Source organism: Rickettsia senegalensis (assembly GCF_056135685.1).
The window spans coordinates 115,343-576,715 of the sequence record NZ_JBVYTQ010000001.1; the positions used below are offsets into that span (position 1 = coordinate 115,343).

Consider the following 461,373-nt stretch of genomic DNA (forward strand, 5'->3'; position numbering starts at 1 on the left):
TATCGCTTTTGTAGGTCAAAAGGGTTAAAAACCGTCATTGCGAGGAAATTGCATAGCAAATGACGAAGCAGTCTCAGGATGCTTGACAAGATTGCAACAATGCTTCGCTCCTCGCAATGACGATTTGGTATCCACATAACAATACCTAATGCACTAATACAGACTCAAAATTATGTCAATTATTTCTACGCGACTAAATTCTATAAAGCCGTCGCCGACCCTTGCAGTCGTTAAAAAAACTCTTGAACTTAAAAAAGCGGGAGTTGATATTATCGCACTTGGTGCAGGTGAGCCTGATTTTGATACACCTGATAACATTAAAGAAGCAGCGATTAAAGCGATTAAAGACGGCTTTACTAAATATACTAACGTTGAGGGTATGCCACTTCTAAAGCAGGCGATAAAAGACAAATTCAAACGTGAAAATAATATAGATTACGAACTTGATGAAATAATAGTAAGCACCGGCGGTAAGCAAGTTATATATAATTTGTTTATGGCATCTTTGGACAAAGGAGATGAGGTAATTATTCCGGCACCTTATTGGGTTTCATATCCTGATATGGTTGCACTTAGCACAGGAACGCCTGTTTTTGTAAATTGTGGAATTGAAAATAACTTTAAATTAAGTGCGGAAGCTTTAGAACGTTTAATTAACGATAAAACTAAATGGCTTATTATTAACTCACCTAGTAACCCGACAGGTGCAAGCTATAATTTTGAAGAGCTAGAAAATATTGCTAAAGTTTTAAGAAAATATCCTCATGTGAACGTAATGTCCGATGATATTTACGAGCATATTACTTTTGATGATTTTAAATTTTATACATTAGCCCAAACAGCACCTGATTTAAAAGAGAGAATATTTACCGTAAACGGAGTATCTAAAGCTTATTCTATGACAGGTTGGCGTATAGGCTACGGCGTGGGTTCTAAAGCTTTGATTAAAGCAATGACTATTATTCAGTCGCAAAGTACTTCAAACCCTTGTTCAACAAGTCAAATGGCTGCTATTGAAGCATTAAACGGTCCTCAAGATTATATAAAGCCTAATGCTTTAAATTTTCAAAAAAAGCGTGATCTTGCTTTATCAATTTTGAAAAAAGTAAAATATTTTGAGTGCTATAAGCCGGAAGGAGCGTTTTACTTATTTGTTAAATGCGATAAAATATTTGGGCATAAAACTAAAACAGGAAAAATTATTGCAAATAGTAATGATTTTGCCGAATATTTACTTGAAGAAGCAAAAGTTGCCGTAGTACCCGGTATCGCTTTCGGCTTAGAAGGCTATTTTAGAATCTCTTACGCTACTTCTATGGAAGAGCTAGAAGAGGCTTGTATGAGAATTGAGAGAGCTTGTGATGCTTGAGTATGTCATTCCCGCGTAGGCGGGAATCCATAAAAAATAACCATTAATATTTACATATTCAACAAAATAAACCTATAAAAAACTTGTTTTTTATAGGTTATACTGGATTCCCGCCTACGCGGGAATGACATTAAACCGACCAATAAAAAACAATGCGGAAAGCTTTTAAAGAATTTTTAAAAAATAATAAATACGTACTTAGTGTAATTACTATTTTACTATATTGGTATTTGCGTTTTGTTTATTTTACATCAAAACAGAAATTTATTTTTTACGATAACGGCAATAAGGAAAAATTCTTAAACGAACAAGGGGTAATCTTTGCATTTTGGCATAATATGCTTGCCTTAAGTACGGCTATGTTTATAGGACATAGAAATATCTATGCTTTAATATCACCGCATTTAGACGGGAAAATTTTAAACGATTTAGTAGGAAAATTCGGTTGCAGAGTTATAGTAGGTTCTACTAATAAAAATCCAATTGGAGCTTTACGTAATATTATAGGTAAGTTATCTCAAGGTGCAAATATAATAGTCACGCCGGACGGTCCTAAAGGGCCGGTATATAAAGTAAATAGCGGCATTACCGAAATTGCTTATAGATATAATAAAAAACTTATTCCTATAGTCAGCTCCACTTCTAGATGTTTCAGATTAAAAAGTTGGGATAAATTAATAATACCCCTACCGTTTGGTACCATTAAAATCATAGTTGGCTCACCTTTAGAACTCACAAATGATAAAATACAAAACCATATAAGCCTTGAAAAACAACTAGCAAGCTTAACAGAGAGTTTAAAGAAATGATGTTATTATATTATGCTTTAAGCTTTATATTATTACCTATTTATTTTATCATAATTCTTATACGTTTATTAATAGGTAAGGAAGATATAAGACGCATCCAAGAACGTTTTGCTATAGGTAAGTATCGACAAGACTATTCATTAGACTTCTTACATAACGAAGCTAATAAAGAGAAATTTAAAGGAGATACGAAACGCAGAACCGCAGCGTACACAAGCGTACGTGAGGATTCGAGTACCGGATCGACGTCTAAATTACCTTTAGAAGCAAGTTATGCAAGAAGTCTAATATGGATTCATGCAGCTAGCGTCGGCGAGTCAATGGCAGCTTTAACTTTAATAAGTAATATAAGTAAACGCTATCCTGACATTCGTTTTTTAGTAACTTCTTGGACTAACAGCTCCGCTAAAATATTAACTGCCAAATTACCTAAAATAGCGGTTCATCAATTTTTACCGATAGATAATATTATTTTTACTCGAAAATTTTTAAAAAATTGGCAACCTAATTTAGGTATTTTTATAGAATCGGAATTATGGCCGTGTACTATTAATGAAGGGGCGAGGCAGTGTAAATTACTGCTAGTAAATGCTCGTATTTCCGATAAATCGTTTAAAGCTTGGCTAAAAAGAAAAAGCTTCTTTCAGCTTATCCTTAAAAATTTCAGTAAGATTATCATGCAAAGCGAACGTGACTTACAAAAATTCAATGAACTTGGCATATCAGATGCAATTAATTTAGGCAATATTAAATATGCTAACGAAAAACTTCCAGTTAATCAAGAAGAGTTATCAAAATTAAGCTCACATTTAGAAAATAGACAAGTGGTGGTATTTGCTAGCACTCACCCTGAAGATGAGGAAGTGATTTTACCCATAATCAAAAACCTAAAAGAGCAGTTTTTAGATTGCTATATTATCCTAATTCCCAGACATCCCGAGCGAGTTAAATCAATTATCGATAATTGTAAGTCACATAATTTATCCGCTACCGCTAAGTCACAAAATGATTTACCTGTTTTAAGCAATGATATTTATATAGTTGATAGATTCGGTGAAATGGGATTGTTTTTTTCTGTAGCTACAATTTCTTTTATCGGCGGTTCTTTTAAACAAGGTGGGCATAATATTTTAGAAGCGGCATATTTCTCTAATTGTATTATATTCGGTCCCGATATGAGTAAAAACACCGATATCGCTAAAGGCGTACTACAAAATGAAGCAGCTATTCAAATCATAAACGGTGAAGATTTACTAACCAAACTAACATATCTACTTAGCCCTAATAATTCTCTAGAACTTAAAGCTTATCGTGAAAAAGCTTTAAAATTTGTTGAAAATAACCAAAAAGTCTTAGATGAATATTTACAGGTAATTACGAAGTTTCTTTGATAGAATTTAACTAAAAAACTCTTATTCCCCTGGGTCGTGCCTCCGTATTGCAGTTTAGAGTAAATAGTCTATAATCCTCAAACAGTAATAAGAGAGAATTATAGTTAAGGAGTTATGGCAAAAATAGATGTTAAGTGTAGATATTGTAACAACACAGAAGAAGTAATAAAGTCAGGATATTCAATTTCAAAACAACAGAGATATCAATGCAAGCGGTGTAATCGATATTTTCAATTGGAGTATATTAATAATGCATCTAAGCCTGGAGTTAAGGAGCAAATAGTAGAAATGTCAATCAACGGCTCTGGAGTTAGAGATACAGTAAGAGTATTAAAAGTGGGTATCAATACAGTTATCCGTGTTTTAAAAAAATCTAGTATTAAAAAACAATAAATCATTCTATCAGTACAACAGAAGTAATTATTGCTCCTGAGATAGATGAACAATGGTCTTATGTACAGAATAAATCCATACAACGATGGCTTTGGTATGCCTTGGATAAGATTTCGTTAAAAGTAGTTGCTTATACGTTTGGTACAAGATGTGATAGCACATTAGAATCATTACTGAAAAAACTAGAGAATTTCAAGGTGACTTTTTACTATACAGATGGATGGGGGAGTTATGCTAGGTTATTAGACCCTAAAAAGCATATTATCAGTAAAAAATACACTCAACGGATAGAACGAAGTAACTTGAACCTTAGAACGAGATGCAAGAGGCTTGCACGTAAGACAATCTGCTTTTCCAAGTCATTGGATATTCATGATAAGGTTATTGGTACTCTTATTGAACGTATAGCTTTTTAATAGGCGTAACTGCAATATGGAGGCATGACCTTCTCCTGAAAGCTCTATAGTAAATTCGCTATCTACGTGGGCGATTTCTATAGTCCCGTTATTTTCTAGTATTTTTTTATGCAAAAACTTGTAATATCCACTATTTACAGGCAAAGAACATAGTTTACCGTTATAAACGGTTAATGCGGGATACCATTGGTTATAAAAAATTATAGGAGTGTTTGGCAACAATAACTTATTTAATTTTCCGTCTCTACCGTAACGTATCTTTAGAAAAGCAGGATCATCTTTGGACATTGAACCATCCGAATATTTTAAAATTAGAGAAAGTTCAAAAGTCCCTCGGTCATGCCTCCATATTGCAGTTACGCCTATTAAAAAGCTATACGTTCAATAAGAGTACCAATAACCTTATCATGAATATCCAATGTGTAGAAGTCAAGATTTAATCTTACAGACATTATAAAAATTATATCTGAATGTCTGATAAGTTATGACTGTCAGATGAGTATTCAAGATATAAGATTTCGTTATTCTTTTCAACAGCTAACTTTTTACTATCCATAAAAGTCTGCATAGGTGTTTTTCCATAGCAATATTTACCGGAATGCGGTCTTTCATTATTATAATATTCTAGCCAAATATCAAGATCTAGTTGTAGATCATCAAGATCAGTATAGATCTTTTTACGCATAGCAGTATCAAAGAATTCTTGTTTCATAGTTTTATTAAAACGTTCACACATACCATTTGTTTGAGGAGAATATGCTTTAGTAGTAGTATGCTCAATACCCTCAATGCTTAAGAACAATTCAAAAGCATGATGTTCTATATTACCTTTATACCCACCACCTCTATCAGTTAAAATACGAAGTACTGGTATTTGCTGACTCTCATACCATGGTAACACTCTATCATTAAGCATGTCAGCAGTGGTAAGTGCTGTTTTATCAGTATATAGTTTAGCCTCTGCAACCCGAGTGTAACTATCAATAAACACTTGAGAATATACCTTGCCTATGCCTTTAAAATTACCTACATAATATGTGTCTTGGCATCCTAGATAACCTGGATGCTGTGTATCAATCTCACCATGAGCTTCTTTCTCGCTACGCCGTTTCTCTAATACTTGTAACTGAGCTTCGGTAAGAACAATACCATCCTGAGCCATTTTGGCTTCTAATGCTTTAAGTCTTTTATTGATATTATTTAAATCATTACGTAGCCAAATAGATCTAACTCCTCCAGGTGATACAAGAATACCAGTCTTTTTAAGCTCATTTGATACTCGCAGCTGACCATAAGCGGGGTATTCTATTGCCATATCTAATACTGCTCTCTCTACGGCAGGATCAACTCTATTCGCTATAATTGGCTTCTTCCGACTAATCTCATATAATGCTTCTTCTCCTCCTGTTTCATATAACTCTTTAAACCTATAATAACTGTCTCTACTGTAACCCATAGCTTTATATGCTGACGATATACTACCAAGACTCCTAGCTAATTCTAGTAATCCTATTTTTGGCTTTATTATTTTTTGATTTAGATTCATCTCTAATCCTCCATTTAATATTATCTTAATTTTACTAAATGTAAGATTAAATCTCAACTATTACACATTATATGAGATTAGTCGGAAGAAGCCAATTATAGCGAATAGAGTTGATCCTGCCGTAGAGAGAGCAGTATTAGATATGGCAATAGAATACCCCGCTTATGGTCAGCTGCGAGTATCAAATGAGCTTAAAAAGACTGGTATTCTTGTATCACCTGGAGGAGTTAGATCTATTTGGCTACGTAATGATTTAAATAATATCAATAAAAGACTTAAAGCATTAGAAGCCAAAATGGCTCAGGATGGTATTGTTCTTACCGAAGCTCAGTTACAAGTATTAGAGAAACGGCGTAGCGAGAAAGAAGCTCATGGTGAGATTGATACACAGCATCCAGGTTATCTAGGATGCCAAGACACATATTATGTAGGTAATTTTAAAGGCATAGGCAAGGTATATTCTCAAGTGTTTATTGATAGTTACACTCGGGTTGCAGAGGCTAAACTATATACTGATAAAACAGCACTTACCACTGCTGACATGCTTAATGATAGAGTGTTACCATGGTATGAGAGTCAGCAAATACCAGTACTTCGTATTTTAACTGATAGAGGTGGTGAGTATAAAGGTAATATAGAACATCATGCTTTTGAATTGTTCTTAAGCATTGAGGGTATTGAGCATACTACTACTAAAGCATATTCTCCTCAAACAAATGGTATGTGTGAACGTTTTAATAAAACTATGAAACAAGAATTCTTTGATACTGCTATGCGTAAAAAGATCTATACTGATCTTGATGATCTACAACTAGATCTTGATATTTGGCTAGAATATTATAATAATGAAAGACCGCATTCCGGTAAATATTGCTATGGAAAAACACCTATGCAGACTTTTATGGATAGTAAAAAGTTAGCTGTTGAAAAGAATAACGAAATCTTATATCTTGAATACTCATCTGACAGTCATAACTTATCAGACATTCAGATATAATTTTTATAATGTCTGTAAGATTAAATCTTGACTTCTACATATAATGCTTCTTCTCCTCCTGTTTCATATAACTCTTTAAACCTATAATAACTGTCTCTACTGTAACCCATAGCTTTATATGCTGACGATATACTACCAAGACTCCTAGCTAATTCTAGTAATCCTATTTTTGGCTTTATTATTTTTTGATTTAGATTCATCTCTAATCCTCCATTTAATATTATCTTAATTTTACTAAATGTAAGATTAAATCTCAACTATTACAATTTAACCCTGTGTGATGGCTGCTACTTCATCGGCGAAGTTTTTTTCTTCGTGTTCTATACCTTCACCAAGTTCGTATCTAACAAATTTGGTGATGTTAATTTCTGCATCGAGTTCTTTTTCAGCATTTTTAATTACTTCCGCAACAGTAAGTTTAGGCTCAAATAAGAAATTTTGCTGAAGCAATACAACTTCAGAGAAGAATTTACGTATTCTACCTTCTACCATTTTTTCTATGATATTATCAGGCTTTCCTTCTTCTTTGGATTTTTCAAAAAATACTTTTCTCTCACGCTCTACAAGTGCTTGATCTAAGCTTGAATCGTCTATACTTTGCGGGTTATTTCCTGCTACATGAACAGCAATTTGTTTAGCTAAAGCTTCTAGCTTTGCTTTATCTTTTGCATTAGATTCAAGACCTACTAATACGGAAATTTTTCCTAGATTCGGTACAACTTCATTATGTACGTAGGAACCGATTGCTCCTTCGGATATCTCTAATATATCCATACGACGTAATGTTAAATTTTCACCGATTGTAGCGATATTTTCTATAATCTCCTCTTCAACTGATTTACCGCTTTGCATTTTAGATGTTTTTAGCGTGTCTATAGTTTTTGCAATTACTGCAAGATTTGCAATATCCTTAACTAGATCCTGAAATTGCTCATTTCTAACAACAAAATCCGTTTCGGAATTTACTTCAACCACCACTCCGGTAAGCCCATCAACTTTTACAGCCGTTAAACCCTCAGAAGCAATACGTCCGGCTTTTTTTGCTGCCGCAGCTAAGCCTTTCTTACGCAGAAAATCTATAGCTTCTTCAAAATTACCTCTGGTTTCTATTAATGCTTTTTTGCAGTCCATCATACCTGCACCGGTTTTTTCTCTTAATTCTTTAACCACTGCAGCACTTATATTTATTTCACTCATACCTTACTTTCTCCTTAATTATTATATTTGGCTTGGGATGTATAGATAACTAATCGTCATTGCGAGGAAAGGCGAAGCCTCGACGTGACAATCTCAGGAATCTTGTACTGTTACATGAGATTGCCACGCAGCCTTACGGCTGCATAGCTCATGACGGTTCAAGTGTCCAAACTACGCATTATCAGAATTTTTATTTTCATCGGCATCATTTAATGCTTGCTCAAATTCTGTATTTGTCTCTTCATCAATATTTTTCGTTTTAGAGAATTTTTTAGCTTGTTTTAATTTAGAAACATTTTTAGAAGTTAACGCCTTATCTGTATGCTCCTGCATAGCACCTATATCAACCCCTGAAGCTTTCATTGATTCTTCAAGTCCTTGTAATGCCGCATCTGCAAATAAACTACAATAAAGTCTTATTGACCTTATAGAATCATCATTACCTGGAATCGGATAATCTACATTATCAGGATTAGAATTAGTATCGACTACTGCAACTATAGGAACATTAAGCTTTACCGCTTCATTAATTGCGATATGCTCTTTATTAGTGTCAATAACTACTAGAAGATCAGGTTTAGAATTAAGATTTCTAATACCGGCAAGAGATAGAAGTAACTTCTCTTTCTTACGACTCATATCAAGTATCTCTTTCTTAGTATAACCCATAAGTGCTTCTTCATTTTCTAAGGTTTTTTCTAGCTTATTTAGTTTTTCTATTGAACCCGCAATAGTTTTCCAGTTAGTTAGCATGCCGCCAAGCCATCTATGATTTACATAATATTGTCCGCATTTTTCAGCATATTCCGCTATAATATCACTAGCCTGTATTTTAGTACTTACAAATAATATTTTACCGTCTTTTTTTACGGTTTCATATATTGTATTTAAAGCAACACTCATTAAAGCGGCACTTTGTCTCAAATCGATTATATGAACATCATCACGTTCACCATATATATAAGATGCCATTTTAGGATTCCAACGTGAGGTCTTATGACCGAAATGCACGCCTGCATCTAATAATTCTTTAATGTTAACGGCCGGTATTTTTGACATTTTTAAATTCTCCTAATTGTTAGTTTATACCTCCGTAAGATGCTCATTCTAATGAACTAACATATATCTTACGTGTGAATTTTTTGCTTACATATTGTTCATGCTGCGACTCCTATGTCATTCCTGCGAAAGTAGGAATGGCATAGGAGCGACGCCGTCTTGACTACATATTAAGCCTACAAACTATATACGTATATTGCATAATTTACAAGCTTTTATTCTTTTCGCCAAATAGTAGTACCATCAGGTTTATCTTCTAGAATTATTTTTTCCTCTAATAACTGATTACGAATTTGATCGGCTAATAACCAATTTTTTTGTTTTTTTGCTTCCAAACGCTTATTTAGAAGCTCATTTATATAGAGTTCATCCACACCGCTATTAAACCACTCATGGGGAGCTTTATTCATTAAACCAATAAAATTAGCACAAGCAATAATAGCAGAGGCGTTAAGCTGCCTTTCTTCTTCAGTTTTAGAAATAAAAACACCTTTAGCATGGTCATTAATTATTTTAACGGCAAGCGGCGTATTCATGTCATCAAGTAAGCTTTGCATGAAATTGTGAGGTAAATCTATTTTTTGTACATTAATATTTTCTATGGCTCTATACCAATAATCTAAAGTCTTTTTAGCATCTTCTATAGCTTTATCATTATAATCAAGTGGACGCCTATAGTGACTACTTAATAAGAATAATCTTACTACCTCTCCTGAAATTTCTTTATCCATTAAATCCCTTACGGTAATAAAATTACCGAGAGATTTACTCATTTTCTCACCGTTCACCGTTAGAAAGCCATTATGTACCCAATATTTAGCATAGGTAGAATCCGGAAAAGCACATCTACTTTGAGCAATTTCATTAGTATGATGCGGGAAGATTAAATCTACTCCGCCACCGTGAATATCAAAGTTCTCACCTAAATATTTGTAGCTCATGGCCGAACATTCAATATGCCATCCAGGGCGACCAAATCCCCAAGGACTTTCAAAATTCATATTTGCGGATTCATTTGGCTTTGCCGGTTTCCATAACACAAAATCCTGTGGATGCTTTTTGGTTTTGCTGTTTTCTATACGCACTCCCTCAAACATTTCTTCTAAATTCCGGTTAGATAATTCCGTATAATTTGGAGCTGATAGAACATCAAAATAGACATGATTATCAGCAATATATGCGTGATCTTTTGCTATTAAGCGTTCTATTATTTCGATCATTACATCAATATGCTCTGTAGCTTTCGGCTCAATACTCGGTAGCATGCAACCTAAATATGCCATATTTGTATGAAACTCTTGCGTAATTTTATCAGTCAACTCATTAATAGTAATGTTAAGTAGCTCAGCCCTATCGATAATTTTATCGTCAACATCTGTAATATTACGTACGTATTTTACAGATTGCACACCAAATATTTTTATAACTATACGGTAGAGTAAATCATATACCACTCCCGACCTGCTATTACCTATATGAGGATTATCGTAAACAGTCGGTCCGCATACATACATTTTTACTTTAGTCTTATCTTGAGGGTTAAAAACCTCTTTGGTACGGCTAAGAGTATTATATAAGTGAAATTGAATTTGCATATTTTATTTACCAAAAATTGAGATGCCATTAGTATGTGATGTATTAAGCACATTTTGGTTAAAAAATCTATTAGTTAACAAAAATTAGTAATTAATAGTTTACATAAGTTAATAAACATTATATAATTCGCCTCGTTTATATTTAAAAAAAATAATAACTGATCGAGGTTTGAATGAGCTTACAAAATTCCCGCTCAAAAAAATATGTTTTAACTTTTTTCATGTCAACATGTTTGTTGACTAGTAGCTTTTTAAGTACAAGTGCTAGAGCGGCAAGCTTTACCCAATTAGCTAACCAAATACCAACCTTGAGCGGTCTTTCCGAAGTACAAGGAAAACAGAAATGGAATAGTTATACTTTACAAGAAAAACAAGAAGCATGGAGAAGAGCAAAGTTGACACCTGATTTTGTTCAAGCAATGATTGATATGCAAACCGGTTTTACTGAAAGTGATTTATCGAGTCGCAATAACAAAACTAGGCATAAAGCAAGAGAAAAAAAAGCAGAGCTTGACTTATATATTGCCGGAACGAAACAAGGCTTTAAGGAAAAAGTTGACGAGTATATTTCACAAGGAAAAATTCCTACGCCTGAAGAAGCAGCACAAAACCTTGAAATAGATTATGGTGCTAAAAAAACAGATAATAAACTAAAAAAAAATCAAATTGTACGCCGTGCCGAAAAGGATAAAAAAGCATTACTAGATCTGTATATTCGCTCAATAACAACTTCAGTTAAAGAAAAAGAATACATAACTACCGGTCAAGTCCCTGAATTAGGTGAACTAGAGAAAGTTCTTAATATAAGTAAAGAAGAAGCAAAACACCGTAGAACCATAATAAGAGATCAAGTTATGGCAAATGAAAGACCAAAGCTTGTACGTAGTGGTACGGTTCTTACAAAAAAGGAACTACATAAACGTTTTGGTAAAGACACTACTACAGATGACACAAAATATATTGACGATATAACCACTGAGGTTATGTATACTAAAAAACAAGAATTCATAAATAGTGATTCTGTTCCTGAAGCTAAGAAAATAATGAAAGAATATAACGTGGGCAGAGTACGTGCAGAGCTCTACCTAAAGCAAATAGAAGAAGGAAAAAAAACAAAGCTTCTAGCAGACAATAACCAAAACGCTACTAAACCCTTTACTAAGCCTTCTAGCACAACTACAAATACTGCAGGAACATTTTCGGGGGTTCCTTTTGACACAGGTAGAACAAAACCAGAAACAAAATCATTCGACTTTAAAGGATCAATGCATAGTCTTCTAAATAGTAAACAGGAGGATCAATTAAGCAAGACTGAACAACACTTAAAACAGCAAATAAAATTAGAAGAAAATAAAGGAGAGTTTAAGGAAATTTTAACAAAAAATCCTATAGACGCATTACAATTTGCAGAACAGAATAATTTAGATAATTCTTTTAAACAGGAAGCTATATCTAATATTGACTTAAGTAAGGATACAGACAGGATATTATTTACTGTTGATGATAAAGGTAATAGAACAATATTAAATACAATATTAACTACTACTCCAGAACACAAAGATGAACTTATTAAGCAAGCTCAACACCATGCCATACAAACTTTACCAATATCTATATCTGATAAAGACGTTAGTGACAAAAAAAAATTAACGCTTGCAACACTGGCTGCAACAGAAGATAAAAAAGTACTAGAAGCATCATTAGATAACTGGTTAAGTACTAACGGATATAAACGCAAGCCGGAAGTAGAGTCTTTAATCTCTATACTTTTATCTGATGAAACCACATTAAAAGCAGGAATAGATAAAATTTTTGGGTTACCTGTAGAAAACAATGTTAATAATAATTCAAATAAAGGTCAAAATGGCGTTCCTGTTCCTCCGCCACCCCCTCCTCCGTTAAATGGAACACCGACTTCTACAGCTTTTAATAGTTCAAATCCTAATCATAAATTTGATTTAAAAAATTTTGAAGCTACATATCCTAGTTTATATAAATCGTATAATGAATTTATTCAAAATACAACTTTAGCCAGTCAAAGTCAGGCGACCACAACGTCTAATAATATACCTGATACTAAGGCTAAAATGGGGGAATCACTTGAATTACTTAAACAGAAAGTTACTAAGCAGAATGAGGTAATAGGCTTAATACGTAATGAAGTAACAAAATTGTATAACTTTTCTCCTAAAACTTTTATAAATTTATTTAACACTGAGAACGAAGAGATTATCAAGAAAATTGAACAAATTGCTAAAAGAGAGGATATACAAAAAATACTTCAAGATAATGATATAAAAATAACATCTACTTTTGTAAATAAGATTTTTAATGAATCGTTAGAACAAACAAAACAACGTCTTCGTTCATCTAATATAATAAACGCAAAACAATATAAAAGGATTGAGCAATATGCAAACAAACAAGAATGCGTAGCAGAATTCTTAAGAATTACAAATCTTCTAGAGCAATTAAAGTTTGCTAATAAATATATAAATATTCTTGGACAAAGTACCTTTAATGGTAAACTTAATGAATTAATAGAAAGCCCTAATAAGTTAACGTCCTCACAAAAAATTAATTTTGTACTTCAAGGGTATCAAGAATTAACTAGGGAAATTCCTACTGCTAAAGCTAATTTAAATAAATTAAAACAAAATATTTTAGAAAAAATTGAAATTCAACAATTAATCGCAAATAAAGATATAAGCCGAAAAGATTTATTGGATATACTAAATAATAAAAATCCTGAGTTATTAAAATCACTTCTTGAAGCTAAGGTTATTTTAGAAGAGAATAAACTTAATAATTTAGCTAACGAAGTTGATTTAAAGGAAATTATACCTTCTCTTAATTATTTAACTTCAGAGCAATTAACAAGCTTAATTAATAGAATAACTATAGAAGGAGTAAAAACAGCACTTAAGGTTAAATGGGAGCAAGAAAATAAAACCGTATCTAATAATACTGAAAAGCCGCTGATTTATAATAACGATACTCCACCTCCGCCGCTTCTTAATATCGGTACTCCAATGCCTCCCCCGATTCCTAATGGCAATAGTAACTTTGGACCTAATGATTATCTAATTAGCATGGGTTATACACAGGAATTTATAGATAGAATGGATAAGGTAAAACCTAACAATAATTTTGGTAAAAAGAAAAATCATAATTATAAAGCTAAGGATTTTAAATCTAATATAGGAAAAAATTATTATGAATCTACTTCAAAATTAGGAGGAACAGATATATTACTAACTGATTCACAAAAGTTAGAGAATGCTATTAAAAAAGAAGTATTAGCAAAATACATAGAAGAACCAGATAGAAATATGCAAGATGATTCTCTTTTAAAACAAGCATTTGAAGAAAAATTTTACTATGCTGAAGATAAAAATACAAAAATAATTCCTAAACTCTCTGAAGTAAATTTTGATCCAAACTTTATAGGACCAAGAACCGAAGTAGGACAAGAGATATACGAACTTTATGAACAAGAACTTCTAAAACTTGCAAGAGATCCGGTATTTATTGAGTATGTAAAAAACAATAATAATACCCAAAAAGATGGAAGAGAATTATTAATAAGCTTTATTGAACAAATAGAGTCTAAACGTCCTGAACTAGAACAAAAATACGGTAGCGATGTTCAATCAGAAGACAATAACCAGGAAAAGAAAGTAGGACGTTTAAATATGAAACAATTCCAATCATTGTTTCAGCAAGAAAACGAATCTGCAAATGACGAATCCTCAACAAAGGATGATCCACAACCTGAAGATAGTAATAAAAAGTCAGAGAAATCCGATTCAGAAACCGCTTTATCACCTAGGTTATTGAGTTCTAACGATAGCAAAAATGATAAATCATCAGATGACAAAAAATCACTTCTAGCCTTAAGATCTAGTGACGAAGACGATAAAGGATATGAAACTGAGGAAGAATTAGAAGAAAGCAATAATACAACTGAAGAAGAATCAAAAAAAGATATAGCTTTAGAAAGCGAAGATGAAGCTATCGATTTGTCATTCAAAACTGAAGCAATTGCAGAGCAAGATGAAGCGACACAGAGACAACAAGTATCTGATGACACCAGTAGGAAAGTAGCAATATTAGTTAAGGCAACTTCAACTCTCCATAAACCTGTTCACTATAATATTTTAAGTGATAGATTAAAGGTTGCTGCAATAGGTGCCGGTGATGAAGAACCAACTATCGCAAGAGGGGTATGGATTAGCGGCTTATACGACATTAACAAACAAGGAACTTGGAAGAATATTCCAAAATATCAAAGTCGTACAACCGGTGTAACTATCGGGGCCGATACTGAATTCATTAATAGTCATGATGTTATCGGAATAGCTTATAGCCGTTTAGAATCCCAAATTAAATATAATAAAAACCTAGGAAAAACAGCTGTTAACGGTCATCTTTTAAGCATTTACGGTCTAAAAGAACTAATTAAAGGTTTCTCGTTACAAGCTATAACATCTTACGGTCATAATTATATTAAGAATAAATCTAAAAGTATTAATAATATAATTGGAAAATATCAAAACAATAATTTAAGTTTTCAAACCTTATTAAATTATAAATATCGTACAAAATATGATTTACATTTCATTCCTAATATCGGTTTTAAATATGATTATTCAAGAGCTAGCAACTATAAAGAATATAATGTAGATATAGAAAATTTGATGATTCAAAAGAAATCAAATCAATCATTTGAAAGTAGTATTGGCGGTAAAATAGTATTTAAGCCTATAGCGACCGTAAATAATATAATATTAACGCCAAGTTTGTACGGTAATATTGAGCGTCACTTCAATAATAAAAATACAAAAGTTAATGCAAAAGCGACTTTTAAAGGGCAAACATTACAAGAAACAATTATTATACCAAAACAACCTAAGCTTGGATATAATATCGGTAGTAATATACTTATGAGTAGGAAAAATATAAATGTTCTACTTGAATATAATTATTATACCCATAGAAAATATCAAAGTCATCAAGGGCTTATTAAACTAAAAGTCAATTTGTAAAGCTATTACTCAGCCACTATAAGATTTTAGCTTATTAGTGGTTGAGCATACTTCGACACAAGTTGGAAAAGAGCAAGGAGTCTATAAGACAAGGAACGGCAGCAGTTATTAAAAACTCAACATCCGAGGAGTTACAAAAACATTGTAGCCGATTTGCCAAATTCACCTGTAGAAGTCAAGATTTAATCTTACAGACATTATAAAAATTATATCTGAATGTCTGATAAGTTATGACTGTCAGATGAGTATTCAAGATATAAGATTTCGTTATTCTTTTCAACAGCTAACTTTTTACTATCCATAAAAGTCTGCATAGGTGTTTTTCCATAGCAATATTTACCGGAATGCGGTCTTTCATTATTATAATATTCTAGCCAAATATCAAGATCTAGTTGTAGATCATCAAGATCAGTATAGATCTTTTTACGCATAGCAGTATCAAAGAATTCTTGTTTCATAGTTTTATTAAAACGTTCACACATACCATTTGTTTGAGGAGAATATGCTTTAGTAGTAGTATGCTCAATACCCTCAATGCTTAAGAACAATTCAAAAGCATGATGTTCTATATTACCTTTATACTCACCACCTCTATCAGTTAAAATACGAAGTACTGGTATTTGCTGACTCTCATACCATGGTAACACTCTATCATTAAGCATGTCAGCAGCGGTAAGTGCTGTTTTATCAGTATATAGTTTAGCCTCTGCAACCCGAGTGTAACTATCAATAAACACTTGAGAATATACCTTGCCTATGCCTTTAAAATTACCTACATAATATGTGTCTTGGCATCCTAGATAACCTGGATGCTGTGTATCAATTGTAATAGTTGAGATTTAATCTTACATTTAGTAAAATTAAGATAATATTAAATGGAGGATTAGAGATGAATCTAAATCAAAAAATAATAAAGCCAAAAATAGGATTACTAGAATTAGCTAGGAGTCTTGGTAGTATATCGTCAGCATGTAAAGCTATGGGTTACAGTAGAGACAGTTATTATAGGTTTAAAGAGTTATATGAAACAGGAGGAGAAGAAGCATTATATGAGATTAGTCGGAAGAAGCCAATTATAGCGAATAGAGTTGATCCTGCCGTAGAGAGAGCAGTATTAGATATGGCAATAGAATACCCCGCTTATGGTCAGCTGCGAGTATCAAATGAGCTTAAAAAGACTGGTATTCTTGTATCACCTGGAGGAGTTAGATCTATTTGGCTACGTAATGATTTAAATAATATCAATAAAAGACTTAAAGCATTAGAAGCCAAAATGGCTCAGGATGGTATTGTTCTTACCGAAGCTCAGTTACAAGTATTAGAGAAACGGCGTAGCGAGAAAGAAGCTCATGGTGAGATTGATACACAGCATCCAGGTTATCTAGGATGCCAAGACACATATTATGTAGGTAATTTTAAAGGCATAGGCAAGGTATATTCTCAAGTGTTTATTGATAGTTACACTCGGGTTGCAGAGGCTAAACTATATACTGATAAAACAGCACTTACCACTGCTGACATGCTTAATGATAGAGTGTTACCATGGTATGAGAGTCAGCAAATACCAGTACTTCGTATTTTAACTGATAGAGGTGGTGAGTATAAAGGTAATATAGAACATCATGCTTTTGAATTGTTCTTAAGCATTGAGGGTATTGAGCATACTACTACTAAAGCATATTCTCCTCAAACAAATGGTATGTGTGAACGTTTTAATAAAACTATGAAACAAGAATTCTTTGATACTGCTATGCGTAAAAAGATCTATACTGATCTTGATGATCTACAACTAGATCTTGATATTTGGCTAGAATATTATAATAATGAAAGACCGCATTCCGGTAAATATTGCTATGGAAAAACACCTATGCAGACTTTTATGGATAGTAAAAAGTTAGCTGTTGAAAAGAATAACGAAATCTTATATCTTGAATACTCATCTGACAGTCATAACTTATCAGACATTCAGATATAATTTTTATAATGTCTGTAAGATTAAATCTTGACTTCTACATCTTGGCATCCTAGATAACCTGGATGCTGTGTATCAATCTCACCATGAGCTTCTTTCTCGCTACGCCGTTTCTCTAATACTTGTAACTGAGCTTCGGTAAGAACAATACCATCCTGAGCCATTTTGGCTTCTAATGCTTTAAGTCTTTTATTGATATTATTTAAATCATTACGTAGCCAAATAGATCTAACTCCTCCAGGTGATACAAGAATACCAGTCTTTTTAAGCTCATTTGATACTCGCAGCTGACCATAAGCGGGGTATTCTATTGCCATATCTAATACTGCTCTCTCTACGGCAGGATCAACTCTATTCGCTATAATTGGCTTCTTCCGACTAATCTCATATAATGCTTCTTCTCCTCCTGTTTCATATAACTCTTTAAACCTATAATAACTGTCTCTACTGTAGCCCATAGCTTTACATGCTGACGATATACTACCAAGACTCCTAGCTAATTCTAGTAATCCTATTTTTGGCTTTATTATTTTTTGATTTAGATTCATCTCTAATCCTCCATTTAATATTATCTTAATTTTACTAAATGTAAGATTAAATCTCAACTATTACAATCTTATATCTTGAATACTCATCTGACAGTCATAACTTATCAGACATTCAGATATAATTTTTATAATGTCTGTAAGATTAAATCTTGACTTCTACATATTATATCTTCTCGCTCCTCCTTGCCTCTGTTCCCCTCCATAATATAACTCTTTTAAATATTCTTCACAAAATGTGAAAATTATTGTTCCTCTTTTCTTTAAACTTCTGTTATATTCTTTCCAGTTGCAAACTTTTTGTAGCTTTGACATACACACTTGTGGTTAAGTTTTTTGTCAATTTACTACTTTTCTTAGTTCGCAGCTACTTTTTTTATATCTACGCAACAAGGTCTTGCAGGAATGACGGTTTTGGTATCTATGCAACAAAGCCTTGCGGGAATGACGATTAGGTATCCACGCAATAGTCTGGATAACAATCAAAGAATAATTCACGTAAGCAAGCTTTTTTCAGGATAGAAGTTAGTATAATTTTATGATTCTTTTATAGGATTTTGTGTAGGCTTTAGGCTTTCTGCTATTTTATTCAGGTCTATTTGACTACAGATTCCCAGTAATACGGGATCACGGGGACGAATAGAATTCATATTCCAATGGCTACGAGTTCTAATAGCGTCTATAGTAGTCTTAGTAGTGCCTATTAATTTAATTATTTGATGGTCTTGGATGTTCGGATAATTAGACAATAACCAATATATAGCATCCGGTTTATCTTGACGCCTTGCTATAGGAGTGTATTTAGTACGCTGTTTTTTCTGATTTTTCATCAACTCATCAGCAGGGCTATATGAAATTTGTAAATTAGCATTAGGATCTTTACTGCAACGTTCAATTTCCTCTAAAGTTAACTGGCCGTTTGCAATTGGATTTAAACCTTTTATAGATTGTGCTACTTCACCGTCAGCCATACCTTTTATTTCAAATTCATGAATACCGCAAAAATCGGCAATTTGTTTAAATGTTAAAGAAGTATTTTCAATTAACCACATAGCCGTGGCTTTTGGCAGAAGCGGTAATGTTTTTTGCGAATTCATGATAATTGTTTTTGGCTTAATTTAAGAAGTTATAACAAATAGAGTTATTTAAGTCAATCTTCATTTAGAAACTTAACTATATCCTCAACTACTTTCTTGGCATCGCCGAATAACATAAAAGTATTATCGTGATAAAATAACTCATTTTCTATACCTGCATATCCTGAAGCCATAGAGCGTTTAATAAACAAAATAGTACGTGCTTTTTCGACATCTAGTACCGGCATACCATAAATCGGACTACTCGGGTCATTTTTAGCAACAGGATTAGTTACGTCATTTGCTCCAATTACAAGCACTACGTCGGTGGTAGCAAAATCTCTATTAATCTCTTCAAGCTCAAGCACTTTCTCATAATCTATATTAGCTTCTGCAAGTAAAACATTCATATGCCCCGGCATTCTACCTGCTACCGGATGCACGGCAAAACGTACATTAATGTCTGAACGTTCTAATATAACAACCATCTCTTTTATGATATGCTGAGACTGGGCTACTGCCATACCGTAACCTGGAACAATTATCACCGATGATGAATTAAGTAGTAAATGTGCCGCATCTTCAGGGCAGCTTGTTTTTGCTATTTTATCGTCGTCTATATCCTTGTTAATCCCGGTAGGTGCAGACAAAAACGCTCCAAAAATAACCTTGATTAATGAACGATTCATAGCCCTGCACATTATATAGCTAAGTATAGCTCCGCTACTACCGACTAATGCTCCGGTAATAATGAGTAGGCTATTGCTAAGCGTAAAGCCGATACCGGCTGTTGCAAAACCTGAATAAGAATTTAGCATTGATACTATAACAGGCATATCTGCACCGCCCACCGGTATTATTAGTAATACTCCGATTAACAGCGATAAAAAGACTATTAGATTAAATAAAAATATATTTTCTGAACGAATAAAAGATATTACTAGAATAACCAATATTATTGCCATTAATAAGCATATATATTGCTGACCGTAGAATTTTAACGGGCTACTTTTCATTAAGCCTTGTAGTTTTAGAAAAGCTATAACCGAACCGCTAAAAGTTAACGCTCCTATAGAAACTCCGAGCGATATTTCGATTAATGAATTAATCGGTAAACTTCCGGCTATTCCTATAGAAAAATTTTCAGGAGCAAGTATCGTAGCGTAAGCTACAAATAACGCAGCAAGACCAACAAAAGAGTGAAATCCGGCAACTAATTGAGGCATTGCCGTCATGGAGATTTTAAGTGCAATAATCCCTCCGATTATACCGCCTAATAATATGGTTGCTATAATGAGTAATTTATGAGTAAAATCCGGAAGGAAAAAAGTAACGCCGACTGCTATCACCATCCCCAAAATACCTATGGTACTGCCCAAACGTGCTTGTTTCTGTGAGGATAAAAACTTTAGCGACAGAATAAAACAAACAGCCGCAACTAAGTATAATAACTGGATAATTTGTAGGGACATAGGTGGATTTATTTAATAATTTGGAAACGTCATTCCTGCAAGACCTTGTTGCGTAGATATAAAAAAAGTAGCTGCGAACTAAGAAAAGTAGTAAACTGACAAAAAACTTAACCACAGGTGTGTATGTCAAAGCTACAAAAAGTTTGCAACTGGAAAGAATATAACAGAAGTTTAAAGAAAAGAGGAACAATAATTTTCACATTTTGTGAAGAATATTTAAAAGAGTTATATTATGGAGGGGACAGAGGCAAGGAGGAGCGAGAAGATATAATAGCAAGATGTATGAATATTTGCTAACAATTAAGCTGTTATTAAGATTGCCATGGCGAGCAACAAGCGGATTTACAGAAGGAATGTTTAGCAAAATATTTGCGGGTAAGGATTTAAGAATACCGGATTATGCCCATGCATCAAGAATCGCTAGTAAGCTAAAGTGTAGAAGTCAAGATTTAATCTTACAGACATTATAAAAATTATATCTGAATGTCTGATAAGTTATGACTGTCAGATGAGTATTCAAGATATAAGATTGTAATAGTTGAGATTTAATCTTACATTTAGTAAAATTAAGATAATATTAAATGGAGGATTAGAGATGAATCTAAATCAAAAAATAATAAAGCCAAAAATAGGATTACTAGAATTAGCTAGGAGTCTTGGTAGTATATCGTCAGCATATAAAGCTATGGGTTACAGTAGAGACAGTTATTATAGGTTTAAAGAGTTATATGAAACAGGAGGAGAAGAAGCATTATATGAGATTAGTCGGAAGAAGCCAATTATAGCGAATAGAGTTGATCCTGCCGTAGAGAGAGCAGTATTAGATATGGCAATAGAATACCCCGCTTATGGTCAGCTGCGAGTATCAAATGAGCTTAAAAAGACTGGTATTCTTGTATCACCTGGAGGAGTTAGATCTATTTGGCTACGTAATGATTTAAATAATATCAATAAAAGACTTAAAGCATTAGAAGCCAAAATGGCTCAGGATGGTATTGTTCTTACCGAAGCTCAGTTACAAGTATTAGAGAAACGGCGTAGCGAGAAAGAAGCTCATGGTGAGATTGATACACAGCATCCAGGTTATCTAGGATGCCAAGATGTAGAAGTCAAGATTTAATCTTACAGACATTATAAAAATTATATCTGAATGTCTGATAAGTTATGACTGTCAGATGAGTATTCAAGATATAAGATTTCGTTATTCTTTTCAACAGCTAACTTTTTACTATCCATAAAAGTCTGCATAGGTGTTTTTCCATAGCAATATTTACCGGAATGCGGTCTTTCATTATTATAATATTCTAGCCAAATATCAAGATCTAGTTGTAGATCATCAAGATCAGTATAGATCTTTTTACGCATAGCAGTATCAAAGAATTCTTGTTTCATAGTTTTATTAAAACGTTCACACATACCATTTGTTTGAGGAGAATATGCTTTAGTAGTAGTATGCTCAATACCCTCAATGCTTAAGAACAATTCAAAAGCATGATGTTCTATATTACCTTTATACTCACCACCTCTATCAGTTAAAATACGAAGTACTGGTATTTGCTGACTCTCATACCATGGTAACACTCTATCATTAAGCATGTCAGCAGCGGTAAGTGCTGTTTTATCAGTATATAGTTTAGCCTCTGCAACCCGAGTGTAACTATCAATAAACACTTGAGAATATACCTTGCCTATGCCTTTAAAATTACCTACATAATATGTGTCTTGGCATCCTAGATAACCTGGATGCTGTGTATCAATCTCACCATGAGCTTCTTTCTCGCTACGCCGTTTCTCTAATACTTGTAACTGAGCTTCGGTAAGAACAATACCATCCTGAGCCATTTTGGCTTCTAATGCTTTAAGTCTTTTATTGATATTATTTAAATCATTACGTAGCCAAATAGGTCTAACTCCTCCAGGTGATACAAGAATACCAGTCTTTTTAAGCTCATTTGATACTCGCAGCTGACCATAAGCGGGGTATTCTATTGCCATATCTAATACTGCTCTCTCTACGGCAGGATCAACTCTATTCGCTATAATTGGCTTCTTCCGACTAATCTCATATAATGCTTCTTCTCCTCCTGTTTCATATAACTCTTTAAACCTATAATAACTGTCTCTACTGTAACCCATAGCTTTATATGCTGACGATATACTACCAAGACTCCTAGCTAATTCTAGTAATCCTATTTTTGGCTTTATTATTTTTTGATTTAGATTCATCTCTAATCCTCCATTTAATATTATCTTAATTTTACTAAATGTAAGATTAAATCTCAACTATTACAATTGATACACAGCATCCAGGTTATCTAGGATGCCAAGACACATATTATGTAGGTAATTTTAAAGGCATAGGCAAGGTATATTCTCAAGTGTTTATTGATAGTTACACTCGGGTTGCAGAGGCTAAACTATATACTGATAAAACAGCACTTACCGCTGCTGACATGCTTAATGATAGAGTGTTACCATGGTATGAGAGTCAGCAAATACCAGTACTTCGTATTTTAACTGATAGAGGTGGTGAGTATAAAGGTAATATAGAACATCATGCTTTTGAATTGTTCTTAAGCATTGAGGGTATTGAGCATACTACTACTAAAGCATATTCTCCTCAAACAAATGGTATGTGTGAACGTTTTAATAAAACTATGAAACAAGAATTCTTTGATACTGCTATGCGTAAAAAGATCTATACTGATCTTGATGATCTACAACTAGATCTTGATATTTGGCTAGAATATTATAATAATGAAAGACCGCATTCCGGTAAATATTGCTATGGAAAAACACCTATGCAGACTTTTATGGATAGTAAAAAGTTAGCTGTTGAAAAGAATAACGAAATCTTATATCTTGAATACTCATCTGACAGTCATAACTTATCAGACATTCAGATATAATTTTTATAATGTCTGTAAGATTAAATCTTGACTTCTACACGTTATTCTTTTCAACAGCTAACTTTTTACTATCCATAAAAGTCTGCATAGGTGTTTTTCCATAGCAATATTTACCGGAATGCGGTCTTTCATTATTATAATATTCTAGCCAAATATCAAGATCTAGTTGTAGATCATCAAGATCAGTATAGATCTTTTTACGCATAGCAGTATCAAAGAATTCTTGTTTCATAGTTTTATTAAAACGTTCACACATACCATTTGTTTGAGGAGAATATGCTTTAGTAGTAGTATGCTCAATACCCTCAATGCTTAAGAACAATTCAAAAGCATGATGTTCTATATTACCTTTATACTCACCACCTCTATCAGTTAAAATACGAAGTACTGGTATTTGCTGACTCTCATACCATGGTAACACTCTATCATTAAGCATGTCAGCAGCGGTAAGTGCTGTTTTATCAGTATATAGTTTAGCCTCTGCAACCCGAGTGTAACTATCAATAAACACTTGAGAATATACCTTGCCTATGCCTTTAAAATTACCTACATAATATGTGTCTTGGCATCCTAGATAACCTGGATGCTGTGTATCAATCTCACCATGAGCTTCTTTCTCGCTACGCCGTTTCTCTAATACTTGTAACTGAGCTTCGGTAAGAACAATACCATCCTGAGCCATTTTGGCTTCTAATGCTTTAAGTCTTTTATTGATATTATTTAAATCATTACGTAGCCAAATAGATCTAACTCCTCCAGGTGATACAAGAATACCAGTCTTTTTAAGCTCATTTGATACTCGCAGCTGACCATAAGCGGGGTATTCTATTGCCATATCTAATACTGCTCTCTCTACGGCAGGATCAACTCTATTCGCTATAATTGGCTTCTTCCGACTAATCTCATATAATGCTTCTTCTCCTCCTGTTTCATATAACTCTTTAAACCTATAATAACTGTCTCTACTGTAGCCCATAGCTTTACATGCTGACGATATACTACCAAGACTCCTAGCTAATTCTAGTAATCCTATTTTTGGCTTTATTATTTTTTGATTTAGATTCATCTCTAATCCTCCATTTAATATTATCTTAATTTTACTAAATGTAAGATTAAATCTCAACTATTACATTTAGAATTATATAAAATTTAATCATTTTTATACTCTAAGCGCTATATTGACTTTTTTTAATCTCCGCGCAACAACGCCTTGCGAGGAGGGACATAGTCCCGACATAGCAATCTTGTCAAACATTCTGAGATTGCGGACGTACAAATTACTACGTAATTCTTCTCGCAATGACGAGAGATTTTTAAAAATTAAACCCTATACCTACGGAAACTATTAAAGGATTAAGTTTAACTTTAGAGGTCACGGTTTTAGTACCTACTAAATTCGGTTTATACTCAAGTTTAGGATTTAAGAAAAATTGTCTTACGTCAATATTGATTAAAGTATCATCTTTAGCATAAAAATCTACACCTATTTGTCCGACTAGACCGTGTCCGTTTCTAATTTTAAGACCGGTAGCTTGAGTAAGCATGTAAGAACCGTGATAACCTACACCGACATACGGTCTTATCCCGCCGTAAGGAGCTATATGAAATTGTCCGGTAACCGTTGCAGGGATCATATAAACAGGCTTGTTTTTTCCTAGTTTGACATTATCAACGCCATAATTATGAGCAACGGCTGCAAGGAATGTATATTTAGTGCGTAAAACATTAAAGCCAAGTGATAATTCAGTAGCTAAATAATTATTAAAGAATATAGTAGTGGATGCATCACCTCCATAACCGTTTTTTGCAACTTCTCCTACTGGAACAGGTTGAGGAGAGGTCTGAGTAGGTAAACCCTTTTGCTTAGCACTTGAAACAACACCTCCTAGACGCATCTTGAAAACTAAACTTCCTTCGTTTTCATAATACGGTGTACTGTCATAGTCAGGAGCAGAATCTACATCATCATACATGCTTTTAGCAAAACTATTAATACTTATGCTGGATACAAACAAAATTATCCCTAATTTTTTCACTATTCTTAACATATTAATTATAACCTTTACTTGCTTAAAATTGATTACCGTATTATTATATAAAATTTTTGTTTATATATTTATACCATTTTCATAAAAGATAGAATTCTTTTATGCTAAAAGTCAAGACATTTAAGTAAAATTATAGAAATTATTGGAGCATATTAATGAATGATGCATTAAAAACATATTTAACCGGTATAGGTTGGTTTTTACTTAGCTTAGTAAGTAGTAGTACCAATGATGTAATGTCTAAATATCTTGGGACTCGTTTACATAGCTTTGAAGTAGCTTTTTTTCGCTTCTTTTTCAGTAGCATAGTTTTACTACCTTTTGTTTTTTATTATGGTAAAAATACCTTAAAAACAAGTCGTCCTTTTGTACATATATTAAGAGGATTATTATTATTTTTCGGTACGACTTCCTGGACTTACGGTCTTACCATAGCTCCCGTTACTACCGCAACCGTTGTAAGTTTTTCTATCCCTTTATTTACTTTAATACTTGCCGTATTTTTTCTTAACGAAAATATTATTTGGCAAAGATGGGTAGTTACCGTAGTAGGATTTATAGGGTTTGTTGTTACGCTTAAACCTCATGCCGAGGATTTTAACCCTGAAATTTTGTATTTTGTATTAGCGGCTATTTCATTTGCTATGCTTGACATTATTAATAAAAAATTCGTAATAAAAGAATCGATGATCAGTATGCTATTTTATTCGGCAATAGTAACCGCTGTAGTATCATTGCCTGTTGCATCGCAATATTGGCTAACCCCTAGCGGTTTTGAATTAGCTTTATTATTTGTACTAGGTAGTAGCGGTAGTTTAATATTATTCTTCCTACTTAAAGCTTTTTCCATGGTAGATGCAACCGCTACCGCTCCTTATAGATATTTAGAGCTGGTGATTTCGGCAATAGCGGTATATTTCATATTTAGTGAGTTTCCCGATAAAAGTACACTTCATGGAGCAGTAATAATAATTCCTGCCACCTTATTTATAATATACTCCGAAAAAAAGCTATGAGTAGAAAACATGAACCGCAGTAAGCTAGTATTTTCAAGCGGTATCGCTAACACTTTTGAATGGTATGATTATGTATTATTCGGTTATTTTGCACCCATAATAGGAGCAAAATTTTTTCCGAATGATGATGCTAATACTTCTTTATTGCAAGCTTTTTTAGTATTTGCTATAGGTTATTTGGCAAGGCTGTTGGGTGGCATATTTTTTGGCGTTATTGGTGATAGATTTGGTCGCAAAGTAGCCTTAACTAGTGCGTTATTTTGCATGTCTGCCCCAACCGTATTAATAGGAATATTACCAACTTACCATACTATAGGTATAACTGCGACTATATTAATGATTTGTGTACGAATTCTACAAGGATTATCAATGGGAGGAGCTTTGACCGGTTCTATTTCCTTTGTTATTGAGCATACTAGCCCTAAACATCGTGGTTTCACCGGTAGTATCTCAATGTCTAGCATATGCTCCGGTTTATTGCTTGGTTCTTTTGTTTCTTATATCATTAAGAATATCCTAACAGCTTCACAATTTGATAGTTTTGGCTGGAGAATACCTTTTTTACTTGGTTTTTTTATTCTTTTTGCAGCATTTTATATTAAAAAAAATACACACGAAACACCGAATTTTAAAAATCTAAGAGAGCAGAAAAAGATTGTACAATCACCGTTAAAAAAAGTCATTACCAATCATTGGTTTGATATATTAATTTCGATTTTTATCAATGCTCCCGGTTCGATAATATTCTATTTAACTACAATTTACTTAGTATCGTTTTTAAAAATCAGCCGCAACTTTACTGAAAATGAAGTAAATAGCCTCGCTAGCATATTTTACGTGATTATGATAGCTGTAACTTTATTAAGCGGTTATTTATCCGATATTATAGGTCGCAGGAAAATTTTTGTAATTAACCTGTCAATAATTATTATAACAATACCATTTTTACTTAATAATTTTGAGAATGGTGATTTTACAAGCGTAATTATCTCACAATTTATACTAGCTATACTTGCCGCTAGCTATATCGGTCCTGAACCGGCATTACAAGCAGAGTTTTATCCTACAAATATACGTAACACCGCTCTGTCTATTTCATATAACGCTGCTACAAGTATTTTCGGAGGTACTACGCCTCTTGTCTTTGAATATTTAGTACAAAAAACAGGGCATGTAACCTCGGCAGTTTATTACGTCATATTAAGCTGTATTTTTGCATTGATCGCCTTATATTTTTACAAAAATAGAAGCTTAGATAAAATATGAAAAAAATTACAAAGTAAATGAATTTTCAAAATTCTTCTTGATTTAATAACAAATATGTGGCAAAAAGAGTTTAAAATAAAATTCTAAGCTACTATAGCTCAAGGGTAGAGCACTTCATTGGTAATGAAGAGGTCGGGGGTTCAATTCCCCCTAGTAGCACCACTGAAAATATATATTATGATAGACATCCTTCTTTTTGTACATATTACTATTGCAGTGTTGCTAATTATAGTTATTCTGATGCAGCGTAGCGGATCGGATGGAATTAGTAGCATAAGCGGCGGTAATAATATGGGAGTAGTTAGCGCTAAAACAGTCGGTAATTTTCTTACTAAAAGTACTATAATACTTACAACATTATTTTTAATAAACGCAATAGTACTTGCTAACCTTTCCTCAAAAAAGAAATCAGATTTAGTTTCTAAAATTAATGAAATTGAAGAAAATCAAGCAGAAAATAGTTTACCTATAGCTAAATAGTTACAGCTTTATCTTAGTAATATCTCTCATACTTGTCATTGTCTATCTTTGTTGGCATTGTTACATGGGTACCCGAACAGTCATTGCGAGGAGGCATTGTTGCGTAGACCGGTAAAACCTACTGTGTCACCTAGTTCGCTTGCTAACTAGGTCCATAAAAACAATAAAAAATACTAGACATTCCCCCGCGTAGGAGGGAATCCAGTAAAGTAAAGCTTTTAAAAAAGCTTCACTTTAAAAAACTATGTAATAAAAAATCTTTAAAATTAAAGATTTTTTAATATGGATCCTCGCTTTCATGGGGATGACATCAAGATTTTTTAAAAAAATGTCCGGTACTATAGGTCAAGACACGGGACGACAGAGGTGAAATTGATCCACGTAACAACACCTTGTGAGGAGCAAAGCAACATGGCAATCCAAAAAAATAATTAAAAAAATTCTGTAAATCAGAATTTTTTTCTTCCTTGCTTCGTTGAAATTCACAATTTCTTCTCACAATGACGAAAAAATCGTGTCATGCAACTGTAATAGTTGAGATTTAATCTTACATTTAGTAAAATTAAGATAATATTAAATGGAGGATTAGAGATGAATCTAAATCAAAAAATAATAAAGCCAAAAATAGGATTACTAGAATTAGCTAGGAGTCTTGGTAGTATATCGTCAGCATATAAAGCTATGGGTTACAGTAGAGACAGTTATTATAGGTTTAAAGAGTTATATGAAACAGGAGGAGAAGAAGCATTATATGAGATTAGTCGGAAGAAGCCAATTATAGCGAATAGAGTTGATCCTGCCGTAGAGAGAGCAGTATTAGATATGGCAATAGAATACCCCGCTTATGGTCAGCTGCGAGTATCAAATGAGCTTAAAAAGACTGGTATTCTTGTATCACCTGGAGGAGTTAGATCTATTTGGCTACGTAATGATTTAAATAATATCAATAAAAGACTTAAAGCATTAGAAGCCAAAATGGCTCAGGATGGTATTGTTCTTACCGAAGCTCAGTTACAAGTATTAGAGAAACGGCGTAGCGAGAAAGAAGCTCATGGTGAGATTGATACACAGCATCCAGGTTATCTAGGATGCCAAGACACATATTATGTAGGTAATTTTAAAGGCATAGGCAAGGTATATTCTCAAGTGTTTATTGATAGTTACACTCGGGTTGCAGAGGCTAAACTATATACTGATAAAACAGCACTTACCGCTGCTGACATGCTTAATGATAGAGTGTTACCATGGTATGAGAGTCAGCAAATACCAGTACTTCGTATTTTAACTGATAGAGGTGGTGGGTATAAAGGTAATATAGAACATCATGCTTTTGAATTGTTCTTAAGCATTGAGGGTATTGAGCATACTACTACTAAAGCATATTCTCCTCAAACAAATGGTATGTGTGAACGTTTTAATAAAACTATGAAACAAGAATTCTTTGATACTGCTATGCGTAAAAAGATCTATACTGATCTTGATGATCTACAACTAGATCTTGATATTTGGCTAGAATATTATAATAATGAAAGACCGCATTCCGGTAAATATTGCTATGGAAAAACACCTATGCAGACTTTTATGGATAGTAAAAAGTTAGCTGTTGAAAAGAATAACGAAATCTTATATCTTGAATACTCATCTGACAGTCATAACTTATCAGACATTCAGATATAATTTTTATAATGTCTGTAAGATTAAATCTTGACTTCTACAGGTGAATTTGGCAAATCGGCTACAATGTTTTTGTAACTCCTCGGATGTTGAGTTTTTAATAACTGCTGCCGTTCCTTGTCTTATAGACTCCTTGCTCTTTTCCAACTTGTGTCGAAGTATGCTCAACCACTAATAAGCTAAAATCTTATAGTGGCTGAGTAATAGCTTTACAAATTGACTTTTAGTTTAATAAGCCCTTGATGACTTTGATATTTTCTATGGGTATAATAATTATATTCAAGTAGAACATTTATATTTTTCCTACTCATAAGTATATTACTACCGATATTATATCCAAGCTTAGGTTGTTTTGGTATAATAATTGTTTCTTGTAATGTTTGCCCTTTAAAAGTCGCTTTTGCATTAACTTTTGTATTTTTATTATTGAAGTGACGCTCAATATTACCGTACAAACTTGGCGTTAATATTATATTATTTACGGTCGCTATAGGCTTAAATACTATTTTACCGCCAATACTACTTTCAAATGATTGATTTGATTTCTTTTGAATCATCAAATTTTCTATATCTACATTATATTCTTTATAGTTGCTAGCTCTTGAATAATCATATTTAAAACCGATATTAGGAATGAAATGTAAATCATATTTTGTACGATATTTATAATTTAATAAGGTTTGAAAACTTAAATTATTGTTTTGATATTTTCCAATTATATTATTAATACTTTTAGATTTATTCTTAATATAATTATGACCGTAAGATGTTATAGCTTGTAACGAGAAACCTTTAATTAGTTCTTTTAGACCGTAAATGCTTAAAAGATGACCGTTAACAGCTGTTTTTCCTAGGTTTTTATTATATTTAATTTGGGATTCTAAACGGCTATAAGCTATTCCGATAACATCATGACTATTAATGAATTCAGTATCGGCCCCGATAGTTACACCGGTTGTACGACTTTGATATTTTGGAATATTCTTCCAAGTTCCTTGTTTGTTAATGTCGTATAAGCCGCTAATCCATACCCCTCTTGCGATAGTTGGTTCTTCATCACCGGCACCTATTGCAGCAACCTTTAATCTATCACTTAAAATATTATAGTGAACAGGTTTATGGAGAGTTGAAGTTGCCTTAACTAATATTGCTACTTTCCTACTGGTGTCATCAGATACTTGTTGTCTCTGTGTCGCTTCATCTTGCTCTGCAATTGCTTCAGTTTTGAATGACAAATCGATAGCTTCATCTTCGCTTTCTAAAGCTATATCTTTTTTTGATTCTTCTCCCTCTGTTTCTTCATGTTTACGTTTTTGTTCAGCTTCTTCGTCTTCTTGACGTTTACGCTCTGCTTTTTCTTTTTGTTCAGCTTCATCTTCTGTATTTTTAAGCATTGAAACCACATCTTCTAAATATTCTGTTTCTACCTGTTTTGCTTTACGTGTTGCCTCATCTTCTGCCGCTTTGTGGTTTACTTCATCCTGTTTACGCTTCAGGTCTTCTTGACGTTTACGCTCTGCTTTTTCTTTTTGTTCAGCTTCATCTTCTGTATTTTTAAGCATTGAAACCACATCTTCTAAATATTCTGTTTCTACCTGTTTTGCTTTACGTGTTGCCTCATCTTCTGCCGCTTTGTGGTTTACTTCATCCTGTTTACGCTTCAGGTCTTCTTGACGTTTACGCTCTGCTTTTTCTTTTTGTTCAGCTTCATCTTCTGTATTTTTAAGCATTGAAACCACATCTTCTAAATATTCTGTTTCTACCTGTTTTGCTTTACGTGTTGCCTCATCTTCTGCCGCTTTGTGGTTTACTTCATCCTGTTTACGCTTCAGGTCTTCTTGACGTTTACGCTCTGCTTTTTCTTTTTGTTCAGCTTCATCTTCTGTATTTTTAAGCATTGAAACCACATCTTCTAAATATTCTGTTTCTACCTGTTTTGCTTTACGTGTTGCCTCATCTTCTGCCGCTTTGTGGTTTACTTCATCCTGTTTACGCTTCAGGTCTTCTTGACGTTTACGCTCTGCTTTTTCTTTTTGTTCAGCTTCATCTTCTGTATTTTTAAGCATTGAAACCACATCTTCTAAATATTCTGTTTCTACCTGTTTTGCTTTACGTGTTGCCTCATCTTCTGCCGCTTTGTGGTTTACTTCATCCTGTTTACGCTTCAGGTCTTCTTGACGTTTACGCTCTGCTTTTTCTTTTTGTTCAGCTTCATCTTCTGTATTTTTAAGCATTGAAACCACATCTTCTAAATATTCTGTTTCTACCTGTTTTGCTTTACGTGTTGCCTCATCTTCTGCCGCTTTGTGGTTTACTTCATCCTGTTTACGCTTCAGGTCTTCTTGACGTTTACGCTCTGCTTTTTCTTTTTGTTCAGCTTCATCTTCTGTATTTTTAAGCATTGAAACCACATCTTCTAAATATTCTGTTTCTACCTGTTTTGCTTTACGTGTTGCCTCATCTTCTGCCGCTTTGTGGTTTACTTCATCCTGTTTACGCTTCAGGTCTTCTTGACGTTTACGCTCTGCTTTTTCTTTTTGTTCAGCTTCATCTTCTGTATTTTTAAGCATTGAAACCACATCTTCTAAATATTCTGTTTCTACCTGTTTTGCTTTACGTGTTGCCTCATCTTCTGCCGCTTTGTGGTTTACTTCATCCTGTTTACGCTTCAGGTCTTCTTGACGTTTACGCTCTGCTTTTTCTTTTTGTTCAGCTTCATCTTCTGTATTTTTAAGCATTGAAACCACATCTTCTAAATATTCTGTTTCTACCTGTTTTGCTTTACGTGTTGCCTCATCTTCTGCCGCTTTGTGGTTTACTTCATCCTGTTTACGCTTCAGGTCTTCTTGACGTTTACGCTCTGCTTTTTCTTTTTGTTCAGCTTCATCTTCTGTATTTTTAAGCATTGAAACCACATCTTCTAAATATTCTGTTTCTACCTGTTTTGCTTTACGTGTTGCCTCATCTTCTGCCGCTTTGTGGTTTACTTCATCCTGTTTACGCTTCAGGTCTTCTTGACGTTTACGCTCTGCTTTTTCTTTTTGTTCAGCTTCATCTTCTGTATTTTTAAGCATTGAAACCACATCTTCTAAATATTCTGTTTCTACCTGTTTTGCTTTACGTGTTGCCTCATCTTCTGCCGCTTTGTGGTTTACTTCATCCTGTTTACGCTTCAGGTCTTCTTGACGTTTACGCTCTGCTTTTTCTTTTTGTTCAGCTTCATCTTCTGTATTTTTAAGCATTGAAACCACATCTTCTAAATATTCTGTTTCTACCTGTTTTGCTTTACGTGTTGCCTCATCTTCTGCCGCTTTGTGGTTTACTTCATCCTGTTTACGCTTCAGGTCTTCTTGACGTTTACGCTCTGCTTTTTCTTTTTGTTCAGCTTCATCTTCTGTATTTTTAAGCATTGAAACCACATCTTCTAAATATTCTGTTTCTACCTGTTTTGCTTTACGTGTTGCCTCATCTTCTGCCGCTTTGTGGTTTACTTCATCCTGTTTACGCTTCAGGTCTTCTTGACGTTTACGCTCTGCATCTTTTGCTTCAGCATCCTCTAAGTTTTTCTTAGCTTTTGCTATCTCTTCTTTAGCATCGTTTAATTCTATTTCTCTTGCTTGTATTGGTGTTATTTTTTTACCTGATTCATTATCGGAATCCTCATCATCACTATCGCTGTCAGATATGTTACCTCGTCTCTTAGCAAGCTCATAATTGCGTTCAGCAGTACTTAAGACTGTTTCAGCTTTTTTTAGCCGCTTTTGAGCCTCTAATATTTCCTCAGAAATTAGTGGACTAGATTCTGCATTATCGTGTTTATTTTCTTTCTTCTTGTTTAAGGCCTCTAAAGTTGTTTCTATTTTTTCTACTGCCTTTTTAGCATTTGTAACCATTTCATCTACGTAGTTTTGAACAAGTTGTTTTTTTTGTTTTGTAACTACACCTTCTCTCAATCTTTCAGATAATATTTGAAGTTCTTCTAGTTTTGTTCTAAATTCTGATAAGTCTGTCTTTGATGTAAATTTCCCGAATTTATTTTGTTTGCTCTTTAATGTCTTAATCTCCGCCTCTAGTGTAGTTAGTTCTGTTATTTCTTCCGGTAATAAATAATTCTGCCAATTCTCATCCATATCATCTTGATATTTTTTAGGTATTATTTTAAATGCTTGGACTGAATGTTCTATTAGCTCTTTCCCTTTTTCTTCTACTAAGGTTAGCTGAACTTCAGCTCCTTTTAAATATCCTTGGCATGCTGTTGCATTTTTTATTGTATTGTCTTTTAGGAGACTGCTCATTTCACTAAATTTTCTTGTTGCAGCGTTAACTGCTTGCTCTAATTCCTGCTTTGCTTTTGTTATTCTGTCAACATCGTTATTATTCTTATCCTGTGCATTTTGATTATCCTCTTTCCATCCTTTATTATTCTCATCTTGTGTGCTTTGATTATCATTTTGGTTATCTGGTATACCCCAAACATTCAAATTTTCTGCTGTTCCTTGCTTTCTTCTTGCTAGCTGTTCTTCTATTGTTTCTGGGGTTGTAGGTTGTCTTTGTGCAAGTGCTTTCTTTATTCCCTCTAATAAAGGATCACCTTCTGTGTTTTCTTTTAATTTTTTATTTTCTTCTTGTTTTCGCTCTCTGTCTATTTTTGTTATAAGAGCTTTTCGTATCCTTGTGTTATTAGTCAATACATCTACGATCAATCTTCGTTGTTCTGGAGTAGTGTTTTTTAAACCTTTTTCTAAAGTTTTATTTACAGTTTCATTACTTTCATTACCATCAATATATACTATAGCTTTAGTTAAATTCTTTATTAAATCTGTTTCTTTATATTTTTGTAATATTCTAGTTAAATCTTGTTCAGTTATCGCACCATCATCTTGGAGAAAAATTTTCTCTAAAATTTCATTATTTAAGCTATCTATTAGCCCTCTTACTTCTTTTTTTGAAAAGGGAACGTTTTTTAAGTTCGTGTTGATTTTATTTTCATCAAGTATAAAACCTACTAATTGATTACTTGAAATTTTATCTAACTGCTTAGATAATTCTTTCAGTTTATCTACTAATGTCGCCTTACTGTGTTCGCCTAGAATTTCAGAATTTTTATTTATAAATTTTAATTGTCCTAATATATCGCCCTGTTGACTTAAAATTTTAGGTAGTTCTTTAGATAATTTTTTTGATATGTCTGTTGATGCCGTCTTACCATACGCACCTAGCATTCCAGAATTTTTATTTATAAATTTTAATTGTCCTAATATATCGCCCTGTTGACTTAAAATTTTAGGTAGTTCTTTAGATAATTTTTTTGATATGTCTGTTGATGCCGTCTTACCATACGCACCTAGCATTCCAGAATTTTTATTTATAAATTTTAATTGTCCTAATATATCGCCCTGTTGACTTAAAATTTCTTGCTTCCTTTGTGCATCTAGTTGCTCTAATGATAAAAGACGCAATGCTGCTTCTTCTTGACCTTCATCGAAGAGCTTGCTATCTAAAAAATCTCCTGTTTGTTGGTTTGCGTTTTTTGTATTTACAAACTGAGCTATATAAGGATCTTTTATAAGCTCTTTATACTTTTCTTTTGCCTTACCTAAAATTTCATCATTTTTTTTACTAAAAAGAGTAAGAATTTTGTCTGCATCAGCGGCAAAATCTTTAAGTGTTAATTCATCGCGTATAAGAGATATTATTTTCGTTGAAAATGATGACATTAAAACTACTTGAGCAGCATCCGGATTAATTAATTTAGCGTATTTTTTACCAAATTCTCCAGTAGGGGTAGGTACTTCTAGCGATTGAGTAGGTAGTGTTTTTATTGATGAGGAAGGTTTTTTACTGCTACTAGTGCTTTTTGATGATTCTGGTTGAGTAGTTTGTCCCCCACTACCAGTATTGTTTGATGACGTTGCTTGAGATGTCCATCCCGGTGGAGGCGGTGGAGGTGGAGGTGGTGGACCGCCGGCTGCTTTCGAACCGGTGGTAAATAAATTTATTGATATACTAATAACGAAAGAGTAGGTTAACAATACTGATTTTAATTTGTCTGTTATACTCATTACTTAACCCCAATGATTATTTTTTAATATATAAACGAGGCGAATTATATAACATTTATTAATATTCATCAAGAAAAACATTATTTTTTATTAACCTATTAGTTAAATTAAAAATAATTGTTGCACCAATTAGCCGATAAGTTAGGGAAACTGAAAAAACTATACTCGGTGAATTGTAATAGTTGAGATTTAATCTTACATTTAGTAAAATTAAGATAATATTAAATGGAGGATTAGAGATGAATCTAAATCAAAAAATAATAAAGCCAAAAATAGGATTACTAGAATTAGCTAGGAGTCTTGGTAGTATATCGTCAGCATATAAAGCTATGGGTTACAGTAGAGACAGTTATTATAGGTTTAAAGAGTTATATGAAACAGGAGGAGAAGAAGCATTATATGAGATTAGTCGGAAGAAGCCAATTATAGCGAATAGAGTTGATCCTGCCGTAGAGAGAGCAGTATTAGATATGGCAATAGAATACCCCGCTTATGGTCAGCTGCGAGTATCAAATGAGCTTAAAAAGACTGGTATTCTTGTATCACCTGGAGGAGTTAGATCTATTTGGCTACGTAATGATTTAAATAATATCAATAAAAGACTTAAAGCATTAGAAGCCAAAATGGCTCAGGATGGTATTGTTCTTACCGAAGCTCAGTTACAAGTATTAGAGAAACGGCGTAGCGAGAAAGAAGCTCATGGTGAGATTGATACACAGCATCCAGGTTATCTAGGATGCCAAGACACATATTATGTAGGTAATTTTAAAGGCATAGGCAAGGTATATTCTCAAGTGTTTATTGATAGTTACACTCGGGTTGCAGAGGCTAAACTATATACTGATAAAACAGCACTTACCGCTGCTGACATGCTTAATGATAGAGTGTTACCATGGTATGAGAGTCAGCAAATACCAGTACTTCGTATTTTAACTGATAGAGGTGGTGAGTATAAAGGTAATATAGAACATCATGCTTTTGAATTGTTCTTAAGCATTGAGGGTATTGAGCATACTACTACTAAAGCATATTCTCCTCAAACAAATGGTATGTGTGAACGTTTTAATAAAACTATGAAACAAGAATTCTTTGATACTGCTATGCGTAAAAAGATCTATACTGATCTTGATGATCTACAACTAGATCTTGATATTTGGCTAGAATATTATAATAATGAAAGACCGCATTCCGGTAAATATTGCTATGGAAAAACACCTATGCAGACTTTTATGGATAGTAAAAAGTTAGCTGTTGAAAAGAATAACGAAATCTTATATCTTGAATACTCATCTGACAGTCATAACTTATCAGACATTCAGATATAATTTTTATAATGTCTGTAAGATTAAATCTTGACTTCTACAACTATAATTTGTTGATAGTTTGATTAATAATTAAGGCGTAGGATTTATAGTACCAGAAAGTTTTTACTCTATGTCATCTCCGCGTGGCATTGTTGTGCAGATCAATTTCACCCCTGTCATCCCGTGGCTTGACCACGGGATCTAGTTAAAATATTAAAATTATTAGTATTTTTTATTGTTTTTATGGACCCCGTGGCCAGGCCACGGGGTGACACAGTGGGTTTTACCGGTCTACGAAGGAATGACATTGAGCGAGTTTTGAAGGTCATGCAACAACTCCCAAAAGCTGGAATCCAGTAAAACCTAAAAAATCTTTAAAATCAAGATTTTTTAGCTTGGATCCCTGCTTTCGCAAGGATGACATAGAGGGCTTTTTAAAAATTATCCAGTACTATACATAAGATTACTCTAAGCGTAGTGATGGAACTTAATTTGTAAATAATTAAAACTTAAGTTTTGTACCTATAAGACCAACAGTACCTCGTGTTGTTTTACTAGGTGTTTCAGGGTAATATACAGGTTTACCTTTAGCTTGGAAATGAGAAATTTCAGCATATGGTAATAAACCAGGCATGATCTTATACTCAGTAGCGAGACTCACAGCATCGACGGTGTTTTTATATCTTGAAGTTTTAAGATATTCAAGACTTGTTTTTATAGGACCTTGTCCATAAGCAACTGCTCCATTGTAATAATAGGTATCACGACCGACTTTATAATATTCCTTAGTGGTTAAGCTTTTACCTAAATTACCGTAAGAAGCTCCGCAAGAGAAATTACCATAAGTATATACGGCTCCAAGATTATATGCTTTTAAATTAGAAAGCTTATAAGTATTAAGCACTTGGGTTGTAGTTCCGTCTATTTTAGTATGAACAAGACGACGAGCAGGTTTACCATACTCTCCGGTAACGGATAATTTTAAGTCTGCATCTTCGCTAATTTCATGTTCATAAGTTAAGCCGGCAGAAAAAGCATCTCTAATATTCTGATTTATAGTCATGGCTTCACCGTTTCCTAAGGAAACTATCTTTATTCCGGTTCTAGAAACACTAACTCCGTTTCTTCCTGAGCTCTCAAGCGTTAAATTATTTATATCTTTGTTACCGCCCGTATTAGCAGTATCGGGAGTATAAGAGATACCAGCTTGGAAACCTTTCATTTTAGGAGTAAAAAAGTTCGCCCTTCTAGCTTTTTCAGTTTTTTCATTCATTTGATCAAAAGAGTTCGAGTATGATTCAAGATAAAAGCTAGCACTAGTATCGAAATCCGGTTTTAAACCGTTATATCTCATATATTGACCATCAAGTAGAGCATATCTATACCATCCTCCGGTACCTGCGGTTACTTGAGAGCCGGTAACACGCAATTTAGCACTTGCGTCGACAGGAGAGCCTAATTCTACTTTACCGTAACTAGTTTCAATAAAGATATGTGATCCGTTATAACTTGCAGAGGTTTTTGCTCTTGTAGTAGGTTGGAGCACTATTTTAGCACCTGCTATTACATCATTGATAGTTTTAGAAATAGTTGCCGCAAACGCTGCTTCCGTGTAAAACCCTAGCTTTTTTCTGTTATCAGTTACATTCTTATCAAATAAAATTAAATGATCCTGTTTAATATAACCGCTTTCAAATAAATAAAATCCTTCTAATTTTATTTCAGTATCAGAATTAGAAATAACAGGTGTTGGATTTTCTTCGGCAAGACCAGCCGATGCAAGACAAATAATACCTGCAGCTAATAATAATTTTTTCACTTTAATAAAGTCCCTATAAACTTAAATAATAAAATTTACTATACAAAATAAATTTTTAGTATTAATAAATATAAATCAACTACGCTAGAATATAATAATACTTTTCACAATTGACAATAAAAAACTATTTTAATTTGTAATAATTTAATTTAAAGTATACAATGTTGTATTATTATCACTATCATTATTCAAGCAGCCTCAGACTTATAGTTCTAAAGAAAAATTTTGTATTGTAAATAATTATGAGTTATAATCATTAGTTTATTAATTAAATTAAGTTTTGATTATGGCTATAATGTCAGATAAGTGGATAAAAGAAGCTGTTATAAATCAAAGTATGATAAGACCCTTTGCGGAAAAGCAGGTAAGAGTTCATAATAAAGAAAAGATTATTTCTTACGGCTTATCTTCTTACGGCTATGATGCTAGAGTATCTAATGAATTTAAAATATTCACCAATATAAATTCTACTACGGTTGATCCAAAAAATTTCAGTGAATATAATTTAGTTGATAGAGAAGTAGATGTGTGTATTATCCCACCTAATAGTTTTGCCCTTGGCAGAACTATAGAATATTTTAAAATACCGCGTGATGTATTAGTTATTTGTGTCGGCAAGTCCACTTATGCAAGATGCGGTATAATAGTAAATGTGACTCCGTTAGAACCGGAGTGGGAAGGACATGTAACTTTAGAGTTTTCTAATACTACTCCATTACCTGCTAAAATATATGCAAATGAAGGAGCTTGTCAGTTTTTATTTTTAAGAAGTGATCAAGTTTGTGATACTTCATATGCCGATCGACAAGGAAAATATATGAAACAAATAGGCGTAACTTTACCGTTAACATAACTTTTTTATGTAAGAACCTGTTCACGATCTTAATTTTAAAGCTAATTAAAATCTTTTTAGCCGCAAATTATAAGATTTTTTTGAAATAAGAATACTATCCCTACAAAAATCTTATTAATTTTCGCTTAAAAACCTGTTTAATTATCAATCAAAATAAAATCGTGAATAGGCTCTAAAAAATTATATTAAATTTTTAATAAGGATTTTTATGAGTACAATAAACACTGATACTAATGAGGCAATGCCACATATTTCCGTTAATGCACAATATATAAAAGATTTATCTCTTGAGAACCCTTCTGCCCCGTCTTCTCTTGCGGCTTTAGAACAACGCCCTCAAATTGATTTATCTCTAGATATAAATATTACTAATTTATCGGAAGAAAATTTCTATGAAGTAGAATTAAATATCGAAGCAACTGCAAGAAATGAAAAATATAAATTATTTCAGATAGAATTAAAATATGCTGGGGTATTTAATTTAATTAATATTGATTCTGAACAACATCCGATTTTATTATCTGTTCATTGTCCAGCAATGATATTTCCATTTGCTAGAAAAATTATAGCTAGCTGCACTCAAGATGCAGGATTCCAGCCTTTAATGATTGATCCTATAGACTTTGGTGCCTTATATCATAAGAAAATGTCAGAGCATCAAAACTAAGAAAATCATTTAATTATTTAGTAAATTTCGTTTTAAACGCCATGGTTTTTAAATCACAGATAGAGCTTAATAGTAAAAATTTTATCAATTTGATTAAATATTCTTTACTTATGTTATTAATGAATGTATAAAGCACTAGATAAAAAATTAGGTCGTGCCTCCGTATTGCAGTTTAGAGTAAATAGTCTATAATCCTCAAACAGTAATAAGAGAGAATTATAGTTAAGGAGTTATGGCAAAAATAGATGTTAAGTGTAGATATTGTAACAACACAGAAGAAGTAATAAAGTCAGGATATTCAATTTCAAAACAACAGAGATATCAATGCAAGCGGTGTAATCGATATTTTTAATTGGAGTATATTAATAATGCATCTAAGCCTGGAGTTAAGGAGCAAATAGTAGAAATGTCAATCAACGGCTCTGGAGTTAGAGATACAGTAAGAGTATTAAAAGTGGGTATCAATACAGTTATCCGTGTTTTAAAAAAATCTAGTATTAAAAAACAATAAATCATTCTATCAGTACAACAGAAGTAATTATTGCTCCTGAGATAGATGAACAATGGTCTTATGTACAGAATAAATCCAGACAACGATGGCTTTGGTATGCCTTGGATAAGATTTCGTTAAAAGTAGTTGCTTATACGTTTGGTACAAGATGTGATAGCACATTAGAATCATTACTGAAAAAACTAGAGAATTTCAAGGTGACTTTTTACTATACAGATGGATGGGGGAGTTATGCTAGGTTATTAGACCCTAAAAAGCATATTATCAGTAAAAAATCACTCAACGGATAGAACGAAGTAACTTGAACCTTAGAACGAGATGCAAGAGGCTTGCACGTAAGACAATCTGCTTTTCCAAGTCATTGGATATTCATGATAAGGTTATTGGTACTCTTATTGAACGTATAGCTTTTTAATAGGCGTAACTGCAATATGGAGGCATGACCAAAAATTATAATTTAGTTTACAATAATTAACTGTAATTAAATTATAGCATAACATAAAAATTGAATTTTATGGAGAAAAATAATGAGAGTTTTGTTAATTGAAGACGAGCCGGAAATGGCTAACTTAATTGAGCTAACTTTAGCTTCAGAAGGTATAGTTTGCGATAAAGCTTCAGTTGGTGTGGAAGGTTTAAGGCTTGGTAAAGTCGGTGGTTATGATCTAGTGATTTTAGACCTTATGTTACCGGATATTAATGGTTTTGAGATATTATTAAGATTGCGTGCTGCAAAAATAAAAACCCCAATCTTAATTTTATCTAGCTTAACGGATACGGATCAAAAGATTACCGGTTTCTCTTCTGGAGCCGATGATTATTTAACCAAGCCGTTTGTAAGAGAGGAATTAATTGCTAGAATTAAAGCTATAGTTAGACGTTCTAAAGGTCATGCAGCATCAGTATTTAGGTTTGATAAGGTTAGCGTAAACCTAGATACTAGAACTGTAGAAGTTGACAGCAAAAAAGTACATTTAACGAACAAAGAATATGCTATTTTAGAGTTATTAATACTCCGAAGAGGAGCTATTTTAACTAAAGAAATGTTCTTAAATCACTTATATAGTAGTGTTGACGAACCGGAAATGAAAATTATTGACGTATTTATTTGTAAACTTCGTAAAAAGTTAAGTGATGCTGCCGGCGGTAGAGATTATATCGACACTGTATGGGGACGCGGTTATATGCTAAAAGAATATGATGAATTACAACAAAAAGAAATTTTAGCACAAGGAGCATAATTAATGCCTTTATCTACTTCTTTGCTTGGTAAAAAAAGTACTTATAAAGATAGTTATGATGCGACTTTATTATTTAAAATTCCACGTATAAATAATCGAAACGAACTTGGGATAAATAGTAATAATCTTCCGTTTTACGGTGTAGATATTTGGAATACATATGAACTATCTTGTCTTAATAAGAACGGTAAGCCATGGGTTGGAGTAGGTACTTTTTATATACCGACGGATTCTGAAAATATAGTAGAATCAAAATCATTTAAACTATATCTAAATTCTTTTAATAACTTTGTTGTTGAATCAGTAGAAGAGCTAGAAAGAATTATCTTGCAGACTCTAAGTAATGTTACACACGCTAAAGTAACAGGACGCATATTTTCTATAAATACAAAAATAGAATTCGATATTCCAAGAGGTAAAAATATCGATGATTTAGATATAGTATGCAATAATTACGGTCCACCCGATAATAGTTTAATTGAGTATGAAGATGTTTTAGTAGAAGAAGAGATTAATTCTAATTTACTAAAATCAAATTGCTTAGTAACCGGTCAACCGGATTGGGGTACAATCGTTATAAAATATAAAGGAAGAAAGTTAAAACATGATTCTTTTCTGAAATATCTAATATCTTTTAGAAATTGTAATGAGTTTGCAGAGCAGTGTGCCGAGCGTATTTTTACAGATATTAAAAATGCTATAAATCCTGATTTTCTTTCTATTTATATAGTATATACTAGGCGTGGAGGAATTGATATTTGCCCCTATCGCTCTACCGATAAAAGTTATACTTTACCTCGTGATAAACGATTTATTAGGCAATAATCACTTTTCTAATCCATAAAAAATCCGTTTGCGAGAAAGGCGTTGTTGCGTGGAGATTAAAAAAAGTCAATATAGCGCTTAGAGTATAAAAATAATTAAATTTTATATAATTCTAAAAGCTATATTGAGTGTAGAAGTCAAGATTTAATCTTACAGACATTATAAAAATTATATCTGAATGTCTGATAAGTTATGACTGTCAGATGAGTATTCAAGATATAAGATTTCGTTATTCTTTTCAACAGCTAACTTTTTACTATCCATAAAAGTCTGCATAGGTGTTTTTCCATAGCAATATTTACCGGAATGCGGTCTTTCATTATTATAATATTCTAGCCAAATATCAAGATCTAGTTGTAGATCATCAAGATCAGTATAGATCTTTTTACGCATAGCAGTATCAAAGAATTCTTGTTTCATAGTTTTATTAAAACGTTCACACATACCATTTGTTTGAGGAGAATATGCTTTAGTAGTAGTATGCTCAATACCCTCAATGCTTAAGAACAATTCAAAAGCATGATGTTCTATATTACCTTTATACTTGTAATAGTTGAGATTTAATCTTACATTTAGTAAAATTAAGATAATATTAAATGGAGGATTAGAGATGAATCTAAATCAAAAAATAATAAAGCCAAAAATAGGATTACTAGAATTAGCTAGGAGTCTTGGTAGTATATCGTCAGCATATAAAGCTATGGGTTACAGTAGAGACAGTTATTATAGGTTTAAAGAGTTATATGAAACAGGAGGAGAAGAAGCATTATATGAGATTAGTCGGAAGAAGCCAATTATAGCGAATAGAGTTGATCCTGCCGTAGAGAGAGCAGTATTAGATATGGCAATAGAATACCCCGCTTATGGTCAGCTGCGAGTATCAAATGAGCTTAAAAAGACTGGTATTCTTGTATCACCTGGAGGAGTTAGATCTATTTGGCTACGTAATGATTTAAATAATATCAATAAAAGACTTAAAGCATTAGAAGCCAAAATGGCTCAGGATGGTATTGTTCTTACCGAAGCTCAGTTACAAGTATTAGAGAAACGGCGTAGCGAGAAAGAAGCTCATGGTGAGATTGATACACAGCATCCAGGTTATCTAGGATGCCAAGACACATATTATGTAGGTAATTTTAAAGGCATAGGCAAGGTATATTCTCAAGTGTTTATTGATAGTTACACTCGGGTTGCAGAGGCTAAACTATATACTGATAAAACAGCACTTACCGCTGCTGACATGCTTAATGATAGAGTGTTACCATGGTATGAGAGTCAGCAAATACCAGTACTTCGTATTTTAACTGATAGAGGTGGTGAGTATAAAGGTAATATAGAACATCATGCTTTTGAATTGTTCTTAAGCTGTAGAAGTCAAGATTTAATCTTACAGACATTATAAAAATTATATCTGAATGTCTGATAAGTTATGACTGTCAGATGAGTATTCAAGATATAAGATTTCGTTATTCTTTTCAACAGCTAACTTTTTACTATCCATAAAAGTCTGCATAGGTGTTTTTCCATAGCAATATTTACCGGAATGCGGTCTTTCATTATTATAATATTCTAGCCAAATATCAAGATCTAGTTGTAGATCATCAAGATCAGTATAGATCTTTTTACGCATAGCAGTATCAAAGAATTCTTGTTTCATAGTTTTATTAAAACGTTCACACATACCATTTGTTTGAGGAGAATATGCTTTAGTAGTAGTATGCTCAATACCCTCAATGCTTAAGAACAATTCAAAAGCATGATGTTCTATATTACCTTTATACTCACCACCTCTATCAGTTAAAATACGAAGTACTGGTATTTGCTGACTCTCATACCATGGTAACACTCTATCATTAAGCATGTCAGCAGCGGTAAGTGCTGTTTTATCAGTATATAGTTTAGCCTCTGCAACCCGAGTGTAACTATCAATAAACACTTGAGAATATACCTTGCCTATGCCTTTAAAATTACCTACATAATATGTGTCTTGGCATCCTAGATAACCTGGATGCTGTGTATCAATCTCACCATGAGCTTCTTTCTCGCTACGCCGTTTCTCTAATACTTGTAACTGAGCTTCGGTAAGAACAATACCATCCTGAGCCATTTTGGCTTCTAATGCTTTAAGTCTTTTATTGATATTATTTAAATCATTACGTAGCCAAATAGATCTAACTCCTCCAGGTGATACAAGAATACCAGTCTTTTTAAGCTCATTTGATACTCGCAGCTGACCATAAGCGGGGTATTCTATTGCCATATCTAATACTGCTCTCTCTACGGCAGGATCAACTCTATTCGCTATAATTGGCTTCTTCCGACTAATCTCATATAATGCTTCTTCTCCTCCTGTTTCATATAACTCTTTAAACCTATAATAACTGTCTCTACTGTAACCCATAGCTTTACATGCTGACGATATACTACCAAGACTCCTAGCTAATTCTAGTAATCCTATTTTTGGCTTTATTATTTTTTGATTTAGATTCATCTCTAATCCTCCATTTAATATTATCTTAATTTTACTAAATGTAAGATTAAATCTCAACTATTACACTTAAGCATTGAGGGTATTGAGCATACTACTACTAAAGCATATTCTCCTCAAACAAATGGTATGTGTGAACGTTTTAATAAAACTATGAAACAAGAATTCTTTGATACTGCTATGCGTAAAAAGATCTATACTGATCTTGATGATCTACAACTAGATCTTGATATTTGGCTAGAATATTATAATAATGAAAGACCGCATTCCGGTAAATATTGCTATGGAAAAACACCTATGCAGACTTTTATGGATAGTAAAAAGTTAGCTGTTGAAAAGAATAACGAAATCTTATATCTTGAATACTCATCTGACAGTCATAACTTATCAGACATTCAGATATAATTTTTATAATGTCTGTAAGATTAAATCTTGACTTCTACATTTTACTTAATTTCATTAATATATTAGCTTCTTCAAGAGCAGTTAAGTTTGGAGTGTTTTTTTGTTCCAAAATATTATTAAAATACTCCGTCAAAAAATCATTTATATTTTTTAAACCTCGTTCCTGTTTGGGACTACCAAGCAATGTACTGCCAACTGCTTTTATTTGATTCCACATAATTATTATTATACCTATTAAATTATTTGCATTTATACAAATGAAAACATTTTTGCTCTATAAGTTGAATAAATAAATATTAATACTATTTAAAAAATTTTTCTGAATAAGTAAATTTGCAACAAGGATTTAAAGGTGAATTGGTGAAATTCTGAGGGTAAGAAAGTTCTATTTTTAAATTGAATTAATAGAGGATATTTTATATATATTTTGAAAGGTAAAGTTTAAGAGGCTATCTGTAAATAAATGTTAACCGATAATTTAATTTTTTTTGCTGCAAAAATCTTATTAATTTTCGCTAAAAAAGCTCTTTAATTACTAATTAATATTTATTTACAGATAATCTCTAAGATTATTTTTCTTTTGTAATTTTATCATATTTTTTTAGTTTGATAAGAATGGACTCTAGATTATCCAACTTAATCATACATGGACCATCACTTGGAGCGTTATCTGGATCTTGATGTACTTCCATATACATACCGGCGATACCTACAGCAGTTGCTGCCTTTGCAAGCAGCTCTACATATTTTCTTTCTCCGCCAGTACTACCTCCTAGCCCTCCAGGCTGCTGAACGGAATGCGTCGCATCAAAAACTACAGGTACATTTAACTCCGCTATTATTGCAAGACTACGCATATCAGATACCAAATTATTATAACCAAAACATGCACCACGCTCTGTAAATAATATATCTTTTACCCCAAAAGCTTCTAGTTTTGTTTGTACATTTTTCATATCCCACGGAGCTAGAAACTGTCCTTTTTTTACTTTTACTATTTTACTTGTTTTTGCTGCAGCTTGGAGTAAATCGGTTTGTCTACATAGAAACGCCGGGATTTGTAAAATATCTGCTATTTCGGCTGTTTCAGTACATTGACTCTCTGAATGAACATCAGTAACAATAGGGCAATCGAATTCAGATTTTACTTTTGATAAAATTTCTAAACCTTTCTCAATACCAAGTCCTCTAATCCCATTTACGGAAGTTCTATTAGCTTTATCAAAAGAAGATTTATAAATAAATGGAATCTCAAGTTTGCTAGTTAATTTAACAAGTTTTTCTGCCATAAACAACGCATGATCTTTGCCTTCAATCTGACAAGGTCCTGCAATTAGAACAAACGGTAAATCATTTCCTATTTTAATATTTTTAAGTTTTACTACTTTTTGCATAATTCTTAGATTTAATTAATTGAGCGAGGCACGGATTAGTGTTTCTCGGTTATATTAGGTGTTGATTCATTTTCTATTAGGTCATTGTTAATTATTAGCGCATAATATTTTTCTTTTATTGTCGTTAAATCATAATTACCATGATAATAACCTTCTAGGTTAATAATTTTTTTTAAATAAAAATTTACCTGCTCTGTTTCTAACGGCTCATCTATATTTTTTATAATAGATGACTTAATATTAATTAAATATGCTTTTATTTTTTTAAATTCTTTAATAATTATAAAAATATCATGTGGTTTTATTACCAATATTCCTACAAACAAAATTAATAATATTTGTGTTAAAGACATATTTATATTAATTTCTTATGTTTATATTTTGGATTTAAAATACTTGCCCCATTAGTATTTAGCATATATTCATGGTAATCTTGATAATTTCCTTCAAACCATGTAGCATTATTTTCTTTATCATATGATATAATATGAGTAGCTATTCTATCTAAAAACCACCTATCATGGCTAATTACTAATACACAACCTGCAAAATCTAAAATAGCATCTTCAAGTGCTCTTAACGTATCAATATCTAAATCATTAGACGGCTCATCTAATAATATAACATTTGCTCCCTCTTTTAATAATTTCGCCAAATGTACTCTGTTACGTTCTCCACCTGAAAGTTGTCCAACTTTTTTTTGTTGATCACCGCCTCTAAAATTAAAAGCTGCACAATAAGCTCTACTTTTAATTATTCTATTACCAAGTTGTAATTCATCTAGACCTTCTGAAATTTCTTCCCATATAGTCTTATTATCATCTAAATGATCCCGTGATTGATCAACGTAACCTAATTTTACCGTTTGACCAATTTTAATAGAACCACTATCTGGTATTATTTTACCTGTAATAATATTAAATAAAGTAGATTTACCTGCTCCATTCGGTCCAATAATTCCTACAATAGCTCCACGTGGAACTTTAAAACTAAAATCTGATAATAATATTTTATTATTAAATTTTTTAGCTATATGTTCTGCTTCAATAACAAGACCCCCTAAACGAGGTCCGTTAGGTATAATTATTTGAGTAGGATCAGTTTTTTGTTCTTGATGTTTATTTAATAATTCTTGATATGCTGTAATACGTGCTTTATTTTTTGATTGTCTAGCTTTTGGTGTTTGACGAATCCATTCAAGTTCACGATTCAATTGTTTTTTTCTATCATCGTCTTCTTTACTTTCTAAAGCTAATTTTTTTTGCTTCTGTTCAAGCCAAGAACTATAATTTGATTCCCACGGTATACAATTTCCACGATCTATTTCTAATATCCATTCTGTAACATTATCTAAAAAATAACGATCATGGGTAATTACTATTACGGTACCTTCATAATGCTTTAAATAACCTTCAAGCCAAGAAACTGATTCTGCATCCAAATGATTTGTAGGTTCATCAAGTAACAACATATCAGGCTTCTCTAAAAGCAATTTACATAAAGCTACTCTTCTTTTTTCTCCACCGGAAATTTTTGTAATATCCGCTTCTTTTGGTGGGCAACGTAAAGCAAGCATTGCGATCTCTATTTCGCGTTCCAGATTCCATCCATCACAACTGTCTATTTTTTCTTGCAATTCTGCTTGTTTATCAAAAAGCTTTTGCATTTCTTCATCAGTGATTTCGGCAGCAAATTTGTTACTTATATAATTAAATTCATCAATAAGTTTTTTCTTTTCATGAAGACCTTCCATGATATTATCAAAAACATTTTTACTAGCATCAAGATATGGTTCTTGAGGTAAATATCCTACTTTTATACCGATTTTAGCTGTTGCTTTACCTTCAAACTCTTTATCAATACCTGCCATTATTTTTAATAAAGTTGATTTGCCTGCTCCATTTGGACCTATTATACCGATTTTAGCTTTTGGTAAAAATGATAAATTTGTTTCTTTTAAAATTCGTTTACTATTTATAATTTTGCTTAAACCAACCATTTCATAAACATATTGATATGACATAAATTACTTATTTCCTTATATTATTATTTTACACCGATAAATATATTTATTACTGCATTGTATGAATTTCTTGCTCTATGATCATATAATGCAAAATTAGACATTGTAATTTCTATCATTATTTTTCTTATTTGGGTATTTATTTTAAGAAATAGAATGCTATATATACTTTACATTTTAACAGTTTTTTTTTAATTTAATTTTAATAAAATTAAATCTAATTCTTCTAAATTTTTATAATGAAATATTAATTTTCCACCTAAAGAATAATTTTCTATGGTTACTTTTATACCAAATTTTTCTGATAAAACTTTTACTAGTGATTCAAGATCATTATCGGTAGCATTGTCTTTTAAAAAACGCTTTCCTACTTTGTTATTATTGTTAGGAGATTTCGTATATTCATTTTTATACCATTGTCTTACTAGCTCTTCTGTTTGGCGTACATTTAAATCATTACTTATAATATGATCGGCTATTACTTCTGCATGTTCATGATTTATTAAACATCGAGCTTGTCCCATGCTTAATATATTCTCATTTACTTTATCTTGAATAGATTGTGGCAAATTATTAAGCCTCAATAAATTAGCTATATGACTACGACTTTTGCCAAGCCTTTCAGCTAATTTTTCTGTCGTATAATTAAAATTTTCTACCAAATATTTAAAGCCACGAGCTTCTTCCATAACTGTTAAATCAGTTCTTTGTATGTTCTCAATTAATGCTATTTCCACACTCTCTCTAGCATCTAAATTTTTTATAATTACTGGTATCTCTAAAACTTTTGCTAATTTACATGCACGCCAGCGTCGCTCACCTGCTATAATTTGGAAATTATTATCAACGATAATAGGCTGTAATAAACCATTATTCAATATAGAATCTGCTAATTCTTTTATTTTATCATATTCAAAGTTTTTTCTAGGCTGATTCTCATTCGGCCTTATTTTATCAATATTTATTATTTGTATTATTTCTGATTCTATAGAAATAACTTCTTCCCCAAGTAATGAAGATAACCCTCTTCCTAGTCCTTTATTTTTCGCCATATCTTTCTAAGATTTCTTTTGTAAGTTCTATATATGCAATTGCTCCCGAACATTTATAATCATATATAATAGCCGGTTTTCCGTATGAAGGTGCTTCAGATAATTTAATATTTCTTGGGATAACGGTTTTAAATACTAATTCTCCTAAGCATTTTCTAACATCATCTTCTACTTGTTCAGTTAAACGATTACGCTTATCATACATTGTAAATAATATACCTGCAATCTTTATCTTAGGATTTAATTTTTTCTCTACAATTTCAATTGTTTTTAGCAAGTGACTTAATCCTTCTAATGAATAAAAATCACATTGCATTGGAATCAACACTTCATCGCTCGCAACTAAAGCGTTTACTGTTAATAAATTTAATGAAGGGGGGCAATCAATAATTACATAATCATATAATATCTTTATTTCTTCCAATAGCTTCATTAAAATATATTCTCGGTCCTTTGATTTTGTTAAATCTAATTCAGCAGCAGATAGATTAGTGTTTGCAGTAATTATTTCTAAATTTGGTATGTCTGTAGAAATTATTGCATCTTTCAATTTTATTAAATTTGTTAATACTTGATATATAGTATTTTTGCGTTGTTGCTGACTAATTCCAAAACCAGTACTACTATTCCCTTGAGGATCAAGATCTATAACTAAAATTTTTTTATTTACAGCAGCAAAAGCTGTAGCTAAATTTACAGTAGTTGTAGTTTTAGCCACCCCTCCTTTTTGATTAACAATAGCAATTACTTTCATATAATTTTTGTTAAATTACTAACTTCTAGAATTTTTCCTTCTTCACAAGTAATACTTTGATGTATTAAATAATCAAATAACCACGCCTCTTTAGCTTCTACTATTTCTGTTAAATAATTTTTTCCTTTTAATAATAAAAATTTCTCTTGTACTGAAATATTTTTTATACAATTAAATATTGTATTTAATTTAGAGAAAGCTCTACAAGTCAATATACTACAATCTATTTCTACTTTTTCTATTCTTTGATTGATTATTTGTATGTTATTATTTGATATCTTCGATGCTTTTTCTAAAAATATACATTTGCGTAAATCAGCTTCTATTAAACTTACTTTTGCTACCCCTGCTATAGATAATACTATACCGGGAAAACCGGACCCACTCCCTATATCAACCAAGTGTATTTCTTTATTATCAATATATTGCATTAATTGTAATGAGTCTAATATATGACGTTGCCAAAAATTATGTATAGTAGTATCCGATACAAGATTAATTGATTTATTCCATTTTTTAACTAACTTTTGAATAATTTCTAACTTTTCAATTATTTCACGTGGAACTTCCATCACTATATTTAGTTTTTAAATAAATTATAATAGCCGTAATTGCCGCAGGTGTAATCCCTGAGATTCGACGTGCTACACCAATAGTAGTAGGTTTGTGGGAAGAAAGTTTTTCCTGTATCTCTAATGATATACTTGGTATTTTAAAATAGTCAATATTTTTAGGTATAAACTGTGCCTCTTCACTCTGAAATAGATTAATATCTGCGTGTTGTCTAGTTAAATATGAAGCATATTTTGCTTCAATATAGAGTAATTGCAAAATATTATTATTTTGTATTTCTTTAAGCATAGGAAAAATTTTAATAGCTTGTTCAACATTAAAACTAGGTATTTTAAATAAGTCTAATACTGTTTTATATGTACCATCCTGTGCAACCTGTATACCCAGTTTAGCAAGTTTACTAGTAGTTAAAGACAAGGTATTTAATAATGATTTTGTTTTTTCTATATCTTCACATTTTTTTGTAAATATTTTTTTACGTTTTTCTGATACAACACCAATGTTTATCCCTAATTCCGTTAAACGTAAATCAGCGTTATCTGCTCTTAAAGATAATCTATATTCTGAGCGAGAAGTAAACATACGATAAGGTTCTATAGTACCAAAGGTTGTTAAATCGTCAATCATTACTCCAATATAACTATTTGCTCTTGTTAACATAAACGGTACTTGATCTTTTACTGCTGAAGCGGCGTTTATACCGGCTATTATACCTTGCCCTGCGGCTTCTTCATATCCTGTAGTACCATTAATTTGCCCAGCAAAATACAATCCAGCTATTTTTTTTGTCTCTAGTGTAACACTTATTTCACGTGGATCAACATAGTCATATTCTATAGCATAACCTGGACGTAAAACTTTTACATTTTCTAATCCTGGTATTGTTTTAATTAATTTATGTTGTACATCTTCAGGCAAAGAAGTAGAAATGCCATTTGGATAAATCGTATAATCATCTAATCCTTCGGGTTCTAAAAATATACGATGTTCTGATTTTGTACTAAATCTGACTATTTTATCTTCAATAGAAGGACAATATCGCGGTCCTATTCCTTCTATCTGTCCTGAATACATTGCGGATTTATTAAGGTTCTCACGTACAATATCATGAGTTTCTGAGGTTGTTTTTGTAATAAAACAGTTTATCTGAGGAACATTGACAACATTTGTTAATTCAGAAAAAGGACGAGGAGTTTTATCGCCGGGCTGTAAAGCTGTTTTACTATAATCAATAGTACGCCCGTCAATTCTTGGTGGTGTACCTGTTTTTAAACGGGCAATCTTAAATCCTACTTTTTTTAATGTATTTGATAATCCATACGAAGGCTCTTCATCTACTCTACCGGCAGGAATTTTTTTTTGTCCAATATGAATAAGACCCGATAGAAAAGTACCAGTAGTTAATATAATTTTTTGACAAGGAATTTTGCTATCATTATTTAAAATAACCGCTTCAACTTTAGAAGATTTAATTTCTATATCTTCCACTTTTCCATATAATATATCTAGATTAGGGTAATTTGTTAATATTTGATACATCGCTTTTTTATAAAGCTTTCGATCAGCTTGAGCTCTAGGCCCCCAAACTGCCGGTCCTCTAGTCTCATTCAGCATTTTATAATGTATGCCGGCTTGGTCTATAACATAACCCATTAACCCATCAAGTGCATCGATTTCTTTAACTAATGTACCTTTTGCAATTCCACCAATTGCTGGATTGCAAGACATTTCGCCTAAATTTTCCGGTTTTAACGTAATTAAGAGAGTAGGAACTCCAAGACGTGCAGAAGCAGCAGCTGCTTCTGCGCCTGCATGTCCACCGCCTATAACTATTACGTCATATTTTAGCATTAATTATTCTATAATTTCAGATTTGTTAAAGAAAAATTCGATTTCTCTTTTCGCGCTGTTTTCACTATCTGAACCATGAATACTATTAGCCTCAATTGATTCGCCTAAATCTTTTCTAATAGTTCCTGCTTCAGCTTCAGCAGGGTTAGTTGCGCCCATAATGGTACGGTTTAAAATTATAGCGTCTTCCCCTTTAAGAACTTGAAGTACTACCGCTCCTGAAGTAATATATTCAACTAAGCTATTAAAAAACGGTCTTGCTCTATGTTCATCGTAGAAACACTCAGCTTCATATTTAGTTAAAAATTTCATTTTCTGAGCTACTATCTTTAAGCCTGCATTTTCCAAATAAGTATTAACTTGTCCTATTTTATTCCTCTTGATAGCATCAGGCTTAATCATTGAAAAAGTATATTGTATTGTCATTTTGTAACCTATTTATATAATTGTTAAATTTATTTTTTAGCTGAACGATTCCATGTTAAAGCAAATAGCCCCCCACCTAAAAGAGCAGACATACTGAAAAATATAAACACCCCGTTCCAACCATAATTATCGCTAATCCACCCGACTCCAACACCGGCAATAGCTGCTCCTAAATAACCGAACAACCCTGATAACCCATTAGCTGTACCGACAGCTTGACGGGTACTGAAATCAGCAGCTGCTATGCCTACAAGTAGCTGAGGACCGGAGACAAAAAAGCCTATTAAAGATAGAATTACAATACTTAATAATTCGCTTTGAATAGGTATTTTCCAAAATAAAAGCAATAATAAACTAAGCAATACCATACATATCGCTCCAATTGGGCCACGACGGCCCCCAAATAATTTATCTGATAAAAAACCGGCTATCAACGCCCCAGGAATTCCTATCATTTCGTATAAACCAATCTGTAAACCGGCATTTGCAATGCTTATATTACGCAAATCTTTTAAAAATGTTGGAGCCCAATAAATTACTCCTGAACGTATTATATAAACAAACATGTTTGCTAAACAAACATACCATATTAGCTTATTACAAAAGACCATTTTAAGTAATTGAGGAGTTAATAGCTTCTCATAATCCCCTATAGCTTCAGGCGGATATTCTTTATATTCCTCTACGGTTGATAAGCCTACTTCTTTTGGAGAATTACGAAGCCTATTATATAAAAAAAGCGATACTACACAAGCAACTACACCGGGAACGAAAAAAGCAGCTCTCCAATCAAATTTATCGATTAAATAACCGCAGCTTATCATAGCAAGGGCACCACCTATTTGATTAGAAGTTGCACCCATAGCCCATTTAGTTCCAAGTTCTTTTGAAGCGAACCAGTGAGTAAGCATTTTTGTTGCAGGAGGCCAACCCATCGATTGAAACCAGTTACTGGCTATCCATAAAATTCCTATCAGCCATAAAGAGTCTGCAAAACCTATTAGAATAGTAATGACCCCGACAAATAAAAGACCCAAAACCATAAATATCCGAGCGTTAACTTTATCGCTAATAAACCCGTTACACGCTTTACTAACTCCATACATAATAGATGAAGCAGTTAATATCCAACCGATTTGTGTTTTAGTAACCCCAAAATATTCTCTTATAGCAGGTGTTGCTATATTAAAATTCTGACGACAAAAATAAAAAGTCGCATAACCTATAATAATAGAATATAAAATCCTTATTCGCCAACTGTTATATTTTTTTACATATGGTGATCTTGGGGTTTTAATTTTGGGTTTTGTATCTGTCATATTATAAACTCTCCGACTATAAAAAAAGCAAGCTTCTAAGAAACTTGCTTTTTTATTTTAACAAACTCTATTTTTCAGTTTTATTTACCAAAACTTGATACTCTTTATTTAAACCTTTAACGGCATATATCCATAATATTACTATTACAAAGAATATAGAAGCAAAATATGGTGTTGCCTCAACAAAACCGAATGCAGGAAATAAAATAAAGAATGTGGATTGAATAATAGCGCCACCCGATTTACCGAATCTTCCTCCGATAACTTCAACAGCAGCCTGTCCTTTTACTCGTAAATCCTTATCAAGCGGAATATATGCCATGTTTTTAGTGGCATCAAATAAAGAATATTTTACACCTTTACTTAAAACATTTTGAATCATACCGATCATAACAGCAAGTGCTAAAGGACCTGAAGCAAGAATACCTGTTAAATACATAGCAATAACACTATCAAAAAAGATAAATGCAAAAAACGCTGCACCGGTAATTAACATCATTAATGGAGTTATCATAGCTGCAGCTAGCCATGATACTTTTCTTAAAATATTACTACCTATAAGCATGAAAGCAATTGCAACCCAACCCTGATAAAATTGGAACTTACCCATATATATAGTATAAGCCTCTTTCGTCGGATACAATTCTTTTACTTTGGATTTCCAAACGCCTTCAACTAAGTTTACTGAAATACCATAAGCAATAAGTAACAATGCAATATAACCTACATACTTAGAGGTAAAGATCATTTTAAAACTGTCTATTAATGACATTTTAGCTTTAGCTTTCTTTTCTTTTACTGATGCCGGATCATAAAGTCTAGGATTGGTTAGAACGTTTCTATTCATCCATCTATATGTTAATATTACCAGAAAGCTACTTGTTATCATTATAACAAATAAAGGCACAAATTTTAGATGTTCTGCAACTATTTGAGTTTTTTCATGCAAGAAATATCCAATAATCACGGATGTTACAGGCAATGCTAAATTAGCAAGTAAACCAAACATTGAGTAAAAACGTTTAGCTTCATCGGTTTTAGTAATTTGGTTAGCAAACTGCCAAAATAATAAACTAAGCATCATTGTTCCCCAAAGCTCTGCTATAGTATAAAAAGATGCAAAACTCCATTTCCCAACTATTCTTATAAACCATTTAAAATTAGGGTAAGCTAAACTTAAAGATTCTATGGTTTCAGGATCAGGATGAACTAAATCAGGGTAGGGGTAAAGCACAAACGCAAATAACGCAAAATACCCTAAGAAAAATGAAGTAATAACATAAAATACGTTTTCTTGCTTTAAAATATCGCAGAGTTTAACATAAATTACCATAGCAATTACGGCAGAAGGTAGTACTATATATGTTTTTAAGAAACTTATTGCTTCTGCCCCTATATCCGTTACTACAAATCCGTCTTTAATTGAACGAAGCGTTGAGTAGTTTAATAAAATACAGAACATCATAAATGCCATAGGCAAAAACTTCTTATTTTCGTATTTTTCTATGGGCCAAATTACTTTTCTTAGTTCCGAGAGATAATTATCACTTTTGGGAGTATTCATAAATTAAATTTTTCTATTTATTTTGAAGATAAATATTATACTAGAATATGTTAGAAAAGTCAAACCTATTGATTTTTTCTCAAAGGAAATATAAATAAAATGATACACTTCAAGGCAAGGATATAGAGTGAAAATATATCTATTTAAAAAATCAATAGTAAAAAATATAATAATTTATTTACTTGGCTTTAATTTCTATCTATAGTTTTCTATTATAATTACTACAGTATGCGAATTATGCAATCCCTTGGAAATATTTCTTGGTCAAATATAGTTGGTGGGACATATGGTAAATTATTAAAGCATACAGTGCAATAATCCCGGATGATTCAAACCCGAACCTTTTAATAGTAATATTCTTCATATAGCTGCAAAAAGCTGCGATCTAGAACTTATGAAGAAAGTATTAAATACAGAAGAAAATATTGATATAAATGAAAAAGATGCCAACGGATGGACTGCCCTTCATATAGTTTTATATTTTGGTAAACTAGATATGATAAAGTTTTTGGTTGCAGAAAAAAGTGCAGATTATAAAATTACTACAGAATATGGAGAATCTCCACTGTTCTTATGTGTTTGACGTTTAAATTTTGAAACAACTAAGTATTATTTAGAATTAGGTGAAGAAATACCCTTATCGGCATGTAATAGAGTAGGCGACAGTACACATAAATTTTTACAAAAGTTAACCAAGTATTTTCAACTTAAGCTTACTCAAGAAGCTGATGGTGTAAAATATCAAGGGATTCTATCTCAAATTCAGCAGAAACAAGAAGAGAATACACAATATACTTCCAATAACTCTGATGAGCCTGCTGCAAATACGCCTGTTGTAGACAAACAAAATAATACTATGGATTTAATAGGAGAAGAAAATGTTAAAAAATATATTACAAGTTTTTTCGTTGTTATAATTTTATCAGCTGCAATGTATGGTAGCGAGGGTAATGTAACTTTAAAAGAGTTGCTGGAAGTAGAGCCTCAAATAGCGGATAGTACTTCTTCCTCCTCAGTTAATCCACAAATTTGCGGCTCAAGAGTTACCATTAACGGCATCAATTACGAGATTAGATATTTCAGCTTTGAAGACACAAGCAAAAAGCTTTCTCCAAATATGACTTTCAAAGAATATGCTGAAAAGAATAATTTATTAGATATGAAAAGCTCTTATTCAAACCCTTTACCAGGAATAGATTTTGAGTCTTTTGATTTCCGCACAGTAAATCTTGGCGACGGGGTATATTTCAGCATGGCTTTACGAAAAGTAGAATAGTATGATTGAAATTATAGTATGGCTGATATTAATTAGTAGCAATAACGAGGTATTTCTTTTAAAGAAAAATACAGAGATAAGTTATGAATATACTTTAGTTGGTGGTCACGTCGAAAAAGGTGAATCTTTAAAGCAAGCTTTGCAGCGAGAAGTGATGGAAGAAACAGGTGTTAAAGTAAGCCAAAATGATCTAATTCTTACAACCATTATAGATAGAAAGCTAGAAGATAAACATAAAATTCATTTCTTCTTCTATACTAAGAATTGGGAATGCAAACCATACAATAAAGAGCCGAATATTCATATCACTGGAGAATGGCATTCTTTAAGCAATTTACCTAATAATATAGGGCCACTTGCTAAAAGAGCCATAGAATCTTTAAGTGATAATAACAATTTCTATGAGTATGGTTGGAATAACAATGAATAATTTTAATATAGCTCTATTATTAACTGCTATAATTTTCATAACAGGTTGTAAAAGTAATATGAAAAATGAAAATAATATTTCACTACCGGAATATGTAACTTTGAATGTTCAAATCTTAAATAGCTCAGAAGATAAAACTATTAGAATAAAGGCAAAAACTTTAGATTCCCCTTTATCTGCAGAAGATTTACGCGATATCTCTATTTTAGAAAAAAATATGATCAAGAAGAAAATTGTGCAGGGCTTGCCGCACCGCAAATAGGCATATCAAAATGTATAATAATATTTGCAGTACATGAAGATGAAGAGTTAAAAAAATGGCGTCCTGATCTTAAGGATACAATGCCTAAAACTATTTGGATTAACCCCTCATATAAACCGATAGATATTGATAAACATGAAGATTACGAAGGATGCTTTTCTGTTGAAAATGCTACAGGTCCAGTTGCAAGATTCAAAAAGATTCATTATCACGCATATGATATAAATGGAAATCAAATCCAAGGCATCGCAGAAGGATTTTTAGCAAGAGTTATCCAGCATGAAATCGATCATCTAAACGGAAAAGTATTTTTAGATTATGTAGCTCCTGAAAAAATAATGACAAAAGAAAGATATTTAGAAAAACGTAAAAAGCTATGGGGCAGCAAACTATAAAATCTTAGGTTTGTCTGAGTTCTCTAAACCTTATAAATTGTAATAGTTGAGATTTAATCTTACATTTAGTAAAATTAAGATAATATTAAATGGAGGATTAGAGATGAATCTAAATCAAAAAATAATAAAGCCAAAAATAGGATTACTAGAATTAGCTAGGAGTCTTGGTAGTATATCGTCAGCATGTAAAGCTATGGGCTACAGTAGAGACAGTTATTATAGGTTTAAAGAGTTATATGAAACAGGAGGAGAAGAAGCATTATATGAGATTAGTCGGAAGAAGCCAATTATAGCGAATAGAGTTGATCCTGCCGTAGAGAGAGCAGTATTAGATATGGCAATAGAATACCCCGCTTATGGTCAGCTGCGAGTATCAAATGAGCTTAAAAAGACTGGTATTCTTGTATCACCTGGAGGAGTTAGATCTATTTGGCTACGTAATGATTTAAATAATATCAATAAAAGACTTAAAGCATTAGAAGCCAAAATGGCTCAGGATGGTATTGTTCTTACCGAAGCTCAGTTACAAGTATTAGAGAAACGGCGTAGCGAGAAAGAAGCTCATGGTGAGATTGATACACAGCATCCAGGTTATCTAGGATGCCAAGACACATATTATGTAGGTAATTTTAAAGGCATAGGCAAGGTATATTCTCAAGTGTTTATTGATAGTTACACTCGGGTTGCAGAGGCTAAACTATATACTGATAAAACAGCACTTACCGCTGCTGACATGCTTAATGATAGAGTGTTACCATGGTATGAGAGTCAGCAAATACCAGTACTTCGTATTTTAACTGATAGAGGTGGTGAGTATAAAGGTAATATAGAACATCATGCTTTTGAATTGTTCTTAAGCATTGAGGGTATTGAGCATACTACTACTAAAGCATATTCTCCTCAAACAAATGGTATGTGTGAACGTTTTAATAAAACTATGAAACAAGAATTCTTTGATACTGCTATGCGTAAAAAGATCTATACTGATCTTGATGATCTACAACTAGATCTTGATATTTGGCTAGAATATTATAATAATGAAAGACCGCATTCCGGTAAATATTGCTATGGAAAAACACCTATGCAGACTTTTATGGATAGTAAAAAGTTAGCTGTTGAAAAGAATAACGAAATCTTATATCTTGAATACTCATCTGACAGTCATAACTTATCAGACATTCAGATATAATTTTTATAATGTCTGTAAGATTAAATCTTGACTTCTACATCTTGGCATCCTAGATAACCTGGATGCTGTGTATCAATCTCACCATGAGCTTCTTTCTCGCTACGCCGTTTCTCTAATACTTGTAACTGAGCTTCGGTAAGAACAATACCATCCTGAGCCATTTTGGCTTCTAATGCTTTAAGTCTTTTATTGATATTATTTAAATCATTACGTAGCCAAATAGATCTAACTCCTCCAGGTGATACAAGAATACCAGTCTTTTTAAGCTCATTTGATACTCGCAGCTGACCATAAGCGGGGTATTCTATTGCCATATCTAATACTGCTCTCTCTACGGCAGGATCAACTCTATTCGCTATAATTGGCTTCTTCCGACTAATCTCATATAATGCTTCTTCTCCTCCTGTTTCATATAACTCTTTAAACCTATAATAACTGTCTCTACTGTAACCCATAGCTTTATATGCTGACGATATACTACCAAGACTCCTAGCTAATTCTAGTAATCCTATTTTTGGCTTTATTATTTTTTGATTTAGATTCATCTCTAATCCTCCATTTAATATTATCTTAATTTTACTAAATGTAAGATTAAATCTCAACTATTACAAATTATAATTAGTAGCATTTAAAAATTTCTCTAAGCTTTTTGCACTTGATTCTTGTAATTTCATTTTTCGAGTAGTTTGCTCTACTCGTGAGTCTAAGACAGGACATAATTTATGCCACTGATTCGGCAGTGAGCATTCTCTTGCTATGGCTGACTCTGTCAGAAATAAACTTATAATTATAATCAAAAAACGCATAAATTCAGTCTATATTATTTGGTATAATAACTATTGCATCGGATACGGGACGCACAGTATGTTCGCCTAAAGCTCCATCTTCATCGCCTGTAACATTATTTATAATTTTTCTGTCCATAAATAATGTGGAAGAACCACCACTATCTAGATTAATTGCCGATTCACATCCAAGGTTTAACATATAATCTGCAAGTTCTGTTTTAGTTAGCCCTATCACAGTATCATTTACAAGATGCTTTTCTAGAATCTTTAAAGCTTCGGGGAGCGTTAATTTCTCAAAAGTTACTCCTTTTTCTTTCCGCAATATTAATCTAGCTTGTACAAGTTTAAGGTCTTTTACGTGTTGCTTATAAATATGCTCGGCTACAACTATAACTATAGTGCTGTCATTACGCACTCCCAAAGCAGTACGCGCATGAGCCGAATCATTTTGCTTTAGATTATCTACAATATTTTTACCGTTTTGAACTAATACAGGGATGCCGATTACTACTGAAGCAGTTTTGCTTAAATTTATAGGCTTGCCGTCTTTATCGATAAATTCTAAATTTAGCTTTACGGAATCATTTATATTTACTATCGGCAAGCTTACTTCTTTTGGGAAAGATAATACAAAACCTTTTTGTGGAATTTGATTATCACCATGATTGCTTATGTCCATAATAATCAAATTCTGGTCAATCAAGATTTCCTTATTAGTATATGGCGTTAATGTAGTAGATGCCCATACATCATTATAGAAAGTAATATCTTTTAGATTTGAAAAATAATTAACTTGATTTGGAATAACAGATTTATCGCCTATATCTACAGAAATTTTTGCACTAGCCTTGGTAATTTGAATATTATTTTGATCTATGATTAACAAACTTTGTAGTTGTTTTCTAAGACTGAATAGCTTGCCGTCAACCATTAAGGTAAGGCTAGGTCTACCGTCATCGCTACCTGCAATCTCAAAGGATCCGGCATTAATAGCAGCAACTGCATTAGTGCGGCATGCTATAGCGTCTACTGTTTCTCTGTCTATAACCTGATTGTGAGCTTTAGCTAATTTTAACCTAAAATTCTTAGGATCAATAGTTAACACATGAATAACATGCTTATCTTTTTCATAACGATTATAGGTTAAGCCTTTATGTTCCTTTGCGTATATTTTAAAACTGATTATTAAAGCGAGCAATAAATAAACTAATCTAATCATATTGCTTTACTTTTTTTTTTACAATAAAATTTAGCCATAACCCATCTTTACTTGGGGCTACTTTACTTCTACTATCTTCTTCTGTCCATATTTTTATTATATCAAATAACCCGTCAAAATAAGGCATTATTGTATCTTCATTCATATTGTAAAAATCCCGATCATTAACTTGCATTATATCTGACCCATACTTATAAGAAGTATAAAAAAGCCCTTCCGTCTTTAATGCAGCATGAATTTTTTTATAAACATTGATTGTTTCATTATAAGGTACATGCAAAAGAGTTGCTTGGGCCCAAACACCGTCAAATAACTCCTTAAAATTGATATCTTGAAAAGTTGAGTGTAGTACGTTTATTCCGGTTTCTTTTGCGGCTAATTTCCCATTTCGCTTGAACCGTCAAAAGCGGTAACTTGATATCCTAGACCTAAAAAATATTTTGTATCACGCCCGACTCCGCAACCGGCATCTAAAATATGAGCTTTTTAGGTAAATAACTTGTAAATGCCTTATAGTTATCGGATAAATCGGCGTTAATTGTTCTATCGTAAAACTCTTGAGAATTATTATTATAATATTGTATATTTTTCATAATTTTATACTTATTTCCAACTGTTAGTATAAAGTTATACGTGCCTAATAATAAAATACAAGTAGAAAAGATAGATATTTTACATTGACTATTAGACTTAAAAATGGTCTACTTATTAAGAAGTTTTTGCGTAGATACCGTAGTCGTCATTGCGAGGAGCGAAGCGACGTGACAATCCAGAAAAATAATTAAAAAGATTCTGTAAATCGGATTTTTTTCTTCCTTGCTTCGTCGAATTACTGCGTAATTCTTCTTAGCTCAGACGGAAAACCGATCCATGCAACAACGCCACTTATTAAGAATAAGACTTAAGGTTTATATGATAAAAAAAATAATATTTGGAATAGCTATTTTACTGAGTCTAAGCTGCTTTGCCAGTAGCACAACTTCTGACGGCTCAAAAAAAGATGCAGCAAAAACCAACGACGCTACAACACAAAAAATTATAGATGATTTTTCTACTTACGCCGGTACTATAAAACCGGAAGTGCGGGAGGAAATACAAAAATATAGAGTGGCAATAGTCGATATTAATAAGAAGAAACGCGAATTATATAATAGCCTTTCCAAAGAGGCTCAAAATTTTTTAGCAGAGCAGCAAAAATATAAACAAAAACTATCCATCTCTAAACTACCTACAGAAGACGACTCTCCAAATAATACTGCTAATTCTAAAGATAATAAGGGTACAGATACAAAATAAATTATTTTTCTCATAGTCATACCGTGGCTTGTCCACGGTATCCAAGAGAATAATAAAAATACTAATATTATTAGTATTTTAACTGTAGAAGTCAAGATTTAATCTTACAGACATTATAAAAATTATATCTGAATGTCTGATAAGTTATGACTGTCAGATGAGTATTCAAGATATAAGATTTCGTTATTCTTTTCAACAGCTAACTTTTTACTATCCATAAAAGTCTGCATAGGTGTTTTTCCATAGCAATATTTACCGGAATGCGGTCTTTCATTATTATAATATTCTAGCCAAATATCAAGATCTAGTTGTAGATCATCAAGATCAGTATAGATCTTTTTACGCATAGCAGTATCAAAGAATTCTTGTTTCATAGTTTTATTAAAACGTTCACACATACCATTTGTTTGAGGAGAATATGCTTTAGTAGTAGTATGCTCAATACCCTCAATGCTTAAGAACAATTCAAAAGCATGATGTTCTATATTACCTTTATACTCACCACCTCTATCAGTTAAAATACGAAGTACTGGTATTTGCTGACTCTCATACCATGGTAACACTCTATCATTAAGCATGTCAGCAGCGGTAAGTGCTGTTTTATCAGTATATAGTTTAGCCTCTGCAACCCGAGTGTAACTATCAATAAACACTTGAGAATATACCTTGCCTATGCCTTTAAAATTACCTACATAATATGTGTCTTGGCATCCTAGATAACCTGGATGCTGTGTATCAATCTCACCATGAGCTTCTTTCTCGCTACGCCGTTTCTCTAATACTTGTAACTGAGCTTCGGTAAGAACAATACCATCCTGAGCCATTTTGGCTTCTAATGCTTTAAGTCTTTTATTGATATTATTTAAATCATTACGTAGCCAAATAGATCTAACTCCTCCAGGTGATACAAGAATACCAGTCTTTTTAAGCTCATTTGATACTCGCAGCTGACCATAAGCGGGGTATTCTATTGCCATATCTAATACTGCTCTCTCTACGGCAGGATCAACTCTATTCGCTATAATTGGCTTCTTCCGACTAATCTCATATAACGCTTCTTCTCCTCCTGTTTCATATAACTCTTTAAACCTATAATAACTGTCTCTACTGTAACCCATAGCTTTATATGCTGACGATATACTACCAAGACTCCTAGCTAATTCTAGTAATCCTATTTTTGGCTTTATTATTTTTTGATTTAGATTCATCTCTAATCCTCCATTTAATATTATCTTAATTTTACTAAATGTAAGATTAAATCTCAACTATTACATTTTAACTGGATTCCGTGAATAAATCACGGAATGACAGAGCTAAGAGTTACATCTTCATAAATCTGCTCTACTACGCCGTCAACTCCCATTAAGAAAGTATGACCTTTAATTGAGGGAATTTTTCTTTGATTAGGTTACGTGCTTTATTTAAAATTTCCGCATGCGCTTCCGTTTCTTTTTCACGTGTGTCTAAATGTTCTTGGCCTACAAGCATCTTGTAAGCTCCACAATCTCTATGGTCAAGAAACACAATTTGTTTAATATTATGTAACTGCTGTAAAATTCCTATCGTATCTTCTATTGTTTTTCCCCAATAAGTATATTTGTCGTTAACGAGGGCAAGCGATGCACCGGGAAGCGATACTTTATCAAAATCATCGTCTAGCCCTAATTGCTTCATTATTTATCTGTTTCGTCTATTAATCTAAAATCTACACAACTAATTAGAAGAGTAGAAGCTTCATTTAATGTTTTTAAATGTTCATTACTTACTTCTACCTTTATGACTTCCTTATTGGCAATTATATCATTGTTAGCAGCGTAAAGATTTAAACTAGACCCCATAATAAACCCTAAAATTATATATTTTACATATATCATAAAATTCTCCTATTTAAAAATATTTCTTACATGCTTTAAAATAAGAATAACCTGTAATGATTGTTAAAAAAGCGGCAATCCATAAGATTATTTCCCCTACTATATCTAAATAAATAATTCCTGAACCTTTTGAGCCTAGTATCAATATCGATAAAGCAAACATTTGTAAAAACGTTTTTACCTTAGCGAGTCTCGATACAGGCACACTAACCTTTACTAAAGCTAAAAATTCCCGAAGACCGCTAACTAAAAATTCTCGTGCTAAAATTAATAGACAAGGTATCTCATCTACATTATCTTTTTTTAGCAGCATTATAATAACGCAACCTACTAGTAGCTTATCTGCTATAGGATCAAACATCTTGCCAAAGCTCGTAACTAAATTATATTTTCTTGCAATATAACCGTCAAAAAAATCCGTAATACTAGCTAAAACAAATAATAATGCTCCGAGTTTACGTGCAAGTGAATTATTTATATAAAATGCCAGTATAATAACCGGAATTACCATTATTCGAGCAATAGTTAGAAAATTAGGTAGATTTTTATCTATTCTCATTAATTAATTAAATTTATTAATATAATATTGTTGAATTATGGATAGAATATTGTTCCAAGACCAATATATTAAAAGTCCCACAGGAAAACTACTAAACATAAATAAAAAAATTAGCGGCATAAATTTCATTACTTGAGCTTGCATCGGGTCCGCAGGTTCAGGACTCATTTTTTGCTGTAAGAACATAGTAACAGCCATTAAAATAGGCCATGCTCCAATCATTAAAAATGACGGCGGTGAAAAAGGTAATAAGCCGAATAAATTAAAAATAGTAGTAGGGTCAGGGGCGGATAAGTCTTTAATCCAGCCGTAAAACGGTGCTTGCCGCATTTCAATAGTTACATATAATACTTTATAGATAGAGAAAAATACCGGAATTTGAACAAGTATAGGCAAACAACCCGCTACCGGATTTACTTTTTCTTTTTTATATAAAGCCATTATTTCTTGATTTAAACGTGCCTTATCATCACTGTATAAATTTTTTATCCTATCGATTTCCGGCTGTAAATTTTTCATTTTTTTCATCGAACGATAAGACTTATTGGCTAACGTAAACATTAATAGCTTAATTATAACCGTAACAATTAATATGCTAACACCGAAATTACCGACATAGCCATAGAAAAAATTCATGGCGTAAAAAACCGGTTTGGTAATTATATAAAACCAACCGAAATCAATAGCTCTATCAAATAATTTAATATCATATTGCTTTTCATATTTATCAAGCAGATCTACTTTTTTTGCTCCTGCAAAAATTCTGCTTTTAATGGAGAAATTTTCGCCGGGTTTTATTATTTGTACTGGTGAAATAAAATCAACCTGGTATCTTTCAGTCCCTTGCTTAAGAGCATAATTAAAATTCGAGCTGTAATTACTTGATTTATCAGGAATCAAGGAAGATAACCAATATTTATCGGTAATTCCTATCCAGTCAACCTTACTTGCTGCAAATTTTGCACTTTTCTTATCTTTAATATCATCATACGAATATTCTTTAAGATTCTCGTCTATACAACCTATAGGTCCTTGATGCAGTATATTTACCGCTTTTTCCACTGCGGTATATTTACGATTTATTAAACCATATGATTGGATTGGAAGCTCTTTATCGCTATTATTAACGATGGTTTGCTCTATAGTAAATAAATAGTTTTCATCGACAGTAATAGTAACTAAAAATTTAACCCCATCTTCGTTAACCCAAAATAAATTAACAGGTTTTTCAGGGTTTAATATCTCACTATCACTATTCCATATAGTATCGTTGTTGGGGAGTTTTACACTAGATAAATTACTAACTAGACCAATTTCAGCAAAATAGGCATTTTCTGTATTAGTCGGTGAAAATAATCTCACTTCAGGACTATTGTTAGATAAATCTTGCTTATATTTCTTTAATATTAAATCATCAAATCTAAGTCCTTTTAGTGAAATAGAACCGGTGAGTGATTCAGATTCTATTTTAATACGCTGTACCCCGCTTTCTTCTTGAACAACAATATCAGTTGCAGGTTCTACTAAAGCTTTTAACTGTTGTTTCTTTAAATTTTCTGCTTTCTGCACCGCTATTTGCTGTTGCTGTTTTTTTTGTTCAGGTTTTACAACAAAATATTGCCAACCGAAAATTATACTTAAAGACAGTATAATAGTGGCCATTAAATTAATTATATTATTATTCATTCCTAGGTCTTAAATTTTCATATTTTTAAAGCTTTAAGTTTTAAAGCATTTAGAGAAAATAATCAAGTAGTATATATACTTCTTTTCTTTCAAAAGTAGTGAATATCTAAGATGAAGGGTGACTTCCATCTTGGATACAAATTTAACTTCAGATATATTATACCATTCCTACATTCTGAAATATTTTTAATTTAAATTCAGGAAGTATAGAAATTAAATGTTCAGAAATATTGTCTTGTATATTTTCATAACCCACTAAATTCACTTCTTTAACAAAGGTATATATTTCTATAGGCAACCCATTAATCGTAGGTTCAAGCTGTCTTACTAGCAAAGTAAATCCTTCGGTATAAACTGCTGGATTATTTTTTAGATATTCCTGAATATATAATTTGAATAGTTTAATGTTGGTTAAATCCTTCTCTTCTTTATCAAGAGTTATTTTATCTATTACATCCTTTGATATATAAGGAGATTTTTTTAGTTCTTGTAAAATAGTAGCATCACAGAAGTTAATAGTTGCCATATTAATATTAAATACTCTCTTCACCCTTCTTGCTCCTGATTCACTAATTCCTCTATAATTAGTTACATTAGAATTTAAAATACTGTAAGTAGGAACTGTAGAAATAGATTGGTCAAAATTCCTAATTGTTACTACGGAAATAGTAATTTTTTCAACTGTTCCTTCAATTTCGCCTATACGTACCCAGTCTCCAATATTAATAATTTCTTGAGTAGTTAGTTGCAAGCTTGCAATTAACCCTAAAACGGTATCTTTAAAAACAAATGTTAAAAGAGCTGCTGCCGCACCTAAACTTGTTAAGAATGTACTAAGCGAAATATTTAATGTATATGAAATAGTTACCATTGCTGCAATAACTATGACAATAATTTTTAATATTTGAAAATATAAGCTAAGCGGTGCATTTTTTGCAACGACCTTGATCCTATTGTTATACAAATCTGCAAAAGCATCTATAAGCGTTAATAATAACATCGTCACGGATATACTAGTATATAAGATTACTATAGTATCTTTGATTCCAAGTAACACATGCGCTTTAAAAGAAGTAGGGTGAAAAACATCTCCCCAACCTATAAAGTAAAGTGCTAATAAAGTGTGTAATAAATAACGAAATATAGGATATTTTTTTAGTATCCTTTCATAATCATCATAATGATGTCTAGTTAAATAATTTTTTACAGGAATAAAAATTAATCTTTTAATTAGAAATATCACCGGTATAAGAGATACTAACATAACAAACAATAATACTAACTCAGTACTTGAGGTATGGTATAGATCCATTAAATATTGCATATTTTACCTATCATTATTATTATAAATATAAATCTTTTTTATTATTACTAAGAATTTTATTTTTATCAATAATTTTAACTCAAAAGAACTTGGTATTGCTAAGCAAATATAGATACTGTCATTGCGAAGCCACGAAATGGCTGTGGCAATTCATAAAAATGATAAAAACTCGATTACTTCGTCAATTACTTACATAATTTTCCGTAACTCAGACGTTAAATGGATTAAATAACTTATTATGACATTTCCTAATATCAATCCAATTATTTTCTCTATAGGTCCACTTGCTGTCTCTTGGTATTCTCTTTCATATGTAGTAGGAATTTTGCTAGGTTGGTTCTATGCAAACAAAATTATAGAAAAATTTAAGCCTCAAATTACTAAAAAAAATCTAGAAGATTTCATTACTTATGCCGTTATAGGCATAATAGTCGGAGGTCGCCTCGGTTATGTTTTACTATATAACCCTTTGAAATATTTTTCAAATCCAATAGAGATTTTAAAAACCTATGAAGGTGGAATGTCGTTTCACGGTGCTACTATAGGAATGATTATCGCCACTTATTTGTTTTGCCGAAAATATAAAGTGAATTTTTTAAGCCTCACGGATATTATAGCGCCTGTAGTACCTATCGGGTTGTTTTTAGGCAGAATCGCCAATTTTATTAACGGTGAATTATATGGACGCATTACAACTTCTTCTTTCGGGATAATTTTTCCAAATAGCGATTTACAGCCCCGTCATCCTAGTCAGCTATATGAAGCTTTTTTTGAAGGGTTAATATTATTTTGTATATTAGCATACTCAGTATTCAAACGTGAAGCTCTTAAAAAGCAAGGCTTAAACTCAGGGCTATATTTAATATTTTATTCTCTTTTCCGTATAATTGTTGAGATGTTTAGAGAACCTGACGTGCAGATCGGGTTTATTTTAGATAGCTTAACTATGGGACAGATTTTATCTATACCAATGTTGCTTTTAGGGATTTATTTAATATGTCAGTCGAATCGAAAATAAGGCAGTTAATTGATCAAACCGGATATATTACTTGCGATGTTCTCATGCAGGAAGTATTACAATCAAATCCTACTTCCTATTATCAGCAAGTAAAAACTCTAGCTAGCGAAGGTGACTTTGTTACAGCTCCTGAAATTTCGCAGCTATTCGGTGAAATTATCGGTTTATGGTGTATCAAGGAGTGGCAAAGAATCGGTTGCCCAAAAAGTCTTAGTTTGGTTGAGCTTGGTCCAGGTCGAGGTCTATTAATGCGTGATTTACTACGCACTGCAAAATTAGTACCGGAATTTTACAAAGCTTTATCTATTGAACTAATAGAAATTAATCAAAATTTTATTGCTCATCAAAAGGCTAATTTACAAGATATTAATTTACCGATTAGCCATCGATCATTTGTAGAAGATATACCCAAAAAACCTACTATAATAATAGCTAATGAATTCTTTGATGCTATGCCGATAAAGCAATATATTAAAGCCAAGGAATTATGGTATGAAAGAATATTTGTAGTGCAACAGTTAGACGGCAGAATTAAATACGATAAAATAAGCGTTAATAAGCAATTACAAGAATATTTGCTGCGTACTCATATTGAAGCAAAAGACGGAGCAGTACTTGAAGAATCTTATAACTCAATAGAAATTATAAAATTTATAGCACAGCATCTAAAAAAACTAAGCGGCAGCTGCTTAATAATAGATTACGGCTATGATCTAGCTCCGGGTAACAGAACTAGATATCAGTATAATCCAACATTACAAGCGGTTAAAAACCATAAATATTGCCCCATCCTTGAAAATCTTGGAGAAGCTGATTTATCGGCGCATGTGGATTTTTATACATTAAAAACAGTAGCTAAAAATAGTAAAATAAATGTAATAGATACAATATCACAACGAGATTTTTTAGTAGAAAACGGAATTTTATTACGCAAGCAAACATTGCAAGACAAGCTTAGCGAGGAGCAAGCAAGAATAATAGAAAAACAAGTAGAAAGATTAATATCACCGAAACAAATGGGAACATTATTTAAAGTATTACAGATAACGAATTAATTCATTATTTTCCAATGGGAACATATTTACATATAAATTCAAAAGGACTCTCTTTGGCACAAGGAGTTAGTTTTATTTTATTATCTGTAATAGTTGAGATTTAATCTTACATTTAGTAAAATTAAGATAATATTAAATGGAGGATTAGAGATGAATCTAAATCAAAAAATAATAAAGCCAAAAATAGGATTACTAGAATTAGCTAGGAGTCTTGGTAGTATATCGTCAGCATATAAAGCTATGGGTTACAGTAGAGACAGTTATTATAGGTTTAAAGAGTTATATGAAACAGGAGGAGAAGAAGCATTATATGAGATTAGTCGGAAGAAGCCAATTATAGCGAATAGAGTTGATCCTGCCGTAGAGAGAGCAGTATTAGATATGGCAATAGAATACCCCGCTTATGGTCAGCTGCGAGTATCAAATGAGCTTAAAAAGACTGGTATTCTTGTATCACCTGGAGGAGTTAGATCTATTTGGCTACGTAATGATTTAAATAATATCAATAAAAGACTTAAAGCATTAGAAGCCAAAATGGCTCAGGATGGTATTGTTCTTACCGAAGCTCAGTTACAAGTATTAGAGAAACGGCGTAGCGAGAAAGAAGCTCATGGTGAGATTGATACACAGCATCCAGGTTATCTAGGATGCCAAGACACATATTATGTAGGTAATTTTAAAGGCATAGGCAAGGTATATTCTCAAGTGTTTATTGTGTAGAAGTCAAGATTTAATCTTACAGACATTATAAAAATTATATCTGAATGTCTGATAAGTTATGACTGTCAGATGAGTATTCAAGATATAAGATTTCGTTATTCTTTTCAACAGCTAACTTTTTACTATCCATAAAAGTCTGCATAGGTGTTTTTCCATAGCAATATTTACCGGAATGCGGTCTTTCATTATTATAATATTCTAGCCAAATATCAAGATCTAGTTGTAGATCATCAAGATCAGTATAGATCTTTTTACGCATAGCAGTATCAAAGAATTCTTGTTTCATAGTTTTATTAAAACGTTCACACATACCATTTGTTTGAGGAGAATATGCTTTAGTAGTAGTATGCTCAATACCCTCAATGCTTAAGAACAATTCAAAAGCATGATGTTCTATATTACCTTTATACTCACCACCTCTATCAGTTAAAATACGAAGTACTGGTATTTGCTGACTCTCATACCATGGTAACACTCTATCATTAAGCATGTCAGCAGCGGTAAGTGCTGTTTTATCAGTATATAGTTTAGCCTCTGCAACCCGAGTGTAACTATCAATAAACACTTGAGAATATACCTTGCCTATGCCTTTAAAATTACCTACATAATATGTGTCTTGGCATCCTAGATAACCTGGATGCTGTGTATCAATCTCACCATGAGCTTCTTTCTCGCTACGCCGTTTCTCTAATACTTGTAACTGAGCTTCGGTAAGAACAATACCATCCTGAGCCATTTTGGCTTCTAATGCTTTAAGTCTTTTATTGATATTATTTAAATCATTACGTAGCCAAATAGGTCTAACTCCTCCAGGTGATACAAGAATACCAGTCTTTTTAAGCTCATTTGATACTCGCAGCTGACCATAAGCGGGGTATTCTATTGCCATATCTAATACTGCTCTCTCTACGGCAGGATCAACTCTATTCGCTATAATTGGCTTCTTCCGACTAATCTCATATAATGCTTCTTCTCCTCCTGTTTCATATAACTCTTTAAACCTATAATAACTGTCTCTACTGTAACCCATAGCTTTATATGCTGACGATATACTACCAAGACTCCTAGCTAATTCTAGTAATCCTATTTTTGGCTTTATTATTTTTTGATTTAGATTCATCTCTAATCCTCCATTTAATATTATCTTAATTTTACTAAATGTAAGATTAAATCTCAACTATTACAGGTTGCAGAGGCTAAACTATATACTGATAAAACAGCACTTACCGCTGCTGACATGCTTAATGATAGAGTGTTACCATGGTATGAGAGTCAGCAAATACCAGTACTTCGTATTTTAACTGATAGAGGTGGTGAGTATAAAGGTAATATAGAACATCATGCTTTTGAATTGTTCTTAAGCATTGAGGGTATTGAGCATACTACTACTAAAGCATATTCTCCTCAAACAAATGGTATGTGTGAACGTTTTAATAAAACTATGAAACAAGAATTCTTTGATACTGCTATGCGTAAAAAGATCTATACTGATCTTGATGATCTACAACTAGATCTTGATATTTGGCTAGAATATTATAATAATGAAAGACCGCATTCCGGTAAATATTGCTATGGAAAAACACCTATGCAGACTTTTATGGATAGTAAAAAGTTAGCTGTTGAAAAGAATAACGAAATCTTATATCTTGAATACTCATCTGACAGTCATAACTTATCAGACATTCAGATATAATTTTTATAATGTCTGTAAGATTAAATCTTGACTCCTACAGCCGCTAACATTCAAAATCTTATCCACATCATACTGATAATCTTTATATAGTACTTCCCAATTTGTGATATGTTGTAACGCACGAGATTTTGCCTCTTGTTCACTTTTTGCTACAACAAAAATATTTTTATGAAGCTCTGTAAATTTTTTGCTATCATATCCTCCCAAATTAATAAAATATAACTTGGCTTGATTATTATTAGGTTCAAAGTCAACAATTTCAATGCTATATCCATCAGCCCAAGTCAGTACGCCCTAGGCATCTAAATGCAAACTTTCTAGAGAACCTCACCAACTTTTTTTAAATAATTATAAGTATCCTCAATAGTTTCGGCTATAACTAATCTAATATCATGCAATTCTATTAAAGCCCCGCTACAAGAACCCCCTATGTAAATAACAAATAAGTTTTTCATTACACACCGTGGCGTTCTGCAATTAAACTTTTTATTTTACCGATAGCTTTAGCAGGATTTAAGCCTTTCGGACAGGTCTTAGTACAATTCATAATCGTATGGCAACGATAAAGCTTGAACGGATCTTCTAAATCTTCAAGACGTTCGCCGGTATGATCATCCCTTGAATCGGCAATCCATCGATAAGCCTGCAATAAAATCGCAGGACCCAAATATTTATCACCGTTCCACCAATAGCTAGGACAGGAAGTAGAACAGCAAGCACATAATATACACTCATATAAACCGTCAAGCTTTTCTCTGTCTTTAATCGACTGTAACCTTTCAGAGTTTGAAGGGGTAGGGCTATCTGTTTTGAGCCAAGGTTCTATGGATTCGTATTGTGCATAAAAATGTGACATATCAGGTACTAAGTCTTTCACTACTTTCATATGAGGAAGCGGATAGATTTTGATATCGCCTGATACCTCTTCTATCGGTTTTATGCAAGCTAAAGTATTTGTACCGTCAATATTCATGGAACAACTACCGCAAATTCCCTCTCGACAAGAACGCCTGAACGTTAGAGTCGAATCGATTTCGTTTTTGATTTTAATTAAAGCATCTAAAACCATTGGTCCGGTTTTGCTTAAATCTATCTCAAAACTATCGATAGTAGGATTCTCATCAAGATCAGGGTCATACCTATAAATCTTTACCTTTTTAGGTTTAAGCATTTCCTCTTGTTCTTTATGCTCTTTTCCTTTTTTTACTACTGAATTTAGCAATAATCTTAACTCTGCCATTTAAGTACTCTCTTAAAATTTATTTTTAGGACTATATAAAATAATTAGCTAATTCACAATTTTTCATACCATTAACAAAATCTTTGATTTTTAATTTTAGTTGAATGTTATTACCGGGATGTTTAATTGAATCTTTAGGGATTGTTTTACTTAAAGAGCCACCCCCCTTTTCGTTGAATTACAATATAATTACCTATTATAATATTACCCTTATTTGTAAAAATAATATCATAATTTAGAGCTTTTAGAACATCTTTCATTACATATATACGCATTAGTTTTTCTTCTCTCGGATATAAACTAATAACTCTCTTGCAGTTTCATTTGAGAATGACCATTTAACCATTTCTTTTGCAATAGGCTGAAAAATTAATAACACTCTTTCTTGTTCTTCAAATGGAATTAAATTTGACTTAATATTGCTCGATTTGTTAATTATCAAATTTTGTAGATAATCTAAACAATTTAAGTTAAATGTTTTGCAAAAATTATTTATAGATGCTCTTGTAAGTTGATTATAGGCTATTGCCTGCTTATATGCCTTAATACTAACATCTATGTTATAACCGCAGCTAAAATTCATTTTAACATCAGATTTTTCTGCATATATTCCTGTGCTGATAGCATGTGAAAAATTGCCTTCTATTTTAAAAACATCTCTAATCTTATCTATTATATCAATATGTTCACTGATACTATTTTTAAAAAGAGTTTCTACATTTTTACCTATATATGCGTTTCCATTATCCATTAAACTGCTATTATTGAGTCATATATATTTGCTATTATTTGTGGAATTACTGAATTACATAGCTGCCTATAACCCTTTAATCCATCTGCAACATAATGATCTTAGGGAAAACCCATTAAATATTTACATTCATTGACTGATAATCTTCTTATCTTGTCATTTATATAATAAAGACCGGTTCTAGCACCAACACCCGCCACCAAAAGCTGATAGAGTTATTGAATGACCGAAAGGGTTGTAAATCCTTTCACCTTGACAGCCTTTATTAACTTGACCGATCAAGCCTCTTGCCTGAAATACTAAAAGACTGGCAAGGAAAACCGGCGCATAAAATATCATGTTTAGGGATTTTGTTTGCTGATATTTCAGTAATATCACTATGCGGTTTATCACCAAAATTTCTTTTATATGCTTCTTGTACGTCTTTGTCTATATCGGAAGAAAAAACACATTCAAGCCCCTTTGTTTCCAAGGCTTTTCTAAAGCCACCGATGCCGCAAAATAAATCTATAAATTTATACACATAAATTATACTATTAAACTTAGGAAGCGGGATTTTCTTTTTTAGCCTTAGCTGTTTTTGTTTTCTCAGGTGATTTTTCTTTATCTATTTTTATAGTAGATGAATCATTAAAAGGAAACTTATTTTCCTCTTCTGAATCTAAAGCTCTGCCGCTAAGTAAATTTTTAATTTGCTGACCGGATAATGTCTCATATTCAATCAAAGCATTAGCCAGTGTATGAAGTTGATCTATATGTTTTGTTAGAATATCTTTTGCAAATTCATATCCTTGCGTAATAATTCTTTTAACTTCGGCATCGATTAACTCTGCAGTAGCTTCCGAGGTTTCATTACTCGGTTGTCTACCATACATATCATCGTCGCTTGAACCATGGAATATCGGTCCTATTAAATCACTTAAACCGGCTTTTGTAACCATTGCTCTTGCAATATTAGTTGCACCTTTTATATCCGATGAAGCTCCTGAGGTAACTTTATTTCTACCGAAAATAATTTCCTCTGCTACTCTTCCTGCCATATAAACTGCTATAGATGATTCCATCTGTTCACGATTCTGAGAATATTCATCAGTTTCAGGAAGTCTTTGTACCATTCCAAGAGCATTACCACGCGGTATAATTGTAGCCTTATGAATAGGCGATGCTGCAGGACAATAAAGCCCGACTAACGCATGCCCCCCTTCATGATACGCAGTTAATCTTTTTTCTTTCTCCGACATTGCAATAGAACGACGTGCAACTCCCATCAGCACCTTATCTTTCGCCTCTTCCATGTCGTGCATATCTACTTCTTTCTTACCAAGCCTTGCAGCGATAAGAGCAGCCTCATTAACTAAGTTAGCAAGTTCAGCACCGGAAAAGCCCGGGGTACCACGAGCAATAATTCGTGCTAGTACCGTACTATTATATTTAATTTTCTTTAAATGTACTTTTAGAATTTGTTCACGACCGTTTATATCAGGGTTTGCAACGGCAATTTGACGATCAAACCTACCGGGACGTAGCAATGCACGGTCAAGAACATCAGGGCGGTTTGTAGCTGCAATAATCACGACCCCTTCATTTGCTTCAAAGCCGTCCATTTCGACTAACATTTGATTTAAGGTTTGCTCACGTTCATCATTGCCGCCGCCCGTACCGATACCTCTATGGCGACCTACCGCATCAATTTCATCGATAAAGATAATGCAAGGAGCATTACGTTTACCCTGTTCAAACATGTCACGCACACGGCTTGCACCGACACCCACAAACATTTCAACAAAATCAGAGCCGGATATGCTAAAAAACGGAACATTAGCCTCGCCTGCAATTGCTTTAGCAAGAAGAGTCTTTCCTGTTCCAGGAGGCCCTATAAGTAAGCAGCCTTTCGGTATTTTACCCCCAAGCTTTTGGAACTTGCTTGGATCTCTTAAAAAATCTACTATTTCAGTTAATTCTTCTTTTGCTTCATCGATACCCGCTACATCTTTAAAGGTAATTTTTGGTCCTTTATCTGATAGTAACCTAGCTTTCGATTTTCCAAACCCCATGGCTTTCCCGCCTCCATGCATTTGACGCATGAAAAAAACCCAAACACCTATCAATAAAAGCATAGGAAGCCAAGAAATTAAAAAGCCTAAAAAGGTGTTCATTCTTGTTTCAAGAGGTACTACTTCAATATTAACGTCATTACTAGTAAGACGGTTTACTAAATCAGGATAATCAGGAGCATAAGTGTTAAAAGTAGAGCCATCATTTGAAGCGCCTTCAATTACTCTACCTTGAATTTTTACCGAATTAACGGTCTTTTCATCAACTCGTGTTAAAAAATCCGAGAAAGTTATATTATTTCTTCCACCAAGTAAACCGTCAGATTGGAAAACATTAAAAAGTAATATTACGAAAACAAAAAGTGCTGCCCAAGCTAAAATACTTCTACCTTGATTATTCATCGATATAAAACCTAATAAAAATTTTTATCGGTATTAAATTATAGTACCGAACAGTTTTTGTCTGATGTCATTCCTGCAAAAGCGGGAATCCAGTTAAATAAAAAACCTTTAAAATCAAAATTTTCTATTGGATCCCCGCTTTCGCGGGGGTGGCATCGCATAGGCTTTTAAAAAACTGTCCGGTAATAGGGTATTAAATACCGGTGTTAGCAAAAATGGGTGAAACGAGATACAAAATTTGGAGCAAAAGATACTTCAAAGTTCCACATGTCGTTATCATAATATGATATATGTGGTATTGCTATAACTTTTTCAAGTATTTTAATGATAGGTAAGGTAAATAAAATTGCATTGTGGTTTTTGCAGGATAGATTTTTCAAAGGCTCTAGATCTAATTGTTTCTTTATCATTTTATAATCTTCTAACGATAGATGAGTTACAAAACAATTTGGAGTTTCTTGATTTCTTGTGATGCAAAATCTATTATCCCAAATAACGGATTTATCCAATAATATTTTATTTTCAGGTAATTTTTTGCCGAATTCCCTGTATATAAGTAACTCGTTTTGTATGCGATTAATTACACAGCCATGAAGGGTATTCTTAAAGTTTACATCTTGAGTAATTAATTTTAAAATAGGTTCTACCGAATAAAAACGAGCTGCTCTAGATTGTCCGCTAATTATTATCAGTAAAAAATTAATTATTTGTACTTTCACCTCATTTGAAAACTTATCAAATTTAACTAAATCAAGAAAAGTAAAACCATATTCAAAAATTTTGACTGCTTCGGCTATTGCTGATATTAACTCCGGTTTAAATTTATTATCTAGTAAATCATTAATTTTAAGCTGTTGTAAGATTATATCGGCTTTAATATAATCTTCGCCTTTAGCTAATTTTTGCCTAATAATATTTCGTTTATATTTATCAGATGAATTTGACTCATCTTCAAACCACTTTATATTATGACTGACTAAATACTCTACTAATTCACTTTTTGGAATATTATATAACGGTCTAATTATTTGTATATTATTATACCAATTAATATTACTGCTACTAAGTCCAAATATACCGCTATTACGTTCTAATCTTAAACAAAAATTTTCTACGTAATCATCTTCATGGTGAGCAGTTAAAAGTACTAATATATCGAGTTCTAGACATAGATTTGTCATCAAATCATAGCGTCCTTCTCTTGCTCTTTCTTGTAAATTGGAAAAATTATTTTGGTGATCAAAAGTTAAACTATAATGTTTACGATTTAGACTATTACTGATATTTTGGATATAATGGGTCTCTTGCTTCGACTGTTCCCGTAAGTTATGATCAACCGATATAACAGATAATTCTATATTATTTTTTTCTGCCCAAATATTAGCGAGATAAAGAAGTGCTACCGAATCGCTCCCACCGGAGACTGCGACCGCTATTTTAGATAAACCAAAATTACCTATTAGATTATTGATATTATACTCAAATTTTTCATATAGCATAGTTGAAAAATATTAGTATTGTAAAGTGTTCGGATATTGTGGTCAAACGTAGTAGTATGTCATTCCTGCGAAAGCAGGAATCCAGAAAAAAGTATAAATACAGCAAATTTTTGAAATTAAAAGCTCGATTTATGCTGGATTCCCACTTACGCGGGAATGACATCGAGTAGATTTTTCGATCCATGCAACAACACCGAAACGAAGCGACGTGGCAATCCAGAAAAATAATTAAAAAAATTCTGTAAATCAGAATTTTTAACTAGATTGCCACAGGAACGATGTTCGCTCGCAATGACGATAGAAAAAATTTACGCTGACTCAGCTAAATCTTCTGAAGTTTCAGTCTTTTGTTCGCGTAAATAATCTTGTGCTTCTGATTCTGATCTTGCAACAATAACTGTAACTATAGCATTAAGCTCCGCATGGAGTCTTATTTCAACTGTATAAATTCCGGTAGATTTAATTTGTTTATCAAGAATAATATTTGAATGAGAGATATTATAAGATACATTCTCAGATAATTTATCGGCTATTTCTTTGTTAGTAACCGAACCGAAAAGTTTACCGTCATCTGATGTTTGGCGGATAAAAACTAATTTTTGATCTTTAATAAGAGTATTAATTTTTTCTACTTCTTCTCTTATTTGCTTATCTTTTGCTTCAAATTCGTGTTTTTGTTTCACTATTAGCTCTTTATTAGGCTCAGTAGCTCTAATCGCTAATTTTTGTGGTAAAAGATAATTACGACCAAATCCGTCTGCTACTTTGAGCATGTCTCCAATTTTACCTAATTTTCTTACGGGTTTTATTAATATAATTTCCATGTATTATGCCTTTATTTAGCTTGAAATACAAAAGGTAATAACGCTAAAATTCTTGCAATTTTAATAGCATTATTTAGCTTTCTTTGTTTCTTTGCACAAACATTTGTGATCCTGCTTGGTAGCATTCTACCTCCTTCAGAGACAAATTTTATTAAAAGCTCAGGATTTTTATAATCAATAACAGGTGCATTAGGCACAGAAAGAGGGCATCCTTTACGTCTTCTAAAAAACACTTTTTTAGCAGTTTTATCTCCTACCTTGCGAGTAGCTGTTTCACTAGCATTATTACTTTTTAACATTCTTTAACCTTAATTCTTACAAATTGAATTATTAATCGTTACATCAATTACCGGAGTATTCTCTGTACTCTGATTTTTTAATATCGGTGAAGGTTCACTATTAATTGAATCTGCTTTAATTGTAAGAAATCTAATGACATTTTCGTTAAGCTTCATTTTTCTTTCTAGCTCTTCTTTTACATTACCAGTAATATCTAGACCTAAAAAATAATAATGTCCTTTTTTGTTATTACCGATTTTGTAAGCTAAAATTCTTAACCCCCAATATTCTTTTTTTACGATAGTGCCATTATTATCTTTGATAATTTTAGCAAAATCATCAACGATTTTATCTATATCGTTTAATGATACGTCTTGGCGTATAATAAAAACTGATTCATAAAAGCTCATGATATATAAAAATCTCCAACAGACAAACTTTAAAATAAAGCTATTTATAGCAACTAAAACTATTAAATTCAAGTATTATCTTTAAAAAATTATTATTTCTTTGTTTCTTTTTATAAAAAGTTTGCTATAAACCCTAATAAATCAGAAAATTATTACAAAAATTTTTAATTATTTACTGAATATTAATGGAGATTAATTCAGTGTTTGATAAGCTATTACCTGAAGTTTTAATTATAGAAGAAAAGAATAAAAAGCGTTAATATTTCTTTAAGTAATGACATAGAGAGAGTGGGATTTAATATAATTAGGGCTCCAACTCTAGAAAAAGCATTAACTTATTTCTTTAGTCAGCCGCTTGCTATCATGATTATTAGTGCAGAATTACAAGAAAATCCTTTAATAACAATAAATAACGTTAGAAAAATTAATAAATTTTCTAAAATTCCTATAATATTTTTATTACCAAACAAGCAATTAAATTTAACAGAAGTAGACGATAACGTACTATTTTTTTATAAGCCCTTTTGATCTGAGCAAATAGTAAGTACTTTAAAGAGCTTATTGAGGTGTTCTAAGTCAGTTTTACAAGATAATATTATTAAATTTAAGAATATAAATATTGATTTAAAATACTGAAAAAGTATACAAAGACGGACTGAATATTCGCCTAAGTCCTACTGAGTTTAAAATTTTGCGACTTTTTTTCAGTTTCCAAATGAAGTGTTTTCGCGTCAAGAAATAATAAAATATTTATGGGAAAGTGAAGAGGCTTTTAATGAACGTCTTATAGATGTTCATATAAATAGAATTAGAGAGGCCTTAGGGAAAGACAATTTAATTATTAAGACAGTTCGTTTTATCGGTTATTGTTTAAATAAAGATAGCGACTAGGATTTTGTTGTCAAATTTTCTTTGTATTTGTGCATTAAGTATGTTAATATCTATTAATTATATTTATGTATACTATAATATAATAAGATTTTATTCGTTGCTAATTTATATATTTTATAACTAAAAACTGTAAATTTTATGTTAAGTAAACTAAATAAGCCTGCTTTATTTGCTTTAATATTTTATCCTATTTTTATTATATCTCTTGTAGTTAAATATTCGTTTGATTATGGGGTAGAACTAACTGAAGTTATTTTTATAATTGCTAGTTATTATATTAATAATATTACCGTTGGGATTGGTTTGCATAGGTTATGGTCTCATAATGCATATAAAATAAATAAATATGCCGAGTTTGTCTTAATTATGCTGTCTGCAGGAACATTACAAGGACCGGCTTTATCTTGGGCATCGAATCATTATAAACATCATAGATATACGGATCAAGACCAAGATCCGCATACTCCTTTAAAATTTGACAATAAATTTTTAGGCTTTATGTGGTCTCATATAGGATGGATGCTAGTCGGAAGCGGTAGCTATAAGTCTATTGATCGCATTACTTGGGCTAAGCACCGGAAAAACAATTTATTAAAATGGCAGCTAAAATATTATTGGCAAATAGCAGCTTTTATGAATATTGTCGTGCCTTTATTTATCGGTTACTTAGTCGGAGGTACTATATTATCGGCATATGCAGGATTTTTATTTATGGGACTCGGTAGATTCCTACAGCAGCAAGCAACCTTCTGTGTTAATTCTTTATGCCACTTTGCCGGTAGTAAACAATATTACAAAGGTACCGCTGGAGATATTTGGTGGATGGCTCTATTTTTACTAGGTGAAAATTGGCATAATTACCATCATGCTTTTCCTTCAGATTATCGTAACGGTGCAAAATGGTATCATTTTGACGTTCACAAATGGATAATATTTTTAATGAGTAAAATAGGTTTAGCTTCAGAACTTGAACGTACTACAAAAGTACGTATACAGGCAAAAATGCAAGAAACTTTAAGCTATCTTAGTGAAAAACAAAAGCAAAAATTGACTTTAATGCAAACTAAAATAGATCATTTATTAGAAAATCTATGCTTAAAAATTAAAGAGCTTGAAGAATCATCTATTACTATTAAAGAACAATTTAAGAAATCTTTTGTAGAAATACAAGAATCACTTAAAAATTTAGCAGAGCAAGTAAGTTCTGCAACGCAAATAACAGAAAAACCTTCGGAAAAATTACTAAAAATAGTTAATAAAAAAATTATTGATGCCGAACAATCTATTTATAAGCTGTATAATCAATTAAATACCTTAAAGATATCTAATTAAGCATTATTAAATAAAGATAAATATCGTCATTGCGAGCCGGCATTGTTGCATGGATATGAGTTGTCATTGCGAGCAGTCGTAGACTGCATGGCAATCTCGTTAAATATCCTGAGATTGCCACGTCGTTGCTAACGCAACTCCTCGCAATGACGGAAACGGTCTATGCAACAATGACGATTTGGTATCCACGCGGGTAGCACTACTTTTTTAGCCAATACCGGTTTCAATTTGAATGATAAAAATTTTAGGTATAGAATCAAGCTGTGACGATACAGCTGTTTCTATAATCACCGAAAATCGAGAAATCCTATCTAATATAATTATTTCACAAAATACAGAACATGCAGTTTTTGGAGGGGTCGTACCTGAAATTGCTGCACGTTCTCACTTATCGAATCTAGATAAAGCATTAAGAAATGTTTTAAAAGAGAGCAGCACTAAATTAACGGAAATTAGTGCAATTGCCGCAACTTCCGGTCCAGGCTTAATCGGCGGTGTTATAGTCGGTTCAATGTTTGCAAGGTCGCTAAGCAGTGCTTTAAACAAACCATTTATTGCAATTAATCATTTAGAAGGCCATGCTTTAACCGCAAGGCTAACCGATAGTACCCCTTATCCTTATTTACTCTTGTTAGCTTCGGGAGGACATTGCCAATTTGTAGCGGTCCTAGGGCTTGGAAAATATAAAATATTAGGATCTACTATAGATGATGCCGTAGGCGAAGCCTTTGACAAAGTAGCAAAAATGCTAAACTTAGCCTTTCCTGGAGGACCTGAAATTGAGAAAAGAGCAACACTTGGCAATCCTCATAAATATAAATTTCCAAAACCTATAATTAACAGCGGTAATTGCAATATGTCCTTTTCAGGGCTTAAAACTGCCGTACGTACTTTAATAAAGAGTTTAAAGGAACTTAATGACGCTGTAATTAATGATATAGCGGCAAGTTTTCAGTTCACCATAGGAGAAATTCTAAGTAGTAAGGTACAGGATGCTATTATAGCATATGAACGAGTTGTAAATGATTATTACGAGAATATAGATTATACTACACAGCTAAATTTAAAAAGCTTCAGACAAAATGAATTTAAGGAAGAGCCTGCGGAGCGTACAAAAGTACATGAGCACAGGCTCTACCCGCAAAATCCGCTTGGATCAAGCTTTTTAAATGACGTTATAGTTATTGCCGGTGGGGTTGCTGCTAATAAATATTTACAAGAAATATTAAGTAATTGTGCTAAAACATATGGTTATCAGCTTATTTATCCACCTATCCGTTTATGTACCGATAATGCTGCAATAATTGCATATGCAGGACTTGAGCGTTACAATAATAAGTTATTTACTCCTTTGAATTTCTGTCCAAAAGCCAGATGGAGTTTAGAGGATATCAGCAAATAAATTTTAATATTGACACTTCTTAATTTAGTAGTATGATATGTAATTACCATGAAACATGGTAATTATCTATATAAAAAAGAGGTAAGTTTATGGGCAATAACAATTATGAAAATATATACAAAGATTTAATTGTTTTTCAGAAGCAACCAATTCTGCCTATTCAGCCGTAAATAATTTTTTAGAACTACCTAATGTATTTAATAAATATCCTACTGTTATTTCTTTAATTTTTTCTAAAACAGCAAAATTAGGCTCTAATATAACCAATATAATTAAAAACAGTGTTATTATATATGAGATATCAACAACCTTAATAGGTTCCATAAATAGTTTTTATAAAGATAAAAACTAGTCGATAAAATATTAAAAGACGGACAAAATGCTATTGATAAGCTTATTGAAACAACAACTTACTTATCGCCAATAGTTACAGATATTACAAATTCTTACTTAGTTGATCCGTATAAAGAAGAAAAAGCACTATTATTTGTAGAAGTCAAGATTTAATCTTACAGACATTATAAAAATTATATCTGAATGTCTGATAAGTTATGACTGTCAGATGAGTATTCAAGATATAAGATTTCGTTATTCTTTTCAACAGCTAACTTTTTACTATCCATAAAAGTCTGCATAGGTGTTTTTCCATAGCAATATTTACCGGAATGCGGTCTTTCATTATTATAATATTCTAGCCAAATATCAAGATCTAGTTGTAGATCATCAAGATCAGTATAGATCTTTTTACGCATAGCAGTATCAAAGAATTCTTGTTTCATAGTTTTATTAAAACGTTCACACATACCATTTGTTTGAGGAGAATATGCTTTAGTAGTAGTATGCTCAATACCCTCAATGCTTAAGAACAATTCAAAAGCATGATGTTCTATATTACCTTTATACTCACCACCTCTATCAGTTAAAATACGAAGTACTGGTATTTGCTGACTCTCATACCATGGTAACACTCTATCATTAAGCATGTCAGCAGCGGTAAGTGCTGTTTTATCAGTATATAGTTTAGCCTCTGCAACCCGAGTGTAACTATCAATAAACACTTGAGAATATACCTTGTCTATGCCTTTAAAATTACCTACATAATATGTGTCTTGGCATCCTAGATAACCTGGATGCTGTGTATCAATCTCACCATGAGCTTCTTTCTCGCTACGCCGTTTCTCTAATACTTGTAACTGAGCTTCGGTAAGAACAATACCATCCTGAGCCATTTTGGCTTCTAATGCTTTAAGTCTTTTATTGATATTATTTAAATCATTACGTAGCCAAATAGATCTAACTCCTCCAGGTGATACAAGAATACCAGTCTTTTTAAGCTCATTTGATACTCGCAGCTGACCATAAGCGGGGTATTCTATTGCCATATCTAATACTGCTCTCTCTACGGCAGGATCAACTCTATTCGCTATAATTGGCTTCTTCCGACTAATCTCATATAATGCTTCTTCTCCTCCTGTTTCATATAACTCTTTAAACCTATAATAACTGTCTCTACTGTAACCCATAGCTTTATATGCTGACGATATACTACCAAGACTCCTAGCTAATTCTAGTAATCCTATTTTTGGCTTTATTATTTTTTGATTTAGATTCATCTCTAATCCTCCATTTAATATTATCTTAATTTTACTAAATGTAAGATTAAATCTCAACTATTACATATTATTTGACTTGCAAATTCCTAACTCTACTAGTAATGATTGTTATAAATTATCAGGTACTGAAAGTATAACATTAGCTGAAATTGAATGTTATTAACTCTAAATTGACCCGAATTATGGATAAATCTTTATCCATAATGCGGTAAGTAATATTTCTTTTTTATATCAAGTTATGATATCAATTTGTGAAGCATCGGATCCTAATGTATAAGTTTCCATGTCTATATCGGTATTTGTGGATACTAATTGCTCTATGTTAGAAAGCCATAGATCAAAATTACTTTTCCATGTATCATATATGATTGGCTTGTTTTTCATACTAATACATAGGATATGCTCATCCTCGTGCTTAACATTAGTTATTTCAAACTTAGTATTTGGCAATACTACTATTTCCTTTTCTCCATCGTTTAATATAGAAGAAATATCAGCACCTACTAGAGAGGAATTCATTTCAATTTCATATTCAATATTAATTTGATGCGGTTTTAATTCATCTGACATATGATTATTAATAATACTCTGCTCAGAAGTTGTAGACATAAACCGCTCTGTAGAATATTCATTTCCTATGTTAAATATACCCACCTCTGATTTCTCTCTTGTTTCTCCACGGCAAATAGTAAGATTTTCAACTTGTCCTTGACTCATTTGGTATTGATCATTAGTTAGTATTACTAAAGCACGTTGCATTTCATAGGATTCTTTTGTTTTATCATACAACCTCATATAGCCGGTTTCTTTGAAATCTTTCAATGCAAAAAATTCTCTAAAAGTTATATTGTTATTATCATCTAATACTGCTTCATTGTAAGCATCGACATATTCTTCAAGTTCTACTCCATCTTGTTTTTTTAATTCTTCAAGTTCATTTAAGGAGTAGATTTCTTTCAATATCTCTTCTGCTGTTTCGTAATCTATTTCATCGTCATTATACATAATGCTTCACACCTCCGTTCATTAGATTTTTATTGTATCTAACTTACTTATTTATCAAAGTTAGAAAGGTGGTTATAACAAAGTAATAGACTAGGCTCAAAAAAAATTAATGAAAATTATAAGTTATGCAATAATTTAGTTTTCGTACGCAGAGCTTAATCAATCATCTTTATCCTTAGCTCTTCCTTTTCTCTAGCTATTTTCACGGTATTGCCGCTACTTACTTCACCTGCTAAAATCATTTTAGCTAAATTATTTTGTATTTCCCGCTGGATAAGGCGTTTTAAGGGTCTTGCTCCAAAGTTTGGGTCATAACCTTTTTCGGCCAAGTAATTTAAGGCAGATTCATCAAATTCAAGAGTAATATTTTGTTGTAGCAAAATTTTCTTTAAACTTTCTAGCTGAATTTTAACTATGTCGTGGATATTATCACGATTTAGGCGATGGAATAATATAATTTCGTCTAGCCTATTTAAAAACTCAGGCTTAAATACTGCTTTTACATATTCCATAACCTCATCTTTTACTTTATATGTATCTTCGTCCTCTTTCTGATTAACGAGTATCTCAGCACCTAAATTAGAAGTTAAAACTATAATAGTATTTTTAAAATCAACTGTGATACCCTGACTATCGGTTAATCTTCCCTCATCAAGTATTTGCAGCATAATATTAAATATGTCGGGATGGGCTTTTTCAACTTCGTCAAATAATATTACCTGATAAGGACGGCGTCTTACGCTTTCCGTTAACACTCCGCCTTGATCATATCCGATATAGCCGGGAGGGGCTCCTATTAAACGAGAAATAACATGCTTCTCCATATATTCCGACATATCTATACGAAGTATCGCATTACGGTCATCAAAAAGAAAACCGGCTAAGGCTTTGGCAAGCTCGGTTTTACCTACTCCTGTAGGTCCTAAGAATAAGAAGGAACCAAGCGGGCGGTTAATATCCTGAATACCTGCGCGTGATCTTCTAACTGCATCACTAACGCCTTTAATTGCTTCATCTTGTCCTATAACCGATTCACATAATTTCTGCTCCATTACAAGCAAACGCTCACGTTCACTTGATAGCATAGTATCAATCGGAATACCAGTAATACGAGAGATAATACTTGCTATATCACTTTCCGATACAATTTCTTTTAATAGCCCTTTATTATCCATACTTTCGGCTTCCTGAATCTTTTTCATAATCTCAGGTATAATTCCGTATTTTAGCTCACTAGCTTTAGCGAGATTAGCGTCACGCTCGGCACGCTCTAGATCGATTCTTGCTCGTTCTAACTCTTCTTTAAGTTTTTGAGCTTGCTGTAGTTTAGACTTTTCTGCTTGCCATTTAGCGTTCATATCATATGATTTAGATTCTAACTTTTCGAGTTCCTCAGTTAAATGGGTAATTTTCTTTTTAGAATGCTCGTCATTTTCTTTCTTTAAAGCTGCCAGTTCTATTTTTATCTGAATAATACGGCGATCTAGCTCGTCAAGCTCTTCCGGTTTACTTGACAACTCAATTTTCATACGGCTACAAGCTTCATCAATCAAATCAATAGCTTTATCAGGTAAATAACGATCAGTAATATAACGGTTTGATAGCGTCGCTGCTGCAACTATTGCACTATCGGAAATTCGCACGGCATGATGCAGCTCGTATTTTTCTTTAATTCCTCTAAGTATTGATATAGTATCTTCTACGCTTGGTTCACCTACATAAACAGGTTGGAAACGACGAGCGAGTGCTGCATCCTTCTCGATATATTTACGATATTCGTCTAAAGTAGTAGCTCCGATGCAATGTAGCTCACCACGAGCAAGCATCGGCTTTAGTAAATTTGAGGCATCCATAGCACCGTCGGTTTTCCCCGTACCGACCAATAAATGCAATTCATCAATAAATAAGATAATTTCACCGCTTGACTCCTTGATTTCACCAAGTACTGCTTTAAGACGCTCCTCAAATTCGCCTCGATATTTAGCTCCTGCTATTAATGCTCCCATATCAAGCTCAATAATACGGCAGTTCATAAGTGACTCAGGTACGTCCTTACTAAATATACGTTGTGCAAGCCCCTCTATTATAGCAGTTTTACCGACTCCTGGTTCACCGATCAACACAGGGTTGTTTTTCATGCGGCGTGATAACACCTGCACGGTTCTTCGTATTTCTTCATCGCGCCCGATTATCGGGTCAAGCTTACCGCTTTCGGCAAGCTCTGTTACGTCCCTGCCGTATTTCTTTAGAACATCGTAACTATTTTCTGCTGATTCGGTATCTGCTTTTTTGCCTTTACGGAACTGTAAAATAGCTACTGCTAATTTTTTACTATTAATTCCATGGTTCGTTAAAATTTTACCGGCTATAGTATTATCATAAGTTAATGCTTCAAATATACGCTCTATGGTTACAAAGCTATCCCCTCTGTCTTTAGCAATGCTACTAGCTTTTTCTAAAACTTTAAGAGCTTCAGCAGAAGAATAAATTTGCCCCCCACCCTCAACCTGAACTTTTGGAATTTTATTTAGTTCTAGCTGAACTTGATCTTTTAATAAGTTTATATTGCTACCGGTATTATTAATAAGGGTTTGAATTATACCTGTTTCTTCACTGAAAAGACTAGATAATAAATGCAAAGGTAATACTTGCTGATGATCGTTTTTAGCAGCAATCGATTGGCTACTAGCTATCACTGATTTAGCATGTGCAGTAAATTTATCAATATTCATATAAATAACATATTTTAATTAATAAAGTTAAATATTTTTAACTAGACTATTTTTATATAATAATTTTTAATTAAAATAACAAGAGATGAACAACTACATATAGAATTTTATAATGCTTTCATCATTAAAAAAACAATTTGATAACGATAAGGCGTTTTTATTAAATCGTACAAAAGAATTTTTAACTACATCCGGAGTAGGCGTTCCTTTAGAAACAAATAGAGCTAAAATTGAAGAAGCTGTTGAAAAAGGCAGCTTTACCGAGGCATTACAGGGTTTAGAAATTTTACGTCATGAGAGAACCGGTATAAAGCTTACTAAAATTGAAGAAAAAAATAGCGAAACTTCAATATTAAAACGTGACGGTCGCAACAACCCTAATGAAAAAATTGTTTTAGGCACTGAAGCTTTTGAAATGCAATATTTAAACGCTATCAGAGGAGCGATAGACATAGCAAAGACCGAAAATAAACCTGAGCTTGTGCTGAAATTAAATAAAGAAGCAGTAAAATTTATTAATAGTTTTAATGCTTTGAATATGGAAAAATCACAAGAAAATATCTCAAAAAATATGCAAACTGAGATTGACAATGTTGCTGAATTGCTAGGAACACATGGTATAAAAAATGCTCATAAAAAATTAAATGTTGCTAAAGATTTTCAAAATTTCAATGATGAGCATTGTGATATAGTAACTTTGTCAAAAGTCACCAATGATGAGGGAAAAGAGCATATTGTAGTCGAAGCGGAAGTAGCTTTTAAAGGCTTGACAGAAGAACAAAAGCAAGAATATCAAAATAGAGAAGGTAAAAACTGGTATAATGTAATGCCTGAATGGAAGAGGAAGCTTGTTGATCAGTACGCTGATGCAATTAAAAACGGTAAGCATGTTATCCCAACCCAGTTACGACAAATCGTTGGCATGAGAAATGCCTTTGAGAAAATTGGGGCAATAACCGATAAAGGCAGTAAAAATTTTGAAACATTGCTTACATCTAAACATGCAGGTACATTAGCCTCGGTTTCAAATGATATAGATTCTAGACAAAAAATTACCGACTTAAATGCACGCCAAGCCCAAGAATGGCTTGAAGACGGCGTTACTATTCATACCAATACATTAAACTCAGGTCCTATAGGAGCTAGCAATGATCCCACAATTGTTGATCAGACAAAAAAATCTATGGAAAATGTCGGTGGGAAAAATACTAATACTCCTCTTAATTTATTTAGGCTTATAGGAGTAACAAATAATTTTTCAGGAGTGAGTGACACTTTAAACAAAATAGCAGAAAATTTACCAACTGAAAAAGGAATTGATGAATTAAAAGCACATATTAAACCTAGAAGCAATTTTGAACGTTTTTTTAGGATAAATAAACCTAAAGGAAATGCAGTAGAAATAATTAACAATGCAAATTTAACGAATCAGGAAAAAGAATTATTAAAAAAATCTGTAACATTAAGAAAAAATATTGAGCAAGCAGATATTCCTTTTAGAGTATCTTTCGAGAAAAACTTCCTTTTATATCGTTTGATAAAGAAAATATTAATCTAAATATATCAGATGCCTTAAGTAATTTAACAGAAAAAATAAGACAAAATAAACAAGAAAATAAAACCACTAGTTTAATAAATTTACCTCAGGAAGAAATATTAACAATGTGTGCTAGCGATAAAGATAGAGAAGGACTTAATGAACATAATAAAATATCTCAAGCATTATCAAAATATACCGGTATAAAAATAACAGACATCGATATACAATTACTTAAAAACGGTCATATTGCTCAACAAGAAGGTAGTATTTATGCAGGCGGCGCAACTATCGGCTGTTATGGAACAAAAAGCGAAAATAAAGCGGGTATTCCAAAAAGTAGAAAAGAAACACTTGCTGGTATAATGGAGGTAACGGCTAAAACAAATAAAATTGAAGATAAAAAAAGATGGATAAAAGATAGATGCAGAATATGAAAAAAAATCATCCTAAAGAATCTATCGTAATACACAGTGATAAGAAAGTTGTTGAACCGTTAACTAAATCGGTGTCCAACTTAAACCAAGTATAACCCCACCGGTTAAATTTAATAAAAGTCAAAATATAGGTATGGAGAAATAATGTCAGAAATTGCAATTGTAACAGGCGGTACTAGAGGAATAGGTAAGGCTACCGCTTTAGAATTAAAAAATAAGGGTCTTACGGTAGTTGCTAATTTTTTCAGTAATTACGACGCTGCTAAAGAAATGGAAGAAAAATACGGTATCAAAACTAAATGCTGGAATGTTGCGGATTTTGAAGAATGCAGGCAAGCAGTAAAGGAAATTGAAGAGGAATTTAAAAAACCGGTAAGTATTCTTGTTAACAATGCAGGTATTACCAAAGATAAAATGCTACATAGAATGGGTCATCAAGATTGGAATGACGTCATTAACGTTAATCTCAATTCTTGCTTTAATATGTCTAGCAGCGTAATGGAGCAGATGCGAAACCAAGATTATGGTCGTATAGTAAATATCAGTTCAATTAATGCTCAAGCAGGGCAGGTTGGGCAAACTAATTACTCCGCCGCTAAAGCCGGAATCATCGGTTTTACTAAGGCTCTTGCTCGTGAAACTGCTTCTAAAAATATCACCGTTAACTGTATAGCTCCAGGGTATATTGCAACCGAAATGGTAGGAGTAGTACCCGAAGACGTACTTGCTAAAATCGTTAATAGTATCCCCAAAAAAAGACTAGGACAGCCTGAAGAAATAGCTAGAGCCGTGGCATTTTTAGTTGATGAAAATGCCGGCTTTATAACAGGCGAGACTATTTCCATTAATGGCGGCCATAACATGATTTAAACAAATATAACTAATAATAGATAGGATATGATAAAACAAATATTGAAAGATATTAAGACACTATGTAAAAGTTGTAATTATGAAGGAGCATTTAATAAATTAGCAGAAATTAAAAGATTAGTCGGATATATACAATACTATCACTATGGAAATGGTATAATCTATACTTCCCAAGCAAAAACTAATAATGATATAACAGAAAAGCAACAGCTTTACTTTAAGGCAGAAATTTCATTTCGTAAAACAGCTCAATACAAATCTGTCCCTAAAAATACTTATTTTTTATTAGACAAAATTCTTTGTAAAGTAGGTAAATTCAAGGAAGTTAAGATTGTACTCGGACAATATACACCTTCCCAAAAGAACCAGAAAGAATTTCAAGAAATTCTTAGTCAAATACCCCAAGAACCTAATAAAACTACTAATTCACCGCTGCTACCGAGAGAAAATGATTTATCTAAAAGTCAATTAATTTTGGTTAATAATAGCGATTATGTAACGAGACAAGAACATAATGAATTAAAAAGCTCTATGCTTGAACTTCGTCAAGATGTTACAGAAATAAAGCTAACTATTGCAGACATAAAAAAATGTTAGTAGACGCAAATATCCCGCTTACTATAACTATAAACAACCAAATTAACGGATTGAAAGACATTAATCCTAGATTAGAAGAATATTATAAATATTTTAATACGGCTTTACACAATGTATTTATTGCTGCTAGTGCCGTAAGCAGTGGCTTAGTAGTTCCTGATGCTGGGCATTTGGAACGAGTTGGACCTATGTATTGGGCAAAAATATTTTGTTATACTGCTGATGTAGGATCAGCTGGGTTTTTACATCCTATTTTCAATGCTATAATAGCAGTCCTTCATGATGCAGGTGATAATATGTTTAACTCTAAGGAAGAAGTAAAGTTAGTAGATGTACTTACTAAATTTTGTAAAATGTTTAATAAGCAAAAGGATATGACCGTACCTATAGGTCAAGAACTACAGAGATTAGCTTTATTTTTTGCTAATTTAAGGAGCGCAGAAATCACAAAAAATAATGAGACGGAGTTCAGCAATTTCTTTACGGATAAACTGCCGATGCAAAATAAATTTTTTCGTTATGATACCAATAATACCAAAGAAATGAATAGTAAACCTATGGAAAAAGTAGCACTCCAAGATGCTATTTCTTTGATTAGTTATATGCATAAGAATGCAGAGGATATATTAAAGAGTAAAGAACCGTTTTTAACACGAATTTTAACTACTGTAGAAAAGAAGTTTCACAAATCATGGGATGATATAAAGAAAACTACTCCCGGTAACGTAGAATATGATTTATGGCAAATAGAAAAGCAATTACCTGAATCTGAAATAATAACCGAGAAAGCAAAAACTGGACAGTTAACAAGTATAAATATACCTTACTTTTTATTTGATTTCTCAAAATCATATTTTCCGATGATTTCTTTATCGGGCATCAGAAGAGGAATTGAAGCTTTTTTTAATAAAGAATATTCTGAAGATAAACTTACGACAGAAGAGCAAGGCTGCTTCTTCTTATTCTTGGCATATAAAATATTTAGACACGGTAATGAGGCGTGCCTCAAATATTTTGGTGATAATGATAAATATAAGGAGCTGATAAAACAAGTTTTCAAGGATTATCCTCATTTATTTTTTAGAGAAGAGGCAATTAACATCTGTATTAAAAATGAAACTGATAGCAAAAAAGCATTAGATGCAATAAAGTTAGGGTCATCGGATAAATTTTTTGTAGATTGCTTTCAAAAAGTATTTCCTAATTTAAATTTTGTTAAAGTTATGGTAAAACTTGAACCTAAACCGTAATTTGAACAGGGACCTGTGTTTGAATTTGACGCAATAGAGGTATTATTTTTAGATATAGATGAAAATGGTGCTATAACGATAGTAGGTGATGTTAAACAATAAATTTATTTAAAAAATGACCAGCATATACTACATTCTTGACAATGTTCCTGCTATTTATAAGCAGGACATGGAAATAGAGTATGAGCATTTGGCTATGCAATTAATTAAGTCTGGTAAATTACGGATAGATACCGATGATTGCTGCAATTTTGCAAGATTTACCGAGCCTGCTCTTAATATAAGCTTAATGGTTAGTAAAGAAGAACTAACAAGCCCGCATTTAATCCCTGAAACTACCAAGCTTTTTCAAAATTTATATAGAAACTCTGCTTCAGATCAGAAAATAAAATCAATCTTTGATAACTTAAAAAAACAAATACAAAAGCTACAACCGGTTAAGAAAGAAGTAACTGAAATGCTGGCACGTCTTTTTGTTCAGTCGGCTCATCCGATTGTAATAAGGTGGCTTCTTCTTAATAAGACGGAAGTATTTCTTACCTATTCGCATAATATCGGCGATATGATGGATATGGTTAGCTGGCAACGAGTAGGCGGTAATAGCGGTATGCAAAGCACTAACGGCAAGGATGTAGCTATTTTTGTTTCATGCGGCGGCAATCCTTTTGCTGAAAACAATAAAGATTATCCTATGTACGGTAATGGCTGGCCTGCCGTTGCTAGGCTTCAGATTATCGCAGCCCAAGAGCTTGGGCATTTTGCCGATATAAAAAGAGATGATAAAGGCAGACAAATAACTCGCCATTCGGCTAATCTTTCCGGTACTAAAGCTACCGATAAAGTACGAATTGCTAGAAAAAATGATATAATACATTGTCATAATTTGCTTAGTAAACTCCTTAAAGCGGGTATGAAAAAGCAATTAGATTATGAAACGAAACTTAAATTTTATAATGCAAACAAGGTTAGTGGCTTAAAAGTTTATGCTATAAAATTCATGATTTTAATATATAAATTTCGGCTTTTAAATTATAGCAGTAGAAATAACCTAATATTTGTAAAAAAATTTAAAACCGATAAATATATGGCATTAATGATTGAGGCTATGTTTAAAGATATGCAAGCTAATTTATCGCCAAACGCTGAAGTGTATAAAAATAAAAACCCTGAAATTGAAGAAGCTGTAGCCTGTATTGAGGCACTCGCTAGAGTACCGCAACAAGCCGTAAAATGGGGGTATTTAACTACCAAAGAAACTATGCACGACCTTTATAAAATATATTATAACGAGGTTATACCTTCTTTAATTACTAGCTATAATGTTGTCACCGGTGAAAATTATAAACGTGATTTTAAAAAACCAAAAAACGGCTTCTTTTCTAAAACCAATATCTTCAGGAATAAGAAGCTAGTATTAAAACCAGTTAGAGAATTGTAAGTATACTGATGTGAAATGAAAAGTAGTATACGAAGGTCAACTTCAAAAAGAGCAAGGAATTCACAAAGCGAGGAGCGGCAGCAGTTACTTAATACGTGAGTACCGCAGCTCTTGTAGGATGACATAGCCAATTTTTGAAGTTGACCTAGTATATATTGCTTTTTTAAGAATTTAGTATTAAATTTAATATAAAATTATATATAAAAAATGATATGACAAGCTTATCTATTACTCTACCCGATAATATAGCTAAAGCTAGTAATGAAATTGCTAAAAAGCTAGGATTATCTAGAACAGCCTTTATTCGTCAAGCCATTGTACATGAACTCGATAATCTACAGTTTCAATTTGAACAAAACGATATTATAAAAAGCTTTAATGCAATGAAAAAATCTAAAAAATATCTAGAAGAAATGACAGAAATCACTGAAAACTTAAATTCAGAATTACTAAAAGAAAAGGGGAAATGGTGGAGCAAAAAGAAATATTAACACGGGGCGGTATTTATTTGGCTAGGCTTGATCCTGCTAAAATAAATGAAGTTGGAAAAATACGTCCCGTAATAATATTAGATTCACAAACAATATTAGATTCTATTCCTCCTATAATTTGTAATAGTTGAGATTTAATCTTACATTTAGTAAAATTAAGATAATATTAAATGGAGGATTAGAGATGAATCTAAATCAAAAAATAATAAAGCCAAAAATAGGATTACTAGAATTAGCTAGGAGTCTTGGTAGTATATCGTCAGCATATAAAGCTATGGGTTACAGTAGAGACAGTTATTATAGGTTTAAAGAGTTATATGAAACAGGAGGAGAAGAAGCATTATATGAGATTAGTCGGAAGAAGCCAATTATAGCGAATAGAGTTGATCCTGCCGTAGAGAGAGCAGTATTAGATATGGCAATAGAATACCCTGCTTATGGTCAGCTGCGAGTATCAAATGAGCTTAAAAAGACTGGTATTCTTGTATCACCTGGAGGAGTTAGATCTATTTGGCTACGTAATGATTTAAATAATATCAATAAAAGACTTAAAGCATTAGAAGCCAAAATGGCTCAGGATGGTATTGTTCTTACCGAAGCTCAGTTACAAGTATTAGAGAAACGGCGTAGCGAGAAAGAAGCTCATGGTGAGATTGATACACAGCATCCAGGTTATCTAGGATGCCAAGACACATATTATGTAGGTAATTTTAAAGGCATAGGCAAGGTATATTCTCAAGTGTTTATTGATAGTTACACTCGGGTTGCAGAGGCTAAACTATATACTGATAAAACAGCACTTACCGCTGCTGACATGCTTAATGATAGAGTGTTACCATGGTATGAGAGTCAGCAAATACCAGTACTTCGTATTTTAACTGATAGAGGTGGTGAGTATAAAGGTAATATAGAACATCATGCTTTTGAATTGTTCTTAAGCATTGAGGGTATTGAGCATACTACTACTAAAGCATATTCTCCTCAAACAAATGGTATGTGTGAACGTTTTAATAAAACTATGAAACAAGAATTCTTTGATACTGCTATGCGTAAAAAGATCTATACTGATCTTGATGATCTACAACTAGATCTTGATATTTGGCTAGAATATTATAATAATGAAAGACCGCATTCCGGTAAATATTGCTATGGAAAAACACCTATGCAGACTTTTATGGATAGTAAAAAGTTAGCTGTTGAAAAGAATAACGAAATCTTATATCTTGAATACTCATCTGACAGTCATAACTTATCAGACATTCAGATATAATTTTTATAATGTCTGTAAGATTAAATCTTGACTTCTACACAATAGTTAAATTGATATACCGCCACTTTTTTTAAAGCCGGCATGAGCTTTTTCAAGTTTTTTAATAAGTCTGGGTGAATATGATTTAATGTCTTTTTCCTTGCCGCCTTCGTATTTTTTAGCGAGTTTCATTCCCACTCTGATCATATTATAGGCGAAGTTCATTAGCTTTGTTTCTCCTGCTATTCTTTTTGGATTCATAAACATATAAACTTGATAAACGGCAAAGCTCTTTATTAAACGCTTTAAGTCCATTCTAGCTTGTTTGGTCATACTTTGTAATTTATCTTTTGGGTTTGCAAGGTTTTTATTAGCATCTCTAACGATTTTAGAACGTTGATGCATTAAATAATTACTGACTTCGGCAACGTTCTTGTTAATGAGCTTCTCATCCATTTTAAGCTTTAAGTTTTTAGTTTTACCTAAATACCTACGGATTAATAAGATAATTCGGCTTTGCAGTTGAGTTAAATCCATAGTTTGTTCGTTTAAGATAGCAAGTATTCGCTCTATCTCATACTCAAACTCTTCATTTTGGCTTAATTCTTCAAAAATTTCCTCCACCTCTTTACTCTCAAGTACAAGATCGTCACTAATACCCATTAATGCATCTTTTATTTGATCAGCGATTTTTTTGGTATCTTCGGAAAATTGATTATTTGTCATAATCTAATTCATCGTTAAATATAGCTATTTTTATACTAGCACTACATTTCTACTTGTCTATAAAAATTGTATTAAGAGATATTAAATTTTTCGGTCATGCCTCCATATTGCAGTTACGCCTATTAAAAAGCTATACGCTCAATAAGAGTACCAATAACCTTATCATGAATATCCAATGACTTGGAAAAGCAGATTGTCTTACATGCAAGCCTCTTGCATCTCGTTCTAAGGTTCAAGTTACTTCGTTCTATCCGTTGAGTGTATTTTTTTGTAGAAGTCAAGATTTAATCTTACAGACATTATAAAAATTATATCTGAATGTCTGATAAGTTATGACTGTCAGATGAGTATTCAAGATATAAGATTTCGTTATTCTTTTCAACAGCTAACTTTTTACTATCCATAAAAGTCTGCATAGGTGTTTTTCCATAGCAATATTTACCGGAATGCGGTCTTTCATTATTATAATATTCTAGCCAAATATCAAGATCTAGTTGTAGATCATCAAGATCAGTATAGATCTTTTTACGCATAGCAGTATCAAAGAATTCTTGTTTCATAGTTTTATTAAAACGTTCACACATACCATTTGTTTGAGGAGAATATGCTTTAGTAGTAGTATGCTCAATACCCTCAATGCTTAAGAACAATTCAAAAGCATGATGTTCTATATTACCTTTATACTCACCACCTCTATCAGTTAAAATACGAAGTACTGGTATTTGCTGACTCTCATACCATGGTAACACTCTATCATTAAGCATGTCAGCAGCGGTAAGTGCTGTTTTATCAGTATATAGTTTAGCCTCTGCAACCCGAGTGTAACTATCAATAAACACTTGAGAATATACCTTGCCTATGCCTTTAAAATTACCTACATAATATGTGTCTTGGCATCCTAGATAACCTGGATGCTGTGTATCAATCTCACCATGAGCTTCTTTCTCGCTACGCCGTTTCTCTAATACTTGTAACTGAGCTTCGGTAAGAACAATACCATCCTGAGCCATTTTGGCTTCTAATGCTTTAAGTCTTTTATTGATATTATTTAAATCATTACGTAGCCAAATAGATCTAACTCCTCCAGGTGATACAAGAATACCAGTCTTTTTAAGCTCATTTGATACTCGCAGCTGACCATAAGCGGGGTATTCTATTGCCATATCTAATACTGCTCTCTCTACGGCAGGATCAACTCTATTCGCTATAATTGGCTTCTTCCGACTAATCTCATATAATGCTTCTTCTCCTCCTGTTTCATATAACTCTTTAAACCTATAATAACTGTCTCTACTGTAACCCATAGCTTTATATGCTGACGATATACTACCAAGACTCCTAGCTAATTCTAGTAATCCTATTTTTGGCTTTATTATTTTTTGATTTAGATTCATCTCTAATCCTCCATTTAATATTATCTTAATTTTACTAAATGTAAGATTAAATCTCAACTATTACAGATAATATGCTTTTTAGGGTCTAATAACCTAGCATAACTCCCCCATCCATCTGTATAGTAAAAAGTCACCTTGAAATTCTCTAGTTTTTTCAGTAATGATTCTAATGTGCTATCACATCTTGTACCAAACGTATAAGCAACTACTTTTAACGAAATCTTATCCAAGGCATACCAAAGCCATCGTTGTCTGGATTTATTCTGTACATAAGACCATTGTTCATCTATCTCAGGAGCAATAATTACTTCTGTTGTACTGATAGAATGATTTATTGTTTTTTAATACTAGATTTTTTTAAAACACGGATAACTGTATTGATACCCACTTTTAATACTCTTACTGTATCTCTAACTCCAGAGCCGTTGATTGACATTTCTACTATTTGCTCCTTAACTCCAGGCTTAGATGCATTATTAATATACTCCAATTGAAAATATCGATTACACCGCTTGCATTGATATCTCTGTTGTTTTGAAATTGAATATCCTGACTTTATTACTTCTTCTGTGTTGTTACAATATCTACACTTAACATCTATTTTTGCCATAACTCCTTAACTATAATTCTCTCTTATTACTGTTTGAGGATTATAGACTATTTACTCTAAACTGCAATACGGAGGCACGACCTACTCCTGATTCTTTTTCTGATGGGGGATTAAATTTTCATAAAGAAGATACCGTTAGAAATTTTGTACGCTTGATAAATGAAGGGGCTACAATAATTGAGCTTGGATCACAATCAACACGTCCTCCCGCTTTAATTATTAATGAAGATGAAGGATATGCAAGGCTTGAGAATGTTCTTGAAGAGCTTAGGGAAGTTATAAAAGAAAAAGAAATTATAGTCAGTATTGATGGCTTTACTCCTGAAGTAATTAAAATTGTTTTAAAAAAAATACCCTATTTCCTGTATAAACTTGGTTAAAAATAATCTAGATAATTATACATTACGATTAATTGCCGATTATAATTGTAAAATTATTACTATGCACTCATTAACCGTTCCACCGCAAAAACAAAAATGTCTTGATTTCGATAACTCTCCGCTTGCTAGTTTAAATATATGGACAGAGCAAGAAATAACAAGATTAGAAAAATGTGGATTTGATAGAAAAAATATCATTCTTGATCCTGGAATTGGTTTTGGAAAATCCATTTACCAAAATTTATATATTACAACATATTAAAAAATTTAAAAATCCAGGATGTGAGATATTGGTAGGACACTCATGAAAATCTTATATTTCTGCTTTTTATAATTCCAAAGCATCGGAAAGAGATTTGGAAACAATAGCAATATCAAAATATTTAACAGAGCATGGAGCTGATTATTTACGAGTGCATAATGTTATAGAGCATCAAAGATTTTTTGTAACAGACCATATGACTAGGCGCTGTTAACAAAGTTATTTTAATTGATAATTAAAGGGATTTTTTAGCAAAAATTAATAAGATTTTTGCTGGAATAGCTAGTCCTGTTTCAAAAAAATCTTATAATTTGCAGTAAAAAAGAATTTAATTAGCTTTAAAATAACTTTGTTAACAGCGCCTAAACATTTATCTCATGAAAAATAGAAAAATCATCGGTCTAATGGCATGTGACCCACAAGGGGTGATAGGTAATAAAGGTCAGATGCCCTGGTCTTATACTAAGGAGTTTGAATATTTTTATCAGACGATAAAAAATAATATTATAGTCATGGGACGAAAAACCTTTGACTCTATACCTGTAAAGATTTTAAAAAATTGTATTTGTATTGTTTTTTCAAGAAATACACCATTACAATCTTATAATAATATATTTTTTATTAAATCTTTAGATGATTTTTGGCGAGTAATAAAACCTTTTACTTATAAGAAAATTTTTATGGTAGGAGGGGCAGAAATAGCGACTCTTTTCCTAGAGCAAAATCTTATTGATGAATTTTTACTTACAAAAATAAATAAAAATTATGATGGAGATGTTTTTTTCCTATTGATTTTCTAGCAGGATGGCATTCGGTAATAATAGACAAGACAAATGATTATCAAGTTTACAAATTCATTAAATAAAGAGGTAAGATGAAATTTTTAGAACAGCTTAATATAGATCTTGAACAATATAACCTTTTAAATCATCCATTTTATCAATTATGGAATATGGGGAAACTTACTCATTCTACTTTACAAATTTACGCAAAAGAATATTATCGTCACGTTACAGCTTTCCCACGTTATATAAGTGCAATACATTCCAAATGTAGTGATATAAAAGCTAGGCAAATATTACTTGGTAATCTTATAGAAGAAGAGCAGGGTGAAGAAAATCACCCAGAACTATGGAAACGTTTTGCTGAGGGCTTGGATGTTTAAATTGTAATAGTTGAGATTTAATCTTACATTTAGTAAAATTAAGATAATATTAAATGGAGGATTAGAGATGAATCTAAATCAAAAAATAATAAAGCCAAAAATAGGATTACTAGAATTAGCTAGGAGTCTTGGTAGTATATCGTCAGCATATAAAGCTATGGGTTACAGTAGAGACAGTTATTATAGGTTTAAAGAGTTATATGAAACAGGAGGAGAAGAAGCATTATATGAGATTAGTCGGAAGAAGCCAATTATAGCGAATAGAGTTGATCCTGCCGTAGAGAGAGCAGTATTAGATATGGCAATAGAATACCCTGCTTATGGTCAGCTGCGAGTATCAAATGAGCTTAAAAAGACTGGTATTCTTGTATCACCTGGAGGAGTTAGATCTATTTGGCTACGTAATGATTTAAATAATATCAATAAAAGACTTAAAGCATTAGAAGCCAAAATGGCTCAGGATGGTATTGTTCTTACCGAAGCTCAGTTACAAGTATTAGAGAAACGGCGTAGCGAGAAAGAAGCTCATGGTGAGATTGATACACAGCATCCAGGTTATCTAGGATGCCAAGACACATATTATGTAGGTAATTTTAAAGGCATAGGCAAGGTATATTCTCAAGTGTTTATTGATAGTTACACTCGGGTTGCAGAGGCTAAACTATATACTGATAAAACAGCACTTACCGCTGCTGACATGCTTAATGATAGAGTGTTACCATGGTATGAGAGTCAGCAAATACCAGTACTTCGTATTTTAACTGATAGAGGTGGTGAGTATAAAGGTAATATAGAACATCATGCTTTTGAATTGTTCTTAAGCATTGAGGGTATTGAGCATACTACTACTAAAGCATATTCTCCTCAAACAAATGGTATGTGTGAACGTTTTAATAAAACTATGAAACAAGAATTCTTTGATACTGCTATGCGTAAAAAGATCTATACTGATCTTGATGATCTACAACTAGATCTTGATATTTGGCTAGAATATTATAATAATGAAAGACCGCATTCCGGTAAATATTGCTATGGAAAAACACCTATGCAGACTTTTATGGATAGTAAAAAGTTAGCTGTTGAAAAGAATAACGAAATCTTATATCTTGAATACTCATCTGACAGTCATAACTTATCAGACATTCAGATATAATTTTTATAATGTCTGTAAGATTAAATCTTGACTTCTACAGCCGGCTCACTTCAGAACCTAAATTAAACTCAACTCAAAAACTTGTTCAAGGTTATTTTAACTTAACAGAGAAATCTTTTTCTATAGGTCTTGGAGCACTTTATGCTTATGAGCGTCAAACTCCTGAAGTATCTGACTCTAAAATTCAAGGATTACAAAAATTTTATGGAATTTCAGATTACAGAACTTTACAATTTTTCATTGTTCATAGTACAGTTGATCAATGGCATACACAAGAATGTGCAAATTTGTTTAATAATTTAAGCTCAAAAGAACAAAAATTAGTATATCAAGGAGCGATAAAAGGCGCAAAACTACTATGGCAATTTCTAGACGGTATATATACTCGGTGAATTTCAAAAATTGGCTACGTCGTTCTACAAGATCTGCGGTACTCACGTATTAAGTAACGGCTTCCGTTCCTCGCCTTGTGAATTCCTTGCTCTTTTTGAAATTGACCTTCGTATACCAACTCTTCATTTACTCGAAGTATAAATACAACGCATCATTAACTATTATTCTCTTTCATAAAATGAAAAATATCTTCCTACATTCCTTAAGCCTTGAAAATTATCGTAATTTTAAAAATCTTGAATTAAAAACAGATAATACCCCAATAATTTTAATAGGTGAAAACGGTAGCGGTAAAACTAATATTTTAGAAGCTATATCGTTGTTTTATCCAGGTAGAGGACTTCGGTCAGCTAAACTTGCCGATATATGCAAAGCTTCAGAAGATCAGTGTCTAGTTAAAGCTCTATTGCAAAGCAAATTAGGGCTTGCAGAATTTACCACACAATTTAAACGTAGCTCTAATAGAAGAATAACCGAGTATAACGAAAGTAAAATAGCCAATAATGAGTTAAGTAAATTTACCAGCATGGTATGGCTGACTCCGCAAATGGAAGGTATCTTTACAAGCGGTAGTAGTGATAGAAGAAAATTTCTTGATAGAATAGTTTATAATTTTGATTCAAAGCATGCAGAATTAGTGAGTAAATATGAATATTACATGTATGAGAGAAATAAAATTCTAGCAGAAGATATAAGAGATGATAATTGGCTGAAAATCATAGAAGAAAAAATGGCTGATATGTCTAGTCATATTGCTAATAATCGCTTAAAAACCTTAGAATTTATGCAGCAAGCAATAGATGAACTTGAAAATGAGTTTCCAAAAGCCGATTTATCGATTGACGGCATTGTTGAACAAAAAATATTAGACGGTGCAGAAGATATTGTGGGTTTTATTACTGCAGAACTTTACAAAGCAAGAGGCAAAGATAAACTACTCGGTCGCACTAGCTTTGGAGTCCATAAAAGCGATTTTCTAGTCAAACATAAAAGGAAAAATATCTTAGCAAAATTTTGTTCTACAGGTGAGCAGAAAGCTATATTAATTGCGATAATCCTTGCCGAAATGAATTATGCTATAAAACTAACTAAAATAGCACCGATTTTACTTTTAGATGAGGTCTTTGTGCATCTAGACGACAAAAGACGAGGGTATTTAATCGAATTTTTTACCGGTTTAAACATGCAGCTATGGGTTACCGCTGCCGATTTAGAGGGAATAGAAAATTTTGCAAGTAAAGCACAATTGATTAAGTTGTAATAGTTGAGATTTAATCTTACATTTAGTAAAATTAAGATAATATTAAATGGAGGATTAGAGATGAATCTAAATCAAAAAATAATAAAGCCAAAAATAGGATTACTAGAATTAGCTAGGAGTCTTGGTAGTATATCGTCAGCATATAAAGCTATGGGTTACAGTAGAGACAGTTATTATAGGTTTAAAGAGTTATATGAAACAGGAGGAGAAGAAGCATTATATGAGATTAGTCGGAAGAAGCCAATTATAGCGAATAGAGTTGATCCTGCCGTAGAGAGAGCAGTATTAGATATGGCAATAGAATACCCCGCTTATGGTCAGCTGCGAGTATCAAATGAGCTTAAAAAGACTGGTATTCTTGTATCACCTGGAGGAGTTAGATCTATTTGGCTACGTAATGATTTAAATAATATCAATAAAAGACTTAAAGCATTAGAAGCCAAAATGGCTCAGGATGGTATTGTTCTTACCGAAGCTCAGTTACAAGTATTAGAGAAACGGCGTAGCGAGAAAGAAGCTCATGGTGAGATTGATACACAGCATCCAGGTTATCTAGGATGCCAAGACACATATTATGTAGGTAATTTTAAAGGCATAGGCAAGGTATATTCTCAAGTGTTTATTGATAGTTACACTCGGGTTGCAGAGGCTAAACTATATACTGATAAAACAGCACTTACCGCTGCTGACATGCTTAATGATAGAGTGTTACCATGGTATGAGAGTCAGCAAATACCAGTACTTCGTATTTTAACTGATAGAGGTGGTGAGTATAAAGGTAATATAGAACATCATGCTTTTGAATTGTTCTTAAGCATTGAGGGTATTGAGCATACTACTACTAAAGCATATTCTCCTCAAACAAATGGTATGTGTGAACGTTTTAATAAAACTATGAAACAAGAATTCTTTGATACTGCTATGCGTAAAAAGATCTATACTGATCTTGATGATCTACAACTAGATCTTGATATTTGGCTAGAATATTATAATAATGAAAGACCGCATTCCGGTAAATATTGCTATGGAAAAACACCTATGCAGACTTTTATGGATAGTAAAAAGTTAGCTGTTGAAAAGAATAACGAAATCTTATATCTTGAATACTCATCTGACAGTCATAACTTATCAGACATTCAGATATAATTTTTATAATGTCTGTAAGATTAAATCTTGACTTCTACATCATCATCTGACAGTCATAACTTGTCAGACATTCAGATATAATTTTTATAATGTCTGTAAGATTAAATCTTGACTTCTACACTAATTTTTCACGTAATACTTCAACTAACTTATTAATTGCTTCAGTTGGGTGGATGTTTTCAAGGATAGCAAGCTCACCTGCGAGTCTATTTAAAGCTGATTCGTAGAGTGTTCTTTCACTGTAAGAACGATCATTATCAACATTTTTATGTAAGTCCCGTAATACTTCGGCTATGGCTACAATATTACCTGAGTTAATTTTACCTTCATATTCTTGGGCCCTTCTACTCCACATTCTATTTCCTTGTTTTGGTTTACCTTGAAGAGTTGAATATATGACATCTAAATCTTTTCTGCTTGCAACCGCTCTAAGACCAACAACCGCAGCTCTACTAACAGGCACTTTTAATGTCATTTTATCTTGCGAAAAGGAAATTACATATACTTTAATTTCAGTACCTGCAATAGTATGATATTCAATATTTGTTATTTCACCAACTCCATGTGCAGGATAGACAATTCTCTGCCCTATTTTAAACTCGGATTTTTGTTCGGTTTTATTTTCGGATTGTGTTGTATTTGCCATTATTAATTCCTCCGTAGTGGTTTTAGTGCCTAAGAACTTAATGTTAGACTATTATTTTCTATAGCATAGCACATTTTGCTTCTATTATAAAGTAGATATTTTTATTGAAATAAAATTGATATGCTTTTATTGTAGAGAAAGTTAATAGTTAAGGGAAAGTTATGCGAAGTATTTTTATCGTGCCGATATTTTTATTATTTTTGAGTAGTTGTTCAGAAGAAAAAACACAAAATAAGAATCAAGAAGAGAAACAAATAATAGTGCAGGAAAAAACTCTGCAAAACAACAACGCTTCTCACGAAATAAATCAAGAAGCAGTAAATTCTGAAAACACGGCTGAATCAATAGTTCCTGATAACGATAATAATCAGGCTGATGAAATATCAACGCCGGATTCACAAGAACAAAAAAATCCTGAAATAAAACCTGTTAAAGTTACTTTTAAAGTTGATGATAATGATATGGTTCTCGGTAACAAAAAATCAAATGTTATAGTAGTCGAGTACTTTTCTCCTACCTGTCCGCATTGTGCTTATTATCATCAAACAATTTTTCCGGAACTTAAGAAAAAATATATCGATACTAATAAAATTGCATATGTGGTTCGTGAATTTATTGCTACAAAACAAGATTTAGACGCTGCAATTTTAGCACGCTGCAAAGGTGATATAAATAGTTTTGTGCAGTTTCATAATATCATATTACAACAACAAGATAAATGGGCATATAGCAATAAATACAGAGAATTATTAACTGATATAGGTCAGCTTGGCGGTGTTCCTCCGGAAGAATATAAGCAATGTTTAAATAGTGATAAAATTACTGAAACGCTAATTGCTAATACTAATTTTGTAGCAAAAGCACCAAAATTTATAGGTACTCCTTCTTTCTTCGTTAACGGAGTACAAACCGGAAATTATAGTATAGATAGTATTTCTACGGCAGTCGATAAAGCTTTAGAGGAGCAGAGAGAAAAAGCAAAAAATGAGATGAGTTTGTAATTTTGGCAGTAGATTGTCATTGCGAGCAGGTATTGTTGCGTAGACCGGTAAAACCTACTGTGTCACCCCGTAGCTTGATCACGGGGTCCATAAAAACAATAAATAGTATTTTTAACTGGATCCCGTGGTCAAGCCACGGGGTGACAGAGATGAAATTGATCCACGTCTTCTCGCAATGACTGAGATAAACTAATGAATACGGAAAAACTAAAAAATATCAAAGCAAGAATTAAAGATTTAAAAACTTCTAAGATTTCTAATTCTAAGATTCAGCAAGAAATTAGCCCGTTCACTATCGCTGTAGATTTAGTTTCAGGTACAATGGTAGGTGTCGTAATTGGAATATTTACGGATAAGTTTTTTAATTCTAAGCCTTTATTTCTTATTATATTTACAATAATAGGAATGATTGCCGGCTTTAACATTATAATGCAGAAAATAAGGAAATGACTCATAGCCCTTTAGCACAATTTGATATCAAAAAATTGATAGACATCAAAATGTTCGGCTTTGACGTCAGCTTTACTAATTCGAGTATCTATATGTTACTTGCTAGCATCTTAGCCTTAACTTATTTTTACTTAGCTTTTTATAACCGGAAATTAGTACCTTCTAGATTACAAGTAAGTGCTGAAATAGTTTATAATCTTGTAGCTGATATGTTAAATCAGAATATAGGAGTAAAAGGACGCAAATTTATTCCGTTAGTTTTTAGTCTGTTTATTTTTATTTTATTCTGTAATTTACTTGGTATGACACCTTATAGCTTTACTGCTACTAGTCATATTATCGTTACTTTTACCTTAGCAATTCTAGTATTTTTAACGGTCACTATAGTCGGTTTCGTAAAACACGGGTTACGTTTTTTAACTCTTTTTTTACCACACGGTACTCCTTTATGGTTAGCACCGTTGATGATAGTAATTGAACTGTTTACATATTTAGCAAGGCCGGTTAGTTTATCATTGCGACTCGCCGCCAATATGATGGCGGGACATGTTTTATTAAAAGTAATAGCCGGTTTTACCGTCTCGTTAATGATTTACTTGAAGTTTCTGCCAATCCCTCTTATGGTGATACTAATTGGGTTTGAAATTTTTGTTGCAATACTTCAAGCTTATATTTTTACTATTTTATCTTGTATGTATCTTAATGACGCCATCAATTTACACTGATGCGAATAGCGGATTATTACATAATTCGCTATTCGGTTAGCAATAATTTATGTACCTTGAGTAAATGAAGAGTTGGTATACGAAGCTCAATTTGAAAAAGAGCGAGGTGTTTTGAAGCTTTTAACCGCAGCGTACATACTAGTACGTGAGGATTAAAAGCAAAAAATAACGAAGCCAATTTTTTAAATTCAGCAAGTATATATTTATTTTTTGATTAATTAAAAGTTAGGTTTTTTATGGATATGGTTTCTTTAAAATTTATTGGTATAGGGCTTATGGCTATCGGCATGTACGGTGCGGCTCTAGGCGTTAGTAATATATTTAGCTCTCTACTTAGTTCAATAGCACGAAACCCTTCAGCTGCAGAAAACTTACAAAGAATGGCTCTGATCGGTGCAGGTCTTGCTGAAGCAATGGGGCTTTTTTCCTTTGTAATTGCTATGTTACTTATTTTTTCTTAAAATTCATTTTTAAATAAGATGCCTCAATTTGATATTGCTACCTATTATTCACAAATTTTTTGGCTTATCGTTACTTTCGGCTTATTGTATATCTTTGTTTATAAATTTATCACCCCAAAAGCCGAAGAAATTTTTAATAATAGACAGACAAATATTCAAGATAATATTACGAGGGCCGATACGCTAGCCCAAGAAGTAGAAAAGCTAAATAAATATTATAACGAGGAAATAGACAAAACAAATACCGAAATAGATAGGCTAAAAAAAGAAAAAATAGACTCTTTAGAAGCAGAATTTTTAATTAAAAAAAAGAATCTAGAGCAGGATTTAAAAAACTCTATAAATCACAATATTGAAGATATAAATTTAGCTGCTAAGCAATTTAGAACTAATAAAAGCGAAGCAATCATAAAGCTCGCAGTTAATATTATTGAAAAAATAGCCGGAGCTAAAGCAGATATAGATAGCTTAAAAAGCCTACGTCATTGCGAGGAAAATTACGAAATAATTGACGAAGCAACCCAGTAAAAAATGTATAACATTTTTTTATTATTTTTCTGGATTGCCGCACTCCTTGCAGTCGCTCGCAATGACGATATTGATAATTAGGCAATAACGTAAAAAATAAAACAATGAATTTCCTAGATGAAAGCTTTTGGCTTGCCGTTAGTTTTATAATTTTTGTATATTTAATTTATAGACCGGCAAAAAAAGCCATTTTAAATTCTTTAGATGCTAAGATTTTAGAAGTCCAAGAAAAAGTTCTAAAAGCTGAAAAGTTAAAAGAAGATGCTGCTTTGCTCTTTGAACAAACCAACGCACAAATACAAAAATTAGAAACTTTACGCTCTCAAATGATAGAAGAAAGCAATAAAGTTACCAAGAAAATCATTCAAGAAAAAACTAAAGAAATTGAAGAATTTTTAGAGCATAAAAAATCTGATGCTATACAGTTAATTCAAAACCAAAAATTAACTGCAAGTAAGGAGTTACAAGACGAATTTTGTGATGAGGTAATAAAACTTGTTTCCGAATATTTTCAATCAGCTAAATTTTCAGAAAGCAATATCGTTAAAAATTTAATGGATAAATCTGATTATAATGGACTGAGAAAACTGGACAGAAAAAATAGTACTCAAGTTTCCGAAATAAGTTACAATAAATAGGTAAAACTTAGGAGGAAAGATGAAGAAAAATAAGGTTAGGATTTTCAGTAGTGAAGAAAAGACTAAGGTAGTATTAGAATTAATAAAAGAGGATGCTACCTTAAGTCAATTAGCATCAAAATATGAGATAAGCTCCAAGACAATTCAGAATTGGAAAAAGCAGTTTGTTGCTAATGCAGCTCTAGCTTTTGAGCCAGCTAAAGTTTTGAGTGAATATCAAGAACAAATTAGTGATCTCAAAGAACAAAATGATGAACTAGCTAAAGCTCTTGGGAAAGCTACGGTGGAGAGGGACTGGGCTGTGGGAAAGCTAAAAAGCTTGGACTTATCAAATAGAAAGAGTCTTGTCCAGTCCAAGCTAGATCAACTACCAAAGACAAGACAATGTGAGTTGCTAGATATTAGTCGCTCTACAACATATTATAAAGTTAAACCGCTTAGTGTAGATAAATTAAGTATCTTAAATAGAATAGATGAAATATATACAGATAATCCCGAATTTGGTTATCGTTATATTTATCATCAGTTATTAGAGGATGGTTTTTCAATTGGCAGAGATCGAGTATTAAAATATATGAGGATGATGGGAATAGAAGCCATTTATCCTCATAAGAGAAAGTCTACTTCTGTAAAGGATAATGAGCATAAAGTATACAGTTATTTACTTGATCAATATTGGACTAAATCTAGAACAACAAAAACAGTACATGTACCTAATGTCAATGAGGTTTGGAGTGGTGACATTACTTACATTAGAACTCATGATGGCTTTATGTATATGGCGGCTATTATAGACTGGCATAGCAAAGCTATATTAAGTTATAAATTATCCAATTCTATGGATGCAACTCTTGTTACTGATGTCTTGAAGGATGCCCTTAATAAATATAATGCTCCAAAGATATTTAATAGTGATCAGGGTAGTCAATATACTAGTCATGACCATATACAGATACTAAAAGATAATAATATTCAAATCTCAATGAATGGAAAAGGTCGAAGTATTGATAATATCGTAATAGAGAGATTTTTTAGGACTATAAAATATAACTGTATATTTATTAATGATTTTAAAAATATTAAAGAACTGAGGATAGGTATTGATAATTATCTGTATAAGTATAATTATCAAAGATTTCATTCGGGTATTGGTTACAAAAAACCTATGGATGTTTATCTGAATTATACGCAAAATTATTATCAATTAGCTGCTTAACAATATAATAAAAATAGGAAACGAATTTGATTATTTTTTGTCTTGATTTCTCAGTCCATTATATTTTTTTATAATGTCTGTAAGATTAAATCTTGACTTCTACATGTCTACAAATCACACATTTTATCTGCTTTACTAGATTCCCACCATTGTTGCGTGGGTCAATTTCAGCTCTGTCATCCCATGGTCAAGTCGACCTTGTTGCATGGCTCGGTTTATACGTCATTGCGAGAAGAATTACATAGTAATTCGACGAAGCAATCCAGTTAAAAATTCTGATTTACAGAATTTTTTTATTATTTTTTCTAGATTGCCACGTCACTTCGCTCCCCGCAATGACGATTTAGAATTTCATGGGCAACAATATCTATACCGAAAAAGAATTACCGCAGCCACATTTTGCTTTGGCTTGCGGATTACTAACGTTGAAATATGAACTGCCGAGTTCCTCTATAAAATCTAAAGTACAATCTAGCATAAATTTTTGAGAGATAGGATCAATAATAATTGTAGCATTATGTTTAGTAATGACATAATCATCCTGCTCTATACCATCTTTTGAGACTAGTTCATAATTATACATAAGTCCTGAACAACCGCCGCTATCAACCGTAACTCGCAGTACTAAATTCTCATCTTTTTCTAGCTCTATTAACTCGCAAACTCGTTGAAAAGCCCTATCCGTAATTGTTATCGTCACCAAAATTACCTTGTAAAAGTCTTGTAAATTATATAGTATACTTTAACATTTTTCAAGTCGGCGTTGCTTGTGTGGATACCAAGTCGTCATTGCGAGGAGGGGCAGAGCCTCGACGTGGCAATCTCAGGAATTTTATACTGTTTTCTAGATTGCCACGCTCTCTACGTTCGCTCGCAATGACGATTTGGTAGCCTCAACACAACGCCTTTCAAAATAAAGGATAACGATGCTAGCTTCATACGCTACCGATCCTCTTAAAAGTAGGGGAAGATTATATAAAGAAATCCCGACTTCGTATAGAAACGAGTTTGAACGTGATCGTGATCGTATTATTCATACCAATGCGTTTAGGCGTTTGCAATATAAAACTCAGGTTTTTATTAATCACGAAGGGGATCATTACAGAAATAGGCTAACTCACTCCTTAGAGGTTTCGACTGTTGCTCGTTCGGTCGCTAATACTTTAAATTTATCAAGTGATTTAGCTGAGACAATAGCACTTGCTCATGATCTTGGTCATACGCCTTTCGGTCATGCAGGCGAAAGAGCTTTAAATGAATGTATGAAAGAGTATAAAGGCTTTTCCCATAATGCTCAATCTTTAAAGATACTAACATTACTTGAAAAAAGATATGCGGCTTATAACGGAGTCAATTTAACATGGGAAGTTTTAGAAGGAATCGTAAAACATAATGGTCCTATTACTACTGAGATAAATGAATATATCGCAGAGTATAATAAGCAAAATGATTTAGATCTTGGTACTTACGCATCAGCAGAGGCTCAAATAGCAGCACTTGCTGATGATATTAGTTATATTTCGCATGATCTCGAAGATAGTATCGGTGCTAAAATTATCGATTTTAATAGTCTTGCTGAGCTTAAATATATTGACCAACATGTTTTTGAGATTAAAGCAAAATTTAAGAATATTGGTTCTTCTTGTCTGATTTATGAGGTAGTACGTAAGCTAATACATGAGTTAATTACCGATTTACTATGGCAAACACAAGAAAATTTAAATAAAGAAAAAATTACTAATATAGACGAAATACGTAACTTAAATTATCAGATAGTGGATTTTACGGAAAAAACTAATGTCCGTATTAAGGAAACTAAAAAGTTTCTGCATGAGCGAGTTTATAAAAGTAATAAAATTATGGCCATAAGCCTTAAATGTACTAAAATTGTTCAAGGTCTGTTTAAGGTTTATATGGATGATATTAATTTATTACCGGTTAATTGGAAAATGCTAATAGGCGCTAATGAAACATACAGTAAAGCTAGAGTTATTGCCGATTATATAGCAGGTATGACCGACCGTTTTGCCATTCAAGAATATAATCAGCTTTGCTCGCTGAATTTTAATAATATCTAAAAACTTAATTATGAATATATTTAATCAATTAAAACAAGATATAATTGCGGCAAGCAGGCAATTATATAATAATCAAGAAATAGCAAATAATGCTACTATTGAAACTCCGAAAGATAGTTTTAACGGTGATTTATCAAGTAATATTGCAATGATTCTTGCTGCTAAAGAAAATATTTCTCCTCGGGAAGTGGCTTTAAAGTTTAAAGAAATTCTTATAACATTACCTTATATTGCAAGTATAGAAATAGCAGGACCCGGCTTTATTAACTTTACTATAAAAGCTGAAACTTGGCAGATAGCAGTTAAAGATATTCTACAGCACGAAGAAAAGTTTTTTGTAATTGATATAGATAAAAGCAGAAATATTAACATCGAGTATGTTTCGGCAAATCCTACCGGTCCAATGCATATAGGCCATGCTAGGGGCGCGGTATACGGTGATGTGTTAGCAAGAATTCTGCAAAAGGTAGGTTACTCTGTTACAAAAGAATATTATGTTAATGATGCAGGTTCGCAAATAAATGATTTAGTGAGTACGGTATTATTACGTTATAGAGAAGCTCTGGGCGAGAAAATTACTATTTCTGCCGGTTTGTATCCAGGGGAATATTTAATTCCGCTTGGGCAAATTTTGGCGAAAGAATACGGTAATAAATTATTAACGATGAACGAAGATGAAAGGTTCAAAATAGTCAAAAATTTTGCTGTAGAAAAAATGCTTGATTTAAATAGAAAAGATTTAGCAGATTTAGGTATTAAACATGATATATTTTTCTCTGAGCAATCATTGCATGATAAAGGCGAGATAGGAAAAACAGTTAAACTACTAGAGCATATGGGGCTAATTTATGAAGGCAGCCTCCCTGCTCCTAAAGGTAAAGTTCATGAGGAATGGGATAATAGAGTTCAAAAATTATTTAAATCTACCAATTACGGTGATAGTCAAGATCGTCCTATAGAAAAAGCTGATGGAAGTTGGTCGTATTTTGCTTCCGATCTTGCATATGCTAAGGATAAAATAGATAGAGGAGCAAATCACTTAATTTATATACTTGGTGCGGACCATAGCGGATATGTTAAAAGAATTGAGGCAATAGTTAAGGCTCTAGGCAAAGAACAAGTTAAAGTAGACGTTAAAATCTGTCAATTGGTCAATTTTGTTGAAAACGGTGTGCCGGTTAAAATGTCAAAACGCCTTGGGAGTTTTGCCAGTGTGCAAGACGTAAATCATGAGGTGGGGAAAGATGTCATAAGATTTATGATGTTAACAAGACAAAATGATAAGCCGCTTGATTTTGATTTAGTAAAAGTAAAAGAACAATCAAGAGAAAATCCTATCTTTTACGTACAATATGCACATGTAAGAACAATATCAATTTTATCGAAAGCTAGGGGATTAATGCCTGAATCTTATAATAACTTTGAAGAAGGTAAGTATGATTTATCTTTATTATCATCGGAAGAAGAAATTGAGATCATAAAACTTTTGGCTAGCTGGACAAAAACATTAGAAACATCTGCAAAATATTTTGAACCACACCGCATTGCATTTTATTTAATAAACTTAGCCTCAAGATTTCATTCTATGTGGAATTTTGGTAAAGAAAATAGCGATTATAGATTTGTAATCGAGAGCAATAAAGAATTAACTACCGCTCGTCTTGCTCTTGCAAGTGCCATACAGAAAGTTATAGCTAGTGGTCTTGAAGTGATAGGTGTAGAGCCTATGGATAGGATGTAGTTAGGTTTTCATCGTCATTGCAAGCAGCCGTAGGCTGCATGGAACGATTTTTCCGTCATTCCTGCAAGACCTTGTTGCGTAGATATAAAAAAAGTAGCTGCGAACTAAGAAAAGTAGTAAATCGACAAAAAACTTAACCACAAGTATGTATGTCAAAGCTACAAAAAGTTTGCAACTGGAAAGAATATAACAGAAGTTTAAAGAAAAGAGGAACAATAATTTTCACATTTTGTGAAGAATATTTAAAAGAGTTATATTATGGAGGGGAACAGAGGCAAGGAGGAGCGAGAAGATATAATAGCAAGATGTATGAATATTTGCTAACAATTAAGCTGTTATTAAGATTGCCATGGCGAGCAACAAGCGGATTTGCAGAAGGAATGTTTAGCAAAATATTTGCGGGTAAGGATTTAAGAATACCGGATTATGCCCATGCATCAAGAATCGCTAGTAAGCTAAAGTTACGAGTAAAAAATATTGGAGTACAAGAGAAAGGTTCAGGGAAAGAGATAGTATTTGATAGTACCGGAGTAAATGTATATAGCACCAGTGGGTGGCATCAAAGGAAATACGGTAAGGATGGATTATAACGGTAAGGATGGATTATATCGTAAGAGAGAACAGTGGAAGAAGATACATGTAGCAGTCGATTTAGATAGTATGGAAGTACTATCTGTAGCCTATACGGATAGTAACACAAACGACTGTGAAGTTGTTGGTGATATGAGCAAAGAGATAACAGGCAAAGCTAAAACCGTTATAGCAGATGGAGCTTATGATACGCAGGAGTTTAGAAAGATAATATATGATTGGGGAGTACAAGATTTAATGCCCCCAGCACGAACATCTAAGTCACAAGATGAATTAAAGAATAAAAGCAAGGTAGAGAAAGAACATTTAGCTTACAGAGATAAAGTAATAAAAGGAATTAGAGAATATAAAAATTTTGATGAAGGTTTAAAAGCATGGAAAATTAATTGTAATAGTTGAGATTTAATCTTACATTTAGTAAAATTAAGATAATATTAAATGGAGGATTAGAGATGAATCTAAATCAAAAAATAATAAAGCCAAAAATAGGATTACTAGAATTAGCTAGGAGTCTTGGTAGTATATCGTCAGCATGTAAAGCTATGGGTTACAGTAGAGACAGTTATTATAGGTTTAAAGAGTTATATGAAACAGGAGGAGAAGAAGCATTATATGAGATTAGTCGGAAGAAGCCAATTATAGCGAATAGAGTTGATCCTGCCGTAGAGAGAGCAGTATTAGATATGGCAATAGAATACCCCGCTTATGGTCAGCTGCGAGTATCAAATGAGCTTAAAAAGACTGGTATTCTTGTATCACCTGGAGGAGTTAGATCTATTTGGCTACGTAATGATTTAAATAATATCAATAAAAGACTTAAAGCATTAGAAGCCAAAATGGCTCAGGATGGTATTGTTCTTACCGAAGCTCAGTTACAAGTATTAGAGAAACGGCGTAGCGAGAAAGAAGCTCATGGTGAGATTGATACACAGCATCCAGGTTATCTAGGATGCCAAGACACATATTATGTAGGTAATTTTAAAGGCATAGGCAAGGTATATTCTCAAGTGTTTATTGATAGTTACACTCGGGTTGCAGAGGCTAAACTATATACTGATAAAACAGCACTTACCGCTGCTGACATGCTTAATGATAGAGTGTTACCATGGTATGAGAGTCAGCAAATACCAGTACTTCGTATTTTAACTGATAGAGGTGGTGAGTATAAAGGTAATATAGAACATCATGCTTTTGAATTGTTCTTAAGCATTGAGGGTATTGAGCATACTACTACTAAAGCATATTCTCCTCAAACAAATGGTATGTGTGAACGTTTTAATAAAACTATGAAACAAGAATTCTTTGATACTGCTATGCGTAAAAAGATCTATACTGATCTTGATGATCTACAACTAGATCTTGATATTTGGCTAGAATATTATAATAATGAAAGACCGCATTCCGGTAAATATTGCTATGGAAAAACACCTATGCAGACTTTTATGGATAGTAAAAAGTTAGCTGTTGAAAAGAATAACGAAATCTTATATCTTGAATACTCATCTGACAGTCATAACTTATCAGACATTCAGATATAATTTTTATAATGTCTGTAAGATTAAATCTTGACTTCTACATCTTGGCATCCTAGATAACCTGGATGCTGTGTATCAATCTCACCATGAGCTTCTTTCTCGCTACGCCGTTTCTCTAATACTTGTAACTGAGCTTCGGTAAGAACAATACCATCCTGAGCCATTTTGGCTTCTAATGCTTTAAGTCTTTTATTGATATTATTTAAATCATTACGTAGCCAAATAGATCTAACTCCTCCAGGTGATACAAGAATACCAGTCTTTTTAAGCTCATTTGATACTCGCAGCTGACCATAAGCGGGGTATTCTATTGCCATATCTAATACTGCTCTCTCTACGGCAGGATCAACTCTATTCGCTATAATTGGCTTCTTCCGACTAATCTCATATAATGCTTCTTCTCCTCCTGTTTCATATAACTCTTTAAACCTATAATAACTGTCTCTACTGTAACCCATAGCTTTATATGCTGACGATATACTACCAAGACTCCTAGCTAATTCTAGTAATCCTATTTTTGGCTTTATTATTTTTTGATTTAGATTCATCTCTAATCCTCCATTTAATATTATCTTAATTTTACTAAATGTAAGATTAAATCTCAACTATTACAAATAAAAGACTTAAAGCATTAGAAGCCAAAATGGCTCAGGATGGTATTGTTCTTACCGAAGCTCAGTTACAAGTATTAGAGAAACGGCGTAGCGAGAAAGAAGCTCATGGTGAGATTGATACACAGCATCCAGGTTATCTAGGATGCCAAGACACATATTATGTAGGTAATTTTAAAGGCATAGACAAGGTATATTCTCAAGTGTTTATTGATAGTTACACTCGGGTTGCAGAGGCTAAACTATATACTGATAAAACAGCACTTACCGCTGCTGACATGCTTAATGATAGAGTGTTACCATGGTATGAGAGTCAGCAAATACCAGTACTTCGTATTTTAACTGATAGAGGTGGTGAGTATAAAGGTAATATAGAACATCATGCTTTTGAATTGTTCTTAAGCATTGAGGGTATTGAGCATACTACTACTAAAGCATATTCTCCTCAAACAAATGGTATGTGTGAACGTTTTAATAAAACTATGAAACAAGAATTCTTTGATACTGCTATGCGTAAAAAGATCTATACTGATCTTGATGATCTACAACTAGATCTTGATATTTGGCTAGAATATTATAATAATGAAAGACCGCATTCCGGTAAATATTGCTATGGAAAAACACCTATGCAGACTTTTATGGATAGTAAAAAGTTAGCTGTTGAAAAGAATAACGAAATCTTATATCTTGAATACTCATCTGACAGTCATAACTTATCAGACATTCAGATATAATTTTTATAATGTCTGTAAGATTAAATCTTGACTTCTACAAATGAAATGATTGCCCTTGGGAAAGCTCAATATAGCTTTTAGAATTATATAAAATTTAATTATTTTTATACTCTAAGCGCTATATTGACTTTTTTTAATCTCCACGCAATGACGTTTTTTTATTATCAAATTACTAAATATGATCAATAATATTTTTGTTAAAATATGTCTAGTATGCTTAATATGTATATCCGCTATTTATTTTGGTTATCAATATTATCAGAATAGCAAGCCGGTAATTACTATTTATCCTGATGAGCTGCCTACAAAAATAAAACCGTCTATAATAGAAAATAACAAAATAGCAGCAGTACATAGTAGTATATATGAAAATCTTATTGCTAAAGATACAAATATTAAAACCGTAAAATTGCTTCCTGACCCTGAGAAACCTATGAATATAGATTCTCATAACCAAAGTCAAGGTGATGAATCTTTTGATGAAATATCCAACCTTATTGCATTAATAGAGCCAAGTGATAACTCCAAAAATGAAACGGATTTAAATATAATAAAGCTTGAAAAAGGAAGTAAGGATAAGGTTAGTAATGCTAAAAATTGTAAAAATAATGAGAGTTATAAAATACAGCTTGGTTCGGTAAAATCTGGAGCAGAAGCAATGCAAGAAGGGGAAAGAATAAAAAAGAAATTCCCGAAAATTCTTAAAAATGTTGTTATCACAACCAAAAAAGTTAAATATGACGACGGCAAATTTTTCTATTTAATCTTAGCCGGTGATTATGGTAGTCTTAGTCAAGCTAAAGCAGTTTGTAAAAAACTAGCTTATAATAAGCAGAGTTGTGTGTTGAAATAATAATACGGAATTAAAATTGATGTAGAAGTCAAGATTTAATCTTACAGACATTATAAAAATTATATCTGAATGTCTGATAAGTTATGACTGTCAGATGAGTATTCAAGATATAAGATTTCGTTATTCTTTTCAACAGCTAACTTTTTACTATCCATAAAAGTCTGCATAGGTGTTTTTCCATAGCAATATTTACCGGAATGCGGTCTTTCATTATTATAATATTCTAGCCAAATATCAAGATCTAGTTGTAGATCATCAAGATCAGTATAGATCTTTTTACGCATAGCAGTATCAAAGAATTCTTGTTTCATAGTTTTATTAAAACGTTCACACATACCATTTGTTTGAGGAGAATATGCTTTAGTAGTAGTATGCTCAATACCCTCAATGCTTAAGAACAATTCAAAAGCATGATGTTCTATATTACCTTTATACTCACCACCTCTATCAGTTAAAATACGAAGTACTGGTATTTGCTGACTCTCATACCATGGTAACACTCTATCATTAAGCATGTCAGCAGCGGTAAGTGCTGTTTTATCAGTATATAGTTTAGCCTCTGCAACCCGAGTGTAACTATCAATAAACACTTGAGAATATACCTTGCCTATGCCTTTAAAATTACCTACATAATATGTGTCTTGGCATCCTAGATAACCTGGATGCTGTGTATCAATCTCACCATGAGCTTCTTTCTCGCTACGCCGTTTCTCTAATACTTGTAACTGAGCTTCGGTAAGAACAATACCATCCTGAGCCATTTTGGCTTCTAATGCTTTAAGTCTTTTATTGATATTATTTAAATCATTACGTAGCCAAATAGATCTAACTCCTCCAGGTGATACAAGAATACCAGTCTTTTTAAGCTCATTTGATACTCGCAGCTGACCATAAGCGGGGTATTCTATTGCCATATCTAATACTGCTCTCTCTACGGCAGGATCAACTCTATTCGCTATAATTGGCTTCTTCCGACTAATCTCATATAATGCTTCTTCTCCTCCTGTTTCATATAACTCTTTAAACCTATAATAACTGTCTCTACTGTAACCCATAGCTTTACATGCTGACGATATACTACCAAGACTCCTAGCTAATTCTAGTAATCCTATTTTTGGCTTTATTATTTTTTGATTTAGATTCATCTCTAATCCTCCATTTAATATTATCTTAATTTTACTAAATGTAAGATTAAATCTCAACTATTACACTTAAGCAATCTATTATTTTTGAAACACAAGTTATTCTACCACCTAATGCCGATAAAGCTTGGAATAAGTCCTATTTAAATATAGTGGTGCAGGGTAAAAGTACTTTAACGCCTAGTAAACTTCTAATTGAGCTTAAAAAGATTGAAAAACAACTAGGTCGAGCAAGTTCTTACGATAAATGGTCTCCAAGAGTTATTGACTAGATATCCTACTTTGGAGTAATTGCCATATAGATTTGCCTGATTTAAAAATACCTCATCCTGAATTATTAAACAGACCGTTTCTTATTCATCTAATTGCAGGTTTAAGTGTGGAATGCCGTTATTCATGTCCGACTAATAATTTTTACAACAATAAAATCTTTGCAGAAACAGCACATTTAATTGAGAATCAAGGAGTCATACACTCGCTTGTTTTAAATCCTCTATTTGTCGGTATTTTAAATATTACTCCTGGGTCATGCCTCCATATTGCAGTTATGCCTATTAAAAAGCTATACGTTCAATAAGAGTACCAATAACCTTATCATGAATATCCAATGACTTGGAAAAGCAGATTGTCTTACGTGCAAGCCTCTTGCATCTCGTTCTAAGGTTCAAGTTACTTCGTTCTATCCGTTGAGTGTATTTTTTACTGATAATATGCTTTTTAGGGTCTAATAACCTAGCATAACTCCCCCATCCATCTGTATAGTAAAAAGTCACCTTGAAATTCTCTAGTTTTTTCAGTAATGATTCTAATGTGCTATCACATCTTGTACCAAACGTATAAGCAACTACTTTTAACGAAATCTTATCCAAGGCATACCAAAGCCATCGTTGTCTGGATTTATTCTGTACATAAGACCATTGTTCATCTATCTCAGGAGCAATAATTACTTCTGTTGTACTGATAGAATGATTTATTGTTTTTTAATACTAGATTTTTTTAAAACACGGATAACTGTATTGATACCCACTTTTAATACTCTTACTGTATCTCTAACTCCAGAGCCGTTGATTGACATTTCTACTATTTGCTCCTTAACTCCAGGCTTAGATGCATTATTAATATACTCCAATTAAAAATATCGATTACACCGCTTGCATTGATATCTCTGTTGTTTTGAAATTGAATATCCTGACTTTATTACTTCTTCTGTGTTGTTACAATATCTACACTTAACATCTATTTTTGCCATAACTCCTTAACTATAATTCTCTCTTATTACTGTTTGAGGATTATAGACTATTTACTCTAAACTGCAATACGGAGGCACGACCCATTGGTGTTGTCATTTAGTGTTTGGGGTGGGTGGTCTTCGGGGGTGGCGTTGTCCACTATTTCCGTATTTTCTTGTTTTTTGGGTTTGTCATTTGAACTTTTTACATAAGCGGTATAATTATACATGATTAATCCGTTTCCTATTGTTTTTTATTTAATAATCTTAACTTTAAGATTAACTCAAAAAATTTCAACCTAGTTAATTAATTTATTTATTTTAACTAAAAATATGTATATGATAAAAATATCACAATTTAGATATTACGATATTTAATACAATAAAAGATGATTTTTATTGCATATATGATAAGAATAAGTTTTATTATAAATAAATATTAATAATTACTTAGGTTATGAGAAATAATAAAAACCAAATGTATATTATAAAAATTATTATAGCCCTAGCTATGATTACGGGCATAATATTTTTATGTTTATTTTATTCTTCATTAACTCCGTCTAAGCTTAAGATTGGTGCAAAAACTAGTAATATGGACGATTCACCTAAAATTAAGTTCACTCTTATAGATCAAGAAGGAAAGGAATTTGATAGTACCCATTTGCAAGGTCATTTAAGTTTGATTTATTTTGGTACTACCTATTCTTTGTATGACAATCAAGCACTAAAAAGAGTAGAAGATATTATTAAGATTTTGAAGAAAGAGAATATTTTAGTACAAGTAGTTTTTATTACTTTAGATCCTGAGCATGATACAAGTGAGGTATTAAAAAAATATTTAGAAAAAATAGATGGTAATTTTATAGGTTTAACGGGGAGAGGAGAAGATATTGAACAATTAGCAGATCAATTTAAGGTCTTCTATACATCCAAAATATTTGATGTAAAAACAAACAAATATGAATTACAACATTCTAATTTTGTGTATTTAATTAGCAGCCAGGGAAAATTTTTAAAGCATTATTGCTTAGGCTTACTGAAATGTAATAGTTGAGATTTAATCTTACATTTAGTAAAATTAAGATAATATTAAATGGAGGATTAGAGATGAATCTAAATCAAAAAATAATAAAGCCAAAAATAGGATTACTAGAATTAGCTAGGAGTCTTGGTAGTATATCGTCAGCATATAAAGCTATGGGTTACAGTAGAGACAGTTATTATAGGTTTAAAGAGTTATATGAAACAGGAGGAGAAGAAGCATTATATGAGATTAGTCGGAAGAAGCCAATTATAGCGAATAGAGTTGATCCTGCCGTAGAGAGAGCAGTATTAGATATGGCAATAGAATACCCCGCTTATGGTCAGCTGCGAGTATCAAATGAGCTTAAAAAGACTGGTATTCTTGTATCACCTGGAGGAGTTAGATCTATTTGGCTACGTAATGATTTAAATAATATCAATAAAAGACTTAAAGCATTAGAAGCCAAAATGGCTCAGGATGGTATTGTTCTTACCGAAGCTCAGTTACAAGTATTAGAGAAACGGCGTAGCGAGAAAGAAGCTCATGGTGAGATTGATACACAGCATCCAGGTTATCTAGGATGCCAAGACACATATTATGTAGGTAATTTTAAAGGCATAGGCAAGGTATATTCTCAAGTGTTTATTGATAGTTACACTCGGGTTGCAGAGGCTAAACTATATACTGATAAAACAGCACTTACCGCTGCTGACATGCTTAATGATAGAGTGTTACCATGGTATGAGAGTCAGCAAATACCAGTACTTCGTATTTTAACTGATAGAGGTGGTGAGTATAAAGGTAATATAGAACATCATGCTTTTGAATTGTTCTTAAGCATTGAGGGTATTGAGCATACTACTACTAAAGCATATTCTCCTCAAACAAATGGTATGTGTGAACGTTTTAATAAAACTATGAAACAAGAATTCTTTGATACTGCTATGCGTAAAAAGATCTATACTGATCTTGATGATCTACAACTAGATCTTGATATTTGGCTAGAATATTATAATAATGAAAGACCGCATTCCGGTAAATATTGCTATGGAAAAACACCTATGCAGACTTTTATGGATAGTAAAAAGTTAGCTGTTGAAAAGAATAACGAAATCTTATATCTTGAATACTCATCTGACAGTCATAACTTATCAGACATTCAGATATAATTTTTATAATGTCTGTAAGATTAAATCTTGACTTCTACACCGAAAAATGGTTAACAGATAATCTCTAAGCATTTCCTATTTGTGATGAGAAATGTATTTCATCAATGCCTAGATGTTTTAATGCATTATGCCATTTACTTTCAGGATTATCGGCAAAAATAAATTCTTTATTACAATCCATAACCAACCATAGGTTTTTTTCTAATTCTTCTTCAAGCTGCCCTGGTTTCCATGCGGTATAACCGACAATGAATAAGCTATTTTTAGGTCCTTTACCGAAAGCTATATCTTCTGAAATTTCTAAATTAGAGCTTACTGCTAAATCATTCTGGAAATCCAATAACAAATTTTTATTATAATCGCTAGAATGAAGAAAAAAACCTTTTTCATGTTCTACGGGTCCGCCAAGATATATAGGAACCATAACCGAGGTTGTTATTTCGTCATTTTTTATTTTAAAAAACGATTTTAAATCTATATGATTTACTAAGCGGTTAAATATTAATCCTATTGCTCCTTCTTCCGTGTGTGATAACATATAAATTAAGGATTTATGGTAAATGCCTTTTGTAATTACATGCGGTGTAGCAACGAGTGTTTTACCGGATAAGTTATGAAAAATTTTATCGCCCATAAATAAAACTTTAATTATAATATTAGAGGTGATCTATAAAGATATTTTAATTGATAATTAAAGAGCTTTTTTAGCGAAAATGAATAAGATTTTTGTAGTAATAGTAGTTCATATTTCAAAAAAATCTTACAATTTATAGCAAGAAAGAATCTAACTAGCTTTAAAATATCTTTATAGATCGCCTCTTAAAGTATATAAGATTTAAATCCAATTATTCAATAGAAGTTAACAATAATGATCACATTTTTTGATATTACTATTTTTGCTATTATTACTCTTTTCTCATTTTTCGGCTTATATCAAGGTATAATCGGGTTTTCAACTAGAATACTCGGTTTTATTACTTCTATAATGTTAGGATATTTCTTATATCCGTATATTTCTGAACTAAACGGGAAATATATGGATAATGAGGTTATAAGAATAATTATAGCCGGTCTTATATCTTATGTTGTTTCTTTAATTTTATGTGTTTTTATAGTTTATAAATTTCTTGCTATAATTTCGTTTATGAGAAACGGTTTTATTGACAGATTCTTAGGGCTATTAGCAGGATTTGCCGTAGGTACTACTATCTCGTTAGTACTATTTTTTATCACAATGATCTTTACTTCTGAAAATTATTTTAAAAGTAAATCTTTAAAAGATTTTGTGGTAAGTAGCAAACAGAGCAAATATGGAGGAGTGTTGAAAGTTTCCGTTACCACTGATTATTTAGATGAATTAAGTAAAAATATTATAGTTATAATTCCAAACGAAACCTTAAAATCTATTGAAATATTTGAAAATAAAGACTTTAATAATTTTAAAAATTCCCTTAAGAAATCAAATGATTCTAACGATGATGAGGATATATTTTCTCAAGAATTACAAGATGAGCTTTCTAATATAGATGGCGAGTAAAATGTTATTTTAACGTCATTGTGAGGAAATTACGTAGTAATTGACGAAGCAATCTCAAGAGTTTGTTATTTGTAATAGTTGAGATTTAATCTTACATTTAGTAAAATTAAGATAATATTAAATGGAGGATTAGAGATGAATCTAAATCAAAAAATAATAAAGCCAAAAATAGGATTACTAGAATTAGCTAGGAGTCTTGGTAGTATATCGTCAGCATATAAAGCTATGGGTTACAGTAGAGACAGTTATTATAGGTTTAAAGAGTTATATGAAACAGGAGGAGAAGAAGCATTATATGAGATTAGTCGGAAGAAGCCAATTATAGCGAATAGAGTTGATCCTGCCGTAGAGAGAGCAGTATTAGATATGGCAATAGAATACCCCGCTTATGGTCAGCTGCGAGTATCAAATGAGCTTAAAAAGACTGGTATTCTTGTATCACCTGGAGGAGTTAGATCTATTTGGCTACGTAATGATTTAAATAATATCAATAAAAGACTTAAAGCATTAGAAGCCAAAATGGCTCAGGATGGTATTGTTCTTACCGAAGCTCAGTTACAAGTATTAGAGAAACGGCGTAGCGAGAAAGAAGCTCATGGTGAGATTGATACACAGCATCCAGGTTATCTAGGATGCCAAGACACATATTATGTAGGTAATTTTAAAGGCATAGACAAGGTATATTCTCAAGTGTTTATTGATAGTTACACTCGGGTTGCAGAGGCTAAACTATATACTGATAAAACAGCACTTACCGCTGCTGACATGCTTAATGATAGAGTGTTACCATGGTATGAGAGTCAGCAAATACCAGTACTTCGTATTTTAACTGATAGAGGTGGTGAGTATAAAGGTAATATGTAGAAGTCAAGATTTAATCTTACAGACATTATAAAAATTATATCTGAATGTCTGATAAGTTATGACTGTCAGATGAGTATTCAAGATATAAGATTTCGTTATTCTTTTCAACAGCTAACTTTTTACTATCCATAAAAGTCTGCATAGGTGTTTTTCCATAGCAATATTTACCGGAATGCGGTCTTTCATTATTATAATATTCTAGCCAAATATCAAGATCTAGTTGTAGATCATCAAGATCAGTATAGATCTTTTTACGCATAGCAGTATCAAAGAATTCTTGTTTCATAGTTTTATTAAAACGTTCACACATACCATTTGTTTGAGGAGAATATGCTTTAGTAGTAGTATGCTCAATACCCTCAATGCTTAAGAACAATTCAAAAGCATGATGTTCTATATTACCTTTATACTCACCACCTCTATCAGTTAAAATACGAAGTACTGGTATTTGCTGACTCTCATACCATGGTAACACTCTATCATTAAGCATGTCAGCAGCGGTAAGTGCTGTTTTATCAGTATATAGTTTAGCCTCTGCAACCCGAGTGTAACTATCAATAAACACTTGAGAATATACCTTGCCTATGCCTTTAAAATTACCTACATAATATGTGTCTTGGCATCCTAGATAACCTGGATGCTGTGTATCAATCTCACCATGAGCTTCTTTCTCGCTACGCCGTTTCTCTAATACTTGTAACTGAGCTTCGGTAAGAACAATACCATCCTGAGCCATTTTGGCTTCTAATGCTTTAAGTCTTTTATTGATATTATTTAAATCATTACGTAGCCAAATAGGTCTAACTCCTCCAGGTGATACAAGAATACCAGTCTTTTTAAGCTCATTTGATACTCGCAGCTGACCATAAGCGGGGTATTCTATTGCCATATCTAATACTGCTCTCTCTACGGCAGGATCAACTCTATTCGCTATAATTGGCTTCTTCCGACTAATCTCATATAATGCTTCTTCTCCTCCTGTTTCATATAACTCTTTAAACCTATAATAACTGTCTCTACTGTAACCCATAGCTTTACATGCTGACGATATACTACCAAGACTCCTAGCTAATTCTAGTAATCCTATTTTTGGCTTTATTATTTTTTGATTTAGATTCATCTCTAATCCTCCATTTAATATTATCTTAATTTTACTAAATGTAAGATTAAATCTCAACTATTACACTTAAGCATTGAGGGTATTGAGCATACTACTACTAAAGCATATTCTCCTCAAACAAATGGTATGTGTGAACGTTTTAATAAAACTATGAAACAAGAATTCTTTGATACTGCTATGCGTAAAAAGATCTATACTGATCTTGATGATCTACAACTAGATCTTGATATTTGGCTAGAATATTATAATAATGAAAGACCGCATTCCGGTAAATATTGCTATGGAAAAACACCTATGCAGACTTTTATGGATAGTAAAAAGTTAGCTGTTGAAAAGAATAACGAAATCTTATATCTTGAATACTCATCTGACATTCATAACTTATCAGACATTCAGATATAATTTTTATAATGTCTGTAAGATTAAATCTTGACTTCTACAAATTTAATTATTTTTATACTCTAAGCGCTATATTGACTTTTTTTAATCTCCACGCAACAACGCCTTGCGAGAATGACGAAAAACAACTCCTACCTCTCGGGCAGTAATATCTCTCTTTTACCTGTATGATTCGGCGGTGAGACTATTCCCTCTTTCTCCATCTTCTCAACCAAATTAGCAGCTTTGTTATAGCCGATTCTAAGCGACCTTTGGATATAGCTAATGGAGGATTTACGTTCGTCACGCACTATCTGCACGGCTTTTTTGTAAAGCACTTCATCAGACGTGCCGTCACCGATATCAATGCTACTATCGTCTTCTTCAGGCTGCTCGGTAACGGCAGAGATATATTCAGGCGCACCGGTTTCTTTCAAATATTCCGTAATTTTCTCGATTTCTGCTTCATTAACAAACGGTCCGTGTACCCTACTTATCTTTGAAGTGCTCCCCATAAATAGCATATCACCCATACCTAGTAACTGCTCGGAACCTTGCTCGCCTAAAATCGTTCGGCTATCGATTTTAGAGGTAACTTTAAAGCTAATACGGCTTGGAAAGTTGGCTTTAATGACACCGGTAATAACGTCTACCGAAGGTCTTTGTGTTGCCATAATAATATGGATGCCGGCGGCTCTTGCCATTTGGGCAAGCCTTTGAATCAGCATCTCGATATCCTTACCGGCCACTAGCATTAAATCAGCCATCTCATCGACAATAACTACTATGTAAGGTAGCTTTTCCATATTCATCGTAACGGTTTCATAAATAGGCTTGCCGGTTTCAGGGTCAAAGCCCGTTTGAATCGAACGCTCAATTACTCTATTTTCTTTAACTGCTTCTAAGATTTTTGCATTATAACCTGCGATATTCTTAACGCCGATATTGCTCATCATTCTATAGCGATTTTCCATTTCCTTAACTGCCCATTTAAGAGCAACTACCGCTTTAGAAGGCTCGGTTACTACGGGAGTTAGCAAATGCGGTATTCCGTCATAAGCCGATAATTCAAGCATTTTCGGGTCAATCATGATAAAGCGACATTCTTCAGGAGTATAGCGGTACAAGAGCGAGACTATCATAGCGTTAATACCGACCGATTTACCTGAGCCGGTGGTTCCTGCTACTAATAAATGAGGCATTTTAGCAAGATCTGCAATTAGCGGCTTACCTGCTAAATCTTTACCCAAAACTAACGGCAATAAAGTTGATTTGTCTTGGTACTCTGGAGTTTCTATCAGTTCTTTTAAACAAAAGAATTCACGCTGCTTATTAGGAAGCTCAATGCCAAGCACATTCTTACCGGGTATGACTGCTATCCTTGTCGATAGAGCCGAAAGCGAGCGTGCTATATCGTCGGATAATCCTACTACCCTTGATGTTTTAGTGCCTGCTGCCGGCTCAAACTCATATTGAGTTACAACAGGCCCTTGGTTGATGTTAATTATCTGCCCTTTAACTCCAAAATCATTCAGCACGGTTAATAACTCTTCAGCTTTTTGCTTAAGCTCTGAGGAAGAAGCCCCTTTTACATGATGGCTTTCAGGATCACGTAATAACGAAATAGGCGGCAATGCTGCTATTTCGCTTTGAGATATTTTAGGAGCTACTGGGGGTTTTCTAAAGAATTTTATAAGATTTGCAGGTATAGGTTTTGCTTCTTCAGTGAATTTTACTTTTTCACTTACAGGCTTTTGGTAAGAAGAAGTTATATTTATCTTATCATTGTTTTTAGTAGGGAATAATCTTATCGACGATAATCGTGAAAATACATTATGTAAAAAATATTGTACCCGATAGATTAAAAATTTACCTAGCTTAATAATAAAATTACTTAAAGAAGTAAATTTAATTTCAAGTAAAACAACTAATATAATAAAGGTAAAAAATATTAACAATAAGTATAGTTGATTTGTAAATCGCTCAAAAAAATTAGAAGCTATTATTCCAACGGCTCCCCCTGCATTTGCAGGTATAAATTCTAGCTTAATCTTAGATAATAATGTGCTACTGCTAATGAGAGCAAGCAACATTACAAATATACGGATAAATGAGTCGCGATATCTTCCATACCAACAATTCCTACCCCAAACAAAGCAAGCAAGCGGTATGATAAAAGCAGCTAACCCAAAAAATTGATATAAAAAGTCTGATAAATAAGAGCCTGCAATTCCGACTAAATTGCTAGGATATTCTGTTGTAACCGAATTAAAAGACGGATCGTCTATATTATATGATGTGAGAACGGAAACAATACCAAGCCCGATTATCCCTAAAATGATAGCTTGTATTTTATTATTCGAAAGAGTTTTGTTTATGTAATATAGCATAGTGTTTATATTGTAGAAGTCAAGATTTAATCTTACAGACATTATAAAAATTATATCTGAATGTCTGATAAGTTATGACTGTCAGATGAGTATTCAAGATATAAGATTTCGTTATTCTTTTCAACAGCTAACTTTTTACTATCCATAAAAGTCTGCATAGGTGTTTTTCCATAGCAATATTTACCGGAATGCGGTCTTTCATTATTATAATATTCTAGCCAAATATCAAGATCTAGTTGTAGATCATCAAGATCAGTATAGATCTTTTTACGCATAGCAGTATCAAAGAATTCTTGTTTCATAGTTTTATTAAAACGTTCACACATACCATTTGTTTGAGGAGAATATGCTTTAGTAGTAGTATGCTCAATACCCTCAATGCTTAAGAACAATTCAAAAGCATGATGTTCTATATTACCTTTATACTCACCACCTCTATCAGTTAAAATACGAAGTACTGGTATTTGCTGACTCTCATACCATGGTAACACTCTATCATTAAGCATGTCAGCAGCGGTAAGTGCTGTTTTATCAGTATATAGTTTAGCCTCTGCAACCCGAGTGTAACTATCAATAAACACTTGAGAATATACCTTGCCTATGCCTTTAAAATTACCTACATAATATGTGTCTTGGCATCCTAGATAACCTGGATGCTGTGTATCAATCTCACCATGAGCTTCTTTCTCGCTACGCCGTTTCTCTAATACTTGTAACTGAGCTTCGGTAAGAACAATACCATCCTGAGCCATTTTGGCTTCTAATGCTTTAAGTCTTTTATTGATATTATTTAAATCATTACGTAGCCAAATAGATCTAACTCCTCCAGGTGATACAAGAATACCAGTCTTTTTAAGCTCATTTGATACTCGCAGCTGACCATAAGCAGGGTATTCTATTGCCATATCTAATACTGCTCTCTCTACGGCAGGATCAACTCTATTCGCTATAATTGGCTTCTTCCGACTAATCTCATATAATGCTTCTTCTCCTCCTGTTTCATATAACTCTTTAAACCTATAATAACTGTCTCTACTGTAGCCCATAGCTTTACATGCTGACGATATACTACCAAGACTCCTAGCTAATTCTAGTAATCCTATTTTTGGCTTTATTATTTTTTGATTTAGATTCATCTCTAATCCTCCATTTAATATTATCTTAATTTTACTAAATGTAAGATTAAATCTCAACTATTACAAATGATACAAGAGTAATTTATAACTTACCTTTAATCTCATTTATTGTTAGTCTTTGTTTTTTTAGTTGCTGGATTTTCTTACATTGCTGCAGTGCCTCTATGGAATAAAGTTGATAATTTGACCTAGTAATATCCGCAATCTCAAGCAATCCGGTCTTAGTCCAAAAACGAATCGTAGAAACAGTTTCTCCGATCGCTTTAGCTAGCTCTACAATTTTCATTAATTTTTCCGACTTTCTAATGTCTGACGCCTCTTGCCCTGTTACTGCTTTCAAATAAATATCAAATGAACAATTAACTGCGTTATAAATAATTTTTTGATATTTCTCTTTTGATCCTCCAAGTTGTGCAGTTTCAAGAGACGTAATATACGCTAACCGCTCTTGTGGTCTTATAATTGCGGGAGGATAACCCTTCATAATTAAAATTAAATTCATTAAAAGACGAGCAGTACGACCGTTCCCGACGGAAAATGGATGAATTGTTATAAGTCTATAGTGAGATTCTACCGCAAGCTCTATCGGGTGAATTTTTTCTACTGAACTTAACCAAGATATAAAATCTGCCATCAAAGCAGATACTTTCATAGGGTTAGGCATTACTACGGTAGATCCTGAAATACGTACCGGTACATGTCTATAATGTCCTGCGTTATAGTCATCAATGCCATGAAGAATTGTATGATGAATTGCTAAGATGTCTTTTTCCGTAATTTGACTATATTTCTTCTTAGCAAGCTTGTATACTACCTCTAAAGCTTTTGCATGGTTTATAGCCTCAAGATGTTCTACTAACGTTTTACCTCCTATAGTTAATCCTTTTTCAATAACTATAGCAGTTTCTCCGCATGATAAGGTATTGCCTTCAATAGCATTACTGGTATAAGTTAGCTCTACTTTAAACCATTCGTCTAAATTTTTAGCCAATTCGGGGCTTAATGGACGGAACTCATCTAATTGCTTTTTTCTTATCTATAATATAATATTGCATGTAGTAAAATATAAAGTGTTACCTAATACTTTATACTAAATTTATTCAAACATCAAGCTTAATTAGTTAGTGTTTTAAAAGAACTTATAGTATAATGATTTTTTAAAAGAATTTAAATTAAACATGACCATAAAAATCCATACGGAAAAAGATTTCATAAAGATGCGGCTAGCTGGAAAATTAGCTGCAGAGACGCTCGATTTTATTGCTGATTACGTAAAACCGAACGTCACTTCTAATAGTTTAAATGACCTTTGTCATAATTTTATTACTTCTCATAATGCCACTCCTGCACCGTTAAATTATAAAGGCTTTCCGAAATCGATTTGTACTTCTATAAATCATGTGGTTTGTCACGGCATTCCAAATGATAAACCATTAAAAAACGGTGATATAGTAAATATTGATGTTACAGTAATTTTAGATGGTTGGTACGGTGATACTAGTCGTATGTATTATGTCGGTGACGTAGCAATTAAGCCAAAGCGTCTTATTCAAGTAACTTATGATGCAATGATGAAAGGGATTGAAGTAGTTAGACCAGGTGCTAAACTCGGTGATATCGGGTATGCTATTCAAAGCTATGCCGAGAAACATAATTATTCGGTGGTCAGAGGTTATACCGGTCACGGTATCGGAAGAGTTTTTCATGACGAACCGTCAATATTAAATTACGGTCGCAGCGGCACGGGTCTAACACTAGAAGAAGGGATGTTTTTCACCGTTGAACCTATGATAAATGCCGGTAATTATGATACTATACTAAGTAAATTAGATGGATGGACGGTTACTACACGTGATAAATCATTATCGGCTCAATTTGAGCATACTATAGGCGTGACTAAAGATGGTTTTGAAATATTTACGTTATCACCTAAAAAACTTGATTATCCTCCATACTAAGCTATAGGATAAAAATTGATTTTGTTGTATGGTTTGACACAGCGGTTTGATGTCATTCCTGCGAAAGCGGGAATCCAATAGAACATATTAAAAAACTTGTTTTTTATATGTATTTTGTACTAATAATTATAGGTTATTTTTTTGGATTCCTACTTTCGCAGGAATGACATCAGCAACAAATTTGAGTAAATATGAAGAATGTTAGAAAATAATTTGATAGAATTTAGTAATAATGATACGCCTCATTATATAGGTCACCGTAAAAAGAGCAAAAGAACGCTTCGTCGCTGCTGGAGCAGAACATTTTTCCGATTATGAATTACTTGAAGTAATGTTATTTTCTGCTATCCCTCGTAAAGACGTAAAACCTCTTTCTAAAAAATTACTTGATCATTTTGATATTACGGATTTAATTAACCTTGATAAGGAAAGGTTACTTAGTATTAAAGGCACCAATGAAAATTTATATATCAATTTTGCTTTAATACGTGAGTTGATAAATAGAGTATTGAAACAAAAAATAATAAATAAAAATATTATTGCTTCTTGGAGTTCTTTGATTGATTATTTAAAAGTTAACATGGGTAATATGCGACTAGAGCAATTTCGTATATTATTTTTGAATAAGAAAAATATTTTAATTGCCGATGAGGTTTTAAGTCAAGGAACTATAGACCAAGCTGAAGTATATCCACGTGAGATAATTAAACGAGCTTTATTTAATGAAGCAGCCTTATACTTGTGCATAATCATCCAAGCGGCAGCCCTGAACCTTCAAAAGCCGACATTCATATGACAAATGAGATAGTAGAGACATGCCAAACCGTAAATATTATTTGTAATAGTTGAGATTTAATCTTACATTTAGTAAAATTAAGATAATATTAAATGGAGGATTAGAGATGAATCTAAATCAAAAAATAATAAAGCCAAAAATAGGATTACTAGAATTAGCTAGGAGTCTTGGTAGTATATCGTCAGCATATAAAGCTATGGGTTACAGTAGAGACAGTTATTATAGGTTTAAAGAGTTATATGAAACAGGAGGAGAAGAAGCATTATATGAGATTAGTCGGAAGAAGCCAATTATAGCGAATAGAGTTGATCCTGCCGTAGAGAGAGCAGTATTAGATATGGCAATAGAATACCCCGCTTATGGTCAGCTGCGAGTATCAAATGAGCTTAAAAAGACTGGTATTCTTGTATCACCTGGAGGAGTTAGACCTATTTGGCTACGTAATGATTTAAATAATATCAATAAAAGACTTAAAGCATTAGAAGCCAAAATGGCTCAGGATGGTATTGTTCTTACCGAAGCTCAGTTACAAGTATTAGAGAAACGGCGTAGCGAGAAAGAAGCTCATGGTGAGATTGATACACAGCATCCAGGTTATCTAGGATGCCAAGACACATATTATGTAGGTAATTTTAAAGGCATAGGCAAGGTATATTCTCAAGTGTTTATTGATAGTTACACTCGGGTTGCAGAGGCTAAACTATATACTGATAAAACAGCACTTACCGCTGCTGACATGCTTAATGATAGAGTGTTACCATGGTATGAGAGTCAGCAAATACCAGTACTTCGTATTTTAACTGATAGAGGTGGTGAGTATAAAGGTAATATAGAACATCATGCTTTTGAATTGTTCTTAAGCATTGAGGGTATTGAGCATACTACTACTAAAGCATATTCTCCTCAAACAAATGGTATGTGTGAACGTTTTAATAAAACTATGAAACAAGAATTCTTTGATACTGCTATGCGTAAAAAGATCTATACTGATCTTGATGATCTACAACTAGATCTTGATATTTGGCTAGAATATTATAATAATGAAAGACCGCATTCCGGTAAATATTGCTATGGAAAAACACCTATGCAGACTTTTATGGATAGTAAAAAGTTAGCTGTTGAAAAGAATAACGAAATCTTATATCTTGAATACTCATCTGACAGTCATAACTTATCAGACATTCAGATATAATTTTTATAATGTCTGTAAGATTAAATCTTGACTTCTACAATAGTTTTAAATCTAATATGTTACTATGAATATAAATAGCTATAGCACATTATTTATTTTTTCTTTTATAGCGACCGCTATATTAACATATATATTAACTAAATATCTTCCTGCAATCGGTTTAGTTGATGTACCGAGTAGCCGTCGCTCTCATGATAAGATAACACCACGCGGCGGTGGTCTTGCTATTGTAATTGTCGTAATGATTGCTTTGAGCGGATTTGAATATATAACGAGCAATAACCTTGCTAATTCAATAAAAATATTACCTTTATTATTGATAATTTCCTCTATTTCCTTTTTGGATGACTTAAAAGCCGTACCTATTCTAATTCGTTTAATATTCCACTTAATTTGTGCAGCTTTTGCTATTTTTCTTTTTTCGCAGGTAAATTCCATTCATATAATAATATATTCTATTTTAGTTATAGCTTTAAGCGGTTTTATTAATATATATAATTTTATGGACGGTATAGACGGTATGAGTTGCGTGGAATCTATCCATCTATCTAGCACCATGCTTATATTATGTTTCTTGCAATTTCCTGCTATTGGTAATCCGTATTTTATAGCTAGCGTAAATGTGATTATTCTTGGTTGTTCTTGTGGTTTTTTAATATTTAATTGGCATCCGGCAAAAATATTTTTAGGCGACGTGGGAAGTATTAGCCTTGGATTCTTAACGGGTCTTTGCTTACTCTTGCTTGCTCTTACAAGCACTAATTTATTTGTAGCTTGTGCTATTGCTAGCTTATATTACATCACTGATGCAGTGCTAACCATATTAATTCGGCTACTCAATAAAGAAAAAATTTGGCAGCCTCATCTAAAGCATTTTTTTCAAAAAGCGGTACAAAAAGGTAAGTCTCATAAACAAGTAGTATCGATTATAGCAGTTTGTAATATATTTTTAATGATTATATCGGTTACATCTCTATATTTTTCCGTAATATCTATAATGCTTGCAATAGCCGTCATAACTTTAACAGTGCAGAGTTTATTAAAATGAAGCTAATTAAAGAGGATATCGATAAAATAGTTAGATGTATATTTGCCAAACAACATCCATTGCTGCCTGAAATCATGATTAACTGGAATAAAATAGTCGGGTTTAATTTCAGCACTAAAGCATTGCCTTTAAAAATCACCACATATACTTACAAAAAACAGAAAATTAATACGCTATTTATACAAGCAGAAGATAATGCTACGGCAGCAGAATTACCTTATTATCAAGATATTATTCTAGAACGTATTAAAATTTATTTAGGCTTTGAAGCAATACATCAAATGAACGTAACGTTTTACAAAGGAAAACCTAAAGTATGAGAATTAAGTCATGCTCTCTTCTTGTGGATTTCTTGAATTAAAATATCCGCTGGAATATTTAAATTTTTATGTAATTTTCTAATCATAGATAAAGTAATGTAGAAGTCAAGATTTAATCTTACAGACATTATAAAAATTATATCTGAATGTCTGATAAGTTATGACTGTCAGATGAGTATTCAAGATATAAGATTTCGTTATTCTTTTCAACAGCTAACTTTTTACTATCCATAAAAGTCTGCATAGGTGTTTTTCCATAGCAATATTTACCGGAATGCGGTCTTTCATTATTATAATATTCTAGCCAAATATCAAGATCTAGTTGTAGATCATCAAGATCAGTATAGATCTTTTTACGCATAGCAGTATCAAAGAATTCTTGTTTCATAGTTTTATTAAAACGTTCACACATACCATTTGTTTGAGGAGAATATGCTTTAGTAGTAGTATGCTCAATACCCTCAATGCTTAAGAACAATTCAAAAGCATGATGTTCTATATTACCTTTATACTCACCACCTCTATCAGTTAAAATACGAAGTACTGGTATTTGCTGACTCTCATACCATGGTAACACTCTATCATTAAGCATGTCAGCAGCGGTAAGTGCTGTTTTATCAGTATATAGTTTAGCCTCTGCAACCCGAGTGTAACTATCAATAAACACTTGAGAATATACCTTGCCTATGCCTTTAAAATTACCTACATAATATGTGTCTTGGCATCCTAGATAACCTGGATGCTGTGTATCAATCTCACCATGAGCTTCTTTCTCGCTACGCCGTTTCTCTAATACTTGTAACTGAGCTTCGGTAAGAACAATACCATCCTGAGCCATTTTGGCTTCTAATGCTTTAAGTCTTTTATTGATATTATTTAAATCATTACGTAGCCAAATAGATCTAACTCCTCCAGGTGATACAAGAATACCAGTCTTTTTAAGCTCATTTGATACTCGCAGCTGACCATAAGCAGGGTATTCTATTGCCATATCTAATACTGCTCTCTCTACGGCAGGATCAACTCTATTCGCTATAATTGGCTTCTTCCGACTAATCTCATATAATGCTTCTTCTCCTCCTGTTTCATATAACTCTTTAAACCTATAATAACTGTCTCTACTGTAGCCCATAGCTTTACATGCTGACGATATACTACCAAGACTCCTAGCTAATTCTAGTAATCCTATTTTTGGCTTTATTATTTTTTGATTTAGATTCATCTCTAATCCTCCATTTAATATTATCTTAATTTTACTAAATGTAAGATTAAATCTCAACTATTACATTTTAACTGGATACCATGGAACAATACAAATAAAAAGGAGCCTTTAGAGAACTAAAGACTCTTTTCTTCTATTATAGGATTAAATATGTAAATTACATATCAAATCTTAATCCTGCCATTAAGTTATTACCTTTATAACGGGTTCCACCAAATTTATATTGAACTCCATCAAGAGTTTTAGTGGTGTTTTTTGTTTTACCGTAATCTGTCCAAGCATAAACGAGTTCTGCTTTCACGCCTTGTGCTACTTCAAATGAAGTACCTAAAGATAATTGATAAGCAAAATTTGTTTTATTTTTAATAGTTAGGTTAGGATCATTAAGAGTTGTAGTTCTACTACTAGCAGTTGTAACAACATCTTTTCCTATAATTTTCTCTTTTACCATTGCAAGCCCAGCACCAGCACCAGCAAAAACTTTAAACATACTTAAATCAACAAAATCTACATAACCGTTAAGTAATGCACTTACAATAGTAGGCTTATGTTTTACTGACTGAGTTAAACTACCTCCTGAGCTATTTTTTTCAGTTATTGATTTTTTCAAATGAACATTTGTTACTGTTCCAATTGTTAAATCGGTTCTTAAATTATCCATGATATAATAACCTACTCCGATATTACCAGTAAAACCTGTGTTAGATTTTAATTTAAAATCTGTACCTTTAGGCTTTGTTTTGTTAAAAATCACGCCACCGGCATTAAGTTTTAAATACCATTGATTTTCCATAGATGATGACATCGATGAATTAGTAGATGAATCTATAGAAGAATTCATATCGCAATCAGCGCATGAAAGACCGGAAGTTAAAAGTGCTGTGCTTGCAGCTGCTATTAAAAGTAATTTTTTCATATTGTTAAATTTTTCCTTTAAATTTTATTAGTTGTTAGTAAAAACGATATTAGATAATAATTTTTACCTAAATTCGATAAAAATAGTTTTAAATGACATTTCTGAGTTGTCATCCTAGCTAATTGCACGGGTTGACCTCATCGTCATTGCGAGAAGAAGTTGCAAGTCTTGACGAAGCAATCCAGTAAAAAATTCTGATTTACAGAATTTTTTTATTATTTTTTCTAGATTGCCACGCAGCCTATGGCTGCTCGCAATGACGACTTACCTAAAACTATTAATATTCTTGTTAATTATATATCAAATCTTATACCGGCTGTTAAGTTGTGGCTTTGATAACGCATGCCACCGGTTGGTACACTTGTTCCTTGGTAAATTACATTCTTACTTTTTGTTCTACCGTCATCTATCCAGCTATAAGCTAGTTCTGCTTTAACACCGTCGGCGATTTGTGCAGAAGTACCTAAAGTTAGCTTGTAAGAGATATTAGTTCTGTTTTTAGTGTTAGATGAAAGACCTGTTATACCATTATATGTAATTTTCTCTTTAACTAATGCAGGACCAACACCGGCACCGGCAAAAACATCAAACATATCAAAATTAGTTAAATCTACATAACCGTTAATAAGTAAACGTGTAATAGTAGGTTTATGGCTTGCTGAAGTGTTAGTAACGGTAAAAGGTGTATTAGTCGCAGCTCCAGATTTCTTTAATTTTCCACCTATTATAGTACCTAAAGTAAAATCGGCTCTAAAATTTTCGGAAATATAATAACCGATACCTAAATCAACAGGAACAGTTGTATTAGATTTTAATTTAACACCAGTTGCCTTATCTTTTTCTTTATTAAACATTGTTGCACCGGCATCTATTCTTAAATACCAATCATTACCCATGTCATCAGCAAATGATATACTAGAAGATAAAATTGTTGCACTTGTAGCAGCTATTAAAAGTAACTTTTTCATGGTTAGCACCTCAAATTAAATAATTAAACATTATCTTTATTGGCATATATAACATATTATATTTTTTAGTTCTATATTTAATCGGTAATTAGATTCATATAATAAAGCTTTTATAAAGTTTTGTGACAAAAGAAACACACGTATTTAATTCATATTATTTATATATTTATTAAACTTATTTTTCTCATCTTTAAATTTATCGGCATCAGGCAAGGCAGGCTTTTTCTTGGTAATATTTTTCCATCCTTTATTTTCTATAAAATCTTTTGCACGTTCTACCCATTCTATTAACTCCGGTGATTCGGGTTTGATAGCATCTATAGGACAGTCAGGAACACATACACCGCAATCTATACATTCATCAGGATTGATAACTAGCATAAATTCACCCTCGTAGAAACAATCTACAGGGCATACGTCAACGCAATCGGTATATTTACATTTTACGCATTCATCAGTTATAACATAGGTCATTTTGTTATCTGTTTTTGATTTTGTCGATTAATATAGAAGCTCTTAAAAGTAATACTAATAGAAAATATAATATAAAACTGATAAACATGATAATTAAAGGCTTTAGCATTGAAGAGTGAATAGTTGGACTCCCTAGCCTTAAAACACTAGCAGGCTGATGCAGACTATACCAAATATTTACCGAGAATTTTACTATCGGTATGTTAATCAGTCCGATAAGAGCGATAATAGAAGCAGGATTTTGTGCTTTTCTTATATTATCCGCACTATTTACTATGATAATATAGCTTAGATATAATAAAAATAATATGAGCATAGAGGTAAGTCTTGCATCCCATACCCACCATGTTCCCCATATAGGTTTTCCCCATAAAGAACCTGTTACTAAGCTAATCAAAGTAAAAGTAGCTCCAACGTAACTAGAAGCTACGGCTAGCAAATAGCTAATAGTAGTTTTCCATACTAAATAACTAAAGCTACATGCTGCCATGAAAATATAAATACCAAGGGCCATCCAAGAAGCAGGAACATGAACATACATAATGCGTACAAACTCCCCTTGTTGATAATCTACCGGCGAAACTATTAGAGCTAAATAAAGACCTATAATCATCATGACAAAAGTAGATATAGCTAATATAGGTATTATAACCTTTGATAATTTATTAAAATAATAGGGGGTTAATAGTTTTAACATGTTTTCTTACTTCTTTATGTCATTCTTGCGAGAGGCTTGCGTGCGTGGATACCTAAATCGTCATTGCGAGAAGAATTACGTAGTAATTCGACGAAGCAATCCAGTAAAAATGCTGATTTACAGAATTTTTTTAATCTTTTTCTGGATTGCCACGTCGCTTCGCTCCTCGCAATGACGACTGGGAGTCCACGCAAGCAAGCCTTTCTCGCAAGGCGTTGTTGCGTGGAGATTAAAAAAAGTCAATATAGCGCTTAGAGTATAAAAATAATTAAATTTTATATAATTCTAAAAGCTATATTGAGCTTTCCCAAGGGCAATCATTTCATTTAATATATTTATCTTAGTAATTACTTCGTTTTTTCTTCCTTTCTCTGTTTTTTGTTGTAAGTTAAAGCCAAACGTTCGCTTCAACCTAAACATAAACGATTCAACCCTTGACCTTTGATGATAGCCGCTATTAATTTTCCATGCTTTTAAACCTTCATCAAAATTTTTATATTCTCTAATTCCTTTTATTACTTTATCTCTGTAAGCTAAATGTTCTTTCTCTACCTTGCTTTTATTCTTTAATTCATCTTGTGACTTAGATGTTCGTGCTGGGGGCATTAAATCTTGTGCTCCCCAATCATATATTATCTTTCTAAACTCCTGCGTATCATAAGCTCCATCTGCTATAACGGTTTTAGCTTTGCCTGTTATCTCTTTGCTCATATCACCAACAACTTCACAGTCGTTTGTGTTACTATCCGTATAGGCTACAGATAGTACTTCCATACTATCTAAATCGACTGCTACATGTATCTTCTTCCACTGTTCTCTCTTACGATATAATCCATCCTTACCGTTATAATCCATCCTTACCGTATTTCCTTTGATGCCACCCACTGGTGCTATATACATTTACTCCGGTACTATCAAATACTATCTCTTTCCCTGAACCTTTCTCTTGTACTCCAATATTTTTTACTCGTAACTTTAGCTTACTAGCGATTCTTGATGCATGGGCATAATCCGGTATTCTTAAATCCTTACCCGCAAATATTTTGCTAAACATTCCTTCTGCAAATCCGCTTGTTGCTCGCCATGGCAATCTTAATAACAGCTTAATTGTTAGCAAATATTCATACATCTTGCTATTATATCTTCTCGCTCCTCCTTGCCTCTGTCCCCTCCATAATATAACTCTTTTAAATATTCTTCACAAAATGTGAAAATTATTGTTCCTCTTTTCTTTAAACTTCTGTTATATTCTTTCCAGTTGCAAACTTTTTGTAGCTTTGACATACACACTTGTGGTTAAGTTTTTTGTCGATTTACTACTTTTCTTAGTTCGCAGCTACTTTTTTTATATCTACGCAACAAGGTCTTGCAGGAATGACGGTTTTGGTATCAACAATTCTACCATGATTATCGTATCCTCTTAAAAAACTCTTTCATTAATAGCCTCGAATCTTCCGCAAGAATTCCGCTATATATTTCCGGTCTATGAAAACAAGCACTACTGTTAAAATATCGTAAATTACTTTCGACTGCTCCGTGCTTGGAATCAGAAACCCCGTAAAATAAACGTTTTAACCTGCTATGAGCTATAGCCGCTGCACACATGGCACAAGGTTCTAAAGTAACGTAAATATCATAATCATTTAAATTTTTAGAAGATATAAGATTGCATGCTTCATTAATAGCAATAATTTCAGCATGATAAAGAGCGTTATTTTTTTCTTCGGTATTATTATGACTACTAACAATGATTTTTTGATTTAACCTATCTACAATCACCGCTCCGACCGGAACTTCATTTTTATCAAAAGCAATCCCTGCTTGTTTTAAAGCTTGCTCCATGAAAAAATTATTAAAATCCGTTTTTTTATCTAACAATATATTCACGGTAATTTACGTGTTCTTCGATTCCAAAAGGATCTTGGTGGATAATTATTTCAGCCTCTGGAAATTCCTGCAATATTTCAAAAGCGATCTCATCGCTAATTTTATGAGCATTATAAAGCGACATATTGCCGTCCATTTCCAAATGACACTGAATAAAAGCTTTTTGAGCGGCATATCTAGTTTTCATTTCGTGCATACCTTTTACGCCTAAATGGTTATTAACTATCGAGATAATTTTTTGTCTATCTTGCTCAGGTAATTCATGATCGACTAAATTTTTAAATGCCTTTTTAAATAAAGAATAAGAAGAGTGAAATATATATAACGAAATAACTACACCAAATAATGGGTCAGCAAACCAAAAATAATCACTTAAATTTATAGAGATAATTACTATAACATTAGTTAATAAGTCTGTAAAATAATGAAGTTTATCGGCTTTTACTAACTCCGATCCTGTTTTTTTAATTACATAAGTTTGATAAAGTACTAAAATAATTGTTAAGAATATACATACATGCATTACCGTAGTACCGTCACTGATATTCTCCGGTTTTGTTTTTTCAAATAAAGATTTAACCGAAGAAAAGCCTACAAAAAAAGCTGAAGCAAAGAAAAATATCGATTGAGAAAAAATTGTTAAATCCTGCATTTTTTCATGCCCGAACCTGTGATGATGATCGGGCGGTTGCAGGGCAAATCTTAAAGCTATTAGATTAATAAAGGAAGAAGTTATATCAAGCATTGAATCAATTAAAGAAGCAAGAATTGATTGCGAATCGGTAACAACCCAAGCGTATAATTTTATACTTAAAATAATTAATGCCGTAGTAACCGATAAATAAGATACCGATTTTATTAACCGATTACGGCTATTAGTATCCATAACGAATCTTTCCAATTTATTTTTTGTAGTTTAACAAAGAAAATATAAAATTCAATTATAATTAGGTTCCGTGAACAAAATTAAAAATAATATTTTAAAATATAAATAATTTAAATTCTGTTTATAGAATCTAGTTTTAACTTTACAAAATTCTAAAAACCATATACTTATTAAATTATATATTTAATAAGAGAGAATTTATATGAAACTATTATCTAAAATTATGATTATAGCTCTTGTAGCTTCTATGTTACAAGCCTGTAACGGTCCGGGCGGTATGAATAAACAAGGTACGGGAACACTTCTTGGCGGTGCCGGCGGTGCATTACTTGGTTCTCAATTCGGTAAGGGCAAAGGACAGCTTGTCGGAGTAGGTGTAGGTGCATTACTTGGGGTAGTTCTTGGTGGACAAATAGGTAAAGGTATGGATGAGCAGGATAGAAGACTTGCTGAACTCACTTCACAAAGAGCTTTAGAAGCAGCACCTAGCGGCACTAGCGTAGAATGGCGTAATCCGGATAACGGTAATCATGGTTACGTAACACCTAATAAAACTTATAGAAATAGCACTGGTCAATATTGCCGTGAGTACACTCAAACAGTTGCAATAGGCGGAAAACAACAAAAAGCATACGGTAACGCATGCCGCCAACCTGACGGACAATGGCAAGTTGTGAATTAACTGTCATACCGTGGCTTGTCCACGGTATCCAGAAAAACAACAACTTATAGTGTACATTTTTTACTGGATCCTGTGAATAAATCACGGGATAACGATTCCTAAGGAACAATCTATGACTTTCATAATAACAAGTACGGCGTTTAAGCATAATGAGCGTATTCCTGATAAATTTACTTGTAAAGGACAGAATGTTTCTCCGCATTTAGAGTGGAGTGATGCTCCTATAGATACTAAATCTTTTGTGCTTATCATGGATGATCCTGATGCACCAATAGAAATAGTACCACCGCATGGTATATGGAATCATTGGATAATATATAATATTCCTACTTCTATTACTGAGCTTTCAGAAGGACAAATAGATAGCAATATTAAAACTTTAAATAATAGCTGGAAAGAAAAGAAATACGGAGACCCTTGTCCGCCTGCCGGCAAACCTCATCGTTATTTTTTCAAACTATACGCTTTGAATGATTATCTTGAGCTTGATGAGAATGCTAGCAAGCAAGATTTAGTGCTGGCTCTACAGAAACATTTACTAGCTGAAACTGAATTAATTGGCATTTATTCTACATAACCGTCATTGCGAGCAACCATAGGCTGCGTGGCAATCTCATGAAATAATAACAAACTCCTGAGATTGCTTCGACGAAACTTACAGTTTCTTCTCGCAATGACGGAACGTTCTACGCAGGGATGACAAGAGTGAACTGACACATGCAAAAACCTATAATCGAGTTTCGTAACGTATCTAAAAAATTCGGTAATAAATTGCCGATAAATAACGTTAGCTTTACCGTCAAGAAAAACAATATCACTACTTTAATCGGACCTAACGGTGCAGGTAAAACTACCATAGTACGGTTAATGCTTGGGCTTGAAAAACCTACAAACGGCGAGATTATAATTGATCCCAAATTAAAAATCGGATATGTACCGCAGAAGTTCGGATTAACCCCTGATTTACCTATTACAGTAAAAAAATTTTTAGATTTGTTAGCACCTAGTAATTTTAATAGTAATATTAAAGAGATTAACTCATTTATTGATTTGGAACATATAAAAGATCAAGAAATTTCTAAGCTCTCAGGAGGGCAGTTTCAAAAGGTAGTTCTTGCATGTTCAATAGTTAATAATCCTGACTTAATTATTTTAGATGAGCCGCTGCAATCTTTAGACGTAACAAGCCAGCAAGAATTTTATCAACTTATTAATCTGATTCGTAAAAAGCTAAATATTACGGCCTTTATGGTCTCTCACGATTTATTTACCGTAATAAAAAACTCCGATCAAGTGATATGCTTAAACGGTCATATATGTTGTAGCGGAATACCAAACGAAATAACTCCTAACTCTGAATTTTCAAATGCACTTTCTTCTCTAGGCTTCTATACCCACCACCACGACCATAGGCATTAGACTTATTTCAAATATTGCTTTAAATATCTACCGGTATGGCTTTCCGCACAAGCAGCGATATCGGCAGGAGTACCGCATACAACTATCTTACCGCCTTTGTCACCGCCCTCAGGACCGACATCAATAATATAATCTGCCGTTTTTATAACATCTAAATTATGCTCGATAACTAAAACAGTATTTCCCATATCAACGAGTTTATGCAAAACTTTCAGCAATTTATTAATATCGTCAATATGTAGCCCCGTAGTCGGCTCATCAAGTATATAAAGCGTTTTACCGGTTGAACGTCTTGATAATTCTTTAGCAAGCTTAACGCGTTGTGCTTCACCGCCTGAAAGAGTAGTAGCAGACTGACCGATTTTAATATAGCCTAGACCCACTTCATTTAAGGTAATTAGTTTTTCATAGATTAACGGGATTTTCTCAAAAAATTGCATTGCATCTTCTACTGTCATCATCAAAATATCGGCAATAGATTTGCCTTTATATTTTATTTCAAGTGTTTCTCTATTATATCTGTGACCATTACAAATATCACATTTTACATATACGTCAGGTAAGAAGTGCATCTCTATTTTAATCAGCCCGTCACCTTGGCATGCTTCACATCTACCGCCTTTAACGTTAAACGAAAATCTGCCTACTTTATACCCTCTAGCTTTTGATTCAGGTAATTCCACAAACCAATCCCTAATATGGGTAAAGGCACCTGTATAAGTCGCAGGGTTTGAACGAGGAGTTCTACCTATCGGGGATTGATTAATATCGATAATTTTATCAATATATTCAAGTCCTTTTAATTCTCTATATTTTCCCGGAAATACTTTGCTAGTCGGCTCTAAATGCTTTAGAGCCGCTTTATATAGAGTATGAATCATCAAGCTTGATTTACCACTTCCCGATACTCCCGTTATAGCGGTAAACGTACCAAGCGGAATTTTGATATCAACATTATCTAAATTGTTAGAAACCGCCCCAAGTAATTCAATTGACCTATTATCATGCCCTACTCTTGTTTCAGATGGTACTTTGATTGTTTGACGACCGCTTAGATACCTACCTGTAATACTTTCTTCAAAATTCTTTATTTCTTCTGCATTGCCTTCTGCAATAACACGACCGCCGTGAATACCGGCTCCCGGTCCTATATCAATAATATGATCAGCTTCATACATTGTTTCTTCGTCATGCTCGACTACCAAAACGGTATTACCTAGATCTCTAAGCCTTTTTAGTGTCTCAATTAATCTTGTATTATCTCGTTGATGAAGACCGATAGACGGCTCATCAAGTACATATAAAACACCACTAAGCCCTGATCCTATTTGAGATGCAAGACGAATACGCTGACTTTCCCCTCCCGATAAAGTACCTGCTTCTCGTGATAACGTTAGATAATCAAGCCCAACATTCATAAGAAATTTTAATCTCTCAGTAATTTCTTTGAGTATACGCTCAGCAATAAATAATTGCTTTTTATTTAATTTTTCTTCTAAGTGACTAAACCATTTTTGCAAGGCTGCAATACTCATACCTGCTACTACGCCTATATGAAAATTCGCTATTTTAACGCATAATGCTTCGTCTTTTAATCTAAACCCTGAGCAGGCAGTACATTTATGTTCTGACTTAAATTTAGCTAGTTCCTCTTTAATTAAAACCGACTCTATAGTACGGTCCTTTTCCTGCAAACTTGGTATTATACCGGCAAAAGGTTGTTTTATTATTTGCGTTTTAGAACCGTCGTGAAACTCAAATTTTATTGCTTCTTCTCCTGAACCTTCAAATAAAATATCCTTAACATTTTGTGATAAACTTACAAAAGGTACTTCAATAGAAAATTTATAATGATCGGCAAGAGCCTTTAATGTCTCTAGGATAAATTTAGAAGATGTGCTACCCCAAGGTACTATTGCACCGTCTTTAATGGAAATTCTTTGATCTGGAACAATTAATTCTCTATCAAAGAAAAACTCCTTACCTATTCCTTCACATTTAGGGCATGCTCCAAAAGGGCTATTAAAAGAAAAAATTCGAGGCTCTATTTCAGTAAGCTGAAAACCGGATACCGGACAAGAATATTTTTCGGAAAAAGTAATGCGCTGATTTTTTTCAAATTCGGTCTTAACTGCCGGCGGTAATTCTACAATTTCTAAATAAGTAATACCTTCGGCAAGATTTAACGAACTCTCTAAGCTATCTGCAAGCCTATTACCTAAACTTTTGTCTAGAACTATTCTATCAACGATGACTTCTATATTATGCTTCTTATTTTTATCAAGTTTCGGTAAATCATCAATTTCACAAACTTCACCGTTAACTATTAATTTCTGAAAGCCTTGCTTTTTCAGATTCATAATTTCACGTTTGAACCCCCCCTTATGTCCTCTAACAATAGGAGCAAGTAAATATACTTTCGTGCCTTTAGGTAGTTCATTAATTATATCTACCATCTCAGAAACTGTTTGGCTATGTATCGGAAGACCGGTTGCCGGAGAGTAAGGAATACCCACCCTTGCATATAATAACCTAAGGTAATCATAAATTTCCGTTATAGTTCCAACCGTAGAACGAGGATTTTTAGAAGTAGTTTTTTGGTCAATTGCAATAGCAGGCGATAATCCGGAAATAGATTCTACATTCGGTTTATTTTGTAAATGCAAGAATTGCCTTGCATATGAAGATAAGCTTTCAACGTATCGCCTTTGACCTTCTGCATAAATAGTATCAAAAGCTAAAGAAGACTTGCCTGAACCACTAAGACCGGTGATAACAACAAATTTATTCCTTGGAATATCAACATTTATATTTTTTAGATTATGCTCTTTAGCACCGCGTACCTTAATATATTCTTGGTTCATAATCACTTCGCTACAAAATTTTTGAGATATTTTTTAAAAAACCTGTAGTATTATAGGCTCTTTTATTTTATTATTGCAATAATAATATTTTAAAATAGGTAGTAATCTATGGCAGGTAGTTTAAATAAAGTAATATTAATAGGTAATGTAGGGCGTGATCCGGAAATTAGAACTACGGGCGAAGGGAAAAAAATCATTAATCTTTCCTTAGCAACAACCGAAACTTGGAAAGATCGCATTACCAGCGAACGAAAAGAACGAACTGAATGGCATAGAGTAGTGATATTTAGTGAAGGATTAGTATCTGTTGTAGAACGCTATGTTACAAAAGGTAGTAAATTATATATTGAAGGTTCATTGCAAACCCGTAAGTGGAATGATAATTCAGGTCAAGAAAAATATACCACGGAAGTTGTGTTACAAAATTTTAATTCACAATTAATATTATTGGATAGTAAAAACTCTAATAATCATACTCAAGATTCAGGGCATAGCGGATATAAACATCCTGAAGCTAAAAATCATTCCTTTGACCATAGCGACCTAGACGATGAAATACCGTTTTAATAAAAAAATCAAGGATATACATAAATGTCAACATTAAATAAAAACAAAATTATAACGCTATTAATTATTTCTATACTAATTTTACTAGGAGTAGGAATTTATAAGCACAAAAAATGAAATAACTATTATAAGCAATTAATCTCAAAACTTGGGTCTGTTTGTAATCCTACATGTGTGACGACCGAATCCACTCCCTGCCCAGTAACATATTGTAATACTAATCTCTTGAATTTAAACTCTAACTTTAGAGGGGTGCTTATTAAAGATAAAAATAATTTAAATATTTTATTAAAAGCTAAAGATGATGTAAGTAATTATATTGCAGACACTCTTGAATGGGAGCCACATCTCCAAAATGCATTGCGTCAAATAATAAAACCACGAGATAAAGTACTAGTCCTAGGGGCGCATATCGGTATACATGCAGTTCTTATTAGTAAGCTAGCAAACGAAGGACAAATTTTAATCTTTGAAGCTAATCCTTATGTGTTAAAGTTTTTAGAAACTAATTTAGTTTTAAATAATATTACTAATGCTAAAATATACCCTAAAGCCGCATTCTCTGAAAATACTACAGTATCTTTTTTAGCAAAAGATACTGGTAATACCGATGCTTCCCATATTAAAAGACTCGACACCACACAAAAAGAGGAGCTTATTACAGTTGATGCAGTAAATATTGACAGTATAAAAGAAATTCAAACTATCGATATCTTACAAATGGATATTGAAGGTGCTGAAGAAAATGCCGTTTATGGAGCTCAAAAATTAATTGATCGTTCTCCGAACTTAACTGTTTTCCAAGAATGGTCACCATTTTGGATGAAAGATATAGATACCTATTTAAAGTTTTGGAGTTCTAGAAATTATAAGATTGTTCAAATTACTTTAAGTGGCGGTTTAAAAGAATTAACATATGAAGAACTAAAATCTTCAGGACAGATCGATATTATTATGACTAAGGATTTAGAAAAACTTATCAGTAATTTTAAACCTCTGTAATAATGAAAAAAATTATTTGGGCAATAATATTTTTAATACCAACATTTCTTTCAGGCTGTTCTACTACTCATGATGTCGCTAGCAGAGTAAAACATTCGCAAGATATAGCTAATCAAAATAACTTTCGGATGCAGCTAGTAAACGGTAGTGATTTTACTCTTACGATTTATCAACGTATTACCGCTAGTCACCTACCTTTTGTATTCTATATTGAGGGAGATGGGCATCTTGCGGATGGCGGCGTTAACTCGGACAACCCTACCCCTGTTAATCCGACGCTCTTAAAGCTTGCTACAATGGATAAAAGACCAAATGTTGTTTATATAGCACGACCTTGTCAATATACTCCTTTAGAAATGAACCCAAAATGCATTAGCGATTATTGGTTAGATAAAAGAATGGGGCAGGAAGTCGTAGATTCAATTAACAATGTCATAAATATTATCAATAACGGACAAAAATTTAGCTTAGTCGGCTTCTCCGGTGGGGGCGGGCTTACAATATTAATTGCCGCTCAAAATAACAATGTTAAAGATATTATAACGATTGCCGGTAATTTAGATACTGAAAAATTTGATAAATATCATAATTATCGTGGTTACTTAGTTAAATCGTTAAACCCGATAAATTATGCAAAGCAAGTTAATAATATCCCTCAATTACATCTCTCCGGCATGAATGACAAAAGAGTCCCGCCTTTCATAGCAGAATTTTACGTAAAAACAAGTAACTCACCATGTGTAAAAAAGCAAACTTTTCCTAATATTTCTCATGCAAAAGGTTGGGATAAAGTTTGGTCTAATATATTAGATACTCCTCTAATTTGTAATTAAGCATTAAGAAATATTATTAATCTATTTAAAAATCCTTTATTGACTTTTATACAAAACAGCATAATTCTTTTTACAATTTAATTTTTTATACAAGAATTATGCTAGGCTACGAAAAAGAACAAAAAAGTTTGACAAAAGAACAGAAGCAAGCCGTAGGGTTGTTATCTATAGGAACCTTATTGGAATATTTTGATCTTATGCTTTATGTGTAGAAGTCAAGATTTAATCTTACAGACATTATAAAAATTATATCTGAATGTCTGATAAGTTATGACTGTCAGATGAGTATTCAAGATATAAGATTTCGTTATTCTTTTCAACAGCTAACTTTTTACTATCCATAAAAGTCTGCATAGGTGTTTTTCCATAGCAATATTTACCGGAATGCGGTCTTTCATTATTATAATATTCTAGCCAAATATCAAGATCTAGTTGTAGATCATCAAGATCAGTATAGATCTTTTTACGCATAGCAGTATCAAAGAATTCTTGTTTCATAGTTTTATTAAAACGTTCACACATACCATTTGTTTGAGGAGAATATGCTTTAGTAGTAGTATGCTCAATACCCTCAATGCTTAAGAACAATTCAAAAGCATGATGTTCTATATTACCTTTATACCCACCACCTCTATCAGTTAAAATACGAAGTACTGGTATTTGCTGACTCTCATACCATGGTAACACTCTATCATTAAGCATGTCAGCAGCGGTAAGTGCTGTTTTATCAGTATATAGTTTAGCCTCTGCAACCCGAGTGTAACTATCAATAAACACTTGAGAATATACCTTGTCTATGCCTTTAAAATTACCTACATAATATGTGTCTTAGCTGTAATAGTTGAGATTTAATCTTACATTTAGTAAAATTAAGATAATATTAAATGGAGGATTAGAGATGAATCTAAATCAAAAAATAATAAAGCCAAAAATAGGATTACTAGAATTAGCTAGGAGTCTTGGTAGTATATCGTCAGCATATAAAGCTATGGGTTACAGTAGAGACAGTTATTATAGGTTTAAAGAGTTATATGAAACAGGAGGAGAAGAAGCATTATATGAGATTAGTCGGAAGAAGCTAATTATAGCGAATAGAGTTGATCCTGCCGTAGAGAGAGCAGTATTAGATATGGCAATAGAATACCCCGCTTATGGTCAGCTGCGAGTATCAAATGAGCTTAAAAAGACTGGTATTCTTGTATCACCTGGAGGAGTTAGATCTATTTGGCTACGTAATGATTTAAATAATATCAATAAAAGACTTAAAGCATTAGAAGCCAAAATGGCTCAGGATGGTATTGTTCTTACCGAAGCTCAGTTACAAGTATTAGAGAAACGGCGTAGCGAGAAAGAAGCTCATGGTGAGATTGATACACAGCATCCAGGTTATCTAGGATGCCAAGACACATATTATGTAGGTAATTTTAAAGGCATAGGCAAGGTATATTCTCAAGTGTTTATTGATAGTTACACTCGGGTTGCAGAGGCTAAACTATATACTGATAAAACAGCACTTACCGCTGCTGACATGCTTAATGATAGAGTGTTACCATGGTATGAGAGTCAGCAAATACCAGTACTTCGTATTTTAACTGATAGAGGTGGTGAGTATAAAGGTAATATAGAACATCATGCTTTTGAATTGTTCTTAAGCATTGAGGGTATTGAGCATACTACTACTAAAGCATATTCTCCTCAAACAAATGGTATGTGTGAACGTTTTAATAAAACTATGAAACAAGAATTCTTTGATACTGCTATGCGTAAAAAGATCTATACTGATCTTGATGATCTACAACTAGATCTTGATATTTGGCTAGAATATTATAATAATGAAAGACCGCATTCCGGTAAATATTGCTATGGAAAAACACCTATGCAGACTTTTATGGATAGTAAAAAGTTAGCTGTTGAAAAGAATAACGAAATCTTATATCTTGAATACTCATCTGACAGTCATAACTTATCAGACATTCAGATATAATTTTTATAATGTCTGTAAGATTAAATCTTGACTTCTACAAAGCCATACCACCATACTTTGATCTCCATTTATAAAATGTCGCTGATGGTATTTTGTGCTCTCTCAGTATAGACGCTACAGGCATCCTACCGCTCGCTTGCTTTAAGATAGACATGATTTGGCTATCACTGTGCTTTGATATTGTCATTTATAGAATCTCCTCCTTTGTTTCTAGAAAATTCTACTCCTTTTGTCGATTGTTTTTGGGGGGGTGCCAACAAATGAAGGGATGTTCTGGTCTAGACACGCTATAATTGTTTGATCATCACTTATATTTACCGGATTTTTTGAAGAAAACATATCTGCTTTCATAAGTATACTTCATAAAATTTTATTGGTTGTATTATATAGCTCTAATTGAACTGAGCTTTGTGTTTTCAACCAAATTTTTTGAAGCATTATAAATTAAAAGTTATTATTTTCAATTATTATTTTTATTCTGAATTTAAAATTAGATTATTTGAGGTAATGAGTTTATAGAAAAATATAGAATGGTGACCCCTACGGGGCTCGAACCCGTGTTCCCACCGTGAAAGGGTGGTGTCCTAACCGCTAGACGAAGGGGCCTTTAAAGTAGGCAAATAGATATGTTAGTCATACCGTGGCACTACGGCCGGCTTAGTTTTTTTGTTGTCATTCCGTGTTTATTCACGGGATCCAGTTAAAAATATTAGTATTAGTATTAGTATTAGTATTAGTATTAGTATTTTTAGTTTTTTCTGGATACCGTGGACAAGCCACGGTATGACAGTGATGGAATTAATCTACGACATGACAGTAAGTTAGAAGTTTTATACAACAACTTTGCCAATATTGCAAGTATAAAATTATAGGTTTACCTTAAGCTTAACACTACCTTGATGGCTTCTATAATGTTTATTTAGATAATAATTATAATCCAAAGAAATAGTAGTATTCTTGATACTGCCTATAATACCCGTTCCTAAATTATAGGATGTTTTCGGTTGTTTCGGTATTGCATAATTTTGCTTAAATTCAGTATCAAATATTTTAACAACTCTATTTATTCTTTGGGTTTTCTCTTTAAAATTATGTTCTACCGCTCCTTGGAATGTTAGACCTAAATTATTAAATTTTAGAACATCTTTTAAAGGTACTTTGACTTTAGTACCGACAATTCCGGACAATATATTATTCTCTTTCGTTGTAAGAGCTATTTCTTGTACGTTAATACCGGTTTCATTATATACTCCATCTCGTGACTTCCCATATCTCAAGCCAATATTTGGGGTAATAATAAGCTTGTTCTGCAAAAGATAATTATAATTCAGTAATGCTTCCGCATTATAACTATGATTGCGATGTTTTACATTACTTCTAATTTTAGTATCACCATATGAATAAGTTGTATTATCTTTAATAAAGTTTTTAGAAGCAGATACTAAAGCTTGTAGTGCAAAATTCCTCGGTAATTCTTTTTGTCCGTAAATAGAAACCACATGACTATCAATAAGTTCTTTGTCATTATTTTTGCTATTTTTAAATTTAAATACTGAGTGAACATTACTGTAAGCTATACCTAGAATATTATTGTCGATTTCAACATCAAGCCCAATAGTAGCACCTTTGTTAGTACCTCTATAACCGGTCATATTTTCTACGCGTCCATGATTATTAGTGCCGTACATACCACGCATCCACAAACCTCTTTTTATACGAGATTCTTCTTCATCACCGGCTCCTACCGCTACCATATTATTAGACATATTCATAGATGTATCTAATCTGTTACGAATCATATTATTTACAATAGCATTAACAACTTTCGCTTGATTTAAAGTAGGAGCATTTTCTGAAATTTGCGTTTGCATTTCTTTTTTTGCTTTCTGTTTAAGAGGAATAGCCGTATCAACTTCCGTTATTTTAAGGTTACCCCCATCGGAATCGGATAATTGCTTTATTATTTCTTCTTCCTCTTCAAATCCTGAATCATAACTTTTTTCATCTTCGCTACCATCGCCTAATGCTAAACATTCCTTTTCGCTACCATCACTTAATGCTAATGCACACTCATTACTTGATACAGGTAGTGCAAGTAACCCTTTATCTCCTGCTTTTGGAATACCAGATTCTGTTACTTCTGTGTCTTCTTGTTCTTCATTGCCTGCAGGTAAGGTAGATTCTGATTTACCATCCGACGCTGAAATTTTATCCATTTCACGATTGAGTTTTTCAACCTCCTCATCTAGACTACTGACTAAAATTGCAATATCTTCGTCTGAATTATATTGTGGATCCAAGGATATAGGAATTTCTGCATCGTATTTCTTAAGCTCTTTATTTATTGCTTCAAAAGAAAAAGCTTGATCAAATGCTAACGGGTCTTTTTCAGCTCTACTCAAAATCTTACTTACAAGTTCTTCTTTTTCTCTCAGCACTTCAATCTGCTGAACGATTTGAGCAGCTCCTGGGCTTGTCCTTGGCAATTGTTCCAGTTCTTGCCTTTTAACTATTACTGCCATTTGATATATCCGTAGAAGAGCTAATTTAGTTTCGCTTGAATTTTTATCATTACTATTGGCTATCTTTGAGCTTGACTGGTCCGGAGTTGGGCAGCTATCCTCGGCTCCATATCTATGACCCACTCCTATATCTCCTGTATTATCCCATGATAAATCTTCATTACTACCAAATATATTTGGGCTACTAGCTGAAACTGAACGTGAAAATACTGGCTTATCCTTAACTGAATAGTTGTTTCCATTATTTGGTAAATCAAGTACAGCATATATCATCTCTGTATCTTGTGGTCGTGAAAACACCGGCCTATTTGGGACTGAATAAACCTTATCATTAAACAAATAAGATGTATGTTCTTCCATACTTGGTTGCACCTCTCGTTCTAACTGTAACTGTTCTTTCTCTAGATCTATATGTTTTGTAGCTAACTCCGTAAGTTCTGGATCATTATCTAAGTCTGTATTTGGATTTTGATTATGTTTTTGATTACGTAATGCGCGATATTCTACTTCAACATCTTTCTTAGAAGCAATCACTTTTTGGAGCTTCTCATCTAAAGCATCATATTCTCTTAGAGGCGCAAGCTTTGCTTCAAGTGCGAGGTCTAAATGTTCTAAAGGTTTTCGTACATTATTATTCTTTCTATTATTCTTTTTGTTATCCTCTAAAGCTTCTTTAACTAATTCTATATCTGCATCATATTTTTCCAATAATTTATTCACCAATGCTATTGGTTCTTTTACTTCATTATCATCAGGATTATTTATTTTATGTATAATGGCTCGGTCTAATACCATTTTAGCTTCTTGCTTTCTTTTTTCTAAGCCTTTGAGTAAGTTATTCAATAATACAGGATGCTCTCTACTATCTGCCCTAACAACTGTGTCTAATGTCTGAGTAAGATTATTTTGATACCCTAAAAATTCTAAAGCATTTAAATCAAACAAAACTCCTCGGCGAACTTGTGTATCTGCTCCTATCTCTTTCAACACTTCTTCTTTTCTTCTTTCAATATCACCTAATTTTCTTTCTATTTTTGTACTATATTTTTCTATATTTTTCTGGTCATTTATTAATACTTGTTGTAATTCTTGAGAAATTTTAATTACTGCCTGTTGATTATTATTTATTTCTTGTAAAGCTCTATTACGTGATTTTTGATCTAAAGAAATAGTTGTTTTCTGTATTTCCTTTCTCTTCTGTTCTAAGTCACTTATAAGTTGAGCTGCCTTTTCTATTAATTTACTATCTACGCTTAAAATAAGCTCCTTATGATGCCCATTTCCCGAACCTTGACCAAATCCCCCCTCTTTATCTACTGTTCTTTGCTTTGAGGTTTCTCCATCTCTTTTCCTTTTACTGCTTTCTGCATGATATGTTTCTTCAACTCTTTTCCTTTTTCTGTTCTCTGCATCATTTGTTTGTAAAATTGACCCTACTTTTGATACAGCTCTCTTTATTATATTACCTTGTTTTTTCTTACTAGAAACTGAATAAGTACTTTCTTCAGTTAAAGTTTCTTGAGGTACATTTTCAGCCTTTGTATTCATTCTTTGGTTATACGCTGCATCCCAACTCGCTGATAGTTGCACGAAATCATAGGCTGATGACAAATTTTGACCTTCCAAACTCTTAAAACTTGAATCCATACTTTTAGGGTCCGCTACTTCTTGATTCGACAACATTACTGTATAAAGTTGGTGCTGAACTTTTATTGGTTCTAAGTACTCATCTTCATCCTCCGGCAAAGTTCTCTGAAACTTATCACTTAATTGCATGGTTGGCTTTGCTGTTAGCGACTGGTTAGAAATAGTAACAGCAGAAGAAGTTGTTGACAGAGCAAGAGCTAGTCCCTCTGGTTTTTTTATATTTTCTTCAATCTTATCATTTGTTACTATTGCAACATGATTATCCGTTTGCTCTTGCAGTTTTTTTAGCTTTGTTCTACTTGCTTCCTTTTTTGCATCATTCAATATTTTTTGAGCTTCATCTGCCGTCGCTTTTATATCTTTTTCTTGCTTCTTTATTTTCGATAATTGATTTTGCGCTTCTCGTCTTTGCTTTTCATCCTCTATAGCTCCTACTTTTAATTCTAATTCTTGCGACCTGTTCGATGTTGTATTAGTATTTGATATTTGTTGCATTTTTTTTGCAATGTCTTCCCTGATTCTTACTATATCTCTTGCTTTTTCTTTTTGATGATTTTTTTCTTTTCTTTTCTTTTCTCTTTCAGTTCTTTGCTTACCCTCCGCTTGTTGCTGTTTTTTTGTTTTTTCCACAGCAATATGTTGTTGATTGCGTTCTAATTGAACTCCCTCTCTTTCACTTATTAGCTCTTTGGATTCTGCACTATTTCTTTTTACTTCATTTGCTTCCGCTCTCTTTTTATCGACTACAGCTTGTCTAGCAGCATTGACTTTCTGCTGTCGAGTAAGCACCTCTAGTTGTTGCTGCTGATTTAAGAATGACCCAGCCGGCGACATTTCCGTAACCGGAGCTTTTGCTTGAGGTTTTATTAAAACTACCTTATTTACTGAAATATCTATTTCTTCAGATAACCTATTTGCTTCGTTGTTTTTATTTGTTAACTTTTGCTGAAGTTCATCTATTTTTTTATTATTTTCTTTTAATTTTACACTATCTTTATCCAATTCACGCTTATTTTTTACTTCTCCTATCTTTTTGTTCCAACTGGTTAGACTCTTATTTTCTTCATCTAATGCTTTTATTTTTATTCCTATCTCTTCAGCTTCTAACTTTAGTGCTTTTGTTTTTTTCTGTGATGAAACTATCTGTTTTTGTAGCTGTTGTAACGGTTTTTTATTTTTTTTACCTTGGGTATTTTTAATTGTCGATTCTACGTCAGCTAACTTGCTTCCTAGCTTCTCATTAACTCGTAATGTATTATCTACCATTTTCTTTGCAACTTCGGCACTGCTCAACAGGGGTTTTGGAGGAACTGAAGGTTTAGCTTGTGTACTAGGTTGTACTGTATGTTGTGGCTCGTTACTAAATAATAGTTTTCGTACCACCTTTGGGTTTGTGTTTGGCGGTGTCTCAGCTCCCAAATTATCATTTGGTTTAGAATCTGGAGTAAGCTGATACGGGGTCGCCGGTGTTGATGGAGTACCGGATGCCGTAGTATAATGTTCTGGTGATGTCAGGGTAGTATTTGGTGTATTAGGTGCAGTGACAAAGCCATTTGAAGCTGGGCTAACAGTAGGCGAAGATGCTGTTATTATAATTTCTGGTTTTTGAGGCGTTTGCTCTGTCGGTTTAGAAGTATAATTATTTTGATTTTGCTCTACTTTTTCAGTACCTACAAATGTTTTGCTTCTAGTAGGTGGTCGTACTCCTCTTGCTTTTCCGACAACAGACTTACTACGTGATACCTTTTTATAATGATCCTCTATAGGAATATCTTTTAATGGATTAGAAGGATTAAATGCTTTAGATTGCTTAGATATTTCCATTTCTCTTATTTCAGATGAAGTATATGTGTTTCTTTCCGGTTCCGGTACAATCACTGTTCCTATCTGCTGCGGTGTATTTGTCGTATCTCTATTTCCGTTTGATTGTGACAATCTGAGCGATAATTTCTTTTCGGGTGCGTCACGAAATAATGCTTTTTGATTGCTGCTCGCCATACCCTCAAATGGTATTGCGATTATCGCTCCTACTGAAATAGAGGCCAGAAGAGAATATTTTAAAAATCTTGATTTTTTTAGTAAATTTTGTTCTGTTAACTTATTCATTACAAATATCTCAATTTAAATTAAAATTTTATATACATAAACGTTGGGCATTATAATAAATAAGTTAGTAAAAAGCAATATATAAGTTAATTTAACTTAACTTATAATTACGAGAGAATTTTATTCTAATTATTGAAAATATAATAGATATAACGTATAATACATTTTTAACTTTCAATTGAAAATGCTACAATATTTTAAAATAACTTTGGAAGCAGAGTATAATAATTTAAATATTTGGTATTTTGTTAGTTTCATTATGGTATTATTGTTTATTTTTCGCTTGATTTTGAGCTTTCATTTACAACAATTTTTTTCATTTTTTGTGCTTGCTTAATATTAACCTTTACTAGAAATTCTAATATATTTTTACAGTTTACTTATTGGATGATTATTGCTTTTATTTTTGGCGTATTTATTTCTAAATATCGTATGACAAATTTACACGACGAAGCACTTCATAAACCAATAATAACAAAAATTAGCAGCAATGTAGAATCGATAAACCGACTATTATAGGAGGACAAATAGTATTAAACAACATTAAGATTGAAAAAATTAACCGTAATTTACAAAAAGTTAAATTAGTATATCAAAAAATATATACAAGAAATTAGGATAAATGACAGAATTACTTTGCTTGCTAAACTCTATAAGCCGCAAAACGCTATACTCCCCGGGGGGTATGATTTTGGTTTTTACGCTTATCTATCGGATATAGGGGCAAACGGTTATGCCATGTCGCAGCCACAAATTATAGAACGTAACGAGACAAATTTTGATAGTTTTATTTATAGAGTGTGTATCTTTATTTATAATAATTTAATAGACAAGCTAGGAAAAGATAAAGGGAATTTTGCAGCTGCGATATTACTCGGTGAGACGAAAGGTTTAAACAGGCAAATAATGCAGGATATGAGGCAAAGCGGTATATCACACGTGCTTTGCGTTTCAGGTTTGCATTTATCTTTAGTTGTGATGATTATTTGTAATAGTTGAGATTTAATCTTACATTTAGTAAAATTAAGATAATATTAAATGGAGGATTAGAGATGAATCTAAATCAAAAAATAATAAAGCCAAAAATAGGATTACTAGAATTAGCTAGGAGTCTTGGTAGTATATCGTCAGCATATAAAGCTATGGGTTACAGTAGAGACAGTTATTATAGGTTTAAAGAGTTATATGAAACAGGAGGAGAAGAAGCATTATATGAGATTAGTCGGAAGAAGCCAATTATAGCGAATAGAGTTGATCCTGCCGTAGAGAGAGCAGTATTAGATATGGCAATAGAATACCCCGCTTATGGTCAGCTGCGAGTATCAAATGAGCTTAAAAAGACTGGTATTCTTGTATCACCTGGAGGAGTTAGATCTATTTGGCTACGTAATGATTTAAATAATATCAATAAAAGACTTAAAGCATTAGAAGCCAAAATGGCTCAGGATGGTATTGTTCTTACCGAAGCTCAGTTACAAGTATTAGAGAAACGGCGTAGCGAGAAAGAAGCTCATGGTGAGATTGATACACAGCATCCAGGTTATCTAGGATGCCAAGACACATATTATGTAGGTAATTTTAAAGGCATAGGCAAGGTATATTCTCAAGTGTTTATTGATAGTTACACTCGGGTTGCAGAGGCTAAACTATATACTGATAAAACAGCACTTACCGCTGCTGACATGCTTAATGATAGAGTGTTACCATGGTATGAGAGTCAGCAAATACCAGTACTTCGTATTTTAACTGATAGAGGTGGTGAGTATAAAGGTAATATAGAACATCATGCTTTTGAATTGTTCTTAAGCATTGAGGGTATTGAGCATACTACTACTAAAGCATATTCTCCTCAAACAAATGGTATGTGTGAACGTTTTAATAAAACTATGAAACAAGAATTCTTTGATACTGCTATGCGTAAAAAGATCTATACTGATCTTGATGATCTACAACTAGATCTTGATATTTGGCTAGAATATTATAATAATGAAAGACCGCATTCCGGTAAATATTGCTATGGAAAAACACCTATGCAGACTTTTATGGATAGTAAAAAGTTAGCTGTTGAAAAGAATAACGAAATCTTATATCTTGAATACTCATCTGACAGTCATAACTTATCAGACATTCAGATATAATTTTTATAATGTCTGTAAGATTAAATCTTGACTTCTACACTCATCTGACAGTCATAACTTATCAGACATTCAGATATAATTTTTATAATGTCTGTAAGATTAAATCTTGACTTCTACATCAAATTGAAAACATTACTATTCGAATATTAAAAATAGGACACCGCAGAGATTGTTACGATTATGAAAGAAGCTAAAATAGAAAGTATTGACTTTGGTAATGCGTTATCGGAGCGTTATCTTGCTTATGCGTTGTCAACGATTATGTCACGTTCGCTTCCTGACGTACGCGATGGACTTAAGCCTGTACATCGTAGGTTGTTATACGCAATGCTACAGCTAAGACTTGAGCCGAATTCTGGTTATAAAAAATGTGCAAGAGTAGTCGGTGACGTAATAGGTAAATACCACCCGCACGGTGATGTGGCAGTGTATGATACCTTGGTACGTCTTGCTCAGTATTTTTCGCTTCGTTATCCTTTAATTGACGGACAGGGTAATTTCGGCTCTATCGATGGCGATAATGCAGCAGCTATGCGTTATACCGAATCACGCATGACGGAAATATGTACTTTATTAATGGTAGATATTGATAAAGATACGGTAGATTTTCGCCCTACTTACGACGATTCAGATTTAGAACCGATAATAATGCCCGCAGGTTTTCCGAACTTACTAGCTAACGGTTCGGAAGGTATAGCAGTCGGTATGGCAACCAATATACCGCCGCATAATTTACATGAGTTATGTGATGCTCTAATGTATTTAATCGACCACTCGAAAGCTGAAATTAATGATATAATGAATTTCATTAAAGGTCCTGATTTTCCAACCGGCGGCATAATTATTGATAAAGCCGAATTTATAAATGCTGCATATACTACTGGGCGTGGTAGTTTTAGAGTGAGAAGCAGATGGGAGAAAGAGGAGCTAAGTTACGGTACATATCAGATAGTCGTAACCGAGATACCTTATCAAATTCAAAAATCAAAACTTATAGAACAAATAGCGGTATTACTAAAGGATAAAAAAATCCCGCTTGTCGGCAATATTAGGGATGAATCAACCGACGTTATAAGATTGGTTATAGAGCCGAGAGATCGGGGATGTGATCCACAAATAGTTATGGAATCTCTATTCAAGCTAACGAATTTAGAAAGCCGTATTCAGCTAAATATGAATGTAATCGGTAGTAATAACGTGCCGAGAGTAATGAATATTTTAGAAGTTTTACAAGAGTTTTTAGCTCATAGACAAAATATTGTTACTCGCAGGTCAACTTATCTTTTAAACAAAATCAAGCATCGTTTAGAAATTCTAGAAGGTCTTAGAATAGCTTATCTAAATCTTGATGAGATAATTAAAATTATTCGTGAAGAGGATGAACCGAAAGCTATAATGATGGAGCGGTTTAAACTAACCGAAATACAGGTAGAAGCGATATTAAATACTCGTCTTCGCTCGTTACGCAAACTTGAAGAGCAGGAAATTATTAATGAGCATAGTAACTTGCAGAAGCAACAAGCTATATTAGAAGAGATTTTAAATAATCCTAAAGAACTATGGAAAATAGTTAAAAAAGAAATCAAAGCAGTACAAACGAAATTTGGATTAAATACAGTAATAGGAGCTAGACGTACAAGCTTTGAAGAAGTAACGCTTACGAATCAGGTAGTTGATATAACAGCGTTTATTACTAAAGAACCGATTACTATTATCTGCTCAAAAATGGGGTGGGTGCGTTCGTTAAAAGGTCATAACACCGATTTATCGAATATTAAATATAAAGAAGGTGATGCAGAGAAGTTTATTATAGAAGCTTACACGACCGATAAGATACTAATAGTAAGTTCGGAAGGTAGGTTTTTTACTTTGCTTGCTGATAATATTTCCAAAGGTAAAGGAACCGGCGAATCTATAAAGCTGCTTGTCGATATAGGCAATAACGATATTACAAATATTTTAGTCTACAAGCCTGATCAGCTTTTATTACTCGCAAGTAGTATAGGTAAGGGATTCTTGGTTAATTCAAATGAAGTAATGGCTCAAACAAAAACAGGAAAGCAAATTATGAGCGTGCCTGATGGTCACGCATGTATAGCATGTTTACCTGTAAACGGGGATAGTATTGCTTGCATCGGTGAAAGCCGTAAATTACTGGTATTTAACATAGGTGAGATACCGGAAATGAAAAAGGGACAAGGCGTAACGCTGCAAAAATTTAAGAATGCAAAGTTACTTGATATTAAAATATTTAATAAAGAAGATGGCTTAGGTTGGAACAACAATGGAAAAGTAAAACTTGAGAAAAACATCATTGCATTTTTAGGAAAAAGAGGGGGTACCGGTAAATTACCGCCTATGGGCTTCCCTCAAAATAATAGATTTTCATCATAATAATTTGTGTGATTTATAGACATAGTTACAATAAGGATGTAAGCTCAAATGTAATTTAGTTATCATGTAATAGTTGAGATTTAATCTTACATTTAGTAAAATTAAGATAATATTAAATGGAGGATTAGAGATGAATCTAAATCAAAAAATAATAAAGCCAAAAATAGGATTACTAGAATTAGCTAGGAGTCTTGGTAGTATATCGTCAGCATATAAAGCTATGGGTTACAGTAGAGACAGTTATTATAGGTTTAAAGAGTTATATGAAACAGGAGGAGAAGAAGCATTATATGAGATTAGTCGGAAGAAGCCAATTATAGCGAATAGAGTTGATCCTGCCGTAGAGAGAGCAGTATTAGATATGGCAATAGAATACCCCGCTTATGGTCAGCTGCGAGTATCAAATGAGCTTAAAAAGACTGGTATTCTTGTATCACCTGGAGGAGTTAGATCTATTTGGCTACGTAATGATTTAAATAATATCAATAAAAGACTTAAAGCATTAGAAGCCAAAATGGCTCAGGATGGTATTGTTCTTACCGAAGCTCAGTTACAAGTATTAGAGAAACGGCGTAGCGAGAAAGAAGCTCATGGTGAGATTGATACACAGCATCCAGGTTATCTAGGATGCCAAGACACATATTATGTAGGTAATTTTAAAGGCATAGGCAAGGTATATTCTCAAGTGTTTATTGATAGTTACACTCGGGTTGCAGAGGCTAAACTATATACTGATAAAACAGCACTTACCGCTGCTGACATGCTTAATGATAGAGTGTTACCATGGTATGAGAGTCAGCAAATACCAGTACTTCGTATTTTAACTGATAGAGGTGGTGAGTATAAAGGTAATATAGAACATCATGCTTTTGAATTGTTCTTAAGCATTGAGGGTATTGAGCATACTACTACTAAAGCATATTCTCCTCAAACAAATGGTATGTGTGAACGTTTTAATAAAACTATGAAACAAGAATTCTTTGATACTGCTATGCGTAAAAAGATCTATACTGATCTTGATGATCTACAACTAGATCTTGATATTTGGCTAGAATATTATAATAATGAAAGACCGCATTCCGGTAAATATTGCTATGGAAAAACACCTATGCAGACTTTTATGGATAGTAAAAAGTTAGCTGTTGAAAAGAATAACGAAATCTTATATCTTGAATACTCATCTGACAGTCATAACTTATCAGACATTCAGATATAATTTTTATAATGTCTGTAAGATTAAATCTTGACTTCTATATTAGCAAATATTCATACATCTTGCTATTATATCTTCTCGCTCCTCCTTGCCTCTGTTCCCCTCCATAATATAACTCTTTTAAATATTCTTCACAAAATGTGAAAATTATTGCTCCTCTTTTCTTTAAACTTCTGTTATATTCTTTCCAGTTGCAAACTTTTTGTAGCTTTGACATACACACCTGTGGTTAAGTTTTTTGTCAGTTTACTACTTTTCTTAGTTCGCAGCTACTTTTTTTATATCTACGCAACAAGGTCTTGCGAGGAGCGAAGCATTGTTGCAACCTAGAAAATAATTAAAAAAAATTCTGTAAATCAGAATTTTTAACTGGATTGCTTCGTCAATTACTTTGTAATTTCCTCGCAATGACGGATAAGCAGGTCCACGTAACAATGCTTGAATGGATAGTAATGAGAAATATTTTAAGTTTTATTTTTATAATATTGTTTTTTAATTTAATCTATGCGGATGAAAAAGCAGCGATTATAACTGATTATAAACCGGTATTTTTGCCTGTAATTCATGATAAAAAGACGAAAATCGCCATTCGTTCTTATTTCAATAGACCTCTTGAGAAACTCGCTTATAGAGAGGAATTTGAAGGAGACACGGAACGCAGAACCGCAGCGTATATAGACATACGTGAGGATTCGAGCACCGGATCGACGTACAAATTACCTCTAGAAGTAGAGTTCCCCAAGAGGTCTAATGAAAAATTATATTTCGTTTTAGTAGATCCAAATTCTTTTAAAACTGAGCTAGTCTTACAAGAGCTGGTAATTTTACCTACGAATAAAACAGAAAAAGAAAATCTTCTAAAAAAATTAAATAAAACTCCATATATTAAAGCTTTAAATAAATATAACTCTGCACCTTATATACTGCAAAATTACGGTGTTACGAGTAGCATGTATAAAGTAAAAGGGCAGTTCTTGACAATTGATATGTGCCCTTCTTCCAAAAGCTTTGAAGAAGATTTTTTTAAAAAGCTCGTAGAATTATCGAGCAAACTAAATAAACCTATTCCGATTGCTATATGCGTTTCAGGCTTATGGATTAATAAGCATACTGAAGAGTTCTTATGGTTATTAAAGCAACAAGAAAACGGTTATTTACAAATAACATGGGTTAATCATTCATTTAGTCATCCTTACTTTAAAGATAAACCTCTTGAAGATAATTTTCTTCTTTCCAATAAAGATGATTTTGAAAATGAAGTATTAGAAGCAGGGAAAATATTAGTAAGTTATAATATTGCTCCGTCACCTTTCTTTCGTTTCCCCGGATTAGTTTCTGATCAAACATTAATAGAAAAGCTAAAAGATTTAGGATTTATTCCGCTTGGTAGCAATGCTTGGCTTGCTAAAGGCGAAAAAGTTCAAGATGGCTCTTTCATATTAGTACACGGTAATAGTAACGAAAAAGCCGGAATAGATTTAATTATGCCGATGTTACCGGAATTAAAGTTACTTCCTATTGAAAAGGCGTTTTTATCACATGACAATTGATTAGCTAGATATTAAAATTGGAGCATCAATGACTCAAGCAGTAAAATCACCAGTAATTATAAATAAATACAGCAAACTCCTTATATCGCCTGAAGAATATGAGAAATTTAATCAGTTTGAAGATATGTACTGAGCAATGCAAGCAAGAAATGCAAGTAAAAGCGATTTTTTATCAGAGGAAGAGAGTAAAGATTTTTTAGATAAGATGTTAAAGAAATAGATATGATTATAATTCAATTTTTTTAGTAGGACTTTTATCTCTTTGAATACCAAGCTTTGTACTAAATAACGGAGAAGCTTATAAAAAATCAATAAGGGAAGATTCTGACGAATTTGCTATAATGTGTAATAGTGAGATTTAATCTTACATTTAGTAAAATTAAGATAATATTAAATGGAGGATTAGAGATGAATCTAAATCAAAAAATAATAAAGCCAAAAATAGGATTACTAGAATTAGCTAGGAGTCTTGGTAGTATATCGTCAGCATATAAAGCTATGGGTTACAGTAGAGACAGTTATTATAGGTTTAAAGAGTTATATGAAACAGGAGGAGAAGAAGCATTATATGAGATTAGTCGGAAGAAGCCAATTATAGCGAATAGAGTTGATCCTGCCGTAGAGAGAGCAGTATTAGATATGGCAATAGAATACCCCGCTTATGGTCAGCTGCGAGTATCAAATGAGCTTAAAAAGACTGGTATTCTTGTATCACCTGGAGGAGTTAGATCTATTTGGCTACGTAATGATTTAAATAATATCAATAAAAGACTTAAAGCATTAGAAGCCAAAATGGCTCAGGATGGTATTGTTCTTACCGAAGCTCAGTTACAAGTATTAGAGAAACGGCGTAGCGAGAAAGAAGCTCATGGTGAGATTGATACACAGCATCCAGGTTATCTAGGATGCCAAGACACATATTATGTAGGTAATTTTAAAGGCATAGGCAAGGTATATTCTCAAGTGTTTATTGATAGTTACACTCGGGTTGCAGAGGCTAAACTATATACTGATAAAACAGCACTTACCGCTGCTGACATGCTTAATGATAGAGTGTTACCATGGTATGAGAGTCAGCAAATACCAGTACTTCGTATTTTAACTGATAGAGGTGGTGAGTATAAAGGTAATATAGAACATCATGCTTTTGAATTGTTCTTAAGCATTGAGGGTATTGAGCATACTACTACTAAAGCATATTCTCCTCAAACAAATGGTATGTGTGAACGTTTTAATAAAACTATGAAACAAGAATTCTTTGATACTGCTATGCGTAAAAAGATCTATACTGATCTTGATGATCTACAACTAGATCTTGATATTTGGCTAGAATATTATAATAATGAAAGACCGCATTCCGGTAAATATTGCTATGGAAAAACACCTATGCAGACTTTTATGGATAGTAAAAAGTTAGCTGTTGAAAAGAATAACGAAATCTTATATCTTGAATACTCATCTGACAGTCATAACTTATCAGACATTCAGATATAATTTTTATAATGTCTGTAAGATTAAATCTTGACTTCTACATATAATGCTACACAAACGTTTATTTTCGTCTAATACTTCTAGATTTATCTCGATTAAAGGCGGGATAAATAAATGCTTAATAATTTCAGACCATTCTATTAAAATTAAATTGCCGTTTAATGCCTCTTCAAATCCAAGTTCATAAATTTCTTCAGGTGATTTAAGACGATAAAGATCATAATGATAAATAGTAAAGTTGGAAGTTTTATATGTTTGCAGTAAATTAAAAGTCGGGCTTAGAATGTTTGTATTTTCACCGCAAAAATGTTTAATAATTTCACGACAAAAAAATGTCTTACCGGCCCCAAGATCACCGTTAAGTAAGACTATATCATTTAGCTTTAAGTTTTGTGCTAAAAGTTTTGCAAGCTTTTTTGTCTCTTCTTCGTTATTTAATATAAGCATTTTTTAACTTGATTAATCATTTGTAAATATTGGTTCTGAAAAGTGCTTGAATTAATATTTTTCACATTCCAGTTTTCGCTATTTAATATTATTATTTTAGCGTTTAATTTATCGTATAATCGTGAATTTTGTTCGCTACTTAACACAAGACATTTATTATTAGACTCTTTAATTAAATCTTCTAGCTTGCGTATATATCGTAAGCTTTTCTGACTTTCGCTATATAATTTTGCAGTTTTAATATTAGTATTAACAAAAAAATACTCGCTACTATCACTTAATAAAATTACATCTTTTATCGTTACAAATTCATTATTCTTAATTTCTTGTAGCGTGTTTAATTCTCTAAGTGCCGCTGAAAGGTTATTATTAATATCTTCTTGTAGCTCAGGCAATTTTTCGCTAAATATTCGTGCAAATTCTTGTAGCAAAATTCTTACATTATCAAGATCAAGCCAAATATGCCAATTATAGTCAAATGATTTGAATCCACTTCCATCGTCACTTGTCACTCTCCTATTAGTTATAGGTTTCGCTCCTCGCTCCTTGTAATTAAATCCAACTGATTTGACTATATCTTTTATAATGGTTAAAGATTTAATATCGCTAATTTTGATAATATTTTTGCTATGATTATCAATTAATTTCTTGGCAAAACCGTCAAATTGTTCATTAATATAAATAGCTATATCGGCATTTTTGACTTTAGCGAGATCGCTTGGCTTTATATTATGGTGATGAGGGCAATCATTGTTTACTGCTAAACTCTCGATATCTGCTTTATCGTTAACAAGCATTGCGGCTATACTAGCGATTGGCGTGATACTTACAACTATTTTAGGCTTAGCGTAGCTAGTAAGGCTGAAGAAGGTGAGATATAATAAAATTGTCATTGCGAGCGACTGAAAGGAGCGTGGCAATCTCAGGATTTTGGTGCGAGATTGCTTCGTCAAAATTTTCAATTTTTCCTCGCAATGACGGTTTAACACACTATCTCTCATAACTTTTTTAACAACTCCAATTTACTGGGTTTGAAATCCCGCTCTATCCAAAAATTTTTTAAATATTCCAGTTTTGTACCTATCTCTTTTTTTTCTATATTCAAATTTAATAAATCATTGCCGTTTACTTGGAATTTCGGACGTAATAATGTATCATATTTATAGATAAATTCTTTTACTTGTGAATGGTCTAGTTTACTGATTATGCAGGCTGCTAATAAATATTCCTTATAGTTCTTTTTTTTAAACCAAATTTTTTTCATGCTATCTTTAGAATCATTCAGAAAGTTTAGTATCGATAATATTTGCATTGCTTCCTGTCTTGAGAATTTCCAATCGAGAAGAAGCTTTGAATTTATATTTTTTAAATTATATAGTAATAAAGCATAATTAGTTGCTAATTCTAATTCTTTAGATTGCTCAAAAAATTCTATTTCATAATTTTGGATAGAGAATATTAGTTCTAATATTCCTATGTGGGACATAGCTTCTAAAATTTGTGCTGCTTTTTTTGAAACAATGATTTTATCCATTTCGCTTTTTATTCGCTCTCGTGATAAAGTTTTTAAGCCGTCTTTTAAAGCTTTACATGCTTTAAAGCCGCCATCATCAAGCTGATTCGCATAATAGCTAGAAAACCGAAAAAAGCGTAGGATTCGTAAGTAATCTTCTTTAATTCTATCTAGAGCTTCCCCTATAAATACAACCTTTTCCTGCTGCAAATCCTTAAATCCTTCAAAATAATCATATATCTCGTTCTTAAATGGACAATAGCTTAAAGCATTAATAGTAAAATCTCGTCTTGCGGCATCTTCGGCAAAATCGTTTGTGAATATTACTTTGGCATGCCTGCCGTTGCATTCGATATCTTTCCTGAGAGTTGTAATCTCAAATTTTTCCTCGTTTAAAATAGCCGTAATCGTACCGAATTTTAAGCCGGTCGGAATGGTTTTTGTCTTAGCTTTTGATAAAATATTTATTACTTCATCCGGTGTTAAATTAGTAGCTATATCGATATCGTAGCTATCTTTCTCTAGTAACGCATCCCGCACGCAGCCGCCGATAAGTCGTGCTTGCCCCTTTTCATTTAAAAGGCTCAAGATTTTTTTATATCCTTTTGAAGGAATTTTTAAAGTTTTATGTATAACTTGCATTATTTGATTTTACCGTACATTCCTTTTTATTGCAAAAGATAAGTATAACAGGACTTTTTTAAAAAAATCATGATTAATCGTTATTAAACTTCCTTTGCATTTAGCTTTGTAGTTAAGGTTGATATGAATTTCGGCGTCTTTACAATAATTGTTTTTATTAATAATAATTTTCTGTCCGTGATTAGTTATGAAAATATTATCTTTTAAAGGTAATACCATACTATCTTTTTGTCCGAACCAATTAGCCCAATAAGTTCTATTAAATGTATGCATTTTATCGGCATAAATTATAAGCTTGTCGTCTTTGTCTTTAATGCCTACTGCCATATGATTTGTGTCAAATATTAATTCCGGCTTTGGAGAGTAGAACATAAATATAAAAGATATTATCATAATTACAAGACCAAGCAAACGCCACGATGTTTTCCATATACAAATCCAAAAAAACCGAATAAAAAAGTAATATGCTGAAATTGGTAATATAACCGAAATACCATACAGCTCCCAGTAAGCTATTAAAATAGACGGCTGATTTTATGATTATTTCAATAAAAACTCCATAATCATTAATATATAGCTATCAAACCCAATCATGGTAAAAGGCAGAGATAGCAAAGCAAGAGGCATAAGAAAAAATGGTCATGCCTCCATATTGCAGTTACGCCTATTAAAAAGCTATACGTTCAATAAGAGTACCAATAACCTTATCATGAATATCCAATGACTTGGAAAAGCAGATTGTCTTACGTGCAAGCCTCTTGCATCTCGTTCTAAGGTTCAAGTTACTTCGTTCTATCCGTTGAGTGTATTTTTTACTGATAATATGCTTTTTAGGGTCTAATAACCTAGCATAACTCCCCCATCCATCTGTATAGTAAAAAGTCACCTTGAAATTCTCTAGTTTTTTCAGTAATGATTCTAATGTGCTATCACATCTTGTACCAAACGTATAAGCAACTACTTTTAACGAAATCTTATCCAAGGCATACCAAAGCCATCGTTGTATGGATTTATTCTGTACATAAGACCATTGTTCATCTATCTCAGGAGCAATAATTACTTCTGTTGTACTGATAGAATGATTTATTGTTTTTTAATACTAGATTTTTTTAAAACATGGATAACTGTATTGATACCCACTTTTAATACTCTTACTGTATCTCTAACTCCAGAGCCGTTGATTGACATTTCTACTATTTGCTCCTTAACTCCAGGCTTAGATGCATTATTAATATACTCCAATTAAAAATATCGATTACACCGCTTGCATTGATATCTCTGTTGTTTTGAAATTGAATATCCTGACTTTATTACTTCTTCTGTGTTGTTACAATATCTACACTTAACATCTATTTTTGCCATAACTCCTTAACTATAATTCTCTCTTATTACTGTTTGAGGATTATAGACTATTTACTCTAAACTGCAATACGGAGGCACGACCGTCTTGATTTAAGTCCTCTTCCGTTAATGGCACTACTTGCGTTTGCATCACAGTAGCAACTTGATTACTGTAGTTCTTGTTTAGCTGTCTTTGGTAATTTTGTTACTGTGATTTCATTTGAAAAAGACCTGAAAGTAATTAATGGATTTAATTTAACTCTATCTTAAATATCGTTTTTGGTCAAAAGCATTCTAATCACCAAGGAAAATATATCTGTACGGAAAACACTTGTTTTCCGTATCAGTAGAATGTGATTAGCGTTTAAATAAAAAATAATACTATTTAAGTAAAATATAATATATTACATAGAGCCAACCAAGGAAACCATGCACTATAGCCCATAATATTGAATGGTTAACATTGAACGATATTACTATTGCAAGTATTGAACCGAGCGAGATACCACCAAATCCTAAATATTTCATATATTATACTAAATGCTAGTATTTATTTATGGTTAGATTTTTTTTCTTTATCAGAATGTGCATTATCTGACTTAGAATGAACATTATTTTCTTTATTATTATCCTTATGAGATTCATGATTTTTTTATCTTTCATATTGTCTTTATTATGTGCTGAACTCATAATAACCTCCTAGATTTTTATACGGGTTTATAAAACTTGCTTAAAAGTGATTTATTTGTAATAGTTGAGATTTAATCTTACATTTAGTAAAATTAAGATAATATTAAATGGAGGATTAGAGATGAATCTAAATCAAAAAATAATAAAGCCAAAAATAGGATTACTAGAATTAGCTAGGAGTCTTGGTAGTATATCGTCAGCATATAAAGCTATGGGTTACAGTAGAGACAGTTATTATAGGTTTAAAGAGTTATATGAAACAGGAGGAGAAGAAGCATTATATGAGATTAGTCGGAAGAAGCCAATTATAGCGAATAGAGTTGATCCTGCCGTAGAGAGAGCAGTATTAGATATGGCAATAGAATACCCCGCTTATGGTCAGCTGCGAGTATCAAATGAGCTTAAAAAGACTGGTATTCTTGTATCACCTGGAGGAGTTAGACCTATTTGGCTACGTAATGATTTAAATAATATCAATAAAAGACTTAAAGCATTAGAAGCCAAAATGGCTCAGGATGGTATTGTTCTTACCGAAGCTCAGTTACAAGTATTAGAGAAACGGCGTAGCGAGAAAGAAGCTCATGGTGAGATTGATACACAGCATCCAGGTTATCTAGGATGCCAAGACACATATTATGTAGGTAATTTTAAAGGCATAGGCAAGGTATATTCTCAAGTGTTTATTGATAGTTACACTCGGGTTGCAGAGGCTAAACTATATACTGATAAAACAGCACTTACCGCTGCTGACATGCTTAATGATAGAGTGTTACCATGGTATGAGAGTCAGCAAATACCAGTACTTCGTATTTTAACTGATAGAGGTGGTGAGTATAAAGGTAATATAGAACATCATGCTTTTGAATTGTTCTTAAGCATTGAGGGTATTGAGCATACTACTACTAAAGCATATTCTCCTCAAACAAATGGTATGTGTGAACGTTTTAATAAAACTATGAAACAAGAATTCTTTGATACTGCTATGCGTAAAAAGATCTATACTGATCTTGATGATCTACAACTAGATCTTGATATTTGGCTAGAATATTATAATAATGAAAGACCGCATTCCGGTAAATATTGCTATGGAAAAACACCTATGCAGACTTTTATGGATAGTAAAAAGTTAGCTGTTGAAAAGAATAACGAAATCTTATATCTTGAATACTCATCTGACAGTCATAACTTATCAGACATTCAGATATAATTTTTATAATGTCTGTAAGATTAAATCTTGACTTCTACAGCCAAATAGATCTAACTCCTCCAGGTGATACAAGAATACCAGTCTTTTTAAGCTCATTTGATACTCGCAGCTGACCATAAGCGGGGTATTCTATTGCCATATCTAATACTGCTCTCTCTACGGCAGGATCAACTCTATTCGCTATAATTGGCTTCTTCCGACTAATCTCATATAATGCTTCTTCTCCTCCTGTTTCATATAACTCTTTAAACCTATAATAACTGTCTCTACTGTAACCCATAGCTTTACATGCTGACGATATACTACCAAGACTCCTAGCTAATTCTAGTAATCCTATTTTTGGCTTTATTATTTTTTGATTTAGATTCATCTCTAATCCTCCATTTAATATTATCTTAATTTTACTAAATGTAAGATTAAATCTCAACTATTACATTTTAGAATTATATAAAATTTAATCATTTTTATACTCTAAGCGCTATATTAACTTTTTTTTAATCTCCACGCAACAACGCCTGCGCGGGAATGACGACCCTCAGTATCCAGGCAACAACGCTTACTCTTTCATAACACTCGTATAAAATTCTGCGATTTTCTCTTTTACCTCTGCGGGGTCGTTCATCAAATTAACGGCACCTCTAAACTCTGCTGAACTTGGCAGACCGCTACTATACCAACCAATATGCTTACGAGCAATAGGTACGCCCACAGATTCACCGTAATAGTCAATTATTGCCTCATAATGCTCAGTTACGATATCTAGCTGCTCTGCTATAGAAGGGGCGGGCTTTTCTTCGCCGGTTTTAAGATAATGTGCGATTTGCGAAATAAGCCAAGGCTTGCCGTACGCTCCCCTACCGACCATTATACCGTCTGCACCTGATCTTTGCAGGGCTTCTTTTGCCTTAGCAAAATTAGTGATGTCGCCGTTAGCGATAACCGGAATTTTTACCGCTTCTTTAACTGCTCGTACAAAATCCCAATCGGCACTACCTGAATAAAACTGACATCTAGTCCTACCGTGAACGGTAACCATCTGGATTCCTGAACTTTCAGCAATTTTAGCCAAAGTCGGAGCATTTTTCGTGTTATCATCCCACCCCATACGCATTTTAACCGTTATCGGAATCTTTACCGCTTTAACGGTAGCTTCAAAAATCTTAGCTGCTAACTGCTCGTCCCTCATTAGAGCCGAGCCTGCATAACCGCCTACTACTTTTTTCGCCGGACAGCCGAAATTAAGATCGATAATCTTTGCTCCCATATCCTCGTTCATTTTAGCAGCTTCAGATATTACATTCGGCTCACAGCCCGCTAGCTGCACGCATGCACTTGTCGGATCGTCATGCACGATAGCACATTTTTGCATTGACTGCCTAGATTTCACAACCATTGCCCGACTTGCTATCATCTCAGAAACTACAAGCCCTGCACCGAATCTTTTCACCAACTTTCTAAATTCTAAGTCCGTAATATCAGACATTGGAGCAAGAATTACATTTGAAGGAAGTTCTATATCGCCGATTTTGATCATAAAAAACCGTTATAAAAATAAACGCTCATAATATCATAATTAAGTATTTTGTCTAATATTACTAATTAAGAATAGACAAAAGCCGATTAATCTATTATAAGCTTAAGTTATATTTGGTTTTTCTTACACCCTAAATAAATGAAAGAATAGTATAGACGGAGTTTAGTTTGGAAAAGAGCAAGGAGTTCACAAGACGAGGAACGCAGCGTATACTTATACGTGAGTACCGCAGCTCTTGTAGAACGATGTAGCCAATTTTTCAAATTAAACGAGTATATACGGCCACGTAGCTCAGTCGGTAGAGCAAAGGACTGAAAATCCTTGTGTCGTTGGTTCAATTCCAACCGTGGCCACCATTTCTTATTTCAATCCCACTTTTTTATATCTTCGATTAAATATCTATTGCATTTTTAAAGCCCTTTATTATGATATATTCATATTTTTGTTGATTTTTAACAAAATATTAAAAAATTATAGAATTTAATAAGGATGAATTATGTTTACAAGGGTGAAAAAATTTTTTGGAATACATGAAGAATCAGATGAAATATTATATAATCAGCTAATATCTTTACTAGAAAAATTGACGCGTGTAATAACCGCAAAAGATAGCGATAAAAAAGAAGTTGAAAAGTTAATTGATAAAATAAAAAATACTAATTTATTTAATCAATCCGATGAGAACGGTAATACAGCCTTAATTTTAGCTGCTGGTGCAGGTTTAGAAGAAGCTTGTTTAAAGCTTATTCCTAAGATGTCTGACGAGGCTATTAATACGATCGAGAATATGCGTGGTCAGCCTGCATTAGTAAAGGCTATGTGGCGTGATTGGTCGTGCCTCCGTATTGCAGTTTAGAGTAAATAGTCTATAATCCTCAAACAGTAATAAGAGAGAATTATAGTTAAGGAGTTATGGCAAAAATAGATGTTAAGTGTAGATATTGTAACAACACAGAAGAAGTAATAAAGTCAGGATATTCAATTTCAAAACAACAGAGATATCAATGCAAGCGGTGTAATCGATATTTTTAATTGGAGTATATTAATAATGCATCTAAGCCTGGAGTTAAGGAGCAAATAGTAGAAATGTCAATCAACGGCTCTGGAGTTAGAGATACAGTAAGAGTATTAAAAGTGGGTATCAATACAGTTATCCGTGTTTTAAAAAAATCTAGTATTAAAAAACAATAAATCATTCTATCAGTACAACAGAAGTAATTATTGCTCCTGAGATAGATGAACAATGGGGCCATGTGTAATAGTTGAGATTTAATCTTACATTTAGTAAAATTAAGATAATATTAAATGGAGGATTAGAGATGAATCTAAATCAAAAAATAATAAAGCCAAAAATAGGATTACTAGAATTAGCTAGGAGTCTTGGTAGTATATCGTCAGCATATAAAGCTATGGGTTACAGTAGAGACAGTTATTATAGGTTTAAAGAGTTATATGAAACAGGAGGAGAAGAAGCATTATATGAGATTAGTCGGAAGAAGCCAATTATAGCGAATAGAGTTGATCCTGCCGTAGAGAGAGCAGTATTAGATATGGCAATAGAATACCCCGCTTATGGTCAGCTGCGAGTATCAAATGAGCTTAAAAAGACTGGTATTCTTGTATCACCTGGAGGAGTTAGATCTATTTGGCTACGTAATGATTTAAATAATATCAATAAAAGACTTAAAGCATTAGAAGCCAAAATGGCTCAGGATGGTATTGTTCTTACCGAAGCTCAGTTACAAGTATTAGAGAAACGGCGTAGCGAGAAAGAAGCTCATGGTGAGATTGATACACAGCATCCAGGTTATCTAGGATGCCAAGACACATATTATGTAGGTAATTTTAAAGGCATAGGCAAGGTATATTCTCAAGTGTTTATTGATAGTTACACTCGGGTTGCAGAGGCTAAACTATATACTGATAAAACAGCACTTACCGCTGCTGACATGCTTAATGATAGAGTGTTACCATGGTATGAGAGTCAGCAAATACCAGTACTTCGTATTTTAACTGATAGAGGTGGTGAGTATAAAGGTAATATAGAACATCATGCTTTTGAATTGTTCTTAAGCATTGAGGGTATTGAGCATACTACTACTAAAGCATATTCTCCTCAAACAAATGGTATGTGTGAACGTTTTAATAAAACTATGAAACAAGAATTCTTTGATACTGCTATGCGTAAAAAGATCTATACTGATCTTGATGATCTACAACTAGATCTTGATATTTGGCTAGAATATTATAATAATGAAAGACCGCATTCCGGTAAATATTGCTATGGAAAAACACCTATGCAGACTTTTATGGATAGTAAAAAGTTAGCTGTTGAAAAGAATAACGAAATCTTATATCTTGAATACTCATCTGACAGTCATAACTTATCAGACATTCAGATATAATTTTTATAATGTCTGTAAGATTAAATCTTGACTTCTACAACTGAAAAAACTAGAGAATTTCAAGGTGACTTTTTACTATACAGATGGAGGTCATGCCTCCATATTGCAGTTACGCCTATTAAAAAGCTATACGTTCAATAAGAGTACCAATAACCTTATCATGAATATCCAATGACTTGGAAAAGCAGATTGTCTTACGTGCAAGCCTCTTGGGTCATGCCTCCATATTGCAGTTACGCCTATTAAAAAGCTATACGTTCAATAAGAGTACCAATAACCTTATCATGAATATCCAATGACTTGGAAAAGCAGATTGTCTTACGTGCAAGCCTCTTGGGTCATGCCTCCATATTGCAGTTACGCCTATTAAAAAGCTATACGTTCAATAAGAGTACCAATAACCTTATCATGAATATCCAATGACTTGGAAAAGCAGATTGTCTTACGTGCAAGCCTCTTGCATCTCGTTCTAAGGTTCAAGTTACTTCGTTCTATCCGTTGAGTGTATTTTTTACTGATAATATGCTTTTTAGGGTCTAATAACCTAGCATAACTCCCCCATCCATCTGTATAGTAAAAAGTCACCTTGAAATTCTCTAGTTTTTTCAGTAATGATTCTAATGTGCTATCACATCTTGTACCAAACGTATAAGCAACTACTTTTAACGAAATCTTATCCAAGGCATACCAAAGCCATCGTTGTCTGGATTTATTCTGTACATAAGACCATTGTTCATCTATCTCAGGAGCAATAATTACTTCTGTTGTACTGATAGAATGATTTATTGTTTTTTAATACTAGATTTTTTTAAAACACGGATAACTGTATTGATACCCACTTTTAATACTCTTACTGTATCTCTAACTCCAGAGCCGTTGATTGACATTTCTACTATTTGCTCCTTAACTCCAGGCTTAGATGCATTATTAATATACTCCAATTGAAAATATCGATTACACCGCTTGCATTGATATCTCTGTTGTTTTGAAATTGAATATCCTGACTTTATTACTTCTTCTGTGTTGTTACAATATCTACACTTAACATCTATTTTTGCCATAACTCCTTAACTATAATTCTCTCTTATTACTGTTTGAGGATTATAGACTATTTACTCTAAACTGCAATACGGAGGCACGACCCAGATGGATGGGGGAATTATGCTAGGTTATTAGACCCTAAAAAGCATATTATCAGTAAAAAATACACTCAACGGATAGAACGAAGTAACTTGAACCTTAGAACGAGATGCAAGAGGCTTGCACGTAAGACAATCTGCTTTTCCAAGTCATTGGATATTCATGATAAGGTTATTGGTACTCTTATTGAACGTATAGCTTTTTAATAGGCGTAACTGCAATATGGAGGCATGACCTAATTTTATATGGCAAAAAGTAATTTTCGTTACTTTTTAGAGCTTGTATATTCAATACAAAATCATTCTTATCATAGATAAAAATTTTAACTAAGTTTAGATATAATAAAGTGCCGAGAATAATTGAACGAAATAAGCCAAGAGATGCTTTTAAAAGTTGTTTATCGATTATAAGTATAATTTTTCGGTATGGTAATTTGAATAAATTTCTGATTAACTTATAGTAAGCATATGTGTTGTAAGGCTTCTTAGCTAAAATAAGTTCTATATTTACCATACCCATTCCATTCGGATAAATTTCATGTAATAAATCTTTATCTATAATGATAAACTAGATACGGCTCAATGATAGCTGTTCTTTCTTCTGCTGTTTTAGTGTTCATAACGGCTTAGTCCTCCTGATTAAACTTAAATGATTCAAGTTTGATCACCAAGAAATTGGTGATCAGGGAGTTAGAAACACCGTCAACAAGAACAGCTGAGTAGTTTTTAGGCTTAAAGTTATACTCTAAGCCCTGAACATGACTACTACCTCCCCGACCGTAAAATATCGAGGAATAAACCAATTTAACGGTGGTTTACTGCCTGTTGATGGAGGTTTCTACACTCCAGAACAACCTTAGTTGTTCCAAGATGATTCTAAGCAATACTCTTGTAGAAGTCAAGATTTAATCTTACAGACATTATAAAAATTATATCTGAATGTCTGATAAGTTATGACTGTCAGATGAGTATTCAAGATATAAGATTTCGTTATTCTTTTCAACAGCTAACTTTTTACTATCCATAAAAGTCTGCATAGGTGTTTTTCCATAGCAATATTTACCGGAATGCGGTCTTTCATTATTATAATATTCTAGCCAAATATCAAGATCTAGTTGTAGATCATCAAGATCAGTATAGATCTTTTTACGCATAGCAGTATCAAAGAATTCTTGTTTCATAGTTTTATTAAAACGTTCACACATACCATTTGTTTGAGGAGAATATGCTTTAGTAGTAGTATGCTCAATACCCTCAATGCTTAAGAACAATTCAAAAGCATGATGTTCTATATTACCTTTATACTCACCACCTCTATCAGTTAAAATACGAAGTACTGGTATTTGCTGACTCTCATACCATGGTAACACTCTATCATTAAGCATGTCAGCAGCGGTAAGTGCTGTTTTATCAGTATATAGTTTAGCCTCTGCAACCCGAGTGTAACTATCAATAAACACTTGAGAATATACCTTGCCTATGCCTTTAAAATTACCTACATAATATGTGTCTTGGCATCCTAGATAACCTGGATGCTGTGTATCAATCTCACCATGAGCTTCTTTCTCGCTACGCCGTTTCTCTAATACTTGTAACTGAGCTTCGGTAAGAACAATACCATCCTGAGCCATTTTGGCTTCTAATGCTTTAAGTCTTTTATTGATATTATTTAAATCATTACGTAGCCAAATAGATCTAACTCCTCCAGGTGATACAAGAATACCAGTCTTTTTAAGCTCATTTGATACTCGCAGCTGACCATAAGCGGGGTATTCTATTGCCATATCTAATACTGCTCTCTCTACGGCAGGATCAACTCTATTCGCTATAATTGGCTTCTTCCGACTAATCTCATATAATGCTTCTTCTCCTCCTGTTTCATATAACTCTTTAAACCTATAATAACTGTCTCTACTGTAACCCATAGCTTTACATGCTGACGATATACTACCAAGACTCCTAGCTAATTCTAGTAATCCTATTTTTGGCTTTATTATTTTTTGATTTAGATTCATCTCTAATCCTCCATTTAATATTATCTTAATTTTACTAAATGTAAGATTAAATCTCAACTATTACAATTAATTTTAAAAATTAGTATTGCTCTCATGAACGCCAAAACGTCATTGCGAGCAACTGCAAGGAGCGTGGCAATCTCAGGAATTTGGCACGAGATTGCTTCGTCAAAACTTACAGTTTTTCCTCGCAATGACGGAAAAATTGATCCAAGCTACAAGATTAAAGCGAATAGTGAGTTATCCATTCGCATCGTTATAATCATGGCTATCATTAGAATCGTTTACTGCTAGTCCTGCAAGCGTTATATTTTCCATTCTCGTCACATAGTCACAAGTTGCAGAATAACCTGAATTTATTAATGCTTCTTTTTGTTCAGCTGTGATATCAAAACTTAAAGCTGATATATTATGATCATCAATAAAAACTGTTCTATCATGATTCTGAAAACAACTTATCAAGTCAGAACTTGTGAGAACTTCAGCTAGCGCATATGGTTGATCCACAACAGTAGTAGTATCCACAAACGGTTTAGGTTCTGTGCCATTCTGATAAGCTTCTAATATTTCCTTATTGATTGGTTTAAACCCAAGAGTTTTATAATTTTTATTATATGCTTGAGGAAGACTTCGTGCCGCAGTTTTATCATCAAACACCTCAACCGGGTAATTATTCGTAACTCCACCGTCCACATATGTTGAAACTACTCCTTGAACAGTTTTTTGTACGGGCTGAAAATATATAGGAAAAGCACCAGAAGCATGTACGAATTTTACGACTTTCTCATCAGGAGCATTTTCATAAGATAGAATTTCCGGAAATTGAGTACTGAGATTAGTACACACTACGTATAAATCTATATTTGTTTTGACTATCATGTAGCTGTTTAAAAGTAATATCGGGGTCAAATCCCTTGTCTTTTAATAATTGCCCTAAAAATTCTTCTAGATATTTCTCAGAATTTAACCCTCCGTAGAATACAAGATTATACACTTCATCCCATTTACTAGTATGATCTGAGAATTTATTAAAATCAATTTTCTTAAGTATATCCTCAATTTCTTCCGGTTGATATCCTAGTGCTATGGAGAAAGCAGCTATTGCACCACCGGAAGCTCTAACTACTTTTTGGACATTTTTTAAACAATCTTTGTCTTTTAATGCCTTTAGAGCCTCTGCATACGCTATGACTTTTACTCCGTCGCCTGCAAAGGCTAAGTTGTTTATTTCTAACATTTTCAATACCTTGATTTAGTTAATATAATTTAGGCTTTATTAAGAGAAATTAGATTATTAATATTTTTGTAAAAATTGATAAGATTTGTACTAAAATAACTACAATATATTAATTTACTTCTTCTTAATAAAACGTAAATTGATATTAACTAAATATTTTTCTAGATATTAAGATAATATTAAATTCATATTAATAAAAATTAATATTTGTGACTTTTATAAACTACAATGTTAATAGTTGCGTGGATCAATTTCACCTTTGTCATCCCGCGGCTTGACCACGGAATCCAGTTAAAATACTAAAATTATTAGTATTTTTTATTGTTTTTGGACCTCGTGGTCAAGCAACTAGGTGACACAGTAGAGTTTATCAGTCCACACAGACATGCCTACGTAGCTCATGACGATATCATTCTTTACTTAGCAATACCTTTTATGCCACCTGTAAATTTTGTTGCATAATAAAACTATCACTTATATACTGTCGCTAATGATTAATTTGCTTAAAGTTTCATATGGTAAGTAGTAATTTTTATAAAAATTTAGGACCACGAAAACTAACGGCAATTATAGATTTTTTACACGACATTGTAGAACCTCCTAAGATTCATGAAGATATAGCTATTCATGACATAAAAATTCTGCAAGAAGCATCACCAAATGATATTAGCTTCTTAAGCAATCCTAAATACTCTGAATTTTTAAAAACTACCAAAGCTGCTGCTTGTATAGTGCCGAAAAATTTTACGGGGGAAGCAAATCCAAATACTGTTTTAATACATGCCGAGAATTCATATTTTGCTTATGGCAAATTAATAGATTTTTTCTATACTCCTATTAAATCATATCCTGCTAAAATAATGAAATCCGCTATTGTTGCAGATTCGGCGACTATCGGAAAAAATTGTTATATAGGTCACAATGTAGTTATTGAAGATGATGTTATTATAGGTGATAATAGTATTATAGAAGCCGGAAGTTTTATAGGTAGAGGCGTAAATATCGGCAGAAACGCTAGAATAGAACAACATGTTTCAATAAATTATACAATTATAGGTGATGAGGCAGTAATACTTGCAGGTGCAAAAATCGGACAGGACGGGTTTGGGTTTTCTGCCGAAAAAGGCGTGCATCATAAAATATTTCATATAGGAATAGTTAAAATCGGCAATAATGTTGAAATCGGTAGCAATACTACTATTGATAGAGGTTCGCTTCAAGATACTATTATAGAAGATTTATGCCGCATAGATAATTTAGTGCAAATAGGACATGGCGTAAAAATAGGCAAAGGCTCTATTATAGTAGCACAGGTAGGTATAGCAGGTAGTAGTATAATCGGGAAATATTGTGCTCTTGGGGGGCAAGTAGGAATCGCTGGACATCTAAATATAGGCGACGGCACACAGGTAGCAGCACAAGGCGGAGTAGCACAAAATATAGAGGCAGGTGAAATTGTCGGCGGTAGCCCTGCAGTTCCTATCATGGATTGGCATAGACAATCTATTATTATGAAACAATTAGTAAAAACCTCTAATAGCAAATTAAAAAAGTAGTTTGCTATTGAAAAAATACTAAGTCGTCATTGCGAGGAGACATTGTTGCGTGGACACCTAATCGTCATTGCGAGGAGGCGTAGCCGGCGCGGCAATCTAGAAAATAATTAAAAAGTTCTTTAAATCAGAATTTTTTAACTGGATTGCTTCGTCGAATTACTGCGTAATTCTTCTCGCAACGACGGAAAAACCGTTCCACGCAACAATGCCCGCTCGCAATGACAGAAAATTTACATTAAAGAAGAGACCTAAATAAATGATCATAGATATTACCGAAATCATGGATTTAATACCTCATCGCTATCCATTTTTATTAGTAGATAGGGTACTTGAAATTGATCTTAACAAATCAATAAAAGGTATTAAAAACGTTACTGTTAACGAACCACAATTTACAGGACATTTTCCGGCAAGACCTGTTATGCCGGGCGTTCTAATGGTTGAGGCTATGGCACAATTAGCTGCTATATTAGTTGCTAAATCTTTAGGCTCTACTAAAAATAAAGAAGTGTTTTTAATGGCTATTGAAAATGCAAAATTTCGGAGAATCGTTCAGCCCGGTGATACTATGTATATCCACACTGTTATTGAGCAGCAAAGAGCTAACGTATGGAAATTTTCAAGTACGGTTACAGTTGAAGGTGGAATGGCTGCAGAAAGTAAATTTACCGCAATGATTAAAGATAAATCGTAAGGGATATAGTGTCAAATTCTAATATACATCCGACTAGTTTAATCGCAGAAGGGGCAAAGCTCGGTAAAAACGTAAAAATCGGTCCATACTGTATTGTAGGTCCTGAAGTTGTGCTTCATGACAATGTCGAGCTAAAATCTCATGTGGTAATTGAAGGGATTACTGAAATCGGTGAAAACACTGTAATCTACCCTTTTGCATCAATCGGCCAGCCTCCACAAATCTTAAAATATGCTAATGAGAGATCAAGCACGATAATCGGCTCTAATAATACTATTAGAGAATATGTTACGGTACAAGCAGGAAGCCAAGGCGGCGGAATGGTGACAAGAGTAGGAAATAATAATTTATTTATGGTCGGTGTTCATATCGGTCATGATTGTAAAATCGGCAATAATGTAGTATTTGCTAATTACGTAAGCCTAGCAGGTCATATTGGGGTAGGTGATTACGCAATAATCGGCGGGCTATCTGCCGTACATCAATATGCTAGAATCGGTGAATATTCGATGATTGGCGGGCTATCACCGGTCGGAGCGGACGTAATACCGTTCGGGCTTGTGAGTAGTAAACGTGCGGTGCTTGAGGGCTTAAACCTAATCGGCATGAATAGAAAAGGGTTTGATAAAGCAGACTCTTTAAGTGCTTTAAAGGCTATCGAAGAAATTTTCTCAGGTGAAGGTAATTTTGCTAAACGTATTAAACAAGTTGCTGAGAAATACAAAAATAATTCTATAGTAATGCAAATTATCGATTTTCTTAATCAAGATAGTAGTAGAGCATTTTGTCGTTTTGAGAAGTAATGTGATAGGTTCTCTCGTTCCGCAACTTGATCAACCTTAGACACCGAGCCGTCATTGCGAGCAGCCGTAGGCTGCGTGGCAATCTCGTCAAATATCCTGGGATTGCTTCGTCAAAACTTAAAGTTTTTCCTCACAATGACGGAGCATTTTTTCTTGTAAAGAATTTTGGCGTAAACGAGTTTTTAAGCTCTTAAAATCAATTATTTCTGCTTTTTGATTTTGACAAATACATGCAAAAATATATTTCTGCTCTCCTTTAACCTTTTGTATACATTGTCCGCAGATTCCTTTCATCATACATTGCATCGATGAATTAACGCTAACTATTAGCTCCGTATTTTCACCGAATATTTCATTTTTTAGATTTTGTAATTCTTCTATTATGTCAGGAGAAGTATTAATTATTACTATATCCACTGAAACTAATTTACGGATTTTTATATCAGGATAGGTAACAAATATAACTTCATTATTATTTTCTTTTAGAACTTTTAATAAGCCTATATTACCTACTTCGGAATCAACAATAACTATTTTTTTATTTTGAGGTACTTCTAGCGGCGAGCCTGTCGGTCCCATTAATACTACTTTCTCATTTTCAGATAATGTTTTACATAAGCTAGTAGATTTGCCGACTTTATAAACTACAAATCTAATTAAACCTTTTTCTACATCTATATCGGTAGGGCTTAAGGCTACCGGCTCTATTAACTTAGATGCATCTTCAGAATAATTTTGTAAGCGAAAGAACTGTCCGAACCTAAAATTTTTAGCAGCAAGCGGTGAGTGAATTATAAGCTCAAAAATTTTATCATCTAGGATATTTATTTTATTAACCCTAGAAGTTAGCAAATAATCAAGCTGCGTACAGAAATCTTTATAACTAGCTTTAAAGTTAGGGTTATTATTTATAAGCCTTTTGTTAATAGCCTCGTAACCCTCTTTAGTGCTAGCAAGAGCTTTCACTACACTACCTGAATATTTAGGATTACAATCACCGAAATAACTATATTTATCCTCATCGAATTGAGTGTTGTTTTCAATACCGATTGCCATGATTACGGTTTTGGCTTTAACGTCATTGCGAGGAAATGCGTAGCATTGACGCAGCAATCTTGTCAAGCTAGACTCCTGAGATTGCCACGCAGTCTTTGACTGCTCGCAGTGACGAGTCTTAAATTCCACCCCCTCCACATGACCGTATTTATCAACATTAATCCTTAAAGGTTGCATATTTTCTTTAAAATCAACACCGAGTGCTAATGTATATATTAGCTCTTCGTGATTTAATTTATATGCCGGCGAATCTTGCAATCTTCCACGATAATAAACAGTAGCTCCTCCAAGCTTATTAAAAACCTTTCTTAATTCTTCATTACTTTTAGCCTCTTTAAATAATTTTGCATGAGCAATAAATTCTTCAGCTATTTCTTTATCTTCATCCGTTAAATCTTTTTCTATATAATTTTCAGCAAATTCCTCTACTTGCTTTTTATAGTAATATAAACCTTCCGTTGCTGCATCTAAGGAAGTAAGGCCGCCGCCTATTACCGCAATCGGCATTCTAATTACCATATTAGTATTAGAATTTTTCAAAAATGCTCCTCCGTTTTGCAAAGTCATTAAGAAGTCAGAAGCTGTTTTTACGCCCTTAGCTTCAAAATTTTCTATATCTAAAACTTTCGGCTGACCTGCTCCAATGCAAAAAGCCATATGGTCAAAACCCAAATCGAAAGCCTGTTCTTTCGTTATATTAAAATCTAGAGCTACCCCGTCATAATATTTGAAATTGTTATTTCTCTCGAGTATTAACCGTAATATATCAAGATTGTTTTTATCCCACCGAACAGTTATACCGTATTCTGCTACTCCTCCAAATCCTCTTGGCATTCTTTCCGATAACAAATTTTTATATTCATGCCAAAATTTTATAGGCTTATGGACGTTAAAAGGTAAAGGGGTAATTTTTAAGCCGTCAATAGCCGTGACATTGTGGCCTGACCTTAATAAATAATAGCTAAGACTAAAACCTGCAGGACCAAGACCGGTAACTAAAATATTATAATTAGTGGGTTTTTTCGGAAGCGGAGCATAAATATTAAGCGGATTCCAGCGGGTAAGAAGTAGATATATCTCGAGTCCGTAAGGTAATTTAAGCGTTTCTTCTAAAATATTTGATTCTATTAAAGGAATATTTACCGGATCTTGCTTTTGGTAAATACAAGCTTTAGAGCAATCATTACAAATCCTATGACCCGTTGCTGCAACCATCGGATTATCAATAACAATAATAGCAAGAGCACTTAAGTTAAAGCCTTGCGCCTTAACATAATTCATCTCGGAAATTTTTTGCTTTAAAGGGCAGCCTTGTTTTAAACCGTCTGAGCTACACGACTGAAAGGAGCGTGGCAATCTCAGGAGATTTGACAAGATTGTCACCTCATTTCGCTCCTCGCAATGACGAACTTGAGTTTGCATTAACCCCTTAGAACAGCTATCCTTATCCTGCTTATGGCAATAAATACAATAATGAGAATCGTTTAAGGCTTCATCTAGATTTAAAAAAGAATCTGTATAGTCAAAATCTACTCTCTCGTTTTTTTGATATTTTAATATTTTTTTATCATCTATTAGATTTTCTTTATCTAGTTTTTGAGGGAGGGTAAATAGAGTGTCATCCCGTGGCTTGTCCACGGGGTCAACTTTTCCGTCATTGCGAGGAGAGGCAAAGCCTCGACGCGGCAATCTCAGGACATTTTTATGAGATTGCCACGCTCCTTTCAGTCGCGCGCAATGGCGATTTGTGTCGGACAAGCCACGGGATGACACTCTACATGCTGCATACCTGGCTGCTATATCTAACTCTTCTGCAAAATTCTCTTCATCCTGTTGCCATATAATTATTTGTTTGGCAAATTCTTTAGAGGTAAAATTCGTACCTATTAAATCAGTTAGCTTTAAATACACATCTTCAAAATCAATATCTTTTATTTTTTCCGGTGGGTATTTTTTTACAGCAACACGCTGAACAAATTTTCTTTTACATTCATAAATAATATCAAAATCTTTATGTTTTAACCTTGATATCGTTACTTCTTTTGAAATACAAAATAACTCTGCTAAAAAATCGTCTAAGTGAGGGGAAATTTTTAGCAAAAATTCGGAATAATCTTGTGGAATAATGGAGATAGGAGTCGATCTAAATAACATTAAATCTTTATGCAGAGATTTATCGGCTTTAAAGAGATAATCTAAAAATATTTGATCTAATTTTTTAAGTCCGGTTAAATCTAATTCATTAAAATTTAGATTAAAACCAAGTTTCATAAATAATAAATAACTCTTTTAGAAAATTGTCTGTAAATTAAATAACTGATACTAACAGTAATAAATGCAACTATAATAGACTTAACTATCAGCATCATATCCGGTAATGTTCCGTCAATCACCAACGCTTGTACGGGTCTTATAACTAAAAAGAACGGATTAAATTCAAAATATATTTTTTTAGATACCGGAATTAGTGAATAAGGATAAACTATCGGTATACTCCAATAAATAACTCCAAGAATAACACTCAACATTTGTGGTATATCTCGAATATACGGCGTTAAAAATGCTACTGCGATAGAACCGCTAATCACACATATTATTAATGGCAAAATTAATATCGGCATAAATATTATTTGCCAAGAAAATTTTTCCGGAAATAATAAAATAAAAGCAAAATACATTGCCGAAAATGAGCAAATTAAAGTATATAATTGCCCTAAGCTATCCGCAACAGGAAAAAAAGTCTTAGAAATTCTAACTTTTTTTATTATTTGATCACGTGTAACTAAAGAACTTGAACAAATCGTTAGGCTGCTTACTATAAAACTCCATAAAGGAATACCACCGACTAAGTTCATTACCATAAATTCTCTCGGTTGTCTTAATAAAAAACCGAAAAAATATGAAATTACCATTATGTGAATAAAAGGTTGAATTAAACCCCATAAAGAACCTAAAAAAGAATCCTTATTTTGCCTAATTATAGAAGCTTTAACTAGTAATGCTATTGCTCGCCAGTATTTTTTAGAAAAAAAATACTTTATCATTTATGAATTTCCTTGTTGTTGGTTGTAGATTTTAAACATTTCCGTCGGTGTTCCATCACCTATAATATTGCCGTCTTTTAATAAAATACATCTTTCGCAATTATCTTTTATAATTTCTTCTTGATGACTTACTATTATCGAGATAGGGGTATTTTTAAATTTACTTTTCATTAAATTAAGAGATTTTTCTATAAAACGGCTATCTCCTGCCGCAAAAACTTCATCAAGTAATAAAATTTGGGGATTTTGAAATATTGATACAGAAAAAGCAAGTCGTGATAACATTCCTGAACTATAATTTTTTATCGGTAAGTCGATTTTATTACCTAGTTCCGAAAAATCTATAATCTCCTTTTCAATTTTCCTGCTATATTTATCTAACATATTATTATATAGCATCAACATTTTTATATTCTCACGACCGGTTTGTTCCGGCTCAAAACCGACCCCCATATCTATAATTGCAGCAATATCCCCATGAACTTTAACCGTACCGGATTTTAACGGATATATTCCGGCGATTAACTTCAAAAGAGAGCTTTTTCCGGAACCGTTACTACCTATAAAAGCTATTTTTTCTCCTTCTTGGCAAGAAAAGTTAATATCGTTTAATATAGGTATATTTGGAGAAAGAGAAACTCCTTTTTTCAAAAAAAAATGCTTTAAACCTTGAGCTCTTTTATGAGTATCTATACCTTCTACATAACCATTTGTTATTTCTATAAATACTTTTGAATGGTTAAGTGACATAACTATTAAATAGATTTATTAATCCAATCTAAAATATCCTGCTTTGGGTTATTTTGATTTACTCCTGTTTTCGTTTCTAGCTGCTTACCTTCTTTAAATAAAATTAAAGTAGGTATAGTTTTTATTCTAAATTTATTAGGAGTCTCAGGATTATTTTCTATATTCATTTTAAGTACTTTTACTTTGCCTTTTAATTCTTTACTGATTTCATCTATTATCGGTGTTAACATTTTGCATGGTCCACACCATTCTGCCCAAAAATCAACCAGTACCGGTAAGTCCGATTCTGATACTTCTTTTTTAAAAGAGTTGTCCGTTATTTTATCTGCCATAATTTCTCCTTTGTGTTTTTGTAGTACTGTACATATGGCTTTTATGTTATTCCCGCGGAAGCGGGATCCAGTACTTTAAAATTCCTTGAAAAGCTCGATTTATCTCGCTTTACCCTAGATTCCCACCTACCCTAGAGTGACATAATGTTGTTTTCATATTCATATGGACAACATCTATATTTAGAAATAAAATTATAAAGTACAGGCTTCTACTTGTAAATAATGAAAATTTTTTTATTTATTATATTTATTTTTTTCTATTATAATATATCCGCATTATTAAAGCTGCTGTTTCCTCTATTGATCTAGTTGACACGTCGATTACCGGCCAATTTCTTTGATCACAAATTTTTCTAACTTCTAAGCATTCTTTTTGTACTATATTAAAATCTGTATAGCTTTTATTTTCGTTAATTTGTAATAAATTTAACCTAGCTTCTCTTATCTCTATTAATCTATTTGGATTAATAACGAGCCCTACTACTGGTTGATCTATGTCTTTTTCTATAAAATCAGGAAAGGGGCAATTATAAACATAGGGAATATTGGCAGCTTTTAGACCATTATACGCTAAAAATACGGAAGTCGGTGTCTTAGAAGTTCTAGAAGGACCTATCAATATTATATCGGCCTCCGACAGCTCATTAAGCATTTGTCCGTCATCATGTCTTATGGCGTAATCTATAGCATTGAGTGTATCAAAATAAGTTTTATCGAATTTATAATTGTAATTTTGTTCTTTTTCTATTTCAATACCTGAAAAAACAGACATTTCTTTAATAATCTTACTTATTACAGAAATACATGGAATTTTTAATTCATAGCAAAATTTTGTTAAAGCTTTTCGGAGTTCTTGATCAGCAATCGTGTATAATACTATCCCGTGTTTAGATTCTATTTTACTTAATACTTCATTTAGCAATTCCAAATTTCTAATCATTGGCCAATGATATAATTTTGGTTTTACGGAAGTAAATTGTGCAAGAGCAGAATTTGCTGCATATTTTGCAGTTTGCACAGAAGAGTCTGAAACCAAGTGAATAATTAGCTTTGTCATACTTTACACATGTAATTGTGGATAAATTTTTTAATAACTTATTATTTTTCCTATTAAAATCTATTAAAAATTTCCTCAGATCCTTATTAAATCAAGTAAATCTAGTATATTTTCTTTTAAATAAATAGTTTGTGGATAAAATTGTGGATAAATCTCATTTTCCTTTGAAAAAATAGTCTTTTCTAAGCTATAAACGGATTTTACACTTAATTATCCACTTGTATAAATTCATTATAAACTTATGTGAATTATAATTAAAATGCCGATATTTTTAAGAAGATTTTAATGAAAATTTTGTTGATAACTTTGTTTAAAACATTTAATCTACATAATTCTGTTTACATAAACAACAAATAACAAATATATTTATTAATTTAATATTTTTAATAATAGTATGAAGCAAATCATAAATCCATTAAAAGGAAATAGTAATAAGATACTTATTTGGTTTATGCGTCAAGCAGGTAGATATTTGCCGGAATATAAAAAAGTAAGAGAAACAACAAAAAATTTTCTAGATTTTTGTTATGATGTTAATAAAGCAACGGAAGTAACTTTACAACCGATAAAACGTTATGAGTTTGATGCAGCTATTATTTTTTCTGATATATTAGTTTTACCTCATGCTCTTGGATGGAAAGTAGATTTTAAAGAAAACATAGGACCTATATTAAAGCGGTTCAAATCACAAGAAGATTTTAAATATCTACAAAGCAATCCGAGTAATAAATTAGAGAAAGTTTATGAAATAATAAAAAAAGTAAAAAAAGAATTACCTCCCACCACTTCTTTAATAGGATTTGCAGGTAGTCCTTGGACAGTGATGAGTTACATGCTAGAAGGAAAAGGAAAACAGGATTTTAAAAAGAGCAAAAAATTTATATATGAAAATAAAATACTTGCTAAAGAATTGTTGAATTTTATAACGGAAAAAACAGCTGATCATCTTATGAATCAAGCAAAATCGGGAGCAGATGTTTTAAAGCTTTTTGATTCATGGTCAGGAGTACTTGAAGAAGAGGAGTTTACTGAATTTGTAATAAAGCCGACAAAAAAAATTATATTAAAACTAAAAGAAGCTTTTCCAAAAACTCCTATAATTGCTTTTCCCAAAGGAGCGGGATTATTGTACGAAAAATTTATAAAAGAAGTACCTATAGATATTTTAGCCGTAGATCAAATGGTTCCTCTCGAAAAAATGAAAGAGTGGAGTGATAAAGTAATAGTACAAGGTAATTTAGATCCAGTCGTATTATTAACTAATAAAGAAATTATCAAAGAAAAAGCTTATAAAATTCTTCAGACAATGAAAGGAAAGAATTTTATCTTTAATTTAGGACATGGTATTTTGCCCGAAACACCTCCGGAAAATGTGAAGTTTTTGACAGAATATGTTAGGTTATATGAAGAAAAGAATAGCAATAGTACTTTTTAATTTAGGAGGTCCAAAAAACCTTGAATCCGTAAAACCTTTTTTATTTAATTTATTCTATGACAAAGCTATAATTAATCTACCGAATCCATTACGCTATATTATTGCAAAAATAATTTCTACTACTAGAGAGAGAAAATCTCAAAAAATTTATTCTTTAATCGGTGGTAAATCTTCTTTACTTCAGGAAACAGAGGAGCAGAAATTAGAACTAACCGAAAAACTAAAGCAACTCATAAAAGAAGATTTCGCTATTTTTATAAATATGAGATATTCAGCACCGTCTGCTGAAGAAGTAACAGACCAAATAAAAAAATATAATCCAAACGAAATAATATTATTGCCTCTATATCCTCAATTTTCAAGTACTACGACAGGATCTTCGGTTAAAAATTTTTTACAAAACTTTGATATTGATATTCCAATTAAAATAATTTGTTGTTATCCTCTAGAAGAAGACTTTATAAAAAGCCATGTTTCATTGATTAAGGAAAAACTATACAATGACGATAAAAATTTTCGTATATTATTTTCTGCTCATGGATTACCTCAAAAAATAATAAAAGCGGGCGATCCTTATAGTTTTCAGATAAAAGAAACAGTAAAAGCAATAGTTAAAGAGTTAAATATAAAAGATCTAGATTATAAGATAACTTATCAAAGTAGAGTAAGGCCTGTAGAGTGGTTAAAACCGAATACGGAAGATGAAATAGAGCTAGCAGGAAAGTTAAAAAAAGACATAATTATCGTACCTATATCATTTGTATCCGAGCACGTTGAAACACTAGTAGAACTTGATATTGAATATAAATTAATCGCAGATAAATATGAAATTCAATATATCCGAATTCCGACACTCGGAACAAATAAAATTTTTATTAATAGTTTGACAAATATATTGCTACAATTTATTAATAAGGTTGATACTAATTTAGTTACGAGTAGCTCTAGTACAAGAATATGTCCAAACGAATTTACTAAATGTTTATGTAAATTAACAAATTAACAAGGAAAAGAATGGCAAGTTACTATCTATGGTTTAAGTCAGTCCATCTGATATCTGCTATATGCTGGATGGCAGGACTTCTTTACTTACCTAGAATATATGTTTACCATACCAAAGCTAAAATAGGTAGTGAGCTAGATAATACCTTACAAGTGATGGAGCTAAAATTACTCAGGTTCATTATGAACCCGGCAATGATTAGCACATTTATATTTGGTTTAATAAATGCTCATATTTACGGGTTTGTTGCTCTTGATACTTGGTTTCACGTTAAAATGTTCGCAGTGTTAATTTTAGTGATATTTCACGGTTTACTTGCAAGATGGCGAAAAGATTTTGCAAATGGCAAGAATATCCATTCAGAAAAATTTTATCGTATAGTTAATGAGATCCCAGCTATTTGTATGGTTATTGCAGTAATAATGGTTATAGTGAAACCATTTGATTAATATTTAATCTGTTCTGTCACCGTGGCTTGACCATAGTATCTATAAATACAGCTTAAAATATTAAATAGTAGGAATGACATAAATGAAAGTAATACCTTCCTACCGATGATATTTTGTAATAGTTGAGATTTAATCTTACATTTAGTAAAATTAAGATAATATTAAATGGAGGATTAGAGATGAATCTAAATCAAAAAATAATAAAGCCAAAAATAGGATTACTAGAATTAGCTAGGAGTCTTGGTAGTATATCGTCAGCATATAAAGCTATGGGTTACAGTAGAGACAGTTATTATAGGTTTAAAGAGTTATATGAAACAGGAGGAGAAGAAGCGTTATATGAGATTAGTCGGAAGAAGCCAATTATAGCGAATAGAGTTGATCCTGCCGTAGAGAGAGCAGTATTAGATATGGCAATAGAATACCCCGCTTATGGTCAGCTGCGAGTATCAAATGAGCTTAAAAAGACTGGTATTCTTGTATCACCTGGAGGAGTTAGATCTATTTGGCTACGTAATGATTTAAATAATATCAATAAAAGACTTAAAGCATTAGAAGCCAAAATGGCTCAGGATGGTATTGTTCTTACCGAAGCTCAGTTACAAGTATTAGAGAAACGGCGTAGCGAGAAAGAAGCTCATGGTGAGATTGATACACAGCATCCAGGTTATCTAGGATGCCAAGACACATATTATGTAGGTAATTTTAAAGGCATAGGCAAGGTATATTCTCAAGTGTTTATTGATAGTTACACTCGGGTTGCAGAGGCTAAACTATATACTGATAAAACAGCACTTACCGCTGCTGACATGCTTAATGATAGAGTGTTACCATGGTATGAGAGTCAGCAAATACCAGTACTTCGTATTTTAACTGATAGAGGTGGTGAGTATAAAGGTAATATAGAACATCATGCTTTTGAATTGTTCTTAAGCATTGAGGGTATTGAGCATACTACTACTAAAGCATATTCTCCTCAAACAAATGGTATGTGTGAACGTTTTAATAAAACTATGAAACAAGAATTCTTTGATACTGCTATGCGTAAAAAGATCTATACTGATCTTGATGATCTACAACTAGATCTTGATATTTGGCTAGAATATTATAATAATGAAAGACCGCATTCCGGTAAATATTGCTATGGAAAAACACCTATGCAGACTTTTATGGATAGTAAAAAGTCACCTTGAAATTCTCTAGTTTTTTCAGTTGTAGAAGTCAAGATTTAATCTTACAGACATTATAAAAATTATATCTGAATGTCTGATAAGTTATGACTGTCAGATGAGTATTCAAGATATAAGATTTCGTTATTCTTTTCAACAGCTAACTTTTTACTATCCATAAAAGTCTGCATAGGTGTTTTTCCATAGCAATATTTACCGGAATGCGGTCTTTCATTATTATAATATTCTAGCCAAATATCAAGATCTAGTTGTAGATCATCAAGATCAGTATAGATCTTTTTACGCATAGCAGTATCAAAGAATTCTTGTTTCATAGTTTTATTAAAACGTTCACACATACCATTTGTTTGAGGAGAATATGCTTTAGTAGTAGTATGCTCAATACCCTCAATGCTTAAGAACAATTCAAAAGCATGATGTTCTATATTACCTTTATACTCACCACCTCTATCAGTTAAAATACGAAGTACTGGTATTTGCTGACTCTCATACCATGGTAACACTCTATCATTAAGCATGTCAGCAGCGGTAAGTGCTGTTTTATCAGTATATAGTTTAGCCTCTGCAACCCGAGTGTAACTATCAATAAACACTTGAGAATATACCTTGCCTATGCCTTTAAAATTACCTACATAATATGTGTCTTGGCATCCTAGATAACCTGGATGCTGTGTATCAATCTCACCATGAGCTTCTTTCTCGCTACGCCGTTTCTCTAATACTTGTAACTGAGCTTCGGTAAGAACAATACCATCCTGAGCCATTTTGGCTTCTAATGCTTTAAGTCTTTTATTGATATTATTTAAATCATTACGTAGCCAAATAGATCTAACTCCTCCAGGTGATACAAGAATACCAGTCTTTTTAAGCTCATTTGATACTCGCAGCTGACCATAAGCGGGGTATTCTATTGCCATATCTAATACTGCTCTCTCTACGGCAGGATCAACTCTATTCGCTATAATTGGCTTCTTCCGACTAATCTCATATAATGCTTCTTCTCCTCCTGTTTCATATAACTCTTTAAACCTATAATAACTGTCTCTACTGTAACCCATAGCTTTATATGCTGACGATATACTACCAAGACTCCTAGCTAATTCTAGTAATCCTATTTTTGGCTTTATTATTTTTTGATTTAGATTCATCTCTAATCCTCCATTTAATATTATCTTAATTTTACTAAATGTAAGATTAAATCTCAACTATTACAAATAAAGCAGTAGAAGTTAAAATTGACGGCGAAATGCGTTTATTTACCAACATTTTTTATAAAAATTCTCAAGAAAAACTATTACTAAATTTTGATCATTACGGCAATCATAATGAGATAGAAAATTTTGCTAATAACCATAAATTAGTAGAAGCACTCGGGAATTTAACGGCATTATAATATATAGTTGCGTGGATACCTATGTCATTCCCGCGTAGGCGGGAATTCAGCATAAAGCGAGATAAATCGAGCTTTTAATTTCAAAAATTTGCTGTATTTGTACTTTTTTCTGGATTCCCGCCTACGCGGGAATGACATAAAACGAGTCATGCAACAACTCCCACAACTGCTCGCAACCACGTCCTAAGTTAGTACACTACGACACTGTTAAAAAACTATGTAATTTTTCATGGATGTTAGTTAGTTTACCTATATCATTTCCTCCGGCTTGAGCAATCGAAGGCTGTCCACCTCCGCCGCTGCCTCCCAAGAATAAAGAGAGTTCTTTTGCGATTATACCTGCATTGTATTTGTCTGTTATAGCTTTACTCACCGCAACCGTAATAGATAATTTATCGTTATTACCCGTAATATATACTACTATTAAATCTTCTACTTTTTTCGTTAAATTTTCTGCAGCCTGACGCAATACTTTATTGTCTAAATTCTCTATATATCGATAAATTAACTTAACTCCTTTTATATCTTCAGCTTGCTTTTCAATCTGCTCTATACTTAAATCTAAACGGGCTAAATGGACTTTTTCAAGCTCTTTCTCAAGCTCTTTATTACGCTCTAGAATGTTGTTTACTTTAGTAATAAGCTCGTTTTTATTAGTCTTTAAACTGCTTTCTATTGATTTAAGTAAACCATCCTTTTCTCTCATTAATTTAATTACGAATTCACCGCAAACTGCTTCAATTCTGCGAACACCAGCTGCTATAGCACTTTCGCTTGTGATTTTAAAGCAACCGATGTCACCGGTACGTCTGACATGCGTACCGCCGCATAATTCTAAAGAAGTCTCACCCATCTTAACTACTCTAGCTTCAGAGTCGTATTTCTCGCCAAACAGTGCCATAGCTCCTTGTTTGACTGCATCTTCGGTTGTCATTAATGTAGTATCTACTTCATGATTATCTCTAATAATCTCATTTACCTTATCTTCGATTAAAGTGATTTCTTCATTAGTCACGGCTTTAGAATGGCTAATATCAAAACGTAAATAAGTCGGAGCGACTAAAGAACCTTTTTGTGTAACATGTTTACCAAGCACCTCGTGTAGTACTGCATGTAATATATGCGTGGCCGAGTGATGAATCCTTAAATTTTGTCTATATTTGATGTCTATACTAAAATTAGCATTTTCACCTATTTTAATCTGCCCTTTTTTCAAAATACATGTGTGGACTATAATAGAGCCTAGATATTTTACAGTATCTACTACCTCTATTGCAGAATCTTTTGCAAATATCGCTCCAATATCACCCATCTGACCGCCGGACTCACCGTAAAAAGGAGTTTGATTGCTGATTAGCAGAAATTGCGTATCCATCTCTTTTATATCATTAACTAAATTATTATCTTTAATTAATGCAATTATTTTACATTCTGCCTCATTAAGCGTATATCCTAAAAACTCCGTACTGCCATGCTGTTCTTTAACATCAAGCCACAACCGATCGGTTTTGGACTCACCGGAGCCAAGCCAAGATTTTCTAGCGCGTTCTTTTTGTGCAAGCATCTGCTCTTCAAATCCCTTATGATCAACGGAAATATCACGATTTTTTAGAATATCTTCGGTTAAATCAAGCGGAAATCCATAAGTATCATATAGTTTGAACGCTATTTCCCCCGACAACTCATTACCTTTTGTTAGCGTTTCTGTTTCTTCGGTAAGTAGCTTTAATCCACGTTCTAAAGTAGTTTTAAACCTAATTTCCTCTTGTTCTAAGATGCTGCTGATAAAGCTTTCTGCTCTCTTAAGTTCAGGATAAACATTCCCTATTAAATCAACAAGTTTTGGCAGTAATTTATACATAAGCGGCTCTTTGCTGCCTAACATATGAGCATGCCTCATGGCTCGCCTCATAATACGGCGAAGTACGTAACCACGCCCCTCATTTGAAGGGATAACACCGTCAGCTATTAAAAAGCTACTTGCTCGCACGTGGTCGGCAATAACTCGGTAAGAAAATTTAGCTTCTCCCTCTATTTTCACTTTTACTATATTTTCGGTAAAATTAATTATTTCCTGAAATAAATCTATGTCATAATTATTGTTAACATGCTGTAATACCGCCGTCATACGCTCAAGGCCCATACCGGTATCGATAGATTTTTGCGGTAACTCTATTCTAGTATCTTTATCGATTTGTTCATATTGCATAAATACCATATTCCAAATCTCGATAAATCTGTCACCGTCTTCGTCCTTGGTGCCAGGTAGCCCACCGTATATTTGTTCTCCGTGGTCATAAAAAATTTCAGAGCAAGGACCACAAGGACCCGTATCGCCCATAGACCAAAAATTATCGTTTGTTTTAATCCTTATTATGTGATCATCCCTAAATCCTGCTATTTTTTTCCAGTAAGAAGCTGCTTCGTCGTCGGTATGATAGACTGTTACATATAGCTTGTCTTTTGGGAGCTCAAATTCTTTAGTCAATAAATTCCAAGCGTAATATATGGCTTGTTCTTTAAAATAGTCACCGAATGAAAAACTACCTAACATTTCAAAAAATGTATGATGTCTTGCTGTATAACCCACATTCTCAAGGTCGTTATGCTTGCCACCGGCTCTAAGAGATTTCTGACTAGTTACCGCTTTGTTATAAGGTCTTTTTTCTTGTCCGGTAAAAACATTTTTAAATTGTACCATTCCGGAATTAACAAACATTAAGCTAGGGTCATTGTGTGGAATTAACGAGCTAGCCGGTACATGTGTATGATTATTTGCTTTAAAGTAAGTTATAAATTTACTTCTAACTTCTTCGGTGGTAAATTTAGTCATGGTAAGATATATTATTTAATGTTATGTCATTTTCATCTATACGGTGTCTTGCTACATGGCTTGGTTATGTCATACCCGCTTTCGCGGGAATGACATAGAGCAGATTTTTCAAGCTATGCAGAAATGACGTCTAGTATAGTAAAATACACTGAATTATGATTAAAATAAATTTATTTATGAAAAATATTTTTGATTCGATCAAATTACATTTTGTTAATTTTGTTACAAAATTAAAAATATTTTCTTTCAAAAGAAAAAAGATCGTGGTGTTACTAGGTAATAAAGGTGTATTTCTTAGTATTTTTCTTGATAATAAATTATTGGATAAATTATTTATTCCTACTCAGGAACAGATAGACTTAAACCCTTATAAAAACTTTTTTAGTAAATTTCCAAAAAGCGATATTTATTTTTTACTTGACGGTACTGAATGTAAGACACGGCACGATCAAATACCTATATTACAGTCAATAGTTAAAATTGATCCTATTGAACAATTTATCGAAGGTTATTTTAATAAAGAAGACATTATAGCGCATTGTGTTTACGAAATTACTACTACACCAAGTGAAATTTGGTCGACTTTAATTATGTCGTGTCCATTTGAAACACCTTTAAGTGATATAATTTCATGTATTATAGATAAAAGATCGCTTGATTTAAAAGGAATTTACTTTTTAACGTTAGAGCTAAAAGTTATTATAAATAAAATAGTTCAGAATATAGAAAATGATAAATATAATGATTATTTCCAAATTTGTGTATATGTCTCACAAGCTAGCGGTATAAAATTTATTATCAAACATAAAAATAATATAATAACAATTAGAAATCTTGAGTATCCATTTGATAAAACAACCGGCTATATTCAAGGTATTATAGAACAAGAAATTAATGATTGTTTGATATTATTTAAAAACTATATAAGTAATCTTGATCAAAGAGCCTGTATAATTCTTATAGTAGATGAAGAGTTAAAATCTTTATTAGAATCAACAAATTTTGAAGATCGCTCTGTAATCTTTATACCGGTTGATAATACACTAAATAAGCAAACTCTAGAAAAAGAAAGATTTATAGATACGAATATTAGTAGGCTGTTTCTAGAATATAAGAGTTTTCCCGCTTATAATAATAATTTAAAATCAATAAAAAAACTAGTTACTATAAAGGATCTGACATTTAAATTATATAGTGCATTACTTATAATATTAATATTAGTGGTCGGTATTATTAAATATAATACAAAACAGAATTACAAAGACATAAACTCTATTAATGAAAAATATTATGCAACAAATCAAGAATATGATATTATCAAATATAAATATCCTTATATTAAAAATACTACTAGCCTAGCTGATTTATATGTAATAGAAAAATTACTAGAAGCACCGGTACCGCTACCGTTTGATTTGCTTAACAGACTTATAATTACTTTAAATCCGGCTTTTAAATTAGAAGAAATTAAATGGGAATTAACAAATATAGATAATATTTTGTTAGTTTCTAAGAGACTATTAATAATCAAATTAATACTTAAATATCATACTAATAATCTATCGGTAGATGAATCTCTAAAGATGCTAGATGATCATATGCAAAACGTAAAAAATAAATTATCTAATTTGCAGATAGATCATGTTATATATAAGGATAAAATACTTGATATATTCGGTAAGGTAGTAATTCCTTTATCGGTTAATATAGTTGACGATAAGACTTGATTAAACTAAAAACGTCATTGCGAGCGATCTTTGATCGCGTGGCAATCTCATGAAATAATAACAAGTTCCTGATACTGCTTCGTCGAATTACTATGTAATTCTTCTCGCAATGACGAAAAACCAAAGCCTAATAACCCAAGGTAAAGATAATGTTTGAAAAATATATTATGTATTTAAAGAATCTTATATTCTTTCAATTTATTATATATTTCTTCTTTATTTCCTTAACTATTTGGATAATAAAAAATTTCCAGCAAGAATACAGTAAATCTATTCTTGATAAACAAGTTTCACAAGAAAATTTAACAGAGGAAGTTTTAAAGCTTTATTCCGTCATTAACTCTAAAGAAGAAATATTAGAATCTTACAAAAAATATGTAGATTTAAGCGTCCCAAGTAATGTGAGTTGCTTAAATTATCAAGAACTAATTCCTAAAATAAAAAGCTTAAGCAATAAATATGATTTAGTAGAACCTATAGACGTATCTATAAATTCAGTATTTTTTAAAAATAATGTTCAGGCGATTGAAGGAGGAGAAGGTGAATCGATTCATGTAAATAATTATAGCATAAATATAAAATATGCCTGTGCAGATTTTTTGACTTTTTTAAAAATATTCTCTGAAATTTATTCTTATATGCCTCCTAATACTCTTATATCTTTTGTACGAGTGCGTAATGAAGAAGTGTTAACGCCTAAGAATGTATATAAACTTTCAGTGAATCACGCTCCTAATCTTATTTATGCTAAATTGATATTATATATCAGAGAATTAGCCTCAAAATAAATTACTAAAATGAATAATACAATAGTACTTAATAACATAAATACTAATTTATTTAAAAAAGATATTGTTAATAATTTTGTCAATAATCTTACGAAATCTACTTACTCTACTATTGCAAATATGCTTGCTATAGATTATACGCTAAGGCTTAATTCTAAACCGGAAGCTGAAAAATATATTAATAAATGTATTTCTAGACTCAAAAATTATTTAGGTATGCGGGTTATTAACGATGATAATTTTTCCGTAGCATTAGAGTTATTTGCAATAATGATGACTTCTGAAGACGAAAATGAGCAAAATAAGAATAATATTTTAGAGCAATCACAAGATATAATAGCAGAAAATCTTGTAGAAGTTTATTTTGGAGATGAAAAAATAAATAGTACCGAAAAAGAAAAAATTAAAAATATATTTAAAACTCTTTTAAAAGAGAAGAATTTTGACAAAATAATAAATTATGCGGAATCTCATAAAAAATTATTTAAGGCTTCTATAATGTATGCAATGAAGAAATATAATAATATTGATGAAGCAACAATCTATATAAAGAAAGAATTTAATAAAATATTAGAAATATCTTTAGCGTTTACACAAAAAAGTAATATATTTAAACAAGCAACCGGAAAAATAGCTGGTGCTGTTTGTGCTTTATTAGTCGGAGCAATTAGTGTTGCGACTGCGGGAGCGACTTTTTCTATCATAGTTGTACCGGCATCGATTTTTGCAGTCAGATATGCACCTGAACTTGGTGAAAAAATTGGAGGATTAATTTTAAATAATGATAATGCAATAAAACTAGAACAAAGCAATATAGATAAGTTTATGAAAACATTACAAAATGATAAAGAAAGTCTTCTCTCTCAAGAAAAAACAAAAAACATCAAACAAAATATTAAAGTTTCTCCTTCTCAAATAAATGCTAAATTAACTAAGAAAGTGGTTAATGAAAAACATAGATAGGGTATACTTGCCCCACTTGAAAAATTGGCTACGTCGTCTTTGTAAGTCCTCGGATGCTGAATGTTTAATACACGCTCCGCTCCTCGGCTTACAGACTCCTTGCTCTTTTTAAATTTGATCTTCGTATAAAACTACTCTCTTATTTTGTTCGGATTATGTTTTTACTTGAGAATATAAAATATTCCTCTTATTATCTTTTTTAAAATCAATAAAATAACTTAATGAGAAAAGTAGTAATATCCGGCATGATCGGCAATGCTTTAGAATGGTATGATTATGCATTATATGCTCAATTTGCTTATATTATAGGGCAGCATTTTTTTTCGGATTCAAAAATGCGAGAGACTTTAACTTTTGCGGTATTTGCTGCAGGCTTTATAGTACGACCGCTCGGCGGTATTATTTTCGGTAATATCGGTGATAGATCCGGCAGACGTACCGCTTTGGTAATAGGTGTTATAACTATGGCAATACCGACTGCCGGGATAGGTCTCTTACCAGGCTATAAAACTATAGGTATTGCCGCTCCTATTATTTTAACTGTTATAAGACTCATACAAGGGTTTTCTTTAGGAGGGGAGTTTAGCGGCTGTATTTCGTATATTGTAGAACATGCTTCGTTCGAGCAGCGAGGACTTGCGGGGAGTAGTTCATTCGTTAGTATGTGCGGCGGTATGCTGCTTGGACTTGCTACAGCAGCCAGTTTTTCTTATTTTATGCCCGCCGATATGCTATTTGAATGGGGCCGGAGAATACCTTTTATTGCCGGTTTATTTATTAGCTCTGTAGGTTTATATATTAGAAAAAACCTAGCAGAAAGCCCTATTTATAAAAAAGCTAAGGAAACAGGGCGTTTAGCACGTTTTCCTTTACGAGAAACATTAACAAAATACCCAAAAGAACTAATTATCGCACTTGGTCTTTATATTACCGTAACTGCTCCTTTTTATACCTCTACGGTTTTTATCGGTAATTTTATGCAAACGCTTGGTTATACTAGTCAGCAAAGCACAATTGTTAGTAGTATAATATTAATCGTAATGATGATAGTATTTCCTATATCTGCGTATGTTTCGGATAAAGTGGGGCGGCGTCCTGTACTAATATGGGGGATTATCTTGTTAATTTTATCAGTCTATCCTATTTTTCTAGCCTTAGGATCAATGAACTTTACTTTAGCTATAATATCTCAAGTAATATTTGCTGGAATTATCGCTATTTATATGGGACCTATCCCAACGGTTTTAGTAGAGATATTTCCAACTAGCATAAGATTTACCGGTGTTGCACTTTCATACAACCTTGCAGCTGCTATATTTGGCGGTACTGCTCCAATGTTAGCAATGATATTAACGAAAGTTACCGGAGACAATTATGCTATTGCATATTATTTAATTGCACTTGCTTTGTTATCTTCTATAATCCTAAAATTCTATAAAGAAACATATAAAAAGAATTTGGTCAGCTAATCATGAGTGAAATTTTTGAAGTACCGGACGGTGAAAGTAAGGTTTTACTCCATTGTTGTTGTGCTCCGTGCGTTAGTCCTTTAATGGAGAAAATGATCGATACTGGTATTAAGTTTACGCTTTTTTTCTATAATCCTAATATTCATCCTAAAAAAGAATATGAGCTTCGTAAGAATGAAAATATTAAGTTTGCCGAGAAGCATAATATAGAATTTATCGACGCAGATTATGATCCGCAAAATTGGTTTAGGCGTGCTAAAGGGATGGAGTTTGAGCCTGAGAGAGGTAAACGCTGTACAATGTGTTTTGATATGCGTTTCGAGCGTACGGCTTTATATGCTTATGAAAACGATTTTAAGGTTATAACTAGTTCGCTTGGTATTTCTAGATGGAAAGATATGAACCAAATTAATGAATCAGGGATTAGAGCCGCATCTCATTATGAGGGGATAACATATTGGACTTACAATTGGCGTAAAGACGGTGGTGCTAGTAGGATGTATGAAATCGCCAAAGAAGAGAATTTTTATAAGCAAGAATTTTGCGGCTGTGTTTATTCTTTCCGTGATACTAACGATTGGCGTGTAGCTAATAACCGCCCTAAAATCGAGATCGGTAAGGAGTATTATTAAGAACTTTGTGTTATGCTATTTCGTCATTGCGAGCAGCCGTAGGTCTTGTTGCGTAGACCGGTCATTGTTCTTTATGTCATTCCCGCAAAAGCGGGAATCCATCATAAAGCGAGATGGCCCCAGCTTTTAATTTTAAAAATTGCTGTATTTATATTTTTTGGATTCCTGCTTTCGCAGGAATGACATAAAACGAGCCATGCAACAACGCCGAATAAATCACAGAATGACAGCGGCGAAATTAATCCACGCAGGAATGACATTGTATGCTTTTTCTGAGCCATACAACAAAGCTGCGTGACATTGTACAAAAGTGCATATTTGATAAATAAGCATATAAAAATTTGTTTTTTATATGCTTTACTAGATTCCCGCTTCTGCGGGAATGACATAATAACCATAATTATTTATGAAAAAACTATCATTTCAGCAAATTATACTAACCTTGCAAAATTACTGGCAGGATTACGGCTGTGCAATCTTGCAGCCTTACGATGCTCATGTTGGAGCAGGTACATTTCACCCTGCAACGGTACTTAGATGTCTTGGCTCAAAACCTTGGTCTGTTGCATATGTTCAGCCATCAAGAAGACCAGGCGATAGCAGATACGGCATGCACCCTAACAGAATGCAACATTACTATCAGTTTCAGGTCATCTTAAAGCCATCGCCGGATAATATTCAAGATTTATATTTTAAAAGCTTAGAATGTTTAGGCATAGATTTAAAAACGCATGATATTCGTTTTGTTGAAGATGATTGGAAGTCGCCGACGCTCGGGGCTTGGGGGCTTGGTTGGGAGGTATGGTGTGACGGTATGGAAGTATCCCAATTTACTTATATGCAGCAAATCGGTGGTATTGAATGCCGTCCCGTTGCCGGTGAAATCACTTATGGGCTTGAGAGGCTTGCATTATATATTCAAGGTGTCGATGAAGTAAAGGAACTGGATTGGAATGGGCAGGTAGGAGAAAAAGCTTTAAAATACGGGGAAGTTGATTTTGAGGCTGAACGACAATACTCAAAATATAATTTAGAGCTTGCAGATAGTGAGATGTTAGTACGACATTTTAAAGATAGCGAAGAACAATGTGAGAGGTTAATAAAAGAAAATGTACCACATGTTGCTTATTACGAATGTACAAAAGCAAGCGATGCCTTTAATCGATTAGATGCACTTGGGGTAATTAGCGTTACTGAGCGTGCCTCTTATATTTTAAGAGTACAGCACTTAACTAAAATTTGTTGTATGAAATGGTTGGAGTTAAGCGGTGAGTGAATTATTATTAGAGCTATTTAGTGAAGAAATACCTGCATTCATGCAAAAAAATGCTGAAGAGGGTTATTTAAACATATTCACGAAAATTTTTGAAGAAAACGAAATATTTGCAAAAGTACAAGCATTTGTAGGACCTCGTAGGATAACATTGTATGCTACCCACTTACCGAAAGTAACTTTACCGAAAGAAACGGAAATTAAAGGACCGAGCATAGATGCTCCGGAAGCTGCAGTTAATGGGTTTTGTACAGCTCATAATGTTAGTAAATTAGAGCTTTCTACTAAATTAATTAATAATCAGCTATATTATTTCTTTGTCAAAAAGACAGAAGAAAGAGAAATAAAAGAGATTTTGCCGGAGATTATTATAGATGCTATTAATAAATATAGCTGGGCAAAATCGATGTTTTGGGGTGATTACAAAATAAAATGGGTTAGACCACTGCGTAACATTTTATGCATATTTGATAGCGAAGTACTACCGCTGCAATTTGGGCATTTAACCGCTAATAATATTACGTACGGGCATCGCTTAACTGATAATAAAAAATTAAAAGTAACAGATTTTGAGGATTACAAAAACAAGCTTTCAGAAAATCACGTTATTTTAGAAAGAACAAAGAGAGAAGAAATAATTAAAACAGGCTTATTGGAACTGGCAAATTCTCATAATCTAAACATAAAAGAAGATAATCGTTTAATTGAAGATGTAGCAGGGCTGAGTGAATTTCCTGTTGTATTGCTTGGAAAAATCCCACAAAAATTCTTAGAATTACCTAAGGAAGTGCTAATTTCTTCGATGCGTACGCATCAGAAATATTTTTGTTTATTTGATAAAACAGGAAATTTTGCACAATATTTTCTGTTTGTAAGTAACGGCAGATCTGCAAATGCTGAACTTGTTATTCAAGGTAACGAGAAAGTACTATCAGCAAGGCTTTCGGATGGTTTATATTTTTATAAGCAGGATATAGCTAAAACTTTAGAATCAAGATTAGATAAGCTAACAAATGTTACATTCCATGCAAAACTTGGTAACTTAAGAGAAAAAGTTGAGCGTATAACCAAAATTTGCGGTCATATAGCTTCAAACAATAGCAATTTAACTACGGCAGCTAGACTTTGCAAAAGTGACCTCGTTTCTGAAATGGTTGGAGAGTTTCCTGATTTACAAGGTATTATGGGTTATTATTATGCAAAGCATGAAAGGCTAAATGAAGCAATAGCCGCTGCAATTAGAGACCATTATAAACCGCAAGGTTTAAGCGATAATGTACCAAGTGGAAATACAGCTTTGCTTGCTTTAGCCGATAAGCTAGATAGTTTAACCGGTTTAATGATAGCAGGCGAAGCTCCAACAGGCTCAGGTGATCCATATGCCTTAAGACGTCAAGCTCTTGGTATAATAAGAATAATACTTGAAAATAAATTAGAGCTAAATTTAAATGATTTAATTATTTTTTCCTTAAAGTTATATAGAAATTCAGCAGATAAAGATTTAATAACATCTTTCTTTGAAGAAAGAGCAAAATTTTACTTTAAAAATGAATATGATATTTTATTAATTAATGCTGTTCTTGACTTAAATTTAGTAGATACAAAATTTAAGCTTGAGGCGTTAAAAGAATTTTTAATAGAAGACGCAGGCAAGCAATTATTAAATGCTTACAAACGAGCTAGCAATATAATCGGTAATCAGAAAATTACCGGCTTAGTTGATGCGAGTCTCTTTAGTACACAACCTGAAAAAGAATTATTTGAAGTAATGCAAAAAATTTCCCCACAAATTATAGATAGTATAGCTGATAAAGATTACAAGAAAGCCTTAAATTTATTATCGTCTCTATTAACTCCTATTGCTAGCTTTTGTGATAATGTACTCGTTAATGATCCTGATCCAAAAATCGCAGAGAATCGCTTATCGTTATTACAGAATATTTGCGGGTTATTTGATAAGATAGCCAAGTTTAACCGCTTATGATTGAAACTTTCCTATGTCATTCCTAGCTAGAAGCAGTGTTGTTGCATGGCTCAAAAAGCCCGCTCGGTGTCATTCCCGCGAAAGCGGAAATCCAGTGTAAAGCGAGATAAATCGAGCTTTAAAAAAGTCTTTTAAAGATCTTTAAAGTACTGGATTCCCGCTTCCGCAGGAATGACATAAGTGAGTCACGCAACAACGTCGCTAGAAGCGGGAATGACATAGAGAAGCAGATATATAACAAAACCAAAATAACTAAATTAATGTTCAGTAAAGCAGTTCAATTTATAAAATCCGGTAAAGTGGTTGTTTTTCCAACTGAAACAGTTTATGGAATCGGAGCGGATGCTACTAATAATGAAGCTTGTTTAAAGATTTTTCAGTTCAAAAACCGTCCTGCTATTAATCCGCTTATCGTGCATGTCGCTTCTGTAGAGCAAGCAAAAGCGATAGGTGAATTTAATGAACTTGCTGCAAAAATAGTAAAGAAATTTTGGCCTGGACCGCTATCTATAGTTGTCCCTTTAAAAGAGAATGCAAATATTGCCTCGGCAGTGACTGCAGGATTAAATACCATAGCACTTCGTATGCCGTCTTATTATATAGCATTAGAGCTTATCAGACAATCAGGTGTACCTATAGCTGCCCCAAGCGCTAACCCTTCAAACTATATTAGTCCGACTAATAGTGAGCATGTTGCAAAGCACTTTTCGAAAAACCCCGAAATTTTTATTTTAGCACCTGAAATCTATCAATCTGAATATGGTTTAGAGTCAACGATCATCGATACTACAACTGTTACTCCTACTATTCTTAGAGAAGGGTTTATAACTGCTGAAATTTTAGAGAAAGTACTTAAGGTAAAAGTTTTTAAAGCATCAGAAACAAATGATATAAGGGCTCCAGGCATGCTTGCAAAGCACTATTCTCCTAATGTGCCGGTTAGATTAAATGCTACAAATTTAGAGGATAGAGAAATTGGATTAAATTTTGGCAATAGTAATCTTACGGGAAAATTTTCATTAAATCTAAGCCTTAAAGGCGACCTTATAGAAGCTGCTGCAAATCTTTATGCATATTTAAGAATCCTCGACGATTATGCTGCCTCTTATGATGCACGAGGTATAGCTGCTAGCCCTATACCTCAAGTGAATATAGGAGCTGCGATTAATGACCGCCTGAAACGTGCCGCAACATCATAAATTTCGGCGTTCTATTTTCTTTAATAGCTTTTTGATGATATTTGGTAATTATATAATTATCGTGCGGTTTTAAATAATCATGTCTATTCATAATTTCAAAATTACCGTTCTGTTCTATTAGCTCTATTGCCTCATAAAAATAATTTTCGATATCGGAAGCAAATATTAAATTACCGTTATCTTTTAGCTTATCTTGTAAAATCTTAAGACGCTCCTTATTGAAAATACGTTTCTTTTTTTGCTTATTTTTTATCCATGGATCGGGAAATAAAATATAAATACCGTCAAGGCTATTATTTGGTAAATCGTTTAATATAAAATCTAAATTGTTAGGAAATAATAAAAAATTTGTGATATTCTGCTCACTCGCAAGCTTTAAAACATTTGCAACGCCGTTTAAATATACCTCTACCCCGATAAAAAGTGAATCAGGATTCATTTTGGCTTGGTTAATGAAATGCTCGCCCATACCAAAACCTATTTCTAAAAAGATTTTACGTTTTTCATCAATAAGCTTTTCTTTGGAAAATAAATATTTCGGTAGTTCGTCATCTAATAAATTTTGTTGCAGCCCTGATAAGCTTTTACCGATTCGCCTTGCATATGACCGATTTAAATGTATACCCGTTGAACTTAAAAAATTGGCTACATCATCTTTATAAGTCCTCGGATGCTCACGTATTAGTATACGCTCCGCTCCTCGGCTTACAGACTCCTTGCTCTTTTTCAAGTGGAACTTCGTATACCAACTCTTTATTTCACGATAGTATGCTTGAGATATTTCTATTACCCTGTGATGCGACTGCAAATCTTGATAAATATTGTCAATATTATAGCCATAATCCAAAAAGATTTTGCTAACTCTTTCTGCTTGATTAAAGCCTATCTCTAATACTAACTTACCGTTTGGTTTTAAGAATTTTTTTGCATTTTCGGCAATTATGCGGTAAGCCTGCAAGCCAACTTCTTCAGCAAATAATGCAAGATGCGGCTCGTGGTTCAGTGTCTCAATTGCCATCTCTGATTTTTCACTGTGTGATATATATGGTGGGTTGCTAACTATAAAGTCAAACCTCTGATCCTTTATATTCTCAAACCAATTACTTTGAATAATCTGAATGCGATCCGTTATGTGATGTTTAAGAGCATTGTTCCTTGCAACTTCTATTGCATCAAGACTTATATCGGTGGCAATTACATTAGCATTGGGTAGTTCGCATAATATGCTGATAGCAATGCAACCGCTACCTGTACCGAGTTCGAGGATGCTGAGGAGTTTGTCATTGCGAGCTTCTTTTATGTCATCCCCGCGAAAGCGGGGATCCAGTTGCTGTTTTAATGTTTTTTCTGGATTCCCGTTTTCGCGGGAATGACATAGAGGAGTATGGGAATGACATTGAGGGCTATGGGAATAACGCTGCAACATAACATTCACCAACAATTCAGTATCGTTTCTTGGAATTAACACATGTTTATTAACAATAAAGTCACGTGAGTAAAATTCTTTAACACCTGTAATATAGGCTATCGGTTCATGCTTTAATCTTCTCTCTAACAGTTTTTCAAAAGCTTCTATCTCAACTTCATTTAACTGCTCATCAAGATTAATAAGCAAATACTTAATAGGTTTATTTATAACATGCCGTAGTAAGATTCGTGCTTCTAATTGCGACGAACTGATGCCTATTCTATTTAATTTATCTGATGCTTTACTCAAGACTTGTTTTATAGAATATTGCACGGGATAGGTCCAACTCCTATAACTTCTAATATTGCTTTATATATTGTTTGCACAATGATAGGACTGCAAATAGTTAGAGGACCTAAAATTAACCGTTTATTATCTATACTACGTATTTGGTCTATTAAAAGATCTGAATCTCTTTCTAATTTATTATGAGCTTTAATACGAATTCGTAAAGGGAAAGCATCGTCTATTAAATTAGTTGTTAGCGGAATGATTAAAGTAGAAGGATGTTTTGCGTCCAATAATACTTGATCTTGAATAATCAATACAGGTCTTGTTTTACCAAGCTCACTACCAACTCTAGGATTTAAATCGGCAAGCCAAATTTCTCCGAGATTAATTTTTAGGGTCATGCTCTATATTAGAAAATTCAGAATTTATTTTCATGCTTACTTTTCTTGTACGCATACTAATTGCAAATAATTTTTCTTTCCTTTCTTGCTCATATAGGCTTTTATTCATAGTTTCAATAGATCTTCTAATATATTGACTACGTGAAATATGAAGTTTTTTAGCCCTTTTAGCTACTTCCTCGGCTAAATCATTGGGTAATCTTACAGTAAGTGCAGACATAACTCTTAAGTATTACAATTATAAACACATAGTGTAATTATAGTTGTAATACAATTTATGTCAAGTTCTCATTTTCTACCTAGATTTTTCATCTCTAAAATATCTTCTATACTACCCAAAGGAGCTTGTTTCTTAAGTTCAATGAATTTGTGCAATGCATCGGTGGCTGTAATCTCCTCCATATCCCTTGGCAGCTCACAAGAAAATTCCATAATCTCATTATTAGTCGGATGAGTAAAACTTAAATACCAAGAATGCAGAGCTTGACGTTTAAAATCGATTAATTTTGCTTTTAGTTCAGACGGTGAATGAGCAATTTTCCGGTCGTTATTGCCGTAAGTTTGGTCGCCTACTACCGAATGCTTTAAATGGCTTAGCTGCACCCTGATTTGATGAGTTCTGCCGGTACTAAGTTTGCATTCCACCATACTAATAGTACCCTTGTGAAACAGCTCTAGAGTCTTGTAATGCGTCACGGCTCCTTTACCACCGTATTTTAATATGGTCATTTTTTGACGATCTACTCGGCTACGACCGATATTATTCTTAATGACTCCTTCTAGCGGGTTAATCACTCCCCAAACTAAAGCTTTATATTTCCGTATTACCTGCCTTTGCTCTATCTGATTTGCAAGCAGCATATGGGCTTTATTATTTTTAGCAACTACCATTAAGCCCGTAGTATCTTTATCCAAACGATGCACTATCCCGGGTCTTTCTGCTGAACCTATATCCGATAGATTCTTCGTATGATAAAGTAATGCATTAACAAGCGTATCGTCATAATGTCCTGCCCCTGGGTGTACCGTCATACCCGCAGCTTTGTTAATTACTATCAAATCCTCATCTTCATATATTATATCGAGTGCTATATTTACTGCTGCAATTTTTAGCTCTTCAGGTTCTTTAAAAGAAAATAATATAACATCATTCTCCTTGACCAAAACATCAGGATCAGAAATAATTACATCATTAACTAGTACTTGCGAATTCCTAATAGCTTTTTGGATTTGGTTTCTAGAAACAGGGTAATTCAGAAAACTTGATACAAGCGAATTTTGCAGGTCTCGCCTGTGCTCACGTATTAATATACGCTCCGTAGGCTCACTTTGAAATTCATCTTGTCTGAAATTTTCTGAATTACCCTGTACATTCTTAAAAAGATGTAATAAAGCTTTGTCGAGTCTTGTATTATTTAGTTCGTGTGGTACGGAATATTTTAACATATTTTATTTTAAGATAATGAATGATACACTTAAATGGTTAGATGCAATCGGTGTTGAATATTACTGCTCTGAGTATCCGCCGAAATTAAAAGTGAGTAATAATACCAAGCTACAGCTAAATTCAGGAAGCTTCAGACAGGATGAATTTCAAAGCGAGCCTACGGAGCGCATATTAATACGTGAGCACAGGCGAGACCTGCAAAATTCGCTTGTATCAAGTTTTCTGAATGACGTTGCAACCGAAAAGCCACAAGTAAAACTTATGTCTACAAAAGAAACTGCATTCAATATGAATGATAAAGTTCACGATAATATAACCCTAGCAAGATCTCTTGCCGATAAAGCTAATAATATCGAAGAACTAAAAGAATCTCTACTAAATTTTAATGGTTGTGAACTTAAGAAATTTGCTACTAATACGGTTTTCGGTGATGGTAATTTGGAAGCTAAAATTATGTTAATAGGCGAAGCTCCTGGAAGTACTGAGGATTTGAAAGGAATACCTTTTTGCGGTGAAAGCGGCAATTTACTTGATAATATGCTGCATGCTATCGGAATTTCACGGAAAAATAACGCTTATATTACTAATACGGTATTTTGGCGTCCTCCCGCTAATAGACAGCCAACACTCGAAGAAGTCGATATTTGTAGACCGTTTGTCGAGAAACATATTGCTCTTATTAACCCGAAGCTAATTATTCTAGTCGGTAGCACGGCTGCAACTAGCTTACTTGGAAAAAATTCGGGTATTACTAAAATTAGACAAGAATATTATTGTTATACCAATAAATATCTATACGCTCCTATCCAAACTACGGCAATTTTCCATCCTGCTTATTTACTTCGCCAACCTATGCAAAAACGTACCTCTTGGTATGATTTACTAAAGATTAAGGAGTATCTTGCAAATAAAGATTTGGTTACTAGCTAAACTTTTATATTACGTAACTAATTTTAGTTGCTTATGTTAATAAATAATGCTATAGTTATGTTATAATTAAAAAAATATTAAATTGAGTTCAATAGATATACTTATTAAAAGATTGAAATCAAAGCCAAAAGACTTTACTTGGGATGAGTTAACTAGACTGCTAGGTAGCTTACATTTTGAAGAACTTAAAACGGGTAAACCGGCGGTTCTAGAAGGAAATTTTATAATAAAAAACAGCTTTAATTATTAACCTACATAAGCCTCACCCTAAACCAATTATAAAACCTTATTTAATTGAACAAATAATTAAAAAATTAGAAGAAGAGGGGCTAATATGATAAAAAACGATTTTATGAGTTATAAAGGTTATTTAGGATCAGTACATTTTGACGCTTCAGAAGAATCATTTTTTGGCAAAGTAGAATTTATAAGAGATTTAATAACTTATGAAGGCTCTGATGCTAAAACTTTAGTGAAGTCATTTCGTGAAGCTATAGATAGTTACTTAGAAGATTGTAATATAGTCGGTAAAATTCCCGATAAACCGTTTAAAGGTAGTTTTAATGTTAGAATCGAGCCTGAATTACATAAAGAAGTAAGCCTGTATGCTATGCAACACGGTTATACCTTAAATGGAATAGTCAAAAAAGCTTTAAACGAATTTATCAAATGTTAGAAATATTTACAGCACCTAATAAGCTTTAATTCTTTATGTAAATCAACATTCTTATATTTATTCAAATTGTTTCTTGCTTTTTCTATACTTGAATGAAAGGTTGAAACTATTAATTCTGTTATATTTAATTGTTACTTCATCCCCTATTTTAAGTTTTAATTTTTGTCTTATTTTGATAGGAATTGCAAGCCTACGGTTATTATCAATATAACTTTTCTGCACTATCATAAAAATAACTAAATTTATTAAATTAAAAATTTCTTAGATTTTACTATTTTAAATAAAATTAATCAATTTAATAAATAAACTTATACAATTCGTACTGATTTCATATAATTCATTTCTAATTTTCTGAAATTAAGGTTATATTGATATATAACAACAAAGGGTATATCCATATGACCAATGAAAATAATAATGATTCAGAATTTGCCGAATTAAAAATCAGAGGAAAAATATTTAAATTACCTATACTTAAAGCAAGTATTGGTGAGGATGTAATTGATATAAGCAGGGTATCTTCGGAAGCCGATTGTTTTACTTATGATCCGGGCTTTATGTCTACTGCTTCTTGTCAGTCTACTATCACTTATATAAACGGTGATAAAGGAATCTTGCGACATCGAGGATATGACATTAAAGATTTAGCCGAGAAAAGTGATTTTTTAGAAGTGGCATATTTGCTAATCTATGGAGAATTACCAAGCATCGAGCAGTATAATAATTTCACTAAACAGGTTGCTCATCATTCATTAGTGAATGAAAGATTACACTATTTATTTCAAACCTTTTGTAGCTCTTCTCATCCTATGGCTATTATGCTTGCGGCCGTTGGTTCTCTTTCAGCATTTTATCCTGATTTACTGAATTTTAAAGAAGCAGACTACGAACTTACCGCTATTAGAATGATTGCTAAGATACCAACTATCGCCGCAATGTCTTATAAATATTCTATAGGGCAACCGTTTATTTATCCTGATAATTCGTTAGATTTTACTGAAAATTTTCTGCATATGATGTTTGCAACGCCTTGTACAAAATATAAAGTAAATCCAATAATAAAAAATGCTCTTAATAAAATATTTATTCTGCATGCTGACCATGAGCAGAATGCTTCTACTTCAACAGTCCGAATTGCCGGCTCATCTGGAGCTAACCCTTTTGCTTGCGTAAGTACAGGGATTGCCTCACTTTGGGGACCTGCCCACGGCGGGGCTAATGAAGCGGTAATAAATATGCTTAAAGAAATCGGTAGTTCTAAGAATATTCCTAAATATATAGCTAAAGCTAAGGATAAAAATGATCCGTTTAGGTTGATGGGCTTTGGTCATCGTGTCTATAAAAACTATGACCCGCGTGCCGTAGTACTTAAAGAAACTTGCAAAGAAGTATTAAAGGAACTCGGACAGCTAGAAAACAACCCACTCCTGCAAATAGCAATAGAACTTGAAGCTATCGCTCTTAAAGATGAATATTTTATTGAGAGAAAATTATACCCAAATGTTGATTTTTATTCAGGTGTTATCTATAAAGCTATGGGTATACCGTCGCAAATGTTCACGGTACTTTTTGCAATAGCAAGAACCGTAGGCTGGATGGCACAATGGAAAGAAATGCACGAAGACCCTGAACAAAAAATTAGCAGACCTAGACAGCTTTACACCGGTTATGTACATAGAGAGTATAAAGGTATCGGGGAGAGGTAAACATTATCGTCATTGCGAGGAGCCATAGGCGACGTGGCAATCTAGAAAATAATTAAAAAATTCTATAAATCAGAATTTTTTACTGGATTGCTTCGTCAATTGCTATGCAATTTCCTCGCAATGACGGAAAACCAGTCCACGCACTCTTTCGCAATGACGTTGAAAATATAAATCATATGAATTTTATTGATGAAGTTAAAATATATATAAAAGGTGGGAATGGTGGCAATGGTTGCGTTAGTTTTCATCGTGAGAAATTTATTGATAGAGGCGGACCGGATGGCGGTGACGGCGGACGTGGCGGTAGTGTTATTTTCAGGAGTAATCACCATCTTAATACGCTAGTAAATTATCGATATAAACAACATTTTACCGCAGAAAACGGTGAAAACGGTAAAGGTTCACATAGAAGCGGTAAATCAGGAAAATCGTTAGTTCTTGATGTTCCAATCGGTACTCAAATCTTTTCCGAGGACGGCAATATATTATTGCATGACTTCACTGAGGGTGACCAAAGCTTTGAAATAATTAAAGGAGGAAGCGGCGGTCTTGGTAACAGCCATTTCAAAACGTCGGTTAATCAAGCTCCAAGAAAGCGTACGGAAGGGGAAATTGCTGAAGAAATGTGGATTCATTTAAGCTTAAAACTCCTCTCTGATGTTGGGCTTGTGGGGTTGCCGAATGCTGGTAAATCTACTTTTTTATCGGTTGTAACGGCAGCTAAGCCTAAAATTGCCGATTATCCCTTTACTACTTTAGTGCCGAATCTTGGAGTGGCGTATGTTGATGACGAAGAGTTTGTTATAGCCGATATTCCTGGCTTAATTGAGGGGGCTCATCAAGGTCACGGACTTGGCGATAAATTCTTAAAGCATATAGAAAGATGTATTGTATTAATACATTTAATAGACGGCTCTAGTAATGATGTAATGGCAGATTATAATACAGTACATCTTGAGCTTGAATCATATTCCGATTATCTAAAAAATAAAATCGAAATCATATGTCTTAATAAATGTGATGTTCTTACCGATGAGGAAATACAAGAAAAAATAAATGAGTTGCAGAAAGCTACTAATAAAGAAGTTTTTCCTATCTCTGCCTACACTAATCTAGAGGTAAATAAAATAGTTAAACTAGCCTTAAAGACTATAAAAATCAGGAGTAATATATTGCCGGAGCTAAGAAAGACGGGCATTGCTCACCGCACGGACCGGCTTTCCGTCATAGCGAGGAAAATTACGGAGTAATTGACGAAGCAATTCAGTAAAAAATCCTGATTTACAGAATTTTTTTAATCTTTTTCTGGATTGCAACAATGCTTCGCTCCTCGCAATGACGGTTTTGATATCTACGCAACAATACCCGCTCGCAATGACGATTAGGTGTCCACGCAATATATCCACTCGCAATGACATTAATAAACCTTAAATCAAAGTAATACGTTGCTCTTCTGCCTCTAGATATTTCTCTAGCTCTTCCTTAGTATATTTCTTTTCTTTAAGCTTTATTTCGTTATTAAATATATATTGTACAGCTTTATCTTCTAAGGCAGGACCTTTAAGTCCTTCAATTGCTCTAGGATTATTTTTATAAAAATCAAATATCATATTTTCCTGCCCAGGAAAATTACGTGCTTGTTGCATAATAACTTTTCTTAAATCATCGGGCTCTAATTGCAAATTTTTAGATTTTGCGTACTCAGCAAGTAATAAGCCTATTCGCACACGGCGTAGGGCTAATTTATTATAATATTCTGTTATTTCTTTAGGGGATTTATCTTTTAATAATGATTCATCTTGGCCATTTTTATCGGTTTCGGACTTTAGAATATTTTTTTCTTGTTCTAATAAAGATTCCGGTACGTCAAAATCTAACAATTTTTCTAACTTATCAAATAAGTTCATTTTCATTATAGTATTAATAGCTTCTTCCGATTCGTTTTCTATTTGTTTAGCAAAATGTGTACGCAATTCTTCAAGGCTATTACTTTGGAATTTTTCAGCAAACTCCTCATCAATAACGGTAGGTTCTGCAGTATGTACTGCTTTAATTTGTACCGCAAAACGAGCAACTTTACCTGCTAAATCTTTAGCATGGTAATTTTCAGGAAAAGTAACATTAACATCAACTTCACTACCTGTTTTAGAACCTATTAATTGTTTCTCAAAACCTGGAATAAGTGCATTACTACCTATTACTACCTTAAAATCATTTAATTTACCGCCTTCAAAAGCTGCATCCTTGATGTACCCGATTGCATCAATAGTAACCTGATCTCCATCTTTTATTTTTGCTTTACTTTCTCTAGTATAGCTTTTTGTTAGTGCGGCAAGTTTTTCTAGTTGTTCTTCAACATCTTTAGAGTTTACTTCTAATTTTGGGCGATCTAGTGAGATTTTCTTTAAATCCGGAATAGTAATTTTAGGTAATAGCTCTATTTTTACGGTATATTCTAAAGCCTTATCGGGTTCGTTTTGCAATTCTTCAATTTTGGGTCTACCGATTATATTTAGATTATGCTCTTTAATAACGTGATTTACCGAAAGGTTAATTCTTCTTTCTATTATATCATTTCTGACGGAAGTACCGTATTTTTTCTTAACAATTGAAACCGGTACTTTACCGGCTCTAAAACCTGCTATTTTAACTTTTTTGGTTAAATCAAGTAATTCTTTTTGAATATCGTCATCTATCTCACTTAAAGGAGTAGAGATTCTTGCATGAAAATCCAATCCTTCGTTTTTTAATACAGTAATTCCCATTTTAATAATCCATTAATTCTGTACATAGTTTGCTAATCAAAATAAACTAATGAGCCGAAATATGCAATAGTTTTTGTAAGCTCATCGGTATTGCTTAGTAACTATCTATATTGTCGTGGGCTAAGAGACTGAAAGCGTTGTTGTGTGTATACTATGTCATTCCTAGCTAGAAGCAGGAATCCAGTAAAACCTAAAAAAACTTGTTTTTTAGGTTTATTTCATTAATTAACATGTAATTTTTGTACTAGTATTAAGGTTGTTTTCTGGCTTCTCGCCTACGCGAGTAGGTCTTGTTGCATAGATCGGTAAAACCTACTATGTCACCTAGCTCGCTTGACGACGGGGCCCATAAAAATAATAAAAAATACTAATATATTAGTATTTTTAACTGGATCCCGTGGTCAAGCCACGGGATGACAGAGGTGAAATTGATCCACGCAACAATGCCACGCGGGAATGACATAAAACGAACCATGCAACAAAGTTGCAAATTCCTCACAATGACGTGAAGTTATGCAATAAGATTCAAGCGTACTTCTTCGTTTAGTTCTTTTGTAGAAGATAATTCTATATCAAGTTCGGCAAATATATGCACTAAGGCTATAGATAAATCATTTATCATTTTATCGGTATGGGCAGGGGTTGGGATGATTCGGAGGCGTTCCGTACCTCTCGGTACGGTTGGAAAATTGATATGTTGAACGTAAATACCATATTCATTAAGGAGCATATTTGAGGCACTAGCTGCTTTAATCGGATCACCAATAATTATCGGCACTATATGACTTTCATTTTTCAAATAAGGTATATTAAAATTTTCAAAAGAATTTTTAAGTTTTGTAACTACTTCTTGATGTTTTATTCGTTCTTCATTCGATTCTTTAAGATGTCTAATACTATGCGTTGCAGCGGTAGAAATTACCGGCGGTAATGAAGTAGTGAAAATAAATCCTGGAGCGGTTAGCCTTATAGCATCGACTAAATTATGGTTGCTAGTGATATAACCGCCGATAGTGCCGTATGCTTTGGCAAGTGTACCTTGAATAATATCGATTTGATCGCTACAATTAAGAAGCTCGGCAATACCGCCTCCATGTTTACCGTATAAACCGACCGTATGAACTTCATCGATAAAGGTTAAAGCATTATATTTTTTGGCTAAGTTAATTATATCTTTGATAGGTGAGAAGAAACCGTCCATAGAGTAAGCCGATTCAAAAACAATAATTTTCGGTCTATTAATATCGACTGATTGTAAAAGCTCTTCTAGATGCTTAACATCTAAATGTCTATATATATATTTCTCGGCTCTTGAACTTGTAACTCCTGCAATTATTGAAGCATGATTTAGTTCATCGGAGAAAAATACTATACCCGGCATGATTTTAGCAAGACTTGCAAGCGTTGTATCATTTGCAACAAAACCGGATGTAAAAACTAAAGCTGCTTGCTTTTTGTGTAAATCTGCAAGCTCTTTTTCAAGCTCAAGAATGGCAATATTATTACCGCCGATATTGCGAGTTCCACCTGATCCAACACCGTATTTTAGCAAGGCATCTATAGAAGCTTGCATTACTTTTGCATGCTTACTCATACCCAAATAGTCATTAATGCACCACATAACTATTTGTTTATTAGCGTGTTCTGCAAAAGGAAAATTATCGGCTTGTCTTTTTAAGGCTTTAAATTCTCGATATCTTCCTTCGCTCTTAATTTTGTCTATATGTTTGCTAAATATAGTATCGTAATAAGACATTAGAACTATTATTTGTTTGAAGTTTTTTATGTGAATTGTATACCCGTCATTGCGAGCAGTCGTAGTACTTGCATGGCAATCTCGTCAAATATCCTGAGATTGCTACGTCGAATTACTATATAATTCTCCTCGCAATGACGATATCTAAGCAACCATTCTACATTAAAATTAAAAAAGTTTAAAGTTATAATATAGCTTTTTGTACAATATCGTTTAATCTTTTTGAAAATGCACCGGTATCAGCAACCGGTTCGCCCTCTAAAATACAGGCTTGATCAAATATTAGATTAACCAATTCTTCATTATTTTTATTATCTACTTTTAAATCATTAAAGATTTTCTTTATGATTTTATTTTTAGGATTTAGCTCTAAATTTTTGGCAGATGCAGCAGCTATTTGTTTCTGCTCAATCAAAAATCTCTCCATACGAATATCCATAGCAGCGTCGCTAACGGCAAGACAAGCAGGGCTTGAGGTTAGTTTTTTAGAGATCTTAACTTCTTTTACTAACCCCCCAAGTGTTTCTTTAAAATAATCGGTTAGCGATTTATATTCGTCATCGGTTTTTTTACTATCTGCATTTTTCTCCTCAGATTGTGAAGTAGTTTGCTCTACATCGATATCGCTTCTTGTTGCTGATTTAATAGTATGTCCTTTATATTCGCTATTAACATTTACCCAAAAATCATCCACTGTATCGGTAAAAAGTAATACATCGATATTTTTACTAAGTAGTCCTTCGATTTGCGGGCTTGAAAGTAATTTATCGGGATTATCCCCGCTTAAATAATATATAGTATTCTGCCCCTCTTTAAATCCTGCTATATATTCGTCAAGGCTAATCATTTTATTATGCAAGGCACTTCTGAATATACATACCTCTAATAATTTTTCATGATCGGTTGTAGCCTCGCATAAACCCTCTTTTAAAGCACCTCCGAAATTAGCCCAAAACTTATTATATTCTTCAGGTAATTCCTCTTTCTTTTTCTTAAGCTCGCCAAGTACTCTTTTTGTAATAGCATTTTTGATTTTCTCAAGTACGCTATTATGTTGCAGTGATTCACGACTAATATTTAATGGTAAATCTTCTGAATCGACTACCCCTCGTAAAAACCTTAAATATGACGGGATTAAATCAATATTCTCATCGGAAATAAATACTCTTTTTATATATAATTTTACACGCCTTTTGCGATCAGGATGGAATAAATCAAATGTTTTGCTTGAGGGAATGAAAAGTAGGTTAGTAAATTCTATAGCTCCCTCATTTTTATTATGCAGAGTAACCCATGGATCATCTATAGCATAAGATAAGCTTTTGTAGAATTCTTTATATTGTTCTTCCGTAATTTCTGATTTCGGTCTTGTCCATAATGCAGAAGCTGAATTAAGCTGGATTTCATTATTACCGGCCTCATCAAAGAAATATATCGGTACTGCTATATGATCGGAATAGCTTTTAACGATGTGTTTTAATCTAAAATGATCAAGGAATGTATCTTCTTCCTTTTTGATATGTAAAACGATTTCCGTGCCTCTTGTGAATTCTTTATCCGAATCTGAAACAATGTACTCGCCAAGCCCGTCCGATTCCCAAACATGGACTTTATCTTCCCCGGCTTTTCTTGAAGTTACAGTCACTTTATCGGCTACCATAAAGCTTGAATAAAATCCAACACCAAACTGACCGATTAGCATATTATCCTTTTTAGAATCACCAGAAAGGCTTTTAAGAAAATTTGCTGTACCTGATCTTGCAATAGTACCGAGATTTTCAATTAAATCGTCTTTATTCATGCCGATACCGTTATCGCGGATGATGATTTGTCCTTTATCTTTATCGACTTTAACCGTAATTTTAAAATTGCTATCGCCAGCTACTAATGCACTATTACTTTGAGATAAATAACGTAATTTATCGCAAGCATCCGAAGCATTAGAAATTAACTCTCTCATAAAAATCTCTTTATTACTATAAAGAGAGTGAATCATTAAATTTAAAATCTTGCCAACCTCGGCATCAAATTTCTTTTTTTCTTGTGTCATATTAAACCAATTTATAAATTCTTGTTTTTAGCTTTGTTACTAAGTCAGTTTTTTCGTCATTGCGAGAAAAAATTGAAAATTTTGACGAAGCAATCTCAGGAGTTTGTTATTATTTCATGAGATTGCCACGTCGCTTCGCTCCTCGCAATGACGACTGGGAGTCCACGCAAGCAAGCCTTTCTCGCAAGGCGTTGTTGCGTGGAGATTAAAAAAAGTCAATATAGCGCTTAGAGTATAAAAATAATTAAATTTTATATAATTCTAAAAGCTATATTGAGCTTTCCCAAGGGCAATCATTTCATTTAATATATTTATCTTAGTAATTACTTCGTTTTTTCTTCCTTTCTCTGTTTTTTGTTGTAAGTTAAAGCCAAACGTTCGCTTCAACCTAAACATAAACGATTCAACCCTTGACCTTTGATGATAGCCGCTATTAATTTTCCATGCTTTTAAACCTTCATCAAAATTTTTATATTCTCTAATTCCTTTTATTACTTTATCTCTGTAAGCTAAATGTTCTTTCTCTACCTTGCTTTTATTCTTTAATTCATCTTGTGACTTAGATGTTCGTGCTGGGGGCATTAAATCTTGTGCTCCCCAATCATATATTATCTTTCTAAACTCCTGCGTATCATAAGCTCCATCTGCTATAACGGTTTTAGCTTTGCCTGTTATCTCTTTGCTCATATCACCAACAACTTCACAGTCGTTTGTGTTACTATCCGTATAGGCTACAGATAGTACTTCCATACTATCTAAATCGACTGCTACATGTATCTTCTTCCACTGTTCTCTCTTACGATATAATCCATCCTTACCGTATTTCCTTTGATGCCACCCACTGGTGCTATATACATTTACTCCGGTACTATCAAATACTATCTCTTTCCCTGAACCTTTCTCTTGTACTCCAATATTTTTTACTCGTAACTTTAGCTTACTAGCGATTCTTGATGCATGGGCATAATCCGGTATTCTTAAATCCTTACCCGCAAATATTTTGCTAAACATTCCTTCTGCAAATCCGCTTGTTGCTCGCCATGGCAATCTTAATAACAGCTTAATTGTTAGCAAATATTCATACATCTTGCTATTATATCTTCTCGCTCCTCCTTGCCTCTGTTCCCCTCCATAATATAACTCTTTTAAATATTCTTCACAAAATGTGAAAATTATTGTTCCTCTTTTCTTTAAACTTCTGTTATATTCTTTCCAGTTGCAAACTTTTTGTAGCTTTGACATACACACTTGTGGTTAAGTTTTTTGTCGATTTACTACTTTTCTTAGTTCGCAGCTACTTTTTTTATATCTACGCAACAAGGTCTTGCAGGAATGACGGTTTTGGTATCTATGCAACAAGGCTTTTAGTCGCTCGCAATGACGATTTTGGCATCTTGTAACAAAACTTTATTTATTTAATATAGGAATTAATAATTAAATTTAAATAGTCTTCGTCAATATTTTTTATCAATATCGTTTTTAAGCTATGAGTATGACCTTTAATAATTTCTATATCCTTGCGTGATAATTTCCATTCTTTTGCTAGATAATTTATGATTTCTTCATTAGCTTTACCTTGCTCCGGTGTTGCTTTTATAGATAATTTTAAATATGGGATATTATTGATAATTACAAAACCGCTAATTAGATTCTGTTTAGAATTAGGCTTTACTTTAAGATTAAGTAAAACCTGATGTGAAGAAGAATTGTAATTATAGAATTTATTCATTATGTTATTTATCACATTTATTTATGATAATAAAAGAATACTTGAAAAAAACTATTAAAACTGATATAAAGTTTACCGTAAATGTTTAGCACCCTTAGCTCAGCTGGATAGAGCAACAGATTTCTAATCTGTGGGTCAGAGGTTCGAATCCTTTAGGGTGCGCCATTCTTCATTTTTCAGTATTTCTACAAAAATATCAAACCGCAAATGCAGCATAAAATCAAGCTTTTTGCCGTTTAATGAAAGATTCAATAAAACTAATTTTTATTAATTGCCTTTCACCAAATCTCTAAACTAAGCAGCTTTTCTTCTAAATAGTAAATTAAAAAGAAATATTAATAATTTAATTAAGCAACAAGTCGCCTTAATTTCATTCATTTTTAACTGCGAGACCGGTGCATTTCAAGCATCAACCTTGCGACAAAAACTGGTCGTGCCTCCGTATTGCAGTTTAGAGTAAATAGTCTATAATCCTCAAACAGTAATAAGAGAGAATTATAGTTAAGGAGTTATGGCAAAAATAGATGTTAAGTGTAGATATTGTAACAACACAGAAGAAGTAATAAAGTCAGGATATTCAATTTCAAAACAACAGAGATATCAATGCAAGCGGTGTAATCGATATTTTCAATTGGAGTATATTAATAATGCATCTAAGCCTGGAGTTAAGGAGCAAATAGTAGAAATGTCAATCAACGGCTCTGGAGTTAGAGATACAGTAAGAGTATTAAAAGTGGGTATCAATACAGTTATCCGTGTTTTAAAAAAATCTAGTATTAAAAAACAATAAATCATTCTATCAGTACAACAGAAGTAATTATTGCTCCTGAGATAGATGAACAATGGGGCCATGTGTAATAGTTGAGATTTAATCTTACATTTAGTAAAATTAAGATAATATTAAATGGAGGATTAGAGATGAATCTAAATCAAAAAATAATAAAGCCAAAAATAGGATTACTAGAATTAGCTAGGAGTCTTGGTAGTATATCGTCAGCATATAAAGCTATGGGTTACAGTAGAGACAGTTATTATAGGTTTAAAGAGTTATATGAAACAGGAGGAGAAGAAGCATTATATGAGATTAGTCGGAAGAAGCCAATTATAGCGAATAGAGTTGATCCTGCCGTAGAGAGAGCAGTATTAGATATGGCAATAGAATACCCCGCTTATGGTCAGCTGCGAGTATCAAATGAGCTTAAAAAGACTGGTATTCTTGTATCACCTGGAGGAGTTAGACCTATTTGGCTACGTAATGATTTAAATAATATCAATAAAAGACTTAAAGCATTAGAAGCCAAAATGGCTCAGGATGGTATTGTTCTTACCGAAGCTCAGTTACAAGTATTAGAGAAACGGCGTAGCGAGAAAGAAGCTCATGGTGAGATTGATACACAGCATCCAGGTTATCTAGGATGCCAAGACACATATTATGTAGGTAATTTTAAAGGCATAGGCAAGGTATATTCTCAAGTGTTTATTGATAGTTACACTCGGGTTGCAGAGGCTAAACTATATACTGATAAAACAGCACTTACCGCTGCTGACATGCTTAATGATAGAGTGTTACCATGGTATGAGAGTCAGCAAATACCAGTACTTCGTATTTTAACTGATAGAGGTGGTGAGTATAAAGGTAATATAGAACATCATGCTTTTGAATTGTTCTTAAGCATTGAGGGTATTGAGCATACTACTACTAAAGCATATTCTCCTCAAACAAATGGTATGTGTGAACGTTTTAATAAAACTATGAAACAAGAATTCTTTGATACTGCTATGCGTAAAAAGATCTATACTGATCTTGATGATCTACAACTAGATCTTGATATTTGGCTAGAATATTATAATAATGAAAGACCGCATTCCGGTAAATATTGCTATGGAAAAACACCTATGCAGACTTTTATGGATAGTAAAAAGTTAGCTGTTGAAAAGAATAACGAAATCTTATATCTTGAATACTCATCTGACAGTCATAACTTATCAGACATTCAGATATAATTTTTATAATGTCTGTAAGATTAAATCTTGACTTCTACACTGAAAACACGGTTAAGTGTAAGTCTGCATTTTTTAATACTTCTTTTATTAATTCTTCAGCGGTTTGTTTATGATCATTTTTTATAGCGGCGTATACAGCAACCTCCGTAGCTTGTATTTTTAAAAATACTTTCTTTGTATTGCGAGTTATTAATTTTGTTTGATTTAAAACCATATAAATAAGAATTTTTCCCTATTTGATAGTCATAAATATTTTTGGATATTTTTGTAATTTTGTATCTATCAAGCAATTTATTACTTATAAATTCTTCATAGTTATAAATTAATAAATAATGCCTGCATAGTATTTTGCATAGCGATTATTTCATTTTTTGGAGATAAATAATTTAATAAATAAACCACCATTTCTACAGTAGACTTAACATTTTTTACCGGAGCAATAGAGTCATATAATAATTGTAAGTCTAGATTTGTTTCTGACACACATGATAATTCTTTAGAAGTATTCGTGGTGGCCAAAATGGTTTTACCTTCAGGAAAAGCAATAGCTTGGGGATTATTGGGTTTAGATTGTAAAGCTCCTTGATTCATCATAATTAACCAATTATTAATTTTTTAGTAAACTAAATACTATTTTGATTTTTTGTAAATAGTGTTAAATATTGAAAGTTACAATACGGAACGGAGGTTATACTATTGGCAAGTAGATAGGAGTAATACTATGGTTATTAATACTCTGCTTTTACAAAATAAAGTCCGGTTGCGGGAGCAGTAGGACCGGCGACTTTTCTATCTTTGGCTTCTAGAACATCTTTAATTTGTTCCGCCTGCCAAACATTCTTACCGACAAGCACTAAACTACCGACAATATTACGCACCATATGATGCAAAAATGATGGGGCTGAAAGATATAATTTTATTTCTTCATCTTCTTTAACAATATTAAGTTCAGTTAAAGTTTTAATCGGTGATTTTGATTGACATGAGCTAGCCCTAAAGGAAGTAAAATCATGTTTGCCTAATAGATAAGCGGCAGCTTTTTGCATAGCTAGAATATCTAAAGACGAACTAATCCACCATGCTCTATTTAAATCAATTACGGATGGATAAGACCTATTAATAATTCTATATATATAATGACGGGAGGTAGCTGAAAATCTAGCATGAAAACTATTGGAGGCTAATTCACAATTCCATACTCCTACAGCATACGGTCTTGCAAAATAGTTAATAGCCGTAATAATTTTGTGAGGTTCTAAATGTTTTGAAAGATCAAAATGTGCTACTTGACCTATAGCATGAACACCGGCATCTGTCCTTCCTGACCCAAACAATATTACTTGTTCACCGGAAAATTTATAAATCGCTTCTTCTAGTATTTGTTGTACCGACATTACTCCTGCTTGCCTTTGCCAACCTGCAAGATTCGTGCCTAAATATTCAATGGTAATCTTATATCGATACATAAAGGGATTGTTATTGTCATTCCTGCGAAAAAGATACCTAAGCCGTCATTGAGAGCAAGCATTGCCCGCGTGGACCAAAAAATCCGTTCGATATCATTCCCGCGTAGGCGAGAATCCAAAAAAAGTATAAATACAGCAAATTTTTGAAATTAAAAGCTCGATTTATCTCGCTTTATGCTGGATTCCCGCCTACGCAGGAATGACATAACATATACATGCAACAACACAGCCAATTTTGTAAATTATAATGAGTATACTGCTATAAATGAAAGTAGATAGACGAAATTTAATTTGAAAAAGAGCAAGGAGTCTGTAAGCCGAGGAGCGGAGCGTATAATAATAATACGTGAGCATCCGAGGACTTACAAAGACGACGTAGCCAATTTTGCAAATTAAATTGTAGAAGTCAAGATTTAATCTCACAGACATTATAAAAATTATATCTGAATGTCTGATAAGTTATGACTGTCAGATGAGTATTCAAGATATAAGATTTCGTTATTCTTTTCAACAGCTAACTTTTTACTATCCATAAAAGTCTGCATAGGTGTTTTTCCATAGCAATATTTACCGGAATGCGGTCTTTCATTATTATAATATTCTAGCCAAATATCAAGATCTAGTTGTAGATCATCAAGATCAGTATAGATCTTTTTACGCATAGCAGTATCAAAGAATTCTTGTTTCATAGTTTTATTAAAACGTTCACACATACCATTTGTTTGAGGAGAATATGCTTTAGTAGTAGTATGCTCAATACCCTCAATGCTTAAGAACAATTCAAAAGCATGATGTTCTATATTACCTTTATACTCACCACCTCTATCAGTTAAAATACGAAGTACTGGTATTTGCTGACTCTCATACCATGGTAACACTCTATCATTAAGCATGTCAGCAGCGGTAAGTGCTGTTTTATCAGTATATAGTTTAGCCTCTGCAACCCGAGTGTAACTATCAATAAACACTTGAGAATATACCTTGCCTATGCCTTTAAAATTACCTACATAATATGTGTCTTGGCATCCTAGATAACCTGGATGCTGTGTATCAATCTCACCATGAGCTTCTTTCTCGCTACGCCGTTTCTCTAATACTTGTAACTGAGCTTCGGTAAGAACAATACCATCCTGAGCCATTTTGGCTTCTAATGCTTTAAGTCTTTTATTGATATTATTTAAATCATTACGTAGCCAAATAGATCTAACTCCTCCAGGTGATACAAGAATACCAGTCTTTTTAAGCTCATTTGATACTCGCAGCTGACCATAAGCAGGGTATTCTATTGCCATATCTAATACTGCTCTCTCTACGGCAGGATCAACTCTATTCGCTATAATTGGCTTCTTCCGACTAATCTCATATAATGCTTCTTCTCCTCCTGTTTCATATAACTCTTTAAACCTATAATAACTGTCTCTACTGTAACCCATAGCTTTATATGCTGACGATATACTACCAAGACTCCTAGCTAATTCTAGTAATCCTATTTTTGGCTTTATTATTTTTTGATTTAGATTCATCTCTAATCCTCCATTTAATATTATCTTAATTTTACTAAATGTAAGATTAAATCTCAACTATTACAATTAAATAAGTATATCATGCTTCTAGTAAATCTGATGGATTACCTTCACCGCGCTTTCCACCGCTTCTAAAGCTATTAAGCTTTTTGGATCTAATAGGGTGTTGTAACTTTCTTAAAGCTTTGGATTCTATTTGTCTTATGCGTTCCCTAGTTACTTTAAATTGCTGCCCTACTTCTTCTAATGTATGGTCAGTATTCATGCCTATACCGAAACGCATTCTAAGCACTCTTTCTTCACGTGGCGTAAGGGTTGCAAGTACTCTAGTGGTAACTTCTCGTAAGTTTGACTGAATTGCCGCATCAATCGGCGCTACTGCATTCTTATCTTCGATAAAATCGCCTAATTGACCGCCGTCACTATCATCACCTACGGGATTCTCAAGACTTATAGGTTCTTTAGCTATTTTCATGACTTTACGCACTTTGTCAAGCGGCATTGAAAGACGGTTAGCAATTTCCGTTGCCGTCGGTTCATAGCCAAGTTCATTAAGCATTTGTCTTGAGGTACGCAGTATCTTATTAATTGTTTCAATCATATGCACAGGAATACGTATAGTCCTTGCTTGATCTGCAATAGCTCTTGTTATAGCTTGTCTAATCCACCAAGTAGCATAGGTAGAGAATTTATAGCCACGGCGGTATTCAAATTTATCCACCGCTTTCATGAGTCCTATATTACCTTCTTGAATTAAATCCAAAAACTGCAATCCCCTATTAGCATATTTTTTAGCGATAGATATAACTAAACGTAAATTCGCTTCTATCATATCTTTTTTTGCTTGTAGCGTTTGTCTCTCACTTTTTTGTATAGTATTCACTAGTTTTTTAAAATCATTAACTAAAAGCCCGGTATTAGATTCTATAAGCGATAATTCGGCAATCATTTGATCTATATAATCCGATTCTTTAGTAATTAACTCTTTCCAGGCGACTTTTTTATTTTTCAGCATTTTTTCTTTCCATGCTGCATTGATCACCGATCCTATATATTCATCTAGGAAATTTTGGCGAGTTACTCCGTATTTTTCAGCAAGTTTTAAAAAGGCTGTTTCTTTATTAATTAAATCACGATTTATTCCATACATCTTACCTAAAATTTCTTCTGTTCTTTTAGAATTAAAATGTATTTCCAAAACTTCATTTATCAATAATTCCAAATTATTATTATATTTTTTGCTATTTTGTAAAACCTTCGGCTCAAAAGATTTCTCATAACATTTTTTAGCTTCAATGAGTAGCTCTTCGCAGATAAAAGAAATCTTTTTCATACGCTCTATGATATTAGGTAATATCTGCGTTTCTACTCTAGACATAGATAAGTGATTATCCTCATGCTCTTCTCCTTCGGTCTCACTACTATGTTCTTCATCATTTTCGGGTGTTTCGTCATGTAACATGTTAGCTTCTAAATCTATCAGATCACGTAGTAACATTTTTTCATTAACTAAATCTTCATACCATACTATAAAACAACGCATAGCAATAGGGCTTTTGCATAAGGAAGCAATCATTGTTTTACGCCCTTCCTCAATCCTCTTTGCTATTTCTACTTCGTTTTCACGAGTTAAAAGATCGACGCCTCCCATATCTTTAAGATATAATCTTACGGGATCATCGGTAGTACCTATATTTTCTTCTTCTACCTCATCCTCAGGTTCATTATCAACATTGGTAGATAGCTTAAATTCTTCATCCATTCCGATATCAAGCTTAATTTCATCATCTTCGTTAGATTCTAAAATATCTACTCCTGCATCAGAAAATTTTAATATAGCTTCCTCTAATTGTCTTATTGAAGGATTTTTATTCAGAGGAAGAGCTTTGTTTATATCATCATAAGTGACCGGTATCTTTTTAGATTTAGCTTTTTTAAGTAAACTATCTATTTTATCTAGATCATTGTCTATATTGCTATTGCTCATTAAATACCTATATGCTTTTTTCTTTTAAAAGAAGTTTGAAATAATTAAGTTATCGTGTGATTAATAAAAGATTCGTTTAAAACTTGAAGTTCATTTGCAATCTTCAGAATTTCTTTTTTATATAATAAAACTTTTTCAAAGTCGTGATTGTCTGTACTGTTTATGGTAATAGCGTATTCTTTTTGTAAATTTATTAGATAATATTTCTTATGTAGCCACTGCCATAATAAATCTAGTCTGATATTATTTTTATTAAATGAGATATCTAAAAACAAATTATCCGTTTTTGATAATAATAAAAAAATATCAAAAAAGCTAGTTTTTTCCACAATTGCAGTAATTTCACTTGCTTCTACGTTATTATCTATAATCTCGTTTAAATACCAATTACGGAATTCTTCAAGCGATGTATTATTAAAATTTAAATTTAAGATGAAATCTCTAATATCTTTTTCTTCAAGTATTATAGGAAATTTAATCAACAGAGCACAAAAAGCGTGTTCTAGCATTTCAAGCTCTGAATAGCCGTGACTTGAAATTATAGGAGCCAAATTTGAGTTTTTAGTTGTAGCTTTCTTCTGCTTTGTGACTAAATTTTGCCATATTTGATCTTTAAAAAACCTGTAATAACTTGCTTTTAAATTACTATCCGATATTTTACTGCAGTAATCTTTTAAATTTTTCTCTAAATTAGCTTTTTCTTCCGCAGTTTTAAAACTCCTGCCACTGTACTCAATATACCAAATCATTTCTGACAGGCTTATTCTTTTATCTATAAGCTTTGCAAAAAAATCAGCGCCGTTTTTATTTACTGCATCGTCGGGATCAAGTCCGTTTGGTAACCTAATAAAAGAAATTTTCTTTTCACTATTAATAAGCGGTAATGCTAAGTTAATAGTTCTTATGCTAGCTTTTATACCTGCATTATCTCCGTCAAGACATAATATAATTTCATCGCCGGCACGCCATAATTTATGTAAATGATTTTCAGTAACGCTAGTACCAAGGCTCGCAACCGCTTCGCTAAAGCCTGCTTGATGTAGTGCTATAACGTCAAAATAACCTTCTACTAGAATCGAGTGATTTTTTTTATAGCTACTGCTTATCGCTTTATGCTCACCGTATAGAGTTTCACTTTTTTGAAATACTGTAGTTTCAGGTGAATTTAAATATTTAGGTAGCTCCCCCCCTAGTACCCTACCGCCAAAGCCTACAATTTTATTGTAAATATTTCTGATTGGAATAGTAATACGGTTAGAAAATAAATTATATATTTCGCCGTTTTCTCGCTTGCCGATTAGCCCTGCTTTACCAAGCTTTATAATATCTATATCTTTATCGTGAAAAAACTTTTCAAATTTATTATTCTTCGGAGCGAAGCCTATTGAAAACTCTTTTACTGTTTCTTCGGTAACCCCCCTTTCGTGTAGATAATTTAATATTTCAGGCGTTAATTGTGTCCTGAAAAACTTATTGGCAAGTTCTAAAATACTTAGAATTTCATCGGATTCTTCATAAAATTCTTTCTGTTTCGCAGTTAATTTCGGTATCTCTATACCATAATCGGTTGCAAGCTTTATAGCAGACTCATTATAGGATAAACCGCTAATATTAGAAGTAAATTTTATAACGTCACCGGCTGCTTTACAACCAAAACAATAGAAAAATCTCTTACTATCACTAACTGTAAAAGATGGGGTCTTTTCTTGATGGAAAGGACATAAACCTACATAGTTACCGGATTTTCTAGTTAAAGCTACTTTTTGCCGTACTACATCGGATATGTTAATACGGTTTCTTAATAACTCATAAAATTCCGGTGTAACTCTCATAATATATTCCTTATTATACGAAGTTCAACTTGGAAAAGAGCAAGGAGTCTGTAAGCCGAGGAGCGGAGCGTATACTAAATACGTGAGCATCCGAGGTCTTACAAAGGCGACGTAGCCAATTTTTCAAGTAGGGCGAGTATATCACAATATGTAAGAAAGAATAGCTGTAGATAAACAATAAGAAAGCGGTATAGATAAATTATCGTTAATTCTTAAATCTTTTGAATAAAATTCAGCTGCTGTAGCCCCTATGCAGCTTATAATGATAATAATAAAACTCGTATTGTACCCTAAATAGAAATACACTAATATACTTATAAAAATTGCAGAAGCTAAGAAAGTAACAGAACCTGCTATAGATTTGCCGTTACCTAAGCTATTTCCTATTTTAACGCCGACAAGAGCCGCTAAACAATCTGAAATAATTAAAATCAACCACGAACAAATCACTAAATTTCTAGGAAAAAGAAGAGCAGTTAAGAAAAAACCGAGCATCATAAAGCTAATGCCGCTTAGAGCAAAAGAACCGTTATTTTCTGAGGGCCTTATAACTTTTGAAAAAAATTTAGTTACAAATTCGCTAATTTTTGCATTATTATGACGTGATACGTCTAAATATAATGTAATAGCCGTTATTATAAATAATAATAACGTAATAGCGGTTCTTGGAATAAATAAATAAAGCAACGGAAATATTATAGCCGATAGGTGGAAAATTTTACGCTTTTTCTCAAAGTCAAAATCTTTAATTTCCATAGAATCATTAATATGTTTTTAGATATGTGAAAAATAATTAAAAAGGCTTATTTGACAAATTTAACTATTACAAATATACTTGCTGAAATCTATATTATTGAAAATAGTATACTAAAATTACTAAATCTACACAATATAATTATGAATACAAAATTTCCTATCACCGCTAAAGGTTTTGAAAAATTAGAACACGAGCTTAAACATTTAAAACATGTAGAGCGTAAAAAAATTAGTGAAGATATAGCCGAAGCACGAGAACACGGCGATTTATCCGAGAATGCAGAATATGAAGCGGCACGTGAGAAACAAGCGTTTATAGAAGGGCGTATTAAAGAGCTTGAAGATATGACGGCAAGAGCGGAAATTATTGATATTGGTAAATTATCAGGAGATAACATAAAATTCGGAGCTACGGTCACTTTGATTGACGACGATACTGAAGAAGAAGTAACATATATTATTGTAGGAGAATATGAAGCCGATATAACTAGAAAAAGAGTTTCAATCGCTTCTCCTATAGCAAAAGCTTTGATTGGAAAATCGGTAAGTGATTTTGTAGAAGTTACAACACCGAAAGGATCTAAATCATACGAAGTAGTTACCGTTGAATATAAAGAACTAGAGTTGTAGGTTGGTTTTTGTCACTATAAACGTTAACCTTATGACTTAATTATGTCATTCCTGCGAAAGCAGGAATCTAAAAAAAGTATAAATACAGCAAATTTTTGAAATTAAAAGCTCGATTTATCTCGCTTTATGATGGATTCCTGCTTTCGCAGAAATGACATCGAACACGTTTAATGCTCCACGCAGGCAACGCAGTATAACATTATAATCATTTCTTCTTAAACATCTCGAGCATTCTTTTTGTTACTATAAATCCGCCGAAGATATTTATAGAAGCAAGCAGCGTTGCAAAATACCCAAGTAAACCGGAAAACCCAAAAGCAGAGCTACTTGCGGCGATCATAGAACTAAGAACTATAATACCTGAAATAGCGTTAGTAATGGACATAAGCGGAGTGTGGAGTGCAGGCGTTACTTTCCACACTACATAATATCCAACAAAAGAAGCTAATACAAAAATGGTTATAGCAAATACTAGCGGGTCTATAGTACTTGTGTTTGTTTGCCAACTAGTATCTATTACCAAATCTTTTAATTTATCTGATAATTCTTGAGTATTATGGGCAATTTCAACCGCTTGTTTAGCCATTATCGGTAATTGATTCATATATTTAATTTCTCACTCACAACTTTGCCGTCTTTAGTAATCAACATATCACGTACTAACTCATCATCCATATTAAATTTACCGTCTTGCATGGCATAACTAAGAAAATTATATAAATTCTTAGAGTAGAGTTTTGAGCTATCGGTAGCAATTTTAGTAGCAAGATTTGATAAACCTATTATGGTAACACCGTGTTTAGTAATGATCTTATCAGGTTCTGAACCTTCCGCATTTCCTCCTGTAGAGGTCGCTATATCAACAATCACTGAACCGTGCTTCATAGATTCTAGCATTTTTTCCGTAACAAGCAGAGGAGCTTTTTTCCCTGGAATTTGTGCAGTAGTAATAACTATATCATATCCTTTAATAATTTTTGCTAAGAACTCTTCTTGTTTAGCTTTGTAATCTTCCGAACTTTCGTTAGCATAACCTGATTTATCCTGCAAATCTTCTTGTAGTTCCGGTGAAACAAACTTAGCTCCTAAGCTCTCTACCTGCTCTTTGGTAGCTGCTCTTACATCATATCCTGCAACAATGCTACCGAGTCTTTTTGCCGTTGCAATAGCTTGGAGTCCTGCAACACCGATACCCAGCACCAAAGTTTTACACGGTGAAATCGTCCCTGCTGCCGTCATCATCATAGGAAAAGCCTTTGTGTAATGATAGCTTGCTTCAATTACCGCTCTATAGCCTACTAAGTTACTTTGAGAAGATAAAGCGTCCATATTTTGAGCTTTAGTAATTCTCGGCACAAATTCCATAGCAAAAGTCGTAAGGTTTTTTTTGGCTGCCGCTTTTATATATTCATGATTTGAATAAGGTGATAATAATCCTATAATAATTGCTCCTTTTTTTGCAAATTCAAGCTCACTATATTTATCCGTAACGGATGAAGGTTGCACCTTTAATATAATATCGGCATCGGAAGTAATTTCGAGTGGTACCGAAGATACTTTAGCACCTAGAGCAACATATTCTTCATCAAGAAAACCGGCAGAAAGCCCTATATCTTTTTCTACCGTAACCGCATAGCCTTTTTTGACTAGTAATCCTGCTACTTCAGGCGTTATAGCGACTCGCGTTTCATGCTTGGCCTTTTCTTTTAAAGCAACGATTTTCATAAATATTATTTGTTTTAACAAAATAACTAAGGTATTTTAAACATAATTTAAAATATAAAACAATAAAAATGAAAAAAATATTCTTAATTATTATTTGTGTTTTTATAAATTCAGTCGTAGTGTTTGGAGCAGATGATAAAACAACTATTTCGGAGCTAAAAACTTATCTACATACGATAAAATCGGTTGCTATAGATTTTACTCAAGAAGATTCGTACGGTAAAATAGTTAAAGGAAAATTACTAATCCACAAACCTTATAATTTTAGATGTAATTATTATCCTCCTTTCCCTTTAGTTATAATAGGTACTAAAAATTTCGTATCGATGTATGATTATGATATGGAGCAAGTAAGCCGTATTAATAGAAGCGAAAATACATTTAATTTTTTATTAGAAGATAACAAGCATTTTGACAAGGATTTTGTTTTTGAATCGGTAGTTAACAAAGGAAATATTTCTAAAATTACTATCTATCATACTTTAACGGATAAGCATAGCGAAATTACTTTTAATAAAGCTACTAAACAAATTGAGGCATTAAAAATATTTGAAGATAATAATATAGTCACTATTACTTTTGATAAAATAGCTAAAGTACAAAAATTTTCCGATGATTTATTCAAATTAAAAAACCCTGAAATATTCGGTCCACCTGAAAGATTAACAAAATCGGAAATAGAAAAAAAATATATTGTTTCTTGAAAAGAAACAGGTTATGTTAATTATGCTAGTAGTGGGCATTGTGCCTGTTTAGTCGGTCAGGTCTGAAAGGAAGCAGCCGGAGTGGGATTCGGTGGGTCATTACTAGCATTACTCTTCGTCTTTTTGAAATTGCTCTTTTATTTTTTAAGAGTGAATAGCGGAGCGTACACTTAAGTACGTGAGCATATGAACTCTTAAAAAATAAAAGAGCAATTTCAAAAAGACTTCGAGTAAATACAGTTATATTATCATGCTGTGGCTTGACCAATTAATCGTCATTGCGAGGAGCGAAGCGGCGTGGCAATCTCGTCAAATATCCTGAGATTGCTTCGTCAAAATTTTCAATTTTTCCTCGCAATGACGAGGTATGACATAAAAAGTCTTATAACAATCGTGACAGATATAAATTCATCTAATCAGTATATACCTTTTGCAAGGAAATATCGTCCTAGTAATTTTGCTGAGCTTCAGGGACAAGAGGTACTTGTCAAAGTTCTAAGTTATACTATTTTAAACGATAGGCTCGCCGGAGGTTATCTTTTAACAGGTATTAGAGGGGTCGGTAAAACTACCTCGGCTCGTATTATTGCCAAAGCCGTAAATTGCTCTGCCTTAATCGCCGAAAATACGACTATTAAAACATGCGAAGAATGCACGAATTGTGTCAGCTTTAATAATCATAATCACCCTGATATAATCGAAATTGATGCAGCAAGTAAAACTAGCGTAGATGATATACGTAGAATTATAGAATCCGCTGAATATAAACCTCTACAAGGGAAGCATAAAATCTTCATTATCGATGAAGTGCATATGCTTTCTAAGGGAGCATTTAATGCACTTCTTAAGACTTTAGAAGAACCGCCGCCTCATATAATATTTATCTTTGCAACGACGGAAGTACAAAAGATACCTGCAACTATTATCTCAAGATGCCAACGTTATGATTTAAGGCGGTTGAATTTTGAAGAGATTTTTAAGCTACTTGAATATATAACTAAGCAGGAAAATTTAAAAACCGATATAGAGGCCCTTAGAATTATAGCTCATAAGTCTGAAGGGTCGGCACGTGATGCAGTGTCTATTTTAGATCAAGCAGCCAGTATGTCTGCAAAATCCGATAATATAATTAACCCTCATGTAATTAATCAAATGCTTGGGCTTGTTGACGCTTCCGTTATAATAGAATTTGTGGAGTATATAGTTCGCAAAGAGACGGAAAAAGCTATAAATTTAATAAATAGACTTTACGGTTTTTCGGTTAATCTTGAGATTTTTATAGAATCGGTAGCAGATTTTATTGCGTATCTTAATAAAGTAAAAATGTTGCCTAATTATAGTTTGCCAATATATGAATCATTTAACGATAGAACTAAAAGCATATTAGGTAAAATCAGTTTGCCGCATTTATCAATCTTATGGCAAATATATAATAAGGGAGTAGGAGAAATAAAAATTTCCTATAACAGACTAGCAGAAACGGAAATGTTAGTTATAAAATCTATATATTCGACATCGTTATCCTTGCTTGCAGATTTTGACGGTAATAATCAAAATTTAAATCAACCAATTAATCCGGAAATAAAAAAAAAATTTGAAATTGTAGATTTTCTTGAATATCTATATAAAAATAATGAGATAGATATATATTACTTTCTACTTAATAACACAGAACTTAAAAATCTCAGTGATAATAGATTAGAACTCGTAAGCCTTGAAATTACAAGCAAAATAAAAAAACAAATAGAAGATTTGTTAGTTGCTTTTACTAAAGAAAAGCTTGAGATAGTAATCATAAAGGGACAGAGCAAGCGAACCTTAAAGAATCAGTTAATAGGTAAGATTGAAGTAAGTAATGATTTTAGTTTAATTAAAAAACATTTCCCAAATATAGTAATTTCAGATTTTTTACTTAAAAGCTAAAAATTAAAGGATAGAATTATGGTAAATTTTAATCAGTTTTTAAAGCAAGCCCAATCAATGCAAAAGAAAATGCAAGAAGCTCAAGAGCAAATGGCAAATGCAAGATATACCGGTAAAGCCGGCGGCGGGCTTGTTGAGGTTATTGCAACCGGTAAAGGTGAAGTTGAAAAGATTACAATTGATGAATCTTTATTAAAAGCAGAAGAAAAAGAAATGCTTGAAGATTTAATTAAAGTTGCCTTTAATGATGCTAAACAAAAATGTGATGAAGATTCACAAAATTCTTTATCAGGAGCTTTAAACGGTATGAGCTTACCGCCTGGTTTCAAAATTCCGTTTTAATACGGCGTTTATGGTTTAAAATCGCCATTGCGAGCAGCCATAGGCTGCGTGGCAATCTTGTGCCAAAATCCTGAGATTGCTTCGTCAAAATTTTCAATTTTTCCTCGCAATGACGATGAAGTCTAATAATTCAAAATTAATAAATCCTTATCAATCCTGAAACCTTTGAAACGTTCAAGTAGCGACATACCGAGTAGTGAAATATCAAGGTCACCTAGACCTACATGTCCTTTGATGTTCTTAAATTCCGTACCGATTACTACACTATTTAAGGTTATAGGAGCAGCTTTATTTTCGCCGTTAGCCGTTAGATAAGTTCTAGTATATTTTAATTTAGTTAAGTCAAGGCCTAATTTTTGGGCATCTTCTTTAGTTAAAGCTATATCGCTTGCACCGGTATCTACCATAAATTTTATTTTAACGTTATTTACAAAAGCATTGATATAGAAATGCCCGTCCCCGCTACGAGCTATAATAATTTCTCCGACTTCAGTAGACCATTTATATGAGGGAATCAAAGCAGATATTACCCTATGATAAGCATAGTTCAGCTCAAACCTAAAAGCATAACCGGTTATTATAACTAAAAAAATTGCTGCCCACATTGCTAATTGCAAACAAAATTTACGCACTTCATTTTGGCCAATAGTACTGTAAATTATACTAAATAATATTAATAACGACGTACAAAAACTCCCTATATTTTGTGGCTCTTTGAAAAATTTTGGATGATGCTGATTGATATATTTGTATAACAAACCAGTTACAATTACGGTGCTGCAAATTATAAAAATAAGTTTTATAAGTTTTTTATTCATATAATATAATTTTTTTAACCTATATAATCAAACCAAAGTCTCAACCCATTTTTAAGTGGAAAACTACCTTCTTGGTTCACTAGAATAATAATTCTAAGATCTTCTGAGGGTATAAAACCAATAAAAGAATTAATACCGTTAATATAGCCTGAGTGAAAAATTAAATCCTTATTTGAGCGTCCTTATACTTTAAGAATACGCCATCCAAGAGCGTAATATGACTCAATCATTTTTTTATCAATAGACCACATCGGTTGCCATTTAAATTCAAAAACATCTTTGTTTGATTTTACTATTTTATACATACGATCTAAAGTACTTTTAGAAATAAGATTCGGTTTATAACCAAAACTAAGTTTGAATATTTCAATCATTCCATCTATCGATGCAAAAATACCGGCAGATGTAGGTACCGTCTTTGGGTAGTAAGGCGGAAACGGCAGTAATGTTATTACCTCTTGTCCGTCTATTATTGATTTAGAATGCGGATAAGCAAGTTGTATATTCGGCTCTAGCGGTAATATTTGTATATCTTGCGTTTTAAGCGTTGTACGCAAATTATCTGTTGCAGCATTTAAACTTAATTTTTTACAATTTAAAGCTCTTCAAGCAAACTAAAAACGATATTACTATATTTATAACATTGCCCTGGTTTACAACTAGCTTGTTGTTTTTGCAGCAGCATTAAAAGCTTTGAGTGACTCATTCCTTGCTCAATTTCAATATTTCCTGAGAATTGATAACCTGTGGTATGGCTTAAAATATTATTAAGACTAATAGTATTTTTTAAGTATGGTAATTTGAATTTTTCATCAAAATCTAAACTTCCTTGATCTACCATTAATGCAATTGCCGTTGCTGAAACAGCTTTTGAAACCGATGCTAACGGAAATAAAGTTTTGTGGCGATATTATGTTCATTTACATATATGATACTAAGAAATTAAATACGAGAAAATAATTTGTTATACACTTCATTCTGATTTCTTTTTCCAATAGCAAGTACAAGTACTATTATACGCTTATCATCTACTTCATACACTAGTCGGTAACCGACTGACCTCAACTTTATTTTATATAAGTTATTTCCACCGTTTACTGCATCTTTGGGTACGTGGGGTGATTTAAGTCTCTCTGATAACTTCTTTTTAAACTGCTCTTTTATTGTAGAACCTAACTTATCCCATTCTTTTCTGGCAATAGGAATAAATTCTAGACTATAAGTCATTTATATCAACCTTGATTGCTTCCTTTTTATCTTTTAATCTAGTTTTAGAAAGCTCTAATAAATAATTATCATCTAAAGCTTCAATGATTCTTGCATATAATTCAGCGGAAATTAAATAAGCAGTCGGTTTATTATGATTTAATAAGGCAACAGGCTCGCCGCTTGCCTTATCTAATAATGCGGTAGGACTTTTTTTAAATTCAGAGATACTAACTGTTAGATTTGCATAAATATGTTCCATTATTAGACCTATAATTAATACTAAATTAAATACTAATTATAATTTGCAATTTTATATTTATCAAGAATATTACATTAAATCACCGATATTCTCTAAAAACAACCTAGCTCGATGCGATGCCGGTTTATTAAAAAACTCCTTAGCAGGCTGATTTGCTAAAATCTGCCCTTGATCCATAAAAATAACACGATCCGCTATTAATTTTGCAAACTTCAAATGATGCGTGACTACTACCATACTCATTTGATCTTTTAATAAATTTATATTCTCTATAACATCTTTAATATTTTCGGAATCGAGTGCCGAAGTCGGTTCATCGAATAACAAAATTTCCGGTTTCATCATCAAGGCTCTTGCTATTGCGGCGCGTTGCTTCTGTCCTCCTGATAGACCCAGCGGATATGAGTCAAATTTTTGCGTTAGCTTAAATTTTGCAAGTAATTCCTTTGCCATAGAAATTGCTTGTTCTTTTGATAAATTTAATACATTTACCGGTGTATAAATTAGGTTTTCTCCTACCGTTAAATGCGGAAAGAGATTAAAATTTTGAAAAACCATACCGACTTTTAAGCGAAGCTTTCTTCTATCTTTAGATAATAGCTTCTTCCCGTCTACCAAAAAAGTACCGCTACTTGGTTCTTCTAAATTATTTAAAATTCTAAGTAGAGTAGTTTTTCCACTTCCCGAAGGTCCAATTATTACAGTAGTTTCTTTAGTAGTAAAATCTAAATCAATATTCTTAATTGCGTAATTTTTGCCGTAACGCTTACAAACTTTTTCTAAAATAATCATAAACTAAACCGTAAATTTATAACCGTCATAAAGCGGCTTAACATTATTTGGAAGCATTTTCGTAATCTCATGATAATCTATCGTATGTCTCATATTGGTTAATAATATCTGCTCAGGTTTATATTTTTCATGCCATTCTAGAACTTTATCAAGCCCTGCATGATTCGGATTTGATTTATAATCCATACAATCTAATATCCATATTTTTATATCTTTTAAATACTCTTCCGATTCAGGAGGAAAATCGATTACATCGGGCGAATAAACAAAATCACCTATACGTAAACCTAAACTATCTATAGGACCATGATGTTGTCTAAAAAATTGTATCTCAGTAGTATTAATCTTAATTTTATCAAAAAAACTAACAGATTGAGTTGTGAACAGTCGCCCAAGCTTAAATAACTTATTATTAAATAGATAATCAAATTTTGTATGGAGCTTTGCCGTACTATCGTGATCTGTATAGATTTCAATTGGCTTACCTTGCATAAAAGTAAATACCCGTAAATCATCGATGCCGTTAACATGGTCGGAATGATAATGTGTTAATATAGCACAATCGAGCTTGTTTATCTTTTCTCGTAATAGTTGATTTCTAATATCAAAACCAAAATCAACTAGTATTTGGCTATTTTCATCTTTAATATATATTGCCGATCTAGTTCTTTTATTGTACTTTGAATTCGATAAGCATATACTGCAATCGCACCCGATCACCGGTACGCCTATAGATGCTCCGCATCCAAGTATTGTTACTTGTAACATAAATATTTAAAATAATGTTTGAAGTTTTTTATAATTTTTGTGGCTTAAATCAAGAAATATTCTTATTTTTGAATAAAGTTACTAATATCGGATTTATACCTTACCTTTTAAAAATAATTTCGTTTTGTTTTAATATCGCTAATTTCGCCTTAATATATATTTTATACTGTATATATTTTTATATTCAATTAAAGAAAATTAAAAATGATAATGAACAGCAAAATAAATTTTGGCACAATTATAATAAATTAATTGATATCGGTATAATATACGGGGTATTCGGTTTAATTTTTACCGCTCTTAAATTTTCAGTTAATTTTCCTCGCCCTTATTGCAGTCTTCCTGCTGATAGTTTCATGACCATAATAAATACTGCAAATGAAAGATGCTTTTCAAGCTTTCCAAGTAGCCATGCGGCTCTTAGCGTTTTGGTAACATATTTTATTTGGGATTATATTAAATTACCGTTAAAAATCTTAATGATTTGTGTTATCATACTCGTGTCTTTATCTCGTATAAGCCTTGCCATGCATTACCCAAGTGATATAATTTATGGCATTGCTATTACATTTATAACAATAGTGATAGGTAAATTAATTTATCGAGCCTTTGCAAATAATATAATAAGAAAGGTTGGTGTCTTTATCCTTTCGTCATTGCGAGGAAAATTACGAAGTAATTGACGAAGCAATCTCAGGATATTTAACGAGATTGCCACGCAACAATGCCTTGCAGGAATGACATCAAAAAACCAAACAAATATTATGCTATTATACCGAAAATACTTTATAAAAAATATCTTACCGCTGCTTATAGTCGTTACTTTTTCGGTAACTAGTATAGTATGGATAACGCAAATATTAAAACTTTTATACTTATTTGATAAAGGTATAAAAGTTATGGACTTCTTCAGTTTAATAGTTCTAGTACTTCCTACTTTATTATTTATTCTGTTACCGGTAATAACGGTTATTGCCGTGATCTATATCTATAATAATTTAAAAGTCGAGCGACAATTAATTATATTACAAGCTTCGGGAGTTAATAATGTACAGCTAGCATTGCCTGCTTTATATGTCGCATCAATAGTTATGCTACTTGCTTATTATATATCTTCTACCATCATGCCTTTATCTCATATAAACTTAAAATCACGTTTAAACTTTATAAAGAATAATTATATCTCAAGTATGATTGAAGAGAAAACTTTTAATAAAGTAACGAAAGATATCACTGTTTTTATAGATAAAAAATCAGCAGGAAATATTATGAACGGCGTAATAATATTTGATAATCGCAACGCTGATAACCCATCAGTAGTATTTGCGGGTTCAGGTACTCTTAATATATATGATAATAGCCCGATTTTTGAACTTAATAAAGGCATAAGACAAGAATATGACGTAAACGGTAATTTAACTCAGTTAACTTTCGATTCTTTAATGGTAAAACTACAAAATGATAATCCATTAGTATCGCAAAGAACTAAACATAATAAAGAAGCAAACGAATATTATATAAGCGAATTACTTGCCCCTCCTCATGATTTAGCTATTACTAAAAAAATTAAATTAGTTGCTGAAGCACATCAAAGAATAATTTGGCCTTTATATAATTTTGTATTACCTTTTTTAGCACTTGCAGTTTTTTTGAGATATCCTTATAGCAAAAAAACAACTTTTATGCCGGTATTATTTTCTGCCTTAACAATATTGCTAGTTACTTCAATTCATTTTATATTGCAAAATTTTGCTTCAAAAAATCTAGATTTTATTTTTGCTTGTTATTCCAATTTGGTTATTGCTTTAGCGATCGGATTATATTTATTTGTACGTAAAAGAATATAAGAGTCTATCTATAAAGTAATTTTAACTGATAATTAAAGAGATTTTATAGCGAAAATTAACAAGTTTTTTGCTGGAATAGCTAACCCTATTTCAAAAAAAAAATTTATAATTTTTAGCAAAAAAGAATTTAATTAGCTTTAAATTACTTTATAGATAGACTCTAGGTCTGTACACTTTGATTAATGATTATAATTATGAGATATTTTTAAGCGAGAATTAATAAGATTTTTGAAGGAATAGTTATTCATATTTCAAAAAAATCTGATAATTTGCAGCTAAAAAGAGCCATAATTATGATTATTCTATTAAAAGCACACAGGACCTAAGCTCATTCTACCTTATTCCACGTTCCACGAAGATTTTGAGTAAAACAATCGATTTTATTTTCCTGCTCGGTAAATTTATTTATTTTTGCCGTTAATTCTTTTAAATCTTCCGGTAAATCGGTTATTATAATTATCCTTTTAAAAACCCTTATATATTCTTTTGCTTGTAAAATTTTTCCTACATCCGTAGGAGAAATAATAACAAGCACGCTAGCATTATTAGGATTTTGTAACTCATCGGTAATATAAATCGGCTGTTTTTCAGGCTGCGGATCAAGTTTACTACCGTGAGGTATAAATTGCTTACGTGAATAAGTCCAAAGATTTTTATTGAGCATTTCTTGTTGATCTGCATCTGCAGTTAATATCACGCTTTTAAGATCAGAGTGATGGCATTTTTCTATCAGAAGCAATATCGATTTTAGAAGCAATTCATCGCTTGTTTGATAAATACTAAATTGCTGCATAAAAATTTTATGTTATTTTTTATGAGAGAATTTAAGTGGTACGGATGAAGGGACTTGAACCCCCACGCCTCGCGGCACAAGAACCTAAATCTTGCATGTCTACCAGTTTCATCACATCCGCATATGGTAATGTTATTCCTAGCTCAGCATTGTTGCTTAGATCGGGCTTATCCGTCATTGCGAGGAAATTACAAAGTAATTGACGAAGCAATCTCAGAAGATTTGACGAGATTGCCACTCAGCCTATGGCTGCTCACAATGACGACTTGGTATCCACGCTGGAATGACATTAAAGTATTTCCATCAAAAAATTATAATACACATCATATAATTTTTGTAAATCGCTAATTTTTGTGTATTCGTTTATTTTATGTGCCGTTTCGGATAATAAACCGAATTCTACTAACGGACAATAATTTTTGACGAATCTTGCATCCGACGTACCGCCGCTTGTAGAGAATTCAGGCTTTATTTTAAGTATATGCTCTACTATTTTAGCAAATTCTTTTATTTTATCGTTAGGATTTTGAATAAAACTATCAGCAGAACTACTATACTCTAACTTATAATCTACTTTATATTCTTTGCAATATCGTTTAATAATTTCTTCTACCCGTTTTGCTAAAGTTTCTGCATTATGTAAATTATTAAAACGTATATTGAAAGATACCTCCGTACTTGTCGGAATTACGTTTGAAGTATTATTACCGACATCGATATTCGTCACTTCAAGATTTGAACTTTGAAAAAATTCCGTCCTTTCATCAAGTCTTATATTTGTTAACTCATTCAATATTTTTATTAAGCAAGGCAACGGATTATTTGCTTTATGAGGATAAGCTACATGCCCGCTTAAGCCTTCTATATTTAATTCAAAATTAATACTTCCTCTTCTGCCGATTTTAATTGTATCGCCTATCTCTTTTTCGCAAGTAGGCTCACCGACAATAGCAAAATCAATTTTATGCCCTTGATCATAAATATATTGCAGCATTTCTTTAGTACCATGCTTTGCTTTTCCCTCTTCATCACTAGTAAGTAAGAAACTAATAGAACCTTTAAAGCTGGTATTATTTTTTATGAAATCTAAACTAGCTGCTAGAAAGCATGCTATCGCCCCTTTCATATCCACCGCACCTCTGCCATATATCTTACCGTCTTGCTGGCTAGCCTTAAATGGACTCACATTATGCCAAAGCTCATGATTACCTGCCGGCACTACATCTACATGCCCAACAAAGCAAATATTAGGCTCATTGCTACCGAAAACAGCATAAAGATTAGTGACTTGCTCACTTTTAGAATCGCCGAATATTTTTATTTCGGTCTTAAAGCCGTGCTGTTTAAGTAGATCGTCAATATACTCAATAGCCCCGTCACTCTCAGGAGTTACAGACTTAAAACCAATCAAATCTTTTAAGTAGTTAAGGTGCATAATATATCATATTTATATCTTCTTACACTTATTATACAAGTTTATAAAAGTATAAAAACAACTTTTTATCTCACTAAAAAATAAATTATTGCTATGAATTTATATAGATTTTTGACTTTCTTAATGAATTTAAATAACTTATTATTATGAGCTTGTTATAACTAATATTAAAATCATGGGCATAAATAATCAATTAAGAGAATTAATTAAATCTGGTACTTTTGCCGGTGTATTATTAATTATTGCTTTTACTTTAGCAATAATTGTCAGCAATAATATTTTCCTAGCAAAATATTATTCTTCTTTTATTTACAGTAAATTTTCTTTAATAATAGGAAATGTAAGTTTACAAACAACTTTTATAGGGTTGGTTAATGACGGTCTCATGACTTTCTTCTTTTTATTAATAGGTTTAGAGATGAAATTTCATCTAGTAGAAGGTGAATATAAAAATAAAAAAAAACTAATATTACCTGCGGCAGCAGCCCTTGGAGGTGTGCTAGTTCCTGCCTTAATATACATGTTTTTTAATTATGATAAACCGGGATTAATAAAAGGATGGGCTATTCCTATAGCAACCGATACTGCTTTTGTCCTTGGTATTTTATCTTTTTTCAGTCGACGTATATCTTTAGAATTGCGAGCTTTTATTATAGGTTGCTCATTAATTGACGATGCTTTTGCGTTAATTATACTAGCCTCGTTTTATACTAAAACAATCAATACTCCGGCATTATTAATTTCCTCTGTAATTATATTCACCTTGTTTATACTGAATTATCGACAAGTTAAACAAATATTTTATTATATAATTGTAGGTTTATTATTATGGATTAGTATGGTGGAGTCAGGTATTCACGGTACTTTATGCGGAGCTATTATAGCACTTTTTATACCTGTTAATATAAAAGGAGAATTTAACACTTCTTTTAAAAAACTTGAAAACTTAACTCGTCCTTTTGTAAATTACTTTATTTTACCGCTTTTTGTATTTATGAATTCCGGTATCCTTTTAGAATATTTTGTATTTAAAGGCGCCTGTTCCAACTCAATCCTTGCTTTAGTTTACGGGATAATATTTGGTTTATTTGTAGGTAAGCAATTAGGTATTATGCTATTTTCATATCCATTTGTAAAATTTAAACTCTGTAATTTACCAAGTGATACCTCATGGTTAAAATTTTATTCTATATCTATACTTGGAGGAATTGGATTTACCCTAAGTTTATTTATAGGTAGTATTACGTTTGAGAGTAGTTGTCCTTCAAACTCTATGAGAGCTGCAGTAATAATAGGCTCTTTAATTTCTGCATTATTTGGCGTAGCCGTTCTAAAATATTGTACTAGCAAAGAGTAAAGAACCTAAGAAGCTCTACCTTGAGTAACAGATCCATTTTGTGACGGGCGTGAGGAGCGAAGTCTATAATAGGCAAGCCAACGAACAACAAAGACATTGTCGCGTGGACCGATAAAACCCACGTAACCCAAAAACAATAAAAAATACTAATAATTTTAGTATTTTTACTGGATTCCGTGGAAGGGCCACGGGATGACAGAGATAAAATTGATCCGCACAACAATACTAACAACGAAGCACAAAGCGGGGATCAGTTTACTATACTCATTAAATAACGATGATAGGATTTTAATAACACATCATACTTTTGTTTGAAAAAAACAGGATATGGCACTATATAGATATTATTAGAAGAAGGAATCGCTTTTTCAAGCTTATTTAGCATAAAAGGTATATTATAATTATGCTCTACTAAAATTATTGAAGTAAGATTGTAAGTTACAATAAAATCAACCGCTTTCTTAATATTATCTTCTTCGGACATCATTTTATTCGGAGCAAGTATTACCTGCTGTTCTATAACATTACGTTCCTTTAACAAATTTTTTAATTGCTCTGTAGATTCTATACCGGTAATAAATAATATAGGTGCATAGCCTGCTTTAAGCAAAGCAATACCAGTTTCAATTTTATGTCCTCCTCCTGCAAATACTATTATTGCATTAGTGGTATTACTATTAAGCTTATAAGAATTTATTAAATATAAATAATAACCAAGACCACCGACCCAAAGAGCAAAAATTGCTAAAATTGTGAGTAAAAATTTTCTGATCATTTAAATATTTTATCAAATTCAGTTTGAATAATTTTATCAAATTCAGACATTTCAATATGAATTCCTAACTGATTTAAAGATGTTACTAAAGAATTTTCAAGTCCACAAGGAATAATCCCACTAAACTTACTTAAATCTGTTGAAATATTTATAGCTACACCGTGATATGTAACCCATTTTCTTACTCTAACACCTATTGCAGCAATTTTAGCAAATTCACCTTTCTTTACTTTTACCCAAATTCCTACTTTATCTTTAATAATATATGCTTTAATTCCAAAATAATTTAAGCTATTTATAATCCATTCTTCAAGCATTTTTATATATAGCTTTAAATCTTTGTGTCGATTTGGTAAGGCTAAATTAAGAATTGGATAAATAACACGCTGACCTGGTCCATGAAAAGTAAATTTACCGCCACGTCCTGTGTAAATTACCGGAATATCATCGTAATTTAATAATTCTCCTTGTTTATAATTAGTACCGGCTGTATATACTTCCGAATGTTCGACTAAATAAACAATTTCCAGCTCATTATCACTAATTACTCTGTTAACATAATCTTCCATTAATTTCAAAGTAACTCGATAATCCATAAGATTCGATATAGTTATAAATCTTGTCATATTAATTCAGATTATATTTTAATATTAAGGCATCTAAAATTACTATGGTTTCAGCATCCAAATCGCCGGAAAAATTACTAGGGCGAAAATGTATTTGAAACGAAATTATAACATCTTTCATTTTAGAATCTAAAATTCCAGTAGCTTCGAGTTTATAACCGTATGTAATAAATTTTTGCTGAATTGCTGCAATATCGGTTATGTCGACTTGAGGCAATAGCTTGTTAAAAATTTGCTCATCATACCATGCTCCAATATCGTTATCATATAATAGTTTCCAAGGAAATAGCGAACCAAGGTCCTGTTTTCTACCTGAAGCAATATCAGAATGCCCAACCACTCTAGTAGGTTTAATATCATATCTAGCGATAATCTGTCTACACAAACTTATGACACTATTAATCTGCCTTTCCGCATAGAGTAGCCAAACTATATTACTGTTTTTTACATTTATTTCAAATGCAGGATTTACGATTTCAATACCGATTGATGTATCATTAATACGCTCATGACCTTGTCAGTAACTTACTCCAGCATGTCATGCATGCTCTTCTACTAATTGAAATATATGTTCAGAGTTTTCATTGTTTATTAAATAATGGCTACTTAACTTTTCACTGGTTAGAAAATCTAAAGACTGCTTAAAATCACACTGTGTATAATGTAGCACTAGGAATTTAATACGTTTATCAAACCCCACAGCTCTATAAGATGTTTTATCGATTACTATCATAGTTTAAAGGATGTTAATCTTAGTTAAAAACGGTTTTGTTGCATGGCCCTTATGTCGTTCCTGCGTGGTATTGTTGCGTGGGTCTGTTTATCCGTCATTGCGAGGAGCGAAGCGACGTGGCAATCTTATGAAATAATAACAAACTCCTGAGATTGCTTCGTCAATTTACTATTGTAAATTTCCTCGCAATGACGATTTGGTATCTATACAAAGATAGCCCCAATACGACAAATGACAAGAAAATTTTTGATGGTGCCGGATATCGGATTTGAACTGATGACCTACCGCTTACAAGGCGGTTGCTCTACCACTGAGCTAATCCGGCATATTAATATGATTATAGAGAAAAGTATATAATTTGGTAGGAAAAACGTTATTGCATGGACATAAAATCGTCATTGCGGGCGACTGCAAGGAGCGTGGCAATCTCAGGACTTTGGCACGAGATTGCTTCGTCAAAAATTTCAATTTTTCCTCGCAATGACGAAAATACACTATAAATTAAGCTTCTTTAGCTTCCTTTTTATTTGGTCTAGTTTTGCGGTTTTTTGCTTTAACTTCCATTTCCTTTTTAACTTTCTCAGGAAGAGTAACGCCTGCTTGCTCAATAAATTTTGCGACTCGTTCAGTTGGTTTAGCACCGGTGCCAAGCCAATATTCTATACGATCTTTTTTTAAAACCACGCGCTCACTATTATCTGAAGCAAGCATTGGATTATAAGTTCCGACTTTTTCTAAAAAGTCACCGTCACGAGGTGCTGTTGCGTTAGCTACTACTACACGGTAAAAAGGACGCTTTTTAGCACCGCCTCTAGCTAAACGAATTTTTACTGCCATATATTACTTACAATTATTTTATTTTTTCTTCTTTAAAAAGAACATGTTTTCTAACTACTTTATCATACTTACGAAAAGAAAGCTTCTCGGTTTGGGTTTTCGGATTACGTTTTTTTACCCAAAAAACACCTGTGCCGGCAGTACTTACTAGCCTTACCAAAACATTTTTATTTTTCTTTGCCATTAGCTGACACCTTAAATCAAGATATTATTTTATTATTACTCAAGAAAAGCAGAATAAAACGAAATTGAAAAATAGTCAAGTAAAAACTAGGCATTGTAAAATAAAGAGAGATGCGTCTTTGCGAGCAGCCGTAGGCTGCGTGGCAATCTAGTTTTAATGTCCTGAGATTGCCGCACTCCTTACGGTCGTTCGCAGTGACGCCAATTTTTCAAATTAAACGAGTTACTGTCCAAATAAGCGTTCGATATCCTTAAGCTTTAACTCAATATTAAGTAGGTCTGCCGTGATTACATTGACCTGAAAACGGCGTATTTTCCATTTGACGCAATAAGGCATTCATTTCATCTGCCGATAATTTTCGTCCTGCTCTAATAGAATAATGACAGGCATAAGTTTCTGTCACATGCTCTATTAACTCCGTCAAAGCTATATTCTCACCGAAATCCGATAAATGATCAGCGAGATCCTGAATTAACTTTTGTACGTTTACATCTCCAAGGATATTTGGAATTTCAGTCACTATAATAGATTTCTCACCGAATTTTTCTAGAGTTAAACCAAGTTTATATAGTTTTTCTCTATTTTCATATAAACAATCTGCTTTTCTTTCACTTGGCAGTTCTACTATCTCAGGAATAAGCAAACGCTGTTTTATTAACTCTTCCGTTTTAAGGTAATCTTTTATTTTTTCGTATCCTAAACGTTCATGTGCTGCATGCTGGTCGGTAATTACTATACTATCTTCGGTTTGTGAAATAATATAAGTAGTATGAAGTTGTGCTTTAGCTGCCCCAAGCTTATATTGTTTATGGCTTTGCTGCTCATGTTCTATACGTCTTTCTACTTCTTGTTCTATTTTAGCATGTGGTAGCGTATCAATTAGCTTCTGACAAGCAGTATTTGGCGTAGATTTAAAACTAGGTGACATAGCAGGTCTATAATCTGTCGGTTTACTATTCACGCTTACAGCTTTACTTACTGACGGTTGTTTGTTAGCTAAAGGATTTTTAAATAACTGAAGAGCATCAGAGGCAATAGTAGTAGAAGTAACATGGCTTTTATTCGTTAAAGCATTTTTAATTGCTTCTATTAATAAGTTTCGTACATAATTCGGATCATGAAACCTAACCTCTGCTTTTGCCGGATGTACATTAACATCAACAAGTTGTGGATCAATTTGTAAGAATATAGCACATAGCGGATAACGATCACGAGCTAAATAATCTTGATATGCTACCCTTAAAGCTACTTGTAGCAACTTATCTTTTACCGGTCTATTATTGATAAATAAAAACTGATCTTCACTTGAAGCTCTATTATATGTCGGGATACTAGTATAGCCGCAAATAGAGAAATCAGGAGTTTTGAAATCTGTAGAAGTCAAGATTTAATCTTACAGACATTATAAAAATTATATCTGAATGTCTGATAAGTTATGACTGTCAGATGAGTATTCAAGATATAAGATTTCGTTATTCTTTTCAACAGCTAACTTTTTACTATCCATAAAAGTCTGCATAGGTGTTTTTCCATAGCAATATTTACCGGAATGCGGTCTTTCATTATTATAATATTCTAGCCAAATATCAAGATCTAGTTGTAGATCATCAAGATCAGTATAGATCTTTTTACGCATAGCAGTATCAAAGAATTCTTGTTTCATAGTTTTATTAAAACGTTCACACATACCATTTGTTTGAGGAGAATATGCTTTAGTAGTAGTATGCTCAATACCCTCAATGCTTAAGAACAATTCAAAAGCATGATGTTCTATATTACCTTTATACTCACCACCTCTATCAGTTAAAATACGAAGTACTGGTATTTGCTGACTCTCATACCATGGTAACACTCTATCATTAAGCATGTCAGCAGCGGTAAGTGCTGTTTTATCAGTATATAGTTTAGCCTCTGCAACCCGAGTGTAACTATCAATAAACACTTGAGAATATACCTTGCCTATGCCTTTAAAATTACCTACATAATATGTGTCTTGGCATCCTAGATAACCTGGATGCTGTGTATCAATCTCACCATGAGCTTCTTTCTCGCTACGCCGTTTCTCTAATACTTGTAACTGAGCTTCGGTAAGAACAATACCATCCTGAGCCATTTTGGCTTCTAATGCTTTAAGTCTTTTATTGATATTATTTAAATCATTACGTAGCCAAATAGATCTAACTCCTCCAGGTGATACAAGAATACCAGTCTTTTTAAGCTCATTTGATACTCGCAGCTGACCATAAGCGGGGTATTCTATTGCCATATCTAATACTGCTCTCTCTACGGCAGGATCAACTCTATTCGCTATAATTGGCTTCTTCCGACTAATCTCATATAATGCTTCTTCTCCTCCTGTTTCATATAACTCTTTAAACCTATAATAACTGTCTCTACTGTAACCCATAGCTTTATATGCTGACGATATACTACCAAGACTCCTAGCTAATTCTAGTAATCCTATTTTTGGCTTTATTATTTTTTGATTTAGATTCATCTCTAATCCTCCATTTAATATTATCTTAATTTTACTAAATGTAAGATTAAATCTCAACTATTACATTTGTTACTAGTTTAAATTTCTTGCTACAATACGGACAGATAACTTCCTTTTTCTCTTTATCAATCTCTAAATAAACTTTTGGATGGTCATATGGATATTCTTTGCCTTGACAAGATACAGATACATCAACACTATTAACAATTTCCATAAATTATACTCTAATTAAAATGAAGAGTAGACGAAGTTTAATTTGGAAAAGAGCTAGGAGTTCACAAGGCGAGGAACGGAGCATATATTAATATGTGAGTACCGTAGCCCTTGTAGAACGACAATGCCAATTTTTCAAATTAAACGAGTATATACATTATTTCTTTAAGTAAAATCTAATATAAGTTACTTTTAAATAAAAGACAAATAATACTTGATTAACTATGTCATGCCGTGGCTTGTATCGGCTAAATCGTCATTGCGAGGAAACTGCACAGTAATTGACGAAGTAATCTCAGGAGTTTTGTTATTACTTCATGAGATTGCCACGCAGCCTACGGCTGCCCGCAATGACGATGTAGCTGGTACAAGTCACGGTTATTACACACGGTAGGAGGTGAAAATGAAAGACAAAGTAGCAGTTATTACCGGTTCTACTAGCGGTATCGGACTTGAGATAGCAAAACATTTCGCAAAACTTGAGTCTAAAATAGTTATTAACGGTTTTGCAAAAGAGACGGAAGTAGCCAGAATTTTAGCAGAATTGAAAGAGCTTGGTGCAAGTAGCGTGTTTTATCAAGGAACAAATTTGGCAGAACCTGAAGAAATATTTTCTATGTTTGAGAGAATAATAAAAGAATTCGGCAAAATAGACATATTAGTAAATAATGCCGGTATTCAGCATGTTGCTCCTATCGATGAATTTCCTGAAGATAAATGGGAACAAATTTTGCGTATAGATTTAATAGCCTCGTTCTATACCACAAAATACGCAATACCAATTATGAAAAAAAATGGCTTCGGGCGGATTGTTAACATCGCTTCCGCTCACGCATATGTCGCATCACCCTTTAAGTCGGCATATGTAGCAGCAAGCATGGTATCCTTGGGCTTACCAAAACCGTTGCTTTAGAAGTGGCTGAGAATAATATTACGGTTAATGCTATCTGCCCCGGTTACGTTAATACTCCCTTAGTCAGGAATCAAATAGCAGATACTGCTAAAGCTAGACATATCAGTGAGGAATCGACACTAAGAGATGTAATTTTAAAATCTCAAGCTACGAAAAAATTTGTAGAAGCTGATGAAATAGCAAACTTAGTAATATTCTTATGTGATGAAAAAGCATCATCAATAACAGGTAGTGGACTCTTGATAGATGGGGGCTGGACGGCACAGTAGTTTTTAATTCTTAATATTTGTTAGTTATTGAGAAATAACTAACAATAAAAACTTCTTGCAAAAATTTAATTTACTCCTTTACACTTGAAATAACTCAAAATTTATTCAAGGAGGAATTTATGCTAGAAAAAAACATCTACATTTTCAAACTGAAGAAATTGAATTAAATAGAGTAAAAAATGCCAAATTAATTCATTTTAAAGATAAACTGGGTAGACCTATAGATGGGCAGTTAGTTATAGGGGAGGTTGAAGAAGTAAAAGAAAAAGAATTTTCTAGACCCGTAGAAGTTGAGGTAAAGCGTAATTTGGGTAAGTTTAAAAAAGCTCTAGCTTATCTTGGAATTATTAAAAATACTAAAAAAGTTATTAAAGAAGAAAAATATACGGAAAAAGTAGTAAGCAAAGAAGAGAAAATTATAGGTACTTATGAATCAGGCAATTTTACTAATGATAAGAATTCCATAAAGAATTTTTTAAACAACTTAGATTTCCATGAAGAAAAACTTTACGCATATGATCTTAGTGGTACAAAAATTGGTGAGGTAGGTGATTTTGGAAAAGTAGTATTAGATAAGAATATTAAGCTTGATGAAACTATTCTTCAAAAAAAAATGGAAAAGTATTTGCTATTGAAAAAAATGGTAAATTCTTAGATTTAGAAGGCAAAGCTTTACAAAATCAAAATCAGTTTATACAAAAAAGTAGTGGAGTTTATCATTTAAGTACTGCTACAGACATAAGATATTTTGATAAAGATGAAGATATTAAGATTTCAAAAGGTGTTACGAATCTTAACACAAAGCCCGTAAAAAATGCTCTTAAAGGTAGCAGAGAAGCTGCAAAAATAGGAGAAAAACTACGAAAACAACAAGAAGACCAAAAATTCGCAGGAATTAAAAAGCCAAAAGGTGCTAAACTTACAAAAGTGGGAATCCCAGTAGTTCCCACTAGATAGATAACTAGGTTATAAGTACTTGACCATTATAACGTGTATATTATAATAGTTATGACCAAATTAATATGCATGTTATAATGGTCATAATAAATATATGAAAAGGATTTATGAATTAGTAATAAAAAATCACTTGCAAGAAAATAGGTAAATGATTTTTATAGAAGGAGCCCGTCAAGTCGGTAAAACTACTTTAGCTAAAAAGTAATAGATAAAAATTACTACTTAAATTGGGATGAAGAAAAGGCTCGTTTGCTAATTTTAAAAGGAACAACAGCAATAGCGGATTTTATAAATCTACATATTCCGGATCAAAATAACCCTATCGTGATTTTTGATGAATTACATAAATTCTCAAACTAGCAAACTTTTTTAAAAGGATTTTATGATGTTTGTGGAGAACAAGCTCACATTATAGTTACCGGCAGCTCAAAGCTTGGAGTATATAAAAAAGGTGGTGATAGTATGATGGGAAGATATTTCCCATATCGTATGCACCCTTTGACACTAGCTGAAGTAATAAAAAATTTTAGTAGTCTAACCAAAGAAATAAATCTACCAAAAAAAATATCTGAAGAACAATTTGAATCCTTATTTAAATTTGGTGGTTTTCCTGATCCTTATCTTAAGAATTCTTCCACATTTTGGCATAGATGGAAGAAAACTAAAAATACTCAGCTTTTTAAAGAAGATATTAGAGGGTTAACACAAATCCAAGAGTTATCTCAAATGGAAGCCTTAGGGAGCTTTTTGACTTCCTCTATAGGAGGCAAGCATCTTATAGCTCTCTTGCAAATAAAATTAAAGTGTCGATTCCAACCATTACAAGATGGCCTGAGTCATTTGAGTCGTTTTTTTATAGTTATCGTATTTATCCATGGTCAAATAATATCCCAAGAAGTTTAATACAAGAGCCAAAAATATATCTATGGGACTGGTCGCTTATAGAAGATATGAGAGTAAGATATGAAAATTTTATTGCAAATCATTTATTAAAATTCTGTCATTTTTGGAGTGATTTAGGATTTGGTGAATATGAATTATATTTTATTAGAGATAAACAAAAGAAAGAAATAGATTTTTTAGTAACAAAAAATAACAAACCATAGATGTTAGTTGAAGCTAAAACTTCTGTAATAGTTGAGATTTAATCTTACATTTAGTAAAATTAAGATAATATTAAATGGAGGATTAGAGATGAATCTAAATCAAAAAATAATAAAGCCAAAAATAGGATTACTAGAATTAGCTGTAGAAGTCAAGATTTAATCTTACAGACATTATAAAAATTATATCTGAATGTCTGATAAGTTATGACTGTCAGATGAGTATTCAAGATATAAGATTTCGTTATTCTTTTCAACAGCTAACTTTTTACTATCCATAAAAGTCTGCATAGGTGTTTTTCCATAGCAATATTTACCGGAATGCGGTCTTTCATTATTATAATATTCTAGCCAAATATCAAGATCTAGTTGTAGATCATCAAGATCAGTATAGATCTTTTTACGCATAGCAGTATCAAAGAATTCTTGTTTCATAGTTTTATTAAAACGTTCACACATACCATTTGTTTGAGGAGAATATGCTTTAGTAGTAGTATGCTCAATACCCTCAATGCTTAAGAACAATTCAAAAGCATGATGTTCTATATTACCTTTATACTCACCACCTCTATCAGTTAAAATACGAAGTACTGGTATTTGCTGACTCTCATACCATGGTAACACTCTATCATTAAGCATGTCAGCAGCGGTAAGTGCTGTTTTATCAGTATATAGTTTAGCCTCTGCAACCCGAGTGTAACTATCAATAAACACTTGAGAATATACCTTGCCTATGCCTTTAAAATTACCTACATAATATGTGTCTTGGCATCCTAGATAACCTGGATGCTGTGTATCAATCTCACCATGAGCTTCTTTCTCGCTACGCCGTTTCTCTAATACTTGTAACTGAGCTTCGGTAAGAACAATACCATCCTGAGCCATTTTGGCTTCTAATGCTTTAAGTCTTTTATTGATATTATTTAAATCATTACGTAGCCAAATAGATCTAACTCCTCCAGGTGATACAAGAATACCAGTCTTTTTAAGCTCATTTGATACTCGCAGCTGACCATAAGCGGGGTATTCTATTGCCATATCTAATACTGCTCTCTCTACGGCAGGATCAACTCTATTCGCTATAATTGGCTTCTTCCGACTAATCTCATATAACGCTTCTTCTCCTCCTGTTTCATATAACTCTTTAAACCTATAATAACTGTCTCTACTGTAACCCATAGCTTTACATGCTGACGATATACTACCAAGACTCCTAGCTAATTCTAGTAATCCTATTTTTGGCTTTATTATTTTTTGATTTAGATTCATCTCTAATCCTCCATTTAATATTATCTTAATTTTACTAAATGTAAGATTAAATCTCAACTATTACAAAAATAGCTAGGAGTCTTGGTAGTATATCGTCAGCATGTAAAGCTATGGGTTACAGTAGAGACAGTTATTATAGGTTTAAAGAGTTATATGAAACAGGAGGAGAAGAAGCATTATATGAGATTAGTCGGAAGAAGCCAATTATAGCGAATAGAGTTGATCCTGCCGTAGAGAGAGCAGTATTAGATATGGCAATAGAATACCCCGCTTATGGTCAGCTGCGAGTATCAAATGAGCTTAAAAAGACTGGTATTCTTGTATCACCTGGAGGAGTTAGATCTATTTGGCTACGTAATGATTTAAATAATATCAATAAAAGACTTAAAGCATTAGAAGCCAAAATGGCTCAGGATGGTATTGTTCTTACCGAAGCTCAGTTACAAGTATTAGAGAAACGGCGTAGCGAGAAAGAAGCTCATGGTGAGATTGATACACAGCATCCAGGTTATCTAGGATGCCAAGACACATATTATGTAGGTAATTTTAAAGGCATAGGCAAGGTATATTCTCAAGTGTTTATTGATAGTTACACTCGGGTTGCAGAGGCTAAACTATATACTGATAAAACAGCACTTACCGCTGCTGACATGCTTAATGATAGAGTGTTACCATGGTATGAGAGTCAGCAAATACCAGTACTTCGTATTTTAACTGATAGAGGTGGTGAGTATAAAGGTAATATAGAACATCATGCTTTTGAATTGTTCTTAAGCATTGAGGGTATTGAGCATACTACTACTAAAGCATATTCTCCTCAAACAAATGGTATGTGTGAACGTTTTAATAAAACTATGAAACAAGAATTCTTTGATACTGCTATGCGTAAAAAGATCTATACTGATCTTGATGATCTACAACTAGATCTTGATATTTGGCTAGAATATTATAATAATGAAAGACCGCATTCCGGTAAATATTGCTATGGAAAAACACCTATGCAGACTTTTATGGATAGTAAAAAGTTAGCTGTTGAAAAGAATAACGAAATCTTATATCTTGAATACTCATCTGACAGTCATAACTTATCAGACATTCAGATATAATTTTTATAATGTCTGTAAGATTAAATCTTGACTTCTACATTGCCTTTCAAGTAGTACTTAACATGGAATATAAGGAAATTGATTGCTTCAGTTATAATTATCCTGTAATCGTTTCTGCTAAAACTTTCTTGTCCCAATTAGTTTAAATGATATTTCAAAACTTTACACTTTATAAATGAAGTAACTCGTCTATAATAACTAATTAGTAATTAAGTTATTTAAAGCCCGATGAATAGGTCTAGGTTCATTTTTTTATCTGCTATTTCAGGTAATGTACTCGAATATTATGATTTTACGGTATATTCAGTTTTTTCGTTGATTATTGGACAAGTTTTTTTTCCAGGTGAATCAGAATTCATTAAAACTCTTCTAAGCCTTGGAGTATTTGCGGTCGGCTTTCTGACAAGACCGATAGGAGGTATATTATTCGGTTATATAGGTGATAGATACGGTAGACGTATCGCATTAATAATCTCGATGCTAGGTATGACTATTCCGACCTTTATTATGGGTCTTATACCCTCATATGCAAGTATTGGAATTTATGCCCCTATAACTTTAGTTATAATGCGGCTTATTCAAGGTTTATGTATTAGCGGTGAAGGGACGGGAGCGGCTATTTTTATCCTTGAACATCGTCAAAACTTAAGAGCCGGTTTTACGGCAGGGTTAGTACATGGTTCAAATATCGCAGGTACTTTAATTGCAACATTTATCGGTATTATAATTGAGTGTTATTTTTCGCATATAGATTTTGCTTGGCGTTTTGCTTTCCTACTTGGCGGATTTATGGGTCTTGCCGGATTTTACTTGCGATTACGTGTATCGGAAACACCGATTTTTAAAATGCTTGAGAAAAAGAAACAAGTTCTTAAAGCACCTTTTTCCAATGTAATTAGAACTGCTTGGAGATCGATGTTTTTAACTATGTGTATAGGTGCTATTGCTAGCAGTGTTATGTATTTAGTAAAAACTTATATAAATGTTTTCTATTATAATGTAATGCATCTTAGCAATACTATTGCTTTATCATATTTAGCGTATAGTTCATTTATTGCAATGATAGCGATGCCGCTTGCCGGCGGTACTGCCGATATTATCGGAAAATTTAAAATGGCAATGCTTGTTGGTGTTGCTATCTTGATATTGATTTTACCGACCATGTTACTTATGTCAGCAGAAGAGATGTGGCAACAAATCATAGCTCTTACAATACTTGGTATGCTCGCAGGAAGTATAGCAGGTACGGCTTATATATTCGTTATATCCTTGTTTACGGCAGAACAAAGATTCACTGGTGTTGCTTTCAGCTACAATTTTGCAATAGCGATATTCGGCGGAACTTCACCTATTATTTCCCGTTGGCTTGTAGAGCATACAGGTTTATTTTATGCTCCGGCTTTTTATATCATGATCATTACTGCTGTATTTTTAGTGATTATGTATATGATGAGGAAAGTAATTAAATCGTTGCTTAATAATTATGAAAATAGAAAATAAAGAAATAACAAGTAATTGGTTTACTAATTTACGTGATTTATTGTGCAAAGAATTTGAAAAAATCGAAGAAGAATATGCACAGACAAAAGGTTTAAAACCAGCTAAGTTTGTACGTACAAGCTGGCAACGTAACGGCGGTGGCGGCGGTATTATGTCTCTCATGAAAGGAGAAGTATTTGAAAAAGTCGGGGTTAATATATCTACCGTATTCGGTGAATTTTCTCCCGAATTCCGTAGTGAAATTCCAGGAGCAGAGCTAGACGGGAAATTCTTTGCAACAGGCATTTCATTAGTCGCACATCTTAAATCGCCGCTAATTCCTGCCATGCATTTCAATACTCGTTATATAGAGACTTCTAAAAGTTGGTTTGGAGGCGGTGGCGATTTAACACCTTTTTATCCGGAAGAAAACGAAACTACAAAGTTTCATACAGCTTTTAAAGAAGCGTGCGATAAGTATGATTCTAGCTATTATCCTAAATTCAAAAAGCAATGTGACGAATATTTTTATCTAAAGCATCGAAAAGAGCCGAGAGGAGTAGGCGGAATATTCTATGATTACTTAAATAGTGATAATTTTGAACAGGATTTTGCTTTTACGCAGGATGTAGGTAGAGCTTTATTGTCGGTATATCCTGAAATCGTTGGAAGTAAGTTATTTTTACCTTGGACAACTGAGCAGAAAGAATACCAACTTATAAGGCGGGGTAGATATGTAGAATTTAATTTGCTATATGACCGCGGTACTAAATTCGGCTTAATGACCGATGGAAATGTTGAGGCAATATTAATGTCATTACCACCTGAAGTAAAGTTTAATTGACTTTTTGGAAGTTAATATAGAACCATAACCGAAATAGTAAAACGCCACGAAACCTCTGTCAAAAGTGAGAGTATTTTTTACAAAACTGATGCAATCCTTGGCTTCTACAGATCAATTTCATCTCTGTCATCCCGTGGCTTGACCACAGGATCCAGTTAAAATACTAAAATTATTAGTATTTGTTTATTATTTTTATGGACCTAGTTAGCAAGCGAACTAGGTGACACAGTGGGTTTTACCAGTCCACGCAATAACGCCTCACGGTCTATAACAAATAACAAATTTTTTTACTTTGTAAGTTTAGGTGGTAAATAATTTTCTGTTGAGATTACTTTTTTACCAGTTTTATTTTCCAAGGTCGTTTTAGCATTTTTAGCTATGCCTCCTCCTATTTTACTTGCAATTTTATTTTCTTTCATGCCTGTTGCATTATTAGTTTCTGCTACCTGACGAGTAGATAATTCAGCAAGAGCAGTAAAAATTAATTCTGCTTCGTTCATGTGATCACGTAAATTTTGATTTTTTAAGCCCTTTATATTTTTGTGTTCTTTAATGCTTGGGTAATCCTCCCATTTTTAATCGCAATAGAGAGTAGAGAGTTAAGTTGCGAGAGCTAATTTTTGTATTGGTGTTATACCGCCAATAGCCATATTAAGTCTTTCGTTATTATAAGACCAAAGCCATTGAGTTGCAAGATCCTGTGCTTCTTGTATATTAACAAATAAATACTGATTTAACCAATCATATCTTACAGTTCTATTATATCTTTCAATATATGCATTTTGCTGAGGCATGCCTGGCTGAATGAATAATAACTTGATATTCTTTTCTTTTGCCCACTTGCTCAATAATTTACTGATATATTCAGGTCCATTATCACAACGTATAGATTTTGGCTTACCTCGCCATTCTATAATTTGATCTAGTGACCTGATAACTCTTCCTGCTGACAATAAAAAATCAGTCTCAGTACCAAGGGGTCATGCCTCCATATTGCAGTTACGCCTATTAAAAAGCTATACGTTCAATAAGAGTACCAATAACCTTATCATGAATATCCAATGACTTGGAAAAGCAGATTGTCTTACGTGCAAGCCTCTTGCATCTCGTTCTAAGGTTCAAGTTACTTCGTTCTATCCGTTGAGTGTATTTTTTACTGATAATATGCTTTTTAGGGTCTAATAACCTAGCATAACTCCCCCATCCATCTGTATAGTAAAAAGTCACCTTGAAATTCTCTAGTTTTTTCAGTAATGATTCTAATGTGCTATCACATCTTGTACCAAACGTATAAGCAACTACTTTTAACGAAATCTTATCCAAAGCATACCAAAGCCATCGTTGTCTGGATTTATTCTGTACATAAGACCATTGTTCATCTATCTCAGGAGCAATAATTACTTCTGTTGTACTGATAGAATGATTTATTGTTTTTTAATACTAGATTTTTTTAAAACATGGATAACTGTATTGATACCCACTTTTAATACTCTTACTGTATCTCTAACTCCAGAGCCGTTGATTGACATTTCTACTATTTGCTCCTTAACTCCAGGCTTAGATGCATTATTAATATACTCCAATTGAAAATATCGATTACACCGCTTGCATTGATATCTCTGTTGTTTTGAAATTGAATATCCTGACTTTATTACTTCTTCTGTGTTGTTACAATATCTACACTTAACATCTATTTTTGCCATAACTCCTTAACTATAATTCTCTCTTATTACTGTTTGAGGATTATAGACTATTTACTCTAAACTGCAATACGGAGGCACGACCCTGCTTTTCTTAGTTCGTAGCTACTTTTTTTTATATCTACGCAACAAGGCCTTGCGGGAATGACAGTTTTGGTATCTATGTAACAAGGCTACCACCATTGCAGAATGCAAATGCCACATATTCATACTAAATTTCTAAAATATTATATATAATTATTAATTATAATAGACATATTAAAAAATTGTATTAAAGTCGTAACACTTTCTCAGTTATTTAATTTTTATTAAGGTTTACATATTATGGCGAATATTTCTCCAAAATTATTTCAAAAAGCAATCCAAAAAGGTCTTAAAACCGCTTTATTCACCACTTCAACTGCAGCTATAATGCTAACCAGTAGCGGAGCGTTGGGAGGAGCAACGATAAATGCAAATACAAACTTTAGCCAAGGACTGGGGCTTAATCCTGCAGGACAATTTGGCGGTGGTACTTTACAATATGCAAATGATGCTGTTACGGTTGACGCTGATGAAGCAGTAGATACGACAATACTTGTATCCGATCATGCTCCGGGTTTATTTACGGTAAATGAAGATATTTCTTTAGGTTCTGTTGTGCTCGGTGGTGGCACGGCATTTCCTGTTAGCATTAGTAATAACTTTACATTAACTTTAACAGGTGAAGATGGAGGTGCTGGCAACGATATTTATGACGGTTTAGGAGCTATTACCTTAAATGGTGCCGCTGCAGGTTTAACTATAAATTCCGGAACCTCGGACTTGATAACACTTGATGGGGCTATAGACGGTGGAGCTGCCGGTCAGGGTGTATTAAGAGTTAGCACAGATACCACTTTTACTGCTGCGGTAGGTGCAACTAAGAGCTTAGCTTCAATAACTGTTGATGCTGGCGTAACCGTAAATGCTACTACGCTTGCAGCAACAAATATTGTTGTGAATGGTGGTGAAGTTGTTGCAACAGGTGCAGTAAATGGAGATATAAATTTAGCTGTAGCTGGAACATTATTTAACGCAGACGGTTTAGTCACGGGTACTGCAGTATTTAATGATGACGGTAAATTAACATTAGGAAATGGAATATCAGCAGACATAACGGCTGCCGATAATGGTGTTAACGGCACTGTCGTAGTTGGGAACGGTAATATACAGAATGTAGGAGCAAACAGTAATTCCTTACTAGATGTACAATTTAATAACACTGCGGCAAGTAGTGCGGGTAATATATTTGCAACCAGTGTAAAGGTTAATAGTGCCACAGTAAATGTAGTAACAGGTACAGTTAATGGAGTGATTAATTTTGCAGCTGCCGGTAAATTAAAGGCAAACGGTTTAGTTACAGGTGCAGTAGAATTTGATGATGATGGTACATTAACTTTAGGAAATGGAATAGCGGGGAATATAACAACAACTTTAGATGATCAAGGTACACTTATTATTACAGGCGGTAATAATGTAGGAAATATAGGTGTTATAGCTAATGAAGGGCTAAAATTAGTAACTTTTAATAACGGCAACAATAATGGCGGTAATGGAATAGCAGCCGGTAATGTAGTTGCAACAACAATAACAATAGGAGAAGATAACGGAAATAACGTATCTATAGTAACTGCTAACCAAATAGAAGGAGCAATAGAATTTGCAAATGCCGGTAATCTAAAAGCAGCTGGTTTAGTTAACGGTACAGCACTATTTAATGCTGACGGGACGTTAACTTTAGGTAACGGTATTGCAGGGGCCATAACAGCAGCCGGTGACGGTGCTAACGGTACGGTTATTGTAACAGCAGGTAATGTACAGAATATCGGTGCTAATGGTAACTCAATAAAGCAATTAACATTTAATAACGCAGTTGCAAGCAATGCAGGTAATATATTTGCAGCTGGTGTAGCAATTAATAATGCAAATGCAAATGTAACAGCAGGAGCAATCACGGGAGCAGTAAATTTTGCAGCTGACGGTGCGTTAACGGCGAATGGCGGTATTACCGGAGCGGTGACAACAAAGGCCAATAATACCGGTACACTTACAGTTAGAGCAGGTGATGTAACCGGAGCGATAGGAACAAATGGTGGTAATATATTAAAACAAGTATTGTTTAATGGTGCAAGTGATGTAACAAGCATTGATGCCACAACAGTAACCATTAATAATACAGCGGCAGACGTACTGGCAACGGGAGCGATCACGGCAGCAGTAAATTTTGCAGCAGACGGTGCGTTAACGGCAAATAATGGAATTACCGGAGCAGTAACTACAGCAGGAGGTAACGGTACATTAACAACAGCCGGAGTAGGGGTTACCGGAGCGGTAGGTACAAATGGAGCATCTCTAAAAGTTCTGAATGCTAAAGTAGATAATGGGGCTGCAGACCTTGCGTTTACTAGTGATATTTATGCACAAACCGTAAATTTTGATGATATTGCCGGCGGTGGAGCAGTAGGTACGATAAAAGTCGGCGGTAATTTGGTAGCTACAAATGTAAACTTCAGTGCAAATGCAAATGGTGGTATATTAGAGTTTAACGGTCCCGGCGGTAACACTTATAACTTAAGTGGAATTATAGCAAACGGTGCTACCGGTATACTTAATATTAATGCCGGTGGCACAGTAGTTGCAAATGATGCTAGTATAGGCACAGTTGCACAAATTGACATTCAAGATAATAAGTCTTTTGCAATAAATGCTAAGAACGCTGATGTTGATATATTAAACGCTCAAGCGATTAATTTTAAAGGAGCAAACTCAAAGCTTTTCTTACTTAACGATAGTACTACAGATAATAGAGTTATAACTCTTAAAAATGATTTACCGGCATTTGCAACCGGTGGCGGTACGTTACTTCTTGCTGGTACAACAAAACTTGTGACCTTACAAGGTGACGGTGGAAATAAAACAATAGGTACGGCAGGAAGTGAATTAACATCATTAAATGTTTTAGGTAACGTAGCCTTTGATAATATAGATACTACGAATGTTCTTGCATTTAATATCTTAGGTACTACAAATTTTGTTGATGCAGGCGGTATTACTAACCAAATTAATGTAATAAATATCGGTGCTGCAGGTGTAGGACCTACAGGTGCAGCGATTGCTGCCGCTGCCGGTTCTTATACGATTGATGCAAATGGCGGTAATGTAGGAATTTTAGCCAATGGTCAGACTATTAATTTTGCCCATGAAGATGCAACTTTAGTATTACAAAATAGTGTAGCCGGTAACGGTACGATAACATTAAATGCTGTACTTAATCCACTAGCTCCAAATAAAGGTAAGCTTGCTGTAGATTCAGGAGCTGCGGGCGGGAAAGTAATTCTTGCAAGTGTCGGGAATGCTACTTACGGTACTGCAGTAAATAAATTAAAAGAATTAGAATTTAGAGGAAACGGAACATTCCAAATAGATACCGATATATTTGTTAACGATTTAGAATTATCAGTGCCGGCAATTACCTATAATAAGGATATCAACTCTAATTTATCATTCGGTGGTGCTACTGCTTTAACTCAAAACGGTAATATTAACGGTAATGTAGATTTCAATAATCAAGCAGCAGTTATAACACTTGGTGCAAATAAAAATATCACCGGTAGTGTTACAAGCAGTAACGGAGTTAACGGTACAATCATCGCAACCGGTGCAAGTATTATTAATGGACCTATTACTAATATTGCTATGTTAAAAGTAGGTGCTGGGGCTGTAAGCATAACCCAAGGCAGTAATACTATTATCACCGAAATCCAAGGTAACGGTACAGCACTCTTAACATTACCTGCAAACTTTAACTTAACAGGCAGCATAAATAAAACCGGCGGTCAGGCTCTGAAGTTAAACTTCACGAATGGCGGTAGTGTTAGCGGTGTTGTAGGAACTGCGGCTAATTCGGTTGGTGATATCACAACGGCAAGCACAACAAACTTTGCAAGCAGTGTTAACGCAAAAGGTGCAGCGACGCTCGGCGGTACTACAAGTTTTGCCGATACATTTACTAACACCGGTACTGTTACTTTAGCTAAAGCTTCTATCACTAATTTTGCTAAAAATGTAACAGCTAACAGCTTTGCAGCTAACAATGCTACTATTAATTTCGGTAATAGCCTAGCCTTTAATAGTAATATAACAGGTAGCGGTACTACACTTACTTTAGGTGCAAGCCAAGTAACATATACCGGCGCCGGTAGCTTTACTGATACGCTAACCTTAAATACTACTTTTGACGGAGCAGCTAAGTCAGGCGGTAATATCTTAATTAAATCAGGTAGTACTCTTGATTTATCAGGAGTTTCAACGTTAGCACTTGTTGTTACTGCTACTAATTTCGACATTAATAATATAAGTCCGGATACAAAATATACGGTAATATCTGCAGAAACAGCAGGCGGATTAAAGCCTACTCCCGCAGGTAATGTTAAAGTAACCGTTAATGATGACAACCGCTTTGTCAACTTCACTTTTGATGCATCGACTTTAACGTTATTTGCAAAAGATGAATCTCAAGAAGTTATAGATAACGACTTCAAACCGGGTGGACCGCTTGCAAATATCCCAAATGCTGCAAATATAGAGAAATCACTTAAATTAATGGCAGCAGCACCAAACGGCTCGGATGCGCGTCAAGCATTGGATAACTTTGGTTTGATGACGCCCCAACAAGAAGCAGATGCTGTAACTCACCTCATACAAGACGTTGTAAAGCCTAGCGATACTATAGCTGCTATTAATAATCAAGTTATACTAAGTAATATCTCAAGTAGCTTAATTAATCTAAATGCTAGAATGGATGCAATACAGCCGGCTGCCGTAGCTGCCGGTGATGAGGACAGAGATGCTAAGTTCGGCGCATGGATAAGTCCGTTTGTCGGTAATGCAACGCAGAAGATGCGTAACAATATAAGCGGTTATAAGTCTGATACAACCGGTGGCACTATAGGTTTTGACGGCTTAGTTAACGATGATCTAGCACTAGGGGCTGCATATACAAGAGCCGATACCGATATTAAGCTGAAAAATAATAAGACGGGCGATAAGAATAAGGTAGAGAGTAACATCTATTCCGTATACGGTTTATATAATGTACCTTATGAAAATCTCTTCGTTGAAGCTATAGCATCTTACTCGGATAATAAGATAAAAAGCAAGTCAAGACGCGTTATAGCAACAGCACCGCAGACTATCGGTTATCAAACCGCAAGCGGTAAGTATAAATCTGAAAGCTATACAGGTCAGTTAATGGCCGGTTATACCTATATGATGCCTGAGAACATTAACTTAACACCGCTTGCTGGGCTTAGATATTCGGCTATCAAAGATAAGGGTTATAAAGAAACCGGTACTACTAACCAAAACCTTACAGTTAAAGGTAAGAACTATAATAGCTTCGATGGTTTACTCGGCGGTAAAGTATCAAGTAATATCAATGTCAACGAAGAAGTAGTTCTAACACCTGAGCTTTACGCAATGGTTGATTATGTATTCAAGAATAAAGTTCCGGCGATTGATGCAAGATTACAAGGTATGACTGCTCCTTTCTCAACCAACAGCTTTAAGCAAAGCAAAACAAGCTTTGATGTCGGCGTCGGTGTTACTGCTAAGCACAAAATGATGGAATACGGTATTAATTACGATACAAATATCGGAAGTAAGTATTTCGCTCAGCAAGGTAGTGTAAAAGTTCGCGTAAACTTCTAATATACTCTAGCTCGTCATTGCGAGCAGCCTAGGCTGCGTGGCAATCTCATGAAATAATAACAAACCCCTGAGGTTGCCACGTCAACGCTTCGCTTTTCCTCGCAATAACGGAATGACAAACCACGAAGGAATCATCGAACGTCTACAAAAAACAATAAAAAAGCCTATATAGTTTGACTCTATAGGCTTTTTTGCTTTATAATGTAGTCTTGAGAGTCGTCATTGCGAGCGACTGCAAGGAGCGTGACAATCTCAGGAATTTTGGCACGAGATTGCCACGTCAAGGCTTCGCCTTTCCTCGCAATGACGATAAAATTTAAATAAAAAATTATGTTAGATAATATTAGAAAAACTGCTGATAGTTTTATAATGCGAGTTTTATTCGCAATGATAGCTTTTGCTTTTGTCGGCTTTGGTATTAAAGATGTATTAAACGGAAGAAGAAACGGCGATATTGTTACTTTTTCTCATGTGAAAAATATCTCTCAGGAAGATTTTTTGAGAGCAAAATCTTTAGAAATTAATGCTATAAGTAAGCAAACGGGAACAAGTTTAACCGATGAAGAAATAGCGCAGTTAAATATTGATAACCGAATCCTTAAAAGACTTGTTTACGATAATGTCTTAGATTATTTAGTTAGTTATTACGACTTAGATCTAAGTGATGATACAGTTAAAATTTTAGTCAAAGAATCACCGGTTTTTAAAAATGAGCAAGGTGTTTTTGATATAAAAATTTTTAAAACTTATTTTAGAAATTCTTATATGGATGAAGAAAAATATTTATTAAACTTCAAAGAAAAAGCTTTAAAAAACATCCTGGTCGGTAGTTTTGTAGAAAGTTTCTATGTTCCTAAAGCTATAACTGACAATATAGTAGATTATATGGCTGAAAAAAGAGAAGTAGAATTAGTGCAGATAGAATTACAAAATAAACCGAAAGATTTACAAATCTCCACCCCTACCGACCAGCAATTAAAGGTTTTTTACCAAGATAATAAAACCGTGTTTGAGGTACCTGAGAAACGCAGCTTTTCTTATATTAAAGCTAATATTAAGGATTTAAAAGTCTCAATTACTCAAGATGAGTTGTTAGAATTTTATAATGAAAATAAAGATGAATTCGGTGATCAAAGTTTTGAAGCAGTACAGAAACAATTACATGATTTATTAAAGGCTCAAAAAATCGACATACTTAATATGGAGTTTGCTAAAAAGCTGGAAGATGAGACGGCAGCCGGTTCTAGTTTAGTTGAAATTGCTGAAAAATATAAGCTACCGATACAAAACGTTAACTATATAAGTTATGCAGAGCTTATTGAAGATAAAATAATTGCCGAAAATGCTGATAGTATTTTTGAGCTTTCGGAAGGAGAATTATCTTATCCTATAGAAGCAGAAGATAAAAGTTATCTTATATTGGTAGAATTAAAATCTATTCAGCCGGCAAAAATACCTGAATTTGATGCCATTAAAGAGCAGGTAAATAAAGTTTGGATAAAGCAGAATATCGCTGATGTAAACTTAAAAATTATCAAGGATTTAGCAAAAGAATATAATTCAGATCAAGAGAACATAAAAGAGCTTAAAGCAGCAGGAATAAAAATAAACAAAAAAAGCTATATTAGAGCGGAAATGGAAAATGATCTAACATTAACTCCAGAGATATTATTATCAATTTTTAATACTAAAATAGGAAGTAATACACCTATATTCCAAGTAGGTGATGAAGTATATTTTGCACATATTAAATCTAGAAGTATAGATGAATTAACAGCTAAAAATATTCATATCAATTCAGAAAAAAATATAATATATAATATTAAAAATTCTGTAATTGACGAGCTAATTAACTGCACAATTATTCAGAATGATATGAAAGTGAAGGGGAATTTTAGCAGATAATGAGGAAGTGTTTTCGATGTCATTCCTACGAAAGCAGGAATCCATCATAAAGCGAGATAAACCGAGCTTTAAAACGTTTTAAAGTAATGGATTCCTGCTTTCGCAGGAATGACATAAAACGAGCCATGCAATAATGTCATACAGTAATGACATAAACATTACAAACAAAAAAAATAAAACTATGAGCTTTAAAGATTTACCAGAGTTCTTAAAATTTTTAGAAAAAAACGGTGAGTTAAAGCGTATTTCTACCCCCGTTAAAACTGACCTAGAAATTACTGAAATTAGTAGAAGAGCATTAGCACAAGGCGGACCTGCATTACTTTTTGAAAATGCTATAAAAGCCGATTGCACTAAATCCGATATACCTGTTCTAACTAATCTTTATGCTAGTATAAATCGTATTCGTATGGGACTTAAACTTAAGTCACCCAAAGAATTAAGAGAGCTTGGCGTTTTACTAGCATTCCTTAAACAGCCGCAACCCCCCTCATCTTTTAAAGAAACATTATCAATGTTACCGCTTGCTAAGCGTATATTTGCGATGTCTCCTAAAACAATATCAAAAGCAGCCTGTCATGAAGTCGTCATTGACAAACCGAATATCAATATATTGCCGATCCAAAGATGTTGGCCTGATGATATTTCGCCTTTAATTACCTGGGGGATAGTAGTTACTAAGGGACCTAGTAATGATAAAATAGATAATTACAACCTTGGTATATATAGAATGCAGGTTATTTCGGAAAATAAATTATTAATGCGTTGGTTAAAGTTACGGGGTGGAGCAGAACATCATAAACGTTGGAAAGAAGCAAAAAAAGAGCCGTTTCCCGCCGCTATCGTTATTGGGGCAAATCCAGCGGTAACTTTGGCAGCGGTTACACCGATACCTGAGAATATCTCAGAATATAATTTTGCAGGTTTACTCGGTAATGAAAAAATAGAGCTGGTGCAATGCAAAACTATTGACCTTAAAGTACCTGCACATAGTGAAATAGTGCTAGAAGGTTATGTAAGTTTAGAGGAATATTCACCTGAAGGCCCTTTCGGGGATCATACCGGATATTATAATGATGTTGAGGAGTTTCCGGTCTTTACCGTAACTGCAATAACGATGAAGAAAAATCCAGTATATTTAAGTACCTATACCGGAAAACCGCCTGATGAGCCGTCAATCTTAGGGGAAGCATTAAATGAAATCTTTATTCCTATCTTGCAGCAGCAATTTCCGGAAATAGTCGATTTTTGGCTTCCGCCTGAAGGGTGTTCATATAGAGTTGCGGTAGTATCGATTAAAAAATCTTATCCCGGTCATGCTAAAAGAATAATGCTTGGGATTTGGTCGTACTTACGGCAATTTATGTATAGTAAGTTTATTATAGTCGTAGATGATGATATTGATGTTCGTAATTGGCAAGAAGTAATTTGGGCAATAGCGACCAGAAGCGATCCAAGGCGTGATACGAGCTTTATAGATAATTCCCCGATAGATTATTTAGATTTTGCCTCACCTGATTCAGGGCTTGGTAGTAAAATGGGAATAGATGCAACCGATAAAATATACCCTGAGACAAATAGAAAATGGGGTAAAAAAATAGAAATGAGTCAGGAAGTTATCGACAAGGTTGATAGTATGTGGGATGGTTTAAAGATGATATAAGCAACCGTCACTGCGAGCGACTAAAAGGAGCGTGGCAATCTCATGAAACAGTATAAAATGCCTGAGATAGCCACGTCGAGGCTTTGCCTCTCCTCGCAATGACGTTAAAATAATATAACATTATCAGAGCTAAACATGTATAACATCCCGCACGAGACGATAATTAATAATTTCAAAGAAATAGCCGATAAATATCAAGAGCTTATTTTGCATTTCATGCAAGGTAGGGGGAGCATGATACCTAGGAGCCTAATTGATAGTGATAAAAACAGGATTATAGCTTCTTTAATGGTAGAACAATTTTGGGCAAATCCTGAAAAATTTTGTCAGCTTAATATTGAATATATTGATAAGTTAAGAGAGCTTACAACGAATAGCTTTGCAAAATTTGTCGGTAGTCCGGCAAAAGCTGTATTTTCTCCGGATAATCGAGATAAAAGATTTAAAGATTCTTCGTGGGAGGATAATGCTTATTTTGACTTTGTTAAACAATATTATTTACTATCTAGTGAGTGGCTTAAGAAGAATATAGAACAGTATGAGCTATCAAATGATCTCAAGCAACATTTAGAGTTTGTAACTAAACATTTTATTGATGCTTTTTCACCTTCAAATTTTGCTTTTTGTAATCCTAAGGTTTTACGTGTGACGTTAGAAAGCGGCGGCCAAAATCTAGTACAGGGATTAGAAAATTTCTTAAGAGATATAAAAAGCTCTGGTGATATATTAAATATTAAAACTACCGATAAATCCGCCTTTAAACTCGGTCAAAATATTGCGGCAACAAAAGGAAAAGTCATATTTCAAAATGATTTAATGCAATTAATATGCTATGAACCGAAAGAGAAAGTTCATAAGATTCCGATATTTATTATTCCGCCATGTATAAATAAATATTATATACTCGATTTGTCTTCGCATAATTCTCTAGTATCTTTTTTGGTGGAAAATAATTTTCAAGTTTTTCTTATTTCATGGGTTAACCCTGATATTTCTCTATCGGAAAAAGGCTTCGAGGATTACTTAAAAGACGGTATTTTAGCACCTTTTGAGTATGTTAGAAATCTTGGTTTTGAGAAAATTGATTTTGTCGGCTATTGCATGGGTGGTACGTTCCTTGCTATAATTATCACCTACTTTAAAGTAAAAAAAATAGATTCTGTTCACAGTAGCACTTTCTTTACTACTTTGCTTGATTATACTCACCCGGGTGAGCTTGAAATATTTTTTAATGAAGCTACGATTAATTACATTAAAGAAGATATAAAGCTAAAGGGCTATTTTGACGGACAATATTTATCAAATAGTTTTAGTTTGCTAAGGGCAAATGATCTAATTTGGACGTTTTTTGTCAATAATTATTTGCTTGGCAAAAAACCTATGCCTTTTGATTTGCTATATTGGAATGCGGATTCTACTAACTTGCCGGCAAAAATGTATGAGGAATATTTACAAAATACATATTGTAATAACTTGCTAAAAGAGTCTAATAATTTAGAGATACTCGGAACAAAAATAGATCTTGGAAAAGTTGATTGCAACACTTTTTTCGTAGCTGCAAAAGAAGATCATATAACTCCATGGCGTTCAATATACGATGGAGTAAAATTATTAAACGGACATAAGATTTTTTGTCTCACGGATTCAGGGCATGTAGCAGGTGTAGTTAATCCTCCTGCGACTGCTAAATATAATTATCGGCTTAATGACGACTTAAGTTTAAGTAGTCATGAGTGGCTTATAAAGGCTACGGAATATGAAGGCTCATGGTGGAACTATTGGCTTGATTGGCTTATAAAAAATAATGATACTAAGCTAGTAGATTCTTTAGATTATCAGAATCTAGAGGCTATAGAAGAAGCCCCGGGAAGCTATGTAAGAAAATAGTATACTCGTTTAATTTGAAAAATTGGCGTCGTTGTTCGGCACCCCCCCAAAAACAATCGACAAAAGGAGTAGAATTTTCTAGAAACAAAGGAGGAGATTCTATAAATGACAATATCAAAGCACAGTGATAGCCAAATCATGTCTATCTTAAAGCAAGCGAGCGGTGGGATGCCTGTAGCGTCTATACTGAGAGAGCACAAAATACCATCAGCGACATTTTATAAATGGAGATCAAAGTATGGTGGTATGGCTTTACCGATGATTACTAAATTAAAGGAGTTAGAATCGGAAAATGCACGGCTTAAAAAGATGTATGCTGAGGAAAGGCTAAGAGCTGATATATTAAAGGAAGTACTTGAAAAAAAGTTAGGAAGCCATCTCAAAGGCGGGAGATGGCTAAAATAATATCTGGAGAAAAAGATATTTCTATAAGGAGTGCATGCAAGATCTTTGGTGTCAGCGAAACATGCTATAGATATAAAAGGAAGCTATCATCTGAGGATGATATTATAGCAGGCCAGCTAATGCGTTTAGTAGGTGATCAAAAGAACTGAGGCCTTGGCCTCTGCTTTTTATATTTACGTAATATCAAAGGTTTTGGTTGGAATCATAAACGTGTATACAGGATATATAAGGAGCTAGCCCTTAATATGAGAATAAAGCCTAAGAAGAGATTACTTAGAGCAAAGCCTAAAAAGCTTATAGTGTCTAAAACAATAAATGATTGCTGGTCCATGGATTTTATGCACGATAGTTTAGAGAATGGTAGGAAATATCGTTTATTTAATGTGATTGATGACTTTAATAGAGAGAGCCTTGGTACTGAGACTGATTTTTTATTGTCAGCAGGAAGAGTTATCAGGTCACTAGATCAAATTATAGAATGGCGAGGTAAGCCAAAATCTATACGTTGTGATAATGGACCTGAATATATCAGTAAATTATTGAGCAAGTGGGCAAAAGAAAAGAATATCAAGTTATTATTCATTCAGCCAGGCATGCCTCAGCAAAATGCATATATTGAAAGATATAATAGAACTGTAAGATATGATTGGTTAAATCAGTATTTATTTGTTAATATACAAGAAGCACAGGATCTTGCAACTCAATGGCTTTGGTCTTATAATAACGAAAGACTTAATATGGCTATTGGCGGTATAACACCAATACAAAAATTAGCTCTCGCAACTTAACTCTCTACTCTCTATTGCGATTAAAAATGGGAGGATTACCGTTTCATATTTTTTGTTCCTCACGTACTAGTTGTACGCTGCGGTCAAAAAATATAAAACACCTTGCTCTTTTCCAAATTAAACTTCGTCTGCCGATTTTTCATTTATTCAGAATATATAAAAATTGTGAAGAGAAAAAATAGTAAATTTATAGAAATATCTATTGCCTTTATCTTAGGAGTTGCTTTAGGTATTTATGGACAGAATCCAGATTATTTTACTAATCTAATAAATCAAAAATCATTAGCTTCATCTGCGCCAAAAATAAAGCATTACAATATTTCAGAGCTTTCAAGAAGTAAAGTTAGTACATGTTTTACTCCTCCTGCCGGTTGTACTAAGTTTATAGCAAATCAGATAGATAGAGCTGAAGAATCTATTTATATGCAAGCATACGGTATGAGTGATGTACTGATTACTACTGCGCTTATTAATGCACAGATGCGAGGAGTAAAAGTTAGAATATTGCTTGATCGTAGTAATTTTAAGCAAAAATTTTCTAAATTGCATGAATTACAACGAGCAAAAATTGATGTGGACATAGATAAAGTACCGGGAATCGCTCATAATAAAGTTATCATTATCGATAGAAAGAAAGTAATAACCGGTTCGTTTAATTTTACAGCAGCTGCTGATAAACGTAATGCTGAAAATGTAATTATTATAGAAGATCAGGAGCTAGCAGAGTCTTATTTACAAAATTGGTTAAACAGAAAAGCGAGTAATTCGGGTAAATAGTCATTGCGTGCGATACCGAACCCTCATTGCGAGCAGCCATATAGCTTCTTTATGTCATTCCTGCGAAAGCAGGAATCCAGAAAAAAGTATAAATACAGCAAATTTTTGAAATTAAAAGCTCGATTTATCTCGCGTTATTATGGATTCCTGCTTTCGCAGGAATGACATAAAAAAATAGTTAAAAATTACATAGATTTCTTATTAAAGTTTTTTTGTACTTGTTCTGCCATATTTTGCATATTATTAGAAGCATGATGAACATTCTCGGCAATATGCTTATTTGCGGCTTCTAATATTTTGTTTGAAGACTCATAAGCAATACTTGCTAATTCCTTAGCATTATCCATAGATGTTTCATAAATAGATCTTAAACATTTTTGATGACATTCACTAGCTTGTTTGAAATCTTTAGAATTTGCTGCTTCTTTGGCGGTATTCAAAATAGTATTAACATTATTTTGTATAATCTCGGAATTTTTCTTAAGCAAAGATTGCATGCTTTCTGTAGCAATTTGGTTAGTTGTTAAAAGAATATTCATAGCTCTTTGCATTGTATTTGTGATAGATGAAAGATCTACACTAGGGATATTTTTCATAGAACTCATATAAAATTCCGGATTCATATAGGATTTCATTAAATCTAAAAATTGTGTATTATTTAACATTATTCATTCTCCTAAAATAAATTAAATTTTTTACTTAAAAAATTTTTTGTGTTTTATAGGTTACGTATATGTAAACATAAACCCTCAATTCATGCTAACATTTATAAAATTATGAGTCAATAATTGTTAGCATTAAGAATAATATTAAAAATAGTTAAGTTTTTATAAATGTTGGACACATCAATTCAAGAATTAATAGATAAGTGGCAAAAATACCTCGTTTTGCAAAGAAATTACTCTAATCATACAGTAATTTCTTATAATAATGACCTTAAGCATTTCCTTGAGTTTATGAATTATTATCATTCAGAGCTTGTAACGATAAATCATATTAAAACCGCAGATATAAGATTAATCCGAAGTTGGCTTGCAAAACGTAACTGTGATAATTTTACCACTTCTTCAATTTCGCGTGGTTTATCTGCAGTAAAAAATTTTTATAGGTTTTTAGAGAAAACAACACAATTAAATAGTCATATAATTTTTTCTATAAAAACTCCTAAAAAGACTAAATTGTTACCAAAAGCTTTATCGGAGGATGATGTAGTAATATCACTTGAACATATTGAAGAATACGGGAATGTTAAGTGGGTAGAACTTAGAAATAAATCCCTACTTGTTCTTATATATGCTTCAGGTCTACGTATATCGGAGGCATTATCAATTACAAAACTTCATCTACAAAATCTAGAATTTATAAGAATAATAGGTAAAGGTAGTAAAGAAAGAATAATTCCGTGGTTACCGATTGCTAAAAATTTAATTACCCAATATTTAGAAATATTGCCGTATAAGCTAGGCGATAATGAACCAATATTTAGAGGAAAGCAGGGTAAGAAATTGCAGCCACCGGTATTTAATCGTGAATTAATTAAATTAAAGCATTTTTATGGTTTACCGCAGCATTTAACTGCTCATTCATTTAGGCATAGTTTTGCTTCGCATTTGCTTGAGCATGGTGCAGATTTACGCTCTATTCAAGAGCTATTAGGTCATAAAAGTCTATCTACTACACAAAACTATACTAAAACAAGTATAAAGCATTTAGAGGCTGTATATACTACCGCATATCCAATTAAAAAATAAAATATATTAATATTCATAATCTTCTTGCGTTAATTTTAAGTCGTATATTATATTATTTTAAAAACCTTATAAACATAATATATAAGAGGCTATCAGTAAATAAACTTTAATTAGTAATTAAAGAGCTTTTTTAGCGAAAATTAATAAGATTTTTGTCGGAATAGTTATTCATATTTCAAAAAAAAATCTTATAATTTGCAGCAAAAAAGAACTAAATTACCGAAAAATTTGTTTACTGATAGCCTCTTAAAAGCTAATATTGAGATATTAATATGCTAGAAACACCTAAATTACCTATGGGATATAAACCTTCTAAAGATGAAGAATATATGTGTCCTAATCACCTAGAATATTTTAGACAAAAACTTTTAAGATGGAAAGAGGATTTATTAAAGGAATCTCAAGAGACTTTAAATCATTTAAAGGAAGAAAATTTAAAAGAATCCGATCTTAACGATTGTGCTACTCATGAAACAGAAAGAGCTTTTGAGCTTCGTAGTAGAAATAGATATTGTAAATTAATGAGTAAAATAGAAGAAGCATTATCACGTATTAAAAATGGGGAATACGGTTACTGTGAAGAAACAGGCGACCCAATAGGTATAAAAAGATTAGAAGCACGACCTATTGCTGCATTATGTATTGAAGCCCAAGAGCGCCATGAAAATTATGAGAGAAGTCATTTGGATGAGCCTGGGAATTAAGTAGCTAGGTAATTTATGTGCGTGGTTTAAAAGTTGTCATTGCGAGCCGGCATTCATGCCGGCGTGGCAATCTTGGCAAGCCTCCTGAGATTGCTTCGTCAATTGCTATGCAATTTCCTCGCGATGACGATTTGGGTATCCACGCGGGCAAATGCCCCGACTATTAGCGATTATATACCTTAAAACCTAAAGAAGTTAGAGCATTTACCGTTTCAAATAAAGGTAACCCCATAACATTTGAATATGAGCCGGAAATAAATGAGATAAAAGCTTCTGCATAACCGTAAATTTTGCACCCGCCGGCTTTATCTATTCCCTCATCCAAAGAACAATAAAAATTAATCTCTTCATCACTTAATTTTTTAAACTTAACAATAGTCTGAACTATTTTTTGTCTAATTGTAAGCTGATCATTCTCTTTTTTGATAATACATAAACCGGTATAGACACGATGACGACGTCCGGATACCATCTTAATACAATTCTTGACTTCTTCATAAGTAGTAGCTTTCGGCAATACTCTTCTACCTACTGCCGCTACGGTATCGGCAGCTATAATTATAGCGGGTTCCTCTATTTGAGATGCAACTTTTATAGCTTTTTCGTAAGCAAGTCTTATGGCTAAGGGAGCGGGTAATTCACGCAAATTAGGTGTTTCATCTATATCTGCCGGAATAATTTGTGAAGGGATAATTTTGATTCTGTTTAGTAACTCAATTCTTGCAGGAGAGCTTGATGCTAATATAATAGGTAATAGACTCCTTGTATAACCTCCTTCTAAAGGTAATTTGCACGTCAATCCGGTACTCGCATCCTCACGTACGCTTTTGTACGCTGCGGTGTTGCGTTCCGTGTTTCCTTCAAATTCCTCTTTATAAGATAGGTTGTGCAAGGAGTCTAATGTTTTTTGATTCCGCTTCATATTTAAGACTAGTGACGATGAATCACACGCCCCTTAGTTAAATCATAAGGAGTCATTTCTACCGTAACTTTATCTCCTAGTAATATTCTGATACGATTTTTACGCATCCTACCGGAAGTATGAGCAATAATTACATGATCATTCTCAAGCTTTACTCTAAAAGTAGCATTAGGTAAAAGTTCAAGTACTGTACCTGTAAACTGAATGAGGTCGTCTTTTGACATTATAATTTATGTTTTTATGGTCGGGGCGGAGAGATTCGAACTCCCGACCCTCTGGTCCCAAACCAGATGCGCTACCAGGCTGCGCTACGCCCCGAGAATTAATTATGTTTATACTATATACTCTATTATTCGTAGCAAATCAATTTGTTTATGCAAAAATTTATAGATTTTGCTCATATCGTCATTGCGAGCGAACGTAAATGAGCGTGGCAATCTTGTCAAATAACCTGAGATTGCTTCGTCGAAACTTGCTGTTTCTTCTCGCAATGACGGTTTGGGTATTTCTTAAGTTTTATATACGATTTACCGAATCTCTATAAAAATACATAAAGTTTAATTTATTTTAAACAAAAAAAAGTAATTTATAGTTACTTTCTATAAGTAGAAAATACTTTATTTATAAGTATTTTTATAGATATTTTAGTATTTAATTAACGTTTTTCAACTAAAAGTAATGTGTTATTTATATAACAAAATTATAAGTTAGAAAAATTTTTGTTCTTTTAATAATTATTAATCATTTCATCTTATCCTCTTTTATTATTAATATTAATTAAAGCTCTGAATAAAAAATTAATTTTATTATTAACTTTTTTTAAAAGTGCAACATAGGTTCTGTGAACATCTCTAAAAAATAGCAAATTAATTAGAAATGTTCACAGAACCTAGCGAAAATATTAAGAATTTTTATCTTAATCTCATTTACCAAAGATTTTTAAAAATCTTCCAAAATACAGAAAATTTATATTTGTTTAATGAATACTAGTCTCGAATTGATAATTTAGAAAATTAAGCCCAAATTTAGGAGACGTTATGTCAACTCAACGAAAAATACTCTAAAAATTTAATTAAAAAAGGCATGTTTACGACAGCCTCAGCGGCGGCAATGATACTTGCGAGTACTAGCTCTTTAGCTCTAGACAACCAAGACGTGATAGCAGATGATGCGGTTTTATTTAGTGGGGTTAATTTGGATCAAAATGACGGTAATGTTCCTTTTGCTCTAGGTTCTCTACTTACGTTTAATAATGTAGATAGCGTTACTGCCGATGTGAATGCAATTGCCAGTATATATGTAAATGCTATCGGTGCATCGGTGACTTTTCCACAGAATACAGTGGTTGGCTGTATCGTTCCACCGGATTTACTTCTAGCAAATCACTCATTAAATATGACTATCCCTGCTGGGGTAAATGTTACTTTAAACGGCGTTGCTCCGAGTCAAGCAGCAGCTGCAGCTGCTGTAAATGCAGCGGGCTGTGCTAATCCGTTTGCTCCCGGGCTCGGCAATAACGTTCCTACAGATACTTATTTTATTAATGATATAGATTTTCAGGGTATTAACGGACAATTAACTATTCAAGCCGCAGATTATGGAGATATAGTTTTTGCTGCCGCAACTACTGATACCACGATTACAAACGGATTAGATGCTATTGTAAATGTTAAATCAAATCTTCAGGTAAAAGATAGTAGTTGGGCAACAGAGCTTGGAACAATCAATATTAGTGCTAATGCTGTATATAATTATGTGAATAATGATGCTGGTCCAATTGATATAAATCCTATAGGAAATTTAGTATTTTTAGCTCCTACTTCTCGAGCTGACTTTAGTAATGAAAATGCAAATGGTGGACAGTTTTTAGCTACCGTTCCTATAACTAGCGATACAGACTATAATGGACTGAGAAATCAAGACAAAAAATAATCAAATTCGTTTCCTATTTTTATTATATTGTTAAGCAGCTAATTGATAATAATTTTGCGTATAATTCAGATAAACATCCATAGGTTTTTTGTAACCAATACCCGAATGAAATCTTTGATAATTATACTTATACAGATAATTATCAATACCTATCCTCAGTTCTTTAATATTTTTAAAATCATTAATAAATATACAGTTATATTTTATAGTCCTAAAAAATCTCTCTATTACGATATTATCAATACTTCGACCTTTTCCATTCATTGAGATTTGAATATTATTATCTTTTAGTATCTGTATATGGTCATGACTAGTATATTGACTACCCTGATCACTATTAAATATCTTTGGAGCATTATATTTATTAAGGGCATCCTTCAAGACATCAGTAACAAGAGTTGCATCCATAGAATTGGATAATTTATAACTTAATATAGCTTTGCTATGCCAGTCTATAATAGCCGCCATATACATAAAGCCATCATGAGTTCTAATGTAAGTAATGTCACCACTCCAAACCTCATTGACATTAGGTACATGTACTGTTTTTGTTGTTCTAGATTTAGTCCAATATTGATCAAGTAAATAACTGTATACTTTATGCTCATTATCCTTTACAGAAGTAGACTTTCTCTTATGAGGATAAATGGCTTCTATTCCCATCATCCTCATATATTTTAATACTCGATCTCTGCCAATTGAAAAACCATCCTCTAATAACTGATGATAAATATAACGATAACCAAATTCGGGATTATCTGTATATATTTCATCTATTCTATTTAAGATACTTAATTTATCTACACTAAGCGGTTTAACTTTATAATATGTTGTAGAGCGACTAATATCTAGCAACTCACATTGTCTTGTCTTTGGTAGTTGATCTAGCTTGGACTGGACAAGACTCTTTCTATTTGATAAGTCCAAGCTTTTTAGCTTTCCCACAGCCCAGTCCCTCTCCACCGTAGCTTTCCCAAGAGCTTTAGCTAGTTCATCATTTTGTTCTTTGAGATCACTAATTTGTTCTTGATATTCACTCAAAACTTTAGCTGGCTCAAAAGCTAGAGCTGCATTAGCAACAAACTGCTTTTTCCAATTCTGAATTGTCTTGGAGCTTATCTCATATTTTGATGCTAATTGACTTAAGGTAGCATCCTCTTTTATTAATTCTAATACTACCTTAGTCTTTTCTTCACTACTGAAAATCCTAACCTTATTTTTCTTCATCTTTCCTCCTAAGTTTTACCTATTTATTGTAACTTATTTCGGAAACTTGAGTACTATTTTTTCTGTCCAGTTTTCTCAGTCCATTATAGACGCTACAGGTATAGCAGCGTTTCACGTATCAACCTCTGCAACGAATATTAATGTATCTGTCGGAACTAGTCCTACCCAAAGATTCAATACCTTTATGACAGATGGTCTAAATGTAACCACTATTAGTAGTAATATTTTTGCAAAAACAATTGAAATTAAGCAGAATCCAACAAATCTAGCTGGTCAGACGCAACTTATTTGGACAACGCCAATTAATACAGGAGCCGGCGGAGTAGTAACATTTGGTACAATTCTATATCACAATTTAACGCTAACATAACTTCCAATATGGATTTTAACGGTACATCCGCGACTGCTATATTGGATGACGGTGTCACAGTAACCGGGGACATAGACGATATTTTAGGAGGGAATCTAGCAACTTTAAATTTTGTTGGTTGTAGTACGGTTACCAGTGATGTAGGAGCTAATCATGCGATTAATACATTGAATGCTAAAGGGAATAACCCTGTTAATTTACAGGGAAATGTTACGGTTGATCAGTTTAATTTTACTGCTGACGGGATAGCTGCAGTAGGAGGAACATTAACTGCAACAGCAGGAGTGCAGCATAATGATCTTGAGGCAACGTTAGCCTTTTCTAATCCGGTAGGTTCTTATATTTTTTCAAGTCCTATTTTACAAGCAGGCAATGGTGGTGTCATGGTAGATACTACTCTTAAGGCTACTGATGCTAGTATTGCTACGGCTAAAGCTATTCAAATAGGAGCAAATTTCTCTACAGCGGCTCTTACTTTAGCGGTCAATAATCCGAATTTAAATCTTTTAGCGGGAGGAAATCAAATTAATTTTGAAAGTGCTGGTGCTGCTTTAGTTTTAGCTTCACCTGTCGTACAAAACGTAACATTTGGCGGTAATTTAGACGGCTTCGCAGGCGGTTGGCGGTAATGTAATCTTAAACGGCACTAATGCTTTAACCGTTCAGGGAGGATCGTTCGGTGCCGTTAATAAGCTAGCTTCGGTTAGCACTATAGGAAACGTTCAGGCACAGGGAGGGATTAACCTTAGCGGTATTACGACTCTTAACGTTACGGGAAATAGTAACTTTACCGATCAAACCGCTACCTCGGCAAGTGCTACTAATATAAATATCGGCGATGGAAACGGAATCGGGACATATATTAACGCCTAATAATGCAAATTTTAATATTAGTACTGCTAATATGAAATTCAATAATGCCGGTTCAATATTAAATATTACAAGTAACGGAAACGTAACGGCTACAATAAATGGGGATTTAAATCCTGGTGCAGCGGCTAGTGGCGTGATTCAGTTAAGCTCAACCGGTGGTCTTTTAACGATAACCGGTGGAAATAATTTAGGTATTAATAACGGCAATACTTTAAATTCTATGATATTAGCCGGCAACGGTGATATCACGATTACGCCGGCAATTAATATAGCAACCCTCTTTCTACAGGTATGGCCGGTAATTTAACTCTTACCACTGTTAACGGTTCGGTTAATTTTACGAATACTACTACGCTTGCAGTGACTAATATTACCGGAAAAACGGATTTTGTAAATAATGCCGATATAATAAATCTTGCTGCAGGGGGGTAATTTAGCGGCAGTAACAAGTAGTAATGGCATTAACGGTACGGTTAATGAGTTAGGAGCAGGAATATTAGGACCTGTTACCGGCATTACGGCTTTAAATCTTAACGGAGCAGGAGTTGTTACAATAAACGGAGCATCTAGTGCAACTAATCTGACGATAAATAATGCAGGTACGGTAGCTACGGCAGCCGGCGGCTTTACAGGTAATGCTGCAGTTGGAGCCGGTCAATTGACTACGGATACTACGGGTAACGTTACTGTCGGGACAGGAACATATACCGGGGATATTACAGGTAGAGCAACTTTTACTGATGCCGGTGTCATTGCAACTGATCAGATTGGTGGACAGACTGATTTTACCGGTAAGGCAGGTACGGTTAACGTTAATGACGGCGGTACTTTAGCAGCGGTGATAAGTAGTGCAGCGGCAGCCGGCGATTTAGTATTTGACGGGGACGGTACTGTTAGTGTCGTCGTAAACAATATAAATACAATAACGATTAACGGTGTAGCCGGTCAAATAGCGGCTTTCCAACAAGATGTATCGACTGCTTCTTTAGTCTTCAGTAATGGTGGTACAGCAGATTTACAAGGTTCACTCACTACTACCGGTGATGTAGATTTCGGAGCCGGTGGCATCTTAGAATTTTCGTGAGCAAATCCTGCAGGTTATACGTTTAATAGTGTGGTTACCAATGGTGCTACCGGAACATTGAATGCCTATGCTAACTTAACTGCTACGGATATATCTATCGGTACGGTGCAAACAATTAATATCGGACAAGCCGCAGCTCCTAAGACATTTACTGTAGGTGTTAGAAAGGTCTGCTAACTCTCTTACAGCCGATGGGTAGTACTATCAATTTTGGCGATACTAATTCTACATTCGGTTTAACAACAAGTAGCAATCAACAAGTTACTTTTGCGAATAGTTTCGGCGGCTTTGCCGGCGGTGGCGATAAGGTCAATTTAAGTAGTACTAAAGGTGCTAAACTTGAGATTCAAGGTGGCGATAATACCAAAACACTAGGTACTGCTGTGAATAAATTAGCAGCTATAAATGTTACTGCAGGTAGTGAGGTCGGAGTTGTTGGTGGTGCTAATAGCTTTGACGTAAGTAATGCAGCAGCTCTTAATATTGGAAACGGAGCTATATTCGTCGACCAATCAATTACTTCGACACAAATTGCCAAAACCAATATCGGTGATAATAACGGTCCGAGAACTTACGCACTTGATGCATTAAACGGAGATTTTCAATTAAAAGCTCCGGGCGTTACATTCGTGGACTCTGCATCTGTTTTAAAGTTAATGACTACCGTAGCTAGCGGCAATAATAGTGCTATAGAGTTAACAGGCAATATAGAGCCGCTTGTTCCAAATGTCGCTATAGTTGAGATAAATGCAAAAAATGCTAATACCAAGTTAACAATAGACGGTACGGCTAATAATTATGCTATCGGAACAAAAGCAAATCCGGTGAGTAAAGTACAACTTACAGGGCAAGGAACACTAGTAATAACTGCTCTTAATACCCCAAATATAAACGTATCCGTTGCAAAAGTTGCAATAGGATCAGTCAGATCGAATGTTTTTTTCTCCGCTCCTTCCGGTCCTATTAATATCGAGCTTGGAGTCGTACAGATTAACGGCAATATGAATTTCCAAAATAATGCCGGTACCGCAATATTTGCTAGTGATACAAAAAATAATATACCGGCACTTATTACCGGTAATATAACAAGTACAGGTGGTCAACCTAACGGTACTGTAGTGTTTATGGATAACGGTACTATAGGTACGGTTGACGGTAACGGAAACTCAACAAATACAATTACAAACCTTGCAATGCTACAAGCAGGGGCTGACAACAGCACCGTCACGATTAATTCCGGCGGTAATATGTCAATTACTGAAGTTCAAGGAACGGATACGGGTACTATAGTATTTACTCAGGAAACAAATTTAACCGGTAACATTAATGAAACAGGCGGTAAAGCTGTTAATTTAACGTTAACAATAACGGTAATGACAATGGGGTTAGTGCTATCCGAGGTAACATAGGTAGTAATACAGCAGTAGATGATATTACCGTTCCAAATGGAACCTTAAGCGTTGGTGTGATGAATAGTGTACCTGATAGCGTTATTAAAGGCGGTGTAGTTTACTTGGGACCAAATGCTATACTTGACCGAGACTCAAGCAATGTTACATTTACCGGATACTTTAACTATGTTGCTCCAAATGCATTAATTACTCCCGCACCAATTGATATTACCGGAGGTGTAAGATTTGACGATTCAGACGCTGTAACGGATAATGGTACATATGGTAAAGCAAATATTCCTCTTGGTATAATACAAATAAACGGTGGAGATGTAACGCTTACAAATCAAGTATATGTTAATAACGTAAAATTTACGACTTCTAATGCTGTAACCTTAACACTTACCAATACAAGTACGGTTGGCGGGGCTACAACTACCGGCAATAAAATTCATACTCTTGCAATAACGGGAGATTTAACAACAGGTACTTCGCCGTTCGGTTCAGACTCAAACCACCTTAAACCATTCAGCTTAATAGTGGCGGTAAATTCACCATTGGTAGCCAAGATGTTTACTCTAGTGTCACAACCAAAACTAATAACGAGGGTACGGCGATATTTAATGCCGATAACGGTTTTACCGATGATTTAGGCGGTGAGAATGTAAACCTTAAACTAGTTCAGTTCAGTAGTAATAAAGGCACGGTAAAAGGAGAGGCCCATACCAAAGCTATTACTATTGATGCCGGTAAATCAGCTGTATTTACCGGTTATAACAGTAGGAGCTTAGACATTCCGTCAGCCACGGTCGGCGGTGTTAAAGTGCCAAGAGCAACCATGAAATTTAGTTACAAAACAAAAATCGTTTCAGAGGACTTCAAAGGAAGCAGTAGCAGCTCTTCAGCAGAATATACTAATGCTACGCTTGTATAAGCTCCGATTAACGGCGATAGTCATAAGTTTAATGATGACGTGTGGCTACAAAAAGCGGTAACGGGTGCTAATGTTATTACTTTTGCACCGAAAAAAACAGCTTTCACTGCGTCGAATTTAGGAGCAACTACTATAGTTGCCGATCAGGCGACAATGATGTTTACCGGTGATAATACTAAAGTAAATGTCGGCGGTAATATATCAGGTAGTAATATTACTTCTGACCTTGGTAATAATCAAGTTACTTATACAGGCTCTGCTACTCCTACCGGTGAGCTTATTATAAATGTCTTCTATGATACTATAAATGCAGGTCAGACAGGTAACGCTAATAGCGGTAATATAGTACTCGCAAGCGGTAGCACCTTCAATTTATCAAATGTTTCTTCTATTAAAGTATTTTTAACTGCTCAAAATAACCCGTCTGCTATTGGAGAAGGTAGTGCTTATCCTGTCATTAGTGCAGCAGGAGGTAGTATAATAGTCGGTAATGCCGCAAATCTACCGTTTAACGTAACGGCTAATGAAGGCGGCTTCGTCAGATGGAAAATTACAGGTAATTTCTTTGTACTTTTACCGATAGAACCAACAGGAGATAATGTTGTTGATAATATTATAGGTAAGATAATAAAAGCTCCTCTGGGTACTGATGCGGCAAAAGTTGCAAATGTTTTAGTAAATACACCGGTAGATCAAAGGGCGGCGGTAATTAAGCATTTATTACCTATAATCGAGCGCCCTTCAAATGAAATACACAGAGTAACTACTCCGCTTACTCCTATGGGTCCTTTCGTCGGTCCAAGTGTTGGTGGTGGTTTTAATCCTATACAACCGCCACCAACTAGCGGTAGTGTAGTTAACAATATATATGTTCCGCCTATCACTCCGAGCGGCTACGATGTAACACCTAGCAATTCGGCAGGATATAATACCCCGACTACTCCGGTTACAGGCACCGGTGGCTTTGGACCTAACGGACCAAGTACAGGAGGTGGTAGCCCATCAGTTGGCACTGGTGGCTTTGGTCCTAACGGTCCTGGCACAGGCGGTACTACAGGAGGTAATCTGTCAGTTGGTACAGGTGGAGGGTCGTGCCTCCGTATTGCAGTTTAGAGTAAATAGTCTATAATCCTCAAACAGTAATAAGAGAGAATTATAGTTAAGGAGTTATGGCAAAAATAGATGTTAAGTGTAGATATTGTAACAACACAGAAGAAGTAATAAAGTCAGGATATTCAATTTCAAAACAACAGAGATATCAATGCAAGCGGTGTAATCGATATTTTTAATTGGAGTATATTAATAATGCATCTAAGCCTGGAGTTAAGGAGCAAATAGTAGAAATGTCAATCAACGGCTCTGGAGTTAGAGATACAGTAAGAGTATTAAAAGTGGGTATCAATACAGTTATCCGTGTTTTAAAAAAATCTAGTATTAAAAAACAATAAATCATTCTATCAGTACAACAGAAGTAATTATTGCTCCTGAGATAGATGAACAATGGTCTTATGTACAGAATAAATCCAGACAACGATGGCTTTGGTATGCCTTGGATAAGATTTCGTTAAAAGTAGTTGCTTATACGTTTGGTACAAGATGTGATAGCACATTAGAATCATTACTGAAAAAACTAGAGAATTTCAAGGTGACTTTTTACTATACAGATGGATGGGGGAGTTATGCTAGGTTATTAGACCCTAAAAAGCATATTATCAGTAAAAAATACACTCAACGGATAGAACGAAGTAACTTGAACCTTAGAACGAGATGCAAGAGGCTTGCACGTAAGACAATCTGCTTTTCCAAGTCATTGGATATTCATGATAAGGTTATTGGTACTCTTATTGAACGTATAGCTTTTTAATAGGCATAACTGCAATATGGAGGCATGACCGGATAGATTAATTTACAGTATACTCTTTTAAGAATATCAGTCAACACATTGCTGACTAATGCCAAGTAAGCATGAAACTTAAATTAAATAATAAGTTGAATTTATGCAAGATTTATTATATTAATATTTGTAATTATTTTTCAGGAACTGCGATAGTTTTTATGGTAATTGCATGTAGTTTTTTATTTAATATTTCAGACAGGGCGTTTTTTACTGATTTATGTTGATTAATTAAAGAAAGTCCATTAAATTGAACATCTGATATTTCTAAGGCATAATGGTCTTGATCTCCTACTAAATCAGTAATTTTTATTATACTGTTTGGAAAGGATTCCTTAAGTATTTTTTCTAACTCTTCTGCAGTTATTGCCATTATTTTATCACTTTTTAGATATAAAAGCCTAAATATTAATTAAAGTTTTTTTTAGTTAAAGTAAAGCTTTATATGAATTTTTATTATAGAATTTTAAACATTCATTGATAAACTCTACTCTTATGAATATAATAATTAATATTATTATGTCATTTATTAATTATTATGAAAAAAGAAGCTGAAGAATTAAAATTATTTATCTTAGAATGTTTGAATGAGAAAAAAGCAGAAGATATCGAGGTAATTGATTTAACAGGAAAACATAAATTAGCCGATTATATTATATTTGCTAGCGGTCGTTCGACTAAAAATGTTGGAGCAATTGCTGAATATGTAGCTTTAGAATTAAAAAATAATGCCGGTATAAATAGTAATATTGAGGGGTTTGGTAAATCAGAGTGGGTACTAATAGATGCAGGTACTATTTTAATTAATATTTTTTATCCTGAAGCACGGGAACATTTTAAGCTAGAAGAAATTTGGAAAAGATGAACGATCATATTCTTATTAACGTTATAATTTTACTCGGTACTGCGGTTTTTATCGTGGCTATACTTAAGCGTCTTAGATTAAGTCCGGTACTTGGTTACTTAATTGCAGGAGCTGCAATAGGTGATCACGGTTTAAAAATCGTAACATATGACCAAACTAAGTTACTAGGTGAACTTGGTGTAGTATTTCTATTATTTGCAATAGGTCTTGAGTTATCCTTCGAGCGATTAAAAGCTATGAGACGATATGTCTTTGGTCTCGGTAGTTTGCAAGTTTTAACGACTGCTATAGTAATTGCCGGTGCAATGGTACTTATAGACGGCAATAGTAGTGCGGCTATTATTACCGGCGGTGGTCTTGCCCTTTCATCTACGGCACTTGTTATGCAGGTTATTGAGGAAAATCGTAGTCAATCAACGCAAATAGGAAGAGTTTCTTTAGCTATTCTGTTACTGCAAGATTTGGCCGTAGTTCCATTACTTGTGGTAGTGCCGCTACTTGCCGACAGTAATAAAGCTTCGCTTGCGGCGGCTCTTGGTATTGCGCTCTTAAAAGCCGTAACGGCCTTACTTACAATATTTATTGTCGGTCGTGTTTTTCTTCGTCCTGTATTTTCTTTCATTTCATCAGAAAGTAATAATGCAAGCGAGTTACCTATTTCGATGACTTTGTTAATAGTACTTTCTGCTGCTTGGGCTACCGAAACATTTGGTTTGTCTTTAGCTCTAGGAGCATTTGTTGCCGGAGTATTAGTTGCAGAAACCGAATTTAGATTGCAGGCAGAAGAAAGTATTTATCCTTTCAAAAGTTTATTTTTAGGATTATTTTTCATGACCGTCGGTATGAATATCGACGCACTAGAAATGTATGAAAAAATATCTCACATTCTTACTTTATCTATTGCTTTAATAGGTATAAAAACCTTAATCATAACGGCTTTTTGTATTTTATTCGGTTTTAATAAAGGAGTTGCTTTTTATTCAGGCTTATTATTATCGCAAGGTGGAGAGTTTGGTTTTATATTATTCAGTTTAGGTAAAGATAGTGGAGTATTAGAAGAAAGTACTGCCGATATATTATTACTCGTAGTTACTTTTACTATGGCACTTACTCCATTACTCGCAGCTTTAGGGAAAAAGATTGCCGAGAAAGTTGATAAAAGACTTGGCAAAACTCCGACTCAAATGATTGAGCTTGGAGCAAGAGATTTAACAAACCATATTATTATTGCCGGACTTGGTAATACCGGTAAAATGGTAGCAAGAGTTTTGGAAGCGGAGGGTATAAGTTACGTAATACTTGATTTAGATGATGATAGAGTCAAAGAAGAGCTCTCAAACGGTTTACCGGTTTTTAAAGGTGACGTATCGCAAGCCGATACTCTAAAGGCATTAGGTACGGAAAGAGCATTTGCTATAATACTTACTATGAATAATCAAGTAACTATCAAGAAATCGCTTAAAACAATTAGCGGTAATTATCAGGATATACCGATTATCGTTAAGTTAAAAAACTTAAAAAATGCCAGAGAGTTTTATGATTTAGGTGCCACAACTATTATTCCGGAAAGTTATGAGACTGGATTACAAATCGGTGGAACAGTCCTAAAAAATATAGGTATTAGCGAGCAGGAAATTAATAGAATAAAAGTGCAATTTAGGCTTGGTAATTATATAATAGCAAAAAAAGAGGATGCTTTATCTGAAGTGGAAGATAATGATTAAAGTTTTTATCATTTTAATTACGATAATATTATCAACAACAATTAACGCCGATAATAAAAAATTACCTATTCCAAGATTTGTTTCAATAAAATCTAATGAAGTAAATGCAAGGAGCGGACCAACCACTAAATCTGCCGTAGAATGGATTTTTGTTAAAAAAGGCGAACCGGTAGAAATAACTGCAGAGTACGAACAATGGCGACAAGTACGTGACATTAACGGCGAAGGCGGTTGGATACATTCAAGCGTTTTATCAGGTAAAAGATCAGTAGTTATTACCTCCGATAAGGAAATAGAGCTTACCAAATCCGCAGACCATAAAAGCCGAGTTATAGCAAAATTAATACCCAAGGTTCGCTGCGGTTTAAAAAAATGCAAAGGACAATTCTGCCAAATTACATGTAAAGATTATACGGGATGGATCTCAAAGAAAGCAATTTGGGGGGTATATGATGATAATGATAGGTATTAATAGACTTTTTGCCTAACCTCCTTCTAAAGGTAATTTGTACATCAAGAAGGTAACGCATCCTCATGTATTTATATACGCTGCGGTGGCAAGTGCTTCCGTGTTTTCAAGGGGATCCCTCTTTATAAGATAAGTTATGCAAGAAGTCTAATACTTATAATAAATTGTAAAAGTAGTTTACTATCTGAGGTTAATTTGCTATATATGCAAACTTACTAAAAATATAATTATTTATGTAAAGATATTTAGACGGTACAAATGATGTCGCATTTAAAAAATTATTTAGCGATAAAATAAAATTAATAAATTTATTGAACTCCCTTCTTAGGTTATCGAAAGGAGATAGAATCATAGATTTAAGCTATATAACTACTGAACAATTGCCTTTATGTCTTGAAGGGAAAAGAAGTTTATTCGATCTAAAAGTTAAAGATGAAACCGGTAGATGGTATATGATCGAAATGCAGCGTAAAATGGAGGAAGATTATCTTAATAGAACGCAGCTTTACGGTTGTTATACCTATGTTAGTCAAATTAAGAAAGGTATGAAACATAAAGATTTATTGCCGGTAGTAATAATTTCTATCATAGGAACAAAAGCTTTGCCTGATGAATTGCCGTATGTTAGCTATCATCATATAAAAGAAAGCAATACCCATAAACAATATTTGTTTTCATTAACTTATGTATTTATTGAACTAGGAAAATTTAAAAAAATGATCTTAAAGATGATGCCGATGAATGGTTACATTTATTAAAATATGCTTCGCAAGAACAAGAGTCGCCAAAAGAGATTAAAAATGAAATTGTGTTATCGGCATATGCAAGTTTAGAGCAATATAAATGGACGGACCAAGAGCATGATGATTACCTTAGAGCTGAAATGGCTATACAACATGAAATAGACAAATTTGAGGAAAAGTTTAATGCCGGTATGGAAAAGGGTATAGAAAAAGGGATAGAAAGAGGTATAGAAAAGGGAAAAATTGAAATAATAAAGAAAATGCTAACTAAAAAATACCTATAGAAGAAATACACGAGATGACAGGAATATCCATAGAAGAAATAAAAAAGCTAAAAGCAGAAATATAAAATATAGATTTAAATGAAAACCACCTTACCTGAACGTTCTCTTAAGATCCAAGCTAGGCTTAATTTTATAATGCAGCAGATTTTAGATATTGCACAGGATAAAATTACTATGATTATTTTGTATGGCTCTTTTGCTAGAGGCGACTGGGTACGTGATTTACCTAACGGTTACCATAGCAATACTGATATCTTGATAATTTTAAAAAAGGTAAATATAAAGGGCATACTGCTTTAAGGTTAGAAGATAATTATATAAAAGATTAGAAAAAACAGGAGTAATAAAACCTCAGATTATCCCGTATGATTCAGAGATATCTATAATTCTAGAGTCAATAAACGAGGTAAATAAGCAGTTGGAGATAGGGCGTTATTTTTACACGGATATTAAGAAAAGGGTCATGCCTCCATATTGCAGTTATGCCTATTAAAAAGCTATACGTTCAATAAGAGTACCAATAACCTTATCATGAATATCCAATGACTTGGAAAAGCAGATTGTCTTACGTGCAAGCCTCTTGCATCTCGTTCTAAGGTTCAAGTTACTTCGTTCTATCCGTTGAGTGTATTTTTTACTGATAATATGCTTTTTAGGGTCTAATAACCTAGCATAACTCCCCCATCCATCTGTATAGTAAAAAGTCACCTTGAAATTCTCTAGTTTTTTCAGTAATGATTCTAATGTGCTATCACATCTTGTACCAAACGTATAAGCAACTACTTTTAACGAAATCTTATCCAAGGCATACCAAAGCCATCGTTGTCTGGATTTATTCTGTACATAAGACCATTGTTCATCTATCTCAGGAGCAATAATTACTTCTGTTGTACTGATAGAATGATTTATTGTTTTTTAATACTAGATTTTTTTAAAACACGGATAACTGTATTGATACCCACTTTTAATACTCTTACTGTATCTCTAACTCCAGAGCCGTTGATTGACATTTCTACTATTTGCTCCTTAACTCCAGGCTTAGATGCATTATTAATATACTCCAATTAAAAATATCGATTACACCGCTTGCATTGATATCTCTGTTGTTTTGAAATTGAATATCCTGACTTTATTACTTCTTCTGTGTTGTTACAATATCTACACTTAACATCTATTTTTGCCATAACTCCTTAACTATAATTCTCTCTTATTACTGTTTGAGGATTATAGACTATTTACTCTAAACTGCAATACGGAGGCACGACCAAGAAAAGAAGGTATTCTTTTATATGATAGCGGGGAATTTACGCTTAGTGAAGCTAAAGATTTACCTTGGAGCGAGATGAAAGAAATCGCTAAAGATTATTATGAAGAATGGTTTGATAAAGGTAAAAGTTTTTTAGATTGTAAAAATCCACTAGAAAAAGGATATTTAAATAAAGGTGCTTTTGAATTACATCAAGCTACCGAAAGTTTTTACAGTACTATTTTATTAGTTTTCTCAAATTACAAACCTAAATTACATAATTTGCAAAAATTAGGTAGTATGGTAGGAAATTATGTCAGTGAATTATGGGAAGTATTCCCTAAAGCAACTGCTGAACAAAAAGAGTGCTTTGAGCTTCATGAAAAAGCTTATGTTGATGCAAGATATGATAAAAACAATAAAATTACAAAAGAACAGCTGCTTTATCTTATTGAGAGAATAGAAAAACTTAAAGAAATCACCGAAAGAATCTGTACAGCAAGGATTAATCAGTAAATTATGGGCATTGTTGCATGGATACCCAAACCGTCATTGCGAGGAGCGAAGCGACGTGGCAATCCAGAAAAACAATTAAAAAAAATTCTGTAAATCAGAATTTTTTACTAGACTGCTTCACCAAAATTTTCAATTTTTCCTCGCAATGACGTTAATTTATTAACTATCCGCCTTTAGTTAGCAATACCCGCTTTCGGTTTATTTAAAATTTGATAAAATTATCTAAATATAGTATAGTGTAGAACTTTTTATAATATTAAAAATTTTATGAGTAAAAAGCTTTATATTAAGACCTACGGCTGTCAGATGAATGTTTATGACTCCGTTAAGATGCAGGATTTGCTTTATCCTTTTGGTTATGAACCTACGGAAAATATTGAAGAAGCTGATGTTATTATCCTAAATACCTGTCATATCAGAGAGAAAGCAGCCGAGAAAACTTATTCAGAACTCGGTCGTATTAAGAAACTACAAGATACAAGAAAAAGACAAGGCTTAAACTCTGCAATAATAGTTGTGGCTGGCTGTGTTGCACAAGCGGAAGGGGAAGAGATTTTCTCAAGAACTCCTTATGTCGATATTGTTGTCGGTCCGCAATCTTATTATAACCTACCGGAATTAATCTCAAAAGTCGTTAGACACGAAAAACATTTAATCGATCTTGATTTTGTTGAAGAAGCGAAATTTGATAATTTACCGGAACAATTATATCCGCAAGGTGCTAGTAGCTTTATATCGGTGCAAGAAGGATGCGATAAATTTTGTACTTTCTGTGTGGTGCCTTATACAAGAGGAGCTGAATTTTCAAGGAACGTAGAGCAGGTCTATAGAGAAGCGTTAAAAGTAGTTAGCAGCGGTGTTAAAGAAATTACACTACTTGGGCAAAATGTTAATGCTTATCACGGTAAAGGACCTGATGATAAGATATTTACTCTAGCCGATTTACTGGGACATCTAGCACAAATCCCAAATTTAGAGAGATTGCGTTATATGACGTCGCACCCGATAGATATTGCTGATGATCTAATAAAACTGCACGGCACTGAACCTAAATTAATGCCGTTTTTACATCTTCCGGTGCAATCAGGTTCAAATAAAATATTAAAAGCCATGAACCGTAAGCATGATCGGGATTATTATTTTGATATAATTAATCGCTTAAGAGAGGCAAGACCCGATATAGTTTTATCTTCTGATTTTATTGTCGGTTTTCCCGGTGAAACTGATGAAGATTTTGAGGATACTTTAGATTTGGTCCGCCGAGTAAAATACGGCCAGTGTTATTCGTTCAAATATAGCCCTCGCCCGGGCACGCCTGGAGCAACTAGAACAGATCAAATACCAGAGTATATAAAATCAGAGAGATTAACTATATTGCAACAAGAACTCACTAGTCAGCAACTAGCTTTCAATGAAAGCTGTATTGGTAGTATTATGAAAGTTTTATTCGACCGCAACGGTAAATTCGATGATCAGATAACAGGCAAAACTCCATACATGCAGTCCGTATATATCCAGAACCCTAATAAATCTTTACTTGGTAAAATCATTGATGTAAAAATTACTAAGGCCGCAAGTAATAGCTTAAGCGGTGAGGTAATTTGATTATGTAATTTACGTATACTCCGAAGTAAAATGAAAAGTTGATAGACGAAGTTCAGCTTGGAAAAGAGCAAGGAGTCTGTAAGCCGAGGAGCGGAGCGTATACTAAATACGTGAGCATCCGAGGTCTTACAAAGACGACATAGCCAATTTTTCAAATTCAGCGAGTATATTACAAAAATAACAGTTGTAAATAATAGCATACTTATGTTATAACTTACAACATGATAAATAGACATATAACATCATTTGTAAAGCAGTCGTTAAAAGATTTTTCTGCAGTTCTTATTATTGGAGCTAGGCAAGTTGGTAAGTCTACAGTAGTAAAGCAATTATATGACGAAGGAATTTTTAAGTCATATATTACTTTAGACGATATCTCGCAATTAGAAGCAGCCACTGCCGATCCTCATGGGTTTATAAAAAATGCAATTTCTCCTCTTGCTATTGACGGGATTCAAAGAGCCCCGGATCTTTTAAAAGCTATAAAAAAGTCAACTGATGAAGATAAGAGGCCGGGACGTTTCCTCTTAACCGGATCGGCTAATATTTTTTCTTACCCGGGAGTATATGAAAGTTTAGCAGGACGTGTAGACGTAATACATCTTGAAGGGTTAAGTTTAGGAGAAATTTTAAATCAAAATAAACCTTCTTCTTTTATATTAGATATTTTTTCAGGGGTAACTATTCCTGAATTAAAAAACAAATGGACTAAAGAGTTAGAATATAAACCAACAATAACTAACCAATCTTTAAATGAATATATTTTCTATGGCGGATTTCCGGAAGTTATATTAAAAAAGCAAGAAAGATTTCGTGAACGTTGGTTTTCGTCTTATCAATCAGCCTATATTGAGCGAGATGTACGAAATATAAATAAATTTTTAGACGTTGTTTCCTTTGCTAAACTTTTTCGCTTGGTTGGCTTACAAAGCGGTAATTTATTAAATCAAAAGAATTTAAGTATTGAAATAGGGCTAGATCAAAGAACAATATCAAGATATTTAGAGATTTTAGAAACAACTTTTCAAGTGAATCAATTAGCGCCTTGGTTTAGTAATACACGTAAAAGATTAGTAAAAACTTCTAAAATTTATATGAATGATTCAGGTTATGCATCGTATTTAAACGGCATAACAACTCCTAACTTATTGTTAAATAGTCCTTATTACGGAACAATATTTGAAACATGGTTATGGGCGGAACTTAGGAAAATATTAACCCTAACTACGGGTATAGAGCAAGCATTTTATCGTACGCATCTAGGAAAAGAAGTTGATTTTCTTTTATATAAAGGCGATGTATTTTGTGGCATAGAGTGTAAGGCCACAGAAACTATTCAAAGCTGGCATTTTATGGGTCTTAAAGATTTATCAGAAGCATTAGCCCCACGAATTATGCATGGCATTATACTTTATAACGGTAATGAAATAATAAGTTTTTCCGATAAATTTCTTGCACTGCCTTTAAAGTGTATAATTTAAAATATTATCTATTAAATGTATAAATCTCTATTTTTTTGTTTAAAAATTTTTGCCGTACTTATTTTAGTAGGTTGCGGTATTACTGCTTATATAATATATCACTATTCACGTGATTTACCTGATTACTCGCAGCTTGCACGTTATTATCCTCCGTCGGTAACACGTATCTATTCTCATGACGGTAAATTAATGGAGGAGTACGCTTTTGAACGTCGTGTATTTGTACCGATTAATAGCATACCTAGTTCATTAATAGAAAGTTTTATTGCAGCCGAGGATAAGAATTTTTATAACCATCCGGGCGTTGATTTACTTGGAATAGCTAGAGCGGCATTTTTAAATATATCTAATTATTTACATCATAGGCGTATGGAAGGAGCGTCTACAATTACTCAGCAAGTGGTTAAAAATTTTCTGCTAACTAACGAAGTTTCTCTTGAACGTAAGATTAAAGAAGCGATTCTTTCTTATATGATTTCAAGAGTATTTACTAAGGATCAAATCTTAGAATTATATCTTAATCAAACATTCTTTGGTCGTGGTGCTTACGGTGTTGCGGCGGCTGCACAAAATTATTTTAATAAATCCGTAGAGGAACTTACCATTGCAGAATCAGCTTTTATTGCGGCACTTCCTAAAGCCCCTTCCGAACTTAATCCAGAGAGAAACTACGCTAGAGTAAAAGCTCGTCGTGATTATGTAATAGCACGTATGTTTGAAGATGGTTATATAACAAAAGATGCTGCGAAAGAAGCTATGAATAGTCCGATAGTTTTACGTAAACGAGCTAAAGAAGAAACTGTTACGGCAGATTATTATGCTGCACAGGTTAGAGAAGAAGTAATTAGAATGTTAAATAGTAAGGAAGAATTTTATACCGGAGGTCTTACTATTATCACTTCTTTGGATGCAGAGATGCAGCAATCAGCCGAAAATTCTCTAAGGAAAGGTCTAAGGGAATTTGATAGAAGACGTGGTTTTAGAAAGCCTATAGCTAATATTCCGCTTGATAATTGGCAAGAGGAGATAAAAAAACTACCGGCTCCCCCATCGCTTTTAGAGTATAAATTAGCTGTAGTTCTGGATGTGGCCGGTAATCATGCAGAGATTGGACTTATAGACGACAGTAAATCTAAGATTCCTATTGCTGAAATGAAATGGGCAAGAAGTAATCTTAAATCAGTGAAGACTTTGCTTAAAAAAGGCGATGTGATAGTGGTTGAACCTATAAAAGACGGCTATGCTCTTCGTCAAATTCCTGAAGTAAACGGAGCTATTATGGTTATGAACCCGAATACCGGACAGGTACTTGCAAGTGTTGGGGGATATGATTTTTCTACAAGTAAATTTGATAGAGTAACTCAAGCACTTCGTCAACCGGGTTCTTTGAGTAAAACCTTTGTTTATTTAGCAGCTCTTGAAAACGGTATTAAGCCGAATCAGATTTTTAACGATGGACCTATTGAGATTTCGCAAGGTCAGGGGATGCCTAGCTGGCGTCCTAAAAATTATGAGGGTAAGTTTTTAGGCGAAATCACTATGCGTACCGGTCTTGAAAAATCTCGTAATCTTATAACTGTAAGAGTTGCAACTGCCGTAGGACTTACAAAAATCGTTGATATAATTAAGCGATTCGGTATTAATAATGAACCAAAAAAAGTTTACTCTATGGTACTTGGTTCAATTGAAACCACACTTAGCAGAATGACTAATGCTTATGCAATTATTGCTAACGGCGGTAAAAAAGTTGAACCTCATTTTGTAGAATTAATTAAAGACCGTAACGGTAAAATTATTTATAGGCGAGATAATAGAGAATGTCTTTCTTGTAATGTTTCGGATAGCAATTTAGATACCGCAATATTAGAAATACCGAAAGAAGATATTTATAGAGTTACGGATGAAGCTAGCGATTATCAAATTACTTCGTTCTTAACCGGAGCAATAGATAGAGGAACAGGTTATGCTGCAAAGAAGTTAGGGAAAATTATCGGTGGAAAAACCGGTACTAGTAACGATAGTAAAGATACATGGTTTGTAGGCTTAACGCCAAAAATAGTAGTCGGCAGTTATGTGGGTTATGATACACCGAAAGAGCTTGGAAAAAGAGCAACAGGTTCAAACGTAGTATTGCCGATTTTTATTGATTTTATGAGTAATGCTTATAAGGATGAGCCATCACTGCCTTTTAAAGTTCCAGATTCAATTAAGCTAATCGCCGTAGATAGAGCAACCGGTAAAATTACGCCAAGTGGCACTGTTATAGAAGCATTTAAAGTCAATAACATTCAGATGCTTGAGAACGAAGATATGATCGATAATCGTGATAATAACGATATTTTTGATTATGTGCCGAGCAAAGAGGACCAATCGCAGGAGATTTATTAAATGTAGTTTAAGCCGATGTCATTCCCGCGTAGGCGGGAATCCAGTACTTTAAAGCTTTTTTTAATAAAGCTCGATTTATCTCGCTTTATGCTGGATTCCCGCCTACGCGGGAATGACATCGGTATTATGCAACAAAACCACCTATTTTTATTTTAACCTATGAAAAAAATTATTTTATATATAACTGCCCTAATATCACTTACTATACCTTTTATAACTAGAGCAGATTGCTTTTTAGTTAAAGAAAATGACAAATTTATTAAAGAGGATGGTGATTGCAAATCACGCTACGCCCCATGTTCCACATTTAAAATTGTCTTAAGCTTGATGGGTTACGATGATGGTTTTTAATTGATGAAACTCATCCGGAGTTACCTTTTAAAGAGAGATATGACGATTATCTTGAAGTTTGGAAGCAGTCGCATACGCCTAAAGACTGGATAAAAAACAGCTGTCTTTGGTATTCACGTCTTATTACTAAAGAATTAGGTTATGAAAAATTCCGTGATTATGTAACAAAATTTGATTATGGTAATCGTGATATTTCAGGAGATAAAGGAAAGAATAACAGTTTAACTAATTCATGGCTTTTTAGTTCTTTAGAAATTTCACCGGAAGAACAAATAGCTTTTCTTCAAAAACTTACGGAGAATAAATTGCCGGTAAGTGTTAAAGCCCAAGAAATGACTAAAAATATTATGTTTATTGAAGATTTTGCAGATGGGTGGAAGCTCTACGGCAAAACAGGTAGTGGAAATCGCCTTAATGAAGATAGAACTGTAAAGCTCAAAGATCGCCAAATAGGTTGGTTACAAAAAAATGACAGAAAAATTTTCTTTGTACGTTTTATTGAAGATAAAAAACACCATGACTCTTATGCAAGTCTACGTTCTAAAGAAGCAGCAAAAGAAAAGCTAAAAGAATTGATAAATAAAGAATTGAAATAAATTTCAATTTTTATTTTCGAGGAACAACCAATAGTGAATTTGCTATTGGTTGTTGATTAAAAAGCAAGAATCTAAGTTATCTATACAGGAGTACCTTCGTCTTCATAGGATACTCCGGTTATATCTACCGTAGTATGATCATTATGCTCTGTGCTGTTGTTAAGTAGAGGAGCGCTATGCTCTTCAGTATCGTTAGCAGCAAGTTTATTTTCAGCAGCTCTTTCAGCTTCAATTTCATCAATATATTGTTTTAATTTAGCTTTTTTTGCGTTTTTACTTCTAACGCAATACCAAGTTACTCCTGCACTTATTGCAACAACTATGGAGGCAGCTACAGCTGTACCAATGCCTATATATGTAGCTAAGGAATTATCGTTACCACTCTCATCAAACATATTTTCTTGAGGGTTATAAGTTGAATTGAAAGCAGTATTAGTAAGGTTTGCTACGGTGTTATTAATTAAATTTATTCTCTTTTCAGTCCAACTTTCAGTGTTATCGGAAAAGATTGATTCAGAAATTTCAGCAGTAGAATTTGTTATTGTATTATTAACTGCATTAGTCGCCATTTCAGATAAATATTCTGTTACGGACTCTGTCCATCCCTCGGTTGTGTTAATATCACTTGCTTGAGTAGTGGCAGATAATGAACTAATTGCGGTTTCAGTCAAATTTTTGATATCATCCGAAAAGGTTAATTCAGAAATTTTATCAGTAGCACTTGCTATTGTGCTATTAATTGTATTATTTGCTATTTCTTTCCAGCTTTCAGTATTATTGGGAGAGGTTAATATATCATGTATTGTATCATATAGATTTTGTAATGTATTTCCTTTAAATACCTCAAATATTTCACACCTATTATAATTTAGAGTCAGATAGTCTTCTATAGTATTATTTCTTGCTATATCAAGTATATACTCGGTAGTAGGATGCGGAATTTTAACCATTGTAAGATTTGAATAAACCCTATAAAAATCTTCTTTACATGCTTCAATTGTAGAATTATCAAATAGAAAAGAGAATTTTTCGTATTTTGTTAATATATAATCATTTATATCATTTCCACTAATAGTTGACATAATAATAGCTTGAGTATCACTTAATGCTTCTTTTATCGTGAAATTTCCTTGAAATATCAAATCTGCAGGATTTTTATTTAATAAAGTGATTCCTAAATGCCTAGCACTTAGATCATTATTCACTCTTGTCACATATTTTTCAGTAGTTTCGGTTATAAGATACTCTAGTGAGCCTAGGTAATATAGTATATTTTTTACCTCCCATTGTTGTTAGCCCATCGAAGCGTGCTCTGGTAGCTGTTAGTAAGTGTAATAGATAGTAATTCATTTTGCTGTTCCTTTGGATTTTTAAAATTGAAAGGCATAATAAGCAGCATTTATTTGAGAGTCAAGAAATTATTAATAAAATTAATAATTAAGATATAGTTGTTGTAATTAGGTAAAATTATATGAACTTCAATATTTCTTGAAGTATCTAAAGAAATGTTATAAAGTCAAAAAGTTCATAAAAATTTGAGGATATTATGCAAGTAGTAAAAGCTTTAGAACAAATTTTAGCAGATAGTTATGCTTTATATTTTAAAACACAGAATTATCACTGGAATGTAGAAGGAGCAGAGTTTAGAAGTCTACATTTATTATTTGAAGGACAATATAAAGATTTAGCTGAAAGCTTAGATGAACTTGCTGAAAGAGTGAGAAGTTTAGGCGCTAAAGTTCCCGCATTACCAAATTTAATAAAGCTTGCATCTATAGATGAGGCAAATCCAAACGTAACAGCAAACGAAATGCTTAAAAGTCTAACAAAAGATCAAGATATTATTAGAGATACATTATATAAGGGACTCAAAGTAGCACAAGCAGAGGGCGATGAGGGGACAGCCGATATGATTATTGGACGGATTAAAGTACATGAAAAAAACAGATGGATGCTGAAGAGTAGTATACTCTAATCGTCATTGCGAGCGACTGCAAGAAGCGTGGCAATTTCATGAAGCAGTATTAGGATTGCTGAGATTGCCGCGTCGATGCTACGCATATCCTCGCAATAACGTTGATACTTATAATAACAAAACCAACAAAATAAAAATAAAATGGAACAATACGATGTAGCCGTTATAGGCGGTGGTCCTGGTGGGTATGTTACGGCAATTAGAGCAGCACAATTAAAGAAAAAAGTTGTATTAATAGAAAAAGAACATTTAGGAGGGGTGTGCCTTAATTGGGGATGTATACCGACTAAATCCCTGCTTAAATCCGCTGAGGTTTTTGAATATATAAAACATGCTAAAGATTATGGAATTGATGCTAAAGGTGCTGAAATCAATATTAAGAAAATAGTTGAACGTTCAAGAGAAATTTCAGGCAAGCTAGCGAGCGGGGTTAAATTGTTACTTAAGAAAAATAAAGTTACCGTGATAGACGGAGTAGCAAGCCTTGCAGGAAATAAGGTAATAAATATAAATGATAACCTTAAGGTAAAAGCAGATAATATTATTATAGCTACCGGAGCAAGGTCTAGAGTGTTAAAAGGTTTTGAGCCTGACGGTAAACAAATATGGACTTCAAAAGAAGCTATGATACCGCAGCATGTGCCAAAATCTATGATTATTGTCGGCTCAGGTGCAATAGGTATAGAATTCGCTTCATTTTATAATAGTATTGGTGTGGATGTTACCGTAATTGAGGCGCATAATAGAATATTACCTGCTGAAGATATGGAAATTGCCGGAATCGCTCATAAGAATTTTGAGAAAAAGGGAATAAAAATTATTACAAATGCTAAATTAATTAAGCAAACAAAATCAAAGGGCAGCATAGAAGTTGAGCTAGAGTTAGCGGGTAAGACACAAAAATTACAAGCTGAAATCTTGCTTATGGCAGTAGGTATTACGGCAAATACTGAAAATTTAGGACTAGAGAAAACCAAAGTTAAAGTAGAAAACAGCTATATAACTACTAATAGATTAATGCAAACTGCGGAGTCAGGAGTTTATGCTATAGGCGATGTGGCAGGAGTGCCTTGTTTAGCTCATAAAGCAAGCCATGAAGGTATTATTGCAGCGGAAAGCATAGCGGGCTTAAAACCCCATGCTATTAACAAACACAACATTCCAGGCTGCACTTATTCCTCACCGCAAATAGCAAGCGTTGGACTTACGGAAGAAGCAGCGAAAGCTTTAGGTTATGAATTAAAAATAGGTAGGTTCCCTTTTATAGCTAATGGCAAAGCTTTAGTAAGTGGTGATAGCGACGGCTTAATTAAAACTATATTTGATGCTAAGACGGGTGAGTTGCTCGGTGCTCATATGATAGGTTCGGAAGTTACGGAATTAATACAAGGATATGTGATTTCAAAAAATTTAGAAGGAACAGAGTTGGATTTAATTAATACTATCTTCCCACATCCGACTTTATCGGAAATGATGCACGAGACAGTACTCGCTGCTTATGATAGGGCAATACATGTATGAACAAAGATAATTTAATCGAGAATTATGCAGTGGCGTTATTTAATAACGCTATGGTTGATAATATACAAGATAAAATCTTTGAAGAAATTACCGCTATAAATCGTATAATTACCGATAATTTTGATATTAGAGAGTTCCTATTTTCTCCTATAGTAAATAAGAACGATAAAATTAATGTGGTTAATTCGTTAGTAAAACATACTAAATTTAACAAAATAGTGAATAATTTTTTATTGTTATTGGTAAAAAATTCTCGTACTGCTATTTTATCTAATATAGTAGATGCTTATAATACTTTACTATATGAAAGTAAAAACATAAAGATAGTTCAGGTTATTTCTGCAAATAAGTTACAACCTAAAGAGCAAGAGTGGATTAAATCTCGTATAGAAAAAGAATTAAATCAAAAAACAGAAATATTATTTGATATTGATAGTACTATTATCGGCGGCATTATAATTAAATATGATAGTATGTTGCAAGATTACTCGACTAAGGGTAGTTTAGATAAAATAGCTAAGAGTTTGAAGAAAGTCAGGATTGCTGCATAGGATCGATGTCATTCCTGCGAAAGCAGGAATCCAGCATAAAGCGAGATAACCCCCGCTTTTAGTTTCAAAAATTTGCTGTATTTATACTTTTTTTCATGGATTCCTGCTTTCGCAGGAATGACATCGATCCTTAAACTAACACCTATGCGGGAGTAACGTACAAATATTAGTAGGAGACATAAAACCCATGAAACTAAAGCCTATTGAAGTAGCTGAAATATTACAAAAGGAAATAGCTAATATTAATTGCTTGAGTGAGCTTGAGGAAGTAGGGCAGGTAATTTCGGTCGGTGACGGTATAGCCAAAATTTACGGTCTTGCTAATGTAAAATCCGGTGAGGTAGTAGAATTTAAATCCGGTGTTAAGGGCCTTGTTTTAAATTTGGAGAATGATAGCGTCGGTGCTGTAATTATGGGCGACGATAATCAAGTACAGCAAGGCGATAATGTCAAAAGAACTAAAGAAGTTTTAGAAGTACCGATAGGAAAAGCTTTGCTTGGTCGTGTTGTTGATGCTCTTGGTAACCCTATTGACGGCAAAGGCGATATTGCAAGTAAAGAGTACAGACATATCGAGATGAAGGCTCCGGGAATAATAGAAAGAACGAGTGTAAGCGAACCTGTACAAACCGGAATAAAGGCTATAGATTCGTTAATTCCGATAGGTAGAGGGCAAAGAGAGTTAATAATCGGTGATAGACAAACCGGAAAAACGGCGATAGCGGTTGATACTATTATTAATCAAAAACAAGCTCACTCACTTACTAATGAAAGCGATAAAATTTATTGTATTTATGTAGCTATTGGGCAGAAAAGATCAAGTGTTGCACAGATAGTAAAAAAACTAGAAGATGCTGGAGCAATGGACTATACAATCGTTGTTTCGGCTACTGCTTCGGAAGCTGCAGCTCTTCAATTCATTGCCCCTTATTCTGCCTGTAGTATGGGCGAATATTTTCGTGATAACGGTATGCACACACTTATTATTTATGATGATTTAAGTAAGCATGCCGTCGCATACAGACAAATCTCATTACTTCTTAGAAGACCTCCCGGGCGAGAAGCCTATCCTGGTGACGTATTTTATCTGCATTCAAGATTGCTTGAGCGTGCTGCTAAAATGTCAGAGGAAAAAGGTAGCGGCTCACTTACTGCTCTTCCTATAATCGAGACGCAGGCAGGTGATGTATCTGCGTATATCCCAACAAATGTTATCTCAATTACCGACGGTCAAATTTTCCTAGAAAGTGAGCTATTTTATAAGGGCGTAAGACCGGCTGTTAATGTCGGTATTTCAGTAAGCCGTGTTGGTTCTGCAGCACAAATAAAGGCTATGAAGCAGGTAGCAGGTTCGGTAAAGCTAGAACTTGCTCAATTTAGAGAACTTGAGTCTTTCTCGCAATTTGGATCAGATCTAGACCCTGCCACTAAAGCACAAATCGATCACGGTAAAAGATTAGTTGAGATATTAAAACAAGCACAATATCATCCCTTTCCGGTAGAAGAGCAAATAGTAAGTATTTATGTCGGAACTAAGAAATATTTAAATGATGTGCCGCTTCAGAAAGTAAAAGAATTTGAAGAAGCAATGCTTGCTGAAATAAGGTTAAATAAAAAAGATATTTTAGAATCAATAAAAAACGAGCAACGTATAACCGAAGAAACCGAGCAGAAACTAAAAGTATTTTTAGCGAAGTTTGTTCAGGAATTTGTTAAATAATATGATGTTGTTTTTGTGTGGATACTAAATCGTCATTGCGAGGAGCGAAGCGACGCGGCAATCTCGTCAAACATCCTGAGATTGCTGCGTCAAAATTTTCAATTTTTCCTCGCAATGACGGGAACGCACGAGAATGACATAAAAACCAAAAAACTATATGTCAAATTTAAAGCAATTAAGAACTAGAATTAAAAGCGTTAAATCTACACAAAAGATTACTAAAGCAATGCAACTAGTATCAGCTTCTAAAATGGCAAAAATAAAAAGCCAAATAGCCAATTCAAATTTTTATATTGAGGCTATTAGTAAAATGATGACCGATATATTATCAATTGATATGTATGAGTTATCTATAGAAGAGCAGAAATTTTTTAATACTATACCGAATAAAGCAAATTTATTGATAGTTATGACATCACAGCGTGGTTTATGCGGAACGTTTAATTACAGTATAATTAAGCAAGTTAAGAATGATATTAAAGAGTTAGAAAATAAAGGCGAACAAATAAAGCTTATCATTATAGGAAAAAAAGGTTATGAAGCACTAAAAAGGCAATATGCAAATTATATTGATAGTTATTTTGAGTTACCCAAAATTCATGATGAAAATCTGATGCTGCAAGTAAAGCAAAAAATCATGTCAGCGGTAAAAAATCTAGAAGTTAGTAATTGTGTTATATATTTTAATAAATTTAAAAACGCAATGACTCAAATGATGACTAGACAAGAGATTTTACCGATAGAAAAATATCATGATGATTCTGCAGATAATTCTATAGTCAATTCAGTTGGATTTGGATACAAGGAGCAAGGAGCGAAGCCTATAAATAATAGGAGAGCGACGAGTGACACAGTAGGCAAGTCCAAATCAATTGACTATAATTATGAGCATGAGGGAGAGAATCTAATTTCTAACTTAATTAATTTATATGTGAATTCCCAAATAAATTATGCTTTACTACAAAATAGAGCAAGTGAAGAGGGAGCTAGAATGACCGCTATGGAAAATGCAACAAATAATGCTAATGATTTAATAAGTAAATTAGTTTTAAAGTTGAATAGATCAAGACAGGCTATTATTACTACGGAGTTGATAGAGATTATAGCAGGCTCTGAAGCTCTGTAGTTATCGTCATTGCGAGGAGCGAAGCGACGTGGCAATCTCGTCAAATCTCTTGAGATTGCTTCGTTGAAACTTGCAGTTTCTTCTCGCAATGACGTTTTTTATAAGAACATTATCTTAACAGAAAAATTATGACAAAAAATATCGGTAAAATTACTCAGATTATTTCAGCGGTGGTGGATGTAAAATTTGCGAATAACGGCAAATTACCGGAAATTCTAAACGCCCTTGAGTGCTATAACGATAAACAAAGGATAGTGCTGGAAGTAGCACAGCATATAGGCGATGATACGGTGCGTTGTATTGCTATGGATTCTACTGAAGGATTAGTGCGGGGTGTAGAAGTAATAGATACAGGTAGTCCTATTCGTATTCCTGTAGGTACTGAGACGCTTGGGCGTATTATGAATGTTGTAGGTGAGCCGATTGACGGTAAAGGAGACATTAAAAGCTCAAATATTTCTTCTATATATAAGTCTGCTCCTGATTTTACCAATCAGTCAACCGAGCGTAATATATTAGTAACCGGTATTAAAGTTGTTGATTTACTTGCTCCTTATACTAAAGGCGGTAAAATAGGACTATTCGGTGGTGCAGGTGTAGGTAAAACCGTGCTTATAATGGAGCTTATTAATAATGTAGCTAAGGCCCATGGCGGTTATACCGTATTTGCAGGAGTCGGTGAGAGAACTAGAGAGGGTAATGATCTTTACCATGAAATGATTGACTCCGGTGTGATTGACCTTGAGAAACCGGAAAATTCAAAAGTAGCTCTTGTTTATGGACAAATGAATGAGCCGCCAGGAGCAAGGGCAAGAGTTGCATTAAGCGGTCTGACCATTGCGGAAAGTTTTAGAGATATGAATGAGGGGCAAGATGTTTTATTCTTTGTAGATAATATTTTCCGTTTTACTCAAGCAGGTTCTGAAGTATCGGCGTTGCTTGGTAGGATTCCGTCAGCGGTAGGGTATCAGCCTACTCTTGCGACCGATATGGGAGAACTACAAGAGCGTATCACTTCTACTAAGAACGGCTCAATAACTTCCGTGCAGGCTATATATGTACCGGCAGATGATTTAACCGATCCTGCTCCTGCTACTTCTTTCGCACATTTAGATGCTACAACAGTACTTAGCCGTCAGATAGCCGAACTTGGGATTTATCCGGCAGTTGACCCGTTAGATAGTAATTCTCAGGTACTTGATCCGATGATTGTCGGTGAAGAGCATTATAGCGTAGCAAGGCAAGTGCAGCAGGTTTTACAAACTTATAAATCGTTGCAGGATATCATCGCTATTTTAGGTATGGATGAGCTATCCGAAGAAGATAAACTAACCGTGTCGCGTGCTAGAAAAATACAGCGTTTCTTATCACAGCCTTTCCATGTCGCTGAAGTATTTACCGGAGCTGAAGGCAAATTTGTTAATTTAGCCGATACTATAGCAGGCTTTAAAGGGCTTGTAGAGGGTAAATACGATGATTTACCAGAAGCTGCTTTTTATATGGTCGGAACTATGGACGAGGCTATAGAGAAGGCGAAAACTCTGAAGTAGCCTCTATGTCACTCCTGCGAAAGTGTGTGGGCGTCAACTTAAGAGTTTATGTTATTCCTGCGAAAGCAGGAATCCATAAAAATTTTTAATTACTAGATTCCTGCTTTCGCAGGAATGACATAAAAGTATGAACGAAACAATTCTAGTTAAAATAATTACTCCTTTGAGTATTGCATTTGAAAAGCAAGCTAAAATGGTAACAATGCCGGGTGAGGAGGGTATGTTTGGAGTGCTGCCGAGTCACGTTCCGATGATTGTTAGTTTAAAAGCCGGTCTAGTACAGGTTTATATAGATGATATACACAACCCACAAATTACTTATCTTATTTCCGGCGGTGTAACCGAAGTAACGGGAAGTTATGTTAATATAGCAACGGAAACTGCTATTAACGTTACAAATTTAAATGAAGCAGAAATAGCAACTAAGCTTCTAGAACTTCAAAAACCTTTATCAGAACAACATTAATTTGTTTTAAAAATCTACGTTTTGGGATAAGGTTATTTTATAGTTTTTATGTCATTCCCGCGAAAGCGGGAATCCATCATAAAGCGAGATAAATCGAGCTTTCAACAATGTTTAAAGTACTGGATTCCCGCTTTCGCGGGAATGACATAGCTGACAATGTCACTAACATAACGAATATCAAACGAGGAACGTATGCAAAAAGTGCATAATTCAGAATATCTTAAAGAACTATCAATTGATAATACTTCCTACAAAATTTACGATATAAATAAAGCGGCAAGCGATATCGAACTTCCCTTAAAAAAGCTTCCATATAGTTTAAGAGTGTTATTTGAGAATGTATTACGTTCTAATGGTTCAAAGCAAAACTTACTTGTATTTAAAGAATGGCTAAAAACTAAAAAATCTGATGCGGAAATAGATTTTATGCCGGCAAGAGTTTTGATGCAGGATTTTACCGGTGTGCCTGCTATTGTGGACTTGGCTGCTATGCGTGATGCGATGAAGAAAATAGGAGGCGATCCGTTAAAAATTAATCCGTTTATTCCTGCTGATTTGGTAATAGACCATTCCGTAAGCGTTGATTCTTATGCAGCTAAAGACTCATTCGATAAAAACGTGCAAATGGAAATGAAACGCAATATTGAGCGTTATCAGTTTCTTAAATGGGGGCAGCAGGCATTTAATAATTTTAAAGTAGTGCCGCCTGGTACGGGTATTTGTCATCAGGTAAATTTAGAATATTTAGCAAAAGTCGTGCGGCATAAAGACGGACTTGCTTACCCTGATAGTTTAGTTGGAACTGATAGCCATACAACCATGGTAAATGGATTATCGGTGCTTGGTTGGGGAGTTGGCGGAATAGAAGCAGAAGCTGCAATGCTTGGACAACCTCTTACTATGATTCTACCGGAAGTAATTGGGATAAAACTAACAGGAAAATTAACAGGCATAGCTACAGCAACCGATTTAGTTTTAACCGTTACCGAGATGCTACGGAAAAAGAAAGTAGTAGGCAAATTTGTTGAGTTTTTCGGCGAGGGGCTAAAAAATCTAACGATTGCCGATCGTGCTACCATTTCTAATATGTCGCCTGAATACGGTGCTACTTGTGGCTTTTTCCCGATTGACCAAGAAGCTATAAAATATTTAGAGCTAACAGGTAGAGAAAAAACGCAAATCAAATTAGTAGAAAAATACGCAAACAAGCAGAATCTTTGGTATGATTTCGAGCATGAGGCAGAATATACCGAAATTTTAGAGCTAGATTTATCTATGGTACATAGCTCGCTTGCCGGGCCAAGACGCCCGCAAGATAGGGTAGATTTAAACGATGTAGCAAGTAGTTTTAAACATGAATTACCGAATTTCGGTATAGAAAATAAAGACATTGATAAAAAATATGCCGTAGCAAATCAGAATTACGAAATCGGTAACGGCGATGTGGTAATTGCAGCAATTACTAGCTGTACTAATACTTCTAATCCTAGCGTGATGATTGGTGCAGCACTTCTTGCTAAAAAAGCACTAGAACAAGGATTAAAGGTAAAGCCTTGGGTTAAAACTTCTCTTGCCCCGGGTTCAAAAGTCGTAACGGAATATTTGAAGCTTAGCGGTCTTGATAAATATTTAGATGAATTAGGGTTTAATCTAGTAGGTTACGGCTGCACTACTTGTATCGGTAATTCCGGTCCTTTAAATCCGGAAATAGAGGAAACTATTAACAAAAACGGGCTAGTTGTTGCTTCTGTTTTATCTGGTAATAGGAATTTTGAAGGGCGAATTAATCCACTTACTAAAGCAAGCTATCTCGGCTCGCCTATTTTAGTCGTAGCATATGCACTTAGCGGCACTCTTAATATAGATTTAAATAATCAGCCGATAGAAAAAAATATTTATTTAAAAGATATTTGGCCAAGCAAAGAAGAGATAGATGAAGTTATTACAAATTCAATTAATTCCTCTATGTTTATAGAAAAATATTCCGATATATTTACCGGAACAAAAGAGTGGAAAGATTTACAGATTACTAATAGCTCTACTTATAGCTGGAATAAGAATAGTACCTATATTAATAATCCACCTTATTTTGAGGATATAGGCAGCAAGAACAGTATAAAAGATATAAAATCTGCAAAAATTCTAGCAATTTTCGGTGATTCTATTACTACCGATCATATTTCGCCTGCAGGTAGTATTAGTAAAACCAGCCCTGCTGCTAAATATTTAACGGACCATCATATAGAGCCTCTAGATTTCAACTCTTACGGATCACGTAGAGGGAATCATGAAGTGATGATGCGTGGCACATTTGCTAATATCCGTATAAAAAACGAAATGTGTAAGGGAGTAGAGGGCGGCTTTACTATAAACCAATTAAGTAGCACGCAGCAAACTATTTACGATGCGGCTATGGACTATAAAGCTAATGATGTACCTGTGGTGATTTTTGCCGGTAAAGAATATGGTAGCGGTTCGTCTAGAGATTGGGCGGCAAAAGGTCCGCAACGGCTTGGAGTAAAGGCAGTGATTGCCGAGAGCTTTGAGCGAATACATCGTTCAAATTTGGTTGGTATGGGTATTTTACCGCTAACTTTTACCGGCAATAATACAAGATTAGATTTAAAGTTAGACGGTTCGGAAACTATTGATATTATAGGCTTAAGTGAACAAATAAAGCCTTATAATCCTGTTAAATGCGTGATAAAAAAACAAACCGGTGAAGCAAGAACGATCGATTTAATATTGCAAATATTTACAGATAATGAGATAAATTATATAAAGCACGGCAGTATTATGCATTTTGTGGTAGAGAGTTTGAAGTGATGTCATTCCCGCGTAGACGGGAATCCAGAAAAAAGCGAAATTATTTGAGCTTTTAATTTAAAAAATTTAGTATGCTTATACTTTATTAATGACTGGATTCCCGCCTATACGGGAATGACATAAGAGCTGCACGGGCAAAGCTCCGCCTATGCGGGAATGACATAAAGGGCTGTCGGAATAAAGAGGTAAATAAAAATATGGACAAGAATCTTAAAGAATATACCGAGAGCGGTAAGAAAAACTTAATTGTAGTATATATATTATATTTATGCGGGGTAGTAGCGCCGATATTACCATTAATTGGAGTATTTTTTGCATATCTTAATAAAGATAAAGGTGATAATTTTGCTACCAGTCATTACGTGTTTTTATTCCGTACTTTTTGCCTTGGGGTACTTGGGTGGATTGTATGTTTCATATTTACGTTTATCATTATTGGAGTAGTACTATACTTTGCACTTGCTGTTTGGTATGTACTTCGTGTTGCCATCGGTTTTAAATATATTATAGAGGATCAAGCTTATCCGAACCCTATGACTTATTGGATTAAATAAGATGATAAAACTGAACGTAGACGGCTCTGAAATAGAAGTACCAGAAGGTAGCACCGTTTATCAAGCTTGCACACAAGCAGGCAAAGAAATCCCGCATTTTTGTTATCATGAGCGTCTAAAAATCGCCGGTAATTGCCGTATGTGTTTGGTTGAAATGGAAAAATCACCAAAGCCTATAGCTTCTTGTGCAATGCCGGTAAGTAACGGTATGGTTATTCACACTGATACGCCTATGGTAAAAAAAGCACGTGAAGGAGTGATGGAGTTTTTACTTATTAACCATCCTCTAGATTGTCCTATTTGTGACCAAGGCGGTGAGTGTGATTTGCAGGATCAGGCTTTTAGATACGGCAAAGGTACTAATAGATTTCATGAAAATAAGAGACCTATTAAAGATAAATATATGGGACCGCTGATTAAAACAGCGATGACTAGATGTATACAATGTACAAGATGTATTAGATTTGCAAATGATATAGCCGGAATAGAAGAAATGGGAGCTATCCATCGAGGTGAGCATATGGAGGTAACTTCATATTTAGAGCAAACGCTCGATTCTGAAATTTCCGGTAATATGATAGATATTTGTCCGGTCGGTGCTTTAAATTCCAAACCTTATGCTTTTAAAGCTCGTAAATGGGAACTAAAACATACCGCTAGTATTGGTGTGCATGATGCGGAAGGCTCTAATATTCGTATAGATAGTAGAGGCGATGAGGTAATGAGAATATTACCTCGTGTTAATGAAGAAATAAATGAGAAATGGCTTTCTGATAAAAATCGTTTTAGTTATGACGGTTTGAAATATCAACGCTTAGATCTCCCTTATATCAGAAAAAACGGTAAGTTAGTAGAGGCTAGTTGGAGCGAAGCTTTAAAGATGATAGCAGATAAAATTAAATCCGTAAAACCAGAGAAAATTGCTGCTATTGCTGGCTCTCTTGCATCTGTTGAAGCAATGTTCATGCTAAAAACATTATTGCAAAAGTTTGGTTCTAATAATTATAGCGTTAATCAGTTTGATTATAAATTTGATACCACGCAGCGAGGAAACTACTTATTTAATACAACTATTGCTGGTGTAGAAAAGGCTGATTCATGTTTACTAATCGGAGCAAATCCAAGGCAGATAGCTCCGGTATTAAATAGCCGAATAGGGCAAAGAGTGCGTGCAGGCTCATTAAAAGTGGCAAGAATAGGTGAAGGACACAACAACCAAACTTATAGAATTCAGGATTTAGGAAATGATATTAAGATTATTGAAGAGCTAGCTATTGGTACTCATGAGTTTACGAAAGCCTTAAAAGCAGCAAAATATCCGATGATTATAGTAGGTGACGGCGTATATGGACGAGATGACGGATATGCTATATTGTCGCTTATTCATAAGATGGCGGCTGAATATAATATTATGCGTGATGACTTTCAAGGCTTTAATATATTGCATAATCACGCTTCTATAGTCGGCGGTCTTGACATAGGTTTTAATACTCCTATTAAACTTGAAGAGTTAGAACTCGCTTACCTACTTGGAGCCGATGAACTCCCATTTGATAAGCTAAAATCGGCTTTTATAATATATCAAGGACATCATGGGGATGCAGGTGCTGCGAATGCTGATGTAATTTTACCTGCGGCAGCTTATACCGAGCAGTGCGGAATTTACGTAAATTTAGAAGGAAGACCTCAAATAGCGGAAAAAGCAGTATCGCCTGTAGGAACAGCTAAAGAAGATATAGAAATTATTAAAGAGCTTGCCGGTTATCTGAAAATAGATATCGGAATGAGTGATTTACAAGAAGTAAGAGCCAAACTTGCTAAAGAATATAAGATATTTGCTAATATTGATAAAATTGTAGAGAGTAAATTTGCTAAATTTAGCTCTAAAGATAAGTTATCAAAAGAGCCTATAACTACAGGACCTATTAATTATTATATGACTGATGTAATTAGTAAAAACTCGGTCACTATGGCCAAGTGTGTAGAGGCTAAGGAAAAGAGAAATGGGAGGGCGGTATGAAGAGTCGTCATTACAAGCAAACGCAAAGAGCATGGATACCTAAACCGTCATTGCGAGAAGAATTACATAGTAATTCGACGAAGCAATCTCGTGCCAAAGTCCTGAGATTGCCGCGTCGATGCTTCGCATCTCCTCGCAATGACTGTTGTATGACAATTAAATAACATTATGACAGAACTCTTTTTTGAATATATTTTTCCGTTAATTATCATCGCTCTAAAGGTGGTGGCGATCACTATACCTTTAATTTTATGCGTTGCGTATTTAACATATGCAGAACGTCGTGTTATTGGATTAATGCAGCTTCGACAAGGACCTAATGTCGTTGGACCATTCGGGCTTTTGCAACCTATTGCTGATGCGGTTAAGCTCTTATTCAAAGAGCCGATTATTCCAACTCACGCCGATAAAATATTATTTATTTTAGCACCGATGATAACTTTTATATTAAGTTTAATCGGCTGGGCAGTTATACCTTTTGCAAAGGACGTAGTTCTCGCAGATATTAATGTCGGTGTTTTATATATCCTTGCTATATCTTCTTTAAGCGTTTATGGCATTATTGTTGCCGGTTGGGCTAGTAACTCAAAATACGCATTCCTTGGAGCTATACGTTCATCTGCCCAAATGATTTCTTATGAAGTATCGATGGGACTAGTTATTATTACCGTGTTACTTACTACCGGTACTCTCAATTTAAGTGGGATTATTGAAGCACAAAGAACTCTGCCGTGGTGGATTGATTTAATGCTACTACCTATGGGCGTCGTGTTTTTTATCTCGGTGCTTGCCGAAACAAATAGATTACCTTTTGATTTACCCGAAGCAGAATCGGAATTAGTAGCCGGCTATAATGTTGAATACTCCTCTATGGGATTTGCTTTATTTTTTTTAGGTGAATATGCTAATATGATACTCGTTAGTGCAATGACTACGACTTTCTTTTTAGGAGGTTATCTGCCGCCCTTTAATATATCGTGGTTAGATTGTATTCCGGGGTTCTTTTGGTTTGTATTTAAGGTCGGATTCTTATTGTTCTGCTTTTTATGGATTAGAGCAACCTTGCCGAGATATCGTTATGACCAACTAATGCGTTTGGGGTGGAAAGTATTTTTACCTCTAACTTTATTTTGGGTGGTATTAGTCTCTAGTGTGCTTGTTTATACTGATAATTTGCCGAGTGTTTAGATATCACTGTCATTCCTGCGAAAGCAGGAATCCAGCAAAACATATAAAAACAAGTTTTTATATGTCGATTTTGTTAAATATATAATTTTTGCACCGCCACTATATGTTATTTTTGCGGATTCCCGCCCACGCAGGAATGACATAGAAGCTGTAATAATGCCATCGATCTTTAATATATAACTTTTATGATAAACTATTTAAAATCATTTTTTCTATATGAGATAATAAAGGGGATGGCTTTGACTTTAAAGTATTTCTTTAAGCCCAAAGTTACGATAAATTATCCTTATGAAAAAAGCCCTGTTAGCCCTAGATTTAAGGGCGAGCATGCACTTAGACGTTATGAAAACGGGGAAGAGCGTTGTATTGCTTGTAAGCTCTGTGAGGCTATTTGCCCTGCTCAGGCTATAGTTATCGAGGCTGACGAGCGAGATGACGGCAGTAGGCGTACAACACGTTATGATATAGACATGACAAAGTGCATTTATTGCGGATTGTGCCAAGAAGCTTGCCCTGTAGATGCGATAGTTGAAGGACCTAATTTCGAGTTTGCAAGCTTAACCCATACCGCACTTATTTATGATAAAGAAAGATTACTGCAAAATGGCGATAGATGGGAGCAGGCACTAGCTAGTAAATTACATAAGGATTATGAGTATAGGTAATATACTCGTTTAATTTGAAAAATTGGCTACGTTGTTTTTCATTTTTAATCCTCACGTAGGTTTACTACGCTACGGTTAAAAATATCAAAACACCTTGCTCTTTTCCAAATTAGACTTCGTCTATCTACTTTTCATTTATTAGGAATATAATATGCAAAATGAACCTATAAAAAAGAAATTACAGAAAGTGCCTATAGAGTAAAAGTTTATTGTACCTATAATTCCGAGCCACCGACTAGCGTTACTATAGATGTAATAAAATCACTTAACTCTGATAATCATTATTTATCTAGGTTTTGGAATGGTATAAAAAACATATCTCACGCTATAACTAGTAGTCCATATACAGTAGAATATAAGCATTTTGCGACAATGCTCTCAGTAATTTCTGATTTTAAGACTGCAGCAACACCTAAGAACAACTCTTTAACATATTCTTGGGACATTATTGCATATTGTAGATATTTAGATATGAATCCATCTAAAGCTATAGAAACTTTTCATAATACATTTCCGTCATGTACAGAAATAAAAGTCGAGCCTCCCATTTTTCTTACTTCTTTAGATGAATATAATCCGATAAATGATTTCGCTCAAAACGGTATAACACTTTCAGGAGTGCTTAATCATACTTCTAATAATGAGGAAGGATTGCCTAATGTATAATCTACACAAGCGTTACTATATCTTTAACCGGCACAACGGTTATATTGCTTCCTAATTGATATCTTTTTTTACCTGGATATATAACGAATAATTCATTCAATTTTAAATAGTCTATGGCTTTATACATCGAAGAAGTAAGAGTAGGAGCGTCGCTAAATTTAAACTCAAAACCCAGCTTTAGACTCTTATGTCTTATAAATAAATCTAGCTCTCCTTCTTGATGTATCCCCCAGTAATAACAATCCTCGCTGCGTTTATTAAAAATGCGTATTATTTGCTCTAGAGCAAACCCTTCAAAGCTTGCTCCTAGTTTTGGGTGTCTTAATAATTGCTCAGGTGAATAAATATCAACTAAATGATGAAATATTCCTGAATCAGTAAAATATATTTTAGGCCGTTTTTTTTGGCGTTTAGAAATATTTTCAAACCAAGGATATAATTGACACACCATAAAAGTACCGGATAAAATATCTAGATAATTTTTTATAGTATGATCGCTTATTGCTAAAGATTTTCCAATTTCAGAAGCATTAAAAATATTCCCGTGATAATGAGCAAGCATCGTCCAAAAACGACGTAATGTGCTAGGCGGAATAGAGAAACCAAGATTTGGAATATCACGTTCTAAAAAAAGTCCTAATATATTGCTCTAACCAGTCAAAACCTGTTTCAGGATAAAGATAACAGTTTGGAAATCCGCCGAATAGATGCAGTCTATCTATATTATCTACTTCTAACAAAGAAAAAGGATGCACTTCTATATAAGATATTCTGCCTGCAAGTGTTTCTGACGATTGTCTAATTAAATCTCTTGAGGCATTACCGAGTATTAAAAAACGCTGCTCTGTATCTTTATCGGCTAGAACCCGCAAAGTAGGAAATAAATCAGGTAACCTTTGAATTTCATCAATAATAATTAAGTCCTTTTTACCCTCGAGTGCAATATAAGGATTTTCTAAGGCAGCTAAATCTCTTATATCTTCTAAATCAAAAAAATGTACTTTTCTTTGTCCCTCCGCAAATTGACGTGCTAAAGTAGTTTTGCCGCATTGTCTTGGTCCTAAAAGAGCTACAATTTTATGACTTAAAAATTGTGCTGTTATCTTTTCTAAATAATGAGGGCGTTTAATAATTGCTTTCATAAATCACAATTTTTAACTTTAAAAAGATTATATCATGAAATCTCGAACTTTGCATTCGAAATTTCATATATTATATATCCAGCTGTAATGTCTGTGCAGATTTTATGGAATTTTCTAGGTGAGAGGATAGAAAAACAATACCTCCGTTATTTGCTTTCATAACAATTAAATTATTTAGCAGATCTCTATTTTCTTTGCTTAAATTAGTTTCAACTTCATCAAGTAGCCATAAGTCAGATTGGCAGGCAATAAGTCTTGCTGCGGCTACGACTTTCTGCACTCCGCTAGATAAACTATAGCATTTTTCATCTAATAAATCTTGTAATTTAAAGTAATGAATAGCAGCGTATAGGGTTTCAGCGGAATTATAAATTTCCGACCAAAATTTTAGATTCTCAAAAACAGTCATTTCAAGTTTTAGCCCTAAATTATGACCGATATAAGTGCAGTAAGGTTTAAGAGTGTTATTAATATTATTATTTTTATAGTAAATATTACCGCTACTTGGTTGCATAACCCCTGCCATCATTCTCAGTAATGAGCTTTTACCGCAACCGTTGGCTCCTTTTATATAGATGATAGAAGAAGGAAGAAAAGTAATATTTAGATCAAATAAATTTCTTTGTTCTATGTTAAATTGTAATTGATGAAGTGATAGCATTTTCTTTTGTCATGTTTTCCCGTCATTGTTCGGATACTGAAGATCGTCATTGCGAGCAGCCGTAGGCTGCGTGGCAATCTCATGAAATAATAACTAACTTCTGAGATTGCTTCGTCAATTACTTCGTAATTTCCTCGCAATGACGATTATTATATAGGTTATCAAAATTTTACTAGCAAATTCTCCACTGATAAGCTAAATACATTTAAAATAGAACTCGGCATTAGCCCAAAGTAAATAATTAGTAGTATTAAAGGGGCTATTGAGATTATTTCATATTTATATAAATCTCTGAAATGCATAATTTCTTTATTGGTAATCTCACCGAGCATTACTTCTTTGTATAATTTTAACATGTATACAGCTCCAAGAATTATACCAAGAGCCGCTATAAAGGTTGCTGCTACATTCACCTTATAAATCCCAAGCAGGCTTAAAAACTCTCCGATAAATCCGCTAGTACCGGGAAGACCGACAGAGCCAAGCATTGCAATCATAAAAAATGTGGCAAGCACAGGCATTTTACTTGCAACACCACCATATTTAGCTATTTCTTTGGTGTTCAATCTTTCATATAAAGTACCGACTATTAAGAATAGGCATGAGGAAATCACGCCGTGGCTAAGCATCTGAAATATTGCTCCGCTAACTCCGGCTTCGGTAAAGCTAAAAATACCTATTGTAACATATCCCATATGTGCAATAGATGAATAGGCTATCATCTTCTTCATATCTTTTTGAGCAAGAGCAACAAGGGACGCATATATTATTGCAATAACGCTAAGGTAAATTACGTAAATTGCAAATTCTTGTGATGCATTAGGAAATAACGGTAGTAATACTCTTAAAAAGCCGTAACCGCCGAGCTTTAGCAGAATACCGGCAAGAATAACCGAGCCGCTAGTTGGAGCTTGTACGTGTGCATCAGGTAGCCAAGTATGAAACGGAATCATGGGGATTTTAACGGCAAAAGCAATAAAGATAGCCCACCATAAAATTTGCTGAACAAATAATGGAATATTACCGGTAAGTTCAGAAATATAAGTTAAATCAAAACTATGAATTTTGTTATAAATATAAATTAATGAAAGTAGGAAAAATACCGAGCCGAAGAAAGTATATAAGAAGAATTTAAGAGCTGCATATATTCTATTTTCACCGCCCCAGACGCCGATAATAATATACATCGGCACTAATATTGCTTCAAAAAAGAGATAGAATAATAATAAATTTACCGAAGTAAAAGCTCCTATACAAAAAGATTCCATTAATAAAAAGCATACCAAATATTCTTTAATATATTTTTTAACGGTAAATAAGCTTCCGATTATACAAATAAGAGTAAGAAAAGAAGTTAGAGTCACAAAAAATATCGATATACCGTCAACACCAACATGAAATTCAAGCCCGATTTTATCAAGCCAATCGTAGCGTTCAACAAATTGATAAGCGGGGTTTGAAGAGTCAAACTCTATTAAAATATAGATAGTTGAGCTGAATGTTAAAACAGAACTAAGTACTGCAACATACATTACATATATTGCTTTATTTGCCTTTTTACTTTGACTAATAAACAGCAAAATATATAGCACGCTTATTAGCGGCAGGAAAATACTGATAGATATAATAGGTAATTCTAACATGCTATTTTAAGATTTTATAAGTTTTTTTAGTAGTATATTACTACTCGATGTCATTCCTGCGGAAGCAGGAATCCATCGTAAAACTAGCTTTTCAAATAAAGTTTTAAAGTACTGGATTCCCGCCTACGCGGGAATGACATATACCACCACGCCTACGCGGGAATGACATCAGTGTTCTTAAAAACCTCTCCAAACGAAAACGCTAATTACCGCAACAATAAACGATACCATATACAAAGCATAATTAAAAACATATCCTGTTTGTGTTTTACCGACAAGAACGCTAAAGCAATTGACGACTCGTGAAAAACCGTTTGGTCCAAAACGATCGATTATTTTCTGATCGCCAAGATAAAATAATGAAGCTAAACAGTTAATAGGTTTCACAATTAAGAAATTATATATTTCGTCAAAGTAATATTTGTTTTTTATTATATTAGACAGGAATGTCATCCCGTGGCTTTTAGTGGATTCCTGCTTCCGCAGGAATGACATAGAAGAAGGCTGAGATGACAGAAAGCCTTTATATACACAAACGCCGCTAACAATCCCAGCTATGCCAACTGCCATAGGTAGTAGCTTAATATATAAAGGCGGGTGGCTAATTAGTAGTTTATAAATATGTAAATTAAATAGACTTTCATGGAAATAGCCGTTTGGTTTATCCATAGAAAGTAAATAATAGCCGATCATACCGCTAAAAAAGCTCCCAGTGACAAGCAATATAAGGGAGTTATTCATTATTTTAGCCGGTTCATGGGCATGCTCAAAAACCTCTTTTTCTAGCCTAGTTTTACCATGAAATACCAACATAATAATTTTCATTGAATAAATAGCAGTAAGTATTGCTGCCACTATCCCAAAAATGAACATAAATGAGCCGCTACTATAAACTGCTTCTAAAATCGAATCTTTAGAGTAAAACCCTGCCAAAGGATAAATACCTATCAATGCAAGTGAACCGATTAAGAAATTTCCGTAAGTTACCGGCATTTTATTTCTTAAATCACCCATTTTAAAAATATCCTGCTCATGAGCTGCATGTATTACATTGCCGGCTGATAAGAATAATAAGGCTTTAAAAAAGGCATGAGTTACTAAGTGAAATATCCCGCTATTATAGGCAGATACCCCGCAAGCCATAAACATATAACCAAGCTGACTACAGGTAGAGTAAGCAATAATCTTTTTGATATCGCTTTGCATAACAGCAATGCTTGCGGCAAAAAGACAAGTAACACCGCCGATTATTGTAATAAACTGTAGAACTAAAGGGCTATATTCAAACAAATATGAGCAGCGTGTTACTAAGAATACTCCTGCCGTTACCATGGTTGCTGCATGAATAAGTGCGGATACCGGAGTCGGTCCTTCCATCGCATTAGGCAGCCATATATGTAAACCGATCTGTGCAGATTTACCCATACAGCCGATGAATAATAACAAGCAAATAACATCTAGAATAGAAAATTGTAAAAATATTTTTGTATTAGATAATAACTCTGCAGATGAAAACACACCTTTGTAATTTGCCGAACCACAATAAACAATAATCGTTATTATACCTAAGATAAAAGCAAAATCGCTGGCTCTATTAGTTATAAAAGCTTTAATCGCTGCTTTATTGGCGGATTCTTTTGAATACCAAAAACCAATTAGTAAATATGAACAAACCCCGACGCCCTCCCAGCCGAAAAATAATTGTAAGAAATTATCAGCTGATACTAGCATTAACATAAAAAAAGTGAATAAAGAAAGAAAAGACAAGAAGCGTACAATCCCTTTATCCTCCGCCATATAGCCAAGCGAGTAAATATGCACGACGCTTGACACCCATGTTACGGCTATAAACATTATGCTAGTGAGCTGATCGATATAAATCGACCAATTTACTTTAAAATTTCCAACCTCAATCCATGGTAATAATTTAATATGGATTATATTCCCGTCTAGACCCGCATCACAAAATATTATTAATGAGAATAAGGTAGATAAAGATAAGAAGCCGGTTGCAATTATTTGAGCTAATTTTTTATCTATTATCTTTACGAATAACGCGTTTATTACGCTAGATGCAAGCGGTAACATGATAATCATTATGGCAAGATTTTGATACATCTTATCCTCTCATCTGATTAATGTCAGTGATTTCAATTGAGCCTTTATTACGGAAATATATTAGTAATATCGCAAGCCCTATTGAGGTTTCGGAAGCTGCTACGGTTAAGATTATAATACTAAAAATTTGTCCTGATAATTCTTGCATATATATGGAAAATGCAACAAAATTTATGTTAACTGCAAGCAGCATTAACTCAATGGACATTAATATATTGATAATATTTTTGCGATGCATAAATAATCCAAACATCCCAATAGTAAAAACCAAGCTGCTTAAGATTAAATAATGATTAAGCGAAATATATTCATTCATATTTAATATTCTCGACACCTTTATTTAGAGTAGGCTTTGTCATCAATACAACATTACTTTTATTATGGGAGAGTTGCTTTGTAATATCTTGATATTTTACTCCTTCACGCTTCTTTAGCGTTAATGTAATACATGCAATCATAGCGACAAATAAAATAAGCCCCGCCATTTGAAACGGTAGCATAAAATCGGTGTAAAGCACCTTACCTATTGCTTTAGTATTTGAGATATCATTTGTTATGGCAAACGTTACATCCGAGCTGAAATTAATATTTTTAGAGCCAAGTAAAATAATTGTTACTAAATCAGCAAACATTATTAGAGCTATAAAAATACTTAAAGCAAGATTTTCTTTTAACTGTGTTATTGTCTTATTAAAATGTATATCTAGCATCATTATCACAAATAAGAATAATACTGCTACAGCTCCAACATAAATCACTATCAGCATCATAGCTAAAAATTCTGCTCCAAGCAAAATCATAAGTCCTGCACCGTTGATAAATGCAAAAATTAACCATAATACCGAATATACGGAATTTTTGCTTAAAACAACGCATAAGCTGCTGATAGTTATTAATGTTGCAAATAAATAAAAAAATATGAACATGAGTTATTATGCTTTAGAATTTCCTCGCCATTGCGAGGAAATTACGTAGTAATTGACGAAGCAATCCCAAGAGTTTGTTATTATTTCATGAGATTGCCACTCTCCTTTCAGTCGCTCGCAATGACGAAATATATATTACACCAACAATGCGTTAGAAGAAAATTTCTCGATCATTGGAGTAAATAAGCTTCCTAGTTCTTTGCGTATTTCTTCCTTGTTTTCTACTTTTTGACCTTCTTTACTTAAAGTTAGCTCGCCTTTTTCTACATGACCAAGTACAGCCTCAATGATTGCTTTTTTATCATGTTTACCGTCCATATATCTAAGTGCAAACTTCTCAAAGAAATTAACGCCGATCGGTTCATGTTTTAAATTTGTAACCCACATAGAAGGTGTATGGGTTGCTTGATGTATCACCATTTTTGTTGTTTTAGGCTTATCAAGCTCAGGGTTATTTCGATGCTTCTGATTTGTAATACTAATATAACCTTGTAGTACTAGCTTCATTGCAATATTTAAAAGCTCAGCTTTAATTTCGTTTAATTTAGTACTATGTAGCTTTTTATTGGCTTCAGAGGTTATTTTCTCAAAGCTTAACGGATTATTTAGATTCTCGCTGAAAGTGTATAAAATAGCTTTCATGTAAGGCGAACTAGTTGTTAAATTAGAATCTTTATTACCGTTTAAGAAGAATTTTAAGGCTTCGAAAGCATTATTAAGATCTACTTCTTTCATCGGCTTTTCAGGCGCTATATTAAAGATCATATTAAATTTCATTATATCATCATTATTAATATTTCTATTAATTTTCACATCACTATGACATAGTAAAGTGGTTCTAAAACGACGATTCGTAATGAAATCCATATATTGCTCAGTTCTAACTATATCGTTCACTGCTTTTAACTGCTCTACTACTTTTGGAGGCATATTACCAAGATACATAGTCGAAAGATTACAATCGGCTAAATATTGTAAATTGTGTTTTCTTGCTTCATTCATAAATTCATGGAAGTAGAATTGAGCATTTTCTTCTTCTAGATGATCATGACGTAAATAATGATCGGCTTGTTTAGCAAGTAGTCCCGCTTCGGTTTTTAATACTTCTGCATAAGGGGTTTTAGAATTTTCTAAGCTATCCTTAACAAATTCTAGTAACAATCTAGATTGAGCTATTCTATCACGGACATTTGCAAATAAGCTAGAATGATACATCATCATATCTCTAATAGTACGCACCATATTCCAGCCAGGGAGGGTATTATAGCTAATATATGCTATTCCGTTTAGACTAAGATTTTTATTACAAACTTCAAAAATTTTATCTCTAACGGTTTTTGGTACCCAAGAAATTACGCCATGGCAAATTATATAATCAAACTTACCGAAAGAATCATCAATATCGGTTATCGAACAATGATGGAACTCTATATTTTTTAATCCTAGTTCTTTAACATTTTTATTTGCTTCGTCAATTTGTACCTTAGACAAATCAACCCCAACAAAATGAGCTTTTGGATAAAGAACTGCATGTGGTATTAAATTACCCCCTGCTGCACAACCAAGCTCTAATATTTTTGCATTCTCGACTTCAGGAGCATTCACGCCGAAAAGAGTTGCAAGCGTACTTAAGTGATAAGGATTTGTAAGAGCATATGGATAGCTTTCATACGGCACTTCATCATAAGTGTTATGATTTGAAACCGCACCATTTAGAACAGGTTTGGTAGTTTTTGCTGTCTTATCATGACCGTTAGGGGTAGAAGAAGAGTTAGTAGCTTTTGAGGTCATATTTTTTCCTTATATAGTTGATTTTATTATATGAAGCAGATTTCGTATTGTTATCCTGTGGCTGTTATGTTATTCCTGCGGAAGCAGGAATCCAAAAAAAAAGCATAAATACGGCAAATTTTTGAAATTAAAAGCTCGATTTATCTCGCTTTATGATGGATTCCTGCTTTCGCAGGAATGACACCGAGCGTGTTTTGCGAGCTATACAACAAGGCCAGCTTGGGATGACATTATTGCTTTATATAAATATTTCACAGAATTCTTAAAATGGCAATCTATAAGTAAATCCTACTCCAAATTCTCCAACGGCTATAGTTTTTTGATAGGATTTGCCGGCACGAATTGTCCTGTTTTCATATCAAGCGTATCATAATTAATTCTTACTCTATATGCCGTTTGTAATTTTGCGGTTGCATCAATACTTAAATTTGAAGTTACATCTTGTGAAACTCCAAGACCTGCTTGCCACGCAACACAATTTTTATGAGTTCTTCTTACTTTAAAATAATCACCATTTATAACACTCCGCTTAGAGGAGGTAGATTTAACTTTTACTTGTGCTATTCCACCTCCAAGTATTACAAAAGGTGTGAAAGTTTTTATTTTTTCTAAATCATAAATAAGACTTAGCATATATATTTGATAATACTTTAGTATTACCCGGGGTTTTAGGAATAGTGAGACCATTACTTAAATTTTGCTGAGGTAATACGTAATGCAGACGATATTTAGGTTGATAAGTTGCTGAGAATTCAATAGCTATCTGTGGATATATTATATAGCCTATTCTCCCACTACACATGCTTGATTTTTTTAAAATTATTTCGGTATTTGAGTATTTATGTCGGAATTTACTAACGACCGGTTCAACTATTCCGCCTTCTGCTCCTATATAGAACCCTGTTTCTTTTGCAAAAGCAATGTTATTAACAATGATGATAGTAATAAAAAATAATTTTAGTAATTTAGTCATTATAATTGCTTAAAAAATAAAAAAATATTATATACCCCCTTTATTAATGGTCAATCATATTTTTTCTAATTATGGAAGCAATTATACCAAATAGTAATAAAGTAATAGTTACAACGAGCGAAACATATGCCGGAATTGCTATATAATGGTGAATAAATATTTTAAATCCGATAAATATTAAAATTAAAGCTAAAGAATATTTTATATAACTGAAACGTTCTACAATTTCTGCTAAACAAAAGAATAATGCTCTAAGTCCTAAAATAGCAAAAATATTTGAAGTATAAATTATATAAACATCATTAGCAATCGCAAATATTGCCGGTATACTATCTATGGCAAAGACTAAATCTATTGCTTCTATCAGTACTAGAGATATAAAAAGAGGGGTAAAATATAGTTTGTTATTACGTTTAACAACAAATTTACCCCCTTCAAGATTAGGAGTAATATTTAGATTTTTTACTATTGACTTGTAAATATAAGAATTCTGTATATCAAAAGTTTTATGTGATACATAAAAAGTTTTTATACCGGTAGCAATAAGTATTACGGCAAAAATATATAATAACCAAGCAAATTTATTTATAAGAATAATACCGCTGTAAATCATTATGGCTCTGAATATTATTACGCCTATTATACCAAAAAATAAAACACGATGTTGATATTTCCCGAGAATTTTAAAAAATTGGAAAATAATAGAGATAACAAAAATATTATCAAGGGACATAGCTTTCTCAATGAGAAAGCAGGTATAATATTCACGAGCATGTTCTGCTCCCGTATTATAGTAAACATAGATACCGAATAAACAAGCTATTACAAAATAGAAAAGACTAAAAAGTACACTTTCTTTAAAGCTCATTACGGTATTTTTTTTGTGTACTATTCCCAAATCGAGAACCAGTAAAGCAGCGATTACCGTATAAAAAATAATCCAACTCATTTATTTATCTCTTCATTTTATATTGCATGTGGAAATATAGCCCCCCACCAAACATAACTCTTAGCTGGAATCTTATAATATTTTCTCCTTGTTTTAAATAAGGTTTGATATTAATAGGATTGTTTGCACTAATAGGTTGGTTATTAACTTTAGCTTGTAATGCTTGACCTTGGTCGTTCCCATTATTGCAGTACCTTTTGTCGTCTAGAGAATCAACATTAGTAGGGAGGCTAAGTAGCTTTGTGCCATTGACATATATTAATGTGCAATCATCATACCATAAATCTTCTACTCTAAAATACTCAATATCGTCCATTATTGCATCTAAAGTTACTTTGAATTCTACAGTATGCAATATTGTATCGCCCGGTTCACCTGTCGCTTCTATAAATGCCCCATCCTTTGGAAATGCCATAATGCTTCCCTGTTGTACCGGTTTTTTGTTTAAGATATAGTCACCTATTTTAGTTACTGGATTATAAGGGGTCTCAGGTAATTGACTTGATGGAAAGTCGTTATAACCGACCTTTATAGGCAATCCTGTAGATTCTCTACAGCCGACATTTTGCCCTAAAGGTTCAAATTCAACAACTTTTCTATCAAAGTATGATAAACAATGGCGTTCTAAAGGTTTACTAGGATCAATAACTATCCAATTCGTCGGGCATCTTCCTATTGCAAGTTCTCCTATATCGCTTTCATCCCATTCTGCATTACCGTGGGCGCTACCGGAAGGAGCATCAGCTGTGCTAGGAATTTTAGCACAAGTAGGTACTAATATAGGAGCACAAAGATCTAGCTCTTGCCAAGTTTTATCTCTTACATCCTCGGTCTCAGCTTTATATGTCGGCTCTGGAGGATGGTTTTCGTCTCCTGCTGTATATGTCACTGTATAATATTTTGATTTATCATCTAACGGTACTAATTTTGGTCCTTTATCAGGTCCTGGCTCGACTCTATCTTTATAATCCCTACTTAAAACACATACTGGAGTATTAGGGCTATTATTATTAGTATAGCAGTTACTTGGAATATTATTTATATTGCAAGCATAAATGGTAATACCTTCCACTGTTTCTTTTAGAGTACAGCTACTTGTATTTATATCTTTGCTGCATAAACCAAGGTTTGGATATTTAAGGCTATATGTATTTTTAAAATTCTTACAATTTATAGTATTGTTGTTGTTTAATTTAGCAAGTACACAATTTATCGAGTCATTATTGTAACCGGGAATAGGTGAACCATCAGGTAAAGTAGGAATCGGCATAGGATTACAATGTTGGAAATTTTTCGGCATCAAGCAGGCATGCGTTCCACCTTGGATATATTTACCGTTTATATATTCTAAATATTTTAAATATACCGCACTTGAGTCAGGTTTTCCATTGCTATCATAAGGTTCTTTATCGTCTTTATATTTACCGTGAATAGTCAACTGATTTAGAGCATTCTCTCCTGAAAACGGCATAGCAATATATTTATCATTTGTCGGATCTTTTGGTGGATCTTTAGGTATAAACGCAACGGAAGAACTATACTTATAACCGGCAAGCATTACTATGCTTTCTGTGTCCGTGGGATTGGGAGGTGGAGGTCCGGCGTATGCTAACGGTGTTACAAGAGTGCTTGTTTCATCTATAATGTTAATAGTTCCATCTGTTTGTTTCTCTCTTACCTGCACTGAAGCAATGAATTGCGGTTTATAATAAGCATCGTTGGCATTGTTATTAGTGCAGGTAATTCCAGCATATTGTCTTGAACATTCATAAGCAGCTAGACTATAAGAATGATTTACTCTCGGTACGCAATCTATTAAATTACCGGACTCAAATAAGCAAATATTATTAGGATTTTGCTTATCATCTTCGGTATTACTAATAGAGACATAAAGTTTTCTATCTTTACCGTTATTGTCTTTTAGAGTGACATCTGTCTTTATAGGCATTAGGCTATTTGTATCTTGTTTTTGTACCTGAGGGAATTTTACACTTACATCCTTAAATTCACCGATATTAATTCCCCATACTTTTTGGCAGGTAGTTGAACTAGAACTTGGGCAGTCCGGTATATCGCTTATGTAGTAATCGCTAGGTGTTTCTACATTTCCAATTTTCTGTGAATATACTATTCTAAAACCCTCATTACAACCGTTAGCCGTAACACTACATGGCGTAGATATATCTGTATTAAAACATGGGGTGCTGCCTGAAGTATTCTTACACGATTTAATTAAATCTTTAAAAGCCGTATTAGTATGAGTAATTTTTGCTGAAGAAAAATCTGTATTACGTGGTTCTACACAAGTTTTGAGGTCAGAGTTTGATCCTGTGCAAAGTGGAACAAGATTACTAAAGCTAACACGTATGGTATTATTAACAATATTGTTTTTAACATTGATATTAGACGGCACTACACACGCCGGACTAGTAGAAGATTGATCAAAATTGCCGCTTGCATCTTTTATGCTACATACATTATTAGCACTAGCATTAATGCTAATATAATCTAAACTTGGGCAATATGGCGGTGGAAAAGGTCCTAAAGGCAATTGTACACAACCAAAAGAATAGCTATCTACAGAACCGTTTAATGATCCAAGTGCTTCAATAACTTTTATTATTAAACTAGGAAAAAAATTAAAAACCTCTCCTATTGCGTTAAGTATTGATTGAAGTACTTTTATAAATTCTGAATCTTGATCTATCATACCAAGAAGCTGCCCTAATAAACCTGGCAAACTTGTTCCTTTTACCATTTCAACTAAAAATTTTAATACTTTTGCAATAGGACTAAGTTCGTTAGTTTGATGAAGAGGTTGACGATTAGGATTCCAATCCATTGGATCAAGATGTACACCGGAATCTGAAACAAGGTTAACAAGTCCAGGGTCACTATAAGCACAAAGTTTAGGAGATTTTAAAGTGACTATTTTTCCATCTACACCTATTATCTTATTATCAGCTTCTGTATAACCGACTTTATTGAGATGTACTCCATCGGTATAACCTGGATCTGCAGGGGAAGGTGTGGCGTTTATTCCGGGAGGCAGAGGCATATCCGGTACGGCAACTCTAGCACAGACTCTAGTTAGAGGTAGACCGTAACCTGTAGGCCATAATACACATTCTCCATCCCAATTTAGGGTGGAGTTTTGATGCCAACAAGCGACAGCATTACAGCTTTGAACTCTAATACGAATTTTTGGAGTAAAGTAACTACTATCAGGGGCTTCTTCCGCACATCTATTGAGTAAAAAACCGATAAATGTACCTGGGTAATCAAATTTTAATAAACAAGTATCATTATCACGACCGTCGCTTTTATTCCAAGGAGGACATAATGTGCCTGGTTTAAAGGGTCCTCTTTTTACTTCATTTTTGCTGCCTCTATTCCAAGTTTCCGTTCTATCGCTTTGTCCGCAATTACAGGGATCGCGAAGACAATCGGCTATATCGCCCCAAATAGATGCCTGCACATTAAATGAGAAAAATGAAAATAAGAAAAATAATAAATATTTTTTTAACACTTTGAGTATTCTTTATGTTCGTTGTTTTGTTGTCATTGTGAGAAGGCATTGCTCGCATGGACCGATTTTTCGTCATTGCGAGCGACTGTAAGGAGCGTGGCAATCTCATGAAATTAAAACTAGATCGCAACAAAGCTCCGCTCCTCACAAGGCATTGCCCGCGTGGACCAATTTCGCCTTTGTCATACCGTGGCTTGACCACAGTATCCAGTAAAAATGCTGATTTACAGAATTTTTTTAATCTTTTTCTGGATTGCCACGTCGCTTCGCTCCTCGCAATGACGACTGGGAGTCCACGCAAGCAAGCCTTTCTCGCAAGGCGTTGTTGCGTGGAGATTAAAAAAAGTCAATATAGCGCTTAGAGTATAAAAATAATTAAATTTTATATAATTCTAAAAGCTATATTGAGCTTTCCCAAGGGCAATCATTTCATTTAATATATTTATCTTAGTAATTACTTCGTTTTTTCTTCCTTTCTCTGTTTTTTGTTGTAAGTTAAAGCCAAACGTTCGCTTCAACCTAAACATAAACGATTCAACCCTTGACCTTTGATGATAGCCGCTATTAATTTTCCATGCTTTTAAACCTTCATCAAAATTTTTATATTCTCTAATTCCTTTTATTACTTTATCTCTGTAAGCTAAATGTTCTTTCTCTACCTTGCTTTTATTCTTTAATTCATCTTGTGACTTAGATGTTCGTGCTGGGGGCATTAAATCTTGTGCTCCCCAATCATATATTATCTTTCTAAACTCCTGCGTATCATAAGCTCCATCTGCTATAACGGTTTTAGCTTTGCCTGTTATCTCTTTGCTCATATCACCAACAACTTCACAGTCGTTTGTGTTACTATCCGTATAGGCTACAGATAGTACTTCCATACTATCTAAATCGACTGCTACATGTATCTTCTTCCACTGTTCTCTCTTACGATATAATCCATCCTTACCGTTATAATCCATCCTTACCGTATTTCCTTTGATGCCACCCACTGGTGCTATATACATTTACTCCGGTACTATCAAATACTATCTCTTTCCCTGAACCTTTCTCTTGTACTCCAATATTTTTTACTCGTAACTTTAGCTTACTAGCGATTCTTGATGCATGGGCATAATCCGGTATTCTTAAATCCTTACCCGCAAATATTTTGCTAAACATTCCTTCTGCAAATCCGCTTGTTGCTCGCCATGGCAATCTTAATAACAGCTTAATTGTTAGCAAATATTCATACATCTTGCTATTATATCTTCTCGCTCCTCCTTGCCTCTGTTCCCCTCCATAATATAACTCTTTTAAATATTCTTCACAAAATGTGAAAATTATTGTTCCTCTTTTCTTTAAACTTCTGTTATATTCTTTCCAGTTGCAAACTTTTTGTAGCTTTGACATACACACTTGTGGTTAAGTTTTTTGTCGATTTACTACTTTTCTTAGTTCGCAGCTACTTTTTTTATATCTACGCAACAAGGTCTTGCAGGAATGACGGTTTTGGTATCTATGTAACAATGCCACGCGGGAATGACAATGGTTTTAGTAGCTATTCACCTCAGTCCGTATTTAACTCATTATATAGGTAATTAATCCAATTATCCGGAGGACCTTGGTGTTGTTCAAGTATTTTGTTATAAATATCCATTTCCGCTTGTCTGCTTGATAAAATACGGACAATTCCTATTAAAGCGGCAATACTTAATTCAGAAGCTATCGATTCATTATCCTTATTAATTAAGAACATTCTTGCAGAAAGTATTAGCTGTGATAATTTTCGTATTTCCGGCTCGCTTAAACCTAAAATTTGATCTAAATCTTCTATTTTAACGTCAGACGGTAGAATAATTTTAGTATTAATTAAATCAAGCCAAGGTTTTATAGTATATTTTGGATATGTCTTAAGATAAATAAAATTGAAATTACTGACGAAAATACCATTATTTTGAGATAAATTATTATAGATTAAATTTATATTATCATAATAAACTTCAGGTCTGTAAAGTTTATCAAAATTATCGGCAGCAAATATTTTAGGTTTTGTGCCAACTAGGCTTAAATGATAAGTAAAAGCATAAATTACTCCTGCACAAATAGCTTGATGTTTCTTTAAATTATTATTAAATTGTTCTAAAAATTTCCTCTCCGTTGGATAAAATTGTTTAGAAAACGGCTCATCAGAGAGTTGATATAAATTGAATCCTATAACTTTCCCTTCTTCAATGTTAAGAGGTGGTCCGTCAAATAATCCGAAATATAATTGTTCTTCGGTAAAAACTTTAAGTTTATCAAGTATTTGTATTCCCCCATCCTCTTTAAAATCTTCTAATTTTAAAATATCGGAAAAAATACGTTTTTCTTTTTCAATTGATAAAATTTTATTTTTTAATTTCTCTAGAAATGATATCTCTATTTCGCTAAGAGGTGCGATGTAATGACCGCTGATTAATTTTAAAAATTCTAAAATAAAAGCTTGTGATTTTTCTGTATCATCTACTAAAAATGGATTGATAATTTGTTTGTCCGGTTCTAGCCATTTGCCTTCTATTGACTCGATAAAAATTTTAGAATCATTATTATTAGAGATATAAATTATTGTTGGATCGTATTTAGTTGATTCTGATATTAGAAAGTTCAATAATACGGTTTTGCCGGTTTTGTTCGTACCAAAGATGCAAGTATTACCTTTATTCGTTTTATCATGAAAATTCATGAAATATGGAGTACCTTTCTCGGTTCGTAGTAAAGTTATAGCCTTGCCCCAAGGATTATATTGATTACCGAGTGTAGTATTATGAAGAGCGGTAAGAGAAGCAATATATTCTACGGATAATGGTGACATTCTGCGGATAAAGGCAAAGTTAGCAGGTAATTGTGACCAAAATATTTGCTCAATATTAAGATCTTCTTTTACATGAATAATACCAAGTTTAAAAAGTTCGGTTGATGCTTTAGCTACGGCTGCATCTAGTTTATTTTCATCTTCTTCTATAACGGCAATTGAAATTTGCTGATTACAAAATTGAAAATCTAAATTAGCTGCATCAAGCTTATTAATACCTTTATGATTAAGTAAAGTTGGGTCGTTAGTAATTTTTAGAATATGATCTTGACCACGCAATTTGGATATTACTTGTTTTTTGCTAACAAAGTAAAATATTTCAGTTATTATTAATTCAATCGGTAACTGTAAAAATTTATCCAGTGTATTAGAAGGAGTTTCTTGATATTCTTTTATAGATAGTAAAGAAACGAATTTGTTATTTTTCTCATGATCCGTAACTACCATTTTATCGCCGCTAATTGTATAAATACTTCTACCTAGTGCATCGGATAAATCTATTATAGGTACCAAACAATCATTATTATTAAGGTTAGCTATTCGATTATATAAAAATAAAGGATTAGAAAAAACATTATCATTTTCAAATATGATGCCGAGCTTCTCAGTACCGAATTCGTTTAAATCGTTTAAAATATTATTAGTGATATTTTCTAGTTTTTGAAAAGCTGAATCTAAATAGTTATTTTCAAAATCAGTAATTAATTTATTAGATAAAGAATTTATTAAAGAGTTAAAATTTTTGATGTCAACTTTAGCAGAATCATGTACTATAGATATATATAAAGTATTAACGAATTTATCATTCCAGTGGTTTTTTCTTTGCCATAGTGCATGAATATTTGCCGGTAATAATTTTTTGTAAGGAGTGGAATCATCTAAATTTTGTTTTTCTCGTATTGTATGTAGCCAAAAAGCAAAATCATAATCGGTTATATTCTTTTTTATAGAAGTTCTAACCATTTCGCGTAAATTTTGTATGTTATCGCTTATTTTCTCTGAGTTAATGCCGTGTATTTTTATAATTTGTAGTAATTTACCGTCTTTGGTAAGTAAAGTATTTTCATTATAATGACATGCTATAGGTATAAAATTAGGAGCATTATAATTATATATATCTTTGTCAAATTTTCGTAAATCACTAAACACAAATAACCTGAATTTAAATTATCGTTTTGTATATTAATGGATATTGTTGCATCGATTCCGAGTCGTCATTGCGAAGAGCGAAGCGACGTGGCAATCTTGTCAAGCATCCTGAGATTGTTTCGTCAATTACTTACGTAATTTCCTCGCAATGACGGTTTGGGTATCACTACATAGCCAATTTTTCAAATTAAACGAGTATATCACAAAACTTTACCTTATTATTTATATTTAATAAACAATTATTCACTATATGTAGCGATTTTTTGTAACCCTCCCATGTAATTTATCAAGACATCAGGTATAGTTATTGATCCATCTTCATTTTGATAATTTTCAAGTATTGCAACCATAGTTCTTCCGATAGGTAATCCTGAAGCATTTAAAGTATGGACTAAGGTAGTTTCGTTACTGCCGAATTCTTTATATCTTGCTTTCATTCTACGTGCTTGAAAATCTCCACAATTAGAACAGCTAGCAATTTCGCGATATTGCTTTTGTCCCGGAAGCCATACTTCTATATCATAGGTTTTTTTTGCCGCAAATCCCATATCTCCGGTGCAAAGTAACATAACACGATAAGGAAGATTCAGTTTTTGTAAAATAGTCTCTGAAGCATTAGTTATATATTCATGCTCATTTTTTGATTCTTCAGGGGTAGTAATAGATACTAGCTCAACTTTACCGAATTGATGTAATCTAATCATACCTCTTGTATCTCTACCGCTACTACCTGCTTCTGATCTAAAGCACGGGGTGTAAGCAACATAACGCATCGGTAATTTTTCTCTTGGTATAATAGTATCGGCGACTATATTTACTAAGGATACTTCTGCGGTTGGAATTAGTCTATAACCATTTGTTGTTGCAAAAGACTCTTCGGCAAATTTAGGTAGTTGTCCTGCATTATACATAGCATTATCTCGAACTAATACCGGAGGTGATATCTCAAAGAAGTCAAACTCTTTAGTATGAACATCAATCATAAAGTTAATTAAAGCACGTTCTAGCTTTGCTAAATCACCTTTTAACGTTACAAATCTAGCTCCGGAAATTTTAGCAGTTTGTTCAAAATCCATTAAATTTAATTTTGTACCTAATTCACAATGCTGTTTATTCAAAGCATTTGGATTTGTCTCTCCGTAAGTACGAACTAATTTATTCATACTTTCATCCATTCCGTAAGGTACTTCTTCGTCCGGAATATTAGGAAGCATATTTAATAGTTCATTTAATTCGTTATTATTATTTAGATCCTGTTCAAGTTCTTCCAACTTCTCATTTATATGTTTGACATCTCTTTGTAGCTCTTCAAACTCTTCGCCTCTTTTAGAGGCCATATTACCTAAAATCTTTGATTTTACCTTGCGTGCATGCTGAAATTCTTGAATTAAACCCGTAATTTTTCTTTTCTCTCCGTCGAGCATAGCAATTTTACTAGACATAGGTTCAATAAATCTTTGGCTAAGCTTTTCATCGAATAATTCTTGATTTTCTCTAATCCATTTGATATTTAACATTTAGTGTCCTCGGTTTTTCTATAAAATTACATATCATTATTGAAGTTTCATATAATAAAAGTAGCGGTATTGCAAGAGTAAACTGGCTTAAAATGTCAGGAGGCGTTAATATTCCTGCAATAATAAAGTTAATTACCACGGCAATACGTCTTTTTTGCTTAAGCGTTTGTACCTTAACTATTTTTAGTATATTTAATATTATTATCACAACCGGTAGTTGAAAAGCAACTCCAAAAGCAATAATTAAATGAATAACTAAATTTAGATACTCGCTAATTCTTGCTTCCAAAACTATCGGTACTATCATATCACGCTTTTCAAAACTAAGAAAAAAATTCCAAGCTTTCGGCATTACAAAGTAAAAAACAAAAATACTACCGCACCAAAATAAAATAGGCGACATAAAAAGAATAAAAGCGATAATTTTTCTTTCATGGCGATGTAACCCTGGACTGATAAATAAATAACATTCCAAAGCAATTATAGGTATAATAATAGTAAAAGCAGTAAAAGCCGCAAGTTTAATATAAGTAAAAAATGCTTCTGTAAGCCCTGTATAAATTATATTTCGTACCGTATCACCGCTTAGCTTAGCAAGCGGTTTTAATAAAAAACTATAAATATTGTCGCTAAAATAATAGCAAATAGCAAATATAATTATAAAAGCAGTAAATATTCTAAGAAGTCTTATTTTTAATTCTAATAAATGTTCTTGAAAACTATATAATTTCATAAAAATTTTGACTCTTCATTTCGCAGAAGTATATATATCAATATTATAAACCTTTTTTAATAATTGTCATATCTTTTTAGAAATATTCACAAAGTCTAGTTTCTTTCTATATATTTTATAAAATATCGGTATAAATAACATGCTAAACAGAGTGTTACCTAAAAAGAATACAGACCAAGTAAGATATTTTGCACAAATACCGCCAAGGCTAGCTAGAATAATACGGCTAAGAGAGCTAAAAGATGCAATAATAGAATATTGCGTGGCAACAAATTCACTATTACAAAGACTAGCAAAATAGATAGAGATAATAGTTCCTGCAAAGCCTGCACAAAAATTTTGTACTGTAACTGTTATTATAAATATCCTTATATCATAGCCGATGGTCGCAAGAATCATAAACATAAGAGGCGACAATAATTGAATAACTCCACCAATTAAGACGCTATGAAATATACCCATTTTTGTAGCTAAAACACCGCCTAAAGCTCCTCCGACTATCATGATTAGTAACCCGTAAGCTTTGTAAATAACGGCAATTTCATGAGTAGTAAAACTTAAATCTAGAAATAAAGGCGAACTCATAGCCATAGGTATAGAATCCGCAGCTTTGTACAAGAATACAAATAACATAATTAGCAGTAAATATTGCTGTTCATTTTTTAAAGATATAATACTTTTTTTAATAACTTCAAAATATTGTTGTAATCCTATTAAATTAGTAGTCGTATGACGTTTTTCTTTAGGTTTCGGTTCTTTGATACATAAGATTACTATAGGACCAACTACAGTAATAAATAAAGCAAATTTATATACTGTATCCCAGCCGAAAATAATTGATGAATATAAAGTACCGACGCTGCCAAGTAACATACCTAAACGAAACCCTATGCTACTAAAGGTAAAAGCCATTGATAGCTCTTCTTTAGATGTAGGTCTCTCAATTCTATATGCGTCAAGTACAATATCTTGCGTAGAACTGCAGAATGAAATAATAAATAAGATAATTGCAGTAATATATAAGTTATTACAAGGGTTTACGTTTAAGAACCCCATCATCGCTAGGATTAAAAATATTTGTGATACCAATGCCCAGCCACGCCTGTGACCGAATTTAGAACATAAAAAAGGTATAGAGTATTTATCTATAAAAGGTGACCATATGACCTTTAAGCAATACGGAAAAGCAGCTAGTGATATCGAGCCTATTATATCAGTAGTGTATTTTGCTTCGGATAATTGGTATGGAACCGTGAAAAAAATTAAATTGAACGTAAGACCGGAAATTAAGCCTAAAAGTAAAATACCGATTAAATATAATTTTTTGTACACGGAATATAACTATTTATAGTTCATTTTTAGGGAGTAAGGTGCTACTCTGGAAAATATTTTACCGACTACCGGTATTTTAGTTACAATAGTGCTGATTAAGAAAAAGGAAGGAATAACATTTCCTTTAACCGTAATTAATTGCTGTTTGGTATCAATATTACCTTTCATAGTAAAATCAAAGAACGGTCCGTGTGCTTCCGTATCGAAAATTGTAATTATATTTCCTCTATAATTAAATTTACCGGTCATATCTTCAAATAAAATATTTTTATTATTAGTTATTGAACTAAGAAAACCCGGCAACGAAACAAAGGAAACAAGCCGTGTTAAAAAAGGAGTATCGACTACCGTAAAATGTTTTATAGAAAATTTGCCGTCTAATATCGGCACTATTTCCCCTTTTTTTACTTCATATCTTCTTGTATTTAAGTTGATGTTAATCTGACCGTTTTGCATAGTGGAATACATTCCAAGTCCCTTAAGCAATGCTCCGGCATTATCGGATTCAATTAGCCATTGTTCAAAAGTGTCTTTAGCGGTAAGCGACATCTTAACTTTTTTATTATCAATATTAGCATTTAGAAAACCGGAGAAACACCGCACTTTATCACATTTAATTGCTAAATCAAGATTACCTAGAATTATATTATTCTTTAAAATTATTTTTGATATATTAGTTTTTAAATTAATATTACGCGTAGAATCTCCCTCTTTTTCTAAAAACTGCATCATATTAGCATTTGATAAATCTAATCCGCTTCCATAAAGTTCCGTATTAAGATTATGATTATCTATGATTATTTTTCCTTTTAAATCCGTATGATTATGTTTAACAGAGGCTAGATTAATATTATAGTTATCTTTTCTAATTAAAACATTACCGTTGATTTTTAAATTATCCTGTCCTGAAAGATTGAATTCAATATTTCTATCAGAATTTTTATTATTTAATTTTGTATATAAAGATAGATTGGCTTTTTTATATAATTTTTTATGAATAGATACTTTATCTATATAGAATTCTAAATTATCAAGATTAGAATTAACGGTAATAAAACTCTCATTATTATGCTGTTTTTTATACTCAAAATTTAAAACGGTGCTGCCTGAAATTAATTTAAATACACCGAATCTTTGATTATTTGCCGTAATATTACTTTTTATTTTAAGTAAACACTCATTATTTTTATCTGATATATCATGATCATAAGTAAAGCTGCTTGCATAATTATTAATTTTACCCTTACCGTTAATATTTAGTTTGTTGTCTTTAAAGCTACCCTTGGCTTCACCGTTTTGTAATAGGATATTATTGTCTAAGGTGTTAAAAGAGATATTTGTTAATGTCGACAAAACATTATAGCTATTAGGGATATTTGGGCTAATAGGAATTATTAGCTCTATTATTGAATTTGCCGCTCCTTTGATTTTTTTAAGATCTATATTTTGAGCTTTAATATTTTGATAGACATCATTTGGAACAAAGGCAATTAAGTCGTTAATTTCGCCTTTAGCAGTAGCATTAAAAACAAATTGTGATTTATCCGGTCCTTCCCATTTGAAAGTCATAATACCGTCTGAAACAACACTTTTACCGCTATATGCTTCATTAATTAGAAATTTTATTTCTGGTCCTGAAATGATTATATTAGTATCAACTTTAGTCAAAGGCGGTAAATCTGTATGATATTTATATTCAAAATTCGAGATATGTAAATTTGCTTTTAAATTATCTTCTACTAAAATATTTTTTTTTAAAAATTTTTTATCTAATTTAATATTTAATTCTCCGTTTTGGATGTAGCCTTGTTTTATATGTTCTCGTAAATATGAGATTATAGGGTTATCCGGAATAATTTTTTCGACTGTTTGATAAATTATTAAAGGCATATTTGCGGCAGCTGCACTCGCATCGATATTTTTATCAGTTATTATACCGTTTAGTGATAAAAAAGCTTTATCCCCAAAGGTAAGTTTGCAATTAACGGTCTTTGGATGATCTTTAGAATAGGCGGTTTTATATGAGCATAAAGCATTTCCTAGAGGTAAGTCTGTTCCTTGCTCATCGGCTAAGATATCACTTTTTATTGAAGTTAGTCGTATGTCGGTTAGGGAATCTTTTTTAATTATATTTAACGAATAATCACCGGTTGTTGAAGTATTTATAATCTCTTCATCGTTATTTGAGATTACGGAAATTTTATCGATATTAAAATTAGCCTCTATTAACGAATTAGAGAAGAAATTTTTGAAATTAAAGAAAAGATTAAAATCGTTAATTTCTCCTCTAGCATTATCTATAAGACTTAAGGAAATTTTATCTATGGATAATCTGTTTTCTTTAAATTCTAAATTATGTAGTACAGCCTTTATATCATTTTTACTTAAATAAAATTCAATTATTTTTTTCAAAGGTTCATTTAAGTGTCCTTTATTTGCACTATAAACAGTTAGAGTTATAGCCAAAGATAATGAAATTAGAATTATAAAAATACTAATAAAGGTTTTTTTAATAAAATTCATTTGAGCTTGTAAATTTATTGAAATATGATAAAAAGCTTTATATACTCGCTGAATTTGAAAAATTGGCTACGTCGCCTTTGTAAGACCTCGGATGCTCACGTATTATTATACGCTCCGCTCCTCGGTTTACAGTCTCCTTGCTCTTTTCCAAATTGAGCTTCGTATCCCAACTCTTCATGTACTCGAGGTATGCTTGTCACGCTAGTTGAATATAACGTATAATCTAAAAATTTAATATAAAAATCACAAAAAATTATGAATATTACATTTATCGGTAGCGGATATGTGGGATTAGTCTCAGGTATTATTATGGGCTATTTAGGTCATAATGTTACTTGTCTTGATAATGATGAGGTTAAAATATCCAAATTAAATAAGCAAATATTACCGATTTATGAAGCTAAACTTGATGAGTATCTTAAGCAAGCTTTAGAAGCTAATAGGTTAAAATTTACAAATATTTATAATAATGAACTTCAAAATGCCGAGGCAATATTTATTACGGTCGGTACGCCTTCAAAAGAGTCGGGAGAAGCAGATTTAAAATATGTCTATGATGCTATTGATAAAGTTTCCAAGCATATAAATAAAGATTGTTTAATAGTCATAAAATCTACTGTTCCGCCTGATAGTTGCAGTAATATTATAGCTTATTTAAAATCAAAAGACTTTTCATTTAATGTTGCTTCTAATCCTGAGTTTTTAAGAGAGGGCAGTGCGGTAGAAGATTTTTTATATCCTGATCGTATAGTTATCGGCGTAAATAATAAAGAATCAGAGGAAATATTGCGAAAAATTTATGCACCTTTAATAGAACAAGGTGCAAAGTTCGTGGTTACCGATTTAGTGACGAGCGAGCTTATTAAATATGCTTCTAATAGCTTTTTAGCTACCAAAATTGCTTTTATTAATGAGATGGCTGATTTATGTGAAAAAATCGGCGGTAATATTAAAGATTTATCTAAAGGTGTAGGACTTGATCAAAGAATCGGTCAAAACTTTTTAAATGCAGGACCGGGTTTTGGTGGTTCATGTTTTCCAAAAGATATTCTAGCATTAAATAATCTTGTAGAAAATCATCATATCGATTGTAAGATTCTTAAGGCAGTAATTAAAAGTAATAAGCAGCGTCCAAGTAATATGGTAGATAAAATAGCTACTTTGTTAGACGGAGATTTAAAAAGTAAAAATATAGCAATTTTAGGCTTAACATACAAAGCGGGAACAGATGATGTTAGGGCAAGTCCTGCCATCGAAATTGTAAAGATCTTATTAAATAAAGATGTATATGTTAAAGCATTTGATCCTATCGGTCTTGAAAATGCTAAAAAGAATTTAGAACATAAAAATTTGCTATATTTAGATTCGGTAGCTGAAGCCTGTAAATCAGTAGATATTATAGTTATTGCAACTGAATGGTTAGAATTCAAAGAACTTAATTGGCAAGGAATTTATGCTTTAGTAAAATCCCCGATAATCATTGACCTTAGAAATATACTAGATAATGAAGCAATGAAAAAAATCGGTTTTAGATATTATGCAGTCGGAAGTAAGATTTAGTCTAAACAACGTCATTGCGAGGAAAAACTGTAAGTTTTGACGAAGCAATCTCAGGAGTTTGTTATTATTTCATGAGATTGCCACGCTCTCCACGTTCGCTCGCAATGACGATTTATACACTTATAAAATTAATAAAAAATGAAACCTGAATTTATTCATTTAAGAACTCAAAGCTCTTATTCTTTTTTAGAAAGTGCACTAACGATCGAGAAAGTAGTAGAGCTTGCTTCATCGAATAAAATGCCTGCTATTTGTTTGGCAGATAAGGGAAATTTATTCGGCTCGTTAGAATTTGCATTATACGCAGTAAAAAAAGGACTGCAGCCGATACACGGAGTTATTCTAAATATAAAATACGATATAAATATTTTTGCTCAAATTTTGCTTATAGCTAAAGATGAAATCGGCTATAAAAATTTACTCAAACTATCAAGCCTTACTTTTACTAAAAATGATCGTAAGCTATGCGATCACATTGATTTTGAAGATTTAATTGAATATCAAGAGGGGTTAATAGGATTATGCTGTTATACCGACGGTATTGTCGGAAAATGCTTGCTAGCTCGGAGCGAAGAGCAAGCGATGCTATTTGCACGTAAATTACAGGACATTTTAGGAGATCGTTTTTATTTTGAGATTATGAGACACGATCTACCGGAAGAACAGTTTATTGAAGATAGTTATATTAGAATTGCTGCCGAGCTTGCTATTCCGCTTGTTGCTACTAATAAAGTTTTGTTTAGCGAAAAAACCATGCATGATGCACATGATGTATTATTATGTATATCAGCCGGTGTTACTAAAGAATATCCTGATCGTAAAACAGTTAGTGAAAATTGTTATTTTAGATCACCGCATGAGATGATAGAGCTTTTTTCTGATCTACCTAGTGCTATCGAAAACACCGTTAATTTAAGAGAGCGTTGTTATTTTGCAGCACATGCAAACCCGCCGATGCTGCCTAATTTTGCCACCAAAGATATTAGTGAAATGGATTTAATTAGAAAAGATGCAAAAGAAGGGTTGCTTGCAAGGCTTGCTACAAAGTTTAAATCTGAAAATATTCCACTGCAGAATCAAGAAGACTTGAAAACCGAATATTTTGCTCGTCTTAATTATGAGCTGGATATTATCTGTAATATGAATTTTGCCGGTTATTTTTTAATTGTATCCGATTTTATTAAATGGAGTAAAAAAGAGGGTATTTTAGTTGGACCGGGTAGAGGTTCGGGAGCAGGCTCGGTTGTTGCTTGGAGCTTGCTTATTACTGATCTCGATCCGATTAAATTCGGCTTATTATTTGAAAGATTTTTAAATCCTGAACGTATTTCAATGCCTGATTTTGATATTGATTTTTGTCAAGAAAGGCGTGAAGAAGTAATCAATTACGTACGCTCTAAATACGGTAATAATAGAGTAGGACAGATTATAACTTTCGGTAAAATGCAGGCAAAGGCCGTAATTAAGGATGTTGCTCGCGTACTTAGCTTACCTTATAAATTCGCTGATTATCTAACGGAGCTTGTACCTTTTAGTGCGGTCAATCCCGTTAGCCTAGAACAGGCGATGCGTGAAGTTCCGGAGCTTGCAAATGCCGCTAAAGGTAATGGGTTGTATAATTTAGAGGGTGAAGCGGAATTAATTAAGTTGGTGCTTGATACTTCGTTAATTCTTGAGGGGTTACATAGGCATTCCTCAACTCATGCCGCAGGAATCGTAATAGCAGGTACTGATTTAGTCGATATAGTACCGGTATATAAAGATGCTAATTCCGATATGTTGGTAGTTGGTTATTCTATGAAATATTCCGAAATTGCCGGTTTAATTAAATTTGATTTTTTAGGACTCCAAACCCTGACGGTTATTACCGATTGTAAGAAACTACTTAAAGAACAAGGAATAGAAGTAGATTTTAACAATATGACCTTTGATGATAATAAGACTTATCAAATGTTGTGTAAAGGTAAAGGAGTCGGCGTTTTTCAATTTGAAAGTATCGGGATGAAAGATGCACTTAGACGCCTTAAACCTGACTCTATACACGATTTGATAGCTCTTGGGGCTTTATATCGTCCGGGTCCTATGGAAAATATTCCTACCTATATAGCTTGTAAGCATAAATTACAGCAGCCTGATTATTTACATGAGCTATTAAAGCCAATCTTAGAAGAAACTTACGGAGTGGTGATATATCAGGAGCAGGTACAAAGAATTGCTCAGATTCTCGCAGGTTATACGCTAGGAGCTGCTGATTTGCTTCGTAGAGCGATGGGTAAGAAGATAAAGAAAGAAATGGAGGAGCAGGAAGAAATCTTCGTTAAAGGAGCAATTGCTAATAATATTTCGGAATCTCAAGCTAAATCCATTTTTGCAACCGTGGCTAAATTTGCAGGTTACGGTTTTAATAAGGCGCATGCTGCAGCTTACGGCGTTATTTCATACCAAACCGCATATCTTAAAGCTAATTACCCGGCAGAGTTTTTAGTAGCATGCTTAAATCTTGAATTAAATAATCATGATAAAATTAATTTATTTTTACAAGAAGCAAAAGATAGCGGTATAAAAATTACTGCACCTAATATTAATATCTCTGAAGGGTATTTTACAACTTGTCATTCAGAAGACTCTTTATGTCATCCCCAAGGTTCTCTATGTCATGCCCGCGAAAGCGGGAATCCAGAAAAAATTAGTAGCACAATAATCTTCGCCTTAGGGGCTATTAAGGGAGTTACGCCGAATTTCGGTAAGTTAGTAACAGACGAACGGCTAGCTAGAGGAGCGTTTAAATCAATTACCGATTTTATTGAACGATTACCACCAAAATCTATCAATAGTAAATTACTAGAAAATTTAATTAAATCAGGCTGTTTTGATGAGCTGCATGATAATCGATTGCAATTATTTTCAAGTATTTCAAAATTGCTTGCTTATTCGGCTTCATACCATGCAGAACAGGAATCGAATCAATTTAGCTTAATTGAAGTTTCTAGTTTAAGCCCTAATATATTAATAGCAAGTGATTATGCCGATAACAATACTTTAGCTTTTTATGAGTTTGAATCTATGGGTTTATTTATCTCTAATCATCCTCTTACGCAATATCAAGAAATATTTAACCGTTTAAATATTTTAAGTACTGCAGATTTACATAATAACTTACCTGACGGTGCTAACCGAATAAATCTTGCCGGTGTAATACAAAAAAAGGATTCTCGTATGTCGGCAAGAGGTAGGTTCGTGACGCTTGTGCTTTCTGACCCCGAGAATATCTTTGAACTTAGTATTTTTAGTGAGGAAGTTTTAAAAGATTATGTACATTTACTCGATGTTAAAAGTTTGGTAGTCGTTAATTGTGATATAGTTAAAGATGAAGGAGGAATAAAACTAACGGCAAAAAGCTTTTCATCAATTGAGGATGCAATTAATAATAAACAATTTGAGTTACAGCTTTACCCACAAAATCATGAAGAATTACGGCAGATAGTAACCTTGCTTGCAGCTCGCACTAATAACGGGGACCAGAGTAATTCTAAAGCTACAATCTATTTACAAAGCGAAGATGTAAAGAATTTTGTAGCAAAAATTACATTACCTGAAAAGTTTTTTCTTCAAGGGCAAGATTTTGAGATTTTAAAAGGATATAGTAAATAGTGAGGTTGTCGCTCGGCTTTCTATGTTATTCCTGCGAGGCATTGTTGTGTGGCTCTTGAAAAACGCTCGGTTGTCATACCGTGGCTTGACCACAGTATCCAGTAAAAATGCTGATTTACAGAATTTTTTTAATCTTTTTCTGGATTGCCACGTCGCTTCGCTCCTCGCAATGACGACTGGGAGTCCACGCAAGCAAGCCTTTCTCGCAAGGCGTTGTTGCGTGGAGATTAAAAAAAGTCAATATAGCGCTTAGAGTATAAAAATAATTAAATTTTATATAATTCTAAAAGCTATATTGAGCTTTCCCAAGGGCAATCATTTCATTTAATATATTTATCTTAGTAATTACTTCGTTTTTTCTTCCTTTCTCTGTTTTTTGTTGTAAGTTAAAGCCAAACGTTCGCTTCAACCTAAACATAAACGATTCAACCCTTAACCTTTGATGATAGCCGCTATTAATTTTCCATGCTTTTAAACCTTCATCAAAATTTTTATATTCTCTAATTCCTTTTATTACTTTATCTCTGTAAGCTAAATGTTCTTTCTCTACCTTGCTTTTATTCTTTAATTCATCTTGTGACTTAGATGTTCGTGCTGGGGGCATTAAATCTTGTGCTCCCCAATCATATATTATCTTTCTAAACTCCTGCGTATCATAAGCTCCATCTGCTATAACGGTTTTAGCTTTGCCTGTTATCTCTTTGCTCATATCACCAACAACTTCACAGTCGTTTGTGTTACTATCCGTATAGGCTACATGAGGATGATATTATAGCAGGCCAGCTAATGCGTTTAGTAGGTGATCAAAAGAACTGAGGCCTTGGCCTCTGCTTTTTATATTTACGTAATATCAAAGGTTTTGGTTGGAATCATAAACGTGTATACAGGATATATAAGGAGCTAGCCCTTAATATGAGAATAAAGCCTAAGAAGAGATTACTGGTCGTGCCTCCGTATTGCAGTTTAGAGTAAATAGTCTATAATCCTCAAACAGTAATAAGAGAGAATTATAGTTAAGGAGTTATGGCAAAAATAGATGTTAAGTGTAGATATTGTAACAACACAGAAGAAGTAATAAAGTCAGGATATTCAATTTCAAAACAACAGAGATATCAATGCAAGCGGTGTAATCGATATTTTTAATTGGAGTATATTAATAATGCATCTAAGCCTGGAGTTAAGGAGCAAATAGTAGAAATGTCAATCAACGGCTCTGGAGTTAGAGATACAGTAAGAGTATTAAAAGTGGGTATCAATACAGTTATCCGTGTTTTAAAAAAATCTAGTATTAAAAAACAATAAATCATTCTATCAGTACAACAGAAGTAATTATTGCTCCTGAGATAGATGAACAATGGTCTTATGTACAGAATAAATCCAGACAACGATGGCTTTGGTATGCCTTGGATAAGATTTCGTTAAAAGTAGTTGCTTATACGTTTGGTACAAGATGTGATAGCACATTAGAATCATTACTGAAAAAACTAGAGAATTTCAAGGTGACTTTTTACTATACAGATGGATGGGGGAGTTATGCTAGGTTATTAGACCCTAAAAAGCATATTATCAGTAAAAAATACACTCAACGGATAGAACGAAGTAACTTGAACCTTAGAACGAGATGCAAGAGGCTTGCACGTAAGACAATCTGCTTTTCCAAGTCATTGGATATTCATGATAAGGTTATTGGTACTCTTATTGAACGTATAGCTTTTTAATAGGCGTAACTGCAATATGGAGGCATGACCCTTTTGCAAGTAAAAGCTTAACCATTTCTTTATTTTGCGATAAAGCAACTTCTAAAAAGGTGCTAATTTGTAATAGTTGAGATTTAATCTTACATTTAGTAAAATTAAGATAATATTAAATGGAGGATTAGAGATGAATCTAAATCAAAAAATAATAAAGCCAAAAATAGGATTACTAGAATTAGCTAGGAGTCTTGGTAGTATATCGTCAGCATGTAAAGCTATGGGCTACAGTAGAGACAGTTATTATAGGTTTAAAGAGTTATATGAAACAGGAGGAGAAGAAGCATTATATGAGATTAGTCGGAAGAAGCCAATTATAGCGAATAGAGTTGATCCTGCCGTAGAGAGAGCAGTATTAGATATGGCAGTAGAATACCCCGCTTATGGTCAGCTGCGAGTATCAAATGAGCTTAAAAAGACTGGTATTCTTGTATCACCTGGAGGAGTTAGATCTATTTGGCTACGTAATGATTTAAATAATATCAATAAAAGACTTAAAGCATTAGAAGCCAAAATGGCTCAGGATGGTATTGTTCTTACCGAAGCTCAGTTACAAGTATTAGAGAAACGGCGTAGCGAGAAAGAAGCTCATGGTGAGATTGATACACAGCATCCAGGTTATCTAGGATGCCAAGACACATATTATGTAGGTAATTTTAAAGGCATAGGCAAGGTATATTCTCAAGTGTTTATTGATAGTTACACTCGGGTTGCAGAGGCTAAACTATATACTGATAAAACAGCACTTACCGCTGCTGACATGCTTAATGATAGAGTGTTACCATGGTATGAGAGTCAGCAAATACCAGTACTTCGTATTTTAACTGATAGAGGTGGTGAGTATAAAGGTAATATAGAACATCATGCTTTTGAATTGTTCTTAAGCATTGAGGGTATTGAGCATACTACTACTAAAGCATATTCTCCTCAAACAAATGGTATGTGTGAACGTTTTAATAAAACTATGAAACAAGAATTCTTTGATACTGCTATGCGTAAAAAGATCTATACTGATCTTGATGATCTACAACTAGATCTTGATATTTGGCTAGAATATTATAATAATGAAAGACCGCATTCCGGTAAATATTGCTATGGAAAAACACCTATGCAGACTTTTATGGATAGTAAAAAGTTAGCTGTTGAAAAGAATAACGAAATCTTATATCTTGAATACTCATCTGACAGCCATAACTTATCAGACATTCAGATATAATTTTTATAATGTCTGTAAGATTAAATCTTGACTTCTACATATTTTTTACTCGTAACTTTAGCTTACTAGCGATTCTTGATGCATGGGCATAATCCGGTATTCTTAAATCCTTACCCGCAAATATTTTGCTAAACATTCCTTCTGCAAATCCGCTTGTTGCTCGCCATGGCAATCTTAATAACAGCTTAATTGTTAGCAAATATTCATACATCTTGCTATTATATCTTCTCGCTCCTCCTTGCCTCTGTTCCCCTCCATAATATAACTCTTTTAAATATTCTTCACAAAATGTGAAAATTATTGTTCCTCTTTTCTTTAAACTTCTGTTATATTCTTTCCAGTTGCAAACTTTTTGTAGCTTTGACATACACACTTGTGGTTAAGTTTTTTGTCGATTTACTACTTTTCTTAGTTCGCAGCTACTTTTTTTATATCTACGCAACAAGGTCTTGCAGGAATGACGGTTTTGGTATCTACGCAACAAGGTCTTGCGGGAATGACAACCTTGAGTTAACTTTTTATAGGCAGTACCTGAATTGGTAGTAAAATGAATCTATAATTGAGTAATATTCTTTGATGTTTTTTTTACCGCTAAATACGACATTATTATTTTTATTATCGCTAAGTTCCATATATTTTGTTAGGCGATGTTTGTCTGCTATTAACTTTGCTTCTTTTTCTAAATTGATATTTTGTTCAAGATTTGGCTCTTTAATTAAATCTTTAAAGTAATTACTTATGGATTTTAATCCCAACTTTTCTGTTAATTTACTTAAATACTTATAAAATTTATGTTTGATAGTTTGTTTTTTTAGGTTCTGAATTTTTATTGAATATATTATCAGTTTTAACTACTTGTTTTTTATCGTCTACTACTTTCGTACTATCAGGTAAGTTTTTATTAGCTTCAGTTATTAGTTCATTTACTAAATTTTGTTTTTCTTCTTTAAGTACAGTGTCATTCAAAAAGCTTGATACAGGCGAATTTTTTGAGTGTATTGTATCCAAGTTAAGATTAGTAGTTTCTTGTTTTTCTATGTTCGGGAGTGGTATATTAATATGCTCGTTTTTTGTTTCAATGATAGGTGAGTCTATTAATTTATTCTCTCCAAAAATATCTAGCGTTGCTTGCGTAAATTCATCTACTAATTTTTGAGCTTTGATAGGTGTTATTGCTTCATTAAATTTATTTTCACTGTAATCTTTAACTACTTGAGTGATTTCTTCAGATGCTTTTGCTTCCGGTATGGTCATTTTGTATTTTTGTGCCATATCTTTTATGACATCATTAAGTTTCTTATGTTCTTCCGATAGCTCTAGCGGCTTAGGGTTAGTATTACTTTGTTTCATTTGCCGGAAAATATCTATAGATGGACGGCTTTCTATTTTTGCTTGTATTTGTGCTTTGATAAGTATATGTACATCTTTATCATTTAAGCATTTTTCTGATAGCTCGTTAATGATTTGTTTCTTGTTAGATTTATATAATCTATAATTTTCTAAAACTGTTTTTGAGGGAGCTATTTCGCGTTCTTCAAAACAAGTTTGGATATGGTTTATGATAGGCTTTAAAAGATCTTCGGTAATAGGTGAATCAGTGTCCTTATAGGGAAACACGGTAGATAAAAAATCTACTAGATCAATCTTGACATACTTTAAATTAGATTCTTCAGCAACTTTATTAAATAACTTTTCCTGCGTGCTTAGTGTATGCCCCTCATTATAAAAAGCATCAAAATTATTAGTAGCTGAATTGGTAATATCTTTTTGGAATTGATTTTGATGAGTTGTATTTGAGATACTTTGTTCTTTTGTTAAAGGTATATTTAAAGTATTTGCTAAATTTTTTTGTTCGCTTTCTAAGTTTGATATTATTTGAGATACTTGATTTTGTGTAATAAAATCATATATTTCACGAAATTCTGAATCCGGTACATTGTCTCTTAAAGCTTCTCTTATTGACCTGCTGCTACAATTCCCTAAAGTTTGTCCTGTAACTGTTCTGCTTGAATCAGCTGTTGGGTTAATAAGCTGCTCCGATTTGAACCTGTTAATCTCGTTATTATGAGCTTTTATTGCTTCTAGTTCATTTATAGATAATATAGAAAATATACTATCTTTTATTTCTTTATATATTAAATCTTTTACTTCTTTATCTGTTTGATTTTTGAGTTCATACTTAATGGAGCTGAATTTTGCTTTACTTCTTGCTTCTATTGTTTCATTTATTTTAGATAATTGATCTTTTGGTGTTTGATTTAGCTTTGAATTATCTGCTCTTACTCCAGCACCGGCATTATATATAATACGATAATTTTTTCCGTTTTCTTTAGAATATTTTATAACATTTGCATGTAATCCTGTATTAGTAGGAGCATTAGAATATGATAAATATGCTTCTCCGGTTTTTTGCAGTTTATCGTATATTTCATCTGTGGTTGTTTCTAAAAATTTTTTTAACTGTTCTGCGGGTGGCAATTTATTTAAGCTAGTTAAATTACGTGCTAAAAAGGATTGCTTATAAATCTCATCTAAGCCATTCATAAAATGGTCTAATTTTTATCTGTATTTTCGTCAGGATTTAAAGCCTTATAAGCTCCAAGTAAGGCTTTATAACTGCTAGCCGTTATAAAATGAGCTGAGCCTAAATTATAATTTTTTGTGGATTTATCGTAGGTACGGGCATCGTCAAGCATTTCGCGGTACTGAGTTGCTTTTGCTTCATACTCATATTCCCGTATGTTATTTAAGGCTTGAGTGATATTTTTATAATGCTCTCTCAGCTTATTCTCTTTTGGAGCAGTATTTATAAGCTCGTTTTCAGATTGTTCCAAGTTGCCGAACTTTATATCACTATTTATATTCTCAGTCATACTTTCTAACTCATTAGTTGAATAAGCGGATGTGAAAGTAATCCTATATTAAGGATAAATAAATATCAAGATAGTTCTTTCTAAGCCCTATAATTACTCTCTCAATATATCTATTTTATCTAGTTGCTCCCATGCAAAATTTTCGTCTTCTCGACCGAAATGACCGTAAGAAGCTGTTTTTTGATAACATGGAGCGCGAAGCTTAAGATGTTTAATAATTCTGCCTGGACGCATATCAAAATGCTGTGTTATGAGCTTAGTAATCTGTTCGTTACTTAATTTGCTAGTACCGAAAGTTTCAGCATAAATAGATACGGGAGCAGCAACACCTATTGCATAAGATATTTGTATTTCACAGCGATCGGTCAGTCCTGCTCCTACTATATTCTTAGCAATATAACGTGCCATGTAAGCAGCCGACCTATCTATTTTAGTTGGGTCTTTTCCTGAAAAACAACCGCCGCCGTGTCTTGCCATTCCGCCATAGCTGTCCACGGTAATTTTCCTACCGGTTAAACCGCAATCGGCAACAGGACCGCCTATAACAAACCTACCTGTTGGGTTAATTAGGTATTTAGTGTCTTTGTGAAGTAAATTGCTTGGTAATGCCTGTTTAATAATTTCTTCCATTACTGCTTCAATAAGGTCTTTTTGTTGTATTTCCGGATGATGCTGAGTTGATAAAACTACTGCATCAATGGCAACAGGTTTGTTATTTTCATATCGTAACGTGACTTGTGACTTTGCATCAGGTCTAAGCCAAGACAGTATATTTTTTTTACGTAAATATGCTTGCCTTTTCATTAATAAATGAGCGTAGTAAATCGGTGCAGGCATTAAGCTATCCGTCTCATTACAAGCATAACCGAAAACCATACCTTGATCCCCTGCTCCTATTTCATCGTCATTTGCATTGTCAACGCCCATAGCTATATCGGGTGATTGTTTAATGATAGATGAAATTACGGCACAACAGCTACCGTCAAATCCATAATTTGGATTATTATAGCCGATTTCTTGTATCTTGCTTCGTACTATTTGCTCAATATCTACATAGGTACTAGTAGTAATTTCGCCGCCTACTAAAACTAGACCGGTTGTTACAAATGTTTCACAGGCAACGCGACCACTAGGGTCATGTTTTAGAATTTCATCAAGTACCGTATCTGAAATTTGATCGGCAATTTTGTCTGGATGCCCTTCAGAAACCGATTCAGACGTGAATACAAACTTTTTCATACATTATGCTCCTTTTAAAATTCTTCAAATGTTTATGTCATTCCTGCCGAGGCATTGCCTGCGTGGATCAGTTTTCCGCCATTGTGAGAAGAATTACGTAGTAATTCGACGAAGCAATCTCGTGCCAAAGTCCTGAGATTGCCACGCTCCTTACAGTTGCTCGCAATGACGATATCTCTCTTTAGTTAGCAATGCCATATAGACGAAGTTCAATTTGGAAAAGAGCAAGACATTTCATATTTTTTGACCGCAGCGTACGTACAAGTAACGTGAGGATTAAAAAATATGAAACAACGACGCCAATTATTCAAATTAAACGAGTATATTCAATGAATCTCCATCCAGTTATTACCTACTCTAATTTCGGTTATAATCGGTACATCCATATTAGTAGAGTTTTCCATAATTTTTTTGATAATAGGCGTTACGAGTTCTACTTCACCCTCCGGCACTTCAAATAGTAATTCATCATGAATTTGCAGTACTAATCTGGTTTTAAGATTATTTTTTTCTATTTCTTGATCTAGATTGATCATAGCAATTTTAATTATGTCGGCATTAGTTCCTTGAATAGGAGCATTAATAGCTGCACGTTCTGCAAATTGTTTAAGCTTTTTATCATGAATTAGAGGTACAAAACATTTTCTGCCAAAGAAATTTATGACATAGTCGTTGCTACTTGCAAAAGCTTTCGTTTGCTCCATATATTCCTGCACTCCTTTATATTCGGCAAAATATTTCTTGATATATTCGGATGCTTCGCCGTTACTAACGTTTAATTGTTTAGCAAGCCCAAAAGCACTTATACCGTAAATGATACCAAAATTTATGGCTTTTGCTTTACGTCTATGTTCGCTAGTTAGTTCATGTTTTTGCAAGTTAAAGATTTGACAAGCCGTTTGAGTATGGATATCATCTTTATTGATAAACGCTTGTTTTAGTGCATATATATTTGCGATATGGCTTAATATTCTAAGCTCAATTTGGGAATAATCGGCAGATATTAATTTATATCCTTCTTCAGCGATAAAAGCTTGTCTGATTTTATTCCCCTCACTAGAGCGAATAGGTACATTTTGTAAATTAGGTTCTTGTGAACTAAGTCTTCCTGTAGTGGTAGAAGTTTGTAAAAATGTCGTATGTACTCTATGTGTTATATTATCTATCTGTTTCGGTAAACTATCGGTGTAGGTATTCTTTAATTTTGTAAGTTGCCGCCATCTTAATAACAAGTCGGCAATATTATATCCATGCTCGCTAAGTTTTTCGAGTATTTCTGCCCCTGTTGAGTAAGAGCTTGCTTTAGCCGAAGCTTTACCAAAAGGTAATTGCATTTTTTCAAATAAAATCTCACCTAATTGTTTTGGCGAACCAATATTAAATTTAGTTCCGCTAAGAGCAAAAATTTCTTCTTCAAGTCTAGCTATTTCTGTTCCAAATTCAGCAGATAACTGATTTAGATAATTTGCATCTACTTTAATCCCAATTTTTTCCATTTTATCTAAAATAAAACAAATAGGTAGGTCAATGTCGCTATAAAGCCTAAAGGCTTTATTATCTTTAAGCTCCAGTATATTTTGTTTATAAAGTGAAGTAAAATCGGCGACTATTCTTGCCGATTCAGTGATCCTATTATCCTCTTTCAAAGCCTCTTCAAATAAATTTTTCTGTGATAAACCGGCAGATAACGCATATTGCATTAGTTCTAAATCCTCTATAGCCGTAATTTCATGAGATTGTTCTGCATAGAATTTAAGTAGAGGCTTTAGAGAGTAGGTAATTTTTTTTATAGATTTATCGGTTAGTAAATTGAAGATTATATCCGAAAACCAGTCATTATTATTTTTAGTATTATAGGAAAATAGATCATGGGAAGTGTTAGAAATTTTAATAATATAGCTTTGGTTTTGCAATGATAAAATAAGAGCAACATTATCTCCTTTATGCTGCAGTAAATATATCCCGAATATTCCTATTTTCTCAGCTTTTTTAGCAAAATCTGCGAGTTCACTAGCGTTACTGATTTCTTTTGCCCCGGTTACTTTATTGTCTACTATCTCTTTATGGTCATTAATTTTAATATCAAATAAATTTTCTGCTCTTTTATATAAAGATTTAAAACCGTATTCCTGTAAAAATCCTGTTAATTTATCGCTATTTGGAGGAGACCATTCTAAATTATTCAGCTGAAAATTTAAATCAACATTAGAATCAAGCCCGATTAATTGCCATGAAATTAACGCCGCTTCTTTAGAATTTTGTAAAGTTTCACGTTGTTTTAGGCTTGAAACTTGGTCTAAAGAGTTAAATATATTCTCTACAGAACCAAATTGCGTTATAAGACTACTTGCCGTTTTTGGTCCAATAGACGGCACACCCGGAATATTATCCGATCTATCGCCGATTAAAGCCATCACTTCACGTAATTTATCAGAAGTAGTACCGAATTTTTTAACAACATCATCTTCCGTAATATATTTTCCTTTTAACGGATCATATATTTTGATGTTTTCACCCATTAACTGTAATAAATCTTTATCGGAAGAGATGACAACTACATCTTCGCCGAGTGCAGCTGTTTTAGCGGCAAAGGTTGCAATAATGTCATCGGCTTCATAACCGTTTTTCTCTAGAATAGGAAAGTTAAAGTTACTAGCAACATCCCGAACTAAGGGTAATTGTACGACTAAATCCTCAGGTGGAGGCGGGCGGTTAGCTTTATATTCAGGATAAATATGATGGCGGAAATTTTTACCGCCGCTGTCAAATACTACAGCGACATGTTTAGGCTTAAAGTCGCTCAGCAATTTTAGGAGCATCGAAGCGAAGCCGTAAAGAGCGCCGACAGGTTCACCTTTCGGCGAAGTTAAAGGCTGTTGTGCATAATAGGCTCTAAAAACAAACCCGTATCCGTCTATTAGTAATAAGGTATTTTTTTGAGTCATCTTGTGATTTTATTTTTAATTCTATCGTCATTGTGAAGAGGTTTGGGTTAATACCAAAGTCGTCATTGCGAGCGACTGAAAGGAGCGTGGCAATCTCAGGACTTTGGCATGAGATTGCTTCGTCAAAATTTTCAATTTTTCCTCGCAATGACGAAAAAACGATCCACGTAGCAAAACCTCACAACCCCACTAGACTTTTAGCAAAATCATGTCGGTTGAATATTTTTAAGTCCTCTCTCTTCTCGCCTATACCGATAAAGTATACGGGTAGATTAAATTTCTGTACTACTCCGACAAGCACTCCGGCTTTAGCACTACCGTCTAATTTAGTCACGATAAGCCCCGTCAAATTAGTAGCATCATTAAAATGTTCTACTTGGTTATAAGTATTTTGTCCTGTAATAGCATCAATTACTAAGACGCTATGAGTAGGAGCATTCTCGTCTAGTTTTTTTATAACCTTTACAATCTTAGACAGTTCATCCATCAAATTTTTCTTATTATGAAGCCTGCCTGCCGTATCGATAAAAAGTATATCGATATTTTGTTTTATCGACTCTTCCATAGCACAGTAAGCAACACTCGCAGGGTCAGCTGATTCTTCACCGGTAATAAGTAGTGCATTTGCTCTATCTACCCAAGTGCCTAGCTGATTCACGGCAGCCGCTCTAAAAGTATCACAGGCCGCAACCGCTACTTTTTTCCCTTGTGCTGAGTACATTGCAGCAAGCTTACCTATAGTGGTGGTTTTACCTGCTCCATTAACACCGCAAACTAAAATTACGTTTAGTTTATTTTCGTTTAGTGTAAAAGGAATTTCTGATTTTGATAACTGCTGCTCTATTAATTCAGCTAGAGCTTCTTTTACTGTATTACTATCTATTTCTTTGTCAAATTTTACCTTTTTAAACTCTTCAATAATATTAGTTACTACCGAAACGCTCATATCACTTGCAATAAGCAGCTCTTCAAGCTCTTCTAGAGTTTCTGCATCTAATTTTTTCTTGTAAAATATTTTGTCGATACCTTCTGATATTTTATTAGAAGTTTTAGATAAACTTTGTTTTAATTTACTAAATATCGAAATCATATTAGATAGTTTTTGTTTTATGGATGTTGTTGCTGCTACGTTGTCATGTTACTGATGTCATTCCTGCGAAAGCAGGAATCCATCATAAAGCGAGATAACCTCCACTTTTAATTTCAAAAACTTGCTGTATTTACACTTTTTTACTGGATTCCTGCTTTCGCAGGAATGACAATAATCAAGACAATTTAAGGTACTTATCTCTTCTTCTTATTCTCGCTTTTGTTTTTATTTCCGTCGGTAGTTTTATTGAATCTACCTAAATTTTTAACAAATTTTTGTAGTCCGTTAAGTTCCGTTCCATATGTTCTAGTATATTCACGGACTGTTTCTATATCTTGTCTATGAGAATCATCTATTACTACTATTTCTTGCATAAAATTATTAGCATCAAACGTCATTTTTACTATCTTCTGCTTTTCAATTTTTGGATTGAGCCAAGCTCTTTGAGAAATAACTCTTTCAACATAATACCAAGTATTTTGGGAATATTCCGGTACCATAGTAGGTGTACCTATTAACTCTACGACTTCTGTTTTATTTAGTTTTTTAGACTCTAATTTTACAAGTGCCGAATCATCAATGGATTGTCCTCTATTTTCGATAGTTTTACAGCCGCTTAAGGAAAAAAAGGCTAATATACTAAAAATGTATGTTATAAAAATTTTCATAAGTTTAATTTTATCTAGATTTTATTACAAGATTATAATATACTGCTTCACTAATTTGACAAATACTTTTTAATTTATATTTAGAGAGGCTAACAATGGCAGTTCCAAAGAAGAAAACATCAAAATCAAGACGTAATATGAGACGTTCGCATTTAGCACTTGGCAAAGTTAACGTAATAGTTGACTCGCAAACCGGTGAATATAAACTTCCTCATCACGTTTCTTTAGTCGACGGTACTTATAATAATCGCCAAGTAGTAACAAAGAAAATTGAAACTGAAGAAGAAGTAGCTTAAGTACCTAAAATTTATGACCTGTAAAATTATTGGTTGCGGCGAGTATCTTCCTTCAAAAATAGTTAGTAATGACGAGCTTGCAAAATTTGTAGATACTAACGATGAATGGATTAGAACAAGAACAGGTATTACGCAGCGTCATATAGCAGGTGATACAGAATATACTTCCCATCTTGCTTTAAAATCAGCTGAAAAAGCTATAGCGGATGCGAGAGTGTCGGCAAATGATATTGATTTAATTATTACATGTACTACTACTCCGGATAATAGCTTCCCTTCAGTCGCCTCTAAGCTTCAAGGTTATCTTGGTTTAACTAATATACCGTCTTTTGATTTACAAGCAGTGTGTGCCGGCTTTGTTTATGGTTTACAAGTAGCAAATTCTCTTATCTCATCGGGTAAATATAAAACTATTTTGCTTATAGGAGCCGAGAAAATGACGTCATTATTAGACTGGAATGATAGGACTACTTGCGTTTTATTCGGTGATGGGGCCGGTAGCGTAATATTGCAGCGTAGTAGTGATGATTCCGGTTTAATAGATAGTAATATCTTCTCAAACGGGGCTGATTATGAAATATTATACACGAACGGTGGTGTAAGTATGAATGGTATTAGTGGCAAGATAGTTATGCAGGGGCAAAAATTATTTCGTCATGCAATAGAAAAAATGCAACAATCTATAGAAGATTTACTGCATGCCAATCAATTCGGTGTAAGCGATATTGATTATTTCATACCTCATCAAGCAAATATCCGTATTATCAATAAACTCGCTGAACTATTAAATATAGAAGAGCATAAAGTAGTGAAAACCGTAGAAAAACATGCTAACTGCTCTGCGGCTTCTATTCCGCTTGCTTTGAATACTCTTAAAGCATCAGGCAAAATAAAAAAAGGTGATATTCTACTATTTTCAGCTATAGGTGCAGGTCTTACTTGGGGCAGTGTATTAATTAGATGGTGAATATACTCAGGTAGAATTTCAAAAATTGTCGTTGTTGTTTAATATTTCTTGATCTTCACATATTATATATTTATATATAAGCTGCCGGTTATAAGCTTCAAAATCGATTCCTCTTTTCTATATTAAACTTCATTTATCTATTTATCCAAACTATCCACTTGTATTATAAAAATGATATTTTTACCACATTTATACAGAAGTAATTGCATTTTATAATATTTTAGTCTTTAAACTAATAAAATAATGATATATACTAACTCACATAGCTTTTGGTTAGTTTAGTTTTATAACTAGCTAAAATGAATTCAATATTAATAAATTATAATCTCAAGGAGTTTAATTATGAAAACAAAAATTACATTAGCTTTTCTTGCATTATTTGTGCTTGCAGGGTGTAATACAACAAAAAGAACACCGCAATTTGACGGTAATATGAACCAAGGTGAAGAAGCCTCATTAATGAAAGATTTCGAGAAACATGCAGAAACTGTAGTGCGGTTTGCTTTCGATAGCTCTGCTTTATCACCAAAGGCTAAAGAGGCACTAGAGAGACAAGCTTGCTGGTTATCAAAGCATCCTGAATTAAAAGTTACTGTTGAAGGACATTGCGATGAAAGAGGTACCAGAGAATATAACTTAGGTTTAGGTGAAAGAAGAGCAGAAGCAGCGAAAAAATTCTTAGCTCATAAAGGAATCAACCATAACAGATTAAATACAATCTCTTACGGTAAAGATAGACCTGCTATGATGGGTAATACTGAAGAAGCTTTTGCTCATAATCGTAGAGCTGTAATTAAGCATCACTAAAATTATTTACTAATTATAGTATCCTAAAAGGTCGAGTTTACTACTCGACCTTTTTTTATTTATAACCTGTTATGTCATTCCCGTCCTGTGTAGACCGGTAAATACTCTTTATGTAATTCCCGAGTGTAGGCGGCGGCGTTCCATGGATCGTTTTATGTCATTCCTGCGAAAGCAGGAATCCATATGCTAAAAAGCTTTACTTTAATGGATTCCCACTTCCGCGGGAATGACATCGTTGCTTAAGTTGACACTCATGCACCCACGCGAGAAGCATTGTTGCGTGAATCTGCTTTTCCGTCATTGCGAGAAGAATTACGTAGTAATTCGACGAAGCAATCTAGTAAAAAAATTCTGATTTACAGAATTTTTTTATTATTTTTTCTGGATAGCAGCAAAGCTTCGCTCCTCGCAATGACGGTTAGATATCCACGCAACAATGTCACGCGGGAATGACATAAGTGAGCCATGCAACAATGCCTTTAGTCGTTCGCAATGACGAAAAAACTGATCCACATCGCCCTGTTTTTTAGACAATACCTCAAAAATATAAAAATTTTACTAGACTTAACGGCATAATAATTATATAAATTTCAAATGAAAAGGGGCTGTAGCTCAGTTGGTTAGAGCACGCCGCTCATAACGGTGTGGTCGTAGGTTCAAGTCCTACCAGCCCCACCACACAAAGTCTTATTTAAATTCGTATTAGCACTGAATTTATAATGATTAATCTAAAAACACTTTCTTGGTATCTCACTAAATTATATTCCAAGTGTTTCTTTATTATATTATTTCTTTTAATCGGGCTATTAATCATCTCAAATATTTTTGATCTTTTACAAAAATTCAAAAATATTTATGTTCCTTTTAGTTTTTTTTGGAGACTTATTTTATATAAGATTCCTTATTTACTAGGTCAAGTATCTTCGTTAATTAGTTTTATCTCCATGTTATTTTTTCTTAGAAATCTAACAAAAAATAATGAATTAACGGCCATGTTATCTAGCGGTATTCATATTTGGCAAGTGCTTGTTATTCCATGTATTGTAACCTTAATTTTAGGTATAGTTTTTACGACTATATTGAATCCTATCGGTACTATAGGATTACAAAAATATGAGTTATTAGAGGCAAAACTAACTAAAAAAACCTTGAGTGAGGGGATAATATCTAAATCAGGTTTATTATTTTTTGAATCTTTAAATGATGAAAATCAAATTATTCAAACACAATTTATTAATATTGCTGAGAAAAAATTAAATAATATTACAATATTATTTGTTGATAGTAATAATTCTTTTTTAAAGAGAATTGATGCCTTATACGGTATTATTGAAAATAAAATGTTACATTTAAATAGAGTTAAGGTTTTTACAAAAGAGAAAACTAAGACTTATAACAATTTAACTATACAGACAAATTTATCAATTAATAGTTTAGTAAATAAATTTATTCGTCCTGAAATGGTTTCTATTTGGGCTTTGCCTAAATTAATTAATGAATTATTAAATTCAGGCTTACCGGCTATTAATTATCAAATTTATTATTACAAGCAATTATTTAAGCCTATAATGATGATGGCAACCGTAATTTTAGCAAGTTGTTTTATTAGTCTTAAACAGCGTGATAATTCCCAAGAAAAAATACTGATATTAGGTTTATTTTCAGGTTTTATAGCATATTCGTTATCAGAAATATTATTAAAAATACTCACTTATAATAATTTATCTTTAATTGCTGCTATTTTATTGCCTAGTATGCTAATATTTTTTATTAGTAACTTTATTATTTTACATTATAAGGAGATTTAATATATACGAAGTTTAATTTGAAAAATTGGCTGCGTCGCTTCTCATTTTTAATCCTCACGTAGTATCCCACGCTGCGGACAAAAATTCCGAGGCTTCTTGCTCTTTTTCAAATTAAACTTCGTATATATTAAATTTTTATTTACTATGGGACTGTTTATCTTATTAACAGTTCCATAGAAGCGTTTTTAGAATTTAGAGAGAAAAAATAAAATGATAATGAAATTTTTGGAAGGGTTTTCTTCCGGTATGGCCATAGATCTTGGTACGGCAAATACTATTGTCTATCAAAAAAGTCGTGGAATTGTTCTAAGGGAACCTTCTGTTATTGCTTTAATAAAAAAAGACGGTGCTTTTGTGCCTTATGCTTATGGTCATGAAGCAAAAATGATGCTTGGGCGTACTCCTACGGATATTGAAGCAAAAAGACCTTTAAAAGACGGCGTTATTGCCGATTTTAAGGGCGCAGAGGAAATGATAAAATATTTTATTAGAATGGTGCATAATCGTCGCTCTTTTTTTGGTCCGACAATTGTTATTTGTGTACCTTCTGGTTCTACGCCGGTTGAGCGTCGTGCTATTCAAGAAGCAGCAGAAAGTGCAGGGGGTAGGGATGTTTATTTAATTGAAGAACCTATGGCGGCAGCGATCGGAGCAGGGCTACCCGTAACGGAAGCGACCGGTTCGATGATTGTTGATATTGGAGGAGGCACTACGGAAGTTGCAGTTTTATCACTAGGGGGTATAGTATATGCAAGGTCGGTAAGAGTCGGCGGTGATAAGATGGATGAAGCTATTATCTCATATATAAGGAGGCACTATAACCTATTGATAGGTGAGGCTACTGCTGAAAAGATAAAGCAAGAAATAGGTACGGCTTATGTAGATGAAAATGCTGAGCCAAGAAAGATGGAAATTAAAGGACGTGATTTAATTTACGGTATTCCTAAAGAAATGATATTGAACGAAAGACAAATTGCTGATAGTCTAATTGAACCGGTAAGTCAAATTGTTGAAGCGGTAAAAGTAGCACTAGAAGCAACGCCTCCTGAATTATCATCAGATATAGTTGATAAGGGAATTGTTTTAACAGGCGGCGGCTCATTATTACGAAATCTTGATTTTGTTCTTAGTGAAGCCACTAAATTGCCTGTGATAGTTGCAGATGATGCCCTCTCTTGTGTTGCACTTGGCACAGGAAAAGTACTTGAAGATTTTACAAAGCTAAAACATGTACTATTTAAACAGGATTAAAAATGGCAATACTTGCAAATAGAGTAAAAAATTCTTCAAATTCATTAGAATTAATAAGAATAATATCAAATACTCTTAAGCGTTTTTTTGTTATATTTGGGCTTGGATTGTCTGTATATTTATTTTTTACTACGCCTAAAAAAATATCTAGTATATCACTTGAGATAACCGGTAGTATAGTATCAACCGGTTTAGCAGTTTATGAAGATATATTTGAATATATAAATTCAATAACACAAAAATTTGTTTATTTTCAAGATTTAGAACGAAAAAATATAGAGCTTAAACTTGAGATAGCAAGATTACAACATTTGCAAAGTGAGGTAGAATCGGTAAGAGCCGAAAATATTGCATTAAAAGATTTGTTAACGATTGCCGAGGAAGAAGAATTTGAATATATTACTACTAAATTACTTAGTGTTTCTTTTAATCCCTTTTCTAGAACTGCTTTGATTTCGGCAGGTAAAAAGCAAGGCATTGAACCTGATCAAATCGTTGTTAATTCAGGAAAATTAATAGGAAAAGTAATAGAAGTGAGTAATAATTATGCTAAAGTAATGTTAATTAGTGATGTTAATTCCAGAATACCTATTAAAGCTAATTCTTCAAGAGAACAAGGTATTTTAGCGGGTAACAATAATAATAGTAAAATTTTATACTTGCCTAACAATCATTTAGTACAAAAAGATGAGGAGATAGTAACCTCCGGACACGGTAATATTTATCCTGCAGGTATTTTAGTGGGTTATGTGTCTAAAGTTACGGAACATGATGTTATGGTAAATGTAGCAGCTGATCTATCTAAAACGGAATTTGTGCAAGTATTGTTACCTAAGGAATAATGAAAAAGGGCTATTTTGGTATTATTGCCGAATATATTTGTATAATAATCTATAAATTAAAATTTTATCAAATACTGCATCATATAAAACGTTATTATGCCGGTGAAATAGATATTATTGCGTTACGTAATAAAGAAATTGTTTTTATTGAAGTCAAAGCAAGAAACTCTAAAATTGATGATAGATTTGTATCTTTCAATCAGCAAAGAAGAATTACTAGGGCTGCTGAAATGTTTTTAAGTAGCAATTCTAAATATAGAAATTATAATATCAGGTTTGATTTGGTAATTATAAGGTCTTACAAATTACCTATAATTATAAAAAATGTTTGGTAATACCCGTGTTATTGCATGGCTCGATTTCTTCCTGTCACCCCGTGATTTATTCAAGGGATCCAGTTAAAAATATCAATATTATTGATATTTTTAGTTATTTTTTGGATACCGTGGACAAGCCACGGTATGACGTCGAGGGCGTTTTTTGAGCCATACAACAAAGCTCCACCTATGCGGAGATGACATTGAGTAGGCTTTTCGACCCATGTAACAAGGTTGGTAATACTCGTCAAACTTTGTATATATCTATCCTTTATTTATTCAGAGGTTATTAATATGGCACTTGCGACTAAAGTGAAAGAATTTTTAGAAGAAAAATTAAAACAAGAAAAGATAGATCGTAAATATCTTGCCGAAGTCACTAATATCCCTTATACGACTGTTAGTAGAATTATGAGAGCGGAAGCTAATCGTGAATTCAATCCTGAAATAGATACAATCTTAAAAATAGCAAAATACTTTAATTGTACTATGGATGAGGTAATAAAAAGAAAAGTACGACATAATTCATAAAGCTTGATGTAAGCGAATTTTGTATGATTTGGCTGTACTCACGTAGTTTATCTACTGCTTTCGCAGGCTTGTATTTAAATTCATCTTGTCTGAATATTTCTGAAATATGCTGTACCTACGAAATAAAACATAAAATATGACAATAAAAAATAAAGGACTGATTATAATTTTATCTTCCCCTTCAGGTGCGGGTAAGTCAAGTTTAGCTAAAGCATTATTGAAAATAGATAATAATTTACGTTTATCTATTTCGGCAACTACAAGAAAACCACGTTTAGGAGAAGTAGAGGGCATAAACTATTACTTTAAGACCAGTCTAGAATTTGAAGAATTAGTTAAGCAGAATAAATTTCTTGAATATGCTAAAATATACGATCATTATTACGGTACGCCTAAAGAATATATCGAAATGTTATTAAATCGAGGCTTGGACGTTTTGTTTGATATTGATTGGCAAGGAGCAAAGAGCATTAAGAAAAATGCTACTAATGTTGTTGCTATATTTATATTGCCTCCTAGTATTGAAATACTGGAACAACGCTTAAGAAATAGAGCGACCGATAATGAAGAAGCAATAAAATTACGTATGCAGTCGGCACAAAATGAAATGTCACATGCTAATGAGTATGATTATGTAATTACTAACGATGATTTCGACCAGACGCTTAAAAAAATAAATGCTATTATAGTTGCAGAACGAGAAAAAGCTTTTTGACTTCACCACTTTTTCTTTTTATACTGAAAATTAGAAACTTAATTTCTAATTTTCATGGTATACTCGGTGAATTTCAAAAATTGGCGTTCGTTCTACAAGAGTTACGGTTCCCACGTATCAAGTATATGCTCCGATCCTCGCCTTGTGAACTCCTAGCTCTTTTTGAAATTGACCTTCGTCTACTGATTCCTCATCTTACTTTGGAGTATGCTAGTTTAAATGCTTAGAAAATAATTCCTTTCATCAATAATAAAACATTTTAAAACTCATAAAGTTTGTGCTTTATTAGGATCAAGGCAGTGTGGAAAAACTACTCTTTCTAAACAATTTGCAGAAGCTTATAATATTCCTAAAATTAATATTTTTGATCTTGAAAATCCTTTAGATTTAGCAAGATTAAATGAACCGATACTTGCTTTGTCTGATCTAAAAGGATTTGTTATTATCGATGAAATTCAGTATAAACCGAATCTATTTCCTATTTTAAGAGTTCTTGTTGATACAACTGATATTAAATTTTAGTACTAGGCAGTGCATCAAGAGACTTAATTAAACAAGATTCTGAAACGCTGGCCGGTAGGATAGGCTATATTGAAATGACACCGTTTGCCTTATCTGAAGTGCCAGACACTCAAAAATTATGGGTACGCGGCGCGGATTTCCTTTATCATATCTCGCAGATGATGAAGAGTTAAGTACTTTATGGCATCAAAATTATATTAAAACATTTTTAGAAAGAGATATACCAAATTTAGGTTTTACAATTCCGTCTATGTAGTTACGTAGGTTTTGGTTAATGCTTTGCCATTATCACGCTAATATATTTAATGCTTCAGAACTTGGAAATTCTTTATCTATCTCATATCATACCGCAAAGCATTATTTAGATATTTTAGAAGGAACTTTTATGATCCGTGTTTTGCAGCCTTGGTATGAAAATCTTAAGAAAAGACAAGTTAAAACTCCTAAAATTTTTTTAGAGATGGCGGAATATATCACGCTTTATTAGGGTTACATAGTTATGAAGCATTAAATACTAATCCTAAAATCGGTGCATCATGGGAGAGGTTTGCTTTAGAACAAATTATTAGATACTATAAAGCTGAAGCTGAGGAATGCTATTTTTGGTCACCTCATAACGGAGCAGAAATAGATCTTTTAATTTTTAAAAATGGTAAACGTTTAGGTTTTGAAATTAAATATACAAATACGCCGAGTATTATAAAATCAATGCAAATATCCTTAGAAGATTTAAAACTTGATCAAATTAATGTGTAATAGTTGAGATTTAATCTTACATTTAGTAAAATTAAGATAATATTAAATGGAGGATTAGAGATGAATCTAAATCAAAAAATAATAAAGCCAAAAATAGGATTACTAGAATTAGTTAGGAGTCTTGGTAGTATATCGTCAGCATGTAAAGCTATGGGTTACAGTAGAGACAGTTATTATAGGTTTAAAGAGTTATATGAAACAGGAGGAGAAGAAGCATTATATGAGATTAGTCGGAAGAAGCCAATTATAGCGAATAGAGTTGATCCTGCCGTAGAGAGAGCAGTATTAGATATGGCAATAGAATACCCCGCTTATGGTCAGCTGCGAGTATCAAATGAGCTTAAAAAGACTGGTATTCTTGTATCACCTGGAGGAGTTAGATCTATTTGGCTACGTAATGTGTAATAGTTGAGATTTAATCTTACATTTAGTAAAATTAAGATAATATTAAATGGAGGATTAGAGATGAATCTAAATCAAAAAATAATAAAGCCAAAAATAGGATTACTAGAATTAGCTAGGAGTCTTGGTAGTATATCGTCAGCATGTAAAGCTATGGGCTACAGTAGAGACAGTTATTATAGGTTTAAAGAGTTATATGAAACAGGAGGAGAAGAAGCATTATATGAGATTAGTCGGAAGAAGCCAATTATAGCGAATAGAGTTGATCCTGCCGTAGAGAGAGCAGTATTAGATATGGCAATAGAATACCCCGCTTATGGTCAGCTGCGAGTATCAAATGAGCTTAAAAAGACTGGTATTCTTGTATCACCTGGAGGAGTTAGATCTATTTGGCTACGTAATGATTTAAATAATATCAATAAAAGACTTAAAGCATTAGAAGCCAAAATGGCTCAGGATGGTATTGTTCTTACCGAAGCTCAGTTACAAGTATTAGAGAAACGGCGTAGCGAGAAAGAAGCTCATGGTGAGATTGATACACAGCATCCAGGTTATCTAGGATGCCAAGACACATATTATGTAGGTAATTTTAAAGGCATAGGCAAGGTATATTCTCAAGTGTTTATTGATAGTTACACTCGGGTTGCAGAGGCTAAACTATATACTGATAAAACAGCACTTACCGCTGCTGACATGCTTAATGATAGAGTGTTACCATGGTATGAGAGTCAGCAAATACCAGTACTTCGTATTTTAACTGATAGAGGTGGTGAGTATAAAGGTAATATAGAACATCATGCTTTTGAATTGTTCTTAAGCATTGAGGGTATTGAGCATACTACTACTAAAGCATATTCTCCTCAAACAAATGGTATGTGTGAACGTTTTAATAAAACTATGAAACAAGAATTCTTTGATACTGCTATGCGTAAAAAGATCTATACTGATCTTGATGATCTACAACTAGATCTTGATATTTGGCTAGAATATTATAATAATGAAAGACCGCATTCCGGTAAATATTGCTATGGAAAAACACCTATGCAGACTTTTATGGATAGTAAAAAGTTAGCTGTTGAAAAGAATAACGAAATCTTATATCTTGAATACTCATCTGACAGTCATAACTTATCAGACATTCAGATATAATTTTTATAATGTCTGTAAGATTAAATCTTGACTTCTACAAGCCATTGAGTTGCAAGATCCTGTGCTTCTTGTATATTAACAAATAAATACTGATTTAACCAATCATATCTTACAGTTCTATTATATCTTTCAATATATGCATTTTGCTGAGGCATGTCTGGCTGAATGAATAATAACTTGATATTCTTTTCTTTTGCCCACTTGCTCAATAATTTACTGATATATTCAGGTCCATTATCACAACGTATAGATTTTGGCTTACCTCGCCATTCTATAATTTGATCTAGTGACCTGATAACTCTTCCTGCTGACAATAAAAAATCAGTCTCAGTACCAAGGCTCTCTCTATTAAAGTCATCAATCACATTAAATAAACGATATTTCCTACCATTCTCTAAACTATCGTGCATAAAATCCATGGACCAGCAATCATTTATTGTTTTAGACACTATAAGCTTTTTAGGCTTTGCTCTAAGTAATCTCTTCTTAGGCTTTATTCTCATATTAAGGGCTAGCTCCTTATATATCCTGTATACACGTTTATGATTCCAACCAAAACCTTTGATATTACGTAAATATAAAAAGCAGAGGCCAAGGCCTCAGTTCTTTTGATCACCTACTAAACGCATTAGCTGGCCTGCTATAATATCATCCTCAGATGATAGCTTCCTTTTATATCTATAGCATGTTTCGCTGACACCAAAGATCTTGCATGCACTCCTTATAGAAATATCTTTTTCTCCAGATATTATTTTAGCCATCTCCCGCCTTTGAGATGGCTTCCTAACTTTTTTTCAAGTACTTCCTTTAATATATCAGCTCTTAGCCTTTCCTCAGCATACATCTTTTTAAGCCGTGCATTTTCCGATTCTAACTCCTTTAATTTAGTAATCATCGGTAAAGCTATACCACCATACTTTGATCTCCATTTATAAAATGTCGCTGATGGTATTTTGTGCTCTCTCAGTATAGACGCTACAGGCATCCCACCGCTCGCTTGCTTTAAGATAGACATGATTTGGCTATCACTGTGCTTTGATATTGTCATTTATAGAATCTCCTCCTTTGTTTCTAGAAAATTCTACTCCTTTTGTCGATTGTTTTTGGGGGGGTGCCATTTGGACTTAAATTCTAAATACTCTATAGCTAGTCATTTTGATGTCTTTCAATTAGCTGATGAAGCCTTTAATGCGGCTCCTTTGGAACTCCGGCAAGCTATGAAAAAACATAATATTGATGAAAATAAGTTTATTATCCCTGAAATAGGTGAATTTTTTCTATTTGATGAAAATGGTTTAGAATCTATAAAACATCGGTAGTAATTATATCAGGTATGTATTTTCTTTCTTCTTCAATTAAATATTCCTGACGTCTTCCGGCAATAAAATCATCTATTATAGAAATATTTTTATCAATTCGATTTTTAGTAAAAATCTTATGCATCTCATCAATTATATTGTCTTTCATTTTATATTACTCTTCATTATTTTTACTAAACAACATCGTCATAGAATAAGCAAGTATGGCAAACATACAAAGATATAAAATCGGGAATAGATTGAAATCAAATGATTTTATTACCTTTGCACAAATATAATTAGCAGTACCGGACATTAACATTGAGCCGATATTATGTCCTAAACTTATAACACGATAGCGTTCTTTAACTACAAAAGACTTAATAATTATACTATGGGCAAGAGCATTAAAAGGAGCAACCGATGCAGCGAGCATTAAACTAGCTGCAAGCCCTAAATTAGCCATTTGATATTTTACTGCTATCACAAAAAATACACTTGCTGTAATGGTACATATAAATGCGATTTTTAATACCGAATTAACTCCTAAGCGGTCGGCAATAAAGCCGGCAATCGGCATGCAAACAGCAAAACATATTACTATTAAGACTGAAAAAGAACTCATAATAATACCGACTGAAGGTAATACAATCGGTAAATATTGCTTCATAAAGATGATCGCAATTTGATATGTTGCTCCAAAACCTCCGGCTAAAAATATTAACCGTGCAATATTTTTCCATTGCTTTTTAATTATAGAGCTAAGCTTTTCAATAGTACCTTGTCTATTATGTGCTTCTTTAAATTCCGGTGTTTCATCAAATTTCCGGCGATAATAAAGAGTTATTAATGCAAATGGTAAACTTAGTAAAAACGGAATACGCCAACCCCACTCCGGAAAAATATGAGAATTGAAGAAATTAGTTGCACCAATCCCGCATAATAAACCCATTACTCCTGTACATCTAGTTATTGCCGAGGCAGTAAATCGGTATTTTGCTTCTAAATGTTCAATAACATAAATCGCTACACCGTCATATTCCCCTCCAATAAAAATACCTTGCATAAAGCGACATAAAACTAAAATTATCGTACTCCAAACTCCTATCGAAGAATAATCAGGCAATAAACCTATTATTAAGGTAGGTATTACAATACCGATAATCGTAAAACTTAAGGCTTTTTTTCGACCGTATATATCCCCTATACGTCCAAAAATATAAGCACCCATAGGTTTTGATAAATATGCCGCCGCATAAACGGCAAAAACATTTACAAGCTTTGTTAACGGGTCAGTACCGGCTGAAAAGAATTTATCGGAGATAATTGCCGCTGAAAAACCATATAAACTATAGTCGTAATATTCAATGATAGTGCCAAAAAAAGCACCAAGAACTTTATTGCTTGATTTTGTTTGTTTCATTTTAAAGGTATACTGTGAGTAAACGAAAAGTAGGTAGACGAAGTTTAATTTGGAAAAGAGCAAGGTGTCTTGAAGCTGATAACCGCAGCGTACATATTAGTACGCGAGGATTATCAGCAAAAGACAACGTAGCCAATTTTTTAAATTAAACGAGTATACATGACCGCTTTGGCCGTTACTTAAAATCCTTCAAAGACCTTTATGTAAAGGTGGACTTCATATATCTAAACTGAATTAGTATTAGACAGGGACGATGTCCTAAAAGTTAGTGGTAGTCCTAGGTTAATATTAAGCTCACGAACCAAGCAGCCAAGAGCTAATATATCACTTTCCCATTTTACGTGCAAGATTTTCTAGGTAACCTGCTATAGTAGTTAAGGTTTCTGCGAATTTTTCTTCATCGGGATGATTTTTTTGAAAACCGTTTTTATTAAGTTTTTCTGTTAGATTAGCTATTTCAGCTTGAGCATTAAGAGATGCCATAACTAATAATAGCTCAAAAGAGGCTGTGGGACTACCAAGTTTAATTTCCGCTATTTTATCATTCATTTTATTCGCTAAAGATAGTAATTCTTCCTCATCTCCATTATTACAATATAATTGAAAGCTCTTGTTATTTAATGTTACCGTAACAATTGACATAATTATTTTTGCTGTTTTTTTATTTCTTCAAGTTCATTAATATAAATGTTAATTTGATCTAGCATTTTTATATAGTTATCTTTTAATTCTTTATTTTCGTTTTGTAATTTTTTGACTTCATTTTGATTATTCGTTTGTGCCCGCAATAACTCGTCAAGTTTATGCTCAACTTCTTCCATTAATCTCTTTAACATTTCATTATCCATTTTCTTCTAAGCATTAATTATGAATGGATGACTTACAATAATAATCGATAACATTATAATAGATATAAGTACTAATTGTTTTTTACGTTTATAATTTATCAATGCCGTAGCCCTTTTATTATTTAATAATTTTTCGGTTTCGTTCTGTTTAGTAGCTTCTATCTGCTCTGCATTTCGATCTTTTACATTAAGATAATCCAAGTATAATTTTAAGTAACCTTTTACGTATACTTCTCCCGGTAAAACCTCAAAAGCACCCTCTTCTAAAGCTACTAAATATTTTTTTCTAATTTTTAAATCACTAGATACCTGATTTAAAGTTTTACCCGAATCTAACCTAATTTGCTTAAGCATTGATGACATAATTTACTCAAGTTTTTGTAAGAATATTTCAAATTTCTTATTTGCTAAAATAATTATATTTAAGTCTATAATTTCTTGAGATTTAATTTCTTTAATAAAATCAAGAAAATTTCTAACTAAATTATTATTATTATCAATCCATAAATCTAAATCAATAGTTGTTTTAGATTTATTAATTATTTTTATTAATAATCTACGTTGTTTGTCATATAAATCATCTTTTAGCGATTGAATACCTAGGCGTCGCCAAAATGAATCGTTCAATTGCTTATCACAAGCTTTACGTAACCAATCAAGACTAAACATATCGCTTATAGCAAAATAAGCTTTTGCTATCTCTTTATTATTTCCTGAAGTCTGTTTTGTTACATATATAATATCAAATACTGAAATTAAATTGTCAAATGTAGCGATAGTAGCAGCAAATGATTCCTCTATCCCGCTAGTTGTATAATAATTTAATTTTTCTTCAAATCTGATTTTAGTTTCTCCGACTAATAAAGTACCTACCGTTTTTCTTAAGTTTTGTGCAGGATCTCTAAACTCTTCTATAGTTTCACTAATATTAATTGGATGCTTTAAATTTTTAATAAACCACGAAATACCCCGACGCATTAATTTCGTTATTTCGGTAAACATATCGATTTTTACATTGTAATCAATATTAGTAGGTAGCTTACTTATCGTTTCCCATGTATCATCAAGATCAAAAATTTCACAAATAATGGTATATGACCTTATTATATCACAAAGAGGGGCCCCAATCTCACGCTTTACAATACTAATAAGCGGCCCTCCAAGTTGATTAATTATTTTATTTATGGTAACAGTTTTAATAATCTCATGTTTAAGAGGATGAGATAAAATTTCATTACGAAACTTTTTTTGCATCATTTCAGGAAAATAATCTATAAGATATTCATCAAAATATTTATCATGAGAAAAAGTAGAATTAAGTAGCTCGTGGTAAGCTGATCTTTTACTATATGATAGCAACACGCAAAGCTCAGGACGAGTTAGTACTTCACCGCTGATAGCTCTTCTATTCAATTCTTCCGCACTAGGCAAGAATTCATTTTCCCGTTCTAATACTTTTTCTTCTTCTAAAATATCTATAAATTGACTAAGTATATTAACGGTTAAAGTAGGAGATAGTTGCATAATTGTTATTGCTTCGGTTTGCTTATAATTATCAAGCAATACTAATTCTTCAACTTGCTTTGTCATATCATTTAGAAGTTTATTACGTTCTTCTAAAGTAATTTTTCCTGAGATTACCGCACTACTTAAAGCAATTTTGATATTTACCTCATGATCGGAGCAATCAACACCTGCTGAATTATCAATAAAGTCGACATTTATGCGTCCGCCTTTTTTAGCATATTCAACTCTACCTCTCTGTGATACACCGACATTACCACCTTCTGCTATAACTTTTGCTCTAATTTCTTCACCGTTACATCTAAGGTTATCATTTGTCTTATCACCGATTTCTAAATTATTTTCCGTTTTAGCTTTGATATAAGTGCCTATTCCGCCATTCCACAATAAATCAACATCTGCTTTTAAAATAGCTTTAATTAATTCTTCCGGTGATAATTCATTATCATTTATATCAAGTAATTTTTTAATTTCTGGTGATAATTTTATTAATTTACTACTACGTTCAAATACTTTTCCTCCTTTAGAAATAAGCTTAGAATCATAATCGGACCAATTAGAACCCTTTAAATTAAATAAACGCAAACGCTCATTGAAACTTGTTAAAAGATCAGGAGCAGGATCAATAAATATATGTTTATGATTAAAGGCAGCAACTAACTTAATAGCCTCTGATCTTAGCATACCGTTACCAAACACGTCTCCCGACATATCTCCTATACCTACGACGGTAATAGGGTCTATTTGGACATCTAACCCTAAAGTTTTAAAGTGATTAGTTACGGAAATCCAAGCTCCTTTAGCGGTAATAGCCATTTTTTTATGATCGTAACCTGCAGAGCCACCGGAAGCAAAAGCATCGTCAAGCCAGTAATTATATTCTCTTGACACACTATTAGCATAATCCGAAAATGAGGCGGTACCTTTATCGGCAGCAACCACTAAATAAGGATCTTCTTTATCATAAATAATAATGTCTTTCGGATGCAGCACTTTACCGTCAACGATATTATCGGTTATGTCTAATAAACCTCTCAGGAAATTCTTATAGCATTCTACCACTTTTTCCATATATTCATCACGAGTAAGTCCTTCCTCAGTAAAATGAACATAAAAACCGCCTTTAGAGCCGACAGGGACAATAACGGAATTCTTCGTCATTTGTGCTTTCATAAGTCCAAGGACCTCAAGCCTATAATCTTCTGCTCTATCCGACCATCTAAGTCCTCCGCGTGATACGGGACCGCCTCTTAAATGAACGGCTTCAAAATTTCTAGAATGAACAAACGCTTCGGCAAACGGAACAGGTTTAGGTAAACCAGGTACTTTTGAAGAATCAAACTTAAATGAAAAAACACGTTTATGCGGTTGATAGTAATTTGTTCTAGTAATAGCATTAATTATACCAAGCATGCTACGCAGTACTTTATCTTCACTACTCATCTCAACGGTTACTAAGTAATTATTCAGTTTATCTTGAATTACATCACAATTATTATCAGGATGTTTAGGATTAAATTTTATATCAAACAGATTTACCAACATTTTTGTATATTCGGGATGTTTAAGTAGTGTTAGTTGCACATAACCTGTACCGTAACTAAATCCCGTTTGATGTAAATATCTTGTTAAAGCTTTGATGAGTTTAACTTGCTTCCAGTTAAAGCCGGCAAGCACTATTAGTTTACTTAAAGAATCATTGGCAAGCATCCCAAGTGCCATTTTATCCAAGGCTTCTTCAACATTTATTTTTAATTCGGTAATATTATCTTTTACAGGTACAATAGAAGTTAAGATAAAATTATATATCCAGCTTTCTTTAATTTCCAGAGCCTCCTTAATTGCAAAAGTTTGTTCATCAATTGCTTTAAAACCTAAATTTTCGATTGGTGGCAATATGTTAGAAAGGGCAAGTTTTACTTTTGGACTATATATTTTTAAGTAAAATTCCGTTTCATTTACAGAAACTAGATTAAACATACATTCTTGTGACTTGTTTGCTTCCATTAAATATTCAATATCTATTAAAGCTATTTCCGGAGAAAATTTTTGTCTATAATCTGCCGGAAAAACATTATCAAAAAGCTTTAAATTAATACCTGCTTGATATTCACCGAATTTTTTAGAAAGCTTAAAATAAAAATCTTCACTCCAGCGTGTAGAGATACGATCTAAATCTTGCTGTATTATTTCTGCTTCAAAATTTATTTTATGTTCCCCTTGTGCTTCAAGCGTTACAAAAAGATAAGAAAAATTACCGACTACTTCGGTTATATAGTTGGATAAAATTTTACTACCGAATTTTTCCGCTAAATAACAATCTATCATATTATGTATTTCAGCCGTTAAACGTTCTCGTGGCAGAAAAATTATGATATTAAAAAAAGAACTCGACCAATCATATTGAATAAATAATTTAAGCTTCTTACTCATCATACTTGAGAGCATATGTAAACACATACAATATAAATCGCCTTGATCAATTTGTATTAAAGCTTCTCTCGGTAACGACTCCATTAAAATTCTTAACTTATCGGCATTATAACCGGATAATGCAAAACCGGCTTTCTCAATTACAAAATTAAATTTTTGTCGTAGGATTGGAATATCACTTATTGAATGGTAATACATATTTGCATTATATATGCCGAAAATTATACTTCCCGAAATATATTCACCCGAAGAGCTAAATTTTTTCACTAAGATATAGTCGATTAAATTATCTGAATGGATAAGCGACGCACTATTTATTTTACCGAGTATTATTAATTGATTTTGATATAAAGGACTCGCTGAACATTTTATAATATCATCAATCTCGTCTTTTACTTCTTGCCATATTTTTGCTGCTCCTATTTCATTGCTTAATTTTAAAGATTTTACCTCAAAATCAAGAGTCCCTAATAAAACCAAATTATCGTTTTGTAACCAATTTAAAAATTCTTTAGCCTCTTCAGAATTTAATTTATCATTATCAATTATATTTTTAGATAAATCTTGTAATTTTGTGAGTAATTGCGGTAAATGGCTATAGCTTTGCTCTAACTCTTCTAATCTTTCATTTATAGCTTCAGTTAAAAATGTAGTAGTTTTATCGTCAAAATTTCCTAAAATGGTTAAATGCAGTATCGATTCTGATTTTTCATCCGACACAGAATTTTCTAATATTTTTTCTAATTCTCCTTTACTATTCCGGACGCAGTTTATTACCGGATGGAGTAAAAACTTAGTTTGCAAATTCATATTTTTAAGCAGACATATAATAAAATCAACAATATGCGGTTTATTATCAAGTAATATCAAGACATTTATTGCTGGATCATTTTCTATAACCGTCTTTGTTATTGCTATTTTTCTTGCTCTTTCTACCCTTTGCTTAAAAAACTTAAAGGCTTCATCTGCAAAATTTTGAAATAGTTTTTCTCTATTCTCAAAATCATAATCTATCGGAATATAATTTAAAAACTTTTGAGCAAAATCTATATATATGGAACTTGACTCACGTTCCTTGCTAAGTTCTAGAATTTTAGTTTTATAATTCGGAATTTGACAATTTAAACGACTAAAATTTAAAGAGGTTGTTTTTGGGGTCATGATTTTCTCAAGAATAATATTATATGCTATCTATGTACTATCATATGCTATTATATTATATTATATTATATATTATTTAATAAACAAGAGTGTATAAAATAAATGGAAACGATATTTGCACAAAGCTCTGCATTCGGTAAAGCAGGCGTAGCGGTTTTTAGGATTTCCGGTTCTAAAAGTTTAGAAGTTTTACAGCTACTTACCGGCAGAGCAGACTTTACACCACGCATCATGTATTATCAACAAATTACAGTTCCTGAAACTAAAGAGCTAATTGATAATGCTATGGTTGTTTATTTTAAATCACCTAATAGCTTTACCGGTGAAGACGTAGTTGAGATTCATACGCACGGCAGTAAAGCTATCTCCATAATGCTTATTAACGCATTGTTAAATATAGCTGATATTCGTTTAGCAGAAGCAGGAGAATTTACCAAAAGGGCTTTTTTAAACAATAAGTTTGATTTAACGGCAGCAGAAGGGATAGCCGATTTAATTAATGCTGAAACTATTATGCAGCATAGGCAAGCAATTAGACAGGCAAGCGGTGGGCTTGAAGAATTATATAATAACTGGCGTAGTCAGCTTTTAAAAATCATCTCTCTGCTTGAAGCTTATATAGATTTCCCTGATGCAGATATACCGGATAGCGTCCTTAATGATGTTCACAATACTCATAAAAACCTTGTAAACGAAATGTCTAATTATCTTAATGATAATAGACGAGGAGAATTACTAAATAGCGGTCTTAAGCTTGCAATTATCGGTCCGCCGAATGTCGGTAAGTCTAGCTTATTAAATTTTTTAATGCAGAGAGATATAGCAATTGTCTCAAATATTGCAGGAACTACTAGAGATATAATTGAAGGGCATTTAGACATTGGCGGCTATCCTATTATTTTACAGGATACGGCAGGTATAAGAGAAGAAAGTAGTGACATGATAGAGCAAGAAGGTATAAAAAGAGCTATTCATTCAGCTAAAACAGCGGATATTAAAATTATTATGTTTGATGCCGAAAAATTAGATTCCTCTATAAATGAAGATATTACAGGTTTAATTGATGAAAATACTATCGTAATAATTAATAAAATCGATTTAATTGAACCTAGTAAAATCTTTTCTATTGAAAATAAATATAAATGCTTAAGGGTTTCAGTAAAAAATAATATTGCTCTTTCAAGTATATTAAAAAATATTGAAAATATTGCCGAAAATATGGCGAGTTTTACCGAAACGCCTTACATAACAAATCAACGTCATCGTCATTATTTAAAACAAGCTCTCTCACATTTAACGGCTTTTAGCTTAGATAATGATTTAGTCCTAGCAACTGAAGATATCAGAATGACAGCACGCTGCATTGGTGCTATTACGGGCGTTATTAACGTAGAAGAAATACTAGGCGAGATCTTTAAAAATTTCTGCATAGGTAAGTGATTTTACCGCTGTCACATGGGTATAAATATCGTCATTGCGAGCAGCCATAGGCTGCGTGGCAATCTCAGGATTTTGGTACGAGATTGCTTCGTCAATTACTTCGTAATTTTCCTTGCAATAACGAGATTTGTATCCCTAACCCATCTCAAACCCTTTCTCTATATATTAATTTATTTTAACTTTATCTTGACAAAAACATTAACATACTCTAGAAACCACGTTTTATGATTTTATTAATTAAATTAAAGGAGTAATAATTATGGCACCTGTATTAAATCTAAACTTAAACTGTTTCATGCCTATATTTGCAAATGAAATGGTGAGTAGCTTACCTGGAAATACAAAACATACTATTTATAAGTTAGGCAATACTATACTTTCATCAGTATATAATACTGTTAAAGGAAGCTTCACTAACGGTTATTTAATTGAGAATATAAAATGTAATTGGGCAGGGATCTCTAATCATTTAACAGATGTACCTAACGATTTATCGGCAGTAATTAGGGAGTGTACAGGCATTAAAATCCCTATAAAATCTATTGCTACTTATGGAAACAGTACTAGCGTTATTTTAGAAGAAGAGCACTTACTTCAAAACACTACCTTAGTAGAATTAAAGGGATGCACTACCACTGAAGGCGAAGCTATCTTACAAGAGCATAATGCCAAAATGCTTGTTAATAATTTGAGAGATATTTTAAATCATTCGGAAATAACTTTGAAAAATGCTCAAGAAGCAGGGGTAGCAATTTTTAACTTATTGAATATACCAGTCAAATACACTGCTGATAATCTTAAGATTATTGTAGATACCCTCGGCATAATTTCGGATAATGCCCAAGAAGCAGGGGTAGCAATTTTTAACTTATTGAATATACCAGTCAAATACACTGCTGATAATCTTAAGGTTATTCTAGATGCTTTCAACGTAACTTTGGACGGTATACCCCCTACAGAAGTAGGTAAAAATATTTTAGATTTACTAAGTAAACCTTTCACTGAGGCAACCACTTCCACTACAGAAAAACCTAACGAAGATACAAATGGCAGTGGATATACCGGTGCTTATATCACCGCTACGGTATTTGGAATAATAAGCCTAGGTTTTGCAGCTAAATATGGATGGGATTGGTATAAGGGAAGAAATATAAAAAACGAAAATTTAGAATTAGAGGGCAAAAACATAGAGTTAGTGGATGAAAACATAGAGTTAAAAAAGGATATTTTAAATCTTAAAACACTAATTGAATTTCGAACTACATTAGATGACATTATAGAAATTGGAAATTTAACAGATATACTTGCAATACTAAGCAAAACTAATCAAGATACGATAAATTTACATGATCAAGATTATGATATTTCTCCATTAAAATTAAAAATACAAGGTCTAGATAAAGCAATTATAAAGTTAAATTCTGTCTCTAACATATGTGCTAATATAAATTCTTTAGGTAACACATTACATAAAATATGTGAACTTCTTAATGGAAAGGGTTCTTTTATTTCTATTAAATCCTTTACAAATTTAGTAACAGAATTGAGAAAAACGAATATTAAATCCGAAGAACACAAAAACTGCCTTGAGAAAATATTCGAGACGCTACTTAGAATTGATGAAACCTCAAGCGGAGAATATACTTATATTCCAGAAGAAGGGTTACAAAATCACGAAATGCCATTATTAGCCGATGTATCATCTAGCTCTTCAGGCATAGGAGTATAGAACATTGTTAGTATCATAACAAACCATCATGGACTTTTTAAAAGTTATATATAAAATGGGTCATGCCTCCATATTGCAGTTATGCCTATTAAAAAGCTATACGTTCAATAAGAGTACCAATAACCTTATCATGAATATCCAATGACTTGGAAAAGCAGATTGTCTTACGTGCAAGCCTCTTGCATCTCGTTCTAAGGTTCAAGTTACTTCGTTCTATCCGTTGAGTGTATTTTTTACTGATAATATGCTTTTTAGGGTCTAATAACCTAGCATAACTCCCCCATCCATCTGTATAGTAAAAAGTCACCTTGAAATTCTCTAGTTTTTTCAGTAATGATTCTAATGTGTAATAGTTGAGATTTAATCTTACATTTAGTAAAATTAAGATAATATTAAATGGAGGATTAGAGATGAATCTAAATCAAAAAATAATAAAGCCAAAAATAGGATTACTAGAATTAGCTAGGAGTCTTGGTAGTATATCGTCAGCATATAAAGCTATGGGTTACAGTAGAGACAGTTATTATAGGTTTAAAGAGTTATATGAAACAGGAGGAGAAGAAGCATTATATGAGATTAGTCGGAAGAAGCCAATTATAGCGAATAGAGTTGATCCTGCCGTAGAGAGAGCAGTATTAGATATGGCAGTAGAATACCCCGCTTATGGTCAGCTGCGAGTATCAAATGAGCTTAAAAAGACTGGTATTCTTGTATCACCTGGAGGAGTTAGATCTATTTGGCTACGTAATGATTTAAATAATATCAATAAAAGACTTAAAGCATTAGAAGCCAAAATGGCTCAGGATGGTATTGTTCTTACCGAAGCTCAGTTACAAGTATTAGAGAAACGGCGTAGCGAGAAAGAAGCTCATGGTGAGATTGATACACAGCATCCAGGTTATCTAGGATGCCAAGACACATATTATGTAGGTAATTTTAAAGGCATAGGCAAGGTATATTCTCAAGTGTTTATTGATAGTTACACTCGGGTTGCAGAGGCTAAACTATATACTGATAAAACAGCACTTACCGCTGCTGACATGCTTAATGATAGAGTGTTACCATGGTATGAGAGTCAGCAAATACCAGTACTTCGTATTTTAACTGATAGAGGTGGTGAGTATAAAGGTAATATAGAACATCATGCTTTTGAATTGTTCTTAAGCATTGAGGGTATTGAGCATACTACTACTAAAGCATATTCTCCTCAAACAAATGGTATGTGTGAACGTTTTAATAAAACTATGAAACAAGAATTCTTTGATACTGCTATGCGTAAAAAGATCTATACTGATCTTGATGATCTACAACTAGATCTTGATATTTGGCTAGAATATTATAATAATGAAAGACCGCATTCCGGTAAATATTGCTATGGAAAAACACCTATGCAGACTTTTATGGATAGTAAAAAGTTAGCTGTTGAAAAGAATAACGAAATCTTATATCTTGAATACTCATCTGACAGTCATAACTTATCAGACATTCAGATATAATTTTTATAATGTCTGTAAGATTAAATCTTGACTTCTACATCTAATGTGCTATCACATCTTGTACCAAACGTATAAGCAACTACTTTTAACGAAATCTTATCCAAGGCATACCAAAGCCATCGTTGTCTGGATTTATTCTGTACATAAGACCATTGTTCATCTATCTCAGGAGCAATAATTACTTCTGTTGTACTGATAGAATGATTTATTGTTTTTTAATACTAGATTTTTTTAAAACACGGATAACTGTATTGATACCCACTTTTAATACTCTTACTGTATCTCTAACTCCAGAGCCGTTGATTGACATTTCTACTATTTGCTCCTTAACTCCAGGCTTAGATGCATTATTAATATACTCCAATTGAAAATATCGATTACACCGCTTGCATTGATATCTCTGTTGTTTTGAAATTGAATATCCTGACTTTATTACTTCTTCTGTGTTGTTACAATATCTACACTTAACATCTATTTTTGCCATAACTCCTTAACTATAATTCTCTCTTATTACTGTTTGAGGATTATAGACTATTTACTCTAAACTGCAATACGGAGGCACGACCACATTTCGATATAAAATAAATAAAATTTGATTTTTTTTTCTTAAGCTTATATTTTATTGATAAGTTTATAATATGGATAGTTTATGTCAAATACAGATAAAGAAAGAGCTATTGCCGCAGCACTTGCACAAATCGAAAAAAGCTACGGTAAAGGTTCGGTCATGAAACTTGGGCAGCGTCCGAATATTGATATAGAAGCTGTATCAACCGGTTCACTTGGGCTTGATATAGCTCTTGGAATCGGCGGTGTTCCTAAAGGTAGAATCATTGAGATTTTCGGTCCTGAAAGTTCAGGTAAGACCACTTTAACATTACATCTAATTGCTGAAGCACAGAAAAAGGGCGGTACATGCGCCTTTATCGATGCCGAGCATGCCCTTGACCCTGCTTATGCTAAAAAATTAGGCGTAAATATTGATGAGCTTATTATTTCACAACCAGATACAGGTGAACAAGCTCTAGAAATTGCCGATACGTTAATTCGTTCCGGCGGTATTGATATGATAATAATAGATAGTGTTGCAGCTTTAGTACCAAAATCAGAGATTGAAGGCGAGATGGGCGACGCTCAAATGGCTTCTCAAGCAAGATTAATGAGCCAGGCACTCCGTAAACTTACCGCATCAATTAATCGTACCAATTGTATTACTGTTTTCATCAACCAAATCAGAATGAAAATAGGCGTGATGTTCGGCAATCCTGAAACTACGACAGGCGGTAATGCTTTAAAATTCTATGCTTCTGTTAGGATCGATATAAGAAGAACAGGCTCTATTAAAGATAAAGAAGAAGTAATAGGCAGCCAAACTAAAGTAAAAGTAGTCAAGAACAAAGTATCTCCTCCGTTTAAAACTGCAGATTTTGATATAATGTACGGTTCAGGTATTTCAAAAGAAGGTGAAATAATCGATCTTGGAGTTAAGCTTGATATTGTTGAGAAGTCAGGTTCATGGTTTTCCTATAATAACGTACGAATCGGTCAAGGGCGTGAAAACGTTAAACAATATTTAAAAGAACATCCACAAATTTCCAATGAAATTGAGAAAATCATACGTGAAAAATCGTCAAAAATTACTAATATAAATCTTGATCAAACGGAGGAAGAAAATGATTGATTTAACAGGTAAAACTTCCTTAATTACGGGAGCTTCAGGAGGCATAGGTGGAGCTATAGCGAGATTACTGCACAAACTAGGAAGCCATGTAATTATTAGCGGTAGTAATGAGGAAAAATTAAAATCCTTTGGAAATGTTTTAAAAGATAATTATACGATAGAAATATGCAACCTTGCAAATAAGGGAGCATGTAGCAATTTAATATCTAAAGCACCAAAGCTAGATATTTTAGTATGTAATGCCGGTATTACTAGCGATACGCTAGCAATTAGAATGAAAGATGAAGATTTTGACAAAGTTATTGATATTAATTTGAAAGCAAATTTTGTTTTAAATCGTGAAGCAATAAAAAAAATGATGCCAAATAGATATGGACGGATTATTAACATATCTTCAATTGTCGGAGTTTCAGGTAATCCTGGGCAGGCTAATTATTGCGCTTCTAAAGCAGGATTAATAGGCATGACCAAATCACTCTCTTATGAAGTCGCAACTAGAGGCATCACAATTAATGCGGTAGCACCTGGTTTTATTAAATCAGATATGACCGATAAATTAAACGAAAAGCAAAGAGAAACTATAGTACAAAAAATTCCGTTAGGCACTTACGGTATGCCGGAAGACGTAGCAAACGCAGTTGCATTTTTAGCAAGTGATCAAGCATCATATATTACCGGTCAAACTATCCATGTAAACGGCGGTATGTTAATGGTATAAAATTTTATGCTGGCATAAAATAATTTTTTGTGCTAGAAGTTCTTTTAAAGATAAAATGCTATGAATATTTTAAATAAATATTCATGCAGCTAAATAATCGCTATTTACATGGGGCTGTTAACAAAATAATTTAAAAAATTTATTTTATTAACAGTCCCATAGCGTATAAACTTAAATGATTTATGGAGTTCAAAATTATGAGTACAACGGATAAGATCGAAGAGAAGGTTATTGAAATTATTTCCGCTAATCAAGGAAAGAAAATTGAAGCAATAAGTATGGAGTCAAGATTCGCAGAGGATTTAGGAGTAGATAGCTTGTCTACCGTAGAAATAATGATGGAAATAGAAAAGGAATTCGGTATTGATGTTCCTGATGATGAAGCAACAAAAATAAAAAAAGTATCCGATGTTGTTAACTATATAAAAGAACATAAATCTTAATCTGTTCATCGCCGATAGCAAATTATTTACTATTGATTCAAAAGTTATAAAAATCTTAGTTTGATGTTGGGCTTTATGTAAAGATAGTTAATCTATATAATAAGGTGAAAGTCATATTTCGCCTTTCATATTCAATATCTTAATAACAAATAGTGAATTATGTAATAATTTGCTTAAACAAAAAATAAAAAAATGTCGAATAAAAGAGTAGTTATTACCGGTCTTGGACTTGTTACTCCTGTTGGGCTTAATGTTAGTTCATCATGGAAAAATATTATAAGTGGAGTAAGCGGTATAAAAACTATTACGGAATTTGATACTTCTAAACTTGCATGTAAAATTGCTGGACTTATAGAGAAATCTGAGAAAGATGGATTTAAACTTGAGAATTTTACAGGGGCAGATGACGTTAATAGATTAAGTAAAATGGATAAATTTATCCATTACGGAGTAGCAGCTGCAACCGAAGCTGTTGAAGATAGCGGTTGGTTACCCGAAGATGAAAAATTTCGTGATAGAACCGGTTTGATATTAGGTTCAGGAATCGGCGGTCTTAAAATGATCGAAGATACTTCTATCAAACTTTATCAAGAAAATAACGGCAAAGTTAGCCCTTTCTTTATACCCGCCTCATTAATTAATCTTTTATCCGGTCTTGTATCTATAAAATACGGCTTTAGTGGTCCGAATCAAGCGGCAGTAACGGCTTGTTCTACAGGGGCTCACGCTATAGGCGATGCTATGCGTATGATAAAGCACGGCTATGCCGACGTTATGGTTGCAGGAGGAGCAGAAGCCCCTGTTACCCCTGTTGGAGTAGCGGGTTTCGTTGCTGCTAGAGCATTATGCACTAAATATAACGATAATCCTGAAAAAGCATCAAGACCGTGGGATAAAGACCGTAACGGCTTTGTTATGGGTGAAGGAGCAGGCGTTGTAGTTTTAGAAGAATATGAGCATGCTGTAAATCGTAGTGCTAAAATTTACGGCGAAGTTATAGGATACGGCTCTACAGGTGATGCATATCATATGACAGCCCCGCATCCTGAAGGCAGGGGGGCTTATAGAGCGATGAGCGAAGCTCTGCAAGATGCCGGTATTACCCCTAGTATGATTGATTATATTAATGCTCACGGCACTTCTACACCTCTTGGTGACGAGATTGAACTCTCAGCAGCACAAAAATTATTTCTAGAAGCGAATCCCAAAGTTCTAATGTCTTCCACTAAATCATCAATAGGACATTTACTCGGTGCGGCAGGTAGTGTTGAGTTTATTTTTGGGGTTCTTGCAATGAGAGATCAGATTGCGCCGCCGACCTTAAACTTAGAAAACCCTATGGATGAGGTTAAGATAGATTTAGTTGCACTTAAAGCTAAAAAAGCTAAGATAGATTACGTGCTTTCCAACTCGTTCGGATTCGGCGGTACTAATGCTAGCTTAGTCATTAGGAAGTTTTGAGCTTACTCTTATTACCCCCGCAACAACTTCTCTTGAACGCAAAAATAACATATACCTCAAGTAAATGAAAGTAGGTAGACGAAGTTTAATTTGGAAAAGAGCAAGGAGTTTATAAGGCGAGGAGTGGAGCGTACATTTAGTACGTGAGCACCGCAGAACTTATAAAACGACGTAGCCAATTTTGCAAATTAAACGAGTATACCATTATGACCCCAATTTATTACATAAAATATGGTAATCTAAGCTTTGCAGAGAAAGTAATTTTATCTGATTTAGAACTTTATTTATACAAAGGTGATAAGATTTGTCTTATAGGACGTAACGGCTGCGGGAAATCAAGCCTAATGAAAATAATCTCAGGGGATTACGAACTAGATAACGGCGAACTATTTCAAGATCCTGCAATTACAACCGGCTATTTACGACAAGATATTTCTATAAAAACTAATCTAACTGTTTACGATTTTATCTCACAACAAACAGATAGTACAAAAAAAATAGATAAATACCAAATCGATATAATTCTAGAAAAATTACAAATCAACGGAATAGATAACTTATCAATCTATTCAGGCGGTCAGCTTAGAAGAGCAAGCCTTGCTAAAGCTTTAATATTAGAGCCGGAAATATTACTGCTTGATGAACCAACCAATCATCTAGATATTGAAACGATTGAGTGGCTAGAAGAATTTGTTAAATCTTATAACGGTGCTATTATTTGCGTTAGTCATGATAGAACATTTCTCTCAAATGTTACTAATAAAATTTGGTGGCTTGATAGAGGGATTTTACATAAATCCGATAAAGGATTTAAATTTTTTGATGAATGGCAAAATGTTATAATAGAGCAAGAAGAAGCAGCTCTTCGGAAATTAAATAAAAAACTATCTCAAGAGAATGAATGGTTAAATGCCGGTGTTACGGCTAGACGTACGCGGAATCAAAAGAAACTTGCGGAGTTGAAAGCTTTAAGAGTAATAACAAGAGAACAGACTGAAAAACTAGCTAATTCAAAACAAAGAGTTAGGGCAGAGCTTGCCGAAAATATAGCTAAAAGCAAATTCATTATTGAAGCGGATAATATTAGTTTCAGCTATAAAAATACTAAAATCATTGATAATTTCAGTTTTCGTGTAAAAAAAGGCGAAAAAATCGGCATAATTGGTGCAAATGGCTCAGGCAAATCTACTTTTATCAAATTACTGACACAACAACTTACACCTGACTTAGGTAAAATTATATATGGCGGTAATTTAGATATTTCATATTTTGATCAACATAGAGAAAAACTAGAGCCTAATCATACATTGCAACAAACTTTATGTCCTACGGGCGGTGATCAAGTATTTTTGCCAAACGGTAAAACCATGCACGTTGCCGGTTATTTAAAACAATTCATGTTTAATCCTAAACTACTTAATGCAAAAACCTCTATTCTATCAGGCGGCGAAGCTAATAGATTATTACTTGCAAAAATTCTAATTAACCCTGGAAATCTGTTAATTTTAGATGAACCAACCAATGACCTAGATATGGATAGTCTAGAAATTTTACTAGGTATACTTGCAGATTATTCAGGCACTTTAATCGTAGTTAGCCATGATCGTGACTTCTTAGATAAGTTAGTTACTAGAACTTTAGTTTTCGCTCAAGGTAAAATTCATGATTTAACAGGAGGTTATGAAGATTATAAACAGTATTTTACCACGACTCCTATAGAGAAAAAACCTTCAAAACCCCTCCCCTTAATTCCTCAAAAAGCACCTATAAATAAAAAGCCATCTTATAAATATCAGCGTTTACTTGAAACATTGCCCAATGATATTGAAAAGCTAGAAATATCCATCAAACACTTAGAAAAAGAACTTGAAGATGTTAATCTGTATTTAGATAATCCTACAAAATATAATCATATTACTAATCAATTAATTAATGATAAAAAGAAACTAGACGAGTTATTAAATCAATGGTTAGAAATACAAAATTAATTTTTGTTAAAATTTTCTTGACTGAATTATTAATTTTTGCTGACGTTTCGTGGATGATGGAACACACATAAAAGGTTATTGTGAGTAAAATTACGAATAAAGAATATCCACAAAAAGAAAAAACAGCTGATCCTCAAGCGCTTAATGATATCAAAGCTATTCTTGCTCAAATTACCGCTACTAATAATCCTCAGAGTTAAGTAGATTAGTAAGTGCAGCTCGAAATATTAAATCTGATAGTTCTTTTATTAATGATATAGCAGAAAAAGTAGAGGCTATAGCATTAAAAAAGCAAGAACTAGCAGAAAGCCAACTTAATTCTGACATTGCTCAAAAAGAGCTAGAACAGTTAGAAAAACAAAGAGAACGGGAAGAAGCAATAATACAATAAAATATTTTAACTAAAGAAGAAATAGAAGAGCGTAGACAAAAACTTGCAGAACTTAAAGAGGAGCAAGAAGAAGTAAATATAATAGTTAAAAAAGCTAATGAAGAAAAAGAGATTATAGAAAAAGAGATTAATGATTTAACTGAGAAACTAAAAGATAAAAATTTATCACCTGAACAAATTAAAGCATTAGAAGAGAATTTAAAAGTAAAGAAAGAAAATCTAGCAGTTAAAAACACTGTAGTAAAAGAAGCTTGAAAAGTTCAAAAACACGTTCAAAAAGAAATAGAAAGCGTTAAGTGTAATAGTTGAGATTTAATCTTACATTTAGTAAAATTAAGATAATATTAAATGGAGGATTAGAGATGAATCTAAATCAAAAAATAATAAAGCCAAAAATAGGATTACTAGAATTAGCTAGGAGTCTTGGTAGTATATCGTCAGCATGTAAAGCTATGGGTTACAGTAGAGACAGTTATTATAGGTTTAAAGAGTTATATGAAACAGGAGGAGAAGAAGCGGTCGTGCCTCCGTATTGCAGTTTAGAGTAAATAGTCTATAATCCTCAAACAGTAATAAGAGAGAATTATAGTTAAGGAGTTATGGCAAAAATAGATGTTAAGTGTAGATATTGTAACAACACAGAAGAAGTAATAAAGTCAGGATATTCAATTTCAAAACAACAGAGATATCAATGCAAGCGGTGTAATCGATATTTTTAATTGGAGTATATTAATAATGCATCTAAGCCTGGAGTTAAGGAGCAAATAGTAGAAATGTCAATCAACGGCTCTGGAGTTAGAGATACAGTAAGAGTATTAAAAGTGGGTATCAATACAGTTATCCGTGTTTTAAAAAAATCTAGTATTAAAAAACAATAAATCATTCTATCAGTACAACAGAAGTAATTATTGCTCCTGAGATAGATGAACAATGGTCTTATGTACAGAATAAATCCAGACAACGATGGCTTTGGTATGCCTTGGATAAGATTTCGTTAAAAGTAGTTGCTTATACGTTTGGTACAAGATGTGATAGCACATTAGAATCATTACTGAAAAAACTAGAGAATTTCAAGGTGACTTTTTACTATACAGATGGATGGGGGAGTTATGCTAGGTTATTAGACCCTAAAAAGCATATTATCAGTAAAAAATACACTCAACGGATAGAACGAAGTAACTTGAACCTTAGAACGAGATGCAAGAGGCTTGCACGTAAGACAATCTGCTTTTCCAAGTCATTGGATATTCATGATAAGGTTATTGGTACTCTTATTGAACGTATAGCTTTTTAATAGGCGTAACTGCAATATGGAGGCATGACCTCCATCTGTATAGTAAAAAGTCACCTTGAAATTCTCTAGTTTTTTCAGTTGTAGAAGTCAAGATTTAATCTTACAGACATTATAAAAATTATATCTGAATGTCTGATAAGTTATGACTGTCAGATGAGTATTCAAGATATAAGATTTCGTTATTCTTTTCAACAGCTAACTTTTTACTATCCATAAAAGTCTGCATAGGTGTTTTTCCATAGCAATATTTACCGGAATGCGGTCTTTCATTATTATAATATTCTAGCCAAATATCAAGATCTAGTTGTAGATCATCAAGATCAGTATAGATCTTTTTACGCATAGCAGTATCAAAGAATTCTTGTTTCATAGTTTTATTAAAACGTTCACACATACCATTTGTTTGAGGAGAATATGCTTTAGTAGTAGTATGCTCAATACCCTCAATGCTTAAGAACAATTCAAAAGCATGATGTTCTATATTACCTTTATACCCACCACCTCTATCAGTTAAAATACGAAGTACTGGTATTTGCTGACTCTCATACCATGGTAACACTCTATCATTAAGCATGTCAGCAGCGGTAAGTGCTGTTTTATCAGTATATAGTTTAGCCTCTGCAACCCGAGTGTAACTATCAATAAACACTTGAGAATATACCTTGCCTATGCCTTTAAAATTACCTACATAATATGTGTCTTGGCATCCTAGATAACCTGGATGCTGTGTATCAATCTCACCATGAGCTTCTTTCTCGCTACGCCGTTTCTCTAATACTTGTAACTGAGCTTCGGTAAGAACAATACCATCCTGAGCCATTTTGGCTTCTAATGCTTTAAGTCTTTTATTGATATTATTTAAATCATTACGTAGCCAAATAGATCTAACTCCTCCAGGTGATACAAGAATACCAGTCTTTTTAAGCTCATTTGATACTCGCAGCTGACCATAAGCGGGGTATTCTATTGCCATATCTAATACTGCTCTCTCTACGGCAGGATCAACTCTATTCGCTATAATTGGCTTCTTCCGACTAATCTCATATAATGCTTCTTCTCCTCCTGTTTCATATAACTCTTTAAACCTATAATAACTGTCTCTACTGTAACCCATAGCTTTACATGCTGACGATATACTACCAAGACTCCTAGCTAATTCTAGTAATCCTATTTTTGGCTTTATTATTTTTTGATTTAGATTCATCTCTAATCCTCCATTTAATATTATCTTAATTTTACTAAATGTAAGATTAAATCTCAACTATTACATATAATTCATTAAAATATAAACATTCTTTTTGCCATTCTTCCTTAGTATCTATATATGAGTTACAATATTTAGGCATTAAATACTTTAAGCTATGAGCTTCAGACTTACTTTTTAGTAAATTTAAATATTGAAACATTGTTTTACATTTGTAACCTTCCTGTTCTTTAGGAAATTCAGGTTTCCAAAATTTTTCCATAAAACTTTGACGACTAGCACTTCTTCCCAGTACTGCTGTAAATATTCCCCAGTTTGTATTTCTATCCGTATCGTTTACTAACCAATCAAAAAATTTTAACTCTTCATGATAAATTTTATCTATCTTTGCATAAAGAGGTAACTCTTTAGAAATGTTTTCAACTGCGTTATTGTTAGAAGAAGCTATAACAATCTCATGATTTTGAAGAGAAGGGACAAGAGTTTTTATTTTATATTCAAATCCTGAAACTTTAAAGCAATGTTGATCGTCACTAAATCCTTCATCGAGAGTTTTTAATGTAGCAAGGTTTAATGCTCTTTTGACGTAAATATTTGCTATTATGTCGAATAGTAAAGTAGTTTTACCGGTTCCGGGTGGACCGTTAACTGCAAAAATATGCTCTGTATTTTCTATTTTTTGTAGTATCGTATTAATAGCAGCGGTTTGTAAAGTAGCTAGGCAATTTTTTGGTGATGAAGGCCATCTAGCAAACTGCATTTTAGAAGATGCAAGTAACTCTTTTAATAATAACGAATCACTCAAAACATCTTTTATATGAGGTTTATCATTAGCTCCGAGATATTTAGTAATTGGAGAATTTTCAGTAAATTTATCAATATTATTGCGTACTAAATCAAGAGGTTTTAGAAAAAACTATTAAACATTTCTAAAGCCGGGGCAGGAGCCCAATCTAATTCCTTTTTAGTATCTTCTTTTAAATTATTATCTGTTGTTGTTTGATTAGTATAAGCATTTTTAGTTTTTTCATTTTTCCTAAGTTTTCTATAAGTTATTTGTCTAACGCATATTTCAGGATTACTGAGTAAAAATTTCTCATCGATCTTTAATTCACTAATTATAAAATTAGCAATATAATTAACTCTTTCTAAATTAAATTTCTTTTGTTGACCGGATTTATCGCAAGAATCTTTTGATGCATTTACTATTAATGCAGCACTATTATCTTCAAACTTAATCAAATCTTCAAAATCATTTTCTGAAAACCCTACTCGTACAACTTTACCTAGAACATAAGCACCGGTAGATATAACCATTGAGTTATCTATAAGATTCATATCTTCATCAAGCGTTAGTGCAACGACCGGAGTTAATACAGGGTTTTTGCGGTTCTTAGAGCCATACAAAATTTTAGGTTTTACATCAAATAATTCATTGATTTTTCTTCAATAGCAATTTCAGCTTCAGTCCAATTTAAATAACTAAGATATAGATGCCAATGAACACATATGTCATAATCCGGTAATTCTGCTTTTAATTTTCCCTTATTAAATTTTTCAAAAGGTGCATCTTGTAACAGAAAAAGAGAGTCTTTTTTATTAATTTCTTTATAAAACTCTTTTTGCTGAGTAGCTTGTTTTTGTGCATAAGCGAAGTAACTATTTAAAGTTGCATTTTTAGGAGGAGTAGAAAGTTCAATAATCTTCCATACATCTACAATAGATTTGATTTGTTCATCGGATTGATTGTACATAAAAAGAAGTTTACACTTAAAATAGGAATATCCTAAGTATGAAACTAGCAGAAGTAAACAACTTTTTAATGTTACTATTTACAGCATATAAAGATAAGGGTGTATAATTAACACAATTATCACCAAATTATTAATGATTTTTAATAAAACTTTATTATCTTTTACAAATTCATTTAATATATTTCCTTAACCCAAACAGGTATATAATAAATGCAAAATAATAAGGAAATTATTAAATATATAGTGTCTAGCATTTGGTCTTCTTGGAATCCTATAAACTGGTCACCAAGTATGCAAATAGCTACCTTAAGTTATATATTGTCTTGTTTAATTGATGGGAATGACGCATATCCAATTGAAGATGCACAAGTAATAAATAATGATCAGAAATGGCTTAAAATCAATCAAACTTATACCTTTTATAATACACAATTTCCATCTTCTCGTTATGTGGAGCTTGCAAAAGAGATACCTATATGCCTAAAAATATTAAAAATATTTCATAAATTTGATGATGAGAATTACGTACCCAATGAAGCATTAGCCTCTCATAAACTCATAAATAACTTTTCTAATTTATTGAAGCATTTTAAACTAACTCCTCTTATAGATCCTACTGATTTTAATCCTAACTATTTTATGGTATGGAGTTGGGCAAAAAATTTAGGGAATATTCCTAAATATTTTGGTCAAAAGCTAAAGCGTGTTTGTAATAATATAGAAGAAGCAGAAATTATTGGGAGAGTTACGAACCGGAAACATTCTCTAACTCTTCTGCATTCCATGAGTTTATAAGTACCATAACGCACTGTAATGATGCATTATTAGGTTGTAGTGATATTAAATCAGATATATATTATAATAAACTGTAGTTACCTCCAATAGCAAATTACGAAAAATTGTAATAGTTGAGATTTAATCTTACATTTAGTAAAATTAAGATAATATTAAATGGAGGATTAGAGATGAATCTAAATCAAAAAATAATAAAGCCAAAAATAGGATTACTAGAATTAGCTAGGAGTCTTGGTAGTATATCGTCAGCATGTAAAGCTATGGGTTACAGTAGAGACAGTTATTATAGGTTTAAAGAGTTATATGAAACAGGAGGAGAAGAAGCATTATATGAGATTAGTCGGAAGAAGCCAATTATAGCGAATAGAGTTGATCCTGCCGTAGAGAGAGCAGTATTAGATATGGCAATAGAATACCCTGCTTATGGTCAGCTGCGAGTATCAAATGAGCTTAAAAAGACTGGTATTCTTGTATCACCTGGAGGAGTTAGATCTATTTGGCTACGTAATGATTTAAATAATATCAATAAAAGACTTAAAGCATTAGAAGCCAAAATGGCTCAGGATGGTATTGTTCTTACCGAAGCTCAGTTACAAGTATTAGAGAAACGGCGTAGCGAGAAAGAAGCTCATGGTGAGATTGATACACAGCATCCAGGTTATCTAGGATGCCAAGACACATATTATGTAGGTAATTTTAAAGGCATAGGCAAGGTATATTCTCAAGTGTTTATTGATAGTTACACTCGGGTTGCAGAGGCTAAACTATATACTGATAAAACAGCACTTACCGCTGCTGACATGCTTAATGATAGAGTGTTACCATGGTATGAGAGTCAGCAAATACCAGTACTTCGTATTTTAACTGATAGAGGTGGTGAGTATAAAGGTAATATAGAACATCATGCTTTTGAATTGTTCTTAAGCATTGAGGGTATTGAGCATACTACTACTAAAGCATATTCTCCTCAAACAAATGGTATGTGTGAACGTTTTAATAAAACTATGAAACAAGAATTCTTTGATACTGCTATGCGTAAAAAGATCTATACTGATCTTGATGATCTACAACTAGATCTTGATATTTGGCTAGAATATTATAATAATGAAAGACCGCATTCCGGTAAATATTGCTATGGAAAAACACCTATGCAGACTTTTATGGATAGTAAAAAGTTAGCTGTTGAAAAGAATAACGAAATCTTATATCTTGAATACTCATCTGACAGTCATAACTTATCAGACATTCAGATATAATTTTTATAATGTCTGTAAGATTAAATCTTGACTTCTACATCATACTCAAATGCACATTTAAACCGATTCAACACACATAGCCATACCCATACCGCCACCGATACATAAAGTGACCAAGCCTTTTTTAGCTTTAGCTCTTCGCAAGCTGTGTATTAAAGTAATAAGAATACGTCCGCCGCTTGCCCCGATCGGATGCCCGATTGCTATTGCACCGCCATTTATGTTAACCTTATCCATATCCCATTTCATTTCACGGTTTACATAAATACTTTGAGCAGCAAACGCCTCATTAACCTCGATAACTTCCAAATCCTTAACGCTCCAACCTGCTTTACTTAAAGCCTTTTGGGAGGCAGGAACGGGGGCGGTACCCATAATACTTGGATCAACACCGGCTGAAGCATAAGAAACAATCCGAGCTAGCGGCATCAAATTATACTTTTTCAAAGCTTCTTCGGAAACTACCATAAGACATGCCGCACCGTCATTAATTGAGGAAGCATTACCGGCAGTAACTACACCGTTTTTATCAAAAGCAGGACGTAATTTACTTAAGATTTCAAGGCTGGTGTCAGGTCTTACCGTTTCATCATGTTCAAACAAACTAGTAGTTTTTTTAATCGTTACTTCAATAGGTAAGATTTCATCTTTAAAAATTCCTGCTAGCTGTGCTTTAGCCGCTTTTTTATGAGAGCTTAAGGCAAATTCGTCCTGCTCTTGTCTGCTAATATTAAACTGTTTCGAGATATTTTCGGCAGTAATTCCCATAAATACTCCTGAAAATACATCAGTTAGTCCGTCATGCTGCATTAGATCAACCATTTTAATATCGCCGAATTTAGCTCCTGCTCTGATATAGCTACCGTGCATACCGAGCGACATATTCTCCTGCCCACCTGCTATAACTATTTCATTATCACCGGTCATAATCGAATTTGCTGCAAGTGCTACGCTTTTAAGACCTGAGCCACATACTTTATTAATCGTATAGCCAGGTACCTCTTTCGGTATCCCCGCATGAATCAGAGTTTGCCTTGCCGGATTCTGCCCGCTACCGCCTGTTATTACATGTCCAACTATTACCTCATTTACCAAAGCAGGATCGATTTTGCTATTTTGCAGTATATCCTTTATTAAATGAGCGGCAAGCATAGGTGCAGCTGTTGTACTAAGGCTGCCCATAAACGAACCGAACGCCGTCCTTTTCGCATGAGTTATATAAACCGGTTTTGTCATAATGTATACTCCTTAAATAATTTATTTACTTATATTGAAAGTAGTAATATAATAAATTTATCAATATAATTTAAAAATGTAAACTTTTAATTATGTATATAGATACTTTAAATATTTCACCTAAAGGTCAAATTATATTACCAAAAAAAATTCGTAACATTTTAAAAACAAATGTGATTTCTTTGGAAATTAATGACCATAATCAAATATTACTTTCACCCTTACGAGATCTCAGTGGTTCTCTTGCCGATTATAAGAAAAACACAACTCTTTCTTTTCGAGAGATTAGAGAACAAGCTTGGCAGGAAAATACTATAAAATCTAGAGTCCTAAAATGAAACATATTTGTGATACTAATTTTATTGTACGGTATTTATTAGCCGATAACCATGATATGCTAGTAAAGACTAAAGAAATATTTGATAAAGCAAAAACAGGCGAAATAACTGTTATAATAGAGCAAGCTGTTTTTACAGAAGTAATATTTGTACTTACCTCTTTTTACAAAGCTCCTAAAAATACAATTTGTGATATATTAACTGAATTACTAAGCTATAAGGGTATAAATTGTTATAATAAAGACACTATTCTTCTTGCCTTAAAATATTATCAAGAACTAAATATACATATAGTAGATTGCTTACTACTGGCTAATGCTAAAAAACATGATACTTCCGTATTAACTTTTGATAAAAAACTTATTTCTTATGTCACCAATAAAGATTTGTATTAATACTCCTTAAGCAACTCACCTAATTTATCATTTATCAAATAGCTAATATGTCCGCCTTTTACTTCTATAAGCTTAGAATTTTTTAATAATTTTTGCAAAGGTAAAATGGAAGATTTAGGCACTATTTGATCACCTTCAGCTGCTACTATATATACAGGACAATCAATTAAACTCGGATCAATAATAAAATTATCGATTCTCCATTTAAGATTTATAAACATATTTTCATCTAATATATTTTGCATAATTTGATTATAAACCCCTTTAGATATATTATTACCCGACATAAGCCAATTTTCTATTCTAAATGCTAATTCCTGCTCCTTATCGCAAGTTATAGAGAAAAATTTTTTTAATTTAGCATTAAAATAGTCAGGAAATAACAGAAAAAATAAAATTTGAATATGAATTTTAGGAATCATTGCTAGGTTTTCTATATAACTATCTAATTTTAAATATTTGTGTAGCATCCTTATGTAAAAAAAATGAGAAAAATCCCACGGACAGGTAAGTAAAGTTAAGGTTTTAACTTTCTTAGGCACTATTATTTTTGTAGCTGTCACAAGGTTACCACCTATACAATGACCTATTAAATTAATGTCCTTAATTTTCAAACTATCTATTACTTCAATTATTTTATGCACATAGTCATCTAGTAAATATTTAGGTTCCTCAATTTCTAGCCAATCTATTAAATAAACTTCACCATGGCTTCTCAAATTTTCAATAAAATTTTTGTCACGAGCTAAAAAAAATATTTCCGGTGAGTTGAAGATGGAAGGGGTGATTAGGAAGGTATTGTCATCCTGCGGCTTGTCCACGGGATCCAACATAAAGCGAGATAAATCGAGCTTTTTGTATTTTTTATTACTGGATCCCGTGGACAAGCCGCAGGATGACACTGAGTAATACAATACCCTATAATGCTCTGTTTGCCTTACTATTTTGCCTGATTCTAAATATTTATTACCTAAATTATGCGTCCTTATATAATTATTATAGAGATCAAAATATTCTTGATATTTATCGTTACTTTGCATTGTAAATATATTATTTTATGGTAATAATCCTTGACAAAAGACTAAATACATTATATAAGTTTCAGCACCTTCAGAGTGTAACAAACAGTATATCATCTCTAAAATTTTAGAGGAAATATCTTTTCATAAAATCTTGAAGTGCTTAAGTTTTTTTTTTATCCTTAGGGATTTATAATGCTAAGTACCTCATCACGATCGTTTAAAAGCAAATTCAGAGCAGCATTTTGGCCTGTGCATAATTACGAACTCGGAAAGTTTATTCCGATGAGTGCCTTAATGTTTTGTATCTTATTTAATCAGAATATTTTACGAATCTTAAAAGATAGTATTCTAATCTCTGAAATCAGTGCAGAGATAGCAGGTTTTGCTAAAGTTTATTGTGTTACACCTGCTGCAGCTTTATTCGTGATTATTTACGCTAAAATGATTAATCACCTTACTTTTGAGAAGATCTTTTATTATTTAAGTGCATTTTTCATCAGCTTTTTTGTTTTATTTGCTTTTGTAATCTATCCTAATATCTATGTTTTTCACGTACATCCCGATAATTTAGCTGACTGGATGGAACGCTATCCTCATTTTAAGTGGTATATCTCATTAGTAGGTAATTGGGGTTATATAGTATATTATAGCCTTGCCGAGCTTTGGCCTAATATTTTTTACGTATTATTATTTTGGCAGTTTGCTAATGAACTTACTACTACCGAAGAAGCAAAAAGATTTTATACTCTTTTTTCGCTATTTGGCAACTCTTCTTTAATATTAGTCGGCTTTTTGATGATGAATCTATCATCGGAAGATACTATTATTAAGAAGTTTATGAGTATTTCTGATAGTAAAATCACTTTAGTTCAAGTATCCACGACAATTGTAGCAATTGTTGCTATTGTTTGTTGTGTGTTAGTTAGGTTTATTAGCAAGAACGTTTTTACTAACCCGTTATTTTATGCTAAAGCAAAAAGCGGTAGATCAACTTCAGAACGTATGGGACTGATTAAAAGCTTTAAATATATTGCGAAATCAAAATATTTATGGCTACTTTTAATTTGTTCGGCAGCTTTCGGATTTGCTATTAACTTAGTCGAGGCTGTATGGAAAGCAAAAATTAAGGAATTATATCCGACTGTAAATACCTATGCTGAATTTAACAGTCTGTATATACTGTGGACGGGCGTTGCAATAATGGTTATGACCATCATCGGTAATAACGTTATGCGTATGCACAACTGGTTTGTAGCAGCAGTTATTCCACCGGTTATAATAATGGTGACCGGCATTTTGTTCTTTGTACTTATCGTATTTGATCAACAAATTTTATCATTATTTGATGGAGCAATTTTAATGTCACCGCTTGCTCTTGCCGTTTCGATCGGCGGTATCCAAAATATTTTATCTAAAGGTACTAAATATTCTATATGGGATACTTCTAGAGAAATGTTATATATACCGCTTGATGATGAACTTAAAACCAAAGGCAAAGCAGCGGTTGACGTAATAAGTGCGAAAGTCGGCAAATCCTCTAGCGGTCTTGTACAATCTATTATCTTTACCTTAGTTCCGACTGCTACTTTTACCTCAATCTCACCGATTCTAATGGTGGTATTTACTTTCGTATGCCTTGCTTGGATTTATGCAGTCAGAAAAATATATTTTGAATATCAAAAAATAGCATAATGATATTGTTGTGTGGTTCTCGATGTCATTCCTGCGTAGGCGTAGCGGGTATTAAATTGTCATTGCGAGCAGCCATAGGCTGCGTGGCAATCTCATGAACCTCATACTACTTACCTTATGAGATTGCCACGTCGATGCTACGCATCTCTTCGCAGTGACGTCCCTAATATCTGTACAACAATACCCTTTCCAGCTAGAAATCTTACAGCATAAAACTATCGATTTTACTATGAATCAATCTCTCCTAAAGCTTTAGTATCTATATTATCTAAGAAAACCTCAAAATCCTTTAAAATATTTTCAACATCTTTTAAGATAGGATCAAATTCGTCTTTACTTTGAAAAGAAGGTGGTTTACATGAGGTTAGAACAACTTTTTCACTCTTTATAAAATTATGAGACTGTTTATTAAGTTTAATAGTAACAACTTCCCCGGCTAAAGAGTTTGGATATTCACTCTCATTAATTGGCTTTGGATGCGTAATTTTGAGGTTTTTTGGAGTGTTAGTTTCCTTATTCTTACTACGGAATGAAAAAAATCTAGATAATGGGTGTCTATATCAAAAAGATCCCTATTTATCGTTTTAATCTCATTAATTCCGGATTCTTCTATAGCTTCTTTAATCGCCACATTTAATATATTACTATATCCATCACAATGACCGCCTGGTTGAAGCCATTTATCAAGCTTTCTATGGTACATCAATAAAATTTCGTTTTATCATTATTAAGTAAAAAAGCTGAAGCAGTGAGATGCCCTATTTGTAAATCTCGGCTAAAAGGGTTGTCATATTCATTTAAAAATTCAAGCATTTTTGTTTTTGTAACAATTTCTTCAGGATATGTGCTACTGTAATTTTGTAGTTTAATATGTAATTCATTCATAACGATAATTTTTTATGTATAGAGCTTCGATATTTAACTCAAATTTCTCTGCTAAGTCAAATAAAAATAATGTTATAAAATTATATTTTACCATGTTTCGTGGTAATTATCATTGACAATCAATTAATACTTAGTTATATATTATGCTTCTAAAATTTAATATTAATTAATAGATTTATATTCATGCTTAAAGAAATAATCAATGAAATAGTAAACGATAATACAAACCCTTGGTACGGTAAGCTTGCAGTAGTAGGAGCGTGTGCTGTTGGAATTTATGTAGTAATAATTGATCCACCTTTAAAAATTGCTATGGCATGTGCTGCCGGCATAATGGGAACATTAGCTGCAATTAAAGTAGGAGCAGCCTGTTATAATTATTATATGGAAACAAATACCCAAGAAGAAGGATTAATTGGAGAAGTAGAATATAATACTGAAATATAATAACAAAATATTTTTAACGAATTTAGAGGACAAACCGACTCTAAATTCGTATTCATTTACTATTCAAGCCGTTTTTTAGTCTAATTTTGACTTGTTTTAAAGAACGAGGAGTTGCGTCCGTAACTTCAATTTCAATATTTTCTGAAATATCTATTCTAGTACCGATAGCCGGAACACTACCGACTCTAGTCAATACGAGTCCTCCTATCGTATCAAACTCATCATCATCATTTTTTAGCTTTTCTCCTATTATTTCTTCAAGCACTTCTACTTCAACACGTGCATTTGAAATAATTGTTGAGTTATTAATAACCTTGAAATTATCACTATCTGATTGCCCATCATGTTCATCATCAATTCGCCCCACTATTTCTTCTATAAGATCTTCAATAGTAACTAAACCGTCAGTACCGCCGTACTCATCAACAACTATTGCAATATGCGTTCTCTCACGACGCATTTTTGCTAGCAAATCTAATAATTTCATAGAAGGAGCTGCAATTATATGCTTACGTATAAGCTTTTTTAAACGACCATTTTGCTTTGTCGCCAATGCTTTAAACAAATCCTTGATATGAATGAACCCTACTACATTGTCTAAAGTACCGTCATATATAAGAGTTCGTGTATGCGGAACTTCTAACTTAACAGACTCACTTAATTCTTCTAGATTCGTAGTTAATTTTATTGCCGCAATATCGGAACGCGGTACCATTATATCTTCAATAGTTTTATCTTTTAGCTCCAATAAATTAGCTAAAATATTACGCTCGTCTAAAGTCATTTTTTGGCTATTAATTTTAAGGCGTTTCATGACACCAAAAAAATTATCAGGCGTTTTTGTTTTTCTAAAAAAATTTTTTATCGGAGAGAATAATTTTCGTACAGTAAAAATTAACTTATTATTTTGATTTTTTTTACTAGAATCTTCTTTTTTTGAAGATTTTAACATAAATTTTTTTATTTAGTTAATAAGGGGAAGAAATACCGAAATATGATAATATTTCAATTTCTAGATTTTCCATAATATTTGCTTCTGTGTCATTTTGATGATCAAACCCAATTAAGTGTAAAATACTATGTATTAAAAGATGAATAAAATGATTCTCAAAATTTTTTTGCTGCTCACACGATTCATTATATATTACCTCATAACAAAATGCTATATCACCTAAATGTATATAATCAGAGTCGCCTAAAAATTCAAGTTTAGAATATAAATCCTGCCAATTTAATTCGTTGCTTGGAAAAGAAAGAACGTTAGTAGCTTTTTCTATATTACGAAATTGTTTGTTTAAGGTCAATATTTCTGCAGTATTTGTTAGTAATATTGATAATTCAAATTGTTTTATTTTACTAAAATTATCAAACCGCAATAAAACACTTTGAGTTATTTTTTTGATTAAACTCTTATTTATCTGCTTATGCTCACGCCATTTGTCGTAATTTTTTATGATTTCTGCGTTTATCATTGTACTAAGTATTGAAAGAATCGTTATAGACTTAACTGTAACTTAAGAGCATATTCTAAAAGCTGCATATCTTCACTAGAGATAACGTTAATTTTAGATTTTAATCTTAATTTACTTACTGTCATTATTTGATCAGTCATGGCTTTACCTTTTTTACTACCTATCATTATATAAGCTTCACAAGGATAGCATTTATCAATATTACTAGTTAAAGGTATTACTTGCACACGATTTAATGAAACATTTGAGTAGTTGTTGCTAACGATTATTACCGGTCTTACTTTAGTTACTTCACTGCCTAACGAGGGATTAAAATCTACCCACCATACCTCACCTCTTTTCATAAAAATCGCTTTCTATTAATCCTTCTACCCATTCATTGGCTTGTTTTTCAGCTTTTGTATCTTTAGCCATAGCTTTGTAAGCAGATCCCAATTCCTCAGTAATTACATAAGGTTTTACAAGTTGTTCAATAAATTTACTAATTTTACGTTCACCTATTACAGAATAAAGCCTATAATAAACCACTTCATCTATAGTAATTGTCAATTTTTTCTGCATAAAATACTCATATACACGTGTGTTATACGTATGATATCATATATATAAAAATTAATCAATATTAGGATTATTTACTTTAGAGGCATTACCTAGAAAAGGTTAATATTGTCATGAGTTAAGCACTAAAAGGAAGTAGCAATCTCAGGATGCTTGTACTACAGTATATTTCAGAAAGGTTCAGACAAGAGGAATTTAAATGCGAGCCTGCACAGCGTATAAAAATACGTGAACACAGGCGAGTCATGCAAAATTCACTTGTATAAAGCTTTCTGAAATATGCTATACTTGCTTTATGAGATTGCCAACGTCAAGGCTTCGCCTTTCCTCGCAATGACGGTTCTAGTATCCATACAACAACACCAGTTAAGCCACTGTATGACGCTGTTGGTAATTCTCTTTTAATTTTTGAAAATCTTCATCGGCATGGTATGAAGAGCGGGTTAGCGGAGTTGCCGAAACCATCAAGAATCCTTTTGTTCTTGCTATTCGCTCTAAATATTTAAACTCTTCGAGAGTAACATATTTTGCGACCTCAGCATGATTTTTAGTAGGTTGCAGATACTGCCCGATAGTTAGAAAATCAACCTTTGCTTCTCTTAAATCATCCATAACCTGTATTACTTCACTTATTTCTTCTCCAAGTCCTACCATCATACCGGATTTTGTAAAAATTTCAGGAGATAATTTTTTGATATTGTGAAGTAAGCTTAAAGAATTATAATATCTAGCTCCAGGTCTAATCGTTTTGTATAAAGACGGTACTGTTTCAACATTATGGTTAAAGACATCAGGTTTTGCGTTTGCTATTATTTCAGCTGCTCCTTCTTTTCTTAAAAAGTCCGGGGTTAGAATCTCAATAGTAGTATTTGGCGATGATTTTCTAATTTCGCTAATACACTGAGCAAAGTGCGTAGCTCCGCCATCATCAAGATCATCACGATCGACGGAAGTAATTACTACATGCTTAAGATATAGCTTTTGTACCGCCTCAGCAAGCCTTTGCGGCTCATGCGGGTCAAGTAAATCCGGTCTACCCGTTTTGACGTTACAAAACCTACAGGCTCTAGTACAAACCGAACCTAAAATCATCACGGTTGCATGTTTTTTCGACCAACACTCACCGATATTAGGACAAGCAGCTTCCTCGCACACAGTATTTAATCTCAGATTCTTTATTAAATCTTTTGTATTATAGTACTCTGCGGAATTCGGAGCTTTTACTTTTATCCACTCAGGTCTTTTATTTAAATTAGTCATAAAACGGAAATAATTTAATTAGTTTTGTTACTTCAGTTAGTACTTTTTGCTCGGCTTTACCATTATCTTCATTATTTTTTAAGCCGTCTAAAATATCTGCTACCATATGACCGACTAATATAAAATCCTTTTCTTTAAAGCCTCTAGTAGTGCATGCGGGAGTACCAAGGCGAATACCTGAAGTGATGAAAGGCGAAGTTTCATCAAAGGGGATAGCATTCTTATTACATGTAATTCCTGCTCTATCCAAAGAATTGGCAGCAAGCTTTCCGGTAATCCCGTCTTTACGCAAATCCACTAAAACAATATGATTATCGGTACCGCCTGTTAATATGTCATATCCTCTTTCTTGCAGGCTACTTGCTAAAGCTTTAGCATTACTTATTACCTGCTTAATATAGCTTTTATATTCAGGCTGCAAGCTTTCTAAAAAAGCTACTGCTTTTGCAGCAATCGCATGCATAAGCGGTCCACCTTGTAACCCGGGAAATAACGCAGAGTTTATTTTTTTTCCAATCTCTTCGTCGTGAGATAAGATTAAACCACCCCTTGGTCCTCTAAGTGTTTTGTGAGTGGTAGAGGTAACTGCGTGAGCATAAGGAATAGGGCTTTGATGCTCGCCTGTTGCAACAAGTCCTGCAATATGAGCAATATCTGCCATAAAGTAAGCTCCTACTTTATCCGCTATTTCTCTAAATCTTGCAAAATCAATATTACGAGGATAAGCAGAAAAACCGGCTATAAGTAATTGTGGTTTATGCAAATCCGCTAAGCGTTCAATCTCATCATAATCGATTAAATAAGTCCCTTTATTTACGCTATAAGAAACGGCGTTAAACCATTTACCGGACATATTAGGGGCTGCACCGTGCGTTAGATGCCCGCCGCTATCTAAGGACATACCAAGAATTGTATCACCAGGCTGTAATAAAGCAAGATACACGGCTTGATTTGCTTGTGAACCGGAATGAGGCTGCACATTTGCATATTTACAGTTAAAGAGTTTTTTTACTCGCTCTATAGCTAAATTCTCAGCTTTATCGGCTTCCTCACAACCATTATAGAAACGCTTGCCTGAATATCCTTCTGCATATTTATTAGTCAGAATCGACCCTTGAGCTTCAAGCACCGCAGGACTTACAAAATTCTCCGATGCAATAAGCTCGATTACACTACTTTGACGCAGCTTTTCATGCTTTATTATTTCATCAATTTCTTTATCCGTTTCGTGTAAATTATTATTAAAAATATTCATTCATCCTCGTGTATTTTTGGTTTTGTGTATATATAATCGTCATTGCGAGAAAAAATTGAAAATTTTGGCGAAGCGATCTCGTACCAAAATCCTGAGATTGCCACGCAGCCTATGGCTGCTCGCAATGACGGTTATTTACAAAATTAATCGCAATCTCAAGTCCTCGTCCGTCTATTGAATGAGCAAGAGAAGTTAATTTATGCCCGCTATGCTCTATATGCAGCTTAGATAAATAGTTTGAAGCATTATACATCTCACTAACACCAACTACCTCATCTAATTCTCCATGAATCAAGCATATAGGGGTAAACTTATTATTAACTTCCATAGGCGGAATTAATGCCCCTGAAAAACCTATAGTACAGAAAAACGGTTCTTTTTGAACTAGTGTTAAATATAACCCTATCATCGTACCTTGAGAAAAACCGATAATAATCGTATCTTTATTGGTAAGATTTAACTCTTCCTGCTTTTGCTTTATTATGTCTTCAAGCTTAGAAATATTATTCGCAATTAGCTTTGCTATTATATGTGGACTGCGATCTTGCAAACTAAACCATTGTCTACCGTAAGGCATCATATCGTAAGCCTCAATGCCGTGCGGTGAAATAAAATGACAATCGGGCAAATCATTTTTGATATAAGGGACTAATCCTATTAAATCATGTCCGTCTGAGCCGACACCGTGCAGTAACACTACTAGCTTCTTCGGCGGCTGCCGGTTGCTTTCTACTTCGGGATATTCTAAATATTTGCTCATGGTTTTTATATAAATTTGCTATTTTTTATATGTCATTGCGAACGAGCGGAGCGACTGCGGCAATCTCAGGAATTTAGTACTGCTTCATGAGATTGTCGCGTTAAGGCTTCACCTTTCCTCGCAATGACGTTACTCTTTCAGCATCTTCTCAAGCTCCCCGCTTTGATACAACTCTGTTGCAATATCACAACCACCGACTAATTCCCCTTTAATGTATAATTGTGGGAATGTTGGCCAATCGCTAAATTTTTTTAAATCTTCACGAAATTCCGGATTAACAAATACATTAATATCACGAAACTCTACACCTAATTTATGCAAAATAGCTACTACTTTAGCAGAAAAACCGCACATTGGAGCTTCCTTAGTACCTTTCATGAACAGCACTACTTTATTATTTTTTATTTCATTTTCTATAAATTCAAAATTTTTATTTTCCGTCATTCAAAACCTGATATAAATATTATTCTCTGAAATATACTCTTCATAATACATCATGCAAGCACAAATAGTTAATAAAATTTTTGAGATTTTTAGCAAGAATAATCCAAATCCGAAAACCGAATTAATATATAAGAATGATTTCACCTTATTAGTAGCGGTAATATTATCTGCTCAAGCCACCGATATATCGGTAAATTTAGCGACTGAATCTTTATTTGAAACTCATGATACACCGGAAAAAATTTTAGAACTCGGCGAAGACGAGCTTAAAAAATATATAAAATCTATCGGACTATTTAACAGCAAAGCAAAAAATATTATCGCATTATGTAAAATATTGATAAGTAATTATCAAGCTTCAGTGCCGAATGATTTTAAGGAATTAATTAATCTGCCCGGTGTCGGCAGAAAAACTGCCAATGTTGTACTAAACTGCTTATTTGGTGTGCCGACAATGGCAGTTGATACGCATGTTTTGAGGGTAGCTAAACGGATCGGGCTTGCTAAAGGCAGTACTCCTGAAATAGTAGAAAAAGAGCTACTGCAAATTATTAATGAGAAATGGTTAACTCATGCCCATCACTGGCTAATTCTACACGGCAGGTATATTTGCAAAGCTAGAAAACCCGATTGTGACGTCTGCCCTATTAAAGAGTATTGTGAGTATTATATTAATACATTTTCAAGTTGACAATTTCTTGCTTACTTTCTAATATCTAGGCTCAATTTTATAAAGGTAAATTTATGCGTTCAGCACTTATAACTTCTATATGAGTAGCTATAGCTTTCTTGACAAGTGCTTGTAATACAATGCAAGGTGCGGGTCAAGATATGCAAGCAGCAGGTAAAAAACTTGAAAATTCAGCAGAAAACAATAAACCTAAAAAAGGTTGCGGCTGTCATTAATATCCCCATGTCATTGCGAGGAAAATTACGTAAGTAATTGATGAAGCAATCCAGTTAAAAATTCTGATTTACAGAATTTTTTTATTATTTTTCTGGATTGCCGCGTCGCTTCGCTCCTCGCAATGACGATTTGGGTATCCACGCAACAATAACACCTACATCTACTTACTCTCATTCACCAATTTATATATTTCTTTCTTACTATAAACATCCTTGAATTTATCATAAGCAAGTTCAGTAGTGGTTTTGCTACTTAAGTTTTTACTTAAGCAAAGTTCTATAAATTTTTCTAAATTTTTTTGTTGGTTTTGTTCTTGTATATTTCCTGAAATCAACAGTACTATCTCACCTTTTAAAATATTATTTTGATAGAACTTTATTATTTCATCTATATCCCCTGTTTTTATTTCCTGATACAGTTTAGTTAACTCACGAGCTACACATATTTCTCGATTTCCTAATATTTCCTTAGCTACCGATAAGGTGTTTATCAAACGAGGAGCGGTTTCAAAAAAAATCAATGTAGCCTTAAGATTTACTAGCTCAGAAAAAATCTTTTTCTTACTTTCTATAGTTTTAGGTAAAAACCCGTGAAATAAAAATCGATCAGTAGGAAGAGCCGATAAAGTTAGAGCAGTAATCGGTGCAGATACCCCTGGTACTACGTCTATATGACAATTAAGATTGCGTAAATCTCTAACTAACTTATAGCCGGGATCGGAAATTAAAGGAGTTCCTGCATCGGAAATTAAGCTTATTATATTGCCAGATTTTATTAAACTTATAATATTTTCTCTATCTTTCTCGTCACTATGATCATTATAAATTTGTAATTTTGTATGAATGTCATGTTTTGCTAGTAATTTTTGTGATATTCTAGTATCCTCGCATAAGATAATATCCGAATTTTTTAAAGTCGATATAGCACGAAGCGTTATATCTTCAAAATTACCGATCGGTGTTGCAACAATATATAATCCTGACTTCAAAATCATAATTTTTAAATTTTAAGTAATATTATGGCTAGTATAAAACATAAACTACGAATCGTTCTATCATTTTTTTGCTTGATATATTTAACGTCCTGTCAAACTCCTAAAGAAGAACCTATAAGTTTTCCTAAAAAAGAACAAAAAGAAATTGAGATTGCAATTTTAATGCCAAATCAGGGTCCTGATAGTATTGTCGGGAAACAATATAAAGATTTAATTAAAATGGGACTTAACGACGGGATTAAATCTTACATACATGTTACTTCTTACGACGGTTCAGATGAAAAAAACGTTTTAGCCGCTATGGATAAAATAGTAGCACGTAAAACTAAGATTATTTTAGGCCCTCTATATTCTAACTTTACCTCTCTAATAGCCGAAAAAGCAAAAGCTAATGATATTATTATTATAACTATGTCAAATAACCCGGCTCTTGCAGAAGATAAATTATTTGTATTCGGTCATGCGCCTTTAAAACAACTGATACGCATCATCAATTATTACGCAAGTAACGACCATAAAGATTTTATGGCATTGTTACCTAAAGGGAAGCATTCCCAAACTATTAGCCAAGTAATGCAAAATATATTAATTCAGAAAAGTGCAACATTATCACGCACCGAATTCTATGAGGATAGTCCTGAATCTATAGCAAAAGCCGCAAGAAATATTTCGGACAATACCGATATTATAAATGAGCGTAACGATACAACAAAACCGGTTATTTATCTATCAGATGATCCAAAAAATTTAAACATACTTGCCGATAGCATTCGTAAATATAATTTAGATAAAAAAGCTATTTTAATCGGTGATAATCGTATTGATATCGATTACCCTGAAAATATCGATATTAGCTTTACCGGTTCTTTAAATTTACTCAATAGCAACGTTCCGGATAGAGCAAAAGACTTAGGTGTTAGCCATATGGGCTTCATGCATCTTCTTTCTTATGATTTAGGACGTATGACTGCAAACTATATAGGCAATGAATTTGCATCCGAAAGGTTTTTAAATAGAATGAACAGTAGACAACCTTATATAGGTTTATCCGGTAATATTCATTTCATCGATGGAGTAGCACAGAGACGGTATGACATTATCAGGAAAGAGAATGGTGTATATTCTACTGTTTCAGGGAATTAGGACGTTGTTGTGTGGCGGAATCGTCATTGCGAGGAGCGAAGCGACGCGGCAATCTCGTCAATTGTAATAGTTGAGATTTAATCTTACATTTAGTAAAATTAAGATAATATTAAATGGAGGATTAGAGATGAATCTAAATCAAAAAATAATAAAGCCAAAAATAGGATTACTAGAATTAGCTAGGAGTCTTGGTAGTATATCGTCAGCATATAAAGCTATGGGTTACAGTAGAGACAGTTATTATAGGTTTAAAGAGTTATATGAAACAGGAGGAGAAGAAGCATTATATGAGATTAGTCGGAAGAAGCCAATTATAGCGAATAGAGTTGATCCTGCCGTAGAGAGAGCAGTATTAGATATGGCAATAGAATACCCCGCTTATGGTCAGCTGCGAGTATCAAATGAGCTTAAAAAGACTGGTATTCTTGTATCACCTGGAGGAGTTAGATCTATTTGGCTACGTAATGATTTAAATAATATCAATAAAAGACTTAAAGCATTAGAAGCCAAAATGGCTCAGGATGGTATTGTTCTTACCGAAGCTCAGTTACAAGTATTAGAGAAACGGCGTAGCGAGAAAGAAGCTCATGGTGAGATTGATACACAGCATCCAGGTTATCTAGGATGCCAAGACACATATTATGTAGGTAATTTTAAAGGCATAGGCAAGGTATATTCTCAAGTGTTTATTGATAGTTACACTCGGGTTGCAGAGGCTAAACTATATACTGATAAAACAGCACTTACCGCTGCTGACATGCTTAATGATAGAGTGTTACCATGGTATGAGAGTCAGCAAATACCAGTACTTCGTATTTTAACTGATAGAGGTGGTGAGTATAAAGGTAATATAGAACATCATGCTTTTGAATTGTTCTTAAGCATTGAGGGTATTGAGCATACTACTACTAAAGCATATTCTCCTCAAACAAATGGTATGTGTGAACGTTTTAATAAAACTATGAAACAAGAATTCTTTGATACTGCTATGCGTAAAAAGATCTATACTGATCTTGATGATCTACAACTAGATCTTGATATTTGGCTAGAATATTATAATAATGAAAGACCGCATTCCGGTAAATATTGCTATGGAAAAACACCTATGCAGACTTTTATGGATAGTAAAAAGTTAGCTGTTGAAAAGAATAACGAAATCTTATATCTTGAATACTCATCTGACAGTCATAACTTATCAGACATTCAGATATAATTTTTATAATGTCTGTAAGATTAAATCTTGACTTCTACATATTACCTTTATACTCACCACCTCTATCAGTTAAAATACGAAGTACTGGTATTTGCTGACTCTCATACCATGGTAACACTCTATCATTAAGCATGTCAGCAGCGGTAAGTGCTGTTTTATCAGTATATAGTTTAGCCTCTGCAACCCGAGTGTAACTATCAATAAACACTTGAGAATATACCTTGCCTATGCCTTTAAAATTACCTACATAATATGTGTCTTGGCATCCTAGATAACCTGGATGCTGTGTATCAATCTCACCATGAGCTTCTTTCTCGCTACGCCGTTTCTCTAATACTTGTAACTGAGCTTCGGTAAGAACAATACCATCCTGAGCCATTTTGGCTTCTAATGCTTTAAGTCTTTTATTGATATTATTTAAATCATTACGTAGCCAAATAGGTCTAACTCCTCCAGGTGATACAAGAATACCAGTCTTTTTAAGCTCATTTGATACTCGCAGCTGACCATAAGCGGGGTATTCTATTGCCATATCTAATACTGCTCTCTCTACGGCAGGATCAACTCTATTCGCTATAATTGGCTTCTTCCGACTAATCTCATATAATGCTTCTTCTCCTCCTGTTTCATATAACTCTTTAAACCTATAATAACTGTCTCTACTGTAACCCATAGCTTTATATGCTGACGATATACTACCAAGACTCCTAGCTAATTCTAGTAATCCTATTTTTGGCTTTATTATTTTTTGATTTAGATTCATCTCTAATCCTCCATTTAATATTATCTTAATTTTACTAAATGTAAGATTAAATCTCAACTATTACAGGTAATATAGAACATCATGCTTTTGAATTGTTCTTAAGCATTGAGGGTATTGAGCATACTACTACTAAAGCATATTCTCCTCAAACAAATGGTATGTGTGAACGTTTTAATAAAACTATGAAACAAGAATTCTTTGATACTGCTATGCGTAAAAAGATCTATACTGATCTTGATGATCTACAACTAGATCTTGATATTTGGCTAGAATATTATAATAATGAAAGACCGCATTCCGGTAAATATTGCTATGGAAAAACACCTATGCAGACTTTTATGGATAGTAAAAAGTTAGCTGTTGAAAAGAATAACGAAATCTTATATCTTGAATACTCATCTGACAGTCATAACTTATCAGACATTCAGATATAATTTTTATAATGTCTGTAAGATTAAATCTTGACTTCTACAGTCAAATGTCCTGAGATTGCCACGCTCCTTACGGTCGCTCGCAATGACGACTCGGGTATCTGCAGGGGAGTGACCTCGAATCAATTATTTATTTTTATTATTATCACTACCGTCATCTTTCATGCCGTCTTTAAAAGCTTTAAGACCTTTGGCTAAATCGGACATAACTTGAGGTAATTTACCGGCACCGAATAATACAAAAATAATTAATAAAACTATTAATAAATGGCTAAAGCTCATTCCCATGATATTTTTGCTGTATAAGTTAAAATTTTATTATATAAGATATTATAGCTCTAATCTAGGATAAAATAATTAAAGAAATGCTTACTAAAAAACAATTTTCAGAATTTTTTGCTACTTTTTTTTATATCGGGAAAATAAAATACTGTCCAGGCACTTTTGGATCAATTGCCGCTTTCCCTCTAACTTACTTCTTAATATATTTTATTGTTAATCACAAAATAATCATTCCTTTCTCAAGTCTTACTCTCGGTGAAGTTCAACTTATCAGTATATTTATTATAAGTTTTAGCCTATGTTTGATACTCTTAATACTCGGCACTTATTTTACTAAAATATATTTAAATTATACAAATTCAGAAGACCCCAAAGAAGTGGTAATTGATGAAGTAGTAGGGCAAATGCTAACTATCGTTTTAGTATTTTTTTCTGCTTTATTTGCTAACGAATCGCATTTAATTAAATATTTTAGTCCGCTAACAATAAATATTATATTACTTCTCATATTACCTTTTTGTCTATTCCGATTTTTTGATATAGTAAAACCCTGGCCTATTAATTGGTTTGACAAAAATATTAAGGGCAGTATCGGCGTTATGCTTGATGACTTGTTAGCCGCAATATTTGCTGCGGTAACTCAATACGCAATTATATTTGTGTTAATAGACATAACATAATATTATCATTGACTAATTTCTAATATAATAATATGATACGACAAATATTTATAAATTTTTAAAGAGATAGTTTTCATGTTCGCAGTTATAAAAGCAGGTGGAAAACAATATAAAGTAGACAGAAATAGTATTATTAAAGTCGAAAAAATTGATGGAGAACTTGGTTCTAAAATTCAGTTTGATCAAATTTTAATGATTGGTGAATACTCAAAGCCTTCTTTTATTGGCACTCCAATAGTTAAAGGGGCTGTCGTTACGGCTGAAATTACTAACCAACTTAAAGATAATAAAATTATAGTCTTTAAGAAAAAGCGTAGAAAAAATTATCGTCGTAAAGCCGGTCATCGTCAAGAACTGACGGAATTAAAAATATTAGATATTACCAAACAATAATAATAACTTAAAAGGAATTATAAAATGGCAACCAAAAAAGCTGGTGGTAGTTCTAGGAACGGAAGAGACTCGGCCGGTCGAAGGCTGGGAGTTAAAAAGGCCGATGGACAATATGTAATACCCGGTAATATTATAGTCAGACAACGCGGCACAAAAATTCATCCTGGAACGAATGTAAGGCTTGGCAAAGATCATACAATATTCGCTCTGATAGAAGGTAGAGTAGAATTTTTAACTAAGCGAAATCATAAAATCGTTAATGTTAAAGAAATTGCAAGTGCTTAAGTATTTTTTTGTAGGCATTGCTCAATTAAGTATAGATTTTGTCATTGCGAGCAGTCGTGGACTGTGCGGCAATCCAGAAATAATTAAAAAAATTCTATAAATCAGAGTTTTTGACTGGATTGCTTCGTCAATTGCTATGCAATTTCCTCGCAATGACGGTTCAGGTATCAACGTAATGCCAAGCGAGACAACAAGCAGAAAATTAATTATATAATATTATATTAGGCTTCCTTTATTATGGCCTTAATAATTCAAAAGTTTGGTGGTACTTCCGTTTCAAATATTGATAGAATAAAAAAAATCGTTCCTATCATAAAAGCCGAAATAACTAAAAATAACCAAGTAATTGTAGTAGTTTCGGCTATGGCAGGTGTTACTAATCAACTTGTCACATTGTGTAATGAAGTATCAAGCCTTAACAACATTTCTCAATTTGCAGAATATGATGTAGTACTTTCTAGCGGCGAAATAGTCACTGCTTCATTACTAGCACTCGCTCTTCAAGAAGAAGACATAAAGGCACAATCATTTCTAGCTTGGCAATTACCGATTCTCACCGATAATAATCATAGTAAAGCTTTAGTAGAATCAATTACTACAGATTTACTAGAAAAATATTTACAGTTAAATACCGTCCCTATAATAGCCGGTTTTCAAGGAACTAACAAATCCAATAGGTTAACTACTTTGGGCAGAGGAGGATCCGATACTACTGCCGCCTTAATCGCTGCAGCTATGAAAGCCGATAGATGTGATATTTATACTGATGTAGAGGGAATATTTACTGCTGATCCAAGAATTATTCCAAATGCTAAGAAGATAAAAGAAATAGATTTTTTAGAAATGTTAGAACTAGCATCAAGCGGAGCAAAAGTACTACACCCTAGAGCCGTAGAGCTAGTAATGCGGTATAACATAGATATGCGTGTCCTTTCAACATTTTCACCGAATACAGAAGGTACGTTAATTACTTCAAAGGATAAAAATATGGAGAATGGAATTATTAACAGCATTACTTCTAATAAAAATTTATTAAAAATATCTGTAAAGAGCATTTCTTTAAGTTTTTTGCAAGTTGCAAATATGATTACACAAAATAATAATCATATTGAATTTATGCAAGAGATAAAAAATAATGAAGAATATAGTTTTATTACAAATTTAACTGATAAAAATAATTTACAAGCTTTACTTACTAATTTAAAAAATGATAAGCAGATACAAGATTTTACTTTTGATGCCGAAATTGCTACAATCTCTCTTATTGGTCATGGGATTAAAAATGATTGTAAAGTACTTGAAACGATATTATCAAAGTTAACGAAAGATAATATAAATGTTAACATGATACAATTATCAGAAGTTAAAATTACCTTATTAATAAATGATCAAGATGCAGAAAAAACAATTTTTAATTTATATAATCTTTTTAAAATATCTTAGATTCTACACCTGAAATTTAATTTATATTTTAAGTTATTTTATATTAAAATTATAAGATTTTGAAAAGGCGTGGCTTCTATTCCAGAAAATTTTATAATTTGTGATAAAAAGAGTTAAAATAGGTTAATTTAAATTTCATATATAAGACCTAAATACTTAATTAAATAGCTTAAATTTATTATTTTCATTATAATTATCTTCTATTTACTATTTATTAGTTATATATTAATAAATAAGTTTAATAGGCTATCTATAAAGTTATTTTAAAGCTAATTAAATTCTTTTTTGCTATAAAATCTCATTAATTATCAATTAAAATAATTTCATAGATAGCCTCTTAAAAATCATAAATTCTTATCATTTAAAAAAATTATTTTAACTCTCAATTTTCAGGAGTAAATTTTACAGGAAAAAATAATGAGCGAAGATATAAGGTCAAAAGAAAGATTTAATCGGATTAACGATATATCAGAGGCAAATACAGATGGTCCAGAAGAAATTAGAAATAATTTTAAAAAATTTGTACTGAATATATTAGAAGCAGACAATATAACCCCGTATAAGTTAAGTGAAAAAACAGGTACCCATGAAACAGCGTGGAAAAATTTCCTAGATGGTCGTACAAAAATGCCTGATATGGGAGCAATTGTTGCTCTCGCCGATTATAAAAATGTCCCGCTAGATGAAGTAATAGGCAGAGATATAAATAAAGAAAAAAAGAGAACGGTAGAAATAAAACAAACTCCAGAAATATCCGCATCTATAGCTAAACTACCAAAAGACACACTTCAAGAAGCCATGCTGATAGGAGAAAAAACTAGAGGATTTATACATATACCGACAACTAAAGAAACAAAATCTTTTGCTAAACAAGTTAAAAACTCTAATAAACCGAAAGGAAGATCTATCTAAATAAAAATATGTTTTCAATATTGATCCTAATATAAAACCTTACTTGATATTCTAAAATGGAAAATAACTTCAAAACGACCAAAATGGCCGACGCTACTTCCTCTTGCTTCCACTGATATTTCACCACAAAAAATAACTGATAATGAGAATATAAGGGTAACTTATGTAGGACATGTAACCTTTTTAATTCAAATAGACGGTTTAAATATCTTAACTGATCCGGTATGGTCGGAGCGGGTTAGTCCTTTTACTTTTGCAGGACCAAAGAGAGTAGTAAAGCCTGGCATTAATTTTACCGATTTACCTAAAATTGATATTATAGTAGTAAGTCATAATCATTATGACCATTTAGATATAAGAGCAATTAAAGATTTATGGGTACGAGATAAACCCAAGATTATTACACCGCTAATGAATGACGTAATAATCAAAAAACATATTAGCGATGCAGAAATTATTACCTTGGGATGGTGAGAATCATATAAAGAACAAAATATTTATCTAGAACCAGCCCAACATTGGTCAGCTAGAGGAATATTTGATAAAAATAAAGCATTATGGGGAATTTTATCATTAACACTAAGATGGGAGATATTTGTTTTATAGGTGATTCGGGTTATAACGATACACTTTTTAAAGAGATCGGAAAAACATAATATTTTAATAAGCCTTATTCCGATAGGGGCTTATGAACCAAGATGGTTTATGAAACCGGTACATATGAATCCTGAAGAAGCCGTATTTACTCATTTGGTAATCCTCCCATTTTTAATCGCAATAGAGAGTAGAGAGTTAAGTTGCGAGAGCTAATTTTTGTATCGGTGTTATACCGCCAATATGTAATAGTTGAGATTTAATCTTACATTTAGTAAAATTAAGATAATATTAAATGGAGGATTAGAGATGAATCTAAATCAAAAAATAATAAAGCCAAAAATAGGATTACTAGAATTAGCTAGGAGTCTTGGTAGTATATCGTCAGCATATAAAGCTATGGGTTACAGTAGAGACAGTTATTATAGGTTTAAAGAGTTATATGAAACAGGAGGAGAAGAAGCATTATATGAGATTAGTCGGAAGAAGCCAATTATAGCGAATAGAGTTGATCCTGCCGTAGAGAGAGCAGTATTAGATATGGCAGTAGAATACCCCGCTTATGGTCAGCTGCGAGTATCAAATGAGCTTAAAAAGACTGGTATTCTTGTATCACCTGGAGGAGTTAGATCTATTTGGCTACGTAATGATTTAAATAATATCAATAAAAGACTTAAAGCATTAGAAGCCAAAATGGCTCAGGATGGTATTGTTCTTACCGAAGCTCAGTTACAAGTATTAGAGAAACGGCGTAGCGAGAAAGAAGCTCATGGTGAGATTGATACACAGCATCCAGGTTATCTAGGATGCCAAGACACATATTATGTAGGTAATTTTAAAGGCATAGGCAAGGTATATTCTCAAGTGTTTATTGATAGTTACACTCGGGTTGCAGAGGCTAAACTATATACTGATAAAACAGCACTTACCGCTGCTGACATGCTTAATGATAGAGTGTTACCATGGTATGAGAGTCAGCAAATACCAGTACTTCGTATTTTAACTGATAGAGGTGGTGAGTATAAAGGTAATATAGAACATCATGCTTTTGAATTGTTCTTAAGCATTGAGGGTATTGAGCATACTACTACTAAAGCATATTCTCCTCAAACAAATGGTATGTGTGAACGTTTTAATAAAACTATGAAACAAGAATTCTTTGATACTGCTATGCGTAAAAAGATCTATACTGATCTTGATGATCTACAACTAGATCTTGATATTTGGCTAGAATATTATAATAATGAAAGACCGCATTCCGGTAAATATTGCTATGGAAAAACACCTATGCAGACTTTTATGGATAGTAAAAAGTTAGCTGTTGAAAAGAATAACGAAATCTTATATCTTGAATACTCATCTGACAGTCATAACTTATCAGACATTCAGATATAATTTTTATAATGTCTGTAAGATTAAATCTTGACTTCTACACTACTACTAAAGCATATTCTCCTCAAACAAATGGTATGTGTGAACGTTTTAATAAAACTATGAAACAAGAATTCTTTGATACTGCTATGCGTAAAAAGATCTATACTGATCTTGATGATCTACAACTAGATCTTGATATTTGGCTAGAATATTATAATAATGAAAGACCGCATTCCGGTAAATATTGCTATGGAAAAACACCTATGCAGACTTTTATGGATAGTAAAAAGTTAGCTGTTGAAAAGAATAACGAAATCTTATATCTTGAATACTCATCTGACAGTCATAACTTATCAGACATTCAGATATAATTTTTATAATGTCTGTAAGATTAAATCTTGACTTCTACACTAGCTTTCCCGTTCGATAAACTACAAGAATTGGCTAACTGTCCAGACTGGCGGAGAGAGAGGGATTCGAACCCTCGATACGGTATGACCCGTATAACGGTTTAGCAAACCGCCGCCTTCGGCCACTCGGCCATCTCTCCGGTTATGGCTTAACTTTATATCATCTAAATTATAAAATTTCTAGAATTATTTTATAATTTTTCTAACTAAATATGATCATTTTCCGGCTTTGCGGAATCGCCTATAATCAAAGCTTCCTTATCACAACTAGGTGATAGTCCTTTAAAGTCAGTATACCAATAAGTAGGTAAACCATCCCAACTACGGAAATATTTAATGTATTCGTAAAAATGTTTAGCCTCTATTTCTGTAGTTTCAATAGTTGTGTCATCGTTACAAATATTAAAAAGTTGCTCGGTTATATAATAAATAGATTTGGTATCGTTTTTATATCTACCTATTAGGTATTCTATAATTTCAACTCGTTTTTGTAAGCTAAGATTGTAAGAGCTTGCAGTTAGAAACTTTACCAAGCCATCTTTATCGTCACAAATATTAAAAAGTTGTACAGCTGTGGGATAAATAGATTCAGCATCTTCTTTATATTTATCTATTAAGTACTCTATAATTTTACTTCGTTTGTTTAAACTCAAATGACAATAGTCCGAAATTAACAATTTTATAAACTCCTCATTATCATTACAAATACTAAATAATATTTCTGAATGTTCTTCGCTAAGATTATTAAATAATTTCTGATATTTAACTAAAAATCTATTCCAAGTTACTGCTTCGATATTTATAAAGTTCTTATAGTTTTTTGGTTGGCATTCAGTATTATATTTTTGTGATGGTACTATAAAATTAAGGTTATCTAAATTTTGATGAAAATTTTGTAGTTCTTCAAAATATGCAGCCATAAAAATGATCGTACACTGAGTAATAGCAGAATCTACAAAATAAAATTGATAAATAAATTTGATGATATTTGATATGTCTGCTACTAACTCGCTGTCTAGTTTTCTAATATCATTTACTATATCATCTATATATGTTAACTCTTCATTCGTGTGTGCTTCATATTTAATATTTAAATCTTCAAATGTAATAATTTTACCTTTCGCTATTTTATCTGTTATTGCATAGTTTTTAATTATAGGTTCTTCGTAATTAGCGATAATATAAATTTCCGGATTATATATATCTTTGAAATTATTTCGCAGCATATTTTTTACTGCTTTTACGTATTTTGATTTAGGTAATCAAGCTCTAGCATGTGAATATTGGTAAGTAGTAAACTTGCATTATCTTTTTTATCAAAAGGAACAACATACCATGGATACTCACCTTCTTTAATGTATCCTTTAATAAGAGCAATTTTTCTATAACATTCTTCTTTTAAAAATGTATCATTAGTATCTGTTAAAGCTAACTTTTCAAGTTCCGTTATTACCTTATTTAAATAGCTCCGCCAATCGCTAGTTAATAATTCTAGCAATTGCTTAAAAAACTAAAACTAATTTTCATATAATAATATTATTAAGTTAATTTAAAAACTTTATAAATCAGAAGTTATTAGAGGTGTTATTTGCTAAATTTATCTAAAAAATTCTGTAGTTCTTCTAAATTACTTATATTACTTAACTTATATGGATAATTAATTTTTCGGAGCATATTTGTTAATACGTTTCCGGCGCCTATTTCTACTATATGGGATACGTCTAGCTGATTAAATAGCTTTAAAGTTTCACGCCATCTAACTCGTCCGCATATTTGAAGAATTAAATTTTGTTTGATTTCTGTAGGATCTAGAGTAGGTTTTGCGGTATAATTTTGAATTACCGGTAACAAAGGCTTATTAATTACAGCTTTATCAAGAGCTACTCGCATTTTTTCTTCTGCCGGCTTCATTAAGCTACAATGAAATGGAGTGCTGACTTTCAGTTTTATCGCTTTGTAGCCCAAATCTTTAATTATACTAATAGCATGATCTATAGCTGCGGTTTTGCCGCTAATAACTATTTGTCCTTCGATATTATCATTAGCAATTTGGCATAAATTTATTTTGTTGATATCTTCTAATATTTCTTCAAGTTTTTGAAGTGGAATATTGATACAAGCTGCCATGCTTCCCTCGCCTTCGGGACATGCTTCTTGCATAGATGTACTACGTATATGCAGTAGCTTTGCTGCTGTCTCAAGGCTAATACTTTCAGTGCTACATAAAGCACTATATTCACCTAGCGAATGACCTGCAGTATAATCGCCAAGACTATCCAAACTTTTACCGGTTTCAGCTTTGATAATATTTATTATTGCCACAGATACTGCCATTAATGCCGGCTGTGCGTTGGTAGTTAGAGTTAGTTCCTCGGAAGTGCCGTTAAAAATTATGTCGGTAAGTTTTCGATTTAGTGTTTCATCAACGATTTGAAAAGTTTCTTTGGCGGGTATAAAATTATCATAAAAATCTTTTCCCATGCCGATCAATTGCGACCCTTGACCGGGGAAGATAAAAGCTGTTTTCATATTTGGTATTATCGATTGAGTTTATTAATAGATTTTATTAAAATTTTCTAAAATAGTCAAATTATTTTAAGCATTTTAAAACTGTTTTTCAATTGCTACGCTACATATAATTTTTACAAAAGTATTAATTTTTCTTAGCTCTATAACTTGATTACTTCCAACTAACACTATAAATTAAACTAAGAAAATATAAACAAGGAAATTAGTTATAAAGTTAAAAGAATATTTTAAAAAGTTAGAAAGTACAGCCTTTGGTCCATGGCTTGCTGCGTTTAAAAAATTATTTAGTGAAGAGGAATTAGAAGAGGAAATACTTAATATAAAGCAAAAGGAATCTCAAAAGCTAGAGGTTAATAAAAAAGATTTAGTTATTTTATCTAATAATGTTATTGAAATTGAACAAAAAGATACAATAGAGCATGAAGTTTCAAGAGTTAACCAATATAAAGAGAATATACGTTTGGTATTTACCCTAATTACCAATATTCAATTAGAAAAATTTGCAAAATTTATCTCTAATTTACCGAAAAAACGTAGTGAATTTAAGGATTACTTTCATAGTGAAGAACAAAAAGATGGGTTTTTTAAAGAAGATGCTTATAAAAAAGTTGTTAATAAAGGTAAATTAGTTGAAAAATTTCAAGACTCACATAAATATAATTATGAAGAAATAGAACAAAATGTTCATGAATTACAAGCTTATTTAGGTTCATATGAATATAAGCGTGATATTCCTAAATCTGATTTATTAGGGCATGATTATTACTATAATGCATAAATTATTATGCTATCTGAAGTAGCGGTTCCGATAATATCTTATTAATTTTCTTATGACAATATTTAAATATAAATGATTTAAATTTAAGATATAAGAGTTAAACTGAAATAAAAAATATTTAAGTTGAAATTTAAATAAATGTTACTACTATTATGTAGTGTAAACTAAATTCTATGAAATTTGTAGAAGTCAAGATTTAATCTTACAGACATTATAAAAATTATATCTGAATGTCTGATAAGTTATGACTGTCAGATGAGTATTCAAGATATAAGATTTCGTTATTCTTTTCAACAGCTAACTTTTTACTATCCATAAAAGTCTGCATAGGTGTTTTTCCATAGCAATATTTACCGGAATGCGGTCTTTCATTATTATAATATTCTAGCCAAATATCAAGATCTAGTTGTAGATCATCAAGATCAGTATAGATCTTTTTACGCATAGCAGTATCAAAGAATTCTTGTTTCATAGTTTTATTAAAACGTTCACACATACCATTTGTTTGAGGAGAATATGCTTTAGTAGTAGTATGCTCAATACCCTCAATGCTTAAGAACAATTCAAAAGCATGATGTTCTATATTACCTTTATACTCACCACCTCTATCAGTTAAAATACGAAGTACTGGTATTTGCTGACTCTCATACCATGGTAACACTCTATCATTAAGCATGTCAGCAGCGGTAAGTGCTGTTTTATCAGTATATAGTTTAGCCTCTGCAACCCGAGTGTAACTATCAATAAACACTTGAGAATATACCTTGCCTATGCCTTTAAAATTACCTACATAATATGTGTCTTGGCATCCTAGATAACCTGGATGCTGTGTATCAATCTCACCATGAGCTTCTTTCTCGCTACGCCGTTTCTCTAATACTTGTAACTGAGCTTCGGTAAGAACAATACCATCCTGAGCCATTTTGGCTTCTAATGCTTTAAGTCTTTTATTGATATTATTTAAATCATTACGTAGCCAAATAGATCTAACTCCTCCAGGTGATACAAGAATACCAGTCTTTTTAAGCTCATTTGATACTCGCAGCTGACCATAAGCAGGGTATTCTATTGCCATATCTAATACTGCTCTCTCTACGGCAGGATCAACTCTATTCGCTATAATTGGCTTCTTCCGACTAATCTCATATAATGCTTCTTCTCCTCCTGTTTCATATAACTCTTTAAACCTATAATAACTGTCTCTACTGTAACCCATAGCTTTACATGCTGACGATATACTACCAAGACTCCTAGCTAATTCTAGTAATCCTATTTTTGGCTTTATTATTTTTTGATTTAGATTCATCTCTAATCCTCCATTTAATATTATCTTAATTTTACTAAATGTAAGATTAAATCTCAACTATTACAAACCAAATAAATACTGATTTAACCAATCATATCTTACAGTTCTATTATATCTTTCAATATATGCATTTTGCTGAGGCATGCCTGGCTGAATGAATAATAACTTGATATTCTTTTCTTTTGCCCACTTGCTCAATAATTTACTGATATATTCAGGTCCATTATCACAACGTATAGATTTTGGCTTACCTCGCCATTCTATAATTTGATCTAGTGACCTGATAACTCTTCCTGCTGACAATAAAAAATCAGTCTCAGTACCAAGGCTCTCTCTATTAAAGTCATCAATCACATTAAATAAACGATATTTCCTACCATTCTCTAAACTATCGTGCATAAAATCCATGGACCAGCAATCATTTATTGTTTTAGACACTATAAGCTTTTTAGGCTTTGCTCTAAGTAATCTCTTCTTAGGCTTTATTCTCATATTAAGGGCTAGCTCCTTATATATCCTGTATACACGTTTATGATTCCAACCAAAACCTTTGATATTACGTAAATATAAAAAGCAGAGGCCAAGGCCTCAGTTCTTTTGATCACCTACTAAACGCATTAGCTGGCCTGCTATAATATCATCCTCAGATGATAGCTTCCTTTTATATCTATAGCATGTTTCGCTGACACCAAAGATCTTGCATGCACTCCTTATAGAAATATCTTTTTCTCCAGATATTATTTTAGCCATCTCCCGCCTTTGAGATGGCTTCCTAACTTTTTTTCAAGTACTTCCTTTAATATATCAGCTCTTAGCCTTTCCTCAGCATACATCTTTTTAAGCCGTGCATTTTCCGATTCTAACTCCTTTAATTTAGTAATCATCGGTAAAGCTATACCACCATACTTTGATCTCCATTTATAAAATGTCGCTGATGGTATTTTGTGCTCTCTCAGTATAGACGCTACAGGCATCCCACCGCTCGCTTGCTTTAAGATAGACATGATTTGGCTATCACTGTGCTTTGATATTGTCATTTATAGAATCTCCTCCTTTGTTTCTAGAAAATTCTACTCCTTTTGTCGATTGTTTTTGGGGGGGTTGCCCTCCTTATTAGCTACGTTATGCAAGAAGTCTAATAAAAAAAACTTGATACCATCCCGCGATTTATCCACACAACTGTCCGAAGTTGAAAAATAAGTAGAATAAGCAAGTGTTTTTACAACTATTGCTGGTAGTATTTTTAATGTTTTACGTTAAAAATAACATTTTTAACTATTAAATAGTTTTTGTTCATTTTAACTTTGGATAGTTGTGTGATTTATTCACGGGATCCAAAAAAATACTAAACATCTAGTATTTTTAGTTGTTTTCCTGGATACCGTGGTCAAGCCACGGTATGACATCTCTCTTTAGTTAGCAATGCCCTTAATAAAGCAGCTGTTAATTAAAAGTTTGCTTGACTATTTCATACCAACAATTTTCAGGAGCGGCTGCTTTATTGCTAAAACCGCATATAATTAGCCGGTCTTTAACTCTTGTCATTGCAACATAGAGTAGTCTCATATATTCCTGTAAGTCTTTTAATTTTTCAGCTTCTTTCAGATCTTGTAAAAATGCGGGTGTGTCCGCAGCATTAGCAGAAAAAAACATTTCCTCTTTATCGTCCCAAATAAATTTATTGCTACTTACCGGCACAGTAGTAGAATCGCATAATATAACGATAGGAGCTTCAAGCCCTTTAGAGCCATGGACGGTCATTACTCTTATTTTGTCTGAATGCTCCATATCACGTTTGATGTAGATATCGTTATTCTCAAACCAAGCAATGAATCCTTGCAGTGAATTATCTATATCATTTGTATAGTTTTTGCTTAATGTTAATAGTTCATTTATCATATCATCATCGTAAATCTCTCGTAAATTTAGATTATTCACCACTAAATCAAAGAAATTCTCAACAGTAGATATTTTATAAATTTCAATTAGAGAATTTAACTTAGCGTATATTTCTTCACAAGCAGATAGATTATCCCATAAACTACTATCGGTTTTATTTACAAGAAGTTCGTATAATTGTTTTTCGTTCATGCCGATAATCGGTGATTTTAGTAAGCCGGCAAGGTTTAAATCATCATCAGATAATAACACAAATTTAGCTACCGAGATTAAATCCATTATCGTTAGATTTTCCTTAAGGTTAATTCTATCGCTTATCTCAACTTTAAGCTTAGCTTTGCTAAGTTCTTTTATCAGATTATTACTAAACTCGTCTCTTTTTCTTACTAATATCATGAAATCTTTTTCAGATATTCTGCTTGCGGTAGAAGGCAAAATTTCTTTGCTTTTTATTTGTTCTTGTATAAAATTTATGATTTTTTCTATGAGTAAATCAGTGGCGGATTTAGAATTTTTATAATCTTCAGGCAATGCCCAAAAAAGCTCTTCTTGTTTTTCACTCGTTACTAAAGGCCAAATTGTCACTAGACCTTGATGTATACGAAATGAGGATATTAAAGGGTTATCTGAAAGGAATAAACTAGGGTAATTGGATTTTATATTTTTCAAAACATTATGAGTAAATTGTAAAATCTCTGCACATGATCTATATGAGCATTCAAGCGTGACATTTTTGAACTTCTTATTAGCATTTGTAAGATTTGTTTTTAGTTGCTCATTTACTAAGCTAAAATTATGAAGATCCGCTCCTTGAAAGCTAAAAATCGATTGTTTATCGTCACCAACGATAAAGGTACTATTATTTGGCTTATTTGCCGCATTAAACTCCGTTATTAAAGTAGTAATAATATTCCATTGCTGGGGGCTTGTGTCTTGTGCTTCATCGACAAGAATATGATTTATTTCACTCTCCAGCTTATGTAGCAACCATTCATGTGTAGTTTTATTATTCAGTAATTTCTCAGTGTAGTAAATTAGATCATCGTAATCGAGTAAATTATTTTCTTCTTTATAGAAATCGTATTTTTTTAAAATAATATGAGCAAGCTTAGTAAGTAAATTCGTATAATATTCTAGCTCCTCTATGCGACGCAGCTCATCTAATCGGTAAATTTCAGAAGTGATTTTTTCTAGCTCTAACAATAATTTAGGAAATTTTCTTATTAATACTTTCGATAAAAAGCTTTTACGTTTTTTTCCGTCTTTGGTAAAAAAAATTTCTTTCGGTTCTATTTCCAAATCATATTCTGCAAATAAGTTTTTTACCTTATCGTAAATATTATTTAATTCCCCTAACGCTAATCTTTTATTATATATTTCTTTAGGAATTTGCTTATTTATAAATAACTTCTTGAATTTAATTTTCTGCTCAATTATTTCAGTAAAAATATCTTGCAATGTTATTTCATGAAAGCGGTTAAGCAAAATTTTAATTAAGTCATTATGCTCATCACTTAAGTAGATTTCATTTCTGATATTTAGGAAGATATCCTGTAATTTAGTTTCTTCAAGAATCTTAAATTCCGGTGTGATACCTGCTTCTAAAGGAAAAGTTTTAAGGATTTTTTGACAAAACGCATGAATTGTATAGATATTTAAAGACTCATTACTATTTAGTATTTTATCGTATAAAGTTTTTGCGTTTTCTATTTCTTGCGGTAGCGGCTTATTGCCACTCATTAAGAAGAGTTCATTGTCTAATTTTTCTGCATCGCAAAGAGAAAGATGTTTAAGTTTACTATTAATTCTTGCTTGCATTTCTATAGAAGCAGCATTAGTAAAAGTAAGGCATAAAATATTTGCAGGTTCTACACCTGTTATTAACAAACGTAAAAACCGATCGGTTAGGATTTTGGTTTTACCTGTACCTGCTGATGCTGATACCCAAACGGAATAATTAGGATCGGATGCTTGTTGTTGTAGATCACTCATTTTTTCTTTTTTCTATGCGTCCCTAATCGTCATTGCGAGCAGCCGTAGGCTGTGTGGCAATCCCGTTAAATATCCTGAGATTGCTTCGTTAATTACTTACGTAATTTCCTCGCAATGACGGAAAACTGATCCCTACACAGAAATAACATTACGCCTATAAATAATATAAATCACTATTAAAGATACAGCAAGACCAAACCAAGTTAGGGCATATTCTAAATGGTCATTTCTGATTGCTGCTAAATGATTTATTGAAAGAGGTAATAAAATATCTAGATTGCTAATATCTTTTCCTTCCGCAATAATATAAAAATTCTCTAGATTTAATTCTAAGGTTTGAGATGCTTCTTTCAAATCTAAAGTTAGCCACACATTATTTTTTATATCGTTAGCAGGTAAGTAGCTACGAGTTTTTTCAGACGGCATAGTAACACCGATAATCTCATGTTGTTGGTCGTTTGTAGCTTGAGTGATAATATTTTTATTGCGATTACTAAACCAGCCTCGTGCTACTAAAATAACTTTATCTTCTATGGTTTTAAAAGGAGTAACTAAATAATAGCCGTCTTTTTCGCTCGACATTGACCTTCTACCATATAAATATATGTCTTTATTAGGTAAAAATTGACCGGTAATTTTTACTTTATGATAAGGTAAACTATCTTGAATTTCTGCTAAATTAATTGCAGATGAAGTGAGGTTAGTTTGCATTGAGGCTAAGAATAATTTCTTTTCCTTTAAACGGCTAAGCTGCCAAAAGCCTAAGGAAATAAGTATTGTAAACGTGATAAGTACAACAAGGTTTGTTTTCATAGGTAAGTTTAAGGAATGTTGATAATCGTCATGAGCTAAGCGACTACAAAGAGCGTGGCAATCTCATGAAACAATATCAAACTCCTGAGATTGCCACGTCGAGGCTTTGCCTCTCCTCGCAATGACGTTTTACTAAGCAGTTTTTAAAATACTACTAAGAAACTCTTTATGTTTTTGTAGCTCTTCTTTTGTAGGTTTAACAACAATGCCGGCTTCTTTTTTTGGGGCATCTGCACGATTAACCGTTAAGTTATTTATTCCGACAGATTTATCAACCATTTTAAAAGCGAATTGTCTACCACCCGTTAGTTCCACATATACTTCTGCAAGTAATGCCGCATCTTTCAAAGCCCCGTGAAGCTGCCTACCTGAATTATCAACTTTAAATCTTTTACATAATGCGTCAAGATTATATTTTGAGCCTGGAAACATACTTCTAGCCATAACTAGAGTGTCTATAGCATTGGACAGTTCTAAAAGTTTGATTTCCGCTCTTTTTAATAATGATAATTCATGATTTAAAAATTTAATGTCGAAAGGAGCATTATGAATAATAAGTTTGCTATCTGAGATAAATTCTAAAAAATCATCGGCTATTGTATGAAACAAAGGTTTGTCCTTTAAAAACTCACCGGAAATACCGTGAATTCTATAAGCATCAAACGGCATGTCCCGCTCAGGATTAATATAAAAATGAAAATTCCTGCCTGTTAATACCTTATTCACCATCTCAATTGCACCAATTTCGACGATTCGATGACCTTGTCGTGGGTCAAGTCCCGTAGTTTCGGTATCTAAAATTATTTCTCTTAAACTCGACATTCCCAATCCTTTATTATTCTTTTAAAATCGTCATTGCGGGCGGGTATTGTTGCGTAGCTCGATTTATGCCATTCCCGCGTAGGCAGGAATCCAGGGTAAAGCATGTTAGGTGTCCACCCCGTGGCTTGACCACGGGGTCCAGAAAAAAACTAACAAAGACTGGATACCGCGATCAAGTCGCGGTATGACAAAGAACTAGATTCCCGCCTACGCGGGAATGACATAAGTACCATACAACAAGCTTACAATTTCCTCGCAATGACGAGAATTAGCTTCTCTATTTGTTTTTCCAAGTCTAACATATCAACGCCGCTATTTATAGCAAAATCTGCTTTTGCTATTTTGCTCTCTTGTGATAGTTGAATTTCTTTGATTTTATTATAAATCTCTATATCAAATGAAGTTCTCGTTATTGCTCTTTGCATTCTTATTTCTTCAGAGCAGTATATTGTTACGACAAAATCAAAATATTTATCAAATTTAGCTTCATAAAGCAACGGTATTTCGGCAAAGCCAAATTTGAAATTAGCATTTTCTTTTTTAAATAAAATGAGTTTATCTATCAGTAATGGGTAAATAAAATTTTGTAATTTTTCTCTAGCTAGGTCGTTATTGTAGATTAAATTTCTGATTTTTCCGATATTGAAAGATTCAAGTTCAGGGAGTAATTTTAAGATTTGAGTTTGCACGCTTAAATCGTGATATAATTCTTTTATACATCTATCGGCACAAAAAGTTTTATATCCTTTTTCTGCTAAATAATCCAAAATAAAAGTTTTCCCCGAAGCATAGCTACCGGTAATACCTATTGCTAACATTTTGTTATAAAAATTTTATGTTCATTAGCGAGTTTTATAGTTAATTCTTCTTCGACTATAATTACGTTATTTTTCTGAATCGCTACTCCTTTGTAATTATATTTAGCAAGATTCTTTATAGTATCAGGGCCAATTGTTGGCATATCTAGTCTGTTATCTTGACCTAATTTCGGTATTTTTACTAATATTCCTCCATAAGGTTTTTTACGCAAATTTGCACATCTAGCTATTAAATTATCTGTCCCCTCAGCAGCCTCTATACCAAGTATGTAGCCATTTTTAACTATAACAGATTGTGCGATGTCGAATGGACTTAGATGATTTAATATTTTTATTCCAAGCTCTATATCATTTTTATGTGAACTCGTAATGGTGGTATCGGTTATAATATTAGAATCACATTGTTGATTTTTATATATTTCGTTACTTGAAATTACTTTAAAACCGTAGCTTTCAAAAAAATCCGCTACTATTTTTAGCAAATTATCATCTCCTCGAATTTTTTGCCCAACTATTTTGCAAAGCAATAAACCACCTATTTTATCTACAGATAAATTTTTAAAATTCGGTCTATTAACTCCGCCTATAAAAATAATATTTTGTACCTCATTATCCTTAAAATATTTTATAGCTTCACCAACCATACCGATTTTTAAAATCTTATATTCAAAATCTTTAATTTGATCTATATCAGCTTCGTCTTTAATCGCCGCTATATAACACTTGCCGCCTTGCTTTGTATAGTTACTTGCTATTAAGTAAGGTAATGAACCTCTGCCTGCGATAATTCCAAGATTTGGTAGCATAATTAAGTTTTTAATTTAGAATTCTAAAAATTTATTATAAGTCCATTTTAAATATAAATCTAGAATTCTTATTTGACCTTTACATTTTAATCAAATTAAGGCATAATATTTGGTGCTAATATAGCTATAGTAATAAACGTAATTTAGAATAGAGGTTGCGGACTCGGGGGCAGTACCCGACGCCTCCACCAATACTCGATGTCATTACTGCGTGGGTGCCAAACCGTCATTGCGAGCGACTGAAAGGAGCGTGGCAATCTCAAGAAATTTGACGAGATTACCACGTCGCTTCGCTCCTCGCAATGACGAAGAAACCGAACCACACAAGAATAACACCAAAATCTTGAGGGGGCGAAATAGGATCGACGTACCTAATAAAAAGATTGCTTTTACTCGGGATGATTCCGCCGATGGCTTTTGCCGTATGGGTCAAAACAAAGAAACGCAAACGATAATAATCGTTATGTAGGTGCTCCAGCTTTAGCTGCAGCTTAAGCCTACGCGGCTGGGGGTTTGCCGGGCAACAGAAAAACCTCACATAACTCATATACCTATTTTTATTTTTAGAGTGTATATTTTATTTTTTTCGTATGAATATTGAATATAAAAAATTTGTGAATGAATATATGCTAGAATTTGTAAAAAAAATTCTAACTAAGATTCAGCATGAAAATTTATATTGGGATCAGTTAATATACATATCGTACAGAACCGATAACCCTGCGGTAATTTTACCTTCAAAAGTTAAACAGGCATATCCAAAACAGATAACAATAGTACTTCAATATCAGTTTGAAAATTTAATAGTAAATGATATCGGTTTTTCCTTAACGGTAAGTTTTGACGGTGTTAAAGAAATAATTTATGTACCTTTTGATGCACTTATTAGCTTTGTTGATTCCAATAATAATTACAGTCTAACTTTTAATCAGTCGTTAAATATACAAGAAAATCACCAATATGAAGAGGAAATAAGTAGTAATAAAAGTTATAAAACTTCATTATCTCCAAATCCAAATGTTATAATGTTAGATAAGTTTCGTAACTCTTCTAAACCTAAACCTAGTTAATGCCCATATATGGATTCAAAAGTAGCTATATATACTGATGGTGCATGTGCAGGTAACCCTGGTCCTGGAGGATGGGGTGCTTTGCTTCAATTTAATGATACTAGCAAAGAAATATTTGGGTATGAGTTGGATACGACTAATAATCGTATGGAAATTACGGCAGCACTTGAAGCATTAAGGATTTTAAAAAAATCTTGTAATGTTGAGATTTATACCGATAGTAAATATTTGCAACAGGGAATTACCTCTTGGATTCATAATTGGATAAAAAATAATTGGTGTAAAAGCAACAATGAGCCCGTTAAAAATGCCGATTTATGGCAAAAATTATACGCAGAATTGAGTAAACATACTATTATTTGGAAATGGGTAAAAGGTCATGCAAATAATAGCGGTAATATTGCTGCCGATAAACTTGCAGTGCAAGGAAGAGAAACTGCTATAGAAATTTTAAAATGTCGTGGATAGATAAGTTTTTTATTACTTTTTTTCACAAAAAAGTAGGAGAAGATGAATTTTTGAATCAATATTATGAAAGCCGTAATATTGATTATTTAGGGCGTCAACGGAGGTTTGTTATTTATAAGAATGTAAATGAACCTACAAAAATTCCGCCGAGTTGGCACGCTTGGTTACATCATTTAGTAAATGAGATACCGAAAAATATTCAGCTTTTCCCGTGGCAAAAGAATAATAAAATAGTTAAAAAGCCGCCTAAAACATCAAATCTTAAATATAGTAGATGGCAACCGTAATTAATTAATAAAATATAAAAAAACAATGAAACAAAATATTATTGAAACAATTATCGGCTTTGTAGTATTAATTATTGCTTTACTATTTTTGATTTTTGCCTACAAAACAGGTAGTTCTATAGCTAGCTCAAAAGGTTATCAGGTAACTGCTAATTTTCAGAGTGCAGAGGGTATAGCAGTTGGAAGCGACGTAATGATCTCAGGTATAAAAATAGGTAGTGTAAAGAAAATTAATTTAGATCCTAATAGCTTTTATGCAAGTGTATATCTAAATATTAATGATGATGTTAAAATACCTAAAGATTCTAAAGCCCAAGTAGTCACCAGCGGGTTACTTGGAGGTAAATATATTTCAATTGTACCTGGTAATGATGATGAAAATTTAGCGGCTAATGAAGAGATAAGATATACTCAATCAGCAATTAATATTGAATCATTAATTAATAAAATTGTCTCTTCATTCGGTAGTAAGTTGAAGTAATACGAAATAAAAAACCATCAAATTTAGCTGAATCTAAACTAGATTCGGTTTTTTTATTGTTTCAGCTCTTGTAAAGTGTTTACAAGAGGAGTATCTTATAATTGTAAGCAAAGTAATTTGCTTACAAAATGTAAACTAATAAAGGAGTAAATTATGAAAGAATCAAATTCAAACTCTGCTAAAGAAGATGTCGAAGGTATCAAAAAAGATATTGAAAGCTTAGTTTCAAGATTACGTAATTTGAAAGGTAAATCCGGAGATATTCTAGATGAGCAGTTAGGTCATTTATCATCCGTTATGGAACATTATAAAGATAAAGGAATAGATAAAGGTAAAGCTAATGTAGCGGATTTATGTGAGTCGACACGTGACCACCCTTTGCGGAATCTCGCCTACGCTTTTGGTGCAGGCGTGTTGCTAGCTATTCTTATGAAATAGGTAATTCAATGTTAAAATCTCTAATATATGAATTATTAAAAAGTAGCATTAAGCAAGAAGAGAAATCTTATGGCAAACCATTTGTCTATTTTTTTAATATTCTAGGTTTAGTTTTAATAATTATTGCTAATTATTGTTATTGTTCGGATAGTATGGAATTTTATTTTCTTATGCAAAGCGGAATAATTTCTATTATATCTTCTATGGTTATTGAAGCTGTTAAATGTTATTTAAAATACAAAAATAGATATCGTACTCTAGATTCTTTAAGGTCCAAAAGTAGAGAGTTAGTAGAGAGCATAAGTACGCCGTTTACTGACTTAGTCTCAACTAAGACCTTAATAAGATATTTACCTACGATAATTCGCTATGTTCCAAGTACCATACTGACATTTTTAGTATGTACTTATATTAAAAGAAAATTCTTAAAAAATGTTACATATCCACTTTTAGGTAAGTAGTAATTTATTTCTCGGTTTAGGTATTCTAAACCGAGCTTTAAATAATTCTGTCTTAACTTAACAAATACAGTTTCAATTTTTGTAAGATTCGCTGTGACTATGTCATTCCTGCGAAAGCAGGAATCCAAACAAAAAGTATAAATACAGCAAATTTTTGAAATTAAAGCTTAGGTTATCTTGTTTTATGATGGTTTCTGCTTCCGCAGGAATGACGCCCAGCAGTTTTCTTGAGCCATGCAACAACACTGGTCAAACGAACCAGGTGACAATGAACAGTCACGATTCGTTTATAGCTTCATTAAGCTCACTCTTAAATTAGTTATTCTTCTTTCTTAATTTTTTGGTAAATCTACATTATCTTAGCCAAGTGTATGAAAGTATTTAAGCTTTCTTCGTCGTCTTTAGTCATTATATAAGGCACTTTAATATATATAAGCATTTGATGTGTTTTGCCCGGTATTTTATTTTTCTCTAAAAACGCATATAATTTATGAGTATTGTTATGTTCACCTTGTATACTAAACGCTTTATTTACTGCAACTGATTTATCAGATTTTGATATAAAATCATCAATAAAATAGTTGAAAGGAGCTCTAAATAATTCGCTTAATTGCTCGTCATTTTGAAGTTCTTCATATGATAACGATCTTGCAGTTTTCAACTTAAAATATGATTTAATCATTTCAAGAGCAGAATATCTATCACAGTTATTATTAAGAATTTTATATAACATTTTTTGGTCATGCCTCCATATTGCAGTTATGCCTATTAAAAAGCTATACGTTCAATAAGAGTACCAATAACCTTATCATGAATATCCAATGACTTGGAAAAGCAGATTGTCTTACGTGCAAGCCTCTTGCATCTCGTTCTAAGGTTCAAGTTACTTCGTTCTATCCGTTGAGTGTATTTTTTACTGATAATATGCTTTTTAGGGTCTAATAACCTAGCATAACTCCCCCATCCATCTGTATAGTAAAAAGTCACCTTGAAATTCTCTAGTTTTTTCAGTAATGATTCTAATGTGCTATCACATCTTGTACCAAACGTATAAGCAACTACTTTTAACGAAATCTTATCCAAGGCATACCAAAGCCATCGTTGTATGGATTTATTCTGTACATAAGACCATTGTTCATCTATCTCAGGAGCAATAATTACTTCTGTTGTACTGATAGAATGATTTATTGTTTTTTAATACTAGATTTTTTTAAAACACGGATAACTGTATTGATACCCACTTTTAATACTCTTACTGTATCTCTAACTCCAGAGCCGTTGATTGACATTTCTACTATTTGCTCCTTAACTCCAGGCTTAGATGCATTATTAATATACTCCAATTAAAAATATCGATTACACCGCTTGCATTGATATCTCTGTTGTTTTGAAATTGAATATCCTGACTTTATTACTTCTTCTGTGTTGTTACAATATCTACACTTAACATCTATTTTTGCCATAACTCCTTAACTATAATTCTCTCTTATTACTGTTTGAGGATTATAGACTATTTACTCTAAACTGCAATACGGAGGCACGACCGTTAAAGCTATTTACAATGCTTATAACGGTCAAATCACAGAAGAACAAGCACGACAAGCAGCGAGGATTTTATCGCATTTTGTCAAAAGCTTATAGAGGTACAAACTAGATTAGAAAAGGAAAAAAACAATAAAACGTAAAATCTAATTGACTTTTTTAGAAAGTTGTATATAGAATCATAACCGGAATGGCAAAATGCTATTTTGGGGCTTAGAAACCTCTTGCTATTATGGTTATGTATCAGCCATTATATGGTGCAATCCTCAGCATTTATGGTTGGGGATGACGATAGACATGTCCAGAGCTTAAGGGTTACTTTGAGCTTAAAATCTATTGTGAACTGTTAGTAGCGGTTTTTCTAACTCCCCAACCACCATGAAATATTTTGTGGTGGTTAGGCTCTGTGAACATTTTTCATTGATTTGCTATTTTGAGATATTTTTTAGCGAAAATTAATAAGATTTTTGAAGGAATAGTTATTCATATTTCAAAAAAACTTATAATTTACAGCAAAAATAGCTAAAATTAAATCTTTTTAGAAATGTTCACAGAGCCTAGAACTTAGAAATCTAAGTTTAACTAAACGGGGCAAATCAAAATGACTTCTACTAAAAAAATAATAATCTTTCTAACATCACCTTCAAATTCTAAAGATCGTAAGCGTCGTAAAGAACTCCTTAATTCATATTGTCGGCAAAATAATTTCACTATATTACAAATCTTAGAGCAAAGCTCATTTGATTATACTATTTTAAGAGAGCTAGTTGCTCAAATCGTACACGAGCCTAAAGGAACCATTACTACTTTTATTGAAGATAAATTATTAAACACTCCAAACAGTATAGTTCTCTTTTCAGTAATTGGGACTTTATATTTACTTGGACTGATTAAAACGGAAATATATAATAAATCTTATACTGAGTTAAAACTTTGTGGTTCAATACTTGATGATTTTTTAAGTATTGCGACCTTTTAATCTTAATTTTTATATTCCAGGATAAATTATAGTATGCTAAGATATTGCTTTTAAAAATGAGTGATTATCAGTGTCAAAATTCTCATTTAACATTCATCATCAGAATAAAAAAGCTAGAAGCGGCATTATCACAACCGCACACGGTGAGATTCGTACTCCGGCCTTTATGCCGGTCGGGACTAGAGCAACCGTTAAGGCAATGCTGCCTGAATCAGTAGCTGAAACGGGAGCAGATATATTACTCGGCAATACTTACCACTTAATGCTGCAGCCAAGTGCTGAACGTATAGCACGCCTTGGCGGTTTGCATCAATTCATGAATTGGGATAAGCCTATACTCACCGATTCCGGTGGTTTTCAGGTAATGTCCTTATCGAAGTTACGCAAGATAACCGAAGAGGGAGTAAGTTTCAGCTCTCATATTAACGGTGATAAATATATGCTAACGCCTGAGCGTTCTACTGAAATACAATATCTGCTCGGTAGCACGATCACTATGGCTTTTGATGAATGTACCCCTTATCCTGCAACCTTTGAGGAAGCTAAAACTTCTATGCAGCTTACGACTAGATGGGCGAATAGATCACGTAATGCTTTTGTTAAGAGGGAAGGCTATGCACAATTCGGTATTATTCAAGGTAGTGTTTATGAAGAATTACGTGAGCAATCGGCTAAGGATTTAATAGAACTCGATTGTGAGGGTTATGCGATAGGCGGGCTTGCGGTAGGTGAGGGGCAGGAGCTTATGTTTAAAGTGCTTGATTATGCCCCTGATTTTCTGCCGCAAAATAAGCCGCGTTATCTAATGGGCGTCGGTAAACCTGCTGATATTATCGGTGCTGTACGCCGAGGTATAGATTTGTTTGATTGCGTAATCCCAACTCGTTCAGGTCGTAACGGTCAGGCTTTTACTAAATACGGCACGGTAAATATTCGTAATAGCAAATATGCAGATGATAACGAGCCGCTTGAACATGATTGCCCATGTCCAGCTTGCACTAATTACACGAAAGCTTATCTACATCATTTAGTTAGAATAGGTGAAATACTTGGAGCAATGTTAATGACCTGGCATAATCTTACATATTTTCAAAGCCTCATGAGCCGCATTAGAGAATATATTAAACTAGGTAAAGATTTTGATTTTGATTCTTAAATTGACTAATTATAAAACGTACTTAAATATGTTATGTTATGGAAAAGGGGTCGTGCCTCCGTATTGCAGTTTAGAGTAAATAGTCTATAATCCTCAAACAGTAATAAGAGAGAATTATAGTTAAGGAGTTATGGCAAAAATAGATGTTAAGTGTAGATATTGTAACAACACAGAAGAAGTAATAAAGTCAGGATATTCAATTTCAAAACAACAGAGATATCAATGCAAGCGGTGTAATCGATATTTTTAATTGGAGTATATTAATAATGCATCTAAGCCTGGAGTTAAGGAGCAAATAGTAGAAATGTCAATCAACGGCTCTGGAGTTAGAGATACAGTAAGAGTATTAAAAGTGGGTATCAATACAGTTATCCGTGTTTTAAAAAAATCTAGTATTAAAAAACAATAAATCATTCTATCAGTACAACAGAAGTAATTATTGCTCCTGAGATAGATGAACAATGGTCTTATGTACAGAATAAATCCAGACAACGATGGCTTTGGTATGCTTTGGATAAGATTTCGTTAAAAGTAGTTGCTTATACGTTTGGTACAAGATGTGATAGCACATTAGATGTAATAGTTGAGATTTAATCTTACATTTAGTAAAATTAAGATAATATTAAATGGAGGATTAGAGATGAATCTAAATCAAAAAATAATAAAGCCAAAAATAGGATTACTAGAATTAGCTAGGAGTCTTGGTAGTATATCGTCAGCATGTAAAGCTATGGGTTACAGTAGAGACAGTTATTATAGGTTTAAAGAGTTATATGAAACAGGAGGAGAAGAAGCATTATATGAGATTAGTCGGAAGAAGCCAATTATAGCGAATAGAGTTGATCCTGCCGTAGAGAGAGCAGTATTAGATATGGCAATAGAATACCCCGCTTATGGTCAGCTGCGAGTATCAAATGAGCTTAAAAAGACTGGTATTCTTGTATCACCTGGAGGAGTTAGATCTATTTGGCTACGTAATGATTTAAATAATATCAATAAAAGACTTAAAGCATTAGAAGCCAAAATGGCTCAGGATGGTATTGTTCTTACCGAAGCTCAGTTACAAGTATTAGAGAAACGGCGTAGCGAGAAAGAAGCTCATGGTGAGATTGATACACAGCATCCAGGTTATCTAGGATGCCAAGACACATATTATGTAGGTAATTTTAAAGGCATAGACAAGGTATATTCTCAAGTGTTTATTGATAGTTACACTCGGGTTGCAGAGGCTAAACTATATACTGATAAAACAGCACTTACCGCTGCTGACATGCTTAATGATAGAGTGTTACCATGGTATGAGAGTCAGCAAATACCAGTACTTCGTATTTTAACTGATAGAGGTGGTGAGTATAAAGGTAATATAGAACATCATGCTTTTGAATTGTTCTTAAGCATTGAGGGTATTGAGCATACTACTACTAAAGCATATTCTCCTCAAACAAATGGTATGTGTGAACGTTTTAATAAAACTATGAAACAAGAATTCTTTGATACTGCTATGCGTAAAAAGATCTATACTGATCTTGATGATCTACAACTAGATCTTGATATTTGGCTAGAATATTATAATAATGAAAGACCGCATTCCGGTAAATATTGCTATGGAAAAACACCTATGCAGACTTTTATGGATAGTAAAAAGTTAGCTGTTGAAAAGAATAACGAAATCTTATATCTTGAATACTCATCTGACAGTCATAACTTATCAGACATTCAGATATAATTTTTATAATGTCTGTAAGATTAAATCTTGACTTCTACACATTAGAATCATTACTGAAAAAACTAGAGAATTTCAAGGTGACTTTTTACTATACAGATGGATGGGGGAGTTATGCTAGGTTATTAGACCCTAAAAAGCATATTATCAGTAAAAAATACACTCAACGGATAGAACGAAGTAACTTGAACCTTAGAACGAGATGCAAGAGGCTTGCACGTAAGACAATCTGCTTTTCCAAGTCATTGGATATTCATGATAAGGTTATTGGTACTCTTATTGGACGTATAGCTTTTTAATAGGCATAACTGCAATATGGATGCATGACCGGAAAAGGTTGCAGATCACGCTTCAGTGATTGCAGATAAAAAACAAAAATCGGTAGCTATTATGTCGCTTGAAGATCATAATGCTATAGAGGAAACTTTATATTTGTTAAAAAGTCCTAAAAATGCTGAAAGACTAAAACGAGCAATTAACGATTTTGAAGAAAATAAAAATTTTAGGAATTGGAATTGATTGTAAATTAAAATAAAAGTATGAACTACTAATGGAAAATATTGATTTAATATCTGAAGAAGAAGCAAAAAAATTATTAGAAGAATTAGCAGATAAAATAGCAGCGTATAATCATGCTTATTATATAGAAGATAATCCTTTAGTTTCAGATGCCGAGTATGATCAGCTATTTAATACTAATCTCAAGTTAGAGCAGAAATTTCCTCATTTAGTGTTAGAAGATAGCCCTAGCAAGAAAGTAGGGGTTAAAATAACAAACAAATTTGCTAAAATTACGCATCAAGTGCCGATGTTATCTCTTAGCAATAGCTTTGATGAGCAGGATGTAAGAGATTTTGTAGAGCGTATTAAAAATTTCTTACGCCTTGATGAGTTTGCTCCTATTTTTTGTGAGCCTAAAATAGACGGCTTGTCTTTTTCTGCTATTTATAAAAACGGGCTGCTTACAACGGGAGCTACAAGAGGTGATGGATATGTTGGTGAAGACATAACGGCAAATATCAAAACAATCAAAAACTTTCCTCATAAAATAGATAATGCTCCGGAGTTTTTAGAAGCACGAGGGGAGATTTATATTGAAAAACAAGATTTTTTAAACCTAAATGAAGAACAAGAAGAGCAGGGCAGAGATAAATTTGCTAATCCCCGTAATGCTGCGGCCGGTTCGCTTCGTCAGCTTGATGCTTCTATTACGGCTCAAAGACCTCTCAAATATTTTGTCTATTCAGGAGGGGTAACTGAACAGCATCTTGCTTCTTCACAAGATGGGTTACTTACAAAATTAAAAGAGCTTGGCTTTAGCGTTAACGAAATATCTAAATTGGCAAATTCCGAAAAAGAAATTTTTGCTTTTTACGAGTATTTAAAAACAAATCGAGAAAGTCTACCTTATGAAATTGACGGGGTAGTATATAAGCTAAATGATTTTGTACTGCAAAATAGAATGGGGTTTATTGCTAGATCTCCAAGATTTGCTACCGCTCATAAATTTCCTGCTATAATAGGACAAACAAAGCTGCTCTCTATCACTGTACAAGTAGGCAGAACCGGTACGTTAACGCCGGTAGCCGAGCTTGAGCCTATAGAAATAGGCGGGGTAGTTGTTAGCAGAGCAACATTACATAATTTCCAAGAAATCATGCGAAAAGATGTACGTATCGGCGATTATGTGTTCTTGCAGCGTGCCGGTGACGTCATACCTAAAATCATGGGAGTTGATACTCGAAAACGTCCTAATGATACCATGCCGTTTGATACTCCTTTATTTTGCCCCTCATGCAATTCTAAGTTGCATTATGTGCCTGAAGATATTATTATACGCTGTGATAACGGTCTTAATTGTCCTGCTCAGAATTATGAGCGTATCCGTCATTTTGTATCGAAAAACGCTATGGATATTGAAGGGCTTGGACGTAAGCAAGTTGAGTTTTTAATAGATAAGGGATTAATTAGCAATCCACTCGATATATTCTTTTTAAAAGAAAAAAATGATTCTAGCTTAGTAAAACTTGAAAATATGGATGGGTGGGGCAAAAAATCAGTAGAGAATCTTTTTAAAAATATCGAGAAATCAAAGAACGTTAGTTTGCCAAGATTCATATACGCTCTAGGTATAAGGCATATCGGTGAACAAAACGCTAAATTGCTTGCTAGAGAATTTAGCAGCTATGCTAATTTTATAGCTCAAATGGAATTGCTTAGTAAAAATGATCTTGATATTTATCAGAAATTAAATGATTTAGAGGGTATCGGCGATAAGATTCTAGTAGATATTATTGATTTTTTTGATATTAAAGAAAATACCCAGCTTATCAAAAAACTTGGTGAAGTATTCAATATTGAAGATTATAAAGAGACCAGAGAACAAAGTAGTTTAACAGATAAGATAGTGGTGTTTACCGGTAGCTTACCGACGATATCTAGAGCGGAAGCTAAAGCAATGGCTGAGAAGCTTGGAGCTAAAGTCGCAGCTAGCGTATCGTCTAACACGGATTTAGTAATAGCGGGCCTTGATGCAGGCAGTAAGCTTAAAAAAGCTAAAGAGCTTAATATTAAAATTATTGATGAAGAAGAATGGTGTGCTCTCATAAAAAATGTTTAGGAAAAGTAACTGTTGCATATTCTGCAACAATTGATGCCAACGGTAAAGCATATCTAGAGGAATAAGCACTAATGAACAAAGAAATAGAAAGTCAGTTAGTAATTTATCAAGATGAACATGGGGAAGTTAATGTTGAGGTTAAGATAACAGATGAAACAGTTTGACTTTCTTTAAATCAAATAGCAGAATTATTTGCCCGAGTTAAATCAGTAGTTTTAAGACATCTAAAGAATATATTTAAAGAGCAAGCATTAGCAGAGGAAGCAGTTGTTGCATTTTTTACAACAACTGCCGCTGGCGGTAAAACATACCAAGTAGAATACTACAATTTAGATGCAATAACATCAGTAGGATATAGGGTAAATTCTAAGAGAGGTATAGCTTTTAGAAAATGGGCTACTAACTAACTTAAAGAATATCTCATTAAAGGTTATAGTATTAATCAAGATAAAATTACTCAAAAGAAATTAAATAATCTACAACAAACGGTAGAACTTTTAACAAATACTTTGATAAATCAAAACTTAGTAAATAGTACAGGACAAGAATTAATTAATCTTATAAGGAATTACTCTAAAACATGGGAGTTATTAGTTAAATATGATGAAGACAAATTAAATCCACCGACACAATTACAGTCAGACACTAATGAATTACTAGGTTATCAAGAGTCTTTAGAAGCAATTAAAAAGCTAAAGCAAGAATTAGGAAAGCAAGAAAATGTGGAAATAAGTAATTTATTTGGAGCTGAAAGAGACAATAGTTTTAAAGGAATATTAGGTAATATTGATCAAACTTTTAACAGTAAATCTTTATATAACTCGGCAGAAGAAAAAGCTGTTCATTTGTTATATTTTCTAATAAAAGATCATCCATTTAGTGACGGTAATAAAAGAATAGGTTGCTTACTTTTTTACTTTATCTTACAAAAGCAAAAATTTGATTAAAAAATATTGGAATAAGTGTTATGACATCACTAGCATTGCTTATTGCAGAAAGCGATCCTATACAGAAAGAATTAATGATTAACTTAATTATGAATTTAATAAATGACTAGTTTTATGGTTAATAAAGCTCAATTAGCACAAGCGGTAATTAAAAATTATTTACGCGAATTAAAAGAAGATAGAGAAGATGCAGAAATTGCTTTAGCAAGAAGCAATAATAAAAGTGATAAATTACTTACTTCAGAAGAAGCAGTAGAATTATTAAAAAAGAAATATGGTTTATAATTTTGAACTATCGTCATATTTATCATGCAGGCAATTTTGCCGATATAGTCAAACATTTAGTGCTAATTAGCGTCTTAGAACAGCTCAAGAAAAAAGAAAAACCTTTTGCAGTTTTAGATGCTTTTGCGGGTCCTGGTCTTTACGATTTAAGATCAGAAGCGGCTTCTAAAACTCTAGAATGCGATACAGGTATTAATAAGCTACTTCAGGCTACCAATCCCATCCCTCTACTCTTACAAACTTTCTTAAATATAGTAAACCTAGCAGGAGAAAATCACTACCCAGGTTCGCCTTTTATAATTAAACAATTATTAAGACCGGATGATCGCTTAATTGCCTGCGAGCTTCATCCAAGCGATTATTTGAGCCTAAAACAACTATTACCGACTAATGCTCACAACATAGATGCTTATAATGCTATTAAAGCTTTTCTACCATTTAAAGAGAATAGAGGGTTAATTTTTCTTGATCCGCCTTTTGAGGTCAAAAACGAGTTTCAAAAATTACTTGAAGCACTTAAAAAAATTAAGCTACGAGTTCTTAATAATCCCGTCTTAATTTGGTATCCTATAAAAGATTTACCTTTAGTCCGTGATTTTTACCACAACTACAAGAATATCGGATTTAAAGAAACTATAATTATTGAATATGAGCTTTTAAATAGTGATAAAAATATGGTAAAGTGTGGGTTAATGTTAATTAATCCTCCAAATATAAAAGGGGGTATGAAGAAATTAACAGAATATTTAAGCGATATTTTAAACTTGAAATTTACGTATATTTATTTTTAATGTCTTTTCAAAAATATATCTTTTTACTGTTTATAGTTTTTCTTGTTCAAGGTTGCAGCAGTATTAAAGAATCTAGCGACATTACGTTACTTTCTACCACTTCATCTCAATTAAAGCAAAAATATAAAATCAACCATGCGGATTTAGTAGTACAGTATGATTTAACAAACAAAAATAGCAAATGTATATATGCAAAAAACTTAGGTTTGATAATTAATAACCCTAAGCAAAATAAGATTTTTTTACAAAAATTCCATAATAAAAATCCGGCAGAATTTAATAAAGCTGCAGAAATAAAAATAGCTGATATAAAAGCAGTTGTAACAAAACTAAATTCAAAATATAAGTTTCTCTCTAAACCGGAAGCTAGCTATTTTGCAAAAAAACAAACTCATAGGAATAATATCTCGGAATTAACCAAGCTTGATAAAATAATTAGTACAATACCGCTTATGATGCCGGAATATGAGCCGAAAATTACTAGCCATTACGGAACTAGGAAAAGTCCTCATAAAAAGAAAAGAAAAAAGAAATGTTTCCATAGCGGTATTGATTTACAAGCTAAAAAAGCAGCACAGGTATTTGCGGCAGCAAGTGGAATTGTTATAAAAGTAGCAAGAGCACCTGACTACGGGAATTTTGTTGAGATTAAACATGGACGTAAATTGGTTACGAAATATGCTCATTTAAAAGAAATGTCAGTTAAGGAAGGAAGTAAAATTAAGCGAGGTCAATTTATCGGTATACAAGGAAAAACCGGTAATGCTACGGGTGAGCATTTGCATTTTGAAATTCTACTAGATAACAAAGCAATCAATCCGCTTGACTTTATTTTTAATTGTCGTAAATGTTGATTGTTCTGTCATTGCGAGGAAATTACGAAGTAATTGACGAAGCAATCTAGTAAAAAATGCTATAAAATTTATTGCTGGATTGCCGCGCTCCCTATGGTCGCTCGCAATGACGATTTTCGAGCCATACAACAAAACCACTATTAACATGATATACATTAACTATGATCAAACTTTTATATCCTGAATTTTGGCAGAAGCGAAATATTATAGCTTATTTGCTTTTGCCGGTAAGTTTAATATATCAATTTTTGGGCTATTTACGAGCTAGTCTAGCACGTCCTATTATGTTTCCTGCCAAAGTTATTTGTGTCGGTAATTGTAGCGTAGGGGGTACGGGTAAGACGCAAATAGTAATATATCTAGCCAAATTATTAAACGCTAGAAATGTGAGCTTTGTGATAGTAACTAAGGGTTATGGTAGTAAACTTAAAAACCCAGCTATTGTAAATGCAAGTCATAATGTTTTAGATGCAGGAGACGAGTCTATAATCCTTGCAAAGTACGGTACAGTCATTGCTACTAAAAATATTAAAGAGATTTTGCCGTTAATTAATGAGCTTAAACCTGATATAATAATAGTTGATGATTTTCTACAAAATCCTCATTTTCATAAGGATTTTACTATAGTCTTAGTAGACAGCCAAAGGCTTTTCGGTAACGGTTTTCTCATTCCGGCAGGACCTTTAAGACAATATCCAAATAAAGCCCTTGATGCAGCTGATTTAATTTGTTTAGTCAGTAACACCAATGATAAAATACCGAATATTTTAACTCCTTATATTGATAAGCTAATAAATGCTCAAATAGTTCCCTCAACCAATATAGATAAAACTAAAAACTACTTTGCTTTTAGCGGCATCGGTAATCCTGAGCGTTTCTTTTCAACTTTAGAAAATTATGAGCTTAATATAGTAGGACATAAAATTTTTCCTGATCATTATAATTATTTACAAGCAGATTTAGAAAATTTATATTCAGTAGCTAAAGAGCATGATGCTACCTTAATTACTACACGAAAAGATTATGTTAAGTTCAGTGAATTTAGCTATAATGATATTACTTGTTTAGATGTAGAACTATCTATAAACAATCCTGATTTATTAAATGAAAAAATTTTTAAAAAAGCTCAGATATTTAATTGAGTATTTTATCGTCGTTATATTCCTAAAAGTAATAGGAATATTCGGTATAGATAAAGCAGCAGATATTTGTAGTTTTATAGCAAGAAAAGCCGGTATATTATTCGCCGTTAATAAAATTGCTAGACGAAATATTAAAGCAGTATTCGGCGATATGTGTGATGCCCAAAAAATCATAGATCAAACTTGGGATAATTTCGGCAGATTTATAGGCGAGAGTGCTTATGTTAATAAAATGAGTGAAACCGAGTTAGAAAATAGAGCCGAGATAATAGGTATTGAGAATATTAAAAAGCTAGGAGAGCAACCCTTTTTATTATTTAGCGGTCACTTTGCTAATTGGGATATCGGTCTTAATCTTCTGCATACATCTTATCCGAAATTTGCCGTAATTTATCGTAAAGCAAATAACCCGTATGTTAATAAGCTAATTAATGAAAGTCGAGCTAGTGATAAATTGAGGCTTATACCGAAAGGTCCTGACGGTAGCAGAGCTTTAGTTAGGGCTATCAAGGAGAGAGAATCTATTGTTATGCTTGTTGATCAAAAAATGAACGATGGAATTGAAGTGCCTTTTTTAGGACATCCTGCTATGACTGCAAACGCCATAGCTAAAATTGCTTTGCAGTATAAATATCCAATTATACCTTGCCAAATCATTAGAACTAAAGGCAGTTATTTTAAAGTAATAGTTCACCCGCAATTGAGTTTTAAGCAAACCGGCGATAATAAAGCCGATTGCTATAATATTATGCTTAATATTAATCAAATGTTAGGAGAATGGGTTAAGCAAAATCCTTCTCAGTGGTTTTGGTTTCATAATAGATGGAAGAAGTAATACGTCATTGCGAGCGACTGAAAGGAGCGTGGCAATCTCAGGACTTTGGCATGAGATTGCTTCGTCGAAACTTACAGTTTCTTCTCGCAATGACGATACGGTATGACATTTTAAGAAATCATAGCCCTTAATTTTTCAAGTACTTCTTGGGCGTGATTTTTAGCATTTACCGAACGCCAAATATGCTTAACTATTCCTTCCTTATCAAGTAAAAACGTAGCTCTATCAATGCCCATGTATTTTTTACCGAACATTGATTTTTCTATCCATACCCCTAATTGTTCACACAAATTTGAATTTGCATCAGAGGCCAAATCAAATCCCAAACTATATTTTTCTTTAAATTTATCGTGAGAGTCAAGCTTATCTTTAGATACTCCAATAATTACCGTATTAAGTTTATCGAATTCCGGTTTTAGCCTATTAAAATCTTGTGCTTCAATAGTACATCCAGGCGTATCGTCTTTCGGATAAAAATATAATACTATGAATTTTCCTTTTAAATTCGATAGTTTAATTATTTTATCGTTACCTATGTGCAGCGAAAAATCAGGAGCTTTTTTCCTAGTTCTAATGTCATAACATCCTCAAATTTATTTTGTACAATAACTATATATTAAATAGATAATTTTTAAAATTGCTTTTTAAGATTATATTATTTATGATTCTAAATATATAATATTTAAGTTTAATTTTTATTAACTATTAGACCTCTTCGGAAATGAGGATTTAGAGAGGAATTTGAAGGAGGCACGGAACGCAGAACCGCAGCGTACACACTAGTACGTGAGGCTTCGAGTACCGGATCGACGTACAAATTACTCCTAGAAGTAGAGTTTCCGAAGAGATCTATTTCAAAAAGAGGTGTTATGAGAACTATAGGTGAAGCACTTGAAGAATTGCATAAAAACCTTAAGAATTCTGCTGAAATTATTACCGTCGACTTTAATAAAAAATGTCATGAAGTAGTGGATAAATTATCCATCAAAATTAATGATTTAGAGAAATATGCTAAGGATAGTAAAGACCATTCTTTAGAAACTATAAAAGAGCAATATAAAAATTTAACGAAAGAGTTACAGGATTACCAGAAAATTAAAGATGATAAAGTAGAAGAATATAGACAAACTCTTGTAAAAAAACTTGATGATTTAAGTAAGAAAATTGAACAATATAATAATAAACATAAATAATCGGAGAATATAATGAAAAGAATATTAATAACACTAGGGGCTACCGCTACATTATTATTAACACCTAGCATTTTTGCAGATTCGCCTACCAAGGATGAAACAAAAGCAAATGAAGCGCAAACTGAAGAAGTAGTTACAAGCAGTACAAAAACAATTACCGAAAATTTACAGGAATTAAAAGACAATTTAACAAACTTAGCCCAAACAGGGGTTGATAAATTTAATCAGACCTTAAGCAATACTTATGATCAGATAGCACAAAGTGTTGCAGAGATAAAAAAGAATATGAAAGATCAGAAAGATAAAAAAGGTGAAGAACTGCAAAAATCTATAGATGATGTAAAAGCAAAAATGGAAGATTATAAAAAAGCAGGACGCAAGAAGCAAGAAGAAGTGCGTCAGAACCTAGTAGATAAATTAGAAGAGCTAAATAAAAATATTAACGAATATAATAAAGAAAAAGAAAAAGCAGATTCGTAGTTGTTTAACGTCATTGCGAGGAGAGGCGAAGCCTCGACGCGGCAATCTCATGAAGTAGGATAATTCCTGAGACTGCTTCGTCGAAACTTATAGTTTCTCCTCGCAATGACGTTGCAGACAATATACCATCAAAAAATCGGTATTATTTATGACTATTACCAAAGAAAAAATTTCAGCTATGTTAAGCTCCAAATTGGGTTTTTCAAATAATTTATGCGAAGAAATAGTTAATACGGTTTTTTCTAATATTTTAGAAATAGCAAAAGAGCAAAAATTAACTTTAAAGAATTTCGGTAGCTTTGAGGTTAAACAAAAAAATCCACGTCCCGGAATAAATTTTCATACTAAATCACCAGTAATTATAGAATCAAAAAAGAATTTACGCTTCGTTCCTTCTTCCAAATTAAAAGCTCTAGTTAACGAACATGATAAACAATAGATCAATAGGTCTAACAAAAAAATATTATTCTGCTAGTGAAGTAACTAAGCATTTAAATATTGCTTTACATCAATTAAGATATCTAGAGACAAAAATCCCTGATTTATCTAATTATAAAATAAAAAATAGAAAATATTATACTGTTAATGATATTGATCTACTTCAAAAATCTTTAAAGAAAGATATTACATCTCCGTCTACCGATAAAGTTCATATATTACTTACCAACTTCCATAATTTATCTTTTCAAATAAAAAAAATTCTTGCCGATTCCTCTATGACTTGCGTATAGTACTTGTCATATTACGTTTTAAAGATAAGAAAGGAGCATATTATGACAATAAGACAAATGGTAAAGCCGGTAATTATAGGCATATCCGGTCCTGAATTAACCGATGCTGAAAGAGACTTATTTGAAGAGCATAATCCTTTAGGTATAATTTTATTCCGTCGTAATATTAGCAAGAATGATAACGGCGAGCAGGATAAAAAACTCTTATTAAGCTTATTACAGATATAAAAGAAGTATTAGGAGAAAATACTATCATCTCTATAGATCAAGAGGGCGGTAGGGTAAAAAGGCTCATAGCACCGACTTTTTATGACGCTCCGGCTGCTCAAACTTTCGTTGATGTGCAAGAGTGCAAACAAAACTATAGCAATATAGGCAAAGAGCTAAGAGAAGTAGGTATTAATCTAGATTTTGCCCCGGTAGCGGATTTGATGCACGAAAGAGCAGATAAGATAGTCGGAGATAGAAGTTTTGGTTCAGAGCCGGAAATAGTCGTGCCTTTATGTTTAGCTGCTATAGATGGATTACAAGAAGAGAAAGTTGGGGTTTGCATCAAGCACATTCCAGGGCATGGTAGAGCTACGGTGGATAGTCATATAAGGTTACCTATTATTGGCACTAGCTTAAAAGAACTAGAGGATACAGATTTTAAAGTATTTAAGGAGCTAGCGAAGCACGATAATATTAAGCTTGCTATGACGGTACATATAATTTCAAAGCTCTTGATTCTGAGAATCCTGCCACCCTATCAAAAAAAAGTTATAGACTATATTAAAAATAATATCGGCTTTAAAGGGCTTATTATTTCCGATGCAATAGATATGAAAGCTTTAAGTGGTAGTATGGCAGATATTACCAAAGGAGTTTTAGATGCAGGCGTAGATATAGTGCTTGAATGCACCGGAGAATTTAACAAAATGTCTGAAGTTCTACGTAGTGTTTCGGAAGATTCTATAGATAAATTTCTGACCTGTTAATTGTTTAATGCTATTCGTCATTGCGAGCGACTGAAAGCATCGTTGCACGGTTCGGTTTATACATCATTGCGAGAAGAATTACATAGTAATCGACGAAGCAATCTCAGGAATTTGTCATTATTTCATGAGATTGCCACGCGGTCTTCGACCGCTCGCAATGCGATGAAACAGATCTATCCAATTAACCTAAGTTAAAATTAATTAAACAATTTTATTGAAAAAATTTATTTTTACTATTAATCTGTTTTTTAATTTTTAGTTAAAGAATTAATTTTATAAATTACTTGAATAGTATTATGAACAGTCTTGGGGATTTAAGTTCTAAAAGCTATAGGTAATATTTACTAAGAATAGAGATATATAGAATTTTAGGTAGCAGGAGGGGATTTGATTTGTGATATTATTAATCTGCTTAAAGAAGATTTAAATAAAGCAGACATAGAAAATGAGATATATATGCGTCTTAAAGAACCTTATTCTGTTTTAAAAAAGATGAAAAGGAAAGAAGTGCCGATTGATGCGTTGAAAGATTTAATTGCATGTAGGATCATAGTTAAATCTAAAGCTCTATGCTATAATGCTTTGGACGTAGTTAAGAGTTCTTCGCATTTAGATTGGTTATACACCAAAGATTATATCAATAGACCAAAAAGCAACGGCTATCAGTCTCTTCATAATATAATGCAGCTTTTACATTCTAAACGTAATTTTGAAATACAGATAAGAAGTGAAGATATGCATAAAGATGCTGAGCTTGGTAGAGCAGCACATTTAAATTACAAAGAAGAACAAGACCGTCATTTGAAAAAAGTTTTTGACGTTAGTAATGACACGATACTTTCTAAAGCACGTCAAATGGTGAAACAATTTGAAGGATTAGAAGAACAAATTGTAGAATATGAAAAAGAAATTATGCGTATTTGGGATACTAAATACGACGAAATGCTAAAATGGGAAAATACTGCTGAAGTGCTAATATTTAATGAAGAGTAGTTTTTCCGTCATTGCGAGAAGAATTACGTAGTAATTCGGCGAAGCAATCTCAGGAGTTTTATACTACTTCATGAGATTGCCACGCAAGTACTACGACTGCTCGCAATGACGGCTCAGGCATCCACGCGGGCAATGCCTCCTCGCAATGACGACTCATGTGTTATAACACCAATGTGATAAAAATATAACATTGATTAAAACTTTATAAAAAAACTATAGCGATGCTTGTAATTATATACAATATATAGTATGCTCAGCCCGTAGTTTAGAAACTATTGAAACAAAATATTAGGTTATTGCCTTATCAAATGCGGGATATATTGACTTGCGTTTGATAAGTTTGTTTTAATACTAGGTACTAAATTTAACTTAAATATAGGAAAAAAATATGGCTCAAAAACCAAATTTTCTAAAAAAATTAATTTCCGCAGGATTGGTAACTGCTTCTACAGCTACCATAGTAGCCGGCTTCGCAGGCTCAGCTATGGGTGCTGCTACACAGCAGAATAGAACAACAGCTGGAGCTGCTACAACTGTTGACGGTGCGAGATTTGACCAAACTGCCGCTCCTGCCGCTCCTGCAAATCTTGCAGTTGCTCTAAATGCAGTTATTACGGCTAATGCTAATAACGCTATTAATTTTAATACGCCAGCAGGTAGTTTTAACGGTTTGTTTTTAGATACTGCAAACAATTTAGCAGTGACAGTTAGTGAAGATACTACTTTAGGATTTATCACTAATGATGCTAATAACGGTAACTTCTTTAATCTTACTCTTGGTGCCGGTAAAACTCTTACCATAACAGGACAAGGTATTACTGCTGCACAAGCTGCTGCTACAAAAAATGCTCAAAATGTTGTTGCGCAATTTAATGGTGGTGGTGCTATTGCCAATAACGATCTTAGCGGTGTAGGAACAATAGATTTTGGTGCTGCGCCTTCTACATTAGTATTTAATTTAACAAATCCCACCACTCAAAAAGCTCCTCTTTTACTCGGAGATGATGCTGTAATAGCTAATGGTGCTAACGGTACATTAAATGTTACTAATGGATTTATTCAAGTTTCAGATAAAACTTTTGCTACTATTAAGACAATTAATATCGGTGACGGTCAAGGTTTCATTTTTAATACTGATGCTACTAACGGTAATGCTTTAAATTTACAAGTAGGCGGTGCTACTATTAATTTTAACGGAACAGATGGTACCGGTAGATTAGTATTATTAAGTAATGCTGCTGGTGGCGGCGCTACTGACTTTAATGTTACAGGAAGTTTAGGCGGTAATCTAAAAGGTATTATCGAATTTAATACTACTGCAGTAGCCGGTCAACTTATAGCTAATGCAGTAATAGGTACTAATAATGGAGCAGGTAGAGCCGCAGGATTTGTTGTTAGCGTAGCTAACGGTAATGCAGCAACAGTCGCTGGACAAGTGTATGCTAAAGACATGGTTATACAAAGTACTAATGCAGGCGGACAAGTAAATTTTGGACACATAGTTGATGTTGGTACGGACGGTACTACTGCATTTAAAACAGCAGCTACTACAGTTGCAATAACCCAGAACTCGAACTTTGGTGCCGTTGATTTCGGTAATACTGCATCACAAATTACAGTTCCTGATACTAAGGTTCTTACAGGTAACTTCAAAGGTGATGCTGGCAATAACGGTAATACTGCGGGTGTGATAACTTTTGCTGCTAACGGTACTTTAGCAAGCGGTAATGCTGATGCAAATGTTGCGGTAACAAATAAAATTACAGCAATCGAAGCAGCAGATGTCGGAGTTGTCCAATTATCAGGAACACATACTGCTGAATTACGTTTAGGAAACGCTGGTTCTCAGTTTAAGCTTGCTGATGGTACAATTATCAATGGTAACGTTAACCAAACTGTTCTTGTTGGTAATGCTGCTCTTGCAAATGGCGCTATTCAGTTAGATGGAAGTGCTACAATTACCGGTGATATAGGTAACGGTGGTGGTAATGCTGCGTTACAAAGTATTACTTTAGCTGACGATGCTTCAAAAACATTAACACTTGGCGGAGCAAATATTATCGGTGCTAATACCGGTAGAACAATTGATTTCCAAGCGAATGGCGGTACTGTTAAGTTAACAAGTACTCAAAATAATATTTTAGTTGATTTTGATTTATTGATAAATGCAGATCAAAAAGGTGTTGTTGATGCGAGTAGCTTAACAAATGCTCAAACTTTAACTATTAGCGGTAATATTGGTATTATTGCAGCTAATAATAAAACTCTTGGACAATTTAATATCGGCTCAAGTAAAACAGCTTTAAATAGTGGTGATGTTGCTATTAATGAGTTAGTTATTGGAAATAACGGTTCAGTACAATTCGCTCACAATACTTACTTAATAACAAAAACTACCAATGCTGCCGGCCAAGGTAAAATAATATTTAATCCTGTTGTAAATGATAATACGACTCTTGCAGCCGGTACAAATTTAGGTAGTGCAGCAAATCCACTTTCTGAAATTAATTTTGGATCTAAAGGAGCTAATGCTGACACTATATTAAATGTTGGTCAAGGCGTAAATTTATATGCTACTAATATTACTACTACCGATGCTAATGTAGGTTCTTTCAGCTTTAAGGCCGGTGGAACAAATATAGTAAGCGGTACAGTCGGCGGTCAGCAAGGTAATAAGTTTAATACTGTAGAATTAGACAACGGTACTACTGCTAAGTTCTTAGGTAATGCAATATTTAACGGTGAAACTACAATTGAAGATAACTCTATCTTACAAATCGGCGGTAACTATACTGCGGACTTTGTCGCATCTGCTGACGGTACCGGTATAGTAGAATTTGTTAATACTACTCCTATTACCGTAACATTAAACAAACAAGCTGAACCTGTTGCTGATTTAAAACAAATAACAGTTTCCGGTCGCGGTAACGTAGTGATTAATGAGATAGGTAATGCAGGTAATGACCATGGTGCGGCGACTGATACAATTTCTTTTGAACATGCAAGTTTAGGTACAGCTTTATTTTTACCTAGCGGTATCCCACTCAACGATGCAGGCAACACAATTCCTTTAACAATTAAAAGTATCGTAGGTAATGAAACAGCTACAGGTGGTTTTGATGTTCCTAGAGTGATTGTTTCAGGTGTGGATAGTACAATCGCTGACGGTCAAGCAATCGGTGATCAAGATAATATTGTAGGTCTTGGCCTTGGAAGTGATAACGGTATTACTGTTAATGCTACTACATTATATGCAGGTATCGGTAGTGTAAACAATAATCAAGGTACTGTCACACTTAGCGGTGGTATTCCTAACGCCCTTGGTACAATTTACGGCTTAGGTGAAGAGATTGGAGCTCCAAAATTAAAGCAAGTAACATTTACTACAGACTATAACAACTTAGGTAGTATTATCGCAACTAACGCAACAATTAATGACGGCGTAACTGTTACTACAGGTGGTGTAGCCGGAACAGATTTCGACGGTAAAATTACCCTTGGAAGTGTTAACGGTAACGCTAATGTAAGATTTGCTGACGGTACATTTTCTGATTCTACAAGTATGATTGTTACTACTAAAGCTAATAACGGCACTGTAACTTACTTAGGTAGTGCATTAGTCGGTAATATAGGTAGTTCAGATACTCCTGTAGCTTCTGTTAAATTTACAGGTAGTGATGATGGTGCAGGATTACAAGGAAATATTTATTCACAAGTCACAGACTTTGGTACTTATGACTTAGGTGTTTTAAATTCTAACGTAATTTTAGGCGGTGGTACTACCGCTATTAACGGTGAAATCGATCTTCTTACAAATACCTTAACATTTGCAAACGGTACTTCAACATGGGGAAGCGATACTTCTATTGAAACTACTTTAACAGTAGCAAATGGTAATATAGGTCACATCGTTATTGCGGAAAATGCTCAAGTTAATGCAACAACTACAGGAACCACAACCATCATCGTACAAGATAATGCCAATGCAAATTTCAGCGGTACACAAACTTATACTTTAATCCAAGGTGGTGCTAGATTTAACGGTACTTTAGGAGGTCCTAACTTTGCTGCAACCGGAAGTAATCGTTTCGTAGATTACGGTTTAATACGTGCTGCTAACCAAGATTATGTAATAACACGTACTAACGATGCAGCAAAAGTAGTTACTAATGATATCGCAAATAGCCCATTTGCAAGTGCGCTGGGTGTAGGTCAGAACGTTACGACATTCGTAAATTCAACTAATACTGCGGCGTATAATAATCTTCTTTTAGCTAAAAATAGTGCTGATTCTGCTAACTTTGTCGGAGCTATTACTACCGATACAAGTGCAGCCGTAACTAATGCACAATTAGATGTAGCAAAAGACATCCAAGCTCAACTTGGTAACAGATTAGGTGCTCTTAGATATTTAGGTACTCCTGAAACTGCTGAAATGGCTGGGCCTGAAGCTGGAGCAATACCGGCTGCGGTTGCTGCAGGTGACGAAGCTGTTGACAATGTAGCTTACGGTATATGGGCAAAACCTTTCTATACTGATGCACATCAAAGTAAGAAAGGCGGTTTAGCTGGTTATAAAGCTAAAACCACCGGTGTCGTAATAGGTTTAGATACGCTAGCTAACGATAACTTAATGATCGGTGCTGCTATCGGTATCACTAAAACCGATATAAAACACCAGGATTATAAGAAAGGTGATAAAACCGACGTTAACGGTTTCTCATTCTCTCTATATGGTGCTCAGCAGCTTGTTGAGAACTTCTTTGCTCAAGGTAGTGCAATATTTAGCTTAAACCAAGTGAAGAACAAAAGTCAGCGTTACTTCTTCGATGCTAACGGTAAGATGAATAAGCAAATTGCTGCCGGTAATTACGATAACATGACATTCGGTGGTAACTTAATGGTCGGTTATGATTACAACGCAATGCAAGGTGTGTTAGTAACTCCAATGGCAGGACTTAGCTACTTAAAGACTTCTGACGAAAACTACAAAGAAACCGGTACAACAGTTGCAAACAAGCAAGTTAACAGCAAGTTTAGCGATAGAACCGATTTAATAGTAGGTGCTAAAGTAGCCGGTGGTACTATGAATATAACTGATCTCGCGGTATATCCGGAAGTGCACGCTTTTGTAGTTCACAAAGTAAATGGTAGATTATCTAAAACTCAGTCTCAGTTAGATGGACAAGTTACTCCGTTCATCAGCCAGCCTGATAGAACTGCTAAAACATCTTACAATGTAGGTTTAAGTGCAAGCATAAGACCTGATGCTAAGATGGAATACGGAATCGGTTATGATTTCAATACTGCAAGTAAGTATACTGCACATCAAGGTACTTTAAAAGTACGTGTAAACTTCTAATCGCTCCCGATTAGCAAGTTTATAACTTTCTAAAGAAAAAAGCTCTCTTTAAAAAAAGGGGGCTTTTTATTCTTTCTTCCTGCCTACAGGTCATGTTGCCTGGATACTGAGGGTCGTCATTCCCTCGCAAGGCGTTGTTGCGTGGAGATTAAAAAAAGTCAATATAGCGCTTAGAGTATAAAAATAATTAAATTTTATATAATTCTAAAAGCTATATTGAGCTTTCCCAAGGGCAATCATTTCATTTAATATATTTATCTTAGTAATTACTTCGTTTTTTCTTCCTTTCTCTGTTTTTTGTTGTAAGTTAAAGCCAAACGTTCGCTTCAACCTAAACATAAACGATTCAACCCTTGACCTTTGATGATAGCCGCTATTAATTTTCCATGCTTTTAAACCTTCATCAAAATTTTTATATTCTCTAATTCCTTTTATTACTTTATCTCTGTAAGCTAAATGTTCTTTCTCTACCTTGCTTTTATTCTTTAATTCATCTTGTGACTTAGATGTTCGTGCTGGGGGCATTAAATCTTGTGCTCCCCAATCATATATTATCTTTCTAAACTCCTGCGTATCATAAGCTCCATCTGCTATAACGGTTTTAGCTTTGCCTGTTATCTCTTTGCTCATATCACCAACAACTTCACAGTCGTTTGTGTTACTATCCGTATAGGCTACAGATAGTACTTCCATACTATCTAAATCGACTGCTACATGTATCTTCTTCCACTGTTCTCTCTTACGATATAATCCATCCTTACCGTTATAATCCATCCTTACCGTATTTCCTTTGATGCCACCCACTGGTGCTATATACATTTACTCCGGTACTATCAAATACTATCTCTTTCCCTGAACCTTTCTCTTGTACTCCAATATTTTTTACTCGTAACTTTAGCTTACTAGCGATTCTTGATGCATGGGCATAATCCGGTATTCTTAAATCCTTACCCGCAAATATTTTGCTAAACATTCCTTCTGCAAATCCGCTTGTTGCTCGCCATGGCAATCTTAATAACAGCTTAATTGTTAGCAAATATTCATACATCTTGCTATTATATCTTCTCGCTCCTCCTTGCCTCTGTTCCCCTCCATAATATAACTCTTTTAAATATTCTTCACAAAATGTGAAAATTATTGTTCCTCTTTTCTTTAAACTTCTGTTAT

412 protein-coding genes, 9 tRNA genes, 3 other RNA genes and 81 pseudogenes (1 of these 505 running past the window's edge) are annotated in these 461,373 nt (G+C 33.1%); 276 read left to right on the forward strand and 229 right to left on the reverse strand.

The window, feature by feature from the left end; translation table 11 throughout:
- Nucleotides 1-172 precede the first annotated feature (172 nt).
- The 4 genes from AC0ODJ_RS00535 (at nt 173) to AC0ODJ_RS00550 (ending at nt 4,378) form a co-directional block, all read left to right on the forward strand.
- A complete protein-coding gene (locus AC0ODJ_RS00535; protein WP_218460994.1) occupies nt 173-1,369 on the forward strand; it encodes a pyridoxal phosphate-dependent aminotransferase in 1,197 nt (398 codons plus the stop codon).
- A 152-nt stretch (nt 1,370-1,521) separates the two neighbouring features.
- On the forward strand, nt 1,522-2,178 hold the full coding sequence (locus AC0ODJ_RS00540; RefSeq protein WP_218460995.1) for a lysophospholipid acyltransferase family protein: 657 nt from the start codon (nt 1,522-1,524) through the stop codon (nt 2,176-2,178).
- On the forward strand, nt 2,175-3,569 hold the full coding sequence (waaA, locus tag AC0ODJ_RS00545) for a lipid IV(A) 3-deoxy-D-manno-octulosonic acid transferase (RefSeq protein WP_218460996.1): 1,395 nt from the start codon (nt 2,175-2,177) through the stop codon (nt 3,567-3,569). Before AC0ODJ_RS00540 ends, waaA begins: the two co-directional genes overlap by 4 nt.
- A 114-nt stretch (nt 3,570-3,683) precedes the next feature.
- Nucleotides 3,684-4,378 (forward strand): IS1 family transposase gene (locus tag AC0ODJ_RS00550; RefSeq protein ID WP_474464353.1). Its coding sequence is split into 2 segments (ribosomal slippage): nt 3,684-3,957 and nt 3,957-4,378, totalling 696 coding nucleotides; the frame shifts between segments, so codons are not numbered across the junction.
- Here the strand turns inward: AC0ODJ_RS00550 and AC0ODJ_RS00555 are convergent.
- Both AC0ODJ_RS00555 and AC0ODJ_RS00560 read right to left on the reverse strand, forming a co-directional pair.
- Nucleotides 4,322-4,666 carry a hypothetical protein gene (locus AC0ODJ_RS00555; RefSeq protein WP_474465845.1) on the reverse strand — a complete coding sequence of 115 codons (345 nt, stop codon included), beginning with the start codon at nt 4,664-4,666 and terminating at the stop codon, nt 4,322-4,324. The two genes, AC0ODJ_RS00550 and AC0ODJ_RS00555, sit on opposite strands and share 57 nt — an antisense overlap.
- A gap of 172 nt (nt 4,667-4,838) precedes the next feature.
- Nucleotides 4,839-5,924, reverse strand: a complete 1,086-nt coding sequence (locus tag AC0ODJ_RS00560; protein ID WP_474465606.1) for an IS481 family transposase — start codon at nt 5,922-5,924, stop codon at nt 4,839-4,841.
- 67 nt (nt 5,925-5,991) lie between these two features.
- Here AC0ODJ_RS00560 and AC0ODJ_RS00565 point away from each other — a divergent pair.
- Nucleotides 5,992-6,921 (forward strand): annotated as a pseudogene (locus AC0ODJ_RS00565) (IS481 family transposase); the annotation flags it as partial.
- A 38-nt stretch (nt 6,922-6,959) separates the two neighbouring features.
- Here AC0ODJ_RS00565 and AC0ODJ_RS00570 read toward each other — a convergent pair.
- The 4 genes and pseudogenes from AC0ODJ_RS00570 to cysS all read right to left on the reverse strand — a co-directional run.
- A pseudogene (locus AC0ODJ_RS00570) lies at nt 6,960-7,121 on the reverse strand (helix-turn-helix domain-containing protein); the annotation flags it as partial.
- A 67-nt stretch (nt 7,122-7,188) separates the two neighbouring features.
- The gene (tsf, locus tag AC0ODJ_RS00575) at nt 7,189-8,118 is read right to left on the reverse strand and encodes a translation elongation factor Ts (protein WP_474464539.1); all 930 of its coding nucleotides are present in this window, start codon (nt 8,116-8,118) and stop codon (nt 7,189-7,191) included.
- Nucleotides 8,119-8,289: 171 nt separating this feature from the next.
- Nucleotides 8,290-9,177, reverse strand: a complete 888-nt coding sequence (gene rpsB / locus AC0ODJ_RS00580; RefSeq protein ID WP_218460341.1) for a 30S ribosomal protein S2 — start codon at nt 9,175-9,177, stop codon at nt 8,290-8,292.
- Between the two features lie 215 nt (nt 9,178-9,392).
- Nucleotides 9,393-10,772, reverse strand: a complete 1,380-nt coding sequence (gene cysS / locus AC0ODJ_RS00585) for a cysteine--tRNA ligase (RefSeq protein ID WP_218460342.1) — start codon at nt 10,770-10,772, stop codon at nt 9,393-9,395.
- 173 nt (nt 10,773-10,945) lie between these two features.
- On the opposite strand from cysS, the gene AC0ODJ_RS00590 reads away from it, so the two are divergent.
- Nucleotides 10,946-15,820 carry an autotransporter outer membrane beta-barrel domain-containing protein gene (locus tag AC0ODJ_RS00590; RefSeq protein WP_474464548.1) on the forward strand — a complete coding sequence of 1,625 codons (4,875 nt, stop codon included), beginning with the start codon at nt 10,946-10,948 and terminating at the stop codon, nt 15,818-15,820.
- A gap of 206 nt (nt 15,821-16,026) precedes the next feature.
- Here AC0ODJ_RS00590 and AC0ODJ_RS00595 read toward each other — a convergent pair.
- A pseudogene (locus tag AC0ODJ_RS00595) lies at nt 16,027-16,644 on the reverse strand (integrase core domain-containing protein); the annotation flags it as partial.
- Between the two features lie 65 nt (nt 16,645-16,709).
- Here AC0ODJ_RS00595 and AC0ODJ_RS00600 point away from each other — a divergent pair.
- On the forward strand, nt 16,710-17,795 hold the full coding sequence (locus AC0ODJ_RS00600) for an IS481 family transposase (RefSeq protein WP_474465608.1): 1,086 nt from the start codon (nt 16,710-16,712) through the stop codon (nt 17,793-17,795).
- A 38-nt stretch (nt 17,796-17,833) separates the two neighbouring features.
- Here AC0ODJ_RS00600 and AC0ODJ_RS00605 read toward each other — a convergent pair.
- The 4 genes and pseudogenes from AC0ODJ_RS00605 to AC0ODJ_RS00620 all read right to left on the reverse strand — a co-directional run.
- Nucleotides 17,834-18,340, reverse strand: a pseudogene (locus AC0ODJ_RS00605) (helix-turn-helix domain-containing protein); the annotation flags it as partial.
- Between the two features lie 156 nt (nt 18,341-18,496).
- Nucleotides 18,497-18,652, reverse strand: coding sequence for a hypothetical protein (locus AC0ODJ_RS00610; RefSeq protein ID WP_474464555.1), 156 nt, complete (start codon nt 18,650-18,652; stop codon nt 18,497-18,499).
- A gap of 221 nt (nt 18,653-18,873) precedes the next feature.
- Complete coding sequence (locus AC0ODJ_RS00615) at nt 18,874-19,434, reverse strand: cell cycle transcriptional regulator TrcR (protein WP_474464559.1); 561 nt, start codon at nt 19,432-19,434, stop codon at nt 18,874-18,876.
- Between the two features lie 53 nt (nt 19,435-19,487).
- Nucleotides 19,488-20,885 (reverse strand): NAD(P)(+) transhydrogenase (Re/Si-specific) subunit beta, encoded by a 1,398-nt coding sequence (locus AC0ODJ_RS00620; RefSeq protein WP_218460685.1) that lies wholly within the window; start codon nt 20,883-20,885, stop codon nt 19,488-19,490.
- A 123-nt stretch (nt 20,886-21,008) separates the two neighbouring features.
- On the opposite strand from AC0ODJ_RS00620, the gene AC0ODJ_RS00625 reads away from it, so the two are divergent.
- The 3 genes and pseudogenes from AC0ODJ_RS00625 to AC0ODJ_RS00635 all read left to right on the forward strand — a co-directional run.
- Entirely contained in the window at nt 21,009-21,182 is a 174-nt protein-coding gene (locus tag AC0ODJ_RS00625) for a hypothetical protein (RefSeq protein ID WP_474464565.1), read from the forward strand.
- Nucleotides 21,164-21,355 carry a hypothetical protein gene (locus tag AC0ODJ_RS00630; protein ID WP_474464569.1) on the forward strand — a complete coding sequence of 64 codons (192 nt, stop codon included), beginning with the start codon at nt 21,164-21,166 and terminating at the stop codon, nt 21,353-21,355. The genes AC0ODJ_RS00625 and AC0ODJ_RS00630 overlap by 19 nt, the downstream gene beginning before the upstream one ends.
- A gap of 125 nt (nt 21,356-21,480) precedes the next feature.
- Nucleotides 21,481-21,987: pseudogene (locus AC0ODJ_RS00635) on the forward strand (helix-turn-helix domain-containing protein); the annotation flags it as partial.
- A gap of 38 nt (nt 21,988-22,025) precedes the next feature.
- Here the strand turns inward: AC0ODJ_RS00635 and AC0ODJ_RS00640 are convergent.
- A complete protein-coding gene (locus tag AC0ODJ_RS00640) occupies nt 22,026-23,111 on the reverse strand; it encodes an IS481 family transposase (protein WP_474465598.1) in 1,086 nt (361 codons plus the stop codon).
- A gap of 65 nt (nt 23,112-23,176) precedes the next feature.
- Between AC0ODJ_RS00640 and AC0ODJ_RS00645 the strand changes: the two are divergent.
- Nucleotides 23,177-23,794, forward strand: a pseudogene (locus AC0ODJ_RS00645) (integrase core domain-containing protein); the annotation flags it as partial.
- A 34-nt stretch (nt 23,795-23,828) separates the two neighbouring features.
- Here the strand turns inward: AC0ODJ_RS00645 and AC0ODJ_RS00650 are convergent.
- Nucleotides 23,829-24,860, reverse strand: a complete 1,032-nt coding sequence (locus AC0ODJ_RS00650) for an IS481 family transposase (RefSeq protein WP_474465610.1) — start codon at nt 24,858-24,860, stop codon at nt 23,829-23,831.
- 247 nt (nt 24,861-25,107) lie between these two features.
- A complete protein-coding gene (locus AC0ODJ_RS00655; RefSeq protein ID WP_218461040.1) occupies nt 25,108-25,842 on the reverse strand; it encodes an OmpW family outer membrane protein in 735 nt (244 codons plus the stop codon).
- Between the two features lie 155 nt (nt 25,843-25,997).
- Between AC0ODJ_RS00655 and AC0ODJ_RS00660 the strand changes: the two are divergent.
- The 5 genes and pseudogenes from AC0ODJ_RS00660 to AC0ODJ_RS00680 all read left to right on the forward strand — a co-directional run bounded on the left by AC0ODJ_RS00660 (nt 25,998) and on the right by AC0ODJ_RS00680 (nt 30,281).
- Nucleotides 25,998-26,881 (forward strand): annotated as a pseudogene (locus AC0ODJ_RS00660) (DMT family transporter).
- Nucleotides 26,868-28,124: an MFS transporter gene (locus AC0ODJ_RS00665; protein WP_474464572.1), complete on the forward strand. Its 1,257-nt coding sequence runs from the start codon at nt 26,868-26,870 to the stop codon at nt 28,122-28,124. Before AC0ODJ_RS00660 ends, AC0ODJ_RS00665 begins: the two are co-directional and overlap by 14 nt.
- A gap of 87 nt (nt 28,125-28,211) precedes the next feature.
- A tRNA-Thr gene (locus tag AC0ODJ_RS00670) sits at nt 28,212-28,286 on the forward strand.
- A 15-nt stretch (nt 28,287-28,301) separates the two neighbouring features.
- Nucleotides 28,302-28,604: a preprotein translocase subunit SecG gene (gene secG / locus AC0ODJ_RS00675; RefSeq protein WP_218461043.1), complete on the forward strand. Its 303-nt coding sequence runs from the start codon at nt 28,302-28,304 to the stop codon at nt 28,602-28,604.
- 591 nt (nt 28,605-29,195) lie between these two features.
- Nucleotides 29,196-30,281, forward strand: coding sequence for an IS481 family transposase (locus AC0ODJ_RS00680; protein ID WP_474465612.1), 1,086 nt, complete (start codon nt 29,196-29,198; stop codon nt 30,279-30,281).
- Between the two features lie 206 nt (nt 30,282-30,487).
- On the opposite strand, the gene AC0ODJ_RS00685 is transcribed toward AC0ODJ_RS00680, so the two are convergent.
- Nucleotides 30,488-36,340 (reverse strand): autotransporter domain-containing protein, encoded by a 5,853-nt coding sequence (locus tag AC0ODJ_RS00685; RefSeq protein ID WP_474464576.1) that lies wholly within the window; start codon nt 36,338-36,340, stop codon nt 30,488-30,490.
- Between the two features lie 239 nt (nt 36,341-36,579).
- Between AC0ODJ_RS00685 and AC0ODJ_RS00690 the strand changes: the two genes are divergently transcribed.
- Nucleotides 36,580-37,665: an IS481 family transposase gene (locus AC0ODJ_RS00690; protein WP_121834048.1), complete on the forward strand. Its 1,086-nt coding sequence runs from the start codon at nt 36,580-36,582 to the stop codon at nt 37,663-37,665.
- Between the two features lie 481 nt (nt 37,666-38,146).
- On the opposite strand, the gene AC0ODJ_RS00695 is transcribed toward AC0ODJ_RS00690, so the two are convergent.
- A complete protein-coding gene (locus AC0ODJ_RS00695) occupies nt 38,147-39,463 on the reverse strand; it encodes a porin (RefSeq protein ID WP_218459966.1) in 1,317 nt (438 codons plus the stop codon).
- A gap of 286 nt (nt 39,464-39,749) precedes the next feature.
- Here AC0ODJ_RS00695 and dcd point away from each other — a divergent pair, with 286 nt between their 5' ends.
- From dcd to queF, 5 genes and pseudogenes are all read left to right on the forward strand, one after another.
- Nucleotides 39,750-40,316, forward strand: coding sequence for a dCTP deaminase (dcd, locus tag AC0ODJ_RS00700; RefSeq protein WP_218459965.1), 567 nt, complete (start codon nt 39,750-39,752; stop codon nt 40,314-40,316).
- Nucleotides 40,317-40,524: 208 nt separating this feature from the next.
- The gene (gene secB, locus AC0ODJ_RS00705; RefSeq protein ID WP_011270410.1) at nt 40,525-40,983 is read left to right on the forward strand and encodes a protein-export chaperone SecB; all 459 of its coding nucleotides are present in this window, start codon (nt 40,525-40,527) and stop codon (nt 40,981-40,983) included.
- 232 nt (nt 40,984-41,215) lie between these two features.
- Nucleotides 41,216-41,909: pseudogene (locus tag AC0ODJ_RS00710) on the forward strand (IS1 family transposase).
- A 112-nt stretch (nt 41,910-42,021) separates the two neighbouring features.
- The gene (ctrA, locus tag AC0ODJ_RS00715) at nt 42,022-42,735 is read left to right on the forward strand and encodes a response regulator transcription factor CtrA (protein WP_218460181.1); all 714 of its coding nucleotides are present in this window, start codon (nt 42,022-42,024) and stop codon (nt 42,733-42,735) included.
- Nucleotides 42,736-42,738: 3 nt separating this feature from the next.
- Complete coding sequence (gene queF, locus AC0ODJ_RS00720) at nt 42,739-43,560, forward strand: NADPH-dependent 7-cyano-7-deazaguanine reductase QueF (protein WP_218460180.1); 822 nt, start codon at nt 42,739-42,741, stop codon at nt 43,558-43,560.
- Between the two features lie 168 nt (nt 43,561-43,728).
- Here queF and AC0ODJ_RS00725 read toward each other — a convergent pair.
- Nucleotides 43,729-44,106: pseudogene (locus tag AC0ODJ_RS00725) on the reverse strand (integrase core domain-containing protein); the annotation flags it as partial.
- A gap of 64 nt (nt 44,107-44,170) precedes the next feature.
- Between AC0ODJ_RS00725 and AC0ODJ_RS00730 the strand changes: the two are divergent.
- Nucleotides 44,171-44,926 (forward strand): annotated as a pseudogene (locus tag AC0ODJ_RS00730) (helix-turn-helix domain-containing protein); the annotation flags it as partial.
- 39 nt (nt 44,927-44,965) lie between these two features.
- Here AC0ODJ_RS00730 and AC0ODJ_RS00735 read toward each other — a convergent pair.
- Nucleotides 44,966-46,051, reverse strand: a complete 1,086-nt coding sequence (locus tag AC0ODJ_RS00735) for an IS481 family transposase (RefSeq protein ID WP_127896995.1) — start codon at nt 46,049-46,051, stop codon at nt 44,966-44,968.
- Nucleotides 46,052-46,111: 60 nt separating this feature from the next.
- Here AC0ODJ_RS00735 and AC0ODJ_RS00740 point away from each other — a divergent pair.
- Nucleotides 46,112-46,453: pseudogene (locus AC0ODJ_RS00740) on the forward strand (integrase core domain-containing protein); the annotation flags it as partial.
- A 34-nt stretch (nt 46,454-46,487) separates the two neighbouring features.
- Here the strand turns inward: AC0ODJ_RS00740 and AC0ODJ_RS00745 are convergent.
- The 11 genes from AC0ODJ_RS00745 to tlc1 all read right to left on the reverse strand — a co-directional run bounded on the left by AC0ODJ_RS00745 (nt 46,488) and on the right by tlc1 (nt 57,409).
- Nucleotides 46,488-46,670, reverse strand: a complete 183-nt coding sequence (locus AC0ODJ_RS00745) for a hypothetical protein (protein ID WP_218460135.1) — start codon at nt 46,668-46,670, stop codon at nt 46,488-46,490.
- A gap of 352 nt (nt 46,671-47,022) precedes the next feature.
- A complete protein-coding gene (gene kdsA, locus AC0ODJ_RS00750; protein ID WP_218460133.1) occupies nt 47,023-47,847 on the reverse strand; it encodes a 3-deoxy-8-phosphooctulonate synthase in 825 nt (274 codons plus the stop codon).
- A gap of 35 nt (nt 47,848-47,882) precedes the next feature.
- Nucleotides 47,883-48,200, reverse strand: coding sequence for a DUF2672 domain-containing protein (locus AC0ODJ_RS00755; RefSeq protein WP_218460132.1), 318 nt, complete (start codon nt 48,198-48,200; stop codon nt 47,883-47,885).
- Between the two features lie 2 nt (nt 48,201-48,202).
- Nucleotides 48,203-49,870: an energy-dependent translational throttle protein EttA gene (ettA, locus tag AC0ODJ_RS00760; RefSeq protein WP_218460131.1), complete on the reverse strand. Its 1,668-nt coding sequence runs from the start codon at nt 49,868-49,870 to the stop codon at nt 48,203-48,205.
- A 191-nt stretch (nt 49,871-50,061) separates the two neighbouring features.
- Nucleotides 50,062-50,922 carry a ParB/RepB/Spo0J family partition protein gene (locus AC0ODJ_RS00765; protein ID WP_218460129.1) on the reverse strand — a complete coding sequence of 287 codons (861 nt, stop codon included), beginning with the start codon at nt 50,920-50,922 and terminating at the stop codon, nt 50,062-50,064.
- On the reverse strand, nt 50,909-51,676 hold the full coding sequence (locus AC0ODJ_RS00770) for a ParA family protein (RefSeq protein WP_218460128.1): 768 nt from the start codon (nt 51,674-51,676) through the stop codon (nt 50,909-50,911). Before AC0ODJ_RS00770 ends, AC0ODJ_RS00765 begins: the two co-directional genes overlap by 14 nt.
- Nucleotides 51,673-52,248 (reverse strand): 16S rRNA (guanine(527)-N(7))-methyltransferase RsmG, encoded by a 576-nt coding sequence (gene rsmG / locus AC0ODJ_RS00775; protein WP_218460134.1) that lies wholly within the window; start codon nt 52,246-52,248, stop codon nt 51,673-51,675. Before rsmG ends, AC0ODJ_RS00770 begins: the two co-directional genes overlap by 4 nt.
- Nucleotides 52,232-54,100 (reverse strand): tRNA uridine-5-carboxymethylaminomethyl(34) synthesis enzyme MnmG, encoded by a 1,869-nt coding sequence (gene mnmG / locus AC0ODJ_RS00780; RefSeq protein WP_218460127.1) that lies wholly within the window; start codon nt 54,098-54,100, stop codon nt 52,232-52,234. Before mnmG ends, rsmG begins: the two co-directional genes overlap by 17 nt.
- Nucleotides 54,101-54,103: 3 nt before the next feature.
- Nucleotides 54,104-54,526 (reverse strand): nucleoside-diphosphate kinase, encoded by a 423-nt coding sequence (gene ndk / locus AC0ODJ_RS00785; RefSeq protein ID WP_011270474.1) that lies wholly within the window; start codon nt 54,524-54,526, stop codon nt 54,104-54,106.
- Between the two features lie 29 nt (nt 54,527-54,555).
- Nucleotides 54,556-55,845 carry an MFS transporter gene (locus AC0ODJ_RS00790; protein WP_218460125.1) on the reverse strand — a complete coding sequence of 430 codons (1,290 nt, stop codon included), beginning with the start codon at nt 55,843-55,845 and terminating at the stop codon, nt 54,556-54,558.
- A 67-nt stretch (nt 55,846-55,912) separates the two neighbouring features.
- Nucleotides 55,913-57,409 (reverse strand): ATP/ADP exchange transporter Tlc1, encoded by a 1,497-nt coding sequence (gene tlc1 / locus AC0ODJ_RS00795; protein WP_474464595.1) that lies wholly within the window; start codon nt 57,407-57,409, stop codon nt 55,913-55,915.
- 352 nt (nt 57,410-57,761) lie between these two features.
- Between tlc1 and AC0ODJ_RS00800 the strand changes: the two are divergent.
- The 5 genes and pseudogenes from AC0ODJ_RS00800 to AC0ODJ_RS00820 form a co-directional block, all read left to right on the forward strand.
- Nucleotides 57,762-57,992 (forward strand): annotated as a pseudogene (locus AC0ODJ_RS00800) (ankyrin repeat domain-containing protein); the annotation flags it as partial.
- A 273-nt stretch (nt 57,993-58,265) separates the two neighbouring features.
- Nucleotides 58,266-58,685 (forward strand): hypothetical protein, encoded by a 420-nt coding sequence (locus tag AC0ODJ_RS00805; protein ID WP_218460122.1) that lies wholly within the window; start codon nt 58,266-58,268, stop codon nt 58,683-58,685.
- A gap of 1 nt (nt 58,686) precedes the next feature.
- Nucleotides 58,687-59,115 carry an NUDIX domain-containing protein gene (locus AC0ODJ_RS00810; protein ID WP_218460121.1) on the forward strand — a complete coding sequence of 143 codons (429 nt, stop codon included), beginning with the start codon at nt 58,687-58,689 and terminating at the stop codon, nt 59,113-59,115.
- A pseudogene (locus tag AC0ODJ_RS00815) lies at nt 59,108-59,780 on the forward strand (peptide deformylase). The gene AC0ODJ_RS00810 and the pseudogene AC0ODJ_RS00815 overlap by 8 nt, the downstream one beginning before the upstream one ends.
- A 95-nt stretch (nt 59,781-59,875) precedes the next feature.
- Nucleotides 59,876-60,961: an IS481 family transposase gene (locus tag AC0ODJ_RS00820; protein ID WP_127896995.1), complete on the forward strand. Its 1,086-nt coding sequence runs from the start codon at nt 59,876-59,878 to the stop codon at nt 60,959-60,961.
- Nucleotides 60,962-60,999: 38 nt separating this feature from the next.
- On the opposite strand, the pseudogene AC0ODJ_RS00825 reads toward AC0ODJ_RS00820, so the two are convergent.
- The 4 genes and pseudogenes from AC0ODJ_RS00825 to AC0ODJ_RS00840 form a co-directional block, all read right to left on the reverse strand.
- A pseudogene (locus tag AC0ODJ_RS00825) lies at nt 61,000-61,506 on the reverse strand (helix-turn-helix domain-containing protein); the annotation flags it as partial.
- Between the two features lie 265 nt (nt 61,507-61,771).
- Nucleotides 61,772-62,968, reverse strand: coding sequence for a phosphodiester glycosidase family protein (locus tag AC0ODJ_RS00830; protein ID WP_218460790.1), 1,197 nt, complete (start codon nt 62,966-62,968; stop codon nt 61,772-61,774).
- Nucleotides 62,961-63,248 (reverse strand): hypothetical protein, encoded by a 288-nt coding sequence (locus tag AC0ODJ_RS00835; RefSeq protein ID WP_474464601.1) that lies wholly within the window; start codon nt 63,246-63,248, stop codon nt 62,961-62,963. Before AC0ODJ_RS00835 ends, AC0ODJ_RS00830 begins: the two co-directional genes overlap by 8 nt.
- Before the next feature lie 95 nt (nt 63,249-63,343).
- Nucleotides 63,344-63,445: a methyltransferase domain-containing protein gene (locus AC0ODJ_RS00840; RefSeq protein ID WP_371920416.1), complete on the reverse strand. Its 102-nt coding sequence runs from the start codon at nt 63,443-63,445 to the stop codon at nt 63,344-63,346.
- 435 nt (nt 63,446-63,880) lie between these two features.
- Here AC0ODJ_RS00840 and AC0ODJ_RS00845 point away from each other — a divergent pair, with 435 nt between their 5' ends.
- Nucleotides 63,881-64,264 carry a hypothetical protein gene (locus AC0ODJ_RS00845; protein WP_218460789.1) on the forward strand — a complete coding sequence of 128 codons (384 nt, stop codon included), beginning with the start codon at nt 63,881-63,883 and terminating at the stop codon, nt 64,262-64,264.
- Between the two features lie 122 nt (nt 64,265-64,386).
- On the opposite strand, the gene AC0ODJ_RS00850 is transcribed toward AC0ODJ_RS00845, so the two are convergent.
- The 5 genes and pseudogenes from AC0ODJ_RS00850 to AC0ODJ_RS00870 form a co-directional block, all read right to left on the reverse strand.
- Complete coding sequence (locus AC0ODJ_RS00850; protein ID WP_121834048.1) at nt 64,387-65,472, reverse strand: IS481 family transposase; 1,086 nt, start codon at nt 65,470-65,472, stop codon at nt 64,387-64,389.
- An 89-nt stretch (nt 65,473-65,561) separates the two neighbouring features.
- Nucleotides 65,562-66,138, reverse strand: a pseudogene (locus tag AC0ODJ_RS00855) (carbonic anhydrase).
- A 13-nt stretch (nt 66,139-66,151) separates the two neighbouring features.
- Nucleotides 66,152-66,697 (reverse strand): CDP-diacylglycerol--glycerol-3-phosphate 3-phosphatidyltransferase, encoded by a 546-nt coding sequence (gene pgsA / locus AC0ODJ_RS00860; RefSeq protein WP_218460315.1) that lies wholly within the window; start codon nt 66,695-66,697, stop codon nt 66,152-66,154.
- Between the two features lie 3 nt (nt 66,698-66,700).
- A complete protein-coding gene (yidC, locus tag AC0ODJ_RS00865) occupies nt 66,701-68,383 on the reverse strand; it encodes a membrane protein insertase YidC (protein WP_218460316.1) in 1,683 nt (560 codons plus the stop codon).
- A 157-nt stretch (nt 68,384-68,540) separates the two neighbouring features.
- Entirely contained in the window at nt 68,541-69,707 is a 1,167-nt protein-coding gene (locus AC0ODJ_RS00870) for a mechanosensitive ion channel family protein (RefSeq protein WP_218460317.1), read from the reverse strand.
- 238 nt (nt 69,708-69,945) lie between these two features.
- Between AC0ODJ_RS00870 and lgt the strand changes: the two genes are divergently transcribed.
- The 3 genes and pseudogenes from lgt to AC0ODJ_RS00885 form a co-directional block, all read left to right on the forward strand.
- Nucleotides 69,946-70,725, forward strand: coding sequence for a prolipoprotein diacylglyceryl transferase (gene lgt / locus AC0ODJ_RS00875; RefSeq protein WP_218460318.1), 780 nt, complete (start codon nt 69,946-69,948; stop codon nt 70,723-70,725).
- Nucleotides 70,704-71,780, forward strand: a complete 1,077-nt coding sequence (locus AC0ODJ_RS00880; protein ID WP_218460319.1) for a class I SAM-dependent methyltransferase — start codon at nt 70,704-70,706, stop codon at nt 71,778-71,780. The genes lgt and AC0ODJ_RS00880 overlap by 22 nt, the downstream gene beginning before the upstream one ends.
- 150 nt (nt 71,781-71,930) lie before the next feature.
- Nucleotides 71,931-72,494: pseudogene (locus AC0ODJ_RS00885) on the forward strand (helix-turn-helix domain-containing protein); the annotation flags it as partial.
- A 40-nt stretch (nt 72,495-72,534) separates the two neighbouring features.
- On the opposite strand, the gene AC0ODJ_RS00890 reads toward AC0ODJ_RS00885, so the two are convergent.
- The gene (locus AC0ODJ_RS00890) at nt 72,535-73,620 is read right to left on the reverse strand and encodes an IS481 family transposase (RefSeq protein ID WP_474465598.1); all 1,086 of its coding nucleotides are present in this window, start codon (nt 73,618-73,620) and stop codon (nt 72,535-72,537) included.
- 63 nt (nt 73,621-73,683) lie between these two features.
- Here AC0ODJ_RS00890 and AC0ODJ_RS00895 point away from each other — a divergent pair.
- Nucleotides 73,684-74,193: pseudogene (locus AC0ODJ_RS00895) on the forward strand (integrase core domain-containing protein); the annotation flags it as partial.
- 3 nt (nt 74,194-74,196) lie between these two features.
- Here AC0ODJ_RS00895 and AC0ODJ_RS00900 read toward each other — a convergent pair.
- From AC0ODJ_RS00900 to rpsF, 10 genes are all read right to left on the reverse strand, one after another.
- Nucleotides 74,197-74,400, reverse strand: coding sequence for a hypothetical protein (locus AC0ODJ_RS00900; protein WP_474464610.1), 204 nt, complete (start codon nt 74,398-74,400; stop codon nt 74,197-74,199).
- A 110-nt stretch (nt 74,401-74,510) separates the two neighbouring features.
- Nucleotides 74,511-74,648, reverse strand: a complete 138-nt coding sequence (locus tag AC0ODJ_RS00905) for a DUF1543 domain-containing protein (protein ID WP_218460966.1) — start codon at nt 74,646-74,648, stop codon at nt 74,511-74,513.
- Nucleotides 74,648-75,433: a succinate dehydrogenase iron-sulfur subunit gene (locus AC0ODJ_RS00910; protein WP_218460967.1), complete on the reverse strand. Its 786-nt coding sequence runs from the start codon at nt 75,431-75,433 to the stop codon at nt 74,648-74,650. Before AC0ODJ_RS00910 ends, AC0ODJ_RS00905 begins: the two co-directional genes overlap by 1 nt.
- Nucleotides 75,434-75,707: 274 nt before the next feature.
- Entirely contained in the window at nt 75,708-76,184 is a 477-nt protein-coding gene (locus AC0ODJ_RS00915) for a hypothetical protein (protein ID WP_474464615.1), read from the reverse strand.
- A gap of 265 nt (nt 76,185-76,449) precedes the next feature.
- Nucleotides 76,450-76,656: a DNA cytosine methyltransferase gene (locus tag AC0ODJ_RS00920; protein WP_256621594.1), complete on the reverse strand. Its 207-nt coding sequence runs from the start codon at nt 76,654-76,656 to the stop codon at nt 76,450-76,452.
- Between the two features lie 70 nt (nt 76,657-76,726).
- A complete protein-coding gene (ftsH, locus tag AC0ODJ_RS00925; RefSeq protein ID WP_474464618.1) occupies nt 76,727-78,640 on the reverse strand; it encodes an ATP-dependent zinc metalloprotease FtsH in 1,914 nt (637 codons plus the stop codon).
- Between the two features lie 206 nt (nt 78,641-78,846).
- Complete coding sequence (tilS, locus tag AC0ODJ_RS00930; RefSeq protein ID WP_474464622.1) at nt 78,847-80,139, reverse strand: tRNA lysidine(34) synthetase TilS; 1,293 nt, start codon at nt 80,137-80,139, stop codon at nt 78,847-78,849.
- Nucleotides 80,140-80,447: 308 nt separating this feature from the next.
- A complete protein-coding gene (rplI, locus tag AC0ODJ_RS00935; protein WP_218460972.1) occupies nt 80,448-80,963 on the reverse strand; it encodes a 50S ribosomal protein L9 in 516 nt (171 codons plus the stop codon).
- A gap of 11 nt (nt 80,964-80,974) precedes the next feature.
- A complete protein-coding gene (rpsR, locus tag AC0ODJ_RS00940; protein WP_010420625.1) occupies nt 80,975-81,262 on the reverse strand; it encodes a 30S ribosomal protein S18 in 288 nt (95 codons plus the stop codon).
- Between the two features lie 9 nt (nt 81,263-81,271).
- Entirely contained in the window at nt 81,272-81,652 is a 381-nt protein-coding gene (rpsF, locus tag AC0ODJ_RS00945) for a 30S ribosomal protein S6 (protein WP_218460973.1), read from the reverse strand.
- 288 nt (nt 81,653-81,940) lie between these two features.
- On the opposite strand from rpsF, the gene AC0ODJ_RS00950 reads away from it, so the two are divergent.
- The 5 genes and pseudogenes from AC0ODJ_RS00950 to AC0ODJ_RS00970 all read left to right on the forward strand — a co-directional run.
- Nucleotides 81,941-82,180, forward strand: coding sequence for a hypothetical protein (locus AC0ODJ_RS00950; protein ID WP_218460976.1), 240 nt, complete (start codon nt 81,941-81,943; stop codon nt 82,178-82,180).
- Between the two features lie 192 nt (nt 82,181-82,372).
- Nucleotides 82,373-82,543, forward strand: a complete 171-nt coding sequence (locus tag AC0ODJ_RS00955) for a winged helix-turn-helix domain-containing protein (protein ID WP_474464628.1) — start codon at nt 82,373-82,375, stop codon at nt 82,541-82,543.
- Nucleotides 82,544-82,681: 138 nt separating this feature from the next.
- Nucleotides 82,682-83,875, forward strand: coding sequence for a fatty acid desaturase (locus AC0ODJ_RS00960; RefSeq protein ID WP_218460974.1), 1,194 nt, complete (start codon nt 82,682-82,684; stop codon nt 83,873-83,875).
- A 232-nt stretch (nt 83,876-84,107) separates the two neighbouring features.
- Nucleotides 84,108-85,277 carry a tRNA (adenosine(37)-N6)-threonylcarbamoyltransferase complex transferase subunit TsaD gene (gene tsaD / locus AC0ODJ_RS00965; protein WP_218460975.1) on the forward strand — a complete coding sequence of 390 codons (1,170 nt, stop codon included), beginning with the start codon at nt 84,108-84,110 and terminating at the stop codon, nt 85,275-85,277.
- A gap of 89 nt (nt 85,278-85,366) precedes the next feature.
- Nucleotides 85,367-85,766 (forward strand): annotated as a pseudogene (locus AC0ODJ_RS00970) (DUF5424 family protein); the annotation flags it as partial.
- Between the two features lie 38 nt (nt 85,767-85,804).
- On the opposite strand, the gene AC0ODJ_RS00975 reads toward AC0ODJ_RS00970, so the two are convergent.
- Nucleotides 85,805-86,890 (reverse strand): IS481 family transposase, encoded by a 1,086-nt coding sequence (locus AC0ODJ_RS00975; RefSeq protein WP_474465620.1) that lies wholly within the window; start codon nt 86,888-86,890, stop codon nt 85,805-85,807.
- Nucleotides 86,891-86,954: 64 nt separating this feature from the next.
- Between AC0ODJ_RS00975 and AC0ODJ_RS00980 the strand changes: the two are divergent.
- Nucleotides 86,955-87,053: pseudogene (locus AC0ODJ_RS00980) on the forward strand (DUF5424 family protein); the annotation flags it as partial.
- Nucleotides 87,054-87,121: 68 nt separating this feature from the next.
- Here the strand turns inward: AC0ODJ_RS00980 and AC0ODJ_RS00985 are convergent.
- Together AC0ODJ_RS00985 and clpB are read right to left on the reverse strand one after the other, a co-directional pair.
- A complete protein-coding gene (locus tag AC0ODJ_RS00985) occupies nt 87,122-87,895 on the reverse strand; it encodes a hypothetical protein (protein WP_218460260.1) in 774 nt (257 codons plus the stop codon).
- 155 nt (nt 87,896-88,050) lie between these two features.
- Nucleotides 88,051-90,627 carry an ATP-dependent chaperone ClpB gene (gene clpB / locus AC0ODJ_RS00990; protein WP_218460252.1) on the reverse strand — a complete coding sequence of 859 codons (2,577 nt, stop codon included), beginning with the start codon at nt 90,625-90,627 and terminating at the stop codon, nt 88,051-88,053.
- 112 nt (nt 90,628-90,739) lie between these two features.
- On the opposite strand from clpB, the gene AC0ODJ_RS00995 reads away from it, so the two are divergent.
- The 9 genes from AC0ODJ_RS00995 to AC0ODJ_RS01035 all read left to right on the forward strand — a co-directional run bounded on the left by AC0ODJ_RS00995 (nt 90,740) and on the right by AC0ODJ_RS01035 (nt 98,517).
- On the forward strand, nt 90,740-92,185 hold the full coding sequence (locus AC0ODJ_RS00995; protein WP_256621204.1) for a hypothetical protein: 1,446 nt from the start codon (nt 90,740-90,742) through the stop codon (nt 92,183-92,185).
- A 104-nt stretch (nt 92,186-92,289) separates the two neighbouring features.
- Nucleotides 92,290-92,601, forward strand: coding sequence for a hypothetical protein (locus AC0ODJ_RS01000; RefSeq protein WP_474464634.1), 312 nt, complete (start codon nt 92,290-92,292; stop codon nt 92,599-92,601).
- A 144-nt stretch (nt 92,602-92,745) separates the two neighbouring features.
- Entirely contained in the window at nt 92,746-93,471 is a 726-nt protein-coding gene (locus AC0ODJ_RS01005; RefSeq protein WP_218460253.1) for an SDR family oxidoreductase, read from the forward strand.
- Nucleotides 93,472-93,498: 27 nt separating this feature from the next.
- Nucleotides 93,499-94,068 (forward strand): hypothetical protein, encoded by a 570-nt coding sequence (locus AC0ODJ_RS01010; RefSeq protein WP_218460254.1) that lies wholly within the window; start codon nt 93,499-93,501, stop codon nt 94,066-94,068.
- Entirely contained in the window at nt 94,062-95,318 is a 1,257-nt protein-coding gene (locus AC0ODJ_RS01015) for a hypothetical protein (RefSeq protein ID WP_474464637.1), read from the forward strand. The genes AC0ODJ_RS01010 and AC0ODJ_RS01015 overlap by 7 nt, the downstream gene beginning before the upstream one ends.
- A 115-nt stretch (nt 95,319-95,433) precedes the next feature.
- A complete protein-coding gene (locus AC0ODJ_RS01020) occupies nt 95,434-96,756 on the forward strand; it encodes a DUF2748 family protein (RefSeq protein WP_218460255.1) in 1,323 nt (440 codons plus the stop codon).
- Between the two features lie 212 nt (nt 96,757-96,968).
- Nucleotides 96,969-97,247 (forward strand): ribbon-helix-helix protein, CopG family, encoded by a 279-nt coding sequence (locus AC0ODJ_RS01025; RefSeq protein ID WP_218460256.1) that lies wholly within the window; start codon nt 96,969-96,971, stop codon nt 97,245-97,247.
- Entirely contained in the window at nt 97,223-97,378 is a 156-nt protein-coding gene (locus AC0ODJ_RS01030) for a hypothetical protein (RefSeq protein WP_474464638.1), read from the forward strand. The genes AC0ODJ_RS01025 and AC0ODJ_RS01030 overlap by 25 nt, the downstream gene beginning before the upstream one ends.
- Nucleotides 97,379-97,431: 53 nt before the next feature.
- Nucleotides 97,432-98,517 carry an IS481 family transposase gene (locus AC0ODJ_RS01035; protein WP_121834048.1) on the forward strand — a complete coding sequence of 362 codons (1,086 nt, stop codon included), beginning with the start codon at nt 97,432-97,434 and terminating at the stop codon, nt 98,515-98,517.
- A gap of 45 nt (nt 98,518-98,562) precedes the next feature.
- On the opposite strand, the gene AC0ODJ_RS01040 is transcribed toward AC0ODJ_RS01035, so the two are convergent.
- From AC0ODJ_RS01040 to AC0ODJ_RS01060, 5 genes and pseudogenes are all read right to left on the reverse strand, one after another.
- Nucleotides 98,563-99,222: a DUF5394 family protein gene (locus AC0ODJ_RS01040; protein ID WP_218460662.1), complete on the reverse strand. Its 660-nt coding sequence runs from the start codon at nt 99,220-99,222 to the stop codon at nt 98,563-98,565.
- Nucleotides 99,223-99,344: 122 nt separating this feature from the next.
- Nucleotides 99,345-99,491, reverse strand: a pseudogene (locus tag AC0ODJ_RS01045) (IS1 family transposase); the annotation flags it as partial.
- A 39-nt stretch (nt 99,492-99,530) separates the two neighbouring features.
- Entirely contained in the window at nt 99,531-100,616 is a 1,086-nt protein-coding gene (locus AC0ODJ_RS01050; protein WP_121834048.1) for an IS481 family transposase, read from the reverse strand.
- Nucleotides 100,617-100,669: 53 nt separating this feature from the next.
- Nucleotides 100,670-100,951, reverse strand: a complete 282-nt coding sequence (locus AC0ODJ_RS01055; RefSeq protein WP_474465623.1) for an IS1 family transposase — start codon at nt 100,949-100,951, stop codon at nt 100,670-100,672.
- Nucleotides 100,948-101,226: an IS1-like element transposase gene (locus AC0ODJ_RS01060; protein WP_474464641.1), complete on the reverse strand. Its 279-nt coding sequence runs from the start codon at nt 101,224-101,226 to the stop codon at nt 100,948-100,950. The genes AC0ODJ_RS01055 and AC0ODJ_RS01060 overlap by 4 nt, the downstream gene beginning before the upstream one ends.
- Nucleotides 101,227-101,255: 29 nt before the next feature.
- Between AC0ODJ_RS01060 and AC0ODJ_RS01065 the strand changes: the two genes are divergently transcribed.
- From AC0ODJ_RS01065 to AC0ODJ_RS01100, 8 genes and pseudogenes are all read left to right on the forward strand, one after another.
- Nucleotides 101,256-101,606, forward strand: a complete 351-nt coding sequence (locus AC0ODJ_RS01065) for a dihydropteroate synthase (RefSeq protein WP_474465625.1) — start codon at nt 101,256-101,258, stop codon at nt 101,604-101,606.
- Nucleotides 101,599-101,868, forward strand: a complete 270-nt coding sequence (locus AC0ODJ_RS01070) for a dihydropteroate synthase (protein WP_218459811.1) — start codon at nt 101,599-101,601, stop codon at nt 101,866-101,868. Before AC0ODJ_RS01065 ends, AC0ODJ_RS01070 begins: the two co-directional genes overlap by 8 nt.
- Nucleotides 101,869-102,245: 377 nt before the next feature.
- Nucleotides 102,246-102,733: pseudogene (locus tag AC0ODJ_RS01075) on the forward strand (dihydrofolate reductase).
- Nucleotides 102,734-102,742: 9 nt separating this feature from the next.
- A pseudogene (locus AC0ODJ_RS01080) lies at nt 102,743-103,030 on the forward strand (thiaminase II/PqqC family protein); the annotation flags it as partial.
- 70 nt (nt 103,031-103,100) lie between these two features.
- Entirely contained in the window at nt 103,101-104,186 is a 1,086-nt protein-coding gene (locus AC0ODJ_RS01085) for an IS481 family transposase (RefSeq protein WP_121834048.1), read from the forward strand.
- An 81-nt stretch (nt 104,187-104,267) separates the two neighbouring features.
- Nucleotides 104,268-104,578 (forward strand): annotated as a pseudogene (locus tag AC0ODJ_RS01090) (iron-containing redox enzyme family protein).
- Between the two features lie 179 nt (nt 104,579-104,757).
- The gene (recF, locus tag AC0ODJ_RS01095; RefSeq protein WP_474464643.1) at nt 104,758-105,840 is read left to right on the forward strand and encodes a DNA replication/repair protein RecF; all 1,083 of its coding nucleotides are present in this window, start codon (nt 104,758-104,760) and stop codon (nt 105,838-105,840) included.
- A gap of 60 nt (nt 105,841-105,900) precedes the next feature.
- A complete protein-coding gene (locus AC0ODJ_RS01100) occupies nt 105,901-106,986 on the forward strand; it encodes an IS481 family transposase (RefSeq protein WP_121834048.1) in 1,086 nt (361 codons plus the stop codon).
- 115 nt (nt 106,987-107,101) lie between these two features.
- On the opposite strand, the gene AC0ODJ_RS01105 is transcribed toward AC0ODJ_RS01100, so the two are convergent.
- Nucleotides 107,102-107,632: a CarD family transcriptional regulator gene (locus tag AC0ODJ_RS01105; RefSeq protein WP_474464644.1), complete on the reverse strand. Its 531-nt coding sequence runs from the start codon at nt 107,630-107,632 to the stop codon at nt 107,102-107,104.
- A 161-nt stretch (nt 107,633-107,793) separates the two neighbouring features.
- On the opposite strand from AC0ODJ_RS01105, the gene AC0ODJ_RS01110 reads away from it, so the two are divergent.
- The 7 genes from AC0ODJ_RS01110 to AC0ODJ_RS01140 all read left to right on the forward strand — a co-directional run bounded on the left by AC0ODJ_RS01110 (nt 107,794) and on the right by AC0ODJ_RS01140 (nt 112,651).
- A complete protein-coding gene (locus AC0ODJ_RS01110) occupies nt 107,794-108,633 on the forward strand; it encodes a DsbA family protein (protein ID WP_218460208.1) in 840 nt (279 codons plus the stop codon).
- A 192-nt stretch (nt 108,634-108,825) separates the two neighbouring features.
- On the forward strand, nt 108,826-109,083 hold the full coding sequence (locus tag AC0ODJ_RS01115; protein WP_218460207.1) for an AtpZ/AtpI family protein: 258 nt from the start codon (nt 108,826-108,828) through the stop codon (nt 109,081-109,083).
- Nucleotides 109,080-109,808: a F0F1 ATP synthase subunit A gene (locus AC0ODJ_RS01120; protein ID WP_011270386.1), complete on the forward strand. Its 729-nt coding sequence runs from the start codon at nt 109,080-109,082 to the stop codon at nt 109,806-109,808. Before AC0ODJ_RS01115 ends, AC0ODJ_RS01120 begins: the two co-directional genes overlap by 4 nt.
- A gap of 236 nt (nt 109,809-110,044) precedes the next feature.
- A complete protein-coding gene (locus AC0ODJ_RS01125; protein ID WP_010420727.1) occupies nt 110,045-110,269 on the forward strand; it encodes a F0F1 ATP synthase subunit C in 225 nt (74 codons plus the stop codon).
- Nucleotides 110,270-110,287: 18 nt separating this feature from the next.
- A complete protein-coding gene (locus AC0ODJ_RS01130; protein WP_218460206.1) occupies nt 110,288-110,797 on the forward strand; it encodes a F0F1 ATP synthase subunit B family protein in 510 nt (169 codons plus the stop codon).
- Between the two features lie 104 nt (nt 110,798-110,901).
- The gene (locus AC0ODJ_RS01135) at nt 110,902-111,435 is read left to right on the forward strand and encodes a F0F1 ATP synthase subunit B (protein WP_474464650.1); all 534 of its coding nucleotides are present in this window, start codon (nt 110,902-110,904) and stop codon (nt 111,433-111,435) included.
- 19 nt (nt 111,436-111,454) lie between these two features.
- Nucleotides 111,455-112,651 carry an IS3 family transposase gene (locus tag AC0ODJ_RS01140; protein ID WP_474464651.1) on the forward strand — a complete coding sequence of 399 codons (1,197 nt, stop codon included), beginning with the start codon at nt 111,455-111,457 and terminating at the stop codon, nt 112,649-112,651.
- 218 nt (nt 112,652-112,869) lie between these two features.
- Here AC0ODJ_RS01140 and AC0ODJ_RS01145 read toward each other — a convergent pair.
- Nucleotides 112,870-112,954: pseudogene (locus AC0ODJ_RS01145) on the reverse strand (lytic transglycosylase domain-containing protein); the annotation flags it as partial.
- Nucleotides 112,955-113,018: 64 nt separating this feature from the next.
- Entirely contained in the window at nt 113,019-113,351 is a 333-nt protein-coding gene (locus AC0ODJ_RS01150) for an iron-sulfur cluster assembly accessory protein (protein ID WP_218460705.1), read from the reverse strand.
- 226 nt (nt 113,352-113,577) lie between these two features.
- Here AC0ODJ_RS01150 and AC0ODJ_RS01155 point away from each other — a divergent pair, with 226 nt between their 5' ends.
- The 5 genes from AC0ODJ_RS01155 (at nt 113,578) to AC0ODJ_RS01175 (ending at nt 118,599) form a co-directional block, all read left to right on the forward strand.
- The gene (locus tag AC0ODJ_RS01155; protein WP_218460704.1) at nt 113,578-114,729 is read left to right on the forward strand and encodes a deoxyguanosinetriphosphate triphosphohydrolase; all 1,152 of its coding nucleotides are present in this window, start codon (nt 113,578-113,580) and stop codon (nt 114,727-114,729) included.
- 10 nt (nt 114,730-114,739) lie between these two features.
- Entirely contained in the window at nt 114,740-116,470 is a 1,731-nt protein-coding gene (argS, locus tag AC0ODJ_RS01160) for an arginine--tRNA ligase (RefSeq protein ID WP_218460703.1), read from the forward strand.
- A gap of 149 nt (nt 116,471-116,619) precedes the next feature.
- Nucleotides 116,620-117,060, forward strand: coding sequence for a transposase (locus AC0ODJ_RS01165; protein WP_121843865.1), 441 nt, complete (start codon nt 116,620-116,622; stop codon nt 117,058-117,060).
- Entirely contained in the window at nt 117,050-117,460 is a 411-nt protein-coding gene (locus AC0ODJ_RS01170; protein WP_474464418.1) for a transposase, read from the forward strand. The genes AC0ODJ_RS01165 and AC0ODJ_RS01170 overlap by 11 nt, the downstream gene beginning before the upstream one ends.
- A gap of 53 nt (nt 117,461-117,513) precedes the next feature.
- Nucleotides 117,514-118,599 (forward strand): IS481 family transposase, encoded by a 1,086-nt coding sequence (locus AC0ODJ_RS01175; protein ID WP_127896995.1) that lies wholly within the window; start codon nt 117,514-117,516, stop codon nt 118,597-118,599.
- Between the two features lie 38 nt (nt 118,600-118,637).
- Here the strand turns inward: AC0ODJ_RS01175 and AC0ODJ_RS01180 are convergent.
- Nucleotides 118,638-119,144 (reverse strand): annotated as a pseudogene (locus tag AC0ODJ_RS01180) (helix-turn-helix domain-containing protein); the annotation flags it as partial.
- A gap of 68 nt (nt 119,145-119,212) precedes the next feature.
- Between AC0ODJ_RS01180 and AC0ODJ_RS01185 the strand changes: the two are divergent.
- Both AC0ODJ_RS01185 and AC0ODJ_RS01190 read left to right on the forward strand, forming a co-directional pair.
- Nucleotides 119,213-119,941, forward strand: a pseudogene (locus AC0ODJ_RS01185) (integrase core domain-containing protein); the annotation flags it as partial.
- A 178-nt stretch (nt 119,942-120,119) separates the two neighbouring features.
- Nucleotides 120,120-120,794 (forward strand): SPOR domain-containing protein, encoded by a 675-nt coding sequence (locus AC0ODJ_RS01190; RefSeq protein WP_218460585.1) that lies wholly within the window; start codon nt 120,120-120,122, stop codon nt 120,792-120,794.
- A gap of 59 nt (nt 120,795-120,853) precedes the next feature.
- On the opposite strand, the gene AC0ODJ_RS01195 is transcribed toward AC0ODJ_RS01190, so the two are convergent.
- Nucleotides 120,854-121,939: an IS481 family transposase gene (locus AC0ODJ_RS01195; protein ID WP_127896995.1), complete on the reverse strand. Its 1,086-nt coding sequence runs from the start codon at nt 121,937-121,939 to the stop codon at nt 120,854-120,856.
- A 98-nt stretch (nt 121,940-122,037) separates the two neighbouring features.
- On the opposite strand from AC0ODJ_RS01195, the gene AC0ODJ_RS01200 reads away from it, so the two are divergent.
- Together AC0ODJ_RS01200 and AC0ODJ_RS01205 are read left to right on the forward strand one after the other, a co-directional pair.
- Nucleotides 122,038-122,208, forward strand: coding sequence for a 2-amino-4-hydroxy-6-hydroxymethyldihydropteridine diphosphokinase (locus AC0ODJ_RS01200; RefSeq protein ID WP_371920377.1), 171 nt, complete (start codon nt 122,038-122,040; stop codon nt 122,206-122,208).
- A gap of 32 nt (nt 122,209-122,240) precedes the next feature.
- Nucleotides 122,241-122,513 carry a hypothetical protein gene (locus AC0ODJ_RS01205; RefSeq protein WP_474464655.1) on the forward strand — a complete coding sequence of 91 codons (273 nt, stop codon included), beginning with the start codon at nt 122,241-122,243 and terminating at the stop codon, nt 122,511-122,513.
- On the opposite strand, the pseudogene AC0ODJ_RS01210 reads toward AC0ODJ_RS01205, so the two are convergent.
- Nucleotides 122,491-123,185 (reverse strand): annotated as a pseudogene (locus AC0ODJ_RS01210) (IS1 family transposase). The gene AC0ODJ_RS01205 and the pseudogene AC0ODJ_RS01210 overlap by 23 nt on opposite strands.
- 436 nt (nt 123,186-123,621) lie before the next feature.
- Between AC0ODJ_RS01210 and AC0ODJ_RS01215 the strand changes: the two are divergent.
- Together AC0ODJ_RS01215 and AC0ODJ_RS01220 are read left to right on the forward strand one after the other, a co-directional pair.
- Nucleotides 123,622-124,221, forward strand: a complete 600-nt coding sequence (locus tag AC0ODJ_RS01215) for an SCO family protein (RefSeq protein ID WP_474464659.1) — start codon at nt 123,622-123,624, stop codon at nt 124,219-124,221.
- A gap of 53 nt (nt 124,222-124,274) precedes the next feature.
- Entirely contained in the window at nt 124,275-125,360 is a 1,086-nt protein-coding gene (locus AC0ODJ_RS01220; RefSeq protein WP_121834048.1) for an IS481 family transposase, read from the forward strand.
- A gap of 64 nt (nt 125,361-125,424) precedes the next feature.
- On the opposite strand, the gene AC0ODJ_RS01225 is transcribed toward AC0ODJ_RS01220, so the two are convergent.
- Nucleotides 125,425-125,994, reverse strand: coding sequence for a YqgE/AlgH family protein (locus AC0ODJ_RS01225; protein ID WP_218460378.1), 570 nt, complete (start codon nt 125,992-125,994; stop codon nt 125,425-125,427).
- Between the two features lie 234 nt (nt 125,995-126,228).
- On the opposite strand from AC0ODJ_RS01225, the gene AC0ODJ_RS01230 reads away from it, so the two are divergent.
- On the forward strand, nt 126,229-126,897 hold the full coding sequence (locus tag AC0ODJ_RS01230) for a CvpA family protein (protein ID WP_218460377.1): 669 nt from the start codon (nt 126,229-126,231) through the stop codon (nt 126,895-126,897).
- Nucleotides 126,898-127,032: 135 nt separating this feature from the next.
- A pseudogene (locus tag AC0ODJ_RS01235) lies at nt 127,033-127,758 on the forward strand (helix-turn-helix domain-containing protein); the annotation flags it as partial.
- A gap of 37 nt (nt 127,759-127,795) precedes the next feature.
- Here the strand turns inward: AC0ODJ_RS01235 and AC0ODJ_RS01240 are convergent.
- Complete coding sequence (locus AC0ODJ_RS01240; RefSeq protein ID WP_474465632.1) at nt 127,796-128,881, reverse strand: IS481 family transposase; 1,086 nt, start codon at nt 128,879-128,881, stop codon at nt 127,796-127,798.
- A gap of 60 nt (nt 128,882-128,941) precedes the next feature.
- Here AC0ODJ_RS01240 and AC0ODJ_RS01245 point away from each other — a divergent pair.
- A pseudogene (locus AC0ODJ_RS01245) lies at nt 128,942-129,283 on the forward strand (integrase core domain-containing protein); the annotation flags it as partial.
- A 128-nt stretch (nt 129,284-129,411) separates the two neighbouring features.
- On the opposite strand, the gene AC0ODJ_RS01250 reads toward AC0ODJ_RS01245, so the two are convergent.
- The 3 genes from AC0ODJ_RS01250 to AC0ODJ_RS01260 form a co-directional block, all read right to left on the reverse strand.
- Nucleotides 129,412-131,649: a DNA translocase FtsK gene (locus AC0ODJ_RS01250; RefSeq protein ID WP_218460471.1), complete on the reverse strand. Its 2,238-nt coding sequence runs from the start codon at nt 131,647-131,649 to the stop codon at nt 129,412-129,414.
- Between the two features lie 50 nt (nt 131,650-131,699).
- A complete protein-coding gene (locus AC0ODJ_RS01255) occupies nt 131,700-132,785 on the reverse strand; it encodes an IS481 family transposase (protein WP_127896995.1) in 1,086 nt (361 codons plus the stop codon).
- Nucleotides 132,786-132,867: 82 nt separating this feature from the next.
- Nucleotides 132,868-133,776, reverse strand: coding sequence for a Fic family protein (locus AC0ODJ_RS01260; RefSeq protein WP_218460339.1), 909 nt, complete (start codon nt 133,774-133,776; stop codon nt 132,868-132,870).
- Between the two features lie 187 nt (nt 133,777-133,963).
- Between AC0ODJ_RS01260 and map the strand changes: the two genes are divergently transcribed.
- The 6 genes and pseudogenes from map to AC0ODJ_RS01290 all read left to right on the forward strand — a co-directional run bounded on the left by map (nt 133,964) and on the right by AC0ODJ_RS01290 (nt 138,099).
- Nucleotides 133,964-134,743, forward strand: a complete 780-nt coding sequence (gene map / locus AC0ODJ_RS01265; RefSeq protein WP_218460338.1) for a type I methionyl aminopeptidase — start codon at nt 133,964-133,966, stop codon at nt 134,741-134,743.
- Between the two features lie 198 nt (nt 134,744-134,941).
- A pseudogene (locus AC0ODJ_RS01270) lies at nt 134,942-135,245 on the forward strand (UPF0758 domain-containing protein); the annotation flags it as partial.
- Between the two features lie 6 nt (nt 135,246-135,251).
- Nucleotides 135,252-135,592, forward strand: a pseudogene (locus AC0ODJ_RS01275) (JAB domain-containing protein).
- A 53-nt stretch (nt 135,593-135,645) separates the two neighbouring features.
- Complete coding sequence (locus tag AC0ODJ_RS01280) at nt 135,646-136,731, forward strand: IS481 family transposase (protein WP_474465598.1); 1,086 nt, start codon at nt 135,646-135,648, stop codon at nt 136,729-136,731.
- Nucleotides 136,732-136,795: 64 nt separating this feature from the next.
- Nucleotides 136,796-137,779 (forward strand): MraY family glycosyltransferase, encoded by a 984-nt coding sequence (locus AC0ODJ_RS01285; RefSeq protein WP_218459769.1) that lies wholly within the window; start codon nt 136,796-136,798, stop codon nt 137,777-137,779.
- The gene (locus AC0ODJ_RS01290; RefSeq protein WP_218459768.1) at nt 137,776-138,099 is read left to right on the forward strand and encodes a DciA family protein; all 324 of its coding nucleotides are present in this window, start codon (nt 137,776-137,778) and stop codon (nt 138,097-138,099) included. The genes AC0ODJ_RS01285 and AC0ODJ_RS01290 overlap by 4 nt, the downstream gene beginning before the upstream one ends.
- Before the next feature lie 136 nt (nt 138,100-138,235).
- On the opposite strand, the gene AC0ODJ_RS01295 is transcribed toward AC0ODJ_RS01290, so the two are convergent.
- The 10 genes from AC0ODJ_RS01295 to AC0ODJ_RS01340 all read right to left on the reverse strand — a co-directional run bounded on the left by AC0ODJ_RS01295 (nt 138,236) and on the right by AC0ODJ_RS01340 (nt 145,149).
- Complete coding sequence (locus AC0ODJ_RS01295) at nt 138,236-139,321, reverse strand: IS481 family transposase (RefSeq protein ID WP_127896995.1); 1,086 nt, start codon at nt 139,319-139,321, stop codon at nt 138,236-138,238.
- A gap of 157 nt (nt 139,322-139,478) precedes the next feature.
- Nucleotides 139,479-140,237, reverse strand: coding sequence for an outer membrane protein (locus tag AC0ODJ_RS01300; protein WP_218459825.1), 759 nt, complete (start codon nt 140,235-140,237; stop codon nt 139,479-139,481).
- Between the two features lie 293 nt (nt 140,238-140,530).
- Nucleotides 140,531-141,205, reverse strand: a complete 675-nt coding sequence (gene adr / locus AC0ODJ_RS01305; protein ID WP_218459827.1) for an adhesin Adr — start codon at nt 141,203-141,205, stop codon at nt 140,531-140,533.
- A 144-nt stretch (nt 141,206-141,349) separates the two neighbouring features.
- Complete coding sequence (gene fdxA / locus AC0ODJ_RS01310) at nt 141,350-141,679, reverse strand: ferredoxin FdxA (RefSeq protein ID WP_040256521.1); 330 nt, start codon at nt 141,677-141,679, stop codon at nt 141,350-141,352.
- 4 nt (nt 141,680-141,683) lie between these two features.
- Nucleotides 141,684-142,376 (reverse strand): heme ABC transporter permease, encoded by a 693-nt coding sequence (locus AC0ODJ_RS01315; protein WP_218459829.1) that lies wholly within the window; start codon nt 142,374-142,376, stop codon nt 141,684-141,686.
- Between the two features lie 285 nt (nt 142,377-142,661).
- Nucleotides 142,662-143,231: a transposase gene (locus AC0ODJ_RS01320; RefSeq protein ID WP_474464679.1), complete on the reverse strand. Its 570-nt coding sequence runs from the start codon at nt 143,229-143,231 to the stop codon at nt 142,662-142,664.
- Nucleotides 143,221-143,505 carry a transposase gene (locus AC0ODJ_RS01325; protein WP_474464682.1) on the reverse strand — a complete coding sequence of 95 codons (285 nt, stop codon included), beginning with the start codon at nt 143,503-143,505 and terminating at the stop codon, nt 143,221-143,223. Before AC0ODJ_RS01325 ends, AC0ODJ_RS01320 begins: the two co-directional genes overlap by 11 nt.
- Nucleotides 143,487-143,660, reverse strand: coding sequence for a hypothetical protein (locus AC0ODJ_RS01330; RefSeq protein ID WP_474464565.1), 174 nt, complete (start codon nt 143,658-143,660; stop codon nt 143,487-143,489). Before AC0ODJ_RS01330 ends, AC0ODJ_RS01325 begins: the two co-directional genes overlap by 19 nt.
- Before the next feature lie 123 nt (nt 143,661-143,783).
- Nucleotides 143,784-144,263, reverse strand: coding sequence for a nucleoside deaminase (locus AC0ODJ_RS01335; RefSeq protein WP_218460714.1), 480 nt, complete (start codon nt 144,261-144,263; stop codon nt 143,784-143,786).
- Nucleotides 144,244-145,149 (reverse strand): cation diffusion facilitator family transporter, encoded by a 906-nt coding sequence (locus AC0ODJ_RS01340; RefSeq protein WP_218460715.1) that lies wholly within the window; start codon nt 145,147-145,149, stop codon nt 144,244-144,246. Before AC0ODJ_RS01340 ends, AC0ODJ_RS01335 begins: the two co-directional genes overlap by 20 nt.
- Nucleotides 145,150-145,351: 202 nt before the next feature.
- Between AC0ODJ_RS01340 and AC0ODJ_RS01345 the strand changes: the two genes are divergently transcribed.
- The 3 genes from AC0ODJ_RS01345 (at nt 145,352) to AC0ODJ_RS01355 (ending at nt 147,250) form a co-directional block, all read left to right on the forward strand.
- On the forward strand, nt 145,352-145,831 hold the full coding sequence (locus AC0ODJ_RS01345; protein WP_218460716.1) for an RT0821/Lpp0805 family surface protein: 480 nt from the start codon (nt 145,352-145,354) through the stop codon (nt 145,829-145,831).
- A gap of 112 nt (nt 145,832-145,943) precedes the next feature.
- On the forward strand, nt 145,944-146,408 hold the full coding sequence (locus AC0ODJ_RS01350; protein WP_218460717.1) for a YbhB/YbcL family Raf kinase inhibitor-like protein: 465 nt from the start codon (nt 145,944-145,946) through the stop codon (nt 146,406-146,408).
- Nucleotides 146,409-146,548: 140 nt separating this feature from the next.
- Nucleotides 146,549-147,250 carry an ATP-binding cassette domain-containing protein gene (locus AC0ODJ_RS01355; protein WP_218460719.1) on the forward strand — a complete coding sequence of 234 codons (702 nt, stop codon included), beginning with the start codon at nt 146,549-146,551 and terminating at the stop codon, nt 147,248-147,250.
- A gap of 2 nt (nt 147,251-147,252) precedes the next feature.
- Here AC0ODJ_RS01355 and uvrA read toward each other — a convergent pair whose 3' ends face one another.
- Nucleotides 147,253-150,114 carry an excinuclease ABC subunit UvrA gene (gene uvrA / locus AC0ODJ_RS01360; RefSeq protein WP_474464693.1) on the reverse strand — a complete coding sequence of 954 codons (2,862 nt, stop codon included), beginning with the start codon at nt 150,112-150,114 and terminating at the stop codon, nt 147,253-147,255.
- Between the two features lie 108 nt (nt 150,115-150,222).
- Here uvrA and AC0ODJ_RS01365 point away from each other — a divergent pair, with 108 nt between their 5' ends.
- The 4 genes and pseudogenes from AC0ODJ_RS01365 to AC0ODJ_RS01380 form a co-directional block, all read left to right on the forward strand.
- Nucleotides 150,223-150,681: a single-stranded DNA-binding protein gene (locus tag AC0ODJ_RS01365; protein ID WP_218460721.1), complete on the forward strand. Its 459-nt coding sequence runs from the start codon at nt 150,223-150,225 to the stop codon at nt 150,679-150,681.
- A 252-nt stretch (nt 150,682-150,933) separates the two neighbouring features.
- Nucleotides 150,934-151,683, forward strand: a complete 750-nt coding sequence (locus AC0ODJ_RS01370) for an FkbM family methyltransferase (protein WP_474464697.1) — start codon at nt 150,934-150,936, stop codon at nt 151,681-151,683.
- A 2-nt stretch (nt 151,684-151,685) separates the two neighbouring features.
- The gene (locus AC0ODJ_RS01375) at nt 151,686-152,516 is read left to right on the forward strand and encodes an alpha/beta hydrolase family protein (protein WP_218460723.1); all 831 of its coding nucleotides are present in this window, start codon (nt 151,686-151,688) and stop codon (nt 152,514-152,516) included.
- Between the two features lie 98 nt (nt 152,517-152,614).
- Nucleotides 152,615-152,725, forward strand: a pseudogene (locus AC0ODJ_RS01380) (MFS transporter); the annotation flags it as partial.
- A 37-nt stretch (nt 152,726-152,762) separates the two neighbouring features.
- Here AC0ODJ_RS01380 and AC0ODJ_RS01385 read toward each other — a convergent pair.
- A pseudogene (locus tag AC0ODJ_RS01385) lies at nt 152,763-153,344 on the reverse strand (integrase core domain-containing protein); the annotation flags it as partial.
- A 70-nt stretch (nt 153,345-153,414) separates the two neighbouring features.
- On the opposite strand from AC0ODJ_RS01385, the gene AC0ODJ_RS01390 reads away from it, so the two are divergent.
- Complete coding sequence (locus AC0ODJ_RS01390) at nt 153,415-154,500, forward strand: IS481 family transposase (RefSeq protein WP_474465637.1); 1,086 nt, start codon at nt 153,415-153,417, stop codon at nt 154,498-154,500.
- 43 nt (nt 154,501-154,543) lie between these two features.
- Here the strand turns inward: AC0ODJ_RS01390 and AC0ODJ_RS01395 are convergent.
- The 3 genes and pseudogenes from AC0ODJ_RS01395 to AC0ODJ_RS01405 all read right to left on the reverse strand — a co-directional run.
- Nucleotides 154,544-154,687: pseudogene (locus tag AC0ODJ_RS01395) on the reverse strand (transposase); the annotation flags it as partial.
- A gap of 344 nt (nt 154,688-155,031) precedes the next feature.
- Nucleotides 155,032-155,106: transfer RNA gene (locus AC0ODJ_RS01400), tRNA-Glu, on the reverse strand.
- Between the two features lie 260 nt (nt 155,107-155,366).
- Nucleotides 155,367-160,775, reverse strand: coding sequence for an autotransporter outer membrane beta-barrel domain-containing protein (locus AC0ODJ_RS01405; protein WP_474464700.1), 5,409 nt, complete (start codon nt 160,773-160,775; stop codon nt 155,367-155,369).
- A 738-nt stretch (nt 160,776-161,513) separates the two neighbouring features.
- Between AC0ODJ_RS01405 and AC0ODJ_RS01410 the strand changes: the two genes are divergently transcribed.
- The 4 genes from AC0ODJ_RS01410 (at nt 161,514) to AC0ODJ_RS01425 (ending at nt 166,523) form a co-directional block, all read left to right on the forward strand.
- Nucleotides 161,514-161,774, forward strand: coding sequence for a ComEC/Rec2 family competence protein (locus tag AC0ODJ_RS01410; protein WP_474464702.1), 261 nt, complete (start codon nt 161,514-161,516; stop codon nt 161,772-161,774).
- Nucleotides 161,775-161,827: 53 nt separating this feature from the next.
- Nucleotides 161,828-162,913 carry an IS481 family transposase gene (locus AC0ODJ_RS01415; RefSeq protein ID WP_121834048.1) on the forward strand — a complete coding sequence of 362 codons (1,086 nt, stop codon included), beginning with the start codon at nt 161,828-161,830 and terminating at the stop codon, nt 162,911-162,913.
- 180 nt (nt 162,914-163,093) lie between these two features.
- Nucleotides 163,094-165,307: a DNA topoisomerase IV subunit A gene (gene parC, locus AC0ODJ_RS01420; RefSeq protein WP_218460388.1), complete on the forward strand. Its 2,214-nt coding sequence runs from the start codon at nt 163,094-163,096 to the stop codon at nt 165,305-165,307.
- Between the two features lie 130 nt (nt 165,308-165,437).
- Nucleotides 165,438-166,523: an IS481 family transposase gene (locus tag AC0ODJ_RS01425; RefSeq protein ID WP_121834048.1), complete on the forward strand. Its 1,086-nt coding sequence runs from the start codon at nt 165,438-165,440 to the stop codon at nt 166,521-166,523.
- 34 nt (nt 166,524-166,557) lie between these two features.
- On the opposite strand, the gene AC0ODJ_RS01430 is transcribed toward AC0ODJ_RS01425, so the two are convergent.
- A complete protein-coding gene (locus AC0ODJ_RS01430; protein ID WP_474464706.1) occupies nt 166,558-166,737 on the reverse strand; it encodes a hypothetical protein in 180 nt (59 codons plus the stop codon).
- Between the two features lie 235 nt (nt 166,738-166,972).
- On the opposite strand from AC0ODJ_RS01430, the gene AC0ODJ_RS01435 reads away from it, so the two are divergent.
- Nucleotides 166,973-168,070 carry a palindromic element RPE1 domain-containing protein gene (locus AC0ODJ_RS01435; RefSeq protein ID WP_218460731.1) on the forward strand — a complete coding sequence of 366 codons (1,098 nt, stop codon included), beginning with the start codon at nt 166,973-166,975 and terminating at the stop codon, nt 168,068-168,070.
- Between the two features lie 226 nt (nt 168,071-168,296).
- Here AC0ODJ_RS01435 and AC0ODJ_RS01440 read toward each other — a convergent pair.
- Nucleotides 168,297-168,404: pseudogene (locus tag AC0ODJ_RS01440) on the reverse strand (tRNA (adenosine(37)-N6)-threonylcarbamoyltransferase complex ATPase subunit type 1 TsaE); the annotation flags it as partial.
- A gap of 74 nt (nt 168,405-168,478) precedes the next feature.
- On the opposite strand from AC0ODJ_RS01440, the gene AC0ODJ_RS01445 reads away from it, so the two are divergent.
- Entirely contained in the window at nt 168,479-169,564 is a 1,086-nt protein-coding gene (locus AC0ODJ_RS01445) for an IS481 family transposase (RefSeq protein WP_121834048.1), read from the forward strand.
- A gap of 3 nt (nt 169,565-169,567) precedes the next feature.
- Here AC0ODJ_RS01445 and tsaE read toward each other — a convergent pair whose 3' ends face one another.
- Entirely contained in the window at nt 169,568-170,008 is a 441-nt protein-coding gene (tsaE, locus tag AC0ODJ_RS01450; RefSeq protein ID WP_218460381.1) for a tRNA (adenosine(37)-N6)-threonylcarbamoyltransferase complex ATPase subunit type 1 TsaE, read from the reverse strand.
- Nucleotides 169,996-170,901: a metal ABC transporter solute-binding protein, Zn/Mn family gene (locus AC0ODJ_RS01455; protein WP_371920398.1), complete on the reverse strand. Its 906-nt coding sequence runs from the start codon at nt 170,899-170,901 to the stop codon at nt 169,996-169,998. Before AC0ODJ_RS01455 ends, tsaE begins: the two co-directional genes overlap by 13 nt.
- A gap of 9 nt (nt 170,902-170,910) precedes the next feature.
- On the opposite strand from AC0ODJ_RS01455, the pseudogene AC0ODJ_RS01460 reads away from it, so the two are divergent.
- A pseudogene (locus AC0ODJ_RS01460) lies at nt 170,911-170,988 on the forward strand (octaprenyl-diphosphate synthase); the annotation flags it as partial.
- Nucleotides 170,989-171,005: 17 nt separating this feature from the next.
- Here the strand turns inward: AC0ODJ_RS01460 and AC0ODJ_RS01465 are convergent.
- From AC0ODJ_RS01465 to AC0ODJ_RS01480, 4 genes and pseudogenes are all read right to left on the reverse strand, one after another.
- On the reverse strand, nt 171,006-172,163 hold the full coding sequence (locus AC0ODJ_RS01465) for a CCA tRNA nucleotidyltransferase (protein WP_474464710.1): 1,158 nt from the start codon (nt 172,161-172,163) through the stop codon (nt 171,006-171,008).
- Between the two features lie 189 nt (nt 172,164-172,352).
- Nucleotides 172,353-172,556, reverse strand: a pseudogene (locus tag AC0ODJ_RS01470) (ComEC/Rec2 family competence protein); the annotation flags it as partial.
- 103 nt (nt 172,557-172,659) lie between these two features.
- Nucleotides 172,660-172,799, reverse strand: a pseudogene (locus AC0ODJ_RS01475) (ComEC/Rec2 family competence protein); the annotation flags it as partial.
- 31 nt (nt 172,800-172,830) lie between these two features.
- Nucleotides 172,831-173,525 (reverse strand): annotated as a pseudogene (locus AC0ODJ_RS01480) (IS1 family transposase).
- A gap of 790 nt (nt 173,526-174,315) precedes the next feature.
- Between AC0ODJ_RS01480 and AC0ODJ_RS01485 the strand changes: the two are divergent.
- On the forward strand, nt 174,316-175,401 hold the full coding sequence (locus AC0ODJ_RS01485; protein WP_474465598.1) for an IS481 family transposase: 1,086 nt from the start codon (nt 174,316-174,318) through the stop codon (nt 175,399-175,401).
- Between the two features lie 37 nt (nt 175,402-175,438).
- On the opposite strand, the pseudogene AC0ODJ_RS01490 reads toward AC0ODJ_RS01485, so the two are convergent.
- A pseudogene (locus AC0ODJ_RS01490) lies at nt 175,439-175,771 on the reverse strand (helix-turn-helix domain-containing protein); the annotation flags it as partial.
- 186 nt (nt 175,772-175,957) lie between these two features.
- Nucleotides 175,958-176,935 carry a tRNA dihydrouridine synthase DusB gene (gene dusB, locus AC0ODJ_RS01495; RefSeq protein WP_218459859.1) on the reverse strand — a complete coding sequence of 326 codons (978 nt, stop codon included), beginning with the start codon at nt 176,933-176,935 and terminating at the stop codon, nt 175,958-175,960.
- Between the two features lie 280 nt (nt 176,936-177,215).
- Here dusB and AC0ODJ_RS01500 point away from each other — a divergent pair.
- From AC0ODJ_RS01500 to AC0ODJ_RS01520, 5 genes are all read left to right on the forward strand, one after another.
- Nucleotides 177,216-177,291, forward strand: a tRNA-Phe gene (locus tag AC0ODJ_RS01500).
- 152 nt (nt 177,292-177,443) lie between these two features.
- Nucleotides 177,444-177,791, forward strand: a complete 348-nt coding sequence (locus tag AC0ODJ_RS01505) for an ankyrin repeat domain-containing protein (protein ID WP_474464713.1) — start codon at nt 177,444-177,446, stop codon at nt 177,789-177,791.
- Nucleotides 177,792-177,847: 56 nt separating this feature from the next.
- Nucleotides 177,848-177,967: an IS1 family transposase gene (locus tag AC0ODJ_RS01510; RefSeq protein WP_121834047.1), complete on the forward strand. Its 120-nt coding sequence runs from the start codon at nt 177,848-177,850 to the stop codon at nt 177,965-177,967.
- Nucleotides 177,968-178,126, forward strand: a complete 159-nt coding sequence (locus tag AC0ODJ_RS01515; RefSeq protein ID WP_474464717.1) for an IS1-like element transposase — start codon at nt 177,968-177,970, stop codon at nt 178,124-178,126.
- Nucleotides 178,127-178,254: 128 nt separating this feature from the next.
- Complete coding sequence (locus AC0ODJ_RS01520) at nt 178,255-179,340, forward strand: IS481 family transposase (RefSeq protein ID WP_121834048.1); 1,086 nt, start codon at nt 178,255-178,257, stop codon at nt 179,338-179,340.
- A 118-nt stretch (nt 179,341-179,458) separates the two neighbouring features.
- Here AC0ODJ_RS01520 and AC0ODJ_RS01525 read toward each other — a convergent pair.
- From AC0ODJ_RS01525 to AC0ODJ_RS01535, 3 genes and pseudogenes are all read right to left on the reverse strand, one after another.
- Nucleotides 179,459-179,539, reverse strand: a pseudogene (locus tag AC0ODJ_RS01525) (IS1 family transposase); the annotation flags it as partial.
- A gap of 43 nt (nt 179,540-179,582) precedes the next feature.
- A pseudogene (locus AC0ODJ_RS01530) lies at nt 179,583-179,663 on the reverse strand (IS1 family transposase); the annotation flags it as partial.
- Nucleotides 179,664-179,706: 43 nt separating this feature from the next.
- Nucleotides 179,707-180,401, reverse strand: a protein-coding gene (locus tag AC0ODJ_RS01535) for an IS1 family transposase (protein ID WP_240466735.1) whose coding sequence is annotated in 2 segments (ribosomal slippage) — nt 179,707-180,128 and nt 180,128-180,401 — 696 coding nt in all. Because the reading frame shifts where the segments join, the coding sequence is not laid out codon by codon here.
- Nucleotides 180,402-180,485: 84 nt separating this feature from the next.
- Here AC0ODJ_RS01535 and AC0ODJ_RS01540 point away from each other — a divergent pair.
- Nucleotides 180,486-180,686 (forward strand): annotated as a pseudogene (locus tag AC0ODJ_RS01540) (IS1 family transposase); the annotation flags it as partial.
- Between the two features lie 722 nt (nt 180,687-181,408).
- Here AC0ODJ_RS01540 and AC0ODJ_RS01545 read toward each other — a convergent pair.
- From AC0ODJ_RS01545 to AC0ODJ_RS01555, 3 genes are all read right to left on the reverse strand, one after another.
- Complete coding sequence (locus AC0ODJ_RS01545) at nt 181,409-182,494, reverse strand: IS481 family transposase (RefSeq protein WP_127896995.1); 1,086 nt, start codon at nt 182,492-182,494, stop codon at nt 181,409-181,411.
- A gap of 240 nt (nt 182,495-182,734) precedes the next feature.
- A complete protein-coding gene (locus tag AC0ODJ_RS01550) occupies nt 182,735-183,340 on the reverse strand; it encodes a patatin-like phospholipase family protein (protein ID WP_474464719.1) in 606 nt (201 codons plus the stop codon).
- Entirely contained in the window at nt 183,330-183,731 is a 402-nt protein-coding gene (locus tag AC0ODJ_RS01555; RefSeq protein ID WP_218460365.1) for a patatin-like phospholipase family protein, read from the reverse strand. Before AC0ODJ_RS01555 ends, AC0ODJ_RS01550 begins: the two co-directional genes overlap by 11 nt.
- Nucleotides 183,732-184,246: 515 nt before the next feature.
- On the opposite strand from AC0ODJ_RS01555, the gene lpxD reads away from it, so the two are divergent.
- The 3 genes from lpxD to lpxA all read left to right on the forward strand — a co-directional run bounded on the left by lpxD (nt 184,247) and on the right by lpxA (nt 186,784).
- The gene (gene lpxD / locus AC0ODJ_RS01560; RefSeq protein WP_218460366.1) at nt 184,247-185,287 is read left to right on the forward strand and encodes a UDP-3-O-(3-hydroxymyristoyl)glucosamine N-acyltransferase; all 1,041 of its coding nucleotides are present in this window, start codon (nt 184,247-184,249) and stop codon (nt 185,285-185,287) included.
- A 256-nt stretch (nt 185,288-185,543) separates the two neighbouring features.
- Nucleotides 185,544-185,981, forward strand: a complete 438-nt coding sequence (gene fabZ / locus AC0ODJ_RS01565) for a 3-hydroxyacyl-ACP dehydratase FabZ (RefSeq protein WP_218460367.1) — start codon at nt 185,544-185,546, stop codon at nt 185,979-185,981.
- A gap of 8 nt (nt 185,982-185,989) precedes the next feature.
- Nucleotides 185,990-186,784, forward strand: coding sequence for an acyl-ACP--UDP-N-acetylglucosamine O-acyltransferase (lpxA, locus tag AC0ODJ_RS01570; protein WP_474464721.1), 795 nt, complete (start codon nt 185,990-185,992; stop codon nt 186,782-186,784).
- A 117-nt stretch (nt 186,785-186,901) separates the two neighbouring features.
- On the opposite strand, the gene AC0ODJ_RS01575 is transcribed toward lpxA, so the two are convergent.
- The 5 genes and pseudogenes from AC0ODJ_RS01575 to AC0ODJ_RS01595 form a co-directional block, all read right to left on the reverse strand.
- The gene (locus AC0ODJ_RS01575; RefSeq protein WP_474464723.1) at nt 186,902-190,111 is read right to left on the reverse strand and encodes a 2-polyprenylphenol hydroxylase; all 3,210 of its coding nucleotides are present in this window, start codon (nt 190,109-190,111) and stop codon (nt 186,902-186,904) included.
- Nucleotides 190,108-190,884: an ABC transporter permease gene (locus AC0ODJ_RS01580; protein ID WP_218460370.1), complete on the reverse strand. Its 777-nt coding sequence runs from the start codon at nt 190,882-190,884 to the stop codon at nt 190,108-190,110. The genes AC0ODJ_RS01575 and AC0ODJ_RS01580 overlap by 4 nt, the downstream gene beginning before the upstream one ends.
- A complete protein-coding gene (locus AC0ODJ_RS01585; protein ID WP_218460371.1) occupies nt 190,885-191,634 on the reverse strand; it encodes an ABC transporter ATP-binding protein in 750 nt (249 codons plus the stop codon).
- 5 nt (nt 191,635-191,639) lie between these two features.
- Nucleotides 191,640-191,966, reverse strand: a complete 327-nt coding sequence (gene trxA, locus AC0ODJ_RS01590) for a thioredoxin (RefSeq protein WP_218460372.1) — start codon at nt 191,964-191,966, stop codon at nt 191,640-191,642.
- Nucleotides 191,967-192,200: 234 nt separating this feature from the next.
- A pseudogene (locus AC0ODJ_RS01595) lies at nt 192,201-193,023 on the reverse strand (pyruvate, water dikinase regulatory protein).
- 394 nt (nt 193,024-193,417) lie between these two features.
- Between AC0ODJ_RS01595 and hemE the strand changes: the two are divergent.
- From hemE to AC0ODJ_RS01615, 4 genes are all read left to right on the forward strand, one after another.
- Nucleotides 193,418-194,458 (forward strand): uroporphyrinogen decarboxylase, encoded by a 1,041-nt coding sequence (gene hemE / locus AC0ODJ_RS01600; RefSeq protein WP_474464729.1) that lies wholly within the window; start codon nt 193,418-193,420, stop codon nt 194,456-194,458.
- Nucleotides 194,415-195,461, forward strand: coding sequence for a ferrochelatase (hemH, locus tag AC0ODJ_RS01605; protein WP_474464732.1), 1,047 nt, complete (start codon nt 194,415-194,417; stop codon nt 195,459-195,461). Before hemE ends, hemH begins: the two co-directional genes overlap by 44 nt.
- 11 nt (nt 195,462-195,472) lie before the next feature.
- On the forward strand, nt 195,473-195,910 hold the full coding sequence (gene hemJ, locus AC0ODJ_RS01610) for a protoporphyrinogen oxidase HemJ (protein ID WP_218460375.1): 438 nt from the start codon (nt 195,473-195,475) through the stop codon (nt 195,908-195,910).
- Between the two features lie 179 nt (nt 195,911-196,089).
- Nucleotides 196,090-197,103, forward strand: coding sequence for an IS481 family transposase (locus AC0ODJ_RS01615; RefSeq protein ID WP_474465640.1), 1,014 nt, complete (start codon nt 196,090-196,092; stop codon nt 197,101-197,103).
- A 59-nt stretch (nt 197,104-197,162) separates the two neighbouring features.
- On the opposite strand, the gene AC0ODJ_RS01620 is transcribed toward AC0ODJ_RS01615, so the two are convergent.
- Nucleotides 197,163-198,248, reverse strand: a complete 1,086-nt coding sequence (locus AC0ODJ_RS01620) for an IS481 family transposase (protein ID WP_121834048.1) — start codon at nt 198,246-198,248, stop codon at nt 197,163-197,165.
- A 98-nt stretch (nt 198,249-198,346) separates the two neighbouring features.
- Between AC0ODJ_RS01620 and AC0ODJ_RS01625 the strand changes: the two genes are divergently transcribed.
- Nucleotides 198,347-198,493 carry a hypothetical protein gene (locus AC0ODJ_RS01625; RefSeq protein WP_218460522.1) on the forward strand — a complete coding sequence of 49 codons (147 nt, stop codon included), beginning with the start codon at nt 198,347-198,349 and terminating at the stop codon, nt 198,491-198,493.
- A 196-nt stretch (nt 198,494-198,689) separates the two neighbouring features.
- Here AC0ODJ_RS01625 and alaS read toward each other — a convergent pair whose 3' ends face one another.
- Complete coding sequence (gene alaS, locus AC0ODJ_RS01630) at nt 198,690-201,326, reverse strand: alanine--tRNA ligase (protein ID WP_474464736.1); 2,637 nt, start codon at nt 201,324-201,326, stop codon at nt 198,690-198,692.
- Nucleotides 201,327-201,481: 155 nt separating this feature from the next.
- Here alaS and AC0ODJ_RS01635 point away from each other — a divergent pair, with 155 nt between their 5' ends.
- From AC0ODJ_RS01635 to AC0ODJ_RS01670, 8 genes are all read left to right on the forward strand, one after another.
- On the forward strand, nt 201,482-203,053 hold the full coding sequence (locus AC0ODJ_RS01635; protein ID WP_474464738.1) for a hypothetical protein: 1,572 nt from the start codon (nt 201,482-201,484) through the stop codon (nt 203,051-203,053).
- 149 nt (nt 203,054-203,202) lie between these two features.
- The gene (locus AC0ODJ_RS01640; protein ID WP_218460519.1) at nt 203,203-203,841 is read left to right on the forward strand and encodes a hypothetical protein; all 639 of its coding nucleotides are present in this window, start codon (nt 203,203-203,205) and stop codon (nt 203,839-203,841) included.
- A 9-nt stretch (nt 203,842-203,850) separates the two neighbouring features.
- Nucleotides 203,851-204,804, forward strand: coding sequence for an RP853 family protein (locus AC0ODJ_RS01645; RefSeq protein WP_218460518.1), 954 nt, complete (start codon nt 203,851-203,853; stop codon nt 204,802-204,804).
- Between the two features lie 221 nt (nt 204,805-205,025).
- Nucleotides 205,026-206,273 (forward strand): MFS transporter, encoded by a 1,248-nt coding sequence (locus AC0ODJ_RS01650; protein WP_474464743.1) that lies wholly within the window; start codon nt 205,026-205,028, stop codon nt 206,271-206,273.
- A gap of 2 nt (nt 206,274-206,275) precedes the next feature.
- Nucleotides 206,276-206,905 carry an epoxyqueuosine reductase QueH gene (locus AC0ODJ_RS01655; RefSeq protein WP_218460516.1) on the forward strand — a complete coding sequence of 210 codons (630 nt, stop codon included), beginning with the start codon at nt 206,276-206,278 and terminating at the stop codon, nt 206,903-206,905.
- Between the two features lie 406 nt (nt 206,906-207,311).
- A complete protein-coding gene (locus AC0ODJ_RS01660; protein WP_218460515.1) occupies nt 207,312-208,181 on the forward strand; it encodes a glycine--tRNA ligase subunit alpha in 870 nt (289 codons plus the stop codon).
- Nucleotides 208,174-210,162, forward strand: a complete 1,989-nt coding sequence (gene glyS, locus AC0ODJ_RS01665) for a glycine--tRNA ligase subunit beta (protein ID WP_474464746.1) — start codon at nt 208,174-208,176, stop codon at nt 210,160-210,162. The genes AC0ODJ_RS01660 and glyS overlap by 8 nt, the downstream gene beginning before the upstream one ends.
- Nucleotides 210,163-210,422: 260 nt before the next feature.
- The gene (locus AC0ODJ_RS01670) at nt 210,423-211,361 is read left to right on the forward strand and encodes an L-threonylcarbamoyladenylate synthase (RefSeq protein WP_218460513.1); all 939 of its coding nucleotides are present in this window, start codon (nt 210,423-210,425) and stop codon (nt 211,359-211,361) included.
- Here AC0ODJ_RS01670 and trmB read toward each other — a convergent pair.
- From trmB to AC0ODJ_RS01690, 4 genes are all read right to left on the reverse strand, one after another.
- On the reverse strand, nt 211,327-213,102 hold the full coding sequence (gene trmB, locus AC0ODJ_RS01675; protein WP_474464749.1) for a tRNA (guanosine(46)-N7)-methyltransferase TrmB: 1,776 nt from the start codon (nt 213,100-213,102) through the stop codon (nt 211,327-211,329). The two genes, AC0ODJ_RS01670 and trmB, sit on opposite strands and share 35 nt — an antisense overlap.
- Entirely contained in the window at nt 213,087-213,461 is a 375-nt protein-coding gene (locus AC0ODJ_RS01680) for a type II toxin-antitoxin system PemK/MazF family toxin (protein ID WP_474464751.1), read from the reverse strand. The genes trmB and AC0ODJ_RS01680 overlap by 16 nt, the downstream gene beginning before the upstream one ends.
- Nucleotides 213,445-213,681: a ribbon-helix-helix domain-containing protein gene (locus AC0ODJ_RS01685; protein WP_218460510.1), complete on the reverse strand. Its 237-nt coding sequence runs from the start codon at nt 213,679-213,681 to the stop codon at nt 213,445-213,447. Before AC0ODJ_RS01685 ends, AC0ODJ_RS01680 begins: the two co-directional genes overlap by 17 nt.
- Before the next feature lie 68 nt (nt 213,682-213,749).
- Nucleotides 213,750-214,907, reverse strand: coding sequence for an RluA family pseudouridine synthase (locus AC0ODJ_RS01690; RefSeq protein WP_218460509.1), 1,158 nt, complete (start codon nt 214,905-214,907; stop codon nt 213,750-213,752).
- On the opposite strand from AC0ODJ_RS01690, the pseudogene AC0ODJ_RS01695 reads away from it, so the two are divergent.
- The 7 genes and pseudogenes from AC0ODJ_RS01695 to obgE form a co-directional block, all read left to right on the forward strand.
- Nucleotides 214,906-215,019, forward strand: a pseudogene (locus AC0ODJ_RS01695) (uracil-DNA glycosylase); the annotation flags it as partial. The gene AC0ODJ_RS01690 and the pseudogene AC0ODJ_RS01695 overlap by 2 nt on opposite strands.
- Nucleotides 215,020-215,145: 126 nt before the next feature.
- A pseudogene (locus AC0ODJ_RS01700) lies at nt 215,146-215,838 on the forward strand (uracil-DNA glycosylase family protein); the annotation flags it as partial.
- Nucleotides 215,839-215,920: 82 nt separating this feature from the next.
- A complete protein-coding gene (locus AC0ODJ_RS01705; RefSeq protein ID WP_218460507.1) occupies nt 215,921-216,088 on the forward strand; it encodes a hypothetical protein in 168 nt (55 codons plus the stop codon).
- A gap of 84 nt (nt 216,089-216,172) precedes the next feature.
- Entirely contained in the window at nt 216,173-216,514 is a 342-nt protein-coding gene (locus AC0ODJ_RS01710) for a type II toxin-antitoxin system HicB family antitoxin (RefSeq protein ID WP_218460506.1), read from the forward strand.
- Between the two features lie 398 nt (nt 216,515-216,912).
- Entirely contained in the window at nt 216,913-218,220 is a 1,308-nt protein-coding gene (locus AC0ODJ_RS01715) for a citrate synthase (protein WP_218460505.1), read from the forward strand.
- 45 nt (nt 218,221-218,265) lie between these two features.
- A pseudogene (locus AC0ODJ_RS01720) lies at nt 218,266-218,357 on the forward strand (lytic transglycosylase domain-containing protein); the annotation flags it as partial.
- Between the two features lie 39 nt (nt 218,358-218,396).
- Nucleotides 218,397-219,377 (forward strand): annotated as a pseudogene (obgE, locus tag AC0ODJ_RS01725) (GTPase ObgE); the annotation flags it as partial.
- Between the two features lie 270 nt (nt 219,378-219,647).
- On the opposite strand, the gene tig reads toward obgE, so the two are convergent.
- From tig to AC0ODJ_RS01750, 5 genes are all read right to left on the reverse strand, one after another.
- Nucleotides 219,648-220,985, reverse strand: coding sequence for a trigger factor (tig, locus tag AC0ODJ_RS01730; protein ID WP_218460504.1), 1,338 nt, complete (start codon nt 220,983-220,985; stop codon nt 219,648-219,650).
- A gap of 511 nt (nt 220,986-221,496) precedes the next feature.
- Nucleotides 221,497-222,741 carry a 5-aminolevulinate synthase gene (gene hemA, locus AC0ODJ_RS01735; protein ID WP_218460503.1) on the reverse strand — a complete coding sequence of 415 codons (1,245 nt, stop codon included), beginning with the start codon at nt 222,739-222,741 and terminating at the stop codon, nt 221,497-221,499.
- A 184-nt stretch (nt 222,742-222,925) separates the two neighbouring features.
- The gene (gene htpG / locus AC0ODJ_RS01740; RefSeq protein WP_474464759.1) at nt 222,926-224,791 is read right to left on the reverse strand and encodes a molecular chaperone HtpG; all 1,866 of its coding nucleotides are present in this window, start codon (nt 224,789-224,791) and stop codon (nt 222,926-222,928) included.
- A gap of 261 nt (nt 224,792-225,052) precedes the next feature.
- On the reverse strand, nt 225,053-226,033 hold the full coding sequence (locus AC0ODJ_RS01745) for an IS5 family transposase (RefSeq protein WP_474464761.1): 981 nt from the start codon (nt 226,031-226,033) through the stop codon (nt 225,053-225,055).
- A gap of 169 nt (nt 226,034-226,202) precedes the next feature.
- On the reverse strand, nt 226,203-226,520 hold the full coding sequence (locus AC0ODJ_RS01750; protein ID WP_218460793.1) for an A1G_07140 family DUF167 domain protein: 318 nt from the start codon (nt 226,518-226,520) through the stop codon (nt 226,203-226,205).
- Nucleotides 226,521-226,608: 88 nt separating this feature from the next.
- On the opposite strand from AC0ODJ_RS01750, the gene AC0ODJ_RS01755 reads away from it, so the two are divergent.
- The 3 genes from AC0ODJ_RS01755 (at nt 226,609) to AC0ODJ_RS01765 (ending at nt 228,524) form a co-directional block, all read left to right on the forward strand.
- A tRNA-Arg gene (locus tag AC0ODJ_RS01755) sits at nt 226,609-226,685 on the forward strand.
- Between the two features lie 346 nt (nt 226,686-227,031).
- Nucleotides 227,032-227,310: an IS1-like element transposase gene (locus AC0ODJ_RS01760; protein ID WP_474464641.1), complete on the forward strand. Its 279-nt coding sequence runs from the start codon at nt 227,032-227,034 to the stop codon at nt 227,308-227,310.
- A 128-nt stretch (nt 227,311-227,438) separates the two neighbouring features.
- Entirely contained in the window at nt 227,439-228,524 is a 1,086-nt protein-coding gene (locus AC0ODJ_RS01765) for an IS481 family transposase (RefSeq protein WP_474465598.1), read from the forward strand.
- Between the two features lie 34 nt (nt 228,525-228,558).
- Here AC0ODJ_RS01765 and AC0ODJ_RS01770 read toward each other — a convergent pair whose 3' ends face one another.
- The 7 genes from AC0ODJ_RS01770 to AC0ODJ_RS01800 form a co-directional block, all read right to left on the reverse strand.
- Nucleotides 228,559-228,738, reverse strand: a complete 180-nt coding sequence (locus tag AC0ODJ_RS01770) for a hypothetical protein (RefSeq protein ID WP_218460290.1) — start codon at nt 228,736-228,738, stop codon at nt 228,559-228,561.
- Between the two features lie 101 nt (nt 228,739-228,839).
- A complete protein-coding gene (locus AC0ODJ_RS01775; protein WP_218460289.1) occupies nt 228,840-229,118 on the reverse strand; it encodes a hypothetical protein in 279 nt (92 codons plus the stop codon).
- A gap of 134 nt (nt 229,119-229,252) precedes the next feature.
- Nucleotides 229,253-229,990, reverse strand: coding sequence for a tRNA pseudouridine(38-40) synthase TruA (gene truA, locus AC0ODJ_RS01780; RefSeq protein WP_218460288.1), 738 nt, complete (start codon nt 229,988-229,990; stop codon nt 229,253-229,255).
- Between the two features lie 437 nt (nt 229,991-230,427).
- The gene (locus tag AC0ODJ_RS01785) at nt 230,428-231,513 is read right to left on the reverse strand and encodes an IS481 family transposase (protein WP_121834048.1); all 1,086 of its coding nucleotides are present in this window, start codon (nt 231,511-231,513) and stop codon (nt 230,428-230,430) included.
- A gap of 79 nt (nt 231,514-231,592) precedes the next feature.
- Complete coding sequence (rpoD, locus tag AC0ODJ_RS01790) at nt 231,593-233,500, reverse strand: RNA polymerase sigma factor RpoD (RefSeq protein ID WP_218460875.1); 1,908 nt, start codon at nt 233,498-233,500, stop codon at nt 231,593-231,595.
- A 44-nt stretch (nt 233,501-233,544) separates the two neighbouring features.
- Complete coding sequence (gene dnaG, locus AC0ODJ_RS01795; RefSeq protein WP_218460874.1) at nt 233,545-235,332, reverse strand: DNA primase; 1,788 nt, start codon at nt 235,330-235,332, stop codon at nt 233,545-233,547.
- Between the two features lie 141 nt (nt 235,333-235,473).
- Nucleotides 235,474-236,088, reverse strand: coding sequence for a diacylglycerol/polyprenol kinase family protein (locus AC0ODJ_RS01800; protein ID WP_218460873.1), 615 nt, complete (start codon nt 236,086-236,088; stop codon nt 235,474-235,476).
- Between the two features lie 141 nt (nt 236,089-236,229).
- Between AC0ODJ_RS01800 and greA the strand changes: the two genes are divergently transcribed.
- Complete coding sequence (gene greA, locus AC0ODJ_RS01805) at nt 236,230-236,718, forward strand: transcription elongation factor GreA (protein ID WP_218460879.1); 489 nt, start codon at nt 236,230-236,232, stop codon at nt 236,716-236,718.
- Nucleotides 236,719-236,923: 205 nt separating this feature from the next.
- Here greA and AC0ODJ_RS01810 read toward each other — a convergent pair whose 3' ends face one another.
- Complete coding sequence (locus AC0ODJ_RS01810; RefSeq protein WP_218460872.1) at nt 236,924-237,322, reverse strand: NAD(P) transhydrogenase subunit alpha part 2; 399 nt, start codon at nt 237,320-237,322, stop codon at nt 236,924-236,926.
- Entirely contained in the window at nt 237,319-238,443 is a 1,125-nt protein-coding gene (locus AC0ODJ_RS01815; protein WP_218460871.1) for a Re/Si-specific NAD(P)(+) transhydrogenase subunit alpha, read from the reverse strand. The genes AC0ODJ_RS01810 and AC0ODJ_RS01815 overlap by 4 nt, the downstream gene beginning before the upstream one ends.
- A gap of 68 nt (nt 238,444-238,511) precedes the next feature.
- Between AC0ODJ_RS01815 and AC0ODJ_RS01820 the strand changes: the two genes are divergently transcribed.
- From AC0ODJ_RS01820 to AC0ODJ_RS01835, 4 genes are all read left to right on the forward strand, one after another.
- Nucleotides 238,512-239,147 carry an outer-membrane lipoprotein carrier protein LolA gene (locus AC0ODJ_RS01820; RefSeq protein WP_218460870.1) on the forward strand — a complete coding sequence of 212 codons (636 nt, stop codon included), beginning with the start codon at nt 238,512-238,514 and terminating at the stop codon, nt 239,145-239,147.
- Between the two features lie 20 nt (nt 239,148-239,167).
- An RNA gene (ffs, locus tag AC0ODJ_RS01825) (signal recognition particle sRNA small type) lies at nt 239,168-239,261 on the forward strand.
- A 279-nt stretch (nt 239,262-239,540) separates the two neighbouring features.
- Nucleotides 239,541-241,070 (forward strand): DNA polymerase III subunit gamma/tau, encoded by a 1,530-nt coding sequence (dnaX, locus tag AC0ODJ_RS01830; protein ID WP_218460869.1) that lies wholly within the window; start codon nt 239,541-239,543, stop codon nt 241,068-241,070.
- A gap of 18 nt (nt 241,071-241,088) precedes the next feature.
- On the forward strand, nt 241,089-241,412 hold the full coding sequence (locus tag AC0ODJ_RS01835) for a YbaB/EbfC family nucleoid-associated protein (RefSeq protein ID WP_218460868.1): 324 nt from the start codon (nt 241,089-241,091) through the stop codon (nt 241,410-241,412).
- Nucleotides 241,413-241,534: 122 nt separating this feature from the next.
- On the opposite strand, the gene AC0ODJ_RS01840 is transcribed toward AC0ODJ_RS01835, so the two are convergent.
- From AC0ODJ_RS01840 to AC0ODJ_RS01870, 7 genes are all read right to left on the reverse strand, one after another.
- On the reverse strand, nt 241,535-242,230 hold the full coding sequence (locus AC0ODJ_RS01840) for an aspartic protease APRc (RefSeq protein ID WP_218460867.1): 696 nt from the start codon (nt 242,228-242,230) through the stop codon (nt 241,535-241,537).
- Nucleotides 242,231-242,412: 182 nt separating this feature from the next.
- Nucleotides 242,413-242,787, reverse strand: coding sequence for a hypothetical protein (locus tag AC0ODJ_RS01845; RefSeq protein ID WP_256621516.1), 375 nt, complete (start codon nt 242,785-242,787; stop codon nt 242,413-242,415).
- A 38-nt stretch (nt 242,788-242,825) separates the two neighbouring features.
- The gene (locus tag AC0ODJ_RS01850) at nt 242,826-243,080 is read right to left on the reverse strand and encodes a serine hydrolase (RefSeq protein WP_371920422.1); all 255 of its coding nucleotides are present in this window, start codon (nt 243,078-243,080) and stop codon (nt 242,826-242,828) included.
- A 92-nt stretch (nt 243,081-243,172) separates the two neighbouring features.
- Nucleotides 243,173-243,457, reverse strand: a complete 285-nt coding sequence (locus tag AC0ODJ_RS01855; RefSeq protein WP_218460866.1) for a type II toxin-antitoxin system RelE family toxin — start codon at nt 243,455-243,457, stop codon at nt 243,173-243,175.
- The gene (locus tag AC0ODJ_RS01860) at nt 243,447-243,698 is read right to left on the reverse strand and encodes a type II toxin-antitoxin system Phd/YefM family antitoxin (protein ID WP_202069499.1); all 252 of its coding nucleotides are present in this window, start codon (nt 243,696-243,698) and stop codon (nt 243,447-243,449) included. Before AC0ODJ_RS01860 ends, AC0ODJ_RS01855 begins: the two co-directional genes overlap by 11 nt.
- Before the next feature lie 69 nt (nt 243,699-243,767).
- The gene (locus AC0ODJ_RS01865; protein WP_218460865.1) at nt 243,768-244,490 is read right to left on the reverse strand and encodes an amino acid ABC transporter ATP-binding protein; all 723 of its coding nucleotides are present in this window, start codon (nt 244,488-244,490) and stop codon (nt 243,768-243,770) included.
- Nucleotides 244,491-244,493: 3 nt separating this feature from the next.
- Complete coding sequence (locus tag AC0ODJ_RS01870; protein ID WP_218460864.1) at nt 244,494-245,258, reverse strand: MBL fold metallo-hydrolase; 765 nt, start codon at nt 245,256-245,258, stop codon at nt 244,494-244,496.
- Between the two features lie 14 nt (nt 245,259-245,272).
- Between AC0ODJ_RS01870 and AC0ODJ_RS01875 the strand changes: the two genes are divergently transcribed.
- Both AC0ODJ_RS01875 and AC0ODJ_RS01880 read left to right on the forward strand, forming a co-directional pair.
- Nucleotides 245,273-245,941, forward strand: a complete 669-nt coding sequence (locus AC0ODJ_RS01875; RefSeq protein ID WP_218460863.1) for a phosphatase PAP2 family protein — start codon at nt 245,273-245,275, stop codon at nt 245,939-245,941.
- Between the two features lie 81 nt (nt 245,942-246,022).
- The gene (locus AC0ODJ_RS01880; protein WP_474465649.1) at nt 246,023-247,105 is read left to right on the forward strand and encodes an LptF/LptG family permease; all 1,083 of its coding nucleotides are present in this window, start codon (nt 246,023-246,025) and stop codon (nt 247,103-247,105) included.
- A 328-nt stretch (nt 247,106-247,433) separates the two neighbouring features.
- Here the strand turns inward: AC0ODJ_RS01880 and AC0ODJ_RS01885 are convergent, their stop codons facing one another.
- The 3 genes from AC0ODJ_RS01885 to dapE all read right to left on the reverse strand — a co-directional run bounded on the left by AC0ODJ_RS01885 (nt 247,434) and on the right by dapE (nt 249,333).
- The gene (locus tag AC0ODJ_RS01885; RefSeq protein WP_218460669.1) at nt 247,434-247,898 is read right to left on the reverse strand and encodes a DNA polymerase III subunit chi; all 465 of its coding nucleotides are present in this window, start codon (nt 247,896-247,898) and stop codon (nt 247,434-247,436) included.
- 36 nt (nt 247,899-247,934) lie between these two features.
- A tRNA-Leu gene (locus AC0ODJ_RS01890) sits at nt 247,935-248,019 on the reverse strand.
- Nucleotides 248,020-248,187: 168 nt separating this feature from the next.
- On the reverse strand, nt 248,188-249,333 hold the full coding sequence (gene dapE / locus AC0ODJ_RS01895; protein WP_218460670.1) for a succinyl-diaminopimelate desuccinylase: 1,146 nt from the start codon (nt 249,331-249,333) through the stop codon (nt 248,188-248,190).
- 175 nt (nt 249,334-249,508) lie between these two features.
- On the opposite strand from dapE, the gene nhaA reads away from it, so the two are divergent.
- Nucleotides 249,509-250,690, forward strand: a complete 1,182-nt coding sequence (nhaA, locus tag AC0ODJ_RS01900; RefSeq protein WP_218460671.1) for a Na+/H+ antiporter NhaA — start codon at nt 249,509-249,511, stop codon at nt 250,688-250,690.
- Between the two features lie 250 nt (nt 250,691-250,940).
- On the opposite strand, the gene AC0ODJ_RS01905 is transcribed toward nhaA, so the two are convergent.
- The 9 genes and pseudogenes from AC0ODJ_RS01905 to AC0ODJ_RS01945 form a co-directional block, all read right to left on the reverse strand.
- On the reverse strand, nt 250,941-251,465 hold the full coding sequence (locus AC0ODJ_RS01905; RefSeq protein ID WP_218460672.1) for a YdcF family protein: 525 nt from the start codon (nt 251,463-251,465) through the stop codon (nt 250,941-250,943).
- Complete coding sequence (lipB, locus tag AC0ODJ_RS01910; RefSeq protein WP_218460673.1) at nt 251,462-252,091, reverse strand: lipoyl(octanoyl) transferase LipB; 630 nt, start codon at nt 252,089-252,091, stop codon at nt 251,462-251,464. Before lipB ends, AC0ODJ_RS01905 begins: the two co-directional genes overlap by 4 nt.
- A 1-nt stretch (nt 252,092) precedes the next feature.
- A pseudogene (locus AC0ODJ_RS01915) lies at nt 252,093-252,824 on the reverse strand (N-acetylmuramoyl-L-alanine amidase).
- A gap of 250 nt (nt 252,825-253,074) precedes the next feature.
- Nucleotides 253,075-253,149: transfer RNA gene (locus AC0ODJ_RS01920), tRNA-Thr, on the reverse strand.
- Nucleotides 253,150-253,325: 176 nt separating this feature from the next.
- Nucleotides 253,326-253,661 carry a 30S ribosomal protein S16 gene (gene rpsP, locus AC0ODJ_RS01925; RefSeq protein WP_218460674.1) on the reverse strand — a complete coding sequence of 112 codons (336 nt, stop codon included), beginning with the start codon at nt 253,659-253,661 and terminating at the stop codon, nt 253,326-253,328.
- Between the two features lie 13 nt (nt 253,662-253,674).
- Nucleotides 253,675-253,845 (reverse strand): 50S ribosomal protein L33, encoded by a 171-nt coding sequence (gene rpmG / locus AC0ODJ_RS01930; protein ID WP_004997072.1) that lies wholly within the window; start codon nt 253,843-253,845, stop codon nt 253,675-253,677.
- Nucleotides 253,846-254,067: 222 nt separating this feature from the next.
- Nucleotides 254,068-255,217: pseudogene (gene mutL, locus AC0ODJ_RS01935) on the reverse strand (DNA mismatch repair endonuclease MutL); the annotation flags it as partial.
- 39 nt (nt 255,218-255,256) lie between these two features.
- A complete protein-coding gene (locus tag AC0ODJ_RS01940) occupies nt 255,257-256,342 on the reverse strand; it encodes an IS481 family transposase (protein ID WP_121834048.1) in 1,086 nt (361 codons plus the stop codon).
- Between the two features lie 46 nt (nt 256,343-256,388).
- Nucleotides 256,389-256,556, reverse strand: coding sequence for a zinc-finger domain-containing protein (locus tag AC0ODJ_RS01945; protein ID WP_218459943.1), 168 nt, complete (start codon nt 256,554-256,556; stop codon nt 256,389-256,391).
- Between the two features lie 402 nt (nt 256,557-256,958).
- Here AC0ODJ_RS01945 and AC0ODJ_RS01950 point away from each other — a divergent pair.
- The 5 genes and pseudogenes from AC0ODJ_RS01950 (at nt 256,959) to AC0ODJ_RS01970 (ending at nt 259,960) form a co-directional block, all read left to right on the forward strand.
- A pseudogene (locus tag AC0ODJ_RS01950) lies at nt 256,959-257,737 on the forward strand (3-hydroxybutyrate dehydrogenase).
- 307 nt (nt 257,738-258,044) lie between these two features.
- A complete protein-coding gene (locus AC0ODJ_RS01955; RefSeq protein ID WP_474464801.1) occupies nt 258,045-258,392 on the forward strand; it encodes a hypothetical protein in 348 nt (115 codons plus the stop codon).
- 677 nt (nt 258,393-259,069) lie between these two features.
- A pseudogene (locus AC0ODJ_RS01960) lies at nt 259,070-259,597 on the forward strand (ATP-binding protein); the annotation flags it as partial.
- Nucleotides 259,498-259,800 carry a DUF4143 domain-containing protein gene (locus AC0ODJ_RS01965; protein WP_218459947.1) on the forward strand — a complete coding sequence of 101 codons (303 nt, stop codon included), beginning with the start codon at nt 259,498-259,500 and terminating at the stop codon, nt 259,798-259,800. The pseudogene AC0ODJ_RS01960 and the gene AC0ODJ_RS01965, both read left to right, overlap by 100 nt.
- Before the next feature lie 31 nt (nt 259,801-259,831).
- Nucleotides 259,832-259,960 carry a hypothetical protein gene (locus AC0ODJ_RS01970; protein WP_474464807.1) on the forward strand — a complete coding sequence of 43 codons (129 nt, stop codon included), beginning with the start codon at nt 259,832-259,834 and terminating at the stop codon, nt 259,958-259,960.
- Nucleotides 259,961-259,980: 20 nt separating this feature from the next.
- On the opposite strand, the gene AC0ODJ_RS01975 is transcribed toward AC0ODJ_RS01970, so the two are convergent.
- Complete coding sequence (locus tag AC0ODJ_RS01975; protein ID WP_127896995.1) at nt 259,981-261,066, reverse strand: IS481 family transposase; 1,086 nt, start codon at nt 261,064-261,066, stop codon at nt 259,981-259,983.
- Between the two features lie 50 nt (nt 261,067-261,116).
- On the opposite strand from AC0ODJ_RS01975, the gene AC0ODJ_RS01980 reads away from it, so the two are divergent.
- From AC0ODJ_RS01980 to hemF, 3 genes are all read left to right on the forward strand, one after another.
- Nucleotides 261,117-262,172, forward strand: a complete 1,056-nt coding sequence (locus AC0ODJ_RS01980; RefSeq protein WP_474465654.1) for an IS481 family transposase — start codon at nt 261,117-261,119, stop codon at nt 262,170-262,172.
- Between the two features lie 228 nt (nt 262,173-262,400).
- On the forward strand, nt 262,401-263,672 hold the full coding sequence (locus AC0ODJ_RS01985) for an MFS transporter (RefSeq protein WP_218460432.1): 1,272 nt from the start codon (nt 262,401-262,403) through the stop codon (nt 263,670-263,672).
- Entirely contained in the window at nt 263,656-264,495 is an 840-nt protein-coding gene (gene hemF / locus AC0ODJ_RS01990) for an oxygen-dependent coproporphyrinogen oxidase (RefSeq protein ID WP_218460433.1), read from the forward strand. The genes AC0ODJ_RS01985 and hemF overlap by 17 nt, the downstream gene beginning before the upstream one ends.
- 287 nt (nt 264,496-264,782) lie before the next feature.
- Here hemF and AC0ODJ_RS01995 read toward each other — a convergent pair whose 3' ends face one another.
- The 3 genes and pseudogenes from AC0ODJ_RS01995 to AC0ODJ_RS02005 all read right to left on the reverse strand — a co-directional run bounded on the left by AC0ODJ_RS01995 (nt 264,783) and on the right by AC0ODJ_RS02005 (nt 266,198).
- The gene (locus AC0ODJ_RS01995) at nt 264,783-264,995 is read right to left on the reverse strand and encodes a hypothetical protein (protein WP_218460434.1); all 213 of its coding nucleotides are present in this window, start codon (nt 264,993-264,995) and stop codon (nt 264,783-264,785) included.
- Between the two features lie 99 nt (nt 264,996-265,094).
- Nucleotides 265,095-265,472: pseudogene (locus AC0ODJ_RS02000) on the reverse strand (integrase core domain-containing protein); the annotation flags it as partial.
- Nucleotides 265,473-265,503: 31 nt separating this feature from the next.
- Nucleotides 265,504-266,198 (reverse strand): IS1 family transposase gene (locus AC0ODJ_RS02005; RefSeq protein ID WP_474464817.1). Its coding sequence is split into 2 segments (ribosomal slippage): nt 265,504-265,925 and nt 265,925-266,198, totalling 696 coding nucleotides; the frame shifts between segments, so codons are not numbered across the junction.
- A gap of 321 nt (nt 266,199-266,519) precedes the next feature.
- On the opposite strand from AC0ODJ_RS02005, the gene AC0ODJ_RS02010 reads away from it, so the two are divergent.
- The 7 genes and pseudogenes from AC0ODJ_RS02010 to pld all read left to right on the forward strand — a co-directional run bounded on the left by AC0ODJ_RS02010 (nt 266,520) and on the right by pld (nt 279,350).
- The gene (locus AC0ODJ_RS02010) at nt 266,520-271,925 is read left to right on the forward strand and encodes an autotransporter outer membrane beta-barrel domain-containing protein (RefSeq protein WP_474464821.1); all 5,406 of its coding nucleotides are present in this window, start codon (nt 266,520-266,522) and stop codon (nt 271,923-271,925) included.
- A gap of 330 nt (nt 271,926-272,255) precedes the next feature.
- Nucleotides 272,256-273,830, forward strand: coding sequence for a SurA N-terminal domain-containing protein (locus tag AC0ODJ_RS02015; protein WP_218460013.1), 1,575 nt, complete (start codon nt 272,256-272,258; stop codon nt 273,828-273,830).
- A gap of 181 nt (nt 273,831-274,011) precedes the next feature.
- The gene (locus AC0ODJ_RS02020; protein ID WP_218460011.1) at nt 274,012-275,493 is read left to right on the forward strand and encodes a UbiD family decarboxylase; all 1,482 of its coding nucleotides are present in this window, start codon (nt 274,012-274,014) and stop codon (nt 275,491-275,493) included.
- 5 nt (nt 275,494-275,498) lie between these two features.
- Nucleotides 275,499-275,596: pseudogene (locus AC0ODJ_RS02025) on the forward strand (lytic transglycosylase domain-containing protein); the annotation flags it as partial.
- A gap of 32 nt (nt 275,597-275,628) precedes the next feature.
- Entirely contained in the window at nt 275,629-277,380 is a 1,752-nt protein-coding gene (locus AC0ODJ_RS02030; protein ID WP_218460010.1) for a PHA/PHB synthase family protein, read from the forward strand.
- A gap of 105 nt (nt 277,381-277,485) precedes the next feature.
- A pseudogene (locus tag AC0ODJ_RS02035) lies at nt 277,486-278,573 on the forward strand (IS3 family transposase).
- Nucleotides 278,574-278,738: 165 nt separating this feature from the next.
- Nucleotides 278,739-279,350, forward strand: coding sequence for a phospholipase D (pld, locus tag AC0ODJ_RS02040; protein WP_218460082.1), 612 nt, complete (start codon nt 278,739-278,741; stop codon nt 279,348-279,350).
- 185 nt (nt 279,351-279,535) lie between these two features.
- Here pld and AC0ODJ_RS02045 read toward each other — a convergent pair whose 3' ends face one another.
- Nucleotides 279,536-280,015: a phasin family protein gene (locus tag AC0ODJ_RS02045; protein ID WP_218460081.1), complete on the reverse strand. Its 480-nt coding sequence runs from the start codon at nt 280,013-280,015 to the stop codon at nt 279,536-279,538.
- A gap of 168 nt (nt 280,016-280,183) precedes the next feature.
- Between AC0ODJ_RS02045 and AC0ODJ_RS02050 the strand changes: the two genes are divergently transcribed.
- Both AC0ODJ_RS02050 and dksA read left to right on the forward strand, forming a co-directional pair.
- Nucleotides 280,184-281,101, forward strand: a complete 918-nt coding sequence (locus AC0ODJ_RS02050) for a tyrosine recombinase XerC (protein ID WP_218460079.1) — start codon at nt 280,184-280,186, stop codon at nt 281,099-281,101.
- 272 nt (nt 281,102-281,373) lie between these two features.
- A complete protein-coding gene (gene dksA / locus AC0ODJ_RS02055) occupies nt 281,374-281,805 on the forward strand; it encodes an RNA polymerase-binding protein DksA (RefSeq protein ID WP_032073655.1) in 432 nt (143 codons plus the stop codon).
- Nucleotides 281,806-281,968: 163 nt separating this feature from the next.
- Here the strand turns inward: dksA and AC0ODJ_RS02060 are convergent, their stop codons facing one another.
- From AC0ODJ_RS02060 to AC0ODJ_RS02070, 3 genes are all read right to left on the reverse strand, one after another.
- Entirely contained in the window at nt 281,969-282,727 is a 759-nt protein-coding gene (locus AC0ODJ_RS02060; protein ID WP_474464833.1) for a Maf family nucleotide pyrophosphatase, read from the reverse strand.
- An 8-nt stretch (nt 282,728-282,735) separates the two neighbouring features.
- Nucleotides 282,736-282,951, reverse strand: a complete 216-nt coding sequence (gene infA, locus AC0ODJ_RS02065) for a translation initiation factor IF-1 (RefSeq protein ID WP_008579354.1) — start codon at nt 282,949-282,951, stop codon at nt 282,736-282,738.
- A gap of 17 nt (nt 282,952-282,968) precedes the next feature.
- Nucleotides 282,969-283,045: transfer RNA gene (locus tag AC0ODJ_RS02070), tRNA-Pro, on the reverse strand.
- 765 nt (nt 283,046-283,810) lie between these two features.
- On the opposite strand from AC0ODJ_RS02070, the gene AC0ODJ_RS02075 reads away from it, so the two are divergent.
- Nucleotides 283,811-284,659, forward strand: coding sequence for a hypothetical protein (locus AC0ODJ_RS02075; protein WP_474464836.1), 849 nt, complete (start codon nt 283,811-283,813; stop codon nt 284,657-284,659).
- 30 nt (nt 284,660-284,689) lie between these two features.
- Here the strand turns inward: AC0ODJ_RS02075 and AC0ODJ_RS02080 are convergent, their stop codons facing one another.
- Nucleotides 284,690-285,886 (reverse strand): IS3 family transposase, encoded by a 1,197-nt coding sequence (locus AC0ODJ_RS02080; protein WP_474464651.1) that lies wholly within the window; start codon nt 285,884-285,886, stop codon nt 284,690-284,692.
- Nucleotides 285,887-286,070: 184 nt separating this feature from the next.
- On the opposite strand from AC0ODJ_RS02080, the gene AC0ODJ_RS02085 reads away from it, so the two are divergent.
- From AC0ODJ_RS02085 to AC0ODJ_RS02125, 9 genes and pseudogenes are all read left to right on the forward strand, one after another.
- Nucleotides 286,071-286,256, forward strand: a complete 186-nt coding sequence (locus AC0ODJ_RS02085) for a hypothetical protein (protein WP_218460214.1) — start codon at nt 286,071-286,073, stop codon at nt 286,254-286,256.
- 8 nt (nt 286,257-286,264) lie between these two features.
- Nucleotides 286,265-286,885: a hypothetical protein gene (locus AC0ODJ_RS02090; RefSeq protein WP_474464839.1), complete on the forward strand. Its 621-nt coding sequence runs from the start codon at nt 286,265-286,267 to the stop codon at nt 286,883-286,885.
- A 209-nt stretch (nt 286,886-287,094) separates the two neighbouring features.
- The gene (locus AC0ODJ_RS02095; RefSeq protein WP_474464840.1) at nt 287,095-287,436 is read left to right on the forward strand and encodes a hypothetical protein; all 342 of its coding nucleotides are present in this window, start codon (nt 287,095-287,097) and stop codon (nt 287,434-287,436) included.
- Entirely contained in the window at nt 287,421-287,561 is a 141-nt protein-coding gene (locus tag AC0ODJ_RS02100; RefSeq protein ID WP_474464842.1) for a hypothetical protein, read from the forward strand. The genes AC0ODJ_RS02095 and AC0ODJ_RS02100 overlap by 16 nt, the downstream gene beginning before the upstream one ends.
- Nucleotides 287,545-288,213 carry a hypothetical protein gene (locus AC0ODJ_RS02105; RefSeq protein ID WP_218460217.1) on the forward strand — a complete coding sequence of 223 codons (669 nt, stop codon included), beginning with the start codon at nt 287,545-287,547 and terminating at the stop codon, nt 288,211-288,213. The genes AC0ODJ_RS02100 and AC0ODJ_RS02105 overlap by 17 nt, the downstream gene beginning before the upstream one ends.
- Before the next feature lie 191 nt (nt 288,214-288,404).
- Nucleotides 288,405-289,622, forward strand: coding sequence for a hypothetical protein (locus AC0ODJ_RS02110; RefSeq protein WP_474464843.1), 1,218 nt, complete (start codon nt 288,405-288,407; stop codon nt 289,620-289,622).
- A 59-nt stretch (nt 289,623-289,681) separates the two neighbouring features.
- The gene (locus tag AC0ODJ_RS02115; RefSeq protein WP_256621197.1) at nt 289,682-290,257 is read left to right on the forward strand and encodes a hypothetical protein; all 576 of its coding nucleotides are present in this window, start codon (nt 289,682-289,684) and stop codon (nt 290,255-290,257) included.
- A 320-nt stretch (nt 290,258-290,577) separates the two neighbouring features.
- Complete coding sequence (locus AC0ODJ_RS02120) at nt 290,578-291,651, forward strand: hypothetical protein (RefSeq protein WP_474464846.1); 1,074 nt, start codon at nt 290,578-290,580, stop codon at nt 291,649-291,651.
- A 56-nt stretch (nt 291,652-291,707) separates the two neighbouring features.
- Nucleotides 291,708-292,402 (forward strand): annotated as a pseudogene (locus AC0ODJ_RS02125) (IS1 family transposase).
- 163 nt (nt 292,403-292,565) lie between these two features.
- Here the strand turns inward: AC0ODJ_RS02125 and AC0ODJ_RS02130 are convergent.
- Nucleotides 292,566-292,805 carry a BolA/IbaG family iron-sulfur metabolism protein gene (locus AC0ODJ_RS02130; RefSeq protein WP_474464849.1) on the reverse strand — a complete coding sequence of 80 codons (240 nt, stop codon included), beginning with the start codon at nt 292,803-292,805 and terminating at the stop codon, nt 292,566-292,568.
- Nucleotides 292,806-292,970: 165 nt separating this feature from the next.
- On the opposite strand from AC0ODJ_RS02130, the gene rsfS reads away from it, so the two are divergent.
- The 6 genes and pseudogenes from rsfS to AC0ODJ_RS02160 form a co-directional block, all read left to right on the forward strand.
- Complete coding sequence (rsfS, locus tag AC0ODJ_RS02135) at nt 292,971-293,297, forward strand: ribosome silencing factor (protein WP_218460798.1); 327 nt, start codon at nt 292,971-292,973, stop codon at nt 293,295-293,297.
- Nucleotides 293,294-295,021, forward strand: a complete 1,728-nt coding sequence (locus tag AC0ODJ_RS02140) for a cation:proton antiporter domain-containing protein (protein WP_218460797.1) — start codon at nt 293,294-293,296, stop codon at nt 295,019-295,021. Before rsfS ends, AC0ODJ_RS02140 begins: the two co-directional genes overlap by 4 nt.
- Complete coding sequence (locus AC0ODJ_RS02145) at nt 295,014-295,493, forward strand: SH3 domain-containing protein (protein WP_218460796.1); 480 nt, start codon at nt 295,014-295,016, stop codon at nt 295,491-295,493. Before AC0ODJ_RS02140 ends, AC0ODJ_RS02145 begins: the two co-directional genes overlap by 8 nt.
- Nucleotides 295,494-295,801: 308 nt before the next feature.
- The gene (locus tag AC0ODJ_RS02150; RefSeq protein ID WP_256621466.1) at nt 295,802-296,248 is read left to right on the forward strand and encodes an Rpn family recombination-promoting nuclease/putative transposase; all 447 of its coding nucleotides are present in this window, start codon (nt 295,802-295,804) and stop codon (nt 296,246-296,248) included.
- Nucleotides 296,236-296,382, forward strand: a pseudogene (locus tag AC0ODJ_RS02155) (Rpn family recombination-promoting nuclease/putative transposase); the annotation flags it as partial. The gene AC0ODJ_RS02150 and the pseudogene AC0ODJ_RS02155, both read left to right, overlap by 13 nt.
- 213 nt (nt 296,383-296,595) lie before the next feature.
- Nucleotides 296,596-296,974 (forward strand): annotated as a pseudogene (locus tag AC0ODJ_RS02160) (nucleotidyltransferase); the annotation flags it as partial.
- Nucleotides 296,975-297,006: 32 nt separating this feature from the next.
- On the opposite strand, the pseudogene AC0ODJ_RS02165 reads toward AC0ODJ_RS02160, so the two are convergent.
- Nucleotides 297,007-297,701 (reverse strand): annotated as a pseudogene (locus AC0ODJ_RS02165) (IS1 family transposase).
- A 158-nt stretch (nt 297,702-297,859) separates the two neighbouring features.
- Between AC0ODJ_RS02165 and AC0ODJ_RS02170 the strand changes: the two are divergent.
- The 7 genes and pseudogenes from AC0ODJ_RS02170 (at nt 297,860) to AC0ODJ_RS02200 (ending at nt 304,700) form a co-directional block, all read left to right on the forward strand.
- Nucleotides 297,860-298,279 carry a HEPN domain-containing protein gene (locus AC0ODJ_RS02170; RefSeq protein WP_218460570.1) on the forward strand — a complete coding sequence of 140 codons (420 nt, stop codon included), beginning with the start codon at nt 297,860-297,862 and terminating at the stop codon, nt 298,277-298,279.
- Nucleotides 298,280-298,546: 267 nt separating this feature from the next.
- Nucleotides 298,547-299,884: a tRNA (N6-isopentenyl adenosine(37)-C2)-methylthiotransferase MiaB gene (gene miaB, locus AC0ODJ_RS02175; protein WP_474464856.1), complete on the forward strand. Its 1,338-nt coding sequence runs from the start codon at nt 298,547-298,549 to the stop codon at nt 299,882-299,884.
- A gap of 57 nt (nt 299,885-299,941) precedes the next feature.
- Nucleotides 299,942-300,065: pseudogene (locus AC0ODJ_RS02180) on the forward strand (palindromic element RPE5 domain-containing protein).
- A 40-nt stretch (nt 300,066-300,105) separates the two neighbouring features.
- Nucleotides 300,106-301,365, forward strand: coding sequence for an ATP-binding protein (locus tag AC0ODJ_RS02185; RefSeq protein ID WP_218460567.1), 1,260 nt, complete (start codon nt 300,106-300,108; stop codon nt 301,363-301,365).
- A 15-nt stretch (nt 301,366-301,380) separates the two neighbouring features.
- On the forward strand, nt 301,381-303,753 hold the full coding sequence (locus AC0ODJ_RS02190) for a penicillin-binding protein 1A (RefSeq protein ID WP_218460566.1): 2,373 nt from the start codon (nt 301,381-301,383) through the stop codon (nt 303,751-303,753).
- Between the two features lie 159 nt (nt 303,754-303,912).
- Nucleotides 303,913-304,104: a hypothetical protein gene (locus AC0ODJ_RS02195; protein WP_256621314.1), complete on the forward strand. Its 192-nt coding sequence runs from the start codon at nt 303,913-303,915 to the stop codon at nt 304,102-304,104.
- Nucleotides 304,104-304,700 carry a penicillin-binding transpeptidase domain-containing protein gene (locus AC0ODJ_RS02200; RefSeq protein WP_371920410.1) on the forward strand — a complete coding sequence of 199 codons (597 nt, stop codon included), beginning with the start codon at nt 304,104-304,106 and terminating at the stop codon, nt 304,698-304,700. The genes AC0ODJ_RS02195 and AC0ODJ_RS02200 overlap by 1 nt, the downstream gene beginning before the upstream one ends.
- An 80-nt stretch (nt 304,701-304,780) precedes the next feature.
- Here the strand turns inward: AC0ODJ_RS02200 and AC0ODJ_RS02205 are convergent, their stop codons facing one another.
- Entirely contained in the window at nt 304,781-305,905 is a 1,125-nt protein-coding gene (locus AC0ODJ_RS02205) for a hypothetical protein (RefSeq protein WP_256621312.1), read from the reverse strand.
- A 341-nt stretch (nt 305,906-306,246) separates the two neighbouring features.
- Between AC0ODJ_RS02205 and AC0ODJ_RS02210 the strand changes: the two genes are divergently transcribed.
- The 13 genes from AC0ODJ_RS02210 (at nt 306,247) to AC0ODJ_RS02270 (ending at nt 321,528) form a co-directional block, all read left to right on the forward strand.
- Complete coding sequence (locus AC0ODJ_RS02210) at nt 306,247-306,675, forward strand: Dps family protein (protein WP_474464859.1); 429 nt, start codon at nt 306,247-306,249, stop codon at nt 306,673-306,675.
- A gap of 141 nt (nt 306,676-306,816) precedes the next feature.
- Nucleotides 306,817-308,196: a dihydrolipoyl dehydrogenase gene (lpdA, locus tag AC0ODJ_RS02215; RefSeq protein ID WP_218460564.1), complete on the forward strand. Its 1,380-nt coding sequence runs from the start codon at nt 306,817-306,819 to the stop codon at nt 308,194-308,196.
- Nucleotides 308,193-308,747, forward strand: coding sequence for an ATP synthase F1 subunit delta (gene atpH / locus AC0ODJ_RS02220; RefSeq protein WP_218460563.1), 555 nt, complete (start codon nt 308,193-308,195; stop codon nt 308,745-308,747). The genes lpdA and atpH overlap by 4 nt, the downstream gene beginning before the upstream one ends.
- A gap of 187 nt (nt 308,748-308,934) precedes the next feature.
- A complete protein-coding gene (gene atpA, locus AC0ODJ_RS02225) occupies nt 308,935-310,467 on the forward strand; it encodes a F0F1 ATP synthase subunit alpha (protein WP_218460562.1) in 1,533 nt (510 codons plus the stop codon).
- A gap of 157 nt (nt 310,468-310,624) precedes the next feature.
- Nucleotides 310,625-311,593 (forward strand): ATP synthase F1 subunit gamma, encoded by a 969-nt coding sequence (gene atpG, locus AC0ODJ_RS02230; RefSeq protein ID WP_218460561.1) that lies wholly within the window; start codon nt 310,625-310,627, stop codon nt 311,591-311,593.
- Nucleotides 311,594-311,721: 128 nt separating this feature from the next.
- A complete protein-coding gene (gene atpD / locus AC0ODJ_RS02235) occupies nt 311,722-313,143 on the forward strand; it encodes a F0F1 ATP synthase subunit beta (RefSeq protein ID WP_218460560.1) in 1,422 nt (473 codons plus the stop codon).
- 127 nt (nt 313,144-313,270) lie between these two features.
- Nucleotides 313,271-313,609 (forward strand): F0F1 ATP synthase subunit epsilon, encoded by a 339-nt coding sequence (locus AC0ODJ_RS02240; protein WP_218460559.1) that lies wholly within the window; start codon nt 313,271-313,273, stop codon nt 313,607-313,609.
- A gap of 192 nt (nt 313,610-313,801) precedes the next feature.
- Complete coding sequence (gene acnA, locus AC0ODJ_RS02245; RefSeq protein WP_474464862.1) at nt 313,802-316,435, forward strand: aconitate hydratase AcnA; 2,634 nt, start codon at nt 313,802-313,804, stop codon at nt 316,433-316,435.
- A 197-nt stretch (nt 316,436-316,632) separates the two neighbouring features.
- Complete coding sequence (locus AC0ODJ_RS02250) at nt 316,633-316,989, forward strand: DUF4870 family protein (RefSeq protein WP_218460557.1); 357 nt, start codon at nt 316,633-316,635, stop codon at nt 316,987-316,989.
- Nucleotide 316,990: 1 nt separating this feature from the next.
- Nucleotides 316,991-319,009: an NADH-quinone oxidoreductase subunit NuoG gene (nuoG, locus tag AC0ODJ_RS02255; protein WP_474464864.1), complete on the forward strand. Its 2,019-nt coding sequence runs from the start codon at nt 316,991-316,993 to the stop codon at nt 319,007-319,009.
- 168 nt (nt 319,010-319,177) lie between these two features.
- Nucleotides 319,178-320,197, forward strand: coding sequence for an NADH-quinone oxidoreductase subunit NuoH (nuoH, locus tag AC0ODJ_RS02260; RefSeq protein WP_474464865.1), 1,020 nt, complete (start codon nt 319,178-319,180; stop codon nt 320,195-320,197).
- 185 nt (nt 320,198-320,382) lie between these two features.
- Nucleotides 320,383-320,862 carry an NADH-quinone oxidoreductase subunit NuoI gene (nuoI, locus tag AC0ODJ_RS02265; protein ID WP_218460554.1) on the forward strand — a complete coding sequence of 160 codons (480 nt, stop codon included), beginning with the start codon at nt 320,383-320,385 and terminating at the stop codon, nt 320,860-320,862.
- A gap of 372 nt (nt 320,863-321,234) precedes the next feature.
- Complete coding sequence (locus AC0ODJ_RS02270; RefSeq protein WP_474464867.1) at nt 321,235-321,528, forward strand: hypothetical protein; 294 nt, start codon at nt 321,235-321,237, stop codon at nt 321,526-321,528.
- A 1-nt stretch (nt 321,529) separates the two neighbouring features.
- On the opposite strand, the gene AC0ODJ_RS02275 is transcribed toward AC0ODJ_RS02270, so the two are convergent.
- From AC0ODJ_RS02275 to AC0ODJ_RS02340, 14 genes and pseudogenes are all read right to left on the reverse strand, one after another.
- Entirely contained in the window at nt 321,530-322,171 is a 642-nt protein-coding gene (locus tag AC0ODJ_RS02275) for an ATP-binding protein (RefSeq protein ID WP_474465660.1), read from the reverse strand.
- Nucleotides 322,146-322,670 carry an ATP-binding protein gene (locus AC0ODJ_RS02280; protein ID WP_474464869.1) on the reverse strand — a complete coding sequence of 175 codons (525 nt, stop codon included), beginning with the start codon at nt 322,668-322,670 and terminating at the stop codon, nt 322,146-322,148. Before AC0ODJ_RS02280 ends, AC0ODJ_RS02275 begins: the two co-directional genes overlap by 26 nt.
- Before the next feature lie 70 nt (nt 322,671-322,740).
- On the reverse strand, nt 322,741-323,331 hold the full coding sequence (gene ccmA / locus AC0ODJ_RS02285; RefSeq protein ID WP_218460552.1) for a heme ABC exporter ATP-binding protein CcmA: 591 nt from the start codon (nt 323,329-323,331) through the stop codon (nt 322,741-322,743).
- A gap of 161 nt (nt 323,332-323,492) precedes the next feature.
- A complete protein-coding gene (locus tag AC0ODJ_RS02290) occupies nt 323,493-324,974 on the reverse strand; it encodes an NADH-quinone oxidoreductase subunit M (RefSeq protein WP_218460551.1) in 1,482 nt (493 codons plus the stop codon).
- A 177-nt stretch (nt 324,975-325,151) separates the two neighbouring features.
- Entirely contained in the window at nt 325,152-327,062 is a 1,911-nt protein-coding gene (gene nuoL, locus AC0ODJ_RS02295) for an NADH-quinone oxidoreductase subunit L (RefSeq protein ID WP_474465664.1), read from the reverse strand.
- Nucleotides 327,063-327,093: 31 nt separating this feature from the next.
- Entirely contained in the window at nt 327,094-327,408 is a 315-nt protein-coding gene (gene nuoK / locus AC0ODJ_RS02300) for an NADH-quinone oxidoreductase subunit NuoK (RefSeq protein ID WP_218460549.1), read from the reverse strand.
- Nucleotides 327,401-328,018 carry an NADH-quinone oxidoreductase subunit J gene (locus AC0ODJ_RS02305; protein ID WP_474464871.1) on the reverse strand — a complete coding sequence of 206 codons (618 nt, stop codon included), beginning with the start codon at nt 328,016-328,018 and terminating at the stop codon, nt 327,401-327,403. Before AC0ODJ_RS02305 ends, nuoK begins: the two co-directional genes overlap by 8 nt.
- Before the next feature lie 135 nt (nt 328,019-328,153).
- Nucleotides 328,154-329,809 carry a methyltransferase regulatory domain-containing protein gene (locus tag AC0ODJ_RS02310; RefSeq protein WP_218460547.1) on the reverse strand — a complete coding sequence of 552 codons (1,656 nt, stop codon included), beginning with the start codon at nt 329,807-329,809 and terminating at the stop codon, nt 328,154-328,156.
- Nucleotides 329,810-330,071: 262 nt separating this feature from the next.
- A pseudogene (locus tag AC0ODJ_RS02315) lies at nt 330,072-330,782 on the reverse strand (outer membrane protein).
- Nucleotides 330,783-330,825: 43 nt separating this feature from the next.
- The gene (locus tag AC0ODJ_RS02320) at nt 330,826-331,731 is read right to left on the reverse strand and encodes a TerC/Alx family metal homeostasis membrane protein (RefSeq protein WP_218460622.1); all 906 of its coding nucleotides are present in this window, start codon (nt 331,729-331,731) and stop codon (nt 330,826-330,828) included.
- Nucleotides 331,732-331,735: 4 nt separating this feature from the next.
- Nucleotides 331,736-335,260: a hypothetical protein gene (locus AC0ODJ_RS02325; RefSeq protein ID WP_218460623.1), complete on the reverse strand. Its 3,525-nt coding sequence runs from the start codon at nt 335,258-335,260 to the stop codon at nt 331,736-331,738.
- A gap of 392 nt (nt 335,261-335,652) precedes the next feature.
- Complete coding sequence (locus AC0ODJ_RS02330; protein ID WP_474464679.1) at nt 335,653-336,222, reverse strand: transposase; 570 nt, start codon at nt 336,220-336,222, stop codon at nt 335,653-335,655.
- A complete protein-coding gene (locus AC0ODJ_RS02335) occupies nt 336,212-336,652 on the reverse strand; it encodes a transposase (protein ID WP_121843865.1) in 441 nt (146 codons plus the stop codon). Before AC0ODJ_RS02335 ends, AC0ODJ_RS02330 begins: the two co-directional genes overlap by 11 nt.
- Before the next feature lie 157 nt (nt 336,653-336,809).
- A complete protein-coding gene (locus AC0ODJ_RS02340) occupies nt 336,810-339,242 on the reverse strand; it encodes a VirB4 family type IV secretion/conjugal transfer ATPase (RefSeq protein ID WP_474464872.1) in 2,433 nt (810 codons plus the stop codon).
- A gap of 36 nt (nt 339,243-339,278) precedes the next feature.
- Here AC0ODJ_RS02340 and AC0ODJ_RS02345 point away from each other — a divergent pair.
- Nucleotides 339,279-339,411 (forward strand): annotated as a pseudogene (locus AC0ODJ_RS02345) (polysaccharide polymerase); the annotation flags it as partial.
- 70 nt (nt 339,412-339,481) lie between these two features.
- Here AC0ODJ_RS02345 and serS read toward each other — a convergent pair.
- The 4 genes from serS to AC0ODJ_RS02365 form a co-directional block, all read right to left on the reverse strand.
- Entirely contained in the window at nt 339,482-340,759 is a 1,278-nt protein-coding gene (gene serS, locus AC0ODJ_RS02350) for a serine--tRNA ligase (RefSeq protein WP_218460533.1), read from the reverse strand.
- Complete coding sequence (tatC, locus tag AC0ODJ_RS02355) at nt 340,737-341,492, reverse strand: twin-arginine translocase subunit TatC (RefSeq protein ID WP_474464874.1); 756 nt, start codon at nt 341,490-341,492, stop codon at nt 340,737-340,739. Before tatC ends, serS begins: the two co-directional genes overlap by 23 nt.
- Before the next feature lie 66 nt (nt 341,493-341,558).
- Nucleotides 341,559-342,824, reverse strand: a complete 1,266-nt coding sequence (locus AC0ODJ_RS02360; protein ID WP_218460531.1) for an MFS transporter — start codon at nt 342,822-342,824, stop codon at nt 341,559-341,561.
- A gap of 9 nt (nt 342,825-342,833) precedes the next feature.
- A complete protein-coding gene (locus AC0ODJ_RS02365; RefSeq protein ID WP_474464878.1) occupies nt 342,834-345,347 on the reverse strand; it encodes a transporter AmpG 3 in 2,514 nt (837 codons plus the stop codon).
- Between the two features lie 255 nt (nt 345,348-345,602).
- Here AC0ODJ_RS02365 and AC0ODJ_RS02370 point away from each other — a divergent pair, with 255 nt between their 5' ends.
- Nucleotides 345,603-346,907, forward strand: a complete 1,305-nt coding sequence (locus tag AC0ODJ_RS02370) for a UDP-glucose dehydrogenase family protein (RefSeq protein ID WP_218460528.1) — start codon at nt 345,603-345,605, stop codon at nt 346,905-346,907.
- A gap of 138 nt (nt 346,908-347,045) precedes the next feature.
- Nucleotides 347,046-350,558 (forward strand): DNA polymerase III subunit alpha, encoded by a 3,513-nt coding sequence (dnaE, locus tag AC0ODJ_RS02375; protein WP_474464882.1) that lies wholly within the window; start codon nt 347,046-347,048, stop codon nt 350,556-350,558.
- 283 nt (nt 350,559-350,841) lie between these two features.
- On the opposite strand, the gene AC0ODJ_RS02380 is transcribed toward dnaE, so the two are convergent.
- Nucleotides 350,842-351,267, reverse strand: coding sequence for a transposase (locus AC0ODJ_RS02380; protein ID WP_474464885.1), 426 nt, complete (start codon nt 351,265-351,267; stop codon nt 350,842-350,844).
- A 107-nt stretch (nt 351,268-351,374) separates the two neighbouring features.
- Between AC0ODJ_RS02380 and AC0ODJ_RS02385 the strand changes: the two are divergent.
- The 3 genes and pseudogenes from AC0ODJ_RS02385 to AC0ODJ_RS02395 form a co-directional block, all read left to right on the forward strand.
- Nucleotides 351,375-351,500 (forward strand): annotated as a pseudogene (locus AC0ODJ_RS02385) (IS3 family transposase); the annotation flags it as partial.
- Between the two features lie 81 nt (nt 351,501-351,581).
- A pseudogene (locus AC0ODJ_RS02390) lies at nt 351,582-352,276 on the forward strand (IS1 family transposase).
- Between the two features lie 163 nt (nt 352,277-352,439).
- Entirely contained in the window at nt 352,440-353,525 is a 1,086-nt protein-coding gene (locus tag AC0ODJ_RS02395; protein ID WP_474465666.1) for an IS481 family transposase, read from the forward strand.
- 34 nt (nt 353,526-353,559) lie between these two features.
- On the opposite strand, the gene AC0ODJ_RS02400 is transcribed toward AC0ODJ_RS02395, so the two are convergent.
- From AC0ODJ_RS02400 to AC0ODJ_RS02440, 9 genes and pseudogenes are all read right to left on the reverse strand, one after another.
- Nucleotides 353,560-353,892 (reverse strand): transposase, encoded by a 333-nt coding sequence (locus AC0ODJ_RS02400; protein ID WP_474464888.1) that lies wholly within the window; start codon nt 353,890-353,892, stop codon nt 353,560-353,562.
- 186 nt (nt 353,893-354,078) lie between these two features.
- Nucleotides 354,079-354,280 (reverse strand): annotated as a pseudogene (locus AC0ODJ_RS02405) (hypothetical protein).
- Between the two features lie 34 nt (nt 354,281-354,314).
- Entirely contained in the window at nt 354,315-355,142 is an 828-nt protein-coding gene (locus AC0ODJ_RS02410) for a hypothetical protein (protein ID WP_256621558.1), read from the reverse strand.
- Nucleotides 355,143-355,804: 662 nt separating this feature from the next.
- Nucleotides 355,805-356,069 (reverse strand): annotated as a pseudogene (locus tag AC0ODJ_RS02415) (hypothetical protein).
- An 8-nt stretch (nt 356,070-356,077) separates the two neighbouring features.
- Nucleotides 356,078-356,398, reverse strand: a complete 321-nt coding sequence (locus AC0ODJ_RS02420; protein WP_256621560.1) for a hypothetical protein — start codon at nt 356,396-356,398, stop codon at nt 356,078-356,080.
- A gap of 93 nt (nt 356,399-356,491) precedes the next feature.
- Nucleotides 356,492-357,637, reverse strand: a complete 1,146-nt coding sequence (gene metK, locus AC0ODJ_RS02425; protein WP_474464894.1) for a methionine adenosyltransferase — start codon at nt 357,635-357,637, stop codon at nt 356,492-356,494.
- Nucleotides 357,638-357,963: 326 nt separating this feature from the next.
- On the reverse strand, nt 357,964-360,582 hold the full coding sequence (gene polA, locus AC0ODJ_RS02430; RefSeq protein WP_474464898.1) for a DNA polymerase I: 2,619 nt from the start codon (nt 360,580-360,582) through the stop codon (nt 357,964-357,966).
- 178 nt (nt 360,583-360,760) lie between these two features.
- Nucleotides 360,761-361,672, reverse strand: coding sequence for a signal recognition particle-docking protein FtsY (ftsY, locus tag AC0ODJ_RS02435; RefSeq protein WP_218460923.1), 912 nt, complete (start codon nt 361,670-361,672; stop codon nt 360,761-360,763).
- Nucleotides 361,673-361,866: 194 nt separating this feature from the next.
- The gene (locus AC0ODJ_RS02440) at nt 361,867-362,340 is read right to left on the reverse strand and encodes an outer membrane protein assembly factor BamE (RefSeq protein ID WP_218460924.1); all 474 of its coding nucleotides are present in this window, start codon (nt 362,338-362,340) and stop codon (nt 361,867-361,869) included.
- Nucleotides 362,341-362,435: 95 nt separating this feature from the next.
- On the opposite strand from AC0ODJ_RS02440, the gene rpmF reads away from it, so the two are divergent.
- From rpmF to AC0ODJ_RS02505, 13 genes and pseudogenes are all read left to right on the forward strand, one after another.
- On the forward strand, nt 362,436-362,636 hold the full coding sequence (gene rpmF, locus AC0ODJ_RS02445; protein ID WP_008579275.1) for a 50S ribosomal protein L32: 201 nt from the start codon (nt 362,436-362,438) through the stop codon (nt 362,634-362,636).
- Between the two features lie 13 nt (nt 362,637-362,649).
- Nucleotides 362,650-363,603: a beta-ketoacyl-ACP synthase III gene (locus AC0ODJ_RS02450; protein WP_218460925.1), complete on the forward strand. Its 954-nt coding sequence runs from the start codon at nt 362,650-362,652 to the stop codon at nt 363,601-363,603.
- Between the two features lie 342 nt (nt 363,604-363,945).
- Nucleotides 363,946-364,410, forward strand: a complete 465-nt coding sequence (pal, locus tag AC0ODJ_RS02455; RefSeq protein ID WP_218460926.1) for a peptidoglycan-associated lipoprotein Pal — start codon at nt 363,946-363,948, stop codon at nt 364,408-364,410.
- Between the two features lie 601 nt (nt 364,411-365,011).
- Nucleotides 365,012-365,088, forward strand: a tRNA-Ile gene (locus AC0ODJ_RS02460).
- A 41-nt stretch (nt 365,089-365,129) separates the two neighbouring features.
- Complete coding sequence (locus tag AC0ODJ_RS02465; protein WP_218460927.1) at nt 365,130-366,218, forward strand: LptF/LptG family permease; 1,089 nt, start codon at nt 365,130-365,132, stop codon at nt 366,216-366,218.
- A gap of 210 nt (nt 366,219-366,428) precedes the next feature.
- The gene (locus AC0ODJ_RS02470; RefSeq protein ID WP_040256378.1) at nt 366,429-367,469 is read left to right on the forward strand and encodes a rod shape-determining protein; all 1,041 of its coding nucleotides are present in this window, start codon (nt 366,429-366,431) and stop codon (nt 367,467-367,469) included.
- A gap of 2 nt (nt 367,470-367,471) precedes the next feature.
- Nucleotides 367,472-368,311 (forward strand): rod shape-determining protein MreC, encoded by an 840-nt coding sequence (gene mreC / locus AC0ODJ_RS02475; RefSeq protein ID WP_202069294.1) that lies wholly within the window; start codon nt 367,472-367,474, stop codon nt 368,309-368,311.
- Nucleotides 368,311-368,646 carry a YraN family protein gene (locus AC0ODJ_RS02480; protein WP_474464920.1) on the forward strand — a complete coding sequence of 112 codons (336 nt, stop codon included), beginning with the start codon at nt 368,311-368,313 and terminating at the stop codon, nt 368,644-368,646. Before mreC ends, AC0ODJ_RS02480 begins: the two co-directional genes overlap by 1 nt.
- A gap of 276 nt (nt 368,647-368,922) precedes the next feature.
- Nucleotides 368,923-369,159, forward strand: a complete 237-nt coding sequence (locus AC0ODJ_RS02485; protein WP_039595196.1) for a helix-turn-helix transcriptional regulator — start codon at nt 368,923-368,925, stop codon at nt 369,157-369,159.
- Between the two features lie 136 nt (nt 369,160-369,295).
- Nucleotides 369,296-369,874: a guanylate kinase gene (gene gmk, locus AC0ODJ_RS02490; protein ID WP_474464924.1), complete on the forward strand. Its 579-nt coding sequence runs from the start codon at nt 369,296-369,298 to the stop codon at nt 369,872-369,874.
- A 246-nt stretch (nt 369,875-370,120) separates the two neighbouring features.
- Nucleotides 370,121-371,149 (forward strand): annotated as a pseudogene (locus AC0ODJ_RS02495) (ATP-binding protein); the annotation flags it as partial.
- A 63-nt stretch (nt 371,150-371,212) separates the two neighbouring features.
- A pseudogene (locus AC0ODJ_RS02500) lies at nt 371,213-371,551 on the forward strand (helix-turn-helix domain-containing protein); the annotation flags it as partial.
- A gap of 66 nt (nt 371,552-371,617) precedes the next feature.
- Nucleotides 371,618-372,703, forward strand: coding sequence for an IS481 family transposase (locus AC0ODJ_RS02505; RefSeq protein WP_127896995.1), 1,086 nt, complete (start codon nt 371,618-371,620; stop codon nt 372,701-372,703).
- A gap of 38 nt (nt 372,704-372,741) precedes the next feature.
- Here the strand turns inward: AC0ODJ_RS02505 and AC0ODJ_RS02510 are convergent.
- Nucleotides 372,742-373,751 (reverse strand): annotated as a pseudogene (locus AC0ODJ_RS02510) (IS3 family transposase); the annotation flags it as partial.
- A 55-nt stretch (nt 373,752-373,806) separates the two neighbouring features.
- Between AC0ODJ_RS02510 and AC0ODJ_RS02515 the strand changes: the two are divergent.
- Nucleotides 373,807-374,022 carry a hypothetical protein gene (locus AC0ODJ_RS02515; RefSeq protein ID WP_474464926.1) on the forward strand — a complete coding sequence of 72 codons (216 nt, stop codon included), beginning with the start codon at nt 373,807-373,809 and terminating at the stop codon, nt 374,020-374,022.
- Here the strand turns inward: AC0ODJ_RS02515 and AC0ODJ_RS02520 are convergent.
- From AC0ODJ_RS02520 to AC0ODJ_RS02550, 7 genes are all read right to left on the reverse strand, one after another.
- Nucleotides 374,006-374,170, reverse strand: coding sequence for a hypothetical protein (locus AC0ODJ_RS02520; protein WP_218460027.1), 165 nt, complete (start codon nt 374,168-374,170; stop codon nt 374,006-374,008). The genes AC0ODJ_RS02515 and AC0ODJ_RS02520 overlap by 17 nt on opposite strands.
- 6 nt (nt 374,171-374,176) lie before the next feature.
- On the reverse strand, nt 374,177-375,424 hold the full coding sequence (locus tag AC0ODJ_RS02525; protein ID WP_218460016.1) for an MFS transporter: 1,248 nt from the start codon (nt 375,422-375,424) through the stop codon (nt 374,177-374,179).
- A gap of 156 nt (nt 375,425-375,580) precedes the next feature.
- A non-coding RNA gene (gene ssrS, locus AC0ODJ_RS02530) (6S RNA) lies at nt 375,581-375,739 on the reverse strand.
- A 9-nt stretch (nt 375,740-375,748) separates the two neighbouring features.
- Complete coding sequence (locus AC0ODJ_RS02535) at nt 375,749-376,066, reverse strand: cell division protein ZapA (protein WP_218460018.1); 318 nt, start codon at nt 376,064-376,066, stop codon at nt 375,749-375,751.
- Between the two features lie 2 nt (nt 376,067-376,068).
- Nucleotides 376,069-376,272 (reverse strand): RP576a family tick cell line-upregulated protein, encoded by a 204-nt coding sequence (locus tag AC0ODJ_RS02540; protein WP_218460019.1) that lies wholly within the window; start codon nt 376,270-376,272, stop codon nt 376,069-376,071.
- A 6-nt stretch (nt 376,273-376,278) separates the two neighbouring features.
- Entirely contained in the window at nt 376,279-376,635 is a 357-nt protein-coding gene (locus tag AC0ODJ_RS02545; protein WP_218460020.1) for a helix-turn-helix domain-containing protein, read from the reverse strand.
- Between the two features lie 3 nt (nt 376,636-376,638).
- On the reverse strand, nt 376,639-381,390 hold the full coding sequence (locus AC0ODJ_RS02550; protein ID WP_218460022.1) for an NAD-glutamate dehydrogenase: 4,752 nt from the start codon (nt 381,388-381,390) through the stop codon (nt 376,639-376,641).
- Between the two features lie 102 nt (nt 381,391-381,492).
- On the opposite strand from AC0ODJ_RS02550, the gene mnmE reads away from it, so the two are divergent.
- Nucleotides 381,493-382,830 carry a tRNA uridine-5-carboxymethylaminomethyl(34) synthesis GTPase MnmE gene (mnmE, locus tag AC0ODJ_RS02555; RefSeq protein ID WP_218460023.1) on the forward strand — a complete coding sequence of 446 codons (1,338 nt, stop codon included), beginning with the start codon at nt 381,493-381,495 and terminating at the stop codon, nt 382,828-382,830.
- 259 nt (nt 382,831-383,089) lie between these two features.
- Nucleotides 383,090-384,559, forward strand: coding sequence for a DUF5460 family protein (locus AC0ODJ_RS02560; RefSeq protein ID WP_474464934.1), 1,470 nt, complete (start codon nt 383,090-383,092; stop codon nt 384,557-384,559).
- 88 nt (nt 384,560-384,647) lie between these two features.
- On the opposite strand, the gene AC0ODJ_RS02565 is transcribed toward AC0ODJ_RS02560, so the two are convergent.
- Nucleotides 384,648-384,971, reverse strand: a complete 324-nt coding sequence (locus AC0ODJ_RS02565; protein WP_474465670.1) for an IS1 family transposase — start codon at nt 384,969-384,971, stop codon at nt 384,648-384,650.
- Here AC0ODJ_RS02565 and AC0ODJ_RS02570 point away from each other — a divergent pair.
- Nucleotides 384,970-386,055, forward strand: coding sequence for an IS481 family transposase (locus tag AC0ODJ_RS02570; protein WP_474465674.1), 1,086 nt, complete (start codon nt 384,970-384,972; stop codon nt 386,053-386,055). The genes AC0ODJ_RS02565 and AC0ODJ_RS02570 overlap by 2 nt on opposite strands.
- A gap of 20 nt (nt 386,056-386,075) precedes the next feature.
- On the opposite strand, the gene AC0ODJ_RS02575 is transcribed toward AC0ODJ_RS02570, so the two are convergent.
- A complete protein-coding gene (locus AC0ODJ_RS02575) occupies nt 386,076-386,264 on the reverse strand; it encodes an IS1 family transposase (protein ID WP_474465676.1) in 189 nt (62 codons plus the stop codon).
- Nucleotides 386,261-386,539 carry an IS1-like element transposase gene (locus tag AC0ODJ_RS02580; protein WP_474464641.1) on the reverse strand — a complete coding sequence of 93 codons (279 nt, stop codon included), beginning with the start codon at nt 386,537-386,539 and terminating at the stop codon, nt 386,261-386,263. The genes AC0ODJ_RS02575 and AC0ODJ_RS02580 overlap by 4 nt, the downstream gene beginning before the upstream one ends.
- Before the next feature lie 165 nt (nt 386,540-386,704).
- On the opposite strand from AC0ODJ_RS02580, the gene recA reads away from it, so the two are divergent.
- The 7 genes and pseudogenes from recA (at nt 386,705) to AC0ODJ_RS02615 (ending at nt 394,031) form a co-directional block, all read left to right on the forward strand.
- Nucleotides 386,705-387,736 carry a recombinase RecA gene (gene recA, locus AC0ODJ_RS02585; protein ID WP_218460615.1) on the forward strand — a complete coding sequence of 344 codons (1,032 nt, stop codon included), beginning with the start codon at nt 386,705-386,707 and terminating at the stop codon, nt 387,734-387,736.
- Nucleotides 387,729-388,454: a 3-oxoacyl-ACP reductase FabG gene (gene fabG, locus AC0ODJ_RS02590; protein WP_218460616.1), complete on the forward strand. Its 726-nt coding sequence runs from the start codon at nt 387,729-387,731 to the stop codon at nt 388,452-388,454. Before recA ends, fabG begins: the two co-directional genes overlap by 8 nt.
- Nucleotides 388,455-388,636: 182 nt before the next feature.
- Entirely contained in the window at nt 388,637-388,897 is a 261-nt protein-coding gene (acpP, locus tag AC0ODJ_RS02595) for an acyl carrier protein (protein ID WP_218460617.1), read from the forward strand.
- A gap of 192 nt (nt 388,898-389,089) precedes the next feature.
- The gene (fabF, locus tag AC0ODJ_RS02600) at nt 389,090-390,358 is read left to right on the forward strand and encodes a beta-ketoacyl-ACP synthase II (protein ID WP_474464937.1); all 1,269 of its coding nucleotides are present in this window, start codon (nt 389,090-389,092) and stop codon (nt 390,356-390,358) included.
- A 206-nt stretch (nt 390,359-390,564) separates the two neighbouring features.
- Nucleotides 390,565-392,346: an ABC-F family ATP-binding cassette domain-containing protein gene (locus AC0ODJ_RS02605; RefSeq protein WP_474464939.1), complete on the forward strand. Its 1,782-nt coding sequence runs from the start codon at nt 390,565-390,567 to the stop codon at nt 392,344-392,346.
- A 753-nt stretch (nt 392,347-393,099) separates the two neighbouring features.
- Nucleotides 393,100-393,258: pseudogene (locus AC0ODJ_RS02610) on the forward strand (helix-turn-helix domain-containing protein); the annotation flags it as partial.
- 78 nt (nt 393,259-393,336) lie between these two features.
- Nucleotides 393,337-394,031 (forward strand): annotated as a pseudogene (locus AC0ODJ_RS02615) (IS1 family transposase).
- 118 nt (nt 394,032-394,149) lie between these two features.
- Here AC0ODJ_RS02615 and AC0ODJ_RS02620 read toward each other — a convergent pair.
- The 4 genes from AC0ODJ_RS02620 to AC0ODJ_RS02635 all read right to left on the reverse strand — a co-directional run bounded on the left by AC0ODJ_RS02620 (nt 394,150) and on the right by AC0ODJ_RS02635 (nt 396,989).
- Nucleotides 394,150-395,235, reverse strand: a complete 1,086-nt coding sequence (locus AC0ODJ_RS02620) for an IS481 family transposase (protein ID WP_474465677.1) — start codon at nt 395,233-395,235, stop codon at nt 394,150-394,152.
- A gap of 46 nt (nt 395,236-395,281) precedes the next feature.
- The gene (locus AC0ODJ_RS02625; RefSeq protein WP_305888027.1) at nt 395,282-396,040 is read right to left on the reverse strand and encodes an AAA domain-containing protein; all 759 of its coding nucleotides are present in this window, start codon (nt 396,038-396,040) and stop codon (nt 395,282-395,284) included.
- Between the two features lie 101 nt (nt 396,041-396,141).
- The gene (locus tag AC0ODJ_RS02630) at nt 396,142-396,642 is read right to left on the reverse strand and encodes a hypothetical protein (RefSeq protein ID WP_218459764.1); all 501 of its coding nucleotides are present in this window, start codon (nt 396,640-396,642) and stop codon (nt 396,142-396,144) included.
- 11 nt (nt 396,643-396,653) lie between these two features.
- Entirely contained in the window at nt 396,654-396,989 is a 336-nt protein-coding gene (locus tag AC0ODJ_RS02635; protein WP_218459762.1) for a hypothetical protein, read from the reverse strand.
- A 210-nt stretch (nt 396,990-397,199) separates the two neighbouring features.
- Here AC0ODJ_RS02635 and AC0ODJ_RS02640 point away from each other — a divergent pair, with 210 nt between their 5' ends.
- Both AC0ODJ_RS02640 and AC0ODJ_RS02645 read left to right on the forward strand, forming a co-directional pair.
- Nucleotides 397,200-397,784, forward strand: coding sequence for a hypothetical protein (locus AC0ODJ_RS02640; RefSeq protein ID WP_256621147.1), 585 nt, complete (start codon nt 397,200-397,202; stop codon nt 397,782-397,784).
- A gap of 170 nt (nt 397,785-397,954) precedes the next feature.
- Nucleotides 397,955-399,040, forward strand: a complete 1,086-nt coding sequence (locus AC0ODJ_RS02645) for an IS481 family transposase (RefSeq protein ID WP_127896995.1) — start codon at nt 397,955-397,957, stop codon at nt 399,038-399,040.
- Nucleotides 399,041-399,097: 57 nt separating this feature from the next.
- Here AC0ODJ_RS02645 and AC0ODJ_RS02650 read toward each other — a convergent pair whose 3' ends face one another.
- A complete protein-coding gene (locus tag AC0ODJ_RS02650; RefSeq protein WP_218460435.1) occupies nt 399,098-400,276 on the reverse strand; it encodes an acetyl-CoA C-acetyltransferase in 1,179 nt (392 codons plus the stop codon).
- A gap of 92 nt (nt 400,277-400,368) precedes the next feature.
- Between AC0ODJ_RS02650 and AC0ODJ_RS02655 the strand changes: the two genes are divergently transcribed.
- Together AC0ODJ_RS02655 and AC0ODJ_RS02660 are read left to right on the forward strand one after the other, a co-directional pair.
- Nucleotides 400,369-400,614, forward strand: coding sequence for an AbrB/MazE/SpoVT family DNA-binding domain-containing protein (locus AC0ODJ_RS02655; protein WP_218460436.1), 246 nt, complete (start codon nt 400,369-400,371; stop codon nt 400,612-400,614).
- Nucleotides 400,611-401,009, forward strand: coding sequence for a PIN domain-containing protein (locus AC0ODJ_RS02660; protein ID WP_218460437.1), 399 nt, complete (start codon nt 400,611-400,613; stop codon nt 401,007-401,009). The genes AC0ODJ_RS02655 and AC0ODJ_RS02660 overlap by 4 nt, the downstream gene beginning before the upstream one ends.
- Here AC0ODJ_RS02660 and AC0ODJ_RS02665 read toward each other — a convergent pair.
- The gene (locus AC0ODJ_RS02665; protein ID WP_474464947.1) at nt 401,006-402,049 is read right to left on the reverse strand and encodes an alpha/beta fold hydrolase; all 1,044 of its coding nucleotides are present in this window, start codon (nt 402,047-402,049) and stop codon (nt 401,006-401,008) included. The two genes, AC0ODJ_RS02660 and AC0ODJ_RS02665, sit on opposite strands and share 4 nt — an antisense overlap.
- 174 nt (nt 402,050-402,223) lie before the next feature.
- Between AC0ODJ_RS02665 and tlc5 the strand changes: the two genes are divergently transcribed.
- Entirely contained in the window at nt 402,224-403,723 is a 1,500-nt protein-coding gene (gene tlc5, locus AC0ODJ_RS02670) for a GTP/GDP exchange transporter Tlc5 (protein ID WP_218460439.1), read from the forward strand.
- Between the two features lie 529 nt (nt 403,724-404,252).
- Here the strand turns inward: tlc5 and AC0ODJ_RS02675 are convergent.
- Nucleotides 404,253-404,426 (reverse strand): annotated as a pseudogene (locus AC0ODJ_RS02675) (NUDIX hydrolase); the annotation flags it as partial.
- Entirely contained in the window at nt 404,426-404,608 is a 183-nt protein-coding gene (locus tag AC0ODJ_RS02680; protein ID WP_256621235.1) for a hypothetical protein, read from the reverse strand. The pseudogene AC0ODJ_RS02675 and the gene AC0ODJ_RS02680, both read right to left, overlap by 1 nt.
- Before the next feature lie 183 nt (nt 404,609-404,791).
- Between AC0ODJ_RS02680 and AC0ODJ_RS02685 the strand changes: the two genes are divergently transcribed.
- Nucleotides 404,792-405,055, forward strand: coding sequence for a hypothetical protein (locus tag AC0ODJ_RS02685; protein ID WP_218460440.1), 264 nt, complete (start codon nt 404,792-404,794; stop codon nt 405,053-405,055).
- Nucleotides 405,056-405,107: 52 nt separating this feature from the next.
- Here AC0ODJ_RS02685 and tlyC read toward each other — a convergent pair whose 3' ends face one another.
- From tlyC to AC0ODJ_RS02705, 4 genes are read right to left on the reverse strand one after another with little or no spacing between them, the layout of a single operon-like run.
- Nucleotides 405,108-406,007 carry a hemolysin C gene (tlyC, locus tag AC0ODJ_RS02690; RefSeq protein WP_218460441.1) on the reverse strand — a complete coding sequence of 300 codons (900 nt, stop codon included), beginning with the start codon at nt 406,005-406,007 and terminating at the stop codon, nt 405,108-405,110.
- A 16-nt stretch (nt 406,008-406,023) separates the two neighbouring features.
- A complete protein-coding gene (gene ybeY / locus AC0ODJ_RS02695) occupies nt 406,024-406,527 on the reverse strand; it encodes an rRNA maturation RNase YbeY (protein WP_218460442.1) in 504 nt (167 codons plus the stop codon).
- A gap of 23 nt (nt 406,528-406,550) precedes the next feature.
- A complete protein-coding gene (locus AC0ODJ_RS02700; RefSeq protein WP_218460443.1) occupies nt 406,551-406,871 on the reverse strand; it encodes a type II toxin-antitoxin system PemK/MazF family toxin in 321 nt (106 codons plus the stop codon).
- Entirely contained in the window at nt 406,858-407,088 is a 231-nt protein-coding gene (locus tag AC0ODJ_RS02705) for a hypothetical protein (RefSeq protein WP_218460444.1), read from the reverse strand. The genes AC0ODJ_RS02700 and AC0ODJ_RS02705 overlap by 14 nt, the downstream gene beginning before the upstream one ends.
- A 146-nt stretch (nt 407,089-407,234) precedes the next feature.
- Here AC0ODJ_RS02705 and AC0ODJ_RS02710 point away from each other — a divergent pair.
- Nucleotides 407,235-407,348 (forward strand): annotated as a pseudogene (locus AC0ODJ_RS02710) (palindromic element RPE3 domain-containing protein); the annotation flags it as partial.
- 103 nt (nt 407,349-407,451) lie between these two features.
- Here AC0ODJ_RS02710 and lipA read toward each other — a convergent pair.
- The 4 genes from lipA to grxD form a co-directional block, all read right to left on the reverse strand.
- The gene (lipA, locus tag AC0ODJ_RS02715) at nt 407,452-408,345 is read right to left on the reverse strand and encodes a lipoyl synthase (RefSeq protein WP_218460446.1); all 894 of its coding nucleotides are present in this window, start codon (nt 408,343-408,345) and stop codon (nt 407,452-407,454) included.
- A complete protein-coding gene (gene glyA, locus AC0ODJ_RS02720; protein WP_218460447.1) occupies nt 408,338-409,600 on the reverse strand; it encodes a serine hydroxymethyltransferase in 1,263 nt (420 codons plus the stop codon). The genes lipA and glyA overlap by 8 nt, the downstream gene beginning before the upstream one ends.
- A gap of 109 nt (nt 409,601-409,709) precedes the next feature.
- On the reverse strand, nt 409,710-410,360 hold the full coding sequence (locus tag AC0ODJ_RS02725) for an alpha/beta hydrolase family protein (protein ID WP_218460448.1): 651 nt from the start codon (nt 410,358-410,360) through the stop codon (nt 409,710-409,712).
- A 129-nt stretch (nt 410,361-410,489) separates the two neighbouring features.
- Entirely contained in the window at nt 410,490-410,804 is a 315-nt protein-coding gene (gene grxD, locus AC0ODJ_RS02730) for a Grx4 family monothiol glutaredoxin (RefSeq protein ID WP_218460449.1), read from the reverse strand.
- A 52-nt stretch (nt 410,805-410,856) separates the two neighbouring features.
- Between grxD and nth the strand changes: the two genes are divergently transcribed.
- Together nth and AC0ODJ_RS02740 are read left to right on the forward strand one after the other, a co-directional pair.
- Nucleotides 410,857-411,495, forward strand: coding sequence for an endonuclease III (nth, locus tag AC0ODJ_RS02735; RefSeq protein WP_218460450.1), 639 nt, complete (start codon nt 410,857-410,859; stop codon nt 411,493-411,495).
- A gap of 89 nt (nt 411,496-411,584) precedes the next feature.
- Nucleotides 411,585-411,710 carry an entericidin A/B family lipoprotein gene (locus tag AC0ODJ_RS02740; protein ID WP_371920401.1) on the forward strand — a complete coding sequence of 42 codons (126 nt, stop codon included), beginning with the start codon at nt 411,585-411,587 and terminating at the stop codon, nt 411,708-411,710.
- A gap of 161 nt (nt 411,711-411,871) precedes the next feature.
- Here the strand turns inward: AC0ODJ_RS02740 and rsmI are convergent, their stop codons facing one another.
- Entirely contained in the window at nt 411,872-412,705 is an 834-nt protein-coding gene (rsmI, locus tag AC0ODJ_RS02745; protein WP_218460451.1) for a 16S rRNA (cytidine(1402)-2'-O)-methyltransferase, read from the reverse strand.
- A gap of 24 nt (nt 412,706-412,729) precedes the next feature.
- On the opposite strand from rsmI, the gene AC0ODJ_RS02750 reads away from it, so the two are divergent.
- Both AC0ODJ_RS02750 and AC0ODJ_RS02755 read left to right on the forward strand, forming a co-directional pair.
- Nucleotides 412,730-413,848 carry a penicillin-binding protein activator gene (locus tag AC0ODJ_RS02750; RefSeq protein WP_218460452.1) on the forward strand — a complete coding sequence of 373 codons (1,119 nt, stop codon included), beginning with the start codon at nt 412,730-412,732 and terminating at the stop codon, nt 413,846-413,848.
- 127 nt (nt 413,849-413,975) lie between these two features.
- On the forward strand, nt 413,976-415,061 hold the full coding sequence (locus AC0ODJ_RS02755; RefSeq protein ID WP_121834048.1) for an IS481 family transposase: 1,086 nt from the start codon (nt 413,976-413,978) through the stop codon (nt 415,059-415,061).
- Nucleotides 415,062-415,098: 37 nt separating this feature from the next.
- Here AC0ODJ_RS02755 and AC0ODJ_RS02760 read toward each other — a convergent pair.
- Nucleotides 415,099-415,824 (reverse strand): annotated as a pseudogene (locus tag AC0ODJ_RS02760) (helix-turn-helix domain-containing protein); the annotation flags it as partial.
- A gap of 53 nt (nt 415,825-415,877) precedes the next feature.
- Between AC0ODJ_RS02760 and AC0ODJ_RS02765 the strand changes: the two are divergent.
- Nucleotides 415,878-416,258, forward strand: a pseudogene (locus AC0ODJ_RS02765) (integrase core domain-containing protein); the annotation flags it as partial.
- 123 nt (nt 416,259-416,381) lie between these two features.
- Here the strand turns inward: AC0ODJ_RS02765 and tatA are convergent.
- Entirely contained in the window at nt 416,382-416,543 is a 162-nt protein-coding gene (gene tatA, locus AC0ODJ_RS02770; RefSeq protein ID WP_218460396.1) for a twin-arginine translocase TatA, read from the reverse strand.
- Nucleotides 416,544-416,620: 77 nt separating this feature from the next.
- On the opposite strand from tatA, the gene AC0ODJ_RS02775 reads away from it, so the two are divergent.
- The 8 genes and pseudogenes from AC0ODJ_RS02775 to AC0ODJ_RS02810 all read left to right on the forward strand — a co-directional run.
- On the forward strand, nt 416,621-417,217 hold the full coding sequence (locus AC0ODJ_RS02775; protein WP_218460397.1) for a phosphatidylglycerophosphatase A family protein: 597 nt from the start codon (nt 416,621-416,623) through the stop codon (nt 417,215-417,217).
- Nucleotides 417,218-417,292: 75 nt separating this feature from the next.
- A complete protein-coding gene (rplU, locus tag AC0ODJ_RS02780; protein WP_004997480.1) occupies nt 417,293-417,610 on the forward strand; it encodes a 50S ribosomal protein L21 in 318 nt (105 codons plus the stop codon).
- 24 nt (nt 417,611-417,634) lie between these two features.
- Nucleotides 417,635-417,895 (forward strand): 50S ribosomal protein L27, encoded by a 261-nt coding sequence (rpmA, locus tag AC0ODJ_RS02785; RefSeq protein ID WP_218460398.1) that lies wholly within the window; start codon nt 417,635-417,637, stop codon nt 417,893-417,895.
- A gap of 237 nt (nt 417,896-418,132) precedes the next feature.
- Entirely contained in the window at nt 418,133-419,338 is a 1,206-nt protein-coding gene (locus AC0ODJ_RS02790; RefSeq protein WP_218460399.1) for an aspartate kinase, read from the forward strand.
- Between the two features lie 417 nt (nt 419,339-419,755).
- Entirely contained in the window at nt 419,756-420,250 is a 495-nt protein-coding gene (locus AC0ODJ_RS02795; protein ID WP_218460400.1) for a helix-turn-helix domain-containing protein, read from the forward strand.
- 207 nt (nt 420,251-420,457) lie between these two features.
- The gene (locus AC0ODJ_RS02800) at nt 420,458-420,724 is read left to right on the forward strand and encodes an MBL fold metallo-hydrolase (RefSeq protein ID WP_218460401.1); all 267 of its coding nucleotides are present in this window, start codon (nt 420,458-420,460) and stop codon (nt 420,722-420,724) included.
- A gap of 429 nt (nt 420,725-421,153) precedes the next feature.
- Nucleotides 421,154-422,239 carry an IS481 family transposase gene (locus AC0ODJ_RS02805; protein WP_474465674.1) on the forward strand — a complete coding sequence of 362 codons (1,086 nt, stop codon included), beginning with the start codon at nt 421,154-421,156 and terminating at the stop codon, nt 422,237-422,239.
- Between the two features lie 35 nt (nt 422,240-422,274).
- Nucleotides 422,275-422,589, forward strand: a pseudogene (locus tag AC0ODJ_RS02810) (integrase core domain-containing protein); the annotation flags it as partial.
- A gap of 87 nt (nt 422,590-422,676) precedes the next feature.
- Here the strand turns inward: AC0ODJ_RS02810 and AC0ODJ_RS02815 are convergent.
- From AC0ODJ_RS02815 to fabD, 4 genes are all read right to left on the reverse strand, one after another.
- Nucleotides 422,677-422,768, reverse strand: a tRNA-Ser gene (locus tag AC0ODJ_RS02815).
- Nucleotides 422,769-422,834: 66 nt separating this feature from the next.
- Nucleotides 422,835-423,161, reverse strand: coding sequence for a hypothetical protein (locus AC0ODJ_RS02820; protein ID WP_218460386.1), 327 nt, complete (start codon nt 423,159-423,161; stop codon nt 422,835-422,837).
- Nucleotides 423,162-423,868: 707 nt separating this feature from the next.
- Nucleotides 423,869-424,126 (reverse strand): hypothetical protein, encoded by a 258-nt coding sequence (locus tag AC0ODJ_RS02825; RefSeq protein ID WP_256621226.1) that lies wholly within the window; start codon nt 424,124-424,126, stop codon nt 423,869-423,871.
- A gap of 86 nt (nt 424,127-424,212) precedes the next feature.
- A complete protein-coding gene (fabD, locus tag AC0ODJ_RS02830; protein WP_474464960.1) occupies nt 424,213-425,157 on the reverse strand; it encodes an ACP S-malonyltransferase in 945 nt (314 codons plus the stop codon).
- 460 nt (nt 425,158-425,617) lie between these two features.
- Here fabD and AC0ODJ_RS02835 point away from each other — a divergent pair, with 460 nt between their 5' ends.
- A complete protein-coding gene (locus tag AC0ODJ_RS02835; RefSeq protein WP_256621227.1) occupies nt 425,618-425,935 on the forward strand; it encodes a hypothetical protein in 318 nt (105 codons plus the stop codon).
- 220 nt (nt 425,936-426,155) lie between these two features.
- Here the strand turns inward: AC0ODJ_RS02835 and AC0ODJ_RS02840 are convergent, their stop codons facing one another.
- The 7 genes and pseudogenes from AC0ODJ_RS02840 to AC0ODJ_RS02870 form a co-directional block, all read right to left on the reverse strand.
- The gene (locus tag AC0ODJ_RS02840) at nt 426,156-427,241 is read right to left on the reverse strand and encodes an IS481 family transposase (protein ID WP_127896995.1); all 1,086 of its coding nucleotides are present in this window, start codon (nt 427,239-427,241) and stop codon (nt 426,156-426,158) included.
- A gap of 69 nt (nt 427,242-427,310) precedes the next feature.
- Nucleotides 427,311-428,278 (reverse strand): annotated as a pseudogene (locus AC0ODJ_RS02845) (IS3 family transposase); the annotation flags it as partial.
- 406 nt (nt 428,279-428,684) lie between these two features.
- Complete coding sequence (locus tag AC0ODJ_RS02850) at nt 428,685-431,132, reverse strand: UvrD-helicase domain-containing protein (RefSeq protein ID WP_474464964.1); 2,448 nt, start codon at nt 431,130-431,132, stop codon at nt 428,685-428,687.
- A 132-nt stretch (nt 431,133-431,264) separates the two neighbouring features.
- Nucleotides 431,265-431,945 carry an SURF1 family protein gene (locus tag AC0ODJ_RS02855; RefSeq protein WP_218460194.1) on the reverse strand — a complete coding sequence of 227 codons (681 nt, stop codon included), beginning with the start codon at nt 431,943-431,945 and terminating at the stop codon, nt 431,265-431,267.
- Nucleotides 431,946-432,077: 132 nt separating this feature from the next.
- Nucleotides 432,078-432,767, reverse strand: coding sequence for a DNA polymerase III subunit epsilon (dnaQ, locus tag AC0ODJ_RS02860; protein ID WP_218460195.1), 690 nt, complete (start codon nt 432,765-432,767; stop codon nt 432,078-432,080).
- A gap of 242 nt (nt 432,768-433,009) precedes the next feature.
- Nucleotides 433,010-433,585, reverse strand: coding sequence for a dephospho-CoA kinase (gene coaE / locus AC0ODJ_RS02865; protein ID WP_218460196.1), 576 nt, complete (start codon nt 433,583-433,585; stop codon nt 433,010-433,012).
- Nucleotides 433,579-434,391, reverse strand: a complete 813-nt coding sequence (locus AC0ODJ_RS02870; RefSeq protein ID WP_218460197.1) for an LpxI family protein — start codon at nt 434,389-434,391, stop codon at nt 433,579-433,581. The genes coaE and AC0ODJ_RS02870 overlap by 7 nt, the downstream gene beginning before the upstream one ends.
- 74 nt (nt 434,392-434,465) lie before the next feature.
- Between AC0ODJ_RS02870 and ssrA the strand changes: the two genes are divergently transcribed.
- The 7 genes from ssrA to AC0ODJ_RS02905 all read left to right on the forward strand — a co-directional run bounded on the left by ssrA (nt 434,466) and on the right by AC0ODJ_RS02905 (nt 437,596).
- Nucleotides 434,466-434,930: a transfer-messenger RNA gene (ssrA, locus tag AC0ODJ_RS02875) on the forward strand.
- Nucleotides 434,931-434,981: 51 nt separating this feature from the next.
- Complete coding sequence (locus tag AC0ODJ_RS02880; RefSeq protein ID WP_218460198.1) at nt 434,982-435,461, forward strand: SspB family protein; 480 nt, start codon at nt 434,982-434,984, stop codon at nt 435,459-435,461.
- Between the two features lie 9 nt (nt 435,462-435,470).
- Nucleotides 435,471-435,929: a ribonuclease HI gene (gene rnhA, locus AC0ODJ_RS02885; protein WP_218460199.1), complete on the forward strand. Its 459-nt coding sequence runs from the start codon at nt 435,471-435,473 to the stop codon at nt 435,927-435,929.
- Nucleotides 435,917-436,216: an NADH-ubiquinone oxidoreductase subunit NDUFA12 family protein gene (locus tag AC0ODJ_RS02890; RefSeq protein WP_218460200.1), complete on the forward strand. Its 300-nt coding sequence runs from the start codon at nt 435,917-435,919 to the stop codon at nt 436,214-436,216. The genes rnhA and AC0ODJ_RS02890 overlap by 13 nt, the downstream gene beginning before the upstream one ends.
- 25 nt (nt 436,217-436,241) lie before the next feature.
- Nucleotides 436,242-436,697 (forward strand): outer membrane lipid asymmetry maintenance protein MlaD, encoded by a 456-nt coding sequence (mlaD, locus tag AC0ODJ_RS02895; protein WP_218460201.1) that lies wholly within the window; start codon nt 436,242-436,244, stop codon nt 436,695-436,697.
- 153 nt (nt 436,698-436,850) lie between these two features.
- Entirely contained in the window at nt 436,851-437,135 is a 285-nt protein-coding gene (locus tag AC0ODJ_RS02900; RefSeq protein WP_218460202.1) for a hypothetical protein, read from the forward strand.
- 8 nt (nt 437,136-437,143) lie between these two features.
- Nucleotides 437,144-437,596, forward strand: a complete 453-nt coding sequence (locus AC0ODJ_RS02905) for a hypothetical protein (RefSeq protein ID WP_218460203.1) — start codon at nt 437,144-437,146, stop codon at nt 437,594-437,596.
- Nucleotides 437,597-437,945: 349 nt separating this feature from the next.
- Here AC0ODJ_RS02905 and AC0ODJ_RS02910 read toward each other — a convergent pair.
- Together AC0ODJ_RS02910 and AC0ODJ_RS02915 are read right to left on the reverse strand one after the other, a co-directional pair.
- Nucleotides 437,946-438,338 (reverse strand): annotated as a pseudogene (locus AC0ODJ_RS02910) (hypothetical protein); the annotation flags it as partial.
- A 26-nt stretch (nt 438,339-438,364) separates the two neighbouring features.
- A pseudogene (locus tag AC0ODJ_RS02915) lies at nt 438,365-439,059 on the reverse strand (IS1 family transposase).
- Between the two features lie 680 nt (nt 439,060-439,739).
- Between AC0ODJ_RS02915 and AC0ODJ_RS02920 the strand changes: the two are divergent.
- From AC0ODJ_RS02920 to AC0ODJ_RS03000, 17 genes and pseudogenes are all read left to right on the forward strand, one after another.
- A complete protein-coding gene (locus tag AC0ODJ_RS02920; protein ID WP_218459815.1) occupies nt 439,740-440,117 on the forward strand; it encodes a hypothetical protein in 378 nt (125 codons plus the stop codon).
- A 70-nt stretch (nt 440,118-440,187) separates the two neighbouring features.
- Nucleotides 440,188-441,273 (forward strand): tRNA guanosine(34) transglycosylase Tgt, encoded by a 1,086-nt coding sequence (gene tgt / locus AC0ODJ_RS02925; RefSeq protein WP_218459816.1) that lies wholly within the window; start codon nt 440,188-440,190, stop codon nt 441,271-441,273.
- Nucleotides 441,274-441,403: 130 nt separating this feature from the next.
- Nucleotides 441,404-441,523 (forward strand): IS1 family transposase, encoded by a 120-nt coding sequence (locus AC0ODJ_RS02930; RefSeq protein WP_121834047.1) that lies wholly within the window; start codon nt 441,404-441,406, stop codon nt 441,521-441,523.
- Nucleotides 441,524-441,682 (forward strand): IS1-like element transposase, encoded by a 159-nt coding sequence (locus tag AC0ODJ_RS02935; protein WP_474464717.1) that lies wholly within the window; start codon nt 441,524-441,526, stop codon nt 441,680-441,682.
- 29 nt (nt 441,683-441,711) lie between these two features.
- Nucleotides 441,712-441,867, forward strand: coding sequence for an IS1 family transposase (locus AC0ODJ_RS02940; protein WP_474465682.1), 156 nt, complete (start codon nt 441,712-441,714; stop codon nt 441,865-441,867).
- A gap of 46 nt (nt 441,868-441,913) precedes the next feature.
- Nucleotides 441,914-442,999, forward strand: coding sequence for an IS481 family transposase (locus AC0ODJ_RS02945; protein ID WP_474465684.1), 1,086 nt, complete (start codon nt 441,914-441,916; stop codon nt 442,997-442,999).
- 8 nt (nt 443,000-443,007) lie between these two features.
- Complete coding sequence (locus AC0ODJ_RS02950) at nt 443,008-443,295, forward strand: IS1 family transposase (RefSeq protein ID WP_474464978.1); 288 nt, start codon at nt 443,008-443,010, stop codon at nt 443,293-443,295.
- A gap of 55 nt (nt 443,296-443,350) precedes the next feature.
- A complete protein-coding gene (locus AC0ODJ_RS02955) occupies nt 443,351-443,515 on the forward strand; it encodes a type II toxin-antitoxin system Phd/YefM family antitoxin (RefSeq protein ID WP_218459856.1) in 165 nt (54 codons plus the stop codon).
- A gap of 31 nt (nt 443,516-443,546) precedes the next feature.
- A complete protein-coding gene (ligA, locus tag AC0ODJ_RS02960) occupies nt 443,547-445,616 on the forward strand; it encodes an NAD-dependent DNA ligase LigA (RefSeq protein WP_218459855.1) in 2,070 nt (689 codons plus the stop codon).
- A 233-nt stretch (nt 445,617-445,849) separates the two neighbouring features.
- Nucleotides 445,850-446,023, forward strand: coding sequence for a RhuM family protein (gene rhuM / locus AC0ODJ_RS02965; RefSeq protein ID WP_474465687.1), 174 nt, complete (start codon nt 445,850-445,852; stop codon nt 446,021-446,023).
- 102 nt (nt 446,024-446,125) lie between these two features.
- Nucleotides 446,126-446,563, forward strand: a complete 438-nt coding sequence (locus AC0ODJ_RS02970) for a Fic family protein (RefSeq protein WP_218459854.1) — start codon at nt 446,126-446,128, stop codon at nt 446,561-446,563.
- A gap of 102 nt (nt 446,564-446,665) precedes the next feature.
- Nucleotides 446,666-446,848: a hypothetical protein gene (locus AC0ODJ_RS02975; protein WP_218459853.1), complete on the forward strand. Its 183-nt coding sequence runs from the start codon at nt 446,666-446,668 to the stop codon at nt 446,846-446,848.
- 2 nt (nt 446,849-446,850) lie between these two features.
- Entirely contained in the window at nt 446,851-447,639 is a 789-nt protein-coding gene (gene rlmJ / locus AC0ODJ_RS02980; protein ID WP_218459852.1) for a 23S rRNA (adenine(2030)-N(6))-methyltransferase RlmJ, read from the forward strand.
- Nucleotides 447,639-448,493, forward strand: coding sequence for a M23 family metallopeptidase (locus AC0ODJ_RS02985; protein WP_218459851.1), 855 nt, complete (start codon nt 447,639-447,641; stop codon nt 448,491-448,493). Before rlmJ ends, AC0ODJ_RS02985 begins: the two co-directional genes overlap by 1 nt.
- 161 nt (nt 448,494-448,654) lie before the next feature.
- Nucleotides 448,655-449,635, forward strand: coding sequence for a tetraacyldisaccharide 4'-kinase (gene lpxK, locus AC0ODJ_RS02990; protein ID WP_218459849.1), 981 nt, complete (start codon nt 448,655-448,657; stop codon nt 449,633-449,635).
- Nucleotides 449,598-450,470 carry a lipid A biosynthesis lauroyl acyltransferase gene (locus AC0ODJ_RS02995; RefSeq protein ID WP_218459847.1) on the forward strand — a complete coding sequence of 291 codons (873 nt, stop codon included), beginning with the start codon at nt 449,598-449,600 and terminating at the stop codon, nt 450,468-450,470. The genes lpxK and AC0ODJ_RS02995 overlap by 38 nt, the downstream gene beginning before the upstream one ends.
- Nucleotides 450,458-450,565, forward strand: a pseudogene (locus AC0ODJ_RS03000) (octaprenyl-diphosphate synthase); the annotation flags it as partial. The gene AC0ODJ_RS02995 and the pseudogene AC0ODJ_RS03000, both read left to right, overlap by 13 nt.
- A 15-nt stretch (nt 450,566-450,580) precedes the next feature.
- Here AC0ODJ_RS03000 and bcp read toward each other — a convergent pair.
- Nucleotides 450,581-451,050, reverse strand: a pseudogene (bcp, locus tag AC0ODJ_RS03005) (thioredoxin-dependent thiol peroxidase).
- Nucleotides 451,051-451,339: 289 nt separating this feature from the next.
- On the opposite strand from bcp, the gene AC0ODJ_RS03010 reads away from it, so the two are divergent.
- The 8 genes from AC0ODJ_RS03010 to ompB all read left to right on the forward strand — a co-directional run bounded on the left by AC0ODJ_RS03010 (nt 451,340) and on the right by ompB (nt 460,206).
- Nucleotides 451,340-451,663, forward strand: a complete 324-nt coding sequence (locus AC0ODJ_RS03010) for a hypothetical protein (protein WP_218459846.1) — start codon at nt 451,340-451,342, stop codon at nt 451,661-451,663.
- Between the two features lie 12 nt (nt 451,664-451,675).
- Complete coding sequence (locus AC0ODJ_RS03015) at nt 451,676-452,143, forward strand: hypothetical protein (protein WP_218459845.1); 468 nt, start codon at nt 451,676-451,678, stop codon at nt 452,141-452,143.
- A gap of 148 nt (nt 452,144-452,291) precedes the next feature.
- Complete coding sequence (locus AC0ODJ_RS03020) at nt 452,292-452,582, forward strand: HU family DNA-binding protein (RefSeq protein ID WP_218459844.1); 291 nt, start codon at nt 452,292-452,294, stop codon at nt 452,580-452,582.
- The gene (locus AC0ODJ_RS03025) at nt 452,569-452,874 is read left to right on the forward strand and encodes a MerR family transcriptional regulator (RefSeq protein ID WP_218459842.1); all 306 of its coding nucleotides are present in this window, start codon (nt 452,569-452,571) and stop codon (nt 452,872-452,874) included. Before AC0ODJ_RS03020 ends, AC0ODJ_RS03025 begins: the two co-directional genes overlap by 14 nt.
- 42 nt (nt 452,875-452,916) lie before the next feature.
- Entirely contained in the window at nt 452,917-453,102 is a 186-nt protein-coding gene (locus AC0ODJ_RS03030; protein WP_371920378.1) for a hypothetical protein, read from the forward strand.
- Between the two features lie 65 nt (nt 453,103-453,167).
- Nucleotides 453,168-453,851 carry a glycoside hydrolase family 3 N-terminal domain-containing protein gene (locus tag AC0ODJ_RS03035; protein WP_474465690.1) on the forward strand — a complete coding sequence of 228 codons (684 nt, stop codon included), beginning with the start codon at nt 453,168-453,170 and terminating at the stop codon, nt 453,849-453,851.
- 387 nt (nt 453,852-454,238) lie between these two features.
- Nucleotides 454,239-454,844 carry a bifunctional (p)ppGpp synthetase/guanosine-3',5'-bis(diphosphate) 3'-pyrophosphohydrolase gene (locus AC0ODJ_RS03040; RefSeq protein ID WP_218459841.1) on the forward strand — a complete coding sequence of 202 codons (606 nt, stop codon included), beginning with the start codon at nt 454,239-454,241 and terminating at the stop codon, nt 454,842-454,844.
- A 388-nt stretch (nt 454,845-455,232) separates the two neighbouring features.
- Entirely contained in the window at nt 455,233-460,206 is a 4,974-nt protein-coding gene (ompB, locus tag AC0ODJ_RS03045) for an outer membrane protein OmpB (protein WP_218459840.1), read from the forward strand.
- Nucleotides 460,207-460,410: 204 nt separating this feature from the next.
- Here ompB and AC0ODJ_RS03050 read toward each other — a convergent pair whose 3' ends face one another.
- Nucleotides 460,411-460,980 carry a transposase gene (locus tag AC0ODJ_RS03050; RefSeq protein ID WP_474464679.1) on the reverse strand — a complete coding sequence of 190 codons (570 nt, stop codon included), beginning with the start codon at nt 460,978-460,980 and terminating at the stop codon, nt 460,411-460,413.
- A protein-coding gene (locus AC0ODJ_RS03055; RefSeq protein ID WP_121843865.1) for a transposase crosses the window boundary here: on the reverse strand, nt 460,970-461,373 show its 3' portion. It continues 37 nt past the right edge of the window; 404 of the gene's 441 nt are visible here — the last part of the coding sequence; its start codon lies beyond the right edge, outside the window — the gene reads right to left on this strand; it ends in the stop codon at nt 460,970-460,972. The genes AC0ODJ_RS03050 and AC0ODJ_RS03055 overlap by 11 nt, the downstream gene beginning before the upstream one ends.

Excerpts from the sequence above, each read along its gene's own strand:
- AC0ODJ_RS00535 (WP_218460994.1), top strand. The coding sequence starts at position 173 with ATGTCAATTATTTCTACGCGACTAAATTCTATAAAGCCGTCGCCGACC.
- AC0ODJ_RS00540 (WP_218460995.1), top strand. The coding sequence starts at position 1,522 with ATGCGGAAAGCTTTTAAAGAATTTTTAAAAAATAATAAATACGTACTT.
- waaA (WP_218460996.1), top strand. The coding sequence starts at position 2,175 with ATGATGTTATTATATTATGCTTTAAGCTTTATATTATTACCTATTTAT.
- AC0ODJ_RS00555 (WP_474465845.1), bottom strand. The coding sequence starts at position 4,666 with ATGTCCAAAGATGATCCTGCTTTTCTAAAGATACGTTACGGTAGAGAC.
- AC0ODJ_RS00560 (WP_474465606.1), bottom strand. The coding sequence starts at position 5,924 with ATGAATCTAAATCAAAAAATAATAAAGCCAAAAATAGGATTACTAGAA.
- tsf (WP_474464539.1), bottom strand. The coding sequence starts at position 8,118 with ATGAGTGAAATAAATATAAGTGCTGCAGTGGTTAAAGAATTAAGAGAA.
- rpsB (WP_218460341.1), bottom strand. The coding sequence starts at position 9,177 with ATGTCAAAAATACCGGCCGTTAACATTAAAGAATTATTAGATGCAGGC.
- cysS (WP_218460342.1), bottom strand. The coding sequence starts at position 10,772 with ATGCAAATTCAATTTCACTTATATAATACTCTTAGCCGTACCAAAGAG.
- AC0ODJ_RS00590 (WP_474464548.1), top strand. The coding sequence starts at position 10,946 with ATGAGCTTACAAAATTCCCGCTCAAAAAAATATGTTTTAACTTTTTTC.
- AC0ODJ_RS00600 (WP_474465608.1), top strand. The coding sequence starts at position 16,710 with ATGAATCTAAATCAAAAAATAATAAAGCCAAAAATAGGATTACTAGAA.
- AC0ODJ_RS00610 (WP_474464555.1), bottom strand. The coding sequence starts at position 18,652 with ATGTCAAAGCTACAAAAAGTTTGCAACTGGAAAGAATATAACAGAAGT.
- AC0ODJ_RS00615 (WP_474464559.1), bottom strand. The coding sequence starts at position 19,434 with ATGAATTCGCAAAAAACATTACCGCTTCTGCCAAAAGCCACGGCTATG.
- AC0ODJ_RS00620 (WP_218460685.1), bottom strand. The coding sequence starts at position 20,885 with ATGTCCCTACAAATTATCCAGTTATTATACTTAGTTGCGGCTGTTTGT.
- AC0ODJ_RS00625 (WP_474464565.1), top strand. The coding sequence starts at position 21,009 with ATGTCAAAGCTACAAAAAGTTTGCAACTGGAAAGAATATAACAGAAGT.
- AC0ODJ_RS00630 (WP_474464569.1), top strand. The coding sequence starts at position 21,164 with ATGTATGAATATTTGCTAACAATTAAGCTGTTATTAAGATTGCCATGG.
- AC0ODJ_RS00640 (WP_474465598.1), bottom strand. The coding sequence starts at position 23,111 with ATGAATCTAAATCAAAAAATAATAAAGCCAAAAATAGGATTACTAGAA.
- AC0ODJ_RS00650 (WP_474465610.1), bottom strand. The coding sequence starts at position 24,860 with ATGAATCTAAATCAAAAAATAATAAAGCCAAAAATAGGATTACTAGAA.
- AC0ODJ_RS00655 (WP_218461040.1), bottom strand. The coding sequence starts at position 25,842 with ATGTTAAGAATAGTGAAAAAATTAGGGATAATTTTGTTTGTATCCAGC.
- AC0ODJ_RS00665 (WP_474464572.1), top strand. The coding sequence starts at position 26,868 with ATGAACCGCAGTAAGCTAGTATTTTCAAGCGGTATCGCTAACACTTTT.
- secG (WP_218461043.1), top strand. The coding sequence starts at position 28,302 with ATGATAGACATCCTTCTTTTTGTACATATTACTATTGCAGTGTTGCTA.
- AC0ODJ_RS00680 (WP_474465612.1), top strand. The coding sequence starts at position 29,196 with ATGAATCTAAATCAAAAAATAATAAAGCCAAAAATAGGATTACTAGAA.
- AC0ODJ_RS00685 (WP_474464576.1), bottom strand. The coding sequence starts at position 36,340 with ATGAGTATAACAGACAAATTAAAATCAGTATTGTTAACCTACTCTTTC.
- AC0ODJ_RS00690 (WP_121834048.1), top strand. The coding sequence starts at position 36,580 with ATGAATCTAAATCAAAAAATAATAAAGCCAAAAATAGGATTACTAGAA.
- dcd (WP_218459965.1), top strand. The coding sequence starts at position 39,750 with ATGGCTATAATGTCAGATAAGTGGATAAAAGAAGCTGTTATAAATCAA.
- secB (WP_011270410.1), top strand. The coding sequence starts at position 40,525 with ATGAGTACAATAAACACTGATACTAATGAGGCAATGCCACATATTTCC.
- ctrA (WP_218460181.1), top strand. The coding sequence starts at position 42,022 with ATGAGAGTTTTGTTAATTGAAGACGAGCCGGAAATGGCTAACTTAATT.
- queF (WP_218460180.1), top strand. The coding sequence starts at position 42,739 with ATGCCTTTATCTACTTCTTTGCTTGGTAAAAAAAGTACTTATAAAGAT.
- AC0ODJ_RS00735 (WP_127896995.1), bottom strand. The coding sequence starts at position 46,051 with ATGAATCTAAATCAAAAAATAATAAAGCCAAAAATAGGATTACTAGAA.
- AC0ODJ_RS00745 (WP_218460135.1), bottom strand. The coding sequence starts at position 46,670 with ATGTGGAATCAAATAAAAGCAGTTGGCAGTACATTGCTTGGTAGTCCC.
- kdsA (WP_218460133.1), bottom strand. The coding sequence starts at position 47,847 with ATGCAAAAAGTAGTAAAACTTAAAAATATTAAAATAGGAAATGATTTA.
- AC0ODJ_RS00755 (WP_218460132.1), bottom strand. The coding sequence starts at position 48,200 with ATGTCTTTAACACAAATATTATTAATTTTGTTTGTAGGAATATTGGTA.
- ettA (WP_218460131.1), bottom strand. The coding sequence starts at position 49,870 with ATGTCATATCAATATGTTTATGAAATGGTTGGTTTAAGCAAAATTATA.
- AC0ODJ_RS00765 (WP_218460129.1), bottom strand. The coding sequence starts at position 50,922 with ATGGCGAAAAATAAAGGACTAGGAAGAGGGTTATCTTCATTACTTGGG.
- AC0ODJ_RS00770 (WP_218460128.1), bottom strand. The coding sequence starts at position 51,676 with ATGAAAGTAATTGCTATTGTTAATCAAAAAGGAGGGGTGGCTAAAACT.
- rsmG (WP_218460134.1), bottom strand. The coding sequence starts at position 52,248 with ATGGAAGTTCCACGTGAAATAATTGAAAAGTTAGAAATTATTCAAAAG.
- mnmG (WP_218460127.1), bottom strand. The coding sequence starts at position 54,100 with ATGCTAAAATATGACGTAATAGTTATAGGCGGTGGACATGCAGGCGCA.
- ndk (WP_011270474.1), bottom strand. The coding sequence starts at position 54,526 with ATGACAATACAATATACTTTTTCAATGATTAAGCCTGATGCTATCAAG.
- AC0ODJ_RS00790 (WP_218460125.1), bottom strand. The coding sequence starts at position 55,845 with ATGACAGATACAAAACCCAAAATTAAAACCCCAAGATCACCATATGTA.
- tlc1 (WP_474464595.1), bottom strand. The coding sequence starts at position 57,409 with ATGAATACTCCCAAAAGTGATAATTATCTCTCGGAACTAAGAAAAGTA.
- AC0ODJ_RS00805 (WP_218460122.1), top strand. The coding sequence starts at position 58,266 with ATGGATTTAATAGGAGAAGAAAATGTTAAAAAATATATTACAAGTTTT.
- AC0ODJ_RS00810 (WP_218460121.1), top strand. The coding sequence starts at position 58,687 with ATGATTGAAATTATAGTATGGCTGATATTAATTAGTAGCAATAACGAG.
- AC0ODJ_RS00820 (WP_127896995.1), top strand. The coding sequence starts at position 59,876 with ATGAATCTAAATCAAAAAATAATAAAGCCAAAAATAGGATTACTAGAA.
- AC0ODJ_RS00830 (WP_218460790.1), bottom strand. The coding sequence starts at position 62,968 with ATGATTAGATTAGTTTATTTATTGCTCGCTTTAATAATCAGTTTTAAA.
- AC0ODJ_RS00845 (WP_218460789.1), top strand. The coding sequence starts at position 63,881 with ATGATAAAAAAAATAATATTTGGAATAGCTATTTTACTGAGTCTAAGC.
- AC0ODJ_RS00850 (WP_121834048.1), bottom strand. The coding sequence starts at position 65,472 with ATGAATCTAAATCAAAAAATAATAAAGCCAAAAATAGGATTACTAGAA.
- pgsA (WP_218460315.1), bottom strand. The coding sequence starts at position 66,697 with ATGAGAATAGATAAAAATCTACCTAATTTTCTAACTATTGCTCGAATA.
- yidC (WP_218460316.1), bottom strand. The coding sequence starts at position 68,383 with ATGAATAATAATATAATTAATTTAATGGCCACTATTATACTGTCTTTA.
- AC0ODJ_RS00870 (WP_218460317.1), bottom strand. The coding sequence starts at position 69,707 with ATGCAATATTTAATGGATCTATACCATACCTCAAGTACTGAGTTAGTA.
- lgt (WP_218460318.1), top strand. The coding sequence starts at position 69,946 with ATGACATTTCCTAATATCAATCCAATTATTTTCTCTATAGGTCCACTT.
- AC0ODJ_RS00880 (WP_218460319.1), top strand. The coding sequence starts at position 70,704 with ATGTCAGTCGAATCGAAAATAAGGCAGTTAATTGATCAAACCGGATAT.
- AC0ODJ_RS00890 (WP_474465598.1), bottom strand. The coding sequence starts at position 73,620 with ATGAATCTAAATCAAAAAATAATAAAGCCAAAAATAGGATTACTAGAA.
- AC0ODJ_RS00905 (WP_218460966.1), bottom strand. The coding sequence starts at position 74,648 with ATGAAAAACTTATTTGTTATTTACATAGGGGGTTCTTGTAGCGGGGCT.
- AC0ODJ_RS00910 (WP_218460967.1), bottom strand. The coding sequence starts at position 75,433 with ATGGCAGAGTTAAGATTATTGCTAAATTCAGTAGTAAAAAAAGGAAAA.
- AC0ODJ_RS00915 (WP_474464615.1), bottom strand. The coding sequence starts at position 76,184 with ATGGATAATGGAAACGCATATATAGGTAAAAATGTAGAAACTCTTTTT.
- ftsH (WP_474464618.1), bottom strand. The coding sequence starts at position 78,640 with ATGAATAATCAAGGTAGAAGTATTTTAGCTTGGGCAGCACTTTTTGTT.
- tilS (WP_474464622.1), bottom strand. The coding sequence starts at position 80,139 with ATGCTATATGAAAAATTTGAGTATAATATCAATAATCTAATAGGTAAT.
- rplI (WP_218460972.1), bottom strand. The coding sequence starts at position 80,963 with ATGGAAATTATATTAATAAAACCCGTAAGAAAATTAGGTAAAATTGGA.
- rpsR (WP_010420625.1), bottom strand. The coding sequence starts at position 81,262 with ATGTTAAAAAGTAATAATGCTAGTGAAACAGCTACTCGCAAGGTAGGA.
- rpsF (WP_218460973.1), bottom strand. The coding sequence starts at position 81,652 with ATGAGCTTTTATGAATCAGTTTTTATTATACGCCAAGACGTATCATTA.
- AC0ODJ_RS00960 (WP_218460974.1), top strand. The coding sequence starts at position 82,682 with ATGTTAAGTAAACTAAATAAGCCTGCTTTATTTGCTTTAATATTTTAT.
- tsaD (WP_218460975.1), top strand. The coding sequence starts at position 84,108 with ATGATAAAAATTTTAGGTATAGAATCAAGCTGTGACGATACAGCTGTT.
- AC0ODJ_RS00975 (WP_474465620.1), bottom strand. The coding sequence starts at position 86,890 with ATGAATCTAAATCAAAAAATAATAAAGCCAAAAATAGGATTACTAGAA.
- AC0ODJ_RS00985 (WP_218460260.1), bottom strand. The coding sequence starts at position 87,895 with ATGTATAATGACGATGAAATAGATTACGAAACAGCAGAAGAGATATTG.
- clpB (WP_218460252.1), bottom strand. The coding sequence starts at position 90,627 with ATGAATATTGATAAATTTACTGCACATGCTAAATCAGTGATAGCTAGT.
- AC0ODJ_RS00995 (WP_256621204.1), top strand. The coding sequence starts at position 90,740 with ATGCTTTCATCATTAAAAAAACAATTTGATAACGATAAGGCGTTTTTA.
- AC0ODJ_RS01000 (WP_474464634.1), top strand. The coding sequence starts at position 92,290 with ATGTGTGCTAGCGATAAAGATAGAGAAGGACTTAATGAACATAATAAA.
- AC0ODJ_RS01005 (WP_218460253.1), top strand. The coding sequence starts at position 92,746 with ATGTCAGAAATTGCAATTGTAACAGGCGGTACTAGAGGAATAGGTAAG.
- AC0ODJ_RS01010 (WP_218460254.1), top strand. The coding sequence starts at position 93,499 with ATGATAAAACAAATATTGAAAGATATTAAGACACTATGTAAAAGTTGT.
- AC0ODJ_RS01015 (WP_474464637.1), top strand. The coding sequence starts at position 94,062 with ATGTTAGTAGACGCAAATATCCCGCTTACTATAACTATAAACAACCAA.
- AC0ODJ_RS01020 (WP_218460255.1), top strand. The coding sequence starts at position 95,434 with ATGACCAGCATATACTACATTCTTGACAATGTTCCTGCTATTTATAAG.
- AC0ODJ_RS01025 (WP_218460256.1), top strand. The coding sequence starts at position 96,969 with ATGACAAGCTTATCTATTACTCTACCCGATAATATAGCTAAAGCTAGT.
- AC0ODJ_RS01030 (WP_474464638.1), top strand. The coding sequence starts at position 97,223 with ATGGTGGAGCAAAAAGAAATATTAACACGGGGCGGTATTTATTTGGCT.
- AC0ODJ_RS01035 (WP_121834048.1), top strand. The coding sequence starts at position 97,432 with ATGAATCTAAATCAAAAAATAATAAAGCCAAAAATAGGATTACTAGAA.
- AC0ODJ_RS01040 (WP_218460662.1), bottom strand. The coding sequence starts at position 99,222 with ATGACAAATAATCAATTTTCCGAAGATACCAAAAAAATCGCTGATCAA.
- AC0ODJ_RS01050 (WP_121834048.1), bottom strand. The coding sequence starts at position 100,616 with ATGAATCTAAATCAAAAAATAATAAAGCCAAAAATAGGATTACTAGAA.
- AC0ODJ_RS01060 (WP_474464641.1), bottom strand. The coding sequence starts at position 101,226 with ATGGCAAAAATAGATGTTAAGTGTAGATATTGTAACAACACAGAAGAA.
- AC0ODJ_RS01085 (WP_121834048.1), top strand. The coding sequence starts at position 103,101 with ATGAATCTAAATCAAAAAATAATAAAGCCAAAAATAGGATTACTAGAA.
- recF (WP_474464643.1), top strand. The coding sequence starts at position 104,758 with ATGAAAAATATCTTCCTACATTCCTTAAGCCTTGAAAATTATCGTAAT.
- AC0ODJ_RS01100 (WP_121834048.1), top strand. The coding sequence starts at position 105,901 with ATGAATCTAAATCAAAAAATAATAAAGCCAAAAATAGGATTACTAGAA.
- AC0ODJ_RS01105 (WP_474464644.1), bottom strand. The coding sequence starts at position 107,632 with ATGGCAAATACAACACAATCCGAAAATAAAACCGAACAAAAATCCGAG.
- AC0ODJ_RS01110 (WP_218460208.1), top strand. The coding sequence starts at position 107,794 with ATGCGAAGTATTTTTATCGTGCCGATATTTTTATTATTTTTGAGTAGT.
- AC0ODJ_RS01115 (WP_218460207.1), top strand. The coding sequence starts at position 108,826 with ATGAATACGGAAAAACTAAAAAATATCAAAGCAAGAATTAAAGATTTA.
- AC0ODJ_RS01120 (WP_011270386.1), top strand. The coding sequence starts at position 109,080 with ATGACTCATAGCCCTTTAGCACAATTTGATATCAAAAAATTGATAGAC.
- AC0ODJ_RS01125 (WP_010420727.1), top strand. The coding sequence starts at position 110,045 with ATGGATATGGTTTCTTTAAAATTTATTGGTATAGGGCTTATGGCTATC.
- AC0ODJ_RS01130 (WP_218460206.1), top strand. The coding sequence starts at position 110,288 with ATGCCTCAATTTGATATTGCTACCTATTATTCACAAATTTTTTGGCTT.
- AC0ODJ_RS01135 (WP_474464650.1), top strand. The coding sequence starts at position 110,902 with ATGAATTTCCTAGATGAAAGCTTTTGGCTTGCCGTTAGTTTTATAATT.
- AC0ODJ_RS01140 (WP_474464651.1), top strand. The coding sequence starts at position 111,455 with ATGAAGAAAAATAAGGTTAGGATTTTCAGTAGTGAAGAAAAGACTAAG.
- AC0ODJ_RS01155 (WP_218460704.1), top strand. The coding sequence starts at position 113,578 with ATGCTAGCTTCATACGCTACCGATCCTCTTAAAAGTAGGGGAAGATTA.
- argS (WP_218460703.1), top strand. The coding sequence starts at position 114,740 with ATGAATATATTTAATCAATTAAAACAAGATATAATTGCGGCAAGCAGG.
- AC0ODJ_RS01165 (WP_121843865.1), top strand. The coding sequence starts at position 116,620 with ATGTCAAAGCTACAAAAAGTTTGCAACTGGAAAGAATATAACAGAAGT.
- AC0ODJ_RS01170 (WP_474464418.1), top strand. The coding sequence starts at position 117,050 with ATGGATTATAACGGTAAGGATGGATTATATCGTAAGAGAGAACAGTGG.
- AC0ODJ_RS01175 (WP_127896995.1), top strand. The coding sequence starts at position 117,514 with ATGAATCTAAATCAAAAAATAATAAAGCCAAAAATAGGATTACTAGAA.
- AC0ODJ_RS01190 (WP_218460585.1), top strand. The coding sequence starts at position 120,120 with ATGATCAATAATATTTTTGTTAAAATATGTCTAGTATGCTTAATATGT.
- AC0ODJ_RS01195 (WP_127896995.1), bottom strand. The coding sequence starts at position 121,939 with ATGAATCTAAATCAAAAAATAATAAAGCCAAAAATAGGATTACTAGAA.
- AC0ODJ_RS01215 (WP_474464659.1), top strand. The coding sequence starts at position 123,622 with ATGAGAAATAATAAAAACCAAATGTATATTATAAAAATTATTATAGCC.
- AC0ODJ_RS01220 (WP_121834048.1), top strand. The coding sequence starts at position 124,275 with ATGAATCTAAATCAAAAAATAATAAAGCCAAAAATAGGATTACTAGAA.
- AC0ODJ_RS01225 (WP_218460378.1), bottom strand. The coding sequence starts at position 125,994 with ATGGGCGATAAAATTTTTCATAACTTATCCGGTAAAACACTCGTTGCT.
- AC0ODJ_RS01230 (WP_218460377.1), top strand. The coding sequence starts at position 126,229 with ATGATCACATTTTTTGATATTACTATTTTTGCTATTATTACTCTTTTC.
- AC0ODJ_RS01240 (WP_474465632.1), bottom strand. The coding sequence starts at position 128,881 with ATGAATCTAAATCAAAAAATAATAAAGCCAAAAATAGGATTACTAGAA.
- AC0ODJ_RS01250 (WP_218460471.1), bottom strand. The coding sequence starts at position 131,649 with ATGCTATATTACATAAACAAAACTCTTTCGAATAATAAAATACAAGCT.
- AC0ODJ_RS01255 (WP_127896995.1), bottom strand. The coding sequence starts at position 132,785 with ATGAATCTAAATCAAAAAATAATAAAGCCAAAAATAGGATTACTAGAA.
- map (WP_218460338.1), top strand. The coding sequence starts at position 133,964 with ATGACCATAAAAATCCATACGGAAAAAGATTTCATAAAGATGCGGCTA.
- AC0ODJ_RS01280 (WP_474465598.1), top strand. The coding sequence starts at position 135,646 with ATGAATCTAAATCAAAAAATAATAAAGCCAAAAATAGGATTACTAGAA.
- AC0ODJ_RS01285 (WP_218459769.1), top strand. The coding sequence starts at position 136,796 with ATGAATATAAATAGCTATAGCACATTATTTATTTTTTCTTTTATAGCG.
- AC0ODJ_RS01290 (WP_218459768.1), top strand. The coding sequence starts at position 137,776 with ATGAAGCTAATTAAAGAGGATATCGATAAAATAGTTAGATGTATATTT.
- AC0ODJ_RS01295 (WP_127896995.1), bottom strand. The coding sequence starts at position 139,321 with ATGAATCTAAATCAAAAAATAATAAAGCCAAAAATAGGATTACTAGAA.
- AC0ODJ_RS01300 (WP_218459825.1), bottom strand. The coding sequence starts at position 140,237 with ATGAAAAAATTACTTTTAATAGCAGCTGCAAGCACAGCACTTTTAACT.
- adr (WP_218459827.1), bottom strand. The coding sequence starts at position 141,205 with ATGAAAAAGTTACTTTTAATAGCTGCTACAAGTGCAACAATTTTATCT.
- fdxA (WP_040256521.1), bottom strand. The coding sequence starts at position 141,679 with ATGACCTATGTTATAACTGATGAATGCGTAAAATGTAAATATACCGAT.
- AC0ODJ_RS01315 (WP_218459829.1), bottom strand. The coding sequence starts at position 142,376 with ATGTTAAAACTATTAACCCCCTATTATTTTAATAAATTATCAAAGGTT.
- AC0ODJ_RS01320 (WP_474464679.1), bottom strand. The coding sequence starts at position 143,231 with ATGGATTATAACGGTAAGGATGGATTATATCGTAAGAGAGAACAGTGG.
- AC0ODJ_RS01325 (WP_474464682.1), bottom strand. The coding sequence starts at position 143,505 with ATGTATGAATATTTGCTAACAATTAAGCTGTTATTAAGATTGCCATGG.
- AC0ODJ_RS01330 (WP_474464565.1), bottom strand. The coding sequence starts at position 143,660 with ATGTCAAAGCTACAAAAAGTTTGCAACTGGAAAGAATATAACAGAAGT.
- AC0ODJ_RS01340 (WP_218460715.1), bottom strand. The coding sequence starts at position 145,149 with ATGGATACTAATAGCCGTAATCGGTTAATAAAATCGGTATCTTATTTA.
- AC0ODJ_RS01345 (WP_218460716.1), top strand. The coding sequence starts at position 145,352 with ATGAAACTATTATCTAAAATTATGATTATAGCTCTTGTAGCTTCTATG.
- AC0ODJ_RS01350 (WP_218460717.1), top strand. The coding sequence starts at position 145,944 with ATGACTTTCATAATAACAAGTACGGCGTTTAAGCATAATGAGCGTATT.
- AC0ODJ_RS01355 (WP_218460719.1), top strand. The coding sequence starts at position 146,549 with ATGCAAAAACCTATAATCGAGTTTCGTAACGTATCTAAAAAATTCGGT.
- uvrA (WP_474464693.1), bottom strand. The coding sequence starts at position 150,114 with ATGAACCAAGAATATATTAAGGTACGCGGTGCTAAAGAGCATAATCTA.
- AC0ODJ_RS01365 (WP_218460721.1), top strand. The coding sequence starts at position 150,223 with ATGGCAGGTAGTTTAAATAAAGTAATATTAATAGGTAATGTAGGGCGT.
- AC0ODJ_RS01375 (WP_218460723.1), top strand. The coding sequence starts at position 151,686 with ATGAAAAAAATTATTTGGGCAATAATATTTTTAATACCAACATTTCTT.
- AC0ODJ_RS01390 (WP_474465637.1), top strand. The coding sequence starts at position 153,415 with ATGAATCTAAATCAAAAAATAATAAAGCCAAAAATAGGATTACTAGAA.
- AC0ODJ_RS01405 (WP_474464700.1), bottom strand. The coding sequence starts at position 160,775 with ATGAATAAGTTAACAGAACAAAATTTACTAAAAAAATCAAGATTTTTA.
- AC0ODJ_RS01410 (WP_474464702.1), top strand. The coding sequence starts at position 161,514 with ATGTCGCAGCCACAAATTATAGAACGTAACGAGACAAATTTTGATAGT.
- AC0ODJ_RS01415 (WP_121834048.1), top strand. The coding sequence starts at position 161,828 with ATGAATCTAAATCAAAAAATAATAAAGCCAAAAATAGGATTACTAGAA.
- parC (WP_218460388.1), top strand. The coding sequence starts at position 163,094 with ATGAAAGAAGCTAAAATAGAAAGTATTGACTTTGGTAATGCGTTATCG.
- AC0ODJ_RS01425 (WP_121834048.1), top strand. The coding sequence starts at position 165,438 with ATGAATCTAAATCAAAAAATAATAAAGCCAAAAATAGGATTACTAGAA.
- AC0ODJ_RS01430 (WP_474464706.1), bottom strand. The coding sequence starts at position 166,737 with ATGTCAAAGCTACAAAAAGTTTGCAACTGGAAAGAATATAACAGAAGT.
- AC0ODJ_RS01435 (WP_218460731.1), top strand. The coding sequence starts at position 166,973 with ATGAGAAATATTTTAAGTTTTATTTTTATAATATTGTTTTTTAATTTA.
- AC0ODJ_RS01445 (WP_121834048.1), top strand. The coding sequence starts at position 168,479 with ATGAATCTAAATCAAAAAATAATAAAGCCAAAAATAGGATTACTAGAA.
- tsaE (WP_218460381.1), bottom strand. The coding sequence starts at position 170,008 with ATGCTTATATTAAATAACGAAGAAGAGACAAAAAAGCTTGCAAAACTT.
- AC0ODJ_RS01455 (WP_371920398.1), bottom strand. The coding sequence starts at position 170,901 with ATGACAATTTTATTATATCTCACCTTCTTCAGCCTTACTAGCTACGCT.
- AC0ODJ_RS01465 (WP_474464710.1), bottom strand. The coding sequence starts at position 172,163 with ATGCAAGTTATACATAAAACTTTAAAAATTCCTTCAAAAGGATATAAA.
- AC0ODJ_RS01485 (WP_474465598.1), top strand. The coding sequence starts at position 174,316 with ATGAATCTAAATCAAAAAATAATAAAGCCAAAAATAGGATTACTAGAA.
- dusB (WP_218459859.1), bottom strand. The coding sequence starts at position 176,935 with ATGATCAAAATCGGCGATATAGAACTTCCTTCAAATGTAATTCTTGCT.
- AC0ODJ_RS01510 (WP_121834047.1), top strand. The coding sequence starts at position 177,848 with ATGGCAAAAATAGATGTTAAGTGTAGATATTGTAACAACACAGAAGAA.
- AC0ODJ_RS01520 (WP_121834048.1), top strand. The coding sequence starts at position 178,255 with ATGAATCTAAATCAAAAAATAATAAAGCCAAAAATAGGATTACTAGAA.
- AC0ODJ_RS01545 (WP_127896995.1), bottom strand. The coding sequence starts at position 182,494 with ATGAATCTAAATCAAAAAATAATAAAGCCAAAAATAGGATTACTAGAA.
- AC0ODJ_RS01555 (WP_218460365.1), bottom strand. The coding sequence starts at position 183,731 with ATGTTAGAAATAAACAACTTAGCCTTTGCAGGCGACGGAGTAAAAGTC.
- lpxD (WP_218460366.1), top strand. The coding sequence starts at position 184,247 with ATGGTAAGTAGTAATTTTTATAAAAATTTAGGACCACGAAAACTAACG.
- fabZ (WP_218460367.1), top strand. The coding sequence starts at position 185,544 with ATGATCATAGATATTACCGAAATCATGGATTTAATACCTCATCGCTAT.
- AC0ODJ_RS01575 (WP_474464723.1), bottom strand. The coding sequence starts at position 190,111 with ATGAAACTTGGTTTTAATCTAAATTTTAATGAATTAGATTTAACCGGA.
- AC0ODJ_RS01580 (WP_218460370.1), bottom strand. The coding sequence starts at position 190,884 with ATGATAAAGTATTTTTTTTCTAAAAAATACTGGCGAGCAATAGCATTA.
- AC0ODJ_RS01585 (WP_218460371.1), bottom strand. The coding sequence starts at position 191,634 with ATGTCACTTAACCATTCAAAAGTATTTATAGAAATAACAAATGGTTAT.
- trxA (WP_218460372.1), bottom strand. The coding sequence starts at position 191,966 with ATGGCAGATAAAATAACGGACAACTCTTTTAAAAAAGAAGTATCAGAA.
- hemE (WP_474464729.1), top strand. The coding sequence starts at position 193,418 with ATGAAGCAAATCATAAATCCATTAAAAGGAAATAGTAATAAGATACTT.
- hemH (WP_474464732.1), top strand. The coding sequence starts at position 194,415 with ATGTTAGGTTATATGAAGAAAAGAATAGCAATAGTACTTTTTAATTTA.
- hemJ (WP_218460375.1), top strand. The coding sequence starts at position 195,473 with ATGGCAAGTTACTATCTATGGTTTAAGTCAGTCCATCTGATATCTGCT.
- AC0ODJ_RS01615 (WP_474465640.1), top strand. The coding sequence starts at position 196,090 with ATGAATCTAAATCAAAAAATAATAAAGCCAAAAATAGGATTACTAGAA.
- AC0ODJ_RS01620 (WP_121834048.1), bottom strand. The coding sequence starts at position 198,248 with ATGAATCTAAATCAAAAAATAATAAAGCCAAAAATAGGATTACTAGAA.
- AC0ODJ_RS01625 (WP_218460522.1), top strand. The coding sequence starts at position 198,347 with ATGCGTTTATTTACCAACATTTTTTATAAAAATTCTCAAGAAAAACTA.
- alaS (WP_474464736.1), bottom strand. The coding sequence starts at position 201,326 with ATGACTAAATTTACCACCGAAGAAGTTAGAAGTAAATTTATAACTTAC.
- AC0ODJ_RS01635 (WP_474464738.1), top strand. The coding sequence starts at position 201,482 with ATGATTAAAATAAATTTATTTATGAAAAATATTTTTGATTCGATCAAA.
- AC0ODJ_RS01640 (WP_218460519.1), top strand. The coding sequence starts at position 203,203 with ATGTTTGAAAAATATATTATGTATTTAAAGAATCTTATATTCTTTCAA.
- AC0ODJ_RS01645 (WP_218460518.1), top strand. The coding sequence starts at position 203,851 with ATGAATAATACAATAGTACTTAATAACATAAATACTAATTTATTTAAA.
- AC0ODJ_RS01650 (WP_474464743.1), top strand. The coding sequence starts at position 205,026 with ATGAGAAAAGTAGTAATATCCGGCATGATCGGCAATGCTTTAGAATGG.
- AC0ODJ_RS01655 (WP_218460516.1), top strand. The coding sequence starts at position 206,276 with ATGAGTGAAATTTTTGAAGTACCGGACGGTGAAAGTAAGGTTTTACTC.
- AC0ODJ_RS01660 (WP_218460515.1), top strand. The coding sequence starts at position 207,312 with ATGAAAAAACTATCATTTCAGCAAATTATACTAACCTTGCAAAATTAC.
- AC0ODJ_RS01670 (WP_218460513.1), top strand. The coding sequence starts at position 210,423 with ATGTTCAGTAAAGCAGTTCAATTTATAAAATCCGGTAAAGTGGTTGTT.
- AC0ODJ_RS01680 (WP_474464751.1), bottom strand. The coding sequence starts at position 213,461 with ATGACCCTAAAAATTAATCTCGGAGAAATTTGGCTTGCCGATTTAAAT.
- AC0ODJ_RS01685 (WP_218460510.1), bottom strand. The coding sequence starts at position 213,681 with ATGTCTGCACTTACTGTAAGATTACCCAATGATTTAGCCGAGGAAGTA.
- AC0ODJ_RS01690 (WP_218460509.1), bottom strand. The coding sequence starts at position 214,907 with ATGTTAAAATATTCCGTACCACACGAACTAAATAATACAAGACTCGAC.
- AC0ODJ_RS01710 (WP_218460506.1), top strand. The coding sequence starts at position 216,173 with ATGATAAAAAACGATTTTATGAGTTATAAAGGTTATTTAGGATCAGTA.
- AC0ODJ_RS01715 (WP_218460505.1), top strand. The coding sequence starts at position 216,913 with ATGACCAATGAAAATAATAATGATTCAGAATTTGCCGAATTAAAAATC.
- tig (WP_218460504.1), bottom strand. The coding sequence starts at position 220,985 with ATGGGAATTACTGTATTAAAAAACGAAGGATTGGATTTTCATGCAAGA.
- hemA (WP_218460503.1), bottom strand. The coding sequence starts at position 222,741 with ATGTCTTATTACGATACTATATTTAGCAAACATATAGACAAAATTAAG.
- htpG (WP_474464759.1), bottom strand. The coding sequence starts at position 224,791 with ATGACACAAGAAAAAAAGAAATTTGATGCCGAGGTTGGCAAGATTTTA.
- AC0ODJ_RS01745 (WP_474464761.1), bottom strand. The coding sequence starts at position 226,033 with ATGTCAAAGCTACAAAAAGTTTGCAACTGGAAAGAATATAACAGAAGT.
- AC0ODJ_RS01750 (WP_218460793.1), bottom strand. The coding sequence starts at position 226,520 with ATGAATAAATTCTATAATTACAATTCTTCTTCACATCAGGTTTTACTT.
- AC0ODJ_RS01760 (WP_474464641.1), top strand. The coding sequence starts at position 227,032 with ATGGCAAAAATAGATGTTAAGTGTAGATATTGTAACAACACAGAAGAA.
- AC0ODJ_RS01765 (WP_474465598.1), top strand. The coding sequence starts at position 227,439 with ATGAATCTAAATCAAAAAATAATAAAGCCAAAAATAGGATTACTAGAA.
- AC0ODJ_RS01770 (WP_218460290.1), bottom strand. The coding sequence starts at position 228,738 with ATGGTTTTAAATCAAACAAAATTAATAACTCGCAATACAAAGAAAGTA.
- AC0ODJ_RS01775 (WP_218460289.1), bottom strand. The coding sequence starts at position 229,118 with ATGATGAATCAAGGAGCTTTACAATCTAAACCCAATAATCCCCAAGCT.
- truA (WP_218460288.1), bottom strand. The coding sequence starts at position 229,990 with ATGTATCGATATAAGATTACCATTGAATATTTAGGCACGAATCTTGCA.
- AC0ODJ_RS01785 (WP_121834048.1), bottom strand. The coding sequence starts at position 231,513 with ATGAATCTAAATCAAAAAATAATAAAGCCAAAAATAGGATTACTAGAA.
- rpoD (WP_218460875.1), bottom strand. The coding sequence starts at position 233,500 with ATGAGCAATAGCAATATAGACAATGATCTAGATAAAATAGATAGTTTA.
- dnaG (WP_218460874.1), bottom strand. The coding sequence starts at position 235,332 with ATGAGAGTTACACCGGAATTTTATGAGTTATTAAGAAACCGTATTAAC.
- AC0ODJ_RS01800 (WP_218460873.1), bottom strand. The coding sequence starts at position 236,088 with ATGGAAATTAAAGATTTTGACTTTGAGAAAAAGCGTAAAATTTTCCAC.
- greA (WP_218460879.1), top strand. The coding sequence starts at position 236,230 with ATGAATACAAAATTTCCTATCACCGCTAAAGGTTTTGAAAAATTAGAA.
- AC0ODJ_RS01810 (WP_218460872.1), bottom strand. The coding sequence starts at position 237,322 with ATGAATCAATTACCGATAATGGCTAAACAAGCGGTTGAAATTGCCCAT.
- AC0ODJ_RS01815 (WP_218460871.1), bottom strand. The coding sequence starts at position 238,443 with ATGAAAATCGTTGCTTTAAAAGAAAAGGCCAAGCATGAAACGCGAGTC.
- AC0ODJ_RS01820 (WP_218460870.1), top strand. The coding sequence starts at position 238,512 with ATGAAAAAAATATTCTTAATTATTATTTGTGTTTTTATAAATTCAGTC.
- AC0ODJ_RS01835 (WP_218460868.1), top strand. The coding sequence starts at position 241,089 with ATGGTAAATTTTAATCAGTTTTTAAAGCAAGCCCAATCAATGCAAAAG.
- AC0ODJ_RS01840 (WP_218460867.1), bottom strand. The coding sequence starts at position 242,230 with ATGAATAAAAAACTTATAAAACTTATTTTTATAATTTGCAGCACCGTA.
- AC0ODJ_RS01855 (WP_218460866.1), bottom strand. The coding sequence starts at position 243,457 with ATGACTTATAGTCTAGAATTTATTCCTATTGCCAGAAAAGAATGGGAT.
- AC0ODJ_RS01860 (WP_202069499.1), bottom strand. The coding sequence starts at position 243,698 with ATGGAACATATTTATGCAAATCTAACAGTTAGTATCTCTGAATTTAAA.
- AC0ODJ_RS01865 (WP_218460865.1), bottom strand. The coding sequence starts at position 244,490 with ATGATTATTTTAGAAAAAGTTTGTAAGCGTTACGGCAAAAATTACGCA.
- AC0ODJ_RS01870 (WP_218460864.1), bottom strand. The coding sequence starts at position 245,258 with ATGTTACAAGTAACAATACTTGGATGCGGAGCATCTATAGGCGTACCG.
- AC0ODJ_RS01875 (WP_218460863.1), top strand. The coding sequence starts at position 245,273 with ATGTTTGAAGTTTTTTATAATTTTTGTGGCTTAAATCAAGAAATATTC.
- AC0ODJ_RS01880 (WP_474465649.1), top strand. The coding sequence starts at position 246,023 with ATGCTATTATACCGAAAATACTTTATAAAAAATATCTTACCGCTGCTT.
- AC0ODJ_RS01885 (WP_218460669.1), bottom strand. The coding sequence starts at position 247,898 with ATGCAGCAATTTAGTATTTATCAAACAAGCGATGAATTGCTTCTAAAA.
- dapE (WP_218460670.1), bottom strand. The coding sequence starts at position 249,333 with ATGCACCTTAACTACTTAAAAGATTTGATTGGTTTTAAGTCTGTAACT.
- nhaA (WP_218460671.1), top strand. The coding sequence starts at position 249,509 with ATGGGCATAAATAATCAATTAAGAGAATTAATTAAATCTGGTACTTTT.
- AC0ODJ_RS01905 (WP_218460672.1), bottom strand. The coding sequence starts at position 251,465 with ATGATCAGAAAATTTTTACTCACAATTTTAGCAATTTTTGCTCTTTGG.
- lipB (WP_218460673.1), bottom strand. The coding sequence starts at position 252,091 with ATGACAAGATTTATAACTATATCGAATCTTATGGATTATCGAGTTACT.
- rpsP (WP_218460674.1), bottom strand. The coding sequence starts at position 253,661 with ATGGCAGTAAAAATTCGTTTAGCTAGAGGCGGTGCTAAAAAGCGTCCT.
- rpmG (WP_004997072.1), bottom strand. The coding sequence starts at position 253,845 with ATGGCAAAGAAAAATAAAAATGTTTTGGTAAGGCTAGTAAGTACTGCC.
- AC0ODJ_RS01940 (WP_121834048.1), bottom strand. The coding sequence starts at position 256,342 with ATGAATCTAAATCAAAAAATAATAAAGCCAAAAATAGGATTACTAGAA.
- AC0ODJ_RS01945 (WP_218459943.1), bottom strand. The coding sequence starts at position 256,556 with ATGGAAATTGTTAATAGTGTTGATGTATCTGTATCTTGTCAAGGCAAA.
- AC0ODJ_RS01975 (WP_127896995.1), bottom strand. The coding sequence starts at position 261,066 with ATGAATCTAAATCAAAAAATAATAAAGCCAAAAATAGGATTACTAGAA.
- AC0ODJ_RS01985 (WP_218460432.1), top strand. The coding sequence starts at position 262,401 with ATGAATAGGTCTAGGTTCATTTTTTTATCTGCTATTTCAGGTAATGTA.
- hemF (WP_218460433.1), top strand. The coding sequence starts at position 263,656 with ATGAAAATAGAAAATAAAGAAATAACAAGTAATTGGTTTACTAATTTA.
- AC0ODJ_RS01995 (WP_218460434.1), bottom strand. The coding sequence starts at position 264,995 with ATGAACGAAGCAGAATTAATTTTTACTGCTCTTGCTGAATTATCTACT.
- AC0ODJ_RS02010 (WP_474464821.1), top strand. The coding sequence starts at position 266,520 with ATGGCGAATATTTCTCCAAAATTATTTCAAAAAGCAATCCAAAAAGGT.
- AC0ODJ_RS02015 (WP_218460013.1), top strand. The coding sequence starts at position 272,256 with ATGTTAGATAATATTAGAAAAACTGCTGATAGTTTTATAATGCGAGTT.
- AC0ODJ_RS02020 (WP_218460011.1), top strand. The coding sequence starts at position 274,012 with ATGAGCTTTAAAGATTTACCAGAGTTCTTAAAATTTTTAGAAAAAAAC.
- AC0ODJ_RS02030 (WP_218460010.1), top strand. The coding sequence starts at position 275,629 with ATGTATAACATCCCGCACGAGACGATAATTAATAATTTCAAAGAAATA.
- AC0ODJ_RS02045 (WP_218460081.1), bottom strand. The coding sequence starts at position 280,015 with ATGTTAAATAATACACAATTTTTAGATTTAATGAAATCCTATATGAAT.
- AC0ODJ_RS02050 (WP_218460079.1), top strand. The coding sequence starts at position 280,184 with ATGTTGGACACATCAATTCAAGAATTAATAGATAAGTGGCAAAAATAC.
- dksA (WP_032073655.1), top strand. The coding sequence starts at position 281,374 with ATGCTAGAAACACCTAAATTACCTATGGGATATAAACCTTCTAAAGAT.
- AC0ODJ_RS02060 (WP_474464833.1), bottom strand. The coding sequence starts at position 282,727 with ATGAAGCGGAATCAAAAAACATTAGACTCCTTGCACAACCTATCTTAT.
- infA (WP_008579354.1), bottom strand. The coding sequence starts at position 282,951 with ATGTCAAAAGACGACCTCATTCAGTTTACAGGTACAGTACTTGAACTT.
- AC0ODJ_RS02075 (WP_474464836.1), top strand. The coding sequence starts at position 283,811 with ATGTTTACGACAGCCTCAGCGGCGGCAATGATACTTGCGAGTACTAGC.
- AC0ODJ_RS02080 (WP_474464651.1), bottom strand. The coding sequence starts at position 285,886 with ATGAAGAAAAATAAGGTTAGGATTTTCAGTAGTGAAGAAAAGACTAAG.
- AC0ODJ_RS02085 (WP_218460214.1), top strand. The coding sequence starts at position 286,071 with ATGACAGATGGTCTAAATGTAACCACTATTAGTAGTAATATTTTTGCA.
- AC0ODJ_RS02090 (WP_474464839.1), top strand. The coding sequence starts at position 286,265 with ATGGATTTTAACGGTACATCCGCGACTGCTATATTGGATGACGGTGTC.
- AC0ODJ_RS02095 (WP_474464840.1), top strand. The coding sequence starts at position 287,095 with ATGGAAACGGAATCGGGACATATATTAACGCCTAATAATGCAAATTTT.
- AC0ODJ_RS02100 (WP_474464842.1), top strand. The coding sequence starts at position 287,421 with ATGGCCGGTAATTTAACTCTTACCACTGTTAACGGTTCGGTTAATTTT.
- AC0ODJ_RS02110 (WP_474464843.1), top strand. The coding sequence starts at position 288,405 with ATGGGTAGTACTATCAATTTTGGCGATACTAATTCTACATTCGGTTTA.
- AC0ODJ_RS02115 (WP_256621197.1), top strand. The coding sequence starts at position 289,682 with ATGAATAGTGTACCTGATAGCGTTATTAAAGGCGGTGTAGTTTACTTG.
- AC0ODJ_RS02130 (WP_474464849.1), bottom strand. The coding sequence starts at position 292,805 with ATGGCAATAACTGCAGAAGAGTTAGAAAAAATACTTAAGGAATCCTTT.
- rsfS (WP_218460798.1), top strand. The coding sequence starts at position 292,971 with ATGAAAAAAGAAGCTGAAGAATTAAAATTATTTATCTTAGAATGTTTG.
- AC0ODJ_RS02140 (WP_218460797.1), top strand. The coding sequence starts at position 293,294 with ATGAACGATCATATTCTTATTAACGTTATAATTTTACTCGGTACTGCG.
- AC0ODJ_RS02145 (WP_218460796.1), top strand. The coding sequence starts at position 295,014 with ATGATTAAAGTTTTTATCATTTTAATTACGATAATATTATCAACAACA.
- AC0ODJ_RS02170 (WP_218460570.1), top strand. The coding sequence starts at position 297,860 with ATGAAAGAAATCGCTAAAGATTATTATGAAGAATGGTTTGATAAAGGT.
- miaB (WP_474464856.1), top strand. The coding sequence starts at position 298,547 with ATGAGTAAAAAGCTTTATATTAAGACCTACGGCTGTCAGATGAATGTT.
- AC0ODJ_RS02185 (WP_218460567.1), top strand. The coding sequence starts at position 300,106 with ATGATAAATAGACATATAACATCATTTGTAAAGCAGTCGTTAAAAGAT.
- AC0ODJ_RS02190 (WP_218460566.1), top strand. The coding sequence starts at position 301,381 with ATGTATAAATCTCTATTTTTTTGTTTAAAAATTTTTGCCGTACTTATT.
- AC0ODJ_RS02195 (WP_256621314.1), top strand. The coding sequence starts at position 303,913 with ATGAAAAAAATTATTTTATATATAACTGCCCTAATATCACTTACTATA.
- AC0ODJ_RS02210 (WP_474464859.1), top strand. The coding sequence starts at position 306,247 with ATGCAAGTAGTAAAAGCTTTAGAACAAATTTTAGCAGATAGTTATGCT.
- lpdA (WP_218460564.1), top strand. The coding sequence starts at position 306,817 with ATGGAACAATACGATGTAGCCGTTATAGGCGGTGGTCCTGGTGGGTAT.
- atpH (WP_218460563.1), top strand. The coding sequence starts at position 308,193 with ATGAACAAAGATAATTTAATCGAGAATTATGCAGTGGCGTTATTTAAT.
- atpA (WP_218460562.1), top strand. The coding sequence starts at position 308,935 with ATGAAACTAAAGCCTATTGAAGTAGCTGAAATATTACAAAAGGAAATA.
- atpG (WP_218460561.1), top strand. The coding sequence starts at position 310,625 with ATGTCAAATTTAAAGCAATTAAGAACTAGAATTAAAAGCGTTAAATCT.
- atpD (WP_218460560.1), top strand. The coding sequence starts at position 311,722 with ATGACAAAAAATATCGGTAAAATTACTCAGATTATTTCAGCGGTGGTG.
- AC0ODJ_RS02240 (WP_218460559.1), top strand. The coding sequence starts at position 313,271 with ATGAACGAAACAATTCTAGTTAAAATAATTACTCCTTTGAGTATTGCA.
- acnA (WP_474464862.1), top strand. The coding sequence starts at position 313,802 with ATGCAAAAAGTGCATAATTCAGAATATCTTAAAGAACTATCAATTGAT.
- AC0ODJ_RS02250 (WP_218460557.1), top strand. The coding sequence starts at position 316,633 with ATGGACAAGAATCTTAAAGAATATACCGAGAGCGGTAAGAAAAACTTA.
- nuoG (WP_474464864.1), top strand. The coding sequence starts at position 316,991 with ATGATAAAACTGAACGTAGACGGCTCTGAAATAGAAGTACCAGAAGGT.
- nuoH (WP_474464865.1), top strand. The coding sequence starts at position 319,178 with ATGACAGAACTCTTTTTTGAATATATTTTTCCGTTAATTATCATCGCT.
- nuoI (WP_218460554.1), top strand. The coding sequence starts at position 320,383 with ATGATAAACTATTTAAAATCATTTTTTCTATATGAGATAATAAAGGGG.
- AC0ODJ_RS02270 (WP_474464867.1), top strand. The coding sequence starts at position 321,235 with ATGCTCTCAGTAATTTCTGATTTTAAGACTGCAGCAACACCTAAGAAC.
- AC0ODJ_RS02280 (WP_474464869.1), bottom strand. The coding sequence starts at position 322,670 with ATGAAAGCAATTATTAAACGCCCTCATTATTTAGAAAAGATAACAGCA.
- ccmA (WP_218460552.1), bottom strand. The coding sequence starts at position 323,331 with ATGCTATCACTTCATCAATTACAATTTAACATAGAACAAAGAAATTTA.
- AC0ODJ_RS02290 (WP_218460551.1), bottom strand. The coding sequence starts at position 324,974 with ATGTTAGAATTACCTATTATATCTATCAGTATTTTCCTGCCGCTAATA.
- nuoL (WP_474465664.1), bottom strand. The coding sequence starts at position 327,062 with ATGTTACCGCTTGCATCTAGCGTAATAAACGCGTTATTCGTAAAGATA.
- nuoK (WP_218460549.1), bottom strand. The coding sequence starts at position 327,408 with ATGAATGAATATATTTCGCTTAATCATTATTTAATCTTAAGCAGCTTG.
- AC0ODJ_RS02305 (WP_474464871.1), bottom strand. The coding sequence starts at position 328,018 with ATGTTCATATTTTTTTATTTATTTGCAACATTAATAACTATCAGCAGC.
- AC0ODJ_RS02310 (WP_218460547.1), bottom strand. The coding sequence starts at position 329,809 with ATGACCTCAAAAGCTACTAACTCTTCTTCTACCCCTAACGGTCATGAT.
- AC0ODJ_RS02320 (WP_218460622.1), bottom strand. The coding sequence starts at position 331,731 with ATGAGTTGGATTATTTTTTATACGGTAATCGCTGCTTTACTGGTTCTC.
- AC0ODJ_RS02330 (WP_474464679.1), bottom strand. The coding sequence starts at position 336,222 with ATGGATTATAACGGTAAGGATGGATTATATCGTAAGAGAGAACAGTGG.
- AC0ODJ_RS02335 (WP_121843865.1), bottom strand. The coding sequence starts at position 336,652 with ATGTCAAAGCTACAAAAAGTTTGCAACTGGAAAGAATATAACAGAAGT.
- serS (WP_218460533.1), bottom strand. The coding sequence starts at position 340,759 with ATGTTAAATATCAAATGGATTAGAGAAAATCAAGAATTATTCGATGAA.
- tatC (WP_474464874.1), bottom strand. The coding sequence starts at position 341,492 with ATGAAATTATATAGTTTTCAAGAACATTTATTAGAATTAAAAATAAGA.
- AC0ODJ_RS02365 (WP_474464878.1), bottom strand. The coding sequence starts at position 345,347 with ATGAATTTTATTAAAAAAACCTTTATTAGTATTTTTATAATTCTAATT.
- AC0ODJ_RS02370 (WP_218460528.1), top strand. The coding sequence starts at position 345,603 with ATGAATATTACATTTATCGGTAGCGGATATGTGGGATTAGTCTCAGGT.
- dnaE (WP_474464882.1), top strand. The coding sequence starts at position 347,046 with ATGAAACCTGAATTTATTCATTTAAGAACTCAAAGCTCTTATTCTTTT.
- AC0ODJ_RS02380 (WP_474464885.1), bottom strand. The coding sequence starts at position 351,267 with ATGAGCAAAGAGATAACAGGCAAAGCTAAAACCGTTATAGCAGATGGA.
- AC0ODJ_RS02395 (WP_474465666.1), top strand. The coding sequence starts at position 352,440 with ATGAATCTAAATCAAAAAATAATAAAGCCAAAAATAGGATTACTAGAA.
- AC0ODJ_RS02400 (WP_474464888.1), bottom strand. The coding sequence starts at position 353,892 with ATGTCAAAGCTACAAAAAGTTTGCAACTGGAAAGAATATAACAGAAGT.
- AC0ODJ_RS02420 (WP_256621560.1), bottom strand. The coding sequence starts at position 356,398 with ATGACTGAGAATATAAATAGTGATATAAAGTTCGGCAACTTGGAACAA.
- metK (WP_474464894.1), bottom strand. The coding sequence starts at position 357,637 with ATGAAAAAGTTTGTATTCACGTCTGAATCGGTTTCTGAAGGGCATCCA.
- polA (WP_474464898.1), bottom strand. The coding sequence starts at position 360,582 with ATGACTCAAAAAAATACCTTATTACTAATAGACGGATACGGGTTTGTT.
- ftsY (WP_218460923.1), bottom strand. The coding sequence starts at position 361,672 with ATGATTTCGATATTTAGTAAATTAAAACAAAGTTTATCTAAAACTTCT.
- AC0ODJ_RS02440 (WP_218460924.1), bottom strand. The coding sequence starts at position 362,340 with ATGAAAATTTTTATAACATACATTTTTAGTATATTAGCCTTTTTTTCC.
- rpmF (WP_008579275.1), top strand. The coding sequence starts at position 362,436 with ATGGCAGTTCCAAAGAAGAAAACATCAAAATCAAGACGTAATATGAGA.
- AC0ODJ_RS02450 (WP_218460925.1), top strand. The coding sequence starts at position 362,650 with ATGACCTGTAAAATTATTGGTTGCGGCGAGTATCTTCCTTCAAAAATA.
- pal (WP_218460926.1), top strand. The coding sequence starts at position 363,946 with ATGAAAACAAAAATTACATTAGCTTTTCTTGCATTATTTGTGCTTGCA.
- AC0ODJ_RS02465 (WP_218460927.1), top strand. The coding sequence starts at position 365,130 with ATGATTAATCTAAAAACACTTTCTTGGTATCTCACTAAATTATATTCC.
- AC0ODJ_RS02470 (WP_040256378.1), top strand. The coding sequence starts at position 366,429 with ATGATAATGAAATTTTTGGAAGGGTTTTCTTCCGGTATGGCCATAGAT.
- mreC (WP_202069294.1), top strand. The coding sequence starts at position 367,472 with ATGGCAATACTTGCAAATAGAGTAAAAAATTCTTCAAATTCATTAGAA.
- AC0ODJ_RS02480 (WP_474464920.1), top strand. The coding sequence starts at position 368,311 with ATGAAAAAGGGCTATTTTGGTATTATTGCCGAATATATTTGTATAATA.
- AC0ODJ_RS02485 (WP_039595196.1), top strand. The coding sequence starts at position 368,923 with ATGGCACTTGCGACTAAAGTGAAAGAATTTTTAGAAGAAAAATTAAAA.
- gmk (WP_474464924.1), top strand. The coding sequence starts at position 369,296 with ATGACAATAAAAAATAAAGGACTGATTATAATTTTATCTTCCCCTTCA.
- AC0ODJ_RS02505 (WP_127896995.1), top strand. The coding sequence starts at position 371,618 with ATGAATCTAAATCAAAAAATAATAAAGCCAAAAATAGGATTACTAGAA.
- AC0ODJ_RS02520 (WP_218460027.1), bottom strand. The coding sequence starts at position 374,170 with ATGAAAGACAATATAATTGATGAGATGCATAAGATTTTTACTAAAAAT.
- AC0ODJ_RS02525 (WP_218460016.1), bottom strand. The coding sequence starts at position 375,424 with ATGAAACAAACAAAATCAAGCAATAAAGTTCTTGGTGCTTTTTTTGGC.
- AC0ODJ_RS02535 (WP_218460018.1), bottom strand. The coding sequence starts at position 376,066 with ATGTCAATTGTTACGGTAACATTAAATAACAAGAGCTTTCAATTATAT.
- AC0ODJ_RS02540 (WP_218460019.1), bottom strand. The coding sequence starts at position 376,272 with ATGGATAATGAAATGTTAAAGAGATTAATGGAAGAAGTTGAGCATAAA.
- AC0ODJ_RS02545 (WP_218460020.1), bottom strand. The coding sequence starts at position 376,635 with ATGTCATCAATGCTTAAGCAAATTAGGTTAGATTCGGGTAAAACTTTA.
- AC0ODJ_RS02550 (WP_218460022.1), bottom strand. The coding sequence starts at position 381,390 with ATGACCCCAAAAACAACCTCTTTAAATTTTAGTCGTTTAAATTGTCAA.
- mnmE (WP_218460023.1), top strand. The coding sequence starts at position 381,493 with ATGGAAACGATATTTGCACAAAGCTCTGCATTCGGTAAAGCAGGCGTA.
- AC0ODJ_RS02560 (WP_474464934.1), top strand. The coding sequence starts at position 383,090 with ATGGCACCTGTATTAAATCTAAACTTAAACTGTTTCATGCCTATATTT.
- AC0ODJ_RS02570 (WP_474465674.1), top strand. The coding sequence starts at position 384,970 with ATGAATCTAAATCAAAAAATAATAAAGCCAAAAATAGGATTACTAGAA.
- AC0ODJ_RS02580 (WP_474464641.1), bottom strand. The coding sequence starts at position 386,539 with ATGGCAAAAATAGATGTTAAGTGTAGATATTGTAACAACACAGAAGAA.
- recA (WP_218460615.1), top strand. The coding sequence starts at position 386,705 with ATGTCAAATACAGATAAAGAAAGAGCTATTGCCGCAGCACTTGCACAA.
- fabG (WP_218460616.1), top strand. The coding sequence starts at position 387,729 with ATGATTGATTTAACAGGTAAAACTTCCTTAATTACGGGAGCTTCAGGA.
- acpP (WP_218460617.1), top strand. The coding sequence starts at position 388,637 with ATGGAGTTCAAAATTATGAGTACAACGGATAAGATCGAAGAGAAGGTT.
- fabF (WP_474464937.1), top strand. The coding sequence starts at position 389,090 with ATGTCGAATAAAAGAGTAGTTATTACCGGTCTTGGACTTGTTACTCCT.
- AC0ODJ_RS02605 (WP_474464939.1), top strand. The coding sequence starts at position 390,565 with ATGACCCCAATTTATTACATAAAATATGGTAATCTAAGCTTTGCAGAG.
- AC0ODJ_RS02620 (WP_474465677.1), bottom strand. The coding sequence starts at position 395,235 with ATGAATCTAAATCAAAAAATAATAAAGCCAAAAATAGGATTACTAGAA.
- AC0ODJ_RS02635 (WP_218459762.1), bottom strand. The coding sequence starts at position 396,989 with ATGTACAATCAATCCGATGAACAAATCAAATCTATTGTAGATGTATGG.
- AC0ODJ_RS02640 (WP_256621147.1), top strand. The coding sequence starts at position 397,200 with ATGCAAAATAATAAGGAAATTATTAAATATATAGTGTCTAGCATTTGG.
- AC0ODJ_RS02645 (WP_127896995.1), top strand. The coding sequence starts at position 397,955 with ATGAATCTAAATCAAAAAATAATAAAGCCAAAAATAGGATTACTAGAA.
- AC0ODJ_RS02650 (WP_218460435.1), bottom strand. The coding sequence starts at position 400,276 with ATGACAAAACCGGTTTATATAACTCATGCGAAAAGGACGGCGTTCGGT.
- AC0ODJ_RS02655 (WP_218460436.1), top strand. The coding sequence starts at position 400,369 with ATGTATATAGATACTTTAAATATTTCACCTAAAGGTCAAATTATATTA.
- AC0ODJ_RS02660 (WP_218460437.1), top strand. The coding sequence starts at position 400,611 with ATGAAACATATTTGTGATACTAATTTTATTGTACGGTATTTATTAGCC.
- AC0ODJ_RS02665 (WP_474464947.1), bottom strand. The coding sequence starts at position 402,049 with ATGCAAAGTAACGATAAATATCAAGAATATTTTGATCTCTATAATAAT.
- tlc5 (WP_218460439.1), top strand. The coding sequence starts at position 402,224 with ATGCTAAGTACCTCATCACGATCGTTTAAAAGCAAATTCAGAGCAGCA.
- AC0ODJ_RS02680 (WP_256621235.1), bottom strand. The coding sequence starts at position 404,608 with ATGAATGAATTACATATTAAACTACAAAATTACAGTAGCACATATCCT.
- AC0ODJ_RS02685 (WP_218460440.1), top strand. The coding sequence starts at position 404,792 with ATGCTTAAAGAAATAATCAATGAAATAGTAAACGATAATACAAACCCT.
- tlyC (WP_218460441.1), bottom strand. The coding sequence starts at position 406,007 with ATGTTAAAATCTTCAAAAAAAGAAGATTCTAGTAAAAAAAATCAAAAT.
- ybeY (WP_218460442.1), bottom strand. The coding sequence starts at position 406,527 with ATGATAAACGCAGAAATCATAAAAAATTACGACAAATGGCGTGAGCAT.
- AC0ODJ_RS02700 (WP_218460443.1), bottom strand. The coding sequence starts at position 406,871 with ATGAAAAGAGGTGAGGTATGGTGGGTAGATTTTAATCCCTCGTTAGGC.
- AC0ODJ_RS02705 (WP_218460444.1), bottom strand. The coding sequence starts at position 407,088 with ATGCAGAAAAAATTGACAATTACTATAGATGAAGTGGTTTATTATAGG.
- lipA (WP_218460446.1), bottom strand. The coding sequence starts at position 408,345 with ATGACTAATTTAAATAAAAGACCTGAGTGGATAAAAGTAAAAGCTCCG.
- glyA (WP_218460447.1), bottom strand. The coding sequence starts at position 409,600 with ATGAATATTTTTAATAATAATTTACACGAAACGGATAAAGAAATTGAT.
- AC0ODJ_RS02725 (WP_218460448.1), bottom strand. The coding sequence starts at position 410,360 with ATGAGCAAATATTTAGAATATCCCGAAGTAGAAAGCAACCGGCAGCCG.
- grxD (WP_218460449.1), bottom strand. The coding sequence starts at position 410,804 with ATGACGGAAAATAAAAATTTTGAATTTATAGAAAATGAAATAAAAAAT.
- nth (WP_218460450.1), top strand. The coding sequence starts at position 410,857 with ATGCAAGCACAAATAGTTAATAAAATTTTTGAGATTTTTAGCAAGAAT.
- rsmI (WP_218460451.1), bottom strand. The coding sequence starts at position 412,705 with ATGATTTTGAAGTCAGGATTATATATTGTTGCAACACCGATCGGTAAT.
- AC0ODJ_RS02750 (WP_218460452.1), top strand. The coding sequence starts at position 412,730 with ATGGCTAGTATAAAACATAAACTACGAATCGTTCTATCATTTTTTTGC.
- AC0ODJ_RS02755 (WP_121834048.1), top strand. The coding sequence starts at position 413,976 with ATGAATCTAAATCAAAAAATAATAAAGCCAAAAATAGGATTACTAGAA.
- tatA (WP_218460396.1), bottom strand. The coding sequence starts at position 416,543 with ATGGGAATGAGCTTTAGCCATTTATTAATAGTTTTATTAATTATTTTT.
- AC0ODJ_RS02775 (WP_218460397.1), top strand. The coding sequence starts at position 416,621 with ATGCTTACTAAAAAACAATTTTCAGAATTTTTTGCTACTTTTTTTTAT.
- rplU (WP_004997480.1), top strand. The coding sequence starts at position 417,293 with ATGTTCGCAGTTATAAAAGCAGGTGGAAAACAATATAAAGTAGACAGA.
- rpmA (WP_218460398.1), top strand. The coding sequence starts at position 417,635 with ATGGCAACCAAAAAAGCTGGTGGTAGTTCTAGGAACGGAAGAGACTCG.
- AC0ODJ_RS02790 (WP_218460399.1), top strand. The coding sequence starts at position 418,133 with ATGGCCTTAATAATTCAAAAGTTTGGTGGTACTTCCGTTTCAAATATT.
- AC0ODJ_RS02795 (WP_218460400.1), top strand. The coding sequence starts at position 419,756 with ATGAGCGAAGATATAAGGTCAAAAGAAAGATTTAATCGGATTAACGAT.
- AC0ODJ_RS02805 (WP_474465674.1), top strand. The coding sequence starts at position 421,154 with ATGAATCTAAATCAAAAAATAATAAAGCCAAAAATAGGATTACTAGAA.
- fabD (WP_474464960.1), bottom strand. The coding sequence starts at position 425,157 with ATGAAAACAGCTTTTATCTTCCCCGGTCAAGGGTCGCAATTGATCGGC.
- AC0ODJ_RS02840 (WP_127896995.1), bottom strand. The coding sequence starts at position 427,241 with ATGAATCTAAATCAAAAAATAATAAAGCCAAAAATAGGATTACTAGAA.
- AC0ODJ_RS02850 (WP_474464964.1), bottom strand. The coding sequence starts at position 431,132 with ATGAGTGATCTACAACAACAAGCATCCGATCCTAATTATTCCGTTTGG.
- AC0ODJ_RS02855 (WP_218460194.1), bottom strand. The coding sequence starts at position 431,945 with ATGAAAACAAACCTTGTTGTACTTATCACGTTTACAATACTTATTTCC.
- dnaQ (WP_218460195.1), bottom strand. The coding sequence starts at position 432,767 with ATGTCGAGTTTAAGAGAAATAATTTTAGATACCGAAACTACGGGACTT.
- coaE (WP_218460196.1), bottom strand. The coding sequence starts at position 433,585 with ATGTTAGCAATAGGTATTACCGGTAGCTATGCTTCGGGGAAAACTTTT.
- AC0ODJ_RS02870 (WP_218460197.1), bottom strand. The coding sequence starts at position 434,391 with ATGCTACCAAATCTTGGAATTATCGCAGGCAGAGGTTCATTACCTTAC.
- AC0ODJ_RS02880 (WP_218460198.1), top strand. The coding sequence starts at position 434,982 with ATGAATATTGAATATAAAAAATTTGTGAATGAATATATGCTAGAATTT.
- rnhA (WP_218460199.1), top strand. The coding sequence starts at position 435,471 with ATGGATTCAAAAGTAGCTATATATACTGATGGTGCATGTGCAGGTAAC.
- AC0ODJ_RS02890 (WP_218460200.1), top strand. The coding sequence starts at position 435,917 with ATGTCGTGGATAGATAAGTTTTTTATTACTTTTTTTCACAAAAAAGTA.
- mlaD (WP_218460201.1), top strand. The coding sequence starts at position 436,242 with ATGAAACAAAATATTATTGAAACAATTATCGGCTTTGTAGTATTAATT.
- AC0ODJ_RS02900 (WP_218460202.1), top strand. The coding sequence starts at position 436,851 with ATGAAAGAATCAAATTCAAACTCTGCTAAAGAAGATGTCGAAGGTATC.
- AC0ODJ_RS02905 (WP_218460203.1), top strand. The coding sequence starts at position 437,144 with ATGTTAAAATCTCTAATATATGAATTATTAAAAAGTAGCATTAAGCAA.
- AC0ODJ_RS02920 (WP_218459815.1), top strand. The coding sequence starts at position 439,740 with ATGACTTCTACTAAAAAAATAATAATCTTTCTAACATCACCTTCAAAT.
- AC0ODJ_RS02930 (WP_121834047.1), top strand. The coding sequence starts at position 441,404 with ATGGCAAAAATAGATGTTAAGTGTAGATATTGTAACAACACAGAAGAA.
- AC0ODJ_RS02945 (WP_474465684.1), top strand. The coding sequence starts at position 441,914 with ATGAATCTAAATCAAAAAATAATAAAGCCAAAAATAGGATTACTAGAA.
- AC0ODJ_RS02950 (WP_474464978.1), top strand. The coding sequence starts at position 443,008 with ATGTCTGTAAGATTAAATCTTGACTTCTACACATTAGAATCATTACTG.
- ligA (WP_218459855.1), top strand. The coding sequence starts at position 443,547 with ATGGAAAATATTGATTTAATATCTGAAGAAGAAGCAAAAAAATTATTA.
- AC0ODJ_RS02975 (WP_218459853.1), top strand. The coding sequence starts at position 446,666 with ATGACTAGTTTTATGGTTAATAAAGCTCAATTAGCACAAGCGGTAATT.
- AC0ODJ_RS02985 (WP_218459851.1), top strand. The coding sequence starts at position 447,639 with ATGTCTTTTCAAAAATATATCTTTTTACTGTTTATAGTTTTTCTTGTT.
- lpxK (WP_218459849.1), top strand. The coding sequence starts at position 448,655 with ATGATCAAACTTTTATATCCTGAATTTTGGCAGAAGCGAAATATTATA.
- AC0ODJ_RS02995 (WP_218459847.1), top strand. The coding sequence starts at position 449,598 with ATGAAAAAATTTTTAAAAAAGCTCAGATATTTAATTGAGTATTTTATC.
- AC0ODJ_RS03010 (WP_218459846.1), top strand. The coding sequence starts at position 451,340 with ATGAGAACTATAGGTGAAGCACTTGAAGAATTGCATAAAAACCTTAAG.
- AC0ODJ_RS03015 (WP_218459845.1), top strand. The coding sequence starts at position 451,676 with ATGAAAAGAATATTAATAACACTAGGGGCTACCGCTACATTATTATTA.
- AC0ODJ_RS03020 (WP_218459844.1), top strand. The coding sequence starts at position 452,292 with ATGACTATTACCAAAGAAAAAATTTCAGCTATGTTAAGCTCCAAATTG.
- AC0ODJ_RS03025 (WP_218459842.1), top strand. The coding sequence starts at position 452,569 with ATGATAAACAATAGATCAATAGGTCTAACAAAAAAATATTATTCTGCT.
- AC0ODJ_RS03030 (WP_371920378.1), top strand. The coding sequence starts at position 452,917 with ATGACAATAAGACAAATGGTAAAGCCGGTAATTATAGGCATATCCGGT.
- ompB (WP_218459840.1), top strand. The coding sequence starts at position 455,233 with ATGGCTCAAAAACCAAATTTTCTAAAAAAATTAATTTCCGCAGGATTG.
- AC0ODJ_RS03050 (WP_474464679.1), bottom strand. The coding sequence starts at position 460,980 with ATGGATTATAACGGTAAGGATGGATTATATCGTAAGAGAGAACAGTGG.